Annotated in this window: 441 protein-coding genes, 10 tRNA genes, 6 rRNA genes, 1 other RNA gene, 3 pseudogenes and 1 riboswitch (2 of these 462 running past the window's edge); of the genes and pseudogenes, 211 read left to right on the top strand and 250 right to left on the bottom strand. The window is 30.2% G+C overall.

What is annotated here, in order from left to right:
- Nucleotides 1–103: the end of a sulfite exporter TauE/SafE family protein gene (locus OLM55_RS13115; protein WP_264559342.1), read on the top strand. Its footprint begins 665 nt before the window's first position; only the last 103 of its 768 coding nucleotides appear in the window; its start codon lies off the left edge, out of view; it ends in the stop codon at nucleotides 101–103.
- 3 nt (nucleotides 104–106) lie between these two features.
- On the opposite strand, the gene OLM55_RS13110 is transcribed toward OLM55_RS13115, so the two are convergent.
- The 4 genes from OLM55_RS13110 to OLM55_RS13095 form a co-directional block, all read right to left on the bottom strand.
- Nucleotides 107–730: a hypothetical protein gene (locus OLM55_RS13110; protein WP_264559341.1), complete on the bottom strand. Its 624-nt coding sequence runs from the start codon at nucleotides 728–730 to the stop codon at nucleotides 107–109.
- A gap of 72 nt (nucleotides 731–802) precedes the next feature.
- Nucleotides 803–3268: a DUF5686 and carboxypeptidase regulatory-like domain-containing protein gene (locus OLM55_RS13105; RefSeq protein WP_264559340.1), complete on the bottom strand. Its 2466-nt coding sequence runs from the start codon at nucleotides 3266–3268 to the stop codon at nucleotides 803–805.
- Nucleotides 3269–3315: 47 nt separating this feature from the next.
- Nucleotides 3316–3729, bottom strand: a complete 414-nt coding sequence (gene aroQ / locus OLM55_RS13100; protein ID WP_264559339.1) for a type II 3-dehydroquinate dehydratase — start codon at nucleotides 3727–3729, stop codon at nucleotides 3316–3318.
- A 73-nt stretch (nucleotides 3730–3802) separates the two neighbouring features.
- Nucleotides 3803–4345: a porin family protein gene (locus tag OLM55_RS13095; protein ID WP_264559338.1), complete on the bottom strand. Its 543-nt coding sequence runs from the start codon at nucleotides 4343–4345 to the stop codon at nucleotides 3803–3805.
- A 302-nt stretch (nucleotides 4346–4647) separates the two neighbouring features.
- Here OLM55_RS13095 and OLM55_RS13090 point away from each other — a divergent pair, with 302 nt between their 5' ends.
- Nucleotides 4648–5241, top strand: coding sequence for a porin family protein (locus tag OLM55_RS13090; RefSeq protein WP_264559337.1), 594 nt, complete (start codon nucleotides 4648–4650; stop codon nucleotides 5239–5241).
- 75 nt (nucleotides 5242–5316) lie between these two features.
- A complete protein-coding gene (xerD, locus tag OLM55_RS13085; protein ID WP_264559336.1) occupies nucleotides 5317–6216 on the top strand; it encodes a site-specific tyrosine recombinase XerD in 900 nt (299 codons plus the stop codon).
- An 86-nt stretch (nucleotides 6217–6302) separates the two neighbouring features.
- On the opposite strand, the gene rny is transcribed toward xerD, so the two are convergent.
- The 3 genes from rny to OLM55_RS13070 form a co-directional block, all read right to left on the bottom strand.
- Complete coding sequence (gene rny, locus OLM55_RS13080) at nucleotides 6303–7865, bottom strand: ribonuclease Y (protein WP_264559335.1); 1563 nt, start codon at nucleotides 7863–7865, stop codon at nucleotides 6303–6305.
- Between the two features lie 209 nt (nucleotides 7866–8074).
- On the bottom strand, nucleotides 8075–8368 hold the full coding sequence (locus OLM55_RS13075; protein ID WP_264559334.1) for a cell division protein ZapA: 294 nt from the start codon (nucleotides 8366–8368) through the stop codon (nucleotides 8075–8077).
- A 5-nt stretch (nucleotides 8369–8373) separates the two neighbouring features.
- Nucleotides 8374–8664, bottom strand: a complete 291-nt coding sequence (locus tag OLM55_RS13070; protein ID WP_264559333.1) for a hypothetical protein — start codon at nucleotides 8662–8664, stop codon at nucleotides 8374–8376.
- A gap of 191 nt (nucleotides 8665–8855) precedes the next feature.
- Here OLM55_RS13070 and OLM55_RS13065 point away from each other — a divergent pair, with 191 nt between their 5' ends.
- From OLM55_RS13065 to OLM55_RS13050, 4 genes are all read left to right on the top strand, one after another.
- On the top strand, nucleotides 8856–10541 hold the full coding sequence (locus tag OLM55_RS13065) for a M23 family metallopeptidase (protein WP_264559332.1): 1686 nt from the start codon (nucleotides 8856–8858) through the stop codon (nucleotides 10539–10541).
- A gap of 43 nt (nucleotides 10542–10584) precedes the next feature.
- Entirely contained in the window at nucleotides 10585–13011 is a 2427-nt protein-coding gene (locus tag OLM55_RS13060) for a TonB-dependent receptor (RefSeq protein ID WP_264560637.1), read from the top strand.
- Nucleotides 13012–13060: 49 nt separating this feature from the next.
- The gene (locus tag OLM55_RS13055) at nucleotides 13061–13780 is read left to right on the top strand and encodes a hypothetical protein (RefSeq protein WP_264559331.1); all 720 of its coding nucleotides are present in this window, start codon (nucleotides 13061–13063) and stop codon (nucleotides 13778–13780) included.
- A gap of 104 nt (nucleotides 13781–13884) precedes the next feature.
- Nucleotides 13885–14445 carry a hypothetical protein gene (locus OLM55_RS13050; protein ID WP_264559330.1) on the top strand — a complete coding sequence of 187 codons (561 nt, stop codon included), beginning with the start codon at nucleotides 13885–13887 and terminating at the stop codon, nucleotides 14443–14445.
- 15 nt (nucleotides 14446–14460) lie between these two features.
- On the opposite strand, the gene OLM55_RS13045 is transcribed toward OLM55_RS13050, so the two are convergent.
- The 5 genes from OLM55_RS13045 to OLM55_RS13025 are packed head-to-tail and all read right to left on the bottom strand — an operon-like array spanning nucleotide 14461 to nucleotide 20243.
- Entirely contained in the window at nucleotides 14461–15159 is a 699-nt protein-coding gene (locus tag OLM55_RS13045) for a hypothetical protein (protein ID WP_264559329.1), read from the bottom strand.
- A 19-nt stretch (nucleotides 15160–15178) separates the two neighbouring features.
- The gene (locus OLM55_RS13040) at nucleotides 15179–17026 is read right to left on the bottom strand and encodes an ABC transporter ATP-binding protein (protein WP_264559328.1); all 1848 of its coding nucleotides are present in this window, start codon (nucleotides 17024–17026) and stop codon (nucleotides 15179–15181) included.
- Entirely contained in the window at nucleotides 17026–18753 is a 1728-nt protein-coding gene (locus OLM55_RS13035) for a phospho-sugar mutase (RefSeq protein ID WP_264559327.1), read from the bottom strand. The genes OLM55_RS13040 and OLM55_RS13035 overlap by 1 nt, the downstream gene beginning before the upstream one ends.
- Nucleotides 18754–18770: 17 nt before the next feature.
- The gene (locus tag OLM55_RS13030; RefSeq protein ID WP_264559326.1) at nucleotides 18771–19712 is read right to left on the bottom strand and encodes a glycosyltransferase family 2 protein; all 942 of its coding nucleotides are present in this window, start codon (nucleotides 19710–19712) and stop codon (nucleotides 18771–18773) included.
- Nucleotides 19713–20243 carry a DUF4199 domain-containing protein gene (locus tag OLM55_RS13025; protein ID WP_264559325.1) on the bottom strand — a complete coding sequence of 177 codons (531 nt, stop codon included), beginning with the start codon at nucleotides 20241–20243 and terminating at the stop codon, nucleotides 19713–19715.
- A 234-nt stretch (nucleotides 20244–20477) separates the two neighbouring features.
- Between OLM55_RS13025 and OLM55_RS13020 the strand changes: the two genes are divergently transcribed.
- Nucleotides 20478–20732: a type B 50S ribosomal protein L31 gene (locus tag OLM55_RS13020; protein WP_264559324.1), complete on the top strand. Its 255-nt coding sequence runs from the start codon at nucleotides 20478–20480 to the stop codon at nucleotides 20730–20732.
- Between the two features lie 119 nt (nucleotides 20733–20851).
- The gene (locus OLM55_RS13015; RefSeq protein ID WP_264559323.1) at nucleotides 20852–22027 is read left to right on the top strand and encodes a GlmU family protein; all 1176 of its coding nucleotides are present in this window, start codon (nucleotides 20852–20854) and stop codon (nucleotides 22025–22027) included.
- 72 nt (nucleotides 22028–22099) lie between these two features.
- Here the strand turns inward: OLM55_RS13015 and OLM55_RS13010 are convergent, their stop codons facing one another.
- The gene (locus OLM55_RS13010) at nucleotides 22100–22375 is read right to left on the bottom strand and encodes a hypothetical protein (protein WP_264559322.1); all 276 of its coding nucleotides are present in this window, start codon (nucleotides 22373–22375) and stop codon (nucleotides 22100–22102) included.
- 142 nt (nucleotides 22376–22517) lie between these two features.
- Between OLM55_RS13010 and mtaB the strand changes: the two genes are divergently transcribed.
- Nucleotides 22518–23834, top strand: a complete 1317-nt coding sequence (gene mtaB, locus OLM55_RS13005) for a tRNA (N(6)-L-threonylcarbamoyladenosine(37)-C(2))-methylthiotransferase MtaB (RefSeq protein ID WP_264559321.1) — start codon at nucleotides 22518–22520, stop codon at nucleotides 23832–23834.
- Nucleotides 23835–23874: 40 nt separating this feature from the next.
- On the opposite strand, the gene OLM55_RS13000 is transcribed toward mtaB, so the two are convergent.
- The gene (locus OLM55_RS13000) at nucleotides 23875–24243 is read right to left on the bottom strand and encodes an N-acetyltransferase (RefSeq protein WP_319800097.1); all 369 of its coding nucleotides are present in this window, start codon (nucleotides 24241–24243) and stop codon (nucleotides 23875–23877) included.
- Between the two features lie 179 nt (nucleotides 24244–24422).
- Here OLM55_RS13000 and OLM55_RS12995 point away from each other — a divergent pair, with 179 nt between their 5' ends.
- Genes OLM55_RS12995 through OLM55_RS12985 form a run of 3 tightly spaced genes read left to right on the top strand, consistent with a single transcriptional unit; the run spans nucleotide 24423 to nucleotide 26353 of the window.
- Nucleotides 24423–25085 (top strand): alpha/beta hydrolase, encoded by a 663-nt coding sequence (locus OLM55_RS12995; protein WP_264559320.1) that lies wholly within the window; start codon nucleotides 24423–24425, stop codon nucleotides 25083–25085.
- A 1-nt stretch (nucleotide 25086) separates the two neighbouring features.
- Nucleotides 25087–25974 (top strand): lytic transglycosylase domain-containing protein, encoded by an 888-nt coding sequence (locus OLM55_RS12990; protein ID WP_264559319.1) that lies wholly within the window; start codon nucleotides 25087–25089, stop codon nucleotides 25972–25974.
- Nucleotides 25975–25984: 10 nt separating this feature from the next.
- The gene (locus tag OLM55_RS12985) at nucleotides 25985–26353 is read left to right on the top strand and encodes a sulfite exporter TauE/SafE family protein (RefSeq protein ID WP_264559318.1); all 369 of its coding nucleotides are present in this window, start codon (nucleotides 25985–25987) and stop codon (nucleotides 26351–26353) included.
- On the opposite strand, the gene OLM55_RS12980 is transcribed toward OLM55_RS12985, so the two are convergent.
- Together OLM55_RS12980 and OLM55_RS12975 are read right to left on the bottom strand one after the other, a co-directional pair.
- The gene (locus tag OLM55_RS12980; RefSeq protein WP_264559317.1) at nucleotides 26354–27052 is read right to left on the bottom strand and encodes a TlpA family protein disulfide reductase; all 699 of its coding nucleotides are present in this window, start codon (nucleotides 27050–27052) and stop codon (nucleotides 26354–26356) included.
- 135 nt (nucleotides 27053–27187) lie between these two features.
- Nucleotides 27188–27703, bottom strand: coding sequence for a DUF2892 domain-containing protein (locus OLM55_RS12975; protein WP_264559316.1), 516 nt, complete (start codon nucleotides 27701–27703; stop codon nucleotides 27188–27190).
- A 165-nt stretch (nucleotides 27704–27868) separates the two neighbouring features.
- Here OLM55_RS12975 and rpmH point away from each other — a divergent pair, with 165 nt between their 5' ends.
- Together rpmH and carB are read left to right on the top strand one after the other, a co-directional pair.
- A complete protein-coding gene (gene rpmH, locus OLM55_RS12970; protein ID WP_264559315.1) occupies nucleotides 27869–28030 on the top strand; it encodes a 50S ribosomal protein L34 in 162 nt (53 codons plus the stop codon).
- A gap of 162 nt (nucleotides 28031–28192) precedes the next feature.
- The gene (gene carB / locus OLM55_RS12965; RefSeq protein ID WP_264559314.1) at nucleotides 28193–31048 is read left to right on the top strand and encodes a carbamoyl-phosphate synthase large subunit; all 2856 of its coding nucleotides are present in this window, start codon (nucleotides 28193–28195) and stop codon (nucleotides 31046–31048) included.
- A gap of 110 nt (nucleotides 31049–31158) precedes the next feature.
- Here the strand turns inward: carB and OLM55_RS12960 are convergent, their stop codons facing one another.
- The 5 genes from OLM55_RS12960 to OLM55_RS12940 all read right to left on the bottom strand — a co-directional run bounded on the left by OLM55_RS12960 (nucleotide 31159) and on the right by OLM55_RS12940 (nucleotide 35380).
- Nucleotides 31159–32373, bottom strand: a complete 1215-nt coding sequence (locus OLM55_RS12960; RefSeq protein WP_264559313.1) for a hypothetical protein — start codon at nucleotides 32371–32373, stop codon at nucleotides 31159–31161.
- Between the two features lie 99 nt (nucleotides 32374–32472).
- On the bottom strand, nucleotides 32473–33327 hold the full coding sequence (locus OLM55_RS12955) for a hypothetical protein (RefSeq protein ID WP_264559312.1): 855 nt from the start codon (nucleotides 33325–33327) through the stop codon (nucleotides 32473–32475).
- Between the two features lie 133 nt (nucleotides 33328–33460).
- On the bottom strand, nucleotides 33461–34258 hold the full coding sequence (locus tag OLM55_RS12950; RefSeq protein ID WP_264559311.1) for a DUF1853 family protein: 798 nt from the start codon (nucleotides 34256–34258) through the stop codon (nucleotides 33461–33463).
- 1 nt (nucleotide 34259) lies between these two features.
- Nucleotides 34260–34775, bottom strand: coding sequence for a GNAT family N-acetyltransferase (locus OLM55_RS12945; protein WP_264559310.1), 516 nt, complete (start codon nucleotides 34773–34775; stop codon nucleotides 34260–34262).
- Nucleotides 34776–34873: 98 nt separating this feature from the next.
- Complete coding sequence (locus OLM55_RS12940; protein WP_264559309.1) at nucleotides 34874–35380, bottom strand: VOC family protein; 507 nt, start codon at nucleotides 35378–35380, stop codon at nucleotides 34874–34876.
- Nucleotides 35381–35539: 159 nt separating this feature from the next.
- On the opposite strand from OLM55_RS12940, the gene OLM55_RS12935 reads away from it, so the two are divergent.
- Nucleotides 35540–35821 carry a winged helix-turn-helix transcriptional regulator gene (locus OLM55_RS12935; RefSeq protein WP_264559308.1) on the top strand — a complete coding sequence of 94 codons (282 nt, stop codon included), beginning with the start codon at nucleotides 35540–35542 and terminating at the stop codon, nucleotides 35819–35821.
- 269 nt (nucleotides 35822–36090) lie between these two features.
- Here the strand turns inward: OLM55_RS12935 and eptA are convergent, their stop codons facing one another.
- The 5 genes from eptA to rmuC form a co-directional block, all read right to left on the bottom strand.
- Nucleotides 36091–37620 carry a phosphoethanolamine--lipid A transferase EptA gene (eptA, locus tag OLM55_RS12930; protein WP_264559307.1) on the bottom strand — a complete coding sequence of 510 codons (1530 nt, stop codon included), beginning with the start codon at nucleotides 37618–37620 and terminating at the stop codon, nucleotides 36091–36093.
- Nucleotides 37601–38362 carry a phosphatase PAP2 family protein gene (locus OLM55_RS12925; RefSeq protein WP_264559306.1) on the bottom strand — a complete coding sequence of 254 codons (762 nt, stop codon included), beginning with the start codon at nucleotides 38360–38362 and terminating at the stop codon, nucleotides 37601–37603. The genes eptA and OLM55_RS12925 overlap by 20 nt, the downstream gene beginning before the upstream one ends.
- 318 nt (nucleotides 38363–38680) lie before the next feature.
- Complete coding sequence (locus OLM55_RS12920; RefSeq protein ID WP_264559305.1) at nucleotides 38681–39232, bottom strand: acyl-CoA thioesterase; 552 nt, start codon at nucleotides 39230–39232, stop codon at nucleotides 38681–38683.
- A complete protein-coding gene (locus tag OLM55_RS12915) occupies nucleotides 39232–39597 on the bottom strand; it encodes a 6-phosphogluconate dehydrogenase (RefSeq protein ID WP_413614323.1) in 366 nt (121 codons plus the stop codon). The genes OLM55_RS12920 and OLM55_RS12915 overlap by 1 nt, the downstream gene beginning before the upstream one ends.
- A 46-nt stretch (nucleotides 39598–39643) precedes the next feature.
- Nucleotides 39644–41011 (bottom strand): DNA recombination protein RmuC, encoded by a 1368-nt coding sequence (gene rmuC / locus OLM55_RS12910; RefSeq protein WP_264559303.1) that lies wholly within the window; start codon nucleotides 41009–41011, stop codon nucleotides 39644–39646.
- A gap of 99 nt (nucleotides 41012–41110) precedes the next feature.
- Between rmuC and OLM55_RS12905 the strand changes: the two genes are divergently transcribed.
- Both OLM55_RS12905 and OLM55_RS12900 read left to right on the top strand, forming a co-directional pair.
- Nucleotides 41111–41689, top strand: coding sequence for a pseudouridine synthase (locus tag OLM55_RS12905; protein ID WP_264559302.1), 579 nt, complete (start codon nucleotides 41111–41113; stop codon nucleotides 41687–41689).
- Nucleotides 41690–41697: 8 nt separating this feature from the next.
- The gene (locus OLM55_RS12900; RefSeq protein WP_264559301.1) at nucleotides 41698–42153 is read left to right on the top strand and encodes a tRNA (cytidine(34)-2'-O)-methyltransferase; all 456 of its coding nucleotides are present in this window, start codon (nucleotides 41698–41700) and stop codon (nucleotides 42151–42153) included.
- Between the two features lie 23 nt (nucleotides 42154–42176).
- Here OLM55_RS12900 and OLM55_RS12895 read toward each other — a convergent pair whose 3' ends face one another.
- The 6 genes from OLM55_RS12895 to OLM55_RS12870 all read right to left on the bottom strand — a co-directional run bounded on the left by OLM55_RS12895 (nucleotide 42177) and on the right by OLM55_RS12870 (nucleotide 47277).
- Complete coding sequence (locus OLM55_RS12895) at nucleotides 42177–42938, bottom strand: dienelactone hydrolase family protein (protein ID WP_264559300.1); 762 nt, start codon at nucleotides 42936–42938, stop codon at nucleotides 42177–42179.
- A 63-nt stretch (nucleotides 42939–43001) separates the two neighbouring features.
- The gene (locus tag OLM55_RS12890) at nucleotides 43002–43781 is read right to left on the bottom strand and encodes an ABC transporter ATP-binding protein (RefSeq protein ID WP_264559299.1); all 780 of its coding nucleotides are present in this window, start codon (nucleotides 43779–43781) and stop codon (nucleotides 43002–43004) included.
- A 76-nt stretch (nucleotides 43782–43857) separates the two neighbouring features.
- On the bottom strand, nucleotides 43858–44265 hold the full coding sequence (locus OLM55_RS12885; protein WP_264559298.1) for a GxxExxY protein: 408 nt from the start codon (nucleotides 44263–44265) through the stop codon (nucleotides 43858–43860).
- Nucleotides 44266–44343: 78 nt separating this feature from the next.
- Nucleotides 44344–45372, bottom strand: a complete 1029-nt coding sequence (locus OLM55_RS12880; protein WP_264559297.1) for an iron ABC transporter permease — start codon at nucleotides 45370–45372, stop codon at nucleotides 44344–44346.
- Nucleotides 45373–45396: 24 nt separating this feature from the next.
- On the bottom strand, nucleotides 45397–46536 hold the full coding sequence (locus OLM55_RS12875) for an ABC transporter substrate-binding protein (protein WP_264559296.1): 1140 nt from the start codon (nucleotides 46534–46536) through the stop codon (nucleotides 45397–45399).
- Between the two features lie 213 nt (nucleotides 46537–46749).
- Nucleotides 46750–47277: an energy transducer TonB gene (locus OLM55_RS12870; protein ID WP_264559295.1), complete on the bottom strand. Its 528-nt coding sequence runs from the start codon at nucleotides 47275–47277 to the stop codon at nucleotides 46750–46752.
- Nucleotides 47278–47338: 61 nt separating this feature from the next.
- A riboswitch (cobalamin riboswitch) is annotated at nucleotides 47339–47540 on the top strand.
- A 79-nt stretch (nucleotides 47541–47619) separates the two neighbouring features.
- Between OLM55_RS12870 and OLM55_RS12865 the strand changes: the two genes are divergently transcribed.
- The 5 genes from OLM55_RS12865 to OLM55_RS12845 all read left to right on the top strand — a co-directional run bounded on the left by OLM55_RS12865 (nucleotide 47620) and on the right by OLM55_RS12845 (nucleotide 51685).
- Nucleotides 47620–49563, top strand: a complete 1944-nt coding sequence (locus OLM55_RS12865) for a TonB-dependent receptor plug domain-containing protein (RefSeq protein ID WP_264559294.1) — start codon at nucleotides 47620–47622, stop codon at nucleotides 49561–49563.
- A 118-nt stretch (nucleotides 49564–49681) separates the two neighbouring features.
- On the top strand, nucleotides 49682–50212 hold the full coding sequence (locus OLM55_RS12860; protein WP_264559293.1) for an RNA polymerase sigma factor: 531 nt from the start codon (nucleotides 49682–49684) through the stop codon (nucleotides 50210–50212).
- Entirely contained in the window at nucleotides 50178–50618 is a 441-nt protein-coding gene (locus OLM55_RS12855) for a hypothetical protein (protein WP_264559292.1), read from the top strand. Before OLM55_RS12860 ends, OLM55_RS12855 begins: the two co-directional genes overlap by 35 nt.
- Before the next feature lie 7 nt (nucleotides 50619–50625).
- A complete protein-coding gene (locus OLM55_RS12850) occupies nucleotides 50626–51153 on the top strand; it encodes a DUF4252 domain-containing protein (RefSeq protein ID WP_264559291.1) in 528 nt (175 codons plus the stop codon).
- Between the two features lie 4 nt (nucleotides 51154–51157).
- Nucleotides 51158–51685, top strand: a complete 528-nt coding sequence (locus OLM55_RS12845; RefSeq protein WP_264559290.1) for a DUF4252 domain-containing protein — start codon at nucleotides 51158–51160, stop codon at nucleotides 51683–51685.
- A gap of 48 nt (nucleotides 51686–51733) precedes the next feature.
- On the opposite strand, the gene OLM55_RS12840 is transcribed toward OLM55_RS12845, so the two are convergent.
- The 4 genes from OLM55_RS12840 to OLM55_RS12825 are packed head-to-tail and all read right to left on the bottom strand — an operon-like array spanning nucleotide 51734 to nucleotide 55387.
- Nucleotides 51734–52177, bottom strand: coding sequence for a sterol desaturase family protein (locus tag OLM55_RS12840; protein WP_264559289.1), 444 nt, complete (start codon nucleotides 52175–52177; stop codon nucleotides 51734–51736).
- Between the two features lie 2 nt (nucleotides 52178–52179).
- The gene (locus OLM55_RS12835; RefSeq protein ID WP_264559288.1) at nucleotides 52180–53019 is read right to left on the bottom strand and encodes a phytoene/squalene synthase family protein; all 840 of its coding nucleotides are present in this window, start codon (nucleotides 53017–53019) and stop codon (nucleotides 52180–52182) included.
- Between the two features lie 2 nt (nucleotides 53020–53021).
- Nucleotides 53022–54482, bottom strand: coding sequence for a phytoene desaturase family protein (locus OLM55_RS12830; RefSeq protein WP_264559287.1), 1461 nt, complete (start codon nucleotides 54480–54482; stop codon nucleotides 53022–53024).
- A 2-nt stretch (nucleotides 54483–54484) separates the two neighbouring features.
- Nucleotides 54485–55387, bottom strand: coding sequence for a MerR family transcriptional regulator (locus OLM55_RS12825; RefSeq protein WP_264559286.1), 903 nt, complete (start codon nucleotides 55385–55387; stop codon nucleotides 54485–54487).
- A gap of 119 nt (nucleotides 55388–55506) precedes the next feature.
- Here OLM55_RS12825 and OLM55_RS12820 point away from each other — a divergent pair, with 119 nt between their 5' ends.
- Entirely contained in the window at nucleotides 55507–56649 is a 1143-nt protein-coding gene (locus OLM55_RS12820; RefSeq protein ID WP_264559285.1) for a lycopene cyclase family protein, read from the top strand.
- Between the two features lies 1 nt (nucleotide 56650).
- Here OLM55_RS12820 and OLM55_RS12815 read toward each other — a convergent pair.
- The 3 genes from OLM55_RS12815 to OLM55_RS12805 all read right to left on the bottom strand — a co-directional run bounded on the left by OLM55_RS12815 (nucleotide 56651) and on the right by OLM55_RS12805 (nucleotide 56953).
- Nucleotides 56651–56733: transfer RNA gene (locus tag OLM55_RS12815), tRNA-Leu, on the bottom strand.
- Nucleotides 56734–56777: 44 nt separating this feature from the next.
- Nucleotides 56778–56850, bottom strand: a tRNA-Lys gene (locus OLM55_RS12810).
- Nucleotides 56851–56880: 30 nt separating this feature from the next.
- Nucleotides 56881–56953 (bottom strand) — tRNA-Lys (locus OLM55_RS12805).
- A gap of 126 nt (nucleotides 56954–57079) precedes the next feature.
- On the opposite strand from OLM55_RS12805, the gene OLM55_RS12800 reads away from it, so the two are divergent.
- Nucleotides 57080–57598, top strand: a complete 519-nt coding sequence (locus OLM55_RS12800) for a shikimate kinase (protein WP_264559284.1) — start codon at nucleotides 57080–57082, stop codon at nucleotides 57596–57598.
- Here OLM55_RS12800 and OLM55_RS12795 read toward each other — a convergent pair.
- From OLM55_RS12795 to OLM55_RS12785, 3 genes are read right to left on the bottom strand one after another with little or no spacing between them, the layout of a single operon-like run.
- Complete coding sequence (locus tag OLM55_RS12795; RefSeq protein WP_264559283.1) at nucleotides 57590–58084, bottom strand: phosphoribosyltransferase family protein; 495 nt, start codon at nucleotides 58082–58084, stop codon at nucleotides 57590–57592. The two genes, OLM55_RS12800 and OLM55_RS12795, sit on opposite strands and share 9 nt — an antisense overlap.
- A gap of 18 nt (nucleotides 58085–58102) precedes the next feature.
- Nucleotides 58103–58681, bottom strand: coding sequence for a TPMT family class I SAM-dependent methyltransferase (locus OLM55_RS12790; protein ID WP_264559282.1), 579 nt, complete (start codon nucleotides 58679–58681; stop codon nucleotides 58103–58105).
- On the bottom strand, nucleotides 58668–59057 hold the full coding sequence (locus OLM55_RS12785) for an RNA-binding S4 domain-containing protein (RefSeq protein WP_264559281.1): 390 nt from the start codon (nucleotides 59055–59057) through the stop codon (nucleotides 58668–58670). The genes OLM55_RS12790 and OLM55_RS12785 overlap by 14 nt, the downstream gene beginning before the upstream one ends.
- 77 nt (nucleotides 59058–59134) lie before the next feature.
- On the opposite strand from OLM55_RS12785, the gene OLM55_RS12780 reads away from it, so the two are divergent.
- Complete coding sequence (locus OLM55_RS12780; RefSeq protein WP_264559280.1) at nucleotides 59135–60082, top strand: FKBP-type peptidyl-prolyl cis-trans isomerase; 948 nt, start codon at nucleotides 59135–59137, stop codon at nucleotides 60080–60082.
- A gap of 77 nt (nucleotides 60083–60159) precedes the next feature.
- Here the strand turns inward: OLM55_RS12780 and OLM55_RS12775 are convergent, their stop codons facing one another.
- The 3 genes from OLM55_RS12775 to OLM55_RS12765 are packed head-to-tail and all read right to left on the bottom strand — an operon-like array spanning nucleotide 60160 to nucleotide 62600.
- Nucleotides 60160–61113 carry a transketolase family protein gene (locus OLM55_RS12775; protein WP_264559279.1) on the bottom strand — a complete coding sequence of 318 codons (954 nt, stop codon included), beginning with the start codon at nucleotides 61111–61113 and terminating at the stop codon, nucleotides 60160–60162.
- A 10-nt stretch (nucleotides 61114–61123) separates the two neighbouring features.
- The gene (locus OLM55_RS12770) at nucleotides 61124–61750 is read right to left on the bottom strand and encodes a hypothetical protein (RefSeq protein ID WP_264559278.1); all 627 of its coding nucleotides are present in this window, start codon (nucleotides 61748–61750) and stop codon (nucleotides 61124–61126) included.
- 1 nt (nucleotide 61751) lies between these two features.
- Nucleotides 61752–62600, bottom strand: coding sequence for a transketolase (locus tag OLM55_RS12765; RefSeq protein ID WP_264559277.1), 849 nt, complete (start codon nucleotides 62598–62600; stop codon nucleotides 61752–61754).
- A gap of 186 nt (nucleotides 62601–62786) precedes the next feature.
- On the opposite strand from OLM55_RS12765, the gene tgt reads away from it, so the two are divergent.
- From tgt to OLM55_RS12720, 9 genes are all read left to right on the top strand, one after another.
- Nucleotides 62787–63917, top strand: a complete 1131-nt coding sequence (tgt, locus tag OLM55_RS12760; protein ID WP_264559276.1) for a tRNA guanosine(34) transglycosylase Tgt — start codon at nucleotides 62787–62789, stop codon at nucleotides 63915–63917.
- 25 nt (nucleotides 63918–63942) lie between these two features.
- Nucleotides 63943–65019 (top strand): LptF/LptG family permease, encoded by a 1077-nt coding sequence (locus OLM55_RS12755; protein WP_264559275.1) that lies wholly within the window; start codon nucleotides 63943–63945, stop codon nucleotides 65017–65019.
- Nucleotides 65006–65893, top strand: a complete 888-nt coding sequence (locus tag OLM55_RS12750; RefSeq protein WP_264559274.1) for a DMT family transporter — start codon at nucleotides 65006–65008, stop codon at nucleotides 65891–65893. Before OLM55_RS12755 ends, OLM55_RS12750 begins: the two co-directional genes overlap by 14 nt.
- A gap of 74 nt (nucleotides 65894–65967) precedes the next feature.
- The gene (locus OLM55_RS12745; RefSeq protein ID WP_264559273.1) at nucleotides 65968–66921 is read left to right on the top strand and encodes an acetyl-CoA carboxylase carboxyltransferase subunit alpha; all 954 of its coding nucleotides are present in this window, start codon (nucleotides 65968–65970) and stop codon (nucleotides 66919–66921) included.
- 152 nt (nucleotides 66922–67073) lie between these two features.
- Nucleotides 67074–68621, top strand: coding sequence for a replicative DNA helicase (gene dnaB / locus OLM55_RS12740; protein WP_264559272.1), 1548 nt, complete (start codon nucleotides 67074–67076; stop codon nucleotides 68619–68621).
- A 157-nt stretch (nucleotides 68622–68778) separates the two neighbouring features.
- Nucleotides 68779–69093 carry a hypothetical protein gene (locus OLM55_RS12735; RefSeq protein WP_264559271.1) on the top strand — a complete coding sequence of 105 codons (315 nt, stop codon included), beginning with the start codon at nucleotides 68779–68781 and terminating at the stop codon, nucleotides 69091–69093.
- A 2-nt stretch (nucleotides 69094–69095) separates the two neighbouring features.
- Nucleotides 69096–69755 (top strand): hypothetical protein, encoded by a 660-nt coding sequence (locus OLM55_RS12730; RefSeq protein WP_264559270.1) that lies wholly within the window; start codon nucleotides 69096–69098, stop codon nucleotides 69753–69755.
- 138 nt (nucleotides 69756–69893) lie between these two features.
- Nucleotides 69894–70682, top strand: a complete 789-nt coding sequence (locus tag OLM55_RS12725; protein ID WP_264559269.1) for a sensor histidine kinase — start codon at nucleotides 69894–69896, stop codon at nucleotides 70680–70682.
- 2 nt (nucleotides 70683–70684) lie between these two features.
- Complete coding sequence (locus OLM55_RS12720; protein ID WP_264559268.1) at nucleotides 70685–71362, top strand: response regulator transcription factor; 678 nt, start codon at nucleotides 70685–70687, stop codon at nucleotides 71360–71362.
- Nucleotides 71363–71364: 2 nt separating this feature from the next.
- On the opposite strand, the gene OLM55_RS12715 is transcribed toward OLM55_RS12720, so the two are convergent.
- Complete coding sequence (locus tag OLM55_RS12715) at nucleotides 71365–71493, bottom strand: hypothetical protein (RefSeq protein WP_264559267.1); 129 nt, start codon at nucleotides 71491–71493, stop codon at nucleotides 71365–71367.
- A gap of 157 nt (nucleotides 71494–71650) precedes the next feature.
- On the opposite strand from OLM55_RS12715, the gene OLM55_RS12710 reads away from it, so the two are divergent.
- The 8 genes from OLM55_RS12710 to OLM55_RS12675 all read left to right on the top strand — a co-directional run bounded on the left by OLM55_RS12710 (nucleotide 71651) and on the right by OLM55_RS12675 (nucleotide 83191).
- Nucleotides 71651–72922: an asparagine synthetase B gene (locus OLM55_RS12710; RefSeq protein WP_264559266.1), complete on the top strand. Its 1272-nt coding sequence runs from the start codon at nucleotides 71651–71653 to the stop codon at nucleotides 72920–72922.
- Nucleotides 72923–74626 carry a sensor histidine kinase gene (locus OLM55_RS12705; RefSeq protein WP_264559265.1) on the top strand — a complete coding sequence of 568 codons (1704 nt, stop codon included), beginning with the start codon at nucleotides 72923–72925 and terminating at the stop codon, nucleotides 74624–74626. It begins immediately after the preceding gene.
- Complete coding sequence (locus OLM55_RS12700; RefSeq protein ID WP_264559264.1) at nucleotides 74619–75269, top strand: LytR/AlgR family response regulator transcription factor; 651 nt, start codon at nucleotides 74619–74621, stop codon at nucleotides 75267–75269. Before OLM55_RS12705 ends, OLM55_RS12700 begins: the two co-directional genes overlap by 8 nt.
- A 97-nt stretch (nucleotides 75270–75366) precedes the next feature.
- On the top strand, nucleotides 75367–75855 hold the full coding sequence (locus OLM55_RS12695; RefSeq protein ID WP_264559263.1) for a T9SS type A sorting domain-containing protein: 489 nt from the start codon (nucleotides 75367–75369) through the stop codon (nucleotides 75853–75855).
- A 12-nt stretch (nucleotides 75856–75867) separates the two neighbouring features.
- Nucleotides 75868–76635 carry a hypothetical protein gene (locus OLM55_RS12690; RefSeq protein WP_264559262.1) on the top strand — a complete coding sequence of 256 codons (768 nt, stop codon included), beginning with the start codon at nucleotides 75868–75870 and terminating at the stop codon, nucleotides 76633–76635.
- A 197-nt stretch (nucleotides 76636–76832) separates the two neighbouring features.
- On the top strand, nucleotides 76833–79259 hold the full coding sequence (locus OLM55_RS12685; protein WP_264559261.1) for a LamG-like jellyroll fold domain-containing protein: 2427 nt from the start codon (nucleotides 76833–76835) through the stop codon (nucleotides 79257–79259).
- 345 nt (nucleotides 79260–79604) lie between these two features.
- A complete protein-coding gene (locus tag OLM55_RS12680; RefSeq protein WP_264559260.1) occupies nucleotides 79605–82049 on the top strand; it encodes a LamG-like jellyroll fold domain-containing protein in 2445 nt (814 codons plus the stop codon).
- Nucleotides 82050–82279: 230 nt separating this feature from the next.
- Complete coding sequence (locus tag OLM55_RS12675; protein WP_264560635.1) at nucleotides 82280–83191, top strand: glutaminase; 912 nt, start codon at nucleotides 82280–82282, stop codon at nucleotides 83189–83191.
- An 82-nt stretch (nucleotides 83192–83273) separates the two neighbouring features.
- On the opposite strand, the gene rlmF is transcribed toward OLM55_RS12675, so the two are convergent.
- The 7 genes from rlmF to thrS form a co-directional block, all read right to left on the bottom strand.
- Nucleotides 83274–84239 (bottom strand): 23S rRNA (adenine(1618)-N(6))-methyltransferase RlmF, encoded by a 966-nt coding sequence (gene rlmF, locus OLM55_RS12670; protein WP_264559259.1) that lies wholly within the window; start codon nucleotides 84237–84239, stop codon nucleotides 83274–83276.
- A gap of 76 nt (nucleotides 84240–84315) precedes the next feature.
- Nucleotides 84316–87195, bottom strand: a complete 2880-nt coding sequence (locus OLM55_RS12665) for a CHAT domain-containing protein (RefSeq protein ID WP_264559258.1) — start codon at nucleotides 87193–87195, stop codon at nucleotides 84316–84318.
- A 115-nt stretch (nucleotides 87196–87310) separates the two neighbouring features.
- The gene (locus OLM55_RS12660) at nucleotides 87311–88075 is read right to left on the bottom strand and encodes a hypothetical protein (protein WP_264559257.1); all 765 of its coding nucleotides are present in this window, start codon (nucleotides 88073–88075) and stop codon (nucleotides 87311–87313) included.
- Nucleotides 88076–88222: 147 nt separating this feature from the next.
- A complete protein-coding gene (gene rplT, locus OLM55_RS12655; RefSeq protein ID WP_264559256.1) occupies nucleotides 88223–88567 on the bottom strand; it encodes a 50S ribosomal protein L20 in 345 nt (114 codons plus the stop codon).
- A 98-nt stretch (nucleotides 88568–88665) separates the two neighbouring features.
- Nucleotides 88666–88863 carry a 50S ribosomal protein L35 gene (gene rpmI, locus OLM55_RS12650; RefSeq protein ID WP_011921545.1) on the bottom strand — a complete coding sequence of 66 codons (198 nt, stop codon included), beginning with the start codon at nucleotides 88861–88863 and terminating at the stop codon, nucleotides 88666–88668.
- 83 nt (nucleotides 88864–88946) lie between these two features.
- Nucleotides 88947–89498, bottom strand: coding sequence for a translation initiation factor IF-3 (gene infC, locus OLM55_RS12645; protein ID WP_264560634.1), 552 nt, complete (start codon nucleotides 89496–89498; stop codon nucleotides 88947–88949).
- A gap of 28 nt (nucleotides 89499–89526) precedes the next feature.
- Nucleotides 89527–91467: a threonine--tRNA ligase gene (thrS, locus tag OLM55_RS12640; RefSeq protein WP_264559255.1), complete on the bottom strand. Its 1941-nt coding sequence runs from the start codon at nucleotides 91465–91467 to the stop codon at nucleotides 89527–89529.
- Nucleotides 91468–92368: 901 nt separating this feature from the next.
- On the opposite strand from thrS, the gene OLM55_RS12635 reads away from it, so the two are divergent.
- The 10 genes from OLM55_RS12635 to rrf (OLM55_RS12590) all read left to right on the top strand — a co-directional run bounded on the left by OLM55_RS12635 (nucleotide 92369) and on the right by rrf (OLM55_RS12590) (nucleotide 103703).
- Nucleotides 92369–93884: ribosomal RNA gene (locus OLM55_RS12635) — 16S ribosomal RNA — on the top strand.
- 86 nt (nucleotides 93885–93970) lie between these two features.
- Nucleotides 93971–94044: transfer RNA gene (locus OLM55_RS12630), tRNA-Ile, on the top strand.
- A gap of 80 nt (nucleotides 94045–94124) precedes the next feature.
- Nucleotides 94125–94198: transfer RNA gene (locus OLM55_RS12625), tRNA-Ala, on the top strand.
- A 148-nt stretch (nucleotides 94199–94346) separates the two neighbouring features.
- Nucleotides 94347–97229, top strand: a 23S ribosomal RNA gene (locus OLM55_RS12620).
- Nucleotides 97230–97378: 149 nt separating this feature from the next.
- Nucleotides 97379–97488, top strand: a 5S ribosomal RNA gene (rrf, locus tag OLM55_RS12615).
- A 1095-nt stretch (nucleotides 97489–98583) separates the two neighbouring features.
- Nucleotides 98584–100099: ribosomal RNA gene (locus OLM55_RS12610) — 16S ribosomal RNA — on the top strand.
- Between the two features lie 86 nt (nucleotides 100100–100185).
- Nucleotides 100186–100259 (top strand) — tRNA-Ile (locus OLM55_RS12605).
- An 80-nt stretch (nucleotides 100260–100339) separates the two neighbouring features.
- Nucleotides 100340–100413: transfer RNA gene (locus OLM55_RS12600), tRNA-Ala, on the top strand.
- A 148-nt stretch (nucleotides 100414–100561) separates the two neighbouring features.
- Nucleotides 100562–103444: ribosomal RNA gene (locus OLM55_RS12595) — 23S ribosomal RNA — on the top strand.
- A gap of 149 nt (nucleotides 103445–103593) precedes the next feature.
- Nucleotides 103594–103703, top strand: a 5S ribosomal RNA gene (gene rrf, locus OLM55_RS12590).
- Together the 16S, 23S and 5S rRNA genes with 4 tRNA genes alongside form the textbook arrangement of a ribosomal RNA operon.
- Before the next feature lie 142 nt (nucleotides 103704–103845).
- Here rrf (OLM55_RS12590) and OLM55_RS12585 read toward each other — a convergent pair.
- The 6 genes from OLM55_RS12585 to OLM55_RS12560 form a co-directional block, all read right to left on the bottom strand.
- Nucleotides 103846–104367 carry a hypothetical protein gene (locus OLM55_RS12585; protein WP_264559254.1) on the bottom strand — a complete coding sequence of 174 codons (522 nt, stop codon included), beginning with the start codon at nucleotides 104365–104367 and terminating at the stop codon, nucleotides 103846–103848.
- Between the two features lie 284 nt (nucleotides 104368–104651).
- Complete coding sequence (locus OLM55_RS12580; protein ID WP_264559253.1) at nucleotides 104652–105695, bottom strand: D-alanine--D-alanine ligase; 1044 nt, start codon at nucleotides 105693–105695, stop codon at nucleotides 104652–104654.
- The gene (locus OLM55_RS12575) at nucleotides 105692–106366 is read right to left on the bottom strand and encodes an NRDE family protein (protein WP_264559252.1); all 675 of its coding nucleotides are present in this window, start codon (nucleotides 106364–106366) and stop codon (nucleotides 105692–105694) included. The genes OLM55_RS12580 and OLM55_RS12575 overlap by 4 nt, the downstream gene beginning before the upstream one ends.
- On the bottom strand, nucleotides 106354–106842 hold the full coding sequence (locus OLM55_RS12570; RefSeq protein WP_264559251.1) for a DinB family protein: 489 nt from the start codon (nucleotides 106840–106842) through the stop codon (nucleotides 106354–106356). The genes OLM55_RS12575 and OLM55_RS12570 overlap by 13 nt, the downstream gene beginning before the upstream one ends.
- 32 nt (nucleotides 106843–106874) lie before the next feature.
- Complete coding sequence (gene msrB, locus OLM55_RS12565; protein WP_264559250.1) at nucleotides 106875–107342, bottom strand: peptide-methionine (R)-S-oxide reductase MsrB; 468 nt, start codon at nucleotides 107340–107342, stop codon at nucleotides 106875–106877.
- 79 nt (nucleotides 107343–107421) lie between these two features.
- Nucleotides 107422–107865: a DUF4268 domain-containing protein gene (locus OLM55_RS12560; protein WP_264559249.1), complete on the bottom strand. Its 444-nt coding sequence runs from the start codon at nucleotides 107863–107865 to the stop codon at nucleotides 107422–107424.
- A gap of 69 nt (nucleotides 107866–107934) precedes the next feature.
- Between OLM55_RS12560 and OLM55_RS12555 the strand changes: the two genes are divergently transcribed.
- Together OLM55_RS12555 and OLM55_RS12550 are read left to right on the top strand one after the other, a co-directional pair.
- Complete coding sequence (locus OLM55_RS12555) at nucleotides 107935–108579, top strand: NUDIX hydrolase (RefSeq protein ID WP_264559248.1); 645 nt, start codon at nucleotides 107935–107937, stop codon at nucleotides 108577–108579.
- Between the two features lie 90 nt (nucleotides 108580–108669).
- Complete coding sequence (locus OLM55_RS12550) at nucleotides 108670–109473, top strand: lysophospholipid acyltransferase family protein (RefSeq protein ID WP_264559247.1); 804 nt, start codon at nucleotides 108670–108672, stop codon at nucleotides 109471–109473.
- 30 nt (nucleotides 109474–109503) lie between these two features.
- Here OLM55_RS12550 and OLM55_RS12545 read toward each other — a convergent pair whose 3' ends face one another.
- Both OLM55_RS12545 and OLM55_RS12540 read right to left on the bottom strand, forming a co-directional pair.
- Nucleotides 109504–110145, bottom strand: coding sequence for a hypothetical protein (locus OLM55_RS12545; RefSeq protein ID WP_413614322.1), 642 nt, complete (start codon nucleotides 110143–110145; stop codon nucleotides 109504–109506).
- Between the two features lie 4 nt (nucleotides 110146–110149).
- The gene (locus OLM55_RS12540; RefSeq protein WP_264559245.1) at nucleotides 110150–110644 is read right to left on the bottom strand and encodes an RNA polymerase sigma factor; all 495 of its coding nucleotides are present in this window, start codon (nucleotides 110642–110644) and stop codon (nucleotides 110150–110152) included.
- A gap of 234 nt (nucleotides 110645–110878) precedes the next feature.
- Between OLM55_RS12540 and OLM55_RS12535 the strand changes: the two genes are divergently transcribed.
- Nucleotides 110879–112183, top strand: a complete 1305-nt coding sequence (locus OLM55_RS12535) for an NAD(P)/FAD-dependent oxidoreductase (RefSeq protein ID WP_264559244.1) — start codon at nucleotides 110879–110881, stop codon at nucleotides 112181–112183.
- Between the two features lie 2 nt (nucleotides 112184–112185).
- Entirely contained in the window at nucleotides 112186–113154 is a 969-nt protein-coding gene (locus OLM55_RS12530) for a hypothetical protein (RefSeq protein WP_264559243.1), read from the top strand.
- Between the two features lie 11 nt (nucleotides 113155–113165).
- On the opposite strand, the gene OLM55_RS12525 is transcribed toward OLM55_RS12530, so the two are convergent.
- The gene (locus OLM55_RS12525; protein ID WP_264559242.1) at nucleotides 113166–114233 is read right to left on the bottom strand and encodes a DUF3810 domain-containing protein; all 1068 of its coding nucleotides are present in this window, start codon (nucleotides 114231–114233) and stop codon (nucleotides 113166–113168) included.
- A gap of 96 nt (nucleotides 114234–114329) precedes the next feature.
- Between OLM55_RS12525 and OLM55_RS12520 the strand changes: the two genes are divergently transcribed.
- Nucleotides 114330–115796 carry an aminoacyl-histidine dipeptidase gene (locus OLM55_RS12520; protein ID WP_264559241.1) on the top strand — a complete coding sequence of 489 codons (1467 nt, stop codon included), beginning with the start codon at nucleotides 114330–114332 and terminating at the stop codon, nucleotides 115794–115796.
- 65 nt (nucleotides 115797–115861) lie between these two features.
- Here OLM55_RS12520 and OLM55_RS12515 read toward each other — a convergent pair whose 3' ends face one another.
- The 4 genes from OLM55_RS12515 to OLM55_RS12500 all read right to left on the bottom strand — a co-directional run bounded on the left by OLM55_RS12515 (nucleotide 115862) and on the right by OLM55_RS12500 (nucleotide 118785).
- A complete protein-coding gene (locus tag OLM55_RS12515; RefSeq protein ID WP_264559240.1) occupies nucleotides 115862–116632 on the bottom strand; it encodes a peroxiredoxin-like family protein in 771 nt (256 codons plus the stop codon).
- 27 nt (nucleotides 116633–116659) lie between these two features.
- Nucleotides 116660–117469, bottom strand: coding sequence for a haloacid dehalogenase type II (locus OLM55_RS12510; RefSeq protein WP_264559239.1), 810 nt, complete (start codon nucleotides 117467–117469; stop codon nucleotides 116660–116662).
- A gap of 50 nt (nucleotides 117470–117519) precedes the next feature.
- Complete coding sequence (locus tag OLM55_RS12505) at nucleotides 117520–118122, bottom strand: TetR/AcrR family transcriptional regulator (protein WP_264559238.1); 603 nt, start codon at nucleotides 118120–118122, stop codon at nucleotides 117520–117522.
- Nucleotides 118123–118236: 114 nt separating this feature from the next.
- Nucleotides 118237–118785: a PepSY-associated TM helix domain-containing protein gene (locus OLM55_RS12500; protein WP_264559237.1), complete on the bottom strand. Its 549-nt coding sequence runs from the start codon at nucleotides 118783–118785 to the stop codon at nucleotides 118237–118239.
- Between the two features lie 501 nt (nucleotides 118786–119286).
- Between OLM55_RS12500 and prfA the strand changes: the two genes are divergently transcribed.
- The 3 genes from prfA (at nucleotide 119287) to OLM55_RS12485 (ending at nucleotide 122070) form a co-directional block, all read left to right on the top strand.
- Nucleotides 119287–120360, top strand: coding sequence for a peptide chain release factor 1 (prfA, locus tag OLM55_RS12495; protein ID WP_264559236.1), 1074 nt, complete (start codon nucleotides 119287–119289; stop codon nucleotides 120358–120360).
- A gap of 87 nt (nucleotides 120361–120447) precedes the next feature.
- On the top strand, nucleotides 120448–121266 hold the full coding sequence (pyrF, locus tag OLM55_RS12490) for an orotidine-5'-phosphate decarboxylase (protein WP_264559235.1): 819 nt from the start codon (nucleotides 120448–120450) through the stop codon (nucleotides 121264–121266).
- Nucleotides 121267–121269: 3 nt separating this feature from the next.
- Nucleotides 121270–122070 carry an ABC transporter substrate-binding protein gene (locus OLM55_RS12485; RefSeq protein WP_264560633.1) on the top strand — a complete coding sequence of 267 codons (801 nt, stop codon included), beginning with the start codon at nucleotides 121270–121272 and terminating at the stop codon, nucleotides 122068–122070.
- A 155-nt stretch (nucleotides 122071–122225) separates the two neighbouring features.
- Here OLM55_RS12485 and OLM55_RS12480 read toward each other — a convergent pair whose 3' ends face one another.
- Nucleotides 122226–122936, bottom strand: a complete 711-nt coding sequence (locus OLM55_RS12480) for a DUF4197 domain-containing protein (RefSeq protein WP_264559234.1) — start codon at nucleotides 122934–122936, stop codon at nucleotides 122226–122228.
- Nucleotides 122937–123067: 131 nt separating this feature from the next.
- Here OLM55_RS12480 and OLM55_RS12475 point away from each other — a divergent pair, with 131 nt between their 5' ends.
- A complete protein-coding gene (locus tag OLM55_RS12475) occupies nucleotides 123068–126493 on the top strand; it encodes a methylmalonyl-CoA mutase family protein (protein WP_264559233.1) in 3426 nt (1141 codons plus the stop codon).
- 91 nt (nucleotides 126494–126584) lie between these two features.
- Here OLM55_RS12475 and OLM55_RS12470 read toward each other — a convergent pair whose 3' ends face one another.
- On the bottom strand, nucleotides 126585–126728 hold the full coding sequence (locus OLM55_RS12470) for a hypothetical protein (RefSeq protein ID WP_264559232.1): 144 nt from the start codon (nucleotides 126726–126728) through the stop codon (nucleotides 126585–126587).
- A gap of 97 nt (nucleotides 126729–126825) precedes the next feature.
- Between OLM55_RS12470 and OLM55_RS12465 the strand changes: the two genes are divergently transcribed.
- The 12 genes from OLM55_RS12465 (at nucleotide 126826) to proC (ending at nucleotide 141104) form a co-directional block, all read left to right on the top strand.
- The gene (locus OLM55_RS12465) at nucleotides 126826–127347 is read left to right on the top strand and encodes a hypothetical protein (protein WP_264559231.1); all 522 of its coding nucleotides are present in this window, start codon (nucleotides 126826–126828) and stop codon (nucleotides 127345–127347) included.
- Between the two features lie 179 nt (nucleotides 127348–127526).
- Complete coding sequence (locus OLM55_RS12460; protein WP_264559230.1) at nucleotides 127527–129716, top strand: glutamine synthetase III; 2190 nt, start codon at nucleotides 127527–127529, stop codon at nucleotides 129714–129716.
- A 125-nt stretch (nucleotides 129717–129841) separates the two neighbouring features.
- Complete coding sequence (locus OLM55_RS12455) at nucleotides 129842–130651, top strand: OmpA family protein (RefSeq protein WP_264559229.1); 810 nt, start codon at nucleotides 129842–129844, stop codon at nucleotides 130649–130651.
- 10 nt (nucleotides 130652–130661) lie between these two features.
- The gene (locus OLM55_RS12450) at nucleotides 130662–131102 is read left to right on the top strand and encodes a hypothetical protein (protein WP_264559228.1); all 441 of its coding nucleotides are present in this window, start codon (nucleotides 130662–130664) and stop codon (nucleotides 131100–131102) included.
- 75 nt (nucleotides 131103–131177) lie between these two features.
- Nucleotides 131178–132356, top strand: coding sequence for an AIR synthase related protein (locus OLM55_RS12445; protein WP_264559227.1), 1179 nt, complete (start codon nucleotides 131178–131180; stop codon nucleotides 132354–132356).
- 43 nt (nucleotides 132357–132399) lie between these two features.
- Nucleotides 132400–133932, top strand: coding sequence for a glutamine-hydrolyzing GMP synthase (guaA, locus tag OLM55_RS12440; RefSeq protein ID WP_264560632.1), 1533 nt, complete (start codon nucleotides 132400–132402; stop codon nucleotides 133930–133932).
- A 105-nt stretch (nucleotides 133933–134037) separates the two neighbouring features.
- The gene (locus OLM55_RS12435) at nucleotides 134038–135933 is read left to right on the top strand and encodes an amino acid ABC transporter substrate-binding protein (RefSeq protein WP_264559226.1); all 1896 of its coding nucleotides are present in this window, start codon (nucleotides 134038–134040) and stop codon (nucleotides 135931–135933) included.
- The gene (locus OLM55_RS12430) at nucleotides 135933–136337 is read left to right on the top strand and encodes an OsmC family protein (protein ID WP_264559225.1); all 405 of its coding nucleotides are present in this window, start codon (nucleotides 135933–135935) and stop codon (nucleotides 136335–136337) included. The genes OLM55_RS12435 and OLM55_RS12430 overlap by 1 nt, the downstream gene beginning before the upstream one ends.
- A 1-nt stretch (nucleotide 136338) precedes the next feature.
- Nucleotides 136339–136569, top strand: coding sequence for a DUF3820 family protein (locus OLM55_RS12425; RefSeq protein ID WP_264559224.1), 231 nt, complete (start codon nucleotides 136339–136341; stop codon nucleotides 136567–136569).
- Nucleotides 136570–136675: 106 nt separating this feature from the next.
- Nucleotides 136676–138283, top strand: a complete 1608-nt coding sequence (locus tag OLM55_RS12420) for a CTP synthase (RefSeq protein ID WP_264559223.1) — start codon at nucleotides 136676–136678, stop codon at nucleotides 138281–138283.
- A gap of 71 nt (nucleotides 138284–138354) precedes the next feature.
- Complete coding sequence (gene yidC / locus OLM55_RS12415) at nucleotides 138355–140253, top strand: membrane protein insertase YidC (protein ID WP_264559222.1); 1899 nt, start codon at nucleotides 138355–138357, stop codon at nucleotides 140251–140253.
- A gap of 50 nt (nucleotides 140254–140303) precedes the next feature.
- Nucleotides 140304–141104, top strand: coding sequence for a pyrroline-5-carboxylate reductase (gene proC, locus OLM55_RS12410; RefSeq protein ID WP_264559221.1), 801 nt, complete (start codon nucleotides 140304–140306; stop codon nucleotides 141102–141104).
- Nucleotides 141105–141158: 54 nt separating this feature from the next.
- Here the strand turns inward: proC and OLM55_RS12405 are convergent, their stop codons facing one another.
- Nucleotides 141159–142112, bottom strand: a complete 954-nt coding sequence (locus OLM55_RS12405; protein WP_319800096.1) for a fasciclin domain-containing protein — start codon at nucleotides 142110–142112, stop codon at nucleotides 141159–141161.
- A 210-nt stretch (nucleotides 142113–142322) separates the two neighbouring features.
- On the opposite strand from OLM55_RS12405, the gene OLM55_RS12400 reads away from it, so the two are divergent.
- From OLM55_RS12400 to pafA, 7 genes are all read left to right on the top strand, one after another.
- Nucleotides 142323–143033 carry a toxin-antitoxin system YwqK family antitoxin gene (locus OLM55_RS12400; RefSeq protein ID WP_264559219.1) on the top strand — a complete coding sequence of 237 codons (711 nt, stop codon included), beginning with the start codon at nucleotides 142323–142325 and terminating at the stop codon, nucleotides 143031–143033.
- A 16-nt stretch (nucleotides 143034–143049) separates the two neighbouring features.
- Nucleotides 143050–144237 carry a tRNA 2-thiouridine(34) synthase MnmA gene (gene mnmA / locus OLM55_RS12395; protein WP_264559218.1) on the top strand — a complete coding sequence of 396 codons (1188 nt, stop codon included), beginning with the start codon at nucleotides 143050–143052 and terminating at the stop codon, nucleotides 144235–144237.
- 9 nt (nucleotides 144238–144246) lie between these two features.
- Nucleotides 144247–145182 carry a calcium/sodium antiporter gene (locus OLM55_RS12390; protein WP_264559217.1) on the top strand — a complete coding sequence of 312 codons (936 nt, stop codon included), beginning with the start codon at nucleotides 144247–144249 and terminating at the stop codon, nucleotides 145180–145182.
- A 48-nt stretch (nucleotides 145183–145230) separates the two neighbouring features.
- On the top strand, nucleotides 145231–146847 hold the full coding sequence (locus tag OLM55_RS12385; protein ID WP_264559216.1) for a S8 family serine peptidase: 1617 nt from the start codon (nucleotides 145231–145233) through the stop codon (nucleotides 146845–146847).
- Between the two features lies 1 nt (nucleotide 146848).
- Entirely contained in the window at nucleotides 146849–147793 is a 945-nt protein-coding gene (locus OLM55_RS12380; RefSeq protein WP_264559215.1) for an NAD(P)H-dependent flavin oxidoreductase, read from the top strand.
- Between the two features lie 9 nt (nucleotides 147794–147802).
- On the top strand, nucleotides 147803–148252 hold the full coding sequence (locus OLM55_RS12375; RefSeq protein WP_264559214.1) for a hypothetical protein: 450 nt from the start codon (nucleotides 147803–147805) through the stop codon (nucleotides 148250–148252).
- 70 nt (nucleotides 148253–148322) lie between these two features.
- Nucleotides 148323–149933, top strand: coding sequence for an alkaline phosphatase PafA (pafA, locus tag OLM55_RS12370; protein ID WP_264559213.1), 1611 nt, complete (start codon nucleotides 148323–148325; stop codon nucleotides 149931–149933).
- Nucleotides 149934–149981: 48 nt separating this feature from the next.
- Here pafA and lysA read toward each other — a convergent pair whose 3' ends face one another.
- Nucleotides 149982–151211, bottom strand: a complete 1230-nt coding sequence (lysA, locus tag OLM55_RS12365) for a diaminopimelate decarboxylase (RefSeq protein ID WP_264559212.1) — start codon at nucleotides 151209–151211, stop codon at nucleotides 149982–149984.
- A gap of 232 nt (nucleotides 151212–151443) precedes the next feature.
- On the opposite strand from lysA, the gene sucC reads away from it, so the two are divergent.
- Entirely contained in the window at nucleotides 151444–152637 is a 1194-nt protein-coding gene (gene sucC, locus OLM55_RS12360) for an ADP-forming succinate--CoA ligase subunit beta (protein WP_264559211.1), read from the top strand.
- 135 nt (nucleotides 152638–152772) lie between these two features.
- Here sucC and OLM55_RS12355 read toward each other — a convergent pair whose 3' ends face one another.
- The 3 genes from OLM55_RS12355 to OLM55_RS12345 form a co-directional block, all read right to left on the bottom strand.
- Nucleotides 152773–152964: a cold-shock protein gene (locus OLM55_RS12355; protein WP_264559210.1), complete on the bottom strand. Its 192-nt coding sequence runs from the start codon at nucleotides 152962–152964 to the stop codon at nucleotides 152773–152775.
- A 116-nt stretch (nucleotides 152965–153080) separates the two neighbouring features.
- The gene (locus OLM55_RS12350; protein WP_264559209.1) at nucleotides 153081–154139 is read right to left on the bottom strand and encodes a nucleoid-associated protein; all 1059 of its coding nucleotides are present in this window, start codon (nucleotides 154137–154139) and stop codon (nucleotides 153081–153083) included.
- Between the two features lie 109 nt (nucleotides 154140–154248).
- A complete protein-coding gene (locus OLM55_RS12345; RefSeq protein ID WP_264559208.1) occupies nucleotides 154249–154767 on the bottom strand; it encodes a plasmid pRiA4b ORF-3 family protein in 519 nt (172 codons plus the stop codon).
- Nucleotides 154768–154949: 182 nt separating this feature from the next.
- Here OLM55_RS12345 and OLM55_RS12340 point away from each other — a divergent pair, with 182 nt between their 5' ends.
- From OLM55_RS12340 to OLM55_RS12320, 5 genes are read left to right on the top strand one after another with little or no spacing between them, the layout of a single operon-like run.
- Nucleotides 154950–155570 (top strand): hypothetical protein, encoded by a 621-nt coding sequence (locus OLM55_RS12340; RefSeq protein ID WP_264559207.1) that lies wholly within the window; start codon nucleotides 154950–154952, stop codon nucleotides 155568–155570.
- Between the two features lie 2 nt (nucleotides 155571–155572).
- Nucleotides 155573–156910 (top strand): 2TM domain-containing protein, encoded by a 1338-nt coding sequence (locus OLM55_RS12335; RefSeq protein WP_264559206.1) that lies wholly within the window; start codon nucleotides 155573–155575, stop codon nucleotides 156908–156910.
- 2 nt (nucleotides 156911–156912) lie between these two features.
- On the top strand, nucleotides 156913–157215 hold the full coding sequence (locus OLM55_RS12330; protein WP_264559205.1) for a 2TM domain-containing protein: 303 nt from the start codon (nucleotides 156913–156915) through the stop codon (nucleotides 157213–157215).
- Nucleotide 157216: 1 nt separating this feature from the next.
- Nucleotides 157217–157585 (top strand): 2TM domain-containing protein, encoded by a 369-nt coding sequence (locus tag OLM55_RS12325; RefSeq protein ID WP_264559204.1) that lies wholly within the window; start codon nucleotides 157217–157219, stop codon nucleotides 157583–157585.
- 51 nt (nucleotides 157586–157636) lie between these two features.
- On the top strand, nucleotides 157637–158392 hold the full coding sequence (locus OLM55_RS12320; protein WP_264559203.1) for a LytR/AlgR family response regulator transcription factor: 756 nt from the start codon (nucleotides 157637–157639) through the stop codon (nucleotides 158390–158392).
- Here the strand turns inward: OLM55_RS12320 and OLM55_RS12315 are convergent.
- The 4 genes from OLM55_RS12315 to OLM55_RS12300 form a co-directional block, all read right to left on the bottom strand.
- Entirely contained in the window at nucleotides 158389–159162 is a 774-nt protein-coding gene (locus OLM55_RS12315; protein ID WP_264559202.1) for a CDP-alcohol phosphatidyltransferase family protein, read from the bottom strand. The two genes, OLM55_RS12320 and OLM55_RS12315, sit on opposite strands and share 4 nt — an antisense overlap.
- A gap of 43 nt (nucleotides 159163–159205) precedes the next feature.
- Nucleotides 159206–160225 carry a COX15/CtaA family protein gene (locus OLM55_RS12310; protein ID WP_264559201.1) on the bottom strand — a complete coding sequence of 340 codons (1020 nt, stop codon included), beginning with the start codon at nucleotides 160223–160225 and terminating at the stop codon, nucleotides 159206–159208.
- Nucleotides 160226–160291: 66 nt separating this feature from the next.
- Nucleotides 160292–161707, bottom strand: a complete 1416-nt coding sequence (locus tag OLM55_RS12305) for a CCA tRNA nucleotidyltransferase (RefSeq protein ID WP_264559200.1) — start codon at nucleotides 161705–161707, stop codon at nucleotides 160292–160294.
- A 76-nt stretch (nucleotides 161708–161783) separates the two neighbouring features.
- On the bottom strand, nucleotides 161784–162350 hold the full coding sequence (locus OLM55_RS12300) for an L-threonylcarbamoyladenylate synthase (RefSeq protein ID WP_264559199.1): 567 nt from the start codon (nucleotides 162348–162350) through the stop codon (nucleotides 161784–161786).
- Nucleotides 162351–162624: 274 nt separating this feature from the next.
- On the opposite strand from OLM55_RS12300, the gene OLM55_RS12295 reads away from it, so the two are divergent.
- Nucleotides 162625–163389: a lipopolysaccharide kinase InaA family protein gene (locus OLM55_RS12295; RefSeq protein WP_264559198.1), complete on the top strand. Its 765-nt coding sequence runs from the start codon at nucleotides 162625–162627 to the stop codon at nucleotides 163387–163389.
- Between the two features lie 26 nt (nucleotides 163390–163415).
- Nucleotides 163416–164228 carry a glycosyltransferase family 2 protein gene (locus tag OLM55_RS12290; protein ID WP_264559197.1) on the top strand — a complete coding sequence of 271 codons (813 nt, stop codon included), beginning with the start codon at nucleotides 163416–163418 and terminating at the stop codon, nucleotides 164226–164228.
- On the opposite strand, the gene OLM55_RS12285 is transcribed toward OLM55_RS12290, so the two are convergent.
- The 5 genes from OLM55_RS12285 to OLM55_RS12265 form a co-directional block, all read right to left on the bottom strand.
- Nucleotides 164225–165244, bottom strand: a complete 1020-nt coding sequence (locus tag OLM55_RS12285) for an NAD-dependent epimerase (RefSeq protein ID WP_264559196.1) — start codon at nucleotides 165242–165244, stop codon at nucleotides 164225–164227. The two genes, OLM55_RS12290 and OLM55_RS12285, sit on opposite strands and share 4 nt — an antisense overlap.
- Nucleotides 165245–165272: 28 nt before the next feature.
- Nucleotides 165273–166328, bottom strand: a complete 1056-nt coding sequence (locus OLM55_RS12280; RefSeq protein ID WP_264559195.1) for a UDP-N-acetylglucosamine 2-epimerase — start codon at nucleotides 166326–166328, stop codon at nucleotides 165273–165275.
- A gap of 63 nt (nucleotides 166329–166391) precedes the next feature.
- On the bottom strand, nucleotides 166392–167339 hold the full coding sequence (locus tag OLM55_RS12275; RefSeq protein WP_264559194.1) for a stealth family protein: 948 nt from the start codon (nucleotides 167337–167339) through the stop codon (nucleotides 166392–166394).
- A 1-nt stretch (nucleotide 167340) separates the two neighbouring features.
- Nucleotides 167341–168261: an ATP-grasp fold amidoligase family protein gene (locus tag OLM55_RS12270; RefSeq protein ID WP_264559193.1), complete on the bottom strand. Its 921-nt coding sequence runs from the start codon at nucleotides 168259–168261 to the stop codon at nucleotides 167341–167343.
- Between the two features lie 34 nt (nucleotides 168262–168295).
- Nucleotides 168296–169111 (bottom strand): 2,3,4,5-tetrahydropyridine-2,6-dicarboxylate N-succinyltransferase, encoded by an 816-nt coding sequence (locus OLM55_RS12265; protein ID WP_264559192.1) that lies wholly within the window; start codon nucleotides 169109–169111, stop codon nucleotides 168296–168298.
- Nucleotides 169112–169210: 99 nt separating this feature from the next.
- On the opposite strand from OLM55_RS12265, the gene OLM55_RS12260 reads away from it, so the two are divergent.
- From OLM55_RS12260 to OLM55_RS12245, 4 genes are all read left to right on the top strand, one after another.
- The gene (locus tag OLM55_RS12260; RefSeq protein WP_264559191.1) at nucleotides 169211–169660 is read left to right on the top strand and encodes an META domain-containing protein; all 450 of its coding nucleotides are present in this window, start codon (nucleotides 169211–169213) and stop codon (nucleotides 169658–169660) included.
- A gap of 6 nt (nucleotides 169661–169666) precedes the next feature.
- Nucleotides 169667–170083 (top strand): Holliday junction resolvase RuvX, encoded by a 417-nt coding sequence (ruvX, locus tag OLM55_RS12255; protein WP_264559190.1) that lies wholly within the window; start codon nucleotides 169667–169669, stop codon nucleotides 170081–170083.
- 79 nt (nucleotides 170084–170162) lie between these two features.
- Nucleotides 170163–170750, top strand: coding sequence for a peptide deformylase (gene def, locus OLM55_RS12250; protein ID WP_264559189.1), 588 nt, complete (start codon nucleotides 170163–170165; stop codon nucleotides 170748–170750).
- A 57-nt stretch (nucleotides 170751–170807) separates the two neighbouring features.
- The gene (locus tag OLM55_RS12245) at nucleotides 170808–171236 is read left to right on the top strand and encodes a DUF5606 domain-containing protein (protein ID WP_264559188.1); all 429 of its coding nucleotides are present in this window, start codon (nucleotides 170808–170810) and stop codon (nucleotides 171234–171236) included.
- Nucleotides 171237–171288: 52 nt separating this feature from the next.
- On the opposite strand, the gene OLM55_RS12240 is transcribed toward OLM55_RS12245, so the two are convergent.
- Nucleotides 171289–173364, bottom strand: coding sequence for a response regulator (locus tag OLM55_RS12240; RefSeq protein WP_264559187.1), 2076 nt, complete (start codon nucleotides 173362–173364; stop codon nucleotides 171289–171291).
- Nucleotides 173365–173562: 198 nt separating this feature from the next.
- Between OLM55_RS12240 and mazG the strand changes: the two genes are divergently transcribed.
- Together mazG and OLM55_RS12230 are read left to right on the top strand one after the other, a co-directional pair.
- A complete protein-coding gene (mazG, locus tag OLM55_RS12235) occupies nucleotides 173563–174339 on the top strand; it encodes a nucleoside triphosphate pyrophosphohydrolase (RefSeq protein WP_264559186.1) in 777 nt (258 codons plus the stop codon).
- A gap of 112 nt (nucleotides 174340–174451) precedes the next feature.
- Nucleotides 174452–174739: an antibiotic biosynthesis monooxygenase family protein gene (locus tag OLM55_RS12230; protein WP_264559185.1), complete on the top strand. Its 288-nt coding sequence runs from the start codon at nucleotides 174452–174454 to the stop codon at nucleotides 174737–174739.
- A gap of 138 nt (nucleotides 174740–174877) precedes the next feature.
- On the opposite strand, the gene OLM55_RS12225 is transcribed toward OLM55_RS12230, so the two are convergent.
- From OLM55_RS12225 to OLM55_RS12150, 16 genes are all read right to left on the bottom strand, one after another.
- Nucleotides 174878–175729: a hypothetical protein gene (locus OLM55_RS12225; protein ID WP_264559184.1), complete on the bottom strand. Its 852-nt coding sequence runs from the start codon at nucleotides 175727–175729 to the stop codon at nucleotides 174878–174880.
- 147 nt (nucleotides 175730–175876) lie between these two features.
- Entirely contained in the window at nucleotides 175877–176308 is a 432-nt protein-coding gene (locus OLM55_RS12220) for a GNAT family N-acetyltransferase (protein WP_264559183.1), read from the bottom strand.
- A gap of 95 nt (nucleotides 176309–176403) precedes the next feature.
- Entirely contained in the window at nucleotides 176404–178299 is a 1896-nt protein-coding gene (locus OLM55_RS12215; protein WP_264559182.1) for a DUF349 domain-containing protein, read from the bottom strand.
- A 162-nt stretch (nucleotides 178300–178461) separates the two neighbouring features.
- Nucleotides 178462–178845, bottom strand: coding sequence for a hypothetical protein (locus OLM55_RS12210; protein ID WP_264559181.1), 384 nt, complete (start codon nucleotides 178843–178845; stop codon nucleotides 178462–178464).
- A gap of 58 nt (nucleotides 178846–178903) precedes the next feature.
- Entirely contained in the window at nucleotides 178904–179662 is a 759-nt protein-coding gene (locus tag OLM55_RS12205; RefSeq protein ID WP_264559180.1) for a shikimate dehydrogenase family protein, read from the bottom strand.
- Nucleotides 179663–179666: 4 nt separating this feature from the next.
- Entirely contained in the window at nucleotides 179667–180635 is a 969-nt protein-coding gene (locus OLM55_RS12200) for a DUF368 domain-containing protein (RefSeq protein WP_264559179.1), read from the bottom strand.
- Between the two features lie 26 nt (nucleotides 180636–180661).
- Nucleotides 180662–182056 (bottom strand): tetratricopeptide repeat protein, encoded by a 1395-nt coding sequence (locus tag OLM55_RS12195; RefSeq protein WP_264559178.1) that lies wholly within the window; start codon nucleotides 182054–182056, stop codon nucleotides 180662–180664.
- 107 nt (nucleotides 182057–182163) lie between these two features.
- Complete coding sequence (locus tag OLM55_RS12190) at nucleotides 182164–183354, bottom strand: aspartate aminotransferase family protein (protein ID WP_264559177.1); 1191 nt, start codon at nucleotides 183352–183354, stop codon at nucleotides 182164–182166.
- A gap of 51 nt (nucleotides 183355–183405) precedes the next feature.
- Nucleotides 183406–185049, bottom strand: a complete 1644-nt coding sequence (locus OLM55_RS12185; RefSeq protein ID WP_264559176.1) for an OstA-like protein — start codon at nucleotides 185047–185049, stop codon at nucleotides 183406–183408.
- 108 nt (nucleotides 185050–185157) lie between these two features.
- Nucleotides 185158–186429, bottom strand: a complete 1272-nt coding sequence (locus tag OLM55_RS12180; protein WP_264559175.1) for an adenylosuccinate synthase — start codon at nucleotides 186427–186429, stop codon at nucleotides 185158–185160.
- Between the two features lie 33 nt (nucleotides 186430–186462).
- Nucleotides 186463–186903: a Fur family transcriptional regulator gene (locus OLM55_RS12175; RefSeq protein ID WP_264559174.1), complete on the bottom strand. Its 441-nt coding sequence runs from the start codon at nucleotides 186901–186903 to the stop codon at nucleotides 186463–186465.
- Between the two features lie 107 nt (nucleotides 186904–187010).
- On the bottom strand, nucleotides 187011–189230 hold the full coding sequence (locus tag OLM55_RS12170) for a RelA/SpoT family protein (RefSeq protein WP_264559173.1): 2220 nt from the start codon (nucleotides 189228–189230) through the stop codon (nucleotides 187011–187013).
- 57 nt (nucleotides 189231–189287) lie between these two features.
- On the bottom strand, nucleotides 189288–190076 hold the full coding sequence (locus tag OLM55_RS12165; RefSeq protein ID WP_264559172.1) for a hypothetical protein: 789 nt from the start codon (nucleotides 190074–190076) through the stop codon (nucleotides 189288–189290).
- A gap of 12 nt (nucleotides 190077–190088) precedes the next feature.
- The gene (locus OLM55_RS12160; protein WP_264559171.1) at nucleotides 190089–190880 is read right to left on the bottom strand and encodes a TrmH family RNA methyltransferase; all 792 of its coding nucleotides are present in this window, start codon (nucleotides 190878–190880) and stop codon (nucleotides 190089–190091) included.
- A gap of 67 nt (nucleotides 190881–190947) precedes the next feature.
- Complete coding sequence (locus tag OLM55_RS12155) at nucleotides 190948–192246, bottom strand: amidohydrolase family protein (RefSeq protein WP_264559170.1); 1299 nt, start codon at nucleotides 192244–192246, stop codon at nucleotides 190948–190950.
- Nucleotides 192247–192278: 32 nt separating this feature from the next.
- Nucleotides 192279–195278, bottom strand: a complete 3000-nt coding sequence (locus OLM55_RS12150) for an amidohydrolase family protein (protein ID WP_264559169.1) — start codon at nucleotides 195276–195278, stop codon at nucleotides 192279–192281.
- A gap of 496 nt (nucleotides 195279–195774) precedes the next feature.
- Between OLM55_RS12150 and OLM55_RS12145 the strand changes: the two genes are divergently transcribed.
- Entirely contained in the window at nucleotides 195775–195945 is a 171-nt protein-coding gene (locus tag OLM55_RS12145; protein WP_264559168.1) for a hypothetical protein, read from the top strand.
- A gap of 380 nt (nucleotides 195946–196325) precedes the next feature.
- Here OLM55_RS12145 and OLM55_RS12140 read toward each other — a convergent pair whose 3' ends face one another.
- A complete protein-coding gene (locus OLM55_RS12140; protein WP_264559167.1) occupies nucleotides 196326–198116 on the bottom strand; it encodes a gliding motility-associated C-terminal domain-containing protein in 1791 nt (596 codons plus the stop codon).
- Nucleotides 198117–198222: 106 nt separating this feature from the next.
- Here OLM55_RS12140 and OLM55_RS12135 point away from each other — a divergent pair, with 106 nt between their 5' ends.
- From OLM55_RS12135 to OLM55_RS12120, 4 genes are read left to right on the top strand one after another with little or no spacing between them, the layout of a single operon-like run.
- Entirely contained in the window at nucleotides 198223–199206 is a 984-nt protein-coding gene (locus OLM55_RS12135; protein ID WP_264559166.1) for a GNAT family N-acetyltransferase, read from the top strand.
- Nucleotides 199203–200306, top strand: a complete 1104-nt coding sequence (locus OLM55_RS12130) for a DegT/DnrJ/EryC1/StrS family aminotransferase (protein ID WP_264559165.1) — start codon at nucleotides 199203–199205, stop codon at nucleotides 200304–200306. Before OLM55_RS12135 ends, OLM55_RS12130 begins: the two co-directional genes overlap by 4 nt.
- A gap of 1 nt (nucleotide 200307) precedes the next feature.
- On the top strand, nucleotides 200308–201582 hold the full coding sequence (locus OLM55_RS12125) for an O-antigen translocase (protein ID WP_264559164.1): 1275 nt from the start codon (nucleotides 200308–200310) through the stop codon (nucleotides 201580–201582).
- Nucleotides 201582–202916, top strand: coding sequence for a hypothetical protein (locus OLM55_RS12120; protein WP_264559163.1), 1335 nt, complete (start codon nucleotides 201582–201584; stop codon nucleotides 202914–202916). Before OLM55_RS12125 ends, OLM55_RS12120 begins: the two co-directional genes overlap by 1 nt.
- Here OLM55_RS12120 and OLM55_RS12115 read toward each other — a convergent pair.
- Nucleotides 202879–204021, bottom strand: a complete 1143-nt coding sequence (locus OLM55_RS12115; RefSeq protein WP_264559162.1) for a glycosyltransferase — start codon at nucleotides 204019–204021, stop codon at nucleotides 202879–202881. The genes OLM55_RS12120 and OLM55_RS12115 overlap by 38 nt on opposite strands.
- Nucleotides 204022–204070: 49 nt before the next feature.
- Between OLM55_RS12115 and OLM55_RS12110 the strand changes: the two genes are divergently transcribed.
- Both OLM55_RS12110 and OLM55_RS12105 read left to right on the top strand, forming a co-directional pair.
- On the top strand, nucleotides 204071–204895 hold the full coding sequence (locus tag OLM55_RS12110) for a glycosyltransferase family 2 protein (RefSeq protein ID WP_264559161.1): 825 nt from the start codon (nucleotides 204071–204073) through the stop codon (nucleotides 204893–204895).
- Complete coding sequence (locus tag OLM55_RS12105) at nucleotides 204873–205277, top strand: sugar 3,4-ketoisomerase (RefSeq protein WP_264559160.1); 405 nt, start codon at nucleotides 204873–204875, stop codon at nucleotides 205275–205277. Before OLM55_RS12110 ends, OLM55_RS12105 begins: the two co-directional genes overlap by 23 nt.
- On the opposite strand, the gene OLM55_RS12100 is transcribed toward OLM55_RS12105, so the two are convergent.
- The 3 genes from OLM55_RS12100 to OLM55_RS12090 are packed head-to-tail and all read right to left on the bottom strand — an operon-like array spanning nucleotide 205274 to nucleotide 207777.
- Entirely contained in the window at nucleotides 205274–206209 is a 936-nt protein-coding gene (locus OLM55_RS12100) for a glycosyltransferase family 2 protein (RefSeq protein WP_264559159.1), read from the bottom strand. The two genes, OLM55_RS12105 and OLM55_RS12100, sit on opposite strands and share 4 nt — an antisense overlap.
- Nucleotides 206210–207094, bottom strand: coding sequence for a glycosyltransferase (locus OLM55_RS12095; protein ID WP_264559158.1), 885 nt, complete (start codon nucleotides 207092–207094; stop codon nucleotides 206210–206212).
- Nucleotides 207094–207777 (bottom strand): cell division ATP-binding protein FtsE, encoded by a 684-nt coding sequence (locus tag OLM55_RS12090; RefSeq protein ID WP_264559157.1) that lies wholly within the window; start codon nucleotides 207775–207777, stop codon nucleotides 207094–207096. Before OLM55_RS12090 ends, OLM55_RS12095 begins: the two co-directional genes overlap by 1 nt.
- A 187-nt stretch (nucleotides 207778–207964) precedes the next feature.
- On the opposite strand from OLM55_RS12090, the gene OLM55_RS12085 reads away from it, so the two are divergent.
- From OLM55_RS12085 to OLM55_RS12040, 10 genes are all read left to right on the top strand, one after another.
- Nucleotides 207965–210979 (top strand): tetratricopeptide repeat protein, encoded by a 3015-nt coding sequence (locus tag OLM55_RS12085; protein WP_264559156.1) that lies wholly within the window; start codon nucleotides 207965–207967, stop codon nucleotides 210977–210979.
- 58 nt (nucleotides 210980–211037) lie between these two features.
- Nucleotides 211038–212792 (top strand): TonB-dependent receptor, encoded by a 1755-nt coding sequence (locus OLM55_RS12080; protein WP_264559155.1) that lies wholly within the window; start codon nucleotides 211038–211040, stop codon nucleotides 212790–212792.
- An 86-nt stretch (nucleotides 212793–212878) separates the two neighbouring features.
- Nucleotides 212879–213328 (top strand): GreA/GreB family elongation factor, encoded by a 450-nt coding sequence (locus OLM55_RS12075; protein ID WP_264559154.1) that lies wholly within the window; start codon nucleotides 212879–212881, stop codon nucleotides 213326–213328.
- A gap of 227 nt (nucleotides 213329–213555) precedes the next feature.
- Nucleotides 213556–215220 (top strand): asparagine synthase B, encoded by a 1665-nt coding sequence (gene asnB / locus OLM55_RS12070; RefSeq protein WP_264559153.1) that lies wholly within the window; start codon nucleotides 213556–213558, stop codon nucleotides 215218–215220.
- 271 nt (nucleotides 215221–215491) lie between these two features.
- Nucleotides 215492–217435, top strand: a complete 1944-nt coding sequence (gene gyrB / locus OLM55_RS12065; protein WP_264559152.1) for a DNA topoisomerase (ATP-hydrolyzing) subunit B — start codon at nucleotides 215492–215494, stop codon at nucleotides 217433–217435.
- The gene (locus OLM55_RS12060) at nucleotides 217371–218435 is read left to right on the top strand and encodes a DUF6588 family protein (RefSeq protein ID WP_264559151.1); all 1065 of its coding nucleotides are present in this window, start codon (nucleotides 217371–217373) and stop codon (nucleotides 218433–218435) included. The genes gyrB and OLM55_RS12060 overlap by 65 nt, the downstream gene beginning before the upstream one ends.
- A gap of 25 nt (nucleotides 218436–218460) precedes the next feature.
- Nucleotides 218461–219393: a malate dehydrogenase gene (gene mdh, locus OLM55_RS12055; RefSeq protein ID WP_264559150.1), complete on the top strand. Its 933-nt coding sequence runs from the start codon at nucleotides 218461–218463 to the stop codon at nucleotides 219391–219393.
- 188 nt (nucleotides 219394–219581) lie between these two features.
- The gene (gene secDF, locus OLM55_RS12050; protein ID WP_264559149.1) at nucleotides 219582–222512 is read left to right on the top strand and encodes a protein translocase subunit SecDF; all 2931 of its coding nucleotides are present in this window, start codon (nucleotides 219582–219584) and stop codon (nucleotides 222510–222512) included.
- Nucleotides 222513–222629: 117 nt separating this feature from the next.
- On the top strand, nucleotides 222630–223121 hold the full coding sequence (locus OLM55_RS12045) for a hypothetical protein (RefSeq protein WP_264559148.1): 492 nt from the start codon (nucleotides 222630–222632) through the stop codon (nucleotides 223119–223121).
- A 13-nt stretch (nucleotides 223122–223134) separates the two neighbouring features.
- Entirely contained in the window at nucleotides 223135–223593 is a 459-nt protein-coding gene (locus tag OLM55_RS12040) for a gliding motility lipoprotein GldH (protein WP_264559147.1), read from the top strand.
- A 50-nt stretch (nucleotides 223594–223643) separates the two neighbouring features.
- On the opposite strand, the gene lgt is transcribed toward OLM55_RS12040, so the two are convergent.
- The 4 genes from lgt to folE form a co-directional block, all read right to left on the bottom strand.
- The gene (lgt, locus tag OLM55_RS12035; protein ID WP_264559146.1) at nucleotides 223644–224597 is read right to left on the bottom strand and encodes a prolipoprotein diacylglyceryl transferase; all 954 of its coding nucleotides are present in this window, start codon (nucleotides 224595–224597) and stop codon (nucleotides 223644–223646) included.
- Nucleotides 224598–224669: 72 nt separating this feature from the next.
- Nucleotides 224670–224903 carry a membrane protein insertion efficiency factor YidD gene (gene yidD, locus OLM55_RS12030; protein WP_264559145.1) on the bottom strand — a complete coding sequence of 78 codons (234 nt, stop codon included), beginning with the start codon at nucleotides 224901–224903 and terminating at the stop codon, nucleotides 224670–224672.
- A gap of 8 nt (nucleotides 224904–224911) precedes the next feature.
- The gene (cysS, locus tag OLM55_RS12025; protein ID WP_264559144.1) at nucleotides 224912–226405 is read right to left on the bottom strand and encodes a cysteine--tRNA ligase; all 1494 of its coding nucleotides are present in this window, start codon (nucleotides 226403–226405) and stop codon (nucleotides 224912–224914) included.
- Between the two features lie 156 nt (nucleotides 226406–226561).
- Entirely contained in the window at nucleotides 226562–227233 is a 672-nt protein-coding gene (folE, locus tag OLM55_RS12020; RefSeq protein ID WP_264559143.1) for a GTP cyclohydrolase I FolE, read from the bottom strand.
- Nucleotides 227234–227389: 156 nt separating this feature from the next.
- Here folE and OLM55_RS12015 point away from each other — a divergent pair, with 156 nt between their 5' ends.
- The 5 genes from OLM55_RS12015 (at nucleotide 227390) to OLM55_RS11990 (ending at nucleotide 236375) form a co-directional block, all read left to right on the top strand.
- The gene (locus OLM55_RS12015) at nucleotides 227390–227815 is read left to right on the top strand and encodes a hypothetical protein (RefSeq protein WP_264559142.1); all 426 of its coding nucleotides are present in this window, start codon (nucleotides 227390–227392) and stop codon (nucleotides 227813–227815) included.
- 2 nt (nucleotides 227816–227817) lie between these two features.
- Complete coding sequence (locus tag OLM55_RS12010) at nucleotides 227818–234120, top strand: T9SS type B sorting domain-containing protein (protein ID WP_264559141.1); 6303 nt, start codon at nucleotides 227818–227820, stop codon at nucleotides 234118–234120.
- A gap of 787 nt (nucleotides 234121–234907) precedes the next feature.
- A complete protein-coding gene (locus OLM55_RS12000) occupies nucleotides 234908–235666 on the top strand; it encodes a hypothetical protein (RefSeq protein ID WP_264559139.1) in 759 nt (252 codons plus the stop codon).
- Nucleotides 235667–235717: 51 nt separating this feature from the next.
- Entirely contained in the window at nucleotides 235718–236113 is a 396-nt protein-coding gene (locus OLM55_RS11995) for a DUF5675 family protein (protein WP_264559138.1), read from the top strand.
- A gap of 10 nt (nucleotides 236114–236123) precedes the next feature.
- Nucleotides 236124–236375 carry a hypothetical protein gene (locus OLM55_RS11990; protein WP_264559137.1) on the top strand — a complete coding sequence of 84 codons (252 nt, stop codon included), beginning with the start codon at nucleotides 236124–236126 and terminating at the stop codon, nucleotides 236373–236375.
- A gap of 234 nt (nucleotides 236376–236609) precedes the next feature.
- On the opposite strand, the gene OLM55_RS11985 is transcribed toward OLM55_RS11990, so the two are convergent.
- The 7 genes from OLM55_RS11985 to OLM55_RS11955 form a co-directional block, all read right to left on the bottom strand.
- Nucleotides 236610–236789 (bottom strand): hypothetical protein, encoded by a 180-nt coding sequence (locus tag OLM55_RS11985; protein ID WP_264559136.1) that lies wholly within the window; start codon nucleotides 236787–236789, stop codon nucleotides 236610–236612.
- 29 nt (nucleotides 236790–236818) lie between these two features.
- Nucleotides 236819–237241 carry a DUF6943 family protein gene (locus OLM55_RS11980; RefSeq protein ID WP_264559135.1) on the bottom strand — a complete coding sequence of 141 codons (423 nt, stop codon included), beginning with the start codon at nucleotides 237239–237241 and terminating at the stop codon, nucleotides 236819–236821.
- Between the two features lie 1060 nt (nucleotides 237242–238301).
- A complete protein-coding gene (locus OLM55_RS11975) occupies nucleotides 238302–239681 on the bottom strand; it encodes an ATP-binding protein (protein WP_264559134.1) in 1380 nt (459 codons plus the stop codon).
- On the bottom strand, nucleotides 239675–240007 hold the full coding sequence (locus tag OLM55_RS11970; protein WP_264559133.1) for a hypothetical protein: 333 nt from the start codon (nucleotides 240005–240007) through the stop codon (nucleotides 239675–239677). Before OLM55_RS11970 ends, OLM55_RS11975 begins: the two co-directional genes overlap by 7 nt.
- A gap of 120 nt (nucleotides 240008–240127) precedes the next feature.
- A complete protein-coding gene (locus tag OLM55_RS11965; RefSeq protein ID WP_264559132.1) occupies nucleotides 240128–240760 on the bottom strand; it encodes a hypothetical protein in 633 nt (210 codons plus the stop codon).
- Nucleotides 240761–240771: 11 nt separating this feature from the next.
- On the bottom strand, nucleotides 240772–241248 hold the full coding sequence (locus OLM55_RS11960) for a Mov34/MPN/PAD-1 family protein (protein WP_264559131.1): 477 nt from the start codon (nucleotides 241246–241248) through the stop codon (nucleotides 240772–240774).
- Nucleotides 241245–242993, bottom strand: coding sequence for a ThiF family adenylyltransferase (locus OLM55_RS11955; RefSeq protein ID WP_264559130.1), 1749 nt, complete (start codon nucleotides 242991–242993; stop codon nucleotides 241245–241247). The genes OLM55_RS11960 and OLM55_RS11955 overlap by 4 nt, the downstream gene beginning before the upstream one ends.
- Before the next feature lie 9 nt (nucleotides 242994–243002).
- On the opposite strand from OLM55_RS11955, the gene OLM55_RS11950 reads away from it, so the two are divergent.
- Nucleotides 243003–243308: a hypothetical protein gene (locus tag OLM55_RS11950; protein ID WP_264559129.1), complete on the top strand. Its 306-nt coding sequence runs from the start codon at nucleotides 243003–243005 to the stop codon at nucleotides 243306–243308.
- Between the two features lie 159 nt (nucleotides 243309–243467).
- Nucleotides 243468–243959 carry a hypothetical protein gene (locus OLM55_RS11945; RefSeq protein WP_264559128.1) on the top strand — a complete coding sequence of 164 codons (492 nt, stop codon included), beginning with the start codon at nucleotides 243468–243470 and terminating at the stop codon, nucleotides 243957–243959.
- 186 nt (nucleotides 243960–244145) lie between these two features.
- On the opposite strand, the gene OLM55_RS11940 is transcribed toward OLM55_RS11945, so the two are convergent.
- Both OLM55_RS11940 and OLM55_RS11935 read right to left on the bottom strand, forming a co-directional pair.
- Entirely contained in the window at nucleotides 244146–244508 is a 363-nt protein-coding gene (locus OLM55_RS11940) for a hypothetical protein (RefSeq protein WP_264559127.1), read from the bottom strand.
- A gap of 5 nt (nucleotides 244509–244513) precedes the next feature.
- Nucleotides 244514–245626: an RHS repeat-associated core domain-containing protein gene (locus tag OLM55_RS11935; RefSeq protein WP_264560631.1), complete on the bottom strand. Its 1113-nt coding sequence runs from the start codon at nucleotides 245624–245626 to the stop codon at nucleotides 244514–244516.
- Between the two features lie 245 nt (nucleotides 245627–245871).
- Between OLM55_RS11935 and OLM55_RS11930 the strand changes: the two genes are divergently transcribed.
- The 25 genes from OLM55_RS11930 (at nucleotide 245872) to OLM55_RS11810 (ending at nucleotide 276821) form a co-directional block, all read left to right on the top strand.
- Nucleotides 245872–255927 (top strand): RHS repeat-associated core domain-containing protein, encoded by a 10056-nt coding sequence (locus tag OLM55_RS11930; RefSeq protein ID WP_264559126.1) that lies wholly within the window; start codon nucleotides 245872–245874, stop codon nucleotides 255925–255927.
- Nucleotides 255917–256501 carry a hypothetical protein gene (locus OLM55_RS11925; protein ID WP_264559125.1) on the top strand — a complete coding sequence of 195 codons (585 nt, stop codon included), beginning with the start codon at nucleotides 255917–255919 and terminating at the stop codon, nucleotides 256499–256501. Before OLM55_RS11930 ends, OLM55_RS11925 begins: the two co-directional genes overlap by 11 nt.
- A 188-nt stretch (nucleotides 256502–256689) precedes the next feature.
- The gene (locus tag OLM55_RS11920) at nucleotides 256690–257796 is read left to right on the top strand and encodes an RHS repeat-associated core domain-containing protein (protein WP_264560630.1); all 1107 of its coding nucleotides are present in this window, start codon (nucleotides 256690–256692) and stop codon (nucleotides 257794–257796) included.
- Between the two features lie 5 nt (nucleotides 257797–257801).
- Nucleotides 257802–258710 (top strand): hypothetical protein, encoded by a 909-nt coding sequence (locus OLM55_RS11915; RefSeq protein WP_264559124.1) that lies wholly within the window; start codon nucleotides 257802–257804, stop codon nucleotides 258708–258710.
- Nucleotides 258711–258969: 259 nt separating this feature from the next.
- Nucleotides 258970–259962, top strand: coding sequence for an RHS repeat domain-containing protein (locus tag OLM55_RS11910; RefSeq protein WP_264559123.1), 993 nt, complete (start codon nucleotides 258970–258972; stop codon nucleotides 259960–259962).
- 11 nt (nucleotides 259963–259973) lie between these two features.
- A complete protein-coding gene (locus tag OLM55_RS11905; RefSeq protein ID WP_264559122.1) occupies nucleotides 259974–260258 on the top strand; it encodes a hypothetical protein in 285 nt (94 codons plus the stop codon).
- Between the two features lie 195 nt (nucleotides 260259–260453).
- A complete protein-coding gene (locus tag OLM55_RS11900) occupies nucleotides 260454–261530 on the top strand; it encodes an RHS repeat-associated core domain-containing protein (RefSeq protein WP_264560629.1) in 1077 nt (358 codons plus the stop codon).
- Between the two features lie 2 nt (nucleotides 261531–261532).
- Nucleotides 261533–261883 (top strand): hypothetical protein, encoded by a 351-nt coding sequence (locus tag OLM55_RS11895; RefSeq protein ID WP_264559121.1) that lies wholly within the window; start codon nucleotides 261533–261535, stop codon nucleotides 261881–261883.
- A gap of 231 nt (nucleotides 261884–262114) precedes the next feature.
- The gene (locus OLM55_RS11890; RefSeq protein WP_264560628.1) at nucleotides 262115–263194 is read left to right on the top strand and encodes an RHS repeat-associated core domain-containing protein; all 1080 of its coding nucleotides are present in this window, start codon (nucleotides 262115–262117) and stop codon (nucleotides 263192–263194) included.
- Nucleotides 263194–263646: a hypothetical protein gene (locus OLM55_RS11885; protein WP_264559120.1), complete on the top strand. Its 453-nt coding sequence runs from the start codon at nucleotides 263194–263196 to the stop codon at nucleotides 263644–263646. The genes OLM55_RS11890 and OLM55_RS11885 overlap by 1 nt, the downstream gene beginning before the upstream one ends.
- A 143-nt stretch (nucleotides 263647–263789) precedes the next feature.
- Nucleotides 263790–264905: an RHS repeat domain-containing protein gene (locus OLM55_RS11880; protein ID WP_264560627.1), complete on the top strand. Its 1116-nt coding sequence runs from the start codon at nucleotides 263790–263792 to the stop codon at nucleotides 264903–264905.
- 3 nt (nucleotides 264906–264908) lie between these two features.
- Complete coding sequence (locus OLM55_RS11875; protein ID WP_264559119.1) at nucleotides 264909–265322, top strand: hypothetical protein; 414 nt, start codon at nucleotides 264909–264911, stop codon at nucleotides 265320–265322.
- Between the two features lie 130 nt (nucleotides 265323–265452).
- Complete coding sequence (locus tag OLM55_RS11870; protein WP_264559118.1) at nucleotides 265453–266520, top strand: RHS repeat domain-containing protein; 1068 nt, start codon at nucleotides 265453–265455, stop codon at nucleotides 266518–266520.
- Nucleotides 266521–266532: 12 nt separating this feature from the next.
- Nucleotides 266533–266865 carry a hypothetical protein gene (locus OLM55_RS11865; protein ID WP_264559117.1) on the top strand — a complete coding sequence of 111 codons (333 nt, stop codon included), beginning with the start codon at nucleotides 266533–266535 and terminating at the stop codon, nucleotides 266863–266865.
- A gap of 201 nt (nucleotides 266866–267066) precedes the next feature.
- Entirely contained in the window at nucleotides 267067–268167 is a 1101-nt protein-coding gene (locus OLM55_RS11860) for an RHS repeat-associated core domain-containing protein (protein ID WP_264560626.1), read from the top strand.
- Entirely contained in the window at nucleotides 268154–268561 is a 408-nt protein-coding gene (locus OLM55_RS11855; RefSeq protein ID WP_264559116.1) for a hypothetical protein, read from the top strand. The genes OLM55_RS11860 and OLM55_RS11855 overlap by 14 nt, the downstream gene beginning before the upstream one ends.
- A 155-nt stretch (nucleotides 268562–268716) precedes the next feature.
- Nucleotides 268717–269847 carry a polymorphic toxin type 43 domain-containing protein gene (locus OLM55_RS11850; RefSeq protein WP_264559115.1) on the top strand — a complete coding sequence of 377 codons (1131 nt, stop codon included), beginning with the start codon at nucleotides 268717–268719 and terminating at the stop codon, nucleotides 269845–269847.
- Nucleotides 269848–269857: 10 nt separating this feature from the next.
- Complete coding sequence (locus OLM55_RS11845) at nucleotides 269858–270337, top strand: hypothetical protein (protein WP_264559114.1); 480 nt, start codon at nucleotides 269858–269860, stop codon at nucleotides 270335–270337.
- 336 nt (nucleotides 270338–270673) lie between these two features.
- A complete protein-coding gene (locus OLM55_RS11840; RefSeq protein ID WP_264560625.1) occupies nucleotides 270674–271798 on the top strand; it encodes an RHS repeat-associated core domain-containing protein in 1125 nt (374 codons plus the stop codon).
- On the top strand, nucleotides 271785–272162 hold the full coding sequence (locus OLM55_RS11835; protein WP_264559113.1) for a hypothetical protein: 378 nt from the start codon (nucleotides 271785–271787) through the stop codon (nucleotides 272160–272162). The genes OLM55_RS11840 and OLM55_RS11835 overlap by 14 nt, the downstream gene beginning before the upstream one ends.
- Nucleotides 272163–272290: 128 nt before the next feature.
- A complete protein-coding gene (locus OLM55_RS11830) occupies nucleotides 272291–273331 on the top strand; it encodes an RHS repeat-associated core domain-containing protein (protein WP_319800109.1) in 1041 nt (346 codons plus the stop codon).
- A gap of 21 nt (nucleotides 273332–273352) precedes the next feature.
- Nucleotides 273353–274177 carry a hypothetical protein gene (locus OLM55_RS11825; protein ID WP_264559112.1) on the top strand — a complete coding sequence of 275 codons (825 nt, stop codon included), beginning with the start codon at nucleotides 273353–273355 and terminating at the stop codon, nucleotides 274175–274177.
- A gap of 319 nt (nucleotides 274178–274496) precedes the next feature.
- The gene (locus tag OLM55_RS11820; RefSeq protein ID WP_264559111.1) at nucleotides 274497–275471 is read left to right on the top strand and encodes a hypothetical protein; all 975 of its coding nucleotides are present in this window, start codon (nucleotides 274497–274499) and stop codon (nucleotides 275469–275471) included.
- A gap of 5 nt (nucleotides 275472–275476) precedes the next feature.
- The gene (locus OLM55_RS11815) at nucleotides 275477–275902 is read left to right on the top strand and encodes a hypothetical protein (RefSeq protein WP_264559110.1); all 426 of its coding nucleotides are present in this window, start codon (nucleotides 275477–275479) and stop codon (nucleotides 275900–275902) included.
- Between the two features lie 364 nt (nucleotides 275903–276266).
- Nucleotides 276267–276821 carry an REP-associated tyrosine transposase gene (locus OLM55_RS11810; protein ID WP_264559109.1) on the top strand — a complete coding sequence of 185 codons (555 nt, stop codon included), beginning with the start codon at nucleotides 276267–276269 and terminating at the stop codon, nucleotides 276819–276821.
- A 40-nt stretch (nucleotides 276822–276861) separates the two neighbouring features.
- Here the strand turns inward: OLM55_RS11810 and OLM55_RS11805 are convergent, their stop codons facing one another.
- From OLM55_RS11805 to ssrA, 13 genes are all read right to left on the bottom strand, one after another.
- Nucleotides 276862–277713, bottom strand: coding sequence for a type II secretion system F family protein (locus tag OLM55_RS11805; RefSeq protein WP_264559108.1), 852 nt, complete (start codon nucleotides 277711–277713; stop codon nucleotides 276862–276864).
- 38 nt (nucleotides 277714–277751) lie between these two features.
- Nucleotides 277752–277982, bottom strand: a complete 231-nt coding sequence (locus OLM55_RS11800) for a hypothetical protein (protein ID WP_264559107.1) — start codon at nucleotides 277980–277982, stop codon at nucleotides 277752–277754.
- A 1-nt stretch (nucleotide 277983) separates the two neighbouring features.
- Complete coding sequence (locus OLM55_RS11795) at nucleotides 277984–278466, bottom strand: PilW family protein (protein ID WP_264559106.1); 483 nt, start codon at nucleotides 278464–278466, stop codon at nucleotides 277984–277986.
- Complete coding sequence (locus OLM55_RS11790) at nucleotides 278456–278782, bottom strand: hypothetical protein (protein WP_264559105.1); 327 nt, start codon at nucleotides 278780–278782, stop codon at nucleotides 278456–278458. The genes OLM55_RS11795 and OLM55_RS11790 overlap by 11 nt, the downstream gene beginning before the upstream one ends.
- A complete protein-coding gene (locus OLM55_RS11785; protein WP_264559104.1) occupies nucleotides 278757–279563 on the bottom strand; it encodes a hypothetical protein in 807 nt (268 codons plus the stop codon). The genes OLM55_RS11790 and OLM55_RS11785 overlap by 26 nt, the downstream gene beginning before the upstream one ends.
- A complete protein-coding gene (locus OLM55_RS11780) occupies nucleotides 279526–279981 on the bottom strand; it encodes a hypothetical protein (RefSeq protein ID WP_264559103.1) in 456 nt (151 codons plus the stop codon). Before OLM55_RS11780 ends, OLM55_RS11785 begins: the two co-directional genes overlap by 38 nt.
- A 2-nt stretch (nucleotides 279982–279983) precedes the next feature.
- Complete coding sequence (locus OLM55_RS11775) at nucleotides 279984–280700, bottom strand: toxin-antitoxin system YwqK family antitoxin (RefSeq protein WP_264559102.1); 717 nt, start codon at nucleotides 280698–280700, stop codon at nucleotides 279984–279986.
- A gap of 195 nt (nucleotides 280701–280895) precedes the next feature.
- Entirely contained in the window at nucleotides 280896–281552 is a 657-nt protein-coding gene (locus OLM55_RS11770) for an ATPase (protein ID WP_264559101.1), read from the bottom strand.
- Complete coding sequence (locus OLM55_RS11765) at nucleotides 281536–282360, bottom strand: transcriptional regulator (RefSeq protein WP_264559100.1); 825 nt, start codon at nucleotides 282358–282360, stop codon at nucleotides 281536–281538. Before OLM55_RS11765 ends, OLM55_RS11770 begins: the two co-directional genes overlap by 17 nt.
- Nucleotides 282361–282393: 33 nt before the next feature.
- Entirely contained in the window at nucleotides 282394–282696 is a 303-nt protein-coding gene (locus OLM55_RS11760; protein WP_264559099.1) for a helix-turn-helix domain-containing protein, read from the bottom strand.
- Between the two features lie 225 nt (nucleotides 282697–282921).
- Nucleotides 282922–283758 carry an RteC domain-containing protein gene (locus OLM55_RS11755; protein ID WP_264559098.1) on the bottom strand — a complete coding sequence of 279 codons (837 nt, stop codon included), beginning with the start codon at nucleotides 283756–283758 and terminating at the stop codon, nucleotides 282922–282924.
- A gap of 93 nt (nucleotides 283759–283851) precedes the next feature.
- Entirely contained in the window at nucleotides 283852–285090 is a 1239-nt protein-coding gene (locus OLM55_RS11750; RefSeq protein WP_264559097.1) for a site-specific integrase, read from the bottom strand.
- 259 nt (nucleotides 285091–285349) lie between these two features.
- Nucleotides 285350–285747, bottom strand: a transfer-messenger RNA (tmRNA) gene (gene ssrA / locus OLM55_RS11745).
- A gap of 148 nt (nucleotides 285748–285895) precedes the next feature.
- On the opposite strand from ssrA, the gene OLM55_RS11740 reads away from it, so the two are divergent.
- Entirely contained in the window at nucleotides 285896–287101 is a 1206-nt protein-coding gene (locus OLM55_RS11740; RefSeq protein ID WP_264559096.1) for an NAD(P)-dependent oxidoreductase, read from the top strand.
- 231 nt (nucleotides 287102–287332) lie between these two features.
- Here OLM55_RS11740 and OLM55_RS11735 read toward each other — a convergent pair whose 3' ends face one another.
- The 5 genes from OLM55_RS11735 to OLM55_RS11715 all read right to left on the bottom strand — a co-directional run bounded on the left by OLM55_RS11735 (nucleotide 287333) and on the right by OLM55_RS11715 (nucleotide 290856).
- The gene (locus OLM55_RS11735) at nucleotides 287333–287743 is read right to left on the bottom strand and encodes a hypothetical protein (RefSeq protein WP_264559095.1); all 411 of its coding nucleotides are present in this window, start codon (nucleotides 287741–287743) and stop codon (nucleotides 287333–287335) included.
- A 405-nt stretch (nucleotides 287744–288148) separates the two neighbouring features.
- The gene (creD, locus tag OLM55_RS11730; RefSeq protein ID WP_264559094.1) at nucleotides 288149–289504 is read right to left on the bottom strand and encodes a cell envelope integrity protein CreD; all 1356 of its coding nucleotides are present in this window, start codon (nucleotides 289502–289504) and stop codon (nucleotides 288149–288151) included.
- A gap of 68 nt (nucleotides 289505–289572) precedes the next feature.
- Nucleotides 289573–289869, bottom strand: coding sequence for a winged helix-turn-helix domain-containing protein (locus OLM55_RS11725; protein ID WP_264559093.1), 297 nt, complete (start codon nucleotides 289867–289869; stop codon nucleotides 289573–289575).
- A complete protein-coding gene (locus tag OLM55_RS11720; protein ID WP_264559092.1) occupies nucleotides 289869–290084 on the bottom strand; it encodes a hypothetical protein in 216 nt (71 codons plus the stop codon). Before OLM55_RS11720 ends, OLM55_RS11725 begins: the two co-directional genes overlap by 1 nt.
- A gap of 163 nt (nucleotides 290085–290247) precedes the next feature.
- Entirely contained in the window at nucleotides 290248–290856 is a 609-nt protein-coding gene (locus tag OLM55_RS11715; protein WP_264559091.1) for a hypothetical protein, read from the bottom strand.
- 142 nt (nucleotides 290857–290998) lie between these two features.
- On the opposite strand from OLM55_RS11715, the gene OLM55_RS11710 reads away from it, so the two are divergent.
- Nucleotides 290999–291172, top strand: coding sequence for a hypothetical protein (locus OLM55_RS11710; protein ID WP_264559090.1), 174 nt, complete (start codon nucleotides 290999–291001; stop codon nucleotides 291170–291172).
- Between the two features lie 83 nt (nucleotides 291173–291255).
- Here the strand turns inward: OLM55_RS11710 and OLM55_RS11705 are convergent, their stop codons facing one another.
- The 4 genes from OLM55_RS11705 to OLM55_RS11690 all read right to left on the bottom strand — a co-directional run bounded on the left by OLM55_RS11705 (nucleotide 291256) and on the right by OLM55_RS11690 (nucleotide 293976).
- Complete coding sequence (locus OLM55_RS11705) at nucleotides 291256–292107, bottom strand: hypothetical protein (RefSeq protein ID WP_264559089.1); 852 nt, start codon at nucleotides 292105–292107, stop codon at nucleotides 291256–291258.
- A gap of 17 nt (nucleotides 292108–292124) precedes the next feature.
- Nucleotides 292125–292943 carry a 3-deoxy-8-phosphooctulonate synthase gene (gene kdsA / locus OLM55_RS11700; RefSeq protein WP_264559088.1) on the bottom strand — a complete coding sequence of 273 codons (819 nt, stop codon included), beginning with the start codon at nucleotides 292941–292943 and terminating at the stop codon, nucleotides 292125–292127.
- 102 nt (nucleotides 292944–293045) lie between these two features.
- The gene (locus OLM55_RS11695) at nucleotides 293046–293492 is read right to left on the bottom strand and encodes a 2-dehydro-3-deoxyphosphooctonate aldolase (RefSeq protein WP_264559087.1); all 447 of its coding nucleotides are present in this window, start codon (nucleotides 293490–293492) and stop codon (nucleotides 293046–293048) included.
- A 7-nt stretch (nucleotides 293493–293499) separates the two neighbouring features.
- Nucleotides 293500–293976 carry a DUF4199 domain-containing protein gene (locus OLM55_RS11690; protein WP_264559086.1) on the bottom strand — a complete coding sequence of 159 codons (477 nt, stop codon included), beginning with the start codon at nucleotides 293974–293976 and terminating at the stop codon, nucleotides 293500–293502.
- Between the two features lie 94 nt (nucleotides 293977–294070).
- Here OLM55_RS11690 and OLM55_RS11685 point away from each other — a divergent pair, with 94 nt between their 5' ends.
- The 3 genes from OLM55_RS11685 to OLM55_RS11675 all read left to right on the top strand — a co-directional run bounded on the left by OLM55_RS11685 (nucleotide 294071) and on the right by OLM55_RS11675 (nucleotide 295409).
- Entirely contained in the window at nucleotides 294071–294628 is a 558-nt protein-coding gene (locus tag OLM55_RS11685; protein WP_264559085.1) for a YeeE/YedE family protein, read from the top strand.
- Between the two features lie 17 nt (nucleotides 294629–294645).
- A complete protein-coding gene (locus OLM55_RS11680) occupies nucleotides 294646–295059 on the top strand; it encodes a YeeE/YedE family protein (protein WP_264559084.1) in 414 nt (137 codons plus the stop codon).
- 80 nt (nucleotides 295060–295139) lie between these two features.
- Complete coding sequence (locus OLM55_RS11675; RefSeq protein ID WP_264559083.1) at nucleotides 295140–295409, top strand: heavy-metal-associated domain-containing protein; 270 nt, start codon at nucleotides 295140–295142, stop codon at nucleotides 295407–295409.
- 38 nt (nucleotides 295410–295447) lie between these two features.
- On the opposite strand, the gene OLM55_RS11670 is transcribed toward OLM55_RS11675, so the two are convergent.
- Nucleotides 295448–295723: an ATP-dependent Clp protease adaptor ClpS gene (locus OLM55_RS11670; protein ID WP_264559082.1), complete on the bottom strand. Its 276-nt coding sequence runs from the start codon at nucleotides 295721–295723 to the stop codon at nucleotides 295448–295450.
- Between the two features lie 57 nt (nucleotides 295724–295780).
- Nucleotides 295781–296614 (bottom strand): 50S ribosomal protein L11 methyltransferase, encoded by an 834-nt coding sequence (prmA, locus tag OLM55_RS11665; protein WP_264559081.1) that lies wholly within the window; start codon nucleotides 296612–296614, stop codon nucleotides 295781–295783.
- Between the two features lie 88 nt (nucleotides 296615–296702).
- Here prmA and OLM55_RS11660 point away from each other — a divergent pair, with 88 nt between their 5' ends.
- The 3 genes from OLM55_RS11660 to OLM55_RS11650 are packed head-to-tail and all read left to right on the top strand — an operon-like array spanning nucleotide 296703 to nucleotide 299090.
- Entirely contained in the window at nucleotides 296703–297920 is a 1218-nt protein-coding gene (locus OLM55_RS11660; protein WP_264559080.1) for an OprO/OprP family phosphate-selective porin, read from the top strand.
- A 45-nt stretch (nucleotides 297921–297965) separates the two neighbouring features.
- Nucleotides 297966–298802: a S1 RNA-binding domain-containing protein gene (locus OLM55_RS11655; RefSeq protein WP_264559079.1), complete on the top strand. Its 837-nt coding sequence runs from the start codon at nucleotides 297966–297968 to the stop codon at nucleotides 298800–298802.
- The gene (locus tag OLM55_RS11650; protein WP_264559078.1) at nucleotides 298803–299090 is read left to right on the top strand and encodes a hypothetical protein; all 288 of its coding nucleotides are present in this window, start codon (nucleotides 298803–298805) and stop codon (nucleotides 299088–299090) included.
- 11 nt (nucleotides 299091–299101) lie between these two features.
- Here OLM55_RS11650 and OLM55_RS11645 read toward each other — a convergent pair whose 3' ends face one another.
- The 5 genes from OLM55_RS11645 to OLM55_RS11625 all read right to left on the bottom strand — a co-directional run bounded on the left by OLM55_RS11645 (nucleotide 299102) and on the right by OLM55_RS11625 (nucleotide 304092).
- A complete protein-coding gene (locus tag OLM55_RS11645; protein WP_264559077.1) occupies nucleotides 299102–300223 on the bottom strand; it encodes a hypothetical protein in 1122 nt (373 codons plus the stop codon).
- Entirely contained in the window at nucleotides 300223–301302 is a 1080-nt protein-coding gene (locus OLM55_RS11640) for an FRG domain-containing protein (protein ID WP_264559076.1), read from the bottom strand. The genes OLM55_RS11645 and OLM55_RS11640 overlap by 1 nt, the downstream gene beginning before the upstream one ends.
- A 66-nt stretch (nucleotides 301303–301368) precedes the next feature.
- On the bottom strand, nucleotides 301369–302529 hold the full coding sequence (locus OLM55_RS11635) for a serine hydrolase domain-containing protein (protein WP_264559075.1): 1161 nt from the start codon (nucleotides 302527–302529) through the stop codon (nucleotides 301369–301371).
- On the bottom strand, nucleotides 302529–302972 hold the full coding sequence (locus tag OLM55_RS11630; protein ID WP_264559074.1) for a PH domain-containing protein: 444 nt from the start codon (nucleotides 302970–302972) through the stop codon (nucleotides 302529–302531). Before OLM55_RS11630 ends, OLM55_RS11635 begins: the two co-directional genes overlap by 1 nt.
- 1 nt (nucleotide 302973) lies before the next feature.
- Nucleotides 302974–304092 carry a C1 family peptidase gene (locus OLM55_RS11625; RefSeq protein WP_264559073.1) on the bottom strand — a complete coding sequence of 373 codons (1119 nt, stop codon included), beginning with the start codon at nucleotides 304090–304092 and terminating at the stop codon, nucleotides 302974–302976.
- A gap of 172 nt (nucleotides 304093–304264) precedes the next feature.
- Here OLM55_RS11625 and OLM55_RS11620 point away from each other — a divergent pair, with 172 nt between their 5' ends.
- The 8 genes from OLM55_RS11620 (at nucleotide 304265) to OLM55_RS11585 (ending at nucleotide 311766) form a co-directional block, all read left to right on the top strand.
- Complete coding sequence (locus OLM55_RS11620) at nucleotides 304265–305104, top strand: 1,4-dihydroxy-2-naphthoyl-CoA synthase (RefSeq protein WP_264559072.1); 840 nt, start codon at nucleotides 304265–304267, stop codon at nucleotides 305102–305104.
- 3 nt (nucleotides 305105–305107) lie between these two features.
- Nucleotides 305108–305680, top strand: a complete 573-nt coding sequence (locus OLM55_RS11615; protein WP_264559071.1) for a PH domain-containing protein — start codon at nucleotides 305108–305110, stop codon at nucleotides 305678–305680.
- Nucleotides 305670–307172: a PH domain-containing protein gene (locus OLM55_RS11610; RefSeq protein ID WP_264559070.1), complete on the top strand. Its 1503-nt coding sequence runs from the start codon at nucleotides 305670–305672 to the stop codon at nucleotides 307170–307172. Before OLM55_RS11615 ends, OLM55_RS11610 begins: the two co-directional genes overlap by 11 nt.
- Before the next feature lie 17 nt (nucleotides 307173–307189).
- Complete coding sequence (menA, locus tag OLM55_RS11605) at nucleotides 307190–308083, top strand: 1,4-dihydroxy-2-naphthoate octaprenyltransferase (RefSeq protein ID WP_264559069.1); 894 nt, start codon at nucleotides 307190–307192, stop codon at nucleotides 308081–308083.
- Nucleotides 308084–308093: 10 nt separating this feature from the next.
- On the top strand, nucleotides 308094–308771 hold the full coding sequence (locus OLM55_RS11600; protein WP_264559068.1) for a metal-dependent hydrolase: 678 nt from the start codon (nucleotides 308094–308096) through the stop codon (nucleotides 308769–308771).
- Between the two features lie 22 nt (nucleotides 308772–308793).
- Nucleotides 308794–309987, top strand: a complete 1194-nt coding sequence (locus OLM55_RS11595; RefSeq protein WP_264559067.1) for a tetratricopeptide repeat protein — start codon at nucleotides 308794–308796, stop codon at nucleotides 309985–309987.
- A 100-nt stretch (nucleotides 309988–310087) separates the two neighbouring features.
- On the top strand, nucleotides 310088–311146 hold the full coding sequence (locus tag OLM55_RS11590; RefSeq protein ID WP_264559066.1) for an o-succinylbenzoate synthase: 1059 nt from the start codon (nucleotides 310088–310090) through the stop codon (nucleotides 311144–311146).
- Nucleotides 311147–311184: 38 nt separating this feature from the next.
- Nucleotides 311185–311766 (top strand): tRNA-(ms[2]io[6]A)-hydroxylase, encoded by a 582-nt coding sequence (locus OLM55_RS11585; protein ID WP_264559065.1) that lies wholly within the window; start codon nucleotides 311185–311187, stop codon nucleotides 311764–311766.
- A gap of 57 nt (nucleotides 311767–311823) precedes the next feature.
- On the opposite strand, the gene OLM55_RS11580 is transcribed toward OLM55_RS11585, so the two are convergent.
- On the bottom strand, nucleotides 311824–313059 hold the full coding sequence (locus tag OLM55_RS11580) for a glycosyltransferase family 4 protein (RefSeq protein WP_264559064.1): 1236 nt from the start codon (nucleotides 313057–313059) through the stop codon (nucleotides 311824–311826).
- Nucleotides 313060–313149: 90 nt separating this feature from the next.
- Here OLM55_RS11580 and OLM55_RS11575 point away from each other — a divergent pair, with 90 nt between their 5' ends.
- Nucleotides 313150–313662, top strand: coding sequence for an NUDIX hydrolase (locus OLM55_RS11575; protein WP_264559063.1), 513 nt, complete (start codon nucleotides 313150–313152; stop codon nucleotides 313660–313662).
- Here OLM55_RS11575 and OLM55_RS11570 read toward each other — a convergent pair.
- Nucleotides 313659–314267: a YkgJ family cysteine cluster protein gene (locus tag OLM55_RS11570; protein ID WP_264559062.1), complete on the bottom strand. Its 609-nt coding sequence runs from the start codon at nucleotides 314265–314267 to the stop codon at nucleotides 313659–313661. The two genes, OLM55_RS11575 and OLM55_RS11570, sit on opposite strands and share 4 nt — an antisense overlap.
- A 61-nt stretch (nucleotides 314268–314328) precedes the next feature.
- A complete protein-coding gene (locus OLM55_RS11565) occupies nucleotides 314329–314940 on the bottom strand; it encodes a YkgJ family cysteine cluster protein (RefSeq protein WP_264559061.1) in 612 nt (203 codons plus the stop codon).
- A gap of 270 nt (nucleotides 314941–315210) precedes the next feature.
- Here OLM55_RS11565 and OLM55_RS11560 point away from each other — a divergent pair, with 270 nt between their 5' ends.
- Nucleotides 315211–315888 carry a fibronectin type III domain-containing protein gene (locus tag OLM55_RS11560; RefSeq protein ID WP_264559060.1) on the top strand — a complete coding sequence of 226 codons (678 nt, stop codon included), beginning with the start codon at nucleotides 315211–315213 and terminating at the stop codon, nucleotides 315886–315888.
- A 104-nt stretch (nucleotides 315889–315992) separates the two neighbouring features.
- Here OLM55_RS11560 and OLM55_RS11555 read toward each other — a convergent pair.
- Nucleotides 315993–316066 (bottom strand) — tRNA-Arg (locus OLM55_RS11555).
- Between the two features lie 113 nt (nucleotides 316067–316179).
- On the opposite strand from OLM55_RS11555, the gene OLM55_RS11550 reads away from it, so the two are divergent.
- Entirely contained in the window at nucleotides 316180–316692 is a 513-nt protein-coding gene (locus OLM55_RS11550) for an adenine phosphoribosyltransferase (RefSeq protein WP_264559059.1), read from the top strand.
- 74 nt (nucleotides 316693–316766) lie between these two features.
- On the opposite strand, the gene OLM55_RS11545 is transcribed toward OLM55_RS11550, so the two are convergent.
- The 4 genes from OLM55_RS11545 to OLM55_RS11530 all read right to left on the bottom strand — a co-directional run bounded on the left by OLM55_RS11545 (nucleotide 316767) and on the right by OLM55_RS11530 (nucleotide 320602).
- Entirely contained in the window at nucleotides 316767–316907 is a 141-nt protein-coding gene (locus OLM55_RS11545; RefSeq protein WP_264559058.1) for an SsrA-binding protein, read from the bottom strand.
- A gap of 58 nt (nucleotides 316908–316965) precedes the next feature.
- A complete protein-coding gene (locus tag OLM55_RS11540; protein ID WP_264559057.1) occupies nucleotides 316966–318933 on the bottom strand; it encodes a M56 family metallopeptidase in 1968 nt (655 codons plus the stop codon).
- A 4-nt stretch (nucleotides 318934–318937) separates the two neighbouring features.
- Nucleotides 318938–319294 (bottom strand): BlaI/MecI/CopY family transcriptional regulator, encoded by a 357-nt coding sequence (locus tag OLM55_RS11535; protein ID WP_264559056.1) that lies wholly within the window; start codon nucleotides 319292–319294, stop codon nucleotides 318938–318940.
- Nucleotides 319295–319363: 69 nt separating this feature from the next.
- A complete protein-coding gene (locus OLM55_RS11530; RefSeq protein ID WP_264559055.1) occupies nucleotides 319364–320602 on the bottom strand; it encodes an MDR family MFS transporter in 1239 nt (412 codons plus the stop codon).
- A gap of 82 nt (nucleotides 320603–320684) precedes the next feature.
- Here OLM55_RS11530 and OLM55_RS11525 point away from each other — a divergent pair, with 82 nt between their 5' ends.
- The 3 genes from OLM55_RS11525 to OLM55_RS11515 are packed head-to-tail and all read left to right on the top strand — an operon-like array spanning nucleotide 320685 to nucleotide 322686.
- Nucleotides 320685–321281 (top strand): DUF1684 domain-containing protein, encoded by a 597-nt coding sequence (locus tag OLM55_RS11525; RefSeq protein WP_264559054.1) that lies wholly within the window; start codon nucleotides 320685–320687, stop codon nucleotides 321279–321281.
- Nucleotides 321281–321952, top strand: coding sequence for a TatD family hydrolase (locus OLM55_RS11520; protein WP_264559053.1), 672 nt, complete (start codon nucleotides 321281–321283; stop codon nucleotides 321950–321952). Before OLM55_RS11525 ends, OLM55_RS11520 begins: the two co-directional genes overlap by 1 nt.
- Nucleotides 321953–321969: 17 nt before the next feature.
- The gene (locus OLM55_RS11515) at nucleotides 321970–322686 is read left to right on the top strand and encodes a tRNA threonylcarbamoyladenosine dehydratase (RefSeq protein WP_264559052.1); all 717 of its coding nucleotides are present in this window, start codon (nucleotides 321970–321972) and stop codon (nucleotides 322684–322686) included.
- Between the two features lie 45 nt (nucleotides 322687–322731).
- Here OLM55_RS11515 and OLM55_RS11510 read toward each other — a convergent pair whose 3' ends face one another.
- On the bottom strand, nucleotides 322732–323814 hold the full coding sequence (locus OLM55_RS11510; RefSeq protein WP_264559051.1) for a hypothetical protein: 1083 nt from the start codon (nucleotides 323812–323814) through the stop codon (nucleotides 322732–322734).
- A 299-nt stretch (nucleotides 323815–324113) separates the two neighbouring features.
- On the opposite strand from OLM55_RS11510, the gene OLM55_RS11500 reads away from it, so the two are divergent.
- Nucleotides 324114–324497 (top strand): nucleoside triphosphate pyrophosphohydrolase family protein, encoded by a 384-nt coding sequence (locus OLM55_RS11500; RefSeq protein ID WP_264559049.1) that lies wholly within the window; start codon nucleotides 324114–324116, stop codon nucleotides 324495–324497.
- Nucleotides 324498–324549: 52 nt separating this feature from the next.
- Here OLM55_RS11500 and OLM55_RS11495 read toward each other — a convergent pair whose 3' ends face one another.
- The gene (locus OLM55_RS11495; protein ID WP_264559048.1) at nucleotides 324550–325617 is read right to left on the bottom strand and encodes a branched-chain amino acid aminotransferase; all 1068 of its coding nucleotides are present in this window, start codon (nucleotides 325615–325617) and stop codon (nucleotides 324550–324552) included.
- Nucleotides 325618–325811: 194 nt separating this feature from the next.
- Here OLM55_RS11495 and OLM55_RS11490 point away from each other — a divergent pair, with 194 nt between their 5' ends.
- The 4 genes from OLM55_RS11490 (at nucleotide 325812) to OLM55_RS11475 (ending at nucleotide 327777) form a co-directional block, all read left to right on the top strand.
- Nucleotides 325812–326306 carry a DUF4920 domain-containing protein gene (locus OLM55_RS11490; protein ID WP_264559047.1) on the top strand — a complete coding sequence of 165 codons (495 nt, stop codon included), beginning with the start codon at nucleotides 325812–325814 and terminating at the stop codon, nucleotides 326304–326306.
- Entirely contained in the window at nucleotides 326306–326752 is a 447-nt protein-coding gene (locus OLM55_RS11485; protein ID WP_264559046.1) for a hypothetical protein, read from the top strand. The genes OLM55_RS11490 and OLM55_RS11485 overlap by 1 nt, the downstream gene beginning before the upstream one ends.
- 7 nt (nucleotides 326753–326759) lie before the next feature.
- Nucleotides 326760–327422, top strand: a complete 663-nt coding sequence (gene mnmD, locus OLM55_RS11480; RefSeq protein WP_264559045.1) for a tRNA (5-methylaminomethyl-2-thiouridine)(34)-methyltransferase MnmD — start codon at nucleotides 326760–326762, stop codon at nucleotides 327420–327422.
- A 160-nt stretch (nucleotides 327423–327582) separates the two neighbouring features.
- Nucleotides 327583–327777: a hypothetical protein gene (locus OLM55_RS11475; RefSeq protein WP_264559044.1), complete on the top strand. Its 195-nt coding sequence runs from the start codon at nucleotides 327583–327585 to the stop codon at nucleotides 327775–327777.
- Nucleotides 327778–327809: 32 nt separating this feature from the next.
- On the opposite strand, the gene OLM55_RS11470 is transcribed toward OLM55_RS11475, so the two are convergent.
- Nucleotides 327810–328739 carry a LysR substrate-binding domain-containing protein gene (locus OLM55_RS11470; protein ID WP_264559043.1) on the bottom strand — a complete coding sequence of 310 codons (930 nt, stop codon included), beginning with the start codon at nucleotides 328737–328739 and terminating at the stop codon, nucleotides 327810–327812.
- Nucleotides 328740–328840: 101 nt separating this feature from the next.
- Between OLM55_RS11470 and OLM55_RS11465 the strand changes: the two genes are divergently transcribed.
- The 5 genes from OLM55_RS11465 to can all read left to right on the top strand — a co-directional run bounded on the left by OLM55_RS11465 (nucleotide 328841) and on the right by can (nucleotide 332768).
- Entirely contained in the window at nucleotides 328841–329311 is a 471-nt protein-coding gene (locus OLM55_RS11465) for a Dps family protein (protein WP_413614321.1), read from the top strand.
- A 106-nt stretch (nucleotides 329312–329417) separates the two neighbouring features.
- Nucleotides 329418–329705 (top strand): hypothetical protein, encoded by a 288-nt coding sequence (locus OLM55_RS11460; protein WP_264559041.1) that lies wholly within the window; start codon nucleotides 329418–329420, stop codon nucleotides 329703–329705.
- Nucleotides 329706–329764: 59 nt separating this feature from the next.
- Entirely contained in the window at nucleotides 329765–331345 is a 1581-nt protein-coding gene (locus tag OLM55_RS11455; protein ID WP_264559040.1) for a SulP family inorganic anion transporter, read from the top strand.
- Nucleotides 331346–331361: 16 nt separating this feature from the next.
- Nucleotides 331362–332045, top strand: coding sequence for a carbonic anhydrase family protein (locus OLM55_RS11450; RefSeq protein WP_264559039.1), 684 nt, complete (start codon nucleotides 331362–331364; stop codon nucleotides 332043–332045).
- Between the two features lie 87 nt (nucleotides 332046–332132).
- Nucleotides 332133–332768 carry a carbonate dehydratase gene (can, locus tag OLM55_RS11445; RefSeq protein WP_264559038.1) on the top strand — a complete coding sequence of 212 codons (636 nt, stop codon included), beginning with the start codon at nucleotides 332133–332135 and terminating at the stop codon, nucleotides 332766–332768.
- Here the strand turns inward: can and OLM55_RS11440 are convergent.
- Nucleotides 332765–333961 (bottom strand): LETM1-related biofilm-associated protein, encoded by a 1197-nt coding sequence (locus OLM55_RS11440; RefSeq protein ID WP_264559037.1) that lies wholly within the window; start codon nucleotides 333959–333961, stop codon nucleotides 332765–332767. The genes can and OLM55_RS11440 overlap by 4 nt on opposite strands.
- A gap of 89 nt (nucleotides 333962–334050) precedes the next feature.
- Here OLM55_RS11440 and OLM55_RS11435 point away from each other — a divergent pair, with 89 nt between their 5' ends.
- The gene (locus tag OLM55_RS11435; protein WP_264559036.1) at nucleotides 334051–335274 is read left to right on the top strand and encodes a cation:proton antiporter; all 1224 of its coding nucleotides are present in this window, start codon (nucleotides 334051–334053) and stop codon (nucleotides 335272–335274) included.
- A 44-nt stretch (nucleotides 335275–335318) separates the two neighbouring features.
- Here OLM55_RS11435 and OLM55_RS11430 read toward each other — a convergent pair whose 3' ends face one another.
- The 5 genes from OLM55_RS11430 to OLM55_RS11410 form a co-directional block, all read right to left on the bottom strand.
- Nucleotides 335319–336044, bottom strand: a complete 726-nt coding sequence (locus OLM55_RS11430) for a TIGR00730 family Rossman fold protein (RefSeq protein ID WP_264559035.1) — start codon at nucleotides 336042–336044, stop codon at nucleotides 335319–335321.
- 31 nt (nucleotides 336045–336075) lie between these two features.
- Nucleotides 336076–338907, bottom strand: coding sequence for an excinuclease ABC subunit UvrA (gene uvrA / locus OLM55_RS11425; RefSeq protein ID WP_264559034.1), 2832 nt, complete (start codon nucleotides 338905–338907; stop codon nucleotides 336076–336078).
- 87 nt (nucleotides 338908–338994) lie between these two features.
- Nucleotides 338995–339441: an acyl-CoA thioesterase gene (locus OLM55_RS11420; protein WP_264559033.1), complete on the bottom strand. Its 447-nt coding sequence runs from the start codon at nucleotides 339439–339441 to the stop codon at nucleotides 338995–338997.
- An 11-nt stretch (nucleotides 339442–339452) separates the two neighbouring features.
- Nucleotides 339453–341270 carry a chloride channel protein gene (locus OLM55_RS11415; protein WP_264559032.1) on the bottom strand — a complete coding sequence of 606 codons (1818 nt, stop codon included), beginning with the start codon at nucleotides 341268–341270 and terminating at the stop codon, nucleotides 339453–339455.
- 51 nt (nucleotides 341271–341321) lie between these two features.
- Nucleotides 341322–341906, bottom strand: coding sequence for an ACP phosphodiesterase (locus tag OLM55_RS11410; RefSeq protein ID WP_264559031.1), 585 nt, complete (start codon nucleotides 341904–341906; stop codon nucleotides 341322–341324).
- A gap of 163 nt (nucleotides 341907–342069) precedes the next feature.
- Here OLM55_RS11410 and glmM point away from each other — a divergent pair, with 163 nt between their 5' ends.
- Both glmM and OLM55_RS11400 read left to right on the top strand, forming a co-directional pair.
- Nucleotides 342070–343458 carry a phosphoglucosamine mutase gene (gene glmM / locus OLM55_RS11405; protein ID WP_264559030.1) on the top strand — a complete coding sequence of 463 codons (1389 nt, stop codon included), beginning with the start codon at nucleotides 342070–342072 and terminating at the stop codon, nucleotides 343456–343458.
- A complete protein-coding gene (locus OLM55_RS11400; protein WP_264559029.1) occupies nucleotides 343458–343910 on the top strand; it encodes a hypothetical protein in 453 nt (150 codons plus the stop codon). Before glmM ends, OLM55_RS11400 begins: the two co-directional genes overlap by 1 nt.
- A 162-nt stretch (nucleotides 343911–344072) precedes the next feature.
- On the opposite strand, the gene OLM55_RS11395 is transcribed toward OLM55_RS11400, so the two are convergent.
- Nucleotides 344073–345641 (bottom strand): protein adenylyltransferase SelO, encoded by a 1569-nt coding sequence (locus OLM55_RS11395; RefSeq protein ID WP_413614320.1) that lies wholly within the window; start codon nucleotides 345639–345641, stop codon nucleotides 344073–344075.
- 94 nt (nucleotides 345642–345735) lie between these two features.
- Between OLM55_RS11395 and OLM55_RS11390 the strand changes: the two genes are divergently transcribed.
- Nucleotides 345736–347223: an aminotransferase class V-fold PLP-dependent enzyme gene (locus tag OLM55_RS11390; RefSeq protein ID WP_264559027.1), complete on the top strand. Its 1488-nt coding sequence runs from the start codon at nucleotides 345736–345738 to the stop codon at nucleotides 347221–347223.
- A gap of 40 nt (nucleotides 347224–347263) precedes the next feature.
- On the opposite strand, the gene OLM55_RS11385 is transcribed toward OLM55_RS11390, so the two are convergent.
- A complete protein-coding gene (locus tag OLM55_RS11385) occupies nucleotides 347264–348139 on the bottom strand; it encodes a lysophospholipid acyltransferase family protein (RefSeq protein ID WP_264559026.1) in 876 nt (291 codons plus the stop codon).
- 86 nt (nucleotides 348140–348225) lie between these two features.
- Between OLM55_RS11385 and OLM55_RS11380 the strand changes: the two genes are divergently transcribed.
- Nucleotides 348226–348867: a rhomboid family intramembrane serine protease gene (locus OLM55_RS11380; protein WP_264559025.1), complete on the top strand. Its 642-nt coding sequence runs from the start codon at nucleotides 348226–348228 to the stop codon at nucleotides 348865–348867.
- A 39-nt stretch (nucleotides 348868–348906) separates the two neighbouring features.
- On the opposite strand, the gene OLM55_RS11375 is transcribed toward OLM55_RS11380, so the two are convergent.
- The 8 genes from OLM55_RS11375 to OLM55_RS11340 form a co-directional block, all read right to left on the bottom strand.
- Nucleotides 348907–348988, bottom strand: a tRNA-Tyr gene (locus OLM55_RS11375).
- Between the two features lie 167 nt (nucleotides 348989–349155).
- Nucleotides 349156–350271 (bottom strand): TlpA disulfide reductase family protein, encoded by a 1116-nt coding sequence (locus tag OLM55_RS11370; RefSeq protein WP_264559024.1) that lies wholly within the window; start codon nucleotides 350269–350271, stop codon nucleotides 349156–349158.
- Between the two features lie 119 nt (nucleotides 350272–350390).
- Nucleotides 350391–351800 (bottom strand): MBL fold metallo-hydrolase, encoded by a 1410-nt coding sequence (locus OLM55_RS11365; protein ID WP_264559023.1) that lies wholly within the window; start codon nucleotides 351798–351800, stop codon nucleotides 350391–350393.
- Between the two features lie 70 nt (nucleotides 351801–351870).
- On the bottom strand, nucleotides 351871–352650 hold the full coding sequence (locus tag OLM55_RS11360; protein WP_264559022.1) for a sulfite exporter TauE/SafE family protein: 780 nt from the start codon (nucleotides 352648–352650) through the stop codon (nucleotides 351871–351873).
- Entirely contained in the window at nucleotides 352650–353282 is a 633-nt protein-coding gene (locus tag OLM55_RS11355) for a Crp/Fnr family transcriptional regulator (protein ID WP_264559021.1), read from the bottom strand. Before OLM55_RS11355 ends, OLM55_RS11360 begins: the two co-directional genes overlap by 1 nt.
- 38 nt (nucleotides 353283–353320) lie before the next feature.
- A complete protein-coding gene (locus tag OLM55_RS11350) occupies nucleotides 353321–353695 on the bottom strand; it encodes an FAD-dependent oxidoreductase (protein ID WP_264559020.1) in 375 nt (124 codons plus the stop codon).
- A gap of 113 nt (nucleotides 353696–353808) precedes the next feature.
- On the bottom strand, nucleotides 353809–354816 hold the full coding sequence (locus OLM55_RS11345; RefSeq protein WP_264559019.1) for an SIMPL domain-containing protein: 1008 nt from the start codon (nucleotides 354814–354816) through the stop codon (nucleotides 353809–353811).
- Nucleotides 354817–354844: 28 nt separating this feature from the next.
- The gene (locus OLM55_RS11340; protein ID WP_264559018.1) at nucleotides 354845–355738 is read right to left on the bottom strand and encodes an SIMPL domain-containing protein; all 894 of its coding nucleotides are present in this window, start codon (nucleotides 355736–355738) and stop codon (nucleotides 354845–354847) included.
- 156 nt (nucleotides 355739–355894) lie between these two features.
- Between OLM55_RS11340 and OLM55_RS11335 the strand changes: the two genes are divergently transcribed.
- The 6 genes from OLM55_RS11335 to OLM55_RS11310 all read left to right on the top strand — a co-directional run bounded on the left by OLM55_RS11335 (nucleotide 355895) and on the right by OLM55_RS11310 (nucleotide 360408).
- A complete protein-coding gene (locus OLM55_RS11335; RefSeq protein WP_264559017.1) occupies nucleotides 355895–356797 on the top strand; it encodes a hypothetical protein in 903 nt (300 codons plus the stop codon).
- Nucleotides 356797–357381: a hypothetical protein gene (locus OLM55_RS11330; RefSeq protein WP_264559016.1), complete on the top strand. Its 585-nt coding sequence runs from the start codon at nucleotides 356797–356799 to the stop codon at nucleotides 357379–357381. Before OLM55_RS11335 ends, OLM55_RS11330 begins: the two co-directional genes overlap by 1 nt.
- A complete protein-coding gene (locus tag OLM55_RS11325) occupies nucleotides 357381–357920 on the top strand; it encodes a hypothetical protein (protein WP_264559015.1) in 540 nt (179 codons plus the stop codon). The genes OLM55_RS11330 and OLM55_RS11325 overlap by 1 nt, the downstream gene beginning before the upstream one ends.
- Complete coding sequence (locus OLM55_RS11320; RefSeq protein WP_264559014.1) at nucleotides 357910–358134, top strand: hypothetical protein; 225 nt, start codon at nucleotides 357910–357912, stop codon at nucleotides 358132–358134. The genes OLM55_RS11325 and OLM55_RS11320 overlap by 11 nt, the downstream gene beginning before the upstream one ends.
- Entirely contained in the window at nucleotides 358134–358514 is a 381-nt protein-coding gene (locus OLM55_RS11315) for a YchJ family protein (protein WP_264559013.1), read from the top strand. Before OLM55_RS11320 ends, OLM55_RS11315 begins: the two co-directional genes overlap by 1 nt.
- A 283-nt stretch (nucleotides 358515–358797) precedes the next feature.
- Nucleotides 358798–360408, top strand: coding sequence for a class I SAM-dependent methyltransferase (locus OLM55_RS11310; RefSeq protein ID WP_264559012.1), 1611 nt, complete (start codon nucleotides 358798–358800; stop codon nucleotides 360406–360408).
- Nucleotides 360409–360422: 14 nt separating this feature from the next.
- Here OLM55_RS11310 and OLM55_RS11305 read toward each other — a convergent pair whose 3' ends face one another.
- Nucleotides 360423–360821 (bottom strand): lysozyme inhibitor LprI family protein, encoded by a 399-nt coding sequence (locus OLM55_RS11305; RefSeq protein ID WP_264559011.1) that lies wholly within the window; start codon nucleotides 360819–360821, stop codon nucleotides 360423–360425.
- A gap of 13 nt (nucleotides 360822–360834) precedes the next feature.
- The gene (locus tag OLM55_RS11300; protein WP_264559010.1) at nucleotides 360835–361257 is read right to left on the bottom strand and encodes an SseB family protein; all 423 of its coding nucleotides are present in this window, start codon (nucleotides 361255–361257) and stop codon (nucleotides 360835–360837) included.
- 112 nt (nucleotides 361258–361369) lie between these two features.
- On the opposite strand from OLM55_RS11300, the gene OLM55_RS11295 reads away from it, so the two are divergent.
- The 4 genes from OLM55_RS11295 to OLM55_RS11280 all read left to right on the top strand — a co-directional run bounded on the left by OLM55_RS11295 (nucleotide 361370) and on the right by OLM55_RS11280 (nucleotide 364647).
- Nucleotides 361370–361927: a DUF6642 family protein gene (locus tag OLM55_RS11295; protein WP_264559009.1), complete on the top strand. Its 558-nt coding sequence runs from the start codon at nucleotides 361370–361372 to the stop codon at nucleotides 361925–361927.
- A gap of 145 nt (nucleotides 361928–362072) precedes the next feature.
- Nucleotides 362073–362849 carry an MlaE family ABC transporter permease gene (locus tag OLM55_RS11290; protein WP_264559008.1) on the top strand — a complete coding sequence of 259 codons (777 nt, stop codon included), beginning with the start codon at nucleotides 362073–362075 and terminating at the stop codon, nucleotides 362847–362849.
- A 12-nt stretch (nucleotides 362850–362861) separates the two neighbouring features.
- Nucleotides 362862–363638 carry an ABC transporter ATP-binding protein gene (locus OLM55_RS11285; protein WP_264559007.1) on the top strand — a complete coding sequence of 259 codons (777 nt, stop codon included), beginning with the start codon at nucleotides 362862–362864 and terminating at the stop codon, nucleotides 363636–363638.
- Nucleotides 363639–363663: 25 nt separating this feature from the next.
- The gene (locus OLM55_RS11280; protein WP_264559006.1) at nucleotides 363664–364647 is read left to right on the top strand and encodes an MlaD family protein; all 984 of its coding nucleotides are present in this window, start codon (nucleotides 363664–363666) and stop codon (nucleotides 364645–364647) included.
- Between the two features lie 73 nt (nucleotides 364648–364720).
- Here OLM55_RS11280 and OLM55_RS11275 read toward each other — a convergent pair whose 3' ends face one another.
- The 3 genes from OLM55_RS11275 to OLM55_RS11265 are packed head-to-tail and all read right to left on the bottom strand — an operon-like array spanning nucleotide 364721 to nucleotide 367738.
- On the bottom strand, nucleotides 364721–365395 hold the full coding sequence (locus OLM55_RS11275) for an ABC transporter ATP-binding protein (protein WP_264559005.1): 675 nt from the start codon (nucleotides 365393–365395) through the stop codon (nucleotides 364721–364723).
- Nucleotide 365396: 1 nt separating this feature from the next.
- A complete protein-coding gene (locus OLM55_RS11270; RefSeq protein ID WP_264559004.1) occupies nucleotides 365397–366659 on the bottom strand; it encodes an ABC transporter permease in 1263 nt (420 codons plus the stop codon).
- Nucleotides 366656–367738 carry an efflux RND transporter periplasmic adaptor subunit gene (locus OLM55_RS11265; RefSeq protein WP_264559003.1) on the bottom strand — a complete coding sequence of 361 codons (1083 nt, stop codon included), beginning with the start codon at nucleotides 367736–367738 and terminating at the stop codon, nucleotides 366656–366658. Before OLM55_RS11265 ends, OLM55_RS11270 begins: the two co-directional genes overlap by 4 nt.
- A gap of 515 nt (nucleotides 367739–368253) precedes the next feature.
- Here OLM55_RS11265 and OLM55_RS11260 point away from each other — a divergent pair.
- The 7 genes and pseudogenes from OLM55_RS11260 to OLM55_RS11230 form a co-directional block, all read left to right on the top strand.
- Nucleotides 368254–368559 carry a hypothetical protein gene (locus OLM55_RS11260; protein ID WP_264559002.1) on the top strand — a complete coding sequence of 102 codons (306 nt, stop codon included), beginning with the start codon at nucleotides 368254–368256 and terminating at the stop codon, nucleotides 368557–368559.
- Between the two features lie 300 nt (nucleotides 368560–368859).
- Nucleotides 368860–369411, top strand: coding sequence for a DUF488 family protein (locus tag OLM55_RS11255; protein ID WP_264559001.1), 552 nt, complete (start codon nucleotides 368860–368862; stop codon nucleotides 369409–369411).
- Nucleotide 369412: 1 nt separating this feature from the next.
- Nucleotides 369413–369889, top strand: a complete 477-nt coding sequence (locus OLM55_RS11250) for a DUF488 family protein (RefSeq protein WP_264559000.1) — start codon at nucleotides 369413–369415, stop codon at nucleotides 369887–369889.
- The gene (locus OLM55_RS11245; RefSeq protein WP_264558999.1) at nucleotides 369886–370548 is read left to right on the top strand and encodes a dual OB domain-containing protein; all 663 of its coding nucleotides are present in this window, start codon (nucleotides 369886–369888) and stop codon (nucleotides 370546–370548) included. The genes OLM55_RS11250 and OLM55_RS11245 overlap by 4 nt, the downstream gene beginning before the upstream one ends.
- Before the next feature lie 190 nt (nucleotides 370549–370738).
- Nucleotides 370739–370891 carry a hypothetical protein gene (locus OLM55_RS11240; RefSeq protein ID WP_264558998.1) on the top strand — a complete coding sequence of 51 codons (153 nt, stop codon included), beginning with the start codon at nucleotides 370739–370741 and terminating at the stop codon, nucleotides 370889–370891.
- Between the two features lie 17 nt (nucleotides 370892–370908).
- A complete protein-coding gene (locus OLM55_RS11235; protein WP_264558997.1) occupies nucleotides 370909–371346 on the top strand; it encodes a hypothetical protein in 438 nt (145 codons plus the stop codon).
- 154 nt (nucleotides 371347–371500) lie between these two features.
- Nucleotides 371501–371566 (top strand): annotated as a pseudogene (locus OLM55_RS11230) (transcriptional regulator); the annotation flags it as partial.
- Between the two features lie 124 nt (nucleotides 371567–371690).
- On the opposite strand, the gene OLM55_RS11225 reads toward OLM55_RS11230, so the two are convergent.
- From OLM55_RS11225 to OLM55_RS11175, 11 genes are all read right to left on the bottom strand, one after another.
- On the bottom strand, nucleotides 371691–372407 hold the full coding sequence (locus OLM55_RS11225; RefSeq protein WP_264558996.1) for a M48 family metallopeptidase: 717 nt from the start codon (nucleotides 372405–372407) through the stop codon (nucleotides 371691–371693).
- Between the two features lies 1 nt (nucleotide 372408).
- Nucleotides 372409–375444: a type I restriction endonuclease subunit R gene (locus OLM55_RS11220; RefSeq protein WP_264558995.1), complete on the bottom strand. Its 3036-nt coding sequence runs from the start codon at nucleotides 375442–375444 to the stop codon at nucleotides 372409–372411.
- Nucleotides 375437–377767, bottom strand: coding sequence for a DUF262 domain-containing protein (locus OLM55_RS11215; RefSeq protein WP_264558994.1), 2331 nt, complete (start codon nucleotides 377765–377767; stop codon nucleotides 375437–375439). The genes OLM55_RS11220 and OLM55_RS11215 overlap by 8 nt, the downstream gene beginning before the upstream one ends.
- Nucleotides 377768–377784: 17 nt before the next feature.
- Nucleotides 377785–379512: a DUF262 domain-containing protein gene (locus OLM55_RS11210; RefSeq protein ID WP_264558993.1), complete on the bottom strand. Its 1728-nt coding sequence runs from the start codon at nucleotides 379510–379512 to the stop codon at nucleotides 377785–377787.
- A gap of 36 nt (nucleotides 379513–379548) precedes the next feature.
- Complete coding sequence (locus tag OLM55_RS11205; protein ID WP_264558992.1) at nucleotides 379549–380037, bottom strand: hypothetical protein; 489 nt, start codon at nucleotides 380035–380037, stop codon at nucleotides 379549–379551.
- Nucleotides 380038–380112: 75 nt separating this feature from the next.
- Nucleotides 380113–380733, bottom strand: coding sequence for a hypothetical protein (locus tag OLM55_RS11200; RefSeq protein ID WP_264558991.1), 621 nt, complete (start codon nucleotides 380731–380733; stop codon nucleotides 380113–380115).
- Nucleotides 380734–380760: 27 nt separating this feature from the next.
- Nucleotides 380761–381162 carry a hypothetical protein gene (locus tag OLM55_RS11195; RefSeq protein ID WP_264558990.1) on the bottom strand — a complete coding sequence of 134 codons (402 nt, stop codon included), beginning with the start codon at nucleotides 381160–381162 and terminating at the stop codon, nucleotides 380761–380763.
- Between the two features lie 59 nt (nucleotides 381163–381221).
- A complete protein-coding gene (locus tag OLM55_RS11190) occupies nucleotides 381222–382418 on the bottom strand; it encodes a restriction endonuclease subunit S (protein WP_264558989.1) in 1197 nt (398 codons plus the stop codon).
- On the bottom strand, nucleotides 382409–384826 hold the full coding sequence (locus OLM55_RS11185; RefSeq protein ID WP_264558988.1) for a type I restriction-modification system subunit M: 2418 nt from the start codon (nucleotides 384824–384826) through the stop codon (nucleotides 382409–382411). The genes OLM55_RS11190 and OLM55_RS11185 overlap by 10 nt, the downstream gene beginning before the upstream one ends.
- 146 nt (nucleotides 384827–384972) lie before the next feature.
- On the bottom strand, nucleotides 384973–386037 hold the full coding sequence (locus OLM55_RS11180) for a hypothetical protein (protein ID WP_264558987.1): 1065 nt from the start codon (nucleotides 386035–386037) through the stop codon (nucleotides 384973–384975).
- A gap of 203 nt (nucleotides 386038–386240) precedes the next feature.
- On the bottom strand, nucleotides 386241–386873 hold the full coding sequence (locus OLM55_RS11175) for a hypothetical protein (protein WP_319800095.1): 633 nt from the start codon (nucleotides 386871–386873) through the stop codon (nucleotides 386241–386243).
- Between the two features lie 349 nt (nucleotides 386874–387222).
- Between OLM55_RS11175 and OLM55_RS11170 the strand changes: the two are divergent.
- A pseudogene (locus tag OLM55_RS11170) lies at nucleotides 387223–387420 on the top strand (hypothetical protein); the annotation flags it as partial.
- A 314-nt stretch (nucleotides 387421–387734) separates the two neighbouring features.
- On the opposite strand, the gene mnmE reads toward OLM55_RS11170, so the two are convergent.
- The 6 genes from mnmE to OLM55_RS11140 form a co-directional block, all read right to left on the bottom strand.
- Nucleotides 387735–389141, bottom strand: coding sequence for a tRNA uridine-5-carboxymethylaminomethyl(34) synthesis GTPase MnmE (gene mnmE, locus OLM55_RS11165; protein ID WP_264558984.1), 1407 nt, complete (start codon nucleotides 389139–389141; stop codon nucleotides 387735–387737).
- Between the two features lie 433 nt (nucleotides 389142–389574).
- On the bottom strand, nucleotides 389575–390693 hold the full coding sequence (dnaN, locus tag OLM55_RS11160) for a DNA polymerase III subunit beta (protein ID WP_264560623.1): 1119 nt from the start codon (nucleotides 390691–390693) through the stop codon (nucleotides 389575–389577).
- 87 nt (nucleotides 390694–390780) lie between these two features.
- Entirely contained in the window at nucleotides 390781–392463 is a 1683-nt protein-coding gene (gene gldG / locus OLM55_RS11155) for a gliding motility-associated ABC transporter substrate-binding protein GldG (RefSeq protein ID WP_264558983.1), read from the bottom strand.
- On the bottom strand, nucleotides 392463–393188 hold the full coding sequence (gene gldF / locus OLM55_RS11150; RefSeq protein ID WP_264558982.1) for a gliding motility-associated ABC transporter permease subunit GldF: 726 nt from the start codon (nucleotides 393186–393188) through the stop codon (nucleotides 392463–392465). The genes gldG and gldF overlap by 1 nt, the downstream gene beginning before the upstream one ends.
- Before the next feature lie 91 nt (nucleotides 393189–393279).
- Nucleotides 393280–393576 (bottom strand): putative quinol monooxygenase, encoded by a 297-nt coding sequence (locus tag OLM55_RS11145; protein ID WP_264558981.1) that lies wholly within the window; start codon nucleotides 393574–393576, stop codon nucleotides 393280–393282.
- 1 nt (nucleotide 393577) lies between these two features.
- Nucleotides 393578–394405: an S-adenosyl-l-methionine hydroxide adenosyltransferase family protein gene (locus OLM55_RS11140; RefSeq protein WP_264558980.1), complete on the bottom strand. Its 828-nt coding sequence runs from the start codon at nucleotides 394403–394405 to the stop codon at nucleotides 393578–393580.
- Nucleotides 394406–394560: 155 nt separating this feature from the next.
- Here OLM55_RS11140 and OLM55_RS11135 point away from each other — a divergent pair, with 155 nt between their 5' ends.
- The 4 genes from OLM55_RS11135 (at nucleotide 394561) to OLM55_RS11120 (ending at nucleotide 399157) form a co-directional block, all read left to right on the top strand.
- The gene (locus tag OLM55_RS11135; RefSeq protein WP_264558979.1) at nucleotides 394561–395511 is read left to right on the top strand and encodes a PhoH family protein; all 951 of its coding nucleotides are present in this window, start codon (nucleotides 394561–394563) and stop codon (nucleotides 395509–395511) included.
- Nucleotides 395512–395608: 97 nt separating this feature from the next.
- Entirely contained in the window at nucleotides 395609–396421 is an 813-nt protein-coding gene (locus OLM55_RS11130; protein WP_264558978.1) for an SDR family oxidoreductase, read from the top strand.
- A gap of 245 nt (nucleotides 396422–396666) precedes the next feature.
- A complete protein-coding gene (locus OLM55_RS11125; protein WP_264558977.1) occupies nucleotides 396667–398082 on the top strand; it encodes a hypothetical protein in 1416 nt (471 codons plus the stop codon).
- Nucleotides 398083–398209: 127 nt separating this feature from the next.
- Nucleotides 398210–399157 (top strand): phosphoribosylaminoimidazolesuccinocarboxamide synthase, encoded by a 948-nt coding sequence (locus tag OLM55_RS11120; RefSeq protein ID WP_264558976.1) that lies wholly within the window; start codon nucleotides 398210–398212, stop codon nucleotides 399155–399157.
- Nucleotides 399158–399224: 67 nt separating this feature from the next.
- On the opposite strand, the gene OLM55_RS11115 is transcribed toward OLM55_RS11120, so the two are convergent.
- From OLM55_RS11115 to OLM55_RS11075, 9 genes are all read right to left on the bottom strand, one after another.
- Complete coding sequence (locus OLM55_RS11115; RefSeq protein ID WP_264558975.1) at nucleotides 399225–401015, bottom strand: acyl-CoA dehydrogenase family protein; 1791 nt, start codon at nucleotides 401013–401015, stop codon at nucleotides 399225–399227.
- Between the two features lie 69 nt (nucleotides 401016–401084).
- On the bottom strand, nucleotides 401085–401450 hold the full coding sequence (locus OLM55_RS11110) for a four helix bundle protein (RefSeq protein ID WP_264558974.1): 366 nt from the start codon (nucleotides 401448–401450) through the stop codon (nucleotides 401085–401087).
- Nucleotides 401451–401490: 40 nt separating this feature from the next.
- Nucleotides 401491–402678, bottom strand: a complete 1188-nt coding sequence (locus tag OLM55_RS11105) for an acetyl-CoA C-acyltransferase (RefSeq protein WP_264558973.1) — start codon at nucleotides 402676–402678, stop codon at nucleotides 401491–401493.
- 6 nt (nucleotides 402679–402684) lie between these two features.
- A complete protein-coding gene (locus OLM55_RS11100) occupies nucleotides 402685–405075 on the bottom strand; it encodes a 3-hydroxyacyl-CoA dehydrogenase/enoyl-CoA hydratase family protein (RefSeq protein ID WP_264558972.1) in 2391 nt (796 codons plus the stop codon).
- A gap of 27 nt (nucleotides 405076–405102) precedes the next feature.
- The gene (locus tag OLM55_RS11095) at nucleotides 405103–405579 is read right to left on the bottom strand and encodes a MarR family winged helix-turn-helix transcriptional regulator (RefSeq protein WP_264558971.1); all 477 of its coding nucleotides are present in this window, start codon (nucleotides 405577–405579) and stop codon (nucleotides 405103–405105) included.
- Nucleotides 405580–405709: 130 nt separating this feature from the next.
- Nucleotides 405710–407482 carry an AMP-dependent synthetase/ligase gene (locus OLM55_RS11090; protein ID WP_264558970.1) on the bottom strand — a complete coding sequence of 591 codons (1773 nt, stop codon included), beginning with the start codon at nucleotides 407480–407482 and terminating at the stop codon, nucleotides 405710–405712.
- Between the two features lie 178 nt (nucleotides 407483–407660).
- Nucleotides 407661–411335, bottom strand: coding sequence for a phosphoribosylformylglycinamidine synthase (purL, locus tag OLM55_RS11085; RefSeq protein ID WP_264558969.1), 3675 nt, complete (start codon nucleotides 411333–411335; stop codon nucleotides 407661–407663).
- Nucleotides 411336–411477: 142 nt separating this feature from the next.
- A complete protein-coding gene (locus OLM55_RS11080; RefSeq protein WP_264558968.1) occupies nucleotides 411478–412119 on the bottom strand; it encodes a DUF1579 domain-containing protein in 642 nt (213 codons plus the stop codon).
- Between the two features lie 19 nt (nucleotides 412120–412138).
- Nucleotides 412139–413671: a hypothetical protein gene (locus OLM55_RS11075; protein ID WP_264558967.1), complete on the bottom strand. Its 1533-nt coding sequence runs from the start codon at nucleotides 413669–413671 to the stop codon at nucleotides 412139–412141.
- Between the two features lie 114 nt (nucleotides 413672–413785).
- Here OLM55_RS11075 and OLM55_RS11070 point away from each other — a divergent pair, with 114 nt between their 5' ends.
- The 4 genes from OLM55_RS11070 to OLM55_RS11055 all read left to right on the top strand — a co-directional run bounded on the left by OLM55_RS11070 (nucleotide 413786) and on the right by OLM55_RS11055 (nucleotide 416137).
- Nucleotides 413786–414214: a PaaI family thioesterase gene (locus OLM55_RS11070; RefSeq protein WP_264558966.1), complete on the top strand. Its 429-nt coding sequence runs from the start codon at nucleotides 413786–413788 to the stop codon at nucleotides 414212–414214.
- The gene (locus OLM55_RS11065) at nucleotides 414207–415271 is read left to right on the top strand and encodes an isochorismate synthase (protein ID WP_264558965.1); all 1065 of its coding nucleotides are present in this window, start codon (nucleotides 414207–414209) and stop codon (nucleotides 415269–415271) included. Before OLM55_RS11070 ends, OLM55_RS11065 begins: the two co-directional genes overlap by 8 nt.
- A gap of 10 nt (nucleotides 415272–415281) precedes the next feature.
- Nucleotides 415282–415998 carry a bacillithiol biosynthesis deacetylase BshB1 gene (gene bshB1 / locus OLM55_RS11060; protein ID WP_264558964.1) on the top strand — a complete coding sequence of 239 codons (717 nt, stop codon included), beginning with the start codon at nucleotides 415282–415284 and terminating at the stop codon, nucleotides 415996–415998.
- Between the two features lie 63 nt (nucleotides 415999–416061).
- Nucleotides 416062–416137 (top strand) — tRNA-His (locus OLM55_RS11055).
- Nucleotides 416138–416176: 39 nt separating this feature from the next.
- Here OLM55_RS11055 and OLM55_RS11050 read toward each other — a convergent pair.
- From OLM55_RS11050 to pyrE, 3 genes are all read right to left on the bottom strand, one after another.
- Nucleotides 416177–416911, bottom strand: coding sequence for a sulfite exporter TauE/SafE family protein (locus OLM55_RS11050; protein ID WP_264558963.1), 735 nt, complete (start codon nucleotides 416909–416911; stop codon nucleotides 416177–416179).
- Between the two features lie 81 nt (nucleotides 416912–416992).
- On the bottom strand, nucleotides 416993–417385 hold the full coding sequence (locus OLM55_RS11045) for an SRPBCC family protein (protein ID WP_264558962.1): 393 nt from the start codon (nucleotides 417383–417385) through the stop codon (nucleotides 416993–416995).
- Nucleotides 417386–417396: 11 nt separating this feature from the next.
- Nucleotides 417397–418047: an orotate phosphoribosyltransferase gene (gene pyrE, locus OLM55_RS11040; RefSeq protein WP_264558961.1), complete on the bottom strand. Its 651-nt coding sequence runs from the start codon at nucleotides 418045–418047 to the stop codon at nucleotides 417397–417399.
- A 7-nt stretch (nucleotides 418048–418054) separates the two neighbouring features.
- Between pyrE and OLM55_RS11035 the strand changes: the two genes are divergently transcribed.
- Nucleotides 418055–418660, top strand: coding sequence for an NUDIX hydrolase (locus OLM55_RS11035; protein ID WP_264558960.1), 606 nt, complete (start codon nucleotides 418055–418057; stop codon nucleotides 418658–418660).
- Entirely contained in the window at nucleotides 418657–419166 is a 510-nt protein-coding gene (locus OLM55_RS11030; protein WP_264558959.1) for a hypothetical protein, read from the top strand. The genes OLM55_RS11035 and OLM55_RS11030 overlap by 4 nt, the downstream gene beginning before the upstream one ends.
- Here the strand turns inward: OLM55_RS11030 and OLM55_RS11025 are convergent.
- Together OLM55_RS11025 and OLM55_RS11020 are read right to left on the bottom strand one after the other, a co-directional pair.
- Nucleotides 419158–420873 carry a M14 family zinc carboxypeptidase gene (locus tag OLM55_RS11025; RefSeq protein ID WP_264558958.1) on the bottom strand — a complete coding sequence of 572 codons (1716 nt, stop codon included), beginning with the start codon at nucleotides 420871–420873 and terminating at the stop codon, nucleotides 419158–419160. The two genes, OLM55_RS11030 and OLM55_RS11025, sit on opposite strands and share 9 nt — an antisense overlap.
- Nucleotides 420874–420908: 35 nt before the next feature.
- Nucleotides 420909–421604, bottom strand: coding sequence for a hypothetical protein (locus OLM55_RS11020; protein ID WP_264558957.1), 696 nt, complete (start codon nucleotides 421602–421604; stop codon nucleotides 420909–420911).
- 85 nt (nucleotides 421605–421689) lie between these two features.
- Between OLM55_RS11020 and OLM55_RS11015 the strand changes: the two genes are divergently transcribed.
- On the top strand, nucleotides 421690–423090 hold the full coding sequence (locus OLM55_RS11015; RefSeq protein WP_264558956.1) for a DEAD/DEAH box helicase: 1401 nt from the start codon (nucleotides 421690–421692) through the stop codon (nucleotides 423088–423090).
- Nucleotides 423091–423309: 219 nt separating this feature from the next.
- On the opposite strand, the gene OLM55_RS11010 is transcribed toward OLM55_RS11015, so the two are convergent.
- From OLM55_RS11010 to OLM55_RS10870, 30 genes and pseudogenes are all read right to left on the bottom strand, one after another.
- Nucleotides 423310–423780: a hypothetical protein gene (locus OLM55_RS11010; RefSeq protein ID WP_264558955.1), complete on the bottom strand. Its 471-nt coding sequence runs from the start codon at nucleotides 423778–423780 to the stop codon at nucleotides 423310–423312.
- 202 nt (nucleotides 423781–423982) lie between these two features.
- Complete coding sequence (locus OLM55_RS11005) at nucleotides 423983–424438, bottom strand: hypothetical protein (protein ID WP_264558954.1); 456 nt, start codon at nucleotides 424436–424438, stop codon at nucleotides 423983–423985.
- A gap of 816 nt (nucleotides 424439–425254) precedes the next feature.
- Nucleotides 425255–425737, bottom strand: a complete 483-nt coding sequence (locus OLM55_RS11000; protein ID WP_264558953.1) for a hypothetical protein — start codon at nucleotides 425735–425737, stop codon at nucleotides 425255–425257.
- A 16-nt stretch (nucleotides 425738–425753) separates the two neighbouring features.
- A complete protein-coding gene (locus OLM55_RS10995; RefSeq protein WP_264558952.1) occupies nucleotides 425754–426539 on the bottom strand; it encodes a hypothetical protein in 786 nt (261 codons plus the stop codon).
- Nucleotides 426540–427051: 512 nt separating this feature from the next.
- On the bottom strand, nucleotides 427052–427954 hold the full coding sequence (locus OLM55_RS10990) for a hypothetical protein (protein ID WP_264558951.1): 903 nt from the start codon (nucleotides 427952–427954) through the stop codon (nucleotides 427052–427054).
- A 15-nt stretch (nucleotides 427955–427969) separates the two neighbouring features.
- Nucleotides 427970–428506: a hypothetical protein gene (locus OLM55_RS10985; protein ID WP_264558921.1), complete on the bottom strand. Its 537-nt coding sequence runs from the start codon at nucleotides 428504–428506 to the stop codon at nucleotides 427970–427972.
- A gap of 186 nt (nucleotides 428507–428692) precedes the next feature.
- Nucleotides 428693–429091 (bottom strand): hypothetical protein, encoded by a 399-nt coding sequence (locus OLM55_RS10980; protein ID WP_264558482.1) that lies wholly within the window; start codon nucleotides 429089–429091, stop codon nucleotides 428693–428695.
- Between the two features lie 183 nt (nucleotides 429092–429274).
- Nucleotides 429275–429937: a hypothetical protein gene (locus tag OLM55_RS10975; RefSeq protein ID WP_264558950.1), complete on the bottom strand. Its 663-nt coding sequence runs from the start codon at nucleotides 429935–429937 to the stop codon at nucleotides 429275–429277.
- Between the two features lie 151 nt (nucleotides 429938–430088).
- Nucleotides 430089–430811, bottom strand: coding sequence for a hypothetical protein (locus tag OLM55_RS10970; protein ID WP_264558483.1), 723 nt, complete (start codon nucleotides 430809–430811; stop codon nucleotides 430089–430091).
- A gap of 722 nt (nucleotides 430812–431533) precedes the next feature.
- Complete coding sequence (locus OLM55_RS10965) at nucleotides 431534–432220, bottom strand: T9SS type A sorting domain-containing protein (RefSeq protein WP_264558949.1); 687 nt, start codon at nucleotides 432218–432220, stop codon at nucleotides 431534–431536.
- A gap of 4 nt (nucleotides 432221–432224) precedes the next feature.
- Nucleotides 432225–433748 carry a hypothetical protein gene (locus tag OLM55_RS10960; RefSeq protein WP_264558948.1) on the bottom strand — a complete coding sequence of 508 codons (1524 nt, stop codon included), beginning with the start codon at nucleotides 433746–433748 and terminating at the stop codon, nucleotides 432225–432227.
- 117 nt (nucleotides 433749–433865) lie between these two features.
- Nucleotides 433866–434015: pseudogene (locus tag OLM55_RS13280) on the bottom strand (S8 family serine peptidase); the annotation flags it as partial.
- Nucleotides 434003–435271 (bottom strand): S8 family serine peptidase, encoded by a 1269-nt coding sequence (locus OLM55_RS10955; RefSeq protein ID WP_264558947.1) that lies wholly within the window; start codon nucleotides 435269–435271, stop codon nucleotides 434003–434005. The pseudogene OLM55_RS13280 and the gene OLM55_RS10955, both read right to left, overlap by 13 nt.
- A complete protein-coding gene (locus tag OLM55_RS10950) occupies nucleotides 435268–435714 on the bottom strand; it encodes a hypothetical protein (RefSeq protein WP_264558946.1) in 447 nt (148 codons plus the stop codon). Before OLM55_RS10950 ends, OLM55_RS10955 begins: the two co-directional genes overlap by 4 nt.
- Before the next feature lie 194 nt (nucleotides 435715–435908).
- Nucleotides 435909–436766, bottom strand: coding sequence for a hypothetical protein (locus OLM55_RS10945; RefSeq protein ID WP_264558945.1), 858 nt, complete (start codon nucleotides 436764–436766; stop codon nucleotides 435909–435911).
- A 183-nt stretch (nucleotides 436767–436949) separates the two neighbouring features.
- Nucleotides 436950–437915, bottom strand: a complete 966-nt coding sequence (locus OLM55_RS10940; RefSeq protein ID WP_264558944.1) for a DKNYY domain-containing protein — start codon at nucleotides 437913–437915, stop codon at nucleotides 436950–436952.
- Nucleotides 437916–438071: 156 nt separating this feature from the next.
- On the bottom strand, nucleotides 438072–439034 hold the full coding sequence (locus OLM55_RS10935; RefSeq protein WP_264558943.1) for a hypothetical protein: 963 nt from the start codon (nucleotides 439032–439034) through the stop codon (nucleotides 438072–438074).
- 654 nt (nucleotides 439035–439688) lie between these two features.
- On the bottom strand, nucleotides 439689–440294 hold the full coding sequence (locus tag OLM55_RS10930) for a hypothetical protein (RefSeq protein ID WP_264558942.1): 606 nt from the start codon (nucleotides 440292–440294) through the stop codon (nucleotides 439689–439691).
- Between the two features lie 247 nt (nucleotides 440295–440541).
- Nucleotides 440542–441114: a hypothetical protein gene (locus OLM55_RS10925; protein WP_264558941.1), complete on the bottom strand. Its 573-nt coding sequence runs from the start codon at nucleotides 441112–441114 to the stop codon at nucleotides 440542–440544.
- A 191-nt stretch (nucleotides 441115–441305) separates the two neighbouring features.
- Nucleotides 441306–441743: an SMI1/KNR4 family protein gene (locus tag OLM55_RS10920; protein WP_264558940.1), complete on the bottom strand. Its 438-nt coding sequence runs from the start codon at nucleotides 441741–441743 to the stop codon at nucleotides 441306–441308.
- A 169-nt stretch (nucleotides 441744–441912) separates the two neighbouring features.
- Nucleotides 441913–442467, bottom strand: coding sequence for a TlpA family protein disulfide reductase (locus OLM55_RS10915; protein WP_264558939.1), 555 nt, complete (start codon nucleotides 442465–442467; stop codon nucleotides 441913–441915).
- 165 nt (nucleotides 442468–442632) lie between these two features.
- Nucleotides 442633–443538 carry a hypothetical protein gene (locus OLM55_RS10910; RefSeq protein ID WP_264558938.1) on the bottom strand — a complete coding sequence of 302 codons (906 nt, stop codon included), beginning with the start codon at nucleotides 443536–443538 and terminating at the stop codon, nucleotides 442633–442635.
- 148 nt (nucleotides 443539–443686) lie between these two features.
- On the bottom strand, nucleotides 443687–444232 hold the full coding sequence (locus tag OLM55_RS10905; protein ID WP_264558937.1) for a hypothetical protein: 546 nt from the start codon (nucleotides 444230–444232) through the stop codon (nucleotides 443687–443689).
- A 114-nt stretch (nucleotides 444233–444346) separates the two neighbouring features.
- Nucleotides 444347–444817 carry a hypothetical protein gene (locus tag OLM55_RS10900; protein WP_264558936.1) on the bottom strand — a complete coding sequence of 157 codons (471 nt, stop codon included), beginning with the start codon at nucleotides 444815–444817 and terminating at the stop codon, nucleotides 444347–444349.
- Between the two features lie 185 nt (nucleotides 444818–445002).
- Nucleotides 445003–445245, bottom strand: coding sequence for a hypothetical protein (locus tag OLM55_RS10895; RefSeq protein ID WP_264558935.1), 243 nt, complete (start codon nucleotides 445243–445245; stop codon nucleotides 445003–445005).
- A 2-nt stretch (nucleotides 445246–445247) separates the two neighbouring features.
- Nucleotides 445248–445592 carry a hypothetical protein gene (locus OLM55_RS10890; RefSeq protein ID WP_264558934.1) on the bottom strand — a complete coding sequence of 115 codons (345 nt, stop codon included), beginning with the start codon at nucleotides 445590–445592 and terminating at the stop codon, nucleotides 445248–445250.
- A gap of 153 nt (nucleotides 445593–445745) precedes the next feature.
- Nucleotides 445746–448130 (bottom strand): T9SS type A sorting domain-containing protein, encoded by a 2385-nt coding sequence (locus tag OLM55_RS10885; protein WP_264558933.1) that lies wholly within the window; start codon nucleotides 448128–448130, stop codon nucleotides 445746–445748.
- A 197-nt stretch (nucleotides 448131–448327) separates the two neighbouring features.
- A complete protein-coding gene (locus OLM55_RS10880) occupies nucleotides 448328–448756 on the bottom strand; it encodes a hypothetical protein (RefSeq protein ID WP_264558932.1) in 429 nt (142 codons plus the stop codon).
- Nucleotides 448757–448912: 156 nt separating this feature from the next.
- On the bottom strand, nucleotides 448913–449254 hold the full coding sequence (locus OLM55_RS10875; protein WP_264558931.1) for a hypothetical protein: 342 nt from the start codon (nucleotides 449252–449254) through the stop codon (nucleotides 448913–448915).
- Between the two features lie 180 nt (nucleotides 449255–449434).
- Entirely contained in the window at nucleotides 449435–450118 is a 684-nt protein-coding gene (locus tag OLM55_RS10870) for a hypothetical protein (RefSeq protein ID WP_264558930.1), read from the bottom strand.
- Nucleotides 450119–450329: 211 nt separating this feature from the next.
- On the opposite strand from OLM55_RS10870, the gene OLM55_RS10865 reads away from it, so the two are divergent.
- Nucleotides 450330–450548: a crAss001_48 related protein gene (locus tag OLM55_RS10865; RefSeq protein ID WP_264558929.1), complete on the top strand. Its 219-nt coding sequence runs from the start codon at nucleotides 450330–450332 to the stop codon at nucleotides 450546–450548.
- 195 nt (nucleotides 450549–450743) lie between these two features.
- Here OLM55_RS10865 and OLM55_RS10860 read toward each other — a convergent pair whose 3' ends face one another.
- The 11 genes from OLM55_RS10860 to OLM55_RS10810 form a co-directional block, all read right to left on the bottom strand.
- Nucleotides 450744–451718 carry a tetratricopeptide repeat protein gene (locus tag OLM55_RS10860; protein WP_264558911.1) on the bottom strand — a complete coding sequence of 325 codons (975 nt, stop codon included), beginning with the start codon at nucleotides 451716–451718 and terminating at the stop codon, nucleotides 450744–450746.
- Nucleotides 451719–451879: 161 nt separating this feature from the next.
- Nucleotides 451880–452377 (bottom strand): hypothetical protein, encoded by a 498-nt coding sequence (locus OLM55_RS10855; RefSeq protein WP_264558928.1) that lies wholly within the window; start codon nucleotides 452375–452377, stop codon nucleotides 451880–451882.
- Between the two features lie 178 nt (nucleotides 452378–452555).
- Complete coding sequence (locus OLM55_RS10850) at nucleotides 452556–453347, bottom strand: hypothetical protein (protein ID WP_264558927.1); 792 nt, start codon at nucleotides 453345–453347, stop codon at nucleotides 452556–452558.
- A 159-nt stretch (nucleotides 453348–453506) separates the two neighbouring features.
- The gene (locus OLM55_RS10845) at nucleotides 453507–453947 is read right to left on the bottom strand and encodes an ankyrin repeat domain-containing protein (protein ID WP_264558926.1); all 441 of its coding nucleotides are present in this window, start codon (nucleotides 453945–453947) and stop codon (nucleotides 453507–453509) included.
- A 1236-nt stretch (nucleotides 453948–455183) separates the two neighbouring features.
- Nucleotides 455184–455852: an ATP-binding cassette domain-containing protein gene (locus tag OLM55_RS10840; protein WP_264558925.1), complete on the bottom strand. Its 669-nt coding sequence runs from the start codon at nucleotides 455850–455852 to the stop codon at nucleotides 455184–455186.
- A 454-nt stretch (nucleotides 455853–456306) separates the two neighbouring features.
- Nucleotides 456307–456735, bottom strand: coding sequence for a hypothetical protein (locus OLM55_RS10835; protein WP_264558924.1), 429 nt, complete (start codon nucleotides 456733–456735; stop codon nucleotides 456307–456309).
- 703 nt (nucleotides 456736–457438) lie between these two features.
- Nucleotides 457439–458191, bottom strand: a complete 753-nt coding sequence (locus OLM55_RS10830) for a hypothetical protein (RefSeq protein WP_264558923.1) — start codon at nucleotides 458189–458191, stop codon at nucleotides 457439–457441.
- A gap of 167 nt (nucleotides 458192–458358) precedes the next feature.
- The gene (locus OLM55_RS10825; protein WP_264558922.1) at nucleotides 458359–459210 is read right to left on the bottom strand and encodes a hypothetical protein; all 852 of its coding nucleotides are present in this window, start codon (nucleotides 459208–459210) and stop codon (nucleotides 458359–458361) included.
- A 349-nt stretch (nucleotides 459211–459559) separates the two neighbouring features.
- Nucleotides 459560–460096 carry a hypothetical protein gene (locus tag OLM55_RS10820; protein WP_264558921.1) on the bottom strand — a complete coding sequence of 179 codons (537 nt, stop codon included), beginning with the start codon at nucleotides 460094–460096 and terminating at the stop codon, nucleotides 459560–459562.
- A 162-nt stretch (nucleotides 460097–460258) separates the two neighbouring features.
- Nucleotides 460259–460918: a hypothetical protein gene (locus OLM55_RS10815; RefSeq protein WP_264558920.1), complete on the bottom strand. Its 660-nt coding sequence runs from the start codon at nucleotides 460916–460918 to the stop codon at nucleotides 460259–460261.
- Nucleotides 460919–461073: 155 nt separating this feature from the next.
- Nucleotides 461074–461373, bottom strand: partial view of a hypothetical protein gene (locus tag OLM55_RS10810; protein WP_264558919.1) — the 3' portion only. The gene runs 93 nt beyond the window's last position; 300 of the gene's 393 nt are visible here — the last part of the coding sequence; its start codon lies off the right edge, out of view; its stop codon occupies nucleotides 461074–461076.

The raw sequence follows: 461373 nt of genomic DNA, 5'->3' as shown, positions 1-461373 counted from the left end.
AAGATTAGCGATATCAAAAGGAAACGGGTTTATACGTATTTTCTTTTTAATCGTAGTTGGTATTGCTTTAATCCGTTTTGGTTATGATGTTTTTGTAAAATAAAAATTATTGCATTGGGTTGTTTCGATTAGCATCAAAATCAGGTTTGTTCTCATCTTCTTTTGGTAATTTTGGCTGATTGGCTTCTTTTTGCTTCTCAAAATATTGACTCCATTTTTTGTTTATTTTTTCAGAAAAGGATTTTTCAATTTTAGTGTTCAATACTTTTTCAGCTTCCATAACTTCCATTCTTATTGGATGCAATTCTTCATTAATATTTTTACCAATTTCCATTAATTTTTTATGATCATTTTTTTCAATGGCAGCTTGTTGTTTTTCACGAGAAGTAAGTTCGATTGTTTCAAGCTTAATTTTGTTAGCTTTTTCAATTTTACCAATTTCTTTATTGTATTCAGCAATTAATTGAGTCATTAACCCTTTTTCTGCAGTTTTTTTAACTTTAGATTCTTTTATAACTTCATCTATATCATAAGTAATAAGTCCAGCAGCGTCATTAATATTAATGATTTCTATTGCTTTTTTTTCATTGTTTTGTTGTGGAGGTTTATTTTGACCAGATTGTCCGCCTCTTTGTCCGCCTCCTCTTTGACCGCCACCGCCACCTGGTGGTTGACTGTATGCAAATGAAAATTGAAAAATAGTTAAAACGATAATTAGTAAATGCTTCATGATTTTTTGTTTTTTTTTAGTAATTTCTAAGCTTTAGACGACAAAAAATCAATTTACTTTTATAATGTTTTGTTAAAATTGAATTCCAAACATAATTCCATCGCCTAAGTATCCGTTTTGATAAGCTCTTACATAATCAATTCTAAGAAATCTAAACTTTCCAAAACCTATATTGTCAAAACCTACACTAAATTCTTGGTATGGCTTAGTATTTGGAACATTTATTTGATGAAAACTTCCTATTAAATTCCATTGCAATTTATTTAGTAAAGGAATTTTATTCATAATATATCCTTTAAAATTGTGTTCTACATGTGTTTCTATATAGGCATCATTTGTAGAATTTGAATAATAAGGGAGTAAATTAAAAGCATTTAAGTAATTTCCTCTAAAGTTTACATGTGTTTGATTTCCGTTAAAATGTTTGTAATCTATAAACGAAATATTATCAGCATTAAAGAATTTTCCTGCTTTTAAATGAAACGCAAAATTTCCTTTGTTTCCTAGAGATTTATCATAATCAATTTTTCCAGATACATAATCGTATGTATAATTAGAGTTTGTTGCTGAAAACGCTTTTTCATAATTAAAGCTTAAAACAGGATAATCTTCATTTGCTACATTTAGCTTTCCATCGGGGCGAGAAATGTATTTTTGACCAAATAGAATACGAGTTCCAATATCAAACTTCATCATATGATGAGGTGCAAAAGGAACACTAAATTCATTAGTTGGATCTAGCGGATTATTTGAACTATAAACATCGTTAGACTTTATCATTGTATAATTGGTATTATTAAATAAAGCACGACGTTTTTCATATTCTAAACTACTGTTTATAAAAATTCCATTAGTAACTTCCATACCAAAATGAGCTTTTATAAATTCCTTATTATACAACTTCATAAAATTGTTTTTAAAAAATAAAGTGCTAACAGTATTAATAAATGGTGTAATAGGCTGGCTGTTGTTTATTTGTTCAATTGCGCTTCCACCAGTTAGCGAAACATTTGCATAGTTTTTAGTATTAAATCGATGATAAAAACGAGCATTAACTCTTAATCTATCTTCTGCAAAACCATAATTAAATGTAGATGATATTGAAGTGAACTTTCCATTTTCATCATTCCATTTTCTAAAAGAAAAGCCACTGTCTAAATTCCAACCTTGAACGGTATTGAAACTTAACGATGAAAAATCTAAAAGACCTTTATAATTAAAGTTCCAGTTTTTATAGGTATTTTTATAATTGTAGCCTGTAATAATTTTAAGCAAATTAAATTTATTTCCCTTAGCGTCTATTGAATCTAAATAGGTTTGCGATTTTCTAATGGTTTGAATGCTGTCTTTTTTAAAATAGCTGTTCGTTTCTTCTTCAGTTAAAGGAACTGGTCTAAAAGCAGACCAATAAGCATCTTCTTTTTTATTTGCATTATCTGCAAAAGAAACAATTTCACTACCAAAAGTTTTCTTTTCAAAACTATCTTTAAAGTTATAATTGCTAAAAACGTAAGTGAATTTTCCGGTAAATTTCATGCCAAAAATTCCGGCGTCAAAATCTAAAGATTGAATGTTTTTAACCCACATTTTCTTATCGGTATTGAAACTAAAGTTTTGAATTAACTTCATAGTTTCTAAAATAGGCTGTTGCATTCTATAACCTTTAAGGTCTAAATCTAACCCGTAAATTGCCCAAGAATCTTCAACAATATAAATAAAACCTTCAAAAACTGGTTCTTTATCTCTTTTTACCGAAACCTCAATTTTATTAATCAATTGATTTTTATCATCATAAAAAGTTCCGTCAAGTTTATATTTATAATAATTAAACGCATTATCAGCAATAGGCGAAATCATTTTAATACCAAAATCTACATAATTATCATAAAAATCATAATTAGTATTTAAAGCAGTGTTGTAACTAAATCCGTTATCGTTTCCTGCTACTTTCGACGCTATAATTTCTTCTTTTAAATTGTCTGGTTTTTCAAATTTTATTTTAGAAACTGTTTCCGATAAATAAATTACACCGCTTCTGGTCGAATCTAAACTTCCTTCAAGATCGCCAATTTCAACTCCCATAATTTTTTTTGGAATGTCTTTGGCTCTAAAAATTCCTCTCGAATAAAAATCAGCTTCAAATTTATCGGTTTTATCGCTGTTTATTTTTTTAGCTTTTATTGCTTTTCTAATTAATTCATCAGCAGGATTTACTCCATTACTAACTACAATTTCATTTAAAGTAAAATTTTCTTCTTCTAACTTTACATCTAAAGTATAAGGAAAAGAAGAAATCTCTAAATGTTGTTTTTGGGTTTTATAGCCAAGATATTGAAACAGAATATTAACTTTTTGATTAGCATTGTAGTTTAATTCATATTTACCTGCTTCATTTGTGGTTGTTCCTATATAGGTGTTTTCTACATAAATATTTACATAGGGCAACGGATTTCCTTCTAAATCGGTAACTGTACCTTTTATTTGACTAAATAGTGTAGCCGAAAAGAAACTAAATAATAATAAGTAAAAATGTTTCATTTGATGTGTTTATTATTAAAGACGAGATTTTTATTAAAATAGTTGCATTACAAAAAAGCCTCAATAGCTAAATCATAACTTTTTAAACCAAAACCTATTATTACTCCTTTTGTGTTTGGCGAAATATACGATTGATGTCTAAATGATTCTCTAGAAAATGTATTAGAAATATGTACTTCAATAACTGGAGTTGTAATGGCTTTAATAGCATCGGCAATTCCTATAGAGGTATGTGTGTAAGCGCCCGCGTTTAAAATAATTCCGTCATAATTAAAACCAACTTCCTGTATTTTAGTAATCAGTTCGCCTTCAATATTGCTTTGATAATAACTCAACGTAATATTGGTATATTTATTAGACAAAGTGTTTAAATACTCTTCAAACGATGTTGAACCATAAACTTCTGGTTCTCGTTTGCCTAATAAATTTAAATTGGGGCCGTTAATAATTATTATTTTCATTGCAATTGCTTTTTTGTAAAAATAAAAAAAAACCATTCGAAATGGAATGGTTTTTTATAAAAGTTTCATAAGGTTAAAACATAAACCCAACGGACACCTGAACAACGCTGTTTTTAACATCGGCATTTTTTGAAACTTCTGTTAATCCAAGCGTATATCTTGCTTGTGCAAATAACGATTTTGTAATTTGTAAACCTAAACCGGCATTCACTCCAAAATCAAAACTATTATAATCATTTAAATTAAACTCGTCTTTTTTACTTACTAAAAAGGATGCCTGCGGACCCGCTTCTAGAGAAAGCGAGTTCGTTACATATAATTTTAACATAACGGGTATTGAAAGATATCCTAGTTCGTTTTGGTATTCATCTATAGCATTTTTGTAAGAAGCTCCTTGTGTAGAATAAAGCAATTCGGGCTGAATGGAAAACGAATCTAAAAGACCTATTTCGGCAACTAAACCTGCATGATAGCTGGTTATGGCGTCTGTTTGAATATCTGAACCGTTAAAATTAGCATAGTTTACACCTGCTTTTATACCTATTTCAATAGTTTGAGCATGTAAACTTGTTATTCCTGTTCCTATAAATAATAAGGTAATAAATAGCTTTTTCATATTTGCGTTTTCTGTAAAACGTTTTTTGCCTGTTTTTAGTATGTTTCTCGATAAAGTGCATTTTTATACGTTTTAAGGAAGTGCTTGTAAATGAGCTAGTTAAGTTAAATTAACGTTTTTTTTTGTTAATAAATTAATATTATTTTATTGTAAAATGTAGTCTTTTTTTTATGTATAACTTACTTAAAGTCAGTGTGTAATGTTTTTTTTGTTGATAAAAGTGTTAATAAAGTATGTTTTTTTATTACCCTATTAAAAAAAATGCTTTAAATTTGTACTATAACTTTAAAATTAAACTAAACATGAAAAAAGTTTTATTATCTGCAGTAGCAATTTTAACATTTAGTTTTGCTAACGCACAAGAAGAAGCAACAACTTCAACAGGAAGCTTTGCTAAAGGAGATATGTTTTTATCTGGAGCATTTTCAGTAGGATCTGAAACAACTGGTGATGACAAATCTACAGGATTTACAATTGAGCCTAAATTTGGTTTCTTCGTATCTGACAACATCGCTATTGGTGGTAAATTAGGATACACTTCTTACAAAGCTGAAGATTTCTTCGGAGATACTGATGACATGGCTGGTTTCACAGTTGGTGCTTTTGGACGTTACTACATGACTCCTGCATCTCAATTTTCTTTATTCGGTCAATTTGGAGTAGATTATACTTCATGGGATGACAAATTAGCTGATGCTCAATCTAACGAAATTGGTGTTAACTTAGGATTAGGTTTAAGCTATTTCGTTTCTCCAAAATTCGCTATTGAAGCTTCATGGGCTGGATTAGGTTATACTACTAACGATAACGGTGGTAGTGGTGCAGATTCAACTGATTCTTTCGGTTTAGGTGCTAACTTAAATGCTATTAGCTTTGGATTAATTTACAAATTATAATATTTGTAAACCAATAATATTAAAATCCCGCTTCGGCGGGATTTTTTTGTTTAGAATAATTTGTATTTTTGAGGCATGAGCAATTGGCAATCGTATTTAAAAGAATATCAAAACTACCTTAAGCTAGAAAGAGGTTTGTCGGCCAATACAATTGAAAATTATTCATTTGATATTGAAAAACTCATTGCTTTTTTGGTTTCTAATAATATTGAAGTAACTCCAATAACTATTACCGAAGAAATTGTACAACAATTTATTTATGAATTGTCTACCAAAGTAAATGCCAGAAGTCAATCGAGAATTATTTCGGGTTTAAAGAGTTTTTTTAATTATTTAATTTTTGAAGATTACAGAGCCGATACTCCTATGGAACTTATAGAAGTACCAAAAACAGGTAGAAAGCTTCCAGATACGCTTTCAACGGCTGAAATTGATGCTCTAATTGCCGCTATTGATTTGTCTAAACCAGAAGGCGAACGCAATAGAGCCATGCTTGAAACACTTTACAGTTGTGGTTTGCGGGTTTCTGAATTAGTTAATCTTAAAATTTCTGATTTATTTTTTGAAGAAGGTTTTATAAAAGTTACCGGAAAAGGAAATAAACAACGTTTTGTTCCAATAGGTGATAGTACCGAGAAGTACATTAATTTTTATAGAGATAGTATTAGAAATCATCTTCAAATTCATAAAGGACATGAAGATACTTTGTTTTTAAACCGAAGAGGAAAACAATTAACCAGAGCTATGGTTTTTACTATCATTAAAGATTTAGCTGTAAAAATAGGTTTGCATAAAACCATAAGTCCGCATACATTTAGACATTCTTTTGCTACACATTTACTTGAAAACGGTGCCGATTTGCGTTCGATACAATTAATGTTAGGTCACGAATCTATTACAACAACAGAAGTGTACATGCATTTAGATAGAAAATTTCTTACTGAGGTAATTAATAATTTTCATCCAAGGAAGTGAATTTAGAGGAAAGAGGCTAGAGTTTATAGTATAAAAAAAATCGCATTAAATAAATTAATGCGATTTTGTATTTATAGTTGTTAGTTTTACTTCGCTATATTAACAGCTCTAGTTTCTCTAATTACAGTAATTTTAACCTGACCAGGATAAGTCATTTCAGTTTGAATTTTATGAGAAATATCAAAAGATAGAGTAGAAGCCATTTCATCACTTACTTTTTCACTTTCTACAATAACTCTTAATTCTCTACCTGCCTGAATTGCGTATGCATTTTTAACACCTTGGAATCCAAAAGCAACAGCTTCTAAATCTTTTAAACGTTGAATATAAGAATCTAATACTTGTCTTCTTGCACCAGGTCTTGCACCAGAGATAGCATCACACACCTGAATAAGTGGAGAAATTAAATATTTCATTTCTATTTCATCATGGTGAGCACCAATAGCGTTACACACTTCTTCTTTTTCACCATATTTTTCAGCCCATTGCATTCCTAATAAAGCGTGAGGTAATTCGCTTTCAGTATCAGGAACTTTACCAATATCGTGTAATAAACCAGCTCTTTTAGCTAATTTAACGTTTAAGCCAAGTTCTGCAGCCATAATACCACAAAGGTTAGCTACTTCTCTTGAGTGTTGCAATAAGTTTTGTCCGTAAGAAGAACGGTATTTCATTCTACCTACAATTTTAATTAATTCTGGATGTAAACCGTGAATACCTAAGTCGATAACGGTTCTTTTACCAGTTTCAATAATTTCTTCTTCTATTTGTTTTTGTGTTTTAGCAACAATTTCTTCAATACGAGCTGGATGAATACGTCCATCAGTAACTAATTTATGTAATGCTAAACGAGCAATTTCTCTTCTTACTGGGTCAAAACAAGATAATATAATTGCTTCTGGAGTATCATCAACAATAATTTCTACACCAGTTGCGGCTTCAATAGCTCTAATGTTTCTTCCTTCTCTACCAATAATTCTACCTTTAACATCATCAGATTCTATATTGAATACCGATACACAGTTTTCAACAGCCTCTTCAGTACCTACTCGTTGAATAGTATTGATGATTATTTTTTTAGCTTCTTGATGTGCGGTCATTTTAGCCTCTTCCATAGTATCTTGAATGAAAGACATTGCCTCGGTTTTAGCTTCAGCCTTTAAGCTTTCAGTCAGTTGATTTTTTGCTTCTTCAGCAGAAAGACCAGAGATAACTTCTAGTTGCTCAATTTGACTTTTGTGTAAGCGATCTAAATCTACTTGCTTTTTGTCTAAAACTTCAATTTTAGAATTGTATTCTGCTATTTTAGCGTCAAATTCATCGCTAGCTTTTTTGGCTTTAGCCAGTTCACTAGAAATTTGAGATTCTTTATCGCGAGTTCTTTTTTCGGCTTCCGCCATTTTTTTGTCACGAGATAAAATAACTTGTTCGTGTTCCGATTTTAATTCTAAAAATTTTTCTTTTGCTTGAAGAATTTTGTCTTTTTTAAGCGCTTCAGCATCGGCTTTTGCATCTTTTAAAATAGAGCCAGCTTCTTTTTTAGCATTTTTAATAAGAGTAGAAACATTTGTTTTTTCTAAGTATTTGGCGATTCCAAATCCTGCTCCAAGTCCTACTAAAATTCCAATTATAATGTATATTAGTGTCATAGTTTTGTTAAATAATTTATATAAAAAAAGCCTACATTAGAGTGTTGTATAAACTCGTAAAGGACAAGTTTTGAGCTAACTCGCAGTTCAAGCTTCCTACTTAAAGGCTTGCTATAGTTACGAAGATTCGCTCATTTTAATTTGTTAGTGTTGAGTTTATCAAATTATACTAATGTAGGCAGTATCTTAATGTATATGTAAGAACGTATTTATCTTGAGAGTAACTCGCTCAGTTTTTTATCTAAATTTTCTAGTCGAACAATAGATGAAGATTCTACTTCTGTAACTTCAATTTGTTTTTGTTCTACTTGCGAAGCAAATTGTAAGGCGCACATGGCTAATACATCTTGTTTATCTCTTACCGCATAGCTTTGTTCAAATTGTTTAATCATATCATCAATTTTTTTTGAAGCACTTCTTAGTCCTTCTTCTTGAGCGCTATCTATGGTTAGTGGATACACTCTGTCTGCAATTGATAATTTAATTTTTAATTGTTCTTTCATCTTTATTAATCTGAAAGTTGTGCTATACAATAATCGATTTCGCGAATTAATGAATTTATTTTAAGCTTTGTTTCTCTTTTATTTTCGTCACTGCCTATTAACGAATTTGCCATCCTAAGATTTTCAATTTGACTTTTTAAAGCAATCAATTCTTCCGACTGTTGTTCTTGATTTTTTTCAAAAACTACTATTTTTTGCTTCAACTCTTGGTTTTCACTTTCTAATACAACTAATTTTTTGTTGAGCTTAAAAAATTTAACTTCAAGAGAATCAATTAATTCTGATAATCCTTTCATGAATGATAAAATTCATTTCTATTTCTACAAATTTAGCATTACTATCGAATAATTACAATAGTTTTTGATAAATTTTATATAAAAAAGTAATTTTTTTTTAATATTTTGGTTTATAACGAGTTATGGAAAGGTTTTTGATTGTAGTATTTTTGTACTATTATTTTTATTATTTTTAGCTTTTATTTAAAACTATGAAACTTTTACTTCTTTTATTGTTGCCTTTTTTAGTGTTTAGCCAGTCAGATTATCCTACTGATTTTATTTCGCCTTTGCCAATTTCTCTTGATGTTTCGGGTTCTTTTGGAGAGTTGAGAAGCAATCATTTTCATTCGGGAATTGATTTAAAAACCAATGGAAAAGAAGGTTTAGATGTTTTTGCTGTTGCTGATGGTTATGTTTCAAGAATAAAAATTTCTGCTTTTGGTTACGGAAAAGCAATTTATATAACGCATCCAAATGGTTATACCACGGTTTACGGTCATTTGCAAAAAGCGAATGGTGCTATCGAAACTTATATAAAGCAAAAACAATATGCGCAAAAATCGTTTGAAGTAGAACTATTTCCAATGCCAAGCGAACTTCCTGTAAAACAAGGAGATATTATTGCTTTTTCTGGTAACTCTGGTGGAAGTGGAGCACCTCATTTACATTTTGAATTTAGAAATACAAAATCTGAAAAAATTATTAATCCATTGTATTTTGGATTTAATAAATTGGCTAATGATACTAGAAAACCTGAAATTCAAGGCGTAATGGTGTATCCAATTGATAGTACTTTGGTCAATAAATCTCAAAATCCTATTGCGGTTTCTTTCAATAAAACGGCTGACGGAAATTATTTAGCTTCTAAAGTTATTGCGAATGGTAAAATTGGTTTTGGTATCAATGCTTTTGATTATTGTACCAATCAATACAATAAAAACGGATTGTTTAAAGTAAAGGCTTATCTAAACGGAGTTTCGTATTATGAATATGAATTAGAAACATTTGCGTTTGATGAATCTCGATTTGTAAATAGTTTAATTGATTATCAGCGATTTGGTAAACTTCGTCAACGCGTTCAAAAATTGTTTCAAGAAATTCCTTTTCCGCTTTCGATTATTAAGGCAAATAAGACGAACGGAATTATAAATGTGCAACCAAATGTAACGTATACTTATAGAATAGAGTTGTATGATTTTCACGGAAATAAAGTGCAATTAACCATTCCGGTCGAATATGGAAATCAAGAAACTGTTTTTAAGAAAGAAATAAAGAAAACGAAGTACTTTTTAAAATCTAAAAACGAATATAATTATACAAAAGATAATGTTTCGGTTTACATTCCAGAAAATACTTTTTATGAAGATTTTTATATGGATTTTGATGTGAATGACGGTGTTTTAAATTTACATGATGAATCGATTCCGGGTTATAAAAACATGACCATTACTTTTTCTGATGTTCAAGGATTAACGGAAGAGCAATTAAGTAAGACTTTTATTGCGAGCGTTGATGGTTATAAACTTGATTATAATAAAACGTATAGAAAAGGAAATACTTTTAAGCTTTATACTCGAAACTTAGGAAAATATAAACTTTCTCAAGATTATGATGCACCTCGTATTTATAATGTCAATTTTGTTGAAGGAAAGAATTTAAAAGACCAATCTTTAATAAGTGTTTATATTGCCGATAATATGTCGGGTATTGATACTTATAACGCGTATTTAAACGGAGAATGGATTTTAATGGAATACGATTATAAAACAAAAAAGCTAATTCATCGTTTAGATGATAATAAATATAAAGAAGGAAGAAACGATTTGAAAATTATTGTAACAGATGATATGCAAAATTCTACTACCTTTGAGTCTTTCTTTTTTATGAATAATTAATATAGTGCTCTTGAAAAATATATATCTAATCCTTTTTATTTCAATGTTTTCACTAACCACTTTTGCGCAAACAGCAAGAGTTAAAGGTGTTATTTTAGACGAATTCAATACTCCCGTCGAAAATGTTTCGGTTAAAGTAGGCGATAAAGGAACAGTTACTAATGCCAATGGTTTTTACTTATTAGATGTTCCTTCAAATAAAAAAATAACGATTGTTTTTTCGCATATTTCATTTAAAAACTCAGTAATAACATTAGAATTAAAATCTAATGAAGATTTTGAGTTTAACCCTGTGATGAATGCAAATGTTCAAGAAATTGGAGAAGTCGTAGTAAGTGGTACAAGTAAAAAAAGGGTTGAAGGAATTACTTCAATTGATCCTGTAGTTATAAGAAAAATTCCAGGCGCAAATGCCGGAATTGAAAACATTATTAAAACATTGCCAGGAGTTTATTCTAATAATGAATTGAGTACTTCATATGCAGTTCGTGGTGGAAATTACGATGAAAACTTGGTTTATGTTAATGAAATTGAAGTATATCGTCCGTTTTTAATTCGTTCTGGTCAGCAAGAAGGATTGAGTTTTACCAATACTGATATGGTTGAAAATGTCGATTTTTCTGCCGGAGGTTTTCAATCTAAATATGGCGATAAAATGTCATCGGTTTTAGATATTACGTATAGAAATCCTAAAGAGTTTGCTGCAGGTATTGAAGCAAGTTTATTAGGTGGAAGTATCTCGGTTGAAGGTGTAAGTAAAAATCAAAAATGGAGTAATATTACTGGGATTCGTTATCGAAACAATGCACTTTTAGTAAATAGTCAAGAAACAGAAACGAATTATAAGCCATCATTTGCAGATATTCAAACGATGTTTAATTTTAATGCTTCAACCAAATGGCAATTTAGTTTCTTAGGAAATATTTCTCAAAATAAATACAATTACCAACCTTTTACAAGACAAACAAACTTTGGTACAATTGATAATCCAATAGCTTTATTGGTTTTTTATGAAGGTCAAGAAAAGGATGAATACACAACTTATTTTGGAGCTTTTAAATCGGTTTATCAATACAATGATAAAAATAAATTAAAATTTATCGCATCAGCTTATCATACACAAGAGCAAGAATATTACGATATTTTAGCTCAATATCGACTTGGAGAAGTAGATTCAAATATTGGTTCTGAAACTTTTGGTGATGTTGTGTATACAAGAGGTGTTGGTTCTCAATTAAATCATGCTCGAAATAATTTAGACGCACTAATTTTTAATGCCGAAGTAAAAGGTTTTCATGAGCTAAATGAGAAAAAGCAAATAGAATGGGGTTTTAAATATACTCGTGAAGATATTAGAGATAGAGTGGTAGAGTGGGAGGTTGTTGACTCTGCAGGGTTTTCTTTACCAAACCCTTTGTTAGAGTATGTTAACGACCAACCTTATAATCCTTATTACGGACCGTTAGCGCCTTACCAAAGTGTAAGAGCTACTAATTATACTACAATTAACCGATTTTCCGGTTATGCCCAATGGAACTATAGAGGAAAAATTGGAGTGCACGAATATTGGGTAAATGCAGGAGTTCGTGGCCATTCATGGCAAGTGTCTAGTCAAGATGAAACAGGGAAAAATAAATTTGTTTTTTCTCCAAGATTTCAATTTGCATTCAAACCCAAGTGGAAAAAAGACATGCTATTTCGACTTTCTGGCGGAATGTATGCTCAACCTCCTTTTTATAGAGAGTTAAGAGATTATGATGGAGTAGTACAAACCAATGTTGATGCTCAAAAATCGGTTCATATTGTTTTGAGTAACGACTACAGTTTTAAAATGTGGAACAGACCTTTTAAATTAATTTCAGAAGCCTATTATAAAAACATAACTGACGCAAATACATATACAATTGATAATGTACGTATTCGTTATAGAGCAAATAATGATGCTACTGCTTATGCGTATGGTTTTGATGCTCGTTTAAATGGTGAATTTGTTCCAGGTACCGAATCTTGGTTTAGTATTGGTTACTTAAAAACAGAAGAAAATCAAGACAATAGAGGATATATTGCTAGACCAACCGATCAACGATTAAAGTTTGGATTGCTTTTCCAAGATTATATGCCAAATATTCCAAACGTAAAAGTGTATTTAAATTTGGTGTATAATACAGGTTTACCTGGTGGCTCTCCTTCATATGCAGATCCATACGATTATCAATTACGTCTAAATGATTATCGTAGAGCAGATGCTGGTTTTTCATATGTATTTAAAGACCAAGGTATAAAATCGTCTAAAAAATGGTTAAATCCGTTCAATGAGTTTTCTATAGGATTGGAAATATTTAATTTATTTAACAACCAGAATTCCATTACGAATACTTGGGTTAGAGATGTTTATACTAAAACTCAATACGGAATTCCTAATTATATGACAACCCGAGTGTTTAACGTTAAGTTAATTGCTAAATTATAAGTACGGTTTACTTTATAAATTATTATATTTGAATATAAAATTGATGCATATGAACTTTCTACCAAAATATATCCTTTTAATTTTTGCACTTTCTTTTGTTGCTTGTAAAAAAGAAGAAACGCCAAAGGTAATTTATGATGAAGTAAAATCATCTACTACAAATACTGCTAAAATAGATTCAAGCTCTATTAAAATTGCCGATTTGCCTATTCTTATGGAAGGAACAAAATACTTAATTCATCCTGTAGGAGATATTAGAGTATATGACGATTTTTCAAAAGTATACGGTTCAAGTAAAACGAGCCAAGGTAGTTATGCTATTTCAAATTATAACCGATTTGAAATTACAGGTTATTTTGACAATTTAAAATTTCAACATATCGATTCTACAAATGTTGTGGCTTTAACCGATAAGAAAGTTCAAATTCAAACGGCTACTTTTTTAAACACAATTGCTGACCAATCAAAAAAATTAATTTTAGTATATACATTAGTAGATTCAGATACGAATAGAGATGGTAAAGTAGATCAAAATGACATCAAATCTTTATATATTAGTAAAGCTGACGGAACAAACTTTACCAAACTTTCATTGGAACTTCAAGAATTAATTGATTGGAATGTGATTGAAGCGCAAAGCCGTTTGTATTTTAGATGTATTGAAGATATTAATAAAAACGGTGCTTTCGATAAAAAAGACAAAGTGCATTACCATTTTGTAAATCTTTTAGCTGAAGAATGGAAAGTGGAAGAATACATGCCGATTTAGAAGCTTGAATGCAGGGTTTAGAAATCAGAAATCAGAAATCAGAATCTTTTTTTATAACACAATCTTGTCATTCTGACGAAGGAAGAATCTCATAATAATATATTATGCATAAAATTGTTTGGATATTATTTTTTCCAATACTTTGTTTTTCACAATCTAGAAAATTGAAGAATGCTGAATGTTTTAAAGTTAATAATATTTCAGAAGTTGAAAGACTAACTAATTTTCCTTTTTCTAAATCTGATAAAATAAAAATCATTTCATTTAAAGATAGAATGGTTGGAGGAGTTGGTGATGAATTACAAAACCACATTAACTCAATAAAGATTAAACAAGATACTTTTAACTTCTCTTTTTATGATGAAGTTATGACTTTAGATTCGCTTCAAATTAATAAACTTACAGATATTATTTATAATTATAGATACAAGAAAAAACCTTATTTAATAAGAGGAAAGAGTTGTTACATGCCTCGAAATGCAATTTTTTTTCTTGATAAAAATAATATTATAATTTCTTACATTGAAATATGTTTTGAATGTGAAGCGATAAGAACAAGTGAAACTAAATTAAATTTAGGAGAATATTGTAGTGAAAAATATGACCTAATAAAGTCAATATTCCAAGAAAAAAATATAAAATATGGAATTACGGAATTTAATTAAGTTTAGAATAAACCTTTAAATCAAAATATCACTTTCTAAATCTGATTTTTCAATTGCAATAGTAAAATCTAATTTTTGCATTAACTCAATTACCAAGTTTTTATACCAGTTTTCACTTTTTGGGTGAATGTATATTTTTTCAATAAGTTGATCGATATTTACATCTACTTTTAAACCATCGTTAATAGAAACTCTACTTCCGCTAGTATCAGAAATTACGCGGACTTCTCTTTCATACTGAAAACTTTTTCGTTTAAATAAAAACGGGAAAAAGGTATCTTCAAAAGGAATGTATTCTTTTTTGTAGTCGATATAGTTTACCGCACCAATGTTTTGTAAATACTTTTTTTCTGGAGCTAATGCTTGTTTTAGTCTTCCAATAGTTGATTGAATGGCTAAACCTTCATTGTTTTTCGTAAAAATTTGCCACATCGCATACGATTCATATTCGTTAATGTGCCAACTGCTAATCACTACTTTTTCTCTGTGTGATTTGTAATAATCTAAAAACTTCGAATTGTTTGCTGCAATTTTCTTAATCTCTTCATAGGTTGGTTCAGAAAACGTACCTTCATATTGATCTTCAAATTTATCAGAACGCGACATGAAAAGTTTCTTAGATAAAAGCATGTCTAAGAATTTAGATAAATCTAAATATTTCCAAACGATAGTATCGTCATCTGGTAAATTTATATTTTCGTTATCTGCGTACATTTTTGTTTAAGTTCACGTTTTATTCAAAACTTTGCATCATTACTAATTTGGCATAAGCTCCATCTTTAGCTAGTAATTCAGTATGTGTTCCTTGCTCTACAATTTGACCTTTTTGCATTACAACAATGCTATCCGCTTTTTGAATAGTAGATAAACGGTGCGCAATTACAATTGAAGTTCTATTTTGCATCATGTTTTCAAGAGCAATTTGAACAAATTTTTCACTTTCAGTATCCAAAGCAGAAGTAGCTTCATCCAAAATCATTATAGGAGGATTTTTTAAAACAGCTCTAGCAATTGACAAACGTTGTTTTTGTCCGCCTGATAATTTTCCACCAGCATCTCCAATATTAGTTTCAATACCGTTTGGTAAATCTTTTACAAACTCGTAGGCATTTGCAATTTTTAAAGCTTCAATAATTTCCTCATCTGTTACATTTTCTTTTCCAAGCGTAATGTTGTTTTTAATAGTGTCGTTAAATAATATAGAGTCTTGCGTTACAAGTCCTAATAAGTTTCTTAACGAATGAATATCTAAATCTTTAATATCTACACCATCAATTTTAATTGTTCCTTCATTTACATCGTAAAAACGAGTCAGTAAATTTGCAATAGTACTTTTTCCAGAGCCCGATTGTCCTACTAATGCAATCGTTTTTCCTTTTGGAACGGTAAGCGAAAAGTGCTGCAAAACGTATTCGTCTTCGTATTTAAAATTGATATTTTCAATGGTAATTTTATCAGTAAATCCAGTTGCTACAATAGCATTTTCTTTTGATGTAATTGTGTTTTCTGTTTCTAAAACCTCAAAAACACGTTCAGCAGCAGCTAATCCGTTTTTTACCTGATATGAAGCTTTTGAAATTGCTTTTGCAGGAGTAAGAATGTTGTAAGCTAATCCCATGTATGCAATAAATTTTGAACCTTCAAGAAGAGGAGATCCATCGGCAAAAGTTTCTACTAAAACCATATTTCCTCCATACCAAAGTAAAATTGCAATAACTACTATTCCCATAAATTCACTCATAGGTGAAGAAAGGTTGTTTTTTCTTCCAATACTATTTGTTAATTTATATAATTTTTGAATAGAATTATTGAATTTTGTAGTAAAACTTTCTTCAGCATTATAACTTTTAACCACTTTTAATCCGCCTAAAGTTTCTTCAACAATTGAAATTAAATAGCCGTTTTCATTTTGTGCTTTTTTTGACTTTGCTTTTAACGTTTTTCCAATTTTTGAAATAATAAAACCAGAAATTGGAATAAAAATAAAGACAAATAGAGTTAATTTAAAGCTAATAACAACCATAGCTCCAATTGTAAAAACAATGGTCATAGGTTCTTTAATAACTAATTCTAAAATATTAAAAAAAGAATTTTTCACTTCATTTACGTCGCCAAGCATACGAGCCATAACGTCTCCTTTTCTTTTCTCAGAATAATACGAAACTGGAAGACTTATTATTTTGTCGAACATTTTATTTCTTATATCTCTTAAAACACCATTTTTAATAAGCATTAAATGATTTAAAGCAATATAGTTGAAAATGTTTTTTAGTAAAAAAGTGATTATTATTATTGTAACTACTAGTAAAAGAGCATATTGTGGGCCTCTTTCGTCGGTTAGTTTGGTTATGTAATAATATAAATAATCATTTCCATAGCTTGTGATGTTCCAAATAGAAGTAAATACTGGCTTTTTTACTACTTTTTCTACATCCTTAAAAAGTACATCGAGCATTGGAATTAAAGCAATAAAAGATAAAGTGCTAAAAAGCGCATAAAGAATATTGAAGACAATATTCATTATAACATTAGCTTTATAAGGCTTTAAAAAAGGAGTTATTTTTTTAATATTTTCGTCCATTAGTTCAATTGCATTGACGCAATAATATTTTTAATTTTTAAATCTAGTTTTTCTTCAGTTGTAATTGCTTTTTCAATACTATCTAATGGTGTATTTACACTAAAATAGAACTTAATTTTTGGTTCGGTTCCACTTGGTCGTGCACAAATTTTACTTCCGTCTTCTAAATAGTAAATTAATACGTTTGATTTTGGAATTGAAATATCAAATTCTTCTTCGTTCATAAAATCATAACCTTTCGAACTTTGATAATCTTCAATACAAATAACACGTTGGTCGTTGATTTCTTTCATTGGATTCTCACGTAAATCCACCATCATTTGCTTGATTTCGTTTGCACCTTCAATTCCTTTTTTGGTAATCGAAATTAAATATTCTTTATAAAAACCTAAATCGGTATATAAATTCAACAGTTCTTGATATAATGAACTTCCGCTTGCTTTTGCTTGAGCCGCAATTTCGCAAACCAATAATGTAGCTCCAACTGCATCTTTATCACGTACTTTATCACCCACCATAAATCCGAAACTTTCTTCACCGCCACCAATAAATTCTTGATTAGGAAAATCTTTAATGAATTTTGCAATCCATTTAAATCCGGTTAAACCTACTTTACATTCCACTTCATATGCAGACGCTAATTCCAGCATCATTGGGGTGCTTACAATCGTAGAACCAATAAATTGTTTGCCGTTAATTTTTCCACTGCGTTTCCATTGTTCTAATAAAAAAGCAGTCATGATAACCATGGTTTGGTTACCATTTAATAATTTCATTTTTCCGTCTAAATCTCTAACAGCAACTCCAAGTCGGTCACTATCAGGATCAGTTCCTACTACAATATCTGCATTTGTTTTTTCTGCTAAAGCTAGAGCTATTGTAAGCGCTTCTGGTTCTTCAGGGTTTGGCGATTTTACCGTTGGAAAATCTCCATTTGGAACCGCTTGTTCTGCAACAATTTCAATATTATCATATCCGGCTTTAGTTAAAACATCTGGAATTAATTTTATAGAAGTTCCGTGAAGTGAAGTGAAAACAATTTTTAAGTTGTCTTTCGCGGCTTTTGGTGTATTGAAACTAGCATTTTCAATGGTTGAAGTTGTAAAAGCTTCATCAATTTTAGTGTCAACATATTCAATTAAACTTTCGTTTGCTTCAAATTTTATGTCGCTGTATTGTAAACTGTCAATAAGTTGAATAATTTCTCCATCTTGTGGTGGCACTAATTGTCCACCATCTTGCCAATATACTTTGTAACCGTTGTATTCTGGTGGGTTATGAGAAGCGGTTAATACAATTCCTGCATGACATTTTAAATAACGAACCGCAAATGAAAGTTCTGGTGTTGGTCGTAACTCTGAAAATAAATACACTTTAATTCCGTTTGCCGAAAATACATCCGCCACTACTTTTGCAAGTGTGTCACTATTATGACGACAATCGAAAGCTATGGCAACTTTTAGTTCTTCGTTAGGGAATGATTTTTTTAAATAATCAGATAAACCTTGCGTGTTTTTTCCTAAAGTATATTTGTTGATACGATTGGTTCCAACGCCCATTATTCCTCGCATTCCACCCGTTCCAAACTCTAAATTTTTATAAAAACTATCTTCCAGTGCTTTTGGAGCTGAAGTCATCATTTTTTCAATTTCTGCTTGTGTTTGCTGGTCAAAAGTTGGCGTAAGCCATTCGTTTACTTTATTTAATATGTCTTGTTCTATGTGCATTTTGTATTCTTATATGTTTAGATTTCTTCAGAAATCTTATATCGTTCTTCGTTGTTTTTGGTACGTAAAATAATTTCACCTAAAAAACCAGCTAGAAAAAATTGAGTACCAATTATCATGGTTACTAATGAAATGTAAAATTGTGGTCTATCGGTAATTAACCTACCAGATGTGTTGATGAAAAGTTTGTCGATTCCTAAATAAAAAGCAAAAGCAAAACCAATCATAAACATTAAAACGCCTAATGCACCAAATAAATGCATTGGTCTTTTTCCAAATTTAGAAATAAACCAAATGGTAATTAAGTCTAAAAAACCATTAATGAATCGTTCCATTCCAAATTTGGTTGAACCGTATTTTCTAGCTTGATGCTGTACAATTTGTTCTCCAATTTTTGAAAATCCTGCATTTTTTGCTAAAACTGGAATATAACGATGCATTTCACCCGAAACTTCAATATTTTTCACAACTTCATTTCGGTAGGCTTTTAGTCCACAATTAAAATCATTCAATTGAACACCTGAAGTTTTTCGGGCAGCCCAATTGAACAATTTTGAAGGCATATTTTTACCAATTACTGAATCGTATCGTTTCTTTTTCCAACCCGAAACTAAATCGAATTTTTCAGTAATAATTTTATTGTATAAAGCTGGAATTTCTTCCGGACTGTCTTGTAAATCAGCATCCATAGTAATTACAACATCGCCTTTTACTTTGGCAAAACCAGCATGCAAAGCCTGACTTTTACCATAATTGCGTAAAAAACGAATTCCTTTTACGTTTGGATTTTCTTTTGAAAGCTTGTCGATTATAGACCAAGAGGCGTCTGTGCTACCATCATCTATAAACAATATTTCATAAGAAAAGTTATGAGTACTCATAACTTTTACAATCCAATTGTGTAATTCGGGTAACGATTCTTGCTCGTTTAATAAGGGAATAACTATGGATAAATTCATTTATTCTAAATGTGAAGGTTTGCTTTTGAATATTGCAGCTAAAATTAAACCAAATATTGCAGAAAATAATATACTAAATACTGAACCTTTTAATTGAGCAACAACATCAAATTGATTTTCTTCTGTCATTTTTTCAACAGTTTCTTTGATCACTTCAGTTGGTGTGTTGAATTTTTTCAACATGTTTACTTGAAACTCAATTAAATTATCTTGAACAGTTTGTTTCGCTTCTGTATCAATTACATTAAATAATATAATATTAAAAGTAACTGAAATTATAATTCCTATTACTGCCGAAATAAAATAAGTCGTGAAAGCGTCTTTAAAAGGAAAGATTCCACCTAATTCTTTTTTAGTTTTTGAAAGTAAATAAATTCCAACACCTAAATAAATAGCAATGCTTAAAATACCTACCCACCAAGCAGTGAATAATTTTAAATCAATAATATAAATACTAGCCGTGATTAATACTGAAAGAACACCAGTAATGATTCCAAAAGTAATTCCGTTTTTCTTGATAATTTCGTTCATAGTTTTATTTAGTTTAATGGTTTTACAAATATAGAAATAATAAAGTTTATCGTATTAGTAAAAAAAAACAAAAAAAAGTTACACAACAAGTTGTAATTTAAAAATTAAATGTAAATTTGCACTCTCAAAATAAAAGATTATAAACTAAAAAGTTATAGACGTTTATACCTTTTTCAATAAAATGAGAAAGCATCAGAACGGTTTATAGCCATTAATAAAAAAAAGAATTACAAGATGAAAAAAGGAATTCACCCAGAAAATTACAGATTAGTTGCGTTTAAAGACATGTCTAATGATGATGTTTTTATTACTAAATCTACTGTTGAAACAAAAGAAACAATTGAGCACGAAGGTGTAGAGTATCCAGTATACAAAATGGAGATCTCAAGAACTTCTCACCCTTTTTACACAGGTAAATCTAAACTTATCGATACTGCAGGACGTATTGATAAATTCAAAACTAAATATGCTAAATTCGATAAGAAATAATCGAATTTCTATAAATACAGAAAGCCTTCCAGTTTGGAGGGCTTTTTTTATGCCTTTACTTTTTATATTTTTTAGTTATTACTTTGTAACTTTGATACTTTAACTTTTAGAAATAAATCATGAACTATATACTTTTTGACGGAACTGTTCGTAATGCATTATTGCCTTTCACCTTTACTAGACCTGTTGCTGATATTCGAGTTGGAATTTTAACCATACGAGAAAAGTGGGAACAGTATTTAGGCTATACAACTTCTACACTTACTGAAGAATATTTGATGGAAAAATACCCAATGGTTGAGTTAGAAGAAAATATTATGATTAATGCTTCGTTTTTTCCAAATAATGTATTGGTTGAAATGATATTTAATTTAGAAAAGAACCAAGCCATTTTAAGTGGTGAAGAAATAATTGCTTTTTATACGAATGATACGCAAGAAGAAATAGATTTTGATGTTTATGATTTAATTGAGTATGAAGGTGATATTCTTCGAATTGAAAATACTTGGGATATTTTTGCAAAGAACGATGCAGCAATTCGAGAAGATTTTGAATTTCTTACAGAAGACAGATTTTCAGAACCCATTCCGAAATCAGTAAATGTAATTGCACCCGAAAATATCTTTATCGAAGAAGGAGCAAAGCTAGAATTTGTAACTTTAAACGCTTCAACCGGACCCATTTACATTGGTAAAAATGCTGAAATTATGGAAGGTTCTGTAATTCGTGGACCATTTGCATTATGTGAAGAAGCACAAGTGAAATTGGCTTCTAAAATTTACGGAGCAACAACTGTAGGTCCGCATTGTAGAGTAGGTGGAGAAGTAAATAATTCGGTATTATTTGGATATTCAAACAAAGGACATGATGGTTTCTTGGGAAATGCAGTTTTAGGTGAATGGTGTAATATTGGTGCCGATTCTAATAATTCCAACTTAAAAAACAATTATGAAGAAGTGCGTTTGTGGAGTTATGAAACAGAAGGTTTTGCGCGAACAGGTTTGCAGTTTTGCGGATTGATGATGGGAGATCATTCTAAATGCGGAATCAACACGATGTTCAATACTGGAACTGTTGTTGGAGTTTCTGCAAATATTTTTGGCTCTGGTTTTCCACGTAATTTTGTGCCTAGTTTTTCTTGGGGAGGCGCTTCTGGATTTACAACTTATTTGACTAAAAAAGCTTTTGAAGTTGCAAAAGTGGTTATGAGTCGCCGTCATGTTGAATTCACAGAACAAGACGCTAAAATATTAGAACACGTTTTTGAAGAATCTAAAAAGTGGCGTAAGGAATAAGTTAGATTTGAAAATTTGAAAATGAGTTAATTTGGAAATAACTTCATTCTGCAAATATATTTTCAAATCTTATTAATATGAAGATTTATCTAAGTAATAAACTGCAACGATAAATAGAATTAGAAACAGAATAACCGAAATGATTTGTATCGTTTTGTTTATGCTGTTTTTTCTTTTTAATAATAGTTTTAATTCCTGCAGTTTTCTTGGACTTATTTTGCCTAGTTTTTTAGTTGCAACTTTATTTGAACCTATGTAGTTTTTCCATTTACTACGGTCTACTTTGCGTAATGCTTTGTTGTTTTTTAAGCTTGTGATTGCTCCAGCCATTGAGCCTTCTCCTGCCATTATATATTGTGATTTAATAATTATACGCAATAACTCTTAAAATGTTACATAATTTTCAAATCTTCAAATTGTATAATTTCTAAATTAGATTACCTTTGCACTCTCCATTTTTTGACAACGATTTCATTAATGGTGATTATGTATGGAAAATAAGAAAAAAGTAGCCTTTTATACGTTAGGCTGTAAATTAAATTTCTCCGAAACTTCTACTATTGCGAGAAATTTTCAAGACGAAGGTTTTGAACGTGTCGATTTTGAAGAAGTTGCCGATATGTACGTGATTAACACATGTTCGGTTACTGAAAATGCCGACAAACAATTTAAACAAGTTGTTAAAAAAGCACTTAAGCTTAACGAAAAAGCATTTGTAGCAGCTGTAGGTTGTTATGCACAATTAAAACCAGAAGAATTAGCTGCAGTTGATGGTGTTGATTTGGTTTTGGGCGCAACAGAAAAATTTAAAATTACCGATTATATTAATGATTTGGCTAAAAATGACATGGGTGAAGTGCATTCATGTGAAATTGAAGATGCCGATTTTTATGTTGGTAGTTATTCATTTGGCGATAGAACGCGTGCCTTTTTAAAAGTGCAAGACGGTTGTGATTATAAATGTACCTATTGTACTATTCCATTAGCTAGAGGGATTTCTCGTAGCGATACTATGGATGGTGTTTTAAAAAATGCATCTGAAATTGCTGCCAAAGGAATTAAAGAAATTGTTCTTACGGGTGTAAACATTGGTGATTATGGAAAAGGCGAATTTGGCAACAAAAAACACGAACATACTTTTTTAGATTTAGTTACTGAATTGGATAAAGTAGAAGGAATTGAGCGTTTGCGTATTTCATCTATTGAACCTAATTTATTGAAGAATGAAACGATTGATTTGGTTTCTAAATCGCGAGCTTTTGTGCCGCATTTTCATATTCCGTTACAATCTGGAAGTAACGAAATTTTAAAGAAAATGAAACGTCGTTATATGAAGGAATTGTATGTAGATAGAGTCAATAAAATTCGTGAAGTTATGCCTCATGCTTGTATTGGTGTGGATGTAATTGTTGGTTTTCCTGGTGAAACCGATGAACATTTCTTAGAAACCTATCATTTCTTAAATGATTTAGATATTTCATATTTGCACGTTTTTACGTATTCTGAAAGAGACAATACTGAAGCCGCAGTTATGGAAGGTGAAGTTGCTAAAAATGTGAGAAGCAAACGTAGTAAAATGTTACGCGGACTTTCAGTTAAGAAACGCAGAGCTTTTTACGAAAATCAAATTGGTTCAAATAGAACTGTTTTATTCGAAAGCGAAAATAAAGAAGGTTATATTCATGGTTTTACCGAAAATTATGTAAAAGTAAAAACCCCTTGGAATCCTGAATTAGTAAATACCTTGCATAATGTACAACTTACTAAAATTGATGAAGACGGAGCGGTTCGATTTGATTTTGTTTAAATAAAAAAATCCCAAACTGAATAGTTTGGGATTTTTCTTTTTATATTTTTAACCCTGGTGGAAGCAATTCTTGATATTTTCTGTTTTTTCTAAAAAACTTAATCATTTTAATATGTGTAGGAACCACTTTTAATTTTCGCTCAATAGCAATTTCTAAAACATTTTTGATAAATTCTTGATGTAACTCTTCATCTTCGCTATCGTTTTCAACAAACTTTGTTAAAAATATTTTTCGATCTTGTAAAGAGTATTCAATAGCAACTAATCCAGAATCGGTTATGATTTCAAATTGTCTTAAAAGTTCATTGTCTTTAATTTCCATATTCAGTAATGTCATAGTTGGATTCGTAAGGTTGAAAAGTTTTTCAGACTTTAAAGTCACTGACAAAGTTATTAAATTGTAAGTCAATTTCAAATGATTTTAAAGTATATATTGTACTTTGTGTTTTTTTTTATTTAAAATAAGTTAAAAGTGTTAAAGTGATTGTTGACTTTTAAAACAAAAATTAATATAAATTTAGTATTTTAGAAATCTGTTCTTGTAAATTTTGTACTAAATTTATAGTCTTATTTTAATTACTCCATTAAATGTCAAAAATTCCTGTTTATTTTATGCCTGGGTTGGCTGCAAGTCCTGCCATATTTGAAAATATAAAACTTCCTGATGAAGAGTTCGAAACTGTTTTATTAGAATGGATGATTCCATTAGATAAAGAATCTTTAGAGGATTATGCTTTACGAATGACTAAAAATATAAAACACGAGAATCCGGTTTTAATTGGAGTTTCTTTTGGAGGAATTTTGGTTCAAGAAATGTCAAAATTAATAAAGGTTCGTAAGACAATTATTATTTCTAGTGTAAAGTCAAATAAAGAATTTCCTCGAAGAATGAAAATTGCTAAAACAACAATGGCATATAAATTGATTCCTACACAATTATTGTCAAATGTTGAAGCTTTAGCAAAATATGCTTTTGGAGAAACTGTAACAAAAAGGTTAGCACTTTACGAAAAATATTTACAAATGCGAGATAAAAAGTATTTGGATTGGGCCATAGAAAATGTTATCTTATGGAAAAATGAAAAACCAGATGAAAACGTTATTCATATCCAAGGAACCGATGACGAAATTTTTCCAATGAAATATATTACTAATTGTATACCAATAAAAGGAGGTACACATATTATGATTATTAATAAATATAAATGGTTGAATGAAAATTTGCCATTAATAATTAAAAAGAATAAATAAAATGATATTATTAAAGAAAATAGCATTAACTGTATTGATTGTCTTAGGAAGTTTGTTTTTTATATACGCAGTTAATGTAGATTCTGAGAAACAATCTGTAAAAAATTTTCCTATGAAAATTGATTTTGCAGGAGAAGTAGTTCCAACTTACCTTGCCGATGTGTATGAACGTTTAGATAGAGAATTAGTGACCAATACAAATTATCATACCAATACAACTTTGGTTTTAAAAAGAGCGAATAAAGTATTTCCTGTAATTGAGCCCATTTTAAAAAAGCACGGTATTCCTGATGATTTCAAATATTTGGCCGTAATAGAAAGTAGTTTAGTTAATGCTGTTTCTCCAGCAGGAGCAAGAGGTGTTTGGCAATTTATGCCAGCAACTGCAAAAGAAAAAGGTTTGGAAGTAACTGATGAAGTGGATGAACGTTATCATTTAGTAAAATCAACAGAAGCGGCTTGTGTGTATTTAAAAGATGCTAAAGATAAATTTGGAAGTTGGACATTAGCTGCTGCTTCATATAATGGTGGAATGAGCGGTGTGCAACGTCAATTAGATTCGCAAAACGTTACTTCTTACTACGATGTTTTGTTAACTGAAGAAACATCTCGTTATGTATTTAGAATTTTGGCTTTAAAGGAGATAATGACACATCCTGTTGAGTACGGATTTAAATTTTCTAAAGAAGAATTATATAATGAGGTGCAAGTAAAAACAATTGAAATAGATTCTTCTATTTCTGATTTTGCTTCATTTGCTCAAACTCAAGGAATAAATTATAAAATTTTAAAAATTCATAACCCTTGGTTAAGAGAAAAAAAATTAGATAATCCAAATAAGAAAAAATATATAATTGAAATACCAATTTCAGGTTATGCCAGAAAATAAAAAAATAAAAATGACATTACAAATAGTTCTATTGCTTATCCTTATTGGAGTTGTTGCAGGTTTATTAAGTGGTTTAGTTGGAGTAGGTGGAGGGGTAGTTATGGTTCCGCTATTAATCTTGTTTTTAGGCTTTAGTCAACATCAAGCACAAGGTACAAGTTTAGCTGTTTTGGTAGTTCCAGTTACAGCTATTGCTGTTTATAATTACTATAAAGAAGGTTATATCGATTGGAAGCACGCAGCAATAATTGCAGTATTTTTTGTTGTAGGGGGGTATTTTGGAAGTAAGCTAGCGATTAATCTAGATCAAAAAATGTTGAAGAAAATATTTGCAGTAATCTTATTAATAATTGGAGGTAGAATGCTTCTTACAAAATAATTATTTCTTTGCTAATTGATAGTTTGGTGATGAGTTTGAAATAATTAATTGTGTGATTTCGTTTTTGTAAGAATTATAATTATTTTTTAGAGAAGTTTTAAAGTCTATTTTATAAGTTGCTTTTAAACTTCTTTTTTTTATTGAAACAATATTTTTATTAGAATCTAAGAAATATGAAGTTGGAAAACCCAATGTGTTTTTTAATAATTTAATAGCTCTTAAGTCTTTATTATTTCTTTCATTCGCATAGCAAATTTCAATTTGAGAGTTGAATTTTTTTGAAACTTTCCTTACACTATTTTTAGTGTCCCAAAAAACAACTATAATTTTTATTTTGCCTTTATATTCATTAGCAAGCTTGTTTAAAGCAACAATTTCCCCTTTTTCAATTAAACACCAAGAAGCATAAGTGAAAATCATAACAGGTGTAGTTATCGATTCATTTAATTGGATTCTTTTTTTTCCAAATCTTTTAAAAGAAAAATCATCAAAATGTGTTCCTATTAGATTTTTATAAATTAGTGAATCTAATAACAGCTCAGCTTTTTTATAATCTTTTTCTAAATAAGCTAGATTACTCTTGGAAATATATTCTGTAATGTTTGTATTAATAGCATTGGAAAACTTTACAATGCTATCGTTAAATGAAAAGCTTTGTAATGAAAGTAAAAGTGACAGTATGAAGTAAAGTTTTCTCAATGCCTTAAATATTTAGTTAAAGCTATGAAAATTAAATACTTACAGTGCTGTTTTATCGATAATGAGTAAAGTAAAATCGTTCAATAAACAAAAAAAGCACCTATAAGGTGCTTTTTTATGCTGATAATGAAATACTTATATTTTTTTCATTTGATCTTTTAGCATTTTCATTTGATCTTTTAACATACCGTGTTTGTCTAATTTTTTTGCCTCAGCTAATAACTTAGTAGCTTCAATTTTTCTTCTTTTAGACATTGCGATTCCAGCCAGTTGTAACTTTGCTAAAGCCATGTCTTGATCCATAGATAAACCAAGTTCAACCGCTTTCTTGAAAAACTTTTCAGCTTGCGATAAATTGGTTTGAGAAACCATAATTCCGTTAAGGTAATTATAATAACCTTGTTGTTTTCTTATTAAAGCCGTTTCTGGATTAGATATTTTGTCTAACCATTTTTTTGCACCGTCCATGTCTTGCTTTCTTAACTTAAGAAAAGCAAGTAAAATCATTTCGTTTTTAAAGTATAATAAGATGAAAATTGAAGAAAATAATATAAGAAATATACCATTCCCTACACTTCTATCAACTATTTGATAAATACCTAAGGCAATTAATAAGCCCGCAATGATTAATTTAATATTTTTGTGAAACATAATTTGTTTTTTTAATGTGATGCAAAGGTAATAAAATCAATTAAAAATATTTTTAAAAAAGTACTTGCGAATGAAAAAAGACTTTGTATATTTGCACTCGGTTTTCAAAGGAAGGAAACTAAGAGTTATAAGAGATTTAAATATAGATTTTTAAAAATACAAGTGATGAGCAAAAGAACGTTTCAACCATCGAAAAGAAAAAGAAGAAATAAACACGGATTTATGGACAGAATGGATTCTCCAAATGGAAGAAAAGTTTTAGCTAGAAGAAGAGCTAAAGGAAGACATAAATTGACTGTTTCTTGTGAACCAAGACATAAAAAATAATGATTAGTTTTTAATCAAAATAAAGCCGTTACTTTTATTAGTAGCGGCTTTTTTTTAAACTTGTTTATAAAATTTAATAAGTTTCAGCTCTCAAAGTTTAAAATGTAAAACAAAGAGATTATTTTTGAGCATACAACTAAAACAACAACAACTACATATACAATGCCTAAAGACAATTCAATAAAATCGGTTTTAATTATAGGTTCTGGACCTATTGTAATTGGACAAGCATGCGAATTCGATTATGCTGGTTCGCAATCTGCTCGTTCTATTAGAGAAGAAGGAATTGAAGTAATTTTAATTAATTCAAATCCAGCAACCATAATGACAGACCCTTCAATGGCTGATCATGTTTATTTATTGCCATTAACTACAAAATCATTAATTCAAATATTAAAAGAACATCCACAAATTGATGCAGTTTTACCTACAATGGGTGGTCAAACAGCTTTAAACCTTTGTTTGGAAGCTGACGAAAAAGGAATTTGGGATGATTTTAATGTAAAAATGATTGGTGTTGATGTTAATGCCATTAATATTACCGAAAATAGGGATCAATTTAAAGAGCTTTTAGCGAAATTAGGCGTTGGAGCTGCACCTGCAAAAATTGCAAATTCATTTCTAAAAGGAAAAGAAATTGCACAAGAATTTGGTTTTCCATTAGTAATTCGTCCTTCATTTACACTTGGAGGAACTGGAGCAGCTTTTGTACATACTGCTGAAGAATTTGATGAAAAATTATCTTACGGTTTAGAAATGTCGCCAATTCATGAAGTACTTATTGATAAAGCACTTTTAGGTTGGAAAGAATATGAATTAGAATTACTTAGAGATAAAAACGATAACGTTGTAATTATTTGTACAATTGAAAATATGGATCCAATGGGTATTCATACTGGAGATAGTATAACGGTTGCACCAGCAATGACTTTATCTGATAAAACGTATCAAAAAATGCGTGATATGGCCATCTTGATGATGCGTGCTATTGGAAATTTTGCAGGAGGTTGTAACGTGCAGTTTGCCGTTTCACCAGATGAAAATGAAGATATCGTAGCTATTGAAATTAATCCTCGTGTATCGCGTTCATCGGCTTTAGCATCAAAGGCAACAGGTTATCCAATTGCAAAAATTGCTTCTAAATTAGCTTTAGGATATAACTTAGACGAATTGCAAAATCAAATTACAAAATCAACATCGGCTTTATTCGAACCAACTTTAGATTATGTAATTGTAAAAATACCACGTTGGAACTTTGATAAATTTGAAGGTGCTGATAGAACTTTAGGACTTCAAATGAAATCAGTAGGAGAAGTTATGGGAATTGGACGTTCGTTCCAAGAAGCGCTTCATAAAGCTACACAGTCTTTAGAAATTAAACGTAACGGTTTAGGAGCTGATGGAAAAGGATATAAAAACTACGATCAAATTATTGAAAAATTAACCAATGCAAGTTGGGATAGAGTTTTCGTAATTTACGATGCGATTGCAATGGGAATTCCATTGAGTCGTATTCATGAAATTACAAAAATTGACATGTGGTTCTTAAAGCAATATGAAGAATTATTTACTTTAGAAAAAGAAATTTCAAACTACAAAGTTGACACGCTTCCTAGAGAATTATTGTTAGAAGCAAAACAAAAAGGTTACGGTGACCGACAAATAGCTCACATGATGGGTTGTTTAGAAAGTCAAGTATATAAATTAAGAGAAGAGCAAAAAATAAATAGAGTTTATAAATTAGTTGATACTTGTGCGGCTGAATTTAAAGCTCAAACACCTTATTACTATTCTACTTTTGAAGCTGAAATACAAAAAGCTGATGGAATACGATACGTTCATAACGAAAGTATTGTAACCGATAAAAAGAAAGTAATTGTTCTTGGTTCTGGACCCAATAGAATTGGACAAGGAATTGAGTTTGATTACTCTTGTGTACACGGCGTTTTAGCGGCAAAAGAATGTGGTTACGAAACCATAATGATTAACTGTAATCCAGAAACGGTTTCTACCGATTTTGATACAGCGGATAAATTATATTTTGAGCCTGTTTTTTGGGAACATATTTACGACATCATTCGTCATGAAAAACCTGAAGGTGTAATTGTACAGCTAGGTGGACAAACTGCCTTGAAATTAGCGGAGAAACTTTCTAAATACGGAATAAAAATCCTTGGAACTTCGTTTGATGCTTTAGATTTAGCAGAAGATAGAGGACGTTTCTCGGATTTATTAACCGAATTGAATATTCCTTTTCCAAAATTTGGAATTGCAGAGAGTGCAGACGAAGCTTCGATTTTAGCCGATACTTTAGATTTTCCTTTATTAGTTAGACCTTCTTATGTGTTGGGTGGACAAGGAATGAAAATTGTAATCAACAAACAAGAACTAGAAGAACATGTAATTGATTTATTAAAATCGATTCCTGGAAATAAATTACTGTTAGATCATTATTTAGATGGTGCTATCGAAGCGGAAGCAGATGCAATTTGTGATGCAGATGGAAATGTGTACATCATAGGAATTATGGAGCATATTGAGCCTTGTGGAGTGCATTCTGGAGATAGTAATGCAACATTGCCTCCTTTTAACTTAGGAGAATTTGTAATGCAACAAATAAAAGAACACACGCATAAAATAGCAAGAGCGTTGAAAACTGTTGGATTAATCAATATTCAATTTGCCATTAAAGACGATACGGTGTATATCATTGAAGCCAATCCAAGAGCTTCTCGTACGGTTCCGTTTATTGCAAAAGCATACGGCGAACCTTATGTAAATTACGCTACAAAAGTAATGTTAGGTCATAATAAAGTAACTGATTTTACTTTTAACCCGCAGTTAAAAGGATATGCGATTAAGCAACCGGTTTTCTCTTTTAGTAAGTTTAAAAATGTAAATAAAGCGTTAGGACCGGAAATGAAATCAACTGGAGAAAGCATTTTATTTATTGATGATTTAAAAGACGACCAATTCTACGAATTGTACTCACGAAGAAAAATGTACTTAAGTAAGTAATAAATACATAAAAAAATCCCAATCGAAAGATTGGGATTTTTTTTAGGTTTCACAGCGTCCACAACAAACTGTCAAAAAGCATTTACTTTGTGTATTTAAAACCGCAATAGTTATTTTACTTTATGTTCAAATTTAAACGATTCTTTTCCGTTTGTTACAACAATTTCATAAATACCTTTTTTTAATCCTAGATTACAGTTTTCTTTTTTATTTAAAACTTCTATTATGTCAATAGGAACAGCTAGATTTATATCTTCTCCTTTCATATAAGCCAAAACCATAACCGGAAATTCCAATTGAATGTCGTTTAATGTAATGGAAACTTTTTTATTACCATTTTCAAATAACCAGTTAGGTCGATTATCTACAAAGTTTGTGCTTGGATGAAAAACGGCAATATCTGTCCATGCATCTTTACGTTCATATTTAAAGGGGTTGTATTTATTATCAATAATAATTGTTGGTTCTTTGACATCTAATGCTTTTAAAAGTGGATGATTAAATTTATAGTTACTTTTTTCACTATACATTACTTGATTAATAGTTAAGGGATTTATTCCAGTATATTCCGTTAATCTTCCCGCCATAGCTTTTTCCCAAGATTGATGAGTTCCCTCTAAGGCATGGTCAAATCCACAATGAATTAAAAACTTTTCATTTGGCTTAGAATCAATTGCTCGCTGAATGTTTTTTGCTTGTTCTATCTCTCTTTTTTTTCCATTTCCTTCTGTAAAATTCTCATAGGCAAATAAATTATATCCTATTTCTAAGGCGTCTCTAACTAAATTTCCAAACTGTGGATCTTTAATGTAATGCCCTGTTGTAAGAATTGGATATTTTCGATTCTTGAGTATTGAATCTAAATACTCTCCATTTCCTAGTGCTTCTAACCCTAAATTAGTGTACCCGTTATTGTAAAGTTTTTGAAGAAGCGATTTTGTAAATACTCTATGATACGAATTGTGATGTGCTTCGTTTATTATGATTACTTGATTTTTTTTAGCTTGTTCAATGATGTAATCAGATGCATTAACTTTTGTATATGTTTGATTTATTGAATCTACTTGACTTTTAGAATATTCTTTTTCACCTGCTCTCATTGCAAGGTCCCAATGAATTAAAGCATTTTTGTAATCGCCTTTGGTGGCGTATTCGGCAGCTGAAATTTGATATTTCCAAGGAACAGTATCTGTAGAAACCTTGTTTTCTATTTCAGAAGAAAATTTGTATTCTGTTTTAAAATCAATTTTTTCAATTTTATTTTTTGATGCTTTACAGGAGTTTAATAAAAGTAAAATGGATAATATGTAAAATGTTTGTTTCATAAATATTTTTAACGGTTTGCCAGTTTTGTAAAAGGTTGGTGCTTTTTTTGTTATAATGTTATTGTATATGATTAATTTTACTAAAGGTAGCAAATTGCATTATTTTAATTCTAATAATGATTCACTAATAGGAAACTTAATATTAGATAATTTAATTATTTCTTCTATGTTTTTCTTAGTCCAATCATTAGATTTAGGATGAAGAACAATTTCAAAATCAAAGCTTTGAAAGTCAAACAACTTAAGTTCTATTCCTGGATAATTCCACATATTATTATGTGCTTTTTCAATATTTTTTCTGTGAATATTTGATTTATAAGCTATTGGCGGAATTTCTCTTTCTTGTTCTCTAATTATTATTCTAAATTCATTTTCGTACTTAAAACTTATGTCTTTAGTAAAAACAGAATCAAAATCTTCTATTTTTTTTAAATTAGGATTTTGGAAATCAATATAATTAATCGGACTACAAATAATTTCTCTAGATTCACTATAACCATTTAGGCCTTTTTCAATTAAATTTTTTTTAAAATTTGAATAATTAATTTTTATAGCTAAACTGTTTGGTCTACTGTATAAATTCCACATAGCTACAGATTCAGAATTGTTTTCACTAATTACCCAACAATTGGCAAAATTCCTTTTCTGTATTTTAATAAGTTCATCATCAATTTTATTCATTTCACTACCCAAATTTTCTACAGACATATAAGTCTTAATTTTATCAAAAATAGGAAGATTATCTAGTTGCTTTTTTAAATTTTTATAAAGTATATGGTTGAATGTTATTCCCTCATTTTGATCTTCAAACTTGTCTAGTCTTGTAAAATAGAAAGATTTATTAAAAATAAAAGACAGGAATTTATGAATATCCATATACCTCCATAAATACGCATCTTCATTAATTTTCTGGTCGTTAATGAATTTTATATTAATTTTTTCCTTTTCAATCATTTTCAGAGTTCATTTTTTAGTTTTTTGTCATCTCGTTTATACACTCAATGATAAACATTTTTAATTGACCTATCTGTAAATATAGAAAAATGTACGATTAGTTTTAGGTTATTGATATTTTTCTATTAACAATTTACCACCAAACAATAAAGAAAGATAAAAAAGTATTGTTCTGTTTTTGCCAACATAACACTGCTTGTTTTTCTTCCATACTTGTGCTAATTTGTTTTTCTATTTCGCTGAAATCTAACCAATTTTTATTTTCAGCAGGTTCCATTCCCCATTCTTTTTTGGTAGGAATATAATAGGTTTTGTCGGGGTTATCTAACTGCATAAAAGTTTTAAAGTTTAGATAATATCCTTTTATAGCTTTTTGATAAGTTGGGTTAAAATTGGCTTTGTATTCGTAAGGAATATATAAAGAAACCAACAAACATAAGGCTTGAGAAATTTTGTTAATCTCAACGGTATTTACTGTTGTTTTTGTGCAAGTATGGTAGAGTAGTGGAAATTGTTTCGTTTTTAATTTGTCTAACTTCTCTTTTAAGGAGTCATTTCGGTTTGGACCTATCCAATTGTTTATTGTTTCTGAGGAAATACTTGGGTCAAATAGATAAAATTTATACGCTAACTCTACATGAAGTATTTGCTTTGTGTTCTTTTTTTGCAAGATAAAATCGATTTCACCAATGGTTTTATCTTCTTCAAGTATTTGAATGTTTTCATATAAAACTTCGTAATTGGTAGAAGATTTTATGAGTTCCGAAACAATCTTTTCTGCTAAATGTCCTAATCTAACATTGGTTGGTAATTGAAAATCTATTTCGTTTGTAAGGTGTAATTCGGCTAAATCAAAAGTTGGTAAACCTGTAATAGAAGAATCTAAGTTATTCGTTATTAATATAGATGCTATTCTTGATTTACTATTCATTTTAGTCTGTTTTCTTCAACACTTTTTCAAATGCTTTTCTTGGACTTCCTCTAAAATATACTTCACCACAATAAGTGTAACCCGCTTTTTCAAAAATAGAAATCATTGCTAAATTGTCGAAATTCGTATCCGCTTTTATGCTGTATGTTTTTTTGGAAAGCGCATAATCTTCAATGCAATTGAACATTACTTTGGCAAATCCTTTTCCTAAATGTGTTGTTGCAATAGCCACTCTATGAAAAACGACAAAATCATCGTTTGTAAGCCATTTTCCTTCAATGTTGTCGTATTCGGGTTCGTCGTTAATTAAAATGGCGCAATAGCCAATTACAACATTATTTTCAGTTAATACAAGACCAGTTTCTTTACTAATATCGTTTTTTAAAACATCAGGATTTGGGTAACCGTCTTGCCATTGATTGCTTCCGTCTTCTTTTCTTCGTTGAATGGCGTCTTGTATAATGTTCCAAATTTCAGGAAGTTCGGTGATTTTAGCTTTTCTGAAGTTTAATTTCATTTTTTAGTTATTAAATGAAGATAGTTTATTTCTTTTAAAAACAAATTATCGGATTTAAATAATTTGCTTTTAAAAGAATTATTGACTTAGTTTTTGATTTATTTTGCATAAGCACCAGAAGAGTATGTTAACTCATAACTGTGTGTGTAAACTTCAAATACAATACCGAATGGATCTTCTACATAGCACATTTGGTAAGGTTTATCATTTGGATAATAAGAGCGAATTGGCATGCGTTGTTTCCCACCAGCCGCTACAATTTTAGCAACCAATTCTTCAATATTTGGATCTTGAATGCAAAAATGAAACAAACCTGTATTGAAAGGATTGAATGCAGGAGCTTCTTTTACACCGTGAGGAAAACAAAATAGTTCTACTCCAATTCCATCTGAAGTAGATAGATGGGCAATTTCAAAAGTTTCCCATTCATTGCCAAAAACATCAATACACATTTGACCAATGGCAGTTTCAGCTTCTTTTTTAATTGTTGAGGGTTCCATAATTACATACCAACCCATTACTTCTGAGTAAAATTTTACAGCTTCTTTAATATTAGGTACGGTCAACCCAATATGAGAAAATGATTTTGGATACTGATTTTTCATAATTTCTATTTTTAATACTACAAAATTAGATTATATTTGTATTATAAGCAATAACTAACTAAATAGTAGTATAGTTACTTAAAAGAGTAAAATATTGATTATTAATAAATTAAATTTTAAATTTTGATAAAAGAAATGAATTGTCCATTGAATTATACAATGAATTTAATAGGAACAAAATGGAAACCTTTGGTTTTATTTCATTTACTAGATGGTGCTTTGCGTTCTGGAATATTGCAAAAGCAAATTCCTGAAATTTCCAATAAAATGTTTACTCAAACAGTAAGAGAATTAGAAAAAGAGGGTTTAATATCTAGAAAAGTTTACCCGGTTGTTCCACCTAGAGTTGAATATAAATTAAGCGAAAGAGGAAAATCTCTAGAAAATATTTTAAGGAGTTTAGATGCTTGGGGAAAAGAAGATATTAAACATACGATATAATATTTTTTATTAACGTACTTCATTTTATAGTTAAGTACGTTAATAAAAAATAACTCATTTTTATAGGGCAATTTCAATAATTGTTTTTTTTTAGGAGAATGTCTTTTTTTTCTAGTAATTGATCCTATTGGAAATCGTTATAGTCATTTATATATTGGTCAAATTTCTAATAGGTTTCATTTTTTACTATACTTTAGTTCTAAAATTCTTAAGCTAATTTTGAGAATCAATGCCTATAATGTTATTTTTAAAAATGAATGAAAATATGGTTAGTTAGTTTTTTTATAAATACTCATGTTTTCATCATAAATAGGACTTTCAATTGCTAAAAAGTCTAAAACACTGTGAAAAATATTATGTTGAGATAGTATTCCATTTTGTTTAAGTTGTCTTGAGTTATCAGAATTCCATACGATAAAAGGAATGTCTAATTGCTCTTTTGGCGCCATACTTGCAGGTATTCCATGCATATATAAGTTGTTTTCGCCTAAAGATTCGCCATGATCTGAAATATAAATCATAGAAGAATTATATTCTTTTAATTCTTTTAAATTGCCAATTAAATTGGCTAAAATATAGTCGGTATAAACAATAGTATTGTCATACGCATTTATTAACTCATTTTGTGAGCAATTTGCTAATTCAACACTTTTACATACTGGAGTGAATTTGTTAAATTCAGGCGGATATTTTTTATAATAAGTTGGTCCGTGACTAGTACTTGTGTGTAAAACAACCAGAATTTTATTTTTTTTACTTGCTAATATTTGTTCTTTTAAGCCGTTAAGTAAAATTTCATCATAATCGCACCTGTCAGTGTTACAAAGTTTCTTTAAGTCTTTTTTGTTTTGAAAATTTTCAATTTTAACCGTAGGTTCCCCCCAATTTGTAGTTCTCCAAATTACTTCTACATCATTCCTAAATAAATAATTAGGTAAAATTTCAAATAACTTACCTGTATTTTTATATTCTAAAATACACTTTACACCTGCAGTTGTATATGTTGCACAAGACTCTGCTTTATAGCTATGGACATTATTTATTTGTGAAAGTAGTGGATTGGTATTTTTTTCATATCCGTATAAAGAAAAATTTTCGCTTCTAGCTGATTCTCCGATAACAATTACAGCTATAGACTTTTTATTGTCTTTTAGAGTTGCATTTGGTAGCAAAATTTGAGCTTTATTCTTTTTGTATTTTGAATTATAAAAACTTGTTGTATTTACTACATATGACCATGGCATTGCCAAGCCACCTAAAGATTTTGAGTTTTTATCTATCCATAACCAATTTGGAGAATTTGCATAAGCAAGAGATAATAGACAAAATAAAGTTAAAAATGCGTGTGTTAAAAAGCTTTTAACTTTTACTTTCTCGGTTTTAATTTTAAAAAGTAATATACTTGGAATTATCCCTAATAAAATAATATAAACTATTAAAGTAAAAGAAAAGAAACTGCTAGATTCTTCAAAATTTGTGTTTACAACATTACCAATCATTGTTTTGTCTATTATAACACCATATGTGTTAACAAAATACAAAGCAATTGCATTGATGTTAAAAAAGAGGACTAAAATCCATTTTCCAACATTACGAAGTAAATATAAACCTATATAAAACACAAGGGCATTTAAAAATATTGCCAAAACTGTTAAACTAACAAGAAGTACAATGCCATTTAAACTTTTGAGATCTATATTATTACAAACAAATTTATAAAAAGGTAAGTGGTATAAAACTAAATTGATAATACTAATTAATAGTGCAAAGTAACTTAGTTTATTTATTTTTTTTAACATAAAAACGAATCATTAAATATAGTGTTATAACTAAAGAAGTTAAAGAAATGTAGAAAATAGGTAAATTGATCTCTGTTATTTTTTTTATAATAACTCCTCCAGTTATTACTAAAGCCAACATAAAAATTGGAAGTTTGTTTTTGTCGTTAATCCAATTAAATAGTTTAAAACGATTACTAATTGTAATACCTATAATAGAAATTATAAAACCAATTGTACTTCCAATTATAACATCTAAAGGATAGTGCGCGCCAACACCAACTCTAGAAAAAACAATAATTAAACCAGCTGAAATAATAAAAAAGGACCAAATAATTTTATAACCAATTTTCTTAGGCATAAATGCAAAAAGTAATGTAGTGATAACTATAAATGCACAAATAGAATGTCCTGAAGGTAAAGATGTTTTTCCTGAAAGTGTTTTTCCAATTATTGTAAAGCTATCGTGGTCAAACATTGCAGCAGGTCTTGGTACTGCAAATATTTTTTTTAACAAAGCAGAAACAATTAATGAAAAAAATGAAGATGTTAATAAGGCTTCCCATAGCTTTGGTGCATAAATGATAAAAATAGCCAAAAGCGGATAAAATAGCATTGCATCACCTAATTGGGTAAGGTTAAATTGTAAATTTGGAAATTGAGATAATTTATTGTTTAAATAAAAGAATAAATCTTTTTGAACATAAACATAGTGGTCAATAAAGCTAGAACCATCATTGTTTATAATAAAATATAAAATCATTATAATTAAAAGTAAAAATGGTGGGATTAATAACCATAATTTTATATTATTAAAATTATTAATTACTTTATTGTTTAACGTAGTTCTGTATAACATTCGAGGTTAATTATCTCATTAAATTTTATTGTTTTTTATAAATACTTCTTGTTTTTAATGATAAAAAAACAATAAAATTTGAAATATTTATATCATTCTTTCTGAAAATAATAATTCATAAGAGAAACAAGACAAATATAAATATTTTTTTGAGTTTTAAATATAAAAGAACTAACAGTATTGTTTATTTTAGTTTTTACTTAGTTAGAATTCTAATAAATATTATTTTAAGCTCACAATTACATTGTAGTTTTTTAGCTGGTCAATTGCTTCTTTTGATTGATGATCAAAATTGTTTTCTAATTCTTTATATCTTTTTTTATGGTTTATTTTTCGAACGCAATCATAAAAACGGCGTACTTCTTCATAAGAAGTAAGTTCTAGTTTTGGGACATTTACTTTATTACCACTATCATCTTTGGCAACCATTGTAAAATAACTAGAGTTACAATGTTTTATTTTTCCAGTTTGAATATTTTCAGAAATTACTCTAATTCCAACAACCATTGAGCTATTACCTACATAATTAACGGAAGCTTTCAAAGTAACTAATTCTCCAATTTCAACCGGGTTTAAAAAGTCTACTGTATCTACAGAAGCTGTTACACAATAAGAACCAGAATATTTTGAAGCAGCCGCAAATGCAATTTGATCCATTAATTGTAACAAATATCCACCATGAATTTTTCCACTGAAATTAGAGTGCGAAGGCAGCATTAATTCTGTTAAAGTAATTTTTGATGCTGAAACAGTATTCGATTTTTTTAAAATCATTATTCTCTAAAATAAGGTGAAGACTCTTTTTCTACTTTTGTAATAAAATAGCGTGTATCGCCCCACCAAAAAAATGTTCTATAGCGCTCTACATATTCCACTTTAACAAAATTACCTTGTAGTTTTTTTAAACTGTCAATAACAGTTGGATGGTTATCCATTACCGAAAATTGAAAAACTTGTGCGCCCGATATTCCTTGGCTTATTTCGCCTTCCCAAGTTTTAATAACATAACCTTTTTTACTAATCTTTATTAATTCTCCGCTTCTTACTCCTTCGCTATACGGAACATAATATACAAAAGTGAAATATAATGTAGTAACCAAAGTTGCTAATAAAATTACATAAAGGAAAAACTTTTTCACAGGATGCATTTTCTTTTTTTCTTTTTGTTCTTTCAATTCGTTAATTTTAGTTGCTGTCGGATTCATTTTCTATAGCTCTTTTAATTATGTTTTCAGGTAAAGCTTTCTTTGCTTTTGCCCCCATTTTTTTTAATTTTTCTACTCTATTCACTAAATTTCCAGATCCATCAACTAATTTGTTCATGGCGTTTCCATATTCAACTTTGGCTTCGTCCATTTTTTTGCCAATTTTAATCAAATCAGAAACAAAACCTTCAAATTTATCATATAATGCTCCAGCTTGTCGTGCAATCTCAATGGCATTTTCTTGTTGCTTTTGGTTTGTCCACATACTGTCAATAGTTCGTAAAGTAGCCAAAAGAGTAGAAGGTGTAACAATCACAATGTTCTTTTCAAAAGCTTTGTTGTACAATGTGTTGTCTTCATTTAAAGCCAAAGCAAATGCAGGTTCAATAGGAATGAAAAGCAAAACAAAATCAGGACTTTCCATTTCGTAAATGTCTTGATAGTTTTTATCGCTCAATTGGTCAACATGTCTCTTTACCGAATTTACATGTTCTTTTAAGAAAGTTGCTTTTAACTCGTCATCTTCTTCGTTTACAAATCGTTCATAAGCTGTTAAGGAAACTTTAGAATCGACCACCATTTTCTTTCCATCCGGAAGATTAATAATCACATCCGGAAGAATTCTTGAACCTTCTTCGTTGGTAAAACTTTGCTGCACTTCATATTCACGCCCTTTCTCTAAACCTGATTTTTCTAAAACACGCTCTAAAACTAATTCGCCCCAATTTCCTTGCATTTTACTATCGCCTTTTAAAGCTTTTGTAAGGTTTATAGTTTCCTTGCTCATTTGTTCGTTCATTTCGCGTAAACCAAGTATTTGTTGGCGCAACGCAGCATGATAATCGATACTTTCTTTATGGGTATCGTCTACTTTTTTCTCAAATAACTGAATTTTCTCTTGAAGCGGATTCAAGATATTTTTCATGTTCTCTTTGTTTTGTTCGGTAAACTTATTCGTTTTTTCTTCCAGAATTTTATTGGCTAAATTTTCAAATTCTTTGGTAAACTTTTCTTGTAGTTGTTCTACTTCTTGTTTTTGTTCTTTATTACGTTCTAATAAATTGTCAAAATCATTTTCTTTTTTTGCCAAATGAATTGCAAAAGCTTCTTTTTCTTTTTGAACAGAATCTTTCTCTAAATTCAATTGAGCTATTACTTTTTCTAACTGGTTTTTATCCGATTGGAATTGGATTTTCAATTGTTCTATTTGACCTAATAAACCATTTACGCGTTCTTCTAAACCTGATTTTTGTGATTGTGATTCTGCTTTGGAAAGCATTTTACCAATGAAAAAACCAATTGCTAATGCTAAAATGAAAACGGCGATTATTAAAAGTGTTTGCGACATATAAAAATATTAGAATTGTAAAATTACATAATAAAATCAATTTAGGAATTGTTATCTGCATAAAATGAAAAATGTATTTTTGTAAAAATTTAAAGCTTCATGCACCATCATTTTTTATTACATAAGCCACATAGTTATTTAAGTCAGTTTGTTCGCGAACAAAAACGAAAGAAACGATTGTTAGGCGAATTATATCCGTTTCCGGAAGGAACTATGGCTATTGGTCGTTTAGATGAAGATTCAGAAGGTTTATTATTGCTAACAACTGATGGAAAGATAAGCGAACAAGTAAGAAGGAAAACCGTTGAAAAAGAGTATTACGCTCAAGTAGACGGAATTATCACTGAAGAAGCAGTTGCTCAATTAGAAAACGGAGTAGAAATAGGAATAAACGGAACAAAATATTTAACCAAAGATTGCAGTTCTAAATTAATTCCAGAATTACCAGATTATATTGGAGCTGGAAGAAGAATAAGAGATGAACGTCACGGACCTACTAGTTGGGTTTCTATAACGTTAACCGAAGGAAAATTTCGTCAAGTTCGAAAAATGACTGCTGCTGTTGGATTTCCTACGTTACGATTAATAAGAATTAGAATTGGAAACGTTACTTTAGAAGGTTTAAATACTGGTGAAGTTAAGGAAGTAGATATGTTTGATATTAATTTTGAAAAGTAATAAATAAAATGCTGAATATAGTTTTAATAGAGCCAGAAATTCCTAATAATACTGGAAACATTGGTCGACTTTGTGTAGGAACAGAAAGCAGGCTACATTTAATTCATCCGTTTGGGTTTGAAATTACTGATAAAAACCTAAAACGATCTGGATTAGATTATTGGGTGTATTTAGATTGGAAAGAATATCAATCTGTTGCCGAATGGAAAGCTCAAATTCCAGATTTATCTCGAGTTTTCTTAATGAGTTCACACGCGGATAAAAACTATTTAGAACAAGAATTTCAAGATGGTGATTGGTTGGTTTTTGGTAAAGAAAGTAAAGGTTTAAGTGAAGAAGTATTAGACCAATTTTCAAATCATTTAACGATTCCAATTTCAGAACATGTTAGAAGCTATAATTTAGCGAACTCTGTTGCATTTGTAATTGGAGAAGCAAAAAGGCAAATTGGTTTAAAAAAATAAGTCCCGCAATGCGAGACTTTATTTTATTTGAACAATTCTAATAAGAAACTTTTCATGGCTTCCCAACTTCTTTTATCCGCTTTTTCATTATAAGCAGCGCCTTTACTGTTATCAGTATTTAAGTTTTTATGTGTAAAAGCATGAACTGCGTTTGCGTAGTAATTCATTTGCCAGTCGGCTTTTGCAGTTCTCATTTCATCCTGAAAAGCACTTATCTCTTTTTGTGAAACATAAGGATCATCAGCTCCATGTAATACCAAAACTTTGGCAGCAATAGGAGTTGTAATTCTCATTTTATCTTTCCCTAAACCGCCGTGAAAAGACACAACACCTTTTACGTTTAAATTTCCCCTAGCCGCTTCAATTGCACCAGTTCCTCCAAAACAATAACCGATTACTGCAATTTCGTTTACATTTGCGCCTTGTTTTACCAATTGATCAATGGCTAACTGAATTCTTTTTTGATATTCCTCAGGATTATTTTTAAAGTAACCTGATAGTTTTGCAGCTTCTTCAGTATTTTTGGGGTTATTTATAGAACCATAAATATCTGCTACAAAAGCATGATACCCTAGCTTTGATAGTGCTTCAGCTGATTCTTTTGAATGATCATCAATTCCCATCCAAGCGGGTAAAACGATTACACCAATATTTTTAGGATTTGCCTTTTCAGCTTTGATAAAGAATCCTTCTAGTTTATCTTTTCCATCTAAATAGGAAACACTTTTAATTTGAGAGTAGCCAACAATTGTTGAAAAAAGGAGTATGATTATATTGAATTTCATGTGATTTTTATTTCAGTAAATTTAAGTATAAAAAATACAATTAGAACTAAACAAACCTTAAAGTTATACTACTTTAAATTTTCCGATTGTTTTATCAAACACAATACTTTCATTTTTAAACAACTCGTTGAAAGTATCGTTTGTAATTAAATTGCAAGGTTGGTCTTGAACTAGTTTATTTTTAGTTAAGACAATCATTTCATCACTTAACTGTATTGCTAAATCAATATCATGTGTAGAATAAAGAATGGTTTTGCCTGTTTCGTGTGTTAGTTTTTGTAAAAGTTTAATTAGAGAAACTTTGTGAACCAAATCTAAATGTGTTGTAGGTTCGTCCAATATAATCAAAGCAGTATCTTGGGCAAGTGCTCGAGCAATTAACGTTTTTTGCAATTGACCGTCGCTAATTTCGTAATGCTTTTTGAATTTAAATTCTTCAATCCCAGTTAAAGAAATAGCTTCCTCAACTTTCAATTTATCTTCTTCAGAAAGTTTTCCAAGCCAATTGGTATAGGGTTGCCTTCCTAAAGCTACAATTTCATAAACCGTTAAATTGCTTGGCGGTAAAGATTCGGTTAAAACTATACTTAACTCTTGTGCTAAATCTTTAGGTAAATAGGATTTTATATTTTTGTCATTTAGAAAAACATTTCCATTCAGTGTTGGAATAATTCCAGAAATGGTTTTTAAAAGTGTCGATTTTCCGATGCCATTAGCCCCAACTAAAGCTACTAATTTCCCTTTTTGCAATTGAATATAACAATTTTGGATTATAGTATTGGTTTCGGATTTTGTTTTGTATCCAATTGAAAGATTTTCGGTATGTAAAACGTTTTGATTCATTTTTTTCTTTACCACATAGGTACATAGATTATTCTCAATATAAGTTATTTATAAGAAACTTTGTTTTAAACATAGTTTATTTTAAGTATTTAAAATATTCATTTACATATGTTTTTTGACCTTCTTTAAAAATGTTTTTACAATTAAAATTAATGATAATTCCTTTTGGAGCTTTTAAAAGTTTCATATATGTCAGTAATTGTGCATCATGCATTGGATGAATTTCACTAACCGATTTTAATTCAACAACTAAACAATTTTCAATAAATAAATCACATCTAAAATCAGTTTCTAAATCTTTTCCTTTGTATATAATGGGTAATTTTAATTCTGATTGATAATTAATATTCTTTGATTTTAATTCCTCAATTAAGCATTGGTGATAAATACTTTCAAGTAAACCAGCGCCTAAATGCTTGTGAACTTCAATTGCACAACCAATTACTTCATAAGTTAACTCATTTATTTGCTTTTGTGTATTCATTTAAATTTCTATGTTAAATCAAAGATTCTCTATTTACTATTTTTTTAAAAATTTTCTATGTGCCTATGTGGTAAAAGATTAACTGAAATTTCTCTTTCGAACCAATAGCCAAATAACAATTGGTGCACCAATAATAGACGTTACAGCATTTATAGGTAAGGTAATATCATAACCAGGACATTGCGCAATAATATCACAGAAAAGTAAAATAATTGCTCCAATTAATATCGTACTCCAAAATAATACAAAATGATTACTGGTTTGGAATAGTAGTTTTGCAATATGCGGAACTGCTAATCCAATAAAAGCAATAGGCCCAACAAAAGCGGTGATGCTTCCTGCTAAAATACTAGTTGCAAATATGATAATATATCGTGTTTTTTTGAAGTTAACGCCTAAACTTTTTGCGTATTTTTCACCTAATAAAAGTGCATCTAAAGGTTTAATGACTAAAAAGCTTAAGATGATTCCAATAAATGTAATGATAAAAAGTAAAGAAACTTCATTCCAACTTAAGTTGGCTAAACTTCCTAATGACCAAAAGGTAAATTTTTGTAATTGTTCGGCAGTTGAAAAATAAGATAAAACGGAAACAACTGCACTTGTTAAGCTTCCAAACATTAATCCTACAATAAGAATAGCCATTGTGTCTTTCAATTTTTGAGAAACTGTTAAAACTGCAATTAATACTAATGCACTTCCTAATGCTGAAGCTAAAACAATTCCATAACTTGATAAGAATAGATTTGCTAAAAATGAGGGTAAAAACCCAGCTCCAAGAATCACAAATGCAACACCTAAACTTGCTCCTGAACTCAGTCCTAAAACATATGGACCGGCAAGTGGATTTCTAAATAAAGTTTGCATTAACAAACCACTTATAGATAATGCCATTCCAACGAGAACTGCAGTAAAAGCTTTTGGGAGTCTAAAATTCCAAAGTATAATTTCCCAACTATCCTTTTGCATAGTATTTCCTAAAAAGCTATTGATAATTTCTTTTACAGGAATAGAAACCGAACCCAAACTAATGTTCGTAAAAAACAGGACTACTAATACAATGATCAGAAGAATGAATAGAAAAGTATGTTTTTTTGTTTGTGGCATGCTTAAGTATTCTTCAAAAGTAGTTTATTTTAATTTTTCAAAAAAATACAATTCATAATCGGGTAAAACTTCTGGATGTAAAATTTTGACAATGTCTTTTAAAACTAAATCAGGTCGGTTAGGAGCTAATTCATAAAAAATAACTCCACCTGTTTTTCCTTTTTTTGAGCTAGAAGTATATATGTTTTTATTTTGTACCGCTTTAAAATACTTATAGTTTGCATTTGTTTTAAGAATTTCATCTAAACTTGTAAATTGCCCTGGATTAATCCAAAAATCCGCATCTTTAGCTTTGTCTAAAACAGTTTCAAACGATAAAGCTAAACTTCCAGTTCCATTAGAATCTTTCCATAAATAGTTTCCGTTAGCTTCTTTTAAAAATAAAGCAGCCCAACTATCGCCTTGAGGTAGATACCATTGATCTTCATAAATTGAACCTGCCATAATTGTAGGCTGATTTTTGATGTTTTTTACTAGTGATAATGCTTCATTATAACTTTTTTCAATTTCAGAAAAAATAATATTTGCTTCTTCATTTTTATCATATAAAGCACCAAAAAACTTAATCCATTCTGCTTTTCCTAGTGGTGTTTTCTCAGTCCAATCGGCATTAAAAATGATTTTTTGTCCGTTTTTTTCTAAATTTTTATAGGTTTTTAAGTCTCCATCCACGCTAAAACCCACAATTACATCTGGGTTTAAATCCAATATTAATTCGGTATTTAAACTTTGGTTACTACCAATTTCACGAATAGTTCCATTGTCAATTAAAGCTCTTGTTTTTTCAGAAGAAACATAATGCGTAGAAGGAAATCCAACAATTGTATTTTCGCTTTGAAGCATTTCAATTGATGGAATATGAGTAGTTGAGGTAACAATTATTTTTTTTACAGGAATTTGAATCTTAGGATACGAATTTAAGCTATCAGGAAGTTGAGCGTTTTCTTTGTGCAAAACATATGTGTAAACCTCTTTTGCTTCGGGATAAGCATTTTTTACTTTTAAAATGGAAAAATGATCATATTCTACAATAGAAAAACCTTCAGCATGTTGCACTAAATTAATTTCAGAAGTAATTTCTTTATTGGTTTTTGAAGCTTCTTTACATTGAATAAAAAGGCTTAATGTAAAAACAAAAAATAGAACTCGAGTAATAAAATGCATGGATTTTTTTTACAAAAGTATAGTTTTGTTTTAATATTTCATTGATTTGTAACAAATGATGCATAATGTATTTGAACGTTTTTTTAAATTTGAAATAAAAAAATGAGAGGAAATTCAAATACTTTTATATATATAATAGCTGGAATAATTTTATTGCATTTTATTGTTGGGTTTGTATGGCTTATTTATAAAATGAATAAAAAGAAATAAATTTTATTGATCTGTTAAGCTAAAAATAATTGGAATAGCATAGCTTACAACAACTGTTTTTCCTCTATGTTCTCCGGGAATAAATTGTGGTAATTTATTAATAACTCTTAAAGCTTCTGCTTCAAAATCGGCTGAATATTCTTTATTAGTAGCAGTAATTCTGTTTCTTATATTACTAATATTTCCTTCTTTTGTTATTTCAAAAAGAACTATTGCTCTTGCTGTAATTTTATTTTTTTTTGCTTCTTTTGGATACTTTAAGTGCTTTTTAATATGTTTTTGAAACTCTTCATTGAAACATGCTTTGTTTTCAGTTTCATTAGTGAATTTACAATCTGGAAAAGAAGGTGTTTTTTCTAAAATAGCATAAGGCAAAACAAGATCTTCCTCTATTTTACCTACTCTTATTTCAGAAACGTCATCAACCCTAACAGGAGGTAAATCTTCTCTGTCAAGTCGTGGTTCGCTTATAATTTGTGAAAAGCTATTTAAAGCGAATAAAATTGTGAAAATTGTAAATATCTTTTTCATATCTAAAAATATATAATTTCAAATTTATAATTAAAAATTGGTATCAACTAAAATAAATGTACTTTTGCACTCGAATTTTGGTTGTTGTTTCTGATTTTTTCAAAACAACATTAAAAGGGAATTTGGTGTAAAACCAAAGCTGTACCCGCAACTGTAAGCTAATAAGCTTGTTGTTATCTACAAAACCATTGTTTGTTAAGGCAAATGAGAAGGTAAACAACAAGACGCAAGCCAGGAGACCTGCCACATTCACTGAGTAACAAACTTTCGGGAAAAAAGGTTTGAGTATGGGATAATTCTATGCTTTTCTTCCAAATTTTATTAAAATTATTTACAAACAAAATGAACACTAAGTTTATTAAATTAAGTGTATGTACTGTGCTTTTTGCCACAATTTCGTATGCACAAGAACAAGATTCTTTAAAAATTAATCAGTTAAATGAAGTTGTAGTTTCCGACACAAAATTTGCACAAAGCAAAGAAAAATCGGGAAAAATTATTGAAAAAATCACAGCTGAAGATTTAGCTAAAAGGCCAGGACAATCGGTTGCAACTGTTTTAAGTCAGGTTGCTGGTGTTGAAATTAACGGAAATCAATCGGCAAATAGTAAAAACCAAGGAATTTATATTAGAGGAGGAAGAAACCGTCAAGTAGCCATTTATATTGATGGAGTTCCTGTAAATGATGCTTCTAATATTAATTCGGAATACGATTTACGTTTGTTAAACGTAGATATGATTGAAAGTATAGAAATTTTAAAAGGTGCGTCAAGTACTTTGTATGGTTCAGGTGCCGCAACAGGAGTAATTAATATTACTTTGAAAAAATCAAGTAATTCAAAACTTTCAGGAAATGCTTTTTTTGCTTTAGGAACACAAAATACTTCAGAAGATTCTAAAACAAAACCTCAAGATTTTAACCAAGGTTTTTCGGTAAACGGAACCTTAGGGAAAGTTACGTATTTAACTTCGTTAAGTAGTACTGAAACAAAAGGTTTTTCGGAAGCTTTTGGTGAGAATTATGAAGAAGATACATTTTCGAGAGTTAATGTTTTACAAAAAATTGGTTTCAAAGCAACTGATAAATTGTCATTTGATTTTTTTGGGAATTATGATAAAATAAACAATACTTTTGATACTTCTTATGCTGGTTCAACTGTAAGTAATGATGATGTTTATAATAATGGAAATAGCGAACAATTTAGAATTGGTTTTTCTCCTAAATACAAATACAATAAAGGAGAATTGGTTTTAAATGCTTCAGCTGCAACTATTGATAGAGAGATTAATTTATTTAGTTCATGGACAAATACTGTTGATAATTATAGTTATTCATCAAGAAGTATAAATGCTGATTTATTTAATAAATATACTTTTTCAAGTCAGTTTTTTGCAATTATCGGAGTGCAAACTCAATATTTCGATATGACTCAAGTAGATGCTTATACAAATATTGAAAGAGAAGGAGCTAAGTTTAACATTATTGATCCTTATGTAACGGTTGTTTATAATTCAAACTTTGGATTAAATGTTAATGCTGGTTTAAGATTAAATATTCATAGTGAATATGAAACATATTATATGTTAAACATAAATCCAAGTTACAACTTTAAAAACATTCCTTTAAAAATACTTTCATCTATAAGTGCTGGATATATAACACCAAGTTTATATCAATTATATTCTGTCTATGGAAATTTAGATTTAAAACCTGAAGAAAATGCAACTGCTGAATTAGGTTTTGAGACCAATTTATTCTCAAAAAGATTAATGGTTAACGCTGTCGGATTTTATAGAGAAGAAACGAATTCGGTAGGTTTTTATACTGACCCAATCACTTGGACATCTAATTATATCAATATTGACGGAACTTATAATGCTAAAGGAGTTGAAACTTCGGTTAAATATAATTTCAATGATAAATTAACGGCTAATGCAAATTATACTTTCACTGAAGTAGAACAACCTTTAAGCCGATTAATTGCCAAACATAAAGCAAATGCAGGAGTTGATTATATGTTTAGCGAAAGAGCTTCATTTGGATTACAATATCAATTTGTAGATAAACGTAATGATGCTTTTTACAATAGTACACTTTGGGCTAATGAAAATGTATCGTTAGCTGCTTACCAATTGGTAAATGCAAACTTTAGATTAAGCGTAATTAAAAACAGATTGTCATTGTTTGGAGCAGTTAATAATATTTTAAATGAAGAGTTTCAGGAAAATATAGGTTATGCTACAAAAGGAAGAAACTACAAATTAGGATTGAATTTTCAGTTTTAAGAAAAATAATAATTACTATTTTAAAAGAGGTTTTAGTACATTTACTAAAATCTCTTTTTTTTTGTTTGTAACAAAATGAAAACACATTCGTCTACCTTATAAACCAACTTATAATTAAATGCAACAACAGGAGTTCTTAAATATTATATCTCCATTTAAAGATAAAGTTTTTAGAATTGCTAAGCGTTTATTAGTGAGTTCAGAAGAAGCAGAAGATGCTACGCAAGAAGTTCTTATACGGTTATGGAATAAAAAAGAAGGCTTAAATAAATACAACAGTGTTGAAGCACTTGCTGTAACTATGACCAAAAATTATTGTTTAGATCAATTAAAGTCGAAACGAGCAAGTAATTTAAAGTTGGTTCACAGTAATTATTCTGATAGTCAAGCAGGAATTGATAAACAAGTAGAAGATAAAGACAGTTGGAACTGGGTAGAAAAAATAATGAATGATTTACCAGAACAACAACGATTAATAGTGCAAATGCGAGATGTAGAAGAATATGAGTTTAATGAAATTGCAGAAGCATTAGAAATGAATGAAACCGCAGTAAGAGTAGCTTTATCAAGAGCTAGAAAAATGATAAAAGAAAAATTAGTTGAAAAACATAATTATGGAATTAGCCCAAATAGAACAATTACTAAATAAGTATTTAGAAGGAAATACAAGCATTGCCGAAGAAAAAGATTTAAAAAAATATTTCTCTTCAAATAATGTGGCATCACATTTGCAACCTTATAAAGAAATGTTTGGTTATTTTAAAAATCAAGAAGAAGTACAATTTACAAAAACACTTCCATTACAACCTAGAAAACGAAACGTCGTAAAATGGATTGGAGTTGCTGCAAGTTTTGTAGTTCTTTTTGGAACAGCATTTTTTTATATGAATTCTAATAATTCTAATGAAGATTTAGGAACATATGATGATCCAGAAGTTGCATTTATTGAAACACAAAAAGCACTAGAAATGCTTTCAGAAAATGTAAATCATGGAGTAGAAAGTGTTGCATTACTAAATGAGTACAATCAATCAAAAAAAACAATTTTTAAATAAAAAAAAGATGAAAAAGTTAGTATTAAGTATCGTTTTATTTGCATTTACAAGTATAGGATTTGCACAAAATGCCTTCGATAAATTTGAAGACAAAGAAGGTGTAGCTTCGGTAATTGTTAATTCGAAAATGTTTGAATTAATGAGTAAAGTAAAAGTAGATACAAAAGATAAAGAAGCTCAACAATACATGAATTTGCTAAAAAAATTAGATAACTTAAAAGTATTTATGTCATCTAGTGCTAAAGTTTCTGCTGAGATGAAAAGTACGGTTGCGAGTTATTTAAAAACAAATCCGTTAGAAGAATTAATGCGTGTTAGCGAAGATGGTAGAAAAGTAAATATTTATGTAAAATCGGGTGCTTCAGAAAATATTGTAAAAGAATTATTAATGTTTATCGAAGATCCAATGTCTAAAGATAAACAAGCAGTTGTACTTTCATTAACCGGAAATTTTAATTTGGATGAAATCTCTGCGTTAACAGAAAAAATGAATTTACCAGGTGGAAACGAGCTTAAAAAAGCATCAAAAAAGTAAAAAAATGAAAATAATTGTAATTACAATAGTTTCTTTTTTAGCTTTAAGTTGTTCAAACAAACCAACTTTACAAAAGTACTTTGTTGAAAATACTGAAAATAAAGATTTTATTGCTTTAGATGTTTCTCCAAGTATTTTAAAAGTAGATGAAATGTCTTTAAGTGAATCTGAAGAGAAAGCTTTAGAAACTTTTGATAAAATGAATATTATTGCTTTTAAAAAAGATTCAATAAATGAAGTAAAACTTAATGATGAGGTTACTAAAGTAAAGTCAATTTTAAAAGGAGAAGAATACCAACAATTAATGAGGTTTGGCTCTTCTAAACAAGGCGCTGCAATTTATTTTATTGGCGAAGATGATGATATTGACGAATTTGTAGTATATGTAAATAACGCAACATCGGGTTTTGCACTAGTCCGAATCTTAGGAGATAATATGAATCCAAATGATGTTATGACTTTGTTTGAGATTATGCGTAAATCAAAAGTAGATTTAGATCAACTTAAACCATTAGAAGGAATTTTAAAATAAGTTAGTTATTGAAAATAAAAAAGGCTCAAATTAAATTTTGAGCCTTTTTTATTTTTTTAAATATTTTAATGGGAATAAAAGCATTCCAAAACATTCGCCATGTTCTTTTCCTGTATGTTTATGATGCATTTTATGCGCTCTTCTTACTGCTTTAGCATATCTACTATTAGCATTTCTAAATAATTTGAAGCGTTGATGAATAAAAATATCATGAACAAAAAAGTAGGCTAATCCATAAGCAAAAATACCAAGACCAATTGCTAAGCCAATCTCAAGAATGTTATTTTTCCATAATAAGAAAAAACCAATGCTTACAATTGCATAAAAAATAAAAAACAAATCATTTCGTTCAAACCAAGAATCGTGATCTTTTTTATGATGATCAGCATGTAAACTCCATAAAAAACCATGCATAACATATTTATGAGTAAACCAAGCCATAAATTCCATCATGGAAAAGGTAAGTATAAAAACTAATAAATGAATCCACATAATTATAAAATGTTTAGTTTAAAATTAAAATAACATTGAGCAAATAAGCTAGCTTTTTGATAATCTGAAACTCTAATTCTAGTATTTTTAATTTCTGTTGAAGGCGTTTTCTTTAATTTTATTAATAATTTTTTATAGTAACGGTAAGCTGTGTAAACTCCAAAACGTGCTTCAATAGGCAAGTTTTTTATTCCAACGAAAGCTGCTTCAAAATCACTCTCAATATCTTTAATTATTTCTTGTTTTGATTTTTCATCTAATTGAGATAAATCGGTATTAGGAAAATAAGTTCGATTTAGTTCTTCAAAATCGGCTTTTAAATCTCTTAAGAAATTTACTTTTTGAAAAGCAGAACCTAAGCGCATTGCACTATCTTTAAGTTCGTTGTATTTTTTTGTATCACCTTTTACAAAAACTTGCAAACACATTAAACCTACAACATCTGCTGAACCATAAATATATTCATTATATTCATCTGTGGTATGATATTCACTCTTATAAAGATCCATTTTCATGCTTTTCATAAAAGCAGTAATCAAACTTTTAGGAATTTTATATTTATTTACAGTATATTGAAATGCATTTAAAATTGGGTTTAAGCTTATTTTTTGTTCCAAAGCAAAATTTAAATCTTTTTGAAATCTGTCAAATAAAAATTCCTTATCATAATCATGAAAGCTATCTACAATTTCATCGGCAAAGCGAACAAAACCGTAAATATTGTATATATCTTGACGAATACTTGGTGCAAGCATTTTTACAGCTGATGAAAAAGAGGTGCTGTACATTTTAGTAACGTTTATACTACATTCGTTCGAAACTTGATCAAATAATGCTTTCATAATTAATTGTATTTTTTGATTAATTCTGCTACTAATTTTCCTGATATCAAAGATGGTGGAACTCCTGGTCCAGGGACTGTTAATTGACCTGTAAAATATAAGTTTTTTACTTTTTTACTTTTTAATTTAGGTCTTAAAAATGCAGTTTGTAATAGAGTGTTTGCCATTCCGTAAGCATTTCCTTTATAAGAATTATAGTCTTTTACAAAATCATTTACACAAAAGGACTCTTTAAATATAATATTATTTTTTACACTTTGAGTAGTTAATTTTTCAAATCGATCAATAATAATATTAAAATATTTTTCTCTTATTTCTATAGTATCTTCAATTCCTGGTGCTAATGGAATTAAAAATATTCCAGCTTCTTTGTCTTCTGGAGCTGCTTTATTGTCGGTTTTTGAAGGAAAACTTGCATAAAATAAAGGTTCTTTAGGCCATTGTGGATTGTCATAAATTTCTTCTGCATGATTATCAAATGATGTGTCAAAGAATAAACTATGATGTTCTACGTTTTTAATTTTTTTATCAAAGCCAACATAAAATAATAATGATGATGGAGCAAATACTTTTGATTCCCAATATTTTTCTGAATACTGTCTGTCTTTTTTATTTAATAAAGTTTCAGAATGATGATAATCAGCACCACTTAAAACAATATCACTTTTAATATATTCACCGTTACAAATGATTCCTGTTGCAGTTCCATTTTCGGTTATTATTTTTTCAATATTTGAATTCGTTTGAATTTGAACCCCAAATTCTTTAGCTAGTTTTTCCATAGCTAGAATAACCGAATACATTCCGTTTTTAGGGTGCCAAGTTCCTAATCCAAAATCGGCAAAATTCATAAAGTTGTAAAATGAAGGTGTATCGCTTGGTTTTGCTCCTAAGAATAGCACAGGAAATTCTAGAATTTTTACTAACTTTTCATTTTTAAATCGTTTTCTTATATCTTTAGAGATAGTACTAAAAAATAAATATGCTTTTTTTGCTGTTTCTAAAGTAATTAACTCAAATATTGATTCTCCGGGTCTATACACAAGTTCTTCAATAGCAATTTTATAATTGCTTTGCGCTTCGCTCATGAACTTTCTTAATTCATTTCCACTTCCTTTTTCTTCTTTTTCAAAAGTTGCTATAATGGATTCTAAGTTATCTGAAATTGTTATGAATTCATTAATTCCAAAATAAACTTGGTATGCTGGAGAAAGTTTTAATAATTCATAATAATCTGAAGGTTTTTTATCAAAGTCGTTAAAAAAATGTTCAAAAACATCTGGCATCCAATACCATGTTGGACCTATGTCAAAGGTGAATCCCTCTTTTTTAAGTTGTCGAGCTCTTCCACCAATGGTATTATTTTTTTCATATACAGTTACTGTGTTGCCATCTTTAGCTAGATAGCAAGCTGCAGATAGTGCAGAAAATCCAGATCCTATTATTGAAATATTCTTATTCACTATTATTGTATTTGTTTTGTTAACTCTTCAATTGATTTAAAGGCGCTTATTTTTTTAGGTAGTTTACTTGTGTTAATATATTGTGTCATTCTACCAATTAAAAAAAGCTCATTATTATTATCTGTTAGAATTTCTTTTTCAAAATCTAATATATATTGATCAATATTTTCTTGTAATGGTTCTACGGTTAAATAACTAACAAAAGTGATGTTGTTAAAAAATGTAGTAATGTCTTTTAAACTCTCTACAGGTACATTTTCACCTAGATAGATACATCTATAACCTTGAAGAAGTATTTCATAATTTAAATACATTAAACCAATTTCATGTATTTCATTCATAGGTAAGTACAAAACAAAAACTTTATCGTTCTTTGTTGGTTCTAATATTTGAACTTTTTCTGTATTTACTTGGATTTTTTGTCTTAATAAATTACTAATAAAATGTTCATGTGCTGGAGATATAGTTTTGGTTTGCCAAAGCAGACCTATTTCGTTCATTAAGGGAATAAATACCTCAAAAAAAACTTCCCTGAAACTTTTTTCAGATAATAAAGCATCATACGTTTTAAAAAATAAAGGTTGATCAAAATTCATCATTGCCATTTTAAATGAATTTATGGCATGATTTTTTGCAGTTTTTTCGGTAGTAATTTTTTTTACTAATTCTGGAATTTCATTTTCATCTAATTTAGAAATTTTAGAAATTTTATATCCATAATCATGTAAAAGAACAATGTTTAGTAATTTTTGTAAATTATTAATGTCATAATATCTAATGTTAGAATCAGTACGCATTGGTTCAAGAGCATTGTATCTTTTCTCCCATATTCTAATTGTGTGAGCTTTTATACCTGAAAGGTTTTCTAAATCTTTTATGCTGAATATATTTTTAACATTGTTCATCTTTTCTGTAAATTTGTTAAACAAAAGTAAATAATTTTATTTTAAAACGATTGTTTTTTTGAAATTAATTTTGTTTTAAAACTATTGTTATCCTTTTTTAACTTTATTTTTGTTTAGTTATGACTTATGATTATACTTTTTCAGGATTAGGTTTGTCTACTATTTTAGTTTTAAACGAAATGTTTGAAAATAACTTATTAGAAGGTAAACGTATTTTAATTATTGAACCAAATGAATTAGCTAAAGATGAAAAAACATGGTGTTATTGGGAAGGTGATATAGGGAAATTTGATAATTATATAAATGCAAAGTGGAATAGTGCGCTATTTAAAAATGAAAATAACTCTATTAATTGCCTGAATGAAGGATTAGTTTATAAACAAATTTCATCAACTCAATTTATTGAAAACTTGTTTAATAAGCTAGTTTTAAATGTTAGTTTAACCTTAAAAAAAGAAACGTTTGTCTCGTTTAAATCTAACGATTTGGAAGTTGAAATTGTAACGGATAAGAATTCATATAATTCAGAATATTTCTTTTCTAGTGTTTTGGTAAATAGTAACTATAAATCAAGTTTAAAATATCCCTTGTTGAATCAGCATTTTATTGGTTGGTTTGTAGAAACTAAAGATCCTTTTTTCGATCCTGAAAAAGCTACTTTCATGGATTTTAGCGTTAATCAAAAACAAAACACTCGTTTTATGTATGTTTTGCCTTTTTCAAAAAATAAAGCATTGATTGAATATACTTTGTTTTCTAAAGATTTATTAGCAGAAGAAGAGTACGAACATGAAATTGAATTATACATGAGTAAAATGGGAATAACGGATTATTCTATATTAAAAAAAGAACAAGGAAATATTCCTATGACAGTTTTTCCTTTTTGGAAAAATAATGAAAAAAGAGTTTTGTTTATTGGAACTGCTGGTGGCTGGACAAAAGCAAGTACAGGTTATACTTTTCAAAATTCAGTCAAAAAAGCAGAAGAAGTGGTTTCTTTTTTAAAGAAAGGAAATGTAGATTTTAAGAATTTCCATAAATGGAACAAGTTTACTTTCTACGATTCCTTGTTTGTAGATGTTTTATACACCAATAATAGTTTAGGTAAAGAAATATTTTCTAGTATGTTTACGAAAGTAAATCCGAATTTAATTTTAAAATTTTTAGATGAAAAGACAAACTTATATGAAGATTTTAAAATTATTTTAGCTTGTCCTAAATTACCTTTTTTAAAGGCTTTGTTTAAAAAGATAATAAAATAAGTGACCATGGAGGGATTTGAACCCTCACGCCCTTGCGAGCACCACCCCCTCAAGATGGCGAGTCTACCGTTTCTCCACATGGCCGTAAACAAAAAAAGCTAAGCAAATAGCTTAACTTTTTTTATTTGTGACCTGGCTGGGGCTCGAACCCAGGACCCCATCATTAAAAGTGATGTGCTCTACCAACTGAGCTACCAAGTCGATGCTATCAAGGAAAAATGTTTTATTTTGTGACCTGGCTGGGGCTCGAACCCAGGACCCCATCATTAAAAGTGATGTGCTCTACCAACTGAGCTACCAAGTCATTCTTTTTCCTTGAATGCGGGTGCAAATATATAAACTTAAATCTACTTTTCAATGGGAATTTCTTATAAATTTGTATTTTTTTTAAAATTTATTTTTAACTACCTTATTTTTAAGTAATTATTATATGAAGAAAATTATCCTTGTTGGTTATATGGGTTCTGGGAAATCTACAATTGGTAAAGTGTTATCAGAAAATGTAGGAATTCCCTTTTATGATTTAGATGAAATAATTGAGAAACACGAAAATATGTCTGTCAAAAAAATCTTTGAAAGAAAAGGAGAAGTATATTTTAGAAAGTTAGAACATTTGCTTTTGAATGCATTTATAGATGAAAATGAACATTTTGTTTTGGCATTAGGAGGAGGAACTCCATGTTATGCAAATAATCATGAAGTTTTAAAACGAGAAGATATTCTTTCTTTTTATTTGAAAACTTCAGTTGAGATTTTATCTGAAAGATTGAAATTAGAAAAAGAAGCAAGACCTTTAATTGCAAATTTTAATGACGAACAATTAACGGATTATATAAACAAGCATTTATTTGATAGGAACTATTACTATTTTCAATCAAAGCATACAATAGATTGTGCTTTGAAAAATAAAGAGGAAATTATTTTAGATATAAAAGCGTTATTAGCTTAAATAAGCATAACTGTTGTCTTTTTCAAAAACGACTTGTATGTGTTCTTGTAAAGATGTTGATAATGATATTCCTTTAAAATCTGCTTTAACAGGATATTTTTTGTGGTTGCGGTCAATTAGGACAGCTGTCTTAAACTTATTTAAAGGTACTTCTAAGAAATGTTTTACACCGTAAACAAGTGTAGAGCCAGAATTTAATACATCGTCAACTAGCACTAAGGCTTTGTTTTCATATTCAAATGGTGCTAAAGATGTTGTGATGGTGTCTTTGGGATTTTGTTTGTTGATTTTAACTTCACATAAAATAACTTTCAAATCTGATATTTTAGAAAGTTCTTCCGCTATTTTTTGAGCAAAAATATAACCACTATTTGCAATTCCTGCAATAACAACTTCTTTTTCATCAACGAAAGTTTCAAGAATTTGATAACTAATTCTCTTCGTTTTATGAATTATTTCTTCGTTTGTTAAGATTATATTCTTCATGTAAAGGTTTGTGTTGTGTTATTTTGTCTCAAAGATAAAAAAGAGTTCTTTATTTGCACGAGGTTTTATTGAATTATATGCTTTTTCTAATGTATTTAATTTGAATTTTTCTGAAAACAAATTTATATATTCATCAATTGATCCACCAAATGGAGGTCCGCTTTCAGTTAAAGGAAAATCAAATAATAATCCTGCTATTTTTCCATTAGAATTTAATAATTCATTTACTTTAATGGCGTAATTTGGTCTTAAATTAGGATCTAATGCGCAAAAAAAAGTTTGTTCAATAATTAAATCAAACTTTTCATTCAAATTAAAAAAATTGTCTTGAATTAAATTTGATTTAAAATCAGGATTCCTTTTGGCAATATTTTGTAATGGAGTAGGAGCTAAATCGACTACAAAGACATTTTTAAAACCCTTGTGTATTAAATAATCAAACTCATGACCATTTCCAGCTCCAGGAATTAATATTTTTATGTCTTTGTTAACGAGTTGGTTAATGTATTCTTTTAATGGAGTTGTTATTTCTCCAGCATCCCATCCAATTTCATTTTTCTGATATCTGCTTTCCCAATAGTCACTATTCAATTCCATCTTCTTCAAAATTTTCATTGGTATAATCGTCAATATCTCTTCTCTCTTTTTTAGTTGGTCGCCCATCACCTTTAGATCGATAATGTTCTTTAGCGAGTTTTAATAATTCAAAACGTTCAAATTCTTCTTTTGGAGTTTCATCTTTTCTATAAACATCTACTAATTTAGCACCAACTCTGTTTTGAGGAAGGTCTAAAACTGTAATTTTATAATTAATTTGGTCTTTACGTAAGGCAATTTTATCTGTTGCAAAAACTTCTCTAGAAGGTTTTGCTTGTTGTCCATTAATGGATACGTGCCCTTTTTTAATAGCTTCGGTAGCAATACTTCTTGTCTTAAAATAACGAGTACACCATAAAAATTTATCAACTCTCATACAATTTTCAAAAATCAATGTTAATATTTATACAAAAATAAACGAAAATTGTATCTTGCACCAAAATTACTTTGAAAATGAAAAATATTTATAAAGCACTTTGCTTTGTGGTTTTAGCTACCACTTTAGTTGCTTGTCCAAGTGATGATTCGAGTTATACAATAAGAGACTATCAGGAAGTTTATGATGAGGATATTATTGAGATTGAAGATTATCTAAAATCAAATTACTTAACGGTAGACGCTGATATGAATGCAACGGTTACTGAAATTGAAGATGGAGGTACTGAAACTTCTATTTGGGATCAAACAACTTACCCACTTCAATCATTCATTGTAAAAAATGATTCTAGAAACTCTGTATTAATTGATGGTAGGGTTGAAGACGATGTTGATTATAAATTATATTATATTGTTTTAAATGAAGGTGGTGGTGTAACTCCTGCTACTGTTGATTCTACATTTACAGCATATAGAGGCTGGAATTTGTATAATACAACTTTCGATGAAAATACCCAAGGTGTTTGGTCTTCTTTCCCGGAATCTAATGTTTCTTTTATTTCTGGATATAGACAAATTTTATCAAAAATAAAAACTGAAGCAAGCGCACCTGTTGATAATGGAGATGGTACTTTCTCAAGAGTTGATTTTGGAAATGTTATTGTGTTTATTCCTTCTGGATTAGCTTACTTTAATAATTCAAGAGAGAATATTGAACAATATGGGCCAATTTGTTTTCAAATTAAACTTTACTCTCGTAAAGAAAGAGATCACGATGGAGATAAAATTTTAACGAAGTATGAAGATATTAATAATGATGGAGATTATTTTAATGATGATTCAGATGGAGATGAATTACCTGACTTTTTTGATGTAGATGATGATGGAGATGGTACTTTAACTAAAACAGAAATTATAGAAACTGACGATAATAATGGTAATGTTACTTATTATGACTTTGCAAATATTCCATTTTGTAATAGTGGAACAATAAAATTACATTTAGATCCTGCTTGTCACAATTAATTACAGAGAAAATATATATAAATAAAAAATCCCGATTTATTAAAAATCGGGATTTTTTATTTATATATTAAAAAGAATTATTTTCTCTTCAATACTTTTTCTACAGCTTCAACAATTGCTTGATTATTTAGCTTGTATTTATCCATTAATTGAGCTGGAGTTCCAGATTCACCAAAACTATCATTAACTGCTACAAATTCTTGCGGTGCTGGATTGTTTAAGCTTAAAACTCTAGAGACACTTTCTCCAAGTCCACCTAAGATATTATGCTCTTCTGCAGTAACTACACAACCAGTTTTAGCAACCGATTTTAAAATTGCTTCATTATCTAATGGTTTAATAGTGTGAATGTTAATTACTTCAGCGGAAATTCCTTTAGCTTCTAAAGCTTCGGCAGCAATAAGAGCTTCCCAAACTAAATGTCCAGTAGCTACAATAGTAACATCTGTACCTTCATTTAGTAAAATTGCTTTTCCAATTATAAATGGTTCGTCAGCAGGCATAAAGTTAGGTACGACTGGTCTTCCAAATCTTAAATAAGCAGGCCCTTTGTGATCTGCAAGAGCAATTGTAGCTGCTTTTGTTTGATTATAATCGCAAGTATTAATAACCGTTATTCCTGGCAACATTTTCATTAACCCAATATCTTCCAATATTTGATGTGTTGCGCCATCTTCACCAAGTGTTAAACCAGCGTGAGAAGCACAAATTTTTACATTTTTTTCTGAGTAAGCAACCGATTGACGAATTTGATCGTAAACTCTTCCTGTTGAAAAGTTAGCGAAAGTTCCTGTAAAAGGAATTTTTCCACCAATGGTTAATCCGGCAGCAATTCCAATCATGTTTGCTTCAGCAATTCCAATTTGGAAAAAACGTTCTGGATGATTTTTTTTAAAATCGTCAAATTTTAATGAACCAATTAAATCGGCACAAAGCGCAACAACGTTTTCGTTTTTTTGTCCAAGTTCAGTCATTCCGGCACCAAAGCCCGAACGTGTATCTTTACTTCCTGTATTTGTATATTTTTTCATTTAATTAAGATTAATCGTTTACAGTTACATTAACTGATTTGTCAATTTTTAATTTTGATTTTAATTTTAGTTTTAATTTTTTTCCTCTCCATTTTTTTGTAAAAATTTCAATAGGATATCCAAAATTCGATTCTTTGTACTCTGTTCTTGTAATTAAGCAATGTGTAAAATAATCAATTGCGAGAAGACTAAATTTAAAATCATTAGATTTTTCATAAATTATATAAGACTCACTAATTAACTTTTTTGATTTTTTTTTAATTTTAAAAAATTTTATTTCAAGCTTTAAATGATTCTCATCAATTAAGATTTCTTTACAAGAATATTCATAATCATTTTCAAAGTTTAGTTTTATAGAGTCTTGAGCTAAATATCTTAAATCATATAAATTTTCTACTAAAAAAGAAAACCACAAGTTTGAATTTGAAAGTCTTAAAGTCCCAATTGTAGGATTTACCTCTTGATATTTGCCAATTAATGTATGTGTTGATTGAGTTGAATTTGATAATACAAAATATTCGTCACCAGACGCACTATCATGATAATTATAATAAGTGTCAAAATTATAATTTTGACCATTAACATAATTAAATGAAGCTGATACTAGAAATATTAAGATTATTTTTTTAAAATTCATTTTAGTAATCAACTAAAGTTGAAGTGTTTTGAGCTAATGCATTTGCTAATTGCTCATCGTTTGGTGCTTTTCCATGCCAAGCATGCGTATGCATCATAAAGTCAACTCCATTACCCATTTCTGTATGTAGTAAAACACAAACTGGTTTTCCTTTTCCAGTTCTTGATTTAGCATCATTCATTCCGGCTAAAATTGCGTCAATATTATTTCCTTCTTTAATTTCTAAAACGTCCCAATCAAATGCTTCAAATTTAGCTTTAAGACTTCCCATTGCTAAAACTTCATCAGTAGTTCCGTCAATTTGTTTTCCGTTAAGGTCAATAGTGGCAATAAGATTATCTACTTTTTTAGCAGATGCATACATAATTGCTTCCCAGTTTTGACCTTCTTGCAATTCTCCATCACCAAGAAGTGTATAAACTAAATTATTGTCATTGTTTAGTTTTTTTGCTTGAGCTGCTCCAATTGATACAGATAAACCTTGTCCTAATGAACCAGATGCCATTCTTATTCCTGGTAAGTGATCATGAGTTGTAGGGTGGCCTTGTAATCTTGAGTTAATTAACCTAAATGTTGCTAGTTCAGCAACAGGAAAATATCCTGCTCTTGCAAGTACGCTATAGAAAACAGGAGAAATATGCCCGTTTGATAAGAAGAATAAATCCTCATCAATTCCGTCCATGTTAAACCCTTCTTTTCTATCCATTAAATTGTTGTACAAAGTAACTAGGAATTCAGTACAACCAAGTGATCCACCTGGGTGACCAGAATTTACAGCATGTACCATTCTAAGAATGTCTCTTCTAACTTGGAAAGTTAAATCTTGTAATTGTTGTGTGTTTGATTTCATTGAAATAAAATAGTTTACGCAAAAATACTTTTAAATTTTTCTTTCAACAAACCTTTTTTAAGGAAGTTATACTATTTTAATTAATAATTTGTTGATAAGGTAAATCATAAAACAATTTTAAAATTTTGTATGTTCTTATACGCAAGTTATCTAATTGATTTATATTTGCGCTTGTAAAAAACAGATATGAAGTTCGATTTAATAAAAAAAGACCCGAATAGTAAAGCAAGAGCAGCTACTTTAACAACTGATCACGGAACTATAGAAACGCCTATATTTATGCCAGTAGGAACTGTTGCTTCAGTTAAGGGAGTGCACCAAAGAGAGTTAAGAGATGAAATTAATCCTGACATTATTCTAGGAAACACTTATCATTTGTATTTAAGACCACAAACAAAGATATTAGAAGCTGCAGGCGGATTGCATAAATTTATGAATTGGGATCGAAACATTTTAACCGATTCTGGAGGTTATCAAGTTTATTCTTTGTCTTCTAATAGAAAAATAAAAGAAGAAGGTGTGAAATTTAAGAGTCATATTGATGGATCTTACCATGTTTTTACTCCTGAAAATGTAATGGAAATTCAACGTACAATTGGTGCAGATATTATTATGGCATTTGATGAGTGTACACCTTATCCCTGTGATTATAGGTATGCAAAACGATCAATGCATATGACACATCGTTGGTTAGATAGATGTATTACACATTTAGACAAATTACCTTTTAAATATGGATATGAACAGTCTTTTTTTCCAATTGTTCAAGGAAGTACATATAAAGATTTAAGAGCGCAATCTGCTGAATATATTGCAAATGCTGGAGCTGTAGGAAATGCTATTGGAGGGCTTTCGGTAGGTGAGCCTGCAGAAGAAATGTATGCGATGACTGAAGTAGTTACAGCTATTTTACCTGAAGATAAACCGCGTTATTTAATGGGAGTGGGTACTCCGATAAATATTTTGGAAAACATTGCCTTAGGGATTGATATGTTTGATTGCGTTATGCCAACTCGTAATGCAAGAAATGGAATGTTGTTTACAGCTCATGGTTCTATTAATATTAAAAATAAAAAATGGGAAGCTGATTTTTCTCCAGTTGATGAAATGGGTCATACTTGGGTTGATTTAGAATATTCAAAAGCGTATTTACGTCATTTATTTGTTGCAAATGAGTATCTTGGAAAACAAATTGCAACTATTCATAATTTAGGGTTTTATATGTGGTTAGTACGTGAAGCAAGACGTCAAATTATTGCTGGTACATTTAGAGAATGGAAAGATAAAATGGTTGTTCAAATGAATAATAAACTATAGTAAATTTATATTAGTTCATAAATAAATGAAAATAATAGATAAGTATATTTTAAAAAGATATTTAGGAACATTTTCTGTAATGTTGTTAATGTTTATTCCTATTGGAATAGTTATTGACGTGTCAGAAAAAGTAAACAAGATGATTGCGAATAAAGTTGCAATGTCTGATATATTAGTCTATTATGTTGATTTTACTATATATTTTGCTAATTTATTATTTCCAATATTTTTATTCTTATCCGTTATTTGGTTTACTTCAAAATTGGCAAACAATACAGAAGTAATTGCTATATTAAGTTCAGGAATCTCATTCAATAGATTTTTAAGACCCTTTTTTGTTGGAGCTGCTATAGTTTCTTTATTTGCTTTAATGATGGGGTTCTTTTTAGTTCCAGCAGCAAGTAAAGGTTTTAATGATTTTAGATATAAAAACTTAAAAGGAAATAATCAAACCCGTGAAACTTCAGATATATTTAGGCAAATTAATACTGATGAATATATTTATGTTAGTAACTATAATTATATGTCTCAAACGGGTTTTAACTTTGCTTTTGAGAAATTTAAAGACAATAAATTAGTCTATAAAATAAATTCAAACAGAATTAAATATGACGAAAAAACAAAAAAGTATATTCTATATAATTATGTAAAAAGAACTATTGGAACTGCTAATGATATTATTGAGAGTTTAGACAAAACAAGCATGACTTTTGATTTTGAACCTGATGATTTAACTCCAGTTGTATATGTTGCAGAAACAATGTCTATAGGAGAATTATATAAGTTTATAGATAAAGAAAGAGAAAAAGGAAATGCAAATATCAGTACCTACTTAGTTGTTTTTTATAAAAAGTTTAGTTTACCTATATCTGCATTTATTTTAACGTTAATTGCAGTTGCAGTATCTTCTATGAAAAGAAGGGGAGGAATGGGAGTTAACTTGGCAATAGGAATTGTAATTGCCTTTACATTTATATTTTTTGATAAAGTTTTTGGAACAATGGCAGAAAAGTCTGCTTTACATCCATTTGTTGCTGTTTGGATTCCTAATTTTGTTTTTGGAATTTTAGCAATTTATCTTTTAAGAAATGCAAAACGATAATTTTAAAAGTTATGCTTTACTTCATCTAATTGTTTTTATTTGGGGTTTTACAGCTATTTTAGGAGCTTTAATTTCTTTAGACGCTTTGCCTTTAGTTTGGTGGAGAATGTCTTTAGCAGTTGTTTTTATCTTAATATATATTAGATTTAAAAAAATAAAAACAAAAATTCCAAGAAAAACAGTATTTGCATTTCTATTTGCTGGATTGGTAATTGCTTTACATTGGTTAACTTTTTTTAAAGCCATAAAAGTTTCTAATGTTTCAGTTACCTTAGCTTGCTTATCTACGGGAGCTTTTTTTACATCAATTTTAGAACCTTTATTGTTTGGAAAAAAAGTAGTTTGGTATGAAGTTTTATTTGGTTTAATCGTAGTAGGCGGATTATACATTATATTTAATGTAGAAGTTGACTATGTTTTAGGAATCGTTTTAGCGTTAACTTCGGCTTTCTTGTCTGCTCTTTTTACAGTTATTAATGCAAAATATACTAAAATATACATGCCTTCTGTAATTTCATTATACGAATTAGTGGGTGGAGTTAGTTTTTTAAGTATTTACTTGCTTTTTTCAGGCGGATTTACATCTGAATTTTTCTCACTTTCTATCGAAGATTTAGGTTGGTTAACATTATTAGCTTCAGTTTGTACGGCTTATGCCTTTATTGCTTCAGTAAAAGTGATGAAATATTTAAGCCCTTATACGGTTATGCTAACCATAAACTTAGAGCCAATTTACGGAATCATACTTGCGCTTTTAATTTTTAAAGATTCAGAACACATGAATCCAATGTTTTACGTAGGTGCCGCAATTATTTTATTAACAGTCATTTTAAATGGATTAATAAAAAAATATAAAAAACCAGAAACTAATTAATAATTCATGTAAGGTATATTCATTGAAAATTTTATCTTTGTCTTTACAAACGAAACTAAAAACAAACATTTCCTATGGAATATTTAGATTTTGAACTTCCTATTAAAGAGTTAGAAGATCAATTAGACAAATGTCAAATAATTGGTGAAGAATCTGATGTTGATGTTACTGCAACATGTAAACAAATAGAAAAAAAATTAAAAGAGACTAAGAAAAATATATATAAGAATCTTACTGCTTGGCAACGTGTACAATTGTCTAGACATCCTGACAGACCTTATACTTTAGATCATATTAACGCACTTTGTAAAGGTACTTTTTTAGAACTTTTTGGAGATAGAGGAGTTAAAGATGACAAAGCAATGGTTGGAGGTTTAGGTAAAATAAACGGACAATCTTATATGTTAATAGGTCAACAAAAAGGTTATAATACTAAAACAAGACAGTATCGAAATTTTGGTATGGCTAACCCAGAAGGTTATAGAAAAGCCCTTCGTTTAATGAGAATGGCTGAAAAGTTTGGTATTCCAGTTGTTACTTTAATTGATACTCCTGGAGCTTATCCAGGTTTAGAAGCTGAAGAAAGAGGTCAAGGAGAAGCAATTGCTCGAAATATTTTTGAGATGTTTCGTCTTCAAGTGCCAATAATTACTGTAATTGTTGGAGAAGGTGCTTCGGGTGGAGCACTAGGAATTGGTGTTGGAGATAAAGTTTTTATGTTAGAAAACACTTGGTATTCTGTTATTTCTCCAGAATCTTGTTCGTCAATTTTATGGAGAAGCTGGGAATTTAAAGAACAAGCAGCTGAAGCATTGAAATTGACTGCAATTGACATGAAAAAGCAAAATTTAATTGATGATATTATTCCTGAACCATTAGGAGGAGCTCATCATGATAGAGAAACTACATTTAAAACTGTTGAAGAATATATTACTAAAGCTTTTAACGAATTAAATAAATTATCAACAAAAGAATTAATAGCTAAAAGAATGGACAAATACAGTAATATGGGTGAGTTCAAAGAATAAGCTTGTATTTACACAAATAAAAGTCCGAAGCCTTACCGTTTCGGATTTTTTTTTGGTTATTAACAAAATAATTGAAGTTATCAACAGTTTTTTAACATATGAGTACTTACAATTTTACTCTTTTTTTTATTTAAAATAATTACCTTAGCAGAATGGAAAACATCAAAAACTTTAGTGCTTTTAAAGCAGATAAAGCGACTTTAATAAACCTTGAAAAAGGAAAGTTACCACCACAAGCAATAGACCTTGAGGAGGCTGTTTTAGGTGCAATGATGATTGATAAAAAAGGGGTAGATGAAGTAATTGATATTTTACAACCAGATGCATTTTATAAAGAAGCGCATAAACATATTTTTGAGGCCATTGTTACACTTTTCAACGATACGCAACCTATTGACTTATTAACGGTTTCAGCCCAATTAAAAAAAGAGGCTAAGCTAGATTTAGCTGGTGGAGATTTCTATCTTATTCAGTTAACGCAAAAAATATCATCTTCAGCACATATTGAATTTCACTCAAGAATTATTCTTCAAAAATTCATTCAAAGAAGTTTAATTAAAATTTCTAATGAAATTATTGAAGAGTCTTACGATGAAACTACAGATGTATTTGATTTGCTTGATAAAGCTGAATCAAAATTATATGAAGTAACACAAGGTAATATTAAACGTAGTTCTGAAACAGCTCAAAGTTTAGTAATTCAGGCTAAAAAGCGTATTGAAGAAATTGCAGGTAAAGAAGGTCTAAGTGGAATTCCAACAGGTTTTCATGATTTAGATAAACTAACTTCAGGTTGGCAACCGTCTGATTTAATTATTGTAGCTGCTCGTCCTGGTATGGGTAAAACAGCATTTACACTTTCTATGGCTAGAAATATGGCTATCGATTACGGAGCGCCTGTTGCATTTTTCTCTTTAGAGATGTCTTCAGTTCAGCTAATTACGCGTTTAATTTCTTCTGAAACAGGTTTGTCTTCTGAAAAATTGAGAACGGGTAAATTAGAAAAACATGAATGGGAGCAACTTTCAATAAAAGTAAAAGACTTAGAAAAAGCACCTTTATTTATTGATGATACACCTTCTTTATCAATTTTCGATTTACGTGCAAAAGCAAGACGTTTAGCTTCTCAACACGGTATAAAACTTATTGTTGTTGATTATTTGCAATTAATGACGGCTGGTGGAAACAGTAAAGGTGGCGGAAATCGTGAGCAAGAAATTTCTACTATTTCTCGAAACTTAAAAGCATTAGCAAAAGAATTAGAAATTCCAGTTATAGCACTTTCACAACTTTCTCGTGCTGTAGAAACTCGTGGATCTAGTAAGAGACCATTGTTGTCTGATCTTCGTGAATCTGGAGCGATTGAGCAAGATGCCGATATTGTATCGTTTATATACCGTCCAGAATACTATAAAATTGATGAATGGGATGATGATGAACAGTCTCCAACTCAAGGTCAGGCTGAATTTATTGTTGCAAAGCATCGTAATGGTGGTTTAGATAATATTCGATTAAAATTCGTAGGAAATCTTGGTAAGTTTGATAACCTTGATACTTTTGGTAATACATTTGATGATTTACCTTCTAAAATGAACTTAGATGATTCAAACCCATTTATAACGCCAAATTTACCTTCTCCTAATGAAGCTTTTGGAAGTAATATGAATGATTTTGATGATGATTCTGATGTTCCGTTTTAAAATAATTTAAATTTGATACGATTAAAAAACCGCATTTTTTTTTACTAAAAATTAACCCCGTATTTATACCTGTTTTTTGCAATTAATTTTTTGGTTTAAGTTTTAAAGTATATTTTTATGTAAAATTTATACTTTTAACTAAACAAACTATTTTAAAATGGCAAAAAACACTATTACATTACAACAAGCTCAAGAATGGGCTGCTGCTTGGAGATCAAATCCTAATAATACAGTAAAAGCATTTTTAATTCCAAATGTAGATCTTACTCAACTTTTAGCCGAGGAAGGAGTTCAAGATGTTAGAGCTTATGTAGGAATTGATGGAAATAATGAACAGAAGCTTATGTTGGTTGGTGTAGATGATAATGGAAACGATTTAATTAATGAAGCAAAAGGGCAATTTATTTACGATTTTACACAACCTTGTCCTGAAAAATGTGATATTAATAGTCCACTTTTTAATTTAAAATAACATTGTTCATTCTAGCATCATTTTTTAAATATTTTTCAGGTTTCGCAGGTTTAATTTTAGCTGTGAATATGTTAATGTTCTTCCTTTTTTTATTTAAAAAAGGAAGAGTATTTAAAATTTATGCAATTTATTTATTTGTTGTTTTAATTGGAGAAATTATTTCTAAAGTCATGATTTATAATGGCTTTGAAAACATAGTAATGTCTCACTATTATTTTATTTTCCAATTTTTGTTACTGAGTTTGTTTTATTTAGAGTTAATAAATGTAAATATTCAACGAAAAATAATACAAATTTCATTACTAATAATTCCTGTTTTTTTAGGAATACATTATTATTTACATCCAGAATTAATTTATAAATTTAATATAATTGAAGTTTTTATAACTTCATTCACTTTAATAATATATGCAACTTTTCATTTTTACAATATGTTAAGTTCAGATAAAAAATTTTATTTTATTAATTCAGGAATTTTGGTTTATTTATTAGGTAGTACAATTATTTTTCTTTCAGGAAATGTTTTAATTGTTAAAGATAATCCACTTAATCATTTCTTAAACGTAGTTCATATAAATATTACATTGTATCTTTTTTATTTATTGATGATTTTTATTGAAGGTTACAAAACTATTAAAGGTACAGCAAATAATACAATATGATATTTTTAGATATTTCCATATTAGATTTGTATAAAATTGTAATTTTTACTACTGTTTTTTCTATTGTTGTTGCTTTACTAATTATTTGGAACTTTAATTTTGTTAGAAAAAAATTGAACAAGTAAATTTATATTACAAATGGATAATCCTAATGAAATTTTAGAAATAAACAGACTAATTGTTAGTTTAGTACTTTCTTTTTTAATGGCAAGTATAATATTTATTGTTTTCTTTTATTTCTCCAGAAAGAAAATTATTAAACAGAAACTTGCTAAAAAAGATTTAGAAATAACTCATCAAAACGAAATGTTAAGAGCTGTAGTTTTTACTCAAGAAGAAGAACGAAAACGAATTGCTCAAGATTTGCATGATGATATTAGTTCAAAATTAAATGTTGTTTCTTTAAACAGTCATTTATTAACTACACCCAATTTGTCTTTTGAAGAGCAACAAGAAATTGTTGGAAATATCGTTCAACTAACAAGCAAAGCACTAGAAAACTCAAGAAGAATTGCACATGATTTATTACCTCCTGTTTTAGAAAAATTTGGTTTAAACTCTGGTATTCAAGAACTAGTTGCCGATTACAATAGTACTAAGGTTGCTAAAGTTAATTATGAGAATTTAGTTTCATTTGAGAATTTAGATTTTAACTCTCAATTGCATATCTTTAGAATTTTACAAGAATTACTAAATAATTCAATTAAACACGGTAAACCAACAGAAATTTCTATTAGCTTTAAAAAAGTAAAAACCCAAACTGAAATGATTTTTAAAGATAACGGTTTAGGATTTGATATGAAAAATGGTTCTTTTAAAAAAGGATTAGGTTTAAGAAATATAGAAAGTAGAGTTGATTTTATTAATGGAAGTATTAAGTGTAATTCTAGTATAGGAAATGGAATTACAGTAATAATTAACTATTAAGAATGACAGATAAAATAAAAATTATATTATCAGACGACGAAGAATTATTTAGAAAAGGTATTTTGTTTCTTTTACAAAGAGAGCCTAACTTTGAAATAATTTTTGAAGCTTCAAACGGTGAAGATCTAATTGAGTATTTAAATACTAGTAATAATTACCCAGATATTATTTTAATGGATTTAAAAATGCCATTACTAAATGGCGTTGAGGCTACTAAAATAATTCATAAAAAATTTCCAAATATTAAAACAATCGCATTAACAAGCTATAATACACAATCATTTATTGCTAATATGATTAATGTTGGAGCTTCGTCATATTTAGTTAAAAATGCTTCTCCTAAAGAAATGATTTTTACAATTAATGAGGTTTTTGATAAGGGCTTTTATTATAATGAAAATGTAATGAAGGTTATCCATCAAGATATAATTTCTTCTTCACAAAATACCAAAAGTAATTTAGATGAAGATTTTCTTACCAATAGAGAAAAAGAAGTTTTATCTTTAATTTGTAATCAGTTGAGTACTGCAGAGATTGCTGAAAAATTATTTATTAGTCCTAGAACTGTTGATGGACATAGAAATAACTTACTAATTAAGACCGAATCTAAAAATATGGCTGGATTAGTAGTTTTTGCAATTCAAAATAAAATTATTCAAATTAACGAAGATAGTATATAGAGTTATGATTTCCATAACTCTATAATCAGCAATAAGTATAAAACTATTGTTGATATTAAGAGAACTAAACCTATTTTTCTAACTACTTTCATGTCTTTTGACTCAAATAATTTGTTATAAATAGTATTCATAATTATTTATTTATATATACTTCAAATGTATTTTATAAAATCTGTTGTTTTATGCGTAGATTTTCTCAATTTTAAAAACAGGTATTTATACGGGTATAGTTAAACTCTTTTGAATATTCTTCTTAAAAGACTTATCTTCGATTTTAATAATTAGAATATGAAAGCAATTATATATACAATATTATTAACTGTGTTTTTTCAAACATCTGTTTTTGCTTCCTTTGTTTTGCTCCCTATGGAAGCAGATGGGCAACAGAATCACTTAAAAGCTTATGGGATTACCTATTGGGCTTTAGAAAAACAATACAAAGTAAGTTGGTTGTTAAATTATCGAGGCGGTTCTTTTCTTTTACCAGATACGGATGAAGTTAGAAAAGAATGTCAAATACGTGGAGTTACATTTGAAATATTTTCAGATAGTAAAATGAATGTAATTTTGGAAGAAATAAGCAGTCCTTCTCAAAATATGGAAACGGTCGTTTTAGAAAAAGCTCCCAAAATTGCGGTTTATACACCAAAAGGAAAGCAACCTTGGGATGATGCCGTTACCATGGTTCTTACTTATGCTGAAATTCCGTATACCGAAATTTATGACGAAGAAGTTTTATCAGATCAATTAATTTTATACGATTGGTTGCATTTACATCATGAAGATTTTACAGGTCAATATGGTAAATTTTTTGGAGCTTATAGAAATGCTCCATGGTATATTGAGCAAAAAAAAGATGCTGAAAATTTAGCTAAGAAGCTTGGTTATAATAAAGTTTCAGAAGAAAAACTTGCGGTTGCTTCAAAAATTAGAGATTACGTTATTGGTGGCGGATTTATGTTTGCTATGTGTTCTGCAACTGATAGTTTTGATATAGCTTTATCAGCAGAAGGAATTGACATTTGTGAACCAATGTTTGATGGCGATGATAGTGATGCAAACTATCAATCACTTATAGATTATAGAAATTCATTTGCTTTTAAAGATTTTAATTTGGAAAGAAATCCAATGGTTTATGAATTTTCTGATATTGATACTACAAATGATAGACAGAAAGGAATTATTAAAATGGAACAAGATTATTTTTCGTTGATGGATTTTTCTGCAAAATGGGACCCAATTCCTACCATGCTATGCCAAAACCACACGCAATTGGTAAAAGGATTTATGGGACAAACTACTGCCTTTGCTGCTGATAAAATAAAATCGAATGTTTTATTATTAGGTGAGAATAAAATAAACGGTGAAGCACGTTATATTCACGGAACCAAAGGAAAAGGAATGTTTACTTTTTATGGTGGTCACGATCCAGAAGATTATCAACATAGAGTAGGTGATGCTCCAACTGTTTTAGATTTACACCCAAACTCTCCAGGATATCGATTAATTTTGAATAATGTATTATTTCCTGCAGCTAGGAAAAAGAAATTGAAAACTTAAATGAAATCATATATACTTTTTTTTCTAGTTATATTCCAATGGTCGGTTGCCCAAAACGATTCTATTTTTAATATTGGCAAAAAACTAATTAATGAAAATAAACTTGAAGAGGCTATTACTTATTTTAATAAAAATCTAAAAACAACAAAAAATCAAGAGCAAAAAACTTATATTCTTTTAGGATTAGCCGATGCTTATAAACTTAAATTAAATTATAACTTATCTAATAACTATTATTTAAAGGCTTATTCAATAATTAAAACGCTGAATAATAAACAACTATATTTTTTATATCATGTTAAAATGGCAGAGTTTTATAGAAAAAGAACTTTGTTTAAGGAAGCAGTTAAAGAACTTAATAGTGCAGATAAATTACTGAATTTTAATAAAATTAGTGATAGAGATGTAGCTCAATTTTATAGTCGAAAAGCAGCTTTGTTTTCAGAATACTTCAGAATACCAGATTCAACTCTTTCTTATGCTAATAAAGCGCTTAAATTTTCTAAGAAAGCAAAATATAAAGACGGAGTTTTTTCTGCAACACTTGAAATATCGGGAGTTCTTGAAGAACTTAAAGAATATAAAAAAGCAATTAGGTATATTGAATACTTAATAGATTATTCCAACAAAAATAGACTTGTACAACAAAAAGTAGACGCTCAAATTAATTACACTCGGCTGTTAATTAAAGATAATCAATTGGAAAAAGCATTATCTGAATGTTTCATCGCTTTAGAGTTTGCCAAAAAAAACAATATATTTTTTGGTCAAATGATATTTACAGACAATATTAGAAATATTTACAAGGAATTAGGGAACATAGAAAAGGCTTACGAATTCTCTATAATAAGAACAGAATTAACAGAAAAATACTATAAATATGAACACGATAAGTTTTTATTTGAACTAGAAGAAAAATATAAACTTTCTGAAAAAGACAAACAAATAAAAATTAATAACCTAGAAATTAAAAACAAGAATAAAGAATTAATTACAACAAGAGCTAAGTTTTTACTTATTTCAGGTTTATTTGTTTTAGCAATTCTAGGCACACTATTAATTGCTTTTTTTTTAAACAAAACGAAGCAAAATAACAAAAAACTTCAGTTTTTATCTAAGCAAAATGAATTTTTAGTAAGTGAAACTAATCACAGGGTAAATAATAATTTGCAACTTATTTCTTTATTAATCGAAAGTAGGATTAGAAAAAACAAAAGCGAGAGTGAAAAAACTGAATTTACTCGTTTACTATCAAAGGTAGAAGCTATTGCAGCATTACACAGACATTTATATGTAACAAATAATGTAAGTACAATTAATCTTCAGGAATATTTAATGGATATTAAAAACAACTTTGAAGAATTGACTTTAGAAGAAAGTATAAATTTAACAGCAACCATAGAAGAAGTTAAAATAGATTCTGATACTGCTTTATATTTGGGATTATTAATTACCGAACTATACATTAATTCTTTAAAATATGCTTTTAATTCTCTACAAGAAAAAAACATTAGTTTTTCAGTAATTAAAAAAAACAACGTACTTGTTTTTACGTATGTCGATAATGGCGAAAACAGTAAAAATAAAATAATTAAACCTGTTCTTGCTGAACAATTATGTTTGCAACTAGAAGTAGAACCTACTATAAATACAGATAATGGGTTTCATTTTAGTTTTACCAAAAATCATTCACAAAATGCCTAAAATATTAATTGTAGAAGATCAAGTTTTAATAGCAAATCATATTAAAAATATTTTAAACGATAACGGTTTTTTTAATATTGAAATGGCTTTTAAAATTAATCAAGCCGTTGAAAAATTAAACTTATTTGATCCAGATATAGTTTTGTTAGATATTAATGTTGAAGGGAAAGATACAGGCATAAAATGGGCAGAAGAACACGTTAAAAAAGCAAAAATTATTTTCATTACGGGTCAAACTGAGTTAGAAACTTTACAAAAAGCACTTTCTATAAACCCTATTTCCTATTTATCAAAACCGGTAAAAAGTATCGATTTATTAGCAGCAGTTACTTTAGTAACTATTAATTTAAAACCTACTTATGTTGTGGTTAAAGATGGTTATAAAGATATTAAAGTAAAATTTGAAGATATATTTTATATAAAAAGTGATAAAAACTATCTTGACATTCATACATTAAATAAAAAAATTACTATTCGTAATAGTTTAGATGATTTTATGGAAAAATTAGACTTAAAAATGTTCTGCAAAGTACATCGTTCTTACATTGTAAATATTAGCAAAATTACCGAAAAAAAAAACAGTTCAGTTGTTATCAATTCTTTTGAAATTCCCGTCTCTAGAAACCTTAATTTAAACTTGTAGCGTCCATTCGTATACAAAGTTCTGCAGTTCGTACCAATTTTTAAGGTTGTATTACTTGATAATATATTTTTGTTTCACTATCTGTAAAATTATTTTTATGAAAACAAAAAAACTATTATCTTTTTTAACAATTGTCTTCTACTTAGGTATGTCCAATTGTTATTCACAACAATCTCCTACTTCATCTGGAGGAGATCTAATAGGTTCAAACGGATCTGTAGCTTACTCAGTTGGACAAATAGTGTACACTACCAATACAGGTTCAAATGGTTCTGTGAGTCAAGGAGTTCAACAACCTTATGAAATTTCTGAAGTATTAGCTTCTGAAGATTTTTCAGAATTAATAAATGACTTAATTGTTTATCCAAATCCTTCAACTGATGTGTTAACAATAAACATGTCTAATAGTAATGGATTAGAATTAGATTACGCAATTATAGATGTAACAGGTAAAGTTTTAAAATCTAAAAAAAATATTGAAAATGAAACAAGCATTGTTGTTTCAGACCTGCCTTCTGCCATCTATTTTTTACAAATTACAAACAAAAATAAAGAAGTTAAAACTTTTAAAATTATTAAAAAATAAAACAAAATAATTATGAAAAAAATATACACTTTAATTACAATACTTATTGTTTCATTTAGTACTTATGCACAAACTCCAGAAAAAATGAGTTATCAAGCAGTAGTAAGAAATACGTCTAATGCTTTAGTCGTATCAACTGCAGTAGGAATGCAAATATCTATTTTGCAAGGTTCTTCAACAGGACCTGCGGTTTATGTAGAAACACAAACACCAACTACAAATGCTAATGGATTAGTAAGTATTGTAATTGGTAGTGGAACTGTAGTTTCGGGAACATTTAACACTATTAATTGGTCTACTGGGAATTATTTCATTAAAACTGAAGTAGATCCTACAGGAGGGGCAACTTATACTATTACAGGTACAAGTCAATTATTAAGTGTGCCTTACGCTTTGCAAGCAAAAAAGGTTGAAAATGTAACTACTATTTCAGGATCTATTAATGTTTCAGGCCCTGGAGTTTATCAGATAGTTTATGGAAATGGTTACAGAGGTATTGGCACAATGAGCTGTAGTATAGATCAAGTACCAAATGGAATTTGGAATTCAGGAGGAACAGTTGCTTTTAGTCAGAATAGTAATACACAAGATTATCTATTAAACGTGGTGGAATATCAATTATACTCTGGTGGTGCCATAGATGCAGTACTTCGTCCTTTAAATAATAATAATTATGATAATGTCGGGTCAAATATTGACGGTCGCGTTGAAGTAGAAGTGTTTAGTATTTCACAACCTTCAGTTCTAAGATGGTCACTAACTGTTTATCCTGCTAACTAAATATTTTATTTTTTAGTAAAAGACTACCTATTAGGGTAGTCTTTTTTATTTAAATAAGTTAGTTTGGAAATAAGAGAACAATTTAAAAATGTTCGTTTTTCATCATTCGTATATAAAGTTCTGCATTTCGTACCATTTTTTTAAAAGGTCTAGGCCTAAAAGGTATTTTTGTTTAATAATTACAAAAAACATTTTTTATGAAACAAAAACTTTACTTTTTAATGGTGACCCTTTTTATGGCAGTTACTTCTTTTTCGCAAACTTTAGATCAATCATGGGCTCCTGCTTCACCAGGAGGAGGAACTTTTTCGGCTAGTCCTACACAAGATGTAGGGCAGAGTTTTATTGCTGGAGTTACAGGTGATTTAAGTCAAATAAACCTCCGGTTGATTAATAGTACATTATCACCATCAACTACCTTTGTACCTGGTGACTTTCAAGTCAGAATATTTAATGGGAATGGTTATGGAGGGTCAGTATTAAATACAACAGTTGTTAATATTACTAGTGTTTCTACAAGTTATCAAGAACAGATTGTTACATTATCTTCAGTTGTTCCTATAATTCAAGGGAATAGTTATACTATAGATTTTAGAGGTTTAACAGGTACTGTTGGTATTCATGGAGCTGATTCAGGTTATGCAAACGGTGGTTTGTATTTTTCAAACGGTAGCACGGGTTTATATAATAGTTACGATTTATGGTTTAAAACTTTTGTAACGTTATCTACGCCAGCAACGCATTTAAATTTTGATGGTGTTAATGATAGAGTAGAATTATCAAATGAATCTAATTTCGATTTTACTTCTACTTTTTCAATGGAAGCTTGGATTCGAGTAACTTCTTTTACCGTAGATTGGCAAACTGTAATTTCTAAAGGAGAGCAAGGACCAAGAATTCATCGTTATAGCAATACTAATTTTATTGCATTTGGTACAGGTCTTGGAGATGATTTAGCATCAACTGTTTCTGTTAATGATGGAAATTGGCATCACATAGCTGCTACTTGTAATAATGGGTTTAAATCGTTGTATGTAGACGGTGTATTACAAGGTACACAAACTGTAGGGACTCCATTAGTGACAAATAATGATAATGTAAGAATTGGAAGTCAAATAGATTCTTATAGCCCAATAAGAGCATTTCATGGAGATATAGACGAGGTTCGTTTTTGGAACGTTGCTAGAACAGCAGAACAAATCAGCGGTTCAAGAAACTGTGAATTACAAGGTTCAGAAACAGGTTTAGTAGCGTATTATAAATTCAATCAAGGTATAGATGCGTCAGATAACAGTACTATAATTTCATTAACAGATGCTACTGCAAACGCAAATAATGGAACTTTAGTTAATTTTACAAAAACAGGAGCAGTTTCTAACTTTTTAGCTGGTTCACCAATTACAACAGGTTCTATAGTTCCTTCTGTAGCTACAGTTACAACACCAGTAACTTATAATCAAGGAGCAACTGCAACTGCATTAACTGCAACAACAGGTGCAAATGGTACAGGATTAGTATGGTATACGACTGCTACTGGTGGTACAGGCACTACAACAGCTCCAACACCAAGTACTGCAACCGCAGGTTCAACTTCTTACTGGGTTGCTACTACCAATGCAAATGGTTGTGAAAGTGCAAGAACAGAAATTGTGGTTACTGTATTAACACCAGCAACGCATTTAAACTTTGATGGAGTTAATGATTATGTTATTTTATCTACAACACCAAGTAATATACCAAGCGGTAATACAAATTACACTTTAGAAGCAATGATAAACCCATCTCAATTAGGAGATAAAGGGATTATTGGATGGGGAGATTATGGTACTGCGCATAAAGTAAATGCATTACGGTTGAGTGCAGCAGGAATTTTTAATTATTGGTGGGGCAATGATTTATATGTGCCTTATACTTTTAATACTAATACATGGTATCACTTGGCAGCAACGTATAATGGTACAACACGAAGTATTTTTATTAATGGAGTTTTAGTTGGTTCTGATACTCCAACAACAAGTTCACATAATGTAACAAACACAAGTAATGTAACAATTGGAAGAACTTGGAATGCTGAATATTTCAGTGGTTCTATAGACGAAGTTCGAATTTGGAATAGAGCATTACCTTTAGCGGAAATTCAAAATAATATGGATTGCGAATTACCAAGCCCTTCAACTCAAAATGGTTTAGTGGCTTATTATCAATTCAACCAAGGTTTTAATGGTGCAGATAATACAACTCTTACTACAATTACAGATGTTTCTGGAAATGCTAATAATGGAACATTAACCAATTTTGCTAGAACTGGTACAACATCCAACTTTTTAGTTGGTTCACCAATTGTAATAGGAACTAATTGTGCGGTATTAAGTTCATCAAATTTTGAAACTGCTAACAATATTAAAATGTATCCAAATCCAACTAATAATTTTGTAACGGTAGAGATAAATGATTTAACCAATGCAAAATTACAAGTACTAGATATTACAGGTAAAATATTAATGAATCAAGCGTTGAATGCAAATTCTAATAACGTTGATGTACAACATTTACCTTCTGGTATGTATTTGTTTAAAGTATCTTCAAACGAAGGAATTTCAACAGGTAAAATAATCAAAAATTAATTAAGTATCTTTTGAGTCAATTTATAGAAATATTAAAAAAATATCGATTAGAACTTGTTCTAATTATTTTCTATTGTTTGATTATTTATTTAGTTATGTATATCATTTATTTATAATTTTAAAGGCTGTTTTTTTAAACAGCCTTTTTTGTTTAAATAAAGAGGCATTAGTTGTTCCAAATTGGAAACAATAAGTTAAATTTACTTTTGAGATCTATTCAAAAAATCTAGTTGGATTAGTAATATATCCTATTAAAAAAAAATCATTCATTAAAACAGGTAAAAATACTTATATAGACTTCAATGCTCTTACTTATTTTTGTTTCATAATTTTAAACTATTTATAATGAAACAAAAACTTTACTTTTTAATGGTGACCCTTTTTATGGCAGTTACTTCTTTTTCGCAAACTTTAGATCAATCATGGGCTCCTGCTTCACCAGGAGGAGGAACTTTTTCGGCTAGTCCTACACAAGATGTAGGGCAGAGTTTTATTGCTGGAGTTACAGGTGATTTAAGTCAAATAAACCTCCGGTTGATTAATAGTACATTATCGCCATCAACAACCTTTGTACCTGGTGACTTTCAAGTCAGAATATTTAATGGGAATGGTTATGGAGGGTCAGTATTAAATACAACAGTTGTTAATATTACTAGTGTTTCTACAAGTTATCAAGAACAGATTGTTACATTATCTTCAGTTGTTCCTATAATTCAAGGGAATAGTTATACTATAGATTTTAGAGGTTTAACAGGTACTGTTGGTATTCATGGAGCTGATTCAGGTTATGCAAACGGTGGTTTGTATTTTTCAAACGGTAGCACGGGTTTATATAATAGTTACGATTTATGGTTTAAAACTTTTGTAACGTTATCTACGCCAGCAACGCATTTAAATTTTGATGGTGTTAATGATAGAGTAGAATTATCAAATGAATCTAATTTCGATTTTACTTCTACTTTTTCAATGGAAGCTTGGATTCGAGTAACTTCTTTTACCGTAGATTGGCAAACTGTAATTTCTAAAGGAGAGCAAGGACCAAGAATTCATCGTTATAGCAATACTAATTTTATTGCATTTGGTACAGGTCTTGGAGATGATTTAGCATCAACTGTTTCTGTTAATGATGGAAATTGGCATCACATAGCTGCTACTTGTAATAATGGGTTTAAATCGTTGTATGTAGACGGTGTATTACAAGGTACACAAACTGTAGGGACTCCATTAGTGACAAATAATGATAATGTAAGAATTGGAAGTCAAATAGATTCTTATAGCCCAATAAGAGCATTTCATGGAGATATAGACGAGGTTCGTTTTTGGAACGTTGCTAGAACAGCAGAACAAATCAGCGGTTCAAGAAACTGTGAATTACAAGGTTCAGAAACAGGTTTAGTATCGTATTATAAATTCAATCAAGGTATAGATGCGTCAGACAACAGCACTATAATTTCATTAACAGATGCTACTGCTTTCGCAAATAATGGAACTTTAATTAATTTTACAAAAACAGGAGCAGTTTCTAACTTTTTAGCTGGTTCGCCAGTTACAACAGGTTCTATAGTTCCTTCTGTAGCTACAGTTACAACACCAGTAACTTATAATCAAGGAGCAACTGCAACTGCATTAACTGCAACAACAGGTGCAAATGGTACAGGATTAGTATGGTATACGACTGCTACTGGTGGTACAGGCACTACAACAGCTCCAACACCAAGTACTGCAACCGCAGGTTCAACTTCTTACTGGGTTTCTAGTACCAATGCTAACGGTTGTGAAAGTGCTAGAACAGAAATTGTGGTTACTGTATTAATACCAGCAACGCATTTAAACTTTGACGGTGCTAATGATCGTATAAATTGTGGTAATAGCACTTCTGTACAAATTACAGGCTCTAGTATTACTTTAGAAGCATGGGTGAAATTAAGTTCTTTTGCTGGATCGCCTAGTGATGGTAATATTATTAATAAAGAACAAAATTCTCCAGATTATGGGTATATGCTACGTGTAGGAGGTTCAGGGATTGTTAATTTTAATTTAGGTAATGGTAGTTGGAATGAATTAAATACATCTGCCAATTCTGTTCAATTAGGCACTTGGCACCACATTGCAGGAACTTATGATGGAACTAATATGAAGATTTATATAGACGGATCTTTAGTTGCTACACAACCAAGGAGTATTGTAATTAGTAATTCAACAGCTAATTTATTTATTGGGGATTGGCCAAATACTGGTAGAAATATAAATGGATCAATTGACGAAGTTCGTATTTGGAACAGAGCATTACCTATAGCGGAAATTCAAAATAATATGAATTGCGAATTACCAAGCCCTTCAACTCAAAATGGTTTAGTGGCGTATTACCAGTTCAACCAAGGAGTTAATGAAGCAACAAATACAAGTGTGACTAGTTTAACAGATACTTCTGGAAATGCTAATAATGGAACATTAACCAATTTTGCTTTAACCGGTACTACTTCAAACTGGTTAGCTGGTTCACCTATTGTTACTGGAACAAATTGTGCGGTATTAAGTACTTCAAACTTTGAAATTGCTAACAATATTAAAATGTATCCAAACCCAACTAGTAATTTTGTAACGGTTGAGGTAAATAACTTAACAAACGCAAAATTACAAGTACTAGATATTACAGGTAAAACTTTAATGAATCAAGCATTAAATACAAGTTCAAATAACGTTGATGTACAACATTTACCTTCTGGTATGTATTTGTTTAAAGTATCTTCAAACGAAGGAACTTCAACAGGTAAAATAATCAAAAATTAATTAAGTATCTTTTGAGTCAATTTATAGAAATATTAAAAAAATATCGATTAGAACTTGTTCTAATTGTTTTCTATTGTTTTTTTATTTATTTAGTTATGTATATCATTTATTTATAAATTTTTAAAGGCTGTTTATTTAAACAGCCTTTTTTGTTTAAATAAAGAAGCATTAGTTATTCCAAATTGGAAACAATAAGTTAATTTAGCTACTTTGAAATTAAATTATTTATGATGCATTTCCAATCTATTTTAAACGAAGTATATACTGAAGTTCTTGCAATGAATCTTGACGGTAAAGTTTCAGAATCAATACCTGAACTGTCAAAAATTAATCCTTCAAAATTTGGAATCCATTTAACTACATTAGAAGGAGGGAATTTTGGGATAGGCGATAGTAATGAACGATTTTCAATTCAAAGTGTTTCAAAAACCTTAACATTAGCGATGGCGTTTTCTAAACTTGGTGAAAAAGTTTGGGAAAGAGTAGATGTTGAACCTTCAGGAGATCCTTTTAATTCACTTGTTCAATTGGAATATGAAAAAGGAATTCCTAGAAACCCTTTTATTAATGCTGGAGCAATTGTTATTGCAGATATGATAGTTACTTTATATGAAAACCCTAAAGAAGACTTTTTAGATTTCTTAAGAGCAATTTCAGGAAGTGATACAATTAATTACAATCCAAGAGTAGCACAATCTGAAAAAGATACTGGTTTTAGAAACAGAGCTTTAGCTAATTTTTTAAAATCATTTGGAAATATTGAAAATGATGTAGATGAAGTACTCGACTTTTATTTTCATCAATGTTCGGTTGAAATGTCATGTAAAGAACTAGCACAAGCATTTTACTTTTTCGCAAATGCCGGAAAAACTAAAGAAGGAAATCAAATCTTAACTGAAAGTCAAACCAAACGTTTAAATGCAATTATGCAAACGTGTGGTTTTTATGATGAATCGGGTGAGTTTACCTATAAAGTAGGTTTGCCAGGAAAAAGCGGAATTGGCGGTGGAATTGTGGCTTTGTTTCCTAAGGAATTTATAATTGCAACATGGAACCCTAGATTGAATGAAAAAGGAAATTCTGAACTTGGTATGCATGCTCTAGAACTATTTACAACAAAAACAGGAATGTCTATTTTTTAGTAAGTTACATAAAACATACTTTTATAAACATACAAAATCCTTTAATTAAAGGATTTTGTATAAAATAAATATTTATAAGATATTATTTATCGTTTGTTTTTTTCCAATTCTTTTGCTGGCTTTCATCTAAAAAAGTCCAAGCAATAAAACGACTTATTTTATTTCCTTGTTCCATTTCAATAGTTTTTACATCAAAAGCATTTACTTTTTTTAAATGATTATAAAATGGTTTTAAGTTATCCTTTTTAGAAACTAAAACAGTAAACCATAAACATTGTGTTTTAAAATGGGCACTTTCATAAATCATATTGGTAATGAAAGCTAATTCACCACCTTCGCACCAAAGCTCATTGTTTTGTCCGCCAAAATTTAAAACTGGTTTGCCGCTTTTTTGTTTACCAATGTTTCTAAGCTTTCTCATAGAACCTTTTGAAGCTTCTTCTCTAGAAGAATGAAATGGTGGATTACAAATTACGAAATCAAATTTTTCACCTGGTTCAATGATTTCTTTAAAAATATGTCTTTTATTTGATTGTAATCTTAGTTTAACAGATTCAACTAAATTTGTATTTCCGTCTAATATTTTTTGAGCAATATTAAAACATTCTTTATCGACTTCAGTACCTATAAATTCCCAACCGTATTCTTGATGTCCAATAATTGGATAAATACAATTTGCACCTACACCAATATCTAATCCTCTTACGTCTTCTCCCATTGGAATTAAATTCTTGTTTGAAAGACTTAATAAATCAGCTATATAATGAATATAATCTGCTCTTCCTGGAATTGGCGGGCATAAATTTGTTTTGGGAATATCCCAATAAGTTATGTTATAGTGATGTAATAATAAACTTTTATTAAGCGCTTTTACCGCTAATGGGTTTGAAAAGTCAATACTTTCATTGCCAAATTTATTTTTAGAAACAAATTGTTCTAATAAAGGATTGGTTTTAATTAAAGCTTCAAAGTCATATCCATTAATATGTTTATTATTTGGATGTAATTTTTTCTTTTCTATAAGTTGCTTATTGGTTTCTGAATTCAAAATGATTTAGTTTAAAATACAATGCAAAGTTACGCTTAAATTACTTGTTTTGTGACATTTTTGTTTTTTCATTAATTTATTTACCATTATAGATAAAAGGTGCCCAATACTGCACTTCTTTTCCATTAAACCCTTCTTTGTCAAAAGTACCTTTTATGAAATCTCTTTTTACTTCGTTCACAGCTTTATCATATGACATGGCTAATTTGAATACTTTATGATACAAATTGGCTGTAAAAATATATGAACCATAATCACTTACAGACCATAATGTTGAAACAGTACTGTTTGCACCTGCTGTTAACATCGCTTGATTAAGTCCAGAAATTCCTTCGCCAGGAACTATTTTTCCTAAACCAGTTTGGCAAGCACTCAGCATCATAAAATCGGTTTTAATGTTTAGTTTTTCCATTTCAGAAACGGTTAACATACCATCTTCATTATTTTGTGGTGTTGGAAATACGCTAAATGCAATACTACTTAATTCAAAAATATAAGGATGCACCATTGCATGACTTGATAAATGAATTACTTTATAATTTTTAAGTTCGCCTGCATTTGACATTCTTTTAAACTCATTTTCGGTCATTAAATCTCCCATTTTAGTATCGCTATTTGAAATATTATTGCCTATATATTCAACTTCTGCTTTAGCTCCACTTAAGTAATTCATTGGTTCCTTGCTAAAAGTAGCAAATGCATAGTCTAGAGGTTTATTTTGCTTTTGTAAATCGTAAACTATATTTTTTAATCGGTCAATATCTGCTAAACTAGTTAACTCCATACCGCTATTTTGAAGTTTTGCATATTTTGCATCACCAAAAGCAAGAATATTTTTTGAATATACATTTGGCTTTCTTTCGCGAATTTCTTTTAAAACAGTTCCACTTGATATGTAAGCTATATCATATTTTTCAACCAAATAAACAGACTTCATATCGACTAAAGTTTCAAAAGGAATTAGGTTTTGCATTCCGTCTAAAGCGAAAATAATTTTCTTTTTATTTTGAAAAAAAGGTTCTAATCTACTTATATAATCAATAAAAAATGAATTAGACAGCATGCCAAAGTCCATTTCGTTTGTAAATCGAGTATCTAATTTTCCACCTTCTCTAGGGTTTAAAAATTTTCTATATAATTCAATTAATAAACTTACTTCACCTTTACGAAATTCGGCAGTTCCAGCTTCTTGAATAGTATTAAATTTAGAATATTTTGGACTTCTGTATTCTTTGGCAGCCATTTCATTTTCAATCTCGCCAATTAATTTATTGTATCTTACATACATATTCATTAATGCACCATGTGAAACCACATATTTTGTATTGTATGAATCTTTTGTAATTACAGCAGCTACATAAGTTCCTTCTCTTGTAGTTCCTCTGGTAATTTCAGTATAATAAACTAAAGCTTCATCTGGTTTTAAAGTATTTTGAACTTCTTTTAATGTAGCTGTTTTTGTGTTTTTAGAGTTGCTTTTTGAAACTAAATTGTTTGCTTTTAACTCTTCCATTACAGGAAATATTTTATCAAACTGTTTCGTTTCTTGATAGCAAGCTATTAAATATCCACCTATTTTTGAATAAAAAAGTAACATATTACTTCTGTCTTTTTCTGCCGCTGCATCTAGTAGTGTTTTGTACATGGACTTACTCTTTTCGAAGAAAGGAATTGCTTCACTATGTTTTTTTTTACTAAATAAACTTACTCCATCATTGTATATAGCAAGATAGTCAGCTCCGTTAATATTATATGTTTTAGCTATGTTTTCTCCATTAAACTCCTTAATTCGTAGTAAGTTTCTTGTAATTTCTTTACCTAAATCTGTATTTTTAAAATTTAAGCTTGTAGATAATGCTTCTGCTTTTTCTGCTAATTGTAAACCTTTTGATTTATCTCCACTATAATTATATGCTATAGAAGTTTGTAAATAGGCTTCTAAAAGTATTTCAGGGTGCATTAGTTTATTAAAAACAGGCTCAACAATTTTTGCAACATCTGCAGCTTCTTTAAATTTATTTTGCATGTTTAGAGCAAACATTTTACGATTTAATGGTTTTACATTCATTGAAGTGCTCATAGAAACTTTAGTAATATCATCAAATATTATATTTGAAATAGAAATCTCAGCATCATATTGGCTTTTTATTTGATATACGTCTACAAGTGCATCATAAATTTTATAGCGCATTAATGTAGAAGTACTTGGGTTTTTAAACTGTACAAATAATTCATCAGTTATGGCTTCCTTATTAGCGTCGTTAATTGCATTGTTTGCAACATATATCAATAATTGATTGTAATAGCTTGTTGGAAATGTGTTATTTGCTATTCGTTTTTTTAGACTGAATAATTTTGCTGTGATATCGTTTACATTTATTTCAGAACTTTTTTTTGTAGGAAGGAGATATAAATCGACAGCTTCTTTGGTAAAAACCATCGCATTTGTTGGATAATCAAGATTGTATTTGTTTTTTGCTTTAGTTAATTCTTCTATTGTATATGAGTAACCAGTTGCGCCAGTTAAGTTTCTTATTACAGAACTAATATAGTTATTATTATATTCTTTTGTGCTTTCTGCCATTCCAAAAAAACTTAAACTATAATATGCCTGACTTATAGAATAAGACTCTTTTGCATAAGCAGCAGCTACAATATAAAATACTGTAATTTCATCATAAATTGGTTCTAATTCATGTGCTATTTTTAAATATTTTACTGCTTCAGGATATTTTCCGGTAAAGAGATATGCTTTACCAATCAGCGCATAAATATCTGGTCTTAAATAATAATTGTCTAAAATTTGGTTACCTAACTCTATAGTTCTATTGTAGTTTTTAGCTTCATAAGCTCTTTGTGCTTCAATATATTTTTGGTTATTGTTTAAAGCTTCTGAAGATTGAGAAAGCCCAATAGAAAATTGTAATAATAAAAGGAATGATAGTATTGTTTTCATAGTGTAATATTTTAACATTCAAACTTATCACTAAACTCATTTTACTTCAATAGGGCAGTTGCCTTATATTTAAAAAAAAATCTCAACTTTATGATTGAGATTTTAATTTAGTTAATTAGAAATTTTTAAATGATTTCTTGTCTCCTTTTTCATCATATTCAGAAGCCATTACTTTTTTTACCTCTCGGTTTACAAGAACTGTATTTTTAATAAAGTTGCTTTTGAAATCATCACTATATGAAACAACTTTGAATTCTTCAATCAAGTCTGGTTTTCGATCCATTAGAGTATAAACACCAATTTCATTTCCTTTGTCTTTTTTATTATAAATTGTAACCGTTTTCTTTTCATTATCTATTACTTCTCCTCTATAAAAATTTCCATTTTGAAAGAAACCTATGATGATCAAACCGTCATCATCAAGTTTTGCTCCATAACCATTTTCACAATCGCCTTGGCAACCTAATGACAATTTACTTGTTTGTAAAATCATTGTTTTTCTACTTATTTCCTTATCATTTTCATATGTGATTATAACAGATTCATTAAGTTTTGAATCGTTTAAAAGAATATGAATACCTTCTTTCATTCCGTTTTCAAATACGCCATACTGTCTTGATCCTTCTCCAATATAATAAATCGAATTACCAGTTGGGATTCCATTTATAAATTTTGAAAATATATAATTACCATTTTTAAAATTTATAAATGAAGAGCCGTTTAGTACACCATTTGTTCTAAAGCCTGCCTCTACATAGCTTTTTTCTTTGTTTTCTAGCAGTCCGAAACCATTTGTGTCATTTCCAACAGTACAAAATATTTCTTCTTGTCCAAAAGCAATACCATTTATTGCTAAAAGTAGGATGATAATTTTTTTCATAATAAATATCATTTAATTATAATATTCAAATGTAATTAGATGTATTTTAGATTTCAATAGGACAGTTGCCTTATATTCAATAAAAAATCCCAACCTTTCGATTGGGATTTTCTATAATAAGTAAGATAAATATTGTTTATAAAACGTTTATTTAATTTTGTTAACGATAGCTGTGAAAGCATCTGAGTGATTCATTGCTAAATCTGCAAGAACTTTACGGTTCAATTCGATATTGTTAGCTTTGATTTTTCCCATAAATTGAGAATAACTCATTCCATGTTGTCTTGCACCAGCGTTAATACGCATAATCCATAAAGCACGGAAGTTTCTCTTTTTTTGCTTTCTATCACGGTAAGCATAAGTCATTGCTTTTTCTACCGCATTTTTTGCTACTGTCCAAACGTTTTTACGTCTACCAAAGAAACCTTTGGCTTGTTTTAATACTCTTTTTCTTCTAGCTCTTGTAGCTACTGAATTCGTTGCTCTTGGCATAATTTTAATGTTTTTTTGTAGTAAGGCGTTCTAAATGATTTTAGAAACTTAATTAAGCCCACTCCAGGGTTATAAATTGATTTTAACCAAACAACTAATTAGATAATTCTTAATTGTTGTTTAATGCTTTTCTCATCTGTTTTATGAACTAAAGCAGAGTGAGTTAAAGCTAACTTACGCTTTTTAGATTTTTTTGTCAAAATATGACTTTTAAAAGCGTGTTTTCTTTTGATCTTTCCAGAACCAGTAACTTTGAATCGTTTCTTAGCACTAGATTTTGTTTTCATTTTAGGCATTTTCTTCCTGTATTTGAATTATCTTACTTACTGTCTTTACGAGTTTTTTAATACTCAATATATTTTTATGCCGAAGCATTTTCTTATTTTGCTTTTTTCTTAGAAGCTAAGTACATAATCATACGTTTTCCTTCTAATACTGGCATTTGTTCAACCTTTCCATATTCTTCAAGTTCAGTCGCCAAACGTAATAATAAAATTTGACCTTGCTCTTTATAAATAATAGAACGACCTTTAAAAAATACAAACGCTTTTAGTTTTGCACCATCTTGTAAAAACTTAATCGCATTTTTCTTTTTAAATTCATAATCATGCTCATCAGTTTGAGGTCCAAAACGAATCTCTTTAATTACAACTTGTGAAGATTTTGCTTTAAGCATTTTTTCACGTTTCTTTTGCTCATAAAGAAACTTCCCATAGTCCATTAATTTACAAACTGGTGGTTCCGCATTTGGAGAGATTTCTACTAAATCTACTTCTTGCTCTGCAGCTAAACGTAATGCATCCTGAATTTTAAAAATTCCAGGTTCAATATTTTCACCTACTAAACGTACTTCAGGAACACGAATTAAATTATTAATTCTGTGTGCTGCTTTTTTCTCTTCGCGAGGTTTATACCCTCTGTTGTTTCTAATTGCTATGACTCTTATTTTTTAGTTAAACTTAGAATGATTTTAATGTCTTCTTAATTTCTTCATCTACTAATATAGCAAATGCTTCAATTGTTATTGTTTGGTTAGATTTTCCATCATCACCGTGTTTCCTTACAGATATTGTGCCGTTTTTTTCTTCTTCTTCACCAACAATTATCATGTACGGAACTTTTTGAACTTCAGCGTCTCTAATTTTTTTACCAATAGTTTCACTTCTGTTGTCTAATTGGGCGCGAATTTCGTGATTTTCTAGCAAATCTAAAACTTTTTTCGCATAATTTTCATATTTATCACTTAAAGTAAGGACTACCGCTTGCTCAGGCATTAACCAAAGTGGGAAATTTCCTGCGGTATGTTCTAGTAAAATTGCAATAAAACGTTCCATTGATCCAAAAGGTGCTCTGTGAATCATTACAGGACGATGCAATTCATTGTCACTTCCTTTATAACTTAATTCAAAACGCTCTGGTAAGTTGTAATCTACTTGTATTGTTCCTAGTTGCCAGCTTCTTCCTAAAGCATCCTTAACCATAAAGTCTAACTTCGGACCGTAAAAAGCAGCTTCTCCAGCTTCAATAACATAGTTTAATCCTTTATCTTTTGCAGCGTTAATAATTGCTTGCTCTGCTTTTTCCCAATTTTCAACGCTACCTATATATTTAGATGGATTGTCTAAATCTCTAACCGATACTTGTGCAGTGAAGTTTTCAAACCCTAACGAGCCAAATACATACAATACTAAATCAATTACATTTTTAAACTCTTGGTCTAATTGATCTGGTGTACAAAAAATATGCGCATCATCTTGAGTAAATCCTCTTACACGAGTTAAACCATGTAATTCTCCACTTTGTTCATATCTATATACAGTTCCAAATTCAGCGTATCTTTTCGGTAAATCTTTATATGACCAAGGTCTTGCATTATAAATCTCACAGTGGTGAGGACAATTCATTGGTTTTAACAAAAACTCTTCTCCTTCAGCAGGAGTATTTATTGGTTGAAAACTATCTGCTCCATACTTCGCATAATGTCCAGAAGTAACATAAAGTTCTTTTTGTCCAATATGTGGAGTTACAACTTGTTCGTATCCAGCTTTCTTTTGTGCCTTCTTTAAAAATTGCTCCAATCTATCACGTAAAGCAGCTCCTTTTGGTAACCATAAAGGTAAGCCTTGTCCAACTCGTTGTGAAAAATGGAATAAATCCAATTCTTTACCAAGTTTTCTATGATCACGTTTTTTTGCTTCTTCTAATAATTGTAAATATTCAGTTAAATCTTTTTGCTTTGGAAACGAAATTCCATAAACTCGAGTTAACTGTTTGTTTTTTTCATTACCTCTCCAGTAAGCTCCAGCAACAGATAAAATTTTCATGGCTTTAATTATTCCTGTATTAGGAATATGTCCACCACGACATAAATCAGTAAAAGTAGAATGATCACAAAAAGTAATTGTTCCGTCTTCTAAATTTGTGATTAATTCTGTTTTGAATTCATTATCTTTATATAACTCTAAAGCTTCTGCTTTTGTTGCAGAACGCATTTTAAATTCATGCTTTTCTCTTGAAATCTCTAGAACTCTATCTTCAACTCTTTTAAAATCAGCGTCAGTTAATTTTTCATCGCCAAAATCAACATCATAATAAAAACCATTATCAATAGCAGGTCCAATTGTTAGTTTACAACCCGGATAAAATTCTTCAATTACTTGCGCCATAACGTGAGAAGTAGAATGCCAAAAAGCTTTTTTACCTTCGTCGTTATTCCAAGTGTATAAAATTAGAGAACCATCGGTGGTTAAGGCTGTTGTTGTTTCAACTGTTGTACCATTAAAAGAAGCTGAAATTACATTTCTAGCTAAACCCTCGCTTATACTTAAAGCAACATCCATTGGAGTCGTACCTTGTGCAAACTCCTTAACCGAACCATCCGGTAAAGTAATCTTTATCATTTTTTATTTTTTAATGAAATGCAAATATACATTATTGACTAGTTACATACAATATATATATAGGTACATTTTTTTCTTATATCTTAAAATTTCGAGTTTCGCTATTATTTTTTTAGTAGCTTATTCCCGCTTTCCGCTGTATCTTTTATTATTTTCAGGGAAAATTAATAAAAGGATGCCGCTACACTCGGGGCTATGGCGGGTTTGTTTGAGTTGTAAATTGTTTATTTGTATACTATATATAAAGTATTAAAGTTGTTTTTTAAAACAATTTCATTTAATTTTTGTGTTTGAAACATGAATTTTCTTCTTGAATCTGTTTCTTGAACTTGTATTTAAAACTAGAGATTAGCATTTAAAACTTGTATTTGTTCTTGCACTTAAAATTTAAAATTGATTTTTTTTGATTTGTAAGTATCTTGTAATCAAAGGATAGAAAAATACTTTAAAAAATAGATTAAAAAAGGTTTGCGGGAATGAGAAAAGGTGCTACTTTTGCACCCGCATTCAAAGGCAAGTTCATTACATTTATTGATAAGTTAACTTAGGGTTAACGGCTGGTAAAAAAGAAAATTTTTTTTCAAAAAAAGTTTGCCAGAGTCAAAAAAGGTTTTACCTTTGCAGCCCGCAATTGTGGCGACGTTCTGAGAATTATTGAGTAAGTGGATAAGAAATAAAAAATTTAATTTTTTTTTCAAAAACACTTGTGAGATTAAAAAGAAGTTGTACTTTTGCACCCGCTTTGAGAAACAAGCGATAATAAAAAGAATGACACGTTCATAGACATATTGGATTGACAGCACGATTTAGATCTTCGGATTTAGATTGTAAAAAATAAGAGAGTAAGACTTAAGAGATTAAGAAATAAACCTAGCCTTTATCGTACAATATTAAAAACACTACGATGAAGAGTTTGATCCTGGCTCAGGATGAACGCTAGCGGCAGGCCTAACACATGCAAGTCGAGGGGTAGAGTTAGCTTGCTAACTTGAGACCGGCGCACGGGTGCGTAACGCGTATGCAATCTACCTTATACAGGGGAATAGCCCAGAGAAATTTGGATTAATGCCCCATAGTATTATTGAATGGCATCATTTGATAATTAAAGTTCCAACGGTATAAGATGAGCATGCGTCCCATTAGTTAGTTGGTAAGGTAACGGCTTACCAAGACTATGATGGGTAGGGGTCCTGAGAGGGAGATCCCCCACACTGGTACTGAGACACGGACCAGACTCCTACGGGAGGCAGCAGTGAGGAATATTGGACAATGGGCGCAAGCCTGATCCAGCCATGCCGCGTGCAGGAAGACGGTCCTATGGATTGTAAACTGCTTTTATACAGGAAGAAACACCTCTACGTGTAGAGGCTTGACGGTACTGTAAGAATAAGGATCGGCTAACTCCGTGCCAGCAGCCGCGGTAATACGGAGGATCCAAGCGTTATCCGGAATCATTGGGTTTAAAGGGTCCGTAGGCGGCCTTATAAGTCAGTGGTGAAATCTCCTAGCTCAACTAGGAAACTGCCATTGATACTGTAGGGCTTGAATTATTAGGAAGTAACTAGAATATGTAGTGTAGCGGTGAAATGCTTAGATATTACATGGAATACCAATTGCGAAGGCAGGTTACTACTAATTGATTGACGCTGATGGACGAAAGCGTGGGTAGCGAACAGGATTAGATACCCTGGTAGTCCACGCCGTAAACGATGGATACTAGCTGTTCGGAGCAATCTGAGTGGCTAAGCGAAAGTGATAAGTATCCCACCTGGGGAGTACGAACGCAAGTTTGAAACTCAAAGGAATTGACGGGGGCCCGCACAAGCGGTGGAGCATGTGGTTTAATTCGATGATACGCGAGGAACCTTACCAAGGCTTAAATGGGAAACGACAGATTTGGAAACAGATTTTTCTTCGGACGTTTTTCAAGGTGCTGCATGGTTGTCGTCAGCTCGTGCCGTGAGGTGTCAGGTTAAGTCCTATAACGAGCGCAACCCCTGTCGTTAGTTGCCAGCGAGTCATGTCGGGAACTCTAACGAGACTGCCAGTGTAAACTGTGAGGAAGGTGGGGATGACGTCAAATCATCACGGCCCTTACGCCTTGGGCCACACACGTGCTACAATGGACGGTACAGAGAGCAGCTACTGGGTGACCAGATGCGAATCTTCAAAACCGTTCTCAGTTCGGATCGAAGTCTGCAACTCGACTTCGTGAAGCTGGAATCGCTAGTAATCGGATATCAGCCATGATCCGGTGAATACGTTCCCGGGCCTTGTACACACCGCCCGTCAAGCCATGGAAGCTGGGGGTACCTGAAGTCGGTGACCGCAAGGAGCTGCCTAGGGTAAAACTGGTAACTAGGGCTAAGTCGTAACAAGGTAGCCGTACCGGAAGGTGCGGCTGGAACACCTCCTTTCTAGAGAAAGATAAAGAATAGGTTCTTTATTGATTGGGGATTACTCTCGCTGTTAGTTCAAATAATACAATATAAGTAAAAAACAGAGTCTCGTAGCTCAGCTGGTTAGAGTACTACACTGATAATGTAGGGGTCGGCAGTTCGAGTCTGCCCGGGACTACTTTTTTAACTTATAAGGAAATTCTAGAAGTTGGGATTCACAATTCATAATTCTGAATTCATAATTTTGGATTTAAAATTGGGGGATTAGCTCAGCTGGCTAGAGCGCTTGCCTTGCACGCAAGAGGTCATCGGTTCGACTCCGATATTCTCCACAACGGCTATACGTTAAAACTGGCATTATTGTCAGTGGCGACGCGCCACAAGTTCATTGACATATTGAGAAAAGAAAATATATTAAATATATAGAAAGCACAAATTTTTGGGTATTCTACTTATGTAGGATATTTAATAAAACAAGTACAATAAGCAAAATAAGGGCGTATGGGGAATGCCTAGGCTCTCAGAGGCGATGAAGGACGTGATAAGCTGCGAAAAGCTACGGGGATCGGCACACACGAATTGATCCGTAGATATCCGAATGGGGCAACCCGGCATGTTGAAGACATGTCACTCCGATAGGAGAGTAAACCCGCTGAACTGAAACATCTAAGTAGGCGGAGGAGAAGAAAACAAAAGTGATTCCGTAAGTAGTGGCGAGCGAACGCGGATTAGCCCAAACCAATGTTGTTACGGCAATATTGGGGTTGTAGGACCACGACATTTCATGCGGATTGAATTAGAATAACCTGGAAAGGTTAACCATAGAGGGTGATAGTCCCGTATAAGTAAGAGAAGATATGAATAGTGGTATCCTGAGTAGTGCGGGGCACGTGAAACCCTGTATGAATCTGGCGGGACCATCCGCTAAGGCTAAATACTCCTGAGAGACCGATAGTGAACCAGTACCGTGAGGGAAAGGTGAAAAGAACCGTGAATAACGGAGTGAAATAGATCCTGAAACCATACGCTTACAAGCGGTCGGAGCCCTTAAGTGGGGTGACGGCGTGCCTTTTGCATAATGAGCCTACGAGTTAACGTTGCTGGCAAGGATAAGTGGTTAAGCCATGGATCCGTAGCGAAAGCGAGTCTGAATAGGGCGCTTTAGTCAGTAGTGTTAGACGCGAAACCGTGTGATCTACCCATGGGCAGGTTGAAGCTTTGTTAACCCAAAGTGGAGGACCGAACCCGTTGACGTTGAAAAGTCTTGGGATGACCTGTGGGTAGGGGTGAAAGGCCAATCAAACTCGGAAATAGCTCGTACTCCCCGAAATGCATTTAGGTGCAGCGATGAAATATAGTTATATAGAGGTAGAGCTACTGATTGGATGCGGGGGTTTCACCACCTACCAATTCCTGACAAACTCCGAATGCTATATAATGGTCCTCATCAGTGAGGGCATGGGTGCTAAGGTCCATGTCCGAGAGGGAAAGAACCCAGACCATCAGCTAAGGTCCCCAAATGTATGCTAAGTTGAAATAACGCGGTTTGTCTGCTTAGACAGCTAGGATGTTGGCTTGGAAGCAGCCATTCATTTAAAGAGTGCGTAACAGCTCACTAGTCGAGCGGACGAGCATGGATAATAATCGGGCATAAGTATACTACCGAAGCTATGGATTTGTAATTTATTACAAGTGGTAGGGGAGCATTCTAAACTGGGTCGAAGGTGTGATGTGAGTCATGCTGGACTGTTTAGAAAAGAAAATGTAGGCATAAGTAACGATAATGCGGGCGAGAAACCCGCACACCGAAAAACTAAGGTTTCCACAGCTATGCTAATCAGCTGTGGGTTAGTCTGGTCCTAACGCGAACCCGAAAGGGGTAGTGGATGGCCAACGGGTTAATATTCCCGTACTACTTATAATTGTGATGGAATGACGGAGTGATGAAAGCACCGCGAACTGACGGAATAGTTCGTTGAAGATTGTAGCTATAGAGACTGTAGGCAAATCCGCAGATTCTGGCAAAGATCGATAGTACTCGGAGTCTTCGGACAAAGGGATAGTGTGCCTAAGGGCTTCCAAGAAAAGTTTCTAAACTTAGATTATAAGTACCAGTACCGTAAACCGACACAGGTAGTTGGGGAGAGAATCCTAAGGTGCTCGAGAGATTCATGGCTAAGGAATTAGGCAAAATAGACCCGTAACTTCGGGAGAAGGGTCGCCACGCAAATGCGTGGCCGCAGTGAAAAGATCCAGGCGACTGTTTATCAAAAACACAGGGCTCTGCAAAATCGTAAGATGAAGTATAGGGCCTGACACCTGCCCGGTGCTTGAAGGTTAAGTGGAGATGTTATCTTCGGAGAAGCATTGAAATGAAGCCCAAGTAAACGGCGGCCGTAACTATAACGGTCCTAAGGTAGCGAAATTCCTTGTCGGGTAAGTTCCGACCTGCACGAATGGTGTAACGATCTGGATACTGTCTCAGCCATGAGCTCGGTGAAATTGTAGTAGCGGTGAAGATGCCGCTTACCCGCAGTGGGACGAAAAGACCCTGTGCACCTTTACTATAGCTTAGTATTGACCTTGGATAAGTGATGTGTAGGATAGGTTGGAGACTGTGAAGTGGCGTCGCTAGGCGTTGTGGAGTCATTGTTGAAATACAACCCTTTGCTTATCTAGGGCCTAACCCCGTTTTTCGGGGGACATTGCTTGGTGGGTAGTTTGACTGGGGTGGTCGCCTCCAAAAGAGTAACGGAGGCTTCTAAAGGTTCCCTCAGCACGCTTGGTAACCGTGCGTAGAGTGCAATGGTATAAGGGAGCTTGACTGAGAGACATACAGGTCGATCAGGTACGAAAGTAGAGCATAGTGATCCGGTGGTTCCGCATGGAAGGGCCATCGCTCAAAGGATAAAAGGTACGCCGGGGATAACAGGCTGATCTCCCCCAAGAGCTCATATCGACGGGGGGGTTTGGCACCTCGATGTCGGCTCGTCACATCCTGGGGCTGGAGAAGGTCCCAAGGGTTGGGCTGTTCGCCCATTAAAGTGGCACGCGAGCTGGGTTCAGAACGTCGTGAGACAGTTCGGTCTCTATCTACTGTGGGCGCAAGAAATTTGAGTGGATCTGATTCTAGTACGAGAGGACCGAATTGGACAAACCGCTGGTGTATCTGTTGTTCCGCCAGGAGCACTGCAGAGTAGCTACGTTTGGAAGGGATAAGCGCTGAAAGCATATAAGCGCGAAACCCACCACAAGATGAGATTTCTTTTAAGGGTCCTAGAAGATGACTAGGTTGATAGGCTATAGATGTAAAGGCAGTAATGTCATAGTCAAGTAGTACTAATAACCCGTAAGCTTATGTACATTTTCCTCCCACTTCGGTGGGAGGGAGAAACTTTCTATACAAACATGATTTTCTTGTCTCAGTATGTTAAGATATTATTCAATGGATAATTAACAATTAATAATTGATAATTAAACTTGAAAAAATTGCCTAAAGCAATTTAACCTCTTAAGGTGGTTATTGCAGCGGGGCTCACCTCTTCCCATTCCGAACAGAGAAGTTAAGCCCGCTTGCGCAGATGGTACTGCAATCCTGTGGGAGAGTATGACACCGCCTTTCTTTTAAAAACCCTATCCTAACCGGATGGGGTTTTTTGTTTTATATGGGTTTTACAAACAAAAAAACAAACAAAAAAGACGAACTAAACAGTTCGTCTTTTTTTTATATTCTAATGAATTTATATAATTATTACTGTCTAGGTTTGTTTATTCCTCTATCGTAAAGTACAATACTGCCAGCAACGGAAATATTTAAACTTTTTTCTAAAAAGAAATCGATTTAAAGAAATTAGCTGCAACATGGAGAGCAAAAAATGAAAAAGCAAAACTTAAAAAAGAAGAATTATAGAATTCTGATTTAAATAATTTAGTAGCTTATTCCCGCTTTCCGCTGTATCTTTTATTATTTTCAGGGAAAATTAATAAAAGGATGCCGCTACACTCGGGGCTATGGCGGGTTTGTTTGAGTTGTAAATTGTTTATTTGTATACTATATATAAAGTATTAAAGTTGTTTTTTAAAACAATTTCATTTAATTTTTGTGTTTGAAACATGAATTTTCTTCTTGAATCTGTTTCTTGAACTTGTATTTAAAACTAGAGATTAGCATTTAAAACTTGTATTTGTTCTTGCACTTAAAATTTAAAATTGATTTTTTTTGATTTGTAAGTATCTTGTAATCAAAGGATAGAAAAATACTTTAAAAAATAGATTAAAAAAGGTTTGCGGGAATGAGAAAAGGTGCTACTTTTGCACCCGCATTCAAAGGCAAGTTCATTACATTTATTGATAAGTTAACTTAGGGTTAACGGCTGGTAAAAAAGAAAATTTTTTTTCAAAAAAAGTTTGCCAGAATCAAAAAACGAATTACCTTTGCAGCCCGCAATTAGCGCAACGTTCTAAAAATTATTGAGTAAGTGGATAAGAAATAAAAATTTTAATTTTTTTTTCAAAAAAACTTGCGAGATTAAAAAGAAGTTGTACTTTTGCACCCGCTTTGAGAAACAAGCGATAATAAAAAGAATGACACGTTCATAGACATATTGGATTGACAGCACGATTTAGATCTTCGGATTTAGATTGTAAAAAATAAGAGAGTAAGACTTAAGAGATTAAGAAATAAACCTAGCCTTTATCGTACAATATTAAAAACACTACGATGAAGAGTTTGATCCTGGCTCAGGATGAACGCTAGCGGCAGGCCTAACACATGCAAGTCGAGGGGTAGAGTTAGCTTGCTAACTTGAGACCGGCGCACGGGTGCGTAACGCGTATGCAATCTACCTTATACAGGGGAATAGCCCAGAGAAATTTGGATTAATGCCCCATAGTATTATTGAATGGCATCATTTGATAATTAAAGTTCCAACGGTATAAGATGAGCATGCGTCCCATTAGTTAGTTGGTAAGGTAACGGCTTACCAAGACTATGATGGGTAGGGGTCCTGAGAGGGAGATCCCCCACACTGGTACTGAGACACGGACCAGACTCCTACGGGAGGCAGCAGTGAGGAATATTGGACAATGGGCGCAAGCCTGATCCAGCCATGCCGCGTGCAGGAAGACGGTCCTATGGATTGTAAACTGCTTTTATACAGGAAGAAACACCTCTACGTGTAGAGGCTTGACGGTACTGTAAGAATAAGGATCGGCTAACTCCGTGCCAGCAGCCGCGGTAATACGGAGGATCCAAGCGTTATCCGGAATCATTGGGTTTAAAGGGTCCGTAGGCGGCCTTATAAGTCAGTGGTGAAATCTCCTAGCTCAACTAGGAAACTGCCATTGATACTGTAGGGCTTGAATTATTAGGAAGTAACTAGAATATGTAGTGTAGCGGTGAAATGCTTAGATATTACATGGAATACCAATTGCGAAGGCAGGTTACTACTAATTGATTGACGCTGATGGACGAAAGCGTGGGTAGCGAACAGGATTAGATACCCTGGTAGTCCACGCCGTAAACGATGGATACTAGCTGTTCGGAGCAATCTGAGTGGCTAAGCGAAAGTGATAAGTATCCCACCTGGGGAGTACGAACGCAAGTTTGAAACTCAAAGGAATTGACGGGGGCCCGCACAAGCGGTGGAGCATGTGGTTTAATTCGATGATACGCGAGGAACCTTACCAAGGCTTAAATGGGAAACGACAGATTTGGAAACAGATTTTTCTTCGGACGTTTTTCAAGGTGCTGCATGGTTGTCGTCAGCTCGTGCCGTGAGGTGTCAGGTTAAGTCCTATAACGAGCGCAACCCCTGTCGTTAGTTGCCAGCGAGTCATGTCGGGAACTCTAACGAGACTGCCAGTGTAAACTGTGAGGAAGGTGGGGATGACGTCAAATCATCACGGCCCTTACGCCTTGGGCCACACACGTGCTACAATGGACGGTACAGAGAGCAGCTACTGGGTGACCAGATGCGAATCTTCAAAACCGTTCTCAGTTCGGATCGAAGTCTGCAACTCGACTTCGTGAAGCTGGAATCGCTAGTAATCGGATATCAGCCATGATCCGGTGAATACGTTCCCGGGCCTTGTACACACCGCCCGTCAAGCCATGGAAGCTGGGGGTACCTGAAGTCGGTGACCGCAAGGAGCTGCCTAGGGTAAAACTGGTAACTAGGGCTAAGTCGTAACAAGGTAGCCGTACCGGAAGGTGCGGCTGGAACACCTCCTTTCTAGAGAAAGATAAAGAATAGGTTCTTTATTGATTGGGGATTACTCTCGCTGTTAGTTCAAATAATACAATATAAGTAAAAAACAGAGTCTCGTAGCTCAGCTGGTTAGAGTACTACACTGATAATGTAGGGGTCGGCAGTTCGAGTCTGCCCGGGACTACTTTTTTAACTTATAAGGAAATTCTAGAAGTTGGGATTCACAATTCATAATTCTGAATTCATAATTTTGGATTTAAAATTGGGGGATTAGCTCAGCTGGCTAGAGCGCTTGCCTTGCACGCAAGAGGTCATCGGTTCGACTCCGATATTCTCCACAACGGCTATACGTTAAAACTGGCATTATTGTCAGTGGCGACGCGCCACAAGTTCATTGACATATTGAGAAAAGAAAATATATTAAATATATAGAAAGCACAAATTTTTGGGTATTCTACTTATGTAGGATATTTAATAAAACAAGTACAATAAGCAAAATAAGGGCGTATGGGGAATGCCTAGGCTCTCAGAGGCGATGAAGGACGTGATAAGCTGCGAAAAGCTACGGGGATCGGCACACACGAATTGATCCGTAGATATCCGAATGGGGCAACCCGGCATGTTGAAGACATGTCACTCCGATAGGAGAGTAAACCCGCTGAACTGAAACATCTAAGTAGGCGGAGGAGAAGAAAACAAAAGTGATTCCGTAAGTAGTGGCGAGCGAACGCGGATTAGCCCAAACCAATGTTGTTACGGCAATATTGGGGTTGTAGGACCACGACATTTCATGCGGATTGAATTAGAATAACCTGGAAAGGTTAACCATAGAGGGTGATAGTCCCGTATAAGTAAGAGAAGATATGAATAGTGGTATCCTGAGTAGTGCGGGGCACGTGAAACCCTGTATGAATCTGGCGGGACCATCCGCTAAGGCTAAATACTCCTGAGAGACCGATAGTGAACCAGTACCGTGAGGGAAAGGTGAAAAGAACCGTGAATAACGGAGTGAAATAGATCCTGAAACCATACGCTTACAAGCGGTCGGAGCCCTTAAGTGGGGTGACGGCGTGCCTTTTGCATAATGAGCCTACGAGTTAACGTTGCTGGCAAGGATAAGTGGTTAAGCCATGGATCCGTAGCGAAAGCGAGTCTGAATAGGGCGCTTTAGTCAGTAGTGTTAGACGCGAAACCGTGTGATCTACCCATGGGCAGGTTGAAGCTTTGTTAACCCAAAGTGGAGGACCGAACCCGTTGACGTTGAAAAGTCTTGGGATGACCTGTGGGTAGGGGTGAAAGGCCAATCAAACTCGGAAATAGCTCGTACTCCCCGAAATGCATTTAGGTGCAGCGATGAAATATAGTTATATAGAGGTAGAGCTACTGATTGGATGCGGGGGTTTCACCACCTACCAATTCCTGACAAACTCCGAATGCTATATAATGGTCCTCATCAGTGAGGGCATGGGTGCTAAGGTCCATGTCCGAGAGGGAAAGAACCCAGACCATCAGCTAAGGTCCCCAAATGTATGCTAAGTTGAAATAACGCGGTTTGTCTGCTTAGACAGCTAGGATGTTGGCTTGGAAGCAGCCATTCATTTAAAGAGTGCGTAACAGCTCACTAGTCGAGCGGACGAGCATGGATAATAATCGGGCATAAGTATACTACCGAAGCTATGGATTTGTAATTTATTACAAGTGGTAGGGGAGCATTCTAAACTGGGTCGAAGGTGTGATGTGAGTCATGCTGGACTGTTTAGAAAAGAAAATGTAGGCATAAGTAACGATAATGCGGGCGAGAAACCCGCACACCGAAAAACTAAGGTTTCCACAGCTATGCTAATCAGCTGTGGGTTAGTCTGGTCCTAACGCGAACCCGAAAGGGGTAGTGGATGGCCAACGGGTTAATATTCCCGTACTACTTATAATTGTGATGGAATGACGGAGTGATGAAAGCACCGCGAACTGACGGAATAGTTCGTTGAAGATTGTAGCTATAGAGACTGTAGGCAAATCCGCAGATTCTGGCAAAGATCGATAGTACTCGGAGTCTTCGGACAAAGGGATAGTGTGCCTAAGGGCTTCCAAGAAAAGTTTCTAAACTTAGATTATAAGTACCAGTACCGTAAACCGACACAGGTAGTTGGGGAGAGAATCCTAAGGTGCTCGAGAGATTCATGGCTAAGGAATTAGGCAAAATAGACCCGTAACTTCGGGAGAAGGGTCGCCACGCAAATGCGTGGCCGCAGTGAAAAGATCCAGGCGACTGTTTATCAAAAACACAGGGCTCTGCAAAATCGTAAGATGAAGTATAGGGCCTGACACCTGCCCGGTGCTTGAAGGTTAAGTGGAGATGTTATCTTCGGAGAAGCATTGAAATGAAGCCCAAGTAAACGGCGGCCGTAACTATAACGGTCCTAAGGTAGCGAAATTCCTTGTCGGGTAAGTTCCGACCTGCACGAATGGTGTAACGATCTGGATACTGTCTCAGCCATGAGCTCGGTGAAATTGTAGTAGCGGTGAAGATGCCGCTTACCCGCAGTGGGACGAAAAGACCCTGTGCACCTTTACTATAGCTTAGTATTGACCTTGGATAAGTGATGTGTAGGATAGGTTGGAGACTGTGAAGTGGCGTCGCTAGGCGTTGTGGAGTCATTGTTGAAATACAACCCTTTGCTTATCTAGGGCCTAACCCCGTTTTTCGGGGGACATTGCTTGGTGGGTAGTTTGACTGGGGTGGTCGCCTCCAAAAGAGTAACGGAGGCTTCTAAAGGTTCCCTCAGCACGCTTGGTAACCGTGCGTAGAGTGCAATGGTATAAGGGAGCTTGACTGAGAGACATACAGGTCGATCAGGTACGAAAGTAGAGCATAGTGATCCGGTGGTTCCGCATGGAAGGGCCATCGCTCAAAGGATAAAAGGTACGCCGGGGATAACAGGCTGATCTCCCCCAAGAGCTCATATCGACGGGGGGGTTTGGCACCTCGATGTCGGCTCGTCACATCCTGGGGCTGGAGAAGGTCCCAAGGGTTGGGCTGTTCGCCCATTAAAGTGGCACGCGAGCTGGGTTCAGAACGTCGTGAGACAGTTCGGTCTCTATCTACTGTGGGCGCAAGAAATTTGAGTGGATCTGATTCTAGTACGAGAGGACCGAATTGGACAAACCGCTGGTGTATCTGTTGTTCCGCCAGGAGCACTGCAGAGTAGCTACGTTTGGAAGGGATAAGCGCTGAAAGCATATAAGCGCGAAACCCACCACAAGATGAGATTTCTTTTAAGGGTCCTAGAAGATGACTAGGTTGATAGGCTATAGATGTAAAGGCAGTAATGTCATAGTCAAGTAGTACTAATAACCCGTAAGCTTATGTACATTTTCCTCCCACTTCGGTGGGAGGGAGAAACTTTCTATACAAACATGATTTTCTTGTCTCAGTATGTTAAGATATTATTCAATGGATAATTAACAATTAATAATTGATAATTAAACTTGAAAAAATTGCCTAAAGCAATTTAACCTCTTAAGGTGGTTATTGCAGCGGGGCTCACCTCTTCCCATTCCGAACAGAGAAGTTAAGCCCGCTTGCGCAGATGGTACTGCAATCCTGTGGGAGAGTATGACACCGCCTTTCTTTTAAAAACCCTATCCTAACCGGATGGGGTTTTTTGTTTTATGTGGGTTTTGAAATGTTTAAACCATTTAGAAATTAAGTATTCATACAAATGCATATCAATAGCTTTGATACATTACCTAAATTTGGTTCAAAACAATAGTTATCTATGCTTTTTTTTATGTATTGTGTAATTTTTTAAAATTTCGTTATTTACTAAAGTTGAAAAATCTTCTGTTGCCTGCATATATATGTCGTTAATAATGATTTCTTTAATTCCGTTCATACAAATTGTATCTGTCTTGTCAGGAAAATGTATAAGTCCTTGTATTCTGGCGTCAAAATCATTTTGATTGTCTGAGACCTTTAATTTTTTGTATTTTGATAGAAATTTATTTGTAAAATTTTTATCTGAGATTTTAAGATAATACCTTTCGCTGTCTTTTGGAAGCGGACCACCTATTATAGGTCCGCAGTTAAATCTCATAGGATAGCTTCTATTTGGTGCTAAATAGTAGAACTCTATATAAGTTTTTTCAGAAGTAGTTTCAATATTTAGTTCAGCAGAATGGTGTTTTTCTTTACATCCAATTTGAATTAAAGAAATTATTGTAATAAAAAATATTTTACAGTTTATATTTTCGATAAACGATAGTGGTTCGCTCATTTGTATTTTTTTTTTCATGAAACTAATATTTTACTTGTTTAATAAACGTACAAAATAATATTTTTATTTTCTGCATCTTTTTTCAATTTCTCGCTCCATAGTCGTACATATTCAACCCTAACTCAGCTTGATATTTTTTACTGTTATACTGGCAACAAAAAGACCATAGAACTAATTCATAACAAAAATTTTGATTGTTGCACTATTTTCTGTGAGGGATAGCAGCGGCATCCTTTTATGAAATGCTAATGGAATAAAAGATATAGCGTATAGCCCGACCGTAATGGAATGGAGGTCACAGCCTAAAATTCTAAAATGGTGTTGTAATAGTTATTATGCTTTTTGAATTCTTTTACGCCTTGTTTGAAGGTAAGATAGGGAACTCCTTTTTGTTTGTTTTGTTTGCTTATAAGGTACAAATAATGAAAGTGCTTGGTGAGTTCTTTCCAGCCGTGAAGTAAGCTGTGGTTTGGATCGTAGATGTGTGTTGGTTCGCTTATTGCGCCATTTATTTCTACTATTTGAAAGTTGATTCCGTTTTCTAATTCATCGTATGAACTGAACATAATGTCCATTCTTCCGTAATTGAAACCTTCTATTTGGTTGCAAATTGTGTTGAAGGTATCGGTTAGTTTTGGAGTAATTAGATTGCTTGCATCGATAAATTTTGTGCCGCGGCAATGGTTACCGTAAGGAACGAGGTTTATGGTTTCGTTTACTTGTAAAACAGTATTTAGTTTTTCTTTGTACTCTTCTTCTAGTGTTTTGAGTTGGAATTGGTAACGAGGATCTTTTTCTAATAGTTCTTTAATGGTGTTTTTTCCGTTTCCTGTTAGAATTAGAAATTCTTTAGCCACGATTCCTGTAATTTTACCTTTTTCTTCGTTTGGTAATTTGATGTAAAAGAGTCCGATTTCGTTTTGATAGGGAATTAAATTTTGGACTAGAAAGTCAAAATTAGCTTTATTAGCATATTTAGATAGTTCTTCAGGATTATGAATTTTCTTTACTGCAGTTCCTCTCAGTCCAACATTTGGCTTGCAGATTAAAGGATACTTAATATTATTGGATTGAATTAAATTCTCAATAATATCTATCGGCGTTTTATTTTCAATTAATAAGGTGGTTGGATAGTATTTTTGTGGAATAAGGTCGTAGATTTCCTTTTTAGATTCCATGAAAAAACCTCCATTTCTAATGGTTGGATTAGACGCATTGAAATAGAAAAATGATTTTGTACGTACTACATAATAAATGTATTGAAAATAAACGGGAATATAAACGACTTGATAAGGCCAGTATTCCCAATGTGTAACTTTGTGTAGAAATAATTTTATTCTTTTCATATTTCTAACAAATCTATATATTTTAAATCGATTATTTTATTTACAACACATTGTGTTATACTTACTGTTTTAAGCAAGTTCTTTCGGTTGATTTGCAATCCGTAATTTGGGTTTTCGTTTTCCGTAAATTGGTGAAAATGTAATAAATCTTCGGCTGTTCTGTTTTCTTTTTGAATTAAAAACTCTTTAAACCATTTTGCTCTTTCTTGTCTGATTTCTTTAGCATATAAAGTTGAAGAAGACCAAATGTATTGCTTGTCACTATCTAGTTCTTGAGTTGATTTTTCAAGTTCATTCCATTGTAATTGAAATAATTGTTCACCATTAAATAAAACAATCGTAAAAGGCTCTATGTTGTCTAAATCTATCGTATTCCATTCTATTAATGGATTTTTAGAACTGATTAAATCTAAAACAATTAATCCTCTACTTTTTCTGTAATTTTCTTTTGAAACATGTTTTTCTTGCGCACCATTGAGCAAAACAATTACATTTTTATCATCGTGAGCAAACCACGTTCCTCCAGCTTGTGGATCTTTTGGATAGGTTATTTCTTTATTGTTGATATTTATTTTTTGAGGTGAAATGGCTTTTTTACGGCTTACTTTTTCATCGCGATTGGAAGTAATGCAAATCCCATTTTGAGTTGGAACAAAACTTACTGTGCACATTGTGTTCTATATTCAATGGTTGATTTTGCAATACCAAATTCTGGACAAAGTGTGATGTTTTTATTTTTTAGAACGGCAACTTTTATCAATGCCTGATGATGAATACTGTGTTCTAAATTATAGAGTAACTCTCTGAAATAGTTGGTTTTAACTTGAAATGTAATTTCATTAATACCTTGTTCTAAAGTCATTTCAATATTCTCTAAATCAATATTTTCTAAAATTGAATCTATTGTTTTTATAGCAATATTTTTATCAGTTTGAATAGTAACATTACGTTCTCTTTTGTCGTAATTTACAATTCCAAAATTATAACATTTTAATAACGATTGATACATTTCAATGATGTGTCTTGTGTGTTCTCCAATTGTAGCGTTGCTTAATTCGGGATGAGAAAAAATATATTCATCATCATTTAATTGATTTAAAAGTGCAATTATTTGAATAAAATTAGCTTTAATTGAAGCGACTAGCATATAGTTAATTTGGTTTTTTAAATATACTAAATTTATTTTTTAGGAATAAATTTTATTGAAACAGAATTTGTACAAAAACGTTGACCGGTTGTTTCTTTAGGTCCGTCATCAAAAACATGACCCAAATGTCCGCCGCAATTTGCGCAAACTACTTCTGTTCTTACCATTCCGTAACTTAAATCCTGATTGTATTTTACACTACCTTCTATTGCTTTATCAAATGAAGGCCAACCGCAATCTGATTCAAATTTTGTGTCTGATGTAAATAATTGAGCTTCACAAGCCGCACAAACATAAGTTCCTTTTTCAAAATGATCCCAATATTCACCTGTATAAGCTCTTTCCGTTCCTTTTTTTCTTAAAACTTCATATTCTAATTCACTAAGTTGTGCTTTCCACTCAGCATCTGTTTTTTTTACTTTTGGTTCCATAGTTTCTTTCGTTTGTGAATGACAAGATTGTAATGTAATTGCAAATAATAATAAAATAATCTTTTTCATAGCAGTAATTTTTATTTTATAGTCCAAAATTAGTTTTTATATGAGAAATATAATGTTAACTGGATTACAAAAAATGCAATTATGTGTTAATTTCTAAATTTTTGATATACTCTTCGTGTTCAAAGAAAAAGTACTCAAAAGCTTCCATTTTTTCAGAAAAGAAGTCAAATATTTCTGGCCAATGGGCTTTATTATTCATGCTTATTCCCGTTTTTTCCACCCAAACTCTACTAATTACTTTTCCTGTGCTTAAATGAAAATCTCGTTCAAAAATGGCATCGGGTAAATAATCTTGAAGTAACAAATCTTTTAACGATTCTACTTTCTCATAATATACTATACGATTTTTATCCTCTTTTGGTTCTATGTCTAATAAAACTTGTGCCTTTTTATTATCTACATAAAATTTAAAAGTAACATCTTTAATTTTAGTATTATATAAAATCCATTTTCTTGGATTTGATGCAGCAAATGCTGTCCAAAACTCCTTTTTTAACTTCTGCGCTTCTTCTTTACTAAACATTTTAGGTTATATTTTAGTATTATATGATTTTTTTGAACTAATTTAGAAGTTATAAAAAATCATAACAACATGTTATTTCTTGATTTTGTAAAATATATTCCAAAAATAGAAAAAGAAAAGTTGCTAGCAGCAGATGCTCATGCAAAAATGGCTCCATTGGAACGAATTTCTTTTTTAAAGAAAACAGATTATGAACACAAGAACCCAAGAAAAGCGGCAGTTTTAATGTTGTTTTATCCTAAAAATAAGGTAACTCACTTGGCTTTAATTGTCAGGAATAGTTATCCAGGTGTTCATTCTTCACAAATTGGTTTTCCAGGCGGAAAGGTAGAATTAGAGGATAAAGATTTAACTGAAACTGCTTTAAGAGAAACACATGAAGAAGTAGGTATTCATCCAAATAAAATTGAAGTAATAAAGCCTTTCAGTACTATTTATATACCTCCAAGTAATTTTTTAGTTTCACCATTTATGGGAATTTCTCATCAAGAGCTAGAATTTATTCCCGATTTAGATGAAGTAAAAAGAGTTTTAGAATTACCTCTTTCAGTATTTTTAGATAATGAAACAATTACTAATGTTAAAATGTCTACTTCCTATGTTACTGATATTGAGGTACCTGCATTTATGGTTGAGAAATATGTAGTTTGGGGAGCTACTGCTATGATGATGAGTGAACTGAAAGAAGCAATTGTTAATGTGCTTAAAGTGTAAATCATTATTAAATTTTTCACACTTAATTAGCTAAAAAAACCATTGATTTGTTACATTTGTAGCCTTGCTTTATTAAAAAAAATAAAAATTATGGGATTATTTAAAAGAAATCCTTTTGGTCATATATTATTTTTAAAAAAATGGTTAATCCGAATTGCTGGAGGTTTAACACATAAAAGATATCGTGGATTTAATAGTTTACATATTGAAGGATCTGAAATAATAAGAAATCTTCCTGATACAAATGTATTATTCATTTCAAATCATCAAACGTATTTTGCAGATGTTGTAGCAATGTTTCATGTATTAAATGCTAGTTTAAAAGGTAGAGAAAATAACATTAAAAATGTTGGATATTTATGGCAACCTAAAATGAATATGTATTATGTTGCAGCAAAAGAAACAATGTCTTCTGGTTTGTTACCTAAAATATTAGCTTATGCAGGAGCAATTTCTGTAGAAAGAACTTGGCGAGCAGAAGGTAAAGATGTAAAGCGTGAAGTTAATCCAAATGATACTGAAAATATTAAAGTAGCACTAGAAGACGGTTGGGTTATAACTTTTCCACAAGGAACCACAAGATCATTTAAACCTGTAAGAAAAGGTACAGCTCATATTATTAAACAGCATAAGCCAATTGTTGTGCCTATTGTAATTGATGGTTTTAGGAGATCATTTGATAGAAAAGGGTTGTTAATTAAAAAGAAAGGTATTTTGCAATCATTTGTAATTAAAGAACCTTTACAATTTGATTATGAAAATGATACTATTGAAGAAATTGTTGAAAAAGTTGAATATGCAATAGAACAGCATCCATCATTTTTAAAGGTTATTCCTGTTGAAGAACTAGAAGAACAAGCAAAATTAGATGAAGAAAGAAAATGGAAATATTAAATAAAAAATCCTGCTAAATGCGGGATTTTTTTATAAATCTATTTTCTTTAATTCTTTATAATTATTATTTAAACGTTTCATTAATATTCCATAAATCAATCTGTAAAACAACCATATGAATCCAATTACAATAAGAATAACAATAATATAAAAGAACGTTACCATTAAATAAAACAAATTAGAATCCATGGTAGCACTCATATTATTGAAAACTTTTTCAATATTAGGGTCATATTTTAATTGAAAAATAACTACAAGAACCATAGAGAAAAAAGTCATTATTAAATTATACCAAACATAATTCTGGACTGTTTTTCGGGTTTTTAAAATGGTGTGCATTAATTGCTTTACTGTATCAGTAGTATTAATTGTTTTATAATTTTTATAAAATAAGTAAATAAAGAAAAGAATAACGGCATAGTTAACAGTTGTAATAATAGGCATTACGTCTCTTAAATGATACAGTTCTAGCGTCTTTAAATAATTTTCATCGGTTGTAAAAAAGCCTAAAACACTCCAAAAAGCTATTTCAAGAATGCTTATTACCAATATCCATTTTACAATAGACGATGATTTTTTATGCAACATTCCATAAATTTCTTTTTCCGTGATTTGAGTATAAGAATTCTCATTCTTTTTCCAATCTTTTTTTAATATATCTAGTTCATCCATCATACTACGGATTTAATATTTTTTTTAATTTTCCCTTCAATCTGTTCATTTTCACTCGTGCATTTACTTCGGTAATACCTAATGTTTCCGAGATTTCACTATAATCTTTTTCTTCTAAATACAAGAAAACTAATGCTTTTTCAATATCATTCAATTCGCCAATAGCACTGTATAAAAGCTTAATTTGTTCTTCTTCTTCAAAGTTGTAATCTTCTTGTTTTACTTTATGAAAAGTATTGTCAAACTCAATAGTATTAATTGTTTTCTTCTTTTTTCTGTAAAGGGTAATTGCAGTATTCAATCCTACACGATACGCCCAAGTAGTAAATTTAGAATCGCCTCTAAAATTAGGATACGCTTTCCATAACTGAATCGTTATTTCTTGAAACAAATCGTTATGAGAATCTTGGTCATGCGTATACAGCCTACATATTTTGTGGACAATATTCTGATTTTCCTGTAAAAGTTTCACAAACTGTTCTTCCGAAGCTTCACTCATACCTTATAAGTAGTTAATCTGTTTAAGTTGTTACAATAATACTGATAATTTTTAGAAGCTTTTTCCAGCTGTCCGTTATATCTTTTTAATAGCTTTAATAAAGCTATTAAAAAGGATACCACTTCCATCTGGGCTATTAAATAGAAGTAAATATCAAATAATAAATTCAGTTCACAAATAAATTCTTTCGAAACAATCTTTGTATATTTGTAGTACATTTATTAAAATTTTCAAATGAATATTCCTCGTTCAAGTTTTCCTCGAATAGTTATTATAGGTGGTGGTTTTGCTGGTATTGCTTTAGCAAAGAAACTAAGAAATAAAAAGGTGCAAGTGGTTTTGTTAGACAAACACAATTACCATAATTTCCAACCTTTATTATACCAAGTGGCAACAGGAGGTTTAGAACCCGATTCTATTGCATATCCTATTCGAAAAGTAGTACAGGAATTTGAAAATTTTTACTTTCGATTAGCTGAAGTTCGTGAAATTGATACTAAAAACTGTAAAGTATTTGCCGACATTGGCGAACTTAAATACGATTATTTGGTGATGGCAACTGGCTCTAAAACCAACTTTTTTGGAAATAAAGAAATGGAACGTAATTGTATGGCTATGAAAACCATTCCGCAATCGTTAAACATTCGTAGTCTTATTTTAGAAAACTTTGAGCAAGCCTTGTTGACAAATGATATTGAGGAACGTCATAGTTTAATGAATTTCGTGTTAGTAGGTGGCGGACCAACAGGAGTTGAACTTGCAGGAGCTTTAGCCGAAATGAAAAAAGCCATTCTTCCCAAAGATTATCCTGATTTGGATGTTCGTAAAATGGAAATCAACCTTATTCAAAGTGGTGATAGAATTTTAAATACAATGAGCGAACACGCTTCTGAAAAAGCAGAAGAGTTTTTGGTAAAATTAGGTGTTAGTGTTTGGAAAAACGTTCGTGTAACGGGTTACGATACACGAATTGTAACCACAAATTCCGATTTGTCTTTTGATAGCGCAACGGTTATTTGGACAGCTGGTGTACAAGGAGCTTTAGTTAATGGATTAGATGCTTCTTGTTTGGTTGAAAGAGCAGAGCGAATAAAAGTTAACGAATTCAATCAGGCAGAAGGTTATGAGAATATTTTTGCCATTGGCGATATTGCTTCAATGTGTTCAGAGGAATATCCGCAAGGACATCCTATGATGGCACAACCTGCTATGCAACAAGGCCGTCATTTAGCAGAAAATTTAGTTCGACTTATCAATAAAAAAGCAATGAAACCTTTTGTGTATAAAGACAAAGGTTCAATGGCAACCATAGGTAGAAACAAAGCGGTTGTAGATTTAAAAAACTACAAATTTAGCGGTGTTTTCGCTTGGTTTGTTTGGATGTTTGTGCATTTGTTTTCACTTATAGGTTTTAAAAATAAAGCTGTTGTATTTTTAAATTGGGTGTATAATTACATTCGTTTCGATAGAGAAGCACGCTTGATTATTCGTCCGTTTAAAAAGAAACAATTGACCAGTTTTACTAGTGATGAGATTTAGTTATGGACTTTAATAATTTAGAACAGAGATTATCAATTTTATATAAAGCTATTAATTTACATTATAGTTTTTACAAGCCTGTAGTTCCTGAAACTGAAGAATATGTTGAGAATGGTAAAAGACACCTTAAAGTTACATTTGGTGGAGGAAGTATAAATACTGATGAAAAATTAGAAGTATACAACAGAATGATTTTAGTAATACATCATCTTGCTAACATAAAAGATAATGTAAAGAAATATTTGGCAGATAGAAACCTTGATGATAAAGTTGTTGAGAGCAGAATAAATAGTTCAATGCATTTATCAATAATTACAGATTTATCTAATTCTGAAAAACATGGTTATCCTTTAACGAAAACAAGAAGGTCTAAATTAGATCCAAAAATCACAAATATTAGAGAAGCGTGGAATATAAATTATCCATTATCAAAGGTTTTTTATAATCCAATGAATTCTAATATTGAATTTACTGCTGATATTGTTGACTTTAATGATAATATTATTTCTGATTTTAATGAGTTAATTGAAAAAGCAATTGAAAATTGGGAAGATTTTTTTATTGAAAATTTAAATGAAGTTTCTGGTGAGATTGCTTTAACAAGAAAGGTTAAAGAGCAAAAAAGTAAACAAATATTAAAAGTTCAACATACCATTGATGAAGTACATAAAATTCTTGATTCTTCAGAGTGGATTGATGTTTCATGGCAAGAACTAGTTGTTGGAATGATTGTTAGAAATATTCAAAGAGAAAATAATCTAACTAATTCAACTGGGATTATTGTAGAGCAATTTATAGATGAAAATTCACTGCCAACTATAACATTAAAAGATGACTCTCCTTTTCGTATTATGAATTTTCATGTTGAAAAATATAATTGGAAAGTCATTAAGATTGTTAAACCAAATGATTTAATGGTTTTAAGTTATTACTATTATAATTGTCATATACTATTGCAAAGTATTAACTGAAAACTGCCAACTTATTTCTGCTCACTGAGCACTTTCTCATACCCAATCATCAGTCCAACAAACTTACTGTAACTTTCTAAGCCATCTTGTTGTTGGTTTGCTTTTAAGAAATTGTCATAAAAAAATTCAAAAGCTGTATCTATAGGCGTGTGGTACTTTTCCCAAAACTGTTCGTTTTCGTCAAAGTTTTTCAAAACCCCTTTGTTTATAGTTTTTAGAAATTTTTCTGATTTTCCTTCTTGCATCATTTCCAAGTTATGCAAACAATAACGCGTTATAAAACTATACGCAGCATATTTAAAATATACATCTTCGTTTTTGGAAGCAGCAATAAAACCTATAAAATTACATTCACTTTCGCTACCAATTCCCGTTTGGTGCGCCATTTCATGCGAAGTTGTTAAGGGAGCATTGTATTTTGGTTTTAAAATATTAACCTGTGCTTCATTGGTAAACGGATTCAAATAACCACCAAACCCCATATAACTTAAAGGATAACTAAATAATGACGCTTTTGTGCTTTTGTAGTTGTATTGAAAATCATTTAAAGCTTTCGGTAAGTTTTTGTAACCATTTTGTGCCAATTCAAATATTTCATCATTAGAATAAGGAATGTGAACTGCAATTGTATCGTTTTTGGTTATCGATAATTGAATTGCATTTGTTTTGGTAATCATTTTTTCGGTAAACGCTTCTAATTCCGCCAAAGTATATTCTTTGTCAATATTTAATTTTTTGTGTAAAGGAATTCTATAGTAATTCATTCCCCATAAAAAATGAAAGAAAAAATAGAAGATAGAAAACCAACTTAAAACTGTTAATCCGTTTGTTTTCCAGTTTTTCCAAAAGCCTTTTTTGTTGTTCCAAATCCATTTTAATAACAGAAAAATTAAAATATAATAAATAACATCTCCCACTGAAAAAGGAATGTTACCAAATACATTTCGAGAAACAAAAGCAATTTTAGGATACAAACCTTTGCTGTACCAGTTTTCCACAAATTCAGGAAAAAAAGCCAAGGTTTTAACCAAAATAATTTGGATAAAGAATAGGATTGGAAGGATGTATTTTCTTTTCACGTTATAATTTAAAAAGTAAATATAATTACAAATCAATTCATAAAGAAATTAAACTTTGTAACTTTGTTGCTTTGACACTTTAAAACTACAAAAAGAATGAGCCAAGAAGTAAGAAACCTTGAACCAAAAGAACTTTGGAATAAATTTGCCGATTTAAATGCAGTGCCTCGTCCGTCTAAAAAAGAAGAGCGTGTAATTGCTTTTATGATGGATTTCGGAAAGAAATTAGGATTTGAAACCATAAAAGATCACGTAGGAAATGTAATTATTAAAAAACCGGCTTCTGCTGGAATGGAAAATAGAAAAACCATTGTAATGCAGTCGCATTTGGATATGGTGCATCAAAAAAATAATGATACGGTTTTTGATTTCGACACGCAAGGAATTGAAATGTATGTAGATGGTGACTGGGTTCGTGCAAACGGAACTACTCTTGGTGCGGATAATGGGTTAGGAGTGGCTACAATTATGGCAATTTTAGAAAGTTCTACAATTAAACATCCTGCAATTGAAGCTTTGTTTACTATTGATGAAGAAACAGGAATGACAGGTGCAATGGGTTTACAAGGTGGAATGCTTGAAGGAGAAATTCTTTTAAATTTAGATACCGAAGAAGATGATGAAATTGATATAGGATGTGCTGGTGGAGTAGATGTTACCGCTACTGCTGAATACGATGAAGAAGACGCTCCAGAAATCGCTGTGGGTTATACAATCACAGTTAAAGGATTAAAAGGCGGACATAGTGGAATGGATATTCACAAAGGATTAGGAAATGCGAACAAAATCATGAATCGTTTATTGTTTAACGGTTATGACGATTTTGGATTGCAAATTGCATCTATAAAAGGAGGAAGTTTGCGTAATGCAATTCCTAGAGAAAGTGTTGCCGAAGTTATTATTGCAAATGTTTACGATGAAGCTTTTGTGTTTGACATGCAAGAAATCATCAATGAAATAAAAACAGAATTAAAAACTACAGAACCAAATTTAGAAATTCTAATTGATAAATCAGAGAAAACTCCTGCTAAAGTAATGCCGCCAATGGCACAATACTTTTTGGTAAGAGCCTTATATACTGCGCATAACGGAGTGTATAGAATGAGTGCTGATTTTGATAATTTAGTGGAAACATCAAACAATATTGCAAAAGTAATTGTGGGCGATGGAAAACTGAGTGTGCAATGTTTAACACGTTCTTCTGTTGAAACAGCTAAGTTTGATTTAGCAAATTCATTACGTTCAGCATTTGAATTAATGGGTTGTGAAGTGGAATTTTCTGGAAGTTACCCAGGTTGGACGCCTAATGCAAAATCGGAAATACTTGATGTTTTAAGTTCTATTTACGAAAAACAAAATGGTAAAAAAGCTGATGTTGTTGCTTGTCATGCAGGTTTAGAATGTGGAATTTTAGGAACTAATTATCCAGAAATGGACATGATTTCTTTTGGACCAACCATAAAAGGTGCGCATAGCCCAGATGAAAGAGCAAGTATTTCTTCTGCTCAAAAATATTGGAAATTTGTATTAGAGGTTTTGGAGAATATCCCAATGAAAAACTAAGAAGATAATTATATAATAAAAAACCTCATTATTAATGAGGTTTTTTTCTTTCTACTAAATCAATACTATTTCATTTTTTTTAGAAACGCTATTAAATCTTTTGGTTCTGCTCTTTTTCTGTAATCTGCATCTAAAAATGCATATTTTATAACTTTATCTTGTCCTATGATATAAGTTGCTCCTAATGGTAATTCGTTTTTAGAGTTTCCGTTATATTCACTTAAACCAAAACTTTCTTCATAAATTTTAGCTACATCGTCTGTAAGTTTATGAACTACTTTGTATTTATTAGCCACTACATTATCTACATCACTTAATATTTCAAATTGTAATTCGTTTTTTTGTTTTGTAGTAATAGAACTGTCTGGAACTTCTGGAGAAAGAGCTAATAAATTAGCGCCATATTTTTGAAATTCAGGAAGTGCTTCTTGCATGTGATGTAATGTTAAATTACAATATGGACACCATCCGCCACGGTACCACATTAAAATTACCGGTCCTTTTTTTAATTCCTCATATAAAGAAACTTCTTTGCCTGTTGCATTTTTTAGTTTAAAATCTATTGCAGTTTCACCTACTTGTAATGCGTTTTCAACAATTTTACTATCTTCTAAAAATTTTAAACCTTCCGCGTAAATTTGTTTTTTTTCAGCATCTGCTTTTTTGCCAAAGTCAGTCATTCGGTTGTTTAAATCAGTTTCTAACGGTCTTTCTGCTGATTGATTTTCTGTTGTTTCAGTTTTCATTTCTTGTTCTTTTGTAGATTCGTTTTTTACATCTTTACATCCTAAGTATAGTAAAATACTTGTGCTTAAAATTAAATACTTGATTTTCATTGTTATCATTTTAATTAGTGTTTCGTTTTATTGTAAAGAGATTAGTTTTTCAGCAATTAGTTTTAGATTAGGCTCATTAATTTCTGGTTTTTCTGCTAACGGATACAATTGTGCTCCCGGTCTGCTTACAAATGCACCTCTCCAATTTGCCCAAAGTGCTCCGGCAATATCCCAACCATGAGCAGCGATTAACATGCATTCGCTTTTTTCTACACCCATTTTTCTAGCAGCCCAAGTATATGCATCTGCATGAGGTTTAAATTTACCTATATCTTCAATACTTAAACGTTCGTCGAAATAGTCTAATAATCCAGCATTTTTAAATTGAGTTTCTACGCCTATATTAGATGAATTGGTAAAGGAAACTAATTTATAACCTGCTTTTTTTAATTGTGTTAGTGCTTGTTTTACTTCTGGATGAGCTGGTAAAGAACGTATAGGACCTAAAATAGCTTCTTTAGCTTGTTCATCCGTTAGTTCTATTCCGTTATTTAAAGCTACCATTTGCAAAGCTGCCGCACCAATAATTCCAAAATCATTGTACTGGTTTCCTACTGTAGTTACTAATGAATATTGAAGCATTGTTGTAAACCATAATTGCAACAAGTCTTTTCTACCTCCTAGTGCATTTCCTACGCTTTCTTTCATAGCAGTTAAATCTAACAATGTTTCGTTAACATCAAAAAATAAAACTTTTGGTCGTTTTTTTAAATTGTTTTCTAGCATATTATCTTGGTTGTTTGATGAAAATGTTAAATTTGGAACGGCTAAACTTGTTAAACCTAATAAGGCAGATTTTTTAATAAAATTCCTTCTGTCACTTTTTGAATGATTCATTTTTGTTTATTTATAAAACATACTAAAAGGTATGTTTTTATTTAAAAAAATTATGGTTTTAATTGATTTAGGTATAATGAAAGGCCGTTTAAATATTCGTCAAGAATCAAATCGTCTTGATATAGTTTTCGTATACCTCTTATTCCTTCAAAAGCACTAATTAAATATACAGCAACTGCCTGACTAGAAATATTATTTTTAATTGAATTTTCTCTTTGTCCACGTTCAATTAATGTAACTAATTCCGCTTTCCAGTTTTCAATAATTTTTTTTAAAGCACTTTGGTAGGCTATTTCATAATCGCCAATTTCATTTATAAAATTATTCATTGGGCAACCATGTTGTTTGTCGTATAATGGAAAAGATTTTATTCGATTTAAGAAAGTTAATTCTAAAATTTTTAAGGCATCACCAGAGTCTTTTAACGGAATAATCATTCCTTGATGAACTCTTTTTTGTAATTTTAAACTAATAACTTCAAGACCTAATTCTTTTTTGCTTTTATAATGATGATAGAAAGCACCTTTTGTTAGAGCACTTGCGTTCATTATTTTATCGATGCTCGTGCTTTTAAAACCATTTTCATAAAACAGTTTAAATGCTTCATCAATAATTATTTTTTTTGTTAGTTCTGATTTTAAATCTTGTTTCATGTTACAAATTTAAATAAAAAATACCAACTAGAATGTTTTTTGTATTTTGTTTAACTTTTTAGTGTTATTTACTTTAAAAAACTCCCCAACCATTTTTAGTTGAGGAGCTTCATACTAACTTAAAAATAATAAAAACAGAATAGGGAAGAGTAAACCTACGATAGCTAGTTTCCAACCTCTTCGCTTAAATGTGTGTTTTCCATGTTTAACCATCATTGCTCCTGTTACGGCTATACATATTAATGAAAGGCCAAAAATATCTGAAAAATAAATCCACCAATTAGAAGTTGACTTATGTAATTTCATTGCTTGACTTATAACTGGAGTTTTTAAAAAATGAATAATTTCGCCTTTACCAGATTTTAGATCAATTTCTACTTCAGTATTTTCAAATTGCATTTTAAATTTACCTTTTCTAACCATATGGCGTTTTACTTTGTCATTAATGTTTAGTTCTTTGGCTAGATTTTCAGCATAGGCATCATTAATTTGTGATTCTTCAGGTAATAATATTTCAATTGCTTTAGCCTCAATAGTATATTTATCTGGATGCCAATTTTCTCGATGATTCATTAAAATTCCAGAAAAGGCAAACGTAATAATAAGGCCTAAATAAAAATAACCTAAATCGCGATGTAAATTTCTAATAGTTGCTTGTTTCATTTTTTAAAGAATATGGTGAATTATAATTTATGAATAATGTTAATATTTGTCTTTGTTCTATATGATTTATTTTAATAATTTTGTTACAATTGTTAATATACATAGGTATACATATTTATTCATACCCAACTGAAGCTTCCTTAGTTGTTTATCCATTTACAGTAATTACATTCATAAATTCTGCTTAGGGATGAGGTTTTAATTTTTCTCAATCTACCATGCAATTTTCAATAACTTCAAAAGAAACATTTTTAACATACCTGAAGAGACTGTTTAAAATAATCTATTTATTGTTAAATTTACTTTTAACTACTTATTTAGATTTAATAAAAATAATCGCGCAAAAATATTGAAGAAAATTTAAACAACAAAACTTATTTGGATTAAATTCAAATAAACTTTTTATTGTGCTGATTTTCAACTTAAAAAAAACTCACGATAGAACACGATAAACTGAATTTTTTTTTTCTTAACTTTGCACTCCAAAAATAAGACAGTACTATGTTAGATAGATTGCAATATGTTAAACAACGTTTCGACGAAGTATCAGATTTGATTATTCAGCCAGATATTATTGCCGATCAAAAACGTTATGTGCAACTGAACAAAGAATATAAAGATTTAAAAGCTTTAGTTGATAAGCGTGAAGAATATATAACTCTTGATGCTAATATTCAAGAAGCACAAGAAATTCTTGCAGATGGTTCTGATGCCGAGATGGTTGAAATGGCCAAAATGCAAATGGAAGAAGCAAAAGAAAGAATTCCTGAATTAGAAGAGGAAATAAAATTTATGCTAATCCCTAAAGATCCAGAAGATGCTAAAAACGTTATGGTTGAAATTCGTGCTGGTACTGGTGGAGATGAAGCTTCTATTTTTGCAGGAGATTTATTTCGTATGTATACGAAGTATTGCGAGGCTAGAGGCTGGCGAACTTCTGTTGTAGATGTAAGTGAAGGAACTTCTGGAGGTTTCAAAGAGGTTATTTTTGAAGTTACAGGTGAAGATGTATATGGAACATTAAAGTTTGAAGCTGGTGTGCATCGTGTACAACGTGTTCCTCAAACGGAAACTCAAGGTCGTGTGCATACTTCGGCAGCTACAGTTATGGTTTTACCAGAAGCAGAAGAGTTTGATGTACAAATTGATATGAACGATGTTCGTGTTGATTTCTTTTGTTCGTCAGGTCCTGGAGGTCAATCAGTAAATACAACAAAATCGGCAGTTCGTTTAACGCATATTCCAACAGGTTTAGTGGCCCAATGTCAAGATCAAAAATCTCAGCATAAAAATAAGGACAAAGCATTTATTGTATTACGTTCTCGTTTGTATGAAAAAGAATTAGCTATCAAACAAGCAGAAGATGCTGTTAAACGTACTTCTCAAGTAAGTTCTGGAGACCGTTCGGCAAAAATTAGAACCTATAATTATTCTCAAGGTCGTGTAACAGATCATCGAATTGGTTTAGATGTTTTTGATATGGACGGAGTTATGAACGGTAAAATTCAGAAGTTTATCGATGAACTTCAATTGGTTAACAATACTGAAAAATTAAAAGAACATGATGTTTTTTAATTTATAAATACAAGCCTCATTTATTGAGGCTTTTTTTATAGCCTACTTTTAAATATATTTTGCATTTTTGTATTAAGTTAATTTACAATGACAACACAACAACTAGAACAACAAATTCAATCTAAAAAATCATTCTTATGTATTGGTTTAGATGTCGATTTAAATAAAATTCCAAAACATTTATTGAATACTGAAGATCCAATTTTCGAATTTAATAAAGCAATTATTGATGCAACGCACGATTTATGTGTTTCATATAAACCAAATACTGCTTTTTATGAAGCTTTTGGAATTAAAGGTTGGCAATCTTTAGAAAAAACAATTAATTATATCAACGAAAAGTATCCTGAAATTTTTACCATTGCCGATGCAAAACGAGGAGATATTGGAAATACTTCTTCAATGTATGCGAAAGCTTTTTTCGAAGATTTAAATTTTGACTCGGTTACCGTTGCGCCTTATATGGGGAAAGATTCTGTTGAGCCTTTTTTAGCTTTTGAAAATAAGCATACAATTATGTTGGCTTTAACGTCTAATGAAGGTGCTTATGATTTTCAAACAAAAAAAGTAGAGGGTAAAGAGTTGTATAAAACAGTTTTAGAAACTTCTAAAAGTTGGAAAAATTCTGAAAATTTGATGTATGTTGTTGGTGCTACCAAAGCAGAATATTTTACCGAAATTAGAAAAATGGTTCCAAATAGTTTTTTACTAGTTCCAGGGGTTGGTGCGCAAGGCGGAAGTTTATCTGAAGTTTGTAAATACGGAATGAACGAGAATGTTGGGTTATTGATAAATTCTTCTCGTGGAATTATTTATGCTTCAAATGAAATTGATTTTGCTGAAAAAGCGAGAGAAGAAGCTTTGAAGTTGCAGCAAGAAATGAAGTTTATTTTAGAAAATAAATAAGTGATAAAATCTTTTACAGATCAAATAGGAATTTCACATACTTTTGAGTCAGTTCCAAAACGAATTGTTTCTTTAGTGCCTTCTCAAACTGAATTATTAGTTGATTTGGGCTTGGAAGATTCTATTGTTGGTATAACTAAATTTTGTATTCATCCTATTTATTTTAAAGCTACAAAAGCGATTGTTGGCGGAACAAAAAATATCAAATTTGATAAAATAAAAGCGCTTCAACCCGATATTATCATTTGTAATAAAGAAGAAAATACGAAAGAAATTGTTGAAGAATTAAGACAAATTTGTCCGGTTTGGGTTACCGATATTTATTCTATTGAAGATAACAATCATATGATACGAGATTTTGGAGAAATTTTCAATAAACGAACAAATGCTCAAAAATGGATGGATAAAATCAATTTTGCATATCAAGATTTCCAAAATTTTATACAAAATAAACCAATTAAAAAAGCAGCTTATTTTATTTGGGCTAATCCATACATGGTAGCAGGAAATAACACGTTTATTAATGAGTTATTGAAATTGAATCATTTCCAGAATATTTATCTAACAAAAGAAGGGCGTTATCCAGAAGTTGAGTTGAAGAAAATTCGTTTAGAAGGTGATCCAGACTATGTTTTTCTTTCTTCTGAACCTTTCCCTTTCAAAGACGAACACGCATTTGAAATAGGACGATTTACCCATCATGCCATTACGGTTTTTGTAGATGGGGAAATGTTTTCGTGGTATGGTTCTAGATTATTAAAGGCTTTTAAATACTTCAAAGAATTGCATAATCGTATTGCATAAAAAAACCACGCCCTAAGACGTGGATATTTTTTCTAACTAACCTAACCAAATATGAGAATTTCTTCTTTTATAACACTGCAAATATCTAAATATTTTTTTTGTTTTATGTTAAGGTTTTGTTATATGTATGTTATTGAATGCTAAAATTTTATAAACTATTTTTTGTCTTGTAAGGCAAAAACTTTTTTCAGTAAATCAGAAGATCTTGCGCTAAAATTTCCTCTAATATTTTCTTCTTCAACTGCAATCATTTTAAATACTCCTTCCATTGCTTTATTGGTAGTATAGTCTGTTAAGTCTGGGTTTACTTTGTTTACAAATGGAATAGCATTGTATTTAGTAATAATATTTGTCCAAACTTTATCTGCTCCTACTTTAGCGAATGAATTTTTAATTACAGGATTAAATTTTCCATACAATGCTGTAGATGTTGAACTTTGTAAATAAGTTGTTGCCGCAGTATTGTCTCCCATTAATATATTCTTAGCATCATTAAACGACATATTTTTAACCGCATCTACAAAAATAGGAGTAGCTTCTTTTACGGCATCTTCAGCTGCTCTATTAAGTACTTTTAAACCTTCATCAGCTAAACTTGATAAACCTATTTGACGTAATTTTGTGTCTACTGTTTGTAGTTCTTCAGGCAATAAAATTTTAACAGCTTCATTTTTAAAAAAACCGTCAGTTGCTGTAAGTTTTGATACTTGTTGATCAATTCCTTTATCTAAAGCTTCTTTTAACCCATTAGAAATATCTAATTGACTCAACCCAACTGTTTCTTGTGGTAATTGATCGAGAACTTGTTGCATTTCTGCGCATCCAAATAATGTAAAAGCGAATAAACTCAGTGTAATCTTTTTCATAAAAATCTTTTTTTCTTTAATAAATCAAATATAGTATCTTTTTTTAAAAAGCCATAAAATCTATTGAAAAGTGTGGAATAAAAATTATTAAATTCGTAAATTGCACGCTTTAATTTTATATAAAATTACATATGGAACAACAACAACCTTATATCCCTAATAATAAAGTAAGAATTGTTACTGCTGCTTCACTTTTTGATGGACATGATGCTGCAATTAACATAATGAGAAGAATTATCCAAGCAACAGGTTGCGAAGTAATTCATTTAGGGCATGATAGAAGTGTAGAAGAGGTTGTAAATACAGCTATTCAAGAAGATGCAAATGCTATTGCAATGACTTCTTATCAAGGTGGTCATACCGAATATTTAAAATACATGTTCGATTTACTAACTGAAAAAGGAGCAGGACACATTAAAATATTTGCTGGTGGAGGCGGAGTTATTCTTCCTGTAGAGATTGAAGAACTTCATGCTTATGGTATTGAAAAAGTATATTCTCCAGACGATGGCCGAGCAATGGGTCTTCAAGGAATGATTAATGATTTGGTAAAACGTGCTGATTATCCAATTGGAGATAAACTAACAACTGAAGCAGATCATTTAGAAAATAAAAACCCAAGAGAAATTGCTCGTGTTATTTCGGCAGCTGAAAATTTCCCTGAAATTGCAAAAGCAACTTTAGAGAAAATTCACAAAACAAACGAAACGTCTAAAATTCCGGTTCTTGGAATTACAGGAACAGGAGGAGCAGGAAAATCATCTTTAGTTGATGAATTAGTTCGTCGATTTTTAATTGATTTTCCAGAGAAAACTATCGGATTAATTTCAGTCGATCCATCAAAACGTAAAACAGGAGGAGCGCTTCTAGGGGATAGAATTCGTATGAATGCTATTAATAATTCTAGAGTATACATGCGTTCGTTAGCAACTCGTCAATCTAACTTAGCTTTGTCTAAATATGTGGCTGAAGCGATTCAAGTTTTAAAAGCAGCTAAATATGATTTAATTGTTTTAGAAACTTCTGGAATTGGACAAAGTGATACTGAAATTATGGATCATTCTGATGTTTCTCTTTATGTTATGACTCCAGAATTTGGTGCTGCAACTCAATTAGAGAAAATTGACATGCTTGATTTCGCCGATTTAGTAGCTTTAAATAAATTTGACAAACGTGGAGCGCTTGATGCAATTCGCGATGTGAAAAAACAATACCAGCGTAATCATAATCTTTGGGATATAAATCCAGATGAAATGCCCGTTTTTGGAACTATTGCTTCTCAGTTCAATGATCCAGGAATGAATACGTTGTATAAGTCTATAATGGATAAAATTGTAGAGAAAACAGAATCTGATCTAAAATCTACTTTTGAGATTACACGTGAAATGAGCGAGAAAATTTTCGTAATTCCTCCGCATAGAACGCGTTACTTATCTGAAATTGCAGAAAATAATCGTAAGTATGATGAAACTGTTTTAACGCAAGTTGAAGTGGCTCAAAAACTATACGGAATTTTCAAAACAATCGAATCAGTTAACGGAAATTTACCTCAATTTGATAAAGCAGGAATTATTGAAGAGTCTTTGCAAATTAATGACTCAAACAAAGAATTCGTTTCTTTATTAGTTAAAGAATTCGACCGAGTGAAAATGAATTTAGATCCATACAATTGGGAAGTAATTCAAACTTGGGATGAAAAAGTAAATAAATATAAAAATCCGGTTTACAGCTTTAAAGTTCGTGATAAGGAAATTAAAATTGCAACACATACAGAATCGCTTTCGCATTCTCAAATTCCTAAAATTGCTTTACCAAAGTATCAAGCTTGGGGCGATATTTTAAAATGGAATTTGCAAGAAAATGTACCAGGTGAATTTCCATTTGCATCAGGATTATATCCATTCAAACGTGAAGGTGAAGATCCAACACGTATGTTTGCAGGAGAAGGTGGGCCAGAAAGAACAAACAGACGTTTTCACTATGTTTCTTTAGGTATGCCAGCAAAGCGTTTATCAACTGCTTTTGACTCGGTAACTTTATACGGTAATGATCCAGATCACAGACCTGATATTTATGGTAAAATTGGAAATGCAGGAGTTTCGATTTGTTGTTTAGATGATGCGAAGAAATTATATTCTGGATTTGATTTAAGTCACCCAGCAACTTCGGTTTCTATGACAATCAATGGACCAGCACCTATGTTACTAGGATTCTTTATGAATGCTGCAATTGATCAAAATTGTGAAAAATATATAAAAGAGAACGGTTTAGAAGCTGAGGTTGAAGCTAAAATTAAAGCCATTTACAAAGAAAAAGGAACCGAAAGGCCTACTTATAACGGAGCTTTACCAGAAGGAAACGATGGTTTAGGATTGATGTTGTTAGGAGTTACAGGTGACCAAGTTTTACCTGCAGATGTGTATAACGAAATTAAAGTAAAAACCTTAGCACAAGTTCGAGGAACGGTTCAGGCAGATATTTTAAAAGAAGATCAAGCGCAAAATACCTGTATTTTTTCAACTGAGTTTGCATTACGTTTAATGGGAGATGTTCAAGAATATTTCATTAAAGAAAATGTTCGTAATTTCTATTCGGTTTCAATTTCAGGATATCATATTGCAGAAGCTGGTGCGAATCCAATTACGCAATTGGCATTTACTTTAGCAAATGGTTTTACATATGTTGAGTATTATTTAAGTAGAGGAATGGATATTAATGCATTTGGGCCAAATTTATCATTTTTCTTCTCCAACGGAATTGATCCAGAATATGCTGTTATTGGTCGTGTAGCTCGTAAAATTTGGGCAAAAGCTATGAAGTTAAAATACGGGGCAAATGAAAGAGCTCAAATGTTGAAATACCATATTCAAACATCAGGACGTTCTTTACATGCTCAAGAAATCGACTTCAATGATATTCGTACAACCTTACAAGCGTTATATGCAATTTATGACAACTGTAATTCGTTGCATACCAATGCATATGATGAAGCGATTACAACGCCAACTGAAGAATCAGTGCGTAGAGCAATGGCAATTCAGTTGATTATTAATAAGGAATTAGGTTTAGCGAAAAACGAAAATCCAATTCAAGGCTCGTTTATTATTGAAGAATTAACTGATTTGGTAGAAGAAGCAGTTTTAACAGAATTTGATAGAATTACTGAAAGAGGTGGAGTTCTTGGAGCAATGGAAACCATGTACCAAAGAAGTAAAATACAAGAAGAGTCTTTATATTATGAGACTTTGAAACATACCGGTGAATTCCCAATTATTGGAGTAAATACGTTTTTAAGTTCAAAAGGTTCTCCAACAGTAATTCCAGCCGAAGTAATTCGAGCAACTGAAGAAGAGAAGTTATTCCAAATTAAAACTTTAGAAAATTTACATCAAGGTAATGCGGATAAAGTAAAAGAGCAAATTAATCTATTACAAGAAGCAGCTATTAAAAACGAAAATTTATTTGAGTTATTGATGGATGCTACCAAATATTGTACACTTGGTCAAATTACTTCAGGATTATTCGAAGTTGGTGGGCAGTACAGAAGGAATATGTAAGCGGTTTGTCAATGCGAAGAACGAAGCATCTTGTCAAATGATTATTAAATAAGCAATAGAAAACCTTTCAGAAATGAAAGGTTTTTTGTTTTTATGTTTTTTTATTCTCGTTAAATTTACGGGTAATTTCTTTTAATTTTTCAGCACGAGCAACCTTCTTAGCTTTGGCTTTATCTTGTTCCTTGTGTAATTTATCGTTATGCTTTTTTATGTTTCGTTCGTTATTTCTTCCCATTTTTTTAATTCTTTTAAAGACTACAAACTTAAGAAAAAATGTTTTGGCATGACTATTGAATTATTGAAGCTATATTAATCTTAAAAAAAATATAGTTATGAGGAAAATTACTTTATTGATAGCGCTTATTGGGATGATAACGTTACAAAGTTGTGTTAGAGAAGATGTAGTTGTATCTGATAATGTAGATTACGATACTATAAGTGAAGTTTTTGAATATTCAAATGTTGATTTTTATTCAGGCAGCGGATATAGTGTAGTATTAAACTTTCCACATACTATTTATTCTTCAGATATGGTTTTAGTGTATCGTTTAGCAAGTTATGGTTCTTCTGGAGATGTTTGGAAACCAATGCCTGAAACATATTATTTTAATAATGGTACTTTAGATTTTGGTTACGATAACGACTTTACAAGATATGATGCTCAAGTTAATTTGTTTGGATACGATTTACCTGGATTATCAAATTCATATAAGTTAGATCAAGTTTTTAGAGTTGTGATTATTCCTGCATATTTTGGAAATAAAAACCCAGATGCAGTTAATTTTAACGATTATGATTCGGTTGTTGAACACTATAATTTAGATGAATCTAAAATTACAAAAATTAAAATGTAATAATATTAAGTAAAATATAAAGCTCAGCTAACGTTGAGCTTTTTTTATGGGTAAAGATCATTTAAATACACTTAATTTTAATATTACCCCTATAAAAAACAGGGTTAAAATATTTTATTTAATTATTTTAAGTATATTTGCATCAAAATAATGGGGTTAAATATTCTAAAATTTATTTTATGGCAACTTTAAGATTTCAAGCTTTACAAAGCGCATCAGGTAGAAAACCTGTTATTGTGGAAGAATTAGACAGAAAGTCTAAGATTTTTGGTTCAAATGTTTTTAATGATAAGGCAATGCGTCTTTTCTTAACCGGTGAAGCATATAAAGCAGTTCAAAGCGCAGTGCAGCATGGAACTAAAATTGACAGAAAAATTGCAGAGCATATTGCAATGGGAATGAAAGAATGGGCTTTGTCTAAAAATGTTACACATTATACACACTGGTTTCAACCGTTAACTGGTACTACTGCAGAAAAGCATGATGCTTTCTTTGAAACCTCTATGGATGGAAGTGATCCTGTAGAAAAATTTGGAGGAACGCAGTTAGTTCAACAAGAACCAGATGCTTCTTCTTTCCCAAATGGTGGAATTAGAAATACATTCGAAGCACGTGGTTATACAGCTTGGGATCCAACATCTCCAGCATTTATTTTTGGAACAACTTTATGTATTCCAACGGTTTTTGTTTCTTACACTGGTGAAGCTTTAGATAATAAAACACCTTTATTAAGAGCATTGACTGCTATTGATGCTGCTGCGACAGATGTTGCAAAATATTTTGATAAAAACGTAAAAAAGATAACACCAACTTTAGGTTGGGAACAAGAATATTTTTTAGTTGATGCTGCTTTAGCTTCTTCTCGTCCAGATTTAATGGCTACTGGTAGAACATTATTGGGTCATACTTCTGCTAAAGGACAACAATTAGATGATCATTATTTTGGTTCAATTCCAACACGTGTTTTACAATACATGAGAGATTTGGAAAATCAATGTATGTTATTAGGTATTCCAGTAAAAACACGTCACAATGAAGTTGCGCCAAATCAATTTGAGTTGGCTCCAATTTTTGAAGAAACTAATTTAGCGGTTGACCATAACTCTTTATTAATGGATGTAATGCAAAAAGTTGCAGAACGACATGATTTTAAGGTTTTATTTCATGAAAAACCTTTTAAAGGAGTAAATGGTTCAGGTAAACACAACAACTGGTCGTTAGCTACAGATACTGGAATTAATCTATTAAGTCCAGGTAAAACGCCTATGAGTAACTTACAATTCTTAACGTTTTTCATCAATACAATAAAAGCGGTTCATGATAATGAAGAATTAGTAAGAGCTTCTATTGCGTCTGCAAGTAACGATCATCGTTTAGGGGCAAATGAAGCACCTCCAGCGATAATTTCAGTGTTTATTGGTCAACAATTAACGAAAGTACTAGAAGAATTAGAAGGGGTTTCAAAGGGAAAATTATCTCCTGAAGAAAAAACAGATTTAAAGTTGAATGTTGTTGGTAAAATTCCAGATTTACTTTTAGATAATACGGATAGAAACAGAACTTCTCCTTTTGCGTTTACTGGTAATAAATTTGAATTTAGAGCTGTAGGTTCTACTGCAAACTGTGCAGTTTCAATGACTACTTTAAATACTATTGTAGCAAAACAGTTGAAAGACTTTAAAGCTGAGGTTGATGCCTTAATAGAAAAGAAAGACATGAAGAAGGATGATGCCATCTTTAATGTTTTAAGAGAATATATTAAAGGAACTAAAGCTATTCTATTTGAAGGAGATGGATATAGTGAAGCTTGGGAAAAAGAAGCTAAGAAAAGAGGTTTAAGTAATCATAAAACTACTCCTGAAGCTTTAAAGGCAAAAGTTTCCAAAAAAGCAATTGCTCTTTTTGAAGAAATGGGAGTAATGAACCATATAGAAGTTGAATCTCGTTATGAAATTGAATTGGAAGAATATACTAAGAAAATTCAAATTGAAGGAAGAGTTCTTGGTGATATTGCTCGTAATCATGTAGTTCCTACTGCTATAAAATATCAAAATACATTAATTGATAATGTAAGAGGTTTAAAAGAAATTTTTGGTAAAGATTTTGAAGTTATTGCAAAAGAGCAAATTAAGATGATTAAAGATATTTCTGGACATATTGAAGGAATTAATTCTAAAATCGATGCAATGATTGAAGCTCGTAAAAAAGCAAATTTACTAACTGATGCCGAAAAACAAGCTGCTGCGTATTGTAATGAAGTAAAACCATTCTTTGAAGAAATTAGATATCATTCTGATAAATTAGAATTGTTAGTTGATGATGAAATGTGGACTCTAACTAAATACAGAGAGTTATTATTTACTAAATAATCTATTTTATATATAATATTAAAACGTATTTGTTGTTTATAGCAAATACGTTTTTTTTATATTTGGTACTTTGGTATGCTTTTATATATAATATAAATATCGTTACTTCGTAAAAAATCTTAAAAATGAAAACCTTTTTTCTATATACTGCACTTTTTTTTGGTTTAACTATGTTTTCTCAAGAACAGTTTTCTGTTTATTTTGAGACCAATAAATTTGAGTTAAATAAAGCAGAAAGTTTAAAGTTAGATAAATGGATTAATGAAAACAAAACTTCAAAAATTGTAGCAATTAATGGTTATACAGATGAAGTCGGTTCTACTGGATATAATGATACTCTTGCTTTAAAGAGAGTACAATCTATTTTTAATTTAATAAAAGAAAAGGTTACTATAAGAGAAGATTATAAATCAATTAGTGTTGGTGAAAATTTCAAGCAGTCAAACATACAATCAGAAAATCGAAGAGCTACAATTTATTATATCTTAGAAAAAGATTTAGCTCGAGAAAATGAAATATTAGGAATTGAAGAAGAGGTTGTAATTCCAGAAGACGCGACTTTAGAAGAAAAAGTGGCGCTAGCAAAAGTGGGTACAAAAATTACATTAAAAAATATTAATTTTTATCAAAATACATTTGCAATTACACCAGAGTCTAACGGATCTTTATATGATTTGTTATTCGTAATGCAAAATAACCCCAATTTAAAAATTCAAATTCAAGGTCATATTTGTTGTATAGCTAAAGACGGAAGAAACTTATCTTTAGAACGAGCAAAGCAAGTTCGTAGATGGTTGGTTTACCAAAGAATTCCACAACACAGGATTACTGTAACTGGTTTTGGTACAACACGACCAATTTATCCAATTCCTGAAGAAAACGAAGAACAAGCCGCTGCGAATAGAAGAGTTGAGATTGAAATATTAAGTAAGTAATAGAGAAAACATGAAAAAGTATTCAATAATATTTTTGTTTTTATTGACCGTGATAACATTAAGTTGCACTAAAGAAAATTGTTCTGAAAATGTTATTCCGCCACAAGCATCGGTATTTATAGAAGTTTTGGATGAAGATACAGATGAAAATGTATTTACAAATGAAACGTATACTGTAGGTGATATTTCGGTAACAGAATTTGATGATACAGAGGTTGATTTTGTTTTGATTACTCGAGATAGTTTGAATTTAATTCAAATCTTTCCTAAAACCAATGTAGAATTAGACAATAAAATTTATTTAAATATTGCTGATGATGAAACTATTGAAATACAGTATGATGTGGAAACATTAAATACGGAATGTTATACTCAAAAGAGAATTATAAATGTAAATATTCCATTTTATACATTTACTGAAGAAAATCAAATTTTTAGAATTAAAATTTAAGATTTTCTAAATTCTAATTTCAGAATTCTAAATTTTAGGACTATCTTTGCGCCACAACACAACACACACTAAAAAATGAGTTCTGAAACGAGCAAACGCTACAATTTAAGAGGAGTTTCTGCTTCCAAAGAAGACGTTCATAATGCTATTAAAAACATCGACAAAGGATTGTTTCCTAAGGCATTTTGTAAAATTATCCCCGATTATTTAACAAATGATGAAGAGTATTGCATAATAATGCATGCAGACGGTGCGGGTACAAAATCCTCATTGGCTTATATGTATTGGAAAGAAACGGGTGATTTGTCTGTTTGGAAAGGTATTGCTCAAGATGCATTAATAATGAATATTGACGATTTATTATGTGTGGGCGCAACCGATAATATTTTACTTTCTTCGACAATTGGTAGAAATAAAAGTGTAATTCCTGCTGAGGTTCTTTCTGCAATCATCAACGGAACAGAAGAATTAATTTCCGACTTAAAAGAGTTTGGTGTAACCATTCATTCAACTGGAGGAGAAACTGCTGATGTTGGTGATTTAGTTCGAACAATTATCGTAGATTCAACTGTTACAGCAAGAATCAAACGTGCAAACGTTATAGATAATGCAAATATTCAACCTGGAGATGTAATTGTAGGTTTAGCCTCTTTTGGTCAAGCTACTTACGAAAAAGAATACAACGGTGGAATGGGAAGTAACGGATTAACTTCTGCTCGTCATGATGTTTTTTCAAAATATTTAGCGGATAAATACCCTGAAAGTTTCGATGCTTCAGTTCCAAGTGAATTAGTGTATTCTGGTCAAACTAAATTAACAGATTCAGTTAAAAATAGCCCAATAGATGCTGGTAAATTAGTGCTTTCTCCTACGAGAACTTATGCGCCAGTAATCAAAAAGATTTTAGAAAAATACAATTCAAAAGATATACATGGAATGGTTCACTGTAGCGGTGGAGCACAAACAAAAATTCTTCACTTTGTAGATAATGTTCATGTTATAAAAGATAATTTATTTCCGGTTCCACCTTTATTTAAATTGATACAAAAACAATCAAAAACCGATTGGAAAGAAATGTACCAAGTTTTCAATTGCGGTCACCGAATGGAAATATATGTTCCTGCTGAAGTAGCTCAAGATATTATCACAATTTCAAATTCATTTAATATTGAAGCGCAAATTGTAGGAAGAGTAGAAACTTCAGATAAGAAGAAATTAACAATAAAATCTGAATACGGAACATTTGAATATTAAAAAACACAACAACAACAACAACAACAACAACAACAACACAACTATAATGGATAACGTACTAATTTTAGATTTTGGTTCACAATACACACAATTAATTGCTCGTAGAGTAAGAGAATTGAATATTTTTTGCGAAATTTTCCCATTCGATAAAATCCCTGCAGATTTATCATCATATAAAGCAGTAATTTTAGGAGGAAGTCCTTGTTCCGTTCGTTCTGAAGAGGCTTTGCATCCAGATTTATCGCAAATTAGAGGAAAAAAACCTTTATTAGCAGTTTGTTATGGCGCACAATATTTAGCACATTTTTCTGGTGGTGAAGTTGCTGCTTCAAACACTAGAGAATACGGTAGAGCAAACCTTTCTTTTATCGATGATAATGAAGTGTTTTTAGAAGGAGTTGGTGCAAACAGTCAGGTTTGGATGTCGCATTCAGATTCTATTAAAAAATTACCAACTAATGGTGTTAGAATTGCAAGTACTAAGGATGTGGAAAATGCAGCTTATAAAATTGAAGGAGAACAAACTTATGCTATTCAATTTCACCCAGAAGTGTACCATTCTACAGATGGGAAACAAATGTTAGAAAATTTCTTGGTCAAAATTGCAGGTGTAGCTCAAACGTTTACACCTAATGCAGTTGTTGAAGAGATTGTAGCAGATATGAAATCTAAAATTGGTAACGATAAAGTGGTTTTAGGTTTGTCTGGCGGAGTAGATTCTACCGTAGCAGCTGTTTTATTAAACAAAGCTATTGGTGCTAATTTATATTGTATTTTCGTAAACAACGGTTTACTTCGTAAGAATGAATTCCAAAGTGTATTAGATCAATACAAAGGAATGGGATTGAATGTAAAGGGTGTTGATGCTTCTGAGAAGTTTTACGATGCATTGGCAGGTTTAGATGATCCAGAAGCAAAACGAAAAGCAATAGGGAATGCTTTTATTGAAGTTTTTGATAATGAAGCACATTTACTTACCGATGTAAAATTCTTAGCACAAGGAACTATTTATCCAGATGTTATCGAATCTGTTTCAGCGACTGGCGGTCCTTCTGCAACAATAAAATCACATCATAATGTGGGTGGTTTACCCGATTTTATGAAATTAAAAGTGGTAGAACCTTTGCGTATGTTGTTTAAAGATGAAGTGCGTAGAGTAGGAGCTTCTTTAGGAATTGATCCAGAATTATTAGGTCGTCATCCTTTTCCAGGACCAGGTTTAGCGATTCGTATTTTAGGTGACATTACAAAAGAAAAGGTGTCTATACTACAAGAAGTTGATGCCATTTTTATTAACGGATTAAAAGAACATGGATTATACGATTCAGTTTGGCAAGCAGGAGCAATATTATTGCCTGTAAATAGCGTTGGTGTAATGGGAGATGAGCGTACGTATGAAAAAGTAGTTGCTTTAAGAGCTGTTGAATCTACAGATGGTATGACGGCTGATTGGGTACATTTACCTTATGAGTTTTTACAGAAAGTTTCAAATAATATAATTAATAAAGTTAAAGGTGTAAATAGAGTAGTTTATGATATTAGTTCAAAACCACCTGCAACTATTGAATGGGAATAAAAAATAGGCTAATTATAAAATAAATTTCATTTTTTAACTTTTAAAGTTTAAATTGGTATTGATATTGTAGTTGACTTATCGAATAAATAAAATATACATCAGAATATGAAATTATTAAAAGTTGTTTTTTGTGTCTTTCTTTTTTCATCATGTGTGGCTCAAACAAGTCAAGATGGTGTGCAAAAGCATGTTGTTGCTAAAGGTGAAACAGTTTACCAAATTGCAAAACAATATCAAATTACACCTTTTGATATTTATAGGTTGAATCCAGATGCTAAAAATGGAATTCAGGAAAATACAACATTATTAATTCCTAGTAAAACTAACGAATCTCAAAATAATTCAGTTAGAACGGACTCTTCAAAAAGACATAAAGTTTTACCAAAAGAAACACTTTATAGCATTGCAAAAATGTATGAAGTGTCTGTTGCAGATTTAAAAGAATGGAATGAAGCAGAATTAAAAGAAGGTTTAAAAGTTGGTCAAGAAATTATAGTTTCTGTAAAATATGCTCCATCTAACTCTGGTTATGTTGAAGTTAAGGAAATCAAAACAACTTCAACTGTTTCTTCTCATGTGGTAAAAATGCAAGAGACTAAATTTGGAATTTCAAAAAAGTATAATATTTCTATTGAAGAATTAGAACGATTAAACCCTCAAATTGTTGAAGGTTTAGAAGTAGGCCAAATTTTAAAAATTAAAGAAGAAAATGTTAACGAAAATGTTGAGTTTAAACCTTTACCTACGACTGAGTTTTATGTTGTGCAACCTGAAGAAACTTTATACAGTCTTTCTAAAAAATTAAATATTTCTCAAGAAGAATTAATAAGGTTAAATCCTGAAATTAAATTATCTTTAAAAGAAGGAATGGTTTTAAAAGTTCCTGTGAAAAGTGTGATCAATAAACAAAAAGTTGACTTGTTTGCCACGGTAAAAAAAGATAGAAAAAGAAACTTAGTTTTATTGTTGCCTTTTAATGTTAATAAAATTGAATCCGACTCCTTAAAAACTAAAAAAGATTACTTAAAAGACAATAAGTTTTTAAACTTAACTCTAGATTTTTATTCTGGTGCTATGATGGCTATTGATTCTGCTAAAGTTTTAGGATTGCCAGTTCATATAAAAATATTAGACGTTGAAAGTTCAAGAAGTTCTTCAAACGTTGCACAATTAATTGCAAAAAATGATTTTTCAAAAGTAGATGCAGTAATTGGTCCATTTATGTATTCACATGTTGAAAATACGGCACAACTTTTATCTAAATATAAAACGCCAGTTATTTCTCCGCTTTCAAAAGAAATAGGCTTGCCTTTGGAAAATTTATACTATTCAATTCCTTCAAAGGAAAGCTTAATAGATAAAACTTTTGAATACTTTAACAATAAATCGGGTAATGTAGTAGCTGTTATAGGAGGTAAAAAGACATCAACAAAAGATTATCTTCTAAAAAAACACCCAAATGTTAAATATGCTGATTTTAATGAAAAAGGAATTTTAAATACAGAAAGTTTAAAATCTCAATTAGTTAAAGAACAAAAGAATTTTGTAATCTTAGAAACAGAAAGTAAAGAATTAACCTTATATGCCACTAAGGCTTTAATGAAATTTAAAGAAGAATTTGATGTTCAATTAGTGGTTTTAGAGCTATATGATACTTTGGATTTTGAAGGAATTCCAATGACAAACTTAACCGAACTAAATATGTTATTCCCCTCTTATAAAAAAGAAGTTGATACAGATGCGGGTAGAATATTTGAAAAAGAGTATAAAAAAATAAATAATGTAAATCCAAATGCATATGCAACTAAAGGATTTGACTTAACTTTTGATACAATTTTAAGAATTTGTCAAGAAGATGGATTTGTACCTTCTGCTAAGAATAATATTTCAGAACAAGTTGAAAATACATTTAATTACAATTTTAAAGAAGGTAAAAATGTAAATGAAGGAATTTATATTATGTACTATGATACTGATTATACAATTAAACAAGCACAATAATGACAACATCTAAAGTGACTTATTTAGGAAATTTACGCACATCATCAATACACTTACAATCAGGTTCTGAAATTATTTCAGATGCTCCAGTAGATAATAATGGAAAAGGAGAAGCTTTTTCTCCAACAGATACAGTTGCAAACGGTTTAGCTAGTTGTATGTTTACTATGATGGGGATTAAAGCTCGTGATATGGAAATTGATTTTTCAGGTTCAACTGCTGAAGTAACAAAAATTATGGCTACAGATCCAAGAAGGATTTCTGAAATTCATGTAACTTTCAATTTTAATGTTGAGGTTGATGATAAATCAAAAACTATTTTAGAGCGAATTGGAAACACTTGTCCTGTACATTATAGTTTACATCCAGATATTAAAAAAGTAATTGTTTATAATTGGAAATAAATTGAACTCTCAGCAAGAACAGCTCATAAAATTAGCACATACAAAAATGCCCTTCGGAAAATACGAAGGGTATTTTCTTATTGATCTACCTGAATATTACGTAGTGTGGTATGCAAATAAAGGTTTTCCAAAAGGACAATTAGGCGAACAATTGCAATTAATTTATGAGCTTAAACTAAATGGCTTAGAAGAATTAATTAGAAATGTCAAACGAAACTTCCCAAAAAAGTAATTTTTTAGAGCAATAATTGTCAATTATCAATTGTCAATTATCAATTTTAAATTGTACTTTTGCATCGTTTTTTACACAACTACAACAACACAATAACAACAACACAATGAGTCAAACTAAGTATATTTTTGTTACCGGTGGTGTGACCTCTTCTTTAGGAAAAGGAATCATTGCAGCATCGTTAGCTAAATTGTTACAAGCAAGAGGTTATAGGGCAACAATTCAAAAATTTGATCCTTATTTAAATGTAGATCCAGGAACATTAAATCCATATGAACATGGAGAATGTTATGTAACTGATGATGGTGCAGAAACAGATTTAGATTTAGGTCATTATGAGCGTTTTTTAAATGTACCAACTTCTCAAGCTAATAATGTAACAACTGGTAGAGTATATTTATCTGTTATTGAAAAAGAGCGTAGAGGTGAGTTTTTAGGGAAAACTGTTCAAGTCGTTCCTCATATTACAAATGAGATTAAAGAACGCATGCAATTGCTTGGTCAAAGCGGTGATTATGATATTGTAATTACTGAAATTGGTGGAACAGTTGGAGATATTGAATCGTTACCTTACATAGAATCTGTTCGTCAATTATTGTGGGAGCTTGGTGAAGAAAACGGAATTTGTATTCACTTAACGTTGATTCCATATTTAGCAGCAGCTGGAGAGTTAAAAACCAAACCAACGCAGCACTCTGTTAAAACATTGATGGAAAGCGGAATTAAAGCGGATATATTAGTTTGTAGAACAGAACATGAATTATCTGATGAATTACGTCAAAAATTAGCGTTGTTCTGTAATGTTAAAAGAGAAGCCGTTATACAATCTATCGATGCATCTACTATTTATGATGTACCAAATTTAATGTTGGAAGAAGGTTTAGATACAGTAACGCTTAAAAAATTAGGTTTACCTGAAAAGAATAGTCCAGATTTAAAAAACTGGAATGAATTTTTACAAAAACATAAAAACCCTAAGCACGAAGTTAATGTTGGTTTAGTAGGTAAATATGTAGAATTACAAGATTCATATAAATCTATTCTTGAAGCATTTATTCATGCTGGTGCAGCAAATGAGACAAAAGTGAATGTAATTTCTGTTCACTCTGAATTTTTAGATGCCAAAACGGCAGAAGAGCAGTTAAAAGGTTTAGATGGTATACTTGTTGCTCCTGGGTTTGGAGGTAGAGGTATTGAAGGAAAGATTGATACAGTACGTTATGCAAGAGAAAATAATATTCCTTTTTTAGGAATTTGTTTAGGAATGCAAATGGCGGTTATAGAATTTGCTAGAAATGTATTAGGTTACAAAGATGCAAATTCAACAGAAATGAATGAAGAAACGACTCATCCGGTTATTAATTTAATGGAAGAGCAAAAAAATATTGAAGATAAAGGTGGAACAATGCGTTTAGGTGCATGGAAATGTTCATTAGCTGACAATACTTTGGCACGTAAAATTTATGGAAAAGCTGAAATTATGGAGCGTCACCGTCATCGTTATGAATTTAACGGAAAGTATTTAAACGAAATAGAAAGTGCTGGTTTAAAAGCTTCAGGAATAAACCCAGATACGGGATTGGTTGAAGTGGTAGAATTACCAAATCACCCATTTTTTATCGGAGTTCAGTACCATCCAGAATATAAAAGTACAGTAGCAAATCCACATCCTTTATTTGTGAGTTTTGTTGCCGCAATGGTTAAGAATAAATAATTAAGTTATTGTTTTGGGATAGAGCTCTTGAAGCTTTAAACTTTAAACTTTCAACTTTAGACTAAATTTAAATGGAAGAAAAGAAATTAGATTTTAAATCAATTATCGGATTTGTATTAATCTCAGGAGTTTTAATGTGGATGATGTATTCAAATGCACCAACCAAAGAAGAACAAGAAGCTAAAGCAAAACAGGAACAAGTTGAAAAAGAAAAAGAAGAAGTTGCAACTAAAACAACAACAGTTGAACCTTCAACTACAGCGCCAGTTGTCGTAAATGATTCTATTCAACAAGCTCAATTAAAAGGTCAATTAGGTTCTTTTTCGTATTCAGCTGCGTTACCTTCTGCAAATGGTGGAGTTACTGAATTAAAAAGTGATTTATTAACTTTAAAAATCGCTAACAAAGGAGGATATATTGTAAATGCAACTGTAAACGGTTTTGATCAATTCGAAAAGGGTTCTAATAAAACAATTGATTTAATAAAAGAAAATAACTCTCATTTAAACCTTACTATTAATACTACAGATAATAGAACTTTAAATACTAAAGATTTATTTTTTGAACCAACTTTAACAAAAGAAGGAGAGAATCAGGTTTTAACTATGCGATTAAAAGCTAGTGAAACACAATTCTTAGAATATCGTTATGTATTAAAACCTAACGATTACATGATGGATTTTGCAATCCGTTCTCAAGGCTTAAATTCAGTTGTTAATGCTTCTAAACCAGCAGATTTAGAATGGCAATTAAAAACATACAGAAACGAAAAAAGTATTTCTTATGAAAATAGATATACTGAAATGGTTTTTGAATATGAAAACGGAAAAGATGATTATTTAAGTGCTGCAAAAGACGATGATGATATTGTTGAAGATGTTACTTATGTTGCTTTTAAACAACATTTATTTACTTCAATTTTATTGACGGATACACCATTTAAAACGGCAACTTTAAAATCTGAAAACTTAGTTCATGATGAAGAAATAGATACTCTATTTACTAAAAATTATGTAGCTAACTTTCCTTTAGAATTTAAAAATGGTGAGTTAAACTATAATATGAACATGTATTATGGTCCATCTAAATATGATATTTTAAATAGTTACGAAAGAAATTTAGATGAAATTATGCCTCTTGGTTGGGGAATTTTCGGATGGATTAATAGATATGTATTTATCCCTGCTTTTGGAGTAATAAGCGGATTTTTACCTTATGGATTAGCAATTGTTTTCTTTACTATTTTAGTTAGGTTAGTAATGTCTCCGGTTACATATAAATCATATGTTTCTCAGGCGAAAATGAAAGTTCTTCGTCCGGAAATTGCTGAGTTAAATGAAAAGTACAAAGATAATGCAATGAAAAAACAGCAAGAAACAATGAAGTTGTATTCTAAAGCAGGTGTAAATCCTATGGCAGGGTGTTTACCAGCTTTAATGCAAATGCCTGTTTTCTATGCGTTATTCCAATTTTTTCCTTCAATGTTCGATTTAAGACAACAAGGGTTCCTTTGGGCAGATGATTTATCTTCATTTGACGCAGTATATCAATTACCATTTACAATTCCATTTTATGGAGATCACGTAAGTTTATTTCCTATTTTAGCTTCTGTTGCAATCTTTTTCTATATGAAAATGACTACCGGAGATCAGCAAATGAGTGCGCCTACACAAGAAGGAATGCCAGATATGGGAAAAATCATGAAAGTGATGTTGTATATTTCACCAATCATGATGTTATTCTTCTTTAATAATTATGCTTCTGGTTTATCTTTATATTATTTTATCTCTAATTTAATTACTATAGGAATTATGCTAGTAATTAAAAATTATATTGTTAAAGAAGATAAAATACATGCTAAAATTCAAGAAAATAAAACTAAAGAAAAGAAAGAAAGTAAGTTTCAAAAGAAAATGCGCGAAATGATGGAACAAGCTGAAGCGCAAAAAGCAAAACAAAATAAGAAGTAATATTTCAAACCCTATCTGTTAAAGATGGGGTTTTGTTTTAATAAGTAGTCATGAGAGTATTAATTATAGGTTTTGGAAATATGGGACAAACATACGCGAGTAGCTTTACTAGCTCTGGTTTTGTTAGTTCAATAGATATTCTGGTTTTAAGCCGAAGCGAAGTCGAAAAAAAGAAGCGTTTTTCAATTGATAAAACAAATTTCTATACTTTACCATCTAAGCCCATTTTTGATGTTGATATTATTATTCTGGCGGTGAAACCTCAAGATTTTTCAGATTTAGCAAATACAATTAATCCATTTGTATCAAAAGAACATATTGTTTTATCAGTTATGGCAGGTATTTCAATGCAATCGATCCAAGATAAATTAGGTGTAAATAAAGTGGTACGTTCAATGCCAAATATTCCAACTCAAATTGGACAAGGAATGACAGTTTTTTGTGCATCTACTGATATTGATAGAAAGGATTTGTTTATTGTTCAAAATCTTATCAATACAACAGGGAAATCTATTTATGTGGATAAAGAAGAAATGATAAACGCAGCAACTGCTGTTTCAGGAAGCGGACCTGCGTATGTTTATTATTTCATGAATGCAATGGTACAATCAGCTATAGAATTAGGTTTTTCCCCTTCTGAGGCTGAGTTTTTAGTTGGTCAAACTTTTACCGGAGCAGTTCAATTGCAAAATAGAAGTAAGGAATCTCATCAGCAATGGATTGATAAAGTTTCATCAAGAGGAGGAACAACAGAAGCTGCTATTAAAGTTTTTAACGAATTCAATATTGCTAATAGTATTGAAATAGGAATTAATGCTGCAAACAAAAGAGCTATTGATTTAGGGAAATAAAAAAGAAGGTTCCAATTAAGGAACCTTCTTTTTTCATAGCTTTTTTTTAATTTATTATAATGTTGGTAACAAAACGTTATCCGTTACATGAATTACTCCATTTGCTGCTTGTATATCTACTGCAACAATATTTGTATCTCTTCCAGCTTCATCTGTTATTACTGTTCCAGCAATTGTAAATGTTCCAGTTTCAAATGTAGTAATTGGTGTTGTTGGAATACCTGATGATAATACATTAGCTCCAGCTACAACATGATAAGTTAGTACAGATGTAACTTGTGCTGATGTTAAGCTTGCTAATGTTCCTGGGTTTTGTGACTCAAAAGTTGTAAAAGCAGTATTAGAAGGAGCAAAAACTGTAAAAGGTGAACTTGATGTTCCATCTAATGTAGGTACTAAACCTTGTCCGTCTAATAAACCTACTAATGTTGTGAAGTTTGGATTTGCAGCTGCATGAGTAACTACAGTTGGTAATCCAATGACAGCATCAACTACATGTATTACACCATTTGATGCAGAAATGTCTGCAGCTGTAACACTTGAAACTCCATTTAAGCGAACTGAAATACCATTAACGGTTACGCCAGAATTTAAATTTACGTACATACTTAAAGTATTTGTAGTAGAAGCGCTCCCTTTTCCTAAAGTTTTTACATAACCTGTAGATAAATCTGTAGAATAATTAACACTTCCAATTACATGGTTTAATAGTATCTCTCTTAACACAGCTGTGGGAACTGCATCAAGGTTAGCAAAACCATTATCAGTTAAAAAAGTTGAAAAAGCATCATTTGTTGGTGCAAAAACAGTATATGTACCATCTTGGCTCAATGTTTGTACTAAATCAGCTTTGTCTAATGCAGCTACTAAAGAAGTAAACTCAGGATTACTTGATGCAATGGCCGCAATACTATTGTCTTGTGGTGTTGTGTCATCATCATTGTCTGAGCATGAAAACATCATCACACTTGTAGTGATGATTAAAGTTAATTTGATTAATTTTGTCATGTTTTTCATAGGTGTGTGTTTTTTGTTTAAGAATATTTTAATTTTGTTAAACAAATATAAGCGCATTTTGTTTAACTATTTTTAAAAATAGTTAAACTTTAACCTTTTTTATATCTTGTTTAATAAATAAATAAAAAAATGTATATTTTAACTATAAATAATAAACGAATGTTAAATAAGTATTTCTTTTCTCTGATATTCCTTTTTAACTTGAGTATCTTTTTCGCTCAAGAAAAAATAAATCAATTTGATTCTAACGGAAAACGAGACGGACTTTGGAAAGGTACTTACGAAGAATCTAAGCGACCTAGATATCAAGGGGTTTTTAAAAATGGGAAAGAGGTTGGAATTTTCAAATATTTTGATGACACAAAAGCAGGAACAATGATTGCAATTAGAGATTTCTCTAAAGGAGACGGTAGTTGTTATACTATTTTTTATGATCAAAAAAATAACATTGTTAGTGAAGGAACTTTGGTAAACAAAATGCCTGAAAAACTTTGGAAGTATTATCATTTTGAAAGTACCGAAATTATGTCTTTGGAGAATTATAAAAATGGTAAACTCGATGGAGTAAAAAAAGTATTTTATAAGAATAATGTTCTGGCAGAGCAATCAAATTATAAGGCAGGAGTATTAGATGGTGAATACATAAAAAATGCTGAAAATGGAAAGTTGATTGAAAAATCAAGTTATAAAGATGGAGATTTACATGGAAATGCCCTTTTTTATGATGGAGAAGGAAACTTAATCTTAAAAGGTCAATATAAAAAAGGAATAAGAACAGGTATTTGGGAAACATATGAAAATGGAAAAGTAGTTGCTACTGAAAATGCTTCAAAACCAAATAGTAAAACCTTTAAGTATATTAAAAACGAGAAAGGACAAATGGTTCCTTCGGAAATGAAGAAAAAAAATTAAAGCATACAAGAAAAAAATGAAAAGAGTAGTAGTAGGACTTTCTGGAGGAGTAGATTCTAGCGTTGCAGCGTATTTATTACAAGAGCAAGGTTATGAAGTGATAGGCCTTTTTATGAAAAATTGGCACGATGATTCTGTTACAATTTCAAATGAATGTCCGTGGTTAGAAGATAGTAATGATGCTTTATTAGTCGCTGAAAAATTAGGAATTCCTTTTCAAACAGTTGATTTGTCAGAACAATATCAAGAAAAAATTGTCGACTATATGTTCAAAGAATATGAACAAGGTAGAACGCCAAACCCAGATGTTTTATGTAATAGAGAAATTAAGTTTGATGTTTTTATGAAAATTGCAGAATCACTTGGTGCTGATTATGTTGCAACAGGTCATTATTGCCGAAAAGGAACAACTTTAAATGAAGGAAGTGAAACTTTTCAGTTGCTTGCAGGTAAAGATGGAAATAAAGATCAATCGTATTTTCTTTGCCAATTATCACAACAACAACTATCGAAAGCATTATTTCCAATTGGCGAATTAACAAAGCCAGAAGTTAGAGAAATAGCAACAAAACTAGATTTAATAACTGCTGAAAAGAAAGATTCACAAGGACTTTGCTTTATTGGAAAAGTGCGTTTACCTGAATTTTTACAACAAAAATTACAACCTAAAGAAGGGGTCATAATTGATATTCCGGCGGAAGCTCCCGTTTATTTTGAAGAAAAACCTATTTTCAATTCTTTAGAAGAAGAGCTTCAATTTGAAGCAAAAAAAATAGACTATTTACAAGTATCGGGAAAAGTAATGGCAAAACATCAAGGGGCTCATTATTTTACAAAAGGGCAACGTAAAGGATTAAATGTTGGTGGAACAAAAGAAGGTCTTTATGTAATTGAAACCGATGTTGATAAGAATATTATTTATACGGGTCAAGGCCCAAAACATCCGGGTTTATTTAAAAATACACTTTTTATAAAAAATGAAGAAGTTCATTGGATTCGAGAAGATTTATCATTAAAAAATGGAGAATCTAGAGAAGTTATGGCGCGTATTCGTTATAGACAACCTTTACAAAAAGCAACTTTATACCAATTTGAAAACGGAATGTATGTACGTTTTATTGAACCACAATCTGCCATAACTGAAGGTCAATTTGTTGCATGGCAAGAAGGTGAAGAAGTTTTGGGAAGTGGTGTAATATCTTAAAAATAATTTATGAATTTTCTTTTTATCGTTCTAGGTTTATTGCTGTTAATTCTTGGTGGTAACTGGTTGCTAAAAGCAGCAGTTGGACTTTCATTGCGATTAAAAATTTCTAAAATTATTGTAGGACTTACCGTTGTTTCTTTTGCAACATCTGCTCCTGAAATGATTGTGAGTATACAAGCTGCACTTTCTGGTTTCCCTGACATTGCCATTGGTAACGTAGTAGGTTCTAATATTGGTAATATAGGATTAGTTTTAGGAACAATTTTGCTTATTAATGCAGTTCAAGTAGACAATAGTTTTTACGCTACCGATTGGCCTGTTAAAATGTTTGCTTCCACTTTATTGTTTGTTTTCTTAGTTCTTGATGGGGTTTTAAGTAGGGTAGAAGGTATTATTTTTATTGTAGTATTGGTCTCTTTTTTAATATTTTTAATAAGAAAAAATAAAACTACTCAAATTAATATTGAAGAAAATAAAGAAGAATTAATGTCAATAATAAAAATTGGTTTCTTTTTAACTTTAGGAGGTTTTGCTTTATGGGCAGGTTCAGAATTATTGGTGAAAGGAGCAGTAAATTTGGCTGAAAGTTTAAGTGTTAGTAAAAGAATAATTGCCATCACAGTAGTTTCAATTGGAACAAGCGTACCAGAATTAGCCTCTTCAATTATTGCAAGTATTAAAAAAGAAAATGAAATTTCAGTTGGTAACATTATTGGGTCAAATATTTTTAATATTTTGAGTGTTTTAGGAGTTACTGCAATCATAAAACCTATCGAACATGTAGATGTTCAAATTATCCAACAAGATATTTATTGGATGTTAGGTTTTTCTTTTTTTCTTTTACCAATGGTACTTTTGCCAAAAAGAGGAAATTTAAGTTTTAAAGAAGGAATTTTACTTCTAGTTTCTTATAGTATATTCCTGTATTTCACAATTATGTAATAAATAGTTTTTTAAATTTCATATATTTGGGTTACCAATATCTAAAAAATGAAAATAAAACTACTTGTATTTTTTTTACTTACCACAATAACAATTTCTGCGCAAATTGAAGATGCTTGGGTTTATTTTAATGATAAACCAAGTTCAGCTTATTATTTGTCTAATCCTTTAGAAATGCTTTCACAAAGAGCTTTGGATAGAAGAACAACTCAAGGAATTGCATTAGATGTAATTGATGTTCCTGTTGAACAAACTTTTATTGATCAAATAACTGCCGCTACTGGAATTACCGTTATGGCAAAATCAAAATGGTTAAATGCTTTGCATATAAGAGGAACTCAAGTTAATATTCAAGCATTAACCTCTTTAGGTTTTGTAGATTATATTGATTTTGCAGATCATTCATTAAACCCTGGAGGAAAACTTTCAAGTACAAATAAAATTTCAAACGTTAATAAGCAACTAGAATTAGCGACAACATTTAATTACGGAAATTCAGCAAATCAAATTCAAATGTTAAACGGACATTTGTTGCATCAATCAAATTATACAGGTCAAGGTAAAATTGTAGCTATTTTAGATGCTGGTTTTCCAGGTGTTAATACGGCTTCCTCTTTTCAAAGATTAAGAGATAATAATTTAATTTTAGGAGGTTATAATTTCCCAGATAGAAATACTAATATTTATTCTCGAAATTCGCACGGAACAAATGTGCTTTCCACTATTGGCGGTTATGTAGATGGTCAATTGGTTGGAACAGCACCTGATTCAGAATTTTATTTATTTATTACTGAAGATGTTAATTCAGAAAATCCTGTTGAAGAATCATATTGGGTTGAAGCTGCTGAAATGGCTGATAGTTTAGGCGTAGATGTTATTAACTCATCTTTAGGGTATTCATCTTATGATAATTCTAATTACAGTTACGATTATTCTCAAAGAACTGGTTTAGTTGGTTTTGCATCGCGTGGTGCAGATGTTGCCTATACAAGAGGAATGATTTGTGTAATAAGTGCGGGTAATGATGGAAGTGGTTCTGAACCTCATATTTCTATTCCTGCAGATGCTATTAACGTTTTAACAATTGGAGCTGTTACAAATACCGAAGCTTATGCAAGTTTTAGTTCAATTGGACCTTCCTTTGACGGAAGAATTAAACCCGATGTTTGTGCTAAAGGTCAAAGTGCAACAGTAAGTAATACCGTGGGAACTGTAACTACATCTAACGGAACTTCTTTTTCAAGCCCTATTATGGCAGGAATGGTAGCTACGTTTTGGTCGGCTGTACCTAATATGACCAATGCACAAGTAATGGATTTCATTAAACAATCTGCAGATCAATATAATACTCCAGACCAATTTAAAGGTTACGGAGTTCCAGATTTTCAATTGGCATTAAACAATGCACTTTCTGCTCAAAGTTTTCAGTCAAACGGACTTTTGGTTTACCCAAATCCGTCAAATGAATTCTTGTTTTTGAAATCTACAAACAATACTTTAAACGGAACATTCGTTTTGTATAACAATTTAGGTCAACGCGTTTTTCAAACTGAAATTAACCAAAATGATCAAAAAATAATAGTTTCAAGTCTTACTTCAGGAGTTTATTTGTATGAATTTATTTCTAATAATAGTATCTTGCGAGGGAAATTAATGAAGCAATAAAATGAATTCAATTACTCAATTATTTAATATAAAATATCCAATTGTTCAAGGTGGAATGATTTGGAATTCAGGATATAAATTAGCAAGTGCAGTTAGTAATGCTGGCGGACTTGGCTTAATTGGTGCTGGTTCCATGTATCCAGAAGTACTTAGAGAACACATTCAAAAATGTAAAAAAGCTACTGATAAACCCTTTGGGGTTAATGTTCCAATGTTATATCCTAACATTGAAGAAATTATGCAAATTTTGGTAGAAGAAGGTGTGAAGATTGTTTTTACTTCTGCAGGAAACCCAAAAACATGGACACCTTTCTTAAAAGAAAAAGGAATTACTGTTGTTCATGTGGTAAGTAGTACAAAATTTGCTTTAAAAGCACAAGATGCTGGAGTTGACGCAATTGTTGCCGAAGGTTTTGAAGCTGGTGGTCATAACGGTAGAGATGAAACTACAACACTAACTTTAATTCCTATGGTTAGAGAAGAAATAACAATTCCTTTAATTGCTGCTGGTGGTATTGCAACAGGAAGAGGTATGTTAGCCGCAATGACATTAGGAGCAGACGGTGTTCAAATGGGAAGTCGTTTTGCTGCTTCAACCGAATCTAGCGCTCATGATAATTTCAAGAAAACAATAGTTGAAGTAAATGAAGGTGATACAATGCTTACTTTGAAAGAGTTAGCGCCTGTTCGTTTAATTAAAAATAAATTCTTTAACGAAGTTCAAGAGTTATATGCAAAATGCCCATCACCTGATGATTTAAAAGAATTATTAGGAAAAAGAAGAGCAAAGCGTGGAATGTTTGAAGGAGATTTAGAAGATGGTGAATTAGAAATTGGTCAAATTGCAGGATTAATTCATGATATTTTACCGGTGGAAATAATTGTGAATAACGTTATTACCGAATTTAATCAAGCTAAAGCAGAAATGACTAAATTTGAATTTTAAAATAAGAAGATGAAAAGTATTAAATATTTGTTTTTAGTTTTGTTTTTATCATTGAGTGTTGCTCAAGCACAACAATATCGATTTAAAACGACTGGTTTTATGGTTTCCGAAAAAACAAAATTTGGAGAATGGAGCGTTTGGTCAAAATTCCAAAAATCAGAAATGGTTGTTGTTTTAGATGCTGATAAAGATAGAATTGTTGTGTATTCTGAAGTACTTCAGCTATTCAATATCATAAAATATTACGATCAGAAAGAAACTAAAGGAGGAAATGTGGTTTCGTTTTTGTGTATTGATAATTCAGGAATAGAATGTGATGTGTCTATTTTCACTAGAAAAGATAAAAATAATTTAAAGCAATTATACGTTTATTATGATGATAGAGTAGTTGTTTATAATATGAATTTAATGAGTGACAAACCAAAGGATAGTAAAAAGAAAAAGAAAGGAGCTAAATAGCTCTTTTTTTATTTCTAATAAGTACTTGTTTTAAGTCTAAAGTGATAATTTTGTATTTTAAATTGAAGAAATGAAAAAGTTAGTTGTATTCTTTTTGTTAGCAGGAATTTTAAACGGTTTTGCCCAACAAAAACCAAAGTTAGTTATTGGTATTGTGGTCGATCAAATGAAAACAGAATATTTATATCGTTTTTATGATGATTTCTCAGAAAATGGTTTCAAAAGATTAATGACAAACGGTTATACTTTTCAAAATACTCACTATAACTACATGCCTACTTATACAGGTCCAGGGCATGCATCAATTTACACAGGAACAACTCCTTCAGTTCATGGAATTGTAGGTAACGAATGGTTTAATAGAAGTTCACAAACTGAAATGTATTGTACAGATGATGCAAATGTTGTTACAATTGGTGACGGTACTGAAAGTGAAGGTAAAATGTCGCCTAAAAACTTACAAAGCACAACTATTACCGATGAATTGAAATTGGCGACCAACTTTAAAAGTAAAGTTATAGGAATTAGTTTAAAAGACAGAGGTGCAATTTTACCAGCAGGTCATTTTGCAGATTGGGCTTTTTGGTATTCTAAAACAGGTGCGTTTATTTCGAGTACTTATTATGGACAAGAATTACCAACTTGGGTTACCACTTTCAATAACGAAAAAAATTATTTAGCTTATTTAGAAAAAGATTGGACTTTATTGAAAGATAAAAGCATTTATAATGAAAGTTTAAATGATAATAATCCTTATGAAGGAAAACTGTATCAAAAAACACCTTTTTTTCCATATAGTTTGAAAGGTATGTACGAGAGTAATGATGCAGGAGTATTAAGAGCAACCCCTTTTGGAAACAATTTAATAGTTGATTTTGCTAAAAAAGCAATCGAAAAAGAAGGTTTAGGAAAAGATAATACCACCGATTTTTTAACCATGAGCTTTTCTTCAACTGATTATATTGGTCATATTCTTGGGCCAAGATCAATTGAATTGCAAGATACTTATTTGCGTTTAGACGAATCTATAGCTGATTTTTTAAATTATTTAGACAAAACAGTTGGGAAAGATAATTACTTGTTATTCTTAACGGCAGATCATGCAGGTGCTGAAAATGTAACGTATTTAAAAGATAATAAATATGATGTTACGAATATAAATACTTATTCATTCAGAAAAGAGTTAAGCGATTTTTCAGTAAAGACTTTTGGTGTTGATGTAGTGAAGAACTATTCCAATTTTAATTTGTTTTTTGATAGAGATTCTATGGCTAAGAAGAGTTTGAAATTAGAAACGATTAAGGAAACTTTCAAAACATTTTTATATACTCAAAAATTCATAAAACGTGTTTATACTGAAGAAGAGGTATTGGCTTCATCTGGAGCTGATTTCTATTTGAATTTCATTGCGAAAGGATATGACCCAGTTCAAAACGGAGATATAGTTATTTTAGAAAAACCGGGTTATATTGAATATTCAGCAACAGGAACTTCTCACGGAACACCTTATACTTATGATACTCATGTGCCGCTAATTTTTTACGGTAACGGAATTAAAAAAGGGGAGTCTTATGATAAAAAAGACATTACACAAATTGCTCCAACTTTATCTCAGCTTTTAAAAATTACATATCCAAACGGAACGGAAGCAATATTACTTGAAGAGATTTTGAAAAAATAAATAAAAAAGCCCTTAAAATAATTTTTAAGGGCTTTTTCTAACTAAAAACTAAACGGGGATTTCGGCATTATTTGTAATATCTATTTCAACTTGATTTCGTAATATATCTTCAAATGTCTCTCTTTGTCTAATTAAATGTGCTTCATTATTTATCCAAAGTACTTCAGCGGGTTTTACTCTAGAATTATAATTAGATGCCATAGAGTAGCAATAGGCTCCGGCGTTTCTAAAGCAAAGAACATCTCCTTCGTGAATTTCGTTTATTCTTCTATTGGTTGCAAATGTATCGGTTTCACATATGTAACCTACAACCGTATAAAAACGCTCTTTTCCTTTTGGGTTTGAAATGTTGTCAATATGGTGTTGTGCTCCATATAACATAGGACGAATCAAATGATTAAACCCTGAATTAATTCCTGCAAAAACAGTTGAAGTAGTTTGCTTAACCACATTTACATTAGCTAAAAATACTCCAGCTTCACTTACTAAGAATTTTCCAGGTTCAAATGCTAAAGTAAGTGATCTTCCATATTCTTTTTCAAAATTTAAGAAACGCTTGGTTAATTTTTTTCCAAATTCTTCTACATTAGTTTCAATGTCGCCTTTTTTATATGGAACCTTAAAACCACTTCCAAAGTCAATAAAATCAAGATTTTTAAAGTTTTTTGCAGTTTCAAACAAAATTTCCGCTGCGTATAAAAACACATCAACATCTAAAATATCAGAACCCGTATGCATATGAATTCCGTTTATATGCATTTTGGTATTTTCAACTATTCTCAATAAATGAGGCATTTGATGAATTGATATTCCAAATTTACTATCAATATGCCCCACAGAAATATTGGCATTACCGCCAGCCATAACGTGTGGATTTATTCTAATACAAACTGGAATGTTGGGATTGTTTGTTCCAAATTGTTCTAAAATAGAAAGATTATCAATGTTTATTTGAACACCTAGTTTTGCAACTTGTTCAATTTCTTGAAGAGAAACGCCGTTTGGTGTAAAAATTATTTCATGCGGTTCAAAACCTGCATGTAAACCTAATTTCACTTCTTCAATAGAAACAGTATCTAACCCTGATCCAAGTTTTTTTAATATTTTTAAAATAGAAATATTAGAAAGAGCTTTTACCGCATAATACACTTTAAACTTTTCTACTTTATTAAACGCTTTAGACAATCTATTGTATTGACTTTCTATTTTCTCTCCATCATATATATATAATGGACTACCAAATTCCTTTACTATTTGGTTTAATATTTCATTATTCATTACTATTATTTTTTGCCAAAAATAGATTTTAAATTACTAGTATTCAAAAATAATAACAATTAACATAATATTACAACAAAATGTTATAATTGTAACATTTTTATTTTGTTGTTTTTAACTATTAGTTTAATCTTAAAATTCTTGTTTTAAATAAAATTAAAATTGTTAGCCTAATAGAAATTAGTTTGTTATTTTTGTGACACTTTTTAATAAAGATAAACGTATTACAATTATGAATTTACACGAATATCAAGGTAAGGAAATATTAGCAAGTCATGGTGTACGCATTCAACGTGGTTACGTTGCTAACAATGCTGAAGAAGCTGTTGCTAAAGCAAAACAATTAACTGCAGAAACTGGTACAGGTTGGCATGTTATAAAAGCTCAAATCCACGCTGGTGGTAGAGGTAAAGGTGGAGGAGTTAAATTAGCTAAAAATTTAGATCAAGTTGCTGAAATTGCAGGTCAAATTATTGGTATGGATTTAATTACACCACAAACACCTCCTCAAGGTAAAAGAGTTCACAAAGTATTAGTTGCTGAAGATGTTTACTATCCAGGAGAAACTGAAACTTCAGAATTTTATATGTCTGTTCTATTAAATAGAGCTACAGCAAAAAATATGATTATGTATTCTACTGAAGGTGGAATGGATATTGAAGAAGTTGCAGAGCATACTCCACATTTAATTTTTACAGAAGAAATAGATCCAGCTGTTGGTTTACAAGGTTTTCAAGCAAGAAGAATAGCTTTTAACTTAGGGCTTTCTGGAAATGCGTTTAAAGAAATGACAAAGTTTGTAGCTGCTTTATACAATGCTTACATTGCTGCTGACGCTTCAATGTTTGAAATTAACCCAGTTTTAAAAACATCAGATAACAAAATAATGGCTGTTGATGCTAAAGTTAATATAGATGATAATGCTCTATATAGACAAGCTGCAATTGCTGACATGAGAGATATTAGAGAAGAGAACCCTATTGAAGTAGAAGCTAAAGAAGTTGGTTTGAACTATGTAGATTTAGACGGAACTGTAGGATGTATGGTTAACGGTGCAGGTCTTGCAATGGCAACTATGGATTTAATTAAGTATGCAGGTTTTGAACCGGCAAATTTCTTAGACGTAGGTGGAACTGCAGATGCTAAACGTGTTGAAACTGCTTTTCGTATTATCTTAAAAGATCCAAACGTAAAAGCAATTTTGATTAACATTTTTGGTGGTATCGTTAGATGTGACCGTGTTGCTCAAGGAGTTGTAGATGCTTATAAAAATATGGGAGATGCTATTAAAGTGCCTATTATTGTACGTTTACAAGGAACAAATGCTGAAATTGCAAAAGAATTAATTGATAATTCTGGAATGCCAATTTTATCAGCTGTTCAATTCCAAGAAGCTGCAGATCAAGTTAAAGCTGCATTATCTTAATAAAAGATAATTCTAAATAAATTTAAAAACTCTTAAGATTTTTCTTAAGAGTTTTTTTATGGTTTAATTTTTTTCAAAAAAAAAAGCCCTGTTTAGAAACAGAGCTTGATTTTGTAAGATTTTGTAGTATATGTATTAGATAACTTTTACGTTTACTGCATTTAAACCTTTTTTACCTTCTTGTAAGTCAAATTCAACTTCATCACCTTCACGGATTTCATCAATAGTTCCAGAGATGTGTACGAAATGTTCTTTGTTTGTTCCTTCTTCAATAATGAAACCAAAACCTTTTGATTCATTAAAGAATTTTACTGTACCTTTGTTCATTTTAATAATTTATTGTAATTTCAACAAATGTAGTGTTTATTATTTAATTTGCTATTTTTTTAATGTTTTTTTTAAAAAAAAGTTTAAATATTTTTTTGACTTTTGATTTTTTTTAATTAAGATTTTTGCTCTTTATTAAAGTAAACTAAGTAATAATACATTTGTTTTTCCTCATCCCAACCTTTTTCAACAAATTTTTCTGCACTATCAGAATTTACAAAATCTAACTTAATTTGAACATTAGTATCTAATGTAATTACATTTTTTATTTTCTTTCTAATATCAGAAACAGCGTTATTTGCAATTGGAAAATTGGTAACATCTTCAATACTGTATTTTTCACCTTTGTCTACTTTGTAATTTTTAAATTCAGGGATAAACTCTGGATTTTCCATTACTTCGTTTAAAAAATTTGTTTCTTCAAAAGCATCATTTTTTGCAAAATGATTAATAGCTCTGTTCATGAATAAAACTTCTTGCTGTTTGTCTTCGGCAGGTAAAACTACATCTTTAGCAAAGTCTTGGCAAAATTTCAAATACTTCTTAGTCATGAAATTTTCATCCTGAAAAGCATCTACAGATAAGAAGTGTTCTAACCAATAACGTGCATCATAACGATTGCTATCTACTGTCAAAATTTTATAACCTTCTTCTTTTTTGTAATTAAAAATAATACAACCTTTATCTAATTTGTTTAAATTGATACCTTGTTGTAAAATCATTTCTAAATTAGACTCTTTTTCTTCAAACTGTAAAAAATCGGTTTGAATTTCACTTTTAAAAACGCCAATGGCATCTACAACATTATTGTCGATAGAAACATTTGTAAAATAAGTTACATATACTTCACCGTTTTTAATGTGCGGATGATTTGATTGCTCAAATAAATGTTTGGTTATTTTTTTAGATACATTATGAATTTCGCTTGGGTTATTAAAAACTTCTGTGGCAAAATTATACATATCATTGTATTCTAAATCTACATCATGTGCAAATTGATAATAATTTTCTTCTTTATCTCTAAATGGTTTAAAGAAATATTCCTTTAAAAGAGGCATTATTTCGTCATTTAAACCATACGGTTGTTCAGACAAGAATAAAGCTTCATTTCTACTTTTATTTCCAACTCTATGAATAGAAAGGTTTTCTATGTGGGTATTAAATAAGTTTATCATTTGTTTTTTAGAAAATAGATAAAAGAAGAAAGAGAAAAGACTTTCTTACTATCTGTTATATTTTTAAATCTAATTATTTCTTTGTTCTTGCTTCTTTGTTCTCAAAAGACTAATTCCAGTTTTCTTCAAATCCGTAGTCTTCAAAACTATCGTCTCCTTCAAACATATCTAAATCTTCATCATTTTCATCAAAATCTCCTTCTTCAGCTTCAAACTTTTTATCTGGTGCTTCTTCTGGTAATTCTCCGTGAGAAAATAATAAAGTTGGATACGATTCACCTTGTTCCTTTTCTTCAATAGCAGCTAATTCTACTAGGAATGTCCACATATTAAAGAAATCATAAACGTAAATTATCTTAGATTGGTATTTGTCTAAATTATCTTCAAGTATAAAATTATTCATAATACGCATTTCTCCAGGAACATCACCAGTGTCGAATAAAGGAATTTCATCTTCTTGATTCCATTCATCATCACAAGTATAAAATGAAGCCATTTCTGAGCCATCAAATCCAAAGGCATTCACAATTGTATTATGTAAATCTTCTAAAGTTGCTTCCTTTTCTATAGCAATATCTCTAAAAATATCTTCTTTCGCATCAAGTATAACTCTAAATTTATATATCATTTTTTTGAAATTTTAGGAACAGCAAAAGTAATTATTAATTATGAGTTATAAATTATGAATTGCACATTTTTAAAAAATATTCAATTCATCCTCTTTTTTCGACAGTTGGGTAAATGAAAATTTAGTTTACTATTGATTAGTTGCACTTTTGAATCATCAAATAACAATAAAAGTTTATTATTATGACAAAAATCATCACATTTTTAGTATTCTTTGTAGCATCAGTTGTATTTGCTCAAGGAAGTTTTGAAAAAGAAATGGAAGACGCATTAACGACTTGGAAAAGCGGTAATCCAAAAGAAGCTGTTGTAAAGTTGGAACGTATTGCTTCTGTAGAACAAGAAAACATTTTACCAAATTATTACATTTCGTTAATAAACACATTAGCTGCTTTTGAAACAAAAGACAGAAATGAAATGAAATTATTGATTGAGAAAGCTCAACTTGCTCAAGATAAAATAAATAATTTGTTACCAGATGATCCAGAAGTTTTGGTTCTTCAAGCAATGATTCATACCGCTTGGATTGTTTATGATCCTATGGCAAATGGCAGAGAATTTTCTTCAGTCGTTTTAAATATCTACAAAATGGCAGAAGGAATTGCTCCAAATAACCCGAGAGTTGTTTCACAAAAAGCACAATTTGAAATTGGTATGGCGCAATATTTTGGGAGTGATACAAAACCAATGTGCGAACAAATAGCTAAATCCATTGAACTTTTTGCTAACTTTAAGCCAGAAACACCTTTTCACCCAACTTGGGGTTTAGATAGAGCAGAAATGGCTTTGCAAAATTGTAAATAATTATGAATAAAATAAGAAGAGAAATACTAAAAGCAGTAATTATAGGAATTATAATTTTTATTGCGTTACAATTGATAAATTTGGTTGTGAACCAAAAGTTGCCAACTTTAGCCGCTTTAAAATGGAATTTCATTTTTACATTAATGTATAGTTTTGTTTTGTATTTCGCAAATGCGGTTATCTTTATTCAAGTAGACAAACATTTCGAAAAAAACAGATTTCATTTAAAACGATTAGTAATTGGTTTTTTAGCTTCTTTTCTTATTTCTGGATTGGCTATTTTCTTTCTTCGAATTGTTGAAGATGTGGTTTTTGAAAATAAAACATTTTCAGAGTTTTTAAAAAATGAAAATCCATCTAATTATATTGTAGCATTAGTAATAACGGTTATTGTTTCTTTGTTTATTCATTTGATTTATTTCTACAAAACTTATCAAGAGAACAGAGTAAAACAAGAAAAAATAATAGCAGGAAATGCTTCAGCACAATTTGAAAGTTTGAAAAATCAACTCGATCCACATTTTCTATTTAACAGTTTAAATGTCTTAAGTTCATTAATTGAGGAAAATCCTGAAAATGCACAAAAGTTTACGACTTCATTATCTAAAATTTACAGATATGTTTTAGAACAACGCGATAAAGAATTGGTTTCGGTAGAAGAAGAATTAAAGTTTGCAAAAACATATATGAATCTTTTAAAAATGCGATTTGAAAACAGTATCACATTTGAGTTGCCAGAAAGTTTCGAGAATGAAGAAGCAAAAGTTGTTCCGTTAGCATTACAATTGTTACTAGAAAATGCTATAAAACATAATGTAGTAAGCGAACAAAAGCCATTACATATTAAAATTTCAATTGAAGAAAACCAGCTTGTAGTTGAAAATAATTTACAAAAGAAGGAAACATTACAAACAAGAAAAGGCGTAGGACTTCAAAATATTGTTGACCGATACGCAATAATATCAACAAGAAAAGTAGCTATTGAAGAAACAAATGAGTTCTTTAAAATTAAGCTGCCAATTCTTACCAAACAAATATCTATTATGGAAAATACAAATATATATTCTGAAAACATGGCTTATGTTAGAGCTAAAGAAAGAGTAGAAAAATTAAAAGGATTTTATGGAAATTTAATATCATATTGTTTAGTCATTCCTGTATTAATAATTATAAACCTAAATACATCAAGTTTTCAATGGTTTTGGTTTCCAATGTTAGGATGGGGAATGGGATTGTCTTTTCACGCTTTGGAAACATTTGGATATGGAAAATCTTGGGAAGAAAAGAAAATTCAAGAAATATTACAAAAAGAAGATAAAGAAGAATCAAAGTGGAAATAAATATGAATACAAATAATGATTTTGAACGTTATCAAAAGGTAAAAAAGCAAGTACAAGAGTTAAAAGAGTTTTACAGACATTTACTGATTTATGTAATAATAATGGCTGTAATAATTTTCATTAATCTTAAATATACACCAGAAGTTTTATGGTTTTTTTGGACACTTTTTGGTTGGGGAATTGGTTTGTTTTTCCATGCAATGAAAGTATTTAATTTCTTTCCTTTTTTTGATAAAGAATGGGAAGAAAAAAAGATTAAAGAGTTTATGGAAGAAGAAAAGTTGAATAAAAATAAATTTAAATAAGATGAGTATAGTAGATAGAATACAAAGAAGAATGGAAATAAGAGAAAATAATGATTTCAATCCATTAAATCATGATGAGATTAAATATCATGAAGCTTTAAAAAGAGTAAAACGTATTAAAGGTTTTTACACACATGCATTAATTTACTTGGTAGTAAATATTATGATAGTTATTATTAATATTCAAAATTTAGAAGCTGGAGAAAGTTATTTTCAATGGCATAATTTTATAACTTTATTCTTTTGGGGAATAGGTTTGCTTTCACACGGTTTAAGTGTTTTTTTACCAACGATGATTTTAGGTAAGAATTGGGAAGAAAGAAAGATTAAAGAACTTATGGATAAAGAAATGAATAGTAAATGGGAATAGTTTTAATTTCAAAACTATCATTTATAAATTAATCATTATCAATTTAGTAAAATGAAGATCATAATCATAGAAGACGAGAAACCAGCAGCGAGATTATTACAACGAAAATTAGAAAAGTTGGGCTATACGATTCAAGCTTTATTACATTCTGTTGAAGAATCAATTAATTGGTTTGAAAATAATTCACATCCTGATTTAATTTTTTTAGATATTCAACTTTCCGATGGTTTATCATTTGAAATATTTGATAAAATTGAAATTAAAAGCCCAATTATCTTCACAACAGCTTATGATGAATATGCTCTACGCGCTTTTAAATTAAACAGTATTGATTATTTACTAAAGCCAATTGATGAAGACGAATTAGAAACTGCAATTTCAAAATTTCAAAATCAATTTCAAAAAAATGCTGTTTCAAGTTTAGATTTTGAAGCAATTAAAAAAATGTTGGTTAATCCTGTTCAAAAAGAATATAAAAATCGTTTTTCGGTTAAAATTGGTAATCAAATAAAAGTTGTTTTAATTGATGAAGTAGAATGTTTTTATAGCGAAAACAAAGGAACATACTTGCACACAATTGATAACAGAGATTATCTTTTAGATTGTAGCTTGGAACAATTAGAAGCCGAACTAAATCCAGATTCATTTTATAGAATTAGTCGAAAATTCATTATACCATTGCAATCTATAAAGGAAATTCAAATGCATACAAATTCTCGTTTAAAAATAATTTTGCCTACTTATAAAGAAGATGAAGTAATAGTTGCAAGAGAAAAAGTTTCCGATTTTAAAAACTGGATTGGTTAATTAGTAAAATATTTTTTTCTAATTCCGATTAATAGAATTATTAAAATAGAATAATAAATTAAAAAAGGAACAATCAAATCAATCAAACCAATTGATAACATTACCGAGATGATTAATAATTGAAAACCTAATCCGTAAAAAGATAAAATGGTCATAAACCAATTTGGAAAGGTTTTTACTTTATATGCATTTGGATCTAATGCATGAATTATTTTATCAAATCCACCATAAACAATAGTGTAAATTTTAAATAAAATAGTTACTGATTTCTGACTTTCTCCGGGTAAAGCTTTAGGAGTTTTGTATTCAAAAACCTTACTTGTTGTATCTCCACCAATAGATTTGTTCCTTAAAATTACATAGTAATAATTGTATAAAGTTCCTTGAAGTTGAATGCAAAAAAAAGCAAGTAACATCATCCAAAAAGAAGAGTTTGTTACCTTCCAAATTGCTAGTAATAAAAAGAAATTTAAAAAAATATCGAAAATACTATCTAAAAAGCGCCCAGAGTAAGATGGTGTTTTTTTTAATCGGGCTAATTCTCCATCGGCAGCATCAATTCCAGATTTTAAAAGAATAAAAAAAGCAGCTAAGAAATAGTATTGATTTAGTATACAATAAACAGCAATTAAGCCTGAAACTCCAAACAATAAAGTAACGTGAATAGGAGTGAAGTTGGTATTTTTTAATATATTGGATAAAAACCGACCAAAACCTCTTCCGTAATCTGATAAGTCTAAAAACTTATCTTTTTTATTTAATTTTGACATTCTATTTTAATCAAAATTATGCGACAATATAGTCTGTTGTAATTTATTTACTCAATCTATGTAAAGTAAAAACCATTGCACTTAATAAGACAAAAGCAACTAATTGGTGCGCTAGTCCTAACCAAAGCGGAACATGAAATAATAATGTAAAAACGCCTAATGCAAATTGAATTAAAACAATAATTAATAATGAATAAATTCCTTTTTGCTGTAAAGTGTTTAGTGAATGCTTTCTACTTTTAAAATATAATAAAAACATCATAGCAACTACAATATAAGCAAATGTTCTATGTACAAATTGAACGCCACTTTTACCTTCAGTGAAATTTTTTAATAAAGAAGACTGCTCAATAAAAACACTATCGTGAATGAATTGACTGTCACTCATTAAAGGCCAATGATTATGAACTAAACCAGCGTTTAAACCCGCCACAAATCCACCGTAAATAATTTGAATTAATAAGATTACCAATGCAACTCTAGCAATTGATCTAAGTGAAGTAATCACTTCATTTTTTGTAGGATATATTAAATCTAAAGCAACCCAAAGCGTGTAGGCAAAAGTAATAAAAGCAAAAGTTAGATGAAGTGATAATCTAAAATGACTCACATCTGGATTATCAATTAGGCCGCTTTTTACCATGAACCAACCTAAAAATCCTTGAAATCCGCCCATTAATAATAAAACAACACATTTTTTTATGGTTTCAGTATCTAATCTTTTTTTAACTAGGAAATATACAAACGGAATAATAAAAACCAATCCAATTATTCGACCTATAAAACGATGAAACCATTCCCAAAAGTAAATAAATTTATAATCCGATAATGTAAAATCGTTATGAATATTTATCTTTTGATATTCTGGAAATTTTTTATATTCTTCAAATGCATCAACCCATTTGTCTTCTGTTAAAGGAGGAAATGTATCGGTAACTAAATGCCAATCGGTCATAGAAAGACCCGAATTTGTAAGCCTAGTTATTCCGCCAACCATTACCATTATAAATAGTAAAACACACCCGGATAATAACCAAATTATAACTGACTTGTTATTTTTCATTGTTCTTTTTTACAAAAGTAATTCTATTAATAATAACTTTTAATCTAACAATTGTTAAATGAAAAGTTAAACTCTTTTTAGCCCCATTTTTTCAGCTCTTTTTAAAACAAAATCGTAAGCTGCTTCATATTCGTTAGCTATTTCTCCTTCTAAAATTGCTTCTTTTACCGCTTCTTTTAAAGTTCCAATTTCTCGCGAAGGTTTTAAGTTAAAAAGTTCCATAATTTCTTCACCGGTAATTGGCGGTTGAAAATTTCTTACAGAATCTTTTTCTTCTACTTCCACAATTTTTTGCCTTACAATGTCAAAATTATTATGGTATTTTTTAAACTTATGTGGATTCTTCGTAGTAATATCAGCTTCACAAAGTGTCATTAAATTTTCGACATCTTCACCGGCATCAAAAACCAAACGTCTAACAGCAGAATCAGTTACAATATCTTCTGCCAAAACAATTGGTCGAGAACTCATTACAACCATTTTTTGCACAAACTTCATTTTTTGATTTAAAGGCATATGCAAACGTTGAAAAATTTTCTTAACCATTTTTCCACCTAAAAATTCATGTCCGTGAAAAGTCCAACCTTGTTTTTTATTGAACCTTTTTGTAGGAGCTTTTCCTATATCATGAAGTAAAGCAGCCCAACGTAACCAAACATCATCTGTATTAGGACAAATATTATCAACCACTTCTAAACTGTGGTAAAAATTGTTTTTATGAGTATGACCTTCAATTTCTTCAACCTGATTTAATGCTGTTAATTCGGGTAAAATAAGATCTAAAAGTCCCGTCTTGTATAATAATAAGAAACCAACTGATGGTTTTGAAGTTTCTAAAATTTTATTCAGTTCATCAACGATTCGTTCTCCTGAAATAATTTTCAATCGATCTTTATTTTCCGTAATTGCTTTTAAAGATTGTGCTTCAATTTCAAAATTAAGTTGAGTTGCAAATCGAATAGCACGCATCATTCGTAAAGGATCATCAGAATAAGTTATAGTTGGATCTAATGGTGTTTTAATGATTTTATTTTCTAAAGCTTTTACTCCTTCAAACGGATCAACTAAATCACCGTAATTTGATGAATTCAAAGAAAAAGCCATTGCATTTATGGTGAAATCTCTACGGTCTTGATCGTCTTTTAAAGTTCCGTTTTCAACAATAGGATTTCTACTGTCTGATTGATAACTTTCCTTACGAGCACCAACAAATTCAATGTCAATTTCTTTATAACGCAACATTGCTGTTCCATAATTTTTAAAAACTTGAACTTTTGGTTTATTGGGTAATAATTCAGAAACTTTTAAAGCCAATTCAATTCCGCTGCCAACAGCAACAATATCAATGTCTTTTTTAAAATCACGTTCTAGTAGGAAATCTCTAACAAATCCGCCAATAACATAACATTCAAGGTTTAATTCTTTACCAGCTTGTGAAATTATTTCGAAAATAGGATTTGTAAGTGCTTTTGTGTAATTCATAATTCAATTTGAAAATTTGAAAAATATTTAATTTGAAAATTATTTTAACCATCAAATCTTTATATCTTCAAATTAATTACTTGCGAATAATCTTCACTTGGCTATCTAATGATAACTTTATTATTGTTGAAGGATTTTTGCAAACTTTATCTTGATGCAAATTTACTACATAGTCAACACCTTTTAAAATTTCGGGACTAATTTCTTTAAAAGTTTTTGGGGTAAACATTCCAGAAATATTTGCTGAAGTTGAAACCAATGGTCTTTTCATTCGTTCCATTAATTTATAACAAAAAGGTTCTTTTACAATGCGAATTGCTAGTGTATTATCACTTGCAATAATATTTTTGGCAACATTTTTTGGCCCGTCTAAAATTAAAGTAGTTGGTTTTTCAGATAAATCTAAAATTTCCCATGCTACTTCAGGTATTTTTGGAAAAACAGCATAAACCATTTTTTCGCTATTCATAAGGCAAATCATACTTTTGCTTTCTTCACGTTGTTTTAATGCATAAATTTTAGCAACAGCTTCTTCATTTGAAGCATCACAACCTATTCCCCAAACGGTATCAGTAGGGTAAAGGATAATTCCTCCATTTTTTATGACTTCATAAGCGTTGTGTACTTCAGTATTTATGTCCATTTTTGTTATTTTTATAGTTATTTTTTTGCAAAGATATTTAATGTTGTAATATATTTCTATTTTTGGTTTAAATTCATATTCGTTTTATAATATTGTTTCATTTGGAAACGAATGCAATTTGTTTTTTCCCGAAAATATTATTCATCAGAAAAGTTTATTGATTTCTAAATAAAATATGTTGATTTAAAATTTATGAAATATGGCTTTTTATTAGGATTAATAGACTAAATTGATAAAAAAACTTACTTTTGTGTTTATAAATGAATTTACTCAAATGAAAAAAACAATTCATCCTGATTATGAATTTCTTCAACCAAAATTTGATTTTCTTATTGAAAACTTTAATAATTCAGGTGAAACTTTCGTTAATGGAAAACGCAATACAATTAGACTTTTTCAAGTGAATGATGAAACAATTAGTATTAAGTCATTTAGAACTCCAAATTTAATTAACAAAATTGCATATAAATATTTTCGTAAATCAAAGGCTCAACGCTCATTTGAGTATGCTTCAAAATTAATTGATTTACATATTGGAACTCCAAAACCTGTAGCATTTTGCGAAAAATTCGATATTATTGGTTTAAAGGATAGTTATTATGCGTGTGAGCATCTTCAAAATGTATTTGAATTTAGAGCTGTTGAACGAAATGAAGATTATCCTGATGCGGAGAATATTTTACGACAGTTTACACGTTTTACTTTTGATATGCACCAAAAAGGAATTGAATTTTTAGATCATTCACCAGGAAATACATTAATAAAAAAAGAGGAAAACGGTATGTATTCTTTTTATTTAGTTGACCTAAATAGAATGAATTTTCATGAAAACATTGACTTTCAAACTCGAATGAAAAACTTCTCTAGACTTACTTCAAAAGAAGAAATAATTAAAATTTTGAGTAATGAATATGCAATATTACTTGGTGAAAATAATGTAAACGTTTTTAATTCTATGTGGAAATTTACCCAAGAATTTCGACATAAATTTAACAGAAAAAAGCAATTGAAAAAGAAATTAAAGTTTTGGAAAAAATAGTTTAATTTCACGCTTTAAGTTTATACATGAAAGTATCTATAGTAATAACAACATACAACGCTGAAAAATGGCTCAGAAAAGTGCTCTATGGTTATAGTGTGCAAACTGAATTAGACTTTGAAGTTGTTATTGCTGACGATGGCTCAAATGAATCTACAAGAAAAGTTATTGATGATTTTCTCTTAAAATTTAAATACCCAATTATTCATGTTTGGCAGCCTGATGAAGGTTTTCAAAAATGTAAAATTTTGAATAAAGCAATTTTAAAAACCAATTCAGATTATTTGCTTTTTACAGATGGAGATTGTATTCCAAGAAAGGATTTTGTAGAAAAACATTTAAAGAATAAAGAAAAAGGCTATTTTTTATCTGGTGGTTATTTTAAGTTACCTATGATTACATCAAATTCTATTTCATCTTTAGAAATTGAGAATGGTGATTGCTTTAAACCAAAATGGTTAATAAGTAATGGAGTAAAAAAGTCTTTTAAGTTGTCTAAATTGATTGAAAATAAATGGATTTGTCAATTTTTAAATTGGGTTACTCCAACAAAAAAAACATTTAACGGTCATAATACTTCTTGTTTTAAAGTTGATTTATTAGCTGTAAACGGATTTAATGAAGAAATGCAATATGGTGGTTTGGATAGGGAAGTAGGTGAACGATTATTTAATTTAGGAATTAAAGCAAAACAAATTCGTTATAGTGCAGTTTGTATTCATTTAGATCACAAGCGTTCTTATAAATCTTCTGAAAGTATTGAGAAGAACAATACAATTAGAAGATATAATAGGAAACATAATGTTATAAAAGTAAATAACGGAATTTACAAACTTTAAACTTTGTAATAGTTTTTATACCAATTTATAAAATTAGCTACACCTTCTTTTATACTTGTTTTAGGAGTATAGCCAGTGTCAGCAATTAATTCATCAATATTAGCCCAAGTTTTTTCTACGTCTCCCGGTTGCATTGGCAACATCTCTTTTTCGGCAGTAATTCCTGTGTTCTTTTCAATTTCAGAAATAAAATCAACTAGTTTAACAGGTTCATTGTTTCCAATGTTATAAATTTTATATTTTCTGTCAGATAAGTCAATAGTATCAAATTGTTCAACAATAGCAGTTATTCCATTTATAATATCATCTATATAAGTAAAGTCTCGAGATAAATTTCCGTTATTAAAAACTTTAATAGGTCTATTATTTAAAATGGCATCTGTAAATAAAAACATGGCCATATCAGGTCTTCCCCAAGGTCCATAAACTGTAAAAAATCGTAAGCCTATAGTTTTAATATTGTATAAATAACTATAGGTGTGTGCCATTAATTCATTAGATTTTTTTGTTGCTGCGTATAAACTTATTGGATGATCAACATTATCTTCAGTAGAAAACGGAATTTTCTCGTTTAAGCCATAAACACTTGAACTACTTGCAAAAAGAAGCTTTTCAATTTTAAAATTTCTACAGCATTCTAAAATGTTTAAAAATCCCATTACATTACTCTCAGCATATACAAAAGGATTCTCAATACTGTATCTAACACCAGCTTGAGCAGCTAAGTTAATAACAATGTCAAATTTTTCTGTTTTAAATAAAGCAGGTAAGTTTTCCCTGTCTTCAAGATTAATTTTAGTAAACTTAAATTTATTATCTAATGCACTTTCATAAAGATTATTATAAGTAATGTTTTTTTCAACAATTCCTAACTCATTTAATCTTGCTAATTTTAAATTTGGGTCATAATAGTCATTTAGGTTATCCAACCCTATTACTTCATGGTTTAAAGTAATGAATTTTTGACAAAGATGAAACCCTATAAATCCTGCTGCACCAGTTACTAATATTTTCATGTAAAAAATCTTTAGTCAAAGATAAAATTTAATTGCTTTTAAAGAAATTTTTAAAGTAATTAAATTTTTTACGCATTTTAAATTTACGTATTAAATTTAATGGCTTACTCTTTAGCTTAGTTTGAGTTTTAGCATCTAAAAAATCAAGACAAGCATTAATAACTCGTTCACTAGATTTTCCATCAAAATATGGATGTTCATTTCGTATAAAAGCACTAATTTTTTTCATTAATTTAGTTGGTTTACTAAGTGCGTAACGAATGTTTTTTTCTAAATCTTTAGCTTCTAGTGTATTTACGAAATAGTCAAATGGTTTGTTGTTATTAAAAGTAACAACTGGTTTTTCTTGAATCATGAACTCAGTAATAATAGAAGAGGTGTCTGCTATTAAAATGTCTGCGTTTTTTAATGGAAGCAATGATTCTAAAAATGGAATGTATGTTACGTTCTCATATTGTTCGAGTTGTTTAAATTTTTGGACAATTTCTGAATCCATTTTTGGATGCAAATTAATAATCCAATTCCATTCGTTTTTCCTAATTAATTCCTTTATGACATTAAATACTTCTATATTATGTGCTAAACTTAAAGAAGTAGTAAATGTTGATGCTAAAAAAAGTGTAGGTTTTGAGTCTCCTTTGCTTTCAACTTTAGGAAACAGAATATCAACTTTAGACCAGCCAGTTTCTACAACTTTAAAAAAGCCATGTTTTTTTTCTAATTCCTTAAAATAATTTGTAGTAGATGGACCTTGAGTACAGTATAAATCAAAGAAGCCTCTAATTCTAAAATGTCCTTTATCTTTATTACGTTTATTAACACTAAATCCATGAAAAACTTGTACTTTAATTCCAGGGAAAAAATGAGGTACTTCATTTGCCGCTACTAAAACAGCATCTGGTTTATAACTTATTACTTCATCAACTGTATTGAGTAAATTTTCTTTTTTAGATAATTGTTTTTTTGTTGCATCAATCTCTACAAACCACTTTACTTTAAAGCCTCTTTTTTTAATTTCAGCATCTAATGGTCTTCCTATTGGAATACTATATGGATGTGCTATGTAAATTAAAAATTTGTACATAATTTGGTTTATTTTTTTGTAAGATTTTTTTGTTTTTATTAATTGATTAGGGAAAATTCTTTTTTATTTTTTGAAAACTCTATTTTTTAACCAATTTAAAAGATATGTTTGAATTTTAGGAGGTGCAGCATCTAAATTTTGCATTGCAAAAAACAAAGTGTTTCGTTGTAATATAGTTAATTTAAATTTATACCATAATAATGGTTTCTTGTAAGATCTTAAATAAAATAATTGTTTATTCAGTTTTAATACACAAGTTTTGTTTTTTATTTCTAAATGATAAGCCAAACCTTGTATTAAAATTTGAGTAGAACTTCTAAATTTATGTTTAATGTTTTCTATGAAGATATCTTGATTTTCTTCAAAATATTTTTGAAGGGTAGATTTACGAATTGGGTGGGGAGTATGTTTAAAATTATAATACTCCTTAAACCCCAATAACTTAGCGGCGTTTTGTTGAGCATATTTATGTCCTTTTTGATGCTCTTTGAATTTTTTATAAAAAATATTTTCATCAAATTTTAACCATTTACCTCTTAAGATAGGCAAACCATTTTTAAAAAAATCATCAGGTTGTGTTGGATTTATAAGAAAAAAATCATCATTTAAATATATAAAATGTTCAGATAAATTTGGAATTCTATAAATACAAGTTTCAATACTTCTGTTATTAAAAGTAGGTAAAAACTCTTCATGTCCAGAAAAAATTGTGGTGTGATCAATTATTGAAACATTTTGGTAATCATCTTTATTTGTTTTTAAAAAATCGGGAATTTGATTATCTGTTACAATGAAGATATTTCTAATAAATGGAGCGAATTTTAAAATAGAATTTACGGTATATTCTATTTCATTTACTTGTGCAAATCGGCGATTAAATTTTCTAGAGTTAGTGGTAAACACATTTTGTAAATGCAAATAAGATTGTATTTTTTCTTGGTGAACTGCATCGTCTCCATCTACCCAGAGAATTACAGCGTCTATGGGGAATTTATTTGGTTTTACTTCCATTTTAAGTAATTGTAAATTCAGTTATGGGATTGCCATTTGTAAGTTTAGGTAATTCAAAATAATTACCTATAATTTCATTGTATTCATCAGGATAAAATTCTCTTCTACAACCATCTGCTGGGTAGAATGTCATTTCTCCAAAAATAGTTTTTCCTTCAATAGAATATAGATCAACGCGGACAAAAGGGAAGTTTTCAGATAGTTTTTTTGCTAATGAAACCATTTCATCAAAGTTTACAGGCTTTTCAATTTCACAAGAAATACTTTTTTCTTTAGAACCTCTACCAAAAGGTAATAATTTAAAATCTAAATCATAAATACTTTGCTTATGATCTGTTTCTCTATCAATATGTATATCTACAAATTTAGGTGTACCATTAAAGCAAAAGAATTTATAGTCTATAAGTGAATTTTGACCTTCATTTGTTAAGAATTTTTCGATAACAATTCTAGGTTGTACATCTTTATATGCCCACTCTTGTCCCATACGGTAATATTGATTTATACCTAGCCACTTATTAATTTGCTTAATAGCTTTAGGAATATTAAGTGTTTTTTTGTTAGAAACAATTAAGTTATGACTACTCGTGTGAGTTGCTTTTATAGCAAATTTATTTGGAAGTTTATTAAAAGGAATATCATCAGCTTTTTCATAAACGCCATAAATTTCATTGAGATATTGAGCCCCAATTTTCTCTTCAACATATTGCCTTACAGCATACTTGTCAACTAATTGAGTTAGAATTGATGGATGATAAAACACTTTGTACCATTGTATTTTCTCATTGAATTCCTTAGGATTCTCTAAATTTAATTTTTTTCCAGTATGGTATTCATATAAAACACGTGCGTAAAATTTTGGAGGTAAAAAGCGCATTTTTCGCAACGTTCTTAAACCGAATCTTTTTATTTTTTTTAACATTACTTTTTAGTGTTTTGTATGATCATCTTTATATTTACACAGCTACATTATATTCTCTCAACGCATCATTAAGTGATGTTTTCAAATCTGTTGAAGGTTTGCGTTTTCCAATAATAATAGCACATGGAACTTGGTAATCACCGGCAGGGAATTTCTTCGTATAACTACCAGGTATAACAACAGAACGGTCTGGTACTATACCTTTGTATTCTATTGGTTCATTACCAGTTACATCAATAATTTTTGTAGAACCTGTTAAACATACATTAGCACCAAGTACAGCTTCTTTACCAACATGTACACCTTCTACAACAATACATCTTGAGCCTATAAAAGCACCATCTTCAATAATTACTGGAGCAGCTTGTAATGGCTCTAAAACTCCTCCTATACCTACACCGCCAGAAAGGTGCACATTTTTACCAATTTGCGCACAACTTCCTACTGTTGCCCATGTATCAACCATTGTACCTTCATCTACATAGGCCCCAATATTTACATAACTAGGCATTAAAATTACACCGCTAGAAATATATGCACCATATCTAGCAACCGCATTTGGTACTACACGAATTCCCTTTTCTGCATAGTTACGTTTTAAAAGCATTTTATCATGATATTCGAATATACCAGCCTCTAAAGTCTCCATTTTTTGAATTGGAAAGTACATAACAACGGCTTTTTTTATCCATTCGTTAACTTGCCATGCGTTTTCAACTGGTTCAGCAACTCTAAGTTTTCCGTTATCTAATAAGCCAATAACTTCTCTAATAGCATTAATTGTTTCATTTTCTTGTAATAAAGCTCTGTTTTCCCAAGCTTTCTCTATAATTGATTGTAAATGTTGCATCTTGTAATAATTTTAGCAAATATAATACATAATATAAATTTGGAATTATTTTTGATTGGTTAATAAATAATTAATTTTACCAATAAAACTTTAAATATAATGAAAAATATATTTTTACCAATTTTTGCTTTTTTTCTTTTAATTATTTCTTGTAAAAGTGTTGTTGAATCAAATAACGAAAGAAACACGATAGAGAGTAAACTTGAATTGAAAAACTCAAAATGGCGTTTAATTAAACTAAATGGAAAAAATATTGTAGAAAATGAAAATTCTAAAAGAAATTTTGGAATTATTTTTACCACTGAAGGGATATTTTCGGCTTTTGTAGGCTGTAATAGTATATCTGGTAATTACGAAATAAAAGAAGATAAAAATAGAATTATTTTTTCAAAAATAATTACAACTATGATGGCTTGTGAAGAAATGAACACTGAACAAGAACTATTATCAATTTTGGATATTACTGATAATTATAATTTTGATGGAAAAACATTGAAATTAAATAAAGCAAGAATGTCTCATTTAGCCGAATTCGAATTAATAAAATAAATACCTATGCCTAGAATTCTATCATTAGATTATGGAATAAAACGAACAGGAATTGCAGTTACTGATGAAATGCAAATTATTGCTTCGGGCTTAACGACTGTAGCTTCAAACGAGTTGATTTTGTTTTTAAAAGATTATTTTTCCAAAGAAAAGGTGGAAAAAGTTATTATAGGGGAACCAAAACAAATGAATGGAATGCCATCTGAAAGTACACCTATTATTGAAAAGTTTATTAAGCATTTTTTGAAAGAATTTCCTGAAATGCCTTTAGATAGAATAGATGAACGTTTTACCTCTAAAATGGCTTTTCAAACAATGATTGATAGTGGTTTAAAGAAAAAACAAAGGCAAAATAAAGCACTCGTTGATGAAATTGCAGCAACAATTATGTTGCAAGATTATATGTCTAAAAGTCGCTTTTAACGTATAATTACACTATTTTCATTTTTCAACTCACTATAAATTACTATTTTTGCCAACTAATTATTTAAAAAAGAATACAATGATTTTACCAGTTTACGGATATGGAGAGCCTGTTTTAAGAAAACATTGCGAAGAAATTACTAAAGATTATCCAAATCTTAAAGAAATCATTGCCAATATGTATGAAACGATGTATCATGCACATGGAGTTGGACTAGCTGCACCTCAAGTAGGTTTGCCAATTAGAATTTTTTTAGTAGATACAGAACCCTTTAGTGATAGTGATGATGTTTCTAAAGAGGAAGCTGTTGAATTGAAAAAATTTAAACAAACATTTATTAACGCTACAATTCTTAAAGAAGAAGGAGATATTTGGGCTTTTAATGAAGGATGTCTAAGTATTCCTGATGTTCGTGAAGATGTTTTTAGACACGATACAATTACAATCGAATACTTTGATGAAGATTTCAACAAGAAAACTGAAGTTTTTAACGGTTTAATCGCTAGAGTAATTCAACATGAATACGACCATATTGAAGGTATACTTTTTACTGACCATGTTTCTACTTTAAAGAAAAAATTAATTGGTAAAAAATTACAAAACATAATGGACGGTAAAGCAAGACCTGATTATAAAATGAAGTTTGCTAACAAAAAAGGAAGATAATTTTTTGCTTTTTTAAATAAAGATTAGATATTTGCCAACCTTAATAAAATTACAATAATGAGTATTCAAAAAATATTAGCTATATCTGGGAAACCAGGATTATTTGAACTAAAAATTCAAACTCGTACAGGATTTGTTGCAGAATCTTTATTAGACGGAAAAAGAATAACTGTAAGTATGAGAAGTAATGTAAGTTTACTTTCTGAAATTGCGGTTTATACTTATTCTGAAGAAGTTCGTTTAGCCGAAGTTTTTAAAGCAATTGCAGTAAAAGAAAACGACGGACCAACTATTTCTCACAAAGAAGATGATGCTAAATTAAAATCATATTTTCGTGAAGTTTTACCTGAGTTTGATGAAGATAGAGTATACACTTCTGATATAAAGAAAATTATTAACTGGTATAATTTGTTACAAGCTAAAGGATTAGTCAGTGTTGAGGCTTTGTCTCAGGAAGAAAAACCAGCTGAAGAATCTGCTGAATAATTCATATTTTTTATAAATAAAAAGTCCTCATAAAGTGAGGACTTTTTTTATTTTAATATTTAGATTCAATAAAATTATTGATAAGTTTTATTAGCTCATTTTTATTAATAGGTTTTGATAAATATTCATTGCACCCCACTTTTTTAGAGTTTATAAAATCGTCTTCAAAAATATAAGCAGATTGAGCTATGATATAAACCGATTTATTAAACTTTCTTATTTCCATTGTTGCTTCTAAACCATCAATTTCAGGCATTTTAATATCCATTAATATAAGATCAATATCTTTTTGTTCTTTACAAATTTCAATGGCTTGTTTACCATTTTCAGCATGAACAATTTCATGCCCTAGTTTTGATAATAAAGTAGATAAATAGGTTAGGCTTATAATATCGTCTTCAGCAATTAATATCTTAATTTTTTTGTTACTTTTTAAAGTCTCTGTTTCATTTTTTTCTTGAGAAGCATCATCATTTTTTATAATAGTTTTGTTTAGTGGAATGGTAAAATAGAAACAAGATCCTTTATTAACTTCAGACTCTACCCAAATTTCACCCTCTAACATTTCTACATAAGCTTTTGCAATAGAAAGACCTAATCCAGAACCTTGAAAGGCGTTTTTATCTTCAATATCTGCCTGTATAAATCTATTAAAAATAGCTTCATGTCTATCTTTAGGAATTCCAATTCCAGTATCTTTAATAAAGAATAAGTAATTTTCTTGATTTATCTTATAACCAATTGTAATCTCTCCAATTTCAGTAAATTTTATGGCATTCTTAATTAAATTAGTTAATATTGAATTGAATTTATTTCTATCGGTAAGTATCTTTAAATCTTGCGTATTAGGTTCTATTTCTAGTTTTAGACTTACTTTATTTTCATCACATTCAATTTTAAAGAAATTATACAAATCATAAATAACTTCATTAATATTAACCTGTTCATTTGTTATATGCATTTGCTGTGCATCAATCTTTGAAATGTCAATAATATCATTTATGGTATTTAAAAGTCTTTCACCACTTTTACTAATAATGTCAATGTATAAAGACTTTTCTTCATTTGTTAAATCTGCTTCTTTTAATAAAGTGGTAAAGCCAATTATACCATTCATAGGTGTTCTTATTTCGTGACTCATATTTGCTAAAAAAGCCGATTTTAATAATTCACTTTCTTCGGCTTTAACTTTAGCTTCATAGAGTTCATCTGTTCTTTTTTTAATTCTTCTTTTTAAAATTAAATTAAAACTTAAAGTTATTGCTAAACAGAATAAGGCAATAGCTGTAATGATTAAAATTTTATTTAAGTTTTTTTCGAAGTAGCTTTTTTTATGTAGTGTACTAGAGTTGATCCATTTTTCGTACATTTCTTTCCTGTCTTTTGGATCAATTTTTTTAAAAAGTTTATTAATGATTGAAAATAGTTCAGGAGAATCTTTTCTACATGCAAAAGATATGTTCCATGAGTAATTTAATTCTGTTGCCCATTCAAGATTATTAATGCCATATTTTTCAACAATATAACTAGCAGACATTAAATCAGTAACTGTTCCATCAGCTTGGCCAAGAGAAGTCTTGAGTATTGCGGCTAATTCATCTTCACATTCAATTATTTCAGCTTTTGGGTATTTTTTTCTAATGAAATCAATACTTGCATAGCCTTTAACAATTGCAAGTTTCATTTTATTAATTTCACTTTTATCTTTAAAGTTTCTATTGTTCTTAATAATTACTACTAATGGCGACTTTAGATAGGGTTCAGAGAATAATAAGTACTTTTCTCTTTCTTTTGTTTTTTGAATAGCGCCAACAAAATCAGTTTCATTGTTTTTAAGCCCAACTAATAAATCATTCCAAGTTTTAAATTTTGTTTTTTGAAATTCAATATTAAGCTCTTCTTCAAATAATTCAATATAGTCTGAAATTAAGCCTTTATGATTTCCATCTTCATCAAGATAATCCATGGGTGGCCAAAATGGATTTGGAGCATATTTAATTGAATTTTTATTATTTGTTAACCATTCAATTTCATTTTTAGATAAGTCGTTATAAATAGTTGATTTTTGTGCGTAGATTACTATTGGAAAAAAAATAAGTAAAATAAAAAATAGTTTAAATCGAATCATATTTGTTGATTTAAATTCAGTTAAATTATTAAAAAACCAAATATTATTAGTAAAAATAGAAAAATATTTAAATTAAATAAAATTCTTACGTAAAAATAACTCTCTAAACAGCAAAGTTTAACCTTTAATTATTTTGGAAAGGGTTAAGTTAATTTATTTCTTTAATTTTGATTTTGATAAATTTTAAGACAAACTATAATGAATAATCGCCGACAACTTCAATTAGATGCTTTCAATCGTTTATTAGATATAATGGATGATTTACGTGAAAAATGTCCTTGGGATAAAAAACAAACCCTAGAAAGTTTACGCCATTTAACTATTGAAGAAACTTATGAGTTAGGCGATGCTATTTTAGATAATGATTTGCCAGAAATTAAAAATGAATTAGGTGATTTATTACTGCATATTATTTTTTATGCTAAAATAGGAAGCGAAACAGGTGATTTTGATATTGCAGATGTTGCTAATTCAATTTGTGATAAACTAATTGATAGACATCCGCATATTTATGGCGATGTTGTGGTAGAAGATGAAGAAGAAGTAAAACGCAATTGGGAAAAACTGAAACTAAAAGAAGGTAGAAAATCGGTTTTAGAAGGCGTGCCAAAAAGTTTACCAGCATTAGTAAAAGCAAGTCGTATTCAAGATAAAGTAAAAGGTGTAGGTTTTGACTGGGAAAAACCAGAACAAGTTTGGGAAAAAGTACAAGAAGAACTAAACGAACTACAAGATGAAGTTGCAGAAGGCAATCAAGATAAAATGGAAGCCGAATTTGGCGATGTTTTGTTTTCTATGATAAACTATGCTCTTTTTTTAAAAATAAATCCTGAAGATGCTCTAGAACGCACCAATAAAAAATTCATGAAACGATTTATGTATTTAGAAAGTAAAGCTGTCGAATTAGGAAAAAATCTATCTGATATGACTTTAGCTGAAATGGATGTGTTTTGGGAAGAAGCGAAGCGACTTTAATTTACAGTGTTCAGTTGTCAGTAATTAGTAATTGATGTCGTCAGTTCGAGTGATTTCGAAGAAATCGTATCGAGAACTATTCATAATTTTAAATTCTTAATTCATAATTAAAATGTATTACGCCGTTATTTTTACTTCAATACGAACAGAAACAGAAGAAGGCTATGCTGAAATGGCTGAAAAAATGGAGCAATTAGCCAAACAACAACCTGGTTTTATAGGTGTTGAAAGTGCTCGAAATGAAATAGGAATTACAGTATCTTATTGGGAAAGTTTAGAAGCTATAAAAAACTGGAAAATGAACTTAGATCATTTGGAAGCTCAACAAAAAGGTAGAAGCACATGGTATAAAAACTATAAAGTTCGTATTGCAAAAGTAGAACGCGAATATGAGTTTTAACGTTTTGCGGCTATAAGAAGTTGCGTACTTCATTCACTGCCAATTACAAGTATAGATAAAACTTTGATTCAACAATTACCATTTCTGATAAATCCTATGACTAGCAATTTCTTGTAACCGCTGTTGTGTGTTAGTTTTTTAATATTCAAATTCGTCAGTTTTATTTTCAAAAAACCAAGTAATATATTCATTTCGAATATTATTTAAATTTAATTCGGTAATTAATTTTGCTTTTTTTGGTAATATTTTTAATAAAATGAGATTCACATTTAAGTTAATTGCCGAAAAACTTTTATTTTCTATTGTGTTTACTTTTTTATTCTTTTGGTCGATTTCGATATAATTAATTTGGATTGGTTGTCCACAATAATTGAAAAAATCTAAATTATATAGTTTTGTTTCTTTTTCAGTGAATGTTATAATTCCTAAATTATTCCATCCGTCAAGAGTTAATGATGTTATGTTTAAGTCTGGTTTATTAAGCTTCAAATATTCGTCAAAATATTTATAGTTTTGAATTTCTGAATATTTTTTTTCAGCATCACTGTTTTCATCATAATCATTTTTTAAATAACTTTTATAACCATTTTGCTTTGCGATTTTTAAAATTTCTTTTTTAGTTGATTTTGTGAAATTTTGCATTAAAAATTCTTCTGTGAAATTATCTTCGTTATTGTTTAATGAAGTTAAAAGATAATTAATATTGCTTTTTGGAATGGTTTTATAATTTGAAGTTTTTACTTGTATTGTGTCATTTGAGAAGACTTTATTATATACTTTATCGTTTATTTTAAGATGTAAAGAGATTTTGAAATCACCATTTTCTGTTTTAGTTAATTCAAAAATTTCGCTCCTTGAGTAAATGCCGTTATTTCCCCAAGAAGAGCCACCGAACGAGTATGAAAATTTTATTTTGTTTATACTGTCAAAGGATTGTGAAAATATAAAACTTCCATGAAAAAGTATAAAAAATAAAAAGATTTTTCTCATTGAATTCTGGTTTACGTTCAGCTAAAATGAAACACAACTAAAGTATACCCGCTATAAACAAACGGTTGTAAGTAATTGTTTTTGTGTGTACTTGTTTGTAAATCCAAATATAAGAAAATTACTAAGGCTTATTTATTGAAAATTATTTTAATTTATCTTCTTTTGAAAGTGAAACCCTAAAACTTTATAACCATTTTGAAAGTAAAATTTATGTGCTCTATCGCTTTGCACATAAGCATTTAGCTCAACGGTTTTGCAACTATTCTTAATTGCCCAATTTTCAATATGCGAAACAAATAGATTTCCTAGTCCACCAGAACGAATGGTTTCATCAATTACAAAATGATCTATTTCTAATTGTTTTCCAGAATAAATACGAACGGTAATCCATGCGCCCGAAATTCCAACTAACTTTTCATCTTGATACAAACCAAAGCAATGGTAATTTTCAAATTTAAATATTTCATTTAAACTATTTTCTATTTCTTCAATAGGTTTATCTGGATTAAGAAGTTTACCAAAAGGAGCAATTTCTTTTATATTAGATTTTGATAGTTTTTTAAATTGAATGTTTTGCATTATACACTTTTATAAGTTCATCAAATATAAAACTTTTAAAGCAAAAAATCCTGCTAATTGATTAGCAGGATTTTATATTTACTATTATTATCTAATTAAAGAGAATGTAATTTACTTTGCTTTTCTTTCCACATTTTTAAATCTTCTTTGTGGCGTTCAATGCTTTTTTGTACTTCTTTAATGAAAGGATTTTCTCCTTTAGAACTAGAGCTAATGAACTGAATGTTGTTTTCTAATTGGAAAATTTCATTTTGTACTTCGTCAATTTTCTTTCTAATAAAAAACTGCTCTTTTTCTAAAGCTCTGTCGTCTTCATTTTCTACCCATTGATCAAGTTTTGCATTAAACTTCATCATTTCGGTATCTTTTTTAGATAAGCTTAATTTTTCAAATAAGGCATCAAGTATTTTATTGAACTTTCCTTCGATATGTCTTCTGTTAAAAGGAACTTTACCAAATGCTTTCCAGTTTTCAATATGCTTTTTAATAGCGTCTAAATCGGTTTTATGATCACCAACTAATTCAAAATCTTTTAAAGTTTCTAAATAGGTTTTCTTGTTTTCAAAAGCTTCAATTTCAACTTTATCTTCTGTATTTCTTACTTTGTGCATTCTGTCAAAGTAATGGTTACAAGCGTCTTTAAATTCTTTCCAAATTTTGTCTGACTGCTTTCTTGGAACATGACCAATTTTTTTCCAATCATCTTGAATTTTCTTCATGATTGGAGTAGTAGCTTTAAAATCTTCACTGTCTTTTAAAGCATTTGCTTTTTCAACTAATTCGGTTTTCTTATTTAAATTTTCTTGTTGCTCGTGCTTAATGTCTTTGTAAAAAGCATTTTTTGTAGCATTAAAGTTGCGAACGGCAGCTTTAAAAGCATTCCAACTTGCATCTGTTTCTTCTTGAGGCACTTTACCAGCTTTGAAGAATTTTTCTCTTAATGCTTCAATTTTTTTAATTTGGTTTTGCCAACCGTTATGGTTTGCAACTTTCTCATTTGAAACCGCATTAATTTCTTCAATAATTGCTTTTTTCTTAGCTAAATTTTCAACTTCGCGCTCTTTTGCTTTTTCAAAGAAGGCTTCTCGTTTTTCATGCATTTGCTTGGTAATGTCACTAAATGCATTCCAAACTATTTCTCTTTGTTCTCTGTCTACTGGTCCAATTTCTTCTTTCCAAACACGGTGTAAAATTTGCAATTCTCTAAAGCCTTTCATAACATCGGTTTCATTTAAAAGACTTTTTGCTTTTTCAATGATTTGTAGTTTTTGCTCTAAATTATGTTTGAAATCTAAATCTCTGGCTTCTTTATCTAAATGAATTAAATCGTAAAAGCGCTCTAAATGAAAATGATAATCGTTCCAAACAATATTGTATTTATCTCTAGGAATTGAACCCGCGTTTTTCCAACGTTCTCTAATATCATTAACACGTTTAAACATATCGCCAATGCTTAAAACTTCTTCAGTTCCGTCTACTAATTCCTTCAGTTCATCTATTAATTCACTTCGTGTATTTAAATTCCCTTTTAGATTTTTTTGCAGTTGGTTATAATGATTATTTCTATTGGTTCTATATTCATTATATGCGTTGTCAAATTTATTTTTTAAAGGAAAATGATATTCAAACGTAGCATTTTCATCGGTATTTGTTTCGTTAAATTCATCTCTTTTTTCGTCAATTAAGTCGTTGTACTTACTTGTAAAAGCTTTTTTAATTTCTTCTACATGATCTTTAATAGCCATAACCTTATGGTTTGCGACTAGTCGTTCAAGTTCTTCAGTAAGTTCTTCCTTAGACATTGTGTCGTATTCCAACATAGGGATGTCGTGTCTATCCTGTACCGAATCGTCTTCGCTTTCTTCAGCATTTGAATTATCAATTTCTTCTAAAGCAGATTGATTAATTGCCGTTACATTCTCTTGTTCTTGAGTCGTTTCGTTCTCTGTTCCGTCTGCCTGTGGCAGGTTATCATTCATTTCTTCTAACATTATTACATGCTTAAGGTTACTATTAGTTTTCGAAGATACGAATGCAACATTAAATTTCAAAGAAAAACCGTTAAATGTGGTTTATTTTATGGGGAAAACGTAAAAAAGAATTATGTGAAATTTAAATATTTTATTAATTTCAGAAAAAAAAGTTAAGCTTTTTTAATATACAAGTATTGCATTTCCGTTTTCACATAGTATTTCAATAGGTTGAGGTGGTACTGAACAATCGCTAATAAGTTTCCAACGGATGTTATATTCTAATTGTTTTATTCTATGTTCTTCTATTTTTTGAAGAAATAGAAAAGTGTTAATGTTTCTTGAATAAGCGATGTAGCCAACTGGACCACCACATGGTTTATTTCCATAACTAGTATAAGTCCATTCTGAAGGATCACTACAAGTTACACTAGTTGCCATATTTTCAATTTCTGAAAACAGTAGGTTTAAGTTTTGATTTTCTTGTTCTTGAGTTAATTCATCATTACTACAACAAAAACAAATTCCGATCAATAAGAATAAACTAAATGATTTAATTTTTGACATATTTTTTTTTTAATAGATGATAAAAATACGGCTAGGTTGCGTGAATTGATTATAATAACTATTTGTTCCAAATAATCCATGCTTTTTCAGCTTGAAATACTAACATTTCATATCCGTTTTTAACTGTTGCTTTATTTTCAGCAGCTTTTCTTAAAAAGGTAGTTTCTTCTGGATTGTAAACTAAATCAAAAGCAATATGTTTCTTAGTGAATAAACTATAATCTAAAGGCGGACATTCATCAATATTTGGAAAAGTACCAAGTGGAGTAGTGTTAATAATGATTTGATATTCATCAAAAAAATCTTGGTTTAATTCATTATATGATATTTGAAATTCATTAGGATTTCTTGAAACAAAATCATATTCTATTTTAAGTTTTTGTAAAGCAAAAGCAACACCTTTACTTGCGCCACCAGTTCCTAAAATAAGTGCTTTTTTGTGGTTGTCTTTTAATAGAGGTTTTAATGATTTTTTGAACCCAAAATAATCGGTATTATAGCCTTTTAATTTGCCTTTTTTTGAAACTGTAATGGTATTTACTGCTCCAATTTTTTTAGCGTTTTTAGAAACTTTATCTAAATAAGGAATTATTGCTTCTTTATATGGAATAGTAATATTTAGGCCTTTTAATCCTTTAGTGTGTTTTGTGATTTTTGTAAATTGCTCTATTGTATTAATATCAAAATTTAAGTATTCACAATTGTCAAAATGAAACAATGAAAATTTTTCTGTGAAATAATTTTTTGAAAATGAATAATCGATATTACGACCTATAAGACCATATTTATATTGTTTTTTCAGTTTCTTCTTTTTCATTGTATTATTTTTTTTCTAAATGTGCTGCAACTTTTTCCATTCCGTAAATTACTAAAAAACCAAATGTTGCTAAAATAATTGCTAAAATAACTTGAGCATCACCTTCAAAATTTTGTGGTAAGATACTTTTTTCTAAAAAAGGAACAGTTTTTCCATGACTATTTATACGTGTTTCTAAGACTTCTTTCCAAGGCCAAACTTTATTAAGAGAGCCTATCATAAAGCCTATTAGCATTGCTAAAGTTGTATTTTTATGATGGTCAAACATCCAATGCAGTATTTTAGAAAAAGTTTTTAAGCCAATTATTGCCCCAATAGCAAAAGCGCCAAGCTTCATTAATGAAGTTGAAATTAATTCTGTATTCATTTGGGTTAAGCCTTCTCTAAATTGATTTATAGTACCAATAACAGTTTCATAAGACCCCATTAGTAATAAAATAAAAGCTCCAGAAATTCCAGGTAAAATCATTGCAATTATCGCAATAAATCCTGAAAGGAATAGATAAGTATAACTTTCAGGGCTACTTACTGGTTTTATAATTGTGATGAAATAAGCTAAAATAATACCAATTATTAACGCGAGAATTGAAACAGGTTTTAAACTTGTAATTTGTTTCCAAATGAGTAAAACACTTGCAATTATTAATCCAAAAAAGAAAGACCAAACCATTATGGGCTGTGTTTCTAATAAATGTGTAATTATTTTAGAAAAAGTTAATATGCTTATTCCTATTCCAACTACTAAAGCTATTAAAAATGAAGCATTTGCTTGCTTCCAAGTTGCTTTTATTCCTTCTTTTTTTAAAGTTTTTAATAATGAAAGATTAATTCCATTAATGCTATCAATTAATTCTTGATAAATGCCAGAAATAAATGCTATTGTACCTCCAGAAACACCCGGAACTACATCAGCAGCCCCCATTGCAATTCCTTTTAGTGTAATGATTAAATAATCGGGAAAAATTTTTCTCATGAATAATGAATTGAAAATAAGCTTACTTATTCTCTATATTTTATAATTTGATTTTGAACTGATTTTTTTTCCCAAATTGTTGGAAAATTCTCTTTAAAAAAAGTGTGATTTGCGAAATTCAATCGTAATGCATTATTTAAATGGAAATTACCTTTTTTAACTTGTTTTACCATGTAATTTAAACCTGCTAATCGGTATTCAATTTCATAATTATCTGGGAATAATTCTGATGATTGTAATAAAATTTCAATAGCAGAATCGTACTCGCCTAAAAACTGAAGAGTATCAGACCAAAGAACAAATGTGTCTAAATTAATGTCGCCAGTTTCAAATGCTTTTCTATAGCCAAGTTCTGCTTCTTCATGTAAATTTAAAGCCTGATTAATTGCTCCAAATCTTTTCCAATACATATTGTTTTCTCCATCAATTCCAATTGCTTTATTTACGTAGTATAGCGCTTTTTGATAGTTTTTTTGACGAATGTAAAAGTCGGTAATAGCAATCCAGCCTTTATCTAATAAAGGATCTTCATGAACTGTTTTTAAATAGTATTGAAGTGCGAATTCAATATTGTCAATTTTTTCATAACATTTACCTACGCGTAAGAAAACAAAAGAAGTAGCATCGTCTAACTCCATAGTAATTGCATAACAAGCAATTGCTTCTTCATATTTTTTTAGCTTTTCTAATGCTTTTGCTTTTTCTAAATAAGCACCTAAAAAAGTTTCATCAATTAATGTTGCGTAATCGAAAGCCCAAACTGCTTTTTCAAAATTCTTTACCGCATAATATTGGCGTCCTAGTTGATGCCAAGCTACTTCGCTGTATGGATTTTTGTCGATGAAACTATTTAAATAAATAATAGCTTCTCCGTTTTGGTCTAGAAAATCAAAGCAATAAACTACATTGTAAAGTGCAGAATAATCTTCTGTATCTTCGCTTAAACAACGAATAAAAAATTCTTTTGCTTTTTCAAGTTCGTCGTTAAAAAGATATTCCATTCCTATCATAGAATAAACATCAGCAGCATCATCAGTATATTTTAAAGCAATTTTTAAAGTTTCAATTGCTTCTTCATGTTGATCTCTTTTAGAGTAAATATTTGCTTTTTGGATGTATATTTCCTCATTATGTGGTTCAATTGCATATAATTCATTTAAGAGTTTTTCTGCAATATCAAGTTTGTCTTCGTAAATTAAAGTTTCTACTTGTACCAATTTTAACCCTGTAGATTTTGGATGTTGTTCCAAACCTAATTTTAAAGCTTTTTTGGCTAAGTTCATTCGTCCTGTATCCATATAGTGGAGAATGATTTCTTCAAACTCCTCAGAATCAAAGAAAAAAACTTTATTTGTTTTTAACATTGATTCAAATTTAGATAAGGAAAAGTTATTTTCTTCTTCATCGTGACTCATTCTCATAGCTTCTCTTTTTAAGGTTTCTCCTATATTTAAAATTAAGGAAAAATAGTGGGGCAATCATTTCTTGTGCGAATTGTTTTAAACAATTTAATTAACAATTTTTAATATTAATTATTATTGTTCTCTATCTCATTTAATGCTTCAAGAATAATGCCACAACCTTTTATAATTTCTTCATTTGAAATTGTTAAGGGTGGAGTAATACGAATAGCGCAGCCTTCAAAGAGTAACCAAAATAAAATAAGCCCTTTTTCTTGGCATTTTAAAATAACTTCTGTTGCTAAATCCGGACTTTCTGTCATAGCAGCGAGCATTAATCCTTTTCCTCTTATTTCTTTAATTAGTGGGTGAACTAAGGTTTTTCTAAATAAAGCTTCTTTTTCTAGTGTTTCAGCTATTAAATTTGTTTCGGTTAGTTCTTGCAAAGTTGCTAAACAAGCAGCTGCAATTACAGGATGACCACCAAATGTAGTAATGTGACCTAATTTTGGATCATGACTCAATAAATCCATCATTTCAGCAGAAGCTGTAAAAGCGCCTACTGGCATTCCTCCTCCCATTCCTTTTCCCATAACCACAACGTCTGGAACAACATCATAGTTTTCAAATCCGAATAATTTTCCAGTACGACCAAATCCAGGTTGAATTTCATCTAAAATCATAATAGCACCTACTTCTTCGCAACGTTGTTTTACTTTTTTGAGAAAATTATTTTCAGGTTGAATAAATCCTGCACCGCCTTGAATGGTTTCTAAAAGTACACCAGCGGTTTTAGAGGTAATTTTTTCTAAATCAGCTTCGTTGTTAAAAGTAATAAAATCTACATCTGGAATTAGCGGTCTAAATATTTGTTTACGTTCTTCAAACCCCATAACACTCATGCTTCCCATTGTGTTTCCATGATAAGCATTATGACACGAAATTAACTGACTTCTGCCTGTAACTCTTCTAGCCAATTTTAATGCACCTTCAATTGCTTCTGTACCAGAATTAGTTAAGTATGTTTTTGATAGAGTAGAAGGTAGGTTTTGTGCTAATAATTTACAAAGTTCAGTTGCTGGATTTTGTGCATATTCACCATAAACCATAACATGTGAATATTTGTCTAACTGTGTTTTTATGGCATCGTTAACTCTTTTAGGTTGATGTCCTAAAGTATTTGCAGAAACGCCAGCAACAAAGTCTAAATATTCTTTTCCGGCTGTATTGTATATGTATGAACCTTTTGCGTGTGAAACTTCCATAGCAAGTGGATGTTCTGTAGTTTGAGCTTGGTATTTGAAAAAATCGGATAACATTTTATTATTTTGATGTAATAGGTTTAAGTAATTTAGAATTCTGAAAATATCTTACTCTTTTTTTGGATTGTTTTTATCGAAATCAAGTGTTTCCTTTAAAACCCCCATTGGTACATCTACTTCTAATTCTTTTTTCTTGCTTTCAATTAGAATTTTCTCATGTATGATATTCTCTTCATCAGGAAAAATATCATCTTTAGATTTTATTCGTTCGTCGCCTCGCCAATTAAATCCTCTTAGTTTTCTTGCATTTTCAGGAAACTCAGATTCGGGATAAATTTCTGATTCTGGTTTTTTAAAAAATGTAATGGTTTCAATTTTATTTTCGTTTAGTATTAAGTTAATTTTACTACAAACGCCTTTATTGATGCCAATTAACTCATTATTATCATTATACATGTAATAAATAACTTCTGCATTTTTAATAATATCTACTTCATTAAGGTTGTTGTCAATAAATTTACCATATAAATTTTGTCCTTTAATTTGGTTGAAGCCATTTTTACTTAGAGTGTCTTTTTGAATAATAAACGCATTATTAAGCACTTTTAAAGAATCTAGTTTTTCAGATTCATTATTACCTATTAGGTGTATAATATCTCCAGTCATTTGATTGTCAAAATTCCAAATAATAGGTTTTCCAATTAATTGAGTTAATGCTGTTTTATTGCTTGAATGCAGAGAATCACATTTTCCACTCATATCTGATTTATAAAAACGAACATTATTGAATGCTTTGATAATTCTGTTTTCTGGAGGACCAGTAACTTGTATTTTTTTACCGTGCATATAAAGTGAATCTTTTTCAACTTTGGTAATTACAACGGCTCTTTTTGTTAGTATAATTGAGTCTTTACGTGTTAAAGGATTTCTGTACATTTCTGCATAATGCCCTTTTGCTACTAAATTATTTATAGTATCAGTAATTTTAACATTATTAATTCCTCGTGAATAATTTTTTTCTCTATCATAAAATAAATCATCACCTTCAATAATTTTATTACTATACGTAATTTTTGAACCTTTTTTTAGTTTTCCAATTCCGGTTTTAGTATCATAAAAACCATTTTCGGTATAAATAACATTATCCTTACTAGTTATGGTTGAGGGTCCAAAAACATAAGCATGACCAGAGTTCTCATAAAAATCTAAATGATTTGTTTTTATTGTACTTTCAGGGTTTGTTACGGTAACTGCTGATGTAAATTTGTATTTCTTTTCTGAAAGAAAATATTTACCCGATTTACTTTTTAATGTATTTTCTTTATTTTTAATAGTTCCATAGCTGTTATAAAAAGCGACTTGTTTTTTTTTATCAAAAAATATAGTATCAGTAACTAAAGTAGATTCAGGTGAACGAAGATTTACATCACCAGTTGCAAAAGCAAATTCGGTTTTACCGTTGTATTCTGCATAACGACTGTCCATATGGATAGAGTCGCCTTGATTAATTTGAACATTTCCAAAAGCTTTTATATAATCTTCATCTTTAAAATGATAGGCTTTATTGCATTTTATTTGAACTCCATTATGTAAAACACTTACATTTCCTGTAAATATAATTGCTCCAGGAATTTCATTCTGATTCATATCGATAAAATCGGAATGTTCAATGATAATTTTTTTATTTTCTTGTGAGAAAAGAGAAAAACTTACTAATAGCAAGCTTGTTATATATAAAATGTGCTTTTTCAAAATAGTTATAATTTGTGTCAAATTTAAGTAAAAACTCGATAAGGCCTTTATTATTAAGAAATTTTTATCATAAAAAAACGTCTCTGGTTAAAGAGACGTTTTAAAATATTATTTTGTAATTGTTTGTTTTCTATCTGGACCTACAGAAATTACTTTTATAGGTACTTCTACTTCTTTTTCAATAAAAGCGATATATTCTTTTAATTCGTCAGGTAATTCATTATACGTTGTCATTCCTGTTAAATCTGCTTTCCAACCTTTCATTGTTGTAAAAATTGGCTCAACATTTTCTGGTTCAATATTATAGGGTAAATGATTAATAATTTCTCCCTTGTATTTATAACCTGTACAAATATCTAAAGTATCAAAACCAGAAAGAACATCTCCTTTCATCATGTACAATTGTGTTACACCATTTACTTGAACCGCATATTTAAGTGCAACTAAATCTAACCATCCGCAACGTCTTGGGCGACCTGTTACAGCTCCAAATTCGTTACCTACTTTAGCCATTGTTATTCCTTCTTCATTGAATAATTCAGTGGGAAAAGGACCACTTCCTACACGAGTAGTATATGCTTTGAAAATTCCGTAAACGTCTTTTACTTTATTTGGCGCTATTCCTAAACCTGTACAAGCACCAGCTGCAGTAGTTGTTGATGAAGTTACGAATGGATATGTTCCAAAATCAACATCTAAAAGAGAACCTTGAGCTCCTTCAGCTAAGATAGATTTACCCGCTTTTAAAGCTTGATTTAAGTATTCTTCACTATCAATGAAAGTTAATTTTTTTAGTACTTCAATAGACGTAAAAAACTCATCTTCCATTTCTTGTAGATTGTATTGTAAATCTACATTGTAAAAAGCAATCATAGATTCATGCTTGTCAGCTAAAGCTCTATATCTTTCCTTAAAATCTGCTAGTTCAGTATCTCCAACACGTAAACCATTTCTACCTGTTTTATCCATATAAGTTGGCCCAATACCTTTTAATGTAGAACCAATTTTTGCTTTTCCTTTTGAAGCTTCAGATGCTGCATCAAGCAAACGATGAGTTGGTAAAATTAAATGTGCTTTTCTAGAAATTAAAAGTTTAGAAGTAACATCCATATTGAATTTTTCTAAGCCTTCAAGTTCTTTCTGAAATACAACTGGGTCAATAACTACACCATTTCCAATAACGTTTTTTGCGTTTTTGTGAAAAATTCCAGAAGGAATAGTTCTTAAAACATGTTTAATTCCGTCAAATTCTAAAGTGTGTCCTGCATTTGGTCCACCTTGAAAACGAGCAATAATGTCATATTTTGAGGTTAATACATCTACAATTTTTCCTTTTCCTTCGTCACCCCATTGTAACCCTAGTAGTAAGTCTACAGTCATTTTTTTAGTTGTTTTGTGTTGTTATTGAGTAGTTTATTGTTGTTTTTTTGTTGCGTAAAAATAAAGAGAATGTGTATGAATATCTATCCCAAACATTTCTTCCATAGTTTGTTTTATTTGGTGAATTCTAGGGTCGCAAAATTCAATTACTTCATTAGTATCTGTAATTATAATATGATCATGTTGTTTGTCAAAATAGCATTTTTCATAATGTGCTTGATTTTGTCCAAATTGATGACGCCTAACTAAACCACATTCTAAAAGAAGTTCAATAGTGTTGTAAAGGGTTGCTCTACTTACACGATAGTTTTTGTTCTTCATTTTAATATATAAAGATTCAATATCAAAATGTTCTTTTGTATTGTATATTTCTTGAAGAATTGCATATCGTTCGGGTGTTTTACGATGTGCTTTATCTTCCAAATACTTCGTAAATACGTTCTTTACAATTTCTTGATTTTTGTTATTTTCCATTTAGTGAACCTAATAAGTTGCAAAGATAAGTAAAGTTAAGCGTTAGTAGAAGTTAGTTTAATTTTTTTTCAACATACTTTTCAATACTATAATATTACAGTTATATTTTAAGCGTTATAAACTCTTGTTATTTTATCAATTCCATCAACTTTTTTAATGTTGTCAATCAGTTTTTTAAGAATGGTATTGTTTTGAACAATTACAGTAATTTGTCCGTTAAATATACCTGCATCACCACTTAATGAAATATTTTGAATATTTACATGCATTTGATTAGAAATGACTTTTGTGAGTTCGTTGGTTAAACCCATAGTGTCCATTCCAGTGATTTTTAAAACAGCTCTAAAATTTTCCTGACTAGAATCTATCCATTTTGCTTGCATGATTCTGTATGCGTAATTTGACTGTAAACTTATAGCATTTGGACAATCTTTTTTATGTACTTTAATTCCTTCATTAATGGTAAGAAAACCAAAAACTTCATCACCAGATATTGGATTACAACAAGTTGCTAACTTATAATCTAGTTTTGATTGTTCGGCTCCAAAAACAATTAAGTCATATTTTTTATTTTCATCATATTTATTAATTTGTTCAGGCTTAACAGATGGAGTTCTGCTGAATGGTTTTTTGAAAAAGTTGACTAAAGTATTATTCTTTTGTGCAACAAAATCTTTTAATTGTTGATTTTCTATAGCTCCAATTCCAATGCGGTAAAATAAATCTAAACTGGTTTGAAGTTTAAAAAACACAACTAATTCATTAATTGTATTTTCATTTAAAGATATTTTTAAATGACGAAGCTTTCGTGTTAATAATTCTTTTCCGTCTTCGGCAATTTTCTTAGTATTTTCGTTTAATACGTTTTTAATTTTTGTTTTGGCTCTTGAAGTTGTAACGTATTCTAACCAATGAATTGTAGGTTTTTGAACTGCCGAAGTAATAATTTCAACCTGATCTCCACTATTTAAAACATGATTTAAAGGAACTAATTTTCCATTGACTTTTGTTCCTCTTGTATGAATTCCAATTTCGGAGTGTATACTAAAAGCAAAATCTAAACTTGTTGCTCCTTTAGGAAGTGATTTGATATCTCCTTTCGGAGTAAATACATAAATTTCTTTGGCGTATAAATTTAATTTGAAGTCTTCAACAAAATCTACAGCATTTGAAGATTGATTTTCTAGCGCTTCTTTCAATTGGTTCAACCAAATTTCTAAACCATGTTCTTCAGTGTCTGCATTTTTATATTTGTAATGTGCAGCATATCCTTTTTCGGCAATTTCGTTCATTCGTTCACTACGAACTTGAATTTCAACCCAACGCCCTTTTGGTCCCATTACAGTAATATGAAGTGCTTCATAACCTGAAGATTTTGGTGAAGAAATCCAATCACGCAATCTACTTGGACTTGGTCGATAATGATCAGTTACAACTGAGTATATTTTCCAGGCTAAGAATTTTTCATCATTTGGAGTTGATTTGTAAACAATACGTAGCGCAAATTTGTCATAAACTTCATCAAAAGTTACGCCTTGAACACGCATTTTTCTTCTGATGGAATAAATTGATTTTGGTCTGCCTTTAATTGTGAATTCAACACCTTCTGCTTTTAAAGAGTCACCTATAATTTCAGAAATAGCTTTTATATATTCGTCTTGTTCTTCTTTGGTTTCTTTTATTTTACTTACAATATCTTTAAAAACTTCAGGTTCGGTATACTTTAAACCTAAATCTTCTAATTGTGTTTTAATATTATATAAGCCTAAACGATGGGCGAGTGGCGCATAAATGTATAATGTTTCTGAAGCAATTTTAGCTTGCTTATAATCGACCATGCTTTCCATAGTTTGCATGTTGTGTAATCTATCGGCAATTTTTATTAAAATTACACGAACATCATCATGTAAGGTAAGCAGCATTTTTCTAAAATTTTCCGCTTGAATACTTACATCTTGGTCGGTTTTTACTTTTGCAATTTTGGTTAAACCTTCTACAATTTTTGCAATACTTGGGTTGAACATTTTTTCAATGTCTTCCACAGTAATATCAGTATCTTCTACCACATCGTGCATTAAAGCAGCAGCAATAGAAGTTGCCCCAAGACCAATATCTCTTGCAACAATTTTTGCTACAGCTATAGGGTGAAATATATAAGCTTCTCCAGATTTTCTGCGCTGATCCTTATGAGCATCTACAGCTACATCAAAAGCCTTACGAATTAGTTTTTTGTCTTTATCGCTAAGTGTTTGATAACTAATGCGAAGTAACTCTTTATATTCTTGGGCAATTGCCTTGTTTTCTGCTTCAATTTCTATCTCGGTCATAGTAGGTCTTTAATAGCTTAAAATTAGGATAAAGATATGGAATGTGCAATAGAAAGTTTAATTATGAATTAATTCATTTGTAGTTCTTTCATCAATACCACCATTTATAACTTTATAATTTTGAAAAAAGTTAAATTTACTATTTTCAACTAAAACATTTCTTTCTGAAGGGTTTTTATTGATATTGTTTTTATGTATTTTCCAAACTTTTGAATGTTCAGATATTAGGTTGTTTTTTAGCTCAATTTCCCAATGATTTTCAGTTATTTTGCTTTTTTTAATTGAGTTTAAAAGCAAATCATTATTTAGATTTTTGGAAATTAAATTTATAAAGTTGTCAGGATAGTTTTTGTAACCAATAAGCCTATCTTTTTTTGATGAGATTATAACTGGAACATCATCAATTAACGAGTAGTATGAAAGATAGTTTTGGTAAATAGTAGATAAGTTAGAAATTCGAGTTATATAATAGGTGTTATTCGTGGAAGCTATTTTATTTTTGAATGAGATTAATACAATAGACTCTGAACCATATTGATTTTTATAGTTTTTTATATTCAGAATAATATTTTTATCTAAATCTATTTCTTCTAGTTTTTTATCGGTTTGTATTTTTAAATTAGAACAAGAATTTAAAAATATAATTAGAATTAAAAAAAGTAACTTATTCATTTCTCTAAAAATTACATATAAACCAATGATAATCATTCCTATTCTAGTAATATTTAAATTAAGATAAATAGTCTTTAGCATTCCTATTCTGTCTTTTTTATTGTTATCATAAACTAACAGGATTATTCCAAAGACTAAAAGCAATATGCCTAATATTAAATTTTTAATATCCATAAGTTAGTAATGTTAAAATCCTCTTTGTCTTTTTGCTTCGAATAATAAGATTGCTGCAGCAACGGAAACATTCATAGAATCGATTTCACCTTGCATTGGAATGATGATATTTTGTGTGCTGTTATCTCTAAAAGTTTGCGAAACACCAGTTGCTTCTGTTCCAACAACTAATGCTGTTGCGGAAGTATAAGATTCTTTATGGTATTCGTTGGAATTTTGAAGAGTTGCACTGTAAATAGAAATGTTTTTTTCTTTTAAAAACGCAATTGCTTCATCTGTGGTGCAAACTGCAATTTGATTGGTAAATACACAGCCTACGCTAGAGCGGATATTATTTGGATTGTAAATATCACTTTTTGGATTGGCAATAATAACTGCATCGATTTTTGCAGCATCAGCTGTACGAAGCATTGCACCAATGTTTCCTGGTTTTTCAATGCTTTCTAAAACTAAAATTAAGGGATTCTCTTTTAATTCTAAATCAGATAATTGTAAAGATTTACTCTTTGCAACTGCAATTATTCCTTCGGTTGAATCTCTATAAGCTAATTTTTGGTAAACGTCTTTTGAGATTTCAATTTTATCGACTGCGCTCGAAGCGACAATATTGTTTAATTCTTTTTCAGAAATGATTTCGGGTAAAAATAAAACAGTTTCTAATTCATAATTTCCCTTTAAAGCCAATTCAATTTCTCGTTTTCCTTCAATTAGAAAAGTCCCCGTTTGTTTACGAATTTTAGCTTTTTCTTGAAGTTGTACAAGCGATTTAATAAAAGGATTTTGAGCAGAAGTAATTTGTTTCATGAAACGTATTTATTTGATGCAAAACTACAAAAAAAAAGCCTTTTCAATTTGAAAAGGCTTCTTGTAATTATTTATTTGATTTTTCGTTTTCGTATTTTCCTTTGTATCGTTCGTAAAGTTCAGTTTGATGGCTTTCTAAACTTATTTCTCTACCGTCTATAAAAGCTTTTGTTATTGTATTTGTTCGCATGTCTAAAGCATCGCCATTTGAAATAAATAGTGTTGCACTTTTACCACTTTCTAATGAACCATAATTTGCATCGATTCCTAGTATTTTAGCCGTATTTAAAGTAATTAATTTCAACGCTTCTTCTTTAGATAATCCCCAAGCAGCACAAGTACCAGCATAAAAAGGAAGGTTACGAGCTTGCATGCGCTCCATATCACCAGAGTTTTCTAAACCAACTAAAATACCTTTTTCAACTAAAAGTTTAGCATTTTTATAAGGTAAGTTAACATCTTCGTCTTCTAAAACAGGTAAGTCGTGTACACGTCTTAATAGCACAGAAATATTATTTTCTTTTAATAAATCGGCTACTTTAAAAGCATAATAACCACCAACGATGGTCATGTTTTTAATGTTATTCTTTATTTTAAACAAAACAGCATCAATAATTTCTTTTTCTCCGTTTGCATGAACGAAAAGTGTTTTTTCTCCTGAAATAATACCTTTCATTGCTTCATAAGGAATATCTCTTTTAGAATTACTTGACTTTAAATAAGCAGATGCGTTATCGTAAAACTCTTGTACTTCTTTAAGTTGGTCATCGTACTTTTTGTTAGGCTCAATATTTCCTGGTTCTGCCCACCAACCTGATCTTGAATAACTTCTTGGCCAATATAAATGAATACCGCCATCTTTTTTAATAACAGCATCTTCCCAATTCCAAGCGTCTAATTGAACTACAGAAGAAGTTCCTGAAATCCTTCCGCCTCTTGGAGTGATTTGAGCTAATAAAACCCCATTTGGACGCATTGTTTCAACTAAAATTGATTCAGTGTTATAGGCAATTAAGCTTCTAATATGAGGATTAAATTCACCCATTTCACTTTCATCGTCGGATGCTCTTACAGCATCAATTTCAACTAAACCTAAAGTTGCATTTGGTGCAATAAAGCCCGGATAGATATGTTTTCCTGAAGCATCTATAATTACATCATGCTTCATTGGTTTCATCACTCTGGCATCGCCAATTGCTCCAATTTTTCCATCAATTATAGAAATTAAACTGTTTTCAATTACTTCACCATTCCCTAAATGTGCTTTTCCGCCCATAATAAGAATGCTTTTAGTTTGCTTTGAAGCAGGAGTTTGTTGGGCAAAAGCCAAGCAACTCATTAATAATAAAAGAATATATTTTTTCATTTTAAATTTTTTTTTTTGTTAAAAAAGCAATTTTATTTGTACTCTTCCATTGTATCACAATGGTAATGTTTGATTTCTTTTTTAACAGGTGCTTGTGTTTTTAAACCTTTATTTTTGGCTTCTAACATGGCATTAATTAATTCGCTTCTTTCTTTTTGAATGGTGTTTAAATTTTCTTGTTCTTTATTCAAATCATAAAATATTGCTCCTTCAATAATTGTCTTCTCAGCTTTAGCGTAAATTGAAAGTGGATTGTCTGTCCATAATACCACATCAGCGTGTTTACCTACTTTAATACTTCCAACTTTATCATCAACTTGTAAAATTTTAGCTGGATTTAGAGTTACAAAGTTCCATGCGGTTTCTTCAGAAACATCTCCATATTTTACAGCTTTAGCGGCTTCTTGATTTAACCTTCTTGACATTTCAGCATCGTCTGAATTGATAGAAACCAAAACCCCTTGACTGTTCATTAGGGCAGCATTATATGGAATGGCATCATTTACTTCAAATTTATAGGCCCACCAATCTGCAAATGTAGAACCGGCAACACCGTGTTCTGCCATTTTATCTGCTAGTTTATAACCTTCTAAAATATGAGTGAATGTTTGAATTTTGAATCCGTACTTATCAGCAACTTTCATCAACATGTTAATTTCAGATTGAACATAAGAGTGACAAGTAATAAACCTTTTCTTATTTAAAATTTCTCCTAAAACTTCCATTTCAATATCAAAACGAGGCATAACTTTGTTTTTACCCTTTTTTGATTTGTATTCTTTCCATTCTCTTTCGTATTCTAAAGCTCTTGTGAAGTAATCCTCATACACTTGCTCAACTCCCATACGTGATTGAGGAAAACGATTTCTTGCATAATCTCCCCAATTGGATTGTTTTACGTTTTCTCCAAGAGCAAATTTGATGTATTTTGGAGCATCTTTCATAATCATTTCATCTGGTGCATAACCCCATTTTAATTTGATGAATGCTGCACGACCACCAATAGGGTTTGCTGAACCATGTAATAAATTTGCAGAAGTAACTCCACCAGAAAGATTTCTATATATATTAATATCATCTGAATTTACAACATCTTCAATAGTAACTTCAGCTGATGAATTTTGGCCACCTTCATTAACTCCGTTAGAAATGGCAATGTGTGAATGTTCGTCAATAATTCCGGCAGTTAAATGTTTGTTTGTTCCATCAATTTCAAGTGCGTTTTTAGCAGAAAGATTCTTTCCGATTTTAGCAATTTTTCCGTTTTCAATTAAAACATCTGTTTTGGTTAAATGACCTTCTTTTTCACCTGTCCAAACTGTAGTGTTTTTTACTAAAATAGTTTGTTGTTTTGGTTTCTCGGTGTTCCCAAAAGGTAAATTTGGATAGGTAATTGCAACCATTTCTGGCACTACACTGTCTTCTTTTTTATCTTCTTTTTTATCTTCTTTAACTATTTCTTTTTTAGTTGCTGTCCAAGCAGTTTCTTTTCCGTTTTCTAAAACTACTTTTCCTTGTAAAATATTATTCATTTTTGTTCCTGTAAAACGAAGATATTCTGTTTTTAAAGTGTCTTTTGTTCGAACAACAATTGTTAACCAAGGTTCATTGAACGATAATTTGGTTCCGTAGTTAATACTGTCTTTAGAAATTTTTCCGTTTATTTTTTCTAATTCGCCATCGATATTTAATTCGAAAGTTTCATTATTGAAAACCAAATCGTATTTTCCTCTTATATCATCAGTATCCATTTTAGTAATAACTGAACGATTTCCTTGTACCCAGTTTTCATGAATGGTAGCATCATCTTCAAAAATATCTTTTGAAGTAATAATGAAATTAGCCAGTTTTCCTTTTCCTAAACTTCCAATTAAGTTGGATTGCTTAATTAGTTTTGCTGGAGTTTCTGTTAAAGCTGCAATTGCTTTTTCTTTTGGAAAACCATATAAGACAGCTTTTCTTAAGTTGGAAAGAAAATCTTCTGGTTTTTTATTATCTGAAGCAGTTAAAACAAAATTAATGTTGTTATCTGCTAATACTTTTAAGTTGAATGGTGCTTGGTTCCAAAATTTCATGTCACTAACACTTACTTGTTGGGCTAAGTATGGATCAGAAACATCATAAGCATCTGGAAAATCTAATGGAATTATATAAGTTGCGCCTGTTTTTTTAATTTCTTCAATTCGTTCGAATTCATTTCCACTACCTTTAATAAGATAGTTTATTCCAAATTCTTTACCAATTTTAGCAACTCTTAAACTTGAAAGTTTATCATTGGCTTCAAAAATTTGAACTAAATTTTTATTAGCATTAAAACTTTCTAACGACAAATCTTTAGTAGTAGAAAGTCCTTTGCTATACCAATCAGCATCATGATATACTTGTCTTATTAATGCCATTCCACCCATTAATGAAGATGGATAAGATTGTCTTGTATACTTACTGCGTTTAAACGTAAAATGTTGAGAAACTTTAGTGTTTAAAATACGAGTTGCATTATCTAAATTATCGTTAAGAGTCCAAAGAAATCCTGTACCTGCAATAATTCCATCGTTATGATGACTTAAAACGGTTCCAAAACCTACATTTCTTAATGTTTCAGCAGTTTTTGAATCGTAGTTTGTATTTTCAAAGGCATTGTACTCTGGTTTTACATGATCGTTCCAATAATAGCCTTCTCTTGAAGAATCGTATTGTGGAGTAAAGTTTCCACTTGGTCTTTGATTTGGTTTTTGAATTCCAAATTCACTAAATAGATCAATAAATGAAGGATATATTGTTTTTCCGGTTGCATCAATTATTGCTGTATTTTTTGGAATACTAACATTTGTACCCACATCAACAATTTTATTTTCCTTAATTAATAAAGTTGCTTTCTCTATTTTATTTGTTGAAGAAACATAAATCGTAGCATTTGTAATTGCGGTATAATTCTTAAAACTTTGTTTTACACCATCATTTTTTGGAAAATAATCTTGTGCTTGTAAACCAATACTAAAACAAAGTAAGAGCAGGATTTTGTAAAATTTCATATTTAGTTGCTTAAAATTTCTGCTAAATATAAGGATTAATCTAAAAATAAAGTTCAAATCTCTTTTATGAAGAAAAATTTAACAATTGTTCTTAAATATAGTTTTTAGTTTCAGTATAGAAATGAAATTTAGAGGGAATTCTAAAAATACGTGCGCCATACTTAGTATATATAACCATTTTAAGCCAAGGTTGTAATTATAAAAATATAGAATTATAGATGTAATCCATAGAATTATAATTATTATTAGTTTTAGCCTTGATGTATGATGCCATTGAATAATTGATGTTTTTGAGAACCAATTGAAATAATGGTAAGTATAAGAAAAAGCTATAAATCGCATTACTTGAATACCAATATTCGAAAAATACACATCATTTTTTGTGGTAGTTGAAAATTGATTACTATGTGTAATTATTTTTTGATTTAGTTTTTCAAATGAGTGATAGTTGTTCTGAATTTGTTCTGTAACAACAGAAAAATTAAAATTTATTGGAATGAGTAAAAGTGCTAAAGCAGATACAATGAAAATTACTAATGAAATTTTACCAGTTACACCTTTCTCTTTTAATGTACCAATTAAAATGAACAATCCTGTAAAAATAAATACATGGATTAATGTTGGTAAAAACATGGAGAAAGTAATGTTAAATTCACTGTCGAAATAATAAAAGAATACAAAACCAATTATTATTGATATAGTATTGAATATAATTTTTGATTTTAACTCTTTGAAATAAACCATACCGAAACTTGAGGTAAAAGCTATAAAGATAAATACCGCTAAATATTTTCTCAAATAATAGGATAAGGGTGAAAATAGAGCAATTGATATAAGGCACAAGATTAAAATATGAACATAATAATCTTTCTTTTGTGTAGTGAAATAGTTTTTTTTATGTAGCCAATTGATTTCAGTTAAGTAATGTAAAGGACCTAAAATTGCGTAAACAATTAAAAATAATTCAAAAGGAAATAGAAATGCAAAACAAAAAGAGAACAGCATCAAAAAAATATTAATGATGTTTATTTTGGTAACATTTTTCATTTATCTCGTAAGGTATAAATAACCAGTTAAGGGTTCATTATAATCTGGATCATTTAGGTAAAGAATATAGTAGTAAGTTCCATCAGGAGCATCATCTGGTCCAACTGATTTTTTAACTTTTCCATCCCAATCAGGCATGCTGTTATCACCAGTCCAAATGTGTTTTCCCCAGCGGTTGTATATTTCTAATTTAAAATTAACAAAAATATCGCGTAAGCCTTCAATATAGAAACTATCATTTAATCCGTCATTGTTTGCAGAAACTGCATTAAATACTTCTGGCGGACAGTTTCTTGTTCTTAGATTAAAAGAAGTTAAGCTATAACAAAATTCATTTTCAATTCTCACAAAAATTTCTTTTGGAGTAGTGATAGCTTCAAAATTAGTAGTATTGAAAATTTCATTATTATTTAAAAAGGCATCGTTATAACTTTCATGAAAAGTTACAATATGAGATTGGTCGTTCTTAACCAATTCTTCATAATTTGAAAAATCAAATATTCCTTTGGTTAAACCTAAGTTACATGATAACAAATCTTCTAAATAATTAAAAGTAGGTGGTAATTTTAATTCAATAACGGTTTCAAATTCATTATTTGTTTCTACAAGTTCAGTAACAATTCCTGATCTTGTTCCATTATCGTCTACAACAGCAGTAAGTGTAAAAGGGCTTGAAATAGCATTAGGAATATTTAATATAATAGTATTGTTTTCATTTCCGCCAATTGGTATGTCGTTTTGAGTATAAAAAGTGCCTAGTAATGTGTTTTGAGTATAAAAAGTAATTGGTGTATTAGCAGGTAAAAAATCAGTACTATTAACGTTATAAACAGTATAGTCTAGTTCTATATAACCTGTATTACATTCTGAAATGTAATTATTTAAAACAATTGTAGCATCGGGTAATTGACTGTTTAGTTTAGTTACAATTGCATTAATCATTACATAATCTTGATCTGAAGTTAATGAAATATCGGCAGTTGTGTCACCAATTTGAATGTTATTTTGAATAGTATAAATGTCTAAATCCATGTTGAATAAAGAGTTTGAACCTGTTACACTATTAGTACTGTTAAAAGCATTGTTACTTGGGTTTAGCGGAGGGTTACTTAATACACTTCCGTTAATGGTTAGTGACTCATTATTCGCAATTCCAACATCGCCTTCCCAAGCTAAGAAACCAATTTTAGCATCAAAATTATCAATAACGTTTAAGCTGTTTAGCGAAATATCAATTCTATCAGGAACAGCTTGCATTCCATCGTAAATATTCAATTGATTTAAGGGTAAAGCATCGTTTTGATAAACCACAATAATTGCCCAACCTCCAAAATTAGTTCTGTTTTGAAAATATTGAGGAATTTCAGCTGTTAAATCTAAATCAGAAAGTGTGTAAGTTCCATTTCCTGTGGCTTGTACTTGAGCAGTAATATCTTTAAATGCACTAAAATGTGGCCAACCAGAACTAGCTTGAATAATTGAAAACGTCCTATCAGGAGTTATATCAATTCCATTTAATTGTACATTAAAATCTCCGGTTCCACAACCTGCCCAGTATAAATAAGCTCGTTCAATAACATCAGTTGAAGCTAAATTTAAATCTGCGGAAGAACTTGTAAGAATTGTAGGTGAAGACATAAACGAATTTTCATTGGTATTTAAAGTATTACCAACAAATGTAAAATCATAACGTCCGTTAATTTGTGTATATAATGAAATATCCTGTGCAAAAAACGAGACAGGAATTAGTAGGCAAAATAAAAAAAGGATAAGAGTAATTTTTTTTATCATGAAAAAATAAATATTTCAGTACCAATATAATGTTTTTTATTAGAAAATAGTAAAAACTACTGCTGAAGAATTAAAAAATTAGTAATTTTCCAAAAAATAATTTCTATTGAATAACTATAGAGTTCATCGATATCAGTCAAGTCATTATAAGGATTGGAATACATTTGTAGCAAACGCAAAGAATGCAACATTTTTATTTCATAGAGACTTTATGGAATATCATAAAGATAGATTTGATGACTATTCATTGCTTATTTTTGATGTTAAAGATAAATTGGTTGCTGTTTTACCTGCGCATAAAGTTGAAAATATTTTACATTCTCATCAAGGATTAACTTATGGAGGACTAGTATTGAATGCGAAAGTGATTTTGTCAGATGTAATTTTAATTGTTAAAACGATTTTAGAGTTTTTGAACAAAAATCTTATAAGTAAGTTGCACTTAAAAATTATTCCATCCATTTACAATAGTTTTCCATCTGATGAAATGGAATATGTTAGTTTCCTTTTGGATGCAAAACTAAATAGGAGAGATGCATTAGCTGTTTTAGAAATTTCAAATCAAGTTCCTGTTTCAAGAGTTCGAAAAAGAGGAATCGAAAAAGGAAAGTCAAATGGTTTATTAGTTAAAGAAGAGAATGATTTTACTTCATTTTGGAACGAACTATTGATTCCTAATTTAAAAGAGCGATATAATGCAAATCCTGTTCATTCTTTAACTGAAATTTCTTATTTAAAGTCAAAATTTCCTAATCAAATTAAACAATATAATGTTTATCAAGTTGATAAAATAGTTGGTGGAGTTACAGTTTTTGTAACTGATAATGTGATTCATCCTCAATATATTTCGGGAAATAAAGCGTTCAATAACGAGCTTGGAGGATTAGACTTTTTGTATCATCATTTAATTAACGTAGTCTATAAAAATGAGAAATATTTCGACTTTGGAATTTCAAATGAAGAACATGGAAGAAAACTAAACGTAAGTTTACATTATTGGAAAGAAAGTTTTGGAGCAAGAACAATTGTTCAAAATTTCTATGAAATTGAAACTAAAAACCATTCACTTTTAGACACTGTTTTAATATGATAAAATTCCTAGATTTAAAAAAAGTAAACCAAACTTTTGAGAGCGCTTTCAAACAAAAAATGGAACAATTTTTAGAAGGTGGATGGTATATTTTAGGAAAGGAAGTAAAGCTTTTTGAAGAAAGTTTTGCGCAATATTGTGGAGCAAAACACTGCATTGGTGTTGGTAATGGTTTAGATGCTTTGGTTTTAATTTTAAAAGCCAATATTCATTTAGGGAAAATACAAAAAGGAGATGAAGTAATAGTTCCTTCAAATACTTATATAGCGACTATTTTAGCAGTTCTTGAGGCTGATTTAGTTCCGGTTTTGGTTGAACCAAGATTAGAAACATATAATTTAAATCCGGATTTAATTGAGGCTAAAATTACCTCTAAAACTAAAGCCATTTTACCGGTTCATTTATACGGTCAATTGTGTGAAATGGAGGCTATTAACAAAATTGCTCAAAAAAATAATTTGTTGATTATTGAAGATGCAGCTCAATCACACGGTTCTAAATTCAACAATCAACAATCAGCAATCAACAATCTTAAATCAGCGTCAGCATATAGCTTTTATCCAGGAAAAAATTTAGGTGCTCTTGGCGATGCTGGTGCCATTACCACAAATGATGATGAATTGGCTGAGGTTTTATTTTCACTTCGAAATTATGGCTCTAAAGTAAAATATGAAAATGAATTAATTGGAGTTAATTCTCGTTTAGACGAATTGCAAGCTGCTTTTTTAAATGTAAAATTACCAGAACTTGATAAAGAAAATCAAATTCGTAGAGAAATTGCAAAACGCTATTTAACTGAAATAAAAAACGAAAAAATAATTCTTCCTTTTTGGGACTATTCAGAGATTCATGTTTTTCATTTGTTTGTCATTCGAACAAAAAACAGAAATGATTTAAAAGAATATTTACTTAAAAACGGAATTGAAACAATGATTCACTATCCAATTCCACCACACAAACAAAAAGCGTTAAAAGATTGGAATGTTTTGTCTTATCCTATCTCAGAGAAAATTCATGATGAGGTTTTAAGTATTCCTTTAAACGGAACTTTGACGGAAGCAGAAATCAATAAAATCATTGCCACTTTAAATAACTACTAATTTGAATTGGATAAAAAATATAGCAAAATCACCTTTATTTAAAATTGCGAGTTTTAATAGCGCAAGTCTATTGGTGCGAATTTTTACGGGGTTACTTTCTTCAAAAGCAATTGCTTATTTTATTGGTCCATCTGGAATGGCTTTAATGGGAAATTTCAGAAATTTTAGTTCCACTCTAGAAGCTGTTGGAATTCTAGGTTTTCAAAATGGAATTGTTAAAACGGTTGCAGAAAATCAAGAAGATAAAAACAAAGTATATTCTTTATTGACGACTGTTTTTTACACTTTATTAATTACTTCTTTATTGGTTAGTTTTACTGTCTTAATAGGTTCAAGTTATTTTTTAACTTCTATTTTAAATGGAAATGAAACGTATTTATTAGCGTTACAAATCTTGGCTTTTTCAATTCCATTCTCAATATTGCATTTGTTTTTTGTTTCTGTAATTAACGGACTTAGTTTATATAAAAATGTAATTACGACAACTATTTTTAGTTATATAGCCGGACTCTTAATTTCGGTTTTCCTAATGTGGAAGTTTACCGTTTTGGGAGCAATGATTTCGGTGTCGATTGTTTCGTTTTTATTATTCTGTTTTTCAGGTTTTTATTTCTTAAAGCAATTTTCATTGCAAGAAGTTTTAAATATTCAACATTTTGATTTTAATCAAATTAAAAAAGTATTTGTTTTTGCTTCAATGACTTTGTTTTCTTCTATTTTAACACCAGTTGTATACATTTATATTCGAAAATTAATCATTTCAGCACAATCAATTGAAGCAGCCGGATATTATGAAGCGATGAGTAGAATTTCGAGCTTTTACATGATGTTTATTACTACTTTAGTCAGTTTGTATTATTTACCAGAGCTCTCTAAAACAGCATCTTTGCAAGAAAATAGGCCGTTAGTTCAGCAGTTTTACAAAACTATTTTACCATTATTTAGTGTTGGTTTAATTCTTATGTATTTTTTAAAAGATATTGTAATTTTAGTTTTATTTACCAAAGATTTCTCAGCAGTTTCAAATTTGTTTTTTTGGCAATTATTAGGTGATTTTTTTAGAGCAGCAGCGTTAATTTTAGCCATACAGTTTTTTGCTAAAAAGTTGGTTAAACCTTATTTTATTACCGAAATAATTTCGTTTACCATTTTAATTTTTTCGAGTTATTTTGGAATTCAAATTTTTGGTGTAGAAGGTGCTGTTATGGCTTACGCTGTTACTTATTTTTTATACTTTATTGTTGTTAGTATTTATTTTAGAAAAATGATGATTTAATGAAACATTTAAATAAAATAATTCAGTTTTTAAATCAAAAAGAAGTTAAGTTGTTACTTCTTATTGGATTTTTGTTTCGTACTTTATTGTTTTTAATGTACTTAAAAATCACTAAAGTTCCTGACAGTTGGAGTTATATGGAATTATCTGAATATATTCTAAAATTAGATTTCTCAGGATATATTGGTTGGAGAAGTCCAGGTTATCCAATTTTAATTGCTTTGGCTTTTGGAACTATGAAAATTACAATGTTGTACCAGTTTTTAATAGGACTTTTTACATTGTGTTTTTGGTATGCAACCTTAGAAGAATTACAATTTTCAAAAAAACAAAGTTTTTGGATTGTTTTACTTATAAACAGTTTACTATGTTATTTCTTTTTTGAAACTGCTATTTTAGTTGAAGCTTTTGTAGTGTTTGTTTTCAGTATAATCTTTTGGATGCTTTCAAAAAAGTATTTAGAAGAGCCTACATTAATACAATTAGTCTTAATCAGTTTATTGTTAGGTTTTCTTGTATTAATAAAACCATTTTATGCTTATGTATCTTTTTTATTTTATGGTTTATATGCTTTAAAATCATTTAGTTTTAAGAAAATTATTAATAGACGCATTATAATCTTGATTTTTCCGTTAATTGCTTATTTTGGATGGTCTTATGTAAATAAATTGAACACAGGCTATTTTGTTTCAACTACTTATTTTGGTTTAAATATTTCTCAAAATTGTGTATATTTTGTAGAGAAAGCTCCCGAAAAATATAAATGGATTAAAGATCCTTATATTAAATATAGAGATGAAGCAATAAAAGAAAATAAAGATGTTGCCATGTCTATTTGGTATGCTTATAATGATAGCGTTTTTAATAAATATTATAATAATTTCCCCGATTTATCTAATGAGTTAGGTAAGTTTGGAAAAGAAACAATTGAAAATAATCAAGCTGATTTTTTTGAACAAGTTATTTCAAAATCTTTTTTAGATTTTTGGAAAGTATTTGATATGAAACCTTTTGTGAAATTTAATAATTCAAGTGTCGATTCTATAATTGGTTTTATATGGAAAATTCAAAGTTTCATTATTCAAATTTTTAAGATTGTTTTTATTGGATTGATGTTTTTCTATTTTTATTTATTTCTTAAAAACCGAAGAATCACATTTGAATTGATAATTATTGCACTTGTTTTTTCGAGTTCTGTTTTACAAGCATTGGTAACCTTTGGAAATAATAGCAGATTTAGTTTTCCTTTTGAATTTGCAATGATTGTGGTTGTTTTACTGTTTGTAAAGAATCATATTAAAAGCCCCAAGTTTTTAAATAAGTATTTGCAATAGTTTTGTAATGATGTTTTTGTTCTATAAAAGTTTTTGCGTTTTTTGAAATTTCTAAAATTAAATCTGGGCTTTCAATTATCAAACTCAGGTTTTCAACAATGTCATTCACATCAGGAAGAGCATTTATGCAAACCTCATTTTCGTTTAAATCATAGTGTTGTAAAAATTCACTTTCTGCACCTGTGAAAACCACTTTTCCTTTTGTCATCGCTTCTAAAGCATTATAACCTTGATCGTAAGCATATACTTGATCCAGTAAAATATGTGCTTTATTGTAAATAGAAATGTATTCGTTATATGGAATGTTTTCCGTAATAATGATTTCGACTTTTTCTGGATATTTTCTTTGAATAATTTCTAATGCTTTTTCAAAAAACGGAATCCCTTTTTTAAGATAACTCAATCTATTTATGCCTAAGAAAATAATGATTTTGTTTTCTATTTTTAAAGGCGAATATTTAATCTTATCTGTATTTATTGGATTAGGAATAAGCGTAGTTTGAAACCCCATTTGTTGCATTGGAATTTCATAATCTAAATCAGATGTAATTAGATTTTGACAATTTTCTTTTAACCAGTTAAACGTTTTTCGATATTCTGAAGTAATGTATTTCAAAGGAAAATTGAATTGTTTTTTAAGTGATTTATTTTCAAAATAAGGAGTCAAAATAGAATATTTCATTTCTTTTTTTAACAAATATTCTATAACCGGAGCTTCATCTCCACATACTAATAAACTTCTCGATTTTATTTTGGTAAATAATTTTTTATACAAAAAACGCGACAGAAAAGGGTAAGTTTCTAAAGCATCTGAATTAATCAATTGTACATGGTCAAAATCATTTAGTTTTGGAAGTAAAAAATAAAATCGAATTGCTTTTTCAATCTTTTCAAAATTAACGGAAGTTACTTTACGAATACTTTTAAAAAGGAAATTGGCAATTTTGTTGTCGTTGCAAATTTTTGCATTAATAAAATAATCTACAGGAAATTGTTTAAACTTATCGCCACAACCTACAATAATTACTTCATTACCCAATGAAACCAATCCTTCTTTTAAAGAATTATGCAGTCTGCTGTATTCACCAAGTAATAAAATTTTCATTGATTTTTTCTATTTCTAATTTGTCTATCTTTGTGTAAAGATAACACAATTGATAAAAACCTATAATACATCAGATATTGAAATTTTAATTGCTACGATGAATCGAACAAATTTCGATTTTTTGCAGTCTATGTTTGTGTTTTCAGGTTTCTACAATTTTAATATTTTAATTGTCAATCAAACTACTAGCGATGCAATCTTAAAATCTGATTATGAATCAGTAAAAGTTATCAATGTGTTTGAAAAAGGCTTGTCTAAAAGTAGAAATATTGCTCTTCAAAATTCAAGTAAAGACATTTTAGTTTTTACAGATGACGACGTTGTTTTTGATTTAAAATTCTCTGAAAAAATAATAAAAACATTTAATAAACGTAAAGATTTTGATGGCTTTCGTTTTCGTTTTAAAATAGAATCTGGTGGTTTTTCAAAAAAATATCCCGATAAATTTCAACCAAAGTTAAACTGGTTTGAAGTTTTAAATGCATCATCAATTGAGCTGATTTTTAAAAGAGAAAGTATTTATAATATTGTTTCTTTTGATGAAAATTTCGGATTAGGAAGTCTTATATCACTTGGTGAAGAAGCTGTTTTTTTGGCAGACGCAAAGAAGAAAAAAATAAAAATAGGATTTGTTCCTAAAACATTAACGATTCATAATAATAAAACGACTTCTCAAGTTATTTCTAATGAATTAAAATATTTTAATCAAGGAGCAATTTTTTATCGTATTTTTAATAAAAAGTATTTATTTTGGGTGTTTTTAAAGTTGTTTTTTGATGTAAAACAAGGTAATATTGCTTTTTCAAATATTGGAAAATTATTAAATAAAGCTATAAAAGGGAAAAATAAATATGCGAAATATATCAGACTGTAAATTACTTAAAATACCTAAAATTGAAGATCCAAGAGGTAATCTTTCGGTTATAGAAAATGATGTAATTCCTTATCCAATAAAACGTGTTTATTATCTATATGATGTTCCTAGTGCTGCTGAACGTGGCGGCCATTCGCACATAGAGCAACAAGAGTTTTTAATTGCACTTTCTGGAAGTTTTGATGTTATTCTTAACGATGGAAATGATCAAAAAAAAATTACTTTAAATAAGCCTTTTGAAGGGTTACTAATAAGCAATGGAATTTGGCGTGAATTAAAAAACTTTTCTTCGGGATCGGTTTGTTTAGTTATTGCTTCCGATGTTTTTAAAGAAGAAGATTATATTAGAGATTTTGAAATTTTCTTAAAAAAGGAGTCTTAATTATAAACCGTAAAATCAATTCCTTTTTTTCTTAACCAATGTTTAAAAGCTAATAATTTCTTTAATATTTTTGAAGGAATGTTGAATAATATTTTTGTTATAAGTGAAATGTTCGTTTTTTTAACTTCGGTTAAATATTTTTTTGAATTTTCATAATCACCAGCAATTTTATACTGTAAAGCATATTCAATTCGGTATTTGTCTAAAAAGTCTTTTAAATCTTCGTTTTGTTTTTCATTTTCTAAAAACTGACTAAAATCCATCAGTTTCATTGATTTAATGCTCTTTTTTGATAGAGAATTAGGTAAATAATAATTATATGTTGTCGTAGTTTTATTGTGTAATGCAACAGGATATTTTATAGCTATTTTTGTCCATAATTCTAGATCCTGACCATTTGTAATTGATTCTGTAAAACAACCTAATTCCATTAAAATATTTCTAGGAATCATTTGATTTAAAGTAATGTTTATTTTATAGGGATGATTTGATGCAAAATAATTCTCAACAATTCCATAAAAATCATTTGTGATATTCTTAAAATATGGTTGATGTATTGAATTTATTGAGTTTTTTATTTGATATCTCGAACAATATGCACCACAATTTGGATATTTATCAGCTAGTTTTACTAATTCTTCTAAATGATTAGTTTCCCAATGATCATCTGCATCTAAAAAAGCAATGTAAATTCCTGCACTTTTTTCAATTCCTAGATTCCTTGCCGATGCTGCTCCTTTGTTCTCTTGTTGAAATAAGTGAATTCTATTATCGGAAAATTCTTTTACAACTTCATAACCATTGTCTGTTGAACCATCGTCTACAATTATAATTTCATAATCGGTAAACGTTTGTTCCAATACAGATTCTAAAGTTTCTTTTATAATGAAACCTTTATTGTACAACGGAATTACAACAGAAATTAATGGCATTTATTTAGAAATATTACAATAGTATAAAATTTTGTAAAGGTCAAATATAACTAAATTTGGATTTTTAGAACAAAGGTTTTGTTTTAATATCGAACTTGTAAGGTCAAATAGTTTCCCAAATAATTTGTTAAGATGAAGTTGTTTAACTTTGTTATGTAATTTTGTAACTTTAGTTGATTGTAATGGAAGTATTCCAGTTGTTTCCAGGAAAAATAAGTTGTTTAAAGCGCGTTCCGTTTTTTGAAGAAATTCAACCGATGTTTCTAAATTTAAATGAAATACTTCATTTTCTATATTTTTTATTGGAATTTTTTCATGTTCTAATTTTTTTGCAAAGACCAAATCTTCATAACCGTATTCAATAATTTCAGTATGAAATAAATGAGTTTTAAATATTTTTTTTGAAATTAAAATATTTGAAGTCAATAGATTATTGTATGGATTTTTTTTTCTTTTTTCTACAGAAACAGCTTCTCTATTTATACCGTATTTCCAGCGCAACATTTCATTTGGACTTGGAGTTTTCGGTTGATAATCAATTCCTCCAAAAACGATACTTTTCTCAGAATTAATTTCGGTTAAATAATTAGAAATAAAGCTATCGTTTTTAGGAAAAACATCACAATCTAAAATCAAACAATAATTAAAATTTGAAAGATTTATAAGCTTGTTAATATTGTTAGCTCTGCCTAAATTTGACGAATTACTTTGATAGGAACAATTTTCTAAAGTATTTATAGCAAGATTTTCTTGTATTTGAAGAGCACTAGCATCGTCTAAAACAATAATTTCATATTCTATAGGAACTAAATCGCATTGTTTTTTTAATTCTACAACAAGGTCATAACATTTGTAGTTATAAGTTGGAATTAAAATAGAAAGCATTACACCGTTCTTTGAACTACTTCAAACACTTTTCCTTCATCAAATTTTAATGTTTTTGAAGGATATTTAAGCAATAAAGCATAATCATGAGTTGCCATAATTATCGTTTTACCTGTAGCGTTAATGTTTTTTAAAACTTGCATTACTTCAGAACTGGTTTGCGGATCAAGGTTTCCTGTTGGTTCATCGGCTAAAATTAATTCAGGATCGTTTAACAAAGCTCTAGCAATGGCAATACGTTGTTGTTCTCCACCAGATAATTGATGTGGCATTTTAGATTGGTAGTTTTTCATCCCAACTTTGTCTAAAACTTCATCAATTTTCACATTCATTTCCTCTTTTTCAATCCAACCTGTTGCTTTTAAAACAAAAAGTAGATTTTCTTTTACATTTCTATCGGGTAAAAGTTTAAAATCCTGAAATACAACACCTAATTTTCTTCTCAGGTAAGGAATGTCATTTTCTTTTAAGGTTTTTAAATCATAGTCAACTATATTTCCTTCACCTTCAGTCAAAGTTAAATCGGCATAAAGTGTTTTTAAAAAACTACTTTTTCCAGCTCCAGTTTTTCCAATCAAATAGATGAATTCTCCTTTATTAACTTCTAAATTAATATTGGTTAAAACTGGATTTTTCTCTTGAAAAATAGAAACGTTTTTTAATGAAAGAATGGTTTGTGACATAATGTAACTCTAATTTAATGTGTAAATGTAATAACTATATTTTCGCTTTCAAAATATAAAACTTAAATATGATGCAAATTATTGTTATCGTTGATAAAAATGTTAATAATCTTTTACAATAAAACGTTAATCTCTTTCGTTAATAAGTATATAAAATCTATATTTGAAAGCAATAAAATAAGGCCAAATGATTCCAATAATTAAACTAAGATTTCTGTTTTTATTTTTAATTTCATTTTCAGTATTTGGACAACAATCGTCTGTTTATACGCATGAATTAAAAGAATTTGATAACGCACTTGCTTTGTATAAAGATATGCAATATCAATCAGCTCAAATTTTATTTGACAAAGTAAAAAACCAGGTTGATAATAAAGAAGTTCAGGCTGACTGTGCTTATTACATTGCAAATTGTGCTATTCGTTTAAATCAAATGGGTGCAGATGCTTTAATTGAAAGTTTTGTAGAAGATTATCCTACAAGTACAAAGCAAAATCAGGCATATATAGAAGTGGCTCATTATTATTTTGATCAAGGAAATTATGCACAATCGTTGGCTTGGTTTGATAAAGCGAATACAGAATCGATGTCGTATTCTGATTTGGAAAAATATAATTTCCAAAAAGGATACGCTTATTTTACAGCCAAAAATAATAAAGAAGCTACCAAATACTTTAATAAGGTTATTAATTCGAAGACTTTTGGTAGTCAGGCCAAATATTATTTGGGTTACCTTTCTTATGAATCTGATGACTATACAAGTGCTAATCAGTATTTTGACCAAGTTCAGGATAAAGACAAGTACAAAGAAAAAATGGGCTATTTTCAAGCAGATATGAATTTCAAACTTGGAAATTTCCAAAAAGCTATTGATTTAGGATTGAAGCAAATGCCAAAATCAAATGCTGTTGAAAAAAGTGAATTATCTAAGATTATTGGTGAAAGTTATTTCAACTTAAAACAATACGATAAAGCGCTTCCGTATTTAGTAGATTACAGAGGAAAAAAAGGAAAATGGAATAATACCGATTATTACCAATTGGGTTATGTGTATTACAAACAAAATGATTTTGAAAATGCAATAGCGCAATTCAATAAAATCATCAACGGAAATGACTTCGTTGCTCAGAATGCCTATTATCATTTAGGTGAAAGTTATTTAAAGACCGAAAAAAAACAACAAGCTTTAAATGCTTTTAAAACGGCTTCAGAAATGGAATTTGAAAAGAAAATCCAAGAAGATGCCTTTTTAAACTATGCTAAATTGAGTTACGAAATTGGTAACCCATACCAATCAGTTCCTCAAGTTTTAAATAGTTATTTGGCTAAATATCCAAACACATCTTATAAACAAGAAATCAATACTTTATTGATTAGTTCATACATCACTTCTAAAAATTATAAAGAAGCTTTAGTTTTATTAGAAAAAAATAGAGGACCAGAAAATAAATTAGCGTACCAAAAAGTTGCTTTCTACAGAGGTTTAGAACTATATACTGATGGGGATTATAAAGGTGCTTACGATTTATTTAAAAAATCTATTGCAGAAAGACAAGATGCTAAGTTTTCTGCAAGAGCAACATTTTGGAAAGCAGAAACAGAATACAGTTTAGATAATTTCAACGAAGCTAAATTAAGTTTCTTGCAATTTGTAAATGATGCAAATGCTAAAACTACTCCTGAATTTAAAAATGCAAACTATAACTTAGCGTATGCTTATTTCAAATTAAAAGAATACGACAATGCTATAAAATATTTTGGAGATTATATTGCTGTTGTAAAAGACGATAAAGTACGACAAACAGATGCTTATTTGCGTTTGGGTGATTGTAATTTTATTTCTACCAAATATTGGCCAGCAATGGATGCTTATAATAAAGCAATCGATTTAAAAAGTGTTGATGCAGATTATGCTGCTTTCCAAAAAGGAATCAGTTACGGTTTTGTTGGTAAAAATGATAGGAAAATTGAAGATTTAGAAAAATTCGTTAAAACATATCCGAGTTCTCAATATGCAGATGATGCGTATTATGAATTAGGAAATACCTATGTAAACGAAAACCAAACCGATAAAGCTATTGCAACGTATGATAAGTTAATTCAAACGAATAAAACAAGTTCTTACGTAGCAAAATCTATTTTAAAACAAGGATTAATATATTATAACGGAAATAAAAGCGAACAAGCTTTAACTAAATTCAAAAAGGTGGTTGCTGAATTTCCAAATTCTCCTGAATCTTTGGAAGCGGTTGCAACAGCTCGTTTAATTTATGTAGATAACGGTAGAGTAGATGAATATGCAGATTGGGTTAAAACTCTAAGTTTCGTTGAAGTCTCAAATGCCGATTTAGATAATACAACTTATGAATCTGCTGAAAAGCAATATTTAATGAATAATTCAAAACAAGCCATTGCAGGTTTTTCAAATTATGTTTCAAAATTCCCTCAAGGTTTACATGCATTAAATGCAAACTTCTATTTAGCACAATTGTATTTTGCTGATGGTCTAGAAAGCAATTCAGTAAAGCATTACGAATTTGTAGTTGATAAACCAAGAAGTGAATTTACCGAACAAGCATTGGCTCGTTTAAGTCAAGTTCATTTAAAAGCTAAGGACTATACAAAAGCTATTCCGGTTTTAAAACGATTAGAAACAGAAGCTGATTTTCCTCAAAACGTAACTTTTGCTCAATCTAATTTAATGAAAGCATATTACGACAAAGAAGATTATGCAAATGCAGTTGTTTATGCAGATAAAGTATTAGCAAACGACAAAACCGAAGACAGAGTTAAAAGTGATGCTCAAATTATCGTAGCTCGTGCAGCAATGAAAACAAATAACGAGGCTAAAGCGAAAGAAGCTTATGCGAAATTATTAAAAATTGCGAAAGGTGAATTAGCTGCCGAAGCATTATTTTACGACGCTTATTTTAAAAATAAAGAAGGTCAGTTTGAAACTTCAAATGTTGTAGTTCAAAAAATTGCCAAAGATTATTCTGGTTATAAATATTATGGAGCAAAAGGCTTAGTAGTTATGGCTAAAAACTTCTACGGATTAAAAGACAGTTTTCAAGCCACTTACATTTTAGAAAGTGTAATTAAAAACTTTACCGATTTTCCAGATGTTGTTGAAGAAGCAAAAGCTGAATTAGAGAAAATCAAAACAGAAGAAGCTAAAACCAATTCATCTATCACAAAATAAATTATTTATTAAGTTGTCATTCTGAGCTTGTCGAAGAATCTCACCAATAAAATTAAATATGAAGAATACAAAATATATAATCATAGGAGTTTTTGCATTTGCAACACAGTTTACTTTTGGACAAGTAAAAGATGAAAATATTGGTTCAGAAGTGGTAAACATTGTAAAACCATACACGCCAACAATTTCAGATGCTTTTAAGGTAAAAGAAACACCTGTTATTGAAGATGAAGACAATACACAAAAAGAAGTAATTGAATATAATATTTTCTCATTTCCAGTGGCATCTACGTTTACGCCTGCAAAAGGAAAAGCAGCTGATGTTGATAAAGCTGAAAAAGTAAAACTATACAATAATTACGCAACTTTAGGTTTTGGAAATTATCCAACCATAAATGCAGAATTATTCATTACCGAAAATTTGAGCAGAACTAGCTATATTGGCGGAATGCTTCGTCACTTATCTTCTCAAGGCGGAATTAAAGATGTTGTTTTAGACGATAAATATTATAACACTAGTTTAGATGTTACTTATGGTGTTAGAGAAAGAGATATGAATTGGAACATCGATTTAGGTGTTAAAAATCAAATCTATAATTGGTACGGTTTGCCTATCGAAAATATATTTTATGATCAAGCTACAATTGACGGAATTGACTCTTCTCAATCGTATAACACAATTGTTCTTGGCGGAAAAGTGGAATTTAAGAAAAGTTTTTTCAAAGATGCTTCAATGCAATTTAAGCGTTTCTCTGACGGACAAGGTTCTGGTGAAAACCGCTTTTTTGTAAAACCTTCTTTCGATGTGGAGGCATTCGACCAAAAAATCAAAGCTGATGTTATTGTAGATTACGTTGGTGGAAATTTTAAAAAAAATTATTTAAATACAAGTACAATCGATTATAGCAACGTTCTTTTCGGAATTAAACCAAGTATTTTATATCAAAAAGATGATTTGTCAGTGCAAATTGGCGCTGGAGTTTTCTATACAACTGCAAAAAATGACGGTGCAAGTGATAGTAAGTTGTTTGTATATCCAAACGTAAAAGCATCGTATCGAATTGTTGGCGATATTTTAGTTGGTTATGCGGGTGCAGAAGGTGGATTGACTCAAAATTCGTATGCTGATTTTGTAGATCAAAATGCATTTGTTTCTCCAACTTTATTCATTGCTCCAACAGATAATAAATATGATATTTATGTAGGTATGAAAGGAAAGTTGGCTAGTTCTGTTGCTTTTAATATTAGAGGAAGTCTTAAAAACGAAGATAACAAAGCATTATTTGTAAGTAATGAATACGTTTTAGGAAATACAAATACCGAAGGTTATGCATACGGAAACTCATTTAATGTTGTGTATGATAATGTAAAAACAATCAGTTTCTTTGGAGAATTGAAAGCCGATTTTTCTAAAAATGTTACTTTCGGAATTAACGGAACGTATAATAATTTCACTTCTGATGTTCAAGCAGAAGCGTGGAATTTACCGCAATTAAAAGTTGGAACAACTTTAGATTTCAACCTGACAGAAAAATGGTATGCAGGTACAAATGTGTTCTTCGTTGGAGAAAGAAAAGATGTGGTTACAGTTCAAGACGATTTGTTAATTAATCCAGGAACATATACACAGCAAGAAGTTACATTGGACAGTTATTTCGATTTAAATGCACATATAGGTTATAAATACAATGCGCGTTTAACGGCTTTCTTAAGAGGAAACAATTTGGCAAACCAACAATACAACCGTTGGGCAAATTTCCCAGTTCAAGGAATACAAATTATGTTAGGCGCTAATTATAAGTTTGATTTTTAAATACTAACCACAGGGTTATGAAGAAGGCATAAAGTTCACTAAAAAATTGTGCGCTTTGTGCTCTTCGTGGTTCAAAAAAAAACCAAATGACAATCAAACAACAAATCTACAATCATTACCTAGAACATATAAACGATAGAATTCAAAATTATCGTGAAATGATTTCAGACTTAGCTGAAGATGCTCAAAACGATGCAAAAGGTTCTGCTGGCGATAAGCACGAAACCGCTTTGTCAATGATGCATATTGAGCAAGAAAAACTCAATTATAAGTTAAAAGAAGTTTTAGAACAAAAACAAGTTTTAGAAAGTATTGACATTGTTAAAATCAATAAAAAAGTAGGAATTGGAAGTTTAATTCAAACCAACATTTTTCTTTTTTTTATGAGTACAGCATTGCCAAAAATCACAATTGATAATAAAGATGTTGTAGCTCTGTCACCAAATTCTCCTTTAGGTAAAATAATGCTTGGAAAAGAAGTAAACGATAAATTTGAATTTAACGGAATGAAATATAAAATCTTATCAATTGAATAATCATAAAAAAACCACTCCATTGAGTGGTTTTTTTATGATTTGTAATTAAATGTGTTTGAAAAGCATTTACTTGGTTTTAAATTTATTTAAATAATCGAATTAAAGTTTTAAATTATAATCAAAAACGTATATTTAGTTTAATTTAAATTAATTTAAGTGCAATTTTGTTCCATATTTAAATAGTTTCCATTTAAACTTTTAAGGAATAACCCTTTAAACTAAAAAATATGTGCGGAATAGTATGTGCCTTCGATCTAAAACAAGCAGCTGAAACGTTAAGACCAAAAGTTTTGGAGATGTCTAAAAAAATTCGTCATCGCGGACCAGATTGGAGTGGAATTTATAGTGATGAAAAAGCAATCATGTCTCATGAGCGTTTAGCAATTGTTGACCCAGCTTCAGGTAAACAACCATTATTTTCAAAAGATAAAAGTCTGGTTTTAGCAGCTAATGGAGAAATATACAATCACAGAGAATTAAGAAAGCAATTTGAAGGAAAATACGAATTTCAAACAGAAAGTGATTGCGAAGTCATTTTAGCTTTGTACCAAGAAAAAGGACCTCATTTTGTTGATGAAATGAACGGAATTTTTGGATTTGCTATTTATGATGTTGCAAAAAATGAATATTTCATTGCACGTGATCACATGGGAATTATACCTTTATATATTGGTTGGGACGAACACGGAACATTTTATGTTGCTTCCGAATTAAAAGCTTTAGAAGGAGTTTGTACAAAAATTGAATTATTTCCACCAGGACATTATATGTCGAGTAAAGATGGAAAATTTGTGCAATGGTATAAAAGAGAATGGATAGAATTCGACGCTGTAAAAGAAAACAAAACAAGTATTGAAGAAATTAAAGTCGCATTAGAAGCTGCTTTAAAAAGACAATTAATGAGCGATGTTCCTTATGGAGTTTTACTTTCAGGAGGATTAGATTCCTCAATCACTTCGGCAATAGCTAAAAAATATGCACAAAAACGAATTGAATCGAATGATGCTTCAGAAGCTTGGTATCCACAATTGCATTCTTTTGCGGTTGGTTTAGAAGGTTCACCTGATTTGGCTGCAGCCCAAAAAGTAGCAGATCATTTAAAAACAATTCATCACGAAATAAAATTCACTATCCAAGAAGGTTTAGATGCAATTAGAGATGTAATTTACAATATTGAAACCTATGACGTTACAACAATAAGAGCTTCAACTCCTATGTATTTAATGGCAAGAGTAATCAAGTCAATGGGAATTAAAATGGTTCTTTCTGGAGAAGGTTCAGATGAGTTGTTTGGAGGTTATTTATATTTTCATAAAGCACCTAACGCACAAGAATTTCACGAAGAAACCGTTCGTAAATTAAGTAAATTACACATGTATGATTGTCTTCGTGCTAATAAGAGTTTAGCAGCCTGGGGAATTGAAGGTCGTGTTCCTTTTTTGGATAAAGAATTTATGGATGTAGCTATGCGAATCAATCCACAAGATAAAATGATTAACGGAGAACGCATGGAAAAATGGGTTTTACGAAAAGCTTTCGAAGACATGTTGCCAGAAAGTGTAGCTTGGAGACAAAAAGAACAATTTAGTGATGGAGTAGGTTATAGTTGGATTGATACTTTAAAAGAAGTGGTAGCCAAAGAAGTTTCAGACGAACAATTAGCCAATGCGAAATACAAGTTTCCAATTCAAACACCAACATCAAAAGAAGAATATTATTACCGTTCAATATTTACAGAACACTTTCCAAGTGATGCAGCGGCATTAAGTGTTCCGCAAGAAGCAAGTGTAGCTTGTAGTACAAAAATCGCATTAGAATGGGATGAAGCTTTCAAAAATATGAATGATCCATCAGGAAGAGCAGTAGCAAATGTGCATACGGAAGCTTATTAGAAATGATTTCTGGTTAGATTCTTCGAAATATCTAAAAATCGAACTGTCAAATAATCGCTTTTAAGACACTTTTTATAAATTTCAATTTTAATAAAAGACTAATTTGCTCAAATATCTAATTTTAGCCTTTTTTTATTTGATTTAAGCGACTTTTTAGAAATTAACAAATGTTAATAACTTACAGTCATTTTAAGGTGCTTTTTAGCTATTTTCTTTATTAAAACCTTATATTTGTGTGTTTAACAAAAAAAATCGTTTAAGATTTAACAATATGAGTGAAGAAATAAAGAAAAGCAATTATTCAGCAGATAGTATTCAGGCGCTAGAAGGAATGGAGCATGTTAGAATGCGTCCTTCGATGTATATTGGAGATGTAGGGGTTAGAGGACTTCATCATTTAGTGTATGAGGTAGTTGATAACTCAATTGATGAAGCAATGGGAGGCCATTGTGATGCTATTCGAGTAGATATTAATGAAGATGGTTCTGTTTCTGTAGAAGATAATGGACGTGGTATTCCTGTAGATATTCATAAAAAAGAGGGGGTTTCTGCACTTGAAGTTGTAATGACTAAAATTGGTGCCGGAGGTAAATTTGATAAAGATTCTTATAAAGTTTCTGGAGGATTACATGGAGTTGGTGTTTCTGTAGTAAATGCATTGTCTAATAAATTACGCGCTACCGTTCACAGTGCTAACGGAAATATTTACGAACAAGAATATGAAAGAGGAAAAGCACTTTATCCTGTAAAGCAAATTGGTAAAACAGATAAACGAGGAACAATTGTAACTTTCTATCCTGATGATACAATTTTTACTCAAACTACAGAGTTCTCTTACGATACTTTATCGGCACGTATGCGCGAATTGTCTTTCTTAAATAAAGGAATTACAATTACTTTTACAGATAAAAGAGAAAAAGATAAAGATGGAAATTTCTTATCAGAAGTTTTTCATTCTACAGAAGGTCTTAAAGAATATATTCGTTATTTAGATGGAAATCGTGAACCAATTATTGGTCATGTAATTTCAATGGATTCAGATAAAGGTGAAATCCCGGTTGAGGTCGCTTTAATTTATAACACATCATATTCTGAAAATATTTTTTCTTATGTAAATAACATTAATACACATGAAGGAGGAACGCATTTACAGGGTTTTAGAACAGGTTTAACACGTTCTTTAAAAAAGTATGCAGATGCTTCTGGAATGTTAGATAAATTAAAATTCGAAATTGCTGGAGATGACTTCCGTGAAGGATTAACAGCTATTATTTCAGTTAAAGTTTCAGAACCTCAGTTTGAAGGACAAACCAAAACAAAACTTGGAAATAGAGAAGTAGTTTCGCCAGTTTCTCAAGCAGTTGGAGATATGATTGAAGCTTATTTGGAAGAAAATCCTAATGATGCAAAAATCATTGTTCAAAAAGTAATCTTGGCCGCACAAGCTCGTCACGCAGCTAAAAAAGCTCGTGAGATGGTTCAAAGAAAAACCGTTATGGGTGGTGGTGGATTGCCTGGAAAATTATCTGACTGTTCAGAACAAGATCCGGCAAAATGTGAAGTATTCCTTGTAGAGGGAGATTCGGCAGGTGGTACTGCAAAACAAGGTCGTGATAGAATGTTTCAGGCCATTTTACCTTTAAGAGGTAAGATTTTGAATGTTGAAAAAGCGATGCAACATAAGGTTTTTGAAAACGAAGAAATTCGAAATATTTTTACTGCTCTTGGTGTAACTATTGGTACAGAAGAAGATAGTAAAGCTTTAAACCTTTCAAAATTACGTTATCATAAAGTAGTTATTATGTGTGATGCCGATGTCGATGGTTCACATATCTCAACTCTTATCCTAACTTTTTTCTTTAGATTTATGAAAGAGTTAATTGAAAACGGGCATATTTATATTGCAGCTCCACCTTTATATTTGGTTAAAAAAGGAAACAAAAAGGAGTATGCTTGGAGTGATAATCAACGTGATATTATTGCTAGAAATATGGGAGGATCAGCAAGTATTCAGCGTTATAAAGGTCTTGGAGAGATGAATGCAGAACAACTTTGGGATACTACGATGAATCCAGAGTTTAGAACGTTACGTCAAGTGAATATTGATAGTTTAGTAGAGGCAGATAGAATATTCTCAATGCTAATGGGAGATGAAGTTCCACCAAGAAGAGAGTTTATTGAGAAGAATGCTGCATACGCAAATATTGATGCGTAAATACCAAATTCAAATAATATTCATTTGCTCATTATTTTTTAGTTTAAAAAGTAATGCTCAATCACAATCTGAATTAGAACAGATAGGGTATCTTTTAAATGATGCCCTTTTCTATTCAGAACAATATATTATACCTGCTACTGATGCAGCAGTTTATCTTTCTTCTTCTAGTTGGGTAAGTTCACCAAAGAAAAAGAAACTTTGGGATCTAAATATGAGTTTGCACGGGAATATGTTTTTTGTTCCAAACAATGATAGGAGTTTCAGGGTTCAGAATTCTGATTTTCAGTTTTTCGAACTAGAAAATGCTTCTTCTGCAACCGTTCCAACAGCATTAGGGAATGATAATCAAATGTATTTAATTGGAGATTTAGGAGGTGAGCAAGTTCGTTTAAAAACTCCAGAAGGAATCAATCAAGAAATAGTTTTTTATCCCTATTTACAGGTTAATGTAGGGTTGCTATATGGTACAGAGTTAATAGCTCGTTATTCTACAAAAACAAAACTTAAAAAAGGTGATTATCAAGTCTATGGTTTCGGTTTAAATCATAATATAAGTCAGTATTTTAAAAGTTTAGAGGAGAAAAAAATTAATATTTCAACAGCCTTGATATACTCTAAAGAAGAAATTACATTTGATTTTTTAGATATTGATACTGCTTATGGTAATTTAGGAATCAATAAATTGTCAGGATTGGTTGATACATTTCATTTTCAATTAAGTGCATCAAAAGAGTTTGAAAGGTTAGAAGTAATCACTTCTCTTATTGCTAATATAAGTAGTTTTGAATATGTAGTAGGAGGTAAAAAAGGAGAAATAGAAGAGGCTTTTCCTTTACAACAAACTGTTAATACATTATTACAGAGAATTGCAAAAGATAATGTCAATTTTTTAGGAGAAATTTCGGCTAGGTATCAAATTGAAAAAATATTTTTACAAAGTTCATTTGCTTTTGGTAAATTTGCAAATCTAAATATAGGAGTTCAATATCAATTTTAATTTATAATTTTTTAAACACAACAAAATGAAAGTAACAATAGTAGGTGCGGGAAATGTAGGTGCAACATGTGCAGACGTTATTTCGTACAGAGGAATTGCAAGTGAAGTAGTATTATTAGATATCAAAGAAGGTTTTGCTGAAGGTAAGGCTATGGATATTATGCAATGTGCTACAACAACAGGGTTTAATACAAAAGTGGTTGGTACTACTGGAGATTACTCTAAAACAGCTAATTCAAATGTAGTTGTAATTACATCTGGAATTCCTAGAAAACCTGGTATGACTCGTGAGGAATTAATTGGTATTAATGCAGGAATTGTAAAATCTGTTGCAGAAAATATTTTAAAACATTCTCCAAATGCTATTATTGTAGTAGTGTCTAATCCTATGGATACAATGACATACTTAACATTAAAAGCAACAGGATTACCAAAAAATAGAGTAATAGGAATGGGTGGAGCTTTAGATAGTTCTCGTTTTAAATATTTCTTGTCTCAAGCATTACAAAAACCAGGAAATGATGTTCAAGGAATGGTTATAGGTGGTCACGGTGATACAACTATGATTCCATTAACTCGTTTAGCTTCTTATAATGGTTCACCAGTTTCTAATTTCATGTCTCAAGAAGAAATGGATAAAGTAGCGGCTTCAACTATGGTTGGTGGTGCAACTTTAACAGGTCTTTTAGGAACTTCAGCTTGGTATGCACCAGGAGCTTCGGTAGCATTTTTAGTAGACAGTATCTTAAATGATCAAAAACGTATGATTCCATGTTCAGTTATGTTAGATGGAGAATATGGTCAAAGCGATATTTGTATTGGTGTTCCATGTATCATTGGTAAAGATGGTGTTGAACAAATTGTAGATGTAAAATTAAATGATGCTGAAAAAGCATTATTTGCTAAGTCTGCTGAAGCTGTTAGAAATATGAATGCAGATTTAAAAGCTGTTTTGTAATTCTCACAAAATAGGATTAAAAAACTGTCAAACTTTATTGACAGTTTTTTTATTTTAATAAAGTATCAGGAAAGTGTATAATTAATTGATAAAAACCGATTTTATTGCCAAATAAAATTGGTTAATCCTATTGTAATATATATATTTGTCCGTTTTTATACAAAAAGATTAATTAATTTATAGTAATAATGCAGAATAAAGGACTGATTAAATTTTTCGCAATTATTTTCGCGTTGGTATGTATTTACCAACTTTCATTCACTTTTGTAGCTAATAGCATAAGTAGTGATGCCAAAACATTTGCAAAAGGAGATTTTTCTAAAGAATTAAGATATTTAGATTCTATTGGAAAAGAAAATGTTTTCTTAGGTAAAACATACAATGAAGTTAGAGATAATCAATTACAAAAAGGTCTTGACTTAGAAGGTGGTATTAACGTAATACTACAAATCTCGGTTAAAGATGTTTTAAACGGATTAGCAAATGATTCTAAAAATCCTGGGTTTAAAAAAGCGTTAGCAGATGCTAAAACAAACCAATCAGGAAATCAAGATTATATTGACGCATTTTTTGTTGAAGCAAATAATGCTAATTTAAAATTAGCTAGCGCAGATATTTTTGGAAATAGAAATTTAGATGAGGTAATTAAATTTGACATGACAAATGCTCAAGTTGAACCAATCATCAAACAAAAAGTTATCGAATCAGTTGAAAGTGCTTTTAAAGTATTAAGAGAACGTATCGATAAATTTGGTGTTACTCAACCTAATATTCAAATGTTAGGAAACTCTGGAAGAATCTTAGTTGAATTGCCTGGAGCTAAAGATGTAGATCGTATTAAAAAATTATTACAAAGTACTGCTCAATTAGAATTTTGGGAAACTTTTAAAGTAGAAGAGATTAGCGGTTTCATAGTCGCTGCTAATGAAGCTTTAAAGAAAACAGAAGTTGAAGTTAAGTCTGAAGTAGTTGAAAATGCTGCAACAGGAATTGATTCTTTATTAACAGATAAATCTGCCGATACGATTAATAAATCTAACGGACCTTTATTTGATAAAATGTTAATGGGTGGTCAACAAGGTTCTCCTTATGTTGGTATCTTTTTAACAAAAGACACTGCACAAGTTAGAGCATATTTAACAAGAAGTGATATTAAATCTTTATTACCTGCTGAATTAGCAAATGTTAAATTTGTATGGGGTAAAATCGATGAAAAAAAACCAGAAGGTGTTGAGTTATATGCCTTAAAAGGAAGTAGAGATGGTAAAGCTCCTATTAGCGGTGGTGTTATTGTAGATGCTACTGATACTTTTGATCAAATGGGTAAACCAGCCGTTTCTATGCAGATGGATGGAACTGGAGCTAGATTATGGGAAAAATTAACAGGATCAGTTTCACAGCAAGGTAATGCAATTGCAATTGTATTAGATAATACGGTTTATTCAGCACCTGGTGTAAGTAGAGGTGCTATTTCTGGAGGTCGTTCTGAGATTTCTGGTGATTTTTCAATTAATGAAACTAAAGATTTAGCAAATATTTTAAAAGCCGGTAAATTACCTGCTGCTGCTGAAATTGTTCAATCAGATGTTGTTGGTCCATCATTAGGTAAAGAAGCAATCGATAGCGGATTAATGTCTTTTATCATTGGTTTCTCATTAGTGTTAATTTGGATGGTAATTTATTATGGTAAAACTGGTTTCTACGCAAACTTAGCTTTATTGGTAAATATTTTATTCATTTTTGGAGCTTTAGCAAGTTTTGGAGCTGTATTAACATTGCCTGGTATTGCTGGTATCGTATTAACAATTGGTATGGCGGTTGATGCTAATGTAATTATATATGAAAGAGCAAAAGAAGAATTAGACGAAGGTAAATCAGTTGAAGAAGCAGTAAATTACGCATATACTTGGAAAGGTGCAATGTCATCTATTTTTGACGCAAATATTACTACTGCAATTACTGCAATTATATTATTAGTATTTGGTACAGGACCAATAAAAGGTTTTGCTACTACATTATTAATTGGTATTATAACTTCACTTTTTACCGCTGTTTTTGTTACTAGAATGTTCTTAGATTGGAGTTTGTCTAGAAAAGAAAATATTACGTTCTCAACATCAATTACTAAAAATTGGTTTAAAAACTTAAACTTTGATTTCTTGTCAAAAAGAAAAATTACTTACGCTATTTCAGCTGTAATGATTATTTTAAGTTTAGTTTCTTTATTTACTAAAGGATTAAATCAAGGTGTTGATTTTGTTGGAGGTAGAACATATCAAGTTCGTTTTGAAAAACCTGTATCTGCACCAGAAGTTGCTGCAGATTTAACAGCTGTTTTTGGAAGTGCTGAAGCTAAAGTGTATGGAAACGAAAGTCAGTTAAAAATTACTACAAAATATAAAGTTGACGAAGAAGGTGAAGGAATAGATAAAGAAGTAAATCAAATGTTATTTGAAGCTCTAAAAAAACACTTACCAGCTGATTTAACTTATGACCAATTTGTAAAATCTTATGACGGTAAACAATATGGTGTAATGCAAGCTTCTAAGGTTTCTGGAACTATTTCTAAAGATATTAAAACAAACTCTATTTGGGCTGTATTAGGTTCTTTATTAGTTGTTTTTGCATATTTGATGATTTCATTTAGAAAATGGCAATTTGGATTTGGAGCAGTTGCAGCAGTTGCTCATGATGTTATTATTGTATTAGGTATTTTCTCTTTTGGTTATACATTTTTACCATTTAATATGGAGTTAGACCAAGCATTTATTGCGGCTATATTAACGGTTATTGGTTATTCTTTAAATGATACTGTAATTGTGTTTGATAGAGTTCGTGAATATCTAGATTATAACTCTTCTTCAGATTTCAATGGATTAGTAAATAAAGCATTAAATTCTACTTTAAGTAGAACAATCAATACTTCTGCAACAACTTTAGTTGTATTAGTTGCAATCTTCATTTTTGGAGGTGAAACTATTAGAGGATTTGTATTTGCTATTTTAGTGGGTATCTTAGTTGGTACTTATTCATCTATTTTCGTTGCAACACCGTTAATGAAAGATGTAATGAGTGATAAAGAAGCTAAGAGAATGGCTGAATTTAAGAAAGAAGATTAATTTCTTTTCAATATATAAAAAAAGTCCTGATGAATGTCAGGACTTTTTTTGTATATTTATTTGAAAATAAGCATGTTATGTGCTTTTAAAATCTATTTCTAATTAAATTCTATTACTATGAAAAAATTAAGTACCTTATTTGGAGTTATGATTATTACAGTAATTCTTGTTTCATCTTGTAAGAAAGGTAATGAACCAATGAATGAAGAAGTTGTTTTAGAAGACACTTTAGAGGTTTCTAAAGAGATTGTTTTTGAGCCAGTCATAGATTCGTCATCGAAAGCGAATAGTCTCTTAAAATTTAAGATTATGCCCATTGAAAGTGACGCCAATGGAGATCCAGCTTCTAAAATTTATGTTTCTACCGATTTAGCTCTTGATTTTGTTGCATCTATCACAGGGAAAGCAATAATTATAAAAAATGATGAGTTTAGTAAATTTAATATTCCAGCAGAAGCTGTATCGGCTTGTGGATCTATGTTTAAAGGTGTTGGAACATATTTTTATATTATTGATGCTAAATCAGGCTATAAAATTTTTAAAGGAACTCAAGACAATTCTAGTCCAGATAAGGTTTTTAAATGGGAAGAATTTAAACAAATTAATTAATTATGTACTTCTTATGATTAAGTTAAACTTTTTACTTCTGTTAGTTGCCGTTCTTTTTATGTCATGTAATCCAAATTATGTTTTTAATGATTTTAATTCCAATTTTGAATCAAATAGGTGGAATTCTAATGAAGAAGTAGTTTTTGAGTTTGATAATGAAAACGACATAAAAGTTAGTTCAATTAACCTGCACATTAGACATATTTATGATTTTCAATTTGCGAATGTTCCAACTGAAGTAATTATTATTTTTCCTAATGGTTCCAATGAAAAATTTCATTTAGACGTTAAGTATAAGGATGAAACAGGAAAAGAATTAGGTCAATGCTCAGGAGATATTTGTGATTTATATACACCAATTACAAGTAACATAAATTTAAGAAAAGGTAAATATAAGTTTATAGTTAAAAATAAATTTCCAAGTCCGTTTTTACCTAATATATTAGGAGTAGGCATTTTAATTGAAAAGTAATTAAATAAAAAAGGCTCTGAATTTCAGAGCCTTTTTTATTGTATAATGCTTTATGCTGTTTTTTTACTCCTAAATATAAAATAAAAACCAGCTATAATGAAGGGAATACTTAACCATTGACCTGTTGAAAGAGCTGAAAATATTGGGTTTTCCTCAAAACCTCCTTGACTACCTTTTACATATTCCACAAAAAAACGTACAGTCCAAAGTAATACTAAAAATAAACCAAATAATAGCCCTTGTTTGTTTCTAGCTTCTGTTTTCCAATACATATAGTAAAGAATAGCGAAAACAAATACATATCCAAATGCTTCATATAGTTGCGCTGGGTGTTTAGGTACTACAGCAGCTAAAATTTCAGAATATTCTGAGTTGTTTTCAATTGCTTTATATGCTTCGTTAGTATTTCCGATTTTTGTAATTTCAAAAGCTTGTCTTGGTGAATACCAATCTCTTATAAATTTAATTCCAAAAGAAGAAGTTGTTTCGGTTCCTACAATTTCCGAATTCATAAAGTTACCTAAACGAACAAAAATAGCTCCACTTGCAACTGGAATTACAATTCGGTCTAATATCCATAAAATAGGCTTGTGAATAACTTTTTTACTATAATATAGCATTACAATGATAATAGCAATTGCAGCTCCGTGACTAGCTAACCCAGCAAAACCTGTAAATTCCCAGCCTTGGATAATTCCAAGTATCGATTCGTTGGCATTTTCTCTTATAGGTAATAAAATTTCTAATTTATGATCTTTAAAATAATCCCAATCATAAAAAAATACATGGCCTAAACGTGCTCCAACTAAAGTTGCTAAAACGGTTGAAACAAATAAGTTGTCTAATTTTTCTAATGTTTCACCTTCTCTTTCGTAAATAGCTTTCATTAGATACCAACCTAATCCAAAAGCAATTACAAACATTAAACTGTAAAAACGAATGTTTAAAAAGCCTAGGTCAATTCCTCCAGAAGGATTCCAAATCATATTTAAAGCATAAAGCATATTGATGTATTTTTTATTTGAGGTTAAAAATAAATATTATAATTGGTAAAGTTGTTAAAAAATAGTCAAAACTCAAGGCACAGGATCATAGCCGCTTTTTCCCCATGGATGACAACTTAAAATTCTTTTTACAGCTAAAAATCCGCCTTTAAATAATCCGTATTTTTTTAAAGCTTCAATAGAATAGTGCGAGCATGTTGGTTCAAACCTACAAGCAGCAGGAGTGTACGGAGAAATAGCAACTTGATAAAATCGAAACAAAAATATAAATGGATAAGTTAATATTTTTACAATTTTTTTAATCATTTGTATTCTTAGTTTATGCTAAATCCAGTTCCGTCTTTGCCATCTTTTAACTGAATGCCAAGCGCAAGTAATTTATCTCTGATTTCATCAGATAAACCCCAGTTTTTATTGGCTCTAGCTTCATCACGCATCTCAATTAACATATTTACAACTCCTTCTAGTTTGTTATTGTCTGAACTTACGCTAGTAGATGTATTTTCTAAATTAAGACCTAAAACATCATTTATAAAAGTATAAAGTGTTTCGTTTAATATTGCAATATCTTCTCTTGTAAGTGTTTCTTTTTTATCATTTACTAAATTAATAAAACGAACAGCTTCAAACAATTGTGCAATTAAAATAGGCGTATTAAAATCGTCATTCATTGCATCATAACACGCTTTTTTCCAACTTTTAATATCTAATGAAGAAGTTAAGCTTGTTTCAAGGTTTTTGCTTAATTTATATGCATCAGCTAATCTATTAAAACCTTTTTCACTAGCAATCATAGCATCGTTAGAAATATCTAAAACACTTCTGTAATGTGCCTGTAAAAAACAAAAACGAACAATATTAGGATGAAAAGCTTTTTCAAAGAAATTATTTTCACCATTAACTAATTCCATTGGTAAAATATAATTCCCAGTCGATTTACTCATTCGTAAACCATTCATAGTTAACATATTAGTGTGCATCCAGTAATTTACAGGAGAAACGCCGTTACAAGCTTTTCCTTGAGCAACTTCACACTCATGATGCGGGAATTTTAAATCCATTCCGCCACCATGAATATCAAATGTTTCGCCTAAATATTTAGTACTCATTGCAGTACATTCTAAATGCCAACCCGGAAACCCAGCTCCCCAAGGAGAGTTCCATCGCATAATATGTGCTGGAGACGCATTTTTCCACAAGGCAAAATCTTGAGGGTTTTTCTTTTCAGATTGTCCGTCTAAATCTCTAGTATTAGCAAATAATTCATCAATATTTCTATTGCTTAACTCGCCATAATTTAACCCTTTTTTATTGTAGGCTAAAACATCAAAATAAACTGAACCTTTACTTTCGTAAGCAACACCAGCTTCAATTAATTTTTCAATCAATTCAATTTGTTCAATAATATGTCCGGTTGCGGTTGGCTCAATAGTAGGAGGTAAGAAGTTGAAATTATCTAAAACCTTATGAAAATCAACTGTATATTTCTGTACAATTTCCATTGGTTCAAGCTTTTCTAATCGCGATTGTTTCACAAATCGGTCATTATCAACATCTCCATCATCTGTTAAATGCCCAGCGTCAGTAATATTTCTTACATAGCGAACATTAAATTCTAAATGTTTTAAATAGCGGTATATTACATCAAAACTCATAAAAGTTCTTACGTTTCCTAAATGTACATTGCTGTAAACTGTTGGTCCACAAACATACATTCCTATGTTTCCTTCATGGATAGGTTTAAAAACTTCTTTGTTTCCTGTAAGTGTGTTGTAAATTTTTAAGTCTTGACTTTTATATAATTGCATGATTATTTTTTTAGGAGCTATTCCTGCTATTCGCTATATCTTTACATTTTATTTCGCAAGCTTCATAAAATGTTAAAGGATACCGCTGCTATCAGGGCTAGGTTCAAAATTAAATAAAAATGATGAATTTAAAAGCTAAATTCATCATTTATATAATTAAAATGTAGTGTCTAATTTTATATAATCGAGAAATTCTCTTCTTGTTTTATCTTCTTTGAATTTTCCACCAAATTCAGCAGTAACCGTACTGCTTTCAATATCACGTATACCTCTAGAGTTTACACATAAATGTTTTGCATCGATTACGCAGGCAACATCTTTTGTACCCAAGACTTTTTGAAGCTCTTCAACAATTTGAATAGTTAAACGTTCTTGTACTTGCGGACGTTTTGCAAAATAATCTACAATTCTATTCATTTTAGATAATCCTACAACTGTTCCATTTGAAATATAAGCAACATGAGCACGACCAACAATAGGTAACAAGTGATGTTCACAAGTAGAATATACAACTATGTTTTTTTCTACAAGCATTTCATTGTACTTGTATTTATTGTCAAATGTAGAAGAACTTGGTTTTTTAGCAGGATTAAGTCCTCCAAAAATTTCTTTAACAAACATTTTTGCAACTCTATTAGGAGTTCCTTTTAAGCTGTCGTCAGTTAAATCCATTCCTAAAGTTATAAGAATGCTTTCTACGTCTTTCTTAATTAATTCAATTTTATCTTCATCAGAAACATCAAAAGCACCTTCTCTTAATGGAGTGTTTGCACTTGTAGCAATATGATTATTTCCTAATTCTTCTTGTAAATCTTCTTTATTTATCATTGTTAATAATAAAATTAATATAGCAATTTTTAGAATTGCAAAGATAAATAATAAACTTTAAATAAAAGTATTTTGTTAAATTTTAAGAAAATAAAAGATTAAAATTAAATTATTGTTAAATTTGCGTATCTACAACTATAATATAAAAACATAAAAATGAAAAAAGTTTACTTTAAAATATTGGTAGTTTTACTAATATGTAATTTTAGTTTTTCTCAAACTAAAACTAATTTCACACTAGAAAATTTTAAAATTAATTTAACTGAATCACCTGCATCTACTTCATATATTGATACTTATGCAAATTTAAAGTGGGACGCTGGCTTAATGAATAAAGAAACTTCTTTAAGTAAGATTTATCTAGAAATTGTTCCTATTATGGACTGCTGGAACAATGTTAATGCTACTGATTTAAAGAAAACCATTTTTATTGATTTAAAAAATGAAAGTGTTAAAAAAGTTAATAATCATATGATTACTCACAAAAATTTGGCATCTAAGTGCTTCAAATGGCGTATACGTTTTGTTGGGAAGCAGGGAAATCAAATGACTTCGTGGAATTATCATTTATTTATTAAATAATTATGAAGAAAATATACTTATTTATTGGTTTGATATTTTCAATAGTATCATTCTCTCAAGGACCCGGTGGAAGTTGTGCAACTATTGCATCTTTTTGTGGAGATTCCTCAGTTCCGTTTAATAACGTTACTAATACTGCTAATTTAGGAGGTATAGGCTGTTTGGGTACTTCACCTAACGGTGCTTGGTATACATTTCAGGTAAGTACACCAGGTTTATTGGAATTTGAAATTTCTCAAACAAATGCTGCTGGAGTAGGAATTGATGTAGATTTTATTTGTTGGGGACCTTTTACATCGGATCCACGTTTAAATCCAAATTTATGTACTACTACTTTAGAAGATTATCCAAATGGTAGTAATGCATCAGCAAATAATGAAGTAGCCTGTAGTTATTCAGCTGCCCCTGTTGAAAATTTTTCAATACCTAATGCTGTCGCTGGAAATTTTTATGTTCTTTTAATAACAAACTATTCGAATCAATCAGGTACTATTACTTTCGATCAAACTAATAATACTGGTGGTACAAATGGTTCTACAAATTGTGAAATTTGTGGTGTTACTCTTGGACCAGATAGATTTATATGTAACTCGTCTGTTTCTTCAGTAACTTTAACAGCGAATTTTTATTCTCCACCAACAACTCCAACAACACTTTCTTATAGATGGTATTTAGGTGGTGCTTTACAAACTACTACTACAACAAATACTTTAACCGTTAATCAAAATGGACTTTGGCGAGTTGAAGTAGATAGAGTCGCTTGTACGCCGACTGAGTATGATGAAATAGTTGTTGATATTGCTTCTGGTATTTCATCAAATAGTATCGGCCCATACTATGGTCAAGCAGGAGAGTGTAATCCAACTTTTGATTTAACTAGTTATTTAAATGATTTAATGACTCCGAATAATCCTGCAAATTATACTTATGAGTTTTATGATTTATCTGACGGTAGCTTAATTCCTGACCCTACAAATTTTACACCTACTTCTACTACCCAAGTAATTATTAAAATTACTCTTGGTATTTGTGAAAGTTTTTCTGATCCAATTGATATTATTGTAGATTGTATTCCAGCTACTTGTTCTTTAACACTTACTTCTGCTGCAGTTACAACTACTCAATCAGTTTGTTTAAATCAACCAATTACAAATATTGTTTATACCCCAGGTGGCTCTGCAACAGGCGTAGTATTAGCTTCTGGTTCTTTTCCAACAGGTGTTACTGGTAGTTTTGCTTCAGGCGTATTTACAATAACAGGTACTCCAACTCAACTAGGAACTTTTAATTATACGGTCGAAACAGTTGGTTGTACTACTAATCTTCAGTTGTCTGGAACAATTACTGTTAATGATCTTCCTTCCTTGACTTCTTTATCAAGTAATAGCCCTATATGTTATGGAGAAGATGCAATTTTCTATTTTGTTGGTACTGCAAACTCTACTGTTTCTTATACTTTAAATGGTGGTTCAACGGTGTTAACAGTTCCTTTAGATGCTTCTGGAAATGGTTCTGTAACAATTGCTGGTGCAACCACAAATAATACAATAAATTTATCTAATATAGCTGTTGGTTCTTGTAATTCAAGTCTTTCAAATTCTGAATCTGTTGTTATTCAAGCGCAGCCTACGGCAGGAACAAACGGAACATTAACTGTTTGTCAAGGAACTACACCAACAAATGCACAATTATTTGCACAGTTAGGTGGAACACCAGATCCTTCAGGAACATGGACAAATTCAGGTCTAGTGTATACATATACAGTAGCAGCTGTTGCGCCTTGTACTGTTAATCCAACTGCTACAGTAACGGTTACAGAACAAGTACAACCTAATGCAGGAACAAATGGTACATTGACTGTTTGTCAGGGAACTACACCAACAAACGCAGAGTTATTTGCACAGTTAGGTGGAACTCCTGATACAACCGGAACATGGACAAATTCAGGACTAGTTTATACATATACAGTAAATGCGGTTGCTCCTTGTACAGGAACGGCTACAGCAACGGTTACTGTTACAGAACAAGTACAACCTAATGCTGGAACAAATGGTACACTGACTGTTTGTGCTGGAACTACACCAACAAACGCAGAGTTATTTGCACAGTTAGGCGGAACACCAGATACAACAGGAACATGGACAAATTCAGGACTAGTGTATACTTATACAGTTGCTGCAACAGCACCTTGTACAGTAAATGCAACTGCTACAGTAACAGTTACAGAACAAGCACAACCTAATGCCGGAACAAACGGAACATTAACTGTTTGTCAGGGAACTATACCAACAAACGCAGAGTTATTTGCACAGTTAGGAGGAACACCAGATACAACCGGAACATGGACAAATTCAGGACTAGTTTATACATATACAGTAAATGCGGTTGCTCCTTGTACAGGTTCAGCTACAGCAACGGTTACCGTTACAGAACAAGTACCACCCAACGCTGGGACTAATGGAACATTAACGGTTTGTCAGGGAACTACACCAACAAATGCAGAGTTATTTGCACAGTTGGGAGGTACACCAGATACAACAGGAACATGGACAAATTCAGGACTAGTTTATACATATACAGTAAATGCTACAGCTCCTTGTACAGGTTCAGCTACAGCAACGGTTACGGTTACAGAACAAGTTCAACCTAATGCCGGAACAAATGGTACATTAACTGTTTGTGTAGGTACAACACCAACAAATGCAGAGTTATTTGCACAGTTGGGCGGAACACCAGATACAACCGGAACATGGACAAATTCAGGTTTAGTGTATACATATACAGTTGCTGCAACAGCACCTTGTACAGTAAATGCAACTGCTACAGTAACAGTTACAGAACAAGCACAACCTAATGCCGGAACAAATGGTACATTAACTGTTTGTGCTGGAACTACACCGACAAATGCAGAGTTATTTGCACAGTTAGGTGGAACTCCTGATACAACCGGAACATGGACAAATTCAGGACTAGTTTATACATATACAGTAAATGCGGTTGCTCCTTGTACAGGAACGGCTACAGCAACGGTTACTGTTACAGAACAAGTACAACCTAATGCTGGAACAAATGGTACACTGACTGTTTGTGCTGGAACTACACCAACAAACGCAGAGTTATTTGCACAGTTAGGCGGAACACCAGATACAACAGGAACATGGACAAATTCAGGACTAGTGTATACTTATACAGTTGCTGCAACAGCACCTTGTACAGTAAATGCAACTGCTACAGTAACAATTACAGAACAAGCACAACCTAATGCCGGAACAAACGGAACATTAACTGTTTGTCAGGGAACTACACCAACAAACGCAGAGTTATTTGCACAGTTAGGAGGAACACCAGATACAACCGGAACATGGACAAATTCAGGACTAGTTTATACATATACAGTAAATGCTATTGCACCTTGTACAGGTTCAGCTACAGCAACGGTTACCGTTACAGAACAAGTACCACCCAACGCTGGGACTAATGGAACATTAACGGTTTGTCAGGGAACTACACCAACAAATGCAGAGTTATTTGCACAGTTGGGAGGTACACCAGATACAACAGGAACATGGACAAATTCAGGACTAGTTTATACATATACAGTAAATGCTACAGCTCCTTGTACAGGTTCAGCTACAGCAACGGTTACGGTTACAGAACAAGTTCAACCTAATGCCGGAACAAATGGTACATTAACTGTTTGTGTAGGTACAACACCAACAAATGCAGAGTTATTTGCACAGTTGGGCGGAACACCAGATACAACCGGAACATGGACAAATTCAGGTTTAGTGTATACATATACAGTTGCTGCAACAGCACCTTGTACAGTAAATGCAACTGCTACAGTAACAGTTACAGAACAAGCACAACCTAATGCCGGAACAAATGGTACATTAACTGTTTGTGCTGGAACTACACCGACAAATGCAGAGTTATTTGCACAGTTAGGTGGAGCACCAGATACAACCGGAACATGGACAAATTCAGGACTAGTTTATACATATACAGTAAATGCGGTTGCTCCTTGTACAGGAACGGCTACAGCAACGGTTACTGTTACAGAACAAGTACAACCTAATGCTGGAACAAATGGTACACTGACTGTTTGTGCTGGAACTACACCAACAAACGCAGAGTTATTTGCACAGTTAGGCGGAACACCAGATACAACAGGAACATGGACAAATTCAGGACTAGTGTATACTTATACAGTTGCTGCAACAGCACCTTGTACAGTAAATGCAACTGCTACAGTAACAGTTACAGAACAAGCACAACCTAATGCCGGAACAAACGGAACATTAACTGTTTGTCAGGGAACTACACCAACAAACGCAGAGTTATTTGCACAGTTAGGAGGAACACCAGATACAACCGGAACATGGACAAGTTCAGGACTAGTTTATACATATACAGTAAATGCGGTTGCTCCTTGTACAGGTTCTGCTACAGCAACTGTTACTGTTACAGAACAAGTTGTTACAGCAAGTTTTTCTACTGGAAACTCAACTGCTTGTTCAGGAAGTTCAATCGTTCTTAACTTTACTGGAACACCAAATTCAACAGTATATTTTACTGATGGTACAAATAACTATAATGTTGTTTTAGATGCAACAGGAACTTATAATTATAACTCAGCTCCATTAAGTTCTTCTGTGACTTATACACTTACAAGTGTAGTCTCAGCAAGTCCATATAATTGTCCGCAGACTATAAATCAAAATTTAAATATAACGATATCTCCACGTCCAACAGTAACTTTTGTCAATAATACACCAAGTATTTGTTCAGGTTCTACAACGGATATTATTTTAACGAGTAATGTTGTAGGTGCTACATTTGCATGGAATGCAGTTGGAGCTCAGGTTAGTGGTTCATCAAGTGGAACAGGAAATACAATTAATCAATTATTAACAACTACATCTAACTCAGTTGGAGAAGTAGTTTATACCGTAATTGCTACAGCAAATGGATGTTCAGGAACACCAGTAGAGGTTAGGGTTCTTGTAAATCCTATTCCTGATGTTGTTGCTTCACCAACTTCAGATGTTATTTGTTCAGGAACACTAACTAATATTTCGTTTAGTGGTTCAATAGCAGGTACAGTATTTAATTGGACAGTAAGTCAGTCAGGCGTTATAGGAGCTACTTCAGGAAGTGGAACAAGTATTCAACAAGTATTGTCTACTACAAGTTTAACCACTTCAGGAACTGCCGTTTACACAGTTACACCAGTTTTAAATGGATGTCCAGGTACTTCAGTTACAGTGACTATAACCGTAAATCCAACACCAGAGATATTAGGAAATCCAACACATGCTCCAATTTGTAGTGGAGGATCAACAAATATTCCAGTATCAGCAATGGATCCAGCAACTGTTTTTAATTATACAGTTAATGCTGTAGGAGTAACAGGAGCATCAGATGGAACAATTGCATTTGGAGTTCCAATTGTACAACAATTGACTACAATTACAAATGTTGCGGGATATGTTGATTATACAATTATTCCAACATTAAATGATTGTTCAGGAACACCAATTGTTGTTCGAGTACGAGTTAATCCATTGCCAATACCAGTATTAGAAGATGGTGCTATTTGTGTTGATTCATCAGGAAATACATTCCAAACATATTATTTCCATACAGGTTTAAGTAATGCTACACATACCTTTGTTTGGTATTATGAAGGGGGTATTATCTCAGGAGCTACATCAACAAGTTATGAAGCAGATGAAGCAGGAAGCTATTCAGTAATTGCAACAAATACTTTGACAGGATGTGTATCAGAGCGAGTATTCGGAACAGTAATAGAGACGAATCCGGCAACATCATTTACTACAACAGTAACCAATGCATTTACAGATAATGCTACAATTGTTGTAAGTGTTCCAGACGGAAATGGTACAATTATGTATCAGATAGATGATGAGGAATTACAATCGTCAAATATTTTCACTGGAGTAAGTGCAGGAGTTCATACTATTACAGTTGTAGATACTCAAGGATGTACTTATATGACCCAAACGGTTACAGTAATAGATTACCCAAAATATTTTACACCGAATGGAGATGGAATTAATGATAATTGGAATGTAATAGGCTTGAAGAATCAACCAGGAGCGAAGTTATACATCTTCGATAGATATGGTAAATTAATCAAGCAGATAAGTACTACTGGAGATGGATGGGACGGTACGTTTAACAATAAACAATTACCATCTACAGATTACTGGTTTACAATAGAATTTGATGAGAATGGACAACAGAGAGAATTTAAAGCTCACTTCTCATTGATTAGATAAAACAAGAAATTAAATAAAATAAAAAAGCAGTACCAAATGGTACTGCTTTTTTGGTTTGTATAAACAAAAAACCCTGTAAATCATACGATTTACAGGGTTTTAGTCTAAAATGAATTTTAAAAAGTGGAGTCGGAGAGAACATGTCTACTCTAATTTGTCCATATTTTATAAGGCTTTACAAAGGTTCTTTTTTTAGGGTAACCGATTTTACCACCTCATTACAGTATTCAAATTGACTTAAATCATATGAGATAAATTTACGAATTATATATCAGAATTAAAAGTAAATAGTTTAATTTTTAAACAAGTTATTAAATTATATGAGGCTCTACATGCTCAATTTTCAATCCAGTATACTCACAGAATTCTATGACGCTAATAAGGCTGCTTTTAGGCTTATTAAAGTCTCTTTTTAGATTATCCAATAATCTAATGCTTTGTCGATAACTCTTTCCTGTAATGCGTTGTATATCCTTTGGATAAATGCATATTCTTTTTACTTTCATTTTCATACTCTATCTATACTTTTGACTAGGCTATGCCATACTTTGTTAATACAGCTAAAATTAATGTTTTTTTCAATCGGTTTTAAGTGGTTATTCTTTAATTTTTAAAAAACTAGAAGGACTTTTAATGACATTTATTTCATTAAATGACATATTGCATAGACAGTAAGTTTTTGCTTTTAAATTTTATTCAAATTTGTTTTTAAATCAATCTAAAAATGTTGCAACGTGATGATGATTGAATGAGTTTTTAACTGATTGTTTAATTAAATTTTGAAGTTATGGCTAGACAGAAAGGCATAATTAAATTAAAAGGTACTATTGGAGATATTACTTTTTACAAAACCCAAGACGGACATTTGGCTCGTGAGAAAGGTGGAATTGATGCAAGTAGAATTGCGAGTGATCCTGCTTTTCAAAGAACACGTGAGAATGGTTCGGAGTTTGGGAGAGCTGGAAAAGCAGGAAAGCTTTTAAGAACAGCTTTTAGACCATTGCTATTGAACTCTGCGGATGGTAGAATGGTGAGTCGTTTGACACAAAGAATGGTGAAAGTTATTCAAGCGGATTTGGTAAGTGAGAGAGGTTTAAGAAACGTTATTGATGGTGAAGCTGAATTGCTATTTGGTTTTGAATTCAATATTCGTGGTAAACTTGGAACTTCTTTGTTTGCTCCGTTTGTAGCGACTATTGACCGAGTAGCTGGTGAGATTTCTGTGGATTTAGCGTCCTTTATTCCTGCGAATATGATTGCAGCTCCTAGTGGAACCACGCATTTTAAAATTATTTCTGGAGGTGCAGAAGTTGATTTTGAAACGGAAACTTTTGTGGTTACTAGTTCTGAAACGGCCATTTTACCTTGGGACAATACAGCTACAACTGCAATAAACCAAGTAAATGCTGTTACTCCTGCAAGTACGAAACCATTGTTTTTGGCTGTTGGAGTTGAATTTTATCAAGAAATTAATGGGCAAATGTATCCGTTGAAAAATGGTGCGTTTAATCCGTTATCACTTGCTAAAGTGGATGGTGGTGTGTAATGGACATCGACAGCACTTCGACAAGCTCAGTGTGACAAAAAAGGTTAAAAAATGGTTTTATTTTTAACTAGAACTTATTTCCCTGACGGAACAAACGGTAAACTCGAATGTGAAGGTAAATTTATTTGTTATACGATTGAATTACCTTGGAAGGATAATGAAAAGAGAGTCTCCTGCATTCCGGAAGGGAAATATTTTATTAGAAAGCGGTATAGTGCTAAATTCAAATGGCATTTAGAAGTTATTGATGTAGAAAATAGAAGTTTAATTTTATTTCATCCTGCTAATAATGCTTTAAAAGAATTGAATGGCTGTATTGCTCCCGTAACAAAACTTTCTGGTCCAGGATTAGGACTAATGTCGAGAAAAGCTTTTGCGAAGCTAAAAGACTTTGTTTACAAAGCTTTGGACAATAAAGAAAGTATTGAATTGATTGTACAATCTTAATTTAAAGATTATGAAAAAAATAATTAGAAGAGCGACAGCTCCTACACCAAAATTTTTTAAAGTGCTTCGAAATATTGGTTTGACTTTAGCTGCCGTTGGTGGAACAATTTTAGCAGCTCCAGTAGCTTTACCTACGATAGTTATTACTATCGGTGGTTATGTTGCTGTAGCTGGAGGTGTTTTGACAGCTGCAAGTCAATTGACCACTACAGATGATGATGCCCTTCGACAAGCTCAGGATGACAACGATGGAAATAAATAATAGTACATCTATTGGAACAATAAGTGGCACATTATTGAGCATGGTACCGAATATTGTATCTGAAGATATTATTAAAACTATATTGTTGGCTAGCATTGGTGCCATTGTTAGTTTTATGATTTCGTTACTGCTCAAGAGTTTGCAAAAGAAGCACAAAAAATAAGTTTAATCTTTGTTGTGGTGACCTTTGGGTTAAACAAAATGAAGCCAAGTCGTGAGACCTGGCTTTTTTTGTTAGACTTCTCCAAATTGATTGAGGACTACCTCAACAACTACCACTTCGGCAGTATTGCAAAACAATTTATTATACTTTGCAAAATCAATGGCTTTGTTCCTGCTATCAAAAGCACCAAAAAACACTCTTGAAGCTTTTGATTTCCAATTATCTGTTTGGAATAATAAAAAAATGCTCATATCCGTAATTTTAAAGGTTAGCAAAAAGATTATTTATTGCAATAGCGGTGTAAAATCACTCTACGCATATCGTTAATAAGGTTAATGTTTTGATGAAATTGATTTTCTTTTTCCTCTAGAATTTTCAACGCTGCAACGTGCTTTACATGCTCTTCGTGTTCTTCCATTAATGCTTTAGATTTAGGGAAAAATTCTTTTTTAAAATCTGGTAATCTTAAAAATGGAATTACAGAGCCAACCAAATGTTGCTGCCAAAAATTAGTTTTCCAAAGACTGTAAGCAATGAAATAGATATTTTCTACATCTTCTTCGCTTTTAAAAATAATGACAAAGCTGTTTGTGAATGGTTCTTTTTGAGGTTTTCCGCTATTCATTCCTTTATTTAGAATAAATAGATGTGGTTGTGCGTAAATTGTGTCCTTCTTGTGGGTTTTAATGATAAAGTTTAGCATAGCTTCCGATTTTAAAGATTAGCTTCTCTTCGGTCTTTATTTCATTTTAAATGCATGAGTACCTCGCTACGCTCGGCACACATATATAATTTCAAAAGAAAAAAAGAAAAAAAAGAAAGCCGTATTTCCAAGTGGAAGGTTTCAAAAAAGCAAGTTTTTTGGATAAAATACTACCTAACAAGGAAGTGTTCAGTAGACAGTTTTTAGTACTCAGTGCAATGCGTTAATTGAAATAATATGGGTGGAGATTTTATCCGAAACCTGAAAGGCTTGAACTTGCTTTTTTGAATACCTGGAACTTATCTTTGCTTCCTTTTTTTTATTTATTTTTTTTGGATTCTGATTCTACTTCTTAACATAAATATATGTGTTTGCTGCAAGCAAACTGCAAACACTTACCTAGTGCGATGGGGCAGTAGCGCAGGCAAGTGTGTTATTTTTTAGTTGTTTATTGGAATTTTGTGATTGATTTTATGATGGATAGATGCCTTTTTGTGAGTGATTAGTAACTAGTGATTGGTGAATAGCTCTTTTGGAAAAGGTTAAGGCATCTGGCCAGCGTGAAAGCAATGGAGTTTGTGGTTACTGGCAAATGAAAAAACACACTCTTGCTGGCTCTTTTTGATTTTGTGGGTGCCAGAAAGTAATTATGAATGGAGAATTATGAATTATGAATTGGGTTGTTGTGGAAATGTTGCACGCACAAAAGCAAGAGCGTGGGGTGTGCGGCTTTTTTACATAATGTTATTATAATGGGGCTACCCCTTGCCCGAAGGGATTATAATGCCACATTATGTAACTAAGCTTGGAAAAAAAAATATTGGCATGAGTTGCGTAGCGTACGCGTTTTTGTTTTGAGTGTTGGGCAAGCTCTTTGACTGATGGCTTTTTGGATTTTCATTATTAAACAAAACGTTTTAGCCAACAGGCAAAGTGCTTGATGTGTGTTGGGACAAAAACCATGACAGTAATTTTTTTAGGAGCGTTGGCAAGGAGTGGCAATTGGAATGAAATTTTAATTCATTTAATTGAACGTTTTCTACCCACCTTTTCTACCCACTTATGGTAATTTAAAATGAATAACCCAGTAACCACCTTTAGCACCTTTCATTCTTTCTAGTATGCCTAAATCTTTTAAGAAAAGTAAGTTTTTGTCAATAGCAGAAAGACTTAAGCCAATATTTTCTGATAACTCACGAATGGTGATTTTACTGTTTTTATGAATATTTTTTAGAATATCAACTCTATTTTCAGTTAGCTTTTCTACCCACTTTTCTACCCACTTATTGAAATCGAATGGTCTTCTTAATGTAACCGTAAACATTCCATCAATGCTAAATTCAGGAGGAGTTAATCCTTCATCATTCATTACATCACGAATACGAGCAATACCTGAACCTATTTGTTCTACTAAACGCATTCTTTCGAATAAACCAAAAATTAGTGGATTTCTACTAGCACTTCTTTTACCAAATTCATTTTTTGGAACAGCACTTATTAAACCACCAGGATTGGATATTTCAACACGATCATCAAAAACTTCGATTGTTATTCTAGCTCCTTTATCGTAATAATCGCGGTGTGCTAATGAATTTATAATTATTTCTTTAAAAGCTATTTCTGGAATTTCCCATAATTCTTTTCTTGGATTACCTCCTTCGTTTTCTATTTCATATCTAACATCTAACTTTGATTTTAACCAAATCATACTTTGTTGGTATTGCTGATATAATGTTCCGGACATTACCTTGTCGTCAATAATATATCTTTTATCAATACCATCAAATACCACACAACGAATAACTGCTTTTTCAAAAAACTGTTCTGGATTGTTTCCGAAAAATAAAACTGTTCCGTTTTTTAAATGGCCATCGCTTGCAATTAATTTTAAGTTTGTAAATAATTGCTCGTCTGAAGTTGCATTGACTAAACCTGCTTCGAATCTAAATGTTTTGATATTTTCTTCAGATATGTCTTTTTCTTTATTAGCATCTATACAAGAAGCGTCGTCAAAATATATTTTGTCAGATTGTTGAAAAAAGTCTCTCATCTCTTCAACTGATGTAAGTTTTTGTGAATTTGGACCTTGACGAACGTAAATTGCACCTGATAAAACGTAAGGTTTGTTTTGACCTGATGGCACTTCGATAACTGCTACATTCAAACCATCAACCTTAACACTATAGAATTCACATTTTAAAGAAGGTGAGATTTCATTTATAGAATTTTGTAAAGCTGAACGTTTACTATTGTCAATAGTTATTCCTTTTATGTTATTTGCATCATCCACACCAATTAAAACAACACCTCCTGAAGCATTAGCAAAAGCACATACTTCTTCTGTAATACCTTTTACATTACTTGGAATACTGACTTTGAATTCGGCATTATAACCTTCTCCAGCAGCAGCTATTGATTTTATTTGGGTTGGGTTTAGCATATTAAATCTTCTTTATATATTTCTTTTCCTTTTTCAAAAATTATTAATCCGTAGTTTTTACTTATTACTGCCGTGAATAATACATTTGGTATACATGAACCATACAGAGCAGTTCTATACCTACTGCCAAAAGTATTTTTTACGACTATTTTTTCAATTATGGGTGTTGAGAAATATTGAGAAATATGTGTTAATTCTAATTCTTTCGATAATAAGTGGAAACCATCTTGGAATTCACTATTTGATGACGAAATTTCTATCAATGTTTTTAAAACATCATCATATCTAGTTATTGGTAAATCATAAATAGCTTTCTCTGTATTCATAGGTGCTATTGGTAACTCTTTAATATCTGAATATATTACCAAACCTATGCCTTCAAAGTTTTTACTTTTAAGTTTATTTATATCATTACAAAGTTTTATTATTTTTTTTATCATAACGATTTAAATTAATCTCCCTAACATTTTTTTTTGAGTAAACTGTATCTTGATTGTTCCGTTGTTATTTCTTTGGTTGTAGTATTCTCCCTCTAATGTCAAAATATCCTTGTAATATTTTAGTTTGGCTGTACCAACGTGATTGTTAAGATTGAATAATGGAGCTGTTTCATTTGAGAATATATAAAAGATGCTAAAAGTATTATTGTTTTCGGGTATGATTTGCTCAATAACACTAAATGAACTTGATGAATTTAAATTTGTATTTATATCTCCAAAATAAGTGAAGATATGAAGTTTTGAAGCTGTTTGCTTAATCTCCATAACGCATACTTTTTTAACAGGAACACCTGAACTCTGATAACTAGAAACTACTTCTCCAGTATATCTACCGTTTAAATTTGGAATATTAATGAGCCAACTAAAGATTTTAAATTTCCATCCTACTAAATCAATAAAAATTATAGTTGATGTTATTAATGCTATTGTAGAAAAAACGCCAATATAGTTGTAAGCTTCATTTAATAGATTGTATTTAATAATTATACTTTCAATATACTTTGAAACATAATTAAAAAATACTGATAAAACCAGTATAAATATTATTAATCGATTTGTGTTGTAGTATTTAAAATTCAAAATCAAATTGTTTAAAATTCCTCAAATTTAATATTTTTTTCAGTCTTAATTCCTGTTTTCTCAACATATGAAATATAAAATCCTTTTCTACCAATTATCAGCATAAAGATTATTTCAGAATTGAGAATATTGCCTCTAATTTGTTCTAATATGGATTTTTTATCAAGACCAGAAGGAGTGGGAAAATCTTCGGGATGTGTATGCCATTCTCCCAAATATATTTTCTTTCCTTTACTATCTTTAAAAATTTTATTAATTATTTTTTGAGCATTCTTTTTAGATCTAGTAAAATTAAATCTACTCGATTTGTCAAATTCACTAGGTGAGGAAACATCAGTAATCGAATAATTATTATCTTCTAAATAATGACCAATTAGAATTCCGCCAGCTTCTGCTTTGTGGTTTTCATCTTGAATAAAAGATTTCATTTTTTCGAATACTTCTTCAGATATTTTGATCGACAAACAGCCTAACTCAAATTCTATCATAAATCATTTATTATTAGTTTGTATGAGTTGTTATTTGTTCCAAATTCAGTAATTACTAATCCTTTACTTTTTAATAGTTCTTTATCTCCAATCCAAGAATAAACCTTTGAAACATTATCATTATTGGCAATATGTTCTTTTAAATATGGGAAAATAGATGAAAGGAATTGAATTAAATATGAAGCCGAATAAGGAAAATAACCTGTTTGACAACTTCCTTCAATCAAATATGTTTTGTCTTGTTGATTTTCTGAATTCGACAAAACACTATAATCATAATTTTCTTTTTTAATAAATGCTAAAGCTCTTTCAGCATCATTAGGCATTATAAATAACATTTGACCACTTGCTAAAAAAGGTTCAACCCAAAAAATGAATGTTGGTTTTATTAATTTACCTTCAATTACTGCATTAAGTATAAACTCTTCAATCATTGTTTTTCCAATTGCTACAATATGAAAATCACAATCATTTATATAGTCAGTTTCAGTTTGGATAATTGCAGTTACCGATTTTACTTTAGTTTTGACTTCGATTAAAGGATTGGTGTTTTTTAAATCATTCTTTACGGCATCAACTTTATTATTTTTTAAAAGTGAGAATCCGGATAGATGTCTCTTAATGTTTTCAGAAGATAGAGATTCCTTGTCAATTAAATTGAATTTGTTGATTGGTAAGTTCTTTAGAAAAAAAACGAGATTTGAACCGACACTACCTAAACCACTTATTGCGACACTATTTTGCGTTTCGGTGTAACCAGTTGTTCTTAATTGCAATCTATTTATGCTAATATTATCAAATGTTAATCTTGTTGCATATTTTTTTTCATTAATTCGATTTGATAAATGATCTATTTTTGAAGAAACATTCCTGCTTCCACCTTTTTTTCTTGATAATATCTCTGCATTCTGATATGTCCATCCATAATATTCATTAGAAGAATTATTACTGTTTATAAAAATCACTAAAACACAATCAAAATCATTGTTTCTGCATAACTCTTTGAATTTATTGTAGTTGTTATTGTCTTTCTTTAAAATAGCTAATGTGTCTGCAAAAGTTAATTCAAAAGGCGGTTCAATGAATTCATTTTCAATAAGCAAAATGCCAACTTCTTTGAAGCTGCATTTTTGTTCTTTTGCATACTCTTTAATTTTCTTAAAATCGGCATCATTATTACCGATGAAATACTCATAATTTGACAAGTAATTATTTGTGAATTTTATGCCTTTTATTTCTTCGCCACTATTCTCATTTATAGAGTGAAACCCTAAATTTGATGTAATATCATTTTTAGAATAATTCAATACCCAATAAGCTTTAAATTCTCTTTTAAACTCGTTTTTCTTATACTCAACATCTTCAGCATCACGAATTATTTTTTTTGCCTTAGAAATGATTAATTCAATAAGACCTACAAAATCATTTTTTGGTAAAATTAAATTGAGTCCTTCATCAAAAATACAAATACTTAAATCATGATTAATGTGAGGAATATATTTTAAATCATTATAGTTTTCCTTACTTATAAAGATTTTAGGTACTACAAAAGGAAAATCGTTGAGGAAACTCAAATAGAAAACAACATTAATATTTTTATTATTAAATGTTAATTCAGTTTGAATTTCCCAAACAATACTGTCTTTTGAAAGATTATAGCCAAGTGTTTTTAACTCTTCACTTTCTATTTTTTTACAGTTTTCAATTTTTCCAAATTCTTTTAAAAGTAATTCGTAGTCAATCATTAAGCAGATTTGTTATCGTATCGTAATTGGTCTGGTGAAGCAAATGCTTTTGCAACATCTTCATCTTTTTCTTCAATAGCAGAACATGGAAACCTATCTCCTAGATGTTTTTGCCATTTAGCACAAGCATCTTTTTTACTTTTTGCTTCTATTCCTTGTTTTCCAGAAGTTATAAAGCTATCTAAAGCGTCAAGGAAGCTTTTCTTTCTAGTTGGTGATGCGTATTTATCTAATAAATTCTCTGTTTTATCAGTAGTTGGTCTTTTACATTCATATTTTGCCCATGTATGTCTTGTATCATCAATAGATTTTTGAATTGCTTCTAAAGTTTCTATTAGTGATTTATCATCTCTATCATTTAAAACATAATTATCAACAGCAAGAGATTGTTATTGGAGAGTAAGAGCAAAAGACGCAGCAGGAAACATAGGTACAAATAGTTCATACTTTAAGTTTACAGTAAACTAAATTATTATGGATTCCAAAAAGACAATTAATGTTATTTTAATTATTGTGGTACTTTCTCTTTGGGGTACAGTTGGCTATAAATATATTGATCGTTTTTTTACGTCTGATGAAATTGCATATAATATGACGGATGCCTATGGAAATACTACTGTTTCTATAATTGAAAAAGATACATTTGATTTACAACCTTTAGCTAAAGATCCTTTTTTAAATAAAGTGCTCTTTAAACCTGTTAGGTCGAGTAAAATTGTAAGAACTACTCCAAAGGTAAAAATAGGAGTAAAGCCAAAAGTGACTACTCCTTTTCCTATGGTGCACTATTTTGGTTATATCAAATCAAAAGATAAAAAAGAAGAGTTAATCTTATTGAAAATAAATAACCGTTTAGAACGTGTTAGGTTAAACAGTAATGTTAGTGGTTTGGTTGTGAAAAAAATCTATAAAGATTCTGTAATTGTAATTTTTAATAAAGAAACAAAATGCTTTAAAAAGAGTTAGTTAAAACTCATATGATTATTATTTGCTAAAGAAAACCACCACAATAGTAAAACCTAAAAAAAAAGAACATCATTGATGTTCTTTTTTATATTTAAAAGTTGCTTTTGCTTTATTTACTTTGTGGGCACGGAAAACATTTCCGCGCTATCGTTGCGTTGATATATCCGCGCCGTCGGGTTTTCTTCACTATTCGTTTGATTCTATAAAGACATTATCATCTTTAAAGCAAAGAGTCCAAGTCTCTTCTGTTGTTGAAGATGAAAATATTTCTAATATATCTCCATTTTCAAAAATAAAAACTGGGTCAAAAAAGTATTTACTTTGAGAATATATCGAGACTATTTGTAAATTTTCTATAGCTTTTAAAACAACATTTGAATCTTTGTCATAACAACCAACAACTACCTTGTCGTTTGTTACCAAACGCCATTCAGTTCTTGCATTGAACCTCCAATTCTCTCCACAGATATTCAATAATGGCTCCTCCCAAATCAAGTCATTTACTATTAATGGTAACTTTGAGTTTATATATTCTATTTTATTTTTCATATACTTTATTTATCTTGAATAACATGAGTGTTTTGCCTTACAGCTTCTTTTTTTTCTGATTTTGTCAAACCTTTAAGGGTATGTGTTTTTACCTGACTACCATTGGGTTGAGATGGCTGTCCCTGTTTGTTTTCAAAAGAAGCTCTTCTAGGGTTTGTACTACTAGGCTCCATTGCTCTTACATTTACATTATCAAATTCATATTCTCTACCTTTTACAGTACCATCTACATTTTTTAATTCTTTACCCTCTATTCCAGCACCTTTAAAGGAATTTTCCATTTTTCCTTGACTTTTATGAATGACCGTACCATCAGGAGTGGCAACAAAATCTGTTTTTTTAGCTGCTTTTTCAAATCCTACTTCAATTGTTTCTTTACCAGCTTTTTTAAGCCCATATTCTGCAATATCAACAACATTGGTTGGTATGCTTAATCCAGTAATTTCTTCAAAGTAATAATCTGCAACTTCTTCAATAATTACACCTACACCAACCTCTGCAGCAACTATTACTGCTAATGGAATTGCTAGCATTGTTGTAACTACAGCTACTTCATCAACGTTATCATAAGCATTATAAATTTTAGCATAATCTTCACTATCTCTTGAAGTAATAGCTAAAGCTTGCCTATATAAATGAGTATTGCTTGTAAAGATATTTTTTATTTCACTTGAAGAAATAGAATACTGCATATTTCCTTTAAAGCTTTCATATGTGGAAGAACTTTTGTCAATATTATTAGTTTGATATTCAGCAATAAAATATCTATTAGGAGCTCCATTTCTTATAATGGTAGCTGAACCCGTTTTTAAATCAAAATAATAATCGTCTTTACCATCAGGGTCAACAAATATAATTGGATTATTAGCTCCAAACGAATAATAAGTTTGAGAGGCTTTTTGTTTTGGGTCAGTACTAAACCATCTTCCCACTCTTGGGTCTAACATTCTAGCTCCAAAATCGTAGCTATTTCCAATACCTTTTAATTCGTCATCTTTTTCCATTCCGTTAAACCCATAGCGGTAGGCACTGCTTGAGCCGTGGCGGTTTGGTACGAGCATTCCAAAAGAAGGATAGTCATTAGCTGTAAAATAAGTGTATAAGAACGTGGTGTAAATATATGAATTTTAATAAAAAACAGAACACCATTTTACTTTGATGTTCTGTTTTTATACCTAAACCATTATAACAACCTCATTTTAAAAGTTGCTTCTTGTTTTATTTACTTTGTGGGCACGGAAAACATTTCCGCGCTATCGTTGCGTTGATATATCCGCGTCATCGGGTTGATAATTATTCTGAAATTAACATTAATAATACCTTGTCTCAAAATCAAATAAAGTTCTCAAATCGTGATTTTGAATTGAATAACACTAGGATTGTAACAACGAATACTGAATTTACAATTCCGTTAATATATTCTAAAGGATATTTGATATACAGGGTTAGAGGTATAAGTAGATTTGACAATGGAGGTTTTAATACTAATTATTACGGGCCATGGAGTTCAACTGAAAGTATTAAAACGTTTGTGTCTGATTGGCCCCATACATATATTGTTTTAGATCATGATACGGGAAAAAATTGGCAGTTTCAAGCAAGCTATGCTGAAGAAGGTAAGAAAAAAGAGGTTGTAAGTTATTTTGATGGTTCTCTAAGAAATCGTCAAACTGTTACTAAAATTAATTCAGATGAGAATGCAGTTGTAGGTGAAGTTATTTATGATGCTCAAGGAAGACCTGCAATTGAGGTTTTACCTGTTCCTACGATAGTCAATAAAATTCAATATTACCCTAATTTTAATCAGAATGATAATTCAACCCCAAACCCATTTAGCCATTTAGATTTTGATTGGGAAGATATTTCAACAGACCCAAACCAACCAATTTGTAATATTGAAGGTGTTGAAATGAATGATAATTCGGGTTCATCTCTTTATTATTCAGAAAATAATACAGATTTTATAACCAGAAAAAATCATTCCTTTATTTCAAATGCTAATGGGTATCCCTATTCACAAATTGAGTATACTGCAGATAATACTGGAAGAATTGCAAGAAAAGGTGGAGTTGGTGAAAATCATCAACTAGATACGGGTCATGAAATGAAATATTTTTACACAAAACCAAATCAAAAAGAATTGAATAGATTGTTTGGTTATAGTGTTGGTAATGCAACGCATTATAAGAAGAATATTGTTGTAGATCCTAATGGACAAGTAAGTATTAGTTATATTGATCCACAAGGAAGAACAATTGCAACAGCGTTAGCAGGAGGTGCTCCATCTGATGAAGATGGTTCTGAATTGTTAGATGCATTAGATGATGCATTAGATAGTGCTACAATAACCAATTCATCTGGAGGAGAAGATCAAATGCACGGGTTGTTTAATGCTGATTTACTTGATAAATTAAACTTAAATGATTTCGATACAAATGATGATAATAATTATCTGTTTAATACAGGTAATTATTTATATAATGATGGGCTTCGATATTTTGGTTCACAATTTAATAGTAAGAAAAGTACCTCTTTTACATTTAACTATTCTGCAAAAGGGAAAAGGGTATTTACAATTGATTGTATAAATGATGAAACAATTGGGTATCCATTTGTATATAATTTAAAATTAGATGCTCTTGATAATTGTGGAACATCAGTTTTAACTAGCGGTGTAATTAATATTAATCTAGAGTCTGAACCAAGTACATCTAATACTAGTTATGTTAACTGTCCTAAAGAGTATGATGAAAATGGAAATTTAATTGAGTCTGAAGTTGGTTTATATACTTTAGTAACGGCAGAAAATGATTTTTCATTTTACGACAATCAAATTGTTACAGTGCCTTTAGAAGTTGGTAATTACAACATATCTAAAGAGGTTACTATTGATAATGTTATCTTAGACAAATATGCAGATGATTATATTAATAGATTAAAAGTAAATGGTTGTATAATTTGTCCAGATGCATTAAGTCCTGAGGCTGCTTTAGATGGTTGTTTTAAAACTTGTGAAGAATGTGTAATTGAATTAGGTGATTTAGTTACATATGTAATAAATCATTTAGAATTACATGGAATACATTTAGGAACAAACGCCTCTGGTAATTTTTATACAGGCTTAGAAGGTTATTATTCTGATACTTCTGATTTTTCTAATCAAGAAATACAATTATTAATTGACAGATATGTTCGTGAGCATGAATTATTAATCATTGAATGTAATAGACCCTGTCAAGTTGATGGAGTAGTAGAAACTGGCGATAACACACCAATATTATCGTTGTCTTGTGAAACTAAAAGAGGTAGATTATTAGCTGATGTTTCTCCATCTGGACAATATGGATATTATAGTCAAGATGATGATGATACATTAGGTAGTGTAATGACTTTAGAAACTCATCCACTAAGTTTATATAATAAAGATACTAATCAATTGTTTTTTGATTATGTAATGCAGTTACAAACAAGTTTTGGTAATGGATATAGTTCATTAGAATTGCCTTTTTCTTGGAAAACTCCTTATAATGTTGATTATGCAACAACTGCTCCTAAGCATTATTACGATAATAATGGAGAAATTGTTTATGTTTTAATTCAAGTAACTCAAGATGAATTAGGTGCTCTTGTTTATACACCAGAAATAGATAATCCTACACACCTTTTAGATGCTGACATAGAAGGATTTAAAAAGATTGAACCACAATATTTAAGTGATGTTGCAGATTTTGAAAACTTATCTGATAACTCTTGGGCAAATTCGTTACTTATTTACCATCCAGAATATGCATATTTAGTTTATGAACAAGCTGTTTGTCAATTAACTAATGCATTAGATTTTCAAATATCTGGAAATACAGCTAATTATACACTAACACCGGATGGTTATACAAACTTATTACAATCTTTAACTTTTGACGATGCAGTTGCAAATGGATATTTTGGAAATTCTTCTACTTTAAATTTTAATTCAGATACCATAATTAGAAATGATCCATTTTTTAAAGATGATGGTAATCATCTATTAACAATCGAGGGCACAAATGCTGGTGATTTATTTATTAAAAGAACAAATATAATAACTGAAGCTATGCTTATTGGAGCTAATGGTTCTGGAAATTATAATGGTTCTGGTAAAACAGCTTTTGAATTAGCATTTCAAAGCATTTATTGTAACAACTTGTCATCTTGTGACCTTACAGGTATTGATTTTAATGATGTAGTAAATAATGTTTTTACCCAAGAGCAAAGAAATGATTTGTGGTTTAAATATGTTTCATTTTATATTTCAGAAAGAAGTAAAATAAAAAGTGTTTTTGCTAATATACATGCTAAAAATAATGGTGTTTATAATGGTTGTATTGATGATGAGCCAAGTGTACCATCAAATATATTATCACCATTAAGTGTGTATAACTTATCTGGATTATCAAGTTACATTAATGAACCAGCAAGTAATTTATGTGATTCACAAGCTTCACAAGATGGTTACTATTTAGAGAAAGAAAGAATATTTTTACCTTCTGATGCATTATATGACTCATCTCAATCGAATCAAGCAAATGTAGATGAAATGACGGGATGGATGAGTTATTATACCTATACGCAAACAGGTGTTTGTCCTAAGGCGTCGTATATGGATTTCTTTTTCTCAGGATTGAATCAAAATATGTCATCTATTCCAAATTTTACAAATTTTGAAATTAATTATTCTGGTGCTTATTTAAATCCTGAATTAATAACTGATATTGATAATTTATTTGACTTCCAAAACCCTTCAACAGTAAAAATAAAAGGTGAAGTTGCTTCTTCCGAGTTAAAATTAATGATTGAGAAATCTCCTTCATTAGTAACTTTATTGGTTTTAAATGAAAATGCGAGCTTGCCATGGGATACATATGGTAGCAGTGTTTGGACAATTAATAGTTTTTATCAGTTTACTTACACTTCTTATGATAATGTAAATAATAGATTTAATTTTTCTGTTTTAGCTAATGTATCTACTAACAGTGGTACTCAAGAAGTTTTATTTGAAGGATATACGTATGCAAAAATAGGTGAATGTACTTTAAATGGAAATAATAATGGAATTGGAGATGATTTAGGTGATGGCTCAAATGCGCCTAGTGAAGTAAATAATTGTTCAAAGAAATCTAATTTTGAAAATGGATTATTGTTTTTAGTTAATTATTTAAATCAAAACAATTTAATTAATAATAGTAATATAAATCTTTTAAATTATCCAATATTTACAGATAACACTTTATTTGACTTTATATTAGCTGATATAGGAAATGTACCAATAGATGAAGCAACTTGGAATGTAACTAGTTCAGGATATGAAATTATTGTTAAAGGGGAAGACAATCTTGGTAATAGCATTACTGAAGCATATTTATTAGATATTTCATTGTTAAATTCTGGAGTTTTATTTGATGCTATTTCAATTACAACAAATACAAATTCTATAAATGATCATGCAATTTTATTCAGTTATTTAGATGATGACTTCATAAATCAAAATTTTTCTGGAACAGTTAGTAGTCTTAATCAAGAATTAAATTTTAGTTGTTGTAAAATTATCACACAAAATGTCAATAATCAGCCAGCTATTGAAAGTTTATTAGCCGATGTGTTGAATGAATTAATTGTTGAATGGCAAAATAGTCAGCCATCTTTTATTGGTTCATATTCAAACACATATATTGATCAATTGTATCAATATATTGATGGGTATAATCCAAGTATAACTATTACACCAAATATTTATTATGAGAATCCTAGTCATATAACCATTGAATATAAAAAACTAAAATGTTTTATAAAGTTTTTTTTAAATGAAAAGTTTGATGGAATAACATCTATTGACAATATTATAATATCTACATCAAATCCTAATTCATTTGAAATTTATTTTACAACTAATTATGGCCCAAGAATAGCAAAAGGAGAAACAGGGTGTAAGTTTTTACTTAATTCAGAAGTTAATCAGGAAGTGTGTGATTTTGGTTGTATACCTCAAGTTGTTATTCCAGTTTCTTGTACAGATAAATATGCATATTTTATAAATGCTTATACCTCAATATTCGGAGCAAATACTTTACCAGTGCATTTTACAGAGGAACATTTCTGCAATATGAAATATGCATATATAGCAGAGGGCTATATTCAATATTTACAGGTTTTAGGAATCACGAATTATGATAACCCATATTATTTAAGTATAGATGAGTTTGGAGCTACAGCACTTAACTATGGTTTTGATCTAAACGGTAATGGATACGATGAAGTAATAAATCAGTTTCAACAATTTATTGCAAATGGTGGTGAATTAGAAAAATGTGAATATATAAATTGGGGATGTTTTGTTAATAATGTCTTTTTACCTTCAAATCCTAATATTTGTCCACCGAAACCACTTCAGATTAGTATCAATGTAATTGTTGAAGATCCTAATTCAGATTGTGTTGAGTTACATGTTGGTATTTCTGAAGCTTATAATAATGAAGCTTATCAAAACTTTATTAATCTTAAAAAAGAAAAATTTAAAAAGGATTATATTGAAGCTGCTTTTGCAGAATTGGTTGAAAATTTAAATGTAACTTACTTCGACAAAGAATATCAATACACGCTTTATTATTATGATCAAGCGGGTAATTTAACACAAACTGTTGCTCCTGAAGGAGTAAAACGACTTTCTACAACAGAATTAACAAATAAAAATGACTTAATTAATAATTATAGAAATGATAATGGTCCTTTGACAAATCCTGCTGATGATTTAACATTACAACCTGAACATTCATTTAAAACAGAATATAAGTATAATTCGTTAAACCAATTGGTTTGGCAATATACACCAGATGGTGGCGAAACGCGTTTTGCATATGATAAGTTGGGCAGAATAATAGCTTCACAAAATGCTAAACAAGTAGCACCAAGAGCTTATGATGGTCCTGTTGCAATGAGTTATACAGTTTATGATGAACTAGGCAGAATAACAGAAGCAGGTGAAATAGGAGGAATACCTTCAAGTCCAAGTGCTGCATCAAGTTATTATATTTCAGATCTTGGCACATTGATTCATGTTGAAAATAGTGGCGGTAGAGGAGGAATTATTACTGAAAATCAAGTAGATGGTTTCCCAACTGGTTTAATTAAAACAGAAGTTACACGAACTGTTTATGATACCAACCCTGAAGTTGAGTCGAATAAATTCTCTACAGATTATTTTATAACGTTAGCAGGTGTTAATAATGATGAGCGAGATTTTAACAATAGAAATAGAGTTACAGGTATATTTTATTATGATACTTATAATGAATTGCAACCATTAGAATTTGACAATGGAATCTTTTATAATTATGATGTACATGGAAATGTAAAAGAGCAAGTTAGCTATTATAAGCCGCTTCGTGATTATGGTTGTAGACAAATTCCAGGACAATTGAATGATTGTGAAGCACATCTTAAACGTGTAATTTATGATTATGACTTAATTAGCGGGAATGTAAATAGGGTAACGTTTCAGCCTAATTGGAAAGGAGAACCAAATAAAACAGACTTATTCATACATAAATATGAATATGATGCAGATAATAGAATTGTAAATGTACAAACTTCTGCAGATGGTATTATTTGGGAGAAAGATGCACAATATGAATATTTTGCACATGGCCCACTTTCTAGAGTTGAAATAGGAAATAAAAACGTGCAAGGTATAGATTATGCTTATACCTTACAAGGATGGTTAAAGGCGGTTAATGGTGAAAATTTAGCATCTCCTCAAAATGATATGGGATTAGATGGTACACCAGCTAATGTTTTAAAAGCTAAAGATGCATTTGGTTATAGTTTAAATTATTTTGGTGGTGATTATAAAGCAATTGACGCTTCAGACGATGGTACTTCAGCTTTTAATCCTTTAATGATTAGTAGAAATGCAACTGGTTCATCTAATAGAAATTTATATAACGGGAATATTAAACAAATGGTTACCGCTGTTAGACAGGTAAGAGAAAACCTAAAACCTATTCAGAAAAACAATTATACATATGATCAACTGAATCGTATAACTGGGATGACATCCAATGCATTTAAAGAGAATAATGCAGGAGTGTTAAACTCTAACCCTAGTTATCAATCTTCTTATAGTTATGATAGAAACGGAAATTTAGTAACATTAAATAGGACAGCACCAACAGAAAACAACTTCAATTCACCATTTGTCCAAATGGATAACTTCACTTATAAGTATAATACAGATGTAGGAAACAATCAACTTACAAAAGTATTTGATGCTGCCGATGATTTATTTGGTGATGGAGTAGATATTAAGAAAAACATTGCAGAGTTAGCTACATATAATGAAAACGATGCAAATTCACACAATTATATTTATGATGAAATAGGGCAATTAGTCCAAGATAAATCAGAAGATATTACAATTAGCTGGAGAGTTGATGGTAAAGTAAAAACGGTATATAAAGATGCTGGACGTTTAGTTTTAGATTTTATTTATGATGGACTAGGAAATCGTATTGCTAAAAAAGAAAGTAAAATTGGTAAAAGAGGAAATGATAAAATTACAACTACTTTTTATTCTCGTGATGCTCAAGGAAATGTTTTAGGAGTATATACTATAGATGAGAAAAATTTAGGACGAGGAGGAAGAAAGAAAGAATTAACTCTTAACGAACACCTTATTTATGGAAGCAGTAGGCTAGGTTTAGAAGATAAAGAGCTTTTAGTATATCAATCGCAACCTTGTTTACATTGTAAAAATGGAGAAGAACCACAAGCTCCAGTAATTAATGCAATTGCTCCTAATATTATTGTTGGAAACTCATTAAACTTAGATAGAAAATATGAATGGCCTTCACATACTGTTGAATATGAAGCTTTAGTAAGAGGGAATAATAATAATAATAATGGACCTTTTGGACAAATTCAGAGTGAAATAATTAATAATAAATATATTAACGTATTAACAATTAATACAAAAACACTTTTATCAATACCAACTCCAACTATAGGAGAATCTGCTCCTGTAGAATTGTCTAACATTAATGAATTAAGAACTATTAATTTAAAAATGAAGACTAATTCTCATCCAGGTCCTCAAATTATTGGTAAGGTCTTAAATATTAGTCAGTTTAAATTAGAAGCAATCAAAGATAGTAACGAAAACTATGCACTACAGCTTACGGTTTTTGACGATTTGGCTTATGAACCTGATCAGCTTAATGGTGTAGATTATAGTGCTTTACCGCAACAAATTCAAGTTCAAATACCTAATGGCGGTAGAGTAATTGAAAAAGTTTTTAAAACCGATTTTATTTATCCTGCAACTTCATTAGCTGAAAATCCAGAAAAAGGCTTAGATATTGCTATTGTTTATAATAACACACAACCTATGATTTCTGTAGCTGAATATGACGCTAATGGAGATGGTGTATTTGGAGAAGAAATATTATTTCCGTTAATAGCTACAAATACTGCACTAGCTTCTACTGGCTATTTAACTGTACCAAACTCAGTAGGTAGTAATTCAAATTCAAATGCATCTTTATGTAATTTTAATTATACAATTAGTGACGCGGTATCTTCAAATGTAGATATAACAGGTTCATTCACATTTAACGGCTTTAATTCTAGTAATAATATACCAGGTACTTTTACAAATTCTAATATAAACAATGCTAGATTTGGTACTGTAATATTAAACGGAAGTCCTGTTTCAGTTTCAACAGTGCCAGTAGAAATGAGTTATAATACCGCATTACCAGAAAGCCCATTTACAATAGGCGCTTGTTTGTATGATACTGATGGTGATGGTTTATATGATTTATATGAAGTTCAAGCTAATACAAGTACTTCAACTGGAGCTATAACCTACACTTCAATTGACACAGATAATGACGGAACACCTAATCATTTAGATATTGATGACGATGGGGATGGTATAGAAAGTAAATATGAAAATAACCATACGGGTAACCATAATCCTGTAACCGCTTTAGATACAGATGGCGATGGAATTAAGAACTACCTAGATGTTGATGACGACAATGATGGTTATGCCACTTGGGAAACCCTTGAGGGCGGCCCAGACTTTATTAACCCTACTATACAAGGAGATGTTTATAATACAACAGGTATGTATGATGTAACGGGTCTTGCATATACTTTAGATACAGATTTGGATACTATACCAAACTATTTAGACAATACAAATGGAAATTTTCAAGTAACAGGGCCTATTAGTATTTCAAATTTTGTATCTTTGATAGGAGACAAACGATATGAGTTGTCTAATCATTTAGGAAATGTACTAGTGGTTATTAACGATAAAAAACTCCCAGAGTTTAATATTGAAGATACACCAAGTAGTGGATTAATGGCTTTTAATGCAGACGTTCTTAGTTATAACGATTATTATCCTTTTGGAATGCTCGTACCAAACCGCACTAGCTCTAGCACTGCTTACCGTTACGGCTTCAACGGAATGGAAAAAGATGATGAGTTGAAGGGTATTGGGAATAGTTATGATTTTGGAGCTAGGATGTATGATTCAAGGATTGGAAGATGGTTTGCTCCTGACAAAAAGGAAGCAAAATATTCAAATATTTCAACCTATGTGCCTTTTTCTGATAATCCAATTTTTTATATTGACTCTGACGGTAATGAATTTATTAATGCTTATAAAGACAGGTATAACAAATCTAAAATTGATATTGAAACTGCTCGAAATAAATATCTTGAGATTGTTAATGAAATAACAGACAGAAAACTTTTAAAAGCTGCTGAAAAGGAACTAAAGAAAATGGAAAAGGATTTTTCAAATTTAGAAAGTAAATATTTGAAAGTAGAAAGATTATTATATACTTTAAAAACAATTAATCCTGATGAATATAATTATTTTGAAACATTAACTGACTCAGAAGGTGAGAATGTGAAAATAAATATTGATTTCGATAAGAGCAATGACCCTTCCAAGGAAAGTGATGGAGTTAGTGCGTCAGCTTCTACTAGAATAGCTGGGGACTTTAAAATGGTAAAAACCCCAAATGGAGGTAGAGATTATATTGTTGTAGGGGTGCTTGATAATGAAATAGATATTTCACTATATTCACAATCATTGGAATGGTTTGGAAATGAATTAGGTGATATTAAATATTTTTTCACCTATGTTAAAACTAAGAAAGATTTTGATTATTTTGTTAAGACAGGTGATGGAATTAATAATGATTTTGATGCATATCAGACTGAAAAAGGTGGTGCTGGAAAATATTCATTTGATTTTCAAAAAATTATTAAAGGTAATTTTGATAAGTATGTAAAAGATAAAAAATTGGAAAAAGATAAACATTATAATAAAAACGAACAAACTCTAAACTTACCTGAAGATGAAAATTAGATTGAAATACTTTTTATTAATAATTATCACTCCTTTAAATTTATTTTGTCAAAACAACAATGATATAAAGGAATTAATTTGGAATGATTTTTTAATTGTTAACTCAGCTTATTTATTAAAGTCAAATGTTCAAGGGTTAGACTTTAATAAGTACTATGAGGAGAGTCTTAATATTAAGTCAATAGACACAGTTACAATAGAAAAATTTATTTTTTTAAAAGTTAAGATTGACCTACAGGACAGTTTTAATCATCGACTTGATATGAAAGATTTTGATTTTTATATTGTCAAAAACACAATAAACAATGAAATATTTAGATTTAATGGATTCTTAATATCTGATTTTTTAATTTGGGAGAGAAAGTTGCCAGGTTATTTTTATGATGAGAGTGATTTTTTTAACTTTTTACTTTCTACTAAGTTTTGGAGTGAAAAAGAATGCAAAATGTATTCAACATACTTTAAAAAACCTAAAAAATGTAAAAATAAAGTTGTGTTTTATTCAAATTTTTTGAAAGAAATTTTTGAAAACAATCATGAAATTTACGAATCAATCATGTTGTTTCCATATTAGCCTAGCACTCTCTACTTTAAACCACCACAAAAGGGCACCAACCCTTCGTCAAGCTCAGGACAGGTTTTGGTTTTTGCTTTTAAACAGTGGCTATTAACCTAAAATAATAAAGTTTTACTAAAGGCTTTTAAATATAAAAACAGAATATCAAATATAAATGGTGTTCTGTTTTTTATTAAAATTCATATATTTACACCACGTTCTTATACACTTATTTTGTAGCTAATGACTATCCTTCTTTTGGAATGCTCGTACCAAACCGCCACGGCTCAAGTGACGCCTACCGTTACGGCTTCCAAGGACAAGAGAAAGACGACGAACTAAAAGGCGAAGGAAACTCTTTAAACTACACTTATCGTATGCACGATCCAAGGGTGGGTAGGTTTTTTGCTATTGACCCGCTTGAGAAAGACTATCCTTGGTATACACCATACCAATTTAGTGGAAATAAAGTAATTCAGTATGTTGAATTAGAAGGACTTGAAGAGTCTGAGTCAGGCTCGAATTCTAGTTCAGGTGCTAGTGACTATGCTCAGACTACTGACTCTAATGGAACACCAACAGGGAATATTTTAGAAGTTTCATTGAGGCCTATCGAAGTAGTAGGGCAAATAAAACCAAAAACATATGGAGGAACTCCAGAAGTAACTAATCAATATTACCCATCTTATTCTAAAGATGAATATATTGATAAGTTTGGAGCTGAAAAATATTACAATTATACTAGTGAAGATGCGGTAGCTTTCCACAAATGGACATTAGACAAAACAAAAGAAAGTAATGATGCCGAATTATTGTTTAAATTAGGCTTTTTTATTCAGGGATATACCACCCTTGGAGATGTAGTTAATCCGTTTCAAGGTTTTAATGTAGCTAGGACAATCCTATCAAGTTCAAGTGTTAGTAAATTCAATTATAAGATAAGATTTACAAATAGTAATCCTTATTCTAAATTTGGATTCAAAAAAATTAGTAGTATTGATGATTTAAAAGAAGCTAAAGGGCTTTATATTTTTGATGATGCTGTTGAAAATTTACCTTATGTAGGCAAGTCTAATAACAGTGTTTTATCAAGAATAAATAATCATATAAAAAATAAAAAATATTTTAAAGGAGGAGAAATATATTTTAAACCATTAATTGGTAAAGCAACAGATTTTGAAGTACAAGAGACTATAATTATCAATGAATTAGGAGGCCTTAGAGGAACTGCTAACAAAAGATTACCTGTTAGTACTCAAAGAAATGAAGCTTTACAGCTTGGAATTAATAATTATGGAAAATATCAAAATTAATTTAAATGAACTTAGAAGACAGATTCCCAGTTAACTATAAAGGATTTGTGTATAGAAAATCAAATAAAGCTTTTATTCTAAATTCTAGCAACTTCTCTCAAGCAAAAAGGATTATGCTTGAAGATAATTTATTCCATTTAGAAATAAATCCAAATTATTTCAATAGTGATGACCTTTCTTTTTTAAAGGAATTTGATTTTATAACAGAGTTATCTATATTAAGTAAAAATATAACTGACATTGGACAGATTGAATGTTTGAAAAACATTAAGACACTTTATATTGAAAATATCGTAAAGGGAAAAATAGATTTTAACAAATTTAAAAGTTTAAGACAATGTATATTTACTTGGGGTATTAAAGGAGGAGAAAGTATATTTAACCAAGTAAACTTAGAGAAGTTGTCGATTTATAAATACAATGGATTTGATTTATTGAAATTTATAAGTTTAATAAACTTAAATGAATTAGAACTAATAAATTCTAAAATTGAATCATTATTAGGTATTGAATATCTTTCTTCTCTTAAAGAAATAGATTTCACTGGAGCAACTAAATTAATTAGTTTAAAAGGAATAGACTCATTAGATAATCTAGAAATTTTAAAAATTAACAGATGTAAACTAGTAAATGATTTGTCTATTTTAGAAAGTTTAAATAATTTAAAAAAATTACATGCAAATGATGGTTTGTTGATAAATGATTTGAGTTTTGTTGAAAAACTGATTAATTTAGAAGAAATATTCTTCATTGGGAGCACTAAAATCATAAATGGTAATTTATCTCCCTTAGAGAAAGTAATTAAAAAAAATAAATTGAAGTGGGCTGTTTTTGTTGATAGAAAAAATTATAGTCATATTAATGAACAATTAGGATATCAGGATTGGGTTAATAGTAAATTGGATAAAAGTTAATAATATTTCAGAGCCTAGCACTCACTACTTTAAACCACCACAAAAGGGCACCAACCCATCGTCAGGCTCAGGGCAGGTTTTGGTTTTTGCTTTTAAACAGTGGTATTAACCTAAATAATAAAAAAGTTTACTAAAGGCTTTTAAATAACAAAACAGAACATCAAAGTAAAATGGTGTTCTGTTTTTTTATTAAAATTCATATATTTACACCACGTTCTTATACACCTATTTTGTAGCTAATGACTACCCTACTTTTGGAATGCTCGTACCAGGACGCACTTTCTCTAGCCCAGCATACCGTTACGGCTTCCAAGGACAAGAAAAAGATGACGAATTAAAAGGGGAAGGAAATTCTTTAAACTATACCTTTAGAATGCATGACCCACGGGTTGGAAGGTTTTTTGCTGTTGACCCGTTGGAATTTAAATATCCATATTTAACTCCTTATCAGTTTAGTTCTAATACACCTATTATGGATGTAGAATTGGAAGGCTTAGAGTCAAAAGCAAAACCAAATAGAAACGAATTAACAAATGGGGAGAAATTTTTATTAAACTCATTAGAATTTTTTGAAAACTTATCAGTATTTACAAGTAATAACAAATATAAGAAAGATGGTAATATTGAGCATACTGCAATAAATGCTCTAGAAGGGGTTAAGAGTTTATACGATATTACTTTTGAGGTAATTGGAGTTATGGAAGTTGCTAAATACGGTATTGGTGATTTAGATGATGGAATTAGTTTTGGTAAATCAAAATCAATTTTTAATTTATATAAAGCCGAATCAAGTTTTATAAAAACCACTTTGACTGTTACGAACGAGATGAATTTATTTCAAAAAATTCAAACAAGGAAGAATTTCGTTTTACTTAAATTTGCCTCAGCTATCGATAAGTATGGAATTGACCATATTAATTGGGCAAAAAAAGTTTTTTCTCAAAAAATAAAAGGAAATAACTTAAATGGGAATAGAATTGTTCAATGGAGAAATCCATCAAATCCAAACCCTAGTCCTTTCTTTACATTAGAGAATCAAAATCCGAATAAATTAGGTATTCCAAAAACGCATACAAAAAAATATTATGTTGAACTTGATGAAGAATATGATTTTCTAACATCAACTGCTAATAGAGTAAAAGCTTTTTCAGACTTAGACCCAGGAGTAGATGGTTTTTATGATGGGGGTGGTACACAGTTATATTCTCCTGATGCTGCTAAAAATGCTAGATTCATACCTGCTAATGATTAAAAACTTAAATAATGATTGAAATTATTGATTTAAAAATAAAAAAACTTATCCAATTAAGAGATGATGATGCTGTAATTAGTAACCCTGATGTCAGAGCAAATATTTGTGGTGTTATTGAGAAAGCCTTTTTATTAGAAAAACTAATTTTATCTAATAAAAAATTAAAAGAAAATAATGATAATCAATTTTTTACTGCAAATTCAGCAGTAAACAGATATTTTAGAGAATGGAACCTTGATGAAGTAGCTGATATATATAATGAGTTAAGTGATTTAGCTAAAGAATACATCATTTAACCGAGCTCTGAGCACTCGCTACTTTAAACCACCACAAAAGGGCACCAACCCTTCGTCAAGCTCAGGACAGGTTTTGGTTTTTGCTTTTAAACAGTGGCTATTAACCTAAAATAATAAAGTTTTACTAAAGGCTTTTAAATATAAAAACAGAATATCAAATATAAATGGTGTTCTGTTTTTTATTAAAATTCATATATTTACACCACGTTCTTATACACTTATTTTGTAGCTAATGACTATCCTTCTTTTGGTATGCTCGTACCAAACCGCCACGGCTCAAGCGCTGCCTACCGTTACGGCTTCCAAGGACAAGAGAAAGACGACGAACTAAAAGGCGAAGGAAACTCGTTAAATTATACTTTTAGAATGCACGACCCAAGAGTGGGAAGATTTTTTGCGGTTGACCCGTTGACAAAAGAATACCCTTGGTATACTCCTTATAGTTTTAGTGGGAACAAAGTAATCCATGCAGTAGAACTTGAGGGACTTGAAGAACATGGTGCAAATTATGATAGGCAAACCGAGCATATGTTGGCTACGAGAGATATTAAATATCAAAAAGGAGATTTGAGAAAAGGTGGTAAAATTATGGCTGTAGGTTCAGCAATAACTTTATTATTGGTAGCAGACTATACATTTACTGGCGGTCAAGTAACTAGTACAACTTTAAGGGTAATAGGGTTTTCTTCTGCCGCATATGCAATGGGAGATTTATCTTCAGCTATGAATAAATCTGAAAAAGCTCGTGAAGCTAGAGCTGAAGGGGATATTAAGCTTGCTGAACAATACGAAAAAGAAGTTCAAGAATTATCGAAAGGTGCAATTATTGAAGTGGTTGGAGGACAAGCTGCAAGAGGTGTTGGTAACATAATAACTGTTGCGGCAAAATTTAATAAAAGTGGGTCAAAACTTATTTCTTCTAAAATGCTTGAAAAATATCCAAACTCAACTACATTTGGAAATCCAGCTGAGACGTTTATTGCTCCAGCTAAAGAAATTGATGAACTTTTATCAAAAGGGTTGTCCAGAAAAGAGATTGCAAAAAAACTTGGAATAAATGACCCAGATTTTTTAAAAGGTGATTTAATTAGGATAGATATTAATGATGATTTAGCAAAACAATTAAATGTAAGAAAACCATCTGGAAAAGAAGTTGGCGCAAATGAAAATTTTGTACCTGGAGGTAAAACTTCAGGAGGAGTTTCTGAAAGTGTTGTTGATGGAATTCCAAAAAACAGTAGTGGTGTAAAAATAACAAAAATTGATGAATAATTATGAGTAGTTTAGGAACACAATTCTTATTTCAGTGTAAATCAAATTATTTTGAAAACATAAGACCTTCAAATGTAAATTCTAATAATATGGAAGGATATAAAACTTTGATTGAAATTGCATCAAATTTTTTTAAAGAAAAAAAAGATGATGAATTTATTCTTTTTTTTCAAGAATATCAATATAATGTAAACTTGTGGGCAGCACATTTTGTTATTTCATACGGATGTCCTAATAACCAAGTAAAAAATGAAGCAATTGAAATTATAGAAAGATATTCAAATACTCCAATGGATGAAGAATTAGCAAATGAAGAAAAAGAGTGGTTAAAAAAATATTATGAAAGAATTTAATTAAAATGGAACTCCAAACTCCCCGCTACCGCTCGAATCTTTCCCAAGCACTCTCTACTTTAAACCACCACAAAAGGGCACCAACCCTTCGTCAAGCTCAGGGCAGGTTTTGGTTTTTGCTTTTAAACAGTGGCATTAACCTAAATAATAAAAGTTTTACTAAAGGCTTTTACATATAAAAAACAGAACATCAAAGTAAAATGGTGTTCTGTTTTTTATTAAAATTCATATATTTACACCACGTTCTTATACACTTATTTTGTAGCTAATGACTACCCTTCTTTTGGAATGCTCGTACCGAACCGCCACGGTAGTAGTGACGCTTACAGATACGGCTTCCAAGGACAAGAGAAAGATGATGAGATAAAAGGCGAAGGAAACTCTTTAAACTACACCTTTAGAATGCATGACCCTAGAGTAGGTAGGTTTTTTGCGGTTGACCCGTTGACATCAAAATATCCATATATGACTCCTTTCCAATTTAGTAGTAATTCACCCATTGCTTCAAGAGAATTAGAGGGGCTAGAAGGAGAAGATTACAGATTCAATATGTGGATGACTTCCCAAGGTGGTGTACAAGCACAAGCAGTTCAAGCTGAGAAAGATATAAAAATGAAAATAACTAATGGTGTTTTTGTAGAAATGCCTGAAGCTTCAATTGATGGTTTAACCTTTTTATTTACTTCACTTTTTCAATCAATAATAGGAGGTTCTTCTTTTGGCTATGGAGATATGCTATACGACGATGGATATAAAACTAGAGTTGATATACCTAATTATGGTTTTTCATGGTCGAAAGGATTTACTATGGAGTCTACACATAGTAGTACTGGAAACGTAAGTTTTGAGGATGGCATGAGGCTTATAGATGGAGTAGGGACATTATTTGGTATTGGAGAGCTTAGTACTTTGAAACTTAAAAATGTTATAAAAGTTGATTTAATGGGAGGGCGTTTTGGTACAAAAGGTTATATAAATTTTGATATTCAGTCGTTGGATGGTATTGCTGATGATGTTGCTAATTTCGGAATGCATTTCGAACGAAATTCTGTTGATGAAATGTTAGTTGAGAACCCGATGGCTCCATTTATGAAAGAGGTTGAAAATAGTATTAAGCCTGGAGGTAAAATGACAATTAAAGGGCAATTTAAAAACCAAAATTTTAGCGAAATATGGGATGGAGCAACTCCAGAGGGTTTTAGAGAAATATCAAGAACGAGAGGGTTAAGTAGTGAAGGAATGGTTAAAAATGATGGTTCTCCTCTTACTGGTAATGTAAATGAAATTGTATTAGAAAAAATTGATAAATAATGTATAAAATTTTAGAAGAAGTATATAGAATAAATTGTGCAGAAGCTTTTATAGGTGAGATTAAGCTTATTGATAGAACACTAATAATATCATTTTCAAACATTAACATTTTTGGTTCTGGTAATGAAGCAATTTTAAATGATAATAAAGGTAATTTTTTAGATTTTTGTTTTGCTGTATTTTATGATGTTGATACAATTACTTATGATTACGAAATAAGTAGACTTTTATTAAAAAATAGAAAAACTTTAGGAGGAATAAATATTTTAACAAATAAATCAGAAGAATTTTGGATATGTTATAATGAAGGTTTTGTTTTTTTAAAAGAGGATTGTATTTTTAAAAATAATCCTAACACTTTTTCTTCAAAAGAATCTGTACAAATTTTAAAAGAAAATAAGATTAGTTCAGAAATAATCAATTTAATATTAAATAATCGAAACAACAGATAATATTAACCCGATGGCTCGGATTTATCACCGCAACGATAGCGCGGAAATGTTTTCCGTGCCCACAAAGTAAATAAAGCAAAAGCACATTTAAATATAAAAACAGAACGCCATTTTGGTGTTCTGTTTTTTATTAAAATTCATATATTTACACCACGTTCTTATACACTTATTTTGTAGCTAATGACTACCCTTCTTTTGGTATGCTCGTACCAAATAGGCACGGCTCAAGCTCTGCCTACCGTTATGGCTTCCAAGGACAAGAAAAAGATGACGAACTAAAAGGAGAAGGAAATTCTCTAAATTATACCTTTAGAATGCACGACCCACGAGTGGGGAGGTTTTTGAGTGTTGACCCGTTGACAAAACAGTACCCACACAATAGCCCATATTCATTTAGTGAAAATAGAGTTATTGATGGTATGGAATTAGAGGGACTAGAATATTTAAGTTTTCATGAAGCGAGAATTGAATTTCAATCAGGGAGATTGTATTTTAAATTAGAAAATTATAATGATAATTTTCAAAAAGTATTTAAACAAAATAACCCTATTTTTGGATTAGGAGCTAATGGAGCATTGTCTGAAAGTGTTTTTTATACAAAACAATATAATAATGCAGATAACTTTACCGCTAACAGTGACGATGCGTTGAGAGATAATAGCTATGAAAAATTAAAAGAAGTAAAACGCACTAGAAGTGGAGAAATAGATAGAAGAAGCAAATATAAAGGAGGTGATTTTAAATCAAACGGCTCTTATGGAAAAACTTATCAATCAACCCCTTTACCTGCTAAAGGGATGGGGTTAGCAGTTTTAATTGTATTTGACATATATAAAGGAGTTAAAGATTTCCTTGATACCAAAGCAATGTTTGACGATAAACAGGCATTTGATAAACAAACAAGGTCTTGGGAAATGAAAGATGGCTTCACTGGAGAGGTTTTAAATTCAAATACATCAATTGTATCACAAGTTTTAAATGATATTGACAAAGCTATAAGCCAAGGAATTATCAAAAAAGAGAATCAAAATTTGAATGATTTAACAGATATTGCAAATATTGTTATGTTTGGAGGAAATGGTAATGAGGGAATTGAGATAAGAAAAACAGCTGAAAGAATAATAAATGAAGTTTCTTCACCTGTAGCAACTTTAAGACTTGCAAACACAAAATTACTGCTTAAGAAAATCGAAGAAAACAAACAAGGTAATGAAAGTGGAGAGAATCAATGCATTCCATGTAATACCGATAAAAAATAGATTATGAAAACAAAATATTTATATATTTTTTCTATATTTTTTCTTACATCTTGTTCCGTTAAAAATAAAAAGCATTTTGAATATTTAAAAGGAGAATGGCAAGTTATAGAGTTTTACCATAAGAAAGAAAATATAGGTGACGATGGTCAATACTTAATTGGTTTTGAAAAGGACGACCATTTATGGCTAACAAAATTAGAAGACGCTAATAATAATTTTATATCCAGTGATTATGAAATAGTAAGAAAAAGAGATAGTTTAATGATTGAAATAAGAAATTGTGAAGACGCAAGGTTTGATGGATATTATGATTTTTATATTGATACTATTCAAGAATTTAAAACACAACATATAATTCAGTTAACTTTTGATAGTGAGAATACTTATATAAAAGCTCAAAGATTAAAAAACAAATAAAATAACCCGATGGCTCGGATTTATCAACGCAACGATAACCCCAACCGCGCGAATCCTTTTGCGTGGTAAAGAGTAATAATAAAAGTTTTACTAAAGGCTTTTAAATATAAAAACAGAACATCTATGTAAAATGGTGTTCTGTTTTTTATTAAAATTCATATATTTACACCACGTTCTTATAACCTATTTTGCAACTAATGACTACCCTACTTTTGGTATGCTCGTACCAAACCGCCACGGCTCAAGCACAGCCTACCGTTACGGTTTCCAAGGGCAAGAGAAAGACGACGAACTAAAAGGAGAAGGAAATTCTTTAAATTATACTTTTAGAATGCACGACCCGAGAGTGGGAAGGTTTTTTACGGTTGACCCTCTTGAAAAAGATTATCCTTGGTATACCCCATATCAATTTAGTGGGAATAAGGTTATTGCATTTGTTGAACTTGAAGGTCTTGAAGAAAATGAAGCAACATATAACAGGCAAACTGAACATATGTTGAAAACCCGTAATATAAAATATCGTGCAGGTGATTTAAAAAAAGCTGGGAAATTGATGGTTCTAACTGAAGCAGCAATATTAGATGCAGTTTTTTTAAGAGGTTTTGGATTTAAGCTTATCATGGGAGGTTCTCTTTTAGAAGCACTTAATGAAGGCGATAGAGCGAATGAGGCGATGTCAAAAGGAGATCTTGAAGAGGCTCAACGAAGATATAATAATACTGCTGAAAAAACCAAAATTGTTATTTTAGGAATTCTTGCAGAGGGTGCAGGTTATGCTGTTGGAAAAATAATTCCACAAAAAAATTGGACAGGTAAATTTGAGGATTCAAACGTAGTAAATGAATCGTTTGTTGAAGCAGGATATTTCCCACCCTATAAGGCAAATGTAACTTTAGGTCTAATAAAAGCTCCTAAAGAAATTAAAAATCTTGTAAGGTTGTCAGGACCAAACAATGTTGAAGGTGCATGGGTAACAACAGCTAAAGAAATTGAAGGGCTAACTGCTGTTCAATTAAAGGATAAGTTTTCACTAAAGCATTTACCAACTCAAGTAACACCTGTTACAATTGGTGCTAATTCAACCATAAGAGTTGGAGAAGCATCTGCAGTAAAGCAATTTAAAACTAATGGAGGTGGCTATCAAATAGAAGTATTAGAAGGTAAAATAAATTATGGGAAATCAGTGCCAATAGAATAAATGGATAAGGAAATGATAAATATAAAAGGAAATAAATTATTTCATAATAATGAGTTATTAATAACTGTTCAGTCATCAATTAAAGATTTTTTAATACTTAATAATGTTATAGTTCTTATTCTTAATTATGATGACTTTGATTCTGACCGAAATATTTTTGGATATAATCTAAATGGTGAATTTAAATGGCAAATAAGTGAAATAAGTAAATTGCATAAAAGAAATTATTATACTTCAATTTACTTGAGTGAAAAACAAGATTTATTGGCATATAATAAAAACGGTGTTGAAATAACAATTAATGAGAAAAATGGATGTATTATTATGAGTGAACTGATTAGATAAAAAGCTGAGCACACGCCGAGCACTCACTACATTAAACCACCACAAAAGGGCACCAACCCTTCATCAAGCTCAGGGCAGGTTTTGGTTTTTGCTTGTAAACAGTGGTTATAACCTAAATAATAAAGTTTTACTAAAGGCTTTTAAATATAAAAACAGAACATCAAAGTAAAATGGTGTTCTGTTTTTTATTAAAATTCATATATTTACACCACGTTCTTATACACCTATTTTGTAGCTAATGACTACCCTACTTTTGGTATGCTCGTACCAAACCGCCACGTCTCAAGCTCTGCCTACCGTTACGGCTTCCAAGGACAGGAAATGGACAATGAAATTAAAGGCGAAGGAAATTCTTTGAATTATACCTTTAGGATGCACGACCCACGAGTGGGTAGGTTTTTTGCGGTTGACCCGTTGACAGGTAAATATCCTTATTATAGCCCATATTCTTTTTCGGGTAACAAAGTAATTCAATTTGGAGAATTAGAAGGGCAGGAAGAGAAAATTGTAACCCTTTCGATTACTACTGGAGGTGATGGTGAGAGATTTGTGACTCATACAAGTGTCAAAATCAATCAAGATGTTAACTTCGAAATAGCAGGTAAGCATTATGCAAGGACATTAGTAGGTTATGTCCTTGACGGCAAGGTTTCTAGTCAGGTAATCCCTTTTTATGAAGAAATAGGGAATGGGGCATTAGTACCTTCTGCCGCATATGATTATACTAAGAGTACTATTGATGGGAAATTTACAGATGATTGGAGTTATATTCTGAAAGGAGACCCTGTTAATACAACTAAATTTGGACATAATGCTGTAACTAGAGCTTTTGCACTTTCAATGAGAGATGACATGGCTCCTGATAATATTGAAAACCTTCAAGATTTAGAAGAATTTGGAATAACCATAGCTGTTTTAGCTATTCCTCTTCAAGGTAGTGCAACAAAAGTAGCCAACGTAAAAAGCACTAAGCCACCGAGAATAACTACAAATGACTTAGTAAAAAGTTCAAAATTAGTTTCTCCAAAAACAACAGGGCCAGAAGTAACTTATAGCAGGACAGGTAATTATAACAAAGCTGTTGAGGAATTCAATTCTTTAGAAGGCATTTCAAATATAAAATCAATTACAGGTAGTAAATTTAAAGGTTACACAGGAACATTACCTAATGGTAATTCTGTAACAGTTAGAAGCGGTAGTAGTGGTAATGCTCCTGGAACAAGTTCAAGTCCCACAATTCAAATTAACCCTGCTAGAGGCAATAGTGGACAAAAACAAAAAATTAGATATGATAGTGAATAATATTAAAATATGGAAAATTGAAAGTTTAGATGTTTTGCAATTAAAAGATATATTCGTTGAGAGTATTGTTTATGATTCAGAACTTACAATTACTTTAAAATCAAATAACATTAAAATTTTATTAAAATTTGAAAGATTTGAATCATATAGAGTAAATGATGAGTCTAATTTACTTGAGTATTGGGAAGAACTTGATGCTAAAAATGAAAATGGGTATGTTTTTTATGAAATATTTAATTCATCTTATTATTCTGAAATAAAAAAATTATCAAAAGATTTTTTTAGCGGTGGGGGAGATAGTGACTCTATTAAACATTACGGGATTTTCTCTATTAATGAATGTGTTGAAGTTTTAAGCGATTTACCTCCAATCGTAGTTTACTCCGAGTACTAGCAGAGTACTCGCTACTTTAAACCACCACAAAAGGGCACCAACCCTTCATCAAGCTCAGGGCAGGTTTTGGTTTTTGCTTGTAAACAGTGGTTATAACCTAAATAATAAAGTTTTACTAAAGGCTTTTAAATATAAAAACAGAACATCAAAGTAAAATGGTGTTCTGTTTTTTATTAAAATTCATATATTTACACCACGTTCTTATAACCTATTTTGCAACTAATGACTACCCTACTTTTGGAATGCTCGTGCCAAACCGACACGGCTCAAGCAGTGCCTACCGTTATGGCTTCCAAGGACAGGAGAAAGACGACGAACTAAAAGGAGAAGGAAACTCTTTAAATTATACTTTTAGAATGCACGACCCACGAGTGGGTAGGTTTTTTGCAGTTGACCCGTTGACACATAAATACCCTCACTATACTCCATATAGTTTTAGTGGTAATAAAGTGATTCACGCAATTGAACTTGAAGGACTTGAAGAGATTGAATTAATAAATGCAAAAGATTTTAGAGCTAAAATTTTTATCGTTCAGCCTGGAGATAATTTGTCGATAATTTCTAAATCAACTGGTGTTGCATTAAATGATATTATTAAATACAACTCTTTTATTGAAGACCCTAACAAAATTTACCCTGGTCAAATTTTGCATTTACAAGGAAATTTACAAGGAATTAAGTTAAATGAATTCAAAGTTAATAAAGGACTCGAACCAGAAGGTCAAGGCTGGTGGGAACAATTCTTTGTAGAGTTAGTTAGTGGAGATAAAGCGGTTCAGAGACAATTAGAAATAGTTATGTTAGTTGAAGGTGGAGCTGCACTTACTAGTTTACCAAGATTATTAAAATCAGGTTATAAAGGAGCTAAAAAACTTTTAAGCCCCAAAACAGCTACTCCTAAAGCACCACTTTCAGGGTCAGGTCCTACAGCAGGGGTACTTGAGGTTAGTAAAAATGTTAAATCTGTTGCTCAATTTAAAAATTATAATCCAAAAAATGCAATTGAATTTGTTTTTGACCCATCAACAGAGAGATTTGTCGTAGGTAGTGTTAAAAGCCCGACTTCAGGACTTTCACCTCATCAAAATTTAGCGAAATTAATTAATGGAGATAAAGGTGTTGTTGGAGGAATGTTTAAGCGTGGTTCTAATGGAGAAATAATCACTAATGAGATGTCAGGACACTATCATCAAAACTGGACGCCTGAAATTAGAACTAAGTTTAAATCATTTTTAGAATCTAATACTGGTCAAACTATCAACCATATAGAGGGACCAACATTTTAATATTAATTTTATGAAAAAAGCATTCAATAATTTCGAAAAAAGAGATTTTATAACCATAGATAACAATACAATTGAATATGTCGAAATAGCAAATTTTGATAGAATAAATATTATCTTAGGTATCACCAAAGATTACTTTTTAATTTTAAGTAAAAAACATGATGTAACTCTTATTGAAAAAAAAACAAAAAATTTTTTGCCATTACTTAAGGTTTTAGAACTTGATTTTGAAGAATTTAAATCTTCTTTTGTTTTTAATGATATAGAAATAGCAGATGTTTTTCCTATTGATAAAATTACAATTATGGTTTTTGGTTCAGAGTCAAATTATTGGGCTGAAAAGTGTATATTTTTTATTAAAGAACTAAAATTCATGAATAAAGAATTGTTTTTACTTTTTAAAACTCATAAAAATGATAAATGGTTAAGTCAAAAAGCCAGACAACAATTGTTTTCATTAACAGAAAATTTAGAAAACCTAGATTTCTAAAGAAGAGCACCCGCTACATTAAACCACCACAAAAAGGGTACCAACTGTGTCCATAAAGTAAATAAAGCATAAAGCAACTTTAATAGAGTTGCTTTTGTTGTTTTATATAGTGAAGTAAAAAGTTATTTAGCTTTGCAGAGCACTCACTACCCAGCACTCACCATTTTAAACCACCACAAAAGGGCACCAACCCTTCGTCAGGCTCAGGGCAGGTTTTGGTTTTTGCTTTTAAACAGTGGTATTAACCTAAATAATAAAAAAGTTTACTAAAGGCTTTTAAATATAAAAACAGAACATCTATGTAAATGGTGTTCTGTTTTTTATTAAAATTCATATATTTACACCACGTTCTTATACACTTATTTTACAGCTAATGACTATCCTTCTTTTGGAATGCTCGTACCTAATAGACACGGCTCAAGCAGTGCCTACCGCTACGGCTTCCAAGGACAAGAGAAAGATGATGAACTTAAAGGAGAAGGGAATTCTTTAAACTATACTTTTAGAATGCATGACCCAAGAGTGGGTAGGTTTTTTGCGGTTGACCCTTTAGAGAAAAAGTATCCATGGTACACACCATATCAATTTAGTGGAAATAAAGTTATACAATATGTAGAACTTGAGGGATTAGAAGAAGGAAATACAAATACAGGGTCAAGTGGAGCATTAGATTTAAATCAAGGAGGAGCTTTTGCGACACCTTCACTCATTGACTATTTGAGAGAACCAGATATTTATTTACCAGAAATTACAGTTACATTTTCAAAACCAAGACAATATACAGGATATACGGCTGATGTAGACCCATATGCTTCTACTCAAACAAAAGAAGAGTACATTGCAGAATATGGGTATGACACTTATATAAATTATTCTAGTGCTGATAGAGCAAGATATATTAAAGAAAGAACCAGAGATAAATGGACACCTGAACAAGCAGATGCTTTTCATAGCAGTTACCAAAAAGGGAATGCAGCAACTAATGGATATACAGACCCATTAGTAGGAATTTTAGCAATTGGGGTTGCGCCAGTTCCAATCGCTATGTTTGGAGCTCCTGTTATAGGAGAGTTAGGTACTCAGTATGGTTTATTTTCGTTTTCAACAAAAGGAGCTGGACTGAGAATGTTAAATGAAACAGCTACAGAATATTTTGCTAATGGTGAAGTTGGAAAAATTAATTGGGTTGCTGTAGGCGCATCATCCTTTAAGTTAAATTTAGCTTCAGATTATTTGGGGTCTCAATTCTCATACACAATAAATAAAGGTATGGAATTCAATACATTTAATAAAATGGGAGCAAATTTTGGAGTCACACAAGCTAATAGAATATTGGGTATAGGAGCTACTAAAATTTCTTCTCAACCATTTTTTAATAATACAATGGATAAAATTACGACGCATGGATTATCTATTGGTTTTCAATCATTTCTAAAATATCAAACAAATGAAATTGAATAACTTAAAAAATAAAATTGATAACATTGCAATAGTTTCAATAATAGTTTTTATAATTTTTATGTTATTTTCCGATGAGATTGATAATTTAGAAATAAGAAATAACAAAGGAATAACATCTGGAAAAATATTAAGAAAATATTATACAACTTCGGGTGGTGTTTTAGAATATGAATACACGGTAAATAAAATAAAATATACTGGAAGTGTTGGTGTAAAAAAATTCATAGGTCATAATAATACAAATGGATGCATTGGTTGTGAATTTTATATATATTATTCAACTAAAAATCCTAAAAAAAGTAAAATCAACCTCGGAAAGTATAATAAATATAACAGATCTCTTCAGTTAATAAAAGTTGAATAATATAATAAACCCGATGGCGCGGATATATAAACGCAACGATAGCGCGGAAATGTTTTCCGTGCCCACAAAATAAATAAAAACAGAACATCAAAGTAAAATGGTGTTCTGTTTTTTATTAAAATTCATATATTTACACCTCGTTCTTATATACCTATTTTATAGCTAATGACTACCCTTCTTTTGGAATGCTCGTACCAAATAGGCATAGTAGTAGTGATGCTTACAGATACGGGTTTAATGGTAAAGAAAAAGACGATGAAGTTAAGGGAGAAGGTTTACAATATGACTATGGATTTAGAATTTATGACCCAAGAATAGGTAAGTTCTTGTCACTAGACCCATTGTTTAGATCTTTTCCATGGTATACACCTTATCAATTCGCTGGTAATAAACCGATAAATTGTGTTGATTTAGATGGGCTTGAAGAAGTTAATTATACCGTTGTAGAAAGATATAGTGATGGAAGTGCACTGATAAAAATTGAAGTTGACAAAACAGTATCTTTTAATTCTAATAATGGTCGTTTATTGGTGCATAATATAGATACTAATTCAAGAAGATTTTCTTTTGAGTATCAAGAATTAAATCAGTTTTTTAATACAGATGCAGATAGAAACCCTAATGTTAAACAGTTTGGCTTACAAGGACTAAATGCTAATGGAAATTATACTTTGTCGGCTCCATCAAGCAAAATACTTGATTATCGAGACCAAGATTTGTTACAAGGGTTAGTAAAATCGAATGAGCTTTTAGCTGATGGGCAAAATGATATTTGGTCATTTGATACTGCTTATTTTATAGTTTCAGATTTTGTACAGCCAGTTGAACAAGAAATAGATATAAATTTTAATAAAGCAAGTTCTACGTTTGTAGACCCAATTCTAGCGAATTCACAATTAGATGACTTAGTTCAACAGATAGGTAATAATGGTTCAGTGGATATAACTGTTAATGCTGCTTTTAAAAACGCAACTACTAATTCTAATTATAATGATGCAGATACAGGAAAATCTAGTAATATTATGGATTTGATTAATAAAAGAGGAGAAGTAATTAAGGATGCTTTAATAAGAAGAGGGGTTTCTGGTGATAGAATTAACATTAAAGCTGGAAATATAAATAATGAGGACAGAAAACTTGATATTAAAATAATAGATCCCCAAGGCTAAGTTCAACCTAATAATTAAATAATGAAAAGAATATTTTATTTCACATTTTTGATTTTCACTTCGGTTAATTCTCAAGAAATCGAAGAGTTTGGTGATATAAATGATACTATTAAATATCTGAAAGATCCAGTTACAAACCTTAATTATTTAGTTAACAGAGTTTATTTGGATTCTACAAAAAATATTTTTATCTGTAAAGATTATGTTTATGATCAGAATTATAGTCGTTTGGAGAAAATCCGAAAATTTTACAGTAAAGATCTTTTTGTCGAAGACGCGTATAATTTTGTGAAAAATGAGTTTAAATCTAAAGAGTATTTTTTTAATAAGGATAATTTGGCACTTAAATTTGAATTTAAAGACAAATACATAGAAAGAATTACTATTTACGAATATAATAAAAATGATTTTTTTTCTTTAAATAAAATGCTTTTTTCAATAAAAATCAGCAAGAAAAATATAAATGAAAATATGTATATTTATATTAATGATGAAAGGTTTTTATATATTGAAACCAGTTCTTGTAAAACTATTAATAAGATTGTGTATTCTAGTAATTCCAAAAACAGTTTTTTTTTGGAAGGAATAGAAGTTAATTTAAAAAGCAATTCATTTTCAAGTGTAATAATAGATAAATTACATACGCGTTATTGTTTTTACGGTAAAACAAAAAGAGGATTCAAAGATGGAACATTAAAATCAATAGAGTATTTTGATTATTTTGATGAAAAAGTTTATAAGGTTGGTGAGTGGATTAGTTATTCAAATAAGAGTGCAAAAGCTCAAAAAAAAATATATAAAAGCCCAGAGATTTCATATGATTCTTGCTTTAAAATTGAACAATAATATGTCGAGCCCCTCGCTGCCGCTCGAACCCGATGGCGCGGATATATCAACGCAACGATAGCGCGGAAATGTTTTCCGTGCCGAGCACTCCCTACTTTAAACCACCACAAAAGGGCACCAACCCTTCGTCAGGCTCAGGACAGGTTTTGGTTTTTGCTTTTAAACTGTGGTATAAACCTAAATAGTAAAGTTTTACTAAAAGCTTTTTAAATATAAAAACAGAACATCAAAATGGTGTTCTGTTTTTTATTAAAATTCATATATTTACACCACGTTCTTATACACCTATTTTGTAGCTAATGACTACCCTACTTTTGGAATGCTCGTACCTAATAGACACGGCTCAAGCACAGCCTACCGTTACGGCTTCCAAGGACAAGAGAAAGATGATGAGATAAAAGGGGAAGGAAATTCTTTAAACTACACTTTTAGAATGCACGACCCACGAGTGGGTAGGTTTTTTGCAACTGACCCTTTATTTAGAAAATACCCACATAACTCGGTTTATGCTTTTAGTGAAAATAGAGTAATTGATGGAATAGAGTTAGAAGGAGCTGAAATTGCTTTCACTAATCCAATCGGTTATACTGGACTGATTATAAAATTATGGACTCAAGAAAAAATTAGAAGAGCACAGAAAAAAGCGGAAGGAATGTCTATTTTTTATGAAGAAAAGAAGCATTTATTCGATAGTAAAGACCAACTTACTTTTGGAACTGCTCAAATATATTTTCACGCATATTTTACAGAATTTGGAGGATTTACAGATGCGGAAGATGTTTCTGTAATAATGGATGGAAGAACAATAGACGGGCAAGATGCGGGTATTTTAGACTACTCCTTAGCTGGAGTAGGAGTTTTAGTTCCTTTTATTAGTGGAGGGTCGCTAAAAGTTTTAGCAAAAGAAATTAAGTATTCTCAAAATGCTATTGATAAAGTTGAAACTACGGGAAGGCTGGTTGATGATTTTGGAAAAGAAGGAAAAGAAATTATAACAATATTAAAGGCTGGTAGTGATAATTCAAGCAATGCTATCGATGTAGCCAAAGGAGTGATTGGAGACTTAGGAGAAGGTTCTGTAGAAAAACTTGGAAAATTTGGAGGACAAAAAGGTAAAGTAACAGGTTATCAATCTCTTGATGGAAGTAAAGGATGGAGGGTAGATTATGATGCTAAAAAAGGTGCGCATATAAATTGGTGGGATGGAAATACTAAAGGAGCTGTTTTATTTGAGGGTGGTGAAAATCAAGTTAATCAAATAATAAATAATGAAATTGTAAAAAGTCATAAATAAAAAAGATGAATTTAGAAAATAATTGGTTTGTAAAAGAAAATTCCAAAGAGATAGAAGTTTTGAAAATTGATATTTATGATTTTTTAAATGATAGTTTAATACCTTATAATGAATTTATAACCTTTTTAGACTGGAGTAATATAGATAATTCATTTGAAAATTATTATGATTTTATTAATAATGAAACTATTATTAGGAATGCACTTATTAAATCTCAATTAAATAAATTTGAAAAATTAATTATTCACATTGAATATGATGCAAAATTAATAAGAGTGAATACTGATTTTTTTGTAAACAATTGGAGTAAATTTAACGCCTGTAATGGTTTTACTGGTTTCGTGGTTTTTACAGATGATAAAAAAATATTTTTAGAGTTTTCAGATGATTCAAAGTCATTATTATATAGTAATTTTAAAATTATTTTTTAGATAAAATCTACCGAGCACTCGCTACTTTAAACCACCACAAAAGGGCACCAATCCCGATGGCGCGGATATATCAACACAATGATAGCGCGGAAATGTTTTCCGTGCCCAAAAAGTAAATAAAGCAAAAGCAACTTGTAAAAGAGTTGCTTTTGTTGATTATCAATTACACAGTAAAGTCTGAAATGCCTTGTATTTACAGTATATAAACAAAAAAGCAAGCACGGATTGTAAATCCGCGCTATCAAGTCTATCGAGTTCTATCAAATATCGAAATACAACAAATATTTGACAAACAAGAAGCAAATTTTATTAAAACAAATTAAAAGAAAGTGTTTTTTATTTATTTTTGATAAAAATGTACTCCATGTCAACAAAATACAAAGCCACTACAACAGAAGAAGCCTACTTTATAACCATTACAACCGTTGGTTGGGTAGATGTTTTCACAAGATTAAATCAAAAATATGTTTTAATAAAAGCCTTACAATATTGCCAAGAAGAGAAAAGCCTAGAAATTTATGCATATAGTATAATGTCGAGTCATATACATTTATTATGCAAAGCTACAAATGGAATTATCCTAAGCGACATTATTCGTGATTTTAAAAAATTCACATCTAAAAAAATCATTCAAACCATAATTGAAGAACCAGAAAGCAGACGAGAATGGTTGTTAGAATACTTTCAGAAATCATGCGAACACTTAAAAAGAAACCAACAATATAAAGTTTGGCAAGACGGTTATCATGCAGAAAATATTTACAGCAATACATTTATTCAGCAGAAAATAAATTATATTCATAACAATCCTGTGAAAGAAAAAATTGTAACATTACCTGAAGATTATTATTTTAGTTCTGCTAGAAATTATGCATCATTAGATAATGAATTAAAAATTACAACTTTAGATTTGTTTTAAAACTTTTAGCAAGTACGGATTGCAAATCCGCGCTATCGAGCTAATTAATAATCTTACTTAAATCGAACATTGGTGCATACATAGATACCATAATAACGCCAACAATAACCCCTATGACAATAATAATCATTGGTTCAAGTACAACTCCAATCATTTTAGTTTGATGGTTAATTTCCTCGTTATATTGCTCGGTTAGGCGTTCAAACATGGTGTCGAGTTGGTTTATCTGTTCAGCAACTTCCACCATTGAAACCAATTTGTTTTCGTAAATGGCATGTTTTCGTAAACTTTCATGCAGAGATGCTCCTTTAGTAATATCTTCTTTTATAGTTTCAATAGATTTTTCAATAGGGTAAAACCCAATCATTTTGGAAGTTAAAGACAAGGATGTTAGTAAAGTGGTTTTAGATATAATTAACAATTTCATCGATTGACAAAAACGAGAAATGTATATCTTTCGAATAAGATTACCAAAATAAGGAATTCTCAAAATTAAGGTAGAAACAAATTTCCGGTAACTATCCTTTTCTTTCAATATAAAATGCATTACAATCAAACCAATAATAGTTATGAAGAGTAATAAAAATATAGTTCCTGAATGATTTGAAATTTTAATAATGTATTGCGTGCTTTTTGGTAATTCGCTTCCAAATTGTCTAAACACGGAACTAAACATAGGTACTACTTTATTTAACATAAAATACAAAACCAAAACGGTTACCATCATTACAATTGCAGGATAAGTCAGTACCGAAACTATTTGCCTACGCATTTGAATTTTTCGGTTGAAGTATTTTTGTAACTCGGTTAAAACTTCTTCCAATTTCCTGGTTTCTTCGCCAATTTGAACACTGTAATATTCATAAGGTGAAAATTGTTTCGATTCCATCATGGATTCGTAAATGCTTTTTCCGTGTACAATTTTATCTTTCAGCTCCAGTATAAGCTCTTTTTCTTTTTTTTATTTACTTGTTGGCTTACAATTTCTAAAGCTTTTTTAAAATCGACTCCCGATTTTAAAAGCATTCCTAATTCTCTATAAAAAATCTCTTTTTGCTTGTCTGAAAAAGTTTTGGACACACTAAATTTATCCAAATTGAATTGGAAATCCTTTTTCTCTTTTTGTTCTGTTTTCTTATAGTTGCTTAAGTCTAAACTCATATTATTCTTTCCAAAGTATTAATTGATTGGCATAAACAGGTTTGTAAAATCGTAATGGAACGCTCTTCTCATGAATCAGTAGTTCTAATTCTAATTTTTGAAACACTTTACTTTTCTTCTCGTTATAAACCGAATCTATTCGCATTGTTTGAAGTTTTAATCTAAAAGTATCGGTAAAAGTTTGCGCTTTTCGAATGAGATAAGTGTCTTCTTTTTGATATAAAATAGTATCGCCATCATAGGTTTGGAAATAAACACCATTTTCTCGAGTTATCATTTTCTCACTATCAAAAACCGCTTTGTTTAAACTATAGGATAATCGGTTGAAATCTGCAGTTTGTTCGTTCTCTTTTTTAAACTCTATAATCTGTTCGGAAACAATAGTAAAAACGCCAAATATAAGCCCAACAACGATAGCTGTAATGACCATGCTAACCATTATTTCAACAATGGAAAAAGCTGCAATGTAGTTTTTATTCTTCATCCGTGTGAATGTAAACGGTTTTAGAAACATTGGAAGACAAAGAATCTTTATACATAATTGTAACCTCTTTCAAATAGGTATTTAACCAATTTTCGTTTGTTTCGATATTTTCAATTGGAGTTTCATCTTGTAATTGTAACAAGTAAAATTGCTCATTTATTTGGTTCTGATGACTATAATGACGAATAGATGTTTTTGGCGAAAATACATTTGCATAAACCATTATAGCAATATAAATACATATCGAAATAATCGTTAATGCAATAACGGATTCTATTATAGAATTGGCTTTATAATACTTTTTTAATAATAGCATATCTTGTATTTATATTATTAAAAATTGGTAAATCTATAAACACTTTAGGCTTTTTAGAAACATCAATTGTAATGTCGGCAATAGTGTTAGAATAAGACGATGATGGTGTTTTATGGTTCAATTTTGAAGTATAAACCGAGCCATAGACATCGCTTTTTAAGGTTAAAATTCCAGAACAATAGATAGTTCCCATTATTTTTCCTTTTTCTTTTATTTCTAATGTGTTTTTATCCAAATGCATTAAATTATTTCCAAAAAGCATAACTAAACCCGCAATTTTTACTTCTTCATCAATTAACACAAAAGCTTTTTTGGTTTCTTTATTATTGTACAAAGCTATAACCGACGGATAGTTTAACGTTACCTTTTTTTCAATGGTAATGGATTCATTCGCAAACACTTGAATGTTCCCTTCAAAACCTTCTTCAATAGCTACTTTTGGAGCAATGATGATTACATCTTCTAAAACATTATTTTTTCGAATGAAAATAGAATCGTTAGAACTGATAATAAAATTGCCTTTTATGATTTTATTTTCCAATGTAGTTTGACCCAACTGAAATTCTATAGTTTCATTAAAAAATGAGTTCACATAAATAGAATCGTTTTTCTTTTCAAATTCACTTAAACTAACTTTAGTGCTATTTCTGGTTTCAAAAATAGATTTGCATTTTTCTGAAAGTGTTGGTAATTGAATCTCTGAAACAGATTTTTTTCCTTGTATGGAAATGATATTTGGTTTATTATTTATATAAGATTCTTTTATATGTTCTGTTGGCAAAAAAAACATCTCCTTTAATAGTAACAGTACCCGAAACACTTAGTGGCTGTGTGAAATTTGCCATATATAAAGCCGTATTTGTATTTACAACTTTTTGCCCTATAAAATGAACCGAAGCAACGGTATCTTTCTTTGTAAAAGACTGTGTTAATAATAACGGAAGTAAACCGTGATTCTTCACAGTAAACTGCGATTGAATTCCTGTTTTTTCTTCTATCAGTATCTCTTCATTAGCAACCAAACCATTTCCTAATGCATAATTAACAGTAGATTGATTGGTTATATAAAGTGACTCATGTGTTACATAGTGTAAATTTAACTGATTGTATAAGTTTGCCAACAACAATAATCCGCCGCAAAGCACAGCAACTATTAAGCAAACGTAAACAGCATATAATAAACTATGCGCTTTGACCATTATTATTCTTTTTTGCTAAATAAGCGTGTGAAGAAATTGTCCTTTTTTACTTTATCTTCTTTTTTAGAAATAGAACCTTTTGTTTTTTTAGGCAGTTTTTTGTTTTCTTCTTTTTTAGCTTTTTTTAATTTTTTTTCCGTTTCTTTTTGCAATTTTAACTCTTCTTTTTTCTTTGTCTTAGCTATTTTAGCAAGAGCTTTTTCTTCTTTAGATAATTTTGGTTTAGGAATAAATACTTTCCCTTTTTTATAACGAATTGTGTCTTTTTTTGTGAAGTTTATCCAATAACCTTGTTTTTTTCCAGAGCGGTAAAAACCTTTTTCAAGCATTTTACCTTCTATATTATAGCTATAAAAGTTACCATGCTTTTGTCCGTTAGAATATTCTTGAGTACTTTCTGTAGAGCCATTTTCAAACCAATTTTTCCATAAACCAACTTTTAGCCCTTTCTTAAAAGTTCCTTGCTCTGCTAATTGGTTACTATGGTAATGTTTTTTGAATTCTCCGTGTAATAATTGACCAGAAACACCACCTTCTGCCTTATGAATTAAACCTCCTTTAAACCAAAAGTAAGTTTTATGATGTTTTATACTAATGTCTTTATCAATTGTGTAAAATTCATATCGAAAATCTTTGTCTGAAATTCTTTTAATGGTATAAGGGTCTGTTGCAGCAATTAAAACAAAGCTTAAAAGGATTGCAAATAATACATTCTTCATGGTACATTTTTTAAAGCAGCAAAGTAACTGATTTTTAGGCTAAATATTATAAAAGGAGATGTTTTTTTTAGTATGCTATAAACTTATTTAGATCTCTAAAAGGCAAAAAGATATCTTCACATTCTTACCGATTATTAATTTGTTTTATTACTTAACATATTTCTCATAATTTTTTTAATTAATAATTAAATTTGTTTAACGCTTATCTCTTGAGTTGCCTTCAAAAGCAATCACATTAAACATATTTCGCATTCTAGAACGAAGACGATTTCCATATAATTTTTCAATTTCAGAAGCGGATAAGTTAGTAGTAATGTGTGTAATAGTGTTGTTTTCTATAAATTGTTCGTATCTAGTAATTAGTATTTCAGCCATTACATTACAGTCGTTTCCAAAGTGTTTGATTTGCTGTTCTGCACCTAAATCGTCGAAAACATAACCCGTTAGTCGGTGTTGGTAGCTTGTTTTTTTTGTGTAAGGTGTAAGAGCTTCAAAACCATTTTTAGCAAACTCAAATGAAATTTCACGAGTTGTTTTTATTTTATATTCGTGCTTACCATTGATAAAAGGTTTGATGAGATGCATTATAGATGTTTTACCACATCCAATAGGACCGGATAGTAAAATTCCTTTACTGGTATCTATTCCCATTTTTAGAGCATTTTCTTTATCTTGTACTGCGTAGACAAGTAGCTTTGTAATGGTTGGTTTGTCTTGTTCTTGTATTTTAAATGATTGTCCATAGGTTTGTTTGCCTTGGCACTCTAGGTATTTGAAACATTGCGATAGGTTGTATTCTCTAATATTTCCAATTAGTTTGAATGTGTTGCTGATGTCAAAGTGGTTCTCCATAATTTTTGTTTGTTGTAGTTTGTAAATGTTGAGGTTGAAGGTTGTTTGATTTATTATTGAAGTTTTGACTATTCAAAATCCAATTGCGAATGGCTGCTTTCCAATCTATCATTTTCGTTTTTCCACCAACTAACCAACCATTACTTTGAAAATGATTATAAAATTTATCTGCTTCAATTTCTGGACATTTTTTTTCTTGGAAATATGCTATAACATCATTTTTATCTGGAGGAATTGACTGTTCATTTGTACCCTTTTTTTTACGCAACTTTTTTTGGGTTATTTCTTCTTTTTTATCTATAAACTTTTCTGAATTATAATTTTCATTTTTTTGAATTTGAACGTTTACCATGTTTATACTGTTTGTATTGTTTATATAAGGTACATGTTTAGAGCTTGTTTGGTACTTGTTTAGTTCTTGTTCATTAACCAGTTCATTAGGTAGGTTGTTTTTTGGTATGCTTGGCGTATTGTTTTTTAAGTTTTTTATGTCTTTTTTTAGTACCGGTTTGGTGTAAAAATCAAGATTTAGAACATTAAGTGTAGAACCTTTAAATGGATTGAAAGAAGGATTGTATTCGACGTACTGTTTTTCTTGTAATTCTTTAATGCATTTATGATAGGTTGCTGTAGATGAAATTTTGCTAATTCGCATTAATTCATCTCTTGAAATTGAAATAGGATTTTGAAATCGATTTTGATTCCATAATTGAAAAATAGCCATATAAAGACTAATGTGAGTAGGGTTGAGGTCATAATCGGTACTTACTTTCTCGAAAAAGCCTGTTAGGTGTTTTATGTAATTCATTTTTTTAGTAATTAGAAGTTGAATATTTTGGTACTATTTATTTAGCATGTTTTCTATGTCATCGTATTTGTAGTAGATTAGACCTCCGATGCGTTTGTAGTTTAATGTTCCATTTATACGTAGGTTTTGTAAAGTGCCTGGAGAAATTTTTAATAGTTTTCTAACCTCAACTGATTTTAACCATTGCGCTGGTTTTTCTAATTGATTTGAGTTGTTTTTAATTTCATTTAGTAGTGCGTTACCAAAATTTAATAAGTCTTTTTTGGTTACTACTTGATGGTTTAATAATTCGATGTTGTCGATTTCTGGAAAGAGTTTTTTAGGATGTAAATTCATAATGAAACTGTTTAAATTGTTACAAGACAAAACAAGCTCATTTGATAGAATTTTATTCCCAAGGTGTTCCCAAGTTGGGTACGATTTTTATGCAAATTATAACAAACCTTGATTTGCTAAGGCTTTGTATTGACCAATTGTATAAAAGATATTTGGAGTGTATTGAAAGATTGTAATTAAAAGTTGGATAAAAGGATAAAACCCAACTTGTTAAGAGGTTGGGTTTTAATTTTCTTCTTCGTTTATTTTATGATTGAGCGTATCTGATAATTGCTTGAGGAATTTTGCTCTATCTGTTTTTCTAGATTTGATATCTAAATAGCTTCGGTAAATAGAATCTTCAATTTCTACATTAAACATTTTACTGAAATAAGTAGCTATTTCCTTGATATCAGAATTACCATTATTAAACGCTTTTGTGTGATGTAATGAATAGATTAGTTCTACTAAATCAACTTTTGAAACGGACCAATTTAAACTAGTACTATTACTTGGATTATCAATAGAACAATTTTTTTCTATTTCTTCAATTCTATTTTCTAAATAATTTGTAAACGTATCATATGCAATCATTGTTGCCATTAAATAGTCATGTGATGTTGATAATTTTGAATCATAATTTATATAACTACAATCTCCATGACGTACATTTCTATTTTTGGATCTTACAAAATAGAGTTGGTCTTTATGTGATGCTCTAGCTCTAAAGTATTCAAAGAAATTCTTGTTGTTTTTGGAATGTTTATAAATCTTATTTAAAGCTTTTTCATATAACTTTATTTTGTTCTTTTTTGATGCAGGTAAGTTTGTCTCTATAATTAAGATTTCTTTGTAGTAAATTAATTTTGAAACAATACTCGGTTTAAGTATTTTGAAGAAATGAATTTCATCTTCGATATTGTCAAATTTGTATTTCTTTAGCCAAACAAATAAATCTTGTAATTTTTGTTCTAAAAAAGTTATTATCTCATGACATTTATTAATGATATTGATGTTTTTAGTTTTTAGACTTTCGAATTCTTTTTCAAATTCGCTAAAAAAAGGATAACAATAGACAACCATGCTAACAAATTTAAAATAAAATAATAAACATCAAATTAAACTAAATTTATCTCATTTTATTGTTAACGATACTCTAATTTTTTGCTAATATTCTTACGAATATTTTGACTTAGATTCAATATTGTTGATTTTATAATCGAATTTAGATTTTAATAGCATCATATCTTCACTTACTTTTTTATCTAGAACTTTTGCATAATGTTGGGTTGTTCTTAAATTTTTATGACCTAACATTTTACTTACACTTTCTATCGGCACTCCATTTGTTAGTGTTACAGTTGTAGCAAATGTATGACGAGCAATGTGAAAGGTCAATTCTTTTGGAATTTCACAAATGTCTGCAAGCTCTTTTAAATAGGCATTCATTTTTTGGTTGGATAAGATAGGGAGTAAGCGATTTTCATTTAAGCATTGTGGGTGTTTTTCATATTTTTCAATAATCGATTTTGTAACAGGTAATATTGGAATTTTAGAAGCTGATTCAGTTTTTTGACGATTAGTAGAAATCCATTTTTCTCCATCAATTCCGATTATAATATGTGATTGTGTCAAGTTAAAAACATCAATGTAAGCTAGTCCGGTAAAGCAACTAAACAAAAACATATCTCTCACTAAATCTAATCTTTTTATTTTGAAATTTTTGTTTAGCAAGGTTTCTATTTCTTCCTGGTCTAAATATACTCTTTCAACTTCTCTAACTTTTCCTTTGTAATTAAGGAATGGGTCTTTGTCAATCCAGCCATTAAAATAGCATTGCTTGATTATCTTACCAAAGTTCCTGATATACTTTATAGTCGAATTATTATTACAGTTTTTGGTGTTTCTTAGATAGAAATCAAAGTCATTTATAAAAGCAATATCAACTTGCTTTATGGATATATCATTAATGGAATAACTGTTCTTTAAAAATTCTTTGGTATGACTTAAGGTCGTTTCATATTTTTTATAGGTATTAATTGAAAACTCTTTACCTACCAATGCGTTCATTTTTTTGTTATGGTCTTCAAAAATTACAATTAATTTTCTTGTTTTTTCTTCAATGCCTAAAAATTTGTTTTTAAAAGTTTGTGCATTGATTTCCTGATTATTATTAATCATCCATTTTTCAGTTTCGTAAGCTTTGTTTCTTAGAATATCTAGATGACTATTTATTAATCGGGATTCTTCAGAATTACCTTTCATTTTACCTGCTTCTGTATTCCATTTTGATTTTTCTACAAATCTAGAAATGCTTAATTCAATTCTTGTTCCATTTATAGTTATTCTTTGGTAAATAGGTAATAACCCATTTTTGGCTGCTTTAGAACTTTTCACGTAGAAAAGGATTGACATTTTGTGTTTCATTTTGTGGTGACTTATTATAGTTATCAAATTAGCTCTTTATTCTTCTTTTGTCAAGATGTTTATCTTTTGAACAGCTTGATGTCATTGGGCTAGCTTAAAATTCGGTTACCCAAGATTTGGATTTTTTAGGGTAACCGATTATAGCACCAGCCTTTTGAGATTTTATGAATAATTTGAATACTATGAAAAACAAAAAAGCCTTTAAATCATATGATTTAAAGGCTTTTAGCTTAAAATGAATTTTAAAATGTGGAGTCGGAGAGAATCGAACTCTCGTCCAAACAAGCAATCAAAGAGCTTTCTACACGTTTAGTTTTTAATTAGATTTTCGACAAAAGGCTAGGTTAAAAACGACCACCTAATGCTTAGTTTTACCAGTTCAAAACGGATTTAAAACATCACCGTTTCTAGGTTTATTTTTACGGTTCTCCTGTACTAAACGCCACAAACCAAGGCTTTTAAGGAGAATCCAGCTTTCCTATCTAATAGGAACTAGGCAAATTCTTACTATAATTCAGAATTATGCAGCCAAAGCGTAATTATTTTCGCCGTGTAAAAGTTTAAGACCTTTTATTAACGAGAATTGTCCCAGTTCTCGACGTGCTTACAATTTAATTCCACTCGCTGTCAAAACCAGTCGACCCCAATTGAAATTTTAATACTAACTAAATTAGTATAATCAATAATTACGCCAAAATTACTATTAATTTATGGAAGAAAAAACTTTTGTTTATCACTTTTAGTAATGTTATATTTGTAACACTTAATTAATCATCAGTTAAATAAATAATAAATGAAATTCGGAATAATCAAAGAACGCAAAAATCCACCAGATAGAAGAGTAGTTTTTTCTCCAGAACGGTTAGCAGAATTCAAGTCAACTTTCCCTCAAGCGATTCTTAAAGTTGAATCTTCCGATATTCGTATATTTCCTGATGAACAATATTTTGAAAAAGGCATTGAAGTAAATCACGATTTAAACGACTGTGATGTTTTAATAGGAGTTAAAGAAGTACCTAAAGAAGCACTTATTCCTAATAAAAAATATTTTTTCTTTTCTCATACTATTAAGAAGCAACCCTATAATAGAGATTTATTGAGAACTATTTTAGAAAAAAATATAGAATTATACGATCATGAAACGATTGTTGATGATATGAATAGACGATTAATAGGTTTTGGTCGTTATGCTGGAATTGTTGGTGCTTACAACGGAATTAGAGCTTTTGGTTTAAAGTTTGAGTTATTTAATTTAGCTAAAGCTGAAACATTACCCGATCAAAAAACGTTAATTGAACGTTTAAAAAGAAATCCATTACCAAATATTAAAATTGTTTTGACAGGTAGAGGTAAAGTTGCTTTTGGGGCAAAGGAAATGCTTGATGCAATGAAGATAAAAGAAGTCTCTATTGAGAATTATTTAACTAAAACATTTGCAGAGCCAGTTTACACTTTTATTGATGTATTAGATTATAACAAAAGAAAAGATGGAGTAGTTTCTACAAAAGAAGATTTTTATAATAACCCTACTGAATATGTTTCAGATTTTGAACGTTTTTCTGAAGTGTCAGATATGTTTATTGCTGGACATTTTTACGGTAATAACGCTCCAATTATTTTATCGAAAGAAATGTTGCGTTCTCCAAAATGTAAACTAAAAGTAGTTGCAGATGTTTCTTGTGATATTGACGGACCAGTTGCTTGTACTATAAAACCAAGTACAATTGCAGATCCTATTTATGGTTATTTGGCAAGTGAACATAAAGAAGTATCATATACACATCCATCTGCTATTGTGGTTATGGCGGTTGATAATTTACCTTGTGAATTGCCAAAAGATGCTAGTGATGGTTTTGGTGAAGTGTTTTTAGAGCGAGTAATACCGGCCTTTTTTAATAACGATAAAGATGGAGTTTTAGCAAGAGCAAAAATGACAGAAAACGGAAAATTAACTCCTCGTTTTGCCTATTTACAAGATTTTGTAGACGGAAAGGAATAAGAATAAAGAAGAAAGATAAAAGAAGAAAGATAAAAGAAGAAAGATAAATCCTGCTTACGTGTTTGTAATCAGGATTTTTTTTAACGTTTTTTTTGTCATTGCTTCGCCAGTTCGAACAAGTTCTCGAGCCTGAGGGACGAGGAATCTCATTAGATTGGTGAATTTCATCTTATTTAGTTGCTTGTGTGACCCTTCCTAGCGTCAGGGTACAAATGGTGGTTTTAATTTTTTCTAATTATAATTTACAGGTATTTTCTTCCAAGTTTGCCCTTCTTTATATACAAAATCTAAAGGAACAGGCTTGTCTAAATATATCTCACTATATTGAGGTTTTTCAACACTAAACTTAACAAAGTACTTTTTACCAACATATGATTTTAAATCTTCTTTTTTAACTTTAGAAAAATCAAGATCATAAAAATCTTCTGATTCAAATTTGCTTTTTTCAAAATAAAAAATATATTCTATAGAAGGAGTAACTCTTCCTGGTGAATCATATCCAATTGTTTCGCAAACTGTGAATAGAATATTGTTATTTAAATATAAGTTTCTTTCTGAATTTTTATTTTTGGCATAAATAATTATAGAAATAAGAATAGTTCCTATGAATATACTAATGAAATTATTTTTAATAAAATTCATAATCATTTTTTTTGCTTTTTAAACTCAAAACAAATCTACTTTATATTGTTTTAAAAATCCGTTGCTCAAAGTCTCCCGACTTTCAGCTAAATTATAAAAAATCATTGAATTAAATATTTTATTAATGAAGATTCTTTTGTTGTAACAAATTAACTAAAAATTATATTAATTAGACCTCAAAGTCGGGAGACTTTGCGCAGCTGGTCTCTTCCTTGCGTCAGTGTGACAAAGTACTATGAAAAAAACGTGTCAGGTTTTTAAAACCTGATACGTTTACTAACATCTATCCAAATAATTCGAACAGGTTTTTATTTAGCCCTGATAGAGCCGATAGCTTTGTAGCGTAGCGGAAAACTAAAGACGAAAGCAGGAATAAGCTTTACAAATATGCCAAGACATTCGCTTCTAATTATTTCCCCAATCTATTTTTCGAGAGAAATACATCACACTTCCTAATATTAGGAACAAACCAATACTTCCAACCAATAAAGCGTAGTTTTCTAATTGTATGATTACAAAGATAAAACTGTATAAAACGGTTAAGGCTGCGCCTATAAATAACGGAAATTTTTTGTTTTTTAACACAGAAATAGAGTAGAGGATTAACATGATAATAACAGAACAGGCCGCAATGATATAGGCAGTTGTAAAACTTGAATGTTCGGTTATGGAAATTAATAAGGTGTAAAACATGATTAAGGCTAAACCTATCATAGTATATTGAAAAATGTGAATACCAATTTTACTAATGGTTTGAATTAAAAAGAAAATAAGGAAGGTTAACCCAATTACTAGAAATCCGTATTTTGAAGCACGTTCGTTTTGTTGGTATTGATCTACAGTTTCAATCAACTTTACTCCGTAAGCATACGATTTTAAATGCGGAATTATCCCTGTGTGTTGCTGAGCAAAAGCACGATTAATGTGAAGTATTTTCCAATCGGCATGAAAAGCGTCTTTTGAAATGGCTTTTGTAGTATCGTTTGGTGCAAAGTTTCCAATGAAGCTTGGTGAATTCCAATTGGCATCTAAAGAAGTTGAAGTTGTTTTTCCAATAGGAATAAATTGAACGCTGTTACTTCCGTTGTATTTCATGTTGAAATTAAAATTGATTTTGGAAACATCAGTAATGTTAAATGAACTTGTTTCGAGTGTTCCAAATACATTATCGCCTTCGTCAGTTTTAGATTCCATACTATAATTAGAACCGTTTATATTTATTTTTAAATCGCTTTTAATGCTTTTTAAATTAGTTGTTTTGATGATTACTGAAGCTTTGTCCCAAACAATGTTTTCTTTTTTAATGCCTAATTTTTCAAAGTTTAAGTTTTCAAAACTTCCGTTAAAAGTCATATTTGCTTTAAATACTATTGGATTGTATAAGCTTCTTTTGATATCGCTTACTTTTTCGACTTTTGTTTTGTTTTGTAAAACTTCTGGAAAAAAGTAGACATAATTTATAGACGTTGTTTTTTGAATACTTGTTTGGTTAGTTTTGCTGTCGATATAAGTGGTTTCAGTTTCTTCTTTGTACGGAACTTTTAAAATGGGTCCGTAAAAATTAATTTCTTCACCCCAAGAATTGTTAACTTCAGCAATTACTTCATTTTTTCGTTGTGAGCGTTCGCTAATTAAATCTTGTACTAATGCTAAAGGAATGAGTAAAAAGAGAGTAAGCGCTCCAACCATAATCATTTTAGCTGTGTTTGATTGAAAGAAGTTGGACTTTGTTGCCATTGGTTTTTCGTTTTGATTTTCCATTTGTTTAATTTTTTAAATGATAATTAAAAGTACTTTGAATTTCAAAGTAAATAGATAAAAAAATAGTTTTATGTATTGGATATTAATTTTTCTAGGGCATCAATATGATCTTGAAAGGCTTTTTTTCCTTCTTTTGTTGCAATATAACTTGTGTTGGGTTTTCGCCCAATAAATTGTTTTTCTACAATAATATACGCTTCATTTTCTAATGCTTTAGCATGACTAGCTAAGTTACCATCGGTAACGCCAAGAAGTTCTTTAAGTGTGGAAAAATCGGCACTTTCATTCACCATCAAAACCGACATAATACCCAAACGGATACGATGATCAAATGCTTTGTTTATATTTTGAATGATGTTTTTCACTAACTAGTTTGTTTTATTATTTTAATATGAATGTAATCTGATATTTTGTAAATTAATGATATTATAATTGAATAAATTAAACATATTGGGTAACCAAACAAAATGAATAAATTACTCCCTGAATCTGTTATTAAATCTCTTTCTAATTCTTCAAATTCATAATTAATTTCACTTTTAGAATAAAACCCATCATTATTGGTGTCAAATTTTTTCATTTTTGTTTCAATTTCGTAATCTTCGTATTTGACTAATAAAACTGGAATTATGTATAATAGTAATGATGAAAATATAATTATTTTAATGTAACTTATTTTTTTTCTTCTTAAGTATAAGATAAATAGAAAAAATATAAAGCTAAATATAATTAAAAAGACCATCTTACTTTCTATCGTATTTATAATACATAATACTTCCGTATAATATATGAGCAATACCAAAACCTAAAACCCAAAACAAAAGTCCGTAACCTGTAAATTCAACAGCTAATAACCCTAAAATAATTTGTGTAATTCCAAGATAGCGAACATCTCTTAGCGTGTATTTACTTGCATTTAAACAAGCTAATCCATAAAAAAGTAATGTTACAGGAGCTATAAGTACAAAATTTTGCTGACGAATTAAAAGCAATGAAAATATTCCACCTGTTACCAAAGGAATTGCAAAGTTGATTAAAACTCTTTTTGAAGCAGCATTCCAAACTTTTTCGCCTAATTTATTTGCTTTTTTTGCTGTTAAATAATAAGCAGTCCCTAATGAAAGAATTAATACGATAACAGCTATTAATACAATTAGTTTAAATGTTTTGCTTTCTAGCGTTATATAAGTATATTCATAAGTATTGATTAGAAAATTTGCATAAGCAGCTCCAACAAGAGCATAAATACCTGCTAAAACACCTGATATACCACTTAAAGATATAAATTGAGTGGATTTACTCATCATTTCTTTAATATCTTGTATATCTTTTAAATATTTGCTTGCTTCCATATAAAAGTACTTTGAAATACAAAGTAAATAATAAATTTTAAGTTTACCAAAATAAAAATGCATTATATTTACAAAAAAAAGAATGAAATATTTGGGTTATTTAATTCGGTTTATAAGTATTTATATATTTATTGCTTTATTAATGAGTGTAATAAACTTAATTAAAGCATCAAATAATGATGTGTTTGTTTCAAGTGCAGAAAAATGGGGAGAAATTATAGGTCAGGTTACCTTTGTTGCCTTGGTTATTTTTTTTAATTTAATGTTGTATAAATTTGGAACAAAATTAATTATAAAGAGTAAAGCTAATTCTTAACTTAATTATTTAAAAAAAAAGATTATAACAAAAAAGTGTCAGATAAATTCTGACACTTTTTTGTTTTTTGTAGAGAAATAGATTTACAACCTAAAAATTCCACCAACAGTTATTATTCGTTGTAAGAACCAAAAATTTTGTTCAGCAGTATCTGCACTACTTTTTGTAGTTCTAATATCGTTCATGTCTATATAACCTCCTTTTAGTTCAGTTTGAATGAAAAAGTATTTAAAGAAAGTAAAGTTTAGTCCTGCTTTTGCAGAAATTCCATAACCTGCAACATGAAATTCATCATTTCTGTCATTTCCTAAAAGTTTAGAATTTGTTTTTGGATATAGAAGTCCAGCACCTAATCCTTCTGTTAAGTTAACTTGAAATTTATCAGTATTTGGTAATCCAAACCAATTTGAAATATCATCCACTCTATTAACTTCGGTATTAATATAATTTAGCCCATCAGTATGTTCAAATTGAAGAAAATCCTTAGTTAATAATAATTCGTCTCCAGAAAGTGTTTCACCATAAGTATTATTACCTTCTTCAGCATAATATCCTGTATAACTCACTTTTTGATCGTTATACATAACGTATTTCATGTGATCTAAACCAATTGAAACATTATAGTGATCGCTTATAAAATAACCAATTCTAAAATTGGTTTGTGGAATAGTCATCCTTGCAGGGTTAACATAATCAACATGCCATCCTTTTGGTTTGTCATGAGCTTCAACATCATTTAGTGTGAAATCATAATCATCTCCTTTAAAACGGATGTCTGATTTAGAGTAACTTTCTCTATTTCCTCCCCAATAAATATAAACTTTACCTTTATTGTGTGCTGTGTATTTTTCAGGGTTTTCTGCAATTTCTTGTGAAAAGGTGTACTGTGAAAAAACACAAAAAGTTAGTACAGCCATTAAAAATGGATGCTTCATTTGTATATAAAAAATAATTAAAATTGATTTATTGTTTTACGAATAGCTACTAGCTTAGTCATTAAACCTTCAAAATAATCAAGGTGTAACATGTTAGCACCATCGCTTTTTGCATTTGCAGGATCAAAATGAGTTTCAATAAATAAACCATCTACACCAACAGCAATTCCTGCTTTTGCAACTGTTTCAATCATATCTGGTCTTCCACCTGTAACACCAATGGTTTGATTTGGTTGTTGTAACGAATGCGTAACATCTAAAACGGTTGTCGCATATTGTTGCATTGTAGGAATTCCTCTAAAGTCAACAATCATGTCTTGGTAGCCAAACATTGTTCCTCTATCGGTAATCATTGCATTTTCATTATTACAATCTAATACTTTTTGAACGGCATGTTTCATGCTTTCCGGACTCATAAATTGTCCTTTTTTCAAGTTGACAGTTTTTCCTGTATTTGCAGCTGCAACCACTAAATCCGTCTGACGAACTAAAAACGCTGGAATTTGTAAAATATCAACATAAGCAGCAGCCATTACAGCATCTTCATTGGTATGAATATCTGTTACTGTAGGAACTCCAAATTCTTTTGAAACTTTTTCAAGAATTTTTAATGCTTTTTCATCACCAATTCCTGTAAAACTGTCTATTCTAGAACGATTTGCTTTTTTAAAAGAGCCTTTAAATACAAACGGAATTTCTAGTTTATTGGTAACTTCAACTAATCTTTCTGCAATTCGCATTGCCATTTCTTCTCCTTCAATAGCACAAGGTCCAGCTAAAAGAAAAAAGTTTCCAGATTCAGTATGTTTAATTTGAGGTATGTTTTTTAAATTCATTTCGTGTTGTTTTGAAGTTGCAAAGATAAAAAGAAAAACCTTTTAAACTGTTGTTTAAAAGGTTACTTATGTTACATATTAAAATTTAATTTTTCACTACGTTTAGTTGGTTTTAATTTTAAAACCTTTTGGGCAAAGTATTTTTCCTTTTTCTAAAATATTAAAATACAATACCCCTTTTTTGTTAGTGCCTTCAAATTGATATTCATAAATGGATAAAGTTCCTGCTCCCATAGTATTATTTTTCGTTGGAAAAGGACAACAAGTATCAACTTTTTTAAAGGAAATTTTTTCTCCATTTTTTCCTTCTAATCCATTAAAAAAATAACCCAAATATTGTTGTTCCTGTCTTTCTAGAATGAGTCCAATGTTTATAGGATAATCTGCATCAAAGCCATATTTTCCATCTTCAGCATATTCGGTAAATAAAAACATTGAGTTTTTAACTATTGGTTTTACAGCTGAATTATCAATATTTTGAATGGTAGATTTTGTACTGATACAAGAAGTAAATGTCATTACCAGAAGTAAAAATATAGAATATTTCATAACAATTTTATTTTGATTTTATAAAAAAGGCTACAATAGCTGAAGTTACAATTCCCATTGATAAACCTCCAAATGCAGCTTGAAAAATATAACTTTTTAAGTTGAAAAATGCTTGTGCATTTTCAAGAGTCATTCTGTTATTTTCTACTGCAAAGTTGATTGCATTTTGAAAATAATTTGGCGAAATAATTTCACTTGTTATATATTGACTCATCGGACTTAATAGAGTTACGACTATAGAAACAATGCATCCTGACAAAAAACCCTGTTTCCAATCCATTTGATTTTGGAAGTAATTTTTCTTTTTATCCTTCAAGGCAAAAACAAAAATGGCAATTGCAACTACCGAAAATAACATTGTATAAATAGGATGTTTACTGATTAATTCATCATGCCAACCTAACATTTTTTCAAGATACATCCATGCTAATCCGGTTATTGTGAAAATAATTCCCCACTTAATTTCAATTGCTATTTTATTCATAATTATAAAGTTTATTGTTCAAATTTAAGATAAAGTACTAATATTTGTATGGTTTAGAGTTTGAATTTTTATTTTTGCATCAAAATAATAAAATATGGATTTTCTTTACGGAACATGGCATTGGGCTGTTTCAGGGTTTTTGATTGGGTTAATTATGTTAGTATTGGTGTACTTTGGAAAAAGTTTTGGAATGTCTTCTAACCTAAGAACATTGTGTACTATTGCTGGTGCTGATAAATTTAGTGATTTTTTTAAATTGGATTGGAGAGAACAAAAATGGAATTTAGCAATTGTGCTTGGTGCAATTTTAGGAGGTTTTGTAGCTTATCATTTTATGCAAAATGGAACCGAAGTGGCTATAAATCCGGAAACAATAAATCAACTTTCTACAATGCATATTGATGCTCCAAATGGAAAATTAGTTCCTGATGCTTTATTTAGTGTCAATGCAATGCTTTCTTTAAAAGGATTTGTACTTTTATTTTTAGGAGGTTTACTAATAGGATTTGGAACGCGTTATGCTGGCGGATGTACATCGGGTCATGCAATTTCTGGATTGAGTAATTTTCAAATTCCTTCTTTAATAGCTGTCATAGGTTTCTTTATAGGAGGTTTGCTTATGGCGCATTTAATTTTACCCTTATTATTTTAATTTAATAGCAAAACAAAATGAAATTATTTAGATTTTTAATAATAGGATTTGTTTTTGGAATTGTTTTAACAAAATCAGAAGCGGTTTCTTGGTATAGAATATATGAAATGTTTATGTTTCAATCTTTTCATATGTATGGAATTATTATGGTTGCAATTGCTACAGGTGTAATAGGAATTCAAATTATAAAAAAGAAAAAGATTAAAGACTCTAAAGGAAATCCTATTATGATTGCCGAAAAAGATAAAGGATTTACTCGTTATATAATTGGAGGAATTTTATTTGGATTAGGTTGGGGCTTAGTAGGTTGTTGTCCTGGACCTATATTTATCCTTTTAGGAACTGGAATTTATTCTATAGGAATTGTGCTTTTAGGAGCTTTGTTAGGAACGTATATTTATGGCTTGTTAAAAGATCTTTTACCACATTAAAGTTTCGTTAAAGTTACTAATGTTACACATTTTGGTATATTTTTTTATTAATTTTATATAATTATTAAAATATAAAAATCATGAAAACTAGAATTCATATACAAAATTTAAAATGTGGTGGTTGTGCCAATACTATTATAAAAAATTTGACACAGTTAAATGCAATTTCAAATGTAGAAGTAGATGTAGAAGATAGTGTTGTTTCTTTTGAAATGGAATCTGAGAAAGATTTAGAGCAAGTAAAAACAACTCTTAAAAAAATTGGCTATCCAGAAGACGGTGAAGCAAATAGTTTAGGTTCCAAAGCAAAATCTTATGTAAGTTGTGCCATTGGAAAAATTACAACTTAGTCAATAAAACAAAAAATCCCGATGTAATCGGGATTTTTTTATTGAATTTCTGCACTTAAACCAGCGTCTAGTAAACTAGAACAATAAGGCTTCAACTCATCATAACTTCCTGTTTTTACTGCACATTGACCTTTATAATGTACTAAAACTGCACATTGTTCAGCTTGTAAGGGTTCGTGATTACAAACTCTTACTAAAGTATCAATTACATGATCAAAAGTATTTACATCGTCATTATATAAAATGATTTCGTTGTTTAATCCTATAGATTCTTCAACTAAAACTTCTTCTTGTATTTTTTCTATTGTACTCATTCTTTTTGTCTTAAAAGTTTAAAGTTCAAATGTTTAAGTTTACAAATTTATAAAAATCTATTTATTATATTTCAATGCCACCCAATTATTTCTTTCAAATTTCTTAACATAAGTCAATCCGTTTTCAGTACAAGATGCATCAATAACTGGAATGTCTTCAGTGTAAAATCCACTTAAAAATAAGGTTCCACCTGTGTTTAAACAATCTACATATTGTTTCATGTCGTTTAACAAGATGTTTCTATTAATGTTGGCAATGATAATATCATATGTTTTACCAGCTAATAAATCAGCATCACCTTCATAAACAGAAATATTTTTACATCCATTACGCTCAGCATTTTCAATTGAATTTAAATAACACCAATTGTCAATATCAATAGCATCGATAGGTTGAGCGCCTTTCATTTCAGCAAGAATAGCCAAAATTGCAGTTCCGCAACCCATATCTAATGTTTTTTTACCAGCTACATCTGTTTCTAATAAATGCTGAATCATCATATGAGTAGTTTCATGGTGCCCCGTTCCAAAACTCATTTTTGGTTCGATAACAATATCAAATTCTGCATTCGTTTTAGCATGAAAAGGAGCTCTTACATGGCATTTTCCATCAACATCAATTGCTTCAAAATTCTTTTCCCATTCTTCATTCCAGTTCACCTGATCAATTTCTTCAAAAGTATAGGAGATTTTAAATTCATCACTCCCAAGTACAAAAATATCCTCTAAAATATCTTCCGTCCACAAGTCTTTTTGTACATATGCAGATAAACCTGTTTCCGTTTCAATAAAGCTTTCAAATGCTTTTTCACCAAGTTCAGCAAGTAATATTTCTGAACCTAACTCTTTTGGTTCAATTGTAAAATGATATCCTATATAAATATTTGACATGTTTTATTTTTTTGCAAAGATAAATAAAGCAAATCCTTTTAAATAATTTATTTTTGCAAACTAAACAACTTATACAACACACAACCTTATGAAGTATTTTATTACACTAATTGTCTTAGTTTTATCTATATCCTGCTTTTCTCAGGAGTTAAAAGATACAATTAAAAATAACGATTTAAAATTAGCCGCGTTACCTTATTACAGCTATGGAAAAGGTTTAGGGATTACTTCTCCAGATAGTTTATTTCAGCTAAATATTCGTTTTAGAATGCAAAATAGGGTAACTTATTTTAGTGAAGAAGACAAAGATAATCGATATGAAGCACAAATAAGAAGGTTACGTTTACGGTTTGACGGTTATGTTGGAAACCCAAAATATTTATATGTAATTCAATTGTCTTTTGCACCTGGAGATGTTGGTGTAATTGAAGAAGGAGATAATTTGAATATTATTCGTGATGCCGCCTTAATATATAGACCAAATGAAAAATGGAGTATTATTTTTGGACAAACGAAGTTGCCAGGAAATAGACAAAGAGTAAATTCTTCTGGAGCATTACAACTTACTGATAGAAGTATAAATAACTCAAGATTTAATATTGATAGAGATTTTGGTATTCAAGGTTATTATATAAATGAAAAGTTAAATAAGTTTTCTTATAATATAAAAACGGCAATTTCAACTGGGGAAGGAAGAAATTGGACGAAAACTTCAGATGATGCTGTTGCATTAACAGGTAAAATTGAATTATTTCCTTTTGGTTCATTTAAAAAAAATGGTTATTATTTTGAAGGAGATATTTTAAGAGAAGAAAAACCTAAACTTTTACTCTCAGGAGCTTACCATCAGAATAATAATGCTGTAAGAACACAAGGACAAATAGGTGACGAACTTTATAGTTCTTCAACCATTAGATCGCTGTTTTTTGATGCGCTTTTAAAATATAATGGATGGAGTTTTATGACTGCTTATATGAATAGAAATGCATCTGATTTAATTACTTATAATCCAGACGATATAACCGATTTTAATTATGTGTATGCAGGACATGGAATGGATTATCAATTAAGTTATGTTTTTCCAAGTAATTACGAAGTTATTGGACGTTTTTCTACTCAAAACGTAAAGGATGAAATTAAATATTTTACACCAAATACAAAACAATACAGTCTTGGACTTACTCATTATCTATGGGAGCATTCACTTAAGTTTCAAGGCGAAGTTACGTATAGTGAATTAGATTATTTTAACAGTTCTACTTTAAATAACTGGTATTTTAGAGTACAAGTTGAAATAGGAATATAATTTTTATATTCATTTGATTACCTTTGCAGTCAATTAATAGCAATTATGTTACAAATAGGTCAATACAATACCCTTAGAATTCTTAGAGATACACAAGTTGGACTTTTTTTAGGCGATGGAGTTAACGAAGAACACGATGTTTTACTTCCTAATAAATATGTGCCAAAAGAATTTCATATTAATGATGACATAACGGTTTTCGTATATCTTGATCATGAAGAAAGACCTGTTGCAACTACACTAAAACCATATGTAAAGCTGAATGAGTTTTCTCATTTAAAAGTAAATTACAAAAATGAGTTTGGTGCTTTTTTAGATTGGGGATTAGAAAAAGATTTATTTGTTCCTTTTAAAGAACAAGCACGTCCTATGGAAATAGGAAAACGTTATTTGATTTATTGTTTTATGGATGAAAAAACCAATAGAATGGTAGCTTCTAGTAAAACGCAACAGTTTTTGAGTAACGATGATTTGACTTTTGAAGAAGGTGAAGAAGTCGGTTTAATTGTTTCACATATTACCGAAGCTGGTATAAATGTGATTATTAACGAAAGACACAAAGGTTTAGCTTATAAAAACGAAGTCTACGAAGATATAAAACCTGGAATGCGAATGAACGGTTATATCAAACAAATTCGTCCTGATGGGAAAGTAGATGTTTCGCTACGTAAATTAGGTTTTGATGCTATTGAACCTTCTGCACAACAATTATTAGACGAATTGAAAGCCAATAGAGGTTTCCTTGGATTAAATGATAAAAGCCATCCAGAAGACATAAAAACGGTACTTAAAATGAGTAAAAAAGTTTTTAAGAAAGCAGTTGGTAGTTTATACAGACAACAATTAATAGATATTAAAGACGACGGAATTTATTTACTATAAATGACTGACAAGAAAAACATTCTTTTAGCCCTTAGCATCATTTCATTTGTATTGTTGCTAACGGCTATTTTTGTTTCTTTTGATGAAATAGAAGCTTTTGGAATGCAGTTTTCAATTATTTGGATTCCGGTTTGGACACTTACTATTTTATTACCCATTTTTAACTTTGCAGAAATAATCTTAGAAAGAGATTACATTAGTAAACGTATTGTTGTGGCGTTGATTTTCAATATCATTAACATGTTTTTTATTAGCCGACATTTCGGATTTGTTTATTTTCCAGAGTAAACTATTTAAATTTAAAACGCAATTTTTTTTGAAATTTCTTCAATATTTTTTCTCAAATAATCGTTTAAGTTTGTCTTCTTAAGTTTTAATTTCAGTTCAATAAAACGTAGAAAATCTTCATTACTTTTTCCGGAATTTAAAAACTCTTTTAATAGTGGAATTCCACCTTTTTTAATAATTAAATCGCAAAGAACTGATCCAATTACATATTGTGGATTGGTTTCGTTATCTAATTTCCAAAAGTCATTAGGTTTGTTTAAATCCACTTCTGGATGTGCTTTTAAATAATCATTGACTCTTTTAATATGATAAAGAATTGGTTTTCCGTTATGTGAGTTTTCTTCTCCAAAATAAGCTGATAAACCAATTAAAAGTAAGTCATTTGACTTTGGAAAGTATTTATTAATAACATGAGTTAATTCGTGTTGATGGTTTTCTCCTGCTAGTTGAGTAGCATAAATAATGTTATTGTACGAATCGAAAAATCCACATTCAGTACTGTTTCCCATTGTAAAAACATAATCGAAACCTTTTGTTCTAAAAACATCGTCACAATCTTTACAAATAAAGTAATTGATTTTTTCGTTTTTTAAATGGAATGTTGAACTGATTGTATTAAGAAACTCATTTGCTTTCAACGCATTTTCTTCGTTAAACTGATATTCTGGAAAAAAATGATAAGTGATAAAACCAACTGTTTTAGTATTCCAATTTTGAGTTAGTGTTTTCTGATAATTGGTCAAAACAAACTTTCCGTTTTGCTTGGTAGCAACTACATTTACGACAGCAAAAATGTCTAAGTTTTCTTTATTGATGAAAGCCGATTTAATAATATAATCATCGTTGTTTTTAGTAATAGAAAGTATTTTATTATCCAATTGAAAATGATAAATAGAAGGCTGAATAAAACCTTCACTTCTCAATAAATCGTAGCTTTTGTAGACTTTTTTATCAGCTTCTAACCAATTGGGATTATTGTTTAATTGATACGGTTTCGAATTTAAATAATTTTTCCAAAGATGAATTATTTCATTTCTTTCTGTACTTAAAGTATCTAAACCAATATTAGTCGTGGTTTCTTGACCAAAACAAAAAGTACTTAAGAGAAGAAAAATAAAAGTGATTTTTTTCATTATAGAAACATTTTTTTAAGATTTAATTCTTTTACTAAACCCTCTAAATTAGGGTATACAGTTGAATAATTAATTCCAGATATTTTTAATTCTTCAAGAATATTTAATATAAATTCTTTCTTAATTGCTATTTTTTTAAAATGTTTTTTTTCTTTTAAATAATTACACCAAGGGTCATTAAGGACACTTCTTATATATTCACATTTGTTTTTGTTAAATTCAACGAAAAAATTGGGAGTGTATACCTCTTCATTATGTGATTTTTGTGTTAAATATTCATCTATCGGGTTTAGAATTTCACCAATTGAGTATTCTAAATTTTGTTTATTTGTTTCTTTATTTTCAATTAAATCTTCAAAAAAGAATACTTCTGAACCGTGTAGGGTAAATTTACTTTGTTGGTTTACTAATCTATGATCAAAATGTGTTGGGTTTATTGCAATTGGTATTGTTGGATGATATTTACCTGAAAGGTATTTGTCATTTATATCTAAATGATTAATATCTAAACCTATATTTTCATATTTATTTAAAAAATATTTTAATTCAGGTGAATAGGAACTAATTTCTTTTCTTTTATTTTTATATGGGCTATAACTAATTGATGTAAAATGATATGCAGCATTTAACCAATAAGGGTCTAATATATATATTGCTGCATCAGAAGTAACTTCTTTTGAATCATATTTTGATAAAGCGAAAAATAGAGCAAGAAGAGGGCTCTCGGTCCAGTCTATTAACCTAGTTTTTAAACCATAATGTTGACCTAAAATATAATAATCTAGTTTTGTTTTAGGTTTTTTGTTTTTTAGAAATGATTTAGATTTTGTAGTAAACTCGTTTATACTAATAGAATCTTCACGATATGATACTTCAAATTTTTCAATTACTTTGTTTTTTAATTCTTCTTTATTTAGTGAATTTTCATTAATTCTATATCTACCTGGAATTGTTAAGTAATCTGAATTCGATTCGCCTCTAAACCAATAATTAAGATTTGCATCACCATGATTATAATTCCATTCCTTCGTAACTTCTTTAATATTATTTAAATAATCTGAAAGTGATTTTATTTCCATATAAATTATTATTTCAAAATCAAATATAATTATTTTAAAGCCATTCTTTAGATAATTACATTTAATTTATTCCTCCAAATCATACGGGTAATCACCAAAAATACTTGAAAGTGTTACCGATTTATAAACCTTACGGGTGTATTTATTTGAAAGCGCAATAATGGTTACTGTATCTTTTTTTAAAGTGGTAAACGATGTTGTGCTTCCGTGCCACCAACCGTTATGGTAATGAATTGTACTTCCATTATCAAACTCATTCATGCGAATACCCAATCCGTAATTACGTATGCCTCTGTGTTCGTAACTGTAGCCTTTTAGCATTTCTGCTTTTAATTCAGGTGTTAGGTAATTTGGTGAATAGGTTGCCAAATCAAATTTTAATAAATCGTGTGGAGTAGAGTAAATGTTTTTATCGCCATAAATTCCATCTAAAAAATCCCACGCAATAGGCACTTTATTCCCTTTATACGATTGACTTACTTTGTCTTTGTCTTCAATGTTTAAAACAAAAGTATGCTCCATTTTTAAAGGTTCAAAAACCAATTTTTTCATTGCTTCAGGAAACGATTTATTCGTTACTTTTTCAATAGCCAAAGCCAATAAAGCATAATTGGTATTACAATAACTAAATTTTCTATCAATTTGGTACTCTAGTGGAATATCTTTTGTAGCTAAAATGGTTAAAATGTCTTTGTTGGTAAGTGTTTTGCTTCTGTCCCAATTTTCTTTATGATCTGCGAAATAACCATAATGAGCCAAACCGCTTCTGTGGTTTAATAGCATTCTAATCGTTGTTTTTTCATGTGGAAACTCTGGAAATAAGCTTTTTAAGGTTTGGTCTAGTGCTAATTTTCCGTCTTTAACCAACATTAATACTGCTTGTGCAGTTAATACTTTACTAACCGATGCCAAATGCAAAGGTGTATTCTCGTTAATTGGTTCTTTCGTTTTATAATTAGAACAACCTGAGTAGTTTTCGTAAATGATTTGTCCGTTTTTAGCCACTAAAAAACCTCCACTAAATTCTTTATCGTTTATTTTGGTATTAAAAAAATGTTCCAGAAAATTCTTTTTATCCTTAATATAAGAATCGTCAATTGCATTGAATTTTACATCATACAATTCTTTTTTTAAAATGTCTTTTTTGGCTATATCTTTCTTTGTTGTTTTCTCATTACATGAAATAAAAAAAAGTAGGGTTAGGCAGGTAATTAATCTAATAAACATTAAACGGGTTGGTTAATAAGGTTGATGTTTGGGTTAATTTGAGTTAGTCTTTGTACAAATTCTTCTCTGTTTTCGGGTGAAATATAAATATCATCATATTGATTATAGGTTATAATTAAACCAATGTGACTCAATGCGGGTTTCCATATTGTGGGAACAAAAATGCCATTATGAAATTCAATTTTCTTTATTGAATTCACTGCAATTGTTCCTTTAAACGGTCCTGATTTGTAATATAGATTTTTAGCATCTAGATTATAATTGGTCTGTAAAATAAGCCATGTTAGCAAACCTAGGATAATAGAGTTTATTGTAATAACAACATAGAAAGCAGTTATATCATCTTCCCAAATTACAGGAATAGTTCCGCCAATCATAACAAAATAAACAATTGCCATTGTCCATTTATTAAATGTACTAAAAGCTGATTTGTACTGCGTCATTTTATAGCTTTAAAGCTTTCTTAGTTTTCTTAGCTAAAGCATCTTTGTGTACCAAAACCGAAATCGCTTTCAATCGCATATAAGGAACACTCATGTAAACATAACCACCATTGGCAACACGTTTTTCATCGGTTCCCCAAGAGTTTTTAATTTTGTAATATACATTTCCTTTTTGGTCTTTAACCGTTCCTACAATGTGCATTAAATGATCGTCTGTAGTTGTGAAATTTTCAAATTCCGCTTGACGATAAGCTGGAGTAACATTCATTTCAGTAATAATTTCAGCTAATCCTGTTTTCTCATCTTCTTCTGTTTGTGGTACAAAAGCTATTCCGTATTTCGCAGAAAAAGTAGCTTCAGAAACATCACAATCTAATGCTAAAGAATAGCCATTAGCTAAAGCGTTATCAATATTGGCAATAAATTCATCTAACGGAAGATTATACATGCTACCGTTTGAAAAATTATCTGGAATATTTAAAACAAAAGAATTGTAATTAGGTTCATGCGTAAATGAAGTTATCGTTACATAGTTTTCTGGTTGAATCTTCATTGCTTCCATAAAACTTTTTGGCGAATACTTTTTACCTTCAAAGGTGAATTCTGTTGGATTTTCACCTAAATAAGTATTTAAGATAGATTCAATTGCCATTTTCCATTTCGGAGAAAGTTTTTTACCTGGGTTTTCAACATAGGTCTTTACCATTGCTTCTAAAACGGCAACCATTTCTGCATGATTATGTGTTTTTTCTTCTTCCGATAAACCTGTGTAAACTGAAACTGGAACTAAGCCATATTCAGCAGCACTGTTTAAAACATCATGAGACAAACCACCTTCACTAAATTGGGCTTTTCCTTGACGCATAACATAATTTTCTGCTTTTTTAGGATAGGTATTTCTAACTTGGTACATTTCTGATAAATCTACTTTTTTACCTGTTAATCGAGTAATTTCAGACTCTAAAAATGAAGAAGTTGAAAAACTCCAACAAGTACCTGTTTTACCTTGTGAAATAACTGGAGTTGATTCTAACTCTATAACTGATTGGAATTCATAATTTTGTGCGTTGATAGAAAGTAATCCTGAAGCAAAAAGTAATCCTAAATATATTTTTTTCATGTGTCTATTTGTTTTGAAGATGCAATATAATGTAAAAAATGCTTTATTTTTACGAGAAATTTTATTTTAACTTGTTTTTTAGAAACACTGATTAAAGAAATTTAGATAATTAAAAATAATAACTAAAGTTTGAGTTTTAAAATTGAACTTGAACTTGTAATTGAAATTTAAAATGAGCAAAATCAATTGGAAAACCGTAAAAGAATTTGAAGATATAACGTATAAAAAGTGTGATGGTGTAGCGCGTATTGCTTTCAATCGTCCTGATGTGCGTAACGCATTTCGCCCGCATACAACTAAAGAATTAATTGAAGCATTTTATGACGCACAAGAAGACACTTCGATAGGAGTAGTTTTACTTTCTGCAGAAGGACCAAGTTCTAAAGATGGAATTTACTCTTTTTGCAGTGGTGGAGATCAAAGAGCACGTGGACATCAAGGTTATGTAGGTCAAGACGGTTACCATAGATTAAATATATTAGAAGTACAACGTATGATTCGCTTTATGCCAAAAGCAGTTATTTGTGTTGTTCCAGGTTGGGCTGTTGGTGGCGGACATTCACTTCATGTAGTGTGCGATTTAACTTTAGCGAGTAAAGAACACGCTATTTTTAAACAAACCGATGCTGATGTAACGAGTTTTGATGGTGGTTATGGTTCGGCTTATTTGGCTAAAATGGTGGGACAAAAGAAAGCGCGTGAAATTTTCTTTTTAGGAAGAAATTATTCGGCACAAGAAGCTTTCGAAATGGGAATGGTAAATGCAGTTATTCCACATGCTGAATTAGAAGATACAGCTTATGAATGGGCGCAAGAAATATTAGCTAAATCTCCAACTTCTATAAAAATGCTAAAATTCGCAATGAATTTAACCGATGATGGAATGGTTGGTCAACAAGTTTTTGCTGGTGAAGCAACTCGTTTGGCTTATATGACTGATGAGGCAAAAGAAGGTAGAGATGCTTTCTTAGAAAAACGTAAACCAAATTTCGAAAAGAAATATTTACCATAATTTATGGAAGAATTCACAAATAAAGAAATATCAATTTCAGATTTACCACAATTTGAATCGGTTCAATTAAAGCCGATTCAATCAGCTTTTTACAAAGTAATTTTAATTAATATTGGAATTGTTTTTACTTTATTAGGTATTGGGTTAGGTGTGTTGTCTTTTTTACAAAGTGATTTTTTTCCAAATAGAGTTTGGTTATTAATTGGTACTGGTTATGTAATAGCATTAGGAATTAGTATCATGTTTTCTAATTTGAGTTTTAAATATAGAGGTTTTGCCTTTCGCGAACACGATGCTATTTATAAATCGGGAGTTATTTCTCAAACCACAACGATAGTTCCTTATAAAAGAATTCAACATGTTGCTTTGCATCAAGGTTTGTTTTCTCGTTATTTTGGTTTGGCTTCTTTAGAATTGTTTACAGCTGGAGGAAGTTCAACCGATTTAGAAATTAACGGATTGACTTTTGAAGAAGCACAACGTTATAAAATTTGGATCATTCAAAAAATTGATGCTTTAATCGAAGAATCAGAAGAGGAAACAAATCAAAATTTAGATGACCAAGATGAAATTTGATTTCTCAATTCCGCAACGCCAATCTAAACTCGGAATTTCTATTTTGTTTTTAGATTCTATGCAAAAGCTAATTCGTGCATCTATTGCAATATTTGTAGTTTTTGCAATGAATTTTGAGAAATACAAAATGAGTTTAATTTGGTTAGGATTGGCCATTGTGTTGCTTTCGGTTTTAGGTACTTTTATTCGATATTATTTTTTTACGTTTCAAATTGATTACAAATCGAAAGAGTTGATTATTCAAAAAGGATTTTTAAAAAAATCTAAAATTAGTATTCAACTGCATAAAATTCAACAAATTAACCTAAATCAGAATTTGTTGCATAAAGTATTCAAATTATATGAAATTAATGTAGATACGGCTGGAAGCGGAAAAAAAGAAGTAGAAATTAAAGCAGTTTCAAGTTATATTGCCAATCAATTAAAGGAAACTATTGAACTTTTAAATGAAACTGAAACAATTGATGTTGTTAATAATGACGAATCAATTCAATCTACAGAAGCTAAAACGATAAAAATTGGATTTTTTACCTTAATAAAAACCGGAATTACTTCAAGATATGTAGAAACTTTTGGTTGGTTGTTTTTAGTATTAAATACACTTTGGGAAAACGGAAGGCAAATTCATATTGAGGATAAAATTGACACTAATTCTATTGAAAACTATTTGAACTTTAATTCGGTTTTACTTTCGGTAATTATAGGTTTTGTATTTATTTTCATATTGATTATTGCAATAAATTTAGTTCGAACGATTGTTCGTTTTTTCGATTTTAAGATTACCCGAACTAAACATTCTCTTTTACTTACTTACGGATTAATTACTACTCGAAACACAATAATTAATCCTATTAAAGTGCAACTGATTAAAATTTCTCAGAATTATTTTCAAGAAAAATTAGATATAAGAAATTTAAGAGTAGAACAAGCTTCAAGTGAAGCAAATTCTAAAGAAAAAAAGAAAGATAGAATTGAAGTTCCTGGTTGTTCAGAAGTGATGAAAAACCAAATATTAGATTTTGTTTATAATAAAGAAATTACAAATCAGGAAGTGTATTTTCCAAGTATTAGAAAATTTTGGATTCGTTTTATTTTTATGATTCTTTTGCCAATTGCAATTATTCTATCGGTAAACACGTTTGCCCATTTCTTGCTTTGGAATAAATTGTACTTATTTGCAACATTATACTTTATTATTGGAACATTAAGTTGTTGGCGTTTGTATAAAAACTACAAGTTAATGGTTACACCTAATTTTATTTTGGTGCAATCTGGTTTTTGGGATATTGATACAGCTATTATTGAACCTTATAAAATTCAAGCCATTAAAACCAATCAATTCTTTTGGCAAAAGAGGTTGAACATTGGAAGTGTATATTTGTACACTGCAGGTGGAACTATTGCTTTTACAACAGGATTTTATAATCAAATTACGCAATTGAGTAATAAATGGTTGTATCAAGTAGAAATAAGTACTAAAAAATGGATGTAAATTAAGATTGAAGAAATATGAAACACTGGATTCAAGCCGCACGATTACGAACATTACCTTTATCTCTATCGGGAATAATCATTGGTAGCGCTTATGCCTATCATCAAGGATATTCTAATTGGAAAATAGTGGTTTTGGCATTGTTGACAACTTTAGGATTACAAGTACTTTCTAATTTTGCTAATGATTATGGTGACGGAATTAAAGGAACAGATGACAATAGAATAGGAGAGAAGCGTTTAGTTGCAGCCGGAATTATAACTGCCCAACAAATGAAAAAAGCAGTTATTATAACTGCAATAATTACTTTCATCATTGCTTTGACTTTAATCTATATAGCTTTTGGAAAGGAAAACTTTGTTTTAAGTCTGGTTTTTATCTTATTAGGAGTTGGCGCTATTGGAGCAGCAATTAAATATACTGTTGGGAGTAATGCTTACGGTTACAGCGGTTTTGGCGATTTATTTGTATTCATTTTCTTCGGATTGGTTTCCGTAATGGGTTCTAATTTTTTATTCACGCATTTTGTAGATTGGAAACTACTTTTACCAGCAATTGCTATTGGATTGTTAAGTGTTGCCGTTTTAAATTTAAACAATATGCGCGATATTGAAAATGATAGAATAGCAGGAAAGAATACTTTGGTAGTTAAAATGGGATTAGAGAAAGCTAAGAAATATCATTTTGCTCTAATTCTTACAGCTTTAGTTTTGTTTATATTTTTTAGCGGATTAATTACGATTGTAATGTATATTTATTTGCCAATTGTATTTGTGCTTGTAATGCACTTAAAAACAGTTAAAAAAGCCAAAAAATATGAAGAATTTGATCCAGAATTAAAAAAAGTAGCGTTGAGTACTTTTGCTTTAAGTTTATTATTTTGTTTAACTTTAGTTTTTACTAATATTTAATTTCAAAAATATGAAAATTACATTTTACGGTCACGCTTGTATAGGAATTGAAGTAGATGAGGTCCACATTTTAGTTGATCCTTTTATTTCGGGTAACCCAAAAGCAGCTCATATTGATATTAATTCATTAAAAGCCGATTTTATTTTACTAACTCATGCGCATCAAGATCATATTTTAGACGTTGAAGCCATTGCAAAGCGTACAGATGCAGTTATTGTGTCGAACTATGAAATTGCAACGCATTATGGAAATAAAGGTTTTAATTTTCATCCAATGAACCACGGTGGAAGTTGGGATTTTGAATTTGGAATGGTAAAATATGTAAATGCTATTCACACTTCGTCTTTTCCTGATGGAACTTATGGCGGTCAGCCAGGTGGATTTATAATTGAAGGAGAACGCAAAAACATTTACATTGCAGGAGATACTGCATTAACAATGGACATGAAGTTAATTCCATTGCGTACCAAATTAGATTTAGCCATTTTACCCATAGGAAGTAATTTTACTATGGATGTTGATGATGCTATTATTGCCTCTGATTTTATTCAATGTGATAAAATTTTAGGTTATCATTACGATACTTTTGGTTATATCGAAATCAATCATGAAGAAGCAAAACGTAAATTCTTTGATAAAGACAAAGATTTGATGTTATTAGAAATTGGCACAAGTATTGAATTGTAGAAAAAACAATTTCAAAATAACTATGAGAAAATATACTTTACTGATATTATTTATTTCAACTATTTCATTTGCTCAACAAAATGGATATTGGGATAACCAAAGAGCCACTTCAAAAGAAATTTCTTTAAGTGCTGGAAAACGCATATTAATTAAATCAGAAGATTTACCTATTGGTACAACTGAATTTGTTTATCGAATTTCATTGTTAAATGATACTCAAAATGTATCGAGTAGTTTGGTTTCAATATTAAAGTCAATTCCCGATCCCACAGGAGTTTCTCAAGGTGCTGCAGGTGCGGTTTTTTTAACCTCAAGCATTTCAGGTAATGACAAATGTACTTATGCTATATTTCCAACTGCAGAAGGTGCAAATGTATATTTAAAAGAAGCCAATGTAGATTTAGCTTGTTATGTTCAAAAAGAGAAAGTAACTAAAGATGCAAAACTTATTGCGCTTAAAAACTCAAAGTGCTTGGACAATATTCCTTATTTATGGTTTGGTTTTGAAAGTCAGAATTGGGTTATGAATCAAAGAATAGTATTAGAAATTGTTCCTTGGGTTGACAATGTAGCAAGTAGAGGTTGGAATTCTGATGCAAAAAATACGATAATCAGTTTTGCTAAAAAATTACCGGTTGTGACTAATTTAAAAAACAAAGATGCTTTTTGTGCTCAATTTTTAGAATTGGTAAGCTCTAAGTATACCAATACAGAATTCAATAACTTATTACCAATAGAAAAAAATAAAGTTATAGAATCATTTACAGAAGAAAGTTTAACAAAAACAGGAGAAGTAAATGTCTTTTACGATACGTTTAGAAACAAATCGATGAAAGAATTCAACAAAGGAAATTACCAAGAAGCCATTAAAATTATACAAGTTGATATTTTCAATAAAAACAGAGCAACTTATAGAGATTACGGAGTTTTAGGAGATTATTATTTATTTTCAAAGCAATTTACTAAAGCGGAAGAAACCTATGCAAAAGGTTTACAATTACAACCTTCAGAAATTAATTTTCAGTTGAATTTAGCTCATGTTTATTTGTTTACCGATAGAATTTCAGAAGCTAAAGAAATTCATAAAAAATACAAGAACGAGAGTCTTTTTACTGGAAATACATGGAAAAAACAAGTACAACTTGATTTTAAAGAATTTGAAAAACACGGATTTCCAACTGATGATTTTAAAAAGATAGATAGAATCTTAGATTAAGAAAAACTAAAAAAAAACAATTACAACTTCAAAAAGCAATATTTAAAATTGCCTTTTTTTCTTGAAGTTGAGATTTGAATTTTGACATTGCAATTGAAAAATGAAAGCAACTTATAAGAAATACATACTAAACTTTAAACGTCCAAGTGGTACTTCGCGTGGAGTTTTAACTACTAAGGAAACTTGGTTTTTAATCTTAGAAGAAAACGGGAAAATTGGAATAGGAGAATGCGGAATTTTAAGAACCCTTTCTATTGATGACCGACCAGATTATGAAGAAAAATTGCAATGGGTTTGTGCAAATATTCATTTAGGTAAAGACTCACTTTGGGAAGCTTTAATGGAGTTTCCTTCTATTCAATTTGGAGTAGAAATGGCGTTTCTTTCATTAGCTTCAAAAACACCTTTTGAGTTGTTTCCTTCGGAGTTTACTTTGGGTAAAAAAAGTATGGAAATTAATGGTTTGGTTTGGATGGGCGAAGAGCATTTTATGAAAGAGCAAATAGAAGAAAAACTAGCTCAAGGTTTCCGATGTATTAAGCTTAAAATTGGAGCAATTGATTTTGAGAAGGAATTAGGTTTGTTACGTTTTATTCGTCAAAATTTTAATGCTAAAACCATTGAAATAAGAGTGGATGCTAACGGTGCTTTTAAGTTAAATGAAGCTTTAAGTAAATTGAAGCAATTAGCTGGTTTTGAAATTCATAGCATTGAACAGCCTATTGCAAAAAACAACACTGACACGATGGCAGAGTTGTGTGAAATAACTCCTTTGCCTATTGCGTTAGATGAAGAGCTAATAGGAGTTTTTGGTATTGAAAATAAAGAACAATTATTACAAAAAATTAAACCACAATACATCATTTTAAAACCAAGTTTAGTAGGTGGATTTAAAGGAACTTTGGAGTGGATTTCTATTGCTGAAAAATTCAATATTAAATGGTGGATTACCTCTGCTTTAGAAAGTAATATTGGCTTAAATGCAATCACACAATTTACCTATACTTTACAAAATCCATTGCCTCAAGGTTTAGGAACTGGGGGTTTGTATACTAATAATTTTGACTGCCCATTAACTATTAAAACCGGACGTATTTTTTATGATGTTCATTTAAATTGGGATATTTCTCTTTTAGGTTTAGAACCTAAATCTTCTTAAATTTGCACTTATAATTTACAATTCATAATTTTTTATCCATGTTCAAATTAAAACTTCCTACAGATCCGCGTTGGGCAAATATTGCAGAAGGTAATTTAGAAGAAATTCTAACAGACCATGCTTGGTGCGAACAAAAAGCAGTTACAAATTGTATTACGCTTATTACCATGTTGCCAGAACATACCGAAGTAGTAAACGAATTAATTTCTATTGCTAAAGAAGAAATGGATCATTTTGAACAAGTGCATGATATTATAAAATCACGCGGTTGGGTTTTAGGACGTGAGCGAAAAGATAGTTATGTAAATGAATTGTATAATTTTATGCTAAAAGGCGGAAGTAGACAACAATTTGTGGTAGAACGACTTTTATTTGCTGCAATGATTGAAGCCAGAAGTTGCGAGCGTTTTAAAGTGCTTTCAGATACAATTTCCGATAAAGAATTAGCTGTTTTTTATAGAGATTTAATGATTAGTGAAGCCAACCATTATACTGCATTTATTGGTTTTGCAACAAAAATAGGAACTGATATTGATGTAAAAAAGCGTTGGGAAGAATGGTTGGAAGCAGAAGCCAAAATTATTGCGAGCTACGGAAAATCAGAATCTATTCATGGGTAAAATTTGCTTTAAAAGTTTAAGAGGTTTTATATAAAAGTTTAATTTCCAATAATCAAATCAACAATTCCTATTCTTCAACTCAATCCAACGGCTCATAAACTTGGTACTTTGCATGGTTTGATGTTGTAAAATTTGACCTAAGAAGTTTTGGTTGCGATGTGTTTCTAAATTCGAAAGCAAATCGCCAATTTTTGTAACAAAATCAGTTTCAAAAAGCGACTTTTCAAAACGTTGATTTACTAAGTAAATTCCGTTTTTTTGTGCAGTATTCCAAAGTGCTTCATTTGAATACAATTCAATTGCTTTTTCAATAAACTCTTCATCTGAATTTGCAATACAACCATTCCAATCTAAATTTTCAGGCATAGCTTCGGCACCAACTTTAGTGGTAACATTGGGTAACCCCAATTGCATACTTTCTAATAATTTTCCTTTTAAACCGGCACCATAAGGGATAGGGGCGAGCAAAACTTTAGCCGAATTAAAAACCTTTTCAACACTTTCAGCTCTTCCTTTAATAAGAAAACCTTCTTTATCGTTGTGCAATTGTTTTGCTTTTTCTGAAACATAAGCACCATAAATATGCATTTCGGCTTCAGGAAGTGCTTTTTTAATTGATTTCCAAAGCTTTTTCAGTTGGAGTACAGTTTGCCAATTTGGTTCGTGTAAAAAGTTGCCTATGCTTATAAAATGCTTTCTTTCTTCAAACTTTGGAATCTTTTCAAATGAATTCTCGTTTAAAACTTCCACCATGAAAGGTAAATAATGTAAAATATCACTATTTACTTTAAAAGTTTCGGTGAGCAATTGCATTTCAAATTCCGAAATAATTAAACTCAAATCACATCTATAAATGGAAGCCAATTCGCGTTTAAAAATATCAGAAATATAATCTTCAAAAGCTACAGTTTTATTTTGTTTGAATGCTGTTTCTCTTGCCTTTCTAAGAAAATGTAAATCTTCTGTGTCTAACATTCGTAAAGCATTTGGGCAATTTTCAGCTACACGCCAACCGTATTGTTCTTCCATCATAAAACGATCAAATAAAACAATTGTTGGGTTTAATTCAGTAATCAAAACATCAAAACTAGAATCGTTTAACTGAATATTTTTTGTTTGAACTCCTATACTTTCTAAATCAAAAGAATTTTCACCTTTACTTGCCGAAGACAGAAAAGTAATTGTATGGTTTTCTTTTTGAAACACTTCAATAATTTGCAACATTCGAGTTCCTGCTGCTGTTGAGGTTGGTTCTGGCCAAACGGTTCCTATAATTACTAAGTGATTTTGCATGGTACAAATATAGAATTAATAATTGTGAGTTATGAATTGTTAATTATGAATTGTTTCTTTGTAATTCATAATTCGTAATTGATATTCAATATGACTTTCTTTAAATTTTGCCCCAATTGTAAATCTGAAAATTTCACTTTTCCAAATAACGTTCGTTTTCATTGTAATGATTGCGATTTTACCTATTATCATAATATTGCAGCGGCTGTAGCCATTGTTTTTACTTTTGAAGACAAAATATTGTTTACCGTTAGAAATGTTGATCCTGATAAAGGAAAATGGGATTTACCAGGTGGATTTATTGACCCAGGCGAAAATGCTGAAGCGGCTGCTTGTAGAGAAATTAAAGAAGAATTGGGTTTAGACATTATTCCAAACGATTTAAAATACATTACTACTTCTCCAAATAATTATTTATACAAAAACGTGCCGTATAGAACGATGGATATTTTTTACGAATATCCGCTTAATACAGATATGATTTCTATAAATGCTGAAGATGAAATTCAAGATTTAATTTGGGTAAACCGAAATGAAATTGATTTAGAAAAAATTGGTTTTGTTTCAATTCGAAAAGTAATAGATGAAAAATATAAAATTTAAGCACAATTAGGAAAACCTTCTGGTAAATCTCTATACGCATAATATCGTAGGACTTCTTCAATGGCTAGTTTTAAAGCGGTATTTACAGGAACAATAACATTTCCCATTCTAAAATCTATTTGAGATAAATTCATGTAGTAATCTGTAAAAACAGGAACTGGCAATCCATTGTTTATGGCTTCTGTAGATGTATTGAAATTTTCAGTTTGACTTTCTTTGATTATTTTGCATGTAGCCAATCGTAAAGCGCCATACTTATCTTTCGTTGCTCCAAATCCAAAAAGGCGACAAATTAGTCCGCGATATGGATAATCTCCACAACTTCCCGAATTACTATCTAATAAAGATAAAGGTTGGTAAATATGACAAATAGAGCTTTGTTTTACTTTAAGTTTGGCTAAAACAGCTTCTGCATCTCCGTTTAAAAAAAGATGAAAAGCCCAAGGTAAAAATTCTAGAGGTGAAGCTTCAATGTCTGGTTTAGTACAGCATTTTCCACATCCTGCAATACAACCAAGTTTAGTTTGTGTTTGAAATTCGGCAATTTCTAGATCAAGATTTTTGTATAATTCTTCAACTAATCTAACACGGTTTTCTATTGACATTAATTTCTTTCGAAGGTAGTCTATTAAGTGATTGAATGTTAGGTTTCTCTTGATTATAAAATTAAAGTTTTTCTCCTTTATAATTATCTGGAAAAGGTCGGTAAGCATAATATTGTAAAACTTCTTCTAAAGCAAGCTTCATAGCTTTGTTTACGGGTACAAAAACATTTCCCATTCTAAAATCTATTTGAGAAAGTTGCATATAATACTCGGTAAAAATGGGAATTTGCAATCCGTTATTTATAGCTTCTGTACTTTTGTCGAAATTCTCTTTTTGTCCTTCTTTAATAATATTACAACTAGCAATACGTAATTGTCCATACTTGTCTGTTGTTGCGCCGTAACCAAATAAACGACAAATTAAACCGCGATGTTTATAATCGCTGCATTGTCCTTTGGTGTATTCTTCAATTGACTTAGGTTGGTATAAATAACAATTTGGAGTTGTTGTGTTGTTTAGAATAGTTAATTTTTCTTCGGCCTCACCTTCAATAAAAATATGAAAAGCCCAAGGTAGAAACTCTAATGGAGAAGCATCAATATCAGGAGTAGAACAGCATTTACCACAACCTACAACACAAGAGAGCTTCGTTTGCGTTTGAAAAGTTTTAATCTCTGTTTCTAGGTTTTGGTACAATTCGTTTACCAAATACACCTTTTCTTCAATGCTCATAGTTCTAAAATATCGTGTAAAAATACAAAAGCTCTGTAGAATGCAGATATTTTTGTGGCATAGATTTTGCTTTGTCAATATTGGTTAAATTTTATTTTTTTTACGATTTTGATTATAAAAAATAAAAATTTAAATTAATTAAGTAAAATTTTGTAAATTAGATTTATAATAACTATTTGATTACTAGTTTTTTATTTGGATTTGCAAAAGTTGGGAACATATCGAAAAGCCAACTAAATTTTGGAGTAGATAAATTAAATTAAATTAATTATGAAAAATTATTTCTTTAAAACTATTTTATTATCATTCTTCTTTATCGTTGCAACAAGTTGTGATAGTGATGATTCTAATCAAGTTGATGCACCAACAGTTTCTAGCGATACAACTGCAGGTAATGTAGAGGCTACTTACACAACTATTAAAATTAACGGAAATGTTACATCTACTGGTGGAGGAGAAATTACCTCTCGCGGAGTTTGTTGGAGCACAAGTTTAAATCCTACAATTAATGATAATAGAACATCAGAAACGGCTAATGTTTTTTCTAGTACAATTAGTAATTTAACAGCAAATACAGCTTATAATTTTAGAGTATATGCTACTAATAGTGCAGGTACAAGTTATGGAATAAATCAAAATTATAGTACATCATCATTAGATGCATCAATGTGGAATTTTTTAATTAATAACTCTGGATCTTCATGGAATGCAGACGTTACTTTTAACGCAGATGGAACAACAGTTTATGATGAACCAAGTGATCCAGGCACATATTTAACGAACGGAACTTGGTCTTTAAACGGAAATATATTAACGTATGATATGGATTCTTCTGAACCAACAAATGCATCGTATCAGTTTACCGGAACTTTATTAAACAGTACAATGAGCGGAACTTTTACTTGGTCTGGCAGTCCAGATCAAACTTGGAGTGCAATTGAGTATTAGATTTTTTTAATCAGTTGTTATTACTGAGAGGAATAGATATAAACTAGATTTTAAATAAAAAATCCTTAAACTACTGATAACAGTGCGTTTAAGGATTTTTTTAGTGACCTCGACTGGATTCAAACCAGTAACCTTCTCAGCCGTAATGAGATGCGCTATTCAGTTGCGCCACGAGGCCATTTTTGCAAAGTCTATAAATACATAAATGTGTATTTTCAACTTGTTTGCGGGTGCAAATATAGATATAAATGACTAAATTGCAAGTGTAAATGATAAAAAAAACACACAAAAATGAATATTGAAAGCTATATACGTGACATTCAGGATTTTCCTAAACCAGGAATTGGATTTAAAGATATTACACCATTATTAAATAATGCTAAAGCTACACAAGAATGCTTAGATTTATTAGTAAATTCGTTAGAGGGGAAAAAAGTAGATAAAGTAGTTGGCGTAGAGAGTCGTGGATTTTTCTTTGGAATGCTTTTAGCACAAAGGTTAGGTGTTGGATTTATTCCTGTTCGTAAACCCAAAAAACTGCCTTATAATACCATTTCTGCTTCTTATGAGTTAGAGTATGGTTCAGATGTTTTAGAAATGCATACCGATGCGATTGAAAAAGGAGAAAACATCTTAATTCACGATGATGTTTTGGCAACTGGTGGAACTGCAAAAGCAGTTTGTGAATTGGTAGAACAGTTAGGTGGAAATATAGTACAATGTAATTTTTTAATGGAAATAGAATTTTTAAATGGAAGAGAAAAGATTTCTGAGTATGAAATTTTTGCTGCTTTGAAGTATTAGATTAAAAGATTTTAAGATTTTAAGATTGAATGATTAAATTATTGAAAGATTTCATTTTTTGAAAAGCCAAAATCTTATTTTAAACTTTTAATAGTTATATAATAACGATAAGCTAAAATAGCTTGTTGCCATTTTTTTGCTTTCGTTACATCTAAACGTTGCTTTGTGAAACTTGGTAAAATAAGCTTATTTAATTTTGCTAAAAATTTATACATTGTTCATAATTTTTGGCAAATATAGTTAAAAAAAAGTCTCGCAATTGCGAGACTTTTTTTATTTGGTTTTAATAATTATTTTTTGAATTATTAAGTTTTCGTCAGTTGAAAGTTGATCTTCAATTACTTTTATTTCCTTAAATGAATTTGAATCATATTTTTTAAATGATTCATAAGTATTGCTTACTTCGGTTCCATCAATTTCTATTTTTATATTTTTTAGAGAATATGTAGGGTATTTTGGAATTTTAATCATCTCATTCTCGAAAATTACCAGCCAATTTCCATTTTCTAAAACAAATTTTTTGTTTTCAATTTTTTCAGGTTCAATTACATAAATTACTTCTTGTGTATTACTGTTTTCCGCATCAACTACAACATCACCAGTAATGGTAACAATGTTGTTTTTTTCTTCAATTTTATTAGGTGTCCCTGTATATAAAAACCAATTTTTATCTTTTAAATCATTATAAGTATATTTTTTACCACCAATTATATATTCTTTACCTTTTTGAAAGGTTAATTTTATGTTTTTTAATACTTGATTTTCTTCTTCATTTACAAAAAAAGATTTACCATTAAAAATAAGAACACCATCTTTGGCTTTTTGTCCATATTTTTTAATTCCTTCTTCTTTACTTAATACAGTTATACTTCCATCAACCGAAACAGTTGTTCCTTTAGGAACTTCACTTTGTAAATATTCTTTTCCGTTGATGATGTAAAGTTGATTTAGTTCGTTTTTTTTGTTTTTTTTAGCTTCATTTACAGTAGCCATTTTAACTTTTACTTCAGTTCCAAATTGTTTTGATAGTTTTTCATCTACAATATAATCTGATAAATCTGGAGCTTCAGTAAATCCAATACTATTACTTTCTGTACTAAAATAAATAGGTTCAATTGGCTCATTTCCTTTAATTTCTTTAACGCCTTTATTGCCTTTATTGTCATTGAATTCAATTTTAATAGCTATAATTTCTCCTTTTTTATTGCGTTTAATTTTTGAAAATTTATAATCAATTCCTTGCTTTTTTAATTCTTCAGTATCTAATTTCATTTCTGCATCCGAAGCATTTTTATCAGTAACAAATCCAACAGCTATTGCTACAGCTTCTGTTACTTTTTTTTCTGAATTAATTGGATTTTCTTTAACTTGTGCTACAGTTTCTACTTGTAAAAGTAACATAAAAGCACTTAAAACAGGAAGAATTAAAGCATACTTCCACGATTTTCTTTGGTTGGATTGATTGGTGTTTAACATAACGATTCGTTTTTTGATTAATGATTGATAAAATTGATTAGTAATACTTAGCTGGTGTTGATTAGTCACCACTTTTAATAAGGTTTTTTGATAATTTATTTTGTCTTGAGTTATCACTGAAGCTTTAGCATCTGCAATATATTCTAGATTTTGAAGGATTTCTTTTTGATAAAACCACATAATTGGGTTAACCCAAAACAAAGCACAGAATATTTTTGAAATCAGTACATCAATAGAATGCTTTTCTTTTACGTGAATCTTTTCATGAGAAATAATATGTTGTAATTCTTCTTCAGTAAACATTCGCCTATTAAAAACAATGTGATTAAAAAACGAAAACGGATTTTCATTAGACTCATTGTCAATTAGAATGGCTTCTTTAGTTTTAGTTCTTTTGCCAAATTTTATAATTCTAAAAAAAGAAAGTATTTCGATTAATATCTTAACCATAAACACTACTGAAATTCCTAAATAAACATAAAATAGAATTGAATTCCAGTCAATTGGTTCTTCAATAACTTTATTTTCAATTATGTAGGGAACAAAGTCAGTGGAAACAGTTTCATAAATAACCGGACTTGGTTCAACCCAAACTATTTTTGTAAAAGTGATTAAAGGTAAAATCACAGAAGCAAATAATCCCAACAACAAAAACCATCTGTTCTTATTGAAAAAAGTCTCTTTTCGCAATAGAAAATAATAAGCCAAAAAGAAGGTTATTAGTAAACCATTGACTTTTAAAAAGTAGGTGAATATTGCTTCCATAAGCTTATTTTTTTTCAATTAGTTCTAAAATTTCACGAAGTTCTTTTGCCGAAATTTTTTGTTCTTCAGCAAAAAATGAAACCATATTTTTGTACGAATTATTGAAATAATTTTCAATAGCTGTATTCATAAATTCTTTTCTATAAGCTTCTTTGGTAACAATAGGGTAGTATTGATGTGTGTTTCCATAAGCAGTGTAGGAAACATATCCTTTTTCTTCTAAATTTCGAATAATAGTTGATAAAGTATTGTAATGAGGTTTGTCTTCTACGATTTCGGCTAATACATCTTTCACGAACGCTTTTTTAAGGTTCCATAAAATGTGCATTATTTCTTCTTCTTTATTGGTAAGTTTTTGCATAACTAAAATTTTGTTATACAAACGTAAAACTATTTTTTTAGTTTTACAACTATTTTTATAGTTAAGTAACTATTTTTTAAGTTGAAGTTTTGTTTTTGTTTCTGTATTAACTAATTTAAGTACCACAAACCCCATAAAAACGCCAATTAAACCTAATGAGCCCATAAAAAACCAATTACTTTGGTAGCCAAAACGCTCTATAATTTCCATTCCTGTTTTAGCCGAAAGAATATGTGCTAAACTATAACTCATGGTGAAAATGGCCATATAGCGACCTTCGTGACCTTTAGGAGCTCTGCTCATTGCAAATGAATTAGAGAAAGGAAACGCAAACATTTCTCCAAATGTCATAAAAACCATCATGATGATTAAAATTCCTGCCCAAAAATTAACTAACATTAAAAACATACTTAAAGACATTGCTAAACAACCAAAAGTTACAATTTTTACAGCACTAATTTTTTTGCGTTCAATATAACTTACTAAAGGCATTTCTAAGAAAAAAACTAATATTCCATTAAATGTTAAAAGTAAACCTGTTTGAAATTCAGATAAATTAAATTGTTCTTTATGGTATAATGGAATGGTTGTAAACAGTTGAAAAAACATGATTCCTGTAATTAGACAGGTTATTAAAAACAACCAAAACGGAGTGTCTTTAAAAACAGAATGTGTTAATATTTCTCCAGGATGCTCTTTGTCTAAATAAGAAGATTTTTTCTTTTCTTTTACCAAGATCCAAAAAACTAAAATAGCAGTAATACAAGTTAATCCGTCTACCCAAAATAATCCGCTATAACCTCCGGTCATAATAATTAAACCACCAAGTGCTGGTCCGGCTGCAAAACCAAGATTAATTGCTAACCTAACTAGAGTTAATGATCGAGTTCTGTTTTCTGGTTTTGAGTAAGCTGCTAGGGAAACAAACATAGCTGGCCTAAACATATCAGCAACAACCATAATTAAGAAAATGGCAACAATTAAACCTTCAAAAGAAGTAATTTTTTGTAATCCAAAAAACATTAATCCACTGGTAAGCAAGCTAAAAATCATTACTTTATAAAAGCCTATTTTGTCTGATAATTTTCCGCCAAGCCATGAGCCCAGCATAGAGCCTACTCCAAAACTTACCATTATCCAACCAACTTGACTATAACTAAAACCCAAGTCTTCTTTTAAGTATTTAGATAGAAATGGTAAAACCATAGTTCCTGCACGATTGATAAAAGTTATCAACGTAAGAATCCAAATTTCTCTAGAAAAACCTTTAAAATTATTAATGTATTTTTGGAATGCTTTTTGAATCATGTGTAGAGTAAAATGCAAAAATACAAAACACAAAAGGAATTGAATGTTATATAAAATATATATTTTTGTAAAAATTCAACCTATGAAAAACTTACTTTTAATAATTGTTTTAATTACTTCATCAATTTATGCTCAAGATAAAAAAGAGAAAACAAGTTTGGAATATCAACAACACTTGAATGAAGAATTTGCCGATTCACTTAAAAGTCCGTTAACAAATGAAGATAGAAATCACTTTAAAGCATTAGATTTTTTTACAATTGATAATAAGTATGTGGTTGAAGCTGTTTTAATTAGAACAAAAAATGAAAAAAAGTTCAAAATGAAAACATCAACTAATAGAACTCCTATCTATAAAAAATATGGTGAATTGCATTTTACTTTAGAAGGCAAAGAATTAAAGTTAAATGTGTATCAAAATATCGATTTAATGAAATTACAAGATTATAAAGATTATTTATTTCTTCCTTTTTCCGATTTAACAAACGGAAAGGAAAGTTATATTGGTGGTAGATATATTGATATGAAAATTCCAGAAGGACATAAAGTAACAATCGATTTTAATAAAGCGTATAATCCTTATTGTGCTTATAATTATGAATATTCTTGTCCAATTGTTCCTTTGGAAAACGATTTAAATATCGAAATTAAAGCAGGCGTTAAAAAATTTCACGATTAATGAAATTTATAAATTTACATACACATTCGTTTTCTAATGATGCTTCGGTTTTAGAAGTAGTCAATCAATATCCATGGGAATTTGACAAATCTGTACCTCAATATTCTATTGGAATTCATCCTTGGTATATTGAAAAAGAAAGATTAGAATCAGATATGAAATTTATACAAGAAAATCTTTTATTAAATGAATGTTTAGCGCTCGGTGAATGCGGTTTAGATAAACGAATAGAGCTGCCTTTAAATAAACAAATTGAAGTTTTTCAGCAACAAATAGAATTGGTTCAAAAAACCAAAAAACCTATTATTTTACATTGTGTAGCGACTTATCAGGAAGTTATTTCAATTAAAAAAGAAATGAATATTCAAAATCCAATGATAATTCATGGTTTTTCTAAAAATATTCAAGTAGCAAATTCGCTTTTAGATAACGGATTTTATCTTTCTTTTGGAAAATATTTACTTCGAACCCCAGAATTAGCTTCTGTATTTAATTATGTTCCAAATGAATATTTTTTTCTTGAAACCGATACCATTAAAGAAACAATTGTTGATGTGTACCAAAAAGTATCACATATTAAAAACATAGAACTAGAAAATTTGAAATATATGGTTGTGAAAAACTTCGACCAGGTTTTTAACAGCAACCCTTTTAACCTTTTAAACACATAAACTTTTAAACTAAAATAATGGCACAATGGAAAGAAAGAGCAGAATTGCTTTTTAAAGAAGAAGGAATAAACAAGTTAAACAATGCAAATGTGTTGGTTGTTGGTTTAGGTGGTGTTGGTAGTTTTGCTGCCGAATTTTTAGCAAGAGCAGGAGTAGGAAAGATGACCATTGTTGATGGAGATACGGTTGATATTACTAATATTAACCGACAATTACCAGCCTTACATTCTACAGTGGGTTTGCCCAAAGTAAATATCGTGGGAGACAGACTTCTAGATATTAATCCGGATTTGAAGTTGACCAAAATAGAAGAGTTTCTTTCGCCAGAACGGGCTTATGAATTAGTTTCACCAGAGTTTGATTATGTTTTGGATTGTATCGATAGTTTAACTCCAAAAATGAATTTGATTATTGCTGCAAAGCGTAAAAAAGTTAAACTAATCAGTAACATGGGAGCTGGTGGGAAATCAGATTCTTCAAAAGTAAGAGTTAGAGATATAAGTAAAACAGAATTTTGTCCGTTAGCAAAAAACATTCGTAAAAGGTTAAAAAAGGAAGGTATTGATAAAGGTATAAAAGCAGTTTATTCTGCTGAAATGCCAGACAGTAAGAGTTTAAAATTAACCGATGGTACAAACTTTAAAAAATCGTTTTATGGAACAAATAGTTGGATGCCAGCATTATTTGGTTTACTTGCAGCCGAAACAGTTGTAAAATATATTGTAAAAAAGTAAAAAAAATCCGAAGTTTATAAACTTCGGATTTTTTTATTCAATTTTTTATTCAACTATAGGCTCAATATTTGGTTGAACTTCTGCAGGTGCAACTACAACAGGTTTAAAAACTTTTTTCTTAACCGGAAAATAAATTTCAGTTACCCATTGCGATGGGTTTTTAACTTTAGGTAGACTTGTTTTATAAATTTCAATATATTTATTATTGTTGTCTAAAACATAATCAAGCTTTGTTAATTCTTCAATTGCCTTTTTTCTAGCTTTTTTAAGGTGGTTATAATCTCCAGTTAAAGTAGTTTTAAAGGCTAAAAATTCATCAAAATGATTTCCTGAAATTTCACTTCCTTCAGTGGTTAAAATTTCTTCTTCAACCGGAACACACATTGCAAATTTTATGTAATTTAAACTTTCATCTCTTTTATCAACTCTAACAAATGGCAAACCTTTTAATTCAATTTCATTATTTTCAACAAATTGAATCATGTTTTGTAACATTTTTTTAGATTTTAACTGAAAATCATCAATTGAACACGAGTCTATTTGCTGAATAAAGTTTGTAGCATGTTTGGTAACAATACCTTGATGCGTAATTTTCATAGTTTCTAATTCGCTTATAAGGTATTTTTGTATTTGGTTAATTCCTTTTTCAAAAATAGCACCATAAACATCGTCCATTCCATTTTTAAGAATGGCATTAAATTTCCATTTGAAAGATAATTTACCTTTCATTGACCAATTTACTCTCGTTCCTTTAGATGTTTTGGTAAAAACCCAAGCAATTTTATGAAGTTCGTCATTAACGTAAAAGTTCTGATGTATACTGTCTTTCAAATAAGAGTTTGTAGTTGTAATTTTTCCATTTGAAGTGGTGCTTTTCCATGAAAAACCTGTACCTGCACCTTCATTTTTTGTTGTGTATTCGATAGTTGTACTAGGATCAAAATCTTTTAAATTAAACCAATCTTCCCAAGTCGAAAAATCATTAACATAATCAAATACATTTTCTTTTGAAGTAGTAATTATTTTTTCTCGTTTAATTTCGTACTCATTAGGTTGAGTAGCTACAAAAACAATAAAGGCAATAGAAAGTAATAAGAATAAAAGAAATATATATTTAGTGATTTTCATTTATAGGTTGTATGGTTATTTCAAAAATATAAAATTAATCTTTCAAAAAGAATTTTATTAAGAATAATAACAAGATAAAAGTTAAAAAAACTAATAATATCCAATAAGTTCCTTTATATTGTTGTTTTAATTCTTTCAAATCTTTTCTATATACAAAAGTCATAATTACGGTAAAAGCAATTATAAAAAAGATGGCAAAATAATATTGACCAGTTGAAAACATAAGTATAATTTTTTTTGTAAAAATAAGAATTCAAAAAATCATTTAGATATATTTATCTTTTAAAATTGAAATAATTATGCAAAAACAATTAAAAGCAGTTCAAAAGTTTCATGAAACATTTGGTTTAGGAGTTAGTTACGAAATGAAAGCCGATTTAGGGGCTAAAAAAAATGATTTGCGTTTTGAATTAATGCGTGAAGAAAATGAAGAATATTTAGAAGCAGTTAGAAATAACGATATTATTGAAACAGCTGATGCACTTGGAGATATGTTATATATTTTATGCGGAACTATTTTAGAGCATGGGTTACAACATAAAATTGAAGAAGTTTTTGATGAAATTCAAAATAGTAATATGAGTAAGCTTGGCGCAAACGGAAAGCCTATTTATAGAGAAGATGGAAAAGTGATGAAAGGACCAGATTATTTTAAACCTAATTTTGAAAAAATTTTAAAATAAAAAAAAGCGATTTCAATTTGAAATCGCTTTTTTATTATAATGATTTGATAAATTATATCTTAACTGTCCAGTTAAAAGTATCTTCAGCTAATTTGTACTGAATATTTGTTAGTTTTTCTTTTATTTCAGTTGCAAATGAATTTTCTATTTTAGGTAATTCAAAATATTCTTCTTTATATGAAAAACCTACAATTGGATTGACAACTGCTGCAGTTCCTGCTCCAAAAATTTCTTTTAAACTTCCGTTTTTAGCAGCTTCAACTAATTCTGAAACTAATACTGAACGAACTTCAACATCGATATTTTCTCTTTTAGCTAAATCAATTATGCTTTTTCGAGTAATTCCATCTAAAATACGTTCACTTGTAGGAGCTGTAAATAATGTATCGTTAATTCTAAAGAAAACATTCATTGTACCTGCTTCTTCAAGTTTGGTGTGCGTTGCATCATCTGTCCAAATAATTTGCTGAAAACCTAAGTCGTTTGCTAATTTAGTTGGGTAAAACTGTGCAGAATAGTTACCAGCAGCTTTTGCAGCACCAATTCCTCCATTTGCAGCTCTACTAAAATGTTCTGCAATTAATACTTTTACTTCTCCAGAATAATAGGCTTTTGCAGGAGAAAGTATAATCATGAATCTATAAAATTTCGCAGGAGCGGCAATTACACCACTTCCTGTTGCAATCATAAACGGTCTTATGTATAATGTATTTCCTTTTCCTTTTTTAACCCATTCTTTTTCAATTTCTAATAACTGCTTCAATCCACCTAAAAAAACTTCTTCAGGAACTTCTGGCATTGCCATACGACTTGCACTTTTATTAAAACGAATATAGTTTTCATCTGGTCTAAACAGCCATACATCGTCAGATTCATCTTTATAAGCTTTCATTCCTTCAAAAATAGCCTGACCATAATGAAAAACTTTAGCAGAAGGATCTATTGTAAAAGGAGCATAGGGTTCAATAGTAGGTTTTTTCCAAACGCCATCTTCATAGTCACAAACAAGCATATGATCTGTAAAAACATTTCCAAAAGTTAAATTATCAAAATCTACTTGGTTAATTTTAGAGATTGGAGCTTTTGTAATATCTATATTTACAATTTCTGGTAAATTCATTATAAAATGATTAAGTGTTATTAGAATTAAATGTTCTTAAAAACAATTGATTCTTTATGATGGCAAAATTAATAAAATTAAGTTGGTAATGATATACACTTAATTCTTTTTTTAAAGATATTATTAACATATTTTTATTCATATTTAGAGTATTTCTTTTATTTTTGTGATATATCTAAAAAAACTAAAAAAAAATGAAAAAAATTACATGTTTACTTGCCTTAGGATTATTTGTAATTTCTTGCGGTAAAAAAGAAGAAGTAAAGGAAGAAGTTAAATTAACCGATAGTTATGCTGTTTTTGGTGATTCTATTTCAAATGAAGGAGCTCTTTCTAGTGCAGAAATGATGGCGAAATTTGAATCTTTAAAAGAAGGTGATACAGTAAATGTTAAATTTACTTCAAAAATAAATGATGTTTGTCAAAAGAAAGGTTGTTGGATGAATGTAGCTTTGGAAGGCGATAAATCTACTTTTGTTAAATTTAAAGATTACGCTTTTTTTGTGCCAATGAATGCAGAAGATAAAGATGTTATTGTTGAAGGTAAAGCTTTTGTTAGTGTTGAAAGTATAGATGATTTAAAGCATTATGCAAAAGATGCTGGTAAATCTCAGGAGGCTATAGATAGTATTGTTGCACCAAAAACAACCTATTCATTTATGGCAAATGGTGTTTTAATTTCTAAATAATGAAACATATTTTTATAGTATTGTTTTCTTCATTCTTCTTTTTTAGTTGTAATACAAAAAAAGAAGAATTGGGAGAACAAAAAACAGAAAATTCTGCTAGTTCTGAAGAATTTGAAATGTATGAGATGTCTGAAATGGCGGCTCTTATGGAACAAATGTATGTTGACAATGAAAGATTAAAAGATAGAATCATTAAAGGTGATACTATTGGAAAATTCCCTCAACACTTTACAAAAATTCATGAAGCAGTTTTAACTGATGATACCGATAAAGATGCCTTTTTTAAAGAGCAAGCTTCAAAATTTATTATTGCTCAAGAACTAATTTATAAAGATCCAAAAAATGCAAAAGAGCATTTTAATAACGGAATTAATGCTTGTATAGAATGTCATAAAGTAAAATGTGGCGGACCAATTCCAAGAATTAAGAAGCTTTACATAAATTAAGTTTGTATTGAAAAGAGAAATAGTTATTACGAGCGACGGTTCAAGTACAATTTTTATACCAGAATGGAACGAAAGTTATCATTCTAAAAATGGTGCAATACAAGAAGCATATCATGTTTTTATAAACGCAGGTTTTACTTTAATCAACAAACAAAAAATTAATATTCTTGAAATAGGTTTTGGAACTGGTTTAAATGCTTTTATAACTTATTTAGAAGCAAAAAAGGAGTATAAAAAAATTAATTATGTTGGAGTAGAAGCTTATCCTGTTTCTCAAGATGAAATAATAAGACTTAATTATGTTGAAGAATTAAATGCTGAATCTCAAAAAGATGTATTTAAGAAGATGCATGATTTAGAATGGAATATTCAAAATGAAATTTCACCTCAATTTTGCCTTACAAAGAGAAAACAGTTATTTCAAGAAATTAATGATGTTGAAAGCTTCGACTTAATTTATTTTGATGCTTTTGGGTTTACACTTCAACCCGAATTATGGAGTGAGGAAATTTTTCAAGCAATGTATAATTCATTATTGAAAAACGGAGTTATCGTTACATATGCTTGTAGAGGTTCTATTAAAAGAGCAATGCTTAAAGCTGGTTTTAGAGTTGAAAAATTGCCTGGTGCTCCTGGAAAAAGAGAAATGTTAAGAGGTACTAAAGAATAATTGTAATAAGTAGTTCTGAAGTTATTTTTTATAGATTAAGTAATAAATATTAGATAAAATTTAATATTAATTTATGAAAATTATTTAAGTTTTAATCAAAAAAAAGAATTACATTTACATATGTTCTTATCCCTAGTCTAACCTAAATTTTATTAAAAGTATGTCTAGAACTATGTATTCTTATACAAAATCTATACTTGAAAGAGTAAGTTTTGACCCCAAACTTTTTTGCAAAGAGTTAGAAAAAGCACTAAAAGTTTTACTACCATACGAAATTGACCAACTACGAAATTGGGTGTTGCAATTTACGGAAGAAAAACCCGAATTAAGACAATGTTTAATCTATATTAATTAAAATAAAAAAGGCTCACTTTAAGTGAGCCTTTTTTATTTAGGACTTATAATTTCTACATCATTAAAAGCAATTGCTCCTCTTACAATCCCTGAGATTGTATTACGCAAAGCATCTATTATGTGTATTTTTAGTTCGTTTTTTGGATAAAGTAAACTTACTTCTCTTGCAGGTTTTGGGTTTTTAAAATCGCGTAATTTACTCTTGTTTGCTTCATTTAAATCTTGTGTGTGTAAATATGGCAATAAAGTAACACCTAAACCTTCATCGGCTAATTTTATAAGAGTTTCAAAACTTCCGCTTTCAATTTGAAAATGACTTTGGTTTAATGATGAATTATTTTTGCATAAATTTAAAATACTATTTCTAAAACAATGTCCATCTTGAAGTAATAAAATTGTGTCTAAGTCTAAATCTGAAATTTCAATTTCTTTTTTATTTAACTCAACAGCATTTGGAATATAAGCCACAAATGGTTCATAATATAATACTATTTCTTTTAAATTTTCTTCATTAAGTGGTGTAGCAGCAATGGCACAATCTAAATGACCGTTTTTAAGTTTTATAATAATGTCTTCTGTTGTATTTTCTTCAATTATTAAATTAACTTTTGGATATTTAGTAATAAATGTATTTAAAAACATAGGAAGAAGGGTAGGCATAACTGTAGGTATAATACCCACTTTAAATTCACCACCAATGTATCCTTTTTGTTGTTCAACTATATCTTTTATTCTTCCTGCTTCATTGACAATGTTTTTAGCTTGATTTACAATTTTTGCACCTATTTCTGTTAATTGTATAGGTTTTTTACTTCTATCAAATATTAAAATATCTAATTCATCTTCTAGTTTTTGAATTTGCATACTTAAAGTAGGTTGTGTAACAAAACACTTTTCTGCAGCTAGTGTAAAATTTTTGTATTCAGCTACCGCTAAAACATAATGCAATTGCGTAATAGTCATAGTATCAGTTTTTTTGATAAAAATATAAAAACTATCAATTCCTTTTATATAAAAAAACGTTTATTTTTAGGTAAATTTGATTATAATTAAAAAAAGGAATTATTATGAAGAATACATTAGGATTACCCATCAAAGAAACTAAAGAGTTAACCAATGAATTAAATATACTTTTATCAAATTTTCAAGTTTATTATCAAAATTTAAGAGGTTTGCATTGGAATATTAAGGGAAAACGTTTTTTTGATCTACATGTTAAGTTTGAAGAGTTTTATAATGATTCACAAATTAAGATTGATTTAATTGCTGAGAGAATTTTAACTTTAGGTGGAACTCCGTTACATACATTTGAAGACTATATTGCAAATAGTCAACTAAAAGTAGGAAAAGATATTTCAAATGATGAAACTGCAATTTCACTTATCTTAGATTCATTAAGTGAATTATTAGTTATTGAAAGAAAAATTTTGAGTGATTCTGGAGAAATAGAAGATGAAGGTACCAATTCTATGATGAGTGATTTTATTTCCGAACAAGAAAAAACAATTTGGATGTTAAAAGCTTGGATGCAATAAAGTTAAAAAAAAATAAAGCATAAAAAGCTGACTGTTTAGTTGGTTTTTTATGCTTTATTTTAGATTTTACAGTTCTTTATTAAGACAAAAAAAGTATATTTGCATTATGAGATTAATTTCAAAGATGGTATTATTCATATTTGTCTTATTTTTAGCGACACCAACTATTTTGTCTGCTATTGATAAAGATATTGATACATCTTACTTCTTTAACATGAGTGAAGAAGAGAGTCATAGTGCTTTTAATGAAATTAAGTCAATCCCTTCAATTTATTCATTCCCAATTGTTCTTGATTATGAAGGTGTTCAAAAAGTAAAATATTCTGTAATGAATGATAGAAAAGTTGATTCTATCAAACCTAATATTTTTTTACCTCCGCCTGAATTAGTATAAATTTTCTAGGGCTTCATTGAGTTGAAGCATAAAAATATATATAATTCAAAAAAAAAAATATGTTTAAAACATTAAAAAACGACTTACCAGCAAGTATAGTTGTATTTTTCGTTGCATTACCATTATGTCTTGGTATTGCTTTAGCAAGTGGTGCACCACTATTTTCAGGTTTAATTGCAGGTATTATTGGAGGAGTTGTTGTTGGAGCTTTAAGTGGCTCTAAAATTGGAGTGAGTGGTCCAGCAGCAGGTTTAGCTGCAATTGTATTAACTGCTATAGGTTCTTTAGGCGGTTTTGAAAATTTTTTATTAGCTGTTGTATTAGGGGGAGTTATTCAAATAGTTTTAGGCTTTTTAAAAGCGGGAATAATAGGGTATTATTTTCCTTCATCAGTAATAAAAGGGATGTTAACAGGTATTGGAATTATAATTATTCTTAAACAAATACCGCACTTTTTTGGTTACGACTCTGAGGCTGAAGGAGCTGATAGTTTTATCGAAAAATCAGGTGAAAATACTTTTTCTGCAATTGCTCATATTTCAGATCACATTATACTTGGTTCATTAGTAATGGGTATTATTGGTCTAGGGATTTTACTTCTTTGGGATAAAGTTTTATCAAAAAAAGGGAAAGTATTTCATGTTATTCAAGGACCATTAGTTGCAGTTGTATTAGGAATTATTTTTTATGCAGCAACTAAAGATAATAGCACATTAGGTATTTCTGCTTCTCATTTAGTAAGTGTTCCTGTACCAGACAGTTTTAATTCTTTTTTAGGACAATTTAGTTTTCCAAATTTTGGAGCAATTACAAATGTTGATGTTTGGGTTGTGGCATTTACTATAGCATTAGTAGCAAGTTTAGAAACACTATTATGTGTAGAAGCTACTGATAAATTAGATCCAGATAAAAACGTTACACCTACAAATAGAGAGTTATATGCTCAAGGAGCAGGAAATATATTATCAGGTTTAATAGGTGGGTTACCTATAACACAAGTAATTGTAAGAAGTTCTGCAAATATTCAATCTGGTGGAAAAAGTAAATTATCAGCTATATTTCATGGATTGTTACTTTTAATTTCGGTTATAATAATACCAAAATTATTAAATATGATTCCTTTATCTGTTTTAGCAGCAATTTTATTAATTGTAGGATATAAATTAGCAAAACCTGCTTTGTTTATAACAATGTATAATTTAGGTTGGAAACAATTTTTGCCATTTATAGTTACGGTTACTGGAATTGTATTTACAGATTTGTTAAAAGGGATTGCACTTGGACTGGCTGTTGGTATTGTAATCATACTTATAAAAAGTTTTCAAAATTCTCATTTTTTGCATAAAGAAGAAGCAAGTAATGGAAATAATAAAATGAAAATGACTTTAGCAGAAGAAGTAACTTTTTTTAATAAAGGAGCAATCTTAAATGAATTAGAACAACTTCCGCATGATTCTTTTTTAGAATTAGATGTTAGAAAAACGAGATATTTAGATAATGATATTATTGAAATTTTAGAAGATTTTGCAATTAAGGCTAAAGCAAGAAATATAAATATTAAGTTAATTTCTGAACGTGGAATAATTGATAACCCACCAAGTTATATTGAATTTTTCAAATTACTACCAATAACTAAATAATTTATAATAAATAATTATGAAAACATTAAATAAAGAATTACAAGATAAAATCACGCCTAGAAAAGCATTAGAATTATTAACTGAAGGAAATAATAGATTTATAAATAACCTAAAAGCACATAGAAATTTATTAGAACAAGTAAATGATACTATTGAAGGTCAATGGCCATTTGCTACCATTTTAAGTTGTATTGATAGTAGAACTTCAGCAGAATTAATTTTCGATCAAGGATTAGGAGATATTTTTTCTGTTCGAATTGCCGGAAATATTGTAAATACAGATATTTTGGGAAGTATGGAGTTTGCTTGTAAAGTTGCAGGTTCAAAGTTAATTGTGGTTTTAGGACATAGTAAATGTGGAGCTGTAAAAGGTGCTTGTGATCATGTTGAAATGGGTAATTTAACCGAATTATTATCTAAAATTCAACCGGCAGTTTACCAAGAAAATGAAACTAAAGAAAATAGAAATGCAAAAAATGAAACTTTTGTAGAAAATGTTTCGTCAATTAATGTAAAGAGAAGTGTAAAAAACATTATCGAAAGAAGTTTTGTTTTAGAGCAAATGGTCGAAGAAGGCTCTATCGGAATTGTTGGTGCAATGCATGATATTGAAACCGGAAAAGTAACTTTTTATGATGAAGTTATGTATATTAAGGACGATTTAAATCCTTCATTTTCAGTAGCTGATTTAAGACATTAATATTAATATCAAAATAGTATAAGAACGTCAAGAATATTTATTTTGGCGTTTTTTTATTCTATATTTGATTAGAGCTAAATAAAGTTTATGAGCGATTTTTATAAAAAAATATTAGAAAATAATAAAAAATGGGTTAATGAAAAACTTCAAATAAACCCTGAATATTTTAACAATTTAGCCGAAGGTCAGCAACCCCCATTGTTATGGATTGGTTGCTCGGATAGTCGTGTGCCTGCAAATGAAATTATTGGAGCCGAACCTGGTGAAGTTTTTGTACATAGAAACATTGCCAATATGGTTGTACACAGTGATATGAACATGTTAAGTGTATTAGATTACGCTGTTAATGCTTTAAAAGTGAAACATGTTATTGTATGCGGTCATTATGGGTGTGGTGGAGTAAAAGCAGCAATGGGTAATAGTTCTATTGGAATAATAGACAATTGGGTTCGTCATATAAAAGATGTTTATCGTTTTCATAAAGAAGAATTAAACGCTATAACTGATGAATCAGAACGTTTTAATAAGTTTGTAGAGATTAACGTTAAAGAACAAGTATTTGATTTAGCCAAAACATCTATTGTTCAATCTGCATGGAAAAACGGTCAAGAATTAAGTATTCACGGATGGGTTTATGGTTTAAATTCAGGTTATGTTACCGATTTAGGTGTAAATTTTAGTTGTGATAAAGATTTAGATAACGTTTATCAATTAAAATTTTAATCTTCTAAATTTTCATTAAAGGCAGAAGGTAATAATTGAGGAATATATTTTATTAAAATAGGTAAAAGTATTCCACCACCAGGAAGTAAAAAAATAGTTAGCGATGGCACCGATTTGCAGATGTCTAATAATTGTTTTTTTACTTTCTTTTTTTCATCAGAATCTAATTCTCGAGTTGTAGACTGAGCCAATAAAATCATTAATTCTTTACTTTCAATAATTTCTTTTGTAAGTCTTTTTTTATTTCGTGTTATTAACTTTGTAACTGTATTATTAGTTTGATCATAAAAATGTTTCACCGGATTTGAATAGTTGAAAAACGGAATTTCATTTTTATATTCTTTTATAAAAATATTAATTGTAGTTGTACTTTCAATTAGATTATTTAAAGGAACATTAAGTTTTAAAGCTAATTTATTTAAAAAAATATTTTCGTCAATTTCTAAAAGCTCATCACTCCAAAGTGCCATTTGAGCTAAATCTAATAAATATAATTTTTCAATTTCAAAATCATATTTCTCTAATGGAATGGTTTCTAACTGCAAATTGCCAACACTTTTAAATTTAGTATAACGAAGTGAGTTTTCAAACAGTTTAATTAATAATTCATCATAATTAGATTTTACTTTTTTAATTGAAAAGGCCAATGATACTACTTTTATACAATTTAGTTCAAACTCCTTTAAGTACTTTGTACTTAAATCTTTTTTAACTAAATATTCATGAAAGGCTAAAACATCTAAAAACAATAAGGCATTTGTAATTATATGCGAAAAATTCTTACTTATAATATTATTATTAGTCTGAATTCGGTCATTTAAATTGCTTTCTAGAATAGAAACCTGACTTCCAGAAGGTAATAACTTATTAAGAAAGTTGTAATTTTCATGTTGAATTTTTTTATAAAAAAGATTAATTTGTGTTATAAAATCTTCTTTAATTTTGTTTTGCTTCACAATTCTATAAATAGAAAACATTGAGTTAAGTAAAGCTATTTTGGTAACTTCATCATGAGATAAACCTTTTAAGTCAATTGGAGTTTTTAAATTTAAAGAAACAACATGGCCATAAATAAACCCAGATTGTCTAATATCTGAATAAAATGTATTATAATCATTTGAATAGTCGATAAAATTTAAGTCATTTTCGACAAAAAATTTTTCTATCCAACCATTAATTGAAGGGTTTATCATGAGTTTAAAATGTTAGGTCAAATTTAGAAAAAACTTTTTTTTAAATGGTTTAATTTCCAAAACTATTTTTATCTTGCTAAAAAAAATATATGAATTTTGTTATTATAATTACTATTTGTACGTTGTTGCTTTTAGCATACATTTTTACAATTTCATCATCTAAAACAAAAATTCCGTCAGTAATTTTACTTCTAATTTTGGGTTGGTTTGTAAAACAGGCTTCTGATGTTTTTCATATTGTTATTCCAGATTTAAACCCTTTATTGCCTATTTTAGGTTCGGTTGGTTTAGTACTTATCGTTTTAGAAGGTTCGTTAGAGTTAAAGTTAAATAAAGAAAAACTTCCATTCGTAAATAAAACATTTATAACAGCAATTGTTCCTTTGATAATTACTGCATTTATTATTGCTTTTGCTTTTAGTTATATTTTAGAAGTTAGTTTTAAAGACGGATTAATAAATGCAATACCATTATGTATTATAAGTAGTGCAATAGCAATATCAAGTGTTGGTCATTTAAACTCATTTAATAAAGAATTTGCCATATATGAAAGTAGTTTATCTGATATTATAGGTGTTTTATTCTTTAATTTTATTGTTTTAAATGCAGTAATTGATTTTAATTCGGTTATGCATTTTGGATTACAAATCTTAATAATGATAGGAATATCTTTTATAGCAACAGCATTTTTGGCTTTTTTATTAAGTAAAATTGATCACCATGTAAAATTTGCACCTATAGCTTTATTAATTATTTTAATTTTTGCTGTTTCTGAAGTTTATCATTTACCAGCTTTAATTTTTATTATGTTTTTTGGTTTAATAATGGAAAACTTTGATGAATTAGATAAATTTGAATGGATTCATAAATTAAAACCTAAGGCTTTAGATAAAGAGGTGCAAAAGTTTAAAGAATTAATTACTGAAGCGGCTTTTTTAATACGTTCTCTTTTCTTTTTGTTATTTGGCTTTTTAATGAAAACTGAAGATGTTTTAAACCCAGAAACATTCGGAATAGCATTAGGTATTATTGTATTGATTTATTTAATTAGAGCAATGCAATTAGCATTCTTTAAAGTAAAATTAATGCCATTATTATTTATTGCACCAAGAGGATTAATAACGATATTACTGTTTTTAAGTATTCCTGAAGCCAATAGAATTCCTTTTGTAAGTAAGGCGTTGATTATTCAAGTAATTGTCTTGTCGGCTTTGTTTATGATGGTTGGGTTGATTTTTAATAAACAAGAAAAGGAAGTTGTTGATAAGAAAAATGACGATACACTTTCTGTGGACTTAGACGTACCGCTTTAAGATATAAAAATAAAAAAGGCTCAATTTAAGTTGAGCCTTTTTTATTAGAAATTAGGAGATAAATTATATTTTTTATAGAAATTATCTAACGCTTCAAGCACTTGGTCTTCATTATCTACTATTGTAAATAAGTCTAAATCTCCAGGGCTTACTGTTTTGTATTTTTCAACTAAAACTGCTTTTACCCAATCAATTAATCCAGACCAGAAGCTAGTTCCTACTAAAATAATAGGGAATTTTGCAATTTTCTTAGTTTGTATTAATGTAATTGCTTCAAACATTTCATCTAATGTTCCAAAACCACCTGGCATTACAACAAAACCTTGAGAATATTTTACAAACATTACTTTTCTTACGAAAAAGTAGTCAAAGTTTAAGTTTTTATCTCTATCAATATAAGGGTTAAAGTGTTGTTCAAATGGTAATTCAATGTTTAAACCTACAGAAGTTCCTCCACCAAAATGAGCACCTTTGTTACCCGCTTCCATTATTCCAGGACCACCGCCAGTAATTACTCCATAACCACCTTTACTAATTTTATAAGCAATTTTTTCTGCTAATAAATACGTTTCTTCGTCTGGTTTTGTTCTTGCTGAACCAAATATAGAAACACACGGGCCAATTTTACCCATTGCTTCATATCCGTTAACAAATTCTGACATGATTTTAAAAATCGCCCATGAATCATTTGTACGTATTTCGTTCCAAGTTTTTTGTTTAAACTTTTCTTGTATTCTGTGATCGTCGTTTTCGTATTGCTCTAAAGCCATATTCTTTTCTTTTTAAAATTAAACAAGCCTGCTAAGATAATTCTTTTTTCAAAAATTGAGCAGTATAGCTTTTTTTATTTTTTATAATTTCTTCGGGTGTTCCTTTAGCTACTAATTGCCCACCGCCTTTACCACCTTCATAACCAATATCAATAATATAATCGGCAAGTTTAACAACATCTAAATTATGTTCTATTATTAATACTGTATTTCCTCTATCAACAAGTATGTTTATAACATCCATTAATACACGTATGTCTTCAAAATGTAGTCCAGTTGTCGGTTCATCTAAAATATAAAATGTGTTTCCAGTATCTTTTTTAGAAAGTTCAGATGCTAACTTTATACGTTGTGCTTCACCACCAGAAAGGGTTGTACTTTGTTGTCCAAGCGTTATGTAACCTAAACCTACATCTTGTATGGTTTTTAGCTTACGGTGAATTTTAGGAATATTTTCAAAGAAATCAACACCTTCATCCATAGTCATATTCAATACATCAGAAATTGATTTTCCTTTGTATCTAATTTCTAATGTTTCTCTGTTAAAACGTTTTCCTTGACAAGTTTCACATTCTACATAAACATCTGGTAAGAAACTCATTTCAATTGTACGAACTCCAGAACCTTCGCAAGTTTCGCAACGGCCACCTTTTACATTAAAACTAAAACGACCCGGTTTATACCCGCGAATCATCGCTTCTGGCGTCATGGTATATAGTTTTCTTATTTCAGAAAAAACATCGGTATACGTTGCAGGATTACTACGTGGTGTTCTTCCAATCGGACTTTGGTCAATTGCAATTACTTTATCAATATGCTCTAAACCTTCAATTTTCTTATAAGGTTGTGGTTTTTTTACTGCATTGAAAAAATGTGCATTTAAAATAGGATATAGGGTTTCGTTAATTAAAGTAGATTTTCCACTTCCTGAAACTCCAGTAACACAAATTAGTTGTCCTAAAGGAAATTCAACTGTAACGTTTTTTAAGTTATTACCAGTTGCTCCTGAAAGTTTTAAGGTTTTTCCATTACCAACTCTACGTTCTTTAGGAACTTCAATTTTCATTTTACCGTTCATGTATTGTGCAGTAATGGTATTACCCAGTAACATTTCTTTTGGTGTTCCTTCGCTAATTATTTTTCCTCCAAAACGACCTGCTTTTGGTCCAATATCAATTACATAATCGGCACGTTCAATCATGTCTTTGTCATGTTCTACAACAATAACTGAATTTCCTATATCACGTAAGTTTTCTAACGATTTTATTAATCTTTCGTTGTCTCTTTGGTGTAAACCAATACTCGGTTCATCCAATATGTATAAAACACCAACTAATTGCGACCCAATTTGTGTTGCTAAACGAATACGTTGTGCTTCACCACCAGAAAGCGATTTAGAACTTCTGTTTAATGATAAATAATCTAAACCTACATCTAATAGAAATTGCAAGCGAGTTTCAATTTCTTTGATCACTTCAACTGCAATTGCATTTTGTTTTTCTGAAAGATTTTTTGGTAAACTTTTAATCCACATCGATAATTCAGAAATATCCATATGTGCTAAATCACCAATATTTTTATCATCAAGTTTAAAATATAATGCTTCTTTTCGTAATCGAGAGCCGTTACATTCACTACAGGTATATTCGTCCATGAATTCTTTTGCCCATCTTTTTATAGATGCAGAACCACTTTCGTCATACTGATTTTTGATGAAGTTAGAAATTCCTTCAAAATCTATTTTATAATCTTTTGTAATTCCCATCACTTTTGAAACTACAGAAAACTTTTCATTTCCACCATATAAAATGATGTTCATTGCTTCTTGAGGAATGGTTTCAACAGGGTCGGTTAATTTAAACTCATATTTATGAGCTATGAGTTCCAATTGTTTAAAAATCCATGTGTTTTTAGCTTCGCCTAATGGAGCAAAACCACCATTTTTTATGGATAATTTTCCGTTAGGAATAATCTTTTGTAGATTAATTTCATTAACCGTTCCAAGACCGTTACAATTACTACAAGCCCCTTTTGGAGAATTGAATGAGAAATTATTTGGTTCTGGATTTGGATAGGAAATTCCAGAAGTTGGACACATTAAATTTCGACTAAAAAAACGAACTTCTTGCGTTTCTTGTTCTATAATCATCATTACATCATCACCATGATACATTGCCGTTTTAATGCTTTCATTTAAACGTTTATCTGTATCTTCGCTCATATCAATTGCCATTCTATCAATAACAATTTCTATATCGTGCGTTTTGTAACGATCTACCTTCATTCCGTAAGTCAAATCAGTTATAACTCCGTCTATTCTAACTTTTAGAAAACCTTGTTTTGCAATTTGCTCAAATAATTCACGGTAGTGTCCTTTTCTAGAACGAACCGCTGGAGCTAAAATGTTAATGCGTTTTCCGTTGAAGTTTTCGAGTATTAACTCTTTGATTTGTTCATCAGAATAGGAAACCATTTTTTCGCCAGAATTATAACTGAAAGCTTCACCAGCTCTAGCATATAATAAACGCAAGAAATCGTAAATTTCTGTAATGGTACCCACAGTAGAACGCGGACTTTTACTCGTTGTTTTTTGCTCAATGGCAATAACAGGAGAAAGTCCATCAATTTTATCAACATCTGGTCGTTCTAAACCGCCTAAAAACTGACGTGCATAAGCAGAAAAAGTTTCTATATAACGACGTTGACCTTCGGCATAGATAGTATCAAAAGCAAGTGAAGATTTTCCAGAACCAGATAAACCAGTAATAACAACTAGTTTTTCTCTTGGAATGGTAACATCTATATTTTTTAAATTATGAACGCGAGCGCCAATAATTTCTATTGTATCGTCTGTATTTAACATAGTTTTTTACAAAATGCAAAAATACAATTTAATGTGTAGATTTGCTAATGCACTGAAATAGAATATTCTGTTAATAAAATAAAACGATTAAGCTTTCAATGCTGGTTCATAGCTTAGAATTGATTGGCGTAACCAATCGGTAATTTCAATAGATTTTTTTATTGAAATATCAATTAAAACTTGAGTACTCATTCCTTTAGCGTGAATAATTTCGTTATTATCTTTATCTAAACTTGTAATTAAATACTCAATATCAAAACTTTTAGAACCTAATGCAGAAGTTCTTATTTTAATAGTTGGTTGAATAGCAGTAATCTGTAATTCTTTAAAATAATCACATTCTATATGTGCAATTACAAACATGTTTTTTGTCCAATCCCACTTTGGGCAAGCGGTTGGCATATAATACCCACGACCTATTTGAAAATATTCAAAATAGTATACGTTGTTTACATGATTTAATGGGTCAAGGTCATTCCAACGAATGTTTAACGGCATTGAAAATTTAAAATCTTTAGTATTTATAGGTTGCATATTTTATGTATTTATTCAATTATCATTTCTTTTAGTTTTTCACGGTATTTTTCTAAAACAAATTGTTTAGAAATGATTCCTATTAGTTTTCCTTTTTGAAGCACAGGAAGAAAAGGTAAACCGCTTTTTTCGAACTTAATCATTACTGTTTCCATGGTTTCATCATAAAAAACAATTTCTTTAGGTTGTTCCATTATTTCAGCAATAGTAGTATATTTTATCTTAAAAGGAGTAAAAATATAATTACGAATATTATCCAAATAAAGAATTCCTTCTAATTCACTTTTGTCATTAAGTACAGGAAAAACACCTTCGTCTGATGTTTTAATCACTTCCACTAATTCCACTAAATTATTTGAATTAGAAACAGACTTGTAGTCTCTTTGTACTAATTTAGAAAGTTCTAAAGTGGTTAATATATTTTTATCTTTATTGTTGGTAAAAACTTCTCCTTTATCGGCTAAATGCTTAATGTCAAATGAATAAGGTTCAAAACGTTTTGATAGCGCATAACTTACAGAGGAAACAATCATTAACGGAACCATTAACTCATAACCACTTGTAATTTCTGCAATAAGAAAAATAGCTGTTAGCGGTGCGTGAAATAATCCACTTAAAATTCCTGCCATTCCTACTAAAGTAAAATTAGTTACAGGAAGTTTTGAAAGTCCAGTTAGGTTTACAAAGTAAGCTAAAACAAAGCCTAAATAAGAACCTACAAATAGAGAAGGAGCGAAATTTCCTCCGTTTCCACCAGAACCTATGGTTAGTCCGGTTGCAAAAACTTTGGCAAGCATTGTAATTCCTACAAACAATAAAAGAACCCATTTAGAGTCTTTAAAATTTGCAAGAAGTGTGTTTTCTAATATTTTTTCAGGATGATTATTGGCTATAGTTTTTATACTAAGATATCCTTCACCAAATAATGTTGGGAAAAGAAATATTAAAATGGCCAGTAAACTGGCTCCAAATAAAGCTTTTCGGTAAGTTCCTAATTTGCTATTACTAAAAAAATGTTCTAATTTTCTAAATATTCTTGCGTAATAAATGGATACTAATCCTGAAAGTAGCCCTAAAACAATATAAAAATGGATATTATGATAATCGAATTCTTTTACATTTTTAAATGAAAGTAATATGTCTTCATTTAATAAAATAGTTGAAATTAAAGCGCCAGTTGCAGCACTAATCATGATAGGAATAAAGGCGGTTATACTTATTTCCGCTAAAACAACTTCAATGGCGAAAAGCACACCAGCAATAGGTGCATTAAAAGCAGCTGCAATGCCAGATGAAACTCCACAAGCTAATAAAAGACTTCTGTCTTTATAATTTAAGCGGTAATTTTGAGCATAATTACTTCCAAATGCAGCACCAGTTATTGTAATTGGAGATTCTAAACCTGCACTTCCACCAAGTCCAACCGTAAGCGAACTGGTTAAAATTTGAGAATACATTTGCTTTTTAGGAAGTATTCCTCCGTTTTTAGCAACGGCGTACATAATGTGAGAAGTTCCTTTTTGAATGCTTCCGTCTAAAAATTTTGCTACTACAAAAACAGTTAGAACAATTCCAATAACAGGTATTAAACTATTGCTATAGGGTAAATGTAAATAACCATCTAAATATTGTGCTGATGTATAAACCCAATGCGCAAATGTTTTTAAGAAAATCACTGCTAAAGCAGAAGAAATTCCAACCAAAATGCAAGATAAATAAATAAATTGCCTAGGTGTCAACATGGTTTTTAATACAAAAATAAATCGCTCTAAACGTTTGAATAGTTTTGTTATAAATCGAAAAAAAGTGCTCCCTTTTTTTTCTGGCATTTTGGAATAAAATTTGATTTTTGCGAAGTTACTTTTTAATTAAAAGTTATACTAATGTTTAGTATTAAAATCTTCAACCATTTCAATTAAATCTTCAAAAAATAAAGTAAACTCTTCTTCAAATTCAGTGTAAAATTCTTGTAATTCTTGCACAGCATTATGCATATGTGCTCTGTGTTTGGTTCTATAATCCATTTGAAAAAGAATTCGTTCAATTCCTGCTATAGAAGCATAACAAACTAACCAATTACTTTCAATCATGTAAGGCATTAGTTTTTTTGTTTTCGGACTTAAAATTTCATAGTTATCTTTTAGTGATTGATAAAAACGATTTACATAATCTTCTAAATTTTCATTAGAATAAGTATTCCAATTTTTAGCTAAAAAATGATCGTACAAGATATCGATAATCACCCCCGAATAATGTCCGTATCGTTCATGTAATCTATGCTTACTTTGTCGCCAAATAGAATGAGCATCTGTAAAAGTATCAATGGCTCTATGTAAAATAATTCCTTTTTGAATTTCTTCAGGATACTCTAAATAATCATTTCCACGAATACCATCGGCCATGAAGTTTCCAATCTTAATTAAATCGTTATTACCAGAAAGAAAAATATGGGCGAGGAAGTTCATTATTTTTTTGGTTACAAATTTACAAGTGTCTTAGTTTTTGTAAATATAGGGCAATTGTTTGTGAATTAAAATTTCGAAACTCTATTAGATTAATTATATTTGTTTCAAGTTTTAAGCATTTGACTTTGAAACTTTGTAACTCAATAACTTTGAAACTAAAAAAATGACATTAATAAAATCAATATCAGGAATTCGTGGAACTATAGGTGGAAAAGTAGGGGATAACCTTACGCCAGTGGATGCAGTTAAATTTGCTTCGGCTTATGGAACGTTCTTGAAACAAAATTCTAACAAAGAAAAACTAACAGTTGTAATTGGTCGTGATGCGCGTATTTCGGGACCAATGATTCATAATTTAGTTCAAAATACATTAGTTGGTTTAGGAATAAATGTAATCGATTTAGGTTTGTCAACTACACCAACGGTTGAAATTGCGGTTCCTTTAGAAAAAGCTGATGGTGGAATTATTCTTACCGCTTCGCACAATCCAAAACAATGGAATGCGTTAAAGTTATTGAATGCCAAAGGTGAATTTTTAAATGGAGACGATGGTGCTAAGATTTTAGAAATTGCCGAAGCAGAAGCGTTTGACTTTTCAGATGTTGATTCTTTAGGTGAAGTTACCGAAAACAATGCGTACATGGATATTCATATCGATGAGGTTTTAAATTTACCCTTGGTTGATGCTGATACGGTTGCAAAACGTAAGTTTAAAGTAGTTGTGGATGGTGTAAATTCTTCGGGAGGAATTATTATTCCAAAGTTATTGGAACAAATGGGCGTTGAGGTTGTAGAATTGTATTGTACGCCAAACGGACATTTTCCGCACAATCCAGAGCCTTTAAAAGAACATTTAGGCGATATTTGTAAGTTGGTTGTAGAAGAAAAAGCCGATTTTGGAATTGTTGTTGATCCAGATGTGGATAGATTGGCTTTTATTTCTAACGATGGCGAAATGTTTGGCGAAGAATATACGTTGGTGGCTTGTGCCGATTATGTATTGAGTAAAACGCCCGGGAATACGGTTTCTAACATGTCTTCTTCTCGTGCTTTACGCGATATTACTGAAAAACACGGTGGTAAATACCAAGCCAGCGCTGTAGGTGAAGTAAATGTGGTTACCTTAATGAAAGAAACCAATGCAATTATTGGAGGCGAAGGAAACGGCGGAATTATTTATCCAGAAAGTCATTACGGAAGAGATAGTTTAGTGGGAGTTGCTTTGTTTTTAACGCATTTGGCTAGTTTAGACATAACAGTTGCCCAATTAAGAGCAAGTTACCCGCAATATTTCATGAGTAAAAATAAAATTGAATTAACGCCTCAAATTGATGTGGATGCTATTTTAAAAGTTATGACGGAGAAATACGGAAACGAAGATATTACTACTATTGACGGTGTGAAAATTGATTTCCCAACAGAATGGGTGCATTTACGCAAATCCAATACTGAACCAATTATTCGTATTTATACAGAAGCACCAACCCAACAAGAAGCTGATGTTTTAGCGGAACGTTTTGTAAGTGAAATCAAGGCTATTGCAGGTATATAATGAATAAGTATTTTTTAATTTTAGTTATAACGATTTTTTTTATTGGTTGTGCTTCAAAAAAAAGTGAAGCAATACCATCTACTTTAGATCCAATTTACATACAAAGAGCAACAGATTTTGCTAAGACTCAGTTTGAAAGTTGTATGACAGGCAAATATGTGCCAATAACTAAAGATATTGCAACTCCTTGGTTAGTGAGGGAATGGAATGAAGAAGAAGAACGAAAAACGTGTGAGGAAATCAATGAGAGATTTGGTAATTTAACGGAACTTAAAATAGCTAAAACGCAATATTACAAAGAAAGTTATATTTATAGGTTTAAGGCAAAGTATTCTAAATTGAACGAATATTCCGAAATAAGAGTTTATACTACTTTAGATCATAAGTTTTCGGCATATATTATTAAAGAAGTTTGGTTGGATAAATACACAAAATTTAATCCAAAAAAATAAGTAGATGTCAAACCCAATTAATTTCTTAGTAGCCATTGCAGTATTTGTTTTTTATAAAAATAAGTATCAAAAAAAACAAAACAAGAAATTGAAAAGTTTAACGATTCTAAAAAATAATAATAAGTAGTTCTTAAAAAAGCAGATATTTTAGAATTTGCTTTTTTAAGAACTACAACTCAACATCGAACACCCAATTTTTACTCTCGCCCAATCAGGTCTTTTGGCAAACCATTTTTCCATTTTGGGTTGTTCATCATAAGGATTTTGCAATAAAGTATATAATTCATCAATTAAACTGTAATCTTCTTTATCGGCGGCATCAATAGCCAATTGCGCCATGTAATTACGCAATACATACTTTGGGTTCACCAAATTCATTTTTACTTTTCGTTGTTCATCTGAAATTTCTTCTTCTTGCAAACGATTTAAATATTGGGTAAACCAATACAACCAGGTTTCTTCTACACGTTCTTTTACTTCTTCAATTTTATAAAAAGCAGTATTAATTTTTTCTAAAGCTTGCTCAGGTGAATCTGTTTTTGAAATCGTACTTAAATTTCGGTAGAAAATAGTCATATCGGTTTCTGTTTCTTTTAAAACAGCCAGTAATTGATCAATTATAGATGCGTCGTTTTCTTTTAGGTTTTCAAAGCCTAATTTAGTACTCATCATTTTATAAAAATCCTCTTGAAATTCATTAGAATACGCTTCCAAAATGATTTCCAACGGTTTTACATCTTCAATCAACGGATATAATGCATTGGCTAATTGTAGTAAATTCCAAAGCGCAATATTGGGTTGGTTCCCAAAACGATAACGACGATTTTCTGCATCGGTAGTATTAGGAGTCCAATTTGGGTTATAATCTTCCAGCCAACCGTAAGGTCCGTAATCAATTGTTATTCCATGAACCGACATGTTATCGGTATTCATAACGCCATGCACAAAACCAACACGTTGCCAATGCAGAATCATTTCTTTGGTAGTGTTGGTAATGGTTTTAAAAAATGCAATGTATTTTTCTTTTCCTTCTGCTTTAATTTCTGGAAAATGATGTTTTATGGTATAATCGGCTAAAATTTGAAGGTTTTTCACATCATTTTTAGCAGCAAATAATTCAAAGTTTCCAAAACGGATAAAACTCGGTGCCATTCTACAAACAACAGCTCCTTTTTCATAAGCAGCATTTCCATTATACATAACATCACGCAAAACATCATCGCCAGTTAAAGCTAAAGAAAGCGATCGAGTAGTGGGTACGCCCAAATAAAACATGGCTTCACTACATAAATGTTCTCTAATCGAAGAACGAAGAACCGCTAATCCATCGCCACGACGAGAATAAGGTGTTTTCCCAGCACCTTTTAATTGCAACATCCACTGTTTTGAATTGTACATTACTTCAAAAAGTGCAATGGCTCTCCCATCGCCTAATTGTACCGCCCAATTTCCAAATTGATGTCCGGCATAAGCCATAGCAAACGGTTTTGTTTCAGGATAAATTTCATTTCCAGTAAAAATATTCAAAAAATCTTCTGATTGAATGTCTTTTTCGGTTAACCCAATTTCATCAGCCACTTCTTTAACGACATGAAGTAGTTGAGGTGCTTTTGTTTTGGTAGGATTTACAAATGAAAAACAAGCATTGTCTACTTGGCGAATTGAATTCTCTATATTTTCATCGGCAGGTAATTCATTTATAAATGTATTTTGGATGTTTAATTTCATGATGTACTTGTATTTTTCAAAGTTACGAATTTAAATAGGCATCTAAAATTTCAGATTATCAAAATTTCTTATCTTTGGTACCAAATATTTTTTCCAAATGATTACAACTACAGAAAAAACGCAATTAGAACTTTATTTTGATGAATTTAGAAAGCATATAATTGGTGTTGACCAAGATTTTGAAACTCCTTTCGGAACTCAAAAAATGGTATATACAGATTGGACTGCTAGCGGAAGATTATATCGACCAATTGAGGAAAAAATAATGAATGAATTTGGTCCTTTTGTTGCCAATACACATACGGAAACTACGGTTTCTGGTACGGCAATGACCATGGCATATCATGAAGCGAGACATATTATTAAGCATCATATTAATGCCAATGATAATGATGTTTTAATTACCGATGGAACCGGAATGACTGGAGTGGTCAATAAATTCCAACGTATTTTAGGTTTAAGAATTTCAGAAACATTAAAAGAATATACTACTATCCCAGAAGCTATAAAACCAATTGTGTTTATTTCACACATGGAACACCATTCTAATCAAACCTCTTGGTTGGAAACAATTGCCGATGTAGTTGTGGTTCCTTCAAATGAAGAAGGTTTGTTTTGTTTAGATAAATTTGCAATTGAGGTAGAAAAATATAAAGATAGAAGTTTTAAAATTGCTTCTATTACGGGTTGTTCCAACGTAACCGGAATTAAAACACCTTATCATGAAGTAGCTAAAATAATGCACCAAAATAATGGGGTTTGTTTTGTAGATTTTGCTTGTTCTGGTCCTTATGTAGAAATTGATATGCACCCAAAAGACCCAGAAAGTTATTTGGATGCCATTTTCTTTTCACCGCATAAATTTTTAGGAGGTCCTGGAACTTCTGGAGTTTTGGTATTCAATAAAAATTTATATAAAAATAATGTTCCCGATTGTCCTGGTGGCGGAACCGTAAGTTGGACTAATCCTTGGGGTGAACATAAATACATAGATAATATTGAAGATAGAGAAGATGGTGGAACGCCAGGATTTCTACAAGTTATAAAAATTGCATTGGCCATTCAGTTGAAGGAGAAAATGGGTATTCAAAATATTTTGGATAGAGAACATGAGTTGATTGATTATATATTTTCTGAATTAGGAAGTGTTGAAAATATTAATATTTTGGCTCCACAACATCAAGACAGATTAGGAGTGATTTCATTTTATATAACAGATTTGCACTTTAATTTAGGAGTAAAAATTCTAAATGATAAATTCGGAATTCAAACTCGTGGAGGTTGTAGTTGTGCTGGAACTTATGGGCATTATCTTTTACACGTAGACCAAGAAATGTCTAACGATTTGGTATGCCAAATAACCTCTGGTGATTTAATGAAAAAACCAGGTTGGATTAGAATGTCTATTCATCCTACAACAACAACTGAAGAGATAACTTATGTTTGTAATAGTATCAAAGAATTAGCTGCTAATCATTTAGAGTTAGCTAAAGAATATGTTTACAATCCAAAATCGAATGAATTTAACCACCAAAAGGCACAATTTAAAGAAAAAGATATGGTAGCTAATTGGTTTTCAATATAAAGCAAAAAAGGTTCTGAAATTCAGAACCTTTTTTTATATTTTATACTTGTTTTTTATGTTTCCAACGTTTGTGCGTCCATAAATAATATTCAGGAGCTTCAAGAATTTGTTGTTCTACTTTTTTCATGAACATTTCAGAAATTTCAAAATTGGGTACTTCTTTTGGGTTATCAACTAAATGTTCAAAAGTTGCTTCATAATAACCTCTTTTTACCTTCTTAGTTTTAAGAAAAATAACATTCATGTCTAATCGTTTCGCTAATAACTCAGCACCCACATGAATAGGAGTTTCAATTCCCATAAAAGTTGCCCAGTGTGTTCCTTTATGGGATTTTGGAGATTGATCACTTGCAAAACCGTAAACGCCAAGTTCACCTGTTTTCTTACAATTTTCAATAGTTGAGACTGTTTCTTTTGTTGTAATTAGTACTGCTTTAAACCTTGAACGAATAGTGTGAACGAGTTTGTCAAAATGTTTATTAGCTATTTTTTTATAAATTCCATAACCTGTGAAATTAATATGATAATTCATAGAAACCGCCCATTCATAACTTGCGTAATGTGCACAAAGTAATGCTATACTTTTGTTTTGCTTTTCCATTTCTAAATACAAATCTAAATTTGTAAAGGTGTATCTTTTTTGAATTTCTTCTTTAGAAATAGACATTGTTTTTATCATTTCTAAAAACATATCACACATGTGGCTGTAAAATTTTTTCTCTATGACTATTCTTTCTTTATCAGAGAGATGAGGTAAAGCAAGGCTTAAGTTTTCTCTAACTACTTTTTTTCTATAGCCAATTATATAATATACTAAAAGATAAACTCCATCTGAAAACATATACAGTAGTGGAAATGGTAGAATAGAAATTAACCAAAGAATAGGGTAGATTAAAATATAAAATAGTAATTGCATGAATTATTTTTTTACAAATATAGTTTAAGATTTATAAAGGATAATAGGTAAAGTATTTTTAAATTTACAATATTAAAATTAATTAAATGGATATTTTTTTACTATTGCTTATAGGTATTAATGCTGTTGTAAGTTTTAAAGGCTTTAATGATGCAGAATTCTTTAGAAAATATGAATTTCACGTGGGAAGTATTCGTTCAGGAGAACAAATAAGAATGCTTACTTCAGGATTTTTACATGGCGATTTAATGCATCTTGCATTTAACATGTTAACCTTGTACTTTTTTGCTCCAATTGTTATAGATACTTTTGGAAACTTAAACTTTTTATATGTTTATTTTATAAGTCTTGTTGCAGGAAGTTTACTTACTATGTATTTTCATAAAAATGAGTATTATTATAGAGCAGTGGGAGCTTCAGGAGCTGTTACAGGAATTATTTACAGTTCTATTTTATTGTATCCAGAGATGACATTAGGTTTGTTTTTTATAATTCCTATCCCTGGTTATTTATTTGGTATTGGTTATTTATTGTATTCAATTTATGGAATGAAAGCAAAGAATGATAATATTGGACATACAGCACATTTTGGAGGCGCAATAGGGGGTTATCTTTTTACTTTAATAAAAGAACCTAGTTTAATTGAAACCAATACTAAAATGGTTGTTTTATTAACTATTCCAATTATTATTTTATTCTATTTACATAAAACGAATAAGTTAAATTAGATATATAAAAAAAACCACTCAAAATGAGTGGTTTTTTTGTGGGGAGAGCAGGATTCGAACCTGCGAAGATGTAATCAGCGGATTTACAGTCCGCCCTCGTTGGCCGCTTGAGTATCTCCCCAGCGTTACAGTACTTAACTGTTTTCAACGGGGCAAATATAGAATTGTTTTTTATTAGTTACAAACAAAATTTGCACAATTTTTATACTTTTTTTTAAGTAATTGATAATGAAAAGCATAAAAAAATCTCCCGAAGGAGATTTTTAATGTCTTATTTTAAATAGTATATTAATTAGCTAATAATTCTTCTACTTTAGCTTTTAATTCATCACCTCTTAAATCTTTTGCAACAATAGTTCCATTAGCATCTAATATAAAAGTTGCAGGAATTGACTTTACGTTGTAAATCTCTGCAATTGGTTCTTCCCAAAATTTAAGGTTTGATATATGATTCCATGTTAAACCATCTTTTGCAATTGCTTCTTTCCATTTTGCAGCATCTTTGTCTAAAGAAACTCCTATAATATTTAATCCTTTTTCATGATATTGATTGTAAAGAGCTACAACATTAGGATTTTCAGCTCTACAAGGACCACACCACGAAGCCCAAAAATCAATAATTGTTACTTTTCCTAATGATTCTTTTAATGAAATTTCTTTTCCATCAGGATTTTTTGCAGAAAAGTCTGGAGCTTTTTTACCTATACCTACTTTAGTAAGATTTTTTAAAACTTTTAATATTTTTTGACCTTCTTTTGTTTCTAAAACTGATTTATCTAATTTATTAAAATGTTCAGATATTTCTTCAACTGGTAAATATGCTATATTTAATAAGTTTTTAAATAATAATACTGAAATAAACGAGTCTTTGTTGTTTTTAGCAAAATTTAGAGAAGAAGTGTTCATTTCATTTTGAAATTCTCTTAATTGAGCTTGAAGACTATTTACTGTTGCAGTATCTTGAGCTTGCATAGCTTGCATGTATTTCTCTTGATTTTCTGTTTGAAATTTGATAACTTTTTTAGTTATAGACTTATTAAGGTCATTAAAAGTTTGAAATGAGTCGTTATTTTTAGAGCCACCTACTTTTGAGTTTTGAGTACTGTCTTTTACAAAAGTAATTTCAATATTACCATTTTCTAATATAAAAGGCATAGAACCATTTCCTTCAAATTTTAGAAATCCAAGTTCTATTCCATTAAGTAGTTTTCCTTCAAATTTAAATTTCCCATCAGTAATTACAGTAGTATCTAAAGAAACAATTTGTCCTTTTTCATCTTGTGTTTCTATAAAAACTTTTTTTCCGTTTTCAATTCCTTCAGCAGAACCAGATATTTCATATCCATCTTTTTTACAAGAAACTAATGTTGCAATTGTAAAAAGTAAAAGTGCTATTTTTTTCATTTTTATGTTTATTTTTCGCAAATGTATTTATTTTTTCTTTTTATATCCTATAAAAAATATTAATCTTTTCATAAAAAAAATCAGGTTATTAACCTGATTTTTTTATATTAATGTTTTTTTTATTTTAAGGTTGAAGGACAAACAAATTTTGTCAAAGGTACGCTTGTTTCTCTAATACCAGCCATTCCTTTTTCTACATTTATCATGTTGTGATAACCTCTAGATTTCATTATTGAAGCCCAAATTACAGAACGATATCCTCCGGCACAATGAACATAAAAAGTATCTTCTTTTGGTACTTCAGCTAAATGTTCGTTTAAGTAATCTAACGGAATGTTAATACCTTTTTCTACTCTTTCTGCTTCAAATTCACTTGGTTTTCTTGCATCAATAACAATTGCATCATTATAGTGTTTGGCAAATTCATCAGGTGAAACAGATTGTAAATTATCTGTTTCAAAACCTGCATTTTTCCAAGCTTCAATTCCGCCTTTTAAATACCCTAAAGTATTGTCAAATCCAACACGCGATAAACGAGTAATGGTTTCCTCTTCTTTTCCTTCTGGTGTTATTAATAGAATTGGTTGTTTTACATCTTTAATTAAGGCACCAACCCATGGTGCAAAACCACCATGTAAACCTATGAAAATTGATCCAGGAACATGTTCTTTTACAAATTCATTTTCATTTCTTACATCAAGTACTAGTGCTTCTGTTTGATTTGCAACAGTTTCAAACTCTTTTGGACTTAATGGCTTATTGCCTTTTTCCATTATATTGTCTAAACTATCATAGCCCTTTATGTTCATCATTACATTTTGAGGAAAATAAGCTGGAGGTGGAGTTAATCCGTCTAGAAGTTCTGCTTTAAATTCTTCTTTAGTCATATCAGCACGTAGTGCATAATTTGTTTTCTTTTGATTACCTAAAGTATCAGTGGTTTCTTTACTCATATTTTTACCACAAGCACTACCTGCGCCATGATTTGGGTAAACAATTAAATCATCTGAAAGTGGCATAATTTTGTTTCTTAATGAATCAAATAAATACCCTGCTAATTTATCTTGTGTTAAGTCTTCAACTAGTTTTTGAGCTAAATCTGGTCGTCCTACATCTCCAATAAACAATGTGTCTCCCGTAATTATTCCGTGTTGTTTACCATTTTCATCAGTTAATAAGTAACAAGTACTTTCTAATGTGTGTCCTGGGGTATGAATAGCTTTAATTGTATAATTTCCAAGTTTAAACTCTTGATTATCTTCTGCAACTATACATTCAAAATTCGGATTTGCTGTAGGCCCAAATACAATTTGAGCTCCTGTTTTTTTAGCTAAATCTAAATGACCAGAAACAAAGTCAGCATGAAAATGAGTTTCAAAAATATATTTTATTTTTGCATTATCTTTATTTGCCCTATCTATATAAGGTTGAACTTCTCTTAATGGGTCAAAAATGGCTACCTCTCCATTGTTTTCGATATAATATGCTGCGTGAGCAATACATCCTGTGTATATTTGTTCTATTTTCATTTTTTATAGTATTTTATTTATGAGTGTAAATTTACAAAATTTGGTTGGGTTTGTTGTAACTAAAGTTACATTATAACATTTCTTTAAACAAGATAAAACAAGCCATTAGTAGTACAAAATAAGCAAATCCTTTTTTTAATTGTGTTTCATTAATAAATTTATTAAGATAACTTCCTATGAAAATTCCTATTACTGAAATTGCAGTAAAACTTAATAAAAAGATCCAATTGATGGTTAAGTTTTCAACATCTCCTAAGAAACCAATTAAAGAGTTCATCGCAATGATAAATAATGAAGTTCCAACTGCTTTTTTCATAGGTAATTTTGCGAATAACACTAATGATGGAATTATTAGAAATCCGCCGCCCGCACCTACAAGTCCAATTATAATTCCAATAAAAAAGGTTTGAATAATTAAATTTAATTTTGAGGTTTCTTTATCACTCTTTATTTCTTTTTTCTTTTTCAACATTGAAAAAGCCGCTAAGAACATTATTAATGCAAAAAATAACATCAAGAAAGTACCTTTAGTTAAGGTAAAAGAATTGACAGTAATTATTTCATTTGGAATAACGGGAACTAAAAAACGTCTTGTTAAATAAACACCTACGAAAGATGGAATAGCAAATAAAAAGCCTTTTTGAAAATCAACTAATCCTTTTCTATAATTATCAAAAGCTCCAAAAACAGATGTTGTTCCAACAATAAATAATGAATATGCAGTTGCTATTACAGGGTTTATAGCTAATATATATACTAATATTGGCACTGTTAACATAGAACCACCGCCACCAGTAAGACCAAGTACTAAACCGATTAAAAGCGCTCCTATATATCCAAATAATTCCATTAAAATTCGAGTATTTCTATTTTATTTCTGTGTAATTTAATTTTACCTTGTAATTCTAGTGCTTTTAATAATCTTGATATCACTACTCTTGATGTATGCATTTCATATGCGATTTGTTGATGCGTATTGTTTATTTCAGTATTTCCTAAAACTTTAGCTTTATCTGTTAAGTATTTGTATAAACGCTCATCTAAATTCATAAATGCTAAAGTATCAATTGCTTCAAGCATTTCTTTTAATCGAATATTATAACTGTCAAAAACAAAGTTTCTCCAAGTCTTGTACTTTGTCAGCCATTCTTCCATTTTTTCAACAGGAATCATTAACAAAGAACCATTTGTTTCGGCAATTGCTCTAATTTTACTTTTAGATTGCCCCATACAACAAGTTAATGTCATTGCACATGTATCTCCTCTTTCAAGAAAATATAAAAGTAATTCATCTCCATTTTCGTCTTCACGAAGAATTTTAATTGCTCCTTCTAAAAGTAATGGCATCGATTTTATATAATCGCCAATTTCAATTAAGTAATCATCTGCTTTAAATTCTCTAAAACTTGCAACTGATGCAATTTCATCAATTAATTGTTCTTCAAATATATATCCGTATGCTTGTTTTAATATTTCTTTCATTGTACTTTTTTAGTAAAGATACTCTAAATATAATTTCTCTAAAAATTACATTTTTCTCTTAATCCTTCAATTCCGTTTAAATCATAAACTAAACCTGGTGATAAAACTAAATAATCATAAGCAATAGAACCTTCTTTTTCAGTAGTTAAACTATTGTTTTCTGGTTCAAGTGTAATAACTTTATCCTTAATCCAAGTAACGCCTTTTGGAATTACTGATGAAGTTGGGCGTTTTGTTTTTTCAAAATTAAAAGCTCCGCCTCCTACAAGTGTCCAAGCAGGTTGATAAACGTGTACTTCAGAAGGATCAATAATAGCTATATTTAAACTTTTATCTTTACGTAATAATTGTGCAGCAGTCATAATACCAACCGTTCCAGCACCAACAATTACAATTTGGAATTTGTTAGACATAATTTTAGAAATTGATTAGTTATGTAAATTTAAGAATCAATTTAATAAAAACTGTAACAATTGTTACAAAACAGAAGAGTGCTCATATTGAACACTCTTCATTAAATTTACCATTATAAATTTAATGGTTTAACATCTCCATTTGCTGTTATGATATAATACCTGTTGTTTCTAATAATAGTGTTTTTAGGTAATTGGTCTTCTTTCAGCTTTATTTTAATAGTTAAATCGTAAAAGATTTGAATAGTAGGTTCTGTTATGTCGGCGTTTACTACAAAAGTGTGTGTTTTTGCAAGAGCAGCATCATAAAATTGCGTATTGTTTTTTCTTACATTATTTACAGTACTTTCGGGCTCGAAATTAATACTAGCTTGACTAAAAGCAGAATAACTTCTGTAGCTTTCCATTGGATAAACTGTATTATAGCCTTCTGTTAATGATTTTTCTTTTTTAAATAAATCGGTATTCATTATCGCAGAATAATTGGTTAGCATTTGTTTGTATTCTTCTGCGGCTTTTACTTGTAAAACATCTCTAATATGATCTAAGTTACTCGTTACATAATCTACTTTGGCTAAATCATAGATTTCTTGTTTGGCGCAAATATTCATAATGGTATTTAAATCATTGGTTTTTTTAAATTTAATGATTAAGTTTTTCTTCAGCTCAAATCCAGATGGCTTTTCATTATAGGTTTTTGGATTGAATATTTTTTTCTGAATTTCATAATCGTAAAGTGGGACAAAAGAAATCATATCAATAATAACTTCAATTTCAGGATTGAAAGCTGTTATTGACTTTACAACACTTTCTAATCGTTCATCCATAAGTTTGGTTGTTTCTTCTGCGGTTTTACCTATTTGTAAAACACTAAATACGGCACGTTGTGAAGTAGCTTTTTCATTATAAATGCCTTTAATACTAATGTACATTTCATTTTCGTTCCCTGTAGTGGTTTGAATAGTGTTTACTTGGTTGTTTTGGTACTGATTTTGGTAATTGTAGTTGCCACTTGATAGTGTTTTAGCTGATTCTGAATTAGCATTTCCTGAATGCTGAGCAACCAAAGAAGTTGTAGTAAGAACAACTAATAGCGAAAGTAATTTTTTTGCGTTTTTCATGATAAATAAAATTTAGTTTAATAATTGATTATAAAGAAGTGTCTATTTTATAAGTAATGGTAATGGATAACTCATATTGAATTCCGATTTCGGACTTAGCAGCATTTATTACTTTGTCAAAATCTGAAGTATCTTGACCTTCATAATAATATGTTGTGTTTTTGCGTGCTAGTTTTTTTATGAAGTTTTGGTTATGATTGCGGTACAAGGTTTCAATTTCCGAATTCTCATACGCTTGGTATTTCTTGTATTGGGTTTTAGGAAAGTAAATTCCAAAATTTTCAGTAGCATTTGGAGTTCCAATGATTCTTTTTCTAAAGGCTTTTGTATAGGTTTCTTTTTTTAATTCGGCTATAGCCAAAGCTTCAGTAAACAAATGACTTCTTATTTTTAAAACATCGTCATTGGCATAATCAACTTTTATGATGTCATAAATTTCGTGTTTAGAGGCTAGTGAAATTATTCTTTCAATGTCATTAATATTCGTACTTGAAATGATGATGTTCTTTTTTATCTCAAACCCTTTTTGAAATTGTTCAGCTTTATTGTTTTCTAAACTGTAATCATATACTTTCATCTGACTTATAAAATCAACATAAATGTTTTCTTTTTTAATTTTAAGAGTATTCAAGTCATTTGTAAAAGCATTAATTCGTTTATTGAGATTGGTATTACATTCTAAAACAGTTTCCGCTTCTTCATTAGTTCCAAGCATTATGGTGAAAGCGTCCGCTTTGTTATTGAGTAATATTTTTACATTTACTACTAGGTGATTGTCATTAATTGTAATGGTATTTCTAGGAGAAGAACTATTCTTATTATAAGAATTGTAAACTTCATTTCCGGTAACTTGATTTCCGCTTATTTGTGCACTCATTACAGATAACAATAGAAAGCAGCTGATAGTTAATTTAGTTTTCATATTTTTATTTTTTAATGTTGATAGGGCAAACATACTTTTGCTTTTCAAAATAAGTTTAGCAAAACCACTGTATAGGTTCTGTAATTGTTTTTCAGTACTTTTACAGTCGTTTTACAGCAATTAATTAAAGGGTAGAACTAACTTTACCAGAGGTTTATGACAGATATTAATGTTTTTTATGAATTGAAAAAAAGTGTTTTAGAACACTATAAAAAACGTTACCCTTATTTTGAGGGAAGCTGGAAAAACTTTACATCGCAAGACATTTTAAATTTGATTGATGATGTACAAGTACAAACCAAAAACAGTGTAAGTGAAAAGTGGATTTACACGCATTTAAAACCTGAAACCAATGAGAAATTACCAAGAAAGGATATGTTGGATATTTTTTCTCAGTACGTAGGAACTTCAGGTTGGGATGAGTTTAAATTTCAGCCAATTCATAATGATGATGAAGCAAACCAAATAATAGAGCCATCTAAACGTAAGAAGTATTTTATTTTTGGATGTATAACTGTTGTACTTTTTGGATCTGTTTTTTGGAAAATGTATTATAAAAACAATCAACTACAAACCATACAGTTAGAAGAGAAATTCAGTAACGATAGTATTTCATCGAACTCTACAAAAGTGTATGTTGTTGAAGATAAAGTGGAGAAAGAAGTAGAACTGAAAGATTCAAAAATTGAAGTCGATAAAAATGCTCAAGTAGTCATTAAAAGTCCGTTTTATAAAGAAAAGAAAATTGACTTAACACAAACTCCAAATGTGGATAAAGTGAGTTTACAACCCAATGATTATTCCAACATCTTACAAGGATTTATAAAGAGCGATATAAAAGATTGGCAAACAAGAAAAGAGCAATTGCAAAAGATTTTGCACGATAATGTAGAAGTAATTGTAATGCTAAAAAACAATTTAGGAGCAGAATATTTTAATAAGAATGAGTTTTCCCAAAAATTAATCATTCCAACTCCTTCTTTAAAGAAAATGAAAATAGTAGAAGTAATTAACGATAAGAACAATCAAATTACTTTTATTAGAATAATACAAGAATAATGAAAAAAGCAATGTACCTGTTTCTGTTATTTCCTTTTTTGATTTTTAGTCAAAGTAATTCAACTACGACTTCAAATCAAGAAAGTGTTTCTGCTAAGCAATTGAATACAAATGCAGGAGTTAAGATAAATAGCATTCAAAATCAGTTTTCAAATGCTTCAATTGTAGAATACCAAAACCAGGCAATAAATACCATTAAAGATTTTTACAATTATATTAATTTATATCATTCTTCAGAAATTACAAACGAATTGAAAGTTGAGGTAGACAAGAGCATTCAAAATTTATTTCTTACTAATTCTATTCAATTAAAAAACGTATTTGATAGCACAGAAAAGCCAATTTCATTGAATGAATTTTTGAGTAAATGTAAAAAGCAATCAGTTGTGGTTTCAGTTAGTAATTTCAACCAAAGTAAAACTATTTCAGATTCCTTTTTTACGTTTCAATATACCATTCAGGTTACATTGAACTCTACGACTACAAGTCATACTCTTACGCAGAAAGTCTATTTTTTTCCAAGTGAAAAGCAATTTGGAGCTACTAAAAAAAATGTATGGCAACTAAAATTAGGTGAGTTTTAATGGATTATTCTAAACACAATTTTTACAAACATACCTATTGCGACTTTCAAGAAATAGCAATGGACGAAGTTGCAAATATTCCTATTAATTACAAAAGTAAGTCGGGGAGTAGCTATGCTTTTACTGATGTTGGTGTGTATCGTATTTCAAATCATTGGGGAAGAGCCGCAAATTGTAGATGGCGATTGATTTCCAACGAAAAGATAAAATCACAAACCCAAAAATGCGGTTTTGCAAAATGGACAGATTTCTACCCAAATAACGAAACCGAAAAATTGTTTTATATTGAAGTCAATTGGGACACTTTTGAAGTTAATTTTCAACATAAAAACAATCCGAAATTTAATGGTAAAGCAATTTTAAGAACAGCCAATCAAACTGCTAAAAGAATTCAAACTATTAAAGAGGTTTTACAAACAGAAAGTTGGGCAAAGTATTTAGATTACAACGATATTTCAATTTTAAGAAAAACGATAGTTGACCAATTGATAAATACTGATGATACTTTTATAAAAATGAAACAAAATTATGCCAAATAAAACAGTACTTACTAATTTACATTCAGCTATTCAAGAAGTTATTGATGCAATTGCAAGAAAAGAGTTAAAAACAGCCAGTTTAAAATTAGAAAAAATAAAGACTGAAATTGATAATTATTTAGATGCTACTTCAGATGATGAAATCTTGGTAGAATTGAGCAAATATCAAGTGTTAGCACAACATCTTCAAAACAAATTAAATGCATCAGAATAATGGAAAAATGTTATTGTGGTTCAGATAAATCCTTTGAAAATTGCTGTAAACCTTTTATTGAAGAAATTCAATTTCCTAAAACTCCAGAAGAGTTAATGCGTTCGAGATATTCAGCATATGCTATCCAAAATGCTAACTATTTAATGGCAACAACACACATTTCTCAACGAAAATATTATTCCGTTTCAGAAATTTTAGAATGGTCAAAAAGCAATACTTGGGTAAAGTTGGAAGTAATTACGGCTCATGAAAACAGAGTAGAGTTTAAGGCGTATTATTTAGATGAAAAGTTACAAGCGAAAATTCATCATGAACATTCTACCTTTCAATTAGATAATAATAAATGGTTTTATGTTGATGGAGAGTTCTTAAGTGATTAGTATTAACTCGTAGGTTACAATTATTAAAAACGTCAGTTCGAGTATTTTTTGTGCAGTAAAACGGAACAAAACTTCTCGATACGCTTCGCACTCGAAGTGACGACTATCGAGAATAGTTTTTAATGAAATTTTTCTTGTTCTTGATACGATTTTCTATCGAAAATCACTCGAATTGACGAAAAATTGTCATCAAAAACTAATTACACCAAACAGTTAAAGTAATAATTACATAAACAGTTAATTTACCAGACTAATTTCTTATTTTTGGTAAAACTACATTTTTATGATAAGCGATAAAAAAGAATTAAGACAACTTATATTTAGGCATTTAGACGGTTTAGTTATTGCACCAGTTGCCTTTTGTTTACATAAAAAAGGGGTTTTAGACATTTTATTACAAAAAAAGGATATTACTTTAGCAGAACTGGTTCAGTTGACTAAAGCGAATGAAGGGTATTTAAATGTAGCATTACGAAATTTAGCCTCGCAAGGATTTATCGACTATCACGTAAATACAACTTCAAATGTAATTACTGTTCAAACCAATGCTAAAAGTGCTTATACCTTTTCTCTTTTTCCTTTATATGAAGACGTTGTAGCATTATTAACCGAAACTGATATATTTACTTCAGTAGAAATAAATGCGACTTCGATTGAAAGATTAGAAAAAGTTTTCAAGGCGTATGCGAATAACTTCAATATTACTTTTTCAAATGATACAAATGAAAAAGAAATTCAACTTCAAATATTAAAACATATTGAAGGCTATTTAGTTGGGCCAGCTGTTGTGAGCTTAGGAATGACAGGTATGTTTCATAATTACTTTATGGAAACTTCTTTTAGTGCAGAGGAATTTCATAAGCAACCAGAAGTTTTTAAAATCATACTCGACTTTTTCGTTCATTTAGAATGGTTTACCAAGAAAAATAATAATTACCAGTTTACCGATAAAGGATTGTTTTTTGCCAAAAGAGCCACTGCTTATGGAGTAACCGTTTCTTATTTGCCAATGTTTAAGCATATTGAAAAGTTACTTTTTGGAGATGCAACTGCATTACGTAATATTGCTCAAAATGAAGATGAAATTCATGTAAATAGAGAAATGAACGTATGGGGAAGTGGAGGAGCACATACAACCTATTTTAAAGTAATTGACGAAATCATTATTGAATTGTTCAACAAACCCATTGCCGAACAACCAAAAGGAATTTTAGATATGGGTTGTGGTAACGGTGCTTTTTTGCAGCATATTTTTGAGGTGATTGAACGCCAAACCAAAAGAGGTAAAATGCTCGAAGAATATCCGTTATTTTTGGTTGGAGCCGATTATAACCAAGCGGCTTTAAAAGTTACAAGAGCCAATTTAATAAAAGCCGATATTTGGGCAAAAGTAATTTGGGGAGACATTGGTCGACCTGATTTGTTGGCACAAGACTTGAACGAAAATTACAATATCGATTTAAAAGATTTATTAAACGTAAGAACCTTTTTAGATCATAACCGCATTTGGCAAGAACCTAAAAACACTACTCCAAATAGAATAAGTAGCTCTACGGGTGCTTTTGCGCATCGTGGTGAATTAATTACAAATAATGCAGTAGAAGACAACTTATTAGAACATTTAAGCAATTGGGCGCCTTATGTGCATAAATTTGGATTATTGATAATAGAATTACATACCATTGCTCCGCAATTAACAGCAAAAAATATTGGAAATACAGCAGCAACAGCTTATGATGCTACGCATGGATTTTCCGACCAATACATTGTTGAAATTGACGTGCTGCATAAAATAGCTGCCGAAGCGGGTTTGTTTCCAGATCCTTTATATTTTATGAAGTTTCCAAATACAGATTATGCAACCGTAAGTATTAATTTATTGAAAGGAAAATAATGAAGATTATAGAGTTAATCCTTCATTTTAATACTACCTAAACATACTTCGTCTTCTTCAATTCCTACCAACCAAATTTTTAATTTGTTGGTGCGTTGCTCGGTCATTTCTGCCAAGATATAACTTCTACACATTGGGTAAACACTACCGTAATGAAGTAATTTGTCTTCTTTTGGAAATCGCATTTCAATTTCGGCATCACGAAACTGAATCCAAATGTTTTGTGCTTTTTTTAGATTAATAATGAAGTCTTTTTCATTACTGTATTCTTTCAATATTTTGTTGTAGACCAAATTTAGTTCCGCATCTTTTTCTTTATAATAAGCAAAAGCATCCTGATTCATTTCAGATTGCGTTTGACCAAAAGTAATTTGGCAAAAAGCGAATGTTAAAAAGCAAAGTAGGTATTTCATGAATTAGTAAAATTTACTTCGAAATAGTTCTTCCCAAAACAAACATAGTTTCTTGATTACTATCAATAATAATTTTTTCAATATCATTTTGCATAGCAATTTCTAAAACATCTTTAGCAGGAATTGAAACAAAAGGTTTCGTTTCTTGCGACCAAATCGTTAATGCTGCTTGAGAAGTAAACACACCCATTACTTTTTGATTTTCTACTTCAAATACCGATGTAAACGTCATAGGAGTTCCTTTTTCAATCGTAGACCATCCGTTTTCATCTCTATTTTCTCCTTTTACAGGCTCTGCAGTAGGAACTACTAAAAAAGCATTATCGCCTTGTAATTCTTCAAAAACAGCCATAAAAGTATCTTGATTTTGATGGGCTTGAAAGGCTTTAATATTTTCTAAAAGTGCGGTATTGTTTGGGTTAAAATTGTCTTGCATTGTCTATTTTGTTTTCTAAAAAGACAAAAATAAGGAATCCTAATTTCTTTTTTCAGTCAAATTTGGTTTATTTGCAATCTATTGCTTATTACAACTCAAAAAATAGTTTTATTTGGATACACAAAAGTTTATTTATTGTCTTGAAAATGTAGTTGATATTTCAGAAAACACTACGAGTATTATTTTACCTTCCTTAGAAAAATTAGCTTTAGATTTTGGAGTTGCAAATGTACATGCTATTTGCGATTCTATTGAAGGCTTTGAAACCAGTTTAAGTACTTTATTTTATGAAGATCGAAATTTTAATGATTATCAAATAATTTATTTGGTTTTTAATGGAGAAAATAATGCCATAGAAATAGATGGGTATTATTATACTTTAGAAGAAATAGCTGAATTTTTTGAAGGAAAATTGACCAATAAAATCATACATTTTGCAAACACCATGCGTTTGGAATTAGAAGCCGATACAGCTCAATTTTTTTTAGATGTTACCGGAGCAAAAGCAATTTCAGGATATAAAAATAAAACCCCAATTCTAAGCAGTATAATTGATAATCATTTTTTTGCTTTGTATCAAGATTTTGATGATGTAGTTATATTAGTTGAAGAACTGTATAAAAAACATGCTTTACTATCTGATAGTATGGGTTTTCAGTTGTATTATTAAATTAAAGATGTCTTTTGTAAATTATTGATTTTTTGTTTTCTAAATGTTAAATTGAGGATTAACAGTAAGAAAAATACAATCTTAGCTAATAATTACTTAAATTTATAAATATTAGTTAATAGTACTTAAACTAACTAGTTTATAAATGATACAATCCTTTCCAACAATAACTAAAATAAAAAACTTTTTTATAGAAATAGGAGATATAACTTATTTTTCAAATCGATTTTTTAAAGAACTATTTAGTAAGCCTTTTGAATTTAAAGAATTCTTAAGGCAATGTTATAATATGGGTAATAAGTCCTTAGGTTTAGTTTTAATTACAGGCTTTATCATTGGATTGGTTTTAACTTTACAAACGCGTCCTACATTAGAACAATTTGGAGCTGAAGCATGGATGCCATCTATGGTTAGTATTTCTCTTATTAGAGAAATTAGTCCTATTATAACAGCGCTAATTTGTGCCGGTAGAATAGGTTCTGGAATTGGAGCTGAATTAGGTTCTATGCGCGTTACCGAACAAATTGATGCTATGGAGGTTTCAGGAACCAATCCATTTAAATATTTAGTAGTTACTAGAGTTTTAGCCACCACATTAATGGTGCCTATTTTGGTTATTTTTGGTGATGTTATGGGATTATATGGTTCTTATCTTGTTGAAAATTTAAAAGGAGATGTATCTTTTTTTCTTTATTTTAATAAAGTGTTTAATGCTATCGAATTTAGTGATTTAATTCCGGCCACTATTAAAACTTTTTTCTTTGGTTATGCCATTGGAATAGTAGGGTGTTATAAAGGATATTATTGTGAAAAAGGAACGGTAGGAGTTGGAATAGCAGCTAATTCTGCGGTTGTTTATACTTCTATGTTGTTATTTATTATTGATTTTATAGCCGTTTTTGTAACCGATATTTTTATCTAATCTTTAAAAAAAATGGAACAAATAAGTAAAAACATAAATGAAGAAGATAAAGTTGAAAAAAAACCTATTCTAGAAATAAAAAATTTAAATAAAAAATTTGGCAATAATCAAGTGTTAAATGGTTTTAATTTAGAATTGTTTGAAGGGGAGAACATAGTTATTATGGGAAAATCAGGCTCTGGAAAATCGGTTATGATTAAATGCATAATTGGATTATTAGAACCCGATTCTGGAAGTATAAAAGTAATGGGGCAAGAACTAACAGATTTAAAGCAAGCCCAATTTGATGTCGTGAGAAACGAGATTGGTTTTTTGTTTCAAGGCAGTGCTTTGTATGATTCTATGACAGTTAGAGAAAACTTAGAATTTCCACTAAGACATCACAAAGATCGATTTGAAACAAATATGGATAACACCGCATTGGTAGAAGAAGCCCTAACTAATGTTGGTTTGCTGCATGCTATCGATTTAATGCCTTCCGAACTTTCCGGAGGAATGAAACGTAGAGTTGCCATTGCAAGAACTTTAATCTTAAAACCTAAAATCATTTTATACGATGAACCAACTAGCGGATTAGACCCTATTACATCTAAAGAAATTATTCAATTAATTAAAAACATACAACAACAATATAAAACGTCTTCTGTAATAATTACACACGATGTAGATTGTGCACGAGTTGTGGCCAACCGTATGATTTTGTTAATTAACGGAAAAAATTACATAGAAGGAAATTATACGCAACTAAGTCAATCTAATGATGAAAATGTGAAAGCATTTTTCAAATAAAATAAAAAGTAAATAAATTATATTTATGAAAAAAACAGCAAGTGAAAAATTCAAACTAGGACTTTTTGTAGTAACAGGTTTAATATTCTTTACAGTTGGAGTTTACTTAATTGGAGAACGTCAAAATATATTTGGAACAAACATTCTTATAAGTGTTGAGTTCCCAAATGTCAACGGCTTACAAAAAGGAAATAATGTTCGCTATTCAGGAATTAATGTTGGAACTGTTGAAGAAATATCTATGCTAAATGATTCCGTTATCAAGGTAGATTTATTAATAGAAACAAACATGATTTCCCACATTAAAAAAGACGCTATTGCAACCATTGGAACCGATGGTTTAGTAGGAAATATGATTGTTAGTATTATACCAGGAAAAGGGAAAGCAACAAGTGTTAAAGCTGGAGATTTTATTAAATCTTATACAAAAATAGGTGCTGACGATATGCTAAACACTTTAAGTGTTACCAATGAAAATGCGGCATTATTAACAGTTGATTTATTAAAAATTACAAATGCTATTAATAGTGAAAAAGGAACTTTAGGAATGCTTATTAATGATAGTGTAACTTCAATTAATTTAAAAGAAACTATTGTTAGCCTAAAAGAAACCAGTTATAAAGCTTCCAAAGCTATGGATGATATAAATACAAAAATTGCTGCCATAAATCTTGACAATAGTGTAGCTGGTGTTTTAGTAAATGATAAGGCACAAGCCCAAAAAATGAAAAACATCATTACTAATTTAGAAGTTTCAAGTCAAAATATTAATAAAACTATTGATAGTATTAATAAAACCATTACTCAAATTAAAAATGGAAAAGGTGCTGTAAATTATCTTTCTACTGATGAAGAATTTGTCAAAAACTTAAATCAAACCATCAAAAACCTAAACGAAGGCACAGATAAATTCAATCAAAGTATGGAAGCTTTAAAGCACAATTTTTTACTGAGAGGCTATTTTAAAAAGTTAGAAAAAGAGGAAGCAAAAGATAAAGCAAAGGAGTGAGTGCTTATTTAGTATTCTTTATTAAAACAAGTGCTTTTCTATAAACGTGTAACTAATTTCAAAACACTATTTCCTAACTAACAATCCTACCATCCTCCATCATAATAATACGATCCGTTCGTTTGGCAAAATCTTCATCATGCGTTACAATTAGCAAAGACATGTTTTCTTTATCGCATAATTCTCTAAAAATTTTAAACACATTATCGGCATTAGAACTGTCTAAATTTCCTGTAGGTTCATCACCCATAATAATAGATGGATTATTAATAAGCGCTCTTGCAATGGCAACCCGTTGTTTTTCACCACCAGAAACTTGCGAAGCTTTCTTTAAAGCCAAATGTTCAATCTTTAAAAGCTTTAGCTTTTCATAAGCATCTTGTTCTATTTCCTCTAAGGATTTTTCTCCTAACTTTTTAGCAGGAAGCATTATGTTTTCCAATACGGTAAAATCAGCCAATAAATAATGAAACTGAAACACAAAGCCAATATGCTTATTTCTAATATAGGAAAGCTGTTCACTGGTTTGTCCACTTATAACTTCATTGTTTAAAAGTATATTTCCTTCATATTCCGTATCCATGGTAGAAAGAATATAGAGTAGGGTAGATTTCCCACAACCCGATTTACCCATAATAGAAACAAACTCTCCTTTTTCAATTTTAAAGTTAATGTCTTTTAAAACTTGAAAACGAACAGGCTTTTCAAAATACTTATTAATGTTTTGTGCTTCTAAAACGGTACTCATCTTATTGTCCTCTTATAATTTTTACTGGATCTATTTTTTTAGCTTTTTGAGCAGGTAAATACCCAGCAAAAAACGTGGAGATTAATGCAAACACAATTCCGATACCATAAAACCACGGATTAAAATTAATAGGATAGGTTTTCACCGTAGGTAAAGCTTCTGTTTCAAACGGAATATGACTTATGCCTAAAGATAATCCAAACCCCAAGAGGAGCCCTAAGATTCCACCTATTAAACCAATTATCATGGCCTGACTCATAAATATCATTTGCACATCTTTACCTGAAAAACCTATGGCTTTCAATATCGCAATATCGTTCATCTTTTCATAAATAAGCATATTCAAAATATTGTAAATACCAAAGCCAGCTACTATTAATAAAGTTATGGAAACGGCATAGGTAATTAAGTTTCTTACGGTCGTTCCTGTTTCAAATTGAGCATTTGCGGTGTTAATGTCTATGGCTTTGAGTTCAAATTGACGTTCTATTTTTTTAGCCATGGGTAAAGCCATATCAATATTGTTTAGTTTAATATTGATATCTGTAATATAATTTTCTGCTTCACCTAAGATGCGTTGAACGGTTTTAAGATTGGTAAAACTTTGAATAGCATCTATGTCAGAAATACCACTTTGATATAATCCTACAATTCTAAGCGGAAAAACATCTCCTTTAATCGTACTAATCTGAATTCGATCACCCACATGAAGTGACATTTTTTTAGCTACTCCAATGCCCAGCAAAATTCCGTTTTCATTATTGTGTAAAGCTTCAACCGAACCTTCAACAATATAATCTTTTAAGTTGAATAACTTAGCTTCCTCTAAAGCGTTAATTCCAGTTAAGTTACCTGCAATTTCTATAGAACCTGCAATATAAAATATTTGCGCCTTTATTTGCGGAAGAGCACCTTTTACATTGCTATCTTCATTCAAATGCTTCATTAAAGGCAAAGCATTGTGAATTTTTTTCTGACTCAGTTTGGGTTTAATAGAATGAATAATAGTTGTACCGCTTGCAACTTTGTCATACAAAGCGATAGGTTGTTCCTTAGAAGGTTCTATTTCGTTATAAATATGAATATGAGGCGTTTGGTTCATCATTAAGTCATCTAACATAGTATTTAAACCCGTCATAAAACTAACTAAGGTAATATAAGCACCTATCCCAAACATTACGCCAAGTGCAGCCACAGAAGTCTGTTTAATTTTAGTAATTAAATGCGTTTTAGCAATCGTTAAAATAACAGCCCAATTAATCATTTGTCAGCTTTATAAAGTAATGTGGTTTCAGTAATTCCAGACAATATTTCTACATATTCCATATTTCGCAGCCCCGTTTTTATAGTCACTAAACCGTCAGCCGTTTTTACTTTATCATCATCTATTAAATAATCCAAAGGAATAGTCAGCACATTTTTACGTTGGTCAATAACTATATTTGCCTCACCAGATAACCCCGGATACAAAACTTTGGGTTGCATATCAAAAACAGCTTCTACCTTAAAAGTTTGATTACGTTCATCTTTTTTGGGTAATATCTTAGTCACTTTAGCAGTAAAAACGTCACCTTTATAAGCATCTAAATTAAGCACAACCTGTTGGCCTATTATAACCTTTACAATATCTACTTCATCTACCAGCATTTCTATAATAAATGAACCATCACTTCCTAAAGTCGCTATCGAAGTTGAGGTAGTAATAAGTTCGCCTAAATTTTTATGAATAGCATACACCTTTCCGTTAATACTGCTTTTAATCGTATAATCTTTAGTAGCAACTAGTGTACTATTGTAATTATTCTTAGCCTGTTTTACTTGAATATACAATTCATTCTTAGTACGATTCAACTTACTTTGTAGGGTAATCAAATTATTTTTAGCTAAATCGTAATTCAACTTTTTAGTATCAAATTCTATTTTGGAACCTATTTTTTGGTCCCAAAGATTCTTCTGTCTAAAATAGTTAATAGAATCATTTTTAAATTTTAATTGTGCAGCATTAATTTCGTCCTTAATACTTTGCAATACCGTAATGCCACCACTATAATTATCAGTAGCTAAATCCAAAGCCAACTTAGCATTTTGTGCATTCAACTCAGGAGCTGTATTAGTAACCTTAAACAAGGCTTCATTGTTCATCACCACATCGCCTTCTTCAACAAAAGTTTGTTCAAGTATCCCCGATATAACAGCATATACTTCATACAAACTATCAGGTTGTATAATAACCGAACTGTATATAGATTCGGTCATGTTAATGCGTTGAGGCATAATAGGCTTCTCCTTTTTACAAGAAACAAACAACAAACTAAATATAAACAATAGGATGAGCTTTCGCATGTATTATTCTTTTTATAAAGATAAAGATACGCTTTCTATGACTATAACTTACTGATAATTGTCATGACTATTTTTTTTATATGATAAGAAACTTGCAACAAGAGGAAAAAAAATGGAAAGAAAAAAATCATTCATAAAGAATAAAAATTTCCTCAAACTATTCTGTATTATAATCATAAAGCACAGCGCCTTTACTAAATAAAGCTATGTGTTTATAAATACACGATTTATCAATACAAGAAGTTAGCGAGGTACAAAGTTGAAAATCGCTTGCTAACTTCTGTAAAAGCAAAAATACAAAAAAAACATCTCTTTTTAGCTCTCCAGTAATTTCTCCCCAATTATTTTTTTTAATTTATTTTCTCCGTTTACGGTTTTCCGTAAAATAATGGGTTGGTTTTAAATTACTTTTGAAATCATAAAGAAATATTACTTAATTTAAATTAAAACAGAAATTTTCGGTTTTTTAAACCAAAAAATTTATATAATGTTTCCCTATATTTTAAATAAAAACAATGAGTAAAGCAAGAATTGAAGAATTAAATGAAAGAATTGCCCAAGAGCAAAAGAACCTGAAAATTACGAAGAACAATATGGCTCGTATGAAGGCTAATAATGGTCCCTCACATTATCAAGAATCGGGTAAAAGAAATATTAAACAGCATAAAAGCCAAATCAAACGATATAAAAATGAAATTGCTGAACTAAAAGGACAAAGTGTCTCTAGCAAAAACAGTGGTTCTTCTTCAATTTTTAGAGGAAATATATTATTTTTCCCTTTTAGGCTTATATGGTGGTTTATAAAATTCACTATGAAATAATAAATAGCATTTAATTACTAATTCTAATAATTTATAATTTTACCCCATAACCATTATGGGGTTTTTTATTTTCTAAATTGAAAAGCATACAGGTTCACATCCTCAGCATTTACACTATGTTTAATAATTTAAAAATACTTGCTATTTGGTATATTTTTTAATTTATTTTCTTCGTTTACGGTTTTCCGTAAAATAATAGGTTAATTTATATATATATTTGGATGTATGAAATTTGTAATATATATAAATAAGTTAGGGTGCATTTTAGAACAGACCGACAAAAAATCGTAAATTTGAAATATGAACGAGACGACAATATATTCAATAGGACACGGAAACAAAAAGATTGAGGACTTCATCAAGGAACTCAAAACATTTGAAGTACAATTTCTGCTTGACATTCGGTCTAAACCGTTTTCAAAGTGGAATCCACAATTCAATCAAAATGAATTAAAGTTCAAACTTGAAGAAAATGATATTAAATATGTTTTTGTTGGAGACACCTTAGGAGGTCTTCCCGAAGATAGGAGCTGTTATGACTATAATGGAAAAGTTGTTTATGACCTTATTAAAGAAAAAGACTTTTTCAAAGAAGGACTGGAAAGATTGACAACTGCAAATGAAAAGCATATTAAGCTTGCAATTATGTGTAGTGAATCAAAGCCAGAAGAATGCCATAGAAGTAAACTAATTGGTCAAGAATTGCTTAAAAAGAAAATATCCTTGAAACATATAGTTTCTGACAAATTAGTTAAATCACAAGAGGTGGTTATGGCAGAATTAACCAAAGGAAAGGGAACGGTTGACCTTTTTGGTAATGAAATTGACTTCACATCACGAAAATCATATTAAAATGGAATTTTTTACAATAGGAGTTTATAACTCAACTGAACAAGAATACTTTAAAAAGCTGACAGAAAACAACATTGACACCTTTTGTGACATCAGGCAACGTAGAGGAGTTAGAGGTTCACAATATGCTTTTGTTAATAGTAATAGGCTTCAACAGAAATTGAATGACCTTGATATTAAATACGGTCACATTATGGAACTTGCACCAACAAGCGAAATAAGAGACCTTCAAAAAGAAGCGGACAATCAAAAAGGAGAGTTAAAGCGTGACCGTAACAAATTGGGTCAGGTTTTTACGATTGCCTACAAAGACAGAATTTTAAACAAATTTGATTTGGATTCTTTTATTGACAAGTTAGATGAAGTGGATGCAAATAGAGTAGTTTTATTTTGCGTTGAAGAAAAGCCAGAAGCTTGTCATAGGTCAATAGTGACTGACAAATTGGAAAAACTCGGATATAAAATTACTCACCTATGAAAGACATCGTTTTAATTTTGTCAAAGACAAAAATGAATAATAATCAAGTTTGTGTTGGTGGTTTAACACTAAGCGGTAGGTATGTTAGATTAATGGATGAAAATGGTAATAATCAACCAGAAAATACTGACTTAGAACCAAAACAAGCTTGGGAAATAGAATTTGAAGAGAGACCTAATAATACACCACCTCACGTTGAAGATATTTTAGTTAAAAATAGAGTTCGCAAAGGAAATTTAAAGGATGGTATAACAATCAAAGATTTTATTGAAAAGCGAAACATTCCAATATGGAGTGGTCACCCAGATGAACTATTTGATAAATTTATTCAATGGACTCAAAGTGGAAGTGGCTATATTGATAAAAATGGAGGCATTCCAAACCATAGTGTTGGTTTTTGGATAAGCGACAAAGGTTTAAAGCGAAAAGACTATCAAGGAATTAGGTATCAATATCCTTCAATAAATGGTTGGCGTAGTTTAAAATTTAAAGGAACAGAAAACCCAGTTGATGTTATACCTGCCGGAACTTTAATTCGAGTTTCACTTGCAAGATGGAAAGCTTTTAATGAAGGGGAGCAACCTAAATGTTGGCTTCAACTTTCAGGTTGGTACGACTTAGGAGAAAGTTCAATTGAAGATGACGACTTACCGTTTTAGAAGAAAAACGCACCCTAACAGCACCTACCCAAAAGTGGCGGTTTAGTGGTTAAATCAAGCTTTGTACTTCTATCAAAGTTTGTACTTGGTTGACAATGAAGTGATTCGAAATCGCCACTTCTTTTAGCTGCAAAACGTTAGTAGATATTGCAATAGAATTCGAGAAAATAATAACATAAAATTAAAAATCATGAAAATCATAAAATTTATTTTAGGCGCCTTTTTAACGTGTGGTTCATTATTAACAATTTCAAGATATAATGGTGAACATATTGCGCAATTAATTGTTCCAGTATTAGTACTTGTTTTAGGAATTTGGCTAATTAGAAAAGCATTCGCTTAAACAAATAGTTAATAAATATGGCAGTTATATTATACCAAATTGGAATTTTTATTGCAATACAAATTGCAGCAATGTTTGGCAAAAACAGTAGAAATACAGCAATTGTATTAATCTCAATATTTACAATTCTACAAGTTTTTATGTCTTGGCTGTTACTACTTCAGTTTATAACAATCTATATTTCATATAATGTATCGAATAATCTCTTTTTTAACAAACCTGAAAAGAAAAATATTTCAAATAAAGTTTTATATAGTTTTAGAACTGAAAATGGAGGAAGAGGGACTCGAGAAATAGACATAAATGACAATAGTATTGATTCTGAAATTAGAGAAAAAGCAAGATTACAAAACCAAATAAGAGAACAATCTTTGAAAGAATATAATGAAAATCCAAATCACCGAAAAGCTGTTGATAATGTGATAAATGATATGTTCAAAAATATCCCAAAATAACAACCTCTGCTAACAGCAGTTAGTAATGACTTAAACAATAGTATACTCTCTTATTTTCTTCTAAAATTCATGAGCCTTTTTGTAATTGTGATCTTTTGTCTTAAATTAAATTTTACAACACTCCGCTATGCTTTGACAGAGTAAAACAATAACTTTGATTGACCAATACGAAAATGAACATTTCCCTATTGGATTACCAGATCCAATTGAAGCAATTAAATAAAGAATGGAACAAATGAGGTATAATCAAAATGTAATAGTACACATTTTTATAAATTAAAAATGGGTTGTCAAATGATTTGTATATTCCATTAGAAAAACAGTAACTAGTATTTATAAATAAATCAATACCCCCAATCATTATGGGCAACAGGTAAAGCATTCAATTCATCTCTATGCATTCTCCATTTAGGCATAAACTGATTCATATAAGCTACAAATTTATCATTATGATTACGTTCTAGTAAATGAACTAATTCATGTACAATAATATACTCTAAACAAATTACTGGTTTTTTTGACAATTCTAAATTCAACCAAATTCTTTTAGCTTCTATATTACAAGAACCCCATTTCGTTTTCATTTGCTTAATGACACAATCATTTGATTGTACCCCAATAACCTTTTCCCATTTAGCAATAATTTCAGGCACTTGTATTTTCATTTGTTCTCTATGCCATTCTTTTAATATTTTCCCTTTTTTATCAGTCGAAGTATTGGGTTTAACATATAGAACAATATTTTTGGTTCCTTTTATTTCAACTTTAGGAGAAACCTCTTGTTCAATAACTTTTAATAAGAATCTTTTACCTTGAAAATAGTGACTTTCACCCGTTATAAATTCGCGTGCAGTTTCTCTGGGTTGAGCTGCAAAATTTTTAATATGTTTTTTAATCCAACCTATTTTTGAAATAGCAAACAAACGCATCATTTCGCTATCCGTTTTTTCTGGAGCTGATAATCGAATTCTACCGTTAGGAGGATAAACCGCTAAATGCATATTTTTAATATCCTTACGAACGATATCAATAGTAAGATTGGATATAGTTAAAGTTTCCATCTTAATATTCATTTTGTGCTTTTACTATTTCCATAATCAGAGCAGTTGTCTCGTCATCTTTGATAATTTCATTAATAGCAATTTTTAACTTTTTTTCTTTAATTCCACCATCACGCCAACCATCTAATTTATTAGTCTTTATAACATTATCTAAGGCTAAAGCTAGTATTTCATTACCTTCAAGATTATCAAACAAAGCTCTTTTGGCATTAGAGTTTAATGAAGTTGGATAATCCGTAGTAGTCATAGGACTAGAAACATCACCAGCTAATGCTCTAATCTTATCTAAATATTCTTTATAGGCAATAACTTCTTCTTTTCGTTGTCTTATGAGTTCATCTAATAGTCTAGACATTTTTTCATAATACTTCGGATTGGTTTGACTTTCTTCAATAATTACTTTTCTAACATTATTTTCTATGGTTTCAGCAACTGCCTCTTGATGTTTTTTATTACCATAAGACTCTTCTGTTGGTTCACTAACATGTAAGATTAAATCAACTAATGACTTGTTTTCAAAATCTGATATTTTTTGACTGCTTTTAGCATCTAAATACATATCCATTAACTGACGCATTCCAGGTTCAAATTGTTTCAAATCTACATAATCACCACTGGCTCTTTTTATAGTTTCTCTAATGTCTGAATAAAATTGAACTTGTACTTTTATTTTTTCCGCCTCTTCTTCAGTATATCCCATTTTATGCATTTCATTAGCCACATTTGCATAAGCTCTAATTAATGATACAACCGATTTGTACAAAGTAACTCTCCTTTCTTCTGTATCTTTAATATCACTTGCAATTTCAGTATTACCACAAAAGTATCTGATAAAATGAGGCTCGTCTTGTGGGTGTACAGGTTCGCATAAAGCAATAACGGTTTCCAAAGCGTTTTCTAATCGTTCTTTGCTAACTTCATATCGATCAGAAAGCAATCCTTTTACATCATCTAAATCATATTCATCAAAAGCCCCAGAAGTATAATCGGTAATTGATTTTTTTAAACTATGAAATAAATCTTTATAATCAACAATATAGCCATAATCTTTACCATCATCATCTACACGATTTACTCTACAAATGGCTTGAAATAAACCATGGTCTTGCATCGATTTATCTATAAACAAATAAGTAGCTGAAGGAGCATCAAAACCAGTTAATAGTTTATCTACCACAATCAACAATTTCATTTTATTTGGTTCTTTGATGAATTGCGTTTTGGCATTTTGTTCAAACTCTTCAGTAGATTTACCATTCAACATTTTTTGATACACTTCATATTTCAAAAGCTTCTCTGTAGGAGTGCCTTCTCCTGTTTCCTCTCCTTTAATATCTCCATGATGTGGATTGTAAGAAGTAATAATAGCACACTCTTTAAATCCTGCATTTTGAAATAATTCATAATATTTACAAGCATTGTAAACACTACTAGAAACCAACATGGCATTTCCCTCACCTGTTGAAATTCTCGGTTTTATTTTAAAGTCTTTAATAATGTCAAAAACTATTTTTTCTAAACGCGATTTAGAACCCAATACCTTTTGCATGGTTCCCCATTTTCTTTTTAAATCTACCTTGGCAGCATCAGTCAATCCTTTCGTTTCAGCATCAAACCATTGGTCAATACTTTGTTGGTCGGTTACAAACTGTTCCACATCTCGTGCTTCATACAATAAGTCCAAAACCACACCATCTGCTACTGCTTCATCAAACTTATAAGGATCCCCAATATAAGGGCCAAAAACCTCTATACTTTTCTGTTTATCTTTTTTCAATAGGGGAGTACCTGTAAAACCAATAAATAAGGCATCAGGTAATAATAGTTTCATCGCATCATGCAATTTTCCCGATTGCGTTCTATGACATTCATCTACAAAGACATAAATATTTCCTTTGGCTTTAAAATCAACACTCAAATGTTTTTTTAAATCCTCAATATAGCCTTCAAAATCTCCTTCTTCAGAATTTCTACCAAACTTATGTACCAAACTTCCAATCAGCCAAGGACTAGTACTATTTAAAGTACTTATTAAATCTTTACCGCTTTTAGTTCTATAAATACTCTCATCAACACCAATAAATAACTTTTCAATTTGGTCGTCTAATTCCTCTCGATCTGTTATGATTAAAATACGACTATTATCTACATTTTCTCTAATCCATTTGGTTAGCCATACCATGGTCAAACTCTTTCCACTTCCTTGTGTATGCCAAATAATTCCTCCTTGTTTGGTTCGTACATTAGTATGAGCTGCTTTAATACCAAAAAATTGATTAGGACGACATAGTTTTTTAGTTCCTTTATCAAATACTATAAAATCATGTATCAATTCTAAAAAACGTTCTTTTTGACACATTAAATACAAATGTTTGTCTAAGGTGTAATCAAAAGTTTTATCAGACTCTTCTTTCCATTGTAAATAGTATTTTTCAGTAGTTTCAATAGTTCCATAACGTAAACCTTGTGTATCATTTCCTGCAAATACATATTGCATTGTGGTAAAAAACTTTTCAATGAAAAGAGCTTTTTGATTGTCTAAGTTTTGACGAATACCCTCACTAACACCCACTTTACTACGCTTTAACTCTAAAACACCTAGAGCAATACCATTAACATAAATAACGATATCAGGACGCTTAGAATGTTTCCCTAAAACGGTAACTTCTTCTGCAAAAGCAAAATGATTCTTAAAAGGCTCCTTCCAATTGATAAACCAAGCACGTTCTTTTAACTCTCCCAATTCTTCACGCACCGAAACCCCATAACGCAACAGTTTATAAACTTCTTTATTGGCATCATACAAACCACTGGTTAAGTTAGTAGCCGCTTTTACAAGTTCTTGAACTGCTTTTTTTGCAACAAGCTCAGAATAACCTTGCGTATGGATTAAAAAATCCAACAACAAGTTTTCTTCAACAGGTTGCGTTCTTTGTTGGTCTTCCCAATTGCCTAAATAATCATAGTCTAACTCATTTTTAAAAAGTGCAACTATACGGTTTTGGGTTTCACGTTCTGATTTACCTATGTTATTCATACACTTTATTTATAAATTCAATTGCAACTTCTACAAAGTCTTTATCTTCTGTTGGGTCAAGGTAATATTCTTTTTTATCATCTATTTGTTCTAACTTAAATTTTTGTACTAAATCACTAACATCAGTTGATTTAGCATTTATATACCATCGTTTATCATCTACATACATATACATACCTTTTTTTAGAATAATAAAAGTTTCTTCAATATCTCGAGCTTTGCAGTCTTTTGATACTTTTGTTGTGATTTTATTAGAATTAATTACAGCATCAACAAAACAATTAATATGAGCACTTTGAAGCGACGTTCCATCTAATTTATCAATTGTAAAATCAGTATCATTTCTAAACGAAAAAATACCTTTTTTTGAAATCATAGCTTTATTGTGTTTAAGTAATAAATTTATCCATTCAGGTTGATCATTCTTGCTAATACCATGTTTTATTATAGACTTTAATTTATCTTTAATATCAGATTCTTGAGAATTTTTTAGATAATCAAAATATTTTTTAAAAATAGGTTTTAATTTTTCACTATTTTCTTTATCGGTTAATATTCTATTCCAATTATCTTTTTTTCCAAAAAGCCATAAACTACCAAAATAACAATCACCAATTTTTATACTATAATCATCTACTGCCAATAAACTTCTTGAAATAAGCCCATCTGTAAGCTCACCAAATATTTGATAAAAATGAATAGTTAATTCAACTAAATCATCTTTATCTTTTATTAAATCTTCAAAATTATGCAAGTTCCCCTTTAAATATTGATGATCTTCTAATTGATGAATACATTCTAGAAGCTCTTTATTATTAGCTATTAAATTTGCTTTAAATATTTCATCTTGAAAATTTCTTTTAAGCTTAATGTTGTCTAATTTTTCATGTAATTTTTCATAAATATGATCACTTTCATAAATTGTTATTAATGTAGCTATAATATCAGGAAAAGATGAAGTTCTTAGCTCTGGTACATAAATATCTTTTTGTGTTCTGTTCCCTTTTTGGATAAACTTTAAAATATAATTTCTACAAATTCTTATATAAAATCTAAAATTATCAGTTATTATAAGATTAGTATGGTTGGAATTAATCATATAGTTTATTACAGAAAATAATATTAATTTTTCTTTACTATCAATACCACCAGTGTTATTTATTAATTTTTCAAACAAGTTTATGTTATTCTCAAATAAAGCAACTTTTTTATCTTCATAAACTTTTGAAAATAATGTAGTAAAAAAAACATCAATTTCAGTTCTAAAATTTAAAGATGATTTAACTGAAAACAAATCGAAAGATTTAATTAAGAATATTAAATTACTTTCATTTTCAAAAACTTGTTCAATAATCTTGAAATTATTGAAGTCAAAATCAGAAGTATCGTCTTGTGATTGTTTATAAAACAACATTTCAGATATATAACTAAAGAACCTAAGTATACGTTGGTCAATTGTATACGTTGCTTTTTGAGAATTATTAACTGAATAATCCCAAAATAAATCACACCATTGTCCATCTATTTTATCTGAAAATTCTTTTTTAAATTGAGGATGTTTTGCTTCTAAAAACTTTTCAAATTGAGCTTTAAAATTTTCATAATCTGTTAATGCTTTACCTCTTGCATTCATTTTTATATATAAATCATCAGTCATTTTTAAAAGCGGAAGATTTAAAAATTGAAATGTTATGATAGGATTAACATCATTTACTAACTTATCATAAAAGTTAGTTTCCAACTTAAATTTATTATGTATTGTATCTAACATGGTTAGCATACCTTTAACAGATGGATCGTTATCCCAAAATAGAAAATACCATGAAGTATTTCTAATAGTTTTAGAAAGACTATTGTTTTCATTTTCATCAGATGGGAGTAACTCAGATAAATTTAAATTGAATTTTACTAATGAATTACAAAATTCACGAGAACTTGTCCTTGTTTCATAGGTAAATCTTGATTTATCATCCAAAAGTAAATGTTCTTGAAATTGATCAACTCTTCCATCTTTATTAGCTAAATACCAATGCAATAAAAATAGCGTTGTTAATCTCTGTTGACCGTCTAGAGGAACAAATTTAGCAATACCACTTGTTTGACCAATTACACTTCCATAGACAAAATCTAAATCAACATTTTTATTTTCTTTTAAATGATAATACAATGCATCAATAAAAGTATTCCTAATTTTTATTTTATTAATTCTACCCTGTGCATAGTCTCTTTGAATAATTGGTATTTCTATAATGTAATTTTTTTTTCTAAATAAATCAAAAAAGTTTAATTGTTCACCTGTATTTGTATTTATTATTTGGTTCATTAATTTAAATTTTTAGGTTAGTTAAAATAAACTTTTAGTGTTTTTTTTATGTTTTCTAAATAGTTATTAGCGTCACTTTTTTGCCAAAATAACATGCCATCTAATTTTTCAGAATAACATTTTAAAAAAACGTTTTTTGTACATAAAGGCACAAAATAGCCGTCCATATCATTATTTAAAATTCGTTTTCTTTTTACAGGAAAAACAGCATTTTTATAGCTCCTATTGGTATGTGAATCTAATAATGTTAAATTAGAAATAGTATTTGTAAAACTTGTATTACTGTCAGATTTCGTTTGATAATCTTCTTTAAAATATGAAATTACTTTATTGTAAACTTTTGTAAACTCCTCTAAAGTATAATTATCATTTATTAAAAGTTTCTTTACACTTTTAACCATTTCATTTGCTTCGTCTGTATCTGTCTGAACAAAGTCTAATACTGTATTTCCTGTAAAATACTCCAATATATTATGCAACCAATTCTTACTTTGTTTCAATGATGGTATATCAGACATTACAGAACTTATATGTTCAATATCCCAATTTTCTTTTTTATACTCATCAAATGGAAACCTGCTATTAGATTTAATATTTTGTAACATTGTTTCAATATTAAATAATAATAAAATATTTTTTATATGTCCATCACCATAGACTAATTCATCTAGTTCAACTCCTTTAAATTTGGCTTTAATTTTTTTATATAATAAATTTTTAAACTCTATTTTAGATAACTCTAAAGATTTATCAAAAAGCTCATTAACTTTTGTCCCTGTTGTTATTAAAAAACCTATCAAATGATATAATGTTCTATCAGTATACCATTCTTCTAGTTTCATAAAGTATTCTTTAACTGAAAGCCATATTTTAGGACTATTTTTTTTATCAATGAGTTCTTCTTGGTATTTAACAAACGTATAATAATCATCATGAAAAGTTTTTTTATCTTTTATTAAATCAAAAATAAATTCAATTCTAGTATCATATTTTGTTTCATTATCATGTATAAAATACCAAAAATTATCGTCTTGTAATGTGTTTTCTATTTTATCCCACTCACTAGCAATCTCTATTTGTTTTAAATAGAATTGCTCAATATCTGGTAAATTAAGATTGTCTTTACTTAAAAAAAGGGCTTTTATTAATTCAGCATTAGTTAATGGAATTTTTCCCATATTAATTCGTGTAAAAATATCTACTTCATCTTTTTCACTAATCTCATACCAAATAATTTTAACGTTTTTACCTATTGCTCTATCGTTAAGTAATGTGTTTAAAATGGCATTTTTGTAACTACCATCATGCTCTCCAAACCATTGCTCTATAGCATCATAAGCTTCTGACATATGAAAGTAATCGATATTTTCATACCTTTTCTCCCTATCCATTGTCTTTAAAAACTCTTCACTATCTATACGAGTTTCATAAGTAATACTATAAGTTTGTTTACCTAAAAACTCCATACCAGCTTTTAAATATCTAAGAATTAAATAAATCGTTGTTAATCGTTGTTGACCATCAACTAAAACCCATTTACCTTCGCTATTGGTAACTACTAAAGGTTGCAAACAATAAAAAGCCTCACTTGATCGATCTTGACTTTCAAGAAAAAATTGCAAAATATCATCTAGTAATGCCTTAACTTCCTTTTTAGTCCATCGATAACCGCGTTGGTATGAAGGCACATAAAAGTTTTTGTTTAGCAATTCTGTAATAGGTAATAAATCAAGGTTTTTATTCATGTTATAAATATTTTATATGAAGTTTATTCAGTATTCTTACTTAAATTCCCTAAAAAAATCAATACTATCCATTGTCATTTCTGGCATATAATCGGTATTGTCAAAAGTAAAAATAGCACAAAAAAAAGCTGCTAGCTTTTCATCCGTTTGATACACTTTTCTCAAATCCTTTTTAATTGTTTTTTGATAATCTTGCAAAATAACAAAAACCAATTCATCAAAACTTTCAGGAACATAATCTAACGTTTCAGTAGAAAGCCCTTTTTTAAAAAACTCAAAATCTTCTTTTTTAAATTCCATTGCTTCTACAAATAATGAAAAATCTTCATGAGGATGCATATCTTGTGTTACTTCAAGAAACTGACTGCAAATTGAAGCAAAAGCACTAGCATAAAGCTTTCCTTCTAAATCAGCATTAGGTTGAATGCTTGGATATTTTAAAAGGCTTTTGACCACATCATATAAAATAGCACATTCTTTGTAATAGATGTCTAAAAGAAGGCTAAAGGGTTTTGAGTTTTTCATTTATTTTTATATTTTTTTTTAAAATACTATTGAAGCACTTGGTTGATTTGATTGATTTTTGCCATAATTATTTATTTAAAAATGCCACTTTGCTTTCCATTCTTTTAAAATAAAATCCTCAAGATTTAATGAGTTTTCAATGTTCTTTTTATTGTATTTAGCTTGTTGATAAAAAGCATAACCCGATGGAGTTAATAACGTCTCACATTTATATTTTTTTGAATCGCAATACGCTTTAATTGGTTTCCAACTTCTTTTCCAAAAGGTTTCTCCAATACCTCTTGTAAAATAAATATTCTTTATAGTGGGGTTTCTTTTTAACAGGTCAACAATATCTACTAATTTTTGCTTTGTAAACTCATTGGCAATATTTTTATCTGAAAAAGTTTTTAAGAGCGCAATATGATTTTTATTTTCTTCATCGGCATCTACTATGGTTTCAATTAAATCGGTAATGGCAATCTTGTTTTCCTTACAAAATTGTTTCCATTCAGAAGGGTTAGAACATCGCATACTTTCTTTCCCATAAAGTCTTGGCAAAACATCCCAGAAGTTATTATCTATTCTCCCATAAAACCATTCAGCCTTATTGCCTTCTGGCCAAGCAGGATTAAAAGTACCTACAATTAAAGTAGTGGGTGCAAAATCTAAATTTTCTAAATTTAAATCTTCGATAAATTTGTGATTACATGGCATAACTATTGTATTAAGAGTTCTTTATTTTTACAATATCACAGGAAAAATACCCATGGAAAAATGACCACTAACTGTTAATACAATATTGCTACTCATAGTAGAATTTCCTTTATAGAAATTTTTACCATCAAACGTGTAAAGAATGTTACTACTCATGGTAGAATTTCCTTTATAAATATGCTTTCCATCAAAAGTGTAAAGAATGTTGCTACTCATAGTAGAGTTGCCTTTATAAATGTGCTTTCCATCAAAAGTATAAAGAATGTTGCTACTCATGGTAGAATTTCCTTTGAACACATACTTTCCATCAAAGGTGTAAAGAATGTTACTGCTCATAGAAGAGTTGCCATTAAAAACATGTTTTCCATCAAATGAAAATAGAATAGTACTACTCATAGTAGAATTACCCTTGTGAATTGTTGTTGCCATATTTATTTTTTTTAAAATTCATAATTCATAACTCATAACTCATAACTCATAATTCATACTTAAACCAACCTAATCCTACCCGTCAACAACTCCTGCATCATCCCTTGTTTCAATTGCTTGGCTTTTTCTAATTTGCTTTCTAATTGCCCTATTTCTTCATCCATATCGCTTAAAATCGTAGCAATGCGGGTTTGTTCTTCAAAATCAGGATAAGTAATTTCAAAACTAGATAAAGCCTCTTTAGTAATGGTTTTTATTATACCTCCTGGAGCTTTTTCTTTTTCTTTTTCAAAAAGTAATTCAATCATTGTAACAAAGAAATACTTATCAAATTTGACATTAAAACTTTCAAAAATTAATAAAGTTCTATCAACGTAAGCATCATATTGTGTAATGGCAATTCTACCAATTGAACCTTGTATGGTTATTATCACTGAACCTTTTTCAACAAAAACACTAAATTTTGAACCTGCAATGCTGATTTTTCTTTTTGTATCAACTTTCAGTTTTTTGTTATCATCTACATCATAAACTTGTACGAAAGGCATTCCGTTATAATCATCATACCATTTATCCAAACCGTAAGGTTGTGGAAAACTTCCTCTTCTAAAATTAGCTACTTGTTTTATAGTACTAACTTCCCAACCTTCTTTAGGCTGCAACAATTCTTGCATAGCCCCTTGTTTGATTTGGCGTTTTTTAGTAAGCAGTTGTTCTAAACTGTTTATCCAAGCATCGGTATCGGATAAAGCAGTGGCTATGGCGGTTTGTTCTTTTAGGGTTGGTGGTAAGGGAATTTTTAAAGAATAGAAGTCTCTATGATTTAAATCAGGTATTGTGCTTGTACCAGCTTTAGCAAGAATTATTTTTTTAGTTCGTGGTTGATTTAAATAGTATATTATAAAGTCTTTATTGATTTTTTTTCTATCTATATTAATTTTAAAAAAATTATTATGAAAAACGCCATCAACTCCAGAAACAACTATCCCAGTATTTCCCGTTCGAGTCATTAAAATATCATCTTTTTCACAACAAACAGATGAAACATAATCATCTATATATTCTATTTGTTTACCGTCATTTAAATACTGAATAGTTATGTAAGGTTTTGAGTTTACATTTGGATATTTATTCCGTTGTGATATAGGTATTTGCAATCCTTGATTAACCCAACAAATATCTTTAAAAGTTAAGTCTAACCAATCACTAGGAATAACCCCAATTTCCGTTTGTTTATATCCGTTCTTTACTTCCATACCAATCCCATTTTATGTAAATGTTGCAACACTTTTTCTTCTTGGGTTTTGGTGCTTTGGTTAAGAGCTACCAATGTAGTGGCATAGCGTTCAGCTAATTCTTTTACTCTTCCCGTTAAGCGTTGGCTTATGGCATCAATCTCGGTTTGTATGTTGGCTTGTATCGTCGTCAACCATTTGGCATCTACTACCAAGGTTTTTACTTCGGCTTCGGTGAGTTTGCCAAATTGTTGTAAAGTCAGTTGGTCTAATTGCAGTTCTAACGTTTTTAGTTCTTTTTTGGCTTTGGCTTCTTTTTCAAATAAATCTAATAGTTGTTCTAATAGAGCAACCGCTTCTTTTTCGCTTGTATCTTTTTTAATTTCTTTCAAGCGTTTCGTAGCAGTGGCTTTGGTAATTTTATTGTTGTCGTTAGTAGCATCGGCTAATAGACCTTCTTCACCCGTGTGTTCTTCTTCCAGTTCAGCAAATGCTGCTTGTAGGGTTTCAATTTCGGCTTGTTTGTCTTGTACGGCTTGTTGTTCTTTGGCTAAATAGGTAGCAATGACCAATTCTTTGGGTATCAAATCACAAGTCCAACCTTTGTCAATTTCTTTGCCTTTGTTGTTTTTTTCAATCACTCGTTTCACTTTGGCTTGCCAACCATCTTCTACCACCAAATACACATCATCTTTCATGGTATCTTCCCAATACTGCATCAAATGTTGGTAAATGGTATAATTATCTACCAAAGCCTTGCCTTTATATTCTTGCAACAAAGCTTCCGAAAGCGTGTGTATGAATTTTTTTGGAGCCGTTTCCACCAAAATATCCGTGAGTAAACTATAGATTTTAGTTTTCCAACTTTCGTATGTTTTCTCTAATAACATACTGTAAGCTTTAAATTCAGGATGCGAAAAAATGGTTTCCTTAATTGCGCTAGGAGCAACCGTTAATTGCAAATAGTTTTCCGAAAACGGTTTAAATAAATCTTTTTGCAAATTAGGATATACTTCCCAAAACGCTTGTAAATCATCCACATCGCGTTTCGGAATGCCACCGTTTAAATGGGCAAACAAATCTTGTATATCTTCACTTTCTTGTGTATCTATATAACGCGGAATGTTCAGGTTGTATTCGTTTTTTTCTATTTCTTCAAAAGGTACAAAACGAGCAAACTTTTCTACTTTTCTTTCGTTATTAAAAACATCTACAATTTTATGAATGTCTTGTTCTCGCAAACGGTTTTTGTTGCCGTCTTTAGCAAACCCTTTAGATGCATCTATCATAAAAATACCTTTGCGGTTTTCGGTGTCTTCTTTGTCAATTACAATAATACAAGCCGGAATACCGGTTCCATAAAACAAGTTGGCAGGCAAACCAATAATTCCTTTAATCAGTTTGCGGTCAATAATGTTTTTACGAATTTCGGCTTCAGCATTTCCTCTAAACAGTACGCCATGCGGTAAAATAACCGCTCCTTTTCCTGTACTGTTTAGCGATGCAATAATGTGTAACAAAAAGGCATAATCTCCATTTTTATCGGGTGGAACACCATAGCCTCTAAAACGGTTGAATTCATCATCCATAGGAACAATACCATTACTCCAGTTCTTTACCGAAAACGGTGGATTGGCAACTACATAGTCAAAACGTTTCAGTTTTCCATCAGTTTTATGTTGTGGATCGGCAATCGTGTTTTTACCAGCAATTTCCGCTTCAGGATGTCCGTGCAACCACATATTCATAATGGCTAAACCTTTGGTAGCAATGTCCTTTTCTTGTCCGTAAATGGTCAAGCCTTTTTTAGATTCATCTACTACTTTCAACAACAACGAACCCGAACCACATGTTGGGTCATATACCGTAAACGAAGGTTTGTCGGCTTTTTCTACACTTATTACTTTGGCTAAAATTCTAGAAACTTCAGAAGGCGTATAAAATTGTCCTTTACTTTTCCCCGATTCTGTAGCAAAGTGACGCATTAAGAATTCGTAGGCATCTCCTAAAATGTCATCATCTTCCGCACGGTTATTTTTGAAGTTAAGTCCTGGGTTTTCAAAAATAGCAATCAAGTTGGTTAACAAATCTATTTTCTCTTTGCCACTTCCTAATTTGTCGTCATCATCAAAATCAGCCAGTTCAATAGAACCTTCTAATCCATTAGCTGCGAATAGCGGTTTTAATATTTTCTTATTAATTTGTTCTCCAATATCTGATTTTCCTTTTAAAGCAATCATATCTTCAAAAGAAGCACCAACTGGAACTTCAATTAAACTGTCTTTTTTATTCCCGTATTTATCAGAAACATATTTTACAAAGAGTAAGGTTAGTACATAATCTTTATATTGAGAGGCGTCCATTCCGCCTCGTAATTCATCACAACTTGCCCATAATGAGCTGTATAATTCTGATTTTTTAATTGCCATTTTATTTGTTTTGTGTATTGTTCAAACTTACCCATTTTTACTCAATAAGACAACAGGAAAAACACCTGTTTTGTATAAAAAGTAGAGTAGTGTAAATGTACACGAACCATTTAAAAAGACATTACGGTTTTCCGTAAAGGCATATTTTATTTACTCCATCCATACTCTAAGTTAAAATAATCCAATTGGTTTTCAATAACATTAAACTCACCATAACTTTTAGATAAAAAATAAGGCATAAACTTTTCAGGTTTCAAATTACCTTTTAAAACAGCATCAGTATAAGCCATAAAAGCATGTTCAACTCCTTTTTCACCAAATACTTCCAATGCTTCTTTCAGTTTAATTTTAATATTGTCATTAAAAATAAGTTTCGTTTCACTTTTCCCTCTTTTATTTTTTTTATCCTCATTAAACATTCTTATACGATTATTATAAATGTCTTGCAGTTTTTCAGTATAGGTATTCAAATACGCTATCTCATCTCGTTTGGTTTCTTCAATATAAATCAATCGGGTAGAAGTAGGGCTTTCAAATTTTAAAAAGCTCTTTAACGTATTGCTTTTCTTTTCATTAAAATAAAGAGTCATATAGTATTCTAATTCTTCAATAGAATATAATTCAAATGCTTTTAAAACAGCTTCGTCGGTATAATGATATTGAATAGCTTTTAAATTAAATTTTGTTTTTAAAACAGCTAAAACAGCATCAAAAAGAGAGAGATTTGTTTCCACTTCTGATAACGTATCTTTTTTTTCTTTTTTATTTTCTTCTTTATTATTCTTATTAATATACTTTTCTTGGTAGTTTTCAACTAATGGTTGAAAGAATTCAGTTAATAGTTGTCTAAATTCATACAATGGCTTTCCGTTTTCTTCTAATTGGTAAATAAAGGGAAAATCGGCAACTATTTTTGGAAAATGAATTGTAAAATGTTTAACTCTTGGCATCCCTTTTACCTCAATAGAAACATATCCTAATTCTTGAAACCGTTTCAAAATACTATGCAAAGAATGTTTCTTTACGCCAGTTTCATTAAAAATAGTTTCACTACTATGGTAAAAAGGTTTCTGTTTAAAAGCTATTGCTTTAACAATTAAATATTCATATAAAACAACTTCCTCACAACTTAAAAATGTAAAATTATAGCGCTGCAATTTAAGTATATTAATTGCCAACGGGTGCTTGTCTTTTTTCTTAATAATAGCCATAAAATGAAAATTAAATAACTAAAATTATATATTTATTTTTCCTGTCGTTCTCAAGCATCAGTACAATTTATCAACCATTTTATCAACAATAAATAGTCAACGCCCTTAAACCAAAAAAAAGCCCCACCACTACGGGCAGAGCTTTTCTTAAAAGAGTATCTTACTTTGAACACTAAAGTACCCTTTAAACTAAAGGTAAAACACTAAACCACCTCTACAATATTCAGCACATTATAAGCGCCATTGTTTAAAGCATATTGTTGTCCGTTAACTTCCTGAAAAAACTCAACAAGCAAAACAACAAAACCAGTTCCACTACCTGTAGGAACACTACTTGGTGTTAAAGTAACAGTAGAAACAGTTCCATCAATAGGCAAATTAGTAACCGCACTATAACTAATAGCACTTATCCCTGTACTAAAATCTAAATTCGCAAAACCACTTTGCAAACTAAAATGAGTAGCACCCTCAGGAAAACGAATTTGCTCATTCGGTTTCATATCCACAATAGAAATCTCCCCAGTAGCCACATCAACCGTATACGGACTATAAAAAACACTCCTCAACGTAGCACGATTGTTAAAATCAAAACCCTTCAAGTAAGCCTTACCTGTCACAGTAGCCAATCCTTCAACCACATTACGTTCCCCACGCAACGAAACCAAATCCTGATTCTTAACATCCGACATCACTTTCATCAACCTACTCGATAATTTCGCATCCTTAGCCTTAAAAACAAAACTACTCAACGCATCTCGTAACAATTTACCAGAACTAGCACTTCTGCCAAATTCACTACCATTTTCTCGCGTACGCACAAACGCAGGATCATTCATAATCCTGTTCTTGCTAACACCCCCTTTTTTGCGCACAAAATAACCATCTGCACTCTTGTAAAAAGTTACATTGTCTAATGTACCTTCAATCTTAAATAAACTACTGTTTTTTGCCATTGTATTATGGTTTTAAATTAATAATAGTTAAAGATATAAAAAAGGCTAAAGTGCTGAAAACCAGTATTTCCGATTGTGAATAATTCCGCTTAAAATTTCCGTTTTTGCACTTTTTTTCTAAGAAAAAAAAACGTATTTTAGTACAGGAATTAGAAATAAAACCACCAAAAAACAAACTAAAAAAAACTAAATTATATGAAGCCAAAACAAGTAACAACAACAAAAAGTAAAAGCCATTCAAATGAAAAGAATTTGCATCACAACTACAGATGTAATGTTTATTACAGGTAAAAGCGACCGTCAAGCACGCAACATCATCAACGACATTAAAGACCATCTCAGAAAAAAGAAACACCAAGTAATTACAATCAAAGAATTTTCTCAATACATGGGCATCCCAGAAGATGAAATACACCCATACATCAAATAAATCTACAAATAAACGGCTTTAAAAAAATAGCTTAAACTCAGTACATACTAAAAAAACACGAAGAAGTTATTAAGAAGTTATTAAGAGGATACTAGGAAGATACTAGGAAGATACTAGGAAGATACTTAGTACATACTAAGAAGATACTTAGTACATACAAGCAATAAAAAGAAGCAAAAACAAACCATTACTATAACCATTGTCCTATCCATCACAGTCGAAGAAAACTCCACAAACTATGTAAACTTACATCAAGCAAAGCGCCTTTACTAAAAAAAAGAAAACCTATGTACCTATGTGTTTAATAAAACATACTATTTACCAATACAGAAATTAGCAAAAATATTACCCAAAAGTTCGTCGTTGGTAACTTCTCCAGTAATTTCACCAAAATAGTACAAAGCTTGTCGAATATCAATGGCAATAAAGTCAGATGAGGTATTACTTTCAATACCATACTTTACTTTTTGCACTTCTTCTAAAGCCTTCAATAACGAATCATAATGACGTGTATTCGTCACTATCGTTTCATTATTACGCAAAGCACCCGTATTTACAAACGAAAGCAATTCGTTTTTCAATGCATCAATACCTTCTTTTTGTTTGGCAGATATTTCAATTGATAATGGATAATTAATAATCGCCAATTGATTATCGAACTGAATACGTTCTTCAGTATTCAATTTGTCAATTTTATTTAATACAACGATAAGTGGTTTTAGTGGGAATTTATTTTTTATTTTCTCAATCTCAATTTTAACACTGTTACCATTATCATTTATCAATTGTAAACTATCAATTATAAAAAGTACCACCTGTGCTTGCTCTATCTTCTCAAACGTCTTTTGAATACCAATGCTTTCCACAACGTCTTTAGTTTCTCTAATTCCAGCAGTATCAATAAAACGAAAGCCAATACCATCAATAACCAATTCATCTTCAATAGTATCACGAGTAGTTCCTGCAATATCAGAAACTATAGCACGTTCCTCATTCAATAAAGCATTCAATAAAGTAGATTTACCCACATTAGGTTCACCCACAATAGCCACCGGAATACCATTTTTAATAACATTACCCACCGCAAACGAATCAATCAAGCGTTTCAATACAAATTCAATACGCTCTAATAATTCCTTAAAAGCAGTTCTATCGGCAAACTCAACATCCTCTTCCGCAAAGTCAAGTTCCAATTCAATCAACGAGGCAAAATTCAACAATTCCTGACGCAGTTTAGCAATCTCATTACTAAAACCACCACGCATTTGTTGCATCGCAATTTGATGACTCGCCTCATTATCACTTGCAATTAAATCCGCCACAGCTTCCGCTTGCGACAAGTCCAGTTTACCGTTTAAAAAAGCACGCAAGGTAAATTCACCCGCTTGAGCCATTTTAGCGCCTTTACGAAGCAGTAACTGAATAATTTGTTGCTGAATAAATGTTGAACCGTGACATGATATTTCTACTACATTCTCACCCGTATAAGAATTCGGACCTTTAAAAAGTGAAAGCAAAACCTGATCATAGGTTTTAGCACCATCAACCACATGTCCTAAATGAATAGTATGGGTTTTCTGTTGAGTAATATCTTTCCCAGAAACCGATTGAAAAACATCTGCAGCAATAGTTATTGCATTTTGTCCAGATAATCTAATAACAGCAATAGCTCCTGCTCCAGAAGGAGTAGCTAAAGCAACAATGGTTTCTTGGTTAATCATTTGGTTTACATTTTAAGAATGCAAATATACGAAAGAAAATTCCTTTCAATTTCAAATTCAAAAATCAAATTCAATTTCAAGAACAATTAAAGTGAGATTCTTCCTTACCTCAGAATAACAATAGTGTAGGAAAAAATCTGTGTTTCTCTGTGTTTGACAAAGTCAATCTGCTTAATCAGCGTTCAAAAAAACGATGTGCCTATGTGTTTGAAAAATTAAGTTCAAGAATATTCTCAAGAACAAAAAAAACAAGTAAAGATTCTTCCTTAAGTATGGACTCGAGGCAAAGCCAAACAGAGTGAAACTAATGAAAAAAATGTAGGTTGATAATAAATAAAAAACCGCAGATAACTGAAACAGTTTTGCGGTTTTTAGTAGTTAAGGTTGGTTATAATTGTATGAGAATAAGTGTTACCTTAAGTCTCTATATTTTCTAGCTATTTAGCATAACAGGCATTACAAGCATTGTAACAGTTTCTCCATCATCTAATCCATCAACAGGAGTTAAGATTCCGGCTCTGTTTGGCATAGACATTTCTAATTGAATTTCATCGCTCGTTAAGTTGTTTAACATTTCAATTAAAAAACGAGAGTTAAAACCAATTTGCATATCATCACCTTGATAATCACAAGTTAAACGTTCATCAGCTTTGTTAGAGTAATCAATATCTTCAGCAGAAATATTCAATTCTGTACCAGCAATTTTTAAACGAATTTGGTGCGTTGTTTTGTTAGCAAAAATAGCCACACGACGTACCGAACTTAAAAATTGTGTTCTATTGATTAATAATTTATTTGGATTTTCTTTTGGAATAACCGCTTCATAATTTGGATATTTTCCATCAATTAAACGACAAGTTAATACATAGTTCTCAAAAGAGAAAGTAGCATTAGCATCGTTATAATCAATTTTTACTTCAGCATCAGAAGCACCTAAGATTCCTTTTAAAATATTCAAAGGTTTTTTAGGCATAATAAAATCAGCCACTTGAGATGCTTTCACATCTGTACGTGCGTATTTTACTAATTTGTGAGCATCAGTAGCAACAAATATTAATCCTTCTGGAGAAAACTGAAAGAATACTCCACTCATTACAGGTCTTAAATCGTCATTACCAGCAGCAAATATTGTTTTTCCTACAGCAGTTGCTAAAACTTCAGCAGGTACTAGAGTAGTAGAAGGTTCTTCTAAACTTACTGCTTTTGGAAATTCATCACCTGGAGCGTACGCAATTGCATATTTACCAGAGTTTGAACTAATTTCAACTGTACTATTTTCTTCAACGGTAAAAGTTAAAGGTTGTTCAGGAAATGTTTTTAAAATATCTAATAGTAGTTTTGCAGGAATTGCAACACTACCTTGACTTGTAGAATCTATTTCTAATGTAGCAGACATGGTAGTCTCTAAATCAGATGCAGATACTGTAAGCGCGTTATTATCTAATTCAAATAGAAAATTATCTAAGATAGGTAACGTATTACTACTATTAATAACGCTTCCTAATACTTGTAGCTGTTTTAATAAATACGAACTTGATACTATAAACTTCATCATCTTTATATTAAAAATCTTTTTATGATTTTATTTTCACAAATATATTCTAAATCTCTTCAAATAGCAAAAACTATTTATCAACATCTATTTAGTGTACATTCTTTTTCTTAAATAAGTAAAAAGGAATCCAAAAACTATTAAAATAAGCATTGGAAGCCCGATAGTTAGCACTTGTGCCATGGTATAATTTTGGTAAACTCTTTCTTTATTTAAAAGAGGTAAATTTACATCTTTACTTCTAATGTTAATAAGTCCGGTATCGTCTAATAAGTAGTTTACACAGTTCATCAAGAACTCTTTATTGCCATATAGGTTATTAGTCCATTTGTCAAAACCAAGTTCTAAAGGGCCGTTTTGATCCAATTGATTTTTAATAATATCACCATCACTTACCACAATCATTTTTGAAGCATTACCTTCTGCAACATAACTATTGTCTTTAAAAGGTAAAATCCTATTAGTATACATTGAACTGAACTTTCCTTCAAATAAAACGGCAACTGGAAGCAATCCTTTGCCTTGGTATTCTTCTGGTGTTGTTTCTTCAGTAACTGATGCTAAACTAACTTCGGTGGGAGTTCCTATTGGTCTAGAATATTCAGAACTAGTCAATAAAACCGTTTTATTAATCTTATTGTTCAATAATTCTATTGGAGAAGTAAATTCAAATTTAATTCCTTCCAAATTTTTAACTATTGGATTTTGAGTTTCAGGATATATAAAAGGAGCAAACTTCCAAAAATACTGTTGGAACTCAGTATCACTTCCTTGTTCGCCAGTAGCAAGTTTTATAGGTGTTGCACGTTCATCTTTAATCAATAACGGATGAATTCTAAATCCGTATTTAAAAAACATATCGTTTAAACCTAAATCTCTTTGATGTGCTAAAATAGTTCCAGTTTCATTAAACATCTCTTCCATATCAGCCTTTACAGCATCGACCAACCAAAGTGTTTTTCCTCCAGAAATAATATATTGATCTAAAACTTGTTTTTCTTCTTCAGTAAAAACTTCAGTAGGTTTAGCAATAACAACTAAATCATATTTTTTTAAAGCTTCTAAAGATTGTGTTGGTTGTTTTGCAACAGAATCTAGTGTAAACGGACCTATATAATAGCTTTCTTTAACTGTTTTTAAGAAATCGGCAATGTATTTATCTTCTAATTCACCATTTCCTTTTAAAACGGCAATTTTCTTTTGTTTGTCTTTTGAAATTTTATTAATAGCTTCCGCGAAAGCGAATTCTAAATGCTGTACTGAGCTAATTACTTTTTGTTCAGTGGAAGCGCCCATTAAGTTTTTTAACAAACTAACTTTAGTACTCTTATCTCCATAAGAAGCAATTGCCCAAGGGAAAACTACTTCTTGAGATTGTTTTCCTTTATTTTCTACAGTTATGTTGAGCGGTTGCAATCCTCTTTCATAAAACTGTTTCATTACAGCAACGCGTTCTTCTTCATTTTCAATAGGATTAGCAAATTCAAAAATAATGTTTGAATTATAAGCACTAAATTCTTCTAATAATTGTTTAGTTTCGTCTTGTAAACGTTTAAATTCTGGCGGAAAATTTCCTTCCAAAAAAACATCAATTATTAACGGACTATCAACACTTTTAATAATGTTTAATGAAGTTTGCGATAAAGTATAACGTTTATCTTCAGTTAAATCAAATCGTTTAAAGAAATAATTTCCAATGATATTAATAGCAATTAATGCAAATGCTATAAGAACAAGTTGTTTGATATTTTGTTTTTTAGCTACTTTCATTATGCTTTTAAAGATTTTAGTTTATAAACCGTTGCCGATAAAAATAAAAGGGTAACACTTAAAAAATAAGTAATATCTCTAGTATCAATTACACCACGGCTCATGCTTTTAAAATGATAATCCATACCAAATGAAGCAATTAACTTACTGTTGTTTTCAAATAAAGAAGCTACTCCGTCAAAACCAAAATAAAATACAAAGCATAAAAATACAGCTAAAATAAAAGCAACAATTTGATTTTCAGATAGTGTTGAAGTAAAAATACCAATTGAAGTATAGGCTGCAATAAGAAATAAAAGTCCGAAATAAGAACCAAGCGTACTTCCCATATCAATATTTCCTTGTGGCGAACCAAAGTAAGAAATTACAAAAACATAAACGATTGAGGGAACAATAGCTAAAACAATTAAAATAAAAGCTCCTAAGAATTTTCCATTTACAATTTCCCAAATCGACAAGGGTTTTGTAAAAAGTAATTCTAAAGTCCCTTGTTTCTTTTCATCTGAGAAAGAACGCATGGTTACCGCAGGAATTAAAAAGGTAAAAATCCATGGAGAAAGTTTAAAAAACGGACTCATATCGGCAAAACCAGAGTTTAATATGTTAAAATCTCCTTCAAAAACCCATAGAAATAATCCATTAAGTAATAAGAATATAGCAATTACGAGATAACCAATTGGCGAACCAAAAAAGGATTTTATTTCTCTTAATAATAATGCTTTCATTTATGTTTAACTGTTTATATGTTCAATTGTTTACTTAAATTGAATTGCGAATTTATAAAAAATATAGTAATCATTTTTTTTAAACAAATGTTTAATGTAAAGTTGCTAATTTATCTACGCTCCAAGCTTCAGGTTTATCGCTAAATAAAGCTTTGGTAAAACTCCAAACACCTTTAAATAATTCAGAATTTCTGTAGTTTTCCAAATGGTCTTCAGTTTCCCAATAACTGTAAGTAAAAAAAGTTCTTTTATCGTTTTTGTCTTGATATAATTCTAAAAATAAATTTCCATCAAAACCTCTAATCTTATCTTTAACTTCTTCAAAATTCTCTAAAAAAGCAGCAATGTTTTCTTCGTGAAAACGCAATTTAACAATTCGTACAAACATTTTATTTAAATTCTATTGTTACTACATCTCTGAAATTAAGACCTAAAAGAGTAGAAGCACAACCAACAGTTTTTGGGTTACTTTTATAAACAGCGATTTCTAATAAATTATTTTCATTAAATAAGGCAAGTTTTTCTCCTTCAAAATCTTTTAGTGTGTATTTATCAGTAGTATTAAAATCAGAAAAATTATTTTTAATAGTACTTATTTTTTTGTTGTTGAATTTTATTTCAAAAGGTCTATTTCTATTCACTTCTTGAAACATTTTTTTAGAAATATTGGTAACACAATTACCAAAATGATCAATATAAACGATATTTCCTTTAATTATGGTTAAATCGTCTGAAACAATTGCAACTAAATCGTTTACTTTTTTGAGTTCGTTAATTTCTTTACCAATAACGTTTAACAATCCACCACGCGCTATATGACAAGCAACTGCAACAAATACATCCATATCGGTAGCATCTTTATTCAATCGGTCGTGAATATTAATGGCAACCATTTTTTGGGCTACTTTTTTTTGCGTAAGAGTACTTAAAATTCCATTATCTGCACAAATAAAATAATGATCATCCCATTGTATAGCAATATGTTGGGTTTCATTTGTACGCTCACTATCTACACCAATAATGTGTATAGTTCCTTTTGGAAAACTATCATAAGCAGCTGCTATACAATAACTAGCTTCTAAAGTATTGAATAAATCAATATTATGAGAAATATCAATAATTTTAGCTTCGTTATAACCAGAAATCAATTTTCCTTTTAAAGCACCTACAAAGTGGTCTTTTAATCCAAAATCAGTAGTTAAAGTAATTATTGACATTTTTTTGTTTATAACTTATTCTAAAATCAAAAATAGTTTTGCTTAAATTTGAATAGCATCATTTATAGTTTTTTATAAGATAAATAATATTTCAAATTATAGATACAAAGCTAATGTATTTTCAGCACAAGAAAAATAATTAAAATAAAAAGCCTTTGAACGAAAGAATTATTGAATTAACAGACATTACTCCAAAAGAATTTTGGGGTGCTCAAGATGTTAATCTTGAGGCGATTAAAAAATATTATCCAAAATTAAAAATTGTTGCAAGAGGAACAATTTTAAAAGCTTATGGAGAAGCAGAAATTCTAGATGAATTTGAAACTCGTTTTAGAAGATTAATGCAGCATTTCTCTCGTTATAATCGAATTGATGATAATGTTATTTTAAGAGTTTTGGAAAGTAATGCTCAAGAAACTCAACACATGAACAATAGCGATAAAATTCTTGTTCATGGTATTGGTGGAAAACTCATTAAAGCGATGACTCCTAATCAGCAAAAATTAGTTGATTTAGTAATGAAAAACGATATGGTTTTTGCTATTGGTCCAGCGGGAACAGGAAAAACCTATACTGGAGTTGCTATGGCGGTTAAAGCTTTAAAAGAAAAGCAAGTTAAACGTATTATTTTAACTCGTCCTGCTGTTGAAGCGGGTGAAAATTTAGGTTTTCTTCCTGGAGATATGAAAGAAAAACTTGATCCATATATGCAACCTTTATATGATGCTTTGCGCGACATGTTACCTCCAAATACCTTAGATGACTATATTATGAAAGGTATTATTCAAATTGCTCCTTTAGCTTTTATGCGTGGAAGAACTTTAGATAATGCATTTGTAATTTTAGATGAAGCTCAAAACACTACGCATAATCAAATGAAGATGTTTTTGACTCGAATGGGGAAAAACGCAAAGTTTATGGTTACTGGAGATCCTGGTCAGGTTGATTTACCGCGTAGAACAATTTCGGGTTTAAAAGAAGCTATTTTAGTTTTAAAAGATATTGAAGGAATTGGAATTATATTTTTAGATGATAAAGATATTGTACGTCATAAATTAGTCAAGAAAGTTATTGATGCTTATAAAAGTATTGAAAACCATGACTAAAAATAAATAAGGAGCCTATTAAAGCTCCTTATTTATTTTATAATATTTTGTTATTTAATGATTATTAAACTTTATTTGTAAACTAAAATAAACACAATTGAAAAACGTACTTATTACTGGAGCTTCTGGCGGACTTGGGAAATTAACTACAAAGCATTTTGCTGATAACGGCTGGAATGTTATTGCAACTATGATAAGCTTAGACTTAGCGGAAGATTTACAAGGATATCCTAACGTTAAATGCTATAAACTTGATGTTACTTCTACCGAAAATATTGAAGAAGCCAAAGCTCAAATTTTAAACGATTTCAAAACTATTGATGTTGTGATAAATAACGCAGGTTTAGGCTATAGAAGTTTTGTAGAACTTTCTGAAGATTCTAAAATCAATACAATTGTTAATGTTAATTGGCTAGGCGTTGTAAAAGTTTGCAGGGCTTTTATTCCAGTTTTTAGAGAGCAAAATTACGGTCAGTTTATAAATATTACATCAATAGCTGGTTTAGTAAATTTACCATTGGGTAATTTTTACCATTCTACAAAACAAGCGGTTGAAAGTTTTTCAGAATGCATGTCTTATGAATTATTAGATTTTAATGTAAGTGTAAGTACGGTTCAATTTGGAAATGCTCCAACAGATTTTCAAAATAATGTTACCAAATGTGAAGATTCAGCAATTCCATCTTATAATAAAATGATGAATTCTATCAATAATATTCTGAACAAGAAAACGAGTAAAAATAAAAATCTAACAACAACAATTGTAAATAAGTTATTTTCTATTGCCAATAACCCATCTAAAAATTTTAAAAAATATACAATTGGTTTTGATGCAAATTTCATGAAATATTTTAGAGGAATTACAGGTTACCGTTTGTTTAACTTTATAATTAGAAAGAAAGTTCTTTAAAAAAAGAAATATTTATTTTTAAAAAAGACGTTTAATTTACTAAACGTCTTTTTTATTTATAATACAATAAAAATATTTATTTAGTAAGAATAATAGTGTTATAAATATTTATATACAAATAAATATTTAAAAATTTAACAAATAATTTGTAAAAAATATAACTTTTGTATTATTTGCTAAAATGTTTTTATATCTTTAACTTATAATAATTCAAAACTTAACTATGAACTCAAAAATCTACCATTATGAAAAAAATTTACTTATCACTAACTGTGGCATTATGCTTCTGTACGACTAACGCTCAAGTGGGTATTGGAACAACAAACCCACAAGCTTTTTTAGATTTAAACTCAAACACACAAGGTGTTTTAATTTCTAAAGTAGCATTAACTTCAAGAAATATAGAATTACCAGTTGTAAATCCTCAAGGAGGTGGAGTGGTAGAAGGAACTTTAGTTTACAATACATCCACAAGTGGAGTAGCTCCGTTAAATGTTTCCCCAGGATTTTATTTTTGGGATGGAACATTTTGGGTTGCAATGGATGGTTTAGGAGGGAGAGATTGGTCTCTTCTTGGAAATTCAGGCACCAACCCTGTAATAAATTTCTTAGGTACAACCGATAATACAAACTTAATCTTTAGAACAAATAATTTGCAAAGAGCAGTAGTACGTTCTGATGGGAATGTTGCTATAAATTCGCCAGGTGATGCTTGGACAAAATTATATGTTAATACAACTGGAGCTTTTAATGATGCTTTAAGAGGGAGAAATGATGACACTGTAGGAAATGCACTTTGGGCAACAAATATTAATGATGGCGGAACATCTGTTTTAGGAGGTTCTGGTGCAGGAGGTAGTATTTACCCTAGTACTGGTGCAGGAGTTGCGGGTTCTGGTCCTTATGTAGGAGTTTATGGAACAAATGGTTACGGTTCTCCTTCTAATACGAGCCATTATTCTAATTCAGGAGGCGGATTTTCATTAGATTCAGATAATAATACTGCTACACTTAATAATAGTGCTTTTGCAAAAATTGCAGGAATTGATAATATTTCACCAGACGGTTCTTTAGCTTCAAGAAGAAGTCTATATGGTGGGTATTTTAATGCTGGAGTTGGAGCAGGTCAGGCTTATGCCTATGTGGGAATAAAATACAATGCAAATGCTGCCGGAGGAGGAGGAACTAATTATAAAATTATTGGTAACGGTACAAATTCAACCATGATTATAGATGAAGATAATAAACCAAGAGTTTTATTTTCTCCTGAAGCACCAGAAATTTTATTTGAAGATTACGGAACTTCTCAATTAGTAAATGGAGAAGTTTATGTAACAATCGATCCAGTTCTTAAAAAAGCTTTGTATGTTGATGAAAAACATCCACTTAAAGTGTTTATTCAGCTAGAAGGAGATTGTGCTGGAGTATTTGTAACAGACAAATCTGTAGACGGATTTAAAGTTAAAGAATTAGCAAGAGGGACTTCTAATGTTAAATTTTCATGGCATATTGTTGCAAATAGAGCAGATGATAAAGACAGTTTAGGGAATGTTACTTCTGAGCATGTTGGTTTACGTTTACCTTATGGGCCAATACCAATTAAAGAGACACAAATGTCAAATAAAAAATTCAAAACAAATGAAAGTATATCAATGAATTAAAAATGAAAAAATATATTACTTAAAGTCCGTTTATTCTATAAAAATAAACGGATTTTTTATTTATAAATATTTTTGAAGATAGGAAGAAAGAATCTACATTTGCAATACACAACAACACAAATACTTAATGAATACAATTACTACTACCAATTTCAATTTTCCTGGGCAAAAATCAGTTTATCACGGAAAAGTAAGAGAAGTTTACAACATCAATGATGATTTATTGGTTATGGTTGCTACAGATAGGCTTTCTGCTTTTGACGTAGTGATGCCAAAAGGAATTCCTTACAAAGGTCAAATTCTAAATCAAATTGCAACAAAATTTATGGAATTAACCCAAGATATTGTTCCGAATTGGTTAATAGCAACGCCAGATCCAAGTGTTGCTGTTGGACATTTATGTGAACCATTTAAAGTTGAAATGGTAATTCGAGGATATTTAGCAGGTCACGCTGCAAGAGAATATGCATTAGGTAAAAGATTACTTTGTGGTGTAAATTTACCTCAAGGTTTAAAAGAAAATGATAAATTTCCAACTCCAATAATTACTCCTTCAACAAAAGCAGATAATGGCGAACATGATGAAGATATTTCTCGAGATGATATTTTAACTAAAGGAATTGTAAGTGAAGAAGACTATTTAGTTTTAGAAAAATACACAAGAGCATTGTACCAAAGAGGAACTGAAATTGCTGCATCAAGAGGATTAATTTTGGTTGATACCAAATATGAATTTGGAAAAACAAAAGACGGTAAGATTGTTTTAATAGATGAAATTCATACACCTGACTCTTCTCGTTACTTTTATGCAGATGGTTATCAAGAACGACAAGATAGAGGTGAAGCTCAAAAACAATTGTCTAAAGAATTTGTCCGTCAATGGTTAATTTCTAATGGTTTTCAAGGTAAAGAAGGACAACAAATTCCAGATATGACAGAAGAATATATTGCTTCTGTTTCTGACCGATATATTGAACTTTATGAAAACATTCTAGGAGAAAAATTCATAAAAGCTGATATCTCAAACATTAATGAACGAATTGAAAAAAACGTTTTAGCATATTTAAATAAATAAAAAAAAGGCTCAATTTAAATTGAGCCTTTTTTAATCAAACAAACTAAACCAATATTTGCTGTTTTTTTTAAAAAGCGTATTTATTCTCGCTTATTAATTTTGCAGCAATTTTTTCACGTAAGCCAATTACATTTGGCATATTCGTATATTTTGTAAAACGTTTAAGTCCCATTAACATCATACGTTGTTCATCACCTTCTGCAAAAGATACGATTCCTTCTTTTCCTTTTTGGTTAACAATATCAACTGCATGATATAAGTATAATTGTGCCATTGCAATTTGCTCTTGTACTTTATCAGCACCTTCTTTTTTAGCTAATTTTTCAGTTCTAAGTATAGTACTTTCAGCCATGTATATTTCAATTAAAATGTCTGAAGCTGCCATTAATAATTGTTGATGCGCTTCTAATTCAGCACCATATTTTTGAACAGCTGCACCAGCAACCATTAAAAATACTTTTTTCAATTTAGCAATCATTTCTTTTTCTTCAGCAAATAGTTCAGAATAATCAGGAACATCAAACGATGGTATTCCCATTAATTCTTCACCCACAGCCATAGCTGGCCCTAATAAATCTACATGACCTTTCATCGCTTTTTTAACTAACATTCCTACAGATAACATTCTGTTGATTTCGTTAGTACCTTCATAAATTCTTGCAATACGAGCATCTCTCCAAGCACTTTCCATTGGTGCATCTTCAGAGAATCCCATTCCACCAAAAATTTGAATTCCTTCATCTGTACATGATTGTACATCCTCAGAAACTGCAACTTTTAAGATAGAACATTCAATTGCAAACTCTTCAACACCTTTTAGTTCAGCTTCTTGATGTGTATTTCCTTCTTGAATTCTTAAATTAATTCTTGTTTCAATATCATGAGCAGCTCTGTAAGTTGCACTTTCTCCAGCATAAGAATTGGTAGCCATTTCTGCTAATTTTGCTTGGATTGCCCCAAAGCTTGAAATAGGTGTTTTAAATTGAATTCTTTCGTTAGAGTAATTTACAGCTGTAGAAATAGTTCTACGTTGTGCTTCTAAACAAGCAGCAGCTAATTTAATACGTCCTACATTTAAAGCATTCATTGCAATTTTAAATCCTTCACCACGACCAGCTAGCATATTTTCTACAGGAACTTTTGTTTCGTTGAAGAAAACCTGACGAGTTGAAGAAGAACGAATACCTAATTTGTGTTCTTCGTCTCCTAATGAAATTCCGTTTGAAGGATCATTTTCTACGATGAAACCTGTAATGTTTTTATCATCACCAATTCTAGCAAAAACGATAAATACTTGACAGAAACCTGCGTTTGAAATCCACATTTTTCCACCTGTAATACTGTAATATTTTCCATCTTCAGATAAAACAGCTTTTGTTTTTCCAGAATTTGCATCTGAACCTGCACCTGGCTCTGTTAAACAGTAAGCACCAAACCATTCACCTGAAGCTAATTTTGGTACATATTTTTGTTTTTGTTCTTCTGTTCCATATAAAGTAATTGGCATAGTTCCAATTCCAGTATGAGCACCAAAAGCCGTTGAAAATGAACCAGTTGCTCCAGAAATATAATCACAAACTAAAACGGTGTTAGTAAATCCCATTCCCATTCCACCATAAGCTTCAGGAACCGCTATACTTAAGTAACCTAAGTCACCCGCTTTTTTCATTACTTCTTCTGTAAGTGCGTAATCTTTCTTTTCAAAACGCTCTTTGTTAGGCCAAAGTTCTTTGTCTACGAATTCGATAACCGAATCACGCATCATAATTTGCTCTTCTGAAAAATCTTCTGGTGTGAAAATATCTTCACATTTTGTTTCTTTTACTAGGAATTGACCTCCTCTGATAATATCGCTCATTTTTTTGATTTTTAAGATGATAGATAATAGACGAATAGATGATAGACGTAACTATTAATTATCATTAAATTATTTATTTAAAGTGTTTTGAAATGACATTGTTGCTTTTTGAAATTCTTCAATTTTGTTTTCAATGTTATTTGTTTGCTCAATTGTTATGTATTTTCTATGATTTGCTAATATAATCTGTGTTTGTAATTCAAAAGATGATCCTAAAGAGATATCTAAAAAATGACTAAATGATTTATCTGTTCTACTAGAACCTTCAGCTATATTTGAAGGCATAGATATACAACATCTATCCATTTGACTTTTTAAACCATATTTTTCAGAAACAGGAAAAGTATCTGTTATGTCTAAAACTACCTTAGATAAATCAATTCCCATTTGCCAAATTTTTAGCTTCTTGAAATTATGTCGTTTAAATTCACTCATTCTAAAGTCTATTATCTCTTCGTCTATTATCTTTTAATCTCTATTTCAAAAATTCATAAATACCTGCTGTACCTTGTCCGGTTCCAACACACATTGTTACCATTCCGTATTTTGCATTTCCACGCTTACGCATTTCATCAAATAATTGAACTGATAATTTTGCACCTGTACAACCAAGAGGGTGACCTAACGCAATTGCCCCACCATTTACGTTTACGATATCAGGATTTAAACCTAATTCACGAATAACGGCTAATGATTGAGAAGCGAAAGCTTCGTTTAATTCAAATAAATCAATATCTGATTGTTTTAAACCTGCTTGTTTTAGGGCTTTTGGAATCGCTTTTACGGGTCCAATACCCATTATTCTTGGCTCAACACCTGCAGATGCAAAGTTTACTAAACGTGCAATTGGTTCAAGATTTAATTCTTTTACCATTTCTTCACTCATTACCAATACAAATGCTGCTCCATCACTCATTTGAGATGAGTTTCCAGCAGTTACACTTCCATCAGCAGCAAATACTGGACGTAATTTTGCTAAAGCTTCAACTGAAGTACCTGCTCTTGGACCTTCATCTTTATTTACTACGTATGAACGCGTTTCTTTTTTACCGTTTTCATTCACGAAAGTTTCGTTTACAGTAATAGGAACAATTTGATCATCAAATCTACCTTCAGCTTGAGCTTTTAAAGCTTTCATATGCGATTTAAAGGCAAATTCATCCTGATCTTCACGAGAAACTTTGAACTGATTTGCAACTGCTTCAGCTGTCAATCCCATTCCCCAATAATAATCTTCATGACCTGCATTAGCCACTTTATAATCAGGAGTTGGTTTGTAACCTCCCATTGGAATATAACTCATGCTTTCTGCACCACCAGCGATGATACAATCTGCCATTCCTGATTGAATTTTAGCTGTTGCCATTCCAATAGTTTCAATTCCTGATGCGCAATATCTATTTACTGTAACACCTGGTACATCTTCGACTTTTAATCCCATTAAGGAAATTAAACGACCAACGTTTAAACCTTGTTCTGCTTCTGGCATTGCATTACCAACCATAACATCATCAATACGAGTTTTGTCGAAGTTTGGTAATTCTGCCATCATGTATTCAATTGTTTCAGCAGCCAATTCATCAGGTCTTTTGAAACGAAAAACTCCTTTTGGTGCTTTACCAACTGCAGTTCTATATGCTTTTACTATATATGCTGTTTTCATAATTTCTTAGTTTCTTAACGGTTTCCCTTTAGTTAACATGTGTTGGATTCTTTCCAAAGATTTTCTTTCACCTGTAAGTGATAAAAATGCTTCTCTTTCTAAATCTAATAAATACTGTTCTGTTACTAGAGTAGGTTCTGATAAATCCCCACCAGCCATTACATACGCTAATTTGTTTGCAATTTTCTTATCGTGCTCCGAAATATACTTTCCTGCTTCCATACTATCAGTTCCAACCAAGAACATACCTAAAGCTTGTTTTCCAAGTACTTTAATATCTTTTCTACGTGGAGCTTGCGTATAACCTTGTTCTGCCATTTGTAACGCTACTTGTTTAGCAGTTGCAATTTGACGGTCTTTGTTAACAACAACGATATCTCTACCTTTTTGTAAAACGCCAGTATCAAAACCTTCGTAAGCAGATGTTGCCACTTTCGCCATACCAACAGTTAAGAAATATTCTTGTAAAACATTTAATTCAACATCGTTTTTACGGAAAAGGTCAGAAGCTCTTAATGCCATTTCTTTAGAACCACCACCACCAGGAATTACACCAACTCCAAATTCTACTAAACCAATATAGGTTTCAGCAGCAGCAACAGCTCTATCAGCGTGCATTGTAAGTTCACAACCACCACCAAGAGTCATTCCATGAGGAGCAGCAATAACAGGAATTGCAGAATAACGACAACGCATCATCGTATCTTGAAACATTTTGATAGCCATGTTTAATTCGTCATATTCTTGCTCAACAGCCATCATAAAAATCATTCCTAAATTAGCTCCAACAGAGAAATTTGTTCCTTGATTTCCAATAACTAAACCATTATAATCTTTTTCAGCAATATCTATGGCTTTGTTTATTCCTTGTAAAACACCAGCACCAATAGAATTCATTTTTGAAGTAAATTCTAAATTGATAATTCCATCCCCTAAATCGGTAATGATTGAATCGCTGTTGTTCCATACTTTTTTATTATCGCGAATGTTATTCAAAATAATGAATGCATCTTGACCAGGAATTTTTTCTACTTTTTTATTGGTAATAGAGTAGAAGTGAGTAGCACCATCTTTTACAGAGTAAAAAGAAGTAGTTCCAGAGGCAACCATATCATTAACCCAAGCAGCTGGGGTATAACCTTCCGCCTTCATTAATTCAATTCCTTTTTCAACACCAATGGCATCCCAAATTTCGAAAGGACCATTTTCCCAACCGAAACCGGCTTTCATAGCATCGTCAATTTTGTAAAAATCTTCTGTAATTTCAGGAATACGGTTTGAACAATATTGGAACATTGAAGCAAAGTTTTTTCGGTAGAATTCACCTGCTTTGTCTTTTCCTTTGACTAAAACTTTGAATCTGTCAATTGGTTTGTCAATTGTTTTTGTTAATTCTAAAGTAGCAAAAGATGCTTTTTTACTGGCTCTATATTCTAAAGTATCTAAATCTAAAGCTAATATTTCTTTACCTTCCTTTTTATAGAAACCTTGACCCGATTTACTTCCAAGCCATTGGTTTTCCATCATTGTGTTAACAAAAGCAGGTAATTTGAATAATTCATGCGATTCGTCGTTTGGACAATTTTCATAAATTCCGTTTGCAACGTGAACTAAAGTATCTAAACCAACAACATCAACTGTTCTGAAAGTCGCTGATTTTGGGCGACCAATAACTGGACCTGTTAATTTATCTACTTCTTCAACCGTTAATCCCATTTCTTTTACTTGATGAAATAAACTTTGGATTCCGAAGATTCCGATTCTATTTCCAATAAAAGCTGGAGTATCTTTAGCTACAACTGAAGTTTTTCCTAAGAATTTTTCACCATAACTATTTAAGAAATCCAATACTTCTGTTGAAGATTGTGGACCAGGAATAATTTCGAATAATTTTAAGTAACGAGCAGGATTGAAGAAATGCGTTCCACAAAAGTGTTTTTGGAAATCTTCGCTTCTTCCTTCGCTCATAAACTGAATAGGAATTCCAGAAGTGTTTGAAGTGATTAATGTACCAGGCTTTCTGTATTTTTCAACTTGTTCGAAAACTAGTTTTTTGATATCAAGTCTTTCAACAACTACTTCAATAATCCAATCTACACCGGCAATTTTTGCCATATCATCTGTTGTGTTACCTGTAGTAATTCTATTGGCAAAACTTGGATGATAAATTGGAGATGGTTTAGATTTTAACGCGTTAGTCAAATGATCGTTTACTAAACGATTCCTAACTGCTTTACTTTCTAAAGTTAACCCTTTCTTTTCTTCTACAGCCGTTAATTCTCTAGGAACAATATCTAGTAAAAGTACTTCTACACCAATATTTGCGAAATGACAAGCAATTCCACTTCCCATAATTCCTGAACCAATAACAGCAACTTTTTTAATATTACGTTTCATCTGTTAATTTAATTTTGATTATCTCGATTATATCGAGGCTATTTTGTTTTGTTTTTTTAAATTATCTGGGTCTATATAAATTTTCTTATCAGCAATTAATTCATTAATTATATCCGAAACTTCTAGGAAGTTCTGAAGTTGTTCTTCGGTTACATGCTGTTTTATTGTTTCATTAAATTTTAAAACTGTTGTCTTAGAAAGTTCCCTTTTATCTAGACCTTCTTCAGTTAAGTGGATTAAAACACCACGACCATCATTAGGATTTTTCTTTCTTGTAATTAAACCTCTTTCCTCCATAGATTTTAGAGTCCTAGTAAGACTAGTAGCTTCCATCCCCATTTTTGGACCTAATGAAGTTGAAGGAGTTCCTTTTTCTCTATCTATACTTAATAATGCAAAACCTGTTGCCATTGTAGCGCCATACTTTGAAGCTTCTTCATTGTACATTCTTGCTACTGCCTGCCAAGTTGCTCTTAATATATAATCTATTGTTTTGTCTTTCATAAATTGTAACTTAAAATCAAAGATAAAAAAAAATACTATGCGCGCATAGTATTTTTGAAAATTTTTTATAAAAAATTTAAATAAAATAAAAACACCTTATCTATATAATAGGTAAGGTGTTAAAAAATGATTAGCTATAAATTTTATTATATAAATCTTTATACATTTCTTTTATAATTTTTCTCTTTAATTTCATGGTTGGAGTAAGATGGCCAGCATCTATTGACCAGATATCTGGAGTAAGTTCGAAACGTTTAATTTTTTCCCAATTTCCAAATTTCTCGTTTGCATCATTTATTTCTTCTTGAATACGATTAATTAATTCGGAGTTTTGAATTATTTCTTCATTAGTTGTTCCAATATTTATTTTTTTACGAGTTGCCCAATCTTTTATAAAATCGAAATTAGGTTGTATAAAAGCTGCAGGCATTTTTTCACCTTCACCAATTACCATAATTTGTTCAATAAATCTTGATTGTTTAAATGTGTTTTCTAAAATTTGAGGAGCAACATATTTACCACCAGAAGTTTTAAACATTTCTTTTTTACGGTCAGTAATTTTTAAGAATCCATCTGAATCTATTTCTCCTATATCTCCAGTATGGAAATAATTATTTTTTAAAACTTCATTTGTTTGTGTTTCATCTTTATAATAGCCTTTCATTACATTTGGTCCTTTACAAAGAATTTCACCATCTTCAGCAATTTTAACTTCCACTCCTTCAATTACTTTGCCAACAGTTCCAACTCTAAATCCACCATTTCTCATGTCGTTAACAGAGATTACTGGTGAAGTTTCGGTTAAACCATAACCTTCCATTACAGGAATGTTTGCAGCACAAAATACTTTTGATAATCTTGTTTGTAAAGCAGCACTTCCACAAACTAGTAATTCTAATTCTCCCCCTAAACCTTCTTGCCACTTAGAGAAAATTAATTTACGAGCAATTTTAAGTTGGAATTCATACCATGCTCCGTTTTCACCATAGGGTTTATAATTCATTCCTAAATCTAATGCCCAGAAGAATAATCTTTTCTTAATACCTGTTAAATCTGCTCCTTTAGCATAAATTTTGTCGTACACTTTTTCAAGTAATCTTGGTACAACAGACATTACATGTGGATGAACCTCTTTTAAATTGTCGCTAATTTTTTCAATACTTTCAGCAAAATATATTGAAATACCATAATATTGGTACAAATAAGTTAGCATTCTTTCAAAAATGTGACAAATGGGTAAGAAACTTAAGGCTCTAGTATCACCAGGTCTTAAAGGAACTCTTTTTGCACTCATTAAAACATCACTAACAATATTTTCATGAGTTAACATAACACCTTTTGGTCTTCCTGTTGTTCCTGAGGTATAAATTATTGTTGCTAAATCTGTTGTTACAATTGCATCTTTTCTAGCTTCAACTTGGTCTTGATTATCTTTGTTTTCTCCTAGATTAAGAATTTCATTCCAGTTTTTACATCCTTCAATTTCATCAAAAGAATATATTTCTTTTAAACCAGGAACGTTTGCTTTAATTTCTTTAATTTTATTATAAACTTCAATATCAGAAATGAAACAGTAACTTGATTCGGAATGATTTAAAATATATTCATAATCTTCACTTGAAATTGTTGGATATATTGGAACATTTTGAGCACCAGTTTGTAAGATTCCTACATCACAAATATGCCATTCTGTTCTATTATTTGATGAAATAACAGCAATTTTATCGTTTTTATTAACTCCTAAATTTAGCAATCCTCTTGAAATTGTATTGGCTTTATCTAGATATTCTTTTGTTGATGTTTTTATCCAATCGTTACCGTATTTAGTAACTAAAGCATCAGATAAATTATATTTTTCCAATTGATGATATGGAAAATCAAATAAGCGAGTAATATTGTTCATAATTCACAATTTATTAGTTATGCAAATTAGGAAATTTTAATTAATTAACCAATTTTTTAAAATATTGACAATTGATTTTTTTATCTTATTGAAATAAAGAATGTTATGCGTGCATATAAAAATAAAAAACCTTAATCTAAACTGTTTAAATTAAGGTTTTTGAATTATTTTTTATAAATTATTGCTTATCAATCCATTTTTTAGCATTAACAAAGGCTTCATGCCATGGAGAAACTTCATCTTTTTGACCTCTATCTGGATAATGTGCCCAGTTCCAAGGGAAAGTTGAACGTTCAATGTGTGGCATCATAACCAAATGTCTTCCAGTAGTGTCACACATCATTGCTGTGTTAAAATCAGAACCATTAGGATTGGCAGGATAAGAATCGTAACCGTATTTACCTACAATGTTATACTTATCTTCACTGTAAGGTAAATTAAACTTTCCTTCACCATGAGAAACCCAAACTCCTAATGTTGTTCCTTCTAAAGTAGAAAGCATCACTGAATTGTTCTTTTGAACCGTTACCGATGTAAAAATACTTTCGTGTTTGTTTGAATTATTATGAAGCATTTTTCCATGTACTTCATGTTCTGGATTAATTAATTCTAATTCCATCCAAAGCTGACAACCGTTACAAATTCCAACAGAAAGAGTGTCTTCTCTTTTAAAGAAATTCTTTAAAGCCGTATTTGCTTTTTCGTTATATAAAAATGCTCCAGCCCAACCTTTAGCCGAACCTAATACATCTGAATTTGAAAATCCACCAACTGCTCCAATAAATTGAATGTCTTCTAATGTTTCGCGTCCTGAAATTAAATCAGTCATATGAACATCTTTAACATCAAAACCTGCTAAATACATTGCGTTTGCCATTTCACGTTCAGAATTACTTCCTTTTTCTCGAATAATAGCAGCTTTAGGTCTTGGTTTCGAATCATCAATTACTGGTGCTTTTCCTGTAAAATGAGACGGGAAAGTATAAGTTAAGGCTTGGTTTTTGTAATTTTCAAAACGTTCTTTTGCAGTTCCGTTTTTAGATTGTTTAGAATCTAATAGGAATGAAGTTTTAAACCAAATATCTCTGTATTTTGGAATATCTAATCCGCAAGGACCAAATTCTAGTCTTTCATCGTTTGTAACTGTTCCTAATTTATAAAAAGAAACGTTATTCTCTTTTAATCTATTTTCTAAAACAGCATCTTCTTTAGCTTGGAAAACAATTCCAATATTTTCAGCAAATAAATATTTAATAATATCTTTTTCTTCAAATACAGAGAAATCAATCTTCGCACCTAAATTTACATCGGCAAAACACATTTCTAATAATGTAGTAATTAATCCACCACTTCCTATATCATGTCCTGCAACAATTTGACGGTCTTTTATTAATTCTTGAATAGTATTGAATGCATTTTTAAAGAATGCAGCATCTTTTATAGTTGGGACTTCGTTTCCAATTTTATTCAATATTTGAGCAAATGAAGAACCACCTAATTTAAACTCATCTTGCGATAAATTGATATAGTAAATTGAACCACCGTCTTTTTGTAAAACAGGTTCCACAACTTTAGTAATATTGGTACAATTTCCAGCCGCTGAAATAATAACCGTTCCTGGAGCAATTACTTCATCATTTGGATATTTTTGCTTCATAGAAAGCGAATCTTTTCCTGTTGGGATATTGATTCCTAATTCCAATGCAAAATCAGAACAACCTTTAACTGCTTGGTACAATCGAGCATCTTCTCCTTCATTTTTACAAGCCCACATCCAGTTCGCTGAAAGCGATATACCTTTTAAATTGTCCTTAATTGGCGCCCAAATAATATTAGATAAAGCTTCTGCTATTGCAGTTCTACTTCCTGCAACGGGATCAACTAAAGCTGCAATAGGCGAGTGGCCGATAGATGTTGCTATACCTTCTTTACCATTAAAATCTAGTGCCATAACACCAACATTATTTAAAGGTAATTGTAATGGACCTGCACATTGTTGTTTGGCAACTTTACCACCAACACATCTGTCTACTTTATTAGTCAACCAATCTTTACAAGCTACTGCTTCTAATTGTAAAACTTGTTCTAAATAAGTCGAAATATTTTTTTTGTCGTACTCTAGATTAGAATATTTTCTTTGAATAGATGAATCTGTCATTATTGTTTTTGGAGAACTTCCGAAGAAATCTTCTAAAGCATAATCCATTGGTTTTGCACCTGTAGTTTTTGATTCAAAAGCAAAACGATGATCGTTAGTAACATCACCAACTTCATACATTGGAGAACGCTCTCTGTCTGCAATTCGTTGTAAAATGTCGATATCTTTTTTACCAATAACCAATCCCATTCTTTCTTGCGATTCGTTACCGATAATTTCTTTAGCGGAAAGAGTAGGGTCACCCACAGGTAATTTGTCTAAATCGATTAAACCTCCAGTTTCTTCTACAAGTTCAGTCAAACAATTTAAATGTCCGCCAGCACCATGATCGTGAATAGAAACAATAGGATTATTATCGCTTTCTACTAAACCACGAATAGCATTAGCAGCACGTTTTTGCATTTCTGGATTAGAACGTTGAATGGCATTTAATTCAATTCCTGAACTAAATTCACCAGTATCTGCAGAAGATACAGCAGCTCCACCCATTCCAATTCTATAATTTTCTCCACCAAGAATTACAATTTTATCTCCTTCTTGTGGTTTTTTCTTAATTGCTTGGTCTAATTTTCCGTAGCCAATTCCACCTGCTTGCATGATTACTTTATCGAAACCAAGTTTACGAGCATCTTCTTCATGTTCAAACGTAAGTATAGAACCAGTAATTAGTGGTTGACCAAATTTATTACCAAAATCTGAAGCTCCATTAGAAGCTTTGATTAAGATATCCATTGGAGTTTGATACAACCATTTACGTTCTTCCATTCCGTTTTCCCAAGGCTTGCCCTGAGCGGAGTCGAATGGGTCAGCTAAACGCGAATATGAAGTCATGTAAACAGCAGTTCCAGCTAAAGGTAAAGAACCTTGTCCACCTGCTAAACGATCGCGAATTTCTCCACCAGAACCCGTTGCGGCACCGTTAAAAGGCTCAACAGTTGTAGGGAAATTATGTGTTTCTGCTTTTAATGAAATTACCGAATCAAAGTCTTTCTTTTCGTAAAAATCAGGTTTGTCAGCGCTTTTAGGAGCAAATTGTTCTACTCTTGGTCCTTTTACAAAAGCTACATTATCCTTATAAGCAGAAACAATATCGTTAGGATTGGTTTCCGATGTTTTTCTAATTAATTTAAATAAAGAAGTTGGCATTTCTTCTCCATCAATTATAAATGTTCCGTTGAAGATTTTATGACGACAATGTTCTGAATTGGCCTGTGAGAAAGCAAATATTTCAGAATCAGTTAATTTTCTACCTAATTTGGTAGCTAAATTATTTAAATATTCAACTTCTTCTTCGTTTAATGCTAAACCTTCAGATGTATTATATGCAGCAATATCATCAATATCAAGAATTGCTTCTGGTTGCACATTAATCGTGTAAATATCCTGATTTAATTCAGTATATTTTTGAGAAATCATTGGATCAAAATCTTTAAAATCTGATGAGCAAGTTTCAAATTCTTCAATTCTAATAATTCCAGAAATACCCATATTTTGAGTAATTTCAACAGCATTTGTACTCCAAGGTGTTATCATTGCTGAACGTGGTCCAACAAAAAAATCCGTAAGTACGGATTTTTCTATTTTATGAGCGCTACCAAAAAGCCAATTTAATTTGTTGATGTCTTCTGCTGTAAATTCGTTTTGCGACTGAACTGCAAAAACCTTGTTGGTTTTGTTCCCGAAGAAATGAATCATTGTATGTAGTTGTTTTGTGTTGTTGTTTTTAAAGTGCAAATTTATTCTAAAAAGTTAGAAGTTCAAAGTTTTAGTAGTGTATAAAAATAAAAAAGCTGTTCTTTTTCTGAACAGCTTTATGTTTTATACTTTTATAAGGGAATTATTTTCTTCTTTTTGAAAGAATTTCCATGTTTTTAAACTCAGTTCCATCTGCATTTATGTCAAACATTTCCATTTTTTGGTTGTCAGCATCAATATAAGTAATAACTTCTTTTATGCTTTTTTCTTTTCCAGTTACTGGGTCAACCATTTTTCCGTTAAAGGTTATTGATTTAGTTGCTTCGTCATATTGGCCACGAGAAACCAATAAACCTGTTCCCATATTATCTGCCCAAGTTGCAATATATTCTTTAGAAGCATTGTCATAAGCTGTCATACCACGGCCTTCAAAAGCCATTCCAAACATATTGCCTTTATAAATACCTTCTTGATATTTTCCATCTAAAATCATTTTGTATGTTGCAACAGAAGTTGCTTTTTGAGGTTCAGGATTTCCTTCCATCCAAAAAGTCATATCTGCATCCCAAGTTCCTGTATCTTTTGCAAGCATTTCATGTGCTTTAGTTGGAGTTGCGTAATCTGCCCAAGCTTTTGCAACAGCTGCAGAGTCTGGAGTTACTTCGGCTATTTCGGTAGTCTCGGTTGTAACTTCTGGTGTAGTTGCTTCAACTTTTGCTTCTTCTTTTTTACAAGAAATAATACTCATAGATACTATAAGTAGTGATAAAGTTATTTTTTTCATATTGGTTTGGTTTAAGTTATTAATTTGGAAAAACAATGAAATTGTAAGCTCCAATGTCGTATCCATTAGTAGTATTTCTAGGTTTGTCTAAAATATCATTAAAGGTAGAGTAGGTTGAATTAGCCATTCCTTTTGCAGCTGAATCTTCGCCAATAATTAGCTCATTACTATCTGTATTAAAAAAATCAGGTTTATTAATTGTAGAGTTTGTTGCTATAATACAATTTGTATAATTTGTTCCAGTAAATTGGTATTCAGGGTGAGTTGAAAATTGATTGCTAAAATCGGCAAACTTAATAAGACAATTATCAAATTGATATTCAAATGTAGAACCTTCTTTATTTAAAGAAAGAGCCAAATTTGTTGAACCATAAATTATACAGTTTCTAAAATTGGCTTTCGTTAGTGCATAAATTGCACTTCCATCATAATCGTCAATTAATACAGCAGTTTGACTTGGGGTTGACCAATAATTAGCAAATGTACAATGTGTAAATTCATATGAACCTCCAAAAGAACATGCCAAGCTGGTTTCGCCACAATTGTTAATTGCAATGTTTCTTCCTGTTATATTTCCTGTTCGTGCTAATAAACCAACATTACTACAGTTATAAATTTGAACATTGGTTAAATCTAAAGTTGGAGTAGTAGTTCCGTCATTTCCAGAAACTAACATTCCAACAGTAGCATTTTTAATTGTTAAATTTGTAATTGAGTTATTAGTACTTCCTTGAGTAAACCAAACGGTTCCCCATTGTCCTGGAACATCAGTATAAGATGGTTCTAAACGATCACTTTCAAAAATCACTTCATTTTCTAAATCGTCAGTTAAAGAAGTTGTTCCGTTTACTTGTAAAGAAGCAGTATTTGCAACAATTATTCCAGATTCGGCATGAAAATGTGCTCTAACTCCAGCGTCAACAATAAGCGTGCTTGCAGGCGGAACAGCTGCGTAGCCATAAATTACATAAGGTTTAGTGTTAGTCCAATGTAATTCATCTCCGTTTAGTGGGTCGGCAGGGTCAAGGTAAAATCCGTAAATTTCATCATCACCAATTGGTAAAGTTTCTGTTGTTCCGTTACTAAATTTTTTTGGATATAAAAAAATTGCATCTTGAACCAAGGTTACTAATTCTACTTTTTGAAAATTTAAATCTGTTCCAAATTCAATATGGTCAGTATATAAAAAAGTAGTTTCGGAATTAACATAATCATTATAGTCAATAGTAGTTTCAATAAAAATGAACATACTATCTTTAGCAAGTAATTCAACGTTATTAAATACTTTACCGGGCATTCCGTCAACCATTAATCGGTATTTAGAATTTTCTTTTTCGCCTAATTGAATATTAGGAATAGAAATGTTTTTATTACTTCTGTTATAAACTTTTAATGTATATGTTGAAGAACCTATATTGGTAAATACAGTATCTAAATAAACCGTGTCTTTTGAGAAACCTAGACGACCTGTACTAGGTTCAAAATCAAAATCAGAACGGCAAGAACATATGGTTAATATGACTAATGAACATAATAAAAGGTATTTTCTCATGTAATAAATCTTTTCGTAAATGTACTATTTTTTGAAATATAAACGCTAAGATAAGTGTTTTTAGTATAGCTAAAAAACGTTTTGAAATTTGTATTTTTGCTTAAAATTGGAGAAATGGATAAAATTAAAACTTTAAAATTTTTTAACGATTGGTGTAAAAATACACTAATGGAAACTTTATCGATTGAATTTATTGATGTAGGAGAAGACTTTTTAACTGCAAAAATGCCAGTTGATTCAAGAGTTCATCAACCAATGGGATTATTACACGGTGGAGCATCTGTAGCTTTAGCTGAAAGTGTTGGTAGTTCTGCAACCATGCTTTTTTTAGATCCAGAAAAATTTGAAGTCAGAGGAATTGAAATTAGCGCCAATCATTTAAAAAGTAAAAGAGCAGGAACTGTTTTTGCAACGGCTAAAATTATTCATAAGGGAAGAAGTTTGCATTTATGGGAAATAAGAATTGTAGACGAACAAGATCAATTAATTTCTTTATGCAAATTGACCAATATGGTTTTACCTAAAAGAAAAGTAAATGATTAATTTATTTGAAAAAATAAAAACTCATAAAGCGCAAAATTTACCTTTTGTAATTTATTCGAAGCCAAATTCTGATAAAACTATTGGACTTTTTCAAAAGAATAGTCAACTTTATAAATTAGATGATTTTCAAGCGAAAGGTTTTGTGTTTGCTCCATTTCATGATGATTTTATTCCTTTCATTCCAAAAGATTTTTCGGAAGTAATAATTGAAAATAATTATTATCTAGAAAATGATTTAAAAAAAACAACTATTTCTACTCAAGATGATTCATTTCAAAAAGAGCAATTTGAACAATTAGTTGAAAAAGCTATTCAAAATATAAATTTAGGTTTAACTGAAAAAATTGTAGTTTCAAGAAAAGAATCAGTTTCAATTGATTTGTTTGATATTGAATTTTCGTTCAAAAAAATGCTTTCGTCATACAAGTCGGCTTTTAAATATTGCTTTTTTCATCCTAAAGTTGGAATGTGGATGGGAGCAACACCTGAACAATTTCTTAAAATTGAAAATAATACTTTAAAAACAGTTGCTCTTGCAGGAACTAGGTTGTTAACTGAAAATGATAATTGGGAAAAAAAAGAAGTAAAAGAACAACAATTTGTAACTGATTTTATTGTTTCAAATATTGCAGAATATGTTGATAAAGTTGAAGTGTCAAAACCATACACAGTAAAAGCTGGAAATATTGAACACATTAAAACCGATATTGAAGCCAAACTTAACTCTGAAAATGATTTAGAAGGATTAATAAATAAAATGCACCCAACACCAGCTGTTTGTGGACTTTCAAAAGATGCTGCTAAAGATTTTATTTTAAAAAATGAAAACTATAATCGAAAGTATTATAGTGGATTTCTTGGAGAATTGAATTTTTGTTTTGAAACAAATCAATCGTTATTGTCTGATTTATTTGTAAATTTGAGATGTATGGAAATAACAGAGACAACTGCAGAAATATATATTGGTTGCGGAATTACTAAAGATAGTAATCCTGAAAAAGAGTATATTGAAACAAAAAATAAATCGGTAACGATGAAAAATATTTTAAATAAGTAATTATCTACATATGAAATTAGATATTTTAGCTTTTGGTGCTCATCCAGATGATGTAGAGTTAGGTGCAGCCGGAACTATAGCAAAAGAAGTTTCCTTGGGTAAAAAAGTGGGTATTATAGATTTAACTAGAGGAGAACTTGGAACTAGAGGAAGTGCAGAAATTAGAGATATTGAAGCTAAAAATGCTGCTGAAATACTTGGTGTTTCTATTCGTGAGAATTTACAATTTAGAGACGGTTTTTTTGTAAATGATGAAAAGCATCAACTCGAGATTATTAAAATAATTAGAAAATATAAGCCAGATATTGTTTTATGTAACGCTATTGATGATCGTCATATTGACCATGGAAAAGGAAGTAAATTAGTAAGTGATGCTTGTTTTTTATCAGGATTGCTAAAGATTGAAACTACTTTAGATGGAAAAAAGCAGCAACATTGGCGACCAAAACATGTTTATCATTACATTCAATGGAAAAATATTGAACCTGACTTTGTTGTTGATATAACTGGATACATGGACAATAAAGTAAGTTCTGTATTAGCTTATAGTTCTCAGTTTTATGATCCAAAATCTAAAGAACCTGTTACTCCAATTACTTCTAAAAACTTCCTAGATTCTATAAAATATCGTGCAGAAGATCTTGGAAGACTTGTTGGAGTAGATTTTGCAGAAGGTTTTACTACAGAAAGATATTTGGCAGTCAGTAGTTTAGATAATTTGAAGTAATTTTTTTAAAAAAATGTTTGCAAAGTAGAACTTTTGCCTTATATTTGCACCCGTTAAACAAATGGTGATTGTAGCTCAGCTGGTTAGAGCATCGGTTTGTGGTACCGAGGGTCGCCGGTTCGAACCCGGTCATTCACCCTAAATAACGCAAAAGCGCTGAATTTATTCAGCGCTTTTTTTATTTTAAAATCGTTTGAATCAACATTACAATTCCAATTAATAAGATAAGTATTAATGATGTTTGCTTGAATCTCTCCTGAGGTATAAACTTTAAAATATATTTTCCAATATATGTCCCTACTAAACCAATAACAAACAGGAAAGGCACATAAATTAAATCATGTTCATGAATGTATCCGTTTTTAAAATAAACAATGGTTCTTGTAAAGTCAATTGAAAAATCTATTGCTGCAGATGTGGCAATAAAAACACTTTTTTCCAAATTAAAAGCAGCCATTGTAATTCCTCTTATTGCTCCACCAGTACCTAATAAACCCGCTGTAAATCCAGAAAGTGAACCGCCAATAATAGATTCTTTAAGTTCGGGTTTAACAATTAAATTTTTCTTAATTAAAAATAGTAAACTAAAAATGGTTAGAAAAAGACCTAAAAGAATTTCTAAAATATATGTTTTTAAGTAGTTTGATAATAAACCACCAATAATTACAAATACTACAGAAGGAACACCAATGTTTAAAAGCAGTTTTTTGTCTAACCCTTTTCTAAATAATGCAATTTTACTAATATTACTTGATAAATGAAATATAGCAGTTAATCCTAAAACGGACTGAAAATCAAAAAAAAAGCTTGCTATAGGTACAAAAAATACCGAAGAGCCAAAACCACCTACGGTTCCTGCAATTTCTGCAAGCATTGCGAGCAATAAAAAAAACAGACTAACTTTTTGAAACATGTTTTACTTTTTTCAAATATAGGCATAAAAAAACTCCTATTTTTAATTAGGAGTTCGTTCTCAAAACCAATATATATAATTTTATAATTTATTCATATTGTTAACTAATGTCTCAATAAATTTGCCAATAGGCCCTTTAATCATCATGGCCATCATTGGGTTAAATTCACCTTCAAAATCTAACTGAACTTCTGTTTTTTCACTTTCTAAAGTTACTAAATTTGCTGTTAATGTAAAAGGTAATTTGCTTGATGCCGCTCCTAAAACAATTTTTGAGTGAGGAATAGCTTCTTTTTTTACCAATTTAATTTCTGGCATTCCTTTTAAACCAAACTCGAAACAATTTTCATCAATTACTTCAAATTTAGCTATATTTTCCGGCATTAATTTTTCAAAGCTTTTCACATCAGTTAAAGCATTAAATAAATATTCAGCTGATTTTTCTACGGTTACTTTTGGACTTTCTAAATTCATAATTTTATTTTTTATTTTACTTCTACATTCCATGTAGATGGACTTATGCGCCATTCTTTTAAAGCATCAAACTCAGAATCATTTATATATTTTTTATGAACTGCTTGCTTTAACAAGTTATCATAATTGCTTAATGTAAATACATCTAAATTAGCTTCTTTTATTTTTTCTACAGATACATCAAAACCATAAGTAAAAATGGCTGCCATTCCTTTTACAACAGCTCCTTCATTTCTTAAAGCTTCAACTGCTTGAAGGCTGCTTCCACCAGTACTTATTAAATCTTCCACCACAACTACTGATTGGCCTTTTTGTAAAAAACCTTCCACCTGATTTTGTCTTCCGTGCTTTTTTGCTTCCGGACGAACATATACAAATGGTAGTCCCATTGCTTCTGCAACAAGTATGCCAATGCCAATTGCGCCGGTTGCAACACCTGCAATTACATCTGGAGTCCCAAATTTTTCTTCAATATGTTTAGAAAATTCTTCTCTAATATAATTTCTTACCTCTGGAAATGAGAGAATTATACGATTATCACAATAAATTGGTGATTTCCAGCCCGAAGCCCAAGTAAAAGGATTTTTTGGATTTAATTTAATTGCGTTTATTTGTAAAAGCAATTCGGCTGTTTGTTCTGCTGTGTTGTTGTTAAAAACCATATTGCAAATGTATAAAGTTTTTGTAAACGATAGGTCACTTTTTTTGACAAATGAAGTTCAGAAGGAAACTGATTTTCAAATTTTCTTGCTTGAAAGTATCGATATTAAGAAGTTGATTGTGAAAATGTATCAAAATAAAATTCATAATGTTTTTTTATATCACCCTGATGAAAAACTGATTATGAAGACGTTAAAAGCAAAAATTCCAGTAGTTAAAGCAGGTGGAGGATTAGTTTATAATGCTAAAGGTGAAATTTTATTTATTTTCAGAAATGGTAAGTGGGATTTACCAAAAGGTGGAACAGAAAAAAATGAAACCATGGAGGAAACAGCTATGCGTGAAGTTGAAGAAGAAACAGGTGTTAGTTGTTTATCAATTTCTAAAAAACTTCAAAAAACGTATCATGTTTTTAAACGTAACGGTCGTTATAAACTAAAGCAAACATATTGGTATGAAATGCAATCTAATTTTGATGGAATCCCAGAAGGTCAAGCTGATGAAGGTATAGAAAAAGTAGAATGGATTCACCCAAAAGACATATCTAAAGTTTTAGAAAACTCTTATGAAAATATTAAGTTGTTGTTTGAAAATAGAGAAAAGTCAAAACAATGAAAGTATATTTAAATAAATTAGTCACTATAGAATTTTCAGATATAAAAGATTCTTATTCTGGTTTTTTATTAGATTTTAATGAAGATTGGGTTTTGCTTAGAAATAATCCAGTTGATTATGTAATTGATGGCTTTGTAATTTTAAGAAATAAAAATATAAAACATATTATTTATGATGAGAATAGTCAATTTAATGAAAAAGTAATTCGTTTAAAGAAAATTAAATTTACAAATGACTCAATAATTCCACTTTCTAGTTTAGAAAATATTTTATCATATTTGACAAATAAATACGGAATATTTCAAGTCGCTACTAAAAGAAGTAGTTCAGTTTATCTTGGTAGACTTTCTGAAATTGATGAAAATGAGTTTTTTATAGATTTTCTTAATATAAATGGTGTTTTTGATGGTGAAATATCTTTTAAAAATAAAAAAATTAGAGTAATTGAATTTGAAACAGACTACATCAATTCTTTAAAAACTTATTCAGATTCTTTATTATTTTGATTCTTTAACTCTATAAACAGGATATTGCAAATGTGCTTTTTCGTAATAAGGCGAATGTTTATAAATCCAGTCCAATTGCCAAGCTCCGCTTTCCGCAAAAGCTTTGTCTTGTGTTTTTTTAGCCTCAAATTCAGCTTTTAGTTTTGGGTCTTTATCCAATATTTCTTTAGCTAAATCTTCAAAAACATAAGCCGAAAAATATTCTTTTTGTTGCAAAATAGGATCAAAGAAATTCCAATTGAAATAACTATCAACTGCTTCAGGTTCTAAAGTTTCCATTAAATATTTTACACCAGCTTGTTGCGTATTTATCATTAAATCGCCTTTTCTAAACTGTACTTTTTTAGTAGATTTTACAACAACAGTATTATAATGTCCGTAATGTCCTTCGTATGGCGATTTTGAAGTTTCATAAGAAGCTATTTTATAACTTTCTACTTCAATTTCTGTATCTTTTGCTAACGGTTGCATTTCAATTCCATTCAATTTTAATAAATCAATAATTGGCCATTGCGATTTTGGAACTACATAAAAACTAGGAATTACAACTTCTTTAGTTGCTTTGTAATCATTATAAAACGGAATTTTTTTGGTAAAAGGTTGTTTTCTGTCGTAATACAAACGATCTTTTCCTGATACATCACTTGGTTTATAATCGCCTTTGAATCCTTTAAAATCAATGTAAGACACCTTAGATGAATCAATCTCCCATTGTAAAGGATAATTCATTCCGACTTTATAATTTTCTAAATTTTTAGTTTTTAATGCTTTAATTTTTAAATAATTAGTATCTACATAATTTATAGTACTTACCATATATTCATAGGTTACACGAACTCTATCTTTATAGGGTTTTAGCATGTGTGTTTCGGGAACCGAACCCAAAGAATTGAATAGGGTAGTGTAACCCGTTGCATAACGTGGCGAATCCATAAATTGCGCAAAACCATCATCTGGTTTATCACCATGTATATTTACGTAAGGCACACTTTCAATTTTCTTCTTTTTTAAATCTTGCATAATGGCTGGATGCATTTCTTCTTTATAAAATGTTCCTAAATCTCCGCCTAAACGTTGATGTTGTGTAGCAATGCAAGTAAAAGTATATTGATAATCGGCTCCGTTAGAAACGTGATTGTCAATAAACATATCTGGGTTTACCAAATGATATATTTCTTGGAAACTTCTTGAATTTTTAGAATCCGATTTTATAAAATCTCTATTCAAATCAAAATTTCTTGCATTTCCTCTAAACCCGTACGCTTCTGGTCCGTTTTGATTGGCTCTTGAAAATGAATTTCTATTCAAACTTCCACCAATATTATAAACTGGAATTACGACTATAATGGTATTTTTAGGTACTTTTATTTTTGAAGTTGCCAAATCGCGTAATAACATCATACTGGCATCAATTCCGTCTGGTTCACCCGGATGAATTCCATTATTGACTAAAATGACAGCTTTATTTTGTGTGTAATCGAAGTTTTTATTTTCTGAAAAAGTAACAATATGCAAAGGTTCACCACTATCGGTTAAACCCATTTCTTTCATTGAAATGGTTTCAAATGCATTGTCTAAAGTTGTATAATATGCAATACATTCTTCATAAGTAGTGGACTGATTGCCGTTTCCTTTTTCGTAAGGTGTTTTTAAATCTTGGGAAAAAGTTAACGATGAGATCAACAGAAGGAATAATATTTTTTTCATTGTAGCTAAATTCAATTTTAATATTTTTTTCTAAATTATTCACTTTTTTTAGGAAATAGAATATCCATATCAGATGACTTAATAAAGTTTATTAATTTCCCATTGATATCCCATTCTTTTAAAATATAACAATTAATGTCACCTATAATTTGACTAATTGATTTTATCATTCCATTTTCATAGTAATATATTCTTTCTGAATAACTGTCTTTTCTTATCCATAATAATTTTAATTTCCCAGAATCAAAATAAGTTCTAGTATAATGATATCCATTATCATCAAAAAGTACTAAAGTGTCATTATCTTTAACTTTATATTCTGCTGGTAAAAAATAACTTCTAGAATGTTTTAGTTCTCTTACACCTTTAGTATTATTAATTTTAAAAACTGGTTTTTTAATTTTTGGATTCTTAATTTTTAATTTATTAATAAAAACACAATCACAATCAGCAATATCCCTGTCTATGAAATCAAAATTAAAATTGAATAAAATGGTATCTTTTATTATAGAATAATCTATGATTTTTCCATTTGCGCAATTTTCAATATATTGAATTTCAATATATAAAGAATCTTTTTCAATATCAGAAGTAATAATACGTTGATTTACTCTCGTAATATACCCAATTGGTTCTTGACATTTTTCATTTGAATAAATTGGTTTTAAACCTTTATTTTGAGCAAAACTTATTGCAGAAAGGAATAGAAGTAAAAACGAAATGCTTTTCATAGTTTTTTAGTTATAATTTCAAAAGTAAATAAACTTATTTCATAATTCATAATTTTTAATTCATAATTGGGTTTATCTTTGCAGCATGAGTAGAAATCCACATTCCAATAATGTTCTTTTGAATTTAGGTATTCAAAGTTTAAACGAAATGCAAGAAGTAGCACAAAGCGCTATTTTGAATGAAAATAATGTATTGTTATTATCGCCAACAGGTTCAGGGAAAACTTTAGCTTTTTTATTGCCTATTCTTCAAATGTTAGAAGAAGATATAAAAGGAGTTCAATGTTTAATTTTAGTTCCATCGCGTGAACTAGGTTTACAAATTGAACAAGTTTGGAAAAAAATGGGCACACATTATAAAGTAAACATGTGTTATGGCGGACATAATATTGATACCGAAATTAATAATCTAAGCAATCCACCGGCTTTGTTAATAGGAACACCCGGACGTATTGCAGATCATTTAGACCGTGGAAGTTTTGAAACAGATAATGTAAAAACATACGTTTTAGACGAATTTGATAAATCGTTACAATTGGGTTTCCATGAAGAAATGAATTACATCATTGGAAAACTTTCAAAAGCCAATAAACGTGTTTTAGTTTCAGCAACTTCTGGTGTTGAAATTCCAAAATATACAAGAGTGGTTAATCCAGCGGTTTTAGATTTTATACAAGAAGATAAAGCCAATGAAAATTTAAATATGCGAATTGTCTTTTCGAAATCGAAAGATAAAATTGATTCGCTTTTTCAATTGATTTGTTCGTTAAAATCTGAATCGGCAATTGTATTTTGTAATCATAGAGAAGCAGTGGAACGTATTCACGATATGCTAACAGCTAAAGGAATTATTTCTACTTTTTATCATGGAGGTTTAGACCAAGACGAACGTGAACGCGCTCTGATTCAGTTTAGAAACGGAAGTGTTTCCTATTTAATCACGACCGATTTAGGAGCTCGTGGTTTAGATATTCCAGAAATGAATCACGTTATTCATTATCATTTACCGGCAAAAGAAGACGAATTTACACATAGAAATGGTCGTACAGCGCGTATGTTGGCAACCGGAACTGCTTATGTTCTTATTCATGAAACAGAAAAGAAATCCGATTATTTCGATTATGGAACAAGACGTTTAGATGTTTCTGATGCCAAATCATTACCAAAAGCACCTTTGTATCAAACACTTTATATAAGTGGCGGAAAGAAAAACAAGCTGAATAAAGTTGATATTTTAGGTTTCTTTTCTCAAAAAGGAGAATTGGAAAAAGGCGATATTGGATTAATTGAAGTAAAAGATTTTATTTCGTTTGTGGCTGTAAAATATTCTAAAGTAAAAGACTTACTTAACAATATTAAAGACCAAAAAATGAAAGGGAAGAAGTATAAAATTGAAGTGGCCCGAAAAGTAATGAAAAAAGTAGAAGAGGAAGAAGCGGAAACACATCCAAAATTTACTTCTCGTAAAGAAAATACTAGAAGATAGTTTACTAAAAAAGGCTCTGTAAATGCAGAGCCTTTTTTATGGTATTTTTTTAACGTTTTGATACTTGTGGCGGTTGCGTAAATTTTAGACAAAAGATTACAAGTACAAAACTCCTCGTGGAATTTTCGGAGACTCGAGCACTTTGTGCGAACTGGCGAAGCAAAATTCCGAACACACACCAAGCCTAGCAATTGCTACAAACGGCTGTTGTGCGTAGTATTAATTTTTCGTAAATGTCAAATAATCTGTTCCGCCATTCCCACCACTAACATCTTTTAGTTTTATTACAGTTGTAGATTTTTCAATAATTTCCCAATCATCTGTCAATTCTTCAAATTGTGCAGGTGAACTAAATGCAATATTAAAATCTAAATCACTTATGTTATCATCATTACTATTACTGTCAGTTACAGACCAAGTTCCACTATAGTTATTTGTTCCATTAGATGCAGTTAGTACGTTACTTGCTCCAAAAGTAAAATTGTAACCATTAAAATTAGTAGTTTCTTCGTGGTCAGTATCATAATAATATGTTATTCTCCAAGTTCCGTTATTTACAATATTAATAACATCATCGGGGTTGTTATTAGATGACGATGGGTTATCATCGCTACTACACATTGACGATGTTGTCAAAATAAATAGCATTGCTATTACAATACTAAATTTAATTTTTTTTAAGTTTTTCATAATTTTTGGTTTTTAATTGGTAGATAAATATTAACGTTTTTTTTGGCAAAATATTGCCTATAACGTTTTGCAGCTAAAAGAAGTGGCGACGAGCCAAAACCAAGCCAAAACAAATATAACGCAAACTTTTGAATTTTCGGAGAAAATTCGGAAGTATGCCCTTGCCTAAGCCATTACTTTTAACTGCTGTTAGCAGTAGCCTTTATTTCTCGTACTCTAAATTTATGAAGTTCGGAATTCTTTCGTCGTTTTTATTTTCCCAACTTTTTAACGTAAAATTTTCAATTTCGTTTTTTAAATCAAAATCTAGCTTCAGTTTTGTCTGTTCGCAAAAAGCTAAAATTGTTGCAAAACCTACAATTGTTGGATTTGTATCTGTTGCAATTCTACCTTCTACTTTTTTAATTTTTACTTTCCATTTTTCATTACTTTTTGAAAATGCAAATTCCAAACCATTCCTAACAGCTTTCTTCCAATTTTCATAACCTTTTAAAGGAATATTTTCTATGTCACCTTGCTTCGTCCAACCTTTTCCGCAATATTCTTCAATGATTTCATTTTGATTTTCATTTTTCATTATTTCAAGATTAATTATAGCAAAAAAAGGTTTCCCGTTTTTAACTTTCAATAATCTAAAATCTAAATTCTCATTAATCATTATCTTCTATTTTCGAAGGTTACTGCTAACGTCCCGCGGCTTGCATTTAGTGGCTTAGATGTCACCGAGCAATTGCAAATATAAACCAAACTTTGAGTTATCAGAGTATTTTCTAAAGAATCACGAAATTAAGCCATTGATGCAAACCGCTGTTATGTGTTCGGTTGTTATGAAACGAAATTGCCATTTTTAAGATTTTTTCAAGGTACTTTCACGCTTCTGCTTTTCAATTTTCCACTTCTCACTTTTCTGCTGACAAATTCCAAATTTCACGTTTCTGCTTTTCAAGTTTTCCCATTTTATCTATGTATTCAAACTTGATGTCCTCAACGAAAATATGATGACCATTTTTATTTAGTATCGTTTCAACATCACTTTTATTACGAACATTACTTCCATCAGTAACTTAAAAATAATTGTCGCTTAATTTACCATACGCATTTAGATAAGTATCTTGTGGAATGTCGATTTTGTATTAATTCTAGCACCTGCCACAAGCCACCGAAAACTACTGGAATAATAATTATTACACTAAGATATTCTTTGAGCCAATCTAGGATTGTTTTTATCCTATGATTCAAATGAACATTTTTTTCTTCAAGATGATGTGTGATATCCTCTGGTCCTCTAATCTCAAGGTCTTCTTCCATCGCCAACTTTTTTTTGTTTTATTAGAATTGCTAATTTACAGATTCATGATTGGAATCAATTTTGCCACGCAGACTGATTTCAAGTCCTTATTATAATTCGCTGGAGTTTTTAATGAATAAAGGGACGATAAAATATCGTCCCCTCATTCAATTAAATTGGATTCTTTTAATTAGAAAGTATGGTTGTTACCTTCTTAACATTTTGAAAATTTCTTCCATAATCAACAAGTGTAGCAAAGAACGAAGGTTTACTCTCGATATGCAATCGAGATTGTATCTTTGTAACCTTAACAATCTCACCAAATGACTTTATAGTGCTCATTCCCGACTTAAAAACCAATGTGTTTTCAGTTTCATTAATTATCCTCCATTTTGTCTCCTTTGACAGTTTTTTCTTTACCTCTGACAATTCGAATTCCTGCTGTAACATCGCTTGTTGATGAACAGAGAAATTCTTTTTTACTCCAGAACGCAAAGCTAATACATAATGAAACAGTAATAATAAACATGTAATCACACATGCGGGTACAATTATTGATTTTACAATATTTATTTCAGTAAAATCTCCGAATAATATGAAATTGTATACCAAAAATAGTACGGATATGGCTCCAATTCCTTTTAAGAAAATAATTAACAATGATTTCATATATAAAATTTAAGGATTAGTCAAAACATCCCAGAGTATAGCAACCCCAAACCCCTGTAGCACAGCCTCCTAAAAATCCAAGAGGTCCCCCCAAAGAGCCTGCAAGCATATTGACAACCATAGTTCCGCCACATGCTGTATCAAGTGACGGCTTTCCATTCGCACCCACAGGCGCACTATTTATGAATTGAAGAAAATCAAATGGTGCCGTCTCATCAAATAATTTGCGGTTCGTTTTAAAATTTTCAAATAGGGTCAACATCCCTGTTTTTTCAAATTCGGTGAAATCTGATTCGTTGACGTACTGGGCGAAAATGCTTGTAATATTAACAAGCTCATGAAATTCTGCTGTGGCATAGTAATAATCAACATATGCAAGCATGACATCTCTTTGTTCTGCTGGAATTACTTTATCGGTTACAAGGCCATTAAGCATCCCTACATAGTCACTTCCATACTTTTGAGTAATTTCATCTTGAAATGCAAATTGAGCACGAAGTTCATTTTCATCAAATGTACCTCTATAAAAATCTATGACAGCGTTTTGGTAATCTTCTTTCGAAATACCATATCGATTAGTTACGCTATTTTGATTTTCAAAATTAATCAAATCAGCATTTTGATTTAAGAAGCTTTCATAATCCTTTACAGTGTTCTCGTAATTTTTTTTAACGTTGGGATAAAATTTACGGGCAGCAATGTCTTGCTTTATTCTTGTTAATACATTTTTTTTACTGATTTTAGCAGAATCTGCATTATCATCATTATTACAGGCAATTGTTATGCCACCGAGAATCGTCATAATTAATATGATTGAAAGAATTTTCTTAATAAATTTGAAATTAATTTATTAATTAATAGCAGTCATACTTCGTTGTATCCAAACAATTAATAGGTATGACTGTTTTTTGTGGGCTATTTTAGCGTAAGAGGATATAAATAATAAGCCTTCTAAAATTTTATCCAATTCCATTTTACCAATCAGAATTTAATCTTTTCTGACCGTTCAAATTAGGGTGGTAAGCCCCTTTTTTACCCGTTTTTAAAATTAGATTTATACTACAAAGACAAACATAGATAAAGTTATTTAAATATTTACAGAAAAACTCAGTAAATCATAAAGTTTTTTTAACATGTAATTCATCGATTATCTCGAAAAAAAGGGGTTACAACTGACACATAACGTTCCGCCGCTTCTCGTCAGTTGCGAAGTTCGGAACGAATTATTTTCTGTTAAAGATAAAAATTCTTGCGAAACGTGAACGTGAACTTACCACAAAATTCGCAATTGCGAGAAACGGCTGTTGGCGGTAGTTATTTTTTTAACTTTAATAACTTTATTAAATTTTTAAACCCATACCATTCGCAACTTTCTTCGGTAACGACACATTCTTCATGGGTTTGCTGATTATGAATCCAATAAGTGTCTATATTTGAACAGCCGGGTTTATGATTGCATCGAAGTTCAATTTCAAATTCCCTCAATAACTTTATTTGTGATGGAGTAAGCGTATGTTTCATTTCTCCATACTCTACAATTAATTGATTTCTTTTGCGTGAAATTATCATTGTGTCTTTCCAGCCGCCGAAACATGCCATTTCATTTACAACTACATTTAATGCTTCACCATTCTGTAGCTCATCCAATAAAAGAATGTTTTTATTTGATTTGTAATCTAAATAATCCATGCATAGTTCTACGCTTTTTAAATCTGACTGATTTATTTCAAATTCTACAACATTCTTTTGATTATAAATCGTTTTATATTCAATGTAATAATCGCCATATTCTAAATTTGAGACAGTAAAATTAGCTGTTCCAGGAACTTTATTTTTATCATTCAGTTTTATTTCGCTAATAGATTTGCCTTTTTTGAATAGTTTAAGTTTCACTGATGAAGGATGAACTTGATTATCGTATTTACAAAATGCTGAGATAATTTCTAGTCGCCCATTTTTCTGCACATTCTTATTACAACTTACAAGTGTTATTATTAAAATGATTGTTAGAAATCTCATATGTTTTCGATTAATTAAATACTCTCGGTTTGCAGGATTTCGAATAATTACCGCCAACGTGTTGCAGCTAAAAGAAGTGGCGACGAACCAAGACCAAGCCAAAACAAATATAACGCAAACTTTTGAATTTTCGGAGACTCGAGCACTTTGTGCGAACTGGCGAAGCAAAATTCGGAAGTATGCCTTTGCCTTAGCCATTACTTTTAACTGCTGTTAGCCGTTCGGTTTTTTATGCTCTATATTTCTAATAAATTTTTTAATTTCTTTTGCAAATTTTCTATTTTTAGATGTTAATATTACAACACCCGATTTTCCATAAATGCCATATAATGCTTCTGCACCTTTATCAAAAATTGGATAAATTTTATTAACATTAATTTCATTTAGTTTTTCTAGAATGAATATATATTCTGGATTTTTATTTAAATCTAAAATTACAGATTTGTTTTTTGTGTAATTCAACGCAAAAAGTATTTTCACGCCACAATTATTTCCATTTCTATCAACAGTTTCAGAATATAATGAACTACTGTGACTTGTAATTATTTTAGGTTTAAATTCTGTGTAAATTGAGTCAGAAATAATTTTTTCACGAATCATTTTCAATTTCAGTTCAATTGTTTTTTCATTCTCAAAAGAAGTTTTCCATTCAATATTTTTGTTTTTTAAATCACAACTATCTGCAACTTTATCCTGACTAAACGATAGTTGGTTTATAAATAAGATTAACAGAAAAAAAAATGATTTCATTTTCGATTTAGATTACTTTTTTATGTGTTCCGCCAAACTGACGGCTAACGTGTTGCCGCTTGTGGCAGTTGCGTAAATTTATAACAAAAGTTTACAAGTACAAAACTCCTCGTAGAATTTTCGGAGAAAATTCCGAACACAAGCCAAGCCTAGCAATTGCTACAAACGGCTGTTAGCAGTGGTTTTTTAACTCCAACTCATTCGGATTGTGACCTTTTCTTTTTCAACACTTACTTTTCCACCAAGTGATTCATTTTCGCCCGGAAAAACTTCGTAAGTTTTGTTTACTCCTTTTATTTTTGGTTTACTTTTTTTAAGTCTCTTACTATTAAGAATCCAATTTTCAATTTGCTTTTCATCAGCTTTAAATTCAATAGTAAAAGTTCGGGTAAACATACTTCCTGATTTTTCAACGCTAAGATTTTCTACTTCTTTCGGCAGTTCTGCTAAACCGCCCCAATTTAATGTCGTTTTAATCGCTTCTGCTTTTTGCCAAGGAAAAACAATGCTTGAGAAAAAGTTCAAATAGCCGAAAATCAAAAGAACGAATAGGAGAGAAGCTAGTATTTTAATTGTCTTTTTCATTAACTAAAAATTTTCTTTTCTGAGGCAAAATCACTGCTAACGTGTTGCAGCTAAATTTCAGTGGCGATAATTAAGCTACGACTAGCACAAATATAGAAAAAACCTTTAAATAAGCGCATTATTTTCGGCTGATAAACACTATCTAAAGCCATGAAATTTAACTGCTGTTACCTGTAGTTTTTTCTATTCGCAACGTATCCAATCAATGAAAGGGAATTCCGAAAGTTCTTTTGTTACAAGTTTAGATTCGTCTGTAACGAGTCTTAAAGGCGCAATCTGATTTTTTTCTTTGAGTTTGATAGATTTTTCTGCGTCTTTGTTTTTTATTAAAACTTTACCAATTTTCGTTCCTTCATATTCCATTTGATTTTCAAGTTCAATAAGTAGCCAATTTTTATTTTCATTAAAATCTATACGTTCAGAAATTTTACCTTTAGTTGGCAAAAAATCAGAAATTGCATTTTGTCTAAATTCTAATAAATTGATTTCTTTTCCAATTAGGTTTGATGATTCAATCACTTTAATTAAGCCTAAAAATAGTAACGGAAGGATATTAATTTTAAGACTGTAGCTTCCAAGCCCTAAAGCGAAAGCAAGAGTAAAACTAGATTGTGATAAATCAAATATTGGTTCAATTATAATCACTTGTGCTATCAACCAAATGTATATTAATTTAGTTGAAAAATTATTTTGTCTGAAAAACAGAATTGTGCTTATTATACCAATTATTGATAATAGAATTGAAAGTGAAATATTATTTAGATTGCTTAATATATTGAACACACTAAAAACAAAAACAATAATAGGTAAAATTGTTTCTTTTGAAATTTCAATCTTTCTTTTCATTTTTTTAAAATTACAGGTAACGTGTTGCCGCTTGTGGCAGTTGCGTAAATTTATGACAAAAGATTACAAGTACAAAACTCCTCGTGGAATTTTCGGAGACTCGAGCACTTTGTGCGAACTGGCGAAGCAAAATTCCGAACACACACCGAGCCTAGCAATTGCTACAAACGGCTGTTACCTGCTGGCTTTTATTCGGTCGTGATAAATTCGATAAAGCCAAAAGTCCTCCAACTGCTAATATTGCTCCTCCAACAAAAGGAAATCCAGCACCAACTAAATCTGCCATATTAGATGAAAAAAGAAATGGCAAACAGAATATCATTCCAAAAATACCAGCTGCTATTGAAGCAAAAGCTCCAAATTTAGTAACTCGTTTCATATCAAATATTGTTTTATGTTCAAATTCTGGTTTTAATAATTCAGCTCTTAATTCAGTTAGATTTCGAGTTGCATACTTTTCGATTGTCCATTCCGAAATTCCGATAGAGTTCTTCCCTTTTTTAAAGTCCGAATAAAAAGTACGCCACAAGTCTGGAAGTAAAATTGCTCCGAAAAACAGAATGGCAAATGAAGGAATAGAATAATTTCCATTTCCAACCATAAAAGCTTGCATTCGGATTTCGTCTTCAGCTGTCATTTGGTAGTTAAGTAAAACGTGTTTCAAATCATGGCTTTCATATTTGGGCACTAATGTCAAACTATGACTGTCAAGACAATTTGCAATTTCCTTTCCTAAAGTACCGTTTTTAAGATTTCTTAATTCATTAACTTGTTTATGGTACTTATCCATTTCACTGAAGCACTCAATTGTCTTAACGGATGTGTCAAATGAAATTTTGATTATTCGTCTAGCTATTTTCTGTAAAATATTCATTTGCGTATTTTTTTGTTCAGCTTGCAGGTAACGTTTTGCAGCTAGAAACAGTTTGCAAGAATTGTTACTAACTATAACAAATATAGAACAAAAACTGGAAAATCCGACAGGATTTTCCAAAAGTTGACCAAGCATTGCAAATTGTTTTTAGGTGCTGTTATGGTTAGTAGCAGTTTTAATTCAGTTTGCGTCAATTCGGAACGAATTTATGTATGCTGAATTCAAACATTTAAAAGTAAAAATTTTAAGCGAACTTTTCGGCACAATTTGGTTTTTTACTTTTTCTATTCACTACTAAATATTCTTGAGAAAATGTTTCGTAATATTCAAAAATTCAGCACAAAATTCGGTAATTTTTTCGGCACAATTCGGTTTTTTATTTAGCACAAAATATGCTTGATAAAACGATTTGTTATATTCAAAATTTCAGCACAATATTCGGTAAATTTTAAAGCAAAATTCGGTAATAAATACAATTCAAAATTTAGAGAAATAAGTTTCAAAATTCTGCGATAAATAATTACAAGTTTCTTAAAAACTTAGATTATTCGATTCGTATTCACAATTCGGAAAGCTATTAACCATAACGTTTGGCAGCTACAAGAAGTTGCGTACTTCATTCACTGTCAATTACAAATATATACAAAACTTTGATTCAACAATTACCATTTCTGATAAGTCCCAAGCCTAGAAATTTCTTGTAACTGCTGTTACCCAACGTTTTAATTTTGAATTAATATTTTTTTAGTAATCATTCCATGGTCTGTTTGGAAAGTTATAAAATAAACACCATTACTAATATCATTAACTAAAATATAATCAAAATCATGATTAACTGTTCTAACTTTTTTTCCTAATATGTTATAGATTTCAATTTTATCGATAACTAAATTATTATTAGTGAAATATAGTTTTTCTGATACTGGGTTTGGGAAAATTGCAATAGTCTTTTTATTTAATTCAAAATTATCAGATGCTAATGTAACTGTTCCTGTTAATGGTGTGGAAAACAACAAGGTGGCAGTATCAGTTAACTCAATATAATCGCAAGTAGTTGTATTAGAAGATCTGTAAAGCTCTATGTTTAAAGTGTAATTTGTATTGTTGTTTATAGGTATATTTATTGTGTTATTTAATAATATTGGAGTAAGGAAAAAGCCAACACTATAACAGATTTTGAGGTTTATTATACCATTCAATTCAGTATGAGTTTCTGATAAAAAAAAGGATGGTGTTGACTGTATGGCTGTTTCTAAATTCACATCAATAGAATTAGAGCCGTTTGGTGACACACTCATTGTGTAAATATTTTGGCTTTTCATAGAAAAGCTTGTAAACATGAAAATTATAAATAGTAAAATAGTTATAATTTTATAATTATCTACTTTTTTTAGATTGTCTCTTTTCATAATTTTATTGTTTAATTAAAGTTTTTGCATCTACTATTTGACCATCGCATACTAGTGCTAAAGTATAAAAACCGTTTTGATAATTTGTAATGTCAATTGATATTTCTGAATTATTCGTATCTAAAATGTAATTATTTGATGTATTATTGCCTCCATAATATCCCATTATAGTTATATATGCTGATTGAACTCCATTTAATTTATAATAAACAATTGTGTTATTACTTGTAGGATTGGGTGTAATTGTTTCTAATATACTTGGTTTTAAAATAACTTCTACTTCATCATAATCTTTGAAACCATCTGTTATAGCAATTATTTCTAACTTGTATTTTTTGGTTATGTCAGATGAAACAGTCAGGTCTTTTCCTGTGTATATTAAGTTACCATTTGTATCATACCAATTATAAATTGCTGCTTCATTTATTTGTTCTGCACTAATTGTTATGGATTGGTTTTCGTCTATTTCTAAATTATCTCCTGCATTTGCAACAAAAAGAGGTCTAGGTTCTTTTTGTATATTGATATGTGTAACATCAATTAATGTGTTGTTTTCAGTGCTGTGCTGTGTTAGTATATAATTGAAATTGTTTTTATTTGTTAATTCTTTTGTTAGAAAGTTAAATGTTGTGTTAAAGAAGTATTGTTTATTTGGTTGTAAAGTCACATTATTTAAAATACAATTATTGTTTGTAACAACAATGGTCTTTTCATTATTTGTTGTTTTATAATTATTTCCTTGTTTACCTCCATTATCCCATGCGTCGAATAAATCTTGACTTAATTCAATGTTAATTTCTGCTTCATCATAAATAGCTTTTCCATATTCATTAGTTTCTGTTTTAAACTCTATGTTATATGTTTCTACAGAACTTTCTGGATTGTATATTGAGTTTATTGTTCTTGAAAAAGGCTCATTGCCATTAGATACATATACATTTTTAGAAGCTATATTGTTATTGTTGAGTATGTTATTATGTATGTTTGAGGTTTCATTTAAAATAGGATCATCTATGGAAATAATTCTTGTTAATAAATTATAGTAACTTCCATATAAACCAGGAAAAGGAGGGTAGAACCCCATGTTGAATTCCAATATTGTTTCTTCTCCTGGAGCAATAGATGGAATTGTAATGTTACCAGCTTCGTCTCCAAAGAGCGTGGCTAACTGATTTGAATACGCATCACCATAATTATCAATCCAATGATATGGCCAAATAAAGCCATAAGTAGACGAATAAAGATGTAATTGTTCATTACCATTAGAAGCAACAGAGCCTTTATTTCTAATTTTTACATATACATAATTATTTGTATTTGTTATTGGTGTTTGATGTGTGGAATTTATTAACCCATCTGGTAGGTGTCTTACCCAAATATCTTCACTTAAAAAAGTGTAACTGCTACTATTATTTGGTTCAATCCCAAAATCTTGAGGAGTATCTTTAGTATACAAATCAATATCATTAGTGTTCATGCTTTGAGCTAAAACAACTGACGCATTAGCATCAACTAATCCATAGCCCATTTCTATATTCCATGTTCCATTTGGTCTATTAAAATTTGTTTGATAAGAATAGGGAGTATTAGCATTAACTTTTTGAGCAGTACTTTCTATAATATTATTAACTTCAATATTAGTTAAATTAGGATTTACAGAAAGAATTAGAGCAGCAATACCTGCAACATGTGGAGCTGCAGAGGATGTGCCAAGCCATGTTAAATTAAAATAGGAGTTGTCAATTTCTAAAGCTTTTGTTGTAGGAATATATGTACCAGGTGCTACAACATCAATTTTTGAACCATAGGCACTACCCCAATAGCCTCCTTGGTTATCGCATGAGCTTGCGTTTTTCTTTGATCACATGGAGAACTTGCCCCTACAGCAATAACATTTGGAAGTGTAGCTGGATATGCAACATTAGTATTGTAATTACCAGTTGAAAATAAGACAGTACATCCTTTACCTGAACGACCGTTATTAACAGCATAGTTTATAGCATTTGTAATTGTAGTTGAAGGGCTACCTCCACCCCAAGAATTACTTAAAATATCAGCGCCATTTTGAACAGCCCAAATAATACCATTGGCAATCCAATTATTATTTGTAACCCATGCTCTGTTTAGGTCTGTAAGTGGTAATCCGTTACTATACCCAATTCTAACTGGAATTATTTTTGCATTGTATGCAATTCCAGATATTCCAATATTGTTGTTTGCAACTGCTGCAACAATACCAGCACAAGCTGTACCGTGTGCATCGTTATTATTTGCATTAGGTGCACCATTTGAATTATTCCCAGTTGCATCAAACCCAGGTAATAAATTATTGATTAAATCTGGATGTGTTAAATCGACACCTTCATCTATAATAGCAACTTTTACACCGCTACCAGTAGAATGAACCCAAGCATCGTCAACATCCATGTCTGCATCTGTTGACCATAAAAGACCGTTGTTATTAATTGCCCATTGTTGGATGAAAAATGGGTCGTTAGTATGTGGTTTTAACAATCGAATGAAATTTGGTTCAATAAATTCTACTTGATTGTTTTTTTGTAAGTTTTTTACCAAATCGAATAAGTCAAACGTGTTTAATTTATCAAATTTTACAAAATATTGATTTTCAAATAATTCGTTTTCTATAAATGTGAATGTCAAATCATTGAATATCTTATTTAGGTCTTCGGAAGTTTTAATAATTATCTCACCATTACAAATTTGTTTCACACCATCACTATAAATTAAAACTGGTTCAACTTCTATGTTTTCAAGATTAATATGATTTTTTATTGATTTTGCTCTTTCAGAAAATAAAACGTCATTTAGTTGAGAGATTTTAATAATACCATAGTTATTTGAAATTTTAGTGTAGTTGAGAGATTTATTTTCCTCAATTTGTTTATTATTTTTTGAATCAAATTTTATGAAAAGTTCTTCTTTAGAGATTTGAAATTCTATTCTTTCATTTTGATTTAAGAGTAAAATTTTTTCTTGTGCAAATGATATCAAAGGTATTATTGCAAAAAGTAAGTAGATGTATTTTTTCATTGTCTTTCAATATTAGTTAATGTTATGTGTTCGTAAGAAATGCTCGAAATATCAAATTTTTTTGTACAAGTTTCTTTTAAATGTCCAGAAAATTGTACCGATATAGATTGTCCAACTGGTAATTCTTTAACATCATTAAAAGATGATAAAAAATTCTCATTACAAACAATCATGTGATGAACACAGATATTACAATCTTGTTCAACATAAGTAATCCAAAATTTATTATTATAAAAGTTGTCGTTTGGGTCAAGCTGTCTTTTGTAAACAAGTTGTCCAATTAAGTTCGCTGATTCTGGTATTGTTGCTCTAATATCAGAATTACACCCACAAGTTGGGTTATCATCATTTTTATTACAACTAATTGTAGAAATTAATAATGTTAACGAGAAGCATAAAATTGATATTTTTTTTACGCTTTTTGAATTGTTTTTTGTTTTCATCTTTTTGTTTTTTGTTTCATTGGCACGTTGTTTTTCGATTATTTTATCCAAAAATTGGTTACAACGGTCCGCGGCTAAAGAAAGTGGCGTTGAGCCAAAACCAGCCATAACAAATATAGACTTATTTTTTGGGAAATCCGCAGGATTTTCCAGACACTTACAGACCAAGCCATTTACTTTAACCGCTGTTATGCCTAGTTTTTATTGAATAGTCGTTTTAGTTTGTTAAAAAAACCACTTTTATTTGCACTATCTGTTTCGCTTATATTTTTTTCTTTTTCTACTATTATTTCTTTAGCTTTTTCACTTTCGTTTATATGAACTCTTTTTGGTTCTTCTACAATTTGTCCAGTAAGTCTTTCAAAACCTTTTTTAGCAGTTTCAAATATTTTAATTTCCTCATCAGGTCTGTCGTCAACATATGAAATTTCAGGGAATAAACCACTACTTGATTTAACTGAATCAGATTCAAAGTCATTCATTATTCCTTGGTAAATTCTTGTTGCCATTTCTGTCTGTTCAACTTTCTCATACGATTGAGCAAATTGAATCATATCTTGTCCAATTTCAAACTTTTCTAATAAGTTTCCAATTGAGTTGCTTATTTGTGCTTTTGTTGCTGAAAGATTTGCAATTGATTTCTCTTGATTTTCAGTAGTTTTTAATTGCTCAATAAAATCTTGCACTCGTTGTCTAATTGATGGATTCAGTTTGTATAATTCTTCAATATCAGATAAGTAAACACCTTTATTCATAGCCGTTTGAGACATTAACTGAATAAATCCGCCCATTTTAAATGCAAGCTCAACTAAAATATTCGAAAAGTTGTTAAGTTGTATTTTGTCAATATTTGATTTTTTTAGTGCTTCAAATATTGTCAAACCTTCAAGAAACTCTTCTTGGTATCTTTTTGCAGAAAAACTTTCAGAATCAATTTCAACAGTTTTGTTGTTCAAAATATCTAATAAATATGTGTGTATTTGAAAATCTGTTAGATTGGCTAAAACTTCTTTTAATTCTTCAAATTTGTTTTCGGTGATTAAATTCGTCATTTTCTACTTTTGGTTTTTAAAATTAGGCATAACGTGTTGCAGCTTGGCGAAGTGGCGGATTTAGAAGCACTTACTTTTGATTTAGTACTAATGTTCATTTAAAAACCGAATGTTCAATTTAGCACTGAACCCGCCATTTTGCCAAACTGCTGTTAGCGGCTGTTTTTGTTCTACATTTCTATTTTACTTCGTTTCACAGTATATTCTTTCTGTCACTTTAAAAATATTTTTTGTTTCATAAGGTTTTCCATAATCGTAACGATAGAGTTTTTCAATAATACAATTACATTTATTACTTGTCATTGAAACTCTAATAATTTTTGATTCTCCACCCCAATCTAAATAATTTGTGTCATTTAAAGTGAATCCCATTTGATTAAGTTTTTCAACAACTTTAATAGGTTTTGTTTTGTCTTCGTTATATGAGACTAAGCTGTCATAAACATCAATGAATACAATCGGTTCAGTTTGACAGAAATCCTTATTAGTAAAATCAAAATTTTTGAAACTTACTTTTTTAAAATCATCTTCATTAATAATTCCGAACTTGTAATTGAATCTTTTGTCTTTACCTTGAAAAGTACTTGTGACTTTAAAGGTTTCTACGTCAGCTCCGTATAAAATTTGATTGTTATTAATTATGTATTTTTTTGTCTTTCCCCAATCTTCGTCAATCGGTACAAAATCTTTAATGTCGTCAAGATACAATGTGTCGTGTCCGTGAATTAAGAAGTTGCCTGCTTTCGCCCATGGATATTTAATTAGTTTAATTTGGCTTGGCTTAACTCCTTTTATTGCACAATCGTTCAAATTGTTATAAAAACCAAAAAAATACGCTTTGTTTTTGTCGGCAAATATGTAATTACCTATGAATTTAAAGGTCTTCGGGTCAATGTCGTTTATTGGTTCTCCGTTTATGAATAAATGATTTTTGTCTTTGCCAAAATCAAAACTACAATCACAATCAAATTCTACTGTTTGAAAAGTCGTAGCGTCTGCTTTTTCAATTAGGCGTTTTCCTTGTCCACTACCTTCGTTCCAATATTCATAGTAAACTTTATCATTTTCAACTTTGTAGCCTTGTCTACAACTTGTCAAAAATGAGATTGTCAAAATTGTAATAAGTATTTTTATATATTTTGTTCTCATTCTACGGTGTCGTTTTAAAATAGCCGCTAACGTTTTGCAGCTAAAAGAAGTGGCGACGAGCCAAGACCAAGCCAAAACAAATATAAAGCAAACTTTTGAATTTTCGGAGAAAATTCGGAAGTATGCCCTTGCCAAAGCCATTACTTTTAACTGCTGTTAGCTGCTGTAATTTATTTCGTCTTTCATATTCCTAATTCTTTGGTCTAATAGTTTAGCCTTATATTCAAGACATAATTCATAAAATAATATATCATTCGGGTCTCGATAATTGTTAGCTACACATTTAGAATCACTTTCTAAAAAAATATCGAAATTTTCTTTATTTTTTTTAAAATTTTCTATCTGCTCATTTGTATCTAATTCTTTACTAATTATTTCATAAAGACCATCTAATATTTTTGTTTTCTCTTCAACAATAGTACTATAATATTCAACAGACTCTTCGTGAGTATTAGGCAAAACTTTCGAATATATTTCTTCTGAAAGCATATAAGTTGTTAATTCTTGAAATATATAATTATCTATTAAATAGTTTTTTATAGTTTCATAATTAAGTTTTAACTTATGTGTTGCAGATAAAAAATCATGGCAAATAATATTCCTTATCTCATAAGCTTCTTTTAAGTTTTTAAAAATTCTATTTTTATCAAAAGGTCTTTTTTCATTAATAAATTCTTCTTCTTCATAATCTTCAATAAATTTTTTTAAAACTTCAGGTTTAATATCTAAAATGTTAAAATTAGATATTTCTGAAAATGATTTATACAAACTTTCTATTGAAGAATATTTTAAAGAATATGCAATTAAATCTCCAAGTGTGTATGTAGATTTTGTAAGATAAAATATATCGCCAATCTCAATTTTGATATTGTTTTTTTTAATGAGAGATTTAGAATTGTTTAAAAATTTTTCGTCAAAATTTATTAATTCAGAAATTGTTTCTTTAAAAAAACTTTCATTTGAAGAGACTATACTTACAGGAATTGTCATTAAAAACTCTTTGTCAGTTTTTCTGCTTTCTAATTCTTCTAAAATCCTGAACAATTCTGAACTAACATTTAGTTTTTGTGAATGTTTAATTTCTGCTTTTGATTTTCTTATTTTATCTGAAATAGACATTTTTAATGTAGTTTATTATTATAGCAGCTAACGTTTTGCAGCTAGAAACAGTTTGCAAGAATTGTTACTAACTATAACAAATATAGAACAAAAACTGGAAAATCCGACAGGATTTTCCAAAAGTTGACCAAGCAATGCAAATTGTTTTTAGGTGCTGTTGTGCTTAGTAGCTGTTTTAATTCAGACTGCGTCAATTCGGAACGAATTTATGTATGCTGAATTCAAACATTTAAAAGTAAAAAAGATATTTAAGCGAACTTTTTGACACAATTCGGTTTTTTATTTAGCACAAAATATGCTTGATAAATCGATTTGTTATATTCAAAATTTCAGCACAAAATTCGGCAAATTTTTAGGTACAATTCGGTTTTCTGATTATACTATTTTGCAATAAATATACTTGAAAAAGCATTTCGTTCTTTTCAAGAAATCAACAAAAAATCACACGAATTTTATTGTTTAAAATCTGATTATTTTCTTTTTATACGGAAATTCGGAGCTATTGAGCACAACGTGTTGCCGCTTGTGGCAGTTGCGTAAATTTATAACAAAAGATTACAAGTGCAAAACTCCTCGTGGAATTTTCGGAGAAAATTCCGAACACACACCGAGCCTAGCAATTGCAACAAACGGCTGTTAGTGGCTGCTCTTGTTTCAGTCGTCAAATTCGATTGCATTTTTTGTCTTTGTCGCCCAGTTATTAATATCAATTTTTATTTTCTGTTTCTCGTCAGCTGTTAGTGTTTGCTTTGTCGGTAATGACCAATTTGTCAAACTATTGAAATAGATGATAAGTCCATTCATTCCTAATTCAAACTCAACTTCGGCAATTTTTCCATTGTCAGTAATATATAAAAATCCGCTTCGTCCGTGAGATTTTAAATGCACACCTTCTTTCGTTATCAATGCTTGAACTTTGTCTTTTTCACGTCTTTCGGTTGCCCATTCTTCTTTAAGTTTCTCCGAGATATGATGTTGAAAATGTGTGTCGTCAAATTTAATAGTTGTCCAACCAAATGGTGTCTTTGATTTAATGTCTTCTTCGTTTCGCTTGATTTGTTTTCTACAATAATTTACTTTTTCTGTTAAGTCCATTTTGTCGGCAGAGTCTGCAAGTCCAAGCCAAAATTCTTCAGAAAAATAGTGTTCCGTTTCGTCTGCAAGTTCTATTAAGCTGTCAACTGCAAGTTCCCATTCTTTGTTCTCTAAAAACTCAACGCAATTAATAAACTGTCTTTGTGTCTTATAAAATTCCGGCATATAATCAACTAAGCGTCTTATTGTCTGCTCAGGTGAGAAGTCTGTTTTGGGTTGTCGTTTTATGAAGTTGAATAGTTTCACAGTTTGTCTTTTAGAGTTGCCACTAACGTGTTGCCGCTTGTGGCAGTTGCGTAAATTTATAACAAAAGATTACAAGTACAAAACTCCTCGTGGAATTTTCGGAGAAAATTCCGAACACAAGCCAAGCCCAGCAATTGCAACAAACGGCTGTTGGCAGTAGTTTTTGTTAATTTAAAAGTTCTTTCGGTATAATTTTTTCAAGTAATACTTTCATTTTTGGATTGTCAACTGTTACAAATTTCCAATCTAAAAGTTCATTGTCGCTACTTGCAATAATTACTTTTTCTGCATTGATTTTGTAAAATCCACTTATTTTATCAAATTCCACATTTCCAACTCCAAACTTAGTTTCGAAATTTTTAGTCATTTGGGAAATTTTTTCGTCACTATTTTCAATGTCAGTAAATTTCATTTCTATTGGAGAAATTATGTAGAACTTTACATAATTAACGTTTTCGATTTTCTTTAATTCCTCAAACTTTATGAATGTCGCAATTCCAGTTCGATATTCAATGTTCGGCATTTTATAAATAGCTTCCATTAAATTTTTCATTTGCTCTTTCGGGACTATTTCAAATAATTTAGGATTTGAATAATTTAATGCGTCATCTATTTTTCTTTCAGCTATAAGACTAAAATAATCGTTAAAATCTTTTTGAATTTCATTATTCACGTTTACTTCTTGACCGAATGAAATTATTGTTTGAAAAAAAGCTAAAATTATAATAAATTGTTTCATTTCTAATTGTGTTTTTATTTTTAAGTTTCTACTCGGGCAAAATTACTGCCAACGTTCTGCGGCTTGCTCTCAGTGGCGTTGCACCAACACCAAGCCATTACAAATATAACAAAACATTCCATTCAGCAGCGGATTTTCCGTAGGAAAATCCGGAAGTAGCCATTGAAGCAAACCGCTGTTGTAGCCAGTTTTTATTCTCTTTTATCTTCTCCGTTTTCGTCAATTAGCATTTGTTCTCTAATATATTCTTTAAAAGTCTTATTCGTTTCATATATTGTTCCGTCTTCGTGCCAAAACTCCACTATCAATGTTGGGTTATTATTAAAATCAAATCCAGAAAAGTCGCCAGCATAGTTGTCTCCAAAAAACTTAATTCCTTTTTTTAAGTCATAATTTTCTGTAAGACCCAAATCATCTAAATCAAATAAATGTTTTTGAACTTGAAATTGACATTCACGAAAACTTCCGCTTCCTATTTCACTCAAATATTCGAGAAATTCCGTTGGTATTTTGGGATATTCCTCTTTTAATTTCTTCAATTCAACTTCTGTTGCTTTATCTCTGTGATTAGTAAAGTCGGTTTTATCCTCATTTCTGTCCAAAAAATCTTTTTCAAAACTATATTTCATTCTGATATTGAGTTTTTCTTAAATTGGCTACAACGTTACTCGGCTTTAAGAAGTTTGGGAAAAGTTAGCCCGAAACTTTCGATTAATTACTGAACTATGAAAGTACAAAAAAACCTTAAAATCCAAGACTAAAGCCCAAATTTCTTAAAACCGGTGTTGTGTGTAGTTTTTATTTCATAACTAAATTAATAGCATTAGTCAATTCTTCTTTATTTTCAATTCCACCATCTATAGTTTTTACTATTTTTTTGTTTTTTATTAAGTATGTAACAGGAACAGAATAGGAATTTATTTTATTATCTGCTGGTTTTTCACTTAAATAATTTAAAATAGCAGTTTTATATTTAAGATTTTCTAATGTTATGTCTTTAAAATTAAATTTCTCTTTTTTAATAAAATTTCCAAGTTTAATTGAATCAGTATCTACCGAGAAAGACAAAAATTCAATATTATTATTTTTATACTCTTCTTTAACAGCGTTCAACATTGGCATTTCAGCTACACAAGGTTTGCACCAAGTTGCCCATAAATTTACACATATTATTTTGTCTGTTTCTAAATATTCAGAGTTGAAAGGACTATTCACAAGGTCATAATCTTGTTTAATCGCTAAAGTATCATTTTGTTTTCCAATTCTAACGTTTCCGATTTGAACACCAAAACTCATAATAAGAATAATTGCAATTACTAAAATTGCTCCAAATGCCAATAAAATTTTCTTCATAATATTTGTTTTTTAATTACACACAACGTTTTGCAGCTAAAAGAAGTGGCGACGAGCCAAAACCAAGCCAAAACAAATATAACGCAAACTTTTGAATTTTCGGAGAAAATTCGGAAGTATGCCCTTGCCTAAGCCATTACTTTTAACTGCTGTTATGCCTTGTGATTATTTTGTTTTTCCTTTCACAAAAATCTCCTTTTCAAAATAAACTTTTCTTTCACCTCGAATTGAAGAATCTTTTGTGGTTGGTTTTCTATCATAATATTCTAACATATAACCAAGCAATACTTTTTTTCCTGGTTTGTCAAACCATCTTCCAAATGCTGCCACATAATTCGGATTAGCTTTGACAAAATTTTTTCTATTTACTTTGTCTAGATTTAGATTGTAAAATGTATCCAATTTTACTTCTTTTTCATTTGAAAAGGTTTTATTGAAATTTTGATTTTCCTTTCCTAGTAGCATGATAATTTGAGAATTGTATTCTCGAAGTAATGGGCTATTACAAATTACGCTAGCTGCAAATGGCTCGGTGATACTAATCGTATCTTTTGAATAAAAATCAAATCTAATCATACTTGAATTTCTACTATCTAAAGTATCATTTGAAAACTCTTTTTGATTGTATCTATTGAATTTATTGGCATACCAAAGTGTATCGCCTGTTTTGTCAAAATACCATTGTCGATTTAGTAAATAATCTTTTCCAATAATAAAATATTCTCTGGTTTCACTTAACAGACCATCACTAGTATACCTATTCCAATTACCAAATTTCGGTCCTTTAAAATCTTGTAAACCTGATTTGTAGGTTATCTTGTTTTTATATTTGTATACGATACTGTCATATTCTTTTTTTCTATAAATGATTTTGTATTCAAGTTTTCCCAACGTATCATAATATTGAATACTTTTTGTGAATTTGTTTTTCGAGTCAAAAAAAGTTTTTAGAGCAATATTATTAGACTTATAATATTTGTTGTAATCATCACTTTCTTTTTTGCAATTAAGAATTAAAAAAGATAGTAGAATAATTAATATAGTTCTCTTCATGGCGATGTTTCTCATCATTAGGCATAACGTTCTGCGGCTTGCTTTCAGTGGCGTTGAACCAACACCAAGCCATTACAAATATAACAAAACATTCCATTCAGCAGCGGATTTTCCGTAGGAAAATCCGGAAGTAGCCATTGAAGCAAACCGCTGTTACCCACAGTATTTATTCAATTCTGTCAAATTTATATTCCCTCAAGCCACCGCCAGAAGCAAATGCTGGAAAAGCAACAATTAATCCAATCCCTTCTGTTTTACTCAAAACTATTAATTCATTTTTTTCTGAAATTCCAATTTTAACAGAAGAATTTCCAATTCCCCATATCAGAATAAAAACCATCATTTTTGCTTTTTTCTGATTTTTAAATAAGTAATAGTTATCCTGAATTTCACCCTTTATATTTATTTCTTCAATAATTTTTTCATTTTCAAGTAAGCTTAAAATAATTGATTTTTGGTCAATTTTGTTAATACTTATTTTCACATTTAAATCTTTCCAATTATCGTATTCTTTAGCATTATAATTCAATACTGACCAAAGAGAAGTGAATTTCATATTTGGTTCTGCGGATGAGTTTTTGTATGTTCCGTTCAATAATTCAAAGTTTTCTTCAGAAACTTTTTTCACATTGTTTTTCGAAATAGAATTTTTGACACTACTGCAAGATGTTAAAATTACTATAATGATTATTGAACCAATGAGTTTTTTCATATTGTGGGTAACGTTCCGCGGCTTGGCGCAGTAGCGACTGCGTGGAACGATTATTTCTTGCTAAGATAAGATTTTCCAGCGGAAAATCGAACGTGTGGTTAAAGATAAAAGTAGCTATTGTGCCAAACCGCTGTTATGTGATGTAGCTTTATTTAGTGTTATATTTTTCTTTCTATCCCAAGCTAATCTTTCTCTTTCTTCATTTTCAAGTTCTACATTTTCTATTAAGTTGAATCTGCTTTTGTCTGTTTTCTTAATTTCAACAACAATAAATTTTCGTTCGTCAACATTTTCAGCATTTATGAACTTCAAATACTCTTCAACGCAATCTTTGTCAAGCATCACTTTTCCACCGCCATATTTATGTCTGTCTTCTCCATTTTTCTTTACTCCTGAAATCCAATATTCTTCACCAGTTTCTATGTCAAAATGATTTCCGCTAATTCCTGTCGTTTTCAGTTTTTTTAGCGCTTTATTGTCAAAATAAACTGTTTGTCCAGATTTTGAGAATTCAGTTAGACCAATCCAAGCTGAACCGCTATGACCTTCAGATTTATTTTCTATGTACATTATTTTGTGCTTCATGTTTTCAGGTTTTCTTTTTTGCAGTGTCGTATGCTATAGCACATAACGTTTTGCTGCTTTGCATCAGTGGCTTGTGATTCAAGACTGACCAAAACAAATATAGACAAAATTTCGATTCGCAGAGGTTTTTCCGAAGGAAAAACCAAGCCCAAGCCATTGTGCAAAACCGTTGTTAGCAGCTGGCTTTATTCAGTTTTCATTTTTAGTCTTTTGATTTCAGCAATTAACTTTGGAATATCTTGCTTTGCATTTGCTATAAAGTCTTGATTATTGTCAAAAAGTGGATTGGAAATGTAAATATCTTCACCACCTGTCATAATAAAACTATCACCACTTGTGTGATCTCTTCCTTCAATCATTGATTTCCAAGGTCCTTTAGTCGCGTTTTTACATCTATCTTCAATTTCTTTTAATTCTAATTCTGTCATTTTCAAAACCATTTATTATCACAATGTCTACATTGCTTTGCTTTAGGTGTTCTCGCTAATTTTTTACACTTACTACATTTATTTAAAAAAATCTCATCTTTATTTTCTTTTAAAATTCTTTTTGCGGTATTGAGAAAAAATTCTATTTCTCCGTTTTTAATTAACTCAAGAACTTCATAATCGGTTGTTATCCAACCTTTATTTTTATATGTATTATGCCTTGGAGAATTTTCGGGTTCATCACGTAATTTAAATATAGAATTCAAGTGTCTATAAGCAATGTTTTCCTTTTCATTAAAAAAATGATGATAATAATTTGAAATATATCTTGCTGTTTCTATATCCATTTTTTTTCGCTTGCTGCTAACGTTCCAGCGCTTTGCGAGGTTACGGACTAAAAAAGCCTTTACTTTTAGGTTATTACTGAACTTTATTGATAAGCCAAAACTTTAAATTAATCACTTACCCCGCAATCTTGCAAAACGCTTGTTGGCAGATCGTTATTCTTTAATTATTATAGTGTTCATTAATCCTTTTTCAGTGTAAAGTTTTAGTATATAATTCCCTGTTTTCAGTTCGCTCAAATCAATTTTATTTTCACGAATCGAATTTGAACTTAAAATTCTTCCGGCAATATCATAAACTTCAACTTTTGAAATATTACGTTCTGTTTTAAAATTTAAAATATCTTTCACAGGGTTTGGATATATAGAAATGTTATTGATAAAATCATTTTCTTGTAAACCCAATGTGTTTTGAATTGTTGTTGTATAATTATTTGTAACTATTGGAAAATTATAATCAAAATAGATGCTTGCTGAATTGCTAAAAGTATTTCCAACAACTAAATTTGGTTTTGTTTTAATTTTAAAAGATACATAACCATCATTATTAGCGTCATCAAAAGGAAGATTTATATTTTGAAAAATAAATTCTACTTTATTTGTGCTTGATATTCTTGTTTCAAAGTTATGACTTCCTTTAATTGGAATTAAAGTATTTATGTCAAATTTATTGGTGTCAATTATATCTCTAACAACTATATTTTGAGCATTTGCTGTTCCATTGTTTTCAAATCGTATTAAGTAATGCACATATTCACCAACCATGCTTGGTGTGATTGTTGTTCCTTCCAAACAAATTTTATCATTTGGGTCATACGAATTTACAACTATTTGATTTAAAGTTGCAATGTTATCGTTCGGAGCTTCATCAGTCAAACCACTTATGGATGCTGTGTAATTTAAAATATTTCCAATATTTAATGGAGGAATTTCAGTTGGCGAATTTAAGTTAAAAATCACATCAATTTCTCTACTTTCAAATGGAAGTAAATTTGTAAAATTCCAAGTTAACGAGTTTGTTGTTTGACTTAAAACTAATGGATTTGCAGAAATTAAATCTAAAACAGCATCATTATATAAAAGATTTAATGAGCCTGATTGGATTTGATTTCCTTTATTTTTATAAACTAATTTATATTTAGCATTAGAACCGGCAATTGCGTTGGTTAATGGGAAAATAATTATTTCTAAATCATTATGATTACCATTTGGAGAAATGCAAAAATCTTGCATAAATGGACTACTTTGAGCAGGAAAACTAACACTAGAATTTGAGGGCGATATATTATAATAGCTTGGGTTTTCCAGTATTGGAGTAATAGTGTAAATTCCAGATTGAACAGGAATACTATAATTTCCAGATTGATTTGGAATTGAAAAAGTGTTTATTGAACTACTATTTATTTGAAATTTTAAATAAGGATAGTTGTAATCTAAAACATCGCATCCATTTAAGTTATAATCAACTTTACTATTTCCTACTATTGTATAATAATTTCCACCAGGTGTAAATGAACAATAGGAATTAACCTGACAAGTAGGGTTAGCAATAGTCTGAATTTCAGATATTTCAAAATCATCGCAGCAAATATAATTTAGATTAGGATTGTCAGAAATATAATTTGAAGTTTCATTTATACCATTTTTCATCAACAATGTTGTTAATTCATTGCTGTTGCAGGATAGAGATTGTAAATTTATACAGTTTGTTACATCAAGAAATGTTAGCTGATTATTATTTCCCCAAAAATTTGTAAGTTGTGTTAAATTATTTACGTTTATTGATGTTAAATTGTTGTTGTAAAAAATTAATTCTTGAAGGTTCACTAAATTGGTTACATCTAAAGAAGAAATTTGATTTACCCGACAATCCAATTTAATCAAGTTAGTTAAATTTGACACATTTAATGAAGTAAGCTGGTTTCCACCGCAAATTAGAGTTTGTAAATTGTTTAATCCTGTTAAATTTAGGTTTGCAATTCTACTACTATCAACCTCTAAATATGATAAGTTATAACAACCGTTCATATTAATATTTAAATTGTTTGGATAATTATAACTATCTCTACATTTTAAAGTGGTTAAATTATTTAAATTATTTACATTGAGTGTTGCTATAGAATTTTGTCCACAATCAATATAGTTTAGACTAGTACAACCAGTGAAGTTGAAAGAAGTTGCATAACACTTCCATGCCCATAATGTTTGTAAATTTGTTAAACCATTTAAATCAATACTTAAAATCGAATTCCAAGCACAATTTAAAAACTGTAAGTTTGAAAATGAAGTAATACCTTGAATACTTGTGATATTTGAATAAAAAACATCAATTGAACTAACTTGTAATGCTTCAGTTAATTGAATTTCACCATCATTATTAGTATCTATTTTGAAATAATTTCCTGATAAATCTTTTGCAGTTGTATTACTTGCGTTGGCGGCTATTAACTTAGCTTTAAAATTTGCATTTGGAATATTTACAATTTGTGCGTTACAAAATGATGTAAATGCTATAATAATAAAAAGGATTTTTGTTTTCATTTATTCTTAAATTAAGATTTTGTATTCGGTTTTGTATGTCAATAATGTCTGCCAACGTTTTGCGGCTTTGTTTCAGTGGCTTGTGATTAAACACTGACCAAAGCAAATATAAGACAAAATTACGAATCATAGAGGTTTTTCCGAAGGAAAAACCAAGCCCAAGCCATTGAACAAAACCGTTGTTGTAAGCAGGTTTTTTATAAAGTTTCTGTAATTTTTTCATATTCGGCAGAGTTTAATAAGTAATTATATTTACCCTCAATTTTCGGAACACTTTGGTTTTTAATTTTCCGTTTTGCTCTTAAAATTATTACTTTCTGTGCGTTTTGTTTTTCACACCAATCATACAAAGTCCTTTTTAAAGTATTTTTATTATCCCAAACATAAATTTCTCCAAATGACTTTTCAATTGTTCCAATTTCATCAAATTCAGATTCTTTGTTATTAAAATATTCTTTGTTACACTTCAGGATTAAATCACCGTCTTCTACTTTTCCTTTTACATATACTAAATCTCCATACTTATCTTCATCAACCATTAAATATAAGCCATAAAAAACATAACCAATTATTAAGATAAATGATGATATTATGATTATATCTAATATTTTGTTTTTAGCACTCATTTTAAACTTGCTTACAACGTGTTGCCGCTTGTGGCAGTTGCGTAAATTTATAACAAAAGATTACAAGTACAAAACTCCTCGTGGAATTTTCGGAGAAAATTCCGAACACAAGCCAAGCCTAGCAATTGCAACAAACGGCTGTTGTGTGTAGTATTTTTATTTTTCAGACAGTTTATTTATTTCACGTTTGTTTGGAATCCATAACCACATTCCAATAATTCCTAAAAACAAAATCATAAATGTATTGTTTGTTTTTGTGCTTTTTTTAATTGGCATTCTTGTCCAATTAAACCACAGGAAAATTCCTGCCACAATTAAATTCAGTCCCCAAATCAGCCAGTTTGCTTTATAATCAAAGTCGAGTTTAATCCACAGTTTTGTGTCAGCAAAGATTATAATCATATATCCGATTTGGATTAAAGTCAGTATAATTAATAAAACACGTAATTTTTTTAAATCCGATTTAAAATTTTCCTTTATAGTTTGTAATTCAGTCATTTTTTAGTTCAGTTTACGGTTGATTGGAATATTACACACAACGTGTTGCCGCTTGTGGCAGTTGCGTAAATTTAATACAAAAGTTTACAAGTACAAAACTCCTCGTTGAATTTTCGGAGAAAATTCCGAACACAAGCCAAGCCTAGCAATTGCAACAAACGGCTGTTATGTGTTCGGCTTTTATTTTGTCGTTTCAAGTTTTAGTAGTTTTTCATAATCTGTTTTTATTCTTTTTTGCTCTTCAAGTAAATAATCGTTTTCGAAAGGAGAACCACAATCTTGATTATTTAATTGATGAAGTAGTTTTCCGTTTTCAAAATAACTACGGTCTTCAATTATTTCTGATTTTTCAAAATCAAACGTTTCTGTGTCATTATTCTCTTTCATAGATTTCGAGTCATAATACATTGGTCTATTGTATTTATATAATTTAGCAAATACAAACGAAAGTTGTTTGTTTAATAAATAATATTCAGTCAATAGTTGAAATGTATCACCGAAATGTCTAGTTGTAATTTTTTCTAATTGTCCGTTTAGATAATAAAATTTTGCTTTGCCACCTTCGGTAGTTTCCCAAATGTCATTGGTTTTTATAGTTGTCCAACTTGCAATTGAGTTAATTCTCTTAAAGTTGGTTCGTATTGGGTTTAGTTTTTCGGTCAGATATTCATTAACTGGTAAATCTTCTTGATTAAATGTCTCTTTGAGTTCAACTTTGTCACGCTTCAAGCTATCAGCTTTAATTACAGTTTTAGTGGTGGTCGTGTCAGTTTTAGTTTCGATTTTACTTTTGTTGTCTGTCCCGCAACTAATAGAAAATACTGTCGCCAAAGTCAATATGTAGAATTTCTGTTTGTTGCTCATTGGTTTTTTTTTAAGCTGACACATAACGTATGGTGCTTTGCGAGGTTGTGAACTTCGTAAACGGATATTTTCGGATAAGATAAAATGCCTTTCGAACTACAAAACTTGAAATTACTACATATTTCACAATCTTGCAAAACACGTGTTAGCGGATTGTGGCTTTTTAACGATAAACTTCTGGGCGGAGTGATAAAACCCAAACACATAGATTATGGAAAATTCATTTTATGACAGACTTCTAATTGAAGCACAGGAATTAGCAACAAAAACAAATGCTTTAAACGATTTTATGCGCACACAAGCATTTGTTGATTTAGACCGCCAAAACAAAGATTTACTTTATAAGCAATCAAGACTTATGAATGAGTATTTGCAAGTTTTAGGTCAAAGATTAGAAATTTTAGGAGATAAATTCTCTTTTAAAAAGTAATCTTATTTAGTTGGCTTTGGCGGTAGTTCTGCGGTTCTACCGCCATACCCGCTAACGTTTTGCGGCTTGCTCTCAGTGGCGTTGAACCAGCACCAAGCCATTACAAATATAACAAAACATTCCATTCAGCAGCGGATTTTCCGTAGGAAAATCCGGAAGTAGCCATTGAAGCAAACCGCTGTTGTGTGTAGTTTTTTATCTACAAAAGTTTATTAAATAATTTCTGACTTTGAAATTTCTTATGTCTCCAACTTTTGAAAATGAATTGCAAGCTTCTTCATTTTTATTTACAGCTAAATAAGAAATCCCTAAATTTATAAATGCTTCACTGTATAAAAATCCTAATCTTTCTTTTATAGAATTTAAATCCATAATATTAAGTTTTTCATATTCTATAATTGCTTTATCAAATTCGTTATTTTGAAAGTGTAAATTTCCTTTTTTCTGAATAGCATAAAACTCTTTCTCTGTTTTTTCAGTTAATCCTTTAAACATTTGAAAAAAATTAAAATTATGTTTTATTAAAAAATCTTTTCCAGTTTGATTTTTAAAATATCTTTCGGCTTTATTTAAAGCTACAATAAACTCGTTATCAAATGATTTTGAAATACCGCTTAAAATTTTAATGTCTTTAATTTTCCCTTCTTTAGTTAAAACAAATTCAGATTTAAATAAATTGTTTTTTGTAGATTCTGATGTGTATTTCGAGATGTTTTTTCTTAAAAAATCTTCAAATGTTAACTCGTTATTAAATTGTGGTTTATAAACTTCATTCGAAATGTAAAGAGTATCTTGATTTCTTATTTCAATTTCTGATTTGAATTCAATGTTTTTACTTAAAAAATCTTCTTTTTTAGATAAAATTTGAATTTTGTCATCACCTTTTTCTTGAATTAGTAAATATTTATTCTCGAATGAAAAAAGCAATTCTCTAAAATCAAGTTTTATTGAATTATTTGTATAATTTGCATTGAATTTTTGGTCATTTATTTTAATAGAGTTTGTTAAAAATTCATATTCGGTAAAAGTGGAATATAAAGTATGATTTATTTCTAAAGGATTTCCATTTTCATAAACCGTTTTTTCTAAAATCCAAGTTCCATTTAACTTTTGGGAATGAACATTTATAAAATTTATAAAAGTCAATAATAATAAAATTTTCTGTCTCATTTCTTTTTAAAATTACACACAACGTTCTGCGGCTTGCTCTCAGTGGCGTTGCACCAACACCAAGCCATTACAAATATAACAAAACATTCCATTCAGCAGCGGATTTTCCGTCGGAAAATCCGGAAGTAGCCATTGAAGCAAACCGCTGTTAGGCGTTCGGTTTAATTTTTAATCAGTTTTCCATTTTCATATTTACATTCACTTTTCACGCCTTTTTTATTTATAGAAAAAACAATTCCATGTTTCTTGTTTTTTAAATATGGACATCTGTAAATTGTTTTATTTTCATAAAAATCTTCCTCCAATACTTTCTCACCTAATTCGTTATAATAAGTAATCCATAAAGTTTTATGATCTAAAGAATATTTAATTTTCTTTTCTACAATTCGATTGTTTGCATAATAATAAATTTCTTCAGCAATAATTTGTCCTTTTCCATTAAAATATTCGATGCCTTTTTTTAAAACGCCATTTTCAAATTCTATTTCATATGTCAAATGGTTTTTACCTTTAAAATTTTGAATTTTTCCAGTAAAAAGTTCAGAATTTTTAACTTTATAAACCAAATTATTTTCAGAATAAACTTCATCCTCTTTTAAAATTTCTTGAGAATAAATTTTAGCTGTAAATAGTAATAATATAATGCAAATTTTTTTCATTTAATGTGTTTAAGTTTCTTGAGTCAAACTGACGCCTAACGTTTTGCAGCTAAAAGAAGTGGCGACGAACCAAGACCAAGCCAAAACAAATATAACGCAAACTTTTGAATTTTCGGAGAAAATTCGGAAGTATGCCCTTGCCTAAGCCATTGCTTTTAACTGCTGTTACCGCCAGTTTTTATTCAGGCGCTATTTCATTTTCAATTAGTACGATTTCACTTTTCGTTTTATTCAGTTTCCATAACCAATAAATTCCTCCTAATGGAATTCCGAAAGTCCAAACTGAATTTAAATATCCCATATATGAAAAACTAATACCAAATAATATTTGAAAATTTAATAAGCTAAAAGAAAGTCCGTAAACTGCACTATAAGTTATTGCAGGAACATTTAGAAATATCACGGCTATGTATTTCAGCCATTTTTTCGTTAAATTACTTTTCTTAATTTTTCGAATCACCCAAATATTAAAAATAGGAATGCAAATTGCTAATATTCCGAATAACCAGAAAAAAACCATATTTGGAATTTTTTCCTTGAAATTAAGTGTTTTAAGGTGTAATATTTTATTTGAGTTATCATCAAATGTTACTTCAAAAACTCCAAATTCTTTGTTGTTAGAAAATTCAATTTGTGCTACGGTAGTATTTGGCGCAGTACTTTCTCCTTCAACTGTTGAAAAGGTTTTATTAGCACTTATAAATTTATAGCTTAATTCTTTACCAAAGTTCTGTACTATTACATTTTTAACATTTAATAAACCTAACTCTAGCGTGTCAACATTTGTGTTTTTATAAGCCTCATTTTCTGTAGCCATATAAGTTAAGCTTTTTGTAAAATCTTCATCTATTAAAGCTTCTACGAACCCTTCAGTTGTGTCTTTATATGTAAAAGCATTGTTAATAAAATCACAGCTAGTAAAAAGTGATACAGTTAGTATCAGGAAAAAAACTTGTTTTAATTTATTCATTTTTTTTAAAATTGGCGGTAACGTTATGAGGCTTGCTTACAGTGGCGTTGAGCCAACACCAAGCCATTACAAATATAACAAAACATTCCATTCAGCAGCGGATTTTCCGAAGGAAAATCCGGAAGTAGCCATTGAAGCAAACCGCTGTTGTGGTTAGTTTTATAAATAATCGTCTATATTTTTTATAACACCTCTAAATATGTTTTTAAGTATTTCTAATTTATCTTTTTGAGAAGCGTATGATTTTAAAACATCAATTGGAGTTTTTCCGTTTCTATTTTTTATATCTATTTGAGCTCCATTCTGGATTAAAATATTAATCATTTCAATTGCTTCGGGATAAGGTTTTTCGATATCATTTTGAATCATTCCATCCATACAATAATCAATTGCTATACTCAGAGGTAGTCCATATTCAATGTTTACATCTGCTCCATTTCTGATTATAAATTCTAAAACTTTTGGGTTATCGCTGTTAATAGCAGCATCTATAGGATAAATTCCAGAGCTTTTTTTGGTATTAATATCTATACCAGATTTTATTAATTTCTCTGCATTTTCTAGGTCAGAATTGAATAAATAATGTATTAGTTCTTCCATATCAAAATTAACCACAACGTTTTGCGGCTAGCGAAAGCCACAAAGATTTAAGACTAACCACAACAAATATAAAACTAAAATTGGAAAATCCGACAGGGTTTTCCAAAAGTTGACCAAGCGTTTGTGGTTTTTGCTAACCGCTGTTGTAGTACGTGGTTGTTTTAATTCAGATTGCGTCAATTCGGAACGAATTTATGTAAGTTGAATTCAAACTCTCAACACAAAGTTTTTCAGCAATTCATTTATCCACAAAGTTCAGAAATTGAGATTTTCAACTTAAAAAAAAATAAGCTTGATTAACGATTACGCACTTTTTAAAATTTCAACTCAAAGATTTTCCAGCAAACTTTTCTACAAAGTTCAGATTTCGTAAAGTTTAATTTTCCAATAAATATTCTTGAATTCCTTTTTCGTTCTTTTCAAGATTTCTGCACAAAGATTTTCAAGCAAACTTTTCGACAAAGTTCAGTTTTGAGAATTTTCTAATTTTCGAAAAAATACTTGATTTACGATTACGTTCTTTTCAAAAATTCTACACAAAGTTATTAATTGATTCTTATACAAAAACTTGAATAATTTCATTTTGCGTCATTTCGGAAACCATGTACTACAACGGTTTGCAGCTAAATTCCAGTGGCGATAATTAAGCTACGGCTAACACAAATATATACAAAACATTTAATTAACCGCATTATTTTCCGCTGAAAAGCCCAAACCAAAGCCATGGAATTTAACTGCTGTTATAACGCGTAAACTAACACAAAGTTAAAACTCAGTTTACACACAAAGAATTGCTACGTTCAGTTCGGACGAAAGCTTTAAGGTTTTTCAATTTATTGAAAAAAAATAGAATAGAAGTAGTTCAAATTTTTAAATCCAAAACTTTCCAAACTCTGGATAAGTAGAAAACTGAAAAGTTCGCAAACGTAAGCTTAAAATTCGGCGAGTGAAACTCCACAAAGAAATTCAAATTCTGAAGTTTTTCTGAAGCCAGTTTAAGTTTAAATCAACAAAAATCAGTTCGGATATTTTCGGTTAAAATTTCTGTTTTCGGAATTTATTAAACAGCTTTTTTACACGCACAGAGTTTATGCGTTATAACGTTCTCGCGCTACAAGCAGTTTGGGATTAAGGAAGCGTTATCTTTCGGATTTGCCAAATCTTCCAAATACAAACCAATTTTTCCATCAAGCCAAATCCCCAAATTGCTTGTAGCGTGTGTTAGGCGAAGTACTTTTATTCATCAGATCTCAAATATTCATATTTTATTAAATCTTTTTTATCCATGATTTCAATTTTTTCGGTGTCTTTTATAATGAAATTTCTATCAGTTATTTCAAGTACATCATTATAATAATGATCAGTTAAAATTATCCCTTTTGTTTCTTTAATTTCCAATAATAAATTTTTAATCACATCTTTATAAATAGGTTCAATCATTGAAAAAGGTTCATCGAGCATTATAAATTGATGTTTGAGATTTCCAATAATTAACAATTCAAGATATCGTAATTGTCCTAAAGATAATTGTCCAACTTTCATTTTTTCAAAACTTGATACTTGTTTTGAATAAAAAATTTTGTCTTGGTCATCTCCATTTGGAAAAAAGAAAGGGATTATTTCTCTTACTTTCCACTCTTTTGGTAAAAAAGTTTCTTGTGGTAGATAACCAATTTTTTTAGAAGAAATAACTTTGTTTTGTGAAATAATCTCAGCATTTAATTTAATTAATATTGAATCTGCTTTAATTGTTCCAAAGATTAATTTTAATAAAGTTGATTTTCCCGTACCATTGCGACCAAATATTCCAACTATTTCTCCAACTTTGCAATCAAGGTTTATGTCTTTTAAAATAACTTTTTTACCAAAAGATTTATTTAGTTTCGATATATTTAATACATCCATTTATCTGAATTTTATATATATTAAAAGTAATAAAACTGAAATTATTGTATTAAATAACCAAACTGTTTTTAAAAGTTTTGCTTTTGTAAAACTAAGATTATAATATGCGTAATATTGATTTTTTTTGAAATTTTGATATCCAATGTAACCAAATAAAATACCTAAAGTAGAAAAAGATATAATACTCCACATAATTCCGGATATCATCCCAATAATCAAGCAGAAAGGTAAATTGAACATATTTATATCCAAAAAATATTTAGAAATTGCTTTATTATACATTTTTTTATATTTAATTTCATAAGATTTTGGTTAGTATTTCGCCTAACGTGTTGCAGCTAAAAGAAGTGGCGACGAGCCAAAACCAAGCCAACACAAATATAACGCAAACTTTTGAATTTTCGGAGAAAATTCGGAAGTATGCCCTTGCCTAAGCCATTACTTTTAACTGCTGTTATGCGTAGTTTTTTAAATAGTCTATTGCGTCTCTTAAATTAAGTTCAGTTTCATAGAAAGCACTACTACCATCTCTATCAGGATTAAAAACATCTTCTTCCATGTTTCCAAGAGAAATTAAGATTTGATAAACAGCTTGTGCATCTTTAAGTTTTATTTCATCAGATAGCCATTCGCGAAAGTTTGGTATAAGTTTTTTGTTATGAGTTTTCCCAAGTGACCAATACGCATTAATTCGTTCACTAGAGTCAATGTAAATTCTATTATTTAGTCCGTCAACAACAATTTTTTCTAAAGTATTAGAGTCTAAATCTCCAATTCCAGATTCTTTAATTATTTGCTTTTCAAATTCGGATTTTACATTTCCGTTTTCTCTTTCAAAAATATAAGTTAGAGCTTCAAATTGTCTATTACTAAGTTTCATCATTTTATTTTTATGATATCTAGATGATTTTTGTCTAGAGAAATTAAAGAACTATCTTTTACAAATAAATACAGATTTGAAAAACTATTGTTTACTAAAGTTGTGTCGTAATCTGATATTTTTAATGTGTCATTTATAATTTTAAACTTTCCTTGAACTATACTTTTGTATTCGATTTTGTATATTTTAAATGCACAAGTTCCATTTTTATAAAGAAATATTTCGTCATTAGAATTTATATAGCAATTTTTACCTTTATAAAATTCTTTTTTCCAAAAATAAGGTTCATTAACGTTAGAAAAACCAAAATATATAGATGTAACGAAGGTTATAAGTAATATTGAAGGAATAAAATCAAACTTTTTTTTGAATTTAATTAGGCTATAAATATCCTTTATTAATAAGACCAAAAAAATAATAAAAAATATTGCGATAGAAAAAACAAGGAAAAGCCCTTGAACAATTCCAAGTTCATAATCATTGAAATGTATATATTGCTTAATCCCAATTAAGAACAGAAGTATTAATATGATATAAGTTGTTTTCCGTTTCATTTTTCAAAATTACGCATAACGTTCCGGCGCTTGGCGAGGTTGCGAGCTACGGAACCGATTATTTTCTGTTAAAGATAAAATTTCTTGCGAAAAGTAAATGTGATTTTACTACAAAATTCGCAATCTTGCCAAACGCCTGTTATGCAACGTTTTTATTTTTTCTTTAGTTTAATTTCAATCACTCCATTCTTTCCTTTTTCGCCATATTTTTCAATTGCGTTTTTATCTTTCAATACAGTTATTGAATCAACATCTTCAGGTTTTAATTCTCTAATAAATTCCTCGGTTACTTCTTTTTCTTCTACAATGTAAAGTGGGTTTTGTTTCACTTTTTCCTTTTCGAAATATGTATAACAGTCTGAAATGATATCAATTCCTTCAATAAGTTGTTCTGAATAATATTTTTGGTCGATTGGATATCTCGGATTTTTGTTTTTGTCGATTTTTACGAAAAAATTGAGTTTATCATCTTTTTTTATCCCCAAATAATCTGAGCAACCTCTTGAAGTCCATGAATTCAATGAATCATACTTTTTTAAAACGTCTGAAGCTTTAAGATTTTCAACTTCAATATAATTTCCGTCAGGTAAATATCCTTTGAATTCTCTAGTCAAATGAATTTTTGCAATTACGTTAGTACTTTTCTCATACTTTTGAAATATGACACCAGGAAATAATGTACTTTCATATCCAATTCTATTTTCAAACCTGCCATCTTGAACAAAAGCATCTGAACACAAATCCATTTCCTCAACTTTTACTTGTTTTACATTCGGATCTTTAGCTTTTAAATCATCAATTGAGAATTCACAAAAATTAATTTTTGAAAGATTAACAGATTCACTATTCTGAGAGAAGGTTGAAAGTGAAATTAAAGTTATAAATAAAGTAAATGTCTTTTTCATGTGCAGTTTTCTAAAATGTTGCATAACGTTTCGCAGCTTGCAGAAGTGGCGGATTAAGGAAGCCTAAACTTTCGGTTTTTCACTGACTTTGCAAGTACAAAACCATCTTTAAATTAAGCCCAAAACCCGCCATTTTTGCAAACTGCTGTTGGCTGTAGTGCTTTTATTTATTTTGGGGCAAATCTGTTGTTGTCAAATAATTTTTTTTCAATAATGTATAAAATCACAAGTTTATATATTTCATTTTCAGATGATATAGAATCATTCTTTTTAGTTATGATATAATTTAATCTTGTTTTTTCTTCATTAGTTAAATTATTATAATAATTAACCGCTTCATTTTTATATTCTAAAGGATTTAAATCTTCTTTTTCGACTTCAATGTTTTTAATTTCTATTGAATCATTTTCTTTAAAACTATCATTATGAGATTGCAAAGTAGAATAATCATTTTCCAATTCATGTAATAAAATTTCTTTATTTCGGGTCGTTGTTTCGCTGATTGATGGCTCAAAAGAATTATTTTCATTTTCTTTATTTTCAAATTTTAAACTTAAAATATAACCAATTATAGCAACTATGGCGACATTTACAAAACCTGAAATTATTTCGGTTTTGATAATGTTTATTGACTCTAATAAAGCAAAAAGTTTGTAAACAATTAACAATAGTCCTAAAGTTTTAAACATTAAACTTATGTTAGTTGTTATTTTTCTAATTCTGTTACCTAATAAAATAGCTGTAAAGAACAATCCAATTCTCGAAAGTATTAGAAAAACTGCACTTGATGATGAAGTATCAGCAAAGTTCATTAAAGAATCTACGTCATTTTGTTGAGAATAAACTTTTAAAGAGCTAACTAAAACTAAAATTATTGAAATAGTCGATAAAAATGTAAAAACGATATAGCTGTAAATTAAAATATTTGCTTTTTGAAAATCAATTATTTTATCTAGAAATTTTGAAAAAATAAATAGAATGAAGACGAAAATAATTGAACTAAATATTGAAAAAAACATTGTAAAAAAACCGTGAAACCAAGTTTGATCAACATAGAGGGTTTCTTTATAAATATAGAAAAATAACAAAATAACAGAATAAATGTACGCTGTTAAACTTGTAATTCGATAAATTTTATTTTCCGCTTTATTAAAATCAATACTGCTCATAATTATTCTGTTTTTTATTATATCATTTATTTTTAAGTTTATTTTTCATGTTCAGCGGCAGCATTACAGCCAACGTGTTGCAGCTAAAAGAAGTGGCGACGAACCAAAACCAAGCTAAAACAAATATAACGCAAACTTTTGAATTTTCGGAGAAAATTCGGAAGTATGCCTTTGCCTTAGCCATTACTTTTAACTGCTGTTAGCCGTTCGGTTTTTTATGCTCTATATTTCTAATAAATTTTTTAATTTCTTTTGCAAATTTTCTATTTTTAGATGTTAATATTACAACACCCGATTTTCCATAAATGCCATATAATGCTTCTGCACCTTTATCAAAAATTGGATAAATTTTATTAACATTAATTTCATTTAGTTTTTCTAGAATGAATATATATTCTGGATTTTTATTTAAATCTAAAATTACAGATTTGTTTTTTGTGTAATTCAACGCAAAAAGTATTTTCACGCCACAATTATTTCCATTTCTATCAACAGTTTCAGAATATAATGAACTACTGTGACTTGTAATTATTTTAGGTTTAAATTCTGTGTAAATTGAGTCAGAAATAATTTTTTCACGAATCATTTTCAATTTCAGTTCAATTGTTTTTTCATTCTCAAAAGAAGTTTTCCATTCAATATTTTTGTTTTTTAAATCACAACTATCTGCAACTTTATCCTGACTAAACGATAGTTGGTTTATAAATAAGATTAACAGAAAAAAAAATGATTTCATTTTCGATTTAGATTACTTTTTTATGTGTTCCGCCAAACTGACGGCTAACGTTTTGCGGCTAGCGAAAGTGGCTTTGATTTATCACTGACCATAACAAATATAGACAAATTTTCGACTCATAGAGGTTTTTCCGAAGGAAAAACCAAGCCCAAGCCATTTTTGCTAACCGCTGTTGTGTGCCGTTTTTATTATTCTATTATATTCCATTTTCCGTTTAACTGAACCATATAATAAAATTCCGTTACATAAAATAAAAGTCAAAAGTAATGGATGAAAATTATTGTTTTTAAGAATATTGAAAATAATAAATATTAAAAATCCAGAAAGTAAATAAACACTAAAATTTAGATTCGAAAGATTTGACTTTGCTTGTTTTAAGTCAATTTCTTTCTTTCTATTTTGGTTAATTATTAATTTAGAAGTTAGGTTTTCAAAGTTTTCAAATTCCAAGTCATTAATTTCTAAAGTTCCGTTTAAGTCTGAGATTTTAATTTTTCTATAAACTGTTCCTTTGAAAGCATAAAAGTTCTCTAATTTTAGATTCTTAATTTTATTTAGGTCAATTTTTTCTTTTTTAAGCCAAAAAGGATAGAACGATATAATTTTATTATTATCAATAATTAATATTCTAAATTTATAAAGAAAATAGAATAGAAGTCCATTTGTTATTAAGACTAAAAGTCCAACAAAAAATTTCGCAATAAAAATTAAGTCACTCGTAAATAAATTTTTGTCAATTGATAAATAAGTTAGAGTTCCTCCAGATAAAAACATTAGGAGAAACCAAAAAGAAGTAAATATGTTATAAATTCCGATTTTCATTTTCAAATGGCACACAACGTGTTGCAGCTAAAAGAAGTGGCGACGAGCCAAAACCAAGCCAAAACAAATATAACGCAAACTTTTGAATTTTCGGAGAAAATTCGGAAGTATGCCCTTGCCTAAGCCATTGCTTTTAACTGCTGTTGTATGCAGTATTAATTAATTAACTCGAATTTCACAGGAAAACTATTTCCACGTACCGTTCCAATACCAGTAACAATTCCATTCTCAATTTTTTCAAATTTTACATTCATAACTTCTCCAGCTTTAAATGGAAAGTTTGGCAATGTTATTTCTGTCATTGTTGCATTATATTCACATTCATTAATCCAAACTAAATCTGATTTTATGTAATATTTTTCATTTCTCAAATATTCAATATGTTTATTGTTCTTGATTACCACGAAAGCCGTTTTGTCATCATTTTCTACATATTTTAGTTTTGAATGATTCAA

Origin of the sequence: Flavobacterium sp. N2270 (assembly GCF_025947225.1) — a bacterium.
Lineage (GTDB): Bacteria > Bacteroidota > Bacteroidia > Flavobacteriales > Flavobacteriaceae > Flavobacterium.
The sequence above is the reverse complement of the archived record's forward strand: the minus strand, read 5'-3'. Positions and strand labels throughout refer to the sequence as shown.

What these genes read in the sequence shown, in the direction of transcription:
- pyrF (WP_264559235.1), top strand. Translation starts at nt 120,448, where the DNA reads ATGACAACACAACAACTAGAACAACAAATTCAATCTAAAAAATCATTC.
- OLM55_RS12570 (WP_264559251.1), bottom strand. Translation starts at nt 106,842, where the DNA reads ATGCTAGTCGCTTCAATTAAAGCTAATTTTATTCAAATAATTGCACTT.
- OLM55_RS12765 (WP_264559277.1), bottom strand. Translation starts at nt 62,600, where the DNA reads ATGAAATCAAACACACAACAATTACAAGATTTAACTTTCCAAGTTAGA.
- OLM55_RS11070 (WP_264558966.1), top strand. Translation starts at nt 413,786, where the DNA reads ATGGATAAAATTAAAACTTTAAAATTTTTTAACGATTGGTGTAAAAAT.
- gldF (WP_264558982.1), bottom strand. Translation starts at nt 393,188, where the DNA reads ATGAAAGCATTATTATTAAGAGAAATAAAATCCTTTTTTGGTTCGCCA.
- OLM55_RS11660 (WP_264559080.1), top strand. Translation starts at nt 296,703, where the DNA reads ATGAAGTATTTTATTACACTAATTGTCTTAGTTTTATCTATATCCTGC.
- OLM55_RS11240 (WP_264558998.1), top strand. Translation starts at nt 370,739, where the DNA reads ATGAAAATCATAAAATTTATTTTAGGCGCCTTTTTAACGTGTGGTTCA.
- mnmA (WP_264559218.1), top strand. Translation starts at nt 143,050, where the DNA reads ATGAAAAGAGTAGTAGTAGGACTTTCTGGAGGAGTAGATTCTAGCGTT.
- OLM55_RS11300 (WP_264559010.1), bottom strand. Translation starts at nt 361,257, where the DNA reads ATGCAAGACAATTTTAACCCAAACAATACCGCACTTTTAGAAAATATT.
- OLM55_RS13015 (WP_264559323.1), top strand. Translation starts at nt 20,852, where the DNA reads ATGAACTATATACTTTTTGACGGAACTGTTCGTAATGCATTATTGCCT.
- OLM55_RS10825 (WP_264558922.1), bottom strand. Translation starts at nt 459,210, where the DNA reads ATGTTTTTTTCAATATTTAGTTCAATTATTTTCGTCTTCATTCTATTT.
- OLM55_RS11630 (WP_264559074.1), bottom strand. Translation starts at nt 302,972, where the DNA reads ATGACGCAGTACAAATCAGCTTTTAGTACATTTAATAAATGGACAATG.
- OLM55_RS12390 (WP_264559217.1), top strand. Translation starts at nt 144,247, where the DNA reads ATGAATTTTCTTTTTATCGTTCTAGGTTTATTGCTGTTAATTCTTGGT.
- OLM55_RS12855 (WP_264559292.1), top strand. Translation starts at nt 50,178, where the DNA reads ATGGAATTAGCCCAAATAGAACAATTACTAAATAAGTATTTAGAAGGA.
- asnB (WP_264559153.1), top strand. Translation starts at nt 213,556, where the DNA reads ATGTGCGGAATAGTATGTGCCTTCGATCTAAAACAAGCAGCTGAAACG.
- aroQ (WP_264559339.1), bottom strand. Translation starts at nt 3,729, where the DNA reads ATGAAAATAATAATTATTAACGGCCCCAATTTAAATTTATTAGGCAAA.
- OLM55_RS10980 (WP_264558482.1), bottom strand. Translation starts at nt 429,091, where the DNA reads ATGAAAAAGACAATTAAAATACTAGCTTCTCTCCTATTCGTTCTTTTG.
- OLM55_RS12925 (WP_264559306.1), bottom strand. Translation starts at nt 38,362, where the DNA reads ATGATTTTATATTTTATTATAAACAATGATGGTTCTAGCTTTATTGAC.
- OLM55_RS13095 (WP_264559338.1), bottom strand. Translation starts at nt 4,345, where the DNA reads ATGAAAAAGCTATTTATTACCTTATTATTTATAGGAACAGGAATAACA.
- OLM55_RS11565 (WP_264559061.1), bottom strand. Translation starts at nt 314,940, where the DNA reads ATGAGCATTGAAGAAAAGGTGTATTTGGTAAACGAATTGTACCAAAAC.
- OLM55_RS11610 (WP_264559070.1), top strand. Translation starts at nt 305,670, where the DNA reads ATGAAATTTGATTTCTCAATTCCGCAACGCCAATCTAAACTCGGAATT.
- OLM55_RS11715 (WP_264559091.1), bottom strand. Translation starts at nt 290,856, where the DNA reads ATGGAAGCAAGCAAATATTTAAAAGATATACAAGATATTAAAGAAATG.
- OLM55_RS11670 (WP_264559082.1), bottom strand. Translation starts at nt 295,723, where the DNA reads ATGAGTACAATAGAAAAAATACAAGAAGAAGTTTTAGTTGAAGAATCT.
- OLM55_RS11995 (WP_264559138.1), top strand. Translation starts at nt 235,718, where the DNA reads ATGGTTTTATTTTTAACTAGAACTTATTTCCCTGACGGAACAAACGGT.
- OLM55_RS12385 (WP_264559216.1), top strand. Translation starts at nt 145,231, where the DNA reads ATGAAAATAAAACTACTTGTATTTTTTTTACTTACCACAATAACAATT.
- OLM55_RS11980 (WP_264559135.1), bottom strand. Translation starts at nt 237,241, where the DNA reads ATGCTAAACTTTATCATTAAAACCCACAAGAAGGACACAATTTACGCA.
- OLM55_RS11875 (WP_264559119.1), top strand. Translation starts at nt 264,909, where the DNA reads ATGAAAACAAAATATTTATATATTTTTTCTATATTTTTTCTTACATCT.
- OLM55_RS12945 (WP_264559310.1), bottom strand. Translation starts at nt 34,775, where the DNA reads ATGAAATTAAACTTCAGAAAAGCTAAAATCACCGAACTTCCTGAAATT.
- OLM55_RS11760 (WP_264559099.1), bottom strand. Translation starts at nt 282,696, where the DNA reads ATGAATTTACATCCTAAAAAACTCTTTCCAGAAATCGACAACATCGAA.
- OLM55_RS11305 (WP_264559011.1), bottom strand. Translation starts at nt 360,821, where the DNA reads ATGAAATACCTACTTTGCTTTTTAACATTCGCTTTTTGCCAAATTACT.
- OLM55_RS11330 (WP_264559016.1), top strand. Translation starts at nt 356,797, where the DNA reads ATGAAAAAAGCAATGTACCTGTTTCTGTTATTTCCTTTTTTGATTTTT.
- OLM55_RS11895 (WP_264559121.1), top strand. Translation starts at nt 261,533, where the DNA reads ATGAGTAGTTTAGGAACACAATTCTTATTTCAGTGTAAATCAAATTAT.
- OLM55_RS11905 (WP_264559122.1), top strand. Translation starts at nt 259,974, where the DNA reads ATGATTGAAATTATTGATTTAAAAATAAAAAAACTTATCCAATTAAGA.
- OLM55_RS11095 (WP_264558971.1), bottom strand. Translation starts at nt 405,579, where the DNA reads ATGAAAGACAAAACAATAGATTATATATTAAGAGCAACTTGGCAGGCA.
- OLM55_RS10930 (WP_264558942.1), bottom strand. Translation starts at nt 440,294, where the DNA reads ATGCCGGAATTTTATAAGACACAAAGACAGTTTATTAATTGCGTTGAG.
- OLM55_RS11355 (WP_264559021.1), bottom strand. Translation starts at nt 353,282, where the DNA reads ATGAAAGAAATATTAAAACAAGCATACGGATATATATTTGAAGAACAA.
- OLM55_RS12165 (WP_264559172.1), bottom strand. Translation starts at nt 190,076, where the DNA reads ATGGATATTAAAAATTTAATATTAGGCATATTGCTTTTAGTCTTTGGA.
- OLM55_RS11755 (WP_264559098.1), bottom strand. Translation starts at nt 283,758, where the DNA reads ATGGTTGTCTATTGTTATCCTTTTTTTAGCGAATTTGAAAAAGAATTC.
- OLM55_RS12095 (WP_264559158.1), bottom strand. Translation starts at nt 207,094, where the DNA reads ATGCTTTCTATTTTAATTCCAACTTATAACTACAAATGTTATGACCTT.
- sucC (WP_264559211.1), top strand. Translation starts at nt 151,444, where the DNA reads ATGAATTTACACGAATATCAAGGTAAGGAAATATTAGCAAGTCATGGT.
- OLM55_RS10890 (WP_264558934.1), bottom strand. Translation starts at nt 445,592, where the DNA reads ATGGATATAGAAACAGCAAGATATATTTCAAATTATTATCATCATTTT.
- OLM55_RS11545 (WP_264559058.1), bottom strand. Translation starts at nt 316,907, where the DNA reads ATGTATAAATTTTTAGCAAAATTAAATAAGCTTATTTTACCAAGTTTC.
- bshB1 (WP_264558964.1), top strand. Translation starts at nt 415,282, where the DNA reads ATGAAATTAGATATTTTAGCTTTTGGTGCTCATCCAGATGATGTAGAG.
- OLM55_RS11380 (WP_264559025.1), top strand. Translation starts at nt 348,226, where the DNA reads ATGGATATTTTTTTACTATTGCTTATAGGTATTAATGCTGTTGTAAGT.
- OLM55_RS13025 (WP_264559325.1), bottom strand. Translation starts at nt 20,243, where the DNA reads ATGAACGAAATTATCAAGAAAAACGGAATTACTTTTGGAATCATTACT.
- OLM55_RS11205 (WP_264558992.1), bottom strand. Translation starts at nt 380,037, where the DNA reads ATGAAAAACTCAAAACCCTTTAGCCTTCTTTTAGACATCTATTACAAA.
- OLM55_RS12155 (WP_264559170.1), bottom strand. Translation starts at nt 192,246, where the DNA reads ATGAAAAAATATATTCTTTTATTATTAATGAGTTGCTTGGCTTTTGCC.
- mazG (WP_264559186.1), top strand. Translation starts at nt 173,563, where the DNA reads ATGAATAATCGCCGACAACTTCAATTAGATGCTTTCAATCGTTTATTA.
- OLM55_RS12950 (WP_264559311.1), bottom strand. Translation starts at nt 34,258, where the DNA reads ATGAATAGTAAATCAAGAATAGCATCTATATTAATAACGAATAACTTA.
- OLM55_RS11270 (WP_264559004.1), bottom strand. Translation starts at nt 366,659, where the DNA reads ATGATTAATTGGGCTGTTATTTTAACGATTGCTAAAACGCATTTAATT.
- OLM55_RS12120 (WP_264559163.1), top strand. Translation starts at nt 201,582, where the DNA reads ATGAAACATTTAAATAAAATAATTCAGTTTTTAAATCAAAAAGAAGTT.
- OLM55_RS12100 (WP_264559159.1), bottom strand. Translation starts at nt 206,209, where the DNA reads ATGCCATTAATTTCTGTTGTAATTCCGTTGTACAATAAAGGTTTCATT.
- OLM55_RS10850 (WP_264558927.1), bottom strand. Translation starts at nt 453,347, where the DNA reads ATGAATAAATTAAAACAAGTTTTTTTCCTGATACTAACTGTATCACTT.
- OLM55_RS12715 (WP_264559267.1), bottom strand. Translation starts at nt 71,493, where the DNA reads ATGAATACTATTTATAACAAATTATTTGAGTCAAAAGACATGAAAGTA.
- OLM55_RS11845 (WP_264559114.1), top strand. Translation starts at nt 269,858, where the DNA reads ATGAAAAAAGCATTCAATAATTTCGAAAAAAGAGATTTTATAACCATA.
- OLM55_RS11810 (WP_264559109.1), top strand. Translation starts at nt 276,267, where the DNA reads ATGTCAACAAAATACAAAGCCACTACAACAGAAGAAGCCTACTTTATA.
- OLM55_RS10955 (WP_264558947.1), bottom strand. Translation starts at nt 435,271, where the DNA reads ATGAAAAAATACATCTACTTACTTTTTGCAATAATACCTTTGATATCA.
- OLM55_RS10865 (WP_264558929.1), top strand. Translation starts at nt 450,330, where the DNA reads ATGGAAAATTCATTTTATGACAGACTTCTAATTGAAGCACAGGAATTA.
- OLM55_RS10900 (WP_264558936.1), bottom strand. Translation starts at nt 444,817, where the DNA reads ATGAAGCACAAAATAATGTACATAGAAAATAAATCTGAAGGTCATAGC.
- OLM55_RS12990 (WP_264559319.1), top strand. Translation starts at nt 25,087, where the DNA reads ATGATATTATTAAAGAAAATAGCATTAACTGTATTGATTGTCTTAGGA.
- OLM55_RS11825 (WP_264559112.1), top strand. Translation starts at nt 273,353, where the DNA reads ATGAAAAGAATATTTTATTTCACATTTTTGATTTTCACTTCGGTTAAT.
- OLM55_RS12895 (WP_264559300.1), bottom strand. Translation starts at nt 42,938, where the DNA reads ATGAAATTCAATATAATCATACTCCTTTTTTCAACAATTGTTGGCTAC.
- OLM55_RS11945 (WP_264559128.1), top strand. Translation starts at nt 243,468, where the DNA reads ATGGATTCCAAAAAGACAATTAATGTTATTTTAATTATTGTGGTACTT.
- OLM55_RS12345 (WP_264559208.1), bottom strand. Translation starts at nt 154,767, where the DNA reads ATGATATATAAATTTAGAGTTATACTTGATGCGAAAGAAGATATTTTT.
- OLM55_RS12315 (WP_264559202.1), bottom strand. Translation starts at nt 159,162, where the DNA reads ATGTCAAAATTAAATAAAAAAGATAAGTTTTTAGACTTATCAGATTAC.
- OLM55_RS11250 (WP_264559000.1), top strand. Translation starts at nt 369,413, where the DNA reads ATGGAATTTTTTACAATAGGAGTTTATAACTCAACTGAACAAGAATAC.
- OLM55_RS11370 (WP_264559024.1), bottom strand. Translation starts at nt 350,271, where the DNA reads ATGAAAAAAATAGCACTTTTACTTTTTACAATTGCAACATTAGTTTCT.
- OLM55_RS11690 (WP_264559086.1), bottom strand. Translation starts at nt 293,976, where the DNA reads ATGAATAAAATAGCAATTGAAATTAAGTGGGGAATTATTTTCACAATA.
- OLM55_RS11435 (WP_264559036.1), top strand. Translation starts at nt 334,051, where the DNA reads ATGAATTTTGTTATTATAATTACTATTTGTACGTTGTTGCTTTTAGCA.
- mtaB (WP_264559321.1), top strand. Translation starts at nt 22,518, where the DNA reads ATGGAAAATAAGAAAAAAGTAGCCTTTTATACGTTAGGCTGTAAATTA.
- rplT (WP_264559256.1), bottom strand. Translation starts at nt 88,567, where the DNA reads ATGCCAAGAGCAACGAATTCAGTAGCTACAAGAGCTAGAAGAAAAAGA.
- folE (WP_264559143.1), bottom strand. Translation starts at nt 227,233, where the DNA reads ATGATAAATAAAGAAGATTTACAAGAAGAATTAGGAAATAATCATATT.
- OLM55_RS10845 (WP_264558926.1), bottom strand. Translation starts at nt 453,947, where the DNA reads ATGGAAGAACTAATACATTATTTATTCAATTCTGACCTAGAAAATGCA.
- OLM55_RS10880 (WP_264558932.1), bottom strand. Translation starts at nt 448,756, where the DNA reads ATGAGTGCTAAAAACAAAATATTAGATATAATCATAATATCATCATTT.
- OLM55_RS11940 (WP_264559127.1), bottom strand. Translation starts at nt 244,508, where the DNA reads ATGAAAAATAAAATAGAATATATAAACTCAAAGTTACCATTAATAGTA.
- secDF (WP_264559149.1), top strand. Translation starts at nt 219,582, where the DNA reads ATGCAGAATAAAGGACTGATTAAATTTTTCGCAATTATTTTCGCGTTG.
- OLM55_RS12325 (WP_264559204.1), top strand. Translation starts at nt 157,217, where the DNA reads ATGAGTATAGTAGATAGAATACAAAGAAGAATGGAAATAAGAGAAAAT.
- prfA (WP_264559236.1), top strand. Translation starts at nt 119,287, where the DNA reads ATGTTAGATAGATTGCAATATGTTAAACAACGTTTCGACGAAGTATCA.
- OLM55_RS11615 (WP_264559071.1), top strand. Translation starts at nt 305,108, where the DNA reads ATGGAAGAATTCACAAATAAAGAAATATCAATTTCAGATTTACCACAA.
- OLM55_RS12750 (WP_264559274.1), top strand. Translation starts at nt 65,006, where the DNA reads ATGCAAAACGATAATTTTAAAAGTTATGCTTTACTTCATCTAATTGTT.
- OLM55_RS11855 (WP_264559116.1), top strand. Translation starts at nt 268,154, where the DNA reads ATGATAGTGAATAATATTAAAATATGGAAAATTGAAAGTTTAGATGTT.
- OLM55_RS11740 (WP_264559096.1), top strand. Translation starts at nt 285,896, where the DNA reads ATGAAATTCGGAATAATCAAAGAACGCAAAAATCCACCAGATAGAAGA.
- OLM55_RS11580 (WP_264559064.1), bottom strand. Translation starts at nt 313,059, where the DNA reads ATGCAAAATCACTTAGTAATTATAGGAACCGTTTGGCCAGAACCAACC.
- OLM55_RS12000 (WP_264559139.1), top strand. Translation starts at nt 234,908, where the DNA reads ATGGCTAGACAGAAAGGCATAATTAAATTAAAAGGTACTATTGGAGAT.
- OLM55_RS10920 (WP_264558940.1), bottom strand. Translation starts at nt 441,743, where the DNA reads ATGAAATATAGTTTTGAAAAAGATTTTTTGGACAGAAATGAGGATAAA.
- cysS (WP_264559144.1), bottom strand. Translation starts at nt 226,405, where the DNA reads ATGCAATTATATAAAAGTCAAGACTTAAAAATTTACAACACACTTACA.
- OLM55_RS11990 (WP_264559137.1), top strand. Translation starts at nt 236,124, where the DNA reads ATGAAAAAAATAATTAGAAGAGCGACAGCTCCTACACCAAAATTTTTT.
- OLM55_RS11010 (WP_264558955.1), bottom strand. Translation starts at nt 423,780, where the DNA reads ATGAAAAACTTAAAAAAAATTAAATTTAGTATTGTAATAGCAATGCTA.
- OLM55_RS10885 (WP_264558933.1), bottom strand. Translation starts at nt 448,130, where the DNA reads ATGAAAACAAAAATCCTTTTTATTATTATAGCATTTACATCATTTTGT.
- OLM55_RS11595 (WP_264559067.1), top strand. Translation starts at nt 308,794, where the DNA reads ATGAGAAAATATACTTTACTGATATTATTTATTTCAACTATTTCATTT.
- OLM55_RS12690 (WP_264559262.1), top strand. Translation starts at nt 75,868, where the DNA reads ATGAAAAAAATATACACTTTAATTACAATACTTATTGTTTCATTTAGT.
- OLM55_RS12840 (WP_264559289.1), bottom strand. Translation starts at nt 52,177, where the DNA reads ATGTGGATTCATTTATTAGTTTTTATACTTACCTTTTCCATGATGGAA.
- OLM55_RS11560 (WP_264559060.1), top strand. Translation starts at nt 315,211, where the DNA reads ATGAAAAATTATTTCTTTAAAACTATTTTATTATCATTCTTCTTTATC.
- OLM55_RS11735 (WP_264559095.1), bottom strand. Translation starts at nt 287,743, where the DNA reads ATGAATTTTATTAAAAATAATTTCATTAGTATATTCATAGGAACTATT.
- OLM55_RS12575 (WP_264559252.1), bottom strand. Translation starts at nt 106,366, where the DNA reads ATGTGCACAGTAAGTTTTGTTCCAACTCAAAATGGGATTTGCATTACT.
- mdh (WP_264559150.1), top strand. Translation starts at nt 218,461, where the DNA reads ATGAAAGTAACAATAGTAGGTGCGGGAAATGTAGGTGCAACATGTGCA.
- OLM55_RS12890 (WP_264559299.1), bottom strand. Translation starts at nt 43,781, where the DNA reads ATGAATCAAAACGTTTTACATACCGAAAATCTTTCAATTGGATACAAA.
- OLM55_RS11495 (WP_264559048.1), bottom strand. Translation starts at nt 325,617, where the DNA reads ATGAATTTACCAGAAATTGTAAATATAGATATTACAAAAGCTCCAATC.
- OLM55_RS11225 (WP_264558996.1), bottom strand. Translation starts at nt 372,407, where the DNA reads ATGGAAACTTTAACTATATCCAATCTTACTATTGATATCGTTCGTAAG.
- gldG (WP_264558983.1), bottom strand. Translation starts at nt 392,463, where the DNA reads ATGAAAGTAGCTAAAAAACAAAATATCAAACAACTTGTTCTTATAGCA.
- OLM55_RS12665 (WP_264559258.1), bottom strand. Translation starts at nt 87,195, where the DNA reads ATGAAAACAATACTATCATTCCTTTTATTATTACAATTTTCTATTGGG.
- OLM55_RS12985 (WP_264559318.1), top strand. Translation starts at nt 25,985, where the DNA reads ATGACATTACAAATAGTTCTATTGCTTATCCTTATTGGAGTTGTTGCA.
- OLM55_RS11850 (WP_264559115.1), top strand. Translation starts at nt 268,717, where the DNA reads ATGGTGTTCTGTTTTTTATTAAAATTCATATATTTACACCACGTTCTT.
- OLM55_RS11500 (WP_264559049.1), top strand. Translation starts at nt 324,114, where the DNA reads ATGCAAAAACAATTAAAAGCAGTTCAAAAGTTTCATGAAACATTTGGT.
- OLM55_RS12220 (WP_264559183.1), bottom strand. Translation starts at nt 176,308, where the DNA reads ATGCAAAACATTCAATTTAAAAAACTATCAAAATCTAATATAAAAGAA.
- OLM55_RS11360 (WP_264559022.1), bottom strand. Translation starts at nt 352,650, where the DNA reads ATGGAATTATTTGGATATATAGGAGCGCTTTTAATCGGTTTAGTACTT.
- OLM55_RS13010 (WP_264559322.1), bottom strand. Translation starts at nt 22,375, where the DNA reads ATGGCAGGAGAAGGCTCAATGGCTGGAGCAATCACAAGCTTAAAAAAC.
- OLM55_RS12580 (WP_264559253.1), bottom strand. Translation starts at nt 105,695, where the DNA reads ATGAAAAGAATAAAATTATTTCTACACAAAGTTACACATTGGGAATAC.
- OLM55_RS11440 (WP_264559037.1), bottom strand. Translation starts at nt 333,961, where the DNA reads ATGATAAACCCTTCAATTAATGGTTGGATAGAAAAATTTTTTGTCGAA.
- OLM55_RS12940 (WP_264559309.1), bottom strand. Translation starts at nt 35,380, where the DNA reads ATGAAAAATCAGTATCCAAAATCATTTTCTCATATTGGGTTGACCGTA.
- OLM55_RS13070 (WP_264559333.1), bottom strand. Translation starts at nt 8,664, where the DNA reads ATGAAAGGATTATCAGAATTAATTGATTCTCTTGAAGTTAAATTTTTT.
- rny (WP_264559335.1), bottom strand. Translation starts at nt 7,865, where the DNA reads ATGACACTAATATACATTATAATTGGAATTTTAGTAGGACTTGGAGCA.
- OLM55_RS11415 (WP_264559032.1), bottom strand. Translation starts at nt 341,270, where the DNA reads ATGCCAGAAAAAAAAGGGAGCACTTTTTTTCGATTTATAACAAAACTA.
- OLM55_RS12900 (WP_264559301.1), top strand. Translation starts at nt 41,698, where the DNA reads ATGCTGAATATAGTTTTAATAGAGCCAGAAATTCCTAATAATACTGGA.
- OLM55_RS12540 (WP_264559245.1), bottom strand. Translation starts at nt 110,644, where the DNA reads ATGAGTGAAGCTTCGGAAGAACAGTTTGTGAAACTTTTACAGGAAAAT.
- OLM55_RS11805 (WP_264559108.1), bottom strand. Translation starts at nt 277,713, where the DNA reads ATGATGGAATCGAAACAATTTTCACCTTATGAATATTACAGTGTTCAA.
- OLM55_RS10905 (WP_264558937.1), bottom strand. Translation starts at nt 444,232, where the DNA reads ATGAAAAAACTCATTGGTTCAATAATCATTATAGTAATTTTAACATCT.
- OLM55_RS12205 (WP_264559180.1), bottom strand. Translation starts at nt 179,662, where the DNA reads ATGAAAAAGAAGAAACTGAAAAAACAATATAAATATGGTCTTATAGGT.
- OLM55_RS13035 (WP_264559327.1), bottom strand. Translation starts at nt 18,753, where the DNA reads ATGCACATAGAACAAGACATATTAAATAAAGTAAACGAATGGCTTACG.
- OLM55_RS10870 (WP_264558930.1), bottom strand. Translation starts at nt 450,118, where the DNA reads ATGAGCAACAAACAGAAATTCTACATATTGACTTTGGCGACAGTATTT.
- OLM55_RS11515 (WP_264559052.1), top strand. Translation starts at nt 321,970, where the DNA reads ATGGCACAATGGAAAGAAAGAGCAGAATTGCTTTTTAAAGAAGAAGGA.
- OLM55_RS11795 (WP_264559106.1), bottom strand. Translation starts at nt 278,466, where the DNA reads ATGAAGAATAAAAACTACATTGCAGCTTTTTCCATTGTTGAAATAATG.
- menA (WP_264559069.1), top strand. Translation starts at nt 307,190, where the DNA reads ATGAAACACTGGATTCAAGCCGCACGATTACGAACATTACCTTTATCT.
- OLM55_RS11430 (WP_264559035.1), bottom strand. Translation starts at nt 336,044, where the DNA reads ATGGCTTTAGAGCAATACGAAAACGACGATCACAGAATACAAGAAAAG.
- purL (WP_264558969.1), bottom strand. Translation starts at nt 411,335, where the DNA reads ATGATTCATTTCTTCGGGAACAAAACCAACAAGGTTTTTGCAGTTCAG.
- OLM55_RS11885 (WP_264559120.1), top strand. Translation starts at nt 263,194, where the DNA reads ATGTATAAAATTTTAGAAGAAGTATATAGAATAAATTGTGCAGAAGCT.
- OLM55_RS10895 (WP_264558935.1), bottom strand. Translation starts at nt 445,245, where the DNA reads ATGACAGAATTAGAATTAAAAGAAATTGAAGATAGATGTAAAAACGCG.
- OLM55_RS11260 (WP_264559002.1), top strand. Translation starts at nt 368,254, where the DNA reads ATGAGTAAAGCAAGAATTGAAGAATTAAATGAAAGAATTGCCCAAGAG.
- OLM55_RS12875 (WP_264559296.1), bottom strand. Translation starts at nt 46,536, where the DNA reads ATGCATTTTATTACTCGAGTTCTATTTTTTGTTTTTACATTAAGCCTT.
- OLM55_RS12180 (WP_264559175.1), bottom strand. Translation starts at nt 186,429, where the DNA reads ATGACTGTAGACTTACTACTAGGGTTACAATGGGGTGACGAAGGAAAA.
- OLM55_RS11190 (WP_264558989.1), bottom strand. Translation starts at nt 382,418, where the DNA reads ATGGAAGTAAAGAACGGATATAAACAAACGGAAATTGGGGTTATTCCT.
- OLM55_RS11210 (WP_264558993.1), bottom strand. Translation starts at nt 379,512, where the DNA reads ATGAATAAAAACCTTGATTTATTACCTATTACAGAATTGCTAAACAAA.
- OLM55_RS12270 (WP_264559193.1), bottom strand. Translation starts at nt 168,261, where the DNA reads ATGTTAAAAAAAATAAAAAGATTCGGTTTAAGAACGTTGCGAAAAATG.
- OLM55_RS11460 (WP_264559041.1), top strand. Translation starts at nt 329,418, where the DNA reads ATGAGATTAATTTCAAAGATGGTATTATTCATATTTGTCTTATTTTTA.
- OLM55_RS12335 (WP_264559206.1), top strand. Translation starts at nt 155,573, where the DNA reads ATGAATAAAATAAGAAGAGAAATACTAAAAGCAGTAATTATAGGAATT.
- pafA (WP_264559213.1), top strand. Translation starts at nt 148,323, where the DNA reads ATGAAAAAGTTAGTTGTATTCTTTTTGTTAGCAGGAATTTTAAACGGT.
- OLM55_RS12450 (WP_264559228.1), top strand. Translation starts at nt 130,662, where the DNA reads ATGAAAAAGTATTCAATAATATTTTTGTTTTTATTGACCGTGATAACA.
- OLM55_RS12680 (WP_264559260.1), top strand. Translation starts at nt 79,605, where the DNA reads ATGAAACAAAAACTTTACTTTTTAATGGTGACCCTTTTTATGGCAGTT.
- OLM55_RS12195 (WP_264559178.1), bottom strand. Translation starts at nt 182,056, where the DNA reads ATGAGAATGAGTCACGATGAAGAAGAAAATAACTTTTCCTTATCTAAA.
- OLM55_RS12820 (WP_264559285.1), top strand. Translation starts at nt 55,507, where the DNA reads ATGACTTATGATTATACTTTTTCAGGATTAGGTTTGTCTACTATTTTA.
- OLM55_RS11870 (WP_264559118.1), top strand. Translation starts at nt 265,453, where the DNA reads ATGGTGTTCTGTTTTTTATTAAAATTCATATATTTACACCACGTTCTT.
- OLM55_RS12755 (WP_264559275.1), top strand. Translation starts at nt 63,943, where the DNA reads ATGAAAATAATAGATAAGTATATTTTAAAAAGATATTTAGGAACATTT.
- OLM55_RS12700 (WP_264559264.1), top strand. Translation starts at nt 74,619, where the DNA reads ATGCCTAAAATATTAATTGTAGAAGATCAAGTTTTAATAGCAAATCAT.
- OLM55_RS10990 (WP_264558951.1), bottom strand. Translation starts at nt 427,954, where the DNA reads ATGGCTAAGGCAAAGGCATACTTCCGAATTTTGCTTCGCCAGTTCGCA.
- OLM55_RS12375 (WP_264559214.1), top strand. Translation starts at nt 147,803, where the DNA reads ATGAAAAGTATTAAATATTTGTTTTTAGTTTTGTTTTTATCATTGAGT.
- OLM55_RS11865 (WP_264559117.1), top strand. Translation starts at nt 266,533, where the DNA reads ATGATAAATATAAAAGGAAATAAATTATTTCATAATAATGAGTTATTA.
- kdsA (WP_264559088.1), bottom strand. Translation starts at nt 292,943, where the DNA reads ATGAATTTAAAAAACATACCTCAAATTAAACATACTGAATCTGGAAAC.
- OLM55_RS11530 (WP_264559055.1), bottom strand. Translation starts at nt 320,602, where the DNA reads ATGATTCAAAAAGCATTCCAAAAATACATTAATAATTTTAAAGGTTTT.
- lysA (WP_264559212.1), bottom strand. Translation starts at nt 151,211, where the DNA reads ATGAATAATGAAATATTAAACCAAATAGTAAAGGAATTTGGTAGTCCA.
- OLM55_RS11315 (WP_264559013.1), top strand. Translation starts at nt 358,134, where the DNA reads ATGGAAAAATGTTATTGTGGTTCAGATAAATCCTTTGAAAATTGCTGT.
- OLM55_RS11335 (WP_264559017.1), top strand. Translation starts at nt 355,895, where the DNA reads ATGACAGATATTAATGTTTTTTATGAATTGAAAAAAAGTGTTTTAGAA.
- OLM55_RS10875 (WP_264558931.1), bottom strand. Translation starts at nt 449,254, where the DNA reads ATGACTGAATTACAAACTATAAAGGAAAATTTTAAATCGGATTTAAAA.
- OLM55_RS11790 (WP_264559105.1), bottom strand. Translation starts at nt 278,782, where the DNA reads ATGCTATTATTAAAAAAGTATTATAAAGCCAATTCTATAATAGAATCC.
- OLM55_RS12560 (WP_264559249.1), bottom strand. Translation starts at nt 107,865, where the DNA reads ATGTTTAGTAAAGAAGAAGCGCAGAAGTTAAAAAAGGAGTTTTGGACA.
- OLM55_RS10925 (WP_264558941.1), bottom strand. Translation starts at nt 441,114, where the DNA reads ATGAAACAATTTATTATAATTTTAGCTTTTTTTCAAACAATAATTTCA.
- OLM55_RS12145 (WP_264559168.1), top strand. Translation starts at nt 195,775, where the DNA reads ATGAGTAAAAGTGCTAAAGCAGATACAATGAAAATTACTAATGAAATT.
- OLM55_RS12465 (WP_264559231.1), top strand. Translation starts at nt 126,826, where the DNA reads ATGAGGAAAATTACTTTATTGATAGCGCTTATTGGGATGATAACGTTA.
- OLM55_RS11650 (WP_264559078.1), top strand. Translation starts at nt 298,803, where the DNA reads ATGACTGACAAGAAAAACATTCTTTTAGCCCTTAGCATCATTTCATTT.
- OLM55_RS10950 (WP_264558946.1), bottom strand. Translation starts at nt 435,714, where the DNA reads ATGAAAACAAAAAACAATTCAAAAAGCGTAAAAAAAATATCAATTTTA.
- OLM55_RS10860 (WP_264558911.1), bottom strand. Translation starts at nt 451,718, where the DNA reads ATGAGACAGAAAATTTTATTATTATTGACTTTTATAAATTTTATAAAT.
- OLM55_RS12445 (WP_264559227.1), top strand. Translation starts at nt 131,178, where the DNA reads ATGAGTTCTGAAACGAGCAAACGCTACAATTTAAGAGGAGTTTCTGCT.
- xerD (WP_264559336.1), top strand. Translation starts at nt 5,317, where the DNA reads ATGAGCAATTGGCAATCGTATTTAAAAGAATATCAAAACTACCTTAAG.
- OLM55_RS11510 (WP_264559051.1), bottom strand. Translation starts at nt 323,814, where the DNA reads ATGAAAATCACTAAATATATATTTCTTTTATTCTTATTACTTTCTATT.
- OLM55_RS12320 (WP_264559203.1), top strand. Translation starts at nt 157,637, where the DNA reads ATGAAGATCATAATCATAGAAGACGAGAAACCAGCAGCGAGATTATTA.
- OLM55_RS11280 (WP_264559006.1), top strand. Translation starts at nt 363,664, where the DNA reads ATGAAAAAAACAGCAAGTGAAAAATTCAAACTAGGACTTTTTGTAGTA.
- OLM55_RS12290 (WP_264559197.1), top strand. Translation starts at nt 163,416, where the DNA reads ATGAAAGTATCTATAGTAATAACAACATACAACGCTGAAAAATGGCTC.
- OLM55_RS12215 (WP_264559182.1), bottom strand. Translation starts at nt 178,299, where the DNA reads ATGTTAGAAGAAATGAATGATAACCTGCCACAGGCAGACGGAACAGAG.
- OLM55_RS11675 (WP_264559083.1), top strand. Translation starts at nt 295,140, where the DNA reads ATGAAAACTAGAATTCATATACAAAATTTAAAATGTGGTGGTTGTGCC.
- OLM55_RS11100 (WP_264558972.1), bottom strand. Translation starts at nt 405,075, where the DNA reads ATGAAACGTAATATTAAAAAAGTTGCTGTTATTGGTTCAGGAATTATG.
- tgt (WP_264559276.1), top strand. Translation starts at nt 62,787, where the DNA reads ATGAAGTTCGATTTAATAAAAAAAGACCCGAATAGTAAAGCAAGAGCA.
- OLM55_RS11550 (WP_264559059.1), top strand. Translation starts at nt 316,180, where the DNA reads ATGAATATTGAAAGCTATATACGTGACATTCAGGATTTTCCTAAACCA.
- OLM55_RS12210 (WP_264559181.1), bottom strand. Translation starts at nt 178,845, where the DNA reads ATGTCAAAAATTAAATCATTTAGTTTATTCTTATTGATCGGAATTTGT.
- OLM55_RS13090 (WP_264559337.1), top strand. Translation starts at nt 4,648, where the DNA reads ATGAAAAAAGTTTTATTATCTGCAGTAGCAATTTTAACATTTAGTTTT.
- OLM55_RS11385 (WP_264559026.1), bottom strand. Translation starts at nt 348,139, where the DNA reads ATGCAATTACTATTTTATATTTTAATCTACCCTATTCTTTGGTTAATT.
- OLM55_RS10975 (WP_264558950.1), bottom strand. Translation starts at nt 429,937, where the DNA reads ATGAAAAGAAAGATTGAAATTTCAAAAGAAACAATTTTACCTATTATT.
- OLM55_RS12780 (WP_264559280.1), top strand. Translation starts at nt 59,135, where the DNA reads ATGAAAAATATTTATAAAGCACTTTGCTTTGTGGTTTTAGCTACCACT.
- OLM55_RS11200 (WP_264558991.1), bottom strand. Translation starts at nt 380,733, where the DNA reads ATGCCATGTAATCACAAATTTATCGAAGATTTAAATTTAGAAAATTTA.
- OLM55_RS11475 (WP_264559044.1), top strand. Translation starts at nt 327,583, where the DNA reads ATGTCTAGAACTATGTATTCTTATACAAAATCTATACTTGAAAGAGTA.
- OLM55_RS12880 (WP_264559297.1), bottom strand. Translation starts at nt 45,372, where the DNA reads ATGCCACAAACAAAAAAACATACTTTTCTATTCATTCTTCTGATCATT.
- OLM55_RS11050 (WP_264558963.1), bottom strand. Translation starts at nt 416,911, where the DNA reads ATGTTTCAAAAAGTTAGTCTGTTTTTTTTATTGCTCGCAATGCTTGCA.
- OLM55_RS12355 (WP_264559210.1), bottom strand. Translation starts at nt 152,964, where the DNA reads ATGAACAAAGGTACAGTAAAATTCTTTAATGAATCAAAAGGTTTTGGT.
- OLM55_RS11185 (WP_264558988.1), bottom strand. Translation starts at nt 384,826, where the DNA reads ATGGCAATTAAAAAATCAGAATTATACAGCTCATTATGGGCAAGTTGT.
- OLM55_RS12105 (WP_264559160.1), top strand. Translation starts at nt 204,873, where the DNA reads ATGCGAAATATATCAGACTGTAAATTACTTAAAATACCTAAAATTGAA.
- OLM55_RS12140 (WP_264559167.1), bottom strand. Translation starts at nt 198,116, where the DNA reads ATGATAAAAAAAATTACTCTTATCCTTTTTTTATTTTGCCTACTAATT.
- OLM55_RS12190 (WP_264559177.1), bottom strand. Translation starts at nt 183,354, where the DNA reads ATGTTATCCGATTTTTTCAAATACCAAGCTCAAACTACAGAACATCCA.
- OLM55_RS12685 (WP_264559261.1), top strand. Translation starts at nt 76,833, where the DNA reads ATGAAACAAAAACTTTACTTTTTAATGGTGACCCTTTTTATGGCAGTT.
- OLM55_RS10940 (WP_264558944.1), bottom strand. Translation starts at nt 437,915, where the DNA reads ATGAGAACAAAATATATAAAAATACTTATTACAATTTTGACAATCTCA.
- dnaN (WP_264560623.1), bottom strand. Translation starts at nt 390,693, where the DNA reads ATGAAGTTTATAGTATCAAGTTCGTATTTATTAAAACAGCTACAAGTA.
- OLM55_RS12260 (WP_264559191.1), top strand. Translation starts at nt 169,211, where the DNA reads ATGAAAAATATATTTTTACCAATTTTTGCTTTTTTTCTTTTAATTATT.
- OLM55_RS10960 (WP_264558948.1), bottom strand. Translation starts at nt 433,748, where the DNA reads ATGGGCTATGGATTAGTTGATGCTAATGCGTCAGTTGTTTTAGCTCAA.
- OLM55_RS11265 (WP_264559003.1), bottom strand. Translation starts at nt 367,738, where the DNA reads ATGCGAAAGCTCATCCTATTGTTTATATTTAGTTTGTTGTTTGTTTCT.
- OLM55_RS11245 (WP_264558999.1), top strand. Translation starts at nt 369,886, where the DNA reads ATGAAAGACATCGTTTTAATTTTGTCAAAGACAAAAATGAATAATAAT.
- OLM55_RS11570 (WP_264559062.1), bottom strand. Translation starts at nt 314,267, where the DNA reads ATGTCAATAGAAAACCGTGTTAGATTAGTTGAAGAATTATACAAAAAT.
- OLM55_RS11090 (WP_264558970.1), bottom strand. Translation starts at nt 407,482, where the DNA reads ATGAACAATATTACTCGCTTATTTGATTTTCCATATCATCAATTGGAA.
- OLM55_RS12935 (WP_264559308.1), top strand. Translation starts at nt 35,540, where the DNA reads ATGAATTTAATAGGAACAAAATGGAAACCTTTGGTTTTATTTCATTTA.
- OLM55_RS11985 (WP_264559136.1), bottom strand. Translation starts at nt 236,789, where the DNA reads ATGAGCATTTTTTTATTATTCCAAACAGATAATTGGAAATCAAAAGCT.
- OLM55_RS11490 (WP_264559047.1), top strand. Translation starts at nt 325,812, where the DNA reads ATGAAAAAAATTACATGTTTACTTGCCTTAGGATTATTTGTAATTTCT.
- OLM55_RS12045 (WP_264559148.1), top strand. Translation starts at nt 222,630, where the DNA reads ATGAAAAAATTAAGTACCTTATTTGGAGTTATGATTATTACAGTAATT.
- OLM55_RS11180 (WP_264558987.1), bottom strand. Translation starts at nt 386,037, where the DNA reads ATGGCTATTATTAAGAAAAAAGACAAGCACCCGTTGGCAATTAATATA.
- OLM55_RS11340 (WP_264559018.1), bottom strand. Translation starts at nt 355,738, where the DNA reads ATGAAAACTAAATTAACTATCAGCTGCTTTCTATTGTTATCTGTAATG.
- OLM55_RS11960 (WP_264559131.1), bottom strand. Translation starts at nt 241,248, where the DNA reads ATGATAGAATTTGAGTTAGGCTGTTTGTCGATCAAAATATCTGAAGAA.
- OLM55_RS11105 (WP_264558973.1), bottom strand. Translation starts at nt 402,678, where the DNA reads ATGAAAACAGCATATATAGTAAAAGCATATAGAACTGCAGTTGGTAAA.
- OLM55_RS12225 (WP_264559184.1), bottom strand. Translation starts at nt 175,729, where the DNA reads ATGAGAAAAATCTTTTTATTTTTTATACTTTTTCATGGAAGTTTTATA.
- OLM55_RS13065 (WP_264559332.1), top strand. Translation starts at nt 8,856, where the DNA reads ATGAAACTTTTACTTCTTTTATTGTTGCCTTTTTTAGTGTTTAGCCAG.
- OLM55_RS12795 (WP_264559283.1), bottom strand. Translation starts at nt 58,084, where the DNA reads ATGAAGAATATAATCTTAACAAACGAAGAAATAATTCATAAAACGAAG.
- OLM55_RS12475 (WP_264559233.1), top strand. Translation starts at nt 123,068, where the DNA reads ATGGAACAACAACAACCTTATATCCCTAATAATAAAGTAAGAATTGTT.
- OLM55_RS11450 (WP_264559039.1), top strand. Translation starts at nt 331,362, where the DNA reads ATGAAAACATTAAATAAAGAATTACAAGATAAAATCACGCCTAGAAAA.
- OLM55_RS12520 (WP_264559241.1), top strand. Translation starts at nt 114,330, where the DNA reads ATGAGCCAAGAAGTAAGAAACCTTGAACCAAAAGAACTTTGGAATAAA.
- OLM55_RS11680 (WP_264559084.1), top strand. Translation starts at nt 294,646, where the DNA reads ATGAAATTATTTAGATTTTTAATAATAGGATTTGTTTTTGGAATTGTT.
- OLM55_RS12150 (WP_264559169.1), bottom strand. Translation starts at nt 195,278, where the DNA reads ATGAAATTTTACAAAATCCTGCTCTTACTTTGTTTTAGTATTGGTTTA.
- OLM55_RS11970 (WP_264559133.1), bottom strand. Translation starts at nt 240,007, where the DNA reads ATGAATACAGAGAAAGCTATTTATGATTTACCAATAACTAGATATGAT.
- OLM55_RS11820 (WP_264559111.1), top strand. Translation starts at nt 274,497, where the DNA reads ATGCTCGTACCTAATAGACACGGCTCAAGCACAGCCTACCGTTACGGC.
- OLM55_RS11575 (WP_264559063.1), top strand. Translation starts at nt 313,150, where the DNA reads ATGACTTTCTTTAAATTTTGCCCCAATTGTAAATCTGAAAATTTCACT.
- OLM55_RS11420 (WP_264559033.1), bottom strand. Translation starts at nt 339,441, where the DNA reads ATGCAACCTATAAATACTAAAGATTTTAAATTTTCAATGCCGTTAAAC.
- OLM55_RS11800 (WP_264559107.1), bottom strand. Translation starts at nt 277,982, where the DNA reads ATGAGTTTAGACTTAAGCAACTATAAGAAAACAGAACAAAAAGAGAAA.
- OLM55_RS12175 (WP_264559174.1), bottom strand. Translation starts at nt 186,903, where the DNA reads ATGGAAAATAACAAAAATCAAGAAATTGTAAAGAACGTATTTACGAAG.
- OLM55_RS13020 (WP_264559324.1), top strand. Translation starts at nt 20,478, where the DNA reads ATGAAAAAAGGAATTCACCCAGAAAATTACAGATTAGTTGCGTTTAAA.
- OLM55_RS12060 (WP_264559151.1), top strand. Translation starts at nt 217,371, where the DNA reads ATGAAGTTCCACCAAGAAGAGAGTTTATTGAGAAGAATGCTGCATACG.
- OLM55_RS11140 (WP_264558980.1), bottom strand. Translation starts at nt 394,405, where the DNA reads ATGTCAATAATTACTTTAACTACTGATTTTGGATTAAAAGACCACTTT.
- OLM55_RS11365 (WP_264559023.1), bottom strand. Translation starts at nt 351,800, where the DNA reads ATGAAAATAGAACAAATATACACAGGATGTATTGCTCACGCAGCATAT.
- OLM55_RS12725 (WP_264559269.1), top strand. Translation starts at nt 69,894, where the DNA reads ATGGATAATCCTAATGAAATTTTAGAAATAAACAGACTAATTGTTAGT.
- OLM55_RS11540 (WP_264559057.1), bottom strand. Translation starts at nt 318,933, where the DNA reads ATGGAAGCAATATTCACCTACTTTTTAAAAGTCAATGGTTTACTAATA.
- OLM55_RS12955 (WP_264559312.1), bottom strand. Translation starts at nt 33,327, where the DNA reads ATGATTGAAAAGGAAAAAATTAATATAAAATTCATTAACGACCAGAAA.
- thrS (WP_264559255.1), bottom strand. Translation starts at nt 91,467, where the DNA reads ATGATAAAGATTACTTTACCGGATGGTTCGGTTAAGGAGTTTGCACAA.
- OLM55_RS12995 (WP_264559320.1), top strand. Translation starts at nt 24,423, where the DNA reads ATGTCAAAAATTCCTGTTTATTTTATGCCTGGGTTGGCTGCAAGTCCT.
- OLM55_RS11255 (WP_264559001.1), top strand. Translation starts at nt 368,860, where the DNA reads ATGAACGAGACGACAATATATTCAATAGGACACGGAAACAAAAAGATT.
- OLM55_RS13060 (WP_264560637.1), top strand. Translation starts at nt 10,585, where the DNA reads ATGTTTTCACTAACCACTTTTGCGCAAACAGCAAGAGTTAAAGGTGTT.
- OLM55_RS12885 (WP_264559298.1), bottom strand. Translation starts at nt 44,265, where the DNA reads ATGAATACACAAAAGCAAATAAATGAGTTAACTTATGAAGTAATTGGT.
- OLM55_RS11075 (WP_264558967.1), bottom strand. Translation starts at nt 413,671, where the DNA reads ATGAGAAAATACCTTTTATTATGTTCATTAGTCATATTAACCATATGT.
- OLM55_RS10935 (WP_264558943.1), bottom strand. Translation starts at nt 439,034, where the DNA reads ATGTCTATTTCAGATAAAATAAGAAAATCAAAAGCAGAAATTAAACAT.
- uvrA (WP_264559034.1), bottom strand. Translation starts at nt 338,907, where the DNA reads ATGTTAAATACAGACGATACAATAGAAATTATTGGCGCTCGCGTTCAT.
- OLM55_RS11025 (WP_264558958.1), bottom strand. Translation starts at nt 420,873, where the DNA reads ATGAAAAAAATATTATTCCTTCTGTTGATCTCATCGTTAACTTTTTCC.
- prmA (WP_264559081.1), bottom strand. Translation starts at nt 296,614, where the DNA reads ATGTCAAATATTTATATAGGATATCATTTTACAATTGAACCAAAAGAG.
- OLM55_RS12860 (WP_264559293.1), top strand. Translation starts at nt 49,682, where the DNA reads ATGCAACAACAGGAGTTCTTAAATATTATATCTCCATTTAAAGATAAA.
- OLM55_RS11015 (WP_264558956.1), top strand. Translation starts at nt 421,690, where the DNA reads ATGAGTAGAAATCCACATTCCAATAATGTTCTTTTGAATTTAGGTATT.
- OLM55_RS11000 (WP_264558953.1), bottom strand. Translation starts at nt 425,737, where the DNA reads ATGAAATCATTGTTAATTATTTTCTTAAAAGGAATTGGAGCCATATCC.
- OLM55_RS12470 (WP_264559232.1), bottom strand. Translation starts at nt 126,728, where the DNA reads ATGGGAAGAAATAACGAACGAAACATAAAAAAGCATAACGATAAATTA.
- OLM55_RS12160 (WP_264559171.1), bottom strand. Translation starts at nt 190,880, where the DNA reads ATGAAACAAATTACTTCTGCTCAAAATCCTTTTATTAAATCGCTTGTA.
- OLM55_RS10915 (WP_264558939.1), bottom strand. Translation starts at nt 442,467, where the DNA reads ATGAAGAAAATTTTATTGGCATTTGGAGCAATTTTAGTAATTGCAATT.
- OLM55_RS12200 (WP_264559179.1), bottom strand. Translation starts at nt 180,635, where the DNA reads ATGAGAAAAATTTTTCCCGATTATTTAATCATTACACTAAAAGGAATT.
- carB (WP_264559314.1), top strand. Translation starts at nt 28,193, where the DNA reads ATGCCTAAAGACAATTCAATAAAATCGGTTTTAATTATAGGTTCTGGA.
- gyrB (WP_264559152.1), top strand. Translation starts at nt 215,492, where the DNA reads ATGAGTGAAGAAATAAAGAAAAGCAATTATTCAGCAGATAGTATTCAG.
- OLM55_RS11590 (WP_264559066.1), top strand. Translation starts at nt 310,088, where the DNA reads ATGAAAGCAACTTATAAGAAATACATACTAAACTTTAAACGTCCAAGT.
- OLM55_RS11620 (WP_264559072.1), top strand. Translation starts at nt 304,265, where the DNA reads ATGAGCAAAATCAATTGGAAAACCGTAAAAGAATTTGAAGATATAACG.
- OLM55_RS11640 (WP_264559076.1), bottom strand. Translation starts at nt 301,302, where the DNA reads ATGGAAATAAAATCACTTTCAGATTATTTAAATAATATTAAAGAAGTT.
- OLM55_RS11695 (WP_264559087.1), bottom strand. Translation starts at nt 293,492, where the DNA reads ATGAAATATTCTATATTTTTACTTCTGGTAATGACATTTACTTCTTGT.
- OLM55_RS12850 (WP_264559291.1), top strand. Translation starts at nt 50,626, where the DNA reads ATGAAAAAGTTAGTATTAAGTATCGTTTTATTTGCATTTACAAGTATA.
- OLM55_RS11065 (WP_264558965.1), top strand. Translation starts at nt 414,207, where the DNA reads ATGATTAATTTATTTGAAAAAATAAAAACTCATAAAGCGCAAAATTTA.
- OLM55_RS12405 (WP_319800096.1), bottom strand. Translation starts at nt 142,112, where the DNA reads ATGACAAAATTAATCAAATTAACTTTAATCATCACTACAAGTGTGATG.
- OLM55_RS12585 (WP_264559254.1), bottom strand. Translation starts at nt 104,367, where the DNA reads ATGAAAAAAAAAATACAAATGAGCGAACCACTATCGTTTATCGAAAAT.
- OLM55_RS12435 (WP_264559226.1), top strand. Translation starts at nt 134,038, where the DNA reads ATGAAATTATTAAAAGTTGTTTTTTGTGTCTTTCTTTTTTCATCATGT.
- OLM55_RS12710 (WP_264559266.1), top strand. Translation starts at nt 71,651, where the DNA reads ATGAAAGCAATTATATATACAATATTATTAACTGTGTTTTTTCAAACA.
- OLM55_RS13105 (WP_264559340.1), bottom strand. Translation starts at nt 3,268, where the DNA reads ATGAAACATTTTTACTTATTATTATTTAGTTTCTTTTCGGCTACACTA.
- OLM55_RS11470 (WP_264559043.1), bottom strand. Translation starts at nt 328,739, where the DNA reads ATGACTATTACGCAATTGCATTATGTTTTAGCGGTAGCTGAATACAAA.
- OLM55_RS12510 (WP_264559239.1), bottom strand. Translation starts at nt 117,469, where the DNA reads ATGAATCATTCAAAAAGTGACAGAAGGAATTTTATTAAAAAATCTGCC.
- OLM55_RS11600 (WP_264559068.1), top strand. Translation starts at nt 308,094, where the DNA reads ATGAAAATTACATTTTACGGTCACGCTTGTATAGGAATTGAAGTAGAT.
- OLM55_RS12010 (WP_264559141.1), top strand. Translation starts at nt 227,818, where the DNA reads ATGAAGAAAATATACTTATTTATTGGTTTGATATTTTCAATAGTATCA.
- OLM55_RS11625 (WP_264559073.1), bottom strand. Translation starts at nt 304,092, where the DNA reads ATGAAAAAAATATATTTAGGATTACTTTTTGCTTCAGGATTACTTTCT.
- OLM55_RS11235 (WP_264558997.1), top strand. Translation starts at nt 370,909, where the DNA reads ATGGCAGTTATATTATACCAAATTGGAATTTTTATTGCAATACAAATT.
- OLM55_RS12300 (WP_264559199.1), bottom strand. Translation starts at nt 162,350, where the DNA reads ATGGACATAAATACTGAAGTACACAACGCTTATGAAGTCATAAAAAAT.
- OLM55_RS10985 (WP_264558921.1), bottom strand. Translation starts at nt 428,506, where the DNA reads ATGAAATCATTTTTTTTTCTGTTAATCTTATTTATAAACCAACTATCG.
- OLM55_RS11910 (WP_264559123.1), top strand. Translation starts at nt 258,970, where the DNA reads ATGCTCGTACCAGGACGCACTTTCTCTAGCCCAGCATACCGTTACGGC.
- OLM55_RS12505 (WP_264559238.1), bottom strand. Translation starts at nt 118,122, where the DNA reads ATGAAACAAGATTTAAAATCAGAACTAACAAAAAAAATAATTATTGAT.
- OLM55_RS12420 (WP_264559223.1), top strand. Translation starts at nt 136,676, where the DNA reads ATGAGTCAAACTAAGTATATTTTTGTTACCGGTGGTGTGACCTCTTCT.
- OLM55_RS11120 (WP_264558976.1), top strand. Translation starts at nt 398,210, where the DNA reads ATGAATACAATTACTACTACCAATTTCAATTTTCCTGGGCAAAAATCA.
- OLM55_RS11175 (WP_319800095.1), bottom strand. Translation starts at nt 386,873, where the DNA reads ATGAATGATCCTGCGTTTGTGCGTACGCGAGAAAATGGTAGTGAATTT.
- OLM55_RS10830 (WP_264558923.1), bottom strand. Translation starts at nt 458,191, where the DNA reads ATGAAAAAGACATTTACTTTATTTATAACTTTAATTTCACTTTCAACC.
- OLM55_RS11780 (WP_264559103.1), bottom strand. Translation starts at nt 279,981, where the DNA reads ATGGTCAAAGCGCATAGTTTATTATATGCTGTTTACGTTTGCTTAATA.
- OLM55_RS11750 (WP_264559097.1), bottom strand. Translation starts at nt 285,090, where the DNA reads ATGTCAATCCTTTTCTACGTGAAAAGTTCTAAAGCAGCCAAAAATGGG.
- OLM55_RS13040 (WP_264559328.1), bottom strand. Translation starts at nt 17,026, where the DNA reads ATGGACGAAAATATTAAAAAAATAACTCCTTTTTTAAAGCCTTATAAA.
- def (WP_264559189.1), top strand. Translation starts at nt 170,163, where the DNA reads ATGATTTTACCAGTTTACGGATATGGAGAGCCTGTTTTAAGAAAACAT.
- glmM (WP_264559030.1), top strand. Translation starts at nt 342,070, where the DNA reads ATGACATTAATAAAATCAATATCAGGAATTCGTGGAACTATAGGTGGA.
- OLM55_RS12975 (WP_264559316.1), bottom strand. Translation starts at nt 27,703, where the DNA reads ATGTTTCACAAAAATATTAAATTAATCATTGCGGGCTTATTAATTGCC.
- OLM55_RS11045 (WP_264558962.1), bottom strand. Translation starts at nt 417,385, where the DNA reads ATGAATTTAGAAAGTCCAAAAGTAACCGTAGAAAAATCAGCTGAATAT.
- OLM55_RS13110 (WP_264559341.1), bottom strand. Translation starts at nt 730, where the DNA reads ATGAAGCATTTACTAATTATCGTTTTAACTATTTTTCAATTTTCATTT.
- mnmE (WP_264558984.1), bottom strand. Translation starts at nt 389,141, where the DNA reads ATGATTAACCAAGAAACCATTGTTGCTTTAGCTACTCCTTCTGGAGCA.
- OLM55_RS11110 (WP_264558974.1), bottom strand. Translation starts at nt 401,450, where the DNA reads ATGAGTGAATTTAAACGACATAATTTCAAGAAGCTAAAAATTTGGCAA.
- OLM55_RS12735 (WP_264559271.1), top strand. Translation starts at nt 68,779, where the DNA reads ATGGCAAAAAACACTATTACATTACAACAAGCTCAAGAATGGGCTGCT.
- OLM55_RS13055 (WP_264559331.1), top strand. Translation starts at nt 13,061, where the DNA reads ATGAACTTTCTACCAAAATATATCCTTTTAATTTTTGCACTTTCTTTT.
- OLM55_RS10820 (WP_264558921.1), bottom strand. Translation starts at nt 460,096, where the DNA reads ATGAAATCATTTTTTTTTCTGTTAATCTTATTTATAAACCAACTATCG.
- OLM55_RS10945 (WP_264558945.1), bottom strand. Translation starts at nt 436,766, where the DNA reads ATGACGAATTTAATCACCGAAAACAAATTTGAAGAATTAAAAGAAGTT.
- OLM55_RS12455 (WP_264559229.1), top strand. Translation starts at nt 129,842, where the DNA reads ATGAAAACCTTTTTTCTATATACTGCACTTTTTTTTGGTTTAACTATG.
- OLM55_RS11035 (WP_264558960.1), top strand. Translation starts at nt 418,055, where the DNA reads ATGTATAAAGTTTTTGTAAACGATAGGTCACTTTTTTTGACAAATGAA.
- OLM55_RS11290 (WP_264559008.1), top strand. Translation starts at nt 362,073, where the DNA reads ATGATACAATCCTTTCCAACAATAACTAAAATAAAAAACTTTTTTATA.
- OLM55_RS11020 (WP_264558957.1), bottom strand. Translation starts at nt 421,604, where the DNA reads ATGAAAAGCATTTCGTTTTTACTTCTATTCCTTTCTGCAATAAGTTTT.
- OLM55_RS12920 (WP_264559305.1), bottom strand. Translation starts at nt 39,232, where the DNA reads ATGATTTTAAAAAAATCGAATACTGTTTCAGCATCAAAAATTACTTTA.
- OLM55_RS11705 (WP_264559089.1), bottom strand. Translation starts at nt 292,107, where the DNA reads ATGAAGCATCCATTTTTAATGGCTGTACTAACTTTTTGTGTTTTTTCA.
- OLM55_RS12530 (WP_264559243.1), top strand. Translation starts at nt 112,186, where the DNA reads ATGGACTTTAATAATTTAGAACAGAGATTATCAATTTTATATAAAGCT.
- OLM55_RS11455 (WP_264559040.1), top strand. Translation starts at nt 329,765, where the DNA reads ATGTTTAAAACATTAAAAAACGACTTACCAGCAAGTATAGTTGTATTT.
- OLM55_RS12310 (WP_264559201.1), bottom strand. Translation starts at nt 160,225, where the DNA reads ATGAAAAATAACAAGTCAGTTATAATTTGGTTATTATCCGGGTGTGTT.
- OLM55_RS12550 (WP_264559247.1), top strand. Translation starts at nt 108,670, where the DNA reads ATGGGATTATTTAAAAGAAATCCTTTTGGTCATATATTATTTTTAAAA.
- OLM55_RS12545 (WP_413614322.1), bottom strand. Translation starts at nt 110,145, where the DNA reads ATGGATGAACTAGATATATTAAAAAAAGATTGGAAAAAGAATGAGAAT.
- OLM55_RS11125 (WP_264558977.1), top strand. Translation starts at nt 396,667, where the DNA reads ATGAAAAAAATTTACTTATCACTAACTGTGGCATTATGCTTCTGTACG.
- proC (WP_264559221.1), top strand. Translation starts at nt 140,304, where the DNA reads ATGAGAGTATTAATTATAGGTTTTGGAAATATGGGACAAACATACGCG.
- OLM55_RS12460 (WP_264559230.1), top strand. Translation starts at nt 127,527, where the DNA reads ATGGCAACTTTAAGATTTCAAGCTTTACAAAGCGCATCAGGTAGAAAA.
- OLM55_RS11765 (WP_264559100.1), bottom strand. Translation starts at nt 282,360, where the DNA reads ATGAATTACATAAAACACCTAACAGGCTTTTTCGAGAAAGTAAGTACC.
- OLM55_RS12845 (WP_264559290.1), top strand. Translation starts at nt 51,158, where the DNA reads ATGAAAATAATTGTAATTACAATAGTTTCTTTTTTAGCTTTAAGTTGT.
- OLM55_RS12555 (WP_264559248.1), top strand. Translation starts at nt 107,935, where the DNA reads ATGTTATTTCTTGATTTTGTAAAATATATTCCAAAAATAGAAAAAGAA.
- OLM55_RS11955 (WP_264559130.1), bottom strand. Translation starts at nt 242,993, where the DNA reads ATGATTGACTACGAATTACTTTTAAAAGAATTTGGAAAAATTGAAAAC.
- OLM55_RS11285 (WP_264559007.1), top strand. Translation starts at nt 362,862, where the DNA reads ATGGAACAAATAAGTAAAAACATAAATGAAGAAGATAAAGTTGAAAAA.
- pyrE (WP_264558961.1), bottom strand. Translation starts at nt 418,047, where the DNA reads ATGGTTTTTAACAACAACACAGCAGAACAAACAGCCGAATTGCTTTTA.
- OLM55_RS10995 (WP_264558952.1), bottom strand. Translation starts at nt 426,539, where the DNA reads ATGACGATTCTCGGTGGCATAACAATTGCCTGTAATAATGATGATAAT.
- eptA (WP_264559307.1), bottom strand. Translation starts at nt 37,620, where the DNA reads ATGTTAAAAAAAATAAATAAACTAAGTTACTTTGCACTATTAATTAGT.
- OLM55_RS12380 (WP_264559215.1), top strand. Translation starts at nt 146,849, where the DNA reads ATGAATTCAATTACTCAATTATTTAATATAAAATATCCAATTGTTCAA.
- rpmH (WP_264559315.1), top strand. Translation starts at nt 27,869, where the DNA reads ATGAGCAAAAGAACGTTTCAACCATCGAAAAGAAAAAGAAGAAATAAA.
- OLM55_RS12075 (WP_264559154.1), top strand. Translation starts at nt 212,879, where the DNA reads ATGACAATCAAACAACAAATCTACAATCATTACCTAGAACATATAAAC.
- OLM55_RS11320 (WP_264559014.1), top strand. Translation starts at nt 357,910, where the DNA reads ATGCCAAATAAAACAGTACTTACTAATTTACATTCAGCTATTCAAGAA.
- OLM55_RS11655 (WP_264559079.1), top strand. Translation starts at nt 297,966, where the DNA reads ATGTTACAAATAGGTCAATACAATACCCTTAGAATTCTTAGAGATACA.
- OLM55_RS12340 (WP_264559207.1), top strand. Translation starts at nt 154,950, where the DNA reads ATGACAAAAATCATCACATTTTTAGTATTCTTTGTAGCATCAGTTGTA.
- OLM55_RS12905 (WP_264559302.1), top strand. Translation starts at nt 41,111, where the DNA reads ATGCACCATCATTTTTTATTACATAAGCCACATAGTTATTTAAGTCAG.
- OLM55_RS12745 (WP_264559273.1), top strand. Translation starts at nt 65,968, where the DNA reads ATGGAATATTTAGATTTTGAACTTCCTATTAAAGAGTTAGAAGATCAA.
- OLM55_RS11720 (WP_264559092.1), bottom strand. Translation starts at nt 290,084, where the DNA reads ATGAAAAAATTTGACACCAATAATGATGGGTTTTATTCTAAAAGTGAA.
- OLM55_RS11220 (WP_264558995.1), bottom strand. Translation starts at nt 375,444, where the DNA reads ATGAATAACATAGGTAAATCAGAACGTGAAACCCAAAACCGTATAGTT.
- can (WP_264559038.1), top strand. Translation starts at nt 332,133, where the DNA reads ATGAGCGATTTTTATAAAAAAATATTAGAAAATAATAAAAAATGGGTT.
- OLM55_RS12170 (WP_264559173.1), bottom strand. Translation starts at nt 189,230, where the DNA reads ATGACCGAGATAGAAATTGAAGCAGAAAACAAGGCAATTGCCCAAGAA.
- OLM55_RS11975 (WP_264559134.1), bottom strand. Translation starts at nt 239,681, where the DNA reads ATGCTAAACCCAACCCAAATAAAATCAATAGCTGCTGCTGGAGAAGGT.
- OLM55_RS11535 (WP_264559056.1), bottom strand. Translation starts at nt 319,294, where the DNA reads ATGCAAAAACTTACCAATAAAGAAGAAGAAATAATGCACATTTTATGG.
- OLM55_RS11685 (WP_264559085.1), top strand. Translation starts at nt 294,071, where the DNA reads ATGGATTTTCTTTACGGAACATGGCATTGGGCTGTTTCAGGGTTTTTG.
- OLM55_RS11815 (WP_264559110.1), top strand. Translation starts at nt 275,477, where the DNA reads ATGAATTTAGAAAATAATTGGTTTGTAAAAGAAAATTCCAAAGAGATA.
- OLM55_RS12660 (WP_264559257.1), bottom strand. Translation starts at nt 88,075, where the DNA reads ATGAAAAAAATTATCATCCTACTTTTAGCAATAAATGGTATTGCTTTT.
- OLM55_RS11350 (WP_264559020.1), bottom strand. Translation starts at nt 353,695, where the DNA reads ATGTCTAACAAATTCCAAATTGTAATTGTTGGTGCTGGAACGGTTGGT.
- OLM55_RS11925 (WP_264559125.1), top strand. Translation starts at nt 255,917, where the DNA reads ATGAAAATTAGATTGAAATACTTTTTATTAATAATTATCACTCCTTTA.
- OLM55_RS12330 (WP_264559205.1), top strand. Translation starts at nt 156,913, where the DNA reads ATGAATACAAATAATGATTTTGAACGTTATCAAAAGGTAAAAAAGCAA.
- OLM55_RS12430 (WP_264559225.1), top strand. Translation starts at nt 135,933, where the DNA reads ATGACAACATCTAAAGTGACTTATTTAGGAAATTTACGCACATCATCA.
- OLM55_RS11645 (WP_264559077.1), bottom strand. Translation starts at nt 300,223, where the DNA reads ATGAAAAAAATCACTTTTATTTTTCTTCTCTTAAGTACTTTTTGTTTT.
- OLM55_RS11215 (WP_264558994.1), bottom strand. Translation starts at nt 377,767, where the DNA reads ATGAACCAAATAATAAATACAAATACAGGTGAACAATTAAACTTTTTT.
- OLM55_RS12825 (WP_264559286.1), bottom strand. Translation starts at nt 55,387, where the DNA reads ATGAACAATGTTAAAAATATATTCAGCATAAAAGATTTAGAAAACCTT.
- OLM55_RS13045 (WP_264559329.1), bottom strand. Translation starts at nt 15,159, where the DNA reads ATGTACGCAGATAACGAAAATATAAATTTACCAGATGACGATACTATC.
- OLM55_RS12040 (WP_264559147.1), top strand. Translation starts at nt 223,135, where the DNA reads ATGATTAAGTTAAACTTTTTACTTCTGTTAGTTGCCGTTCTTTTTATG.
- OLM55_RS12535 (WP_264559244.1), top strand. Translation starts at nt 110,879, where the DNA reads ATGAATATTCCTCGTTCAAGTTTTCCTCGAATAGTTATTATAGGTGGT.
- OLM55_RS11275 (WP_264559005.1), bottom strand. Translation starts at nt 365,395, where the DNA reads ATGAGTACCGTTTTAGAAGCACAAAACATTAATAAGTATTTTGAAAAG.
- OLM55_RS11390 (WP_264559027.1), top strand. Translation starts at nt 345,736, where the DNA reads ATGATTACAACTACAGAAAAAACGCAATTAGAACTTTATTTTGATGAA.
- OLM55_RS12130 (WP_264559165.1), top strand. Translation starts at nt 199,203, where the DNA reads ATGATAAAATTCCTAGATTTAAAAAAAGTAAACCAAACTTTTGAGAGC.
- OLM55_RS12695 (WP_264559263.1), top strand. Translation starts at nt 75,367, where the DNA reads ATGAAAACAAAAAAACTATTATCTTTTTTAACAATTGTCTTCTACTTA.
- OLM55_RS12090 (WP_264559157.1), bottom strand. Translation starts at nt 207,777, where the DNA reads ATGTCACAAACCATTCTTTCATTAAAAAACGTTTCTATTTTTCAAGAG.
- OLM55_RS10970 (WP_264558483.1), bottom strand. Translation starts at nt 430,811, where the DNA reads ATGAATATTTTACAGAAAATAGCTAGACGAATAATCAAAATTTCATTT.
- OLM55_RS11710 (WP_264559090.1), top strand. Translation starts at nt 290,999, where the DNA reads ATGAGTGTAATAAACTTAATTAAAGCATCAAATAATGATGTGTTTGTT.
- OLM55_RS11485 (WP_264559046.1), top strand. Translation starts at nt 326,306, where the DNA reads ATGAAACATATTTTTATAGTATTGTTTTCTTCATTCTTCTTTTTTAGT.
- OLM55_RS12240 (WP_264559187.1), bottom strand. Translation starts at nt 173,364, where the DNA reads ATGATTCGATTTAAACTATTTTTTATTTTACTTATTTTTTTTCCAATA.
- dnaB (WP_264559272.1), top strand. Translation starts at nt 67,074, where the DNA reads ATGGAAAACATCAAAAACTTTAGTGCTTTTAAAGCAGATAAAGCGACT.
- msrB (WP_264559250.1), bottom strand. Translation starts at nt 107,342, where the DNA reads ATGAAAAAGATTATTTTATTATTATTTGCAATTACATTACAATCTTGT.
- OLM55_RS10965 (WP_264558949.1), bottom strand. Translation starts at nt 432,220, where the DNA reads ATGAAAAGAGACAATCTAAAAAAAGTAGATAATTATAAAATTATAACT.
- OLM55_RS10910 (WP_264558938.1), bottom strand. Translation starts at nt 443,538, where the DNA reads ATGATGAGAAACATCGCCATGAAGAGAACTATATTAATTATTCTACTA.
- OLM55_RS11525 (WP_264559054.1), top strand. Translation starts at nt 320,685, where the DNA reads ATGAAAAACTTACTTTTAATAATTGTTTTAATTACTTCATCAATTTAT.
- OLM55_RS12515 (WP_264559240.1), bottom strand. Translation starts at nt 116,632, where the DNA reads ATGAAAATCAAGTATTTAATTTTAAGCACAAGTATTTTACTATACTTA.
- OLM55_RS11115 (WP_264558975.1), bottom strand. Translation starts at nt 401,015, where the DNA reads ATGAGCGATATTATCAGAGGAGGTCAATTCCTAGTAAAAGAAACAAAA.
- OLM55_RS11005 (WP_264558954.1), bottom strand. Translation starts at nt 424,438, where the DNA reads ATGATTAATGAGAATTTAGATTTTAGATTATTGAAAGTTAAAAACGGG.
- rpmI (WP_011921545.1), bottom strand. Translation starts at nt 88,863, where the DNA reads ATGCCTAAAATGAAAACAAAATCTAGTGCTAAGAAACGATTCAAAGTT.
- OLM55_RS12085 (WP_264559156.1), top strand. Translation starts at nt 207,965, where the DNA reads ATGATTCCAATAATTAAACTAAGATTTCTGTTTTTATTTTTAATTTCA.
- OLM55_RS12720 (WP_264559268.1), top strand. Translation starts at nt 70,685, where the DNA reads ATGACAGATAAAATAAAAATTATATTATCAGACGACGAAGAATTATTT.
- OLM55_RS12015 (WP_264559142.1), top strand. Translation starts at nt 227,390, where the DNA reads ATGAAAAAAGTTTACTTTAAAATATTGGTAGTTTTACTAATATGTAAT.
- OLM55_RS12245 (WP_264559188.1), top strand. Translation starts at nt 170,808, where the DNA reads ATGAGTATTCAAAAAATATTAGCTATATCTGGGAAACCAGGATTATTT.
- yidD (WP_264559145.1), bottom strand. Translation starts at nt 224,903, where the DNA reads ATGATTAAAAAAATTGTAAAAATATTAACTTATCCATTTATATTTTTG.
- OLM55_RS12770 (WP_264559278.1), bottom strand. Translation starts at nt 61,750, where the DNA reads ATGAATTTTAAAAAAATAATCTTAATATTTCTAGTATCAGCTTCATTT.
- OLM55_RS11345 (WP_264559019.1), bottom strand. Translation starts at nt 354,816, where the DNA reads ATGAAAAACGCAAAAAAATTACTTTCGCTATTAGTTGTTCTTACTACA.
- OLM55_RS11325 (WP_264559015.1), top strand. Translation starts at nt 357,381, where the DNA reads ATGGATTATTCTAAACACAATTTTTACAAACATACCTATTGCGACTTT.
- OLM55_RS12115 (WP_264559162.1), bottom strand. Translation starts at nt 204,021, where the DNA reads ATGAAAATTTTATTACTTGGTGAATACAGCAGACTGCATAATTCTTTA.
- creD (WP_264559094.1), bottom strand. Translation starts at nt 289,504, where the DNA reads ATGGAAAATCAAAACGAAAAACCAATGGCAACAAAGTCCAACTTCTTT.
- OLM55_RS11195 (WP_264558990.1), bottom strand. Translation starts at nt 381,162, where the DNA reads ATGGCAACAACAATTCACAAGGGTAATTCTACTATGAGTAGTACTATT.
- OLM55_RS12280 (WP_264559195.1), bottom strand. Translation starts at nt 166,328, where the DNA reads ATGTACAAATTTTTAATTTACATAGCACATCCATATAGTATTCCAATA.
- OLM55_RS12350 (WP_264559209.1), bottom strand. Translation starts at nt 154,139, where the DNA reads ATGATAAACTTATTTAATACCCACATAGAAAACCTTTCTATTCATAGA.
- OLM55_RS12870 (WP_264559295.1), bottom strand. Translation starts at nt 47,277, where the DNA reads ATGAAAAAGATATTTACAATTTTCACAATTTTATTCGCTTTAAATAGC.
- OLM55_RS10835 (WP_264558924.1), bottom strand. Translation starts at nt 456,735, where the DNA reads ATGATGAAACTTAGTAATAGACAATTTGAAGCTCTAACTTATATTTTT.
- OLM55_RS10815 (WP_264558920.1), bottom strand. Translation starts at nt 460,918, where the DNA reads ATGAAAATCGGAATTTATAACATATTTACTTCTTTTTGGTTTCTCCTA.
- OLM55_RS12480 (WP_264559234.1), bottom strand. Translation starts at nt 122,936, where the DNA reads ATGAAAAAGATTACACTGAGTTTATTCGCTTTTACATTATTTGGATGC.
- OLM55_RS13030 (WP_264559326.1), bottom strand. Translation starts at nt 19,712, where the DNA reads ATGAATTTATCCATAGTTATTCCCTTATTAAACGAGCAAGAATCGTTA.
- lgt (WP_264559146.1), bottom strand. Translation starts at nt 224,597, where the DNA reads ATGCTTTATGCTTTAAATATGATTTGGAATCCTTCTGGAGGAATTGAC.
- OLM55_RS12775 (WP_264559279.1), bottom strand. Translation starts at nt 61,113, where the DNA reads ATGAAAAAATATACAAATACAGGAAGTAAAGATACACGTTCGGGCTTT.
- OLM55_RS10840 (WP_264558925.1), bottom strand. Translation starts at nt 455,852, where the DNA reads ATGGATGTATTAAATATATCGAAACTAAATAAATCTTTTGGTAAAAAA.
- OLM55_RS12265 (WP_264559192.1), bottom strand. Translation starts at nt 169,111, where the DNA reads ATGCAACATTTACAATCAATTATAGAGAAAGCTTGGGAAAACAGAGCT.
- OLM55_RS12675 (WP_264560635.1), top strand. Translation starts at nt 82,280, where the DNA reads ATGCATTTCCAATCTATTTTAAACGAAGTATATACTGAAGTTCTTGCA.
- OLM55_RS11835 (WP_264559113.1), top strand. Translation starts at nt 271,785, where the DNA reads ATGAAATTGAATAACTTAAAAAATAAAATTGATAACATTGCAATAGTT.
- OLM55_RS12500 (WP_264559237.1), bottom strand. Translation starts at nt 118,785, where the DNA reads ATGAAACAAGCAACTATTAGAAATTTACATCGCGATTTAGGTTATTTT.
- OLM55_RS12295 (WP_264559198.1), top strand. Translation starts at nt 162,625, where the DNA reads ATGAAAAAAACAATTCATCCTGATTATGAATTTCTTCAACCAAAATTT.
- OLM55_RS12800 (WP_264559284.1), top strand. Translation starts at nt 57,080, where the DNA reads ATGAAGAAAATTATCCTTGTTGGTTATATGGGTTCTGGGAAATCTACA.
- OLM55_RS12865 (WP_264559294.1), top strand. Translation starts at nt 47,620, where the DNA reads ATGAACACTAAGTTTATTAAATTAAGTGTATGTACTGTGCTTTTTGCC.
- OLM55_RS12285 (WP_264559196.1), bottom strand. Translation starts at nt 165,244, where the DNA reads ATGAAAATATTAGTAACTGGTGCAGCAGGATTTATAGGGTTTCATCTT.
- OLM55_RS12305 (WP_264559200.1), bottom strand. Translation starts at nt 161,707, where the DNA reads ATGAATTACACAAAAGCACTTACAAATCCTATTTTCGAAATAATTTCA.
- OLM55_RS12230 (WP_264559185.1), top strand. Translation starts at nt 174,452, where the DNA reads ATGTATTACGCCGTTATTTTTACTTCAATACGAACAGAAACAGAAGAA.
- OLM55_RS13050 (WP_264559330.1), top strand. Translation starts at nt 13,885, where the DNA reads ATGCATAAAATTGTTTGGATATTATTTTTTCCAATACTTTGTTTTTCA.
- OLM55_RS11520 (WP_264559053.1), top strand. Translation starts at nt 321,281, where the DNA reads ATGAAATTTATAAATTTACATACACATTCGTTTTCTAATGATGCTTCG.
- OLM55_RS11400 (WP_264559029.1), top strand. Translation starts at nt 343,458, where the DNA reads ATGAATAAGTATTTTTTAATTTTAGTTATAACGATTTTTTTTATTGGT.
- OLM55_RS12275 (WP_264559194.1), bottom strand. Translation starts at nt 167,339, where the DNA reads ATGGAAGTAAAACCAAATAAATTCCCCATAGACGCTGTAATTCTCTGG.
- OLM55_RS13075 (WP_264559334.1), bottom strand. Translation starts at nt 8,368, where the DNA reads ATGAAAGAACAATTAAAAATTAAATTATCAATTGCAGACAGAGTGTAT.
- OLM55_RS11410 (WP_264559031.1), bottom strand. Translation starts at nt 341,906, where the DNA reads ATGAACTTCCTCGCCCATATTTTTCTTTCTGGTAATAACGATTTAATT.
- OLM55_RS11585 (WP_264559065.1), top strand. Translation starts at nt 311,185, where the DNA reads ATGTTCAAATTAAAACTTCCTACAGATCCGCGTTGGGCAAATATTGCA.
- rmuC (WP_264559303.1), bottom strand. Translation starts at nt 41,011, where the DNA reads ATGTCGCAAACACTTTTAATAATCGCCGTTTTCATTTTAGCATTAGCA.
- OLM55_RS11145 (WP_264558981.1), bottom strand. Translation starts at nt 393,576, where the DNA reads ATGTTTGTACGAATTGTTAAATTGCGTTTTCACGAAGAAAACATTGCT.
- OLM55_RS11030 (WP_264558959.1), top strand. Translation starts at nt 418,657, where the DNA reads ATGAAAGTATATTTAAATAAATTAGTCACTATAGAATTTTCAGATATA.
- OLM55_RS11770 (WP_264559101.1), bottom strand. Translation starts at nt 281,552, where the DNA reads ATGGAGAACCACTTTGACATCAGCAACACATTCAAACTAATTGGAAAT.
- OLM55_RS11635 (WP_264559075.1), bottom strand. Translation starts at nt 302,529, where the DNA reads ATGTTTATTAGATTAATTACCTGCCTAACCCTACTTTTTTTTATTTCA.
- OLM55_RS12835 (WP_264559288.1), bottom strand. Translation starts at nt 53,019, where the DNA reads ATGAAAGCATTATTTGATCAAGTTTCGAACGAATGTAGTATAAACGTT.
- yidC (WP_264559222.1), top strand. Translation starts at nt 138,355, where the DNA reads ATGGAAGAAAAGAAATTAGATTTTAAATCAATTATCGGATTTGTATTA.
- OLM55_RS11915 (WP_264559124.1), top strand. Translation starts at nt 257,802, where the DNA reads ATGAACTTAGAAGACAGATTCCCAGTTAACTATAAAGGATTTGTGTAT.
- OLM55_RS11775 (WP_264559102.1), bottom strand. Translation starts at nt 280,700, where the DNA reads ATGAAGAATGTATTATTTGCAATCCTTTTAAGCTTTGTTTTAATTGCT.
- OLM55_RS12785 (WP_264559281.1), bottom strand. Translation starts at nt 59,057, where the DNA reads ATGAGAGTTGATAAATTTTTATGGTGTACTCGTTATTTTAAGACAAGA.
- OLM55_RS11080 (WP_264558968.1), bottom strand. Translation starts at nt 412,119, where the DNA reads ATGAAAAAAATAACTTTATCACTACTTATAGTATCTATGAGTATTATT.
- OLM55_RS12960 (WP_264559313.1), bottom strand. Translation starts at nt 32,373, where the DNA reads ATGAAACAAACATTTTACATATTATCCATTTTACTTTTATTAAACTCC.
- OLM55_RS12790 (WP_264559282.1), bottom strand. Translation starts at nt 58,681, where the DNA reads ATGGAATTGAATAGTGACTATTGGGAAAGCAGATATCAGAAAAATGAA.
- OLM55_RS10855 (WP_264558928.1), bottom strand. Translation starts at nt 452,377, where the DNA reads ATGAAAAAAATTTGCATTATATTATTACTATTTACAGCTAAAATTTAT.
- OLM55_RS12080 (WP_264559155.1), top strand. Translation starts at nt 211,038, where the DNA reads ATGAAGAATACAAAATATATAATCATAGGAGTTTTTGCATTTGCAACA.
- OLM55_RS11310 (WP_264559012.1), top strand. Translation starts at nt 358,798, where the DNA reads ATGATAAGCGATAAAAAAGAATTAAGACAACTTATATTTAGGCATTTA.
- OLM55_RS12705 (WP_264559265.1), top strand. Translation starts at nt 72,923, where the DNA reads ATGAAATCATATATACTTTTTTTTCTAGTTATATTCCAATGGTCGGTT.
- ruvX (WP_264559190.1), top strand. Translation starts at nt 169,667, where the DNA reads ATGCCTAGAATTCTATCATTAGATTATGGAATAAAACGAACAGGAATT.